Source organism: Microbacterium trichothecenolyticum (genome assembly GCF_030818955.1).
Lineage (GTDB): Bacteria > Actinomycetota > Actinomycetes > Actinomycetales > Microbacteriaceae > Microbacterium > Microbacterium trichothecenolyticum_B.
Map to the genome: position 1 here is coordinate 1538006 of NZ_JAUTBF010000001.1, position 458284 is coordinate 1996289.

General features: G+C 69.7%; 430 protein-coding genes, 1 tRNA gene, 17 pseudogenes and 2 riboswitches (2 of these 450 cut by a window edge). Of the genes and pseudogenes, 201 read left to right on the forward strand and 247 right to left on the reverse strand.

Features of this window, described 5'->3' with window-relative positions; all coding sequences use genetic code 11:
- Positions 1 to 231, forward strand: partial view of an NADH:flavin oxidoreductase/NADH oxidase gene (locus QE412_RS07390; RefSeq protein WP_307481707.1) — the final stretch only. The gene continues 828 nt to the left of window position 1, outside the view; the window shows 231 of its 1059 coding nt (coding positions 829-1059); its start codon lies off the left edge, out of view; it ends in the stop codon at positions 229 to 231.
- An 85-nt stretch (positions 232 to 316) separates the two neighbouring features.
- On the opposite strand, the gene QE412_RS07395 is transcribed toward QE412_RS07390, so the two are convergent.
- A complete protein-coding gene (locus QE412_RS07395) occupies positions 317 to 1372 on the reverse strand; it encodes a hemolysin family protein (RefSeq protein ID WP_307481710.1) in 1056 nt (351 codons plus the stop codon).
- The gene (locus QE412_RS07400) at positions 1369 to 2712 is read right to left on the reverse strand and encodes a hemolysin family protein (protein WP_307481712.1); all 1344 of its coding nucleotides are present in this window, start codon (positions 2710 to 2712) and stop codon (positions 1369 to 1371) included. The genes QE412_RS07395 and QE412_RS07400 overlap by 4 nt, the downstream gene beginning before the upstream one ends.
- Before the next feature lie 161 nt (positions 2713 to 2873).
- Here QE412_RS07400 and QE412_RS07405 point away from each other — a divergent pair, with 161 nt between their 5' ends.
- On the forward strand, positions 2874 to 3905 hold the full coding sequence (locus tag QE412_RS07405; RefSeq protein ID WP_307481715.1) for a glycoside hydrolase family 76 protein: 1032 nt from the start codon (positions 2874 to 2876) through the stop codon (positions 3903 to 3905).
- Here the strand turns inward: QE412_RS07405 and QE412_RS07410 are convergent.
- On the reverse strand, positions 3895 to 5349 hold the full coding sequence (locus QE412_RS07410; protein ID WP_307481717.1) for a GuaB1 family IMP dehydrogenase-related protein: 1455 nt from the start codon (positions 5347 to 5349) through the stop codon (positions 3895 to 3897). The genes QE412_RS07405 and QE412_RS07410 overlap by 11 nt on opposite strands.
- Positions 5350 to 5537: 188 nt before the next feature.
- On the opposite strand from QE412_RS07410, the gene QE412_RS07415 reads away from it, so the two are divergent.
- Complete coding sequence (locus QE412_RS07415; RefSeq protein WP_307481719.1) at positions 5538 to 9206, forward strand: multifunctional oxoglutarate decarboxylase/oxoglutarate dehydrogenase thiamine pyrophosphate-binding subunit/dihydrolipoyllysine-residue succinyltransferase subunit; 3669 nt, start codon at positions 5538 to 5540, stop codon at positions 9204 to 9206.
- A 174-nt stretch (positions 9207 to 9380) separates the two neighbouring features.
- Here QE412_RS07415 and QE412_RS07420 read toward each other — a convergent pair whose 3' ends face one another.
- The 5 genes from QE412_RS07420 to QE412_RS07440 are packed head-to-tail and all read right to left on the reverse strand — an operon-like array spanning position 9381 to position 15461.
- Positions 9381 to 10694 (reverse strand): alpha/beta hydrolase, encoded by a 1314-nt coding sequence (locus QE412_RS07420; RefSeq protein WP_307481722.1) that lies wholly within the window; start codon positions 10692 to 10694, stop codon positions 9381 to 9383.
- The gene (locus QE412_RS07425) at positions 10691 to 13207 is read right to left on the reverse strand and encodes a bifunctional lysylphosphatidylglycerol flippase/synthetase MprF (RefSeq protein ID WP_307481724.1); all 2517 of its coding nucleotides are present in this window, start codon (positions 13205 to 13207) and stop codon (positions 10691 to 10693) included. Before QE412_RS07425 ends, QE412_RS07420 begins: the two co-directional genes overlap by 4 nt.
- Positions 13208 to 13244: 37 nt before the next feature.
- Positions 13245 to 14552 (reverse strand): GNAT family N-acetyltransferase, encoded by a 1308-nt coding sequence (locus QE412_RS07430; RefSeq protein ID WP_307481728.1) that lies wholly within the window; start codon positions 14550 to 14552, stop codon positions 13245 to 13247.
- Between the two features lie 52 nt (positions 14553 to 14604).
- A complete protein-coding gene (locus QE412_RS07435) occupies positions 14605 to 14859 on the reverse strand; it encodes a zf-HC2 domain-containing protein (RefSeq protein WP_307481731.1) in 255 nt (84 codons plus the stop codon).
- Positions 14856 to 15461: a sigma-70 family RNA polymerase sigma factor gene (locus QE412_RS07440; protein ID WP_307487074.1), complete on the reverse strand. Its 606-nt coding sequence runs from the start codon at positions 15459 to 15461 to the stop codon at positions 14856 to 14858. The genes QE412_RS07435 and QE412_RS07440 overlap by 4 nt, the downstream gene beginning before the upstream one ends.
- 112 nt (positions 15462 to 15573) lie before the next feature.
- Between QE412_RS07440 and aroA the strand changes: the two genes are divergently transcribed.
- Genes aroA through bcp form a run of 3 tightly spaced genes read left to right on the forward strand, consistent with a single transcriptional unit; the run spans position 15574 to position 18452 of the window.
- Positions 15574 to 16920, forward strand: a complete 1347-nt coding sequence (gene aroA, locus QE412_RS07445; RefSeq protein WP_307481735.1) for a 3-phosphoshikimate 1-carboxyvinyltransferase — start codon at positions 15574 to 15576, stop codon at positions 16918 to 16920.
- Positions 16921 to 16923: 3 nt separating this feature from the next.
- Positions 16924 to 17982: a ribosome small subunit-dependent GTPase A gene (gene rsgA / locus QE412_RS07450; RefSeq protein ID WP_307481738.1), complete on the forward strand. Its 1059-nt coding sequence runs from the start codon at positions 16924 to 16926 to the stop codon at positions 17980 to 17982.
- Complete coding sequence (gene bcp / locus QE412_RS07455) at positions 17979 to 18452, forward strand: thioredoxin-dependent thiol peroxidase (protein ID WP_307481740.1); 474 nt, start codon at positions 17979 to 17981, stop codon at positions 18450 to 18452. The genes rsgA and bcp overlap by 4 nt, the downstream gene beginning before the upstream one ends.
- An 89-nt stretch (positions 18453 to 18541) precedes the next feature.
- Here bcp and QE412_RS07460 read toward each other — a convergent pair whose 3' ends face one another.
- The gene (locus QE412_RS07460; RefSeq protein ID WP_307481744.1) at positions 18542 to 18922 is read right to left on the reverse strand and encodes a histidine kinase; all 381 of its coding nucleotides are present in this window, start codon (positions 18920 to 18922) and stop codon (positions 18542 to 18544) included.
- 212 nt (positions 18923 to 19134) lie between these two features.
- On the opposite strand from QE412_RS07460, the gene QE412_RS07465 reads away from it, so the two are divergent.
- Complete coding sequence (locus QE412_RS07465; RefSeq protein ID WP_013583608.1) at positions 19135 to 19383, forward strand: WhiB family transcriptional regulator; 249 nt, start codon at positions 19135 to 19137, stop codon at positions 19381 to 19383.
- Positions 19384 to 19579: 196 nt separating this feature from the next.
- On the opposite strand, the gene QE412_RS07470 is transcribed toward QE412_RS07465, so the two are convergent.
- Positions 19580 to 21076 carry a sensor histidine kinase gene (locus QE412_RS07470; protein ID WP_307481747.1) on the reverse strand — a complete coding sequence of 499 codons (1497 nt, stop codon included), beginning with the start codon at positions 21074 to 21076 and terminating at the stop codon, positions 19580 to 19582.
- Positions 21077 to 21213: 137 nt separating this feature from the next.
- Here QE412_RS07470 and QE412_RS07475 point away from each other — a divergent pair, with 137 nt between their 5' ends.
- A complete protein-coding gene (locus QE412_RS07475) occupies positions 21214 to 21495 on the forward strand; it encodes a DNA-binding protein (protein WP_307481750.1) in 282 nt (93 codons plus the stop codon).
- 140 nt (positions 21496 to 21635) lie between these two features.
- Entirely contained in the window at positions 21636 to 22067 is a 432-nt protein-coding gene (locus QE412_RS07480; RefSeq protein WP_307481754.1) for an Rv3235 family protein, read from the forward strand.
- 78 nt (positions 22068 to 22145) lie between these two features.
- Here the strand turns inward: QE412_RS07480 and QE412_RS07485 are convergent, their stop codons facing one another.
- Complete coding sequence (locus QE412_RS07485) at positions 22146 to 23372, reverse strand: pyridoxal phosphate-dependent aminotransferase (protein ID WP_307481757.1); 1227 nt, start codon at positions 23370 to 23372, stop codon at positions 22146 to 22148.
- Between the two features lie 109 nt (positions 23373 to 23481).
- Positions 23482 to 26274 carry a preprotein translocase subunit SecA gene (gene secA, locus QE412_RS07490; RefSeq protein ID WP_307481761.1) on the reverse strand — a complete coding sequence of 931 codons (2793 nt, stop codon included), beginning with the start codon at positions 26272 to 26274 and terminating at the stop codon, positions 23482 to 23484.
- Positions 26275 to 26458: 184 nt separating this feature from the next.
- On the opposite strand from secA, the gene QE412_RS07495 reads away from it, so the two are divergent.
- Complete coding sequence (locus tag QE412_RS07495) at positions 26459 to 27772, forward strand: hypothetical protein (protein WP_307481764.1); 1314 nt, start codon at positions 26459 to 26461, stop codon at positions 27770 to 27772.
- 69 nt (positions 27773 to 27841) lie between these two features.
- On the opposite strand, the gene hpf is transcribed toward QE412_RS07495, so the two are convergent.
- The 5 genes from hpf to mtrA form a co-directional block, all read right to left on the reverse strand.
- The gene (hpf, locus tag QE412_RS07500; protein ID WP_307481767.1) at positions 27842 to 28504 is read right to left on the reverse strand and encodes a ribosome hibernation-promoting factor, HPF/YfiA family; all 663 of its coding nucleotides are present in this window, start codon (positions 28502 to 28504) and stop codon (positions 27842 to 27844) included.
- A gap of 93 nt (positions 28505 to 28597) precedes the next feature.
- Positions 28598 to 29275 (reverse strand): ComF family protein, encoded by a 678-nt coding sequence (locus QE412_RS07505; RefSeq protein ID WP_307481771.1) that lies wholly within the window; start codon positions 29273 to 29275, stop codon positions 28598 to 28600.
- Positions 29276 to 29375: 100 nt separating this feature from the next.
- Positions 29376 to 31034, reverse strand: coding sequence for an LpqB family beta-propeller domain-containing protein (locus QE412_RS07510; protein ID WP_307481773.1), 1659 nt, complete (start codon positions 31032 to 31034; stop codon positions 29376 to 29378).
- Positions 31031 to 32719 carry an MtrAB system histidine kinase MtrB gene (gene mtrB / locus QE412_RS07515; RefSeq protein WP_307481778.1) on the reverse strand — a complete coding sequence of 563 codons (1689 nt, stop codon included), beginning with the start codon at positions 32717 to 32719 and terminating at the stop codon, positions 31031 to 31033. The genes QE412_RS07510 and mtrB overlap by 4 nt, the downstream gene beginning before the upstream one ends.
- Before the next feature lie 7 nt (positions 32720 to 32726).
- Positions 32727 to 33407, reverse strand: a complete 681-nt coding sequence (gene mtrA, locus QE412_RS07520) for an MtrAB system response regulator MtrA (protein WP_307481781.1) — start codon at positions 33405 to 33407, stop codon at positions 32727 to 32729.
- A gap of 162 nt (positions 33408 to 33569) precedes the next feature.
- On the opposite strand from mtrA, the gene QE412_RS07525 reads away from it, so the two are divergent.
- From QE412_RS07525 to QE412_RS07560, 8 genes are all read left to right on the forward strand, one after another.
- Positions 33570 to 34778 carry a hypothetical protein gene (locus tag QE412_RS07525; RefSeq protein ID WP_307481784.1) on the forward strand — a complete coding sequence of 403 codons (1209 nt, stop codon included), beginning with the start codon at positions 33570 to 33572 and terminating at the stop codon, positions 34776 to 34778.
- A complete protein-coding gene (locus tag QE412_RS07530) occupies positions 34775 to 35443 on the forward strand; it encodes a DUF4129 domain-containing protein (RefSeq protein ID WP_307481787.1) in 669 nt (222 codons plus the stop codon). The genes QE412_RS07525 and QE412_RS07530 overlap by 4 nt, the downstream gene beginning before the upstream one ends.
- Positions 35440 to 36612: a DUF4350 domain-containing protein gene (locus tag QE412_RS07535; protein ID WP_307481790.1), complete on the forward strand. Its 1173-nt coding sequence runs from the start codon at positions 35440 to 35442 to the stop codon at positions 36610 to 36612. The genes QE412_RS07530 and QE412_RS07535 overlap by 4 nt, the downstream gene beginning before the upstream one ends.
- Complete coding sequence (locus tag QE412_RS07540; RefSeq protein ID WP_373426535.1) at positions 36609 to 37625, forward strand: AAA family ATPase; 1017 nt, start codon at positions 36609 to 36611, stop codon at positions 37623 to 37625. The genes QE412_RS07535 and QE412_RS07540 overlap by 4 nt, the downstream gene beginning before the upstream one ends.
- Positions 37625 to 38926, forward strand: coding sequence for a DUF58 domain-containing protein (locus tag QE412_RS07545; protein ID WP_307481793.1), 1302 nt, complete (start codon positions 37625 to 37627; stop codon positions 38924 to 38926). The genes QE412_RS07540 and QE412_RS07545 overlap by 1 nt, the downstream gene beginning before the upstream one ends.
- Before the next feature lie 124 nt (positions 38927 to 39050).
- Positions 39051 to 40073 (forward strand): 3-oxoacyl-ACP synthase III, encoded by a 1023-nt coding sequence (locus QE412_RS07550; RefSeq protein WP_307487078.1) that lies wholly within the window; start codon positions 39051 to 39053, stop codon positions 40071 to 40073.
- Complete coding sequence (locus tag QE412_RS07555; protein ID WP_307481796.1) at positions 40070 to 42790, forward strand: alpha/beta fold hydrolase; 2721 nt, start codon at positions 40070 to 40072, stop codon at positions 42788 to 42790. Before QE412_RS07550 ends, QE412_RS07555 begins: the two co-directional genes overlap by 4 nt.
- Positions 42787 to 43746: an NAD-dependent epimerase/dehydratase family protein gene (locus QE412_RS07560; RefSeq protein ID WP_307481799.1), complete on the forward strand. Its 960-nt coding sequence runs from the start codon at positions 42787 to 42789 to the stop codon at positions 43744 to 43746. The genes QE412_RS07555 and QE412_RS07560 overlap by 4 nt, the downstream gene beginning before the upstream one ends.
- A gap of 227 nt (positions 43747 to 43973) precedes the next feature.
- Here QE412_RS07560 and katG read toward each other — a convergent pair whose 3' ends face one another.
- The 3 genes from katG to QE412_RS07575 form a co-directional block, all read right to left on the reverse strand.
- Complete coding sequence (gene katG, locus QE412_RS07565) at positions 43974 to 46232, reverse strand: catalase/peroxidase HPI (protein ID WP_307481801.1); 2259 nt, start codon at positions 46230 to 46232, stop codon at positions 43974 to 43976.
- Complete coding sequence (locus QE412_RS07570) at positions 46229 to 46690, reverse strand: Fur family transcriptional regulator (RefSeq protein ID WP_307481804.1); 462 nt, start codon at positions 46688 to 46690, stop codon at positions 46229 to 46231. The genes katG and QE412_RS07570 overlap by 4 nt, the downstream gene beginning before the upstream one ends.
- Positions 46691 to 46754: 64 nt before the next feature.
- The gene (locus QE412_RS07575; protein ID WP_307481806.1) at positions 46755 to 47750 is read right to left on the reverse strand and encodes a stage II sporulation protein M; all 996 of its coding nucleotides are present in this window, start codon (positions 47748 to 47750) and stop codon (positions 46755 to 46757) included.
- Positions 47751 to 47766: 16 nt separating this feature from the next.
- Between QE412_RS07575 and QE412_RS07580 the strand changes: the two genes are divergently transcribed.
- Complete coding sequence (locus tag QE412_RS07580; RefSeq protein ID WP_307481808.1) at positions 47767 to 48597, forward strand: RDD family protein; 831 nt, start codon at positions 47767 to 47769, stop codon at positions 48595 to 48597.
- A 25-nt stretch (positions 48598 to 48622) separates the two neighbouring features.
- Here QE412_RS07580 and QE412_RS07585 read toward each other — a convergent pair whose 3' ends face one another.
- The gene (locus QE412_RS07585; RefSeq protein WP_307481810.1) at positions 48623 to 48829 is read right to left on the reverse strand and encodes a DUF3499 family protein; all 207 of its coding nucleotides are present in this window, start codon (positions 48827 to 48829) and stop codon (positions 48623 to 48625) included.
- 127 nt (positions 48830 to 48956) lie between these two features.
- On the opposite strand from QE412_RS07585, the gene QE412_RS07590 reads away from it, so the two are divergent.
- The gene (locus QE412_RS07590) at positions 48957 to 49391 is read left to right on the forward strand and encodes a hypothetical protein (RefSeq protein ID WP_307481811.1); all 435 of its coding nucleotides are present in this window, start codon (positions 48957 to 48959) and stop codon (positions 49389 to 49391) included.
- Between the two features lie 46 nt (positions 49392 to 49437).
- Here the strand turns inward: QE412_RS07590 and QE412_RS07595 are convergent, their stop codons facing one another.
- From QE412_RS07595 to manA, 4 genes are all read right to left on the reverse strand, one after another.
- Complete coding sequence (locus tag QE412_RS07595) at positions 49438 to 50829, reverse strand: DUF5719 family protein (RefSeq protein ID WP_307481815.1); 1392 nt, start codon at positions 50827 to 50829, stop codon at positions 49438 to 49440.
- A complete protein-coding gene (locus QE412_RS07600) occupies positions 50826 to 53408 on the reverse strand; it encodes a glycosyltransferase (protein WP_307481818.1) in 2583 nt (860 codons plus the stop codon). Before QE412_RS07600 ends, QE412_RS07595 begins: the two co-directional genes overlap by 4 nt.
- Positions 53409 to 53763: 355 nt before the next feature.
- On the reverse strand, positions 53764 to 54087 hold the full coding sequence (locus tag QE412_RS07605) for a WhiB family transcriptional regulator (protein WP_022878766.1): 324 nt from the start codon (positions 54085 to 54087) through the stop codon (positions 53764 to 53766).
- Between the two features lie 145 nt (positions 54088 to 54232).
- Positions 54233 to 55393, reverse strand: coding sequence for a mannose-6-phosphate isomerase, class I (gene manA, locus QE412_RS07610; RefSeq protein ID WP_307481822.1), 1161 nt, complete (start codon positions 55391 to 55393; stop codon positions 54233 to 54235).
- A gap of 35 nt (positions 55394 to 55428) precedes the next feature.
- Between manA and QE412_RS07615 the strand changes: the two genes are divergently transcribed.
- From QE412_RS07615 to QE412_RS07625, 3 genes are all read left to right on the forward strand, one after another.
- Complete coding sequence (locus tag QE412_RS07615) at positions 55429 to 56856, forward strand: O-antigen ligase family protein (protein ID WP_307481826.1); 1428 nt, start codon at positions 55429 to 55431, stop codon at positions 56854 to 56856.
- A 156-nt stretch (positions 56857 to 57012) separates the two neighbouring features.
- Positions 57013 to 58926: a glycosyltransferase gene (locus QE412_RS07620; protein WP_307481828.1), complete on the forward strand. Its 1914-nt coding sequence runs from the start codon at positions 57013 to 57015 to the stop codon at positions 58924 to 58926.
- On the forward strand, positions 58923 to 59888 hold the full coding sequence (locus tag QE412_RS07625) for a glycosyltransferase family 2 protein (RefSeq protein WP_307481831.1): 966 nt from the start codon (positions 58923 to 58925) through the stop codon (positions 59886 to 59888). Before QE412_RS07620 ends, QE412_RS07625 begins: the two co-directional genes overlap by 4 nt.
- Positions 59889 to 59964: 76 nt before the next feature.
- Here QE412_RS07625 and QE412_RS07630 read toward each other — a convergent pair whose 3' ends face one another.
- A complete protein-coding gene (locus QE412_RS07630; protein ID WP_307481834.1) occupies positions 59965 to 61092 on the reverse strand; it encodes a glycosyltransferase in 1128 nt (375 codons plus the stop codon).
- Positions 61093 to 61372: 280 nt separating this feature from the next.
- A complete protein-coding gene (gene glf, locus QE412_RS07635; RefSeq protein WP_307481836.1) occupies positions 61373 to 62509 on the reverse strand; it encodes a UDP-galactopyranose mutase in 1137 nt (378 codons plus the stop codon).
- Between the two features lie 164 nt (positions 62510 to 62673).
- On the opposite strand from glf, the gene QE412_RS07640 reads away from it, so the two are divergent.
- From QE412_RS07640 to QE412_RS07670, 7 genes are all read left to right on the forward strand, one after another.
- Complete coding sequence (locus QE412_RS07640; RefSeq protein ID WP_307481839.1) at positions 62674 to 64590, forward strand: DUF6541 family protein; 1917 nt, start codon at positions 62674 to 62676, stop codon at positions 64588 to 64590.
- Position 64591: 1 nt separating this feature from the next.
- Positions 64592 to 65788 (forward strand): glycosyltransferase family 4 protein, encoded by a 1197-nt coding sequence (locus tag QE412_RS07645; RefSeq protein WP_307481842.1) that lies wholly within the window; start codon positions 64592 to 64594, stop codon positions 65786 to 65788.
- Positions 65785 to 66981, forward strand: a complete 1197-nt coding sequence (locus tag QE412_RS07650; protein ID WP_307481845.1) for a glycosyltransferase family 2 protein — start codon at positions 65785 to 65787, stop codon at positions 66979 to 66981. Before QE412_RS07645 ends, QE412_RS07650 begins: the two co-directional genes overlap by 4 nt.
- A gap of 3 nt (positions 66982 to 66984) precedes the next feature.
- Positions 66985 to 68112 carry a glycosyltransferase family 4 protein gene (locus QE412_RS07655; protein ID WP_307481848.1) on the forward strand — a complete coding sequence of 376 codons (1128 nt, stop codon included), beginning with the start codon at positions 66985 to 66987 and terminating at the stop codon, positions 68110 to 68112.
- A complete protein-coding gene (locus QE412_RS07660; protein WP_307481850.1) occupies positions 68109 to 69350 on the forward strand; it encodes a hypothetical protein in 1242 nt (413 codons plus the stop codon). The genes QE412_RS07655 and QE412_RS07660 overlap by 4 nt, the downstream gene beginning before the upstream one ends.
- On the forward strand, positions 69347 to 70237 hold the full coding sequence (locus QE412_RS07665) for a glycosyltransferase family 2 protein (protein WP_307481852.1): 891 nt from the start codon (positions 69347 to 69349) through the stop codon (positions 70235 to 70237). Before QE412_RS07660 ends, QE412_RS07665 begins: the two co-directional genes overlap by 4 nt.
- A gap of 120 nt (positions 70238 to 70357) precedes the next feature.
- A complete protein-coding gene (locus QE412_RS07670) occupies positions 70358 to 71494 on the forward strand; it encodes an NAD-dependent epimerase/dehydratase family protein (RefSeq protein ID WP_307481854.1) in 1137 nt (378 codons plus the stop codon).
- A gap of 24 nt (positions 71495 to 71518) precedes the next feature.
- On the opposite strand, the gene rfbA is transcribed toward QE412_RS07670, so the two are convergent.
- Positions 71519 to 72391 (reverse strand): glucose-1-phosphate thymidylyltransferase RfbA, encoded by an 873-nt coding sequence (gene rfbA / locus QE412_RS07675; RefSeq protein WP_307481856.1) that lies wholly within the window; start codon positions 72389 to 72391, stop codon positions 71519 to 71521.
- Between the two features lie 83 nt (positions 72392 to 72474).
- Between rfbA and rfbB the strand changes: the two genes are divergently transcribed.
- The 4 genes from rfbB to QE412_RS07695 all read left to right on the forward strand — a co-directional run bounded on the left by rfbB (position 72475) and on the right by QE412_RS07695 (position 77110).
- Positions 72475 to 73473, forward strand: a complete 999-nt coding sequence (gene rfbB / locus QE412_RS07680) for a dTDP-glucose 4,6-dehydratase (RefSeq protein ID WP_307481860.1) — start codon at positions 72475 to 72477, stop codon at positions 73471 to 73473.
- Positions 73474 to 73478: 5 nt separating this feature from the next.
- Positions 73479 to 74888 carry a bifunctional dTDP-4-dehydrorhamnose 3,5-epimerase family protein/NAD(P)-dependent oxidoreductase gene (locus QE412_RS07685; protein ID WP_307481863.1) on the forward strand — a complete coding sequence of 470 codons (1410 nt, stop codon included), beginning with the start codon at positions 73479 to 73481 and terminating at the stop codon, positions 74886 to 74888.
- 75 nt (positions 74889 to 74963) lie between these two features.
- Positions 74964 to 75875: an ABC transporter permease gene (locus tag QE412_RS07690; RefSeq protein ID WP_307481866.1), complete on the forward strand. Its 912-nt coding sequence runs from the start codon at positions 74964 to 74966 to the stop codon at positions 75873 to 75875.
- Between the two features lie 62 nt (positions 75876 to 75937).
- Positions 75938 to 77110, forward strand: a complete 1173-nt coding sequence (locus QE412_RS07695) for an ABC transporter ATP-binding protein (RefSeq protein WP_307481868.1) — start codon at positions 75938 to 75940, stop codon at positions 77108 to 77110.
- Between the two features lie 114 nt (positions 77111 to 77224).
- Here the strand turns inward: QE412_RS07695 and QE412_RS07700 are convergent, their stop codons facing one another.
- The 7 genes from QE412_RS07700 to QE412_RS07730 form a co-directional block, all read right to left on the reverse strand.
- The gene (locus tag QE412_RS07700) at positions 77225 to 78088 is read right to left on the reverse strand and encodes an NAD-dependent epimerase/dehydratase family protein (protein ID WP_307481870.1); all 864 of its coding nucleotides are present in this window, start codon (positions 78086 to 78088) and stop codon (positions 77225 to 77227) included.
- 16 nt (positions 78089 to 78104) lie between these two features.
- Complete coding sequence (locus tag QE412_RS07705; protein ID WP_307481872.1) at positions 78105 to 79340, reverse strand: acyltransferase family protein; 1236 nt, start codon at positions 79338 to 79340, stop codon at positions 78105 to 78107.
- A complete protein-coding gene (locus tag QE412_RS07710; RefSeq protein WP_307481875.1) occupies positions 79337 to 80464 on the reverse strand; it encodes a glycosyltransferase family 2 protein in 1128 nt (375 codons plus the stop codon). The genes QE412_RS07705 and QE412_RS07710 overlap by 4 nt, the downstream gene beginning before the upstream one ends.
- On the reverse strand, positions 80461 to 80733 hold the full coding sequence (locus tag QE412_RS07715; RefSeq protein WP_307481879.1) for a hypothetical protein: 273 nt from the start codon (positions 80731 to 80733) through the stop codon (positions 80461 to 80463). Before QE412_RS07715 ends, QE412_RS07710 begins: the two co-directional genes overlap by 4 nt.
- A 284-nt stretch (positions 80734 to 81017) precedes the next feature.
- A complete protein-coding gene (locus QE412_RS07720) occupies positions 81018 to 83687 on the reverse strand; it encodes an LGFP repeat-containing protein (protein ID WP_307481882.1) in 2670 nt (889 codons plus the stop codon).
- 26 nt (positions 83688 to 83713) lie between these two features.
- Complete coding sequence (locus tag QE412_RS07725; RefSeq protein ID WP_307481885.1) at positions 83714 to 84133, reverse strand: hypothetical protein; 420 nt, start codon at positions 84131 to 84133, stop codon at positions 83714 to 83716.
- Between the two features lie 216 nt (positions 84134 to 84349).
- Positions 84350 to 86125: a hypothetical protein gene (locus tag QE412_RS07730; protein ID WP_307481888.1), complete on the reverse strand. Its 1776-nt coding sequence runs from the start codon at positions 86123 to 86125 to the stop codon at positions 84350 to 84352.
- A gap of 92 nt (positions 86126 to 86217) precedes the next feature.
- Between QE412_RS07730 and QE412_RS07735 the strand changes: the two genes are divergently transcribed.
- Entirely contained in the window at positions 86218 to 86805 is a 588-nt protein-coding gene (locus tag QE412_RS07735) for a D-glycero-alpha-D-manno-heptose-1,7-bisphosphate 7-phosphatase (protein WP_307481890.1), read from the forward strand.
- Positions 86806 to 86818: 13 nt separating this feature from the next.
- Here the strand turns inward: QE412_RS07735 and QE412_RS07740 are convergent, their stop codons facing one another.
- From QE412_RS07740 to QE412_RS07755, 4 genes are all read right to left on the reverse strand, one after another.
- Entirely contained in the window at positions 86819 to 87400 is a 582-nt protein-coding gene (locus QE412_RS07740; RefSeq protein ID WP_307481893.1) for a D-sedoheptulose-7-phosphate isomerase, read from the reverse strand.
- A 29-nt stretch (positions 87401 to 87429) separates the two neighbouring features.
- Complete coding sequence (rfaE2, locus tag QE412_RS07745) at positions 87430 to 88914, reverse strand: D-glycero-beta-D-manno-heptose 1-phosphate adenylyltransferase (RefSeq protein WP_307481896.1); 1485 nt, start codon at positions 88912 to 88914, stop codon at positions 87430 to 87432.
- A 63-nt stretch (positions 88915 to 88977) separates the two neighbouring features.
- Positions 88978 to 90216 carry a glycosyltransferase family 9 protein gene (locus tag QE412_RS07750; protein ID WP_307481898.1) on the reverse strand — a complete coding sequence of 413 codons (1239 nt, stop codon included), beginning with the start codon at positions 90214 to 90216 and terminating at the stop codon, positions 88978 to 88980.
- Between the two features lie 44 nt (positions 90217 to 90260).
- Positions 90261 to 91955: a glycosyltransferase family protein gene (locus QE412_RS07755; RefSeq protein ID WP_307481901.1), complete on the reverse strand. Its 1695-nt coding sequence runs from the start codon at positions 91953 to 91955 to the stop codon at positions 90261 to 90263.
- 46 nt (positions 91956 to 92001) lie between these two features.
- Between QE412_RS07755 and QE412_RS07760 the strand changes: the two genes are divergently transcribed.
- Entirely contained in the window at positions 92002 to 92472 is a 471-nt protein-coding gene (locus QE412_RS07760) for a hypothetical protein (RefSeq protein WP_307481903.1), read from the forward strand.
- A gap of 59 nt (positions 92473 to 92531) precedes the next feature.
- Here the strand turns inward: QE412_RS07760 and QE412_RS07765 are convergent, their stop codons facing one another.
- The 7 genes from QE412_RS07765 to QE412_RS07795 form a co-directional block, all read right to left on the reverse strand.
- A complete protein-coding gene (locus QE412_RS07765) occupies positions 92532 to 93470 on the reverse strand; it encodes a glycosyltransferase family 2 protein (RefSeq protein ID WP_307481906.1) in 939 nt (312 codons plus the stop codon).
- Positions 93471 to 93496: 26 nt separating this feature from the next.
- The gene (locus QE412_RS07770) at positions 93497 to 94600 is read right to left on the reverse strand and encodes a glycosyltransferase (RefSeq protein WP_307481908.1); all 1104 of its coding nucleotides are present in this window, start codon (positions 94598 to 94600) and stop codon (positions 93497 to 93499) included.
- Positions 94597 to 96063 carry an LCP family protein gene (locus tag QE412_RS07775; protein ID WP_307481910.1) on the reverse strand — a complete coding sequence of 489 codons (1467 nt, stop codon included), beginning with the start codon at positions 96061 to 96063 and terminating at the stop codon, positions 94597 to 94599. Before QE412_RS07775 ends, QE412_RS07770 begins: the two co-directional genes overlap by 4 nt.
- Positions 96060 to 96527, reverse strand: a complete 468-nt coding sequence (gene purE / locus QE412_RS07780; protein ID WP_307487081.1) for a 5-(carboxyamino)imidazole ribonucleotide mutase — start codon at positions 96525 to 96527, stop codon at positions 96060 to 96062. The genes QE412_RS07775 and purE overlap by 4 nt, the downstream gene beginning before the upstream one ends.
- Before the next feature lie 101 nt (positions 96528 to 96628).
- A complete protein-coding gene (locus QE412_RS07785) occupies positions 96629 to 97762 on the reverse strand; it encodes a 5-(carboxyamino)imidazole ribonucleotide synthase (RefSeq protein ID WP_307481913.1) in 1134 nt (377 codons plus the stop codon).
- A gap of 88 nt (positions 97763 to 97850) precedes the next feature.
- Entirely contained in the window at positions 97851 to 98405 is a 555-nt protein-coding gene (locus QE412_RS07790; RefSeq protein ID WP_307481916.1) for a PH domain-containing protein, read from the reverse strand.
- Between the two features lie 54 nt (positions 98406 to 98459).
- Positions 98460 to 99242: a biotin--[acetyl-CoA-carboxylase] ligase gene (locus QE412_RS07795; protein WP_307481918.1), complete on the reverse strand. Its 783-nt coding sequence runs from the start codon at positions 99240 to 99242 to the stop codon at positions 98460 to 98462.
- Positions 99243 to 99399: 157 nt separating this feature from the next.
- Here QE412_RS07795 and QE412_RS07800 point away from each other — a divergent pair, with 157 nt between their 5' ends.
- Together QE412_RS07800 and QE412_RS07805 are read left to right on the forward strand one after the other, a co-directional pair.
- Positions 99400 to 100989: an acyl-CoA carboxylase subunit beta gene (locus tag QE412_RS07800; protein ID WP_373426536.1), complete on the forward strand. Its 1590-nt coding sequence runs from the start codon at positions 99400 to 99402 to the stop codon at positions 100987 to 100989.
- Positions 100986 to 101231, forward strand: a complete 246-nt coding sequence (locus QE412_RS07805) for an acyl-CoA carboxylase epsilon subunit (protein ID WP_307481925.1) — start codon at positions 100986 to 100988, stop codon at positions 101229 to 101231. The genes QE412_RS07800 and QE412_RS07805 overlap by 4 nt, the downstream gene beginning before the upstream one ends.
- A gap of 242 nt (positions 101232 to 101473) precedes the next feature.
- Here QE412_RS07805 and QE412_RS07810 read toward each other — a convergent pair whose 3' ends face one another.
- The 4 genes from QE412_RS07810 to QE412_RS07825 are packed head-to-tail and all read right to left on the reverse strand — an operon-like array spanning position 101474 to position 105735.
- Entirely contained in the window at positions 101474 to 102520 is a 1047-nt protein-coding gene (locus tag QE412_RS07810; RefSeq protein WP_307487083.1) for a hypothetical protein, read from the reverse strand.
- Positions 102517 to 103773, reverse strand: coding sequence for a sensor histidine kinase (locus tag QE412_RS07815; protein ID WP_307481928.1), 1257 nt, complete (start codon positions 103771 to 103773; stop codon positions 102517 to 102519). Before QE412_RS07815 ends, QE412_RS07810 begins: the two co-directional genes overlap by 4 nt.
- On the reverse strand, positions 103766 to 104434 hold the full coding sequence (locus QE412_RS07820) for a response regulator transcription factor (RefSeq protein ID WP_307481930.1): 669 nt from the start codon (positions 104432 to 104434) through the stop codon (positions 103766 to 103768). The genes QE412_RS07815 and QE412_RS07820 overlap by 8 nt, the downstream gene beginning before the upstream one ends.
- 47 nt (positions 104435 to 104481) lie before the next feature.
- Complete coding sequence (locus QE412_RS07825) at positions 104482 to 105735, reverse strand: class I SAM-dependent RNA methyltransferase (protein ID WP_307481933.1); 1254 nt, start codon at positions 105733 to 105735, stop codon at positions 104482 to 104484.
- Between the two features lie 57 nt (positions 105736 to 105792).
- On the opposite strand from QE412_RS07825, the gene QE412_RS07830 reads away from it, so the two are divergent.
- The 3 genes from QE412_RS07830 to QE412_RS07840 all read left to right on the forward strand — a co-directional run bounded on the left by QE412_RS07830 (position 105793) and on the right by QE412_RS07840 (position 109080).
- The gene (locus tag QE412_RS07830) at positions 105793 to 106440 is read left to right on the forward strand and encodes a Maf family protein (RefSeq protein WP_307481937.1); all 648 of its coding nucleotides are present in this window, start codon (positions 105793 to 105795) and stop codon (positions 106438 to 106440) included.
- A gap of 77 nt (positions 106441 to 106517) precedes the next feature.
- Complete coding sequence (locus QE412_RS07835) at positions 106518 to 108284, forward strand: ATP-binding protein (RefSeq protein WP_307481939.1); 1767 nt, start codon at positions 106518 to 106520, stop codon at positions 108282 to 108284.
- Between the two features lie 4 nt (positions 108285 to 108288).
- Complete coding sequence (locus tag QE412_RS07840) at positions 108289 to 109080, forward strand: NlpC/P60 family protein (protein ID WP_307481942.1); 792 nt, start codon at positions 108289 to 108291, stop codon at positions 109078 to 109080.
- A 131-nt stretch (positions 109081 to 109211) separates the two neighbouring features.
- Here QE412_RS07840 and QE412_RS07845 read toward each other — a convergent pair whose 3' ends face one another.
- Positions 109212 to 110672 (reverse strand): NAD(P)H-quinone dehydrogenase, encoded by a 1461-nt coding sequence (locus QE412_RS07845; RefSeq protein ID WP_307481944.1) that lies wholly within the window; start codon positions 110670 to 110672, stop codon positions 109212 to 109214.
- Between the two features lie 87 nt (positions 110673 to 110759).
- Here QE412_RS07845 and QE412_RS07850 point away from each other — a divergent pair, with 87 nt between their 5' ends.
- The 3 genes from QE412_RS07850 (at position 110760) to QE412_RS07860 (ending at position 114424) form a co-directional block, all read left to right on the forward strand.
- Positions 110760 to 111593, forward strand: coding sequence for a purine-nucleoside phosphorylase (locus tag QE412_RS07850; RefSeq protein WP_307481946.1), 834 nt, complete (start codon positions 110760 to 110762; stop codon positions 111591 to 111593).
- A complete protein-coding gene (locus tag QE412_RS07855) occupies positions 111590 to 113257 on the forward strand; it encodes a phospho-sugar mutase (protein WP_307481948.1) in 1668 nt (555 codons plus the stop codon). Before QE412_RS07850 ends, QE412_RS07855 begins: the two co-directional genes overlap by 4 nt.
- A 213-nt stretch (positions 113258 to 113470) precedes the next feature.
- Positions 113471 to 114424 (forward strand): type IV toxin-antitoxin system AbiEi family antitoxin domain-containing protein, encoded by a 954-nt coding sequence (locus QE412_RS07860; RefSeq protein ID WP_307481951.1) that lies wholly within the window; start codon positions 113471 to 113473, stop codon positions 114422 to 114424.
- Between the two features lie 147 nt (positions 114425 to 114571).
- Here QE412_RS07860 and QE412_RS07865 read toward each other — a convergent pair whose 3' ends face one another.
- Positions 114572 to 116500 carry a BglG family transcription antiterminator gene (locus tag QE412_RS07865; RefSeq protein ID WP_307481956.1) on the reverse strand — a complete coding sequence of 643 codons (1929 nt, stop codon included), beginning with the start codon at positions 116498 to 116500 and terminating at the stop codon, positions 114572 to 114574.
- A gap of 166 nt (positions 116501 to 116666) precedes the next feature.
- On the opposite strand from QE412_RS07865, the gene QE412_RS07870 reads away from it, so the two are divergent.
- From QE412_RS07870 to QE412_RS07905, 8 genes are all read left to right on the forward strand, one after another.
- The gene (locus tag QE412_RS07870) at positions 116667 to 116993 is read left to right on the forward strand and encodes a PTS sugar transporter subunit IIB (protein ID WP_307481958.1); all 327 of its coding nucleotides are present in this window, start codon (positions 116667 to 116669) and stop codon (positions 116991 to 116993) included.
- Positions 116994 to 117014: 21 nt separating this feature from the next.
- Complete coding sequence (locus QE412_RS07875) at positions 117015 to 117290, forward strand: HPr family phosphocarrier protein (RefSeq protein WP_307481961.1); 276 nt, start codon at positions 117015 to 117017, stop codon at positions 117288 to 117290.
- A gap of 54 nt (positions 117291 to 117344) precedes the next feature.
- The gene (gene ptsP, locus QE412_RS07880) at positions 117345 to 119045 is read left to right on the forward strand and encodes a phosphoenolpyruvate--protein phosphotransferase (RefSeq protein WP_307481964.1); all 1701 of its coding nucleotides are present in this window, start codon (positions 117345 to 117347) and stop codon (positions 119043 to 119045) included.
- 137 nt (positions 119046 to 119182) lie between these two features.
- A complete protein-coding gene (locus tag QE412_RS07885) occupies positions 119183 to 120853 on the forward strand; it encodes a PTS mannitol transporter subunit IICB (protein ID WP_307481966.1) in 1671 nt (556 codons plus the stop codon).
- Between the two features lie 101 nt (positions 120854 to 120954).
- Positions 120955 to 121392, forward strand: coding sequence for a PTS sugar transporter subunit IIA (locus QE412_RS07890; protein ID WP_307481969.1), 438 nt, complete (start codon positions 120955 to 120957; stop codon positions 121390 to 121392).
- Positions 121389 to 122540, forward strand: a complete 1152-nt coding sequence (locus QE412_RS07895) for a mannitol-1-phosphate 5-dehydrogenase (protein ID WP_307481972.1) — start codon at positions 121389 to 121391, stop codon at positions 122538 to 122540. The genes QE412_RS07890 and QE412_RS07895 overlap by 4 nt, the downstream gene beginning before the upstream one ends.
- A gap of 56 nt (positions 122541 to 122596) precedes the next feature.
- The gene (locus QE412_RS07900) at positions 122597 to 123358 is read left to right on the forward strand and encodes an alpha/beta hydrolase (protein WP_373426537.1); all 762 of its coding nucleotides are present in this window, start codon (positions 122597 to 122599) and stop codon (positions 123356 to 123358) included.
- 594 nt (positions 123359 to 123952) lie between these two features.
- Positions 123953 to 124483, forward strand: a complete 531-nt coding sequence (locus tag QE412_RS07905) for an endonuclease domain-containing protein (protein WP_307481975.1) — start codon at positions 123953 to 123955, stop codon at positions 124481 to 124483.
- Between the two features lie 200 nt (positions 124484 to 124683).
- Here QE412_RS07905 and QE412_RS07910 read toward each other — a convergent pair whose 3' ends face one another.
- The 8 genes from QE412_RS07910 to QE412_RS07945 form a co-directional block, all read right to left on the reverse strand.
- Positions 124684 to 125790 (reverse strand): adenosine deaminase, encoded by a 1107-nt coding sequence (locus tag QE412_RS07910; protein WP_307481977.1) that lies wholly within the window; start codon positions 125788 to 125790, stop codon positions 124684 to 124686.
- Between the two features lie 23 nt (positions 125791 to 125813).
- A complete protein-coding gene (locus QE412_RS07915) occupies positions 125814 to 127100 on the reverse strand; it encodes a thymidine phosphorylase (protein WP_307481980.1) in 1287 nt (428 codons plus the stop codon).
- On the reverse strand, positions 127097 to 127498 hold the full coding sequence (locus tag QE412_RS07920) for a cytidine deaminase (protein ID WP_307481982.1): 402 nt from the start codon (positions 127496 to 127498) through the stop codon (positions 127097 to 127099). The genes QE412_RS07915 and QE412_RS07920 overlap by 4 nt, the downstream gene beginning before the upstream one ends.
- Before the next feature lie 42 nt (positions 127499 to 127540).
- Entirely contained in the window at positions 127541 to 128830 is a 1290-nt protein-coding gene (locus QE412_RS07925) for an ABC transporter permease (protein WP_307481984.1), read from the reverse strand.
- Entirely contained in the window at positions 128827 to 130179 is a 1353-nt protein-coding gene (locus QE412_RS07930) for an ABC transporter permease (RefSeq protein WP_307481987.1), read from the reverse strand. The genes QE412_RS07925 and QE412_RS07930 overlap by 4 nt, the downstream gene beginning before the upstream one ends.
- Complete coding sequence (locus QE412_RS07935; RefSeq protein ID WP_307481989.1) at positions 130176 to 131696, reverse strand: ABC transporter ATP-binding protein; 1521 nt, start codon at positions 131694 to 131696, stop codon at positions 130176 to 130178. The genes QE412_RS07930 and QE412_RS07935 overlap by 4 nt, the downstream gene beginning before the upstream one ends.
- 192 nt (positions 131697 to 131888) lie before the next feature.
- Complete coding sequence (locus QE412_RS07940) at positions 131889 to 132989, reverse strand: BMP family lipoprotein (protein WP_307481992.1); 1101 nt, start codon at positions 132987 to 132989, stop codon at positions 131889 to 131891.
- A 230-nt stretch (positions 132990 to 133219) separates the two neighbouring features.
- A complete protein-coding gene (locus QE412_RS07945; RefSeq protein WP_307481994.1) occupies positions 133220 to 134335 on the reverse strand; it encodes a mannose-1-phosphate guanylyltransferase in 1116 nt (371 codons plus the stop codon).
- 237 nt (positions 134336 to 134572) lie between these two features.
- Between QE412_RS07945 and sdhC the strand changes: the two genes are divergently transcribed.
- The 7 genes from sdhC (at position 134573) to trpS (ending at position 141409) form a co-directional block, all read left to right on the forward strand.
- The gene (sdhC, locus tag QE412_RS07950) at positions 134573 to 135007 is read left to right on the forward strand and encodes a succinate dehydrogenase, cytochrome b556 subunit (protein WP_307481997.1); all 435 of its coding nucleotides are present in this window, start codon (positions 134573 to 134575) and stop codon (positions 135005 to 135007) included.
- Positions 135007 to 135465, forward strand: coding sequence for a succinate dehydrogenase hydrophobic membrane anchor subunit (locus QE412_RS07955; protein ID WP_307482001.1), 459 nt, complete (start codon positions 135007 to 135009; stop codon positions 135463 to 135465). The genes sdhC and QE412_RS07955 overlap by 1 nt, the downstream gene beginning before the upstream one ends.
- A gap of 46 nt (positions 135466 to 135511) precedes the next feature.
- Complete coding sequence (sdhA, locus tag QE412_RS07960) at positions 135512 to 137341, forward strand: succinate dehydrogenase flavoprotein subunit (RefSeq protein ID WP_058612984.1); 1830 nt, start codon at positions 135512 to 135514, stop codon at positions 137339 to 137341.
- Position 137342: 1 nt separating this feature from the next.
- Positions 137343 to 138128, forward strand: coding sequence for a succinate dehydrogenase iron-sulfur subunit (locus QE412_RS07965; RefSeq protein ID WP_307482004.1), 786 nt, complete (start codon positions 137343 to 137345; stop codon positions 138126 to 138128).
- Positions 138129 to 138231: 103 nt separating this feature from the next.
- Complete coding sequence (locus tag QE412_RS07970) at positions 138232 to 139431, forward strand: YihY/virulence factor BrkB family protein (protein WP_307482006.1); 1200 nt, start codon at positions 138232 to 138234, stop codon at positions 139429 to 139431.
- 72 nt (positions 139432 to 139503) lie between these two features.
- Positions 139504 to 140355, forward strand: a complete 852-nt coding sequence (locus QE412_RS07975) for an exodeoxyribonuclease III (protein ID WP_307482009.1) — start codon at positions 139504 to 139506, stop codon at positions 140353 to 140355.
- Positions 140356 to 140404: 49 nt separating this feature from the next.
- Positions 140405 to 141409: a tryptophan--tRNA ligase gene (gene trpS / locus QE412_RS07980; protein WP_307482012.1), complete on the forward strand. Its 1005-nt coding sequence runs from the start codon at positions 140405 to 140407 to the stop codon at positions 141407 to 141409.
- 390 nt (positions 141410 to 141799) lie between these two features.
- On the opposite strand, the gene QE412_RS07985 is transcribed toward trpS, so the two are convergent.
- Entirely contained in the window at positions 141800 to 142609 is an 810-nt protein-coding gene (locus QE412_RS07985) for a DUF559 domain-containing protein (protein WP_307482015.1), read from the reverse strand.
- Positions 142610 to 142803: 194 nt separating this feature from the next.
- Between QE412_RS07985 and QE412_RS07990 the strand changes: the two genes are divergently transcribed.
- The 8 genes and pseudogenes from QE412_RS07990 to QE412_RS08025 all read left to right on the forward strand — a co-directional run bounded on the left by QE412_RS07990 (position 142804) and on the right by QE412_RS08025 (position 150074).
- Positions 142804 to 143364, forward strand: coding sequence for a GNAT family N-acetyltransferase (locus QE412_RS07990; protein ID WP_307482017.1), 561 nt, complete (start codon positions 142804 to 142806; stop codon positions 143362 to 143364).
- A gap of 48 nt (positions 143365 to 143412) precedes the next feature.
- On the forward strand, positions 143413 to 144276 hold the full coding sequence (locus QE412_RS07995; protein ID WP_307482020.1) for an Fpg/Nei family DNA glycosylase: 864 nt from the start codon (positions 143413 to 143415) through the stop codon (positions 144274 to 144276).
- 122 nt (positions 144277 to 144398) lie between these two features.
- Positions 144399 to 144548: riboswitch (FMN riboswitch) on the forward strand.
- Between the two features lie 57 nt (positions 144549 to 144605).
- Positions 144606 to 145638: pseudogene (gene ribD / locus QE412_RS08000) on the forward strand (bifunctional diaminohydroxyphosphoribosylaminopyrimidine deaminase/5-amino-6-(5-phosphoribosylamino)uracil reductase RibD).
- Positions 145638 to 146294: a riboflavin synthase gene (locus QE412_RS08005; protein ID WP_307482023.1), complete on the forward strand. Its 657-nt coding sequence runs from the start codon at positions 145638 to 145640 to the stop codon at positions 146292 to 146294. The pseudogene ribD and the gene QE412_RS08005 overlap by 1 nt, the downstream one beginning before the upstream one ends.
- Positions 146291 to 147559, forward strand: a complete 1269-nt coding sequence (ribA, locus tag QE412_RS08010; protein WP_307482026.1) for a GTP cyclohydrolase II — start codon at positions 146291 to 146293, stop codon at positions 147557 to 147559. Before QE412_RS08005 ends, ribA begins: the two co-directional genes overlap by 4 nt.
- Positions 147559 to 148032 carry a 6,7-dimethyl-8-ribityllumazine synthase gene (ribH, locus tag QE412_RS08015; RefSeq protein ID WP_307487088.1) on the forward strand — a complete coding sequence of 158 codons (474 nt, stop codon included), beginning with the start codon at positions 147559 to 147561 and terminating at the stop codon, positions 148030 to 148032. The genes ribA and ribH overlap by 1 nt, the downstream gene beginning before the upstream one ends.
- 62 nt (positions 148033 to 148094) lie before the next feature.
- Positions 148095 to 148445, forward strand: coding sequence for a Fe-S protein (locus QE412_RS08020; RefSeq protein WP_307482029.1), 351 nt, complete (start codon positions 148095 to 148097; stop codon positions 148443 to 148445).
- A gap of 180 nt (positions 148446 to 148625) precedes the next feature.
- Complete coding sequence (locus tag QE412_RS08025) at positions 148626 to 150074, forward strand: MFS transporter (RefSeq protein WP_307482032.1); 1449 nt, start codon at positions 148626 to 148628, stop codon at positions 150072 to 150074.
- A 395-nt stretch (positions 150075 to 150469) separates the two neighbouring features.
- Here QE412_RS08025 and QE412_RS08030 read toward each other — a convergent pair whose 3' ends face one another.
- Genes QE412_RS08030 through QE412_RS08040 form a run of 3 tightly spaced genes read right to left on the reverse strand, consistent with a single transcriptional unit; the run spans position 150470 to position 153086 of the window.
- Positions 150470 to 151285: an ABC transporter permease gene (locus QE412_RS08030; protein ID WP_307482035.1), complete on the reverse strand. Its 816-nt coding sequence runs from the start codon at positions 151283 to 151285 to the stop codon at positions 150470 to 150472.
- The gene (locus tag QE412_RS08035) at positions 151282 to 152148 is read right to left on the reverse strand and encodes an ABC transporter permease (RefSeq protein WP_307482038.1); all 867 of its coding nucleotides are present in this window, start codon (positions 152146 to 152148) and stop codon (positions 151282 to 151284) included. Before QE412_RS08035 ends, QE412_RS08030 begins: the two co-directional genes overlap by 4 nt.
- A complete protein-coding gene (locus QE412_RS08040; RefSeq protein WP_307482041.1) occupies positions 152145 to 153086 on the reverse strand; it encodes an ABC transporter ATP-binding protein in 942 nt (313 codons plus the stop codon). Before QE412_RS08040 ends, QE412_RS08035 begins: the two co-directional genes overlap by 4 nt.
- Before the next feature lie 248 nt (positions 153087 to 153334).
- On the opposite strand from QE412_RS08040, the gene QE412_RS08045 reads away from it, so the two are divergent.
- On the forward strand, positions 153335 to 155200 hold the full coding sequence (locus tag QE412_RS08045) for an ABC transporter ATP-binding protein (RefSeq protein ID WP_307482043.1): 1866 nt from the start codon (positions 153335 to 153337) through the stop codon (positions 155198 to 155200).
- Between the two features lie 183 nt (positions 155201 to 155383).
- On the opposite strand, the gene QE412_RS08050 is transcribed toward QE412_RS08045, so the two are convergent.
- A complete protein-coding gene (locus tag QE412_RS08050; RefSeq protein WP_307482046.1) occupies positions 155384 to 157267 on the reverse strand; it encodes a phosphoenolpyruvate carboxykinase (GTP) in 1884 nt (627 codons plus the stop codon).
- Positions 157268 to 157384: 117 nt separating this feature from the next.
- On the opposite strand from QE412_RS08050, the pseudogene QE412_RS08055 reads away from it, so the two are divergent.
- Both QE412_RS08055 and QE412_RS17695 read left to right on the forward strand, forming a co-directional pair.
- Positions 157385 to 158825 (forward strand): annotated as a pseudogene (locus QE412_RS08055) (helix-turn-helix domain-containing protein).
- Positions 158826 to 159151: 326 nt separating this feature from the next.
- A pseudogene (locus QE412_RS17695) lies at positions 159152 to 159334 on the forward strand (substrate-binding domain-containing protein); the annotation flags it as partial.
- Between the two features lie 218 nt (positions 159335 to 159552).
- Here the strand turns inward: QE412_RS17695 and QE412_RS08065 are convergent.
- Entirely contained in the window at positions 159553 to 161025 is a 1473-nt protein-coding gene (locus QE412_RS08065; RefSeq protein WP_307482048.1) for an NAD-dependent succinate-semialdehyde dehydrogenase, read from the reverse strand.
- A 268-nt stretch (positions 161026 to 161293) separates the two neighbouring features.
- Positions 161294 to 163138 (reverse strand): FAD-dependent monooxygenase, encoded by a 1845-nt coding sequence (locus QE412_RS08070; protein WP_307482052.1) that lies wholly within the window; start codon positions 163136 to 163138, stop codon positions 161294 to 161296.
- Between the two features lie 97 nt (positions 163139 to 163235).
- Between QE412_RS08070 and QE412_RS08075 the strand changes: the two genes are divergently transcribed.
- From QE412_RS08075 to QE412_RS08085, 3 genes are all read left to right on the forward strand, one after another.
- Positions 163236 to 163940, forward strand: a complete 705-nt coding sequence (locus tag QE412_RS08075) for an IclR family transcriptional regulator (protein ID WP_307482054.1) — start codon at positions 163236 to 163238, stop codon at positions 163938 to 163940.
- Between the two features lie 228 nt (positions 163941 to 164168).
- Positions 164169 to 165827, forward strand: a complete 1659-nt coding sequence (locus tag QE412_RS08080) for a thiamine pyrophosphate-binding protein (protein ID WP_307482057.1) — start codon at positions 164169 to 164171, stop codon at positions 165825 to 165827.
- Positions 165828 to 165837: 10 nt separating this feature from the next.
- Positions 165838 to 166278 (forward strand): GNAT family N-acetyltransferase, encoded by a 441-nt coding sequence (locus tag QE412_RS08085; RefSeq protein WP_307482060.1) that lies wholly within the window; start codon positions 165838 to 165840, stop codon positions 166276 to 166278.
- Between the two features lie 102 nt (positions 166279 to 166380).
- On the opposite strand, the gene QE412_RS08090 is transcribed toward QE412_RS08085, so the two are convergent.
- Positions 166381 to 167763 carry an MFS transporter gene (locus QE412_RS08090; protein WP_307482063.1) on the reverse strand — a complete coding sequence of 461 codons (1383 nt, stop codon included), beginning with the start codon at positions 167761 to 167763 and terminating at the stop codon, positions 166381 to 166383.
- A 114-nt stretch (positions 167764 to 167877) separates the two neighbouring features.
- Here QE412_RS08090 and QE412_RS08095 point away from each other — a divergent pair, with 114 nt between their 5' ends.
- The 6 genes from QE412_RS08095 (at position 167878) to QE412_RS08120 (ending at position 174957) form a co-directional block, all read left to right on the forward strand.
- Positions 167878 to 169533: a fumarylacetoacetate hydrolase family protein gene (locus tag QE412_RS08095; protein ID WP_307482066.1), complete on the forward strand. Its 1656-nt coding sequence runs from the start codon at positions 167878 to 167880 to the stop codon at positions 169531 to 169533.
- On the forward strand, positions 169533 to 170231 hold the full coding sequence (locus QE412_RS08100; RefSeq protein WP_307482069.1) for a GntR family transcriptional regulator: 699 nt from the start codon (positions 169533 to 169535) through the stop codon (positions 170229 to 170231). Before QE412_RS08095 ends, QE412_RS08100 begins: the two co-directional genes overlap by 1 nt.
- An 89-nt stretch (positions 170232 to 170320) precedes the next feature.
- A complete protein-coding gene (gene hpaE / locus QE412_RS08105) occupies positions 170321 to 171823 on the forward strand; it encodes a 5-carboxymethyl-2-hydroxymuconate semialdehyde dehydrogenase (RefSeq protein WP_307482072.1) in 1503 nt (500 codons plus the stop codon).
- Between the two features lie 187 nt (positions 171824 to 172010).
- A complete protein-coding gene (gene hpaD, locus QE412_RS08110) occupies positions 172011 to 173156 on the forward strand; it encodes a 3,4-dihydroxyphenylacetate 2,3-dioxygenase (RefSeq protein WP_307482075.1) in 1146 nt (381 codons plus the stop codon).
- 230 nt (positions 173157 to 173386) lie between these two features.
- Positions 173387 to 174172, forward strand: a complete 786-nt coding sequence (locus QE412_RS08115; RefSeq protein ID WP_307487094.1) for a fumarylacetoacetate hydrolase family protein — start codon at positions 173387 to 173389, stop codon at positions 174170 to 174172.
- Positions 174157 to 174957, forward strand: coding sequence for an HpcH/HpaI aldolase family protein (locus tag QE412_RS08120; RefSeq protein WP_307482078.1), 801 nt, complete (start codon positions 174157 to 174159; stop codon positions 174955 to 174957). The genes QE412_RS08115 and QE412_RS08120 overlap by 16 nt, the downstream gene beginning before the upstream one ends.
- 248 nt (positions 174958 to 175205) lie before the next feature.
- On the opposite strand, the gene QE412_RS08125 is transcribed toward QE412_RS08120, so the two are convergent.
- Complete coding sequence (locus QE412_RS08125; protein ID WP_307482081.1) at positions 175206 to 176045, reverse strand: helix-turn-helix transcriptional regulator; 840 nt, start codon at positions 176043 to 176045, stop codon at positions 175206 to 175208.
- Positions 176046 to 176146: 101 nt separating this feature from the next.
- Here QE412_RS08125 and hxlB point away from each other — a divergent pair, with 101 nt between their 5' ends.
- Entirely contained in the window at positions 176147 to 176725 is a 579-nt protein-coding gene (gene hxlB / locus QE412_RS08130; protein WP_307482084.1) for a 6-phospho-3-hexuloisomerase, read from the forward strand.
- A gap of 32 nt (positions 176726 to 176757) precedes the next feature.
- Positions 176758 to 177381 (forward strand): 3-hexulose-6-phosphate synthase, encoded by a 624-nt coding sequence (hxlA, locus tag QE412_RS08135; protein WP_307482087.1) that lies wholly within the window; start codon positions 176758 to 176760, stop codon positions 177379 to 177381.
- 206 nt (positions 177382 to 177587) lie between these two features.
- Here the strand turns inward: hxlA and QE412_RS08140 are convergent, their stop codons facing one another.
- The 3 genes from QE412_RS08140 to glyA all read right to left on the reverse strand — a co-directional run bounded on the left by QE412_RS08140 (position 177588) and on the right by glyA (position 180861).
- Entirely contained in the window at positions 177588 to 178067 is a 480-nt protein-coding gene (locus QE412_RS08140) for a cytochrome C5 (RefSeq protein ID WP_307482089.1), read from the reverse strand.
- A gap of 323 nt (positions 178068 to 178390) precedes the next feature.
- Positions 178391 to 179272 (reverse strand): bifunctional methylenetetrahydrofolate dehydrogenase/methenyltetrahydrofolate cyclohydrolase, encoded by an 882-nt coding sequence (locus tag QE412_RS08145; protein ID WP_307482092.1) that lies wholly within the window; start codon positions 179270 to 179272, stop codon positions 178391 to 178393.
- Positions 179273 to 179586: 314 nt separating this feature from the next.
- Complete coding sequence (glyA, locus tag QE412_RS08150) at positions 179587 to 180861, reverse strand: serine hydroxymethyltransferase (protein ID WP_307482095.1); 1275 nt, start codon at positions 180859 to 180861, stop codon at positions 179587 to 179589.
- A gap of 57 nt (positions 180862 to 180918) precedes the next feature.
- Positions 180919 to 181004: riboswitch (ZMP/ZTP riboswitch) on the reverse strand.
- A 157-nt stretch (positions 181005 to 181161) separates the two neighbouring features.
- Here glyA and QE412_RS08155 point away from each other — a divergent pair.
- The 3 genes from QE412_RS08155 (at position 181162) to QE412_RS08165 (ending at position 184425) form a co-directional block, all read left to right on the forward strand.
- Positions 181162 to 181548: a YrdB family protein gene (locus QE412_RS08155; RefSeq protein WP_307482099.1), complete on the forward strand. Its 387-nt coding sequence runs from the start codon at positions 181162 to 181164 to the stop codon at positions 181546 to 181548.
- Complete coding sequence (locus QE412_RS08160) at positions 181545 to 182909, forward strand: FAD-binding oxidoreductase (RefSeq protein ID WP_307482102.1); 1365 nt, start codon at positions 181545 to 181547, stop codon at positions 182907 to 182909. Before QE412_RS08155 ends, QE412_RS08160 begins: the two co-directional genes overlap by 4 nt.
- A 115-nt stretch (positions 182910 to 183024) precedes the next feature.
- Entirely contained in the window at positions 183025 to 184425 is a 1401-nt protein-coding gene (locus QE412_RS08165) for a L,D-transpeptidase family protein (RefSeq protein WP_307482104.1), read from the forward strand.
- Positions 184426 to 184864: 439 nt separating this feature from the next.
- On the opposite strand, the gene QE412_RS08170 is transcribed toward QE412_RS08165, so the two are convergent.
- From QE412_RS08170 to QE412_RS08190, 5 genes are all read right to left on the reverse strand, one after another.
- Positions 184865 to 187084: an NADP-dependent isocitrate dehydrogenase gene (locus QE412_RS08170; RefSeq protein ID WP_307482107.1), complete on the reverse strand. Its 2220-nt coding sequence runs from the start codon at positions 187082 to 187084 to the stop codon at positions 184865 to 184867.
- A gap of 119 nt (positions 187085 to 187203) precedes the next feature.
- On the reverse strand, positions 187204 to 187710 hold the full coding sequence (locus QE412_RS08175; RefSeq protein ID WP_307482109.1) for a hypothetical protein: 507 nt from the start codon (positions 187708 to 187710) through the stop codon (positions 187204 to 187206).
- Positions 187707 to 187988: a WXG100 family type VII secretion target gene (locus QE412_RS08180; RefSeq protein WP_307487098.1), complete on the reverse strand. Its 282-nt coding sequence runs from the start codon at positions 187986 to 187988 to the stop codon at positions 187707 to 187709. Before QE412_RS08180 ends, QE412_RS08175 begins: the two co-directional genes overlap by 4 nt.
- Positions 187989 to 187993: 5 nt before the next feature.
- On the reverse strand, positions 187994 to 188413 hold the full coding sequence (locus QE412_RS08185; protein WP_307482111.1) for a hypothetical protein: 420 nt from the start codon (positions 188411 to 188413) through the stop codon (positions 187994 to 187996).
- Positions 188410 to 189621 carry a hypothetical protein gene (locus QE412_RS08190; protein WP_307482114.1) on the reverse strand — a complete coding sequence of 404 codons (1212 nt, stop codon included), beginning with the start codon at positions 189619 to 189621 and terminating at the stop codon, positions 188410 to 188412. Before QE412_RS08190 ends, QE412_RS08185 begins: the two co-directional genes overlap by 4 nt.
- 184 nt (positions 189622 to 189805) lie before the next feature.
- Here QE412_RS08190 and QE412_RS08195 point away from each other — a divergent pair, with 184 nt between their 5' ends.
- Together QE412_RS08195 and QE412_RS08200 are read left to right on the forward strand one after the other, a co-directional pair.
- A complete protein-coding gene (locus tag QE412_RS08195; RefSeq protein ID WP_307482117.1) occupies positions 189806 to 190258 on the forward strand; it encodes a GNAT family N-acetyltransferase in 453 nt (150 codons plus the stop codon).
- Between the two features lie 78 nt (positions 190259 to 190336).
- Positions 190337 to 190522, forward strand: coding sequence for a hypothetical protein (locus tag QE412_RS08200; RefSeq protein ID WP_307482121.1), 186 nt, complete (start codon positions 190337 to 190339; stop codon positions 190520 to 190522).
- 62 nt (positions 190523 to 190584) lie between these two features.
- Here the strand turns inward: QE412_RS08200 and QE412_RS08205 are convergent, their stop codons facing one another.
- The 4 genes from QE412_RS08205 to QE412_RS08220 all read right to left on the reverse strand — a co-directional run bounded on the left by QE412_RS08205 (position 190585) and on the right by QE412_RS08220 (position 196682).
- A complete protein-coding gene (locus QE412_RS08205; protein WP_307482124.1) occupies positions 190585 to 192402 on the reverse strand; it encodes an ABC transporter ATP-binding protein in 1818 nt (605 codons plus the stop codon).
- Entirely contained in the window at positions 192399 to 194261 is a 1863-nt protein-coding gene (locus QE412_RS08210) for an ABC transporter ATP-binding protein (RefSeq protein ID WP_307482127.1), read from the reverse strand. Before QE412_RS08210 ends, QE412_RS08205 begins: the two co-directional genes overlap by 4 nt.
- Positions 194262 to 194571: 310 nt before the next feature.
- A complete protein-coding gene (locus tag QE412_RS08215) occupies positions 194572 to 195066 on the reverse strand; it encodes a methylated-DNA--[protein]-cysteine S-methyltransferase (protein ID WP_307482130.1) in 495 nt (164 codons plus the stop codon).
- Entirely contained in the window at positions 195063 to 196682 is a 1620-nt protein-coding gene (locus QE412_RS08220; RefSeq protein WP_307482133.1) for an Ada metal-binding domain-containing protein, read from the reverse strand. Before QE412_RS08220 ends, QE412_RS08215 begins: the two co-directional genes overlap by 4 nt.
- A 348-nt stretch (positions 196683 to 197030) precedes the next feature.
- Between QE412_RS08220 and QE412_RS08225 the strand changes: the two genes are divergently transcribed.
- Together QE412_RS08225 and QE412_RS08230 are read left to right on the forward strand one after the other, a co-directional pair.
- On the forward strand, positions 197031 to 198458 hold the full coding sequence (locus tag QE412_RS08225; RefSeq protein WP_307482135.1) for a dihydrolipoyl dehydrogenase family protein: 1428 nt from the start codon (positions 197031 to 197033) through the stop codon (positions 198456 to 198458).
- A complete protein-coding gene (locus tag QE412_RS08230; protein WP_307482138.1) occupies positions 198416 to 198691 on the forward strand; it encodes a hypothetical protein in 276 nt (91 codons plus the stop codon). The genes QE412_RS08225 and QE412_RS08230 overlap by 43 nt, the downstream gene beginning before the upstream one ends.
- 239 nt (positions 198692 to 198930) lie before the next feature.
- Here QE412_RS08230 and purH read toward each other — a convergent pair whose 3' ends face one another.
- The 12 genes from purH to QE412_RS08290 all read right to left on the reverse strand — a co-directional run bounded on the left by purH (position 198931) and on the right by QE412_RS08290 (position 211865).
- The gene (purH, locus tag QE412_RS08235; protein ID WP_307482140.1) at positions 198931 to 200541 is read right to left on the reverse strand and encodes a bifunctional phosphoribosylaminoimidazolecarboxamide formyltransferase/IMP cyclohydrolase; all 1611 of its coding nucleotides are present in this window, start codon (positions 200539 to 200541) and stop codon (positions 198931 to 198933) included.
- A gap of 61 nt (positions 200542 to 200602) precedes the next feature.
- Positions 200603 to 201202 (reverse strand): phosphoribosylglycinamide formyltransferase, encoded by a 600-nt coding sequence (gene purN / locus QE412_RS08240; RefSeq protein WP_307482143.1) that lies wholly within the window; start codon positions 201200 to 201202, stop codon positions 200603 to 200605.
- Between the two features lie 46 nt (positions 201203 to 201248).
- Complete coding sequence (locus QE412_RS08245) at positions 201249 to 201419, reverse strand: hypothetical protein (protein WP_307482146.1); 171 nt, start codon at positions 201417 to 201419, stop codon at positions 201249 to 201251.
- 25 nt (positions 201420 to 201444) lie between these two features.
- Positions 201445 to 202737: a cell division protein PerM gene (locus QE412_RS08250; protein ID WP_307482149.1), complete on the reverse strand. Its 1293-nt coding sequence runs from the start codon at positions 202735 to 202737 to the stop codon at positions 201445 to 201447.
- Between the two features lie 73 nt (positions 202738 to 202810).
- Entirely contained in the window at positions 202811 to 204370 is a 1560-nt protein-coding gene (locus tag QE412_RS08255; protein WP_307482151.1) for a polysaccharide deacetylase family protein, read from the reverse strand.
- The gene (locus QE412_RS08260; RefSeq protein WP_307482155.1) at positions 204367 to 204909 is read right to left on the reverse strand and encodes a hypothetical protein; all 543 of its coding nucleotides are present in this window, start codon (positions 204907 to 204909) and stop codon (positions 204367 to 204369) included. Before QE412_RS08260 ends, QE412_RS08255 begins: the two co-directional genes overlap by 4 nt.
- A gap of 75 nt (positions 204910 to 204984) precedes the next feature.
- Positions 204985 to 205698, reverse strand: coding sequence for a sirohydrochlorin chelatase (locus QE412_RS08265; protein WP_307482158.1), 714 nt, complete (start codon positions 205696 to 205698; stop codon positions 204985 to 204987).
- A complete protein-coding gene (locus tag QE412_RS08270) occupies positions 205695 to 206834 on the reverse strand; it encodes a uroporphyrinogen-III synthase (protein WP_307482160.1) in 1140 nt (379 codons plus the stop codon). Before QE412_RS08270 ends, QE412_RS08265 begins: the two co-directional genes overlap by 4 nt.
- On the reverse strand, positions 206831 to 208063 hold the full coding sequence (gene cobA, locus QE412_RS08275; protein ID WP_307482162.1) for a uroporphyrinogen-III C-methyltransferase: 1233 nt from the start codon (positions 208061 to 208063) through the stop codon (positions 206831 to 206833). Before cobA ends, QE412_RS08270 begins: the two co-directional genes overlap by 4 nt.
- Positions 208060 to 208599 carry a nitrite reductase small subunit NirD gene (gene nirD / locus QE412_RS08280; protein WP_307482165.1) on the reverse strand — a complete coding sequence of 180 codons (540 nt, stop codon included), beginning with the start codon at positions 208597 to 208599 and terminating at the stop codon, positions 208060 to 208062. The genes cobA and nirD overlap by 4 nt, the downstream gene beginning before the upstream one ends.
- Complete coding sequence (gene nirB, locus QE412_RS08285) at positions 208596 to 211253, reverse strand: nitrite reductase large subunit NirB (protein ID WP_307482167.1); 2658 nt, start codon at positions 211251 to 211253, stop codon at positions 208596 to 208598. The genes nirD and nirB overlap by 4 nt, the downstream gene beginning before the upstream one ends.
- Positions 211254 to 211427: 174 nt before the next feature.
- On the reverse strand, positions 211428 to 211865 hold the full coding sequence (locus QE412_RS08290) for a nitroreductase family deazaflavin-dependent oxidoreductase (RefSeq protein ID WP_307482172.1): 438 nt from the start codon (positions 211863 to 211865) through the stop codon (positions 211428 to 211430).
- Between the two features lie 55 nt (positions 211866 to 211920).
- On the opposite strand from QE412_RS08290, the gene QE412_RS08295 reads away from it, so the two are divergent.
- A complete protein-coding gene (locus tag QE412_RS08295) occupies positions 211921 to 213372 on the forward strand; it encodes an NCS2 family permease (protein WP_307482176.1) in 1452 nt (483 codons plus the stop codon).
- 375 nt (positions 213373 to 213747) lie between these two features.
- On the opposite strand, the gene sucD is transcribed toward QE412_RS08295, so the two are convergent.
- From sucD to QE412_RS08345, 11 genes are all read right to left on the reverse strand, one after another.
- Complete coding sequence (gene sucD, locus QE412_RS08300; RefSeq protein WP_307482179.1) at positions 213748 to 214650, reverse strand: succinate--CoA ligase subunit alpha; 903 nt, start codon at positions 214648 to 214650, stop codon at positions 213748 to 213750.
- A gap of 19 nt (positions 214651 to 214669) precedes the next feature.
- Positions 214670 to 215833: an ADP-forming succinate--CoA ligase subunit beta gene (gene sucC / locus QE412_RS08305; RefSeq protein ID WP_307482183.1), complete on the reverse strand. Its 1164-nt coding sequence runs from the start codon at positions 215831 to 215833 to the stop codon at positions 214670 to 214672.
- A gap of 694 nt (positions 215834 to 216527) precedes the next feature.
- A complete protein-coding gene (locus tag QE412_RS08310; RefSeq protein ID WP_307482185.1) occupies positions 216528 to 217964 on the reverse strand; it encodes a YcaO-like family protein in 1437 nt (478 codons plus the stop codon).
- Position 217965: 1 nt separating this feature from the next.
- Positions 217966 to 218211 carry a zinc ribbon domain-containing protein gene (locus tag QE412_RS17700; RefSeq protein ID WP_373426572.1) on the reverse strand — a complete coding sequence of 82 codons (246 nt, stop codon included), beginning with the start codon at positions 218209 to 218211 and terminating at the stop codon, positions 217966 to 217968.
- Positions 218198 to 218428, reverse strand: a complete 231-nt coding sequence (locus QE412_RS08315; RefSeq protein ID WP_307482189.1) for a 2TM domain-containing protein — start codon at positions 218426 to 218428, stop codon at positions 218198 to 218200. Before QE412_RS08315 ends, QE412_RS17700 begins: the two co-directional genes overlap by 14 nt.
- A complete protein-coding gene (locus QE412_RS08320) occupies positions 218418 to 218822 on the reverse strand; it encodes a M50 family metallopeptidase (RefSeq protein WP_307482192.1) in 405 nt (134 codons plus the stop codon). Before QE412_RS08320 ends, QE412_RS08315 begins: the two co-directional genes overlap by 11 nt.
- Positions 218823 to 219566, reverse strand: coding sequence for an ABC transporter permease (locus tag QE412_RS08325; protein WP_307482195.1), 744 nt, complete (start codon positions 219564 to 219566; stop codon positions 218823 to 218825).
- Positions 219567 to 219568: 2 nt separating this feature from the next.
- On the reverse strand, positions 219569 to 220450 hold the full coding sequence (locus tag QE412_RS08330; protein WP_307482198.1) for an ATP-binding cassette domain-containing protein: 882 nt from the start codon (positions 220448 to 220450) through the stop codon (positions 219569 to 219571).
- Complete coding sequence (locus QE412_RS08335; RefSeq protein ID WP_307482201.1) at positions 220440 to 220952, reverse strand: SagB/ThcOx family dehydrogenase; 513 nt, start codon at positions 220950 to 220952, stop codon at positions 220440 to 220442. The genes QE412_RS08330 and QE412_RS08335 overlap by 11 nt, the downstream gene beginning before the upstream one ends.
- A 315-nt stretch (positions 220953 to 221267) precedes the next feature.
- Positions 221268 to 222083, reverse strand: a complete 816-nt coding sequence (locus tag QE412_RS08340) for a hypothetical protein (RefSeq protein ID WP_307482203.1) — start codon at positions 222081 to 222083, stop codon at positions 221268 to 221270.
- A complete protein-coding gene (locus QE412_RS08345) occupies positions 222084 to 222986 on the reverse strand; it encodes a hypothetical protein (RefSeq protein WP_307482205.1) in 903 nt (300 codons plus the stop codon).
- Between the two features lie 837 nt (positions 222987 to 223823).
- On the opposite strand from QE412_RS08345, the gene QE412_RS08350 reads away from it, so the two are divergent.
- Positions 223824 to 224246: a helix-turn-helix domain-containing protein gene (locus QE412_RS08350; RefSeq protein WP_307482208.1), complete on the forward strand. Its 423-nt coding sequence runs from the start codon at positions 223824 to 223826 to the stop codon at positions 224244 to 224246.
- 17 nt (positions 224247 to 224263) lie between these two features.
- The gene (locus tag QE412_RS08355; RefSeq protein WP_307482212.1) at positions 224264 to 224701 is read left to right on the forward strand and encodes an ImmA/IrrE family metallo-endopeptidase; all 438 of its coding nucleotides are present in this window, start codon (positions 224264 to 224266) and stop codon (positions 224699 to 224701) included.
- A 102-nt stretch (positions 224702 to 224803) separates the two neighbouring features.
- Here the strand turns inward: QE412_RS08355 and QE412_RS08360 are convergent, their stop codons facing one another.
- Both QE412_RS08360 and QE412_RS08365 read right to left on the reverse strand, forming a co-directional pair.
- The gene (locus QE412_RS08360) at positions 224804 to 225406 is read right to left on the reverse strand and encodes a response regulator transcription factor (protein ID WP_307482213.1); all 603 of its coding nucleotides are present in this window, start codon (positions 225404 to 225406) and stop codon (positions 224804 to 224806) included.
- Positions 225403 to 226563 (reverse strand): sensor histidine kinase, encoded by a 1161-nt coding sequence (locus QE412_RS08365; RefSeq protein WP_307482215.1) that lies wholly within the window; start codon positions 226561 to 226563, stop codon positions 225403 to 225405. The genes QE412_RS08360 and QE412_RS08365 overlap by 4 nt, the downstream gene beginning before the upstream one ends.
- Before the next feature lie 152 nt (positions 226564 to 226715).
- Here QE412_RS08365 and QE412_RS08370 point away from each other — a divergent pair, with 152 nt between their 5' ends.
- Complete coding sequence (locus QE412_RS08370; protein ID WP_307482218.1) at positions 226716 to 227216, forward strand: small multidrug efflux protein; 501 nt, start codon at positions 226716 to 226718, stop codon at positions 227214 to 227216.
- 46 nt (positions 227217 to 227262) lie between these two features.
- Here QE412_RS08370 and QE412_RS08375 read toward each other — a convergent pair whose 3' ends face one another.
- The 3 genes from QE412_RS08375 to QE412_RS08385 all read right to left on the reverse strand — a co-directional run bounded on the left by QE412_RS08375 (position 227263) and on the right by QE412_RS08385 (position 229463).
- A complete protein-coding gene (locus QE412_RS08375; RefSeq protein ID WP_307482220.1) occupies positions 227263 to 227862 on the reverse strand; it encodes a DUF305 domain-containing protein in 600 nt (199 codons plus the stop codon).
- 82 nt (positions 227863 to 227944) lie between these two features.
- Positions 227945 to 228430, reverse strand: coding sequence for a hypothetical protein (locus QE412_RS08380; RefSeq protein ID WP_307482222.1), 486 nt, complete (start codon positions 228428 to 228430; stop codon positions 227945 to 227947).
- 115 nt (positions 228431 to 228545) lie between these two features.
- Positions 228546 to 229463 carry a LysR family transcriptional regulator gene (locus tag QE412_RS08385; RefSeq protein WP_307482225.1) on the reverse strand — a complete coding sequence of 306 codons (918 nt, stop codon included), beginning with the start codon at positions 229461 to 229463 and terminating at the stop codon, positions 228546 to 228548.
- Between the two features lie 72 nt (positions 229464 to 229535).
- Between QE412_RS08385 and QE412_RS08390 the strand changes: the two genes are divergently transcribed.
- Positions 229536 to 230441 (forward strand): DMT family transporter, encoded by a 906-nt coding sequence (locus QE412_RS08390; protein WP_307482227.1) that lies wholly within the window; start codon positions 229536 to 229538, stop codon positions 230439 to 230441.
- A 14-nt stretch (positions 230442 to 230455) separates the two neighbouring features.
- Here the strand turns inward: QE412_RS08390 and QE412_RS08395 are convergent, their stop codons facing one another.
- Positions 230456 to 231244 (reverse strand): alpha/beta fold hydrolase, encoded by a 789-nt coding sequence (locus tag QE412_RS08395; RefSeq protein WP_307482230.1) that lies wholly within the window; start codon positions 231242 to 231244, stop codon positions 230456 to 230458.
- Between the two features lie 141 nt (positions 231245 to 231385).
- Between QE412_RS08395 and QE412_RS08400 the strand changes: the two genes are divergently transcribed.
- Positions 231386 to 231949 (forward strand): hypothetical protein, encoded by a 564-nt coding sequence (locus QE412_RS08400; protein ID WP_307482233.1) that lies wholly within the window; start codon positions 231386 to 231388, stop codon positions 231947 to 231949.
- Between the two features lie 131 nt (positions 231950 to 232080).
- Here the strand turns inward: QE412_RS08400 and QE412_RS08405 are convergent, their stop codons facing one another.
- Positions 232081 to 232401, reverse strand: coding sequence for an ATP-binding protein (locus tag QE412_RS08405; RefSeq protein ID WP_307482235.1), 321 nt, complete (start codon positions 232399 to 232401; stop codon positions 232081 to 232083).
- A 374-nt stretch (positions 232402 to 232775) separates the two neighbouring features.
- Between QE412_RS08405 and QE412_RS08410 the strand changes: the two genes are divergently transcribed.
- Together QE412_RS08410 and QE412_RS08415 are read left to right on the forward strand one after the other, a co-directional pair.
- Entirely contained in the window at positions 232776 to 232985 is a 210-nt protein-coding gene (locus QE412_RS08410; protein ID WP_307482237.1) for a DUF1653 domain-containing protein, read from the forward strand.
- A gap of 437 nt (positions 232986 to 233422) precedes the next feature.
- Positions 233423 to 233758: a hypothetical protein gene (locus QE412_RS08415; protein ID WP_307482239.1), complete on the forward strand. Its 336-nt coding sequence runs from the start codon at positions 233423 to 233425 to the stop codon at positions 233756 to 233758.
- Here the strand turns inward: QE412_RS08415 and QE412_RS08420 are convergent.
- From QE412_RS08420 to QE412_RS08435, 4 genes are all read right to left on the reverse strand, one after another.
- Positions 233721 to 234155, reverse strand: a complete 435-nt coding sequence (locus QE412_RS08420) for a hypothetical protein (RefSeq protein WP_307482242.1) — start codon at positions 234153 to 234155, stop codon at positions 233721 to 233723. The genes QE412_RS08415 and QE412_RS08420 overlap by 38 nt on opposite strands.
- 8 nt (positions 234156 to 234163) lie before the next feature.
- Positions 234164 to 234649, reverse strand: a complete 486-nt coding sequence (locus QE412_RS08425) for a DNA/RNA non-specific endonuclease (RefSeq protein WP_307482245.1) — start codon at positions 234647 to 234649, stop codon at positions 234164 to 234166.
- 414 nt (positions 234650 to 235063) lie between these two features.
- On the reverse strand, positions 235064 to 235516 hold the full coding sequence (locus tag QE412_RS08430; RefSeq protein WP_307482248.1) for a hypothetical protein: 453 nt from the start codon (positions 235514 to 235516) through the stop codon (positions 235064 to 235066).
- Positions 235517 to 235699: 183 nt separating this feature from the next.
- Positions 235700 to 236164: a MarR family winged helix-turn-helix transcriptional regulator gene (locus tag QE412_RS08435; RefSeq protein WP_307482251.1), complete on the reverse strand. Its 465-nt coding sequence runs from the start codon at positions 236162 to 236164 to the stop codon at positions 235700 to 235702.
- 46 nt (positions 236165 to 236210) lie between these two features.
- On the opposite strand from QE412_RS08435, the gene QE412_RS08440 reads away from it, so the two are divergent.
- Complete coding sequence (locus tag QE412_RS08440) at positions 236211 to 237467, forward strand: multidrug effflux MFS transporter (RefSeq protein WP_307482252.1); 1257 nt, start codon at positions 236211 to 236213, stop codon at positions 237465 to 237467.
- Between the two features lie 92 nt (positions 237468 to 237559).
- Here QE412_RS08440 and QE412_RS08445 read toward each other — a convergent pair whose 3' ends face one another.
- Positions 237560 to 237718: a hypothetical protein gene (locus QE412_RS08445; protein WP_307482255.1), complete on the reverse strand. Its 159-nt coding sequence runs from the start codon at positions 237716 to 237718 to the stop codon at positions 237560 to 237562.
- A 91-nt stretch (positions 237719 to 237809) separates the two neighbouring features.
- Between QE412_RS08445 and QE412_RS08450 the strand changes: the two genes are divergently transcribed.
- Together QE412_RS08450 and QE412_RS08455 are read left to right on the forward strand one after the other, a co-directional pair.
- On the forward strand, positions 237810 to 238073 hold the full coding sequence (locus QE412_RS08450) for a CBU_0592 family membrane protein (RefSeq protein WP_307482258.1): 264 nt from the start codon (positions 237810 to 237812) through the stop codon (positions 238071 to 238073).
- Between the two features lie 140 nt (positions 238074 to 238213).
- A pseudogene (locus QE412_RS08455) lies at positions 238214 to 238480 on the forward strand (carboxymuconolactone decarboxylase family protein); the annotation flags it as partial.
- A 133-nt stretch (positions 238481 to 238613) separates the two neighbouring features.
- Here QE412_RS08455 and QE412_RS08460 read toward each other — a convergent pair.
- A complete protein-coding gene (locus tag QE412_RS08460) occupies positions 238614 to 239018 on the reverse strand; it encodes a winged helix-turn-helix transcriptional regulator (protein WP_307482260.1) in 405 nt (134 codons plus the stop codon).
- Between the two features lie 124 nt (positions 239019 to 239142).
- Here QE412_RS08460 and QE412_RS08465 point away from each other — a divergent pair, with 124 nt between their 5' ends.
- Positions 239143 to 240069 carry an alcohol dehydrogenase catalytic domain-containing protein gene (locus QE412_RS08465; RefSeq protein ID WP_307482262.1) on the forward strand — a complete coding sequence of 309 codons (927 nt, stop codon included), beginning with the start codon at positions 239143 to 239145 and terminating at the stop codon, positions 240067 to 240069.
- Positions 240070 to 240232: 163 nt separating this feature from the next.
- Here the strand turns inward: QE412_RS08465 and QE412_RS08470 are convergent, their stop codons facing one another.
- Entirely contained in the window at positions 240233 to 240523 is a 291-nt protein-coding gene (locus QE412_RS08470) for a hypothetical protein (protein ID WP_307482264.1), read from the reverse strand.
- A gap of 300 nt (positions 240524 to 240823) precedes the next feature.
- On the opposite strand from QE412_RS08470, the gene QE412_RS08475 reads away from it, so the two are divergent.
- Positions 240824 to 241234: a RidA family protein gene (locus tag QE412_RS08475; protein WP_307482267.1), complete on the forward strand. Its 411-nt coding sequence runs from the start codon at positions 240824 to 240826 to the stop codon at positions 241232 to 241234.
- Positions 241235 to 241345: 111 nt separating this feature from the next.
- Here QE412_RS08475 and QE412_RS08480 read toward each other — a convergent pair whose 3' ends face one another.
- Complete coding sequence (locus QE412_RS08480; protein WP_307482270.1) at positions 241346 to 241759, reverse strand: DUF3995 domain-containing protein; 414 nt, start codon at positions 241757 to 241759, stop codon at positions 241346 to 241348.
- Between the two features lie 193 nt (positions 241760 to 241952).
- Positions 241953 to 242963, reverse strand: a pseudogene (locus tag QE412_RS08485) (epoxide hydrolase); the annotation flags it as partial.
- Between the two features lie 27 nt (positions 242964 to 242990).
- Between QE412_RS08485 and QE412_RS08490 the strand changes: the two are divergent.
- A pseudogene (locus tag QE412_RS08490) lies at positions 242991 to 243107 on the forward strand (transcriptional regulator); the annotation flags it as partial.
- Between the two features lie 210 nt (positions 243108 to 243317).
- On the opposite strand, the gene QE412_RS08495 reads toward QE412_RS08490, so the two are convergent.
- From QE412_RS08495 to QE412_RS08505, 3 genes are all read right to left on the reverse strand, one after another.
- Positions 243318 to 244208, reverse strand: a complete 891-nt coding sequence (locus QE412_RS08495) for an alpha/beta fold hydrolase (protein WP_307482272.1) — start codon at positions 244206 to 244208, stop codon at positions 243318 to 243320.
- A gap of 21 nt (positions 244209 to 244229) precedes the next feature.
- Positions 244230 to 244550 carry a hypothetical protein gene (locus tag QE412_RS08500; RefSeq protein WP_307482275.1) on the reverse strand — a complete coding sequence of 107 codons (321 nt, stop codon included), beginning with the start codon at positions 244548 to 244550 and terminating at the stop codon, positions 244230 to 244232.
- An 82-nt stretch (positions 244551 to 244632) separates the two neighbouring features.
- Positions 244633 to 245526 (reverse strand): epoxide hydrolase family protein, encoded by an 894-nt coding sequence (locus tag QE412_RS08505; protein WP_307482278.1) that lies wholly within the window; start codon positions 245524 to 245526, stop codon positions 244633 to 244635.
- Positions 245527 to 245802: 276 nt separating this feature from the next.
- On the opposite strand from QE412_RS08505, the gene QE412_RS08510 reads away from it, so the two are divergent.
- Positions 245803 to 246771, forward strand: coding sequence for a hypothetical protein (locus QE412_RS08510; RefSeq protein ID WP_307482280.1), 969 nt, complete (start codon positions 245803 to 245805; stop codon positions 246769 to 246771).
- The gene (locus QE412_RS08515; protein ID WP_307482283.1) at positions 246755 to 247294 is read left to right on the forward strand and encodes a hypothetical protein; all 540 of its coding nucleotides are present in this window, start codon (positions 246755 to 246757) and stop codon (positions 247292 to 247294) included. The genes QE412_RS08510 and QE412_RS08515 overlap by 17 nt, the downstream gene beginning before the upstream one ends.
- Positions 247295 to 247297: 3 nt before the next feature.
- Here the strand turns inward: QE412_RS08515 and QE412_RS08520 are convergent, their stop codons facing one another.
- Entirely contained in the window at positions 247298 to 248041 is a 744-nt protein-coding gene (locus QE412_RS08520; protein WP_307482285.1) for a hypothetical protein, read from the reverse strand.
- 373 nt (positions 248042 to 248414) lie between these two features.
- Here QE412_RS08520 and QE412_RS08525 point away from each other — a divergent pair, with 373 nt between their 5' ends.
- From QE412_RS08525 to QE412_RS08540, 4 genes and pseudogenes are all read left to right on the forward strand, one after another.
- Positions 248415 to 249803: an MFS transporter gene (locus QE412_RS08525; RefSeq protein ID WP_373426538.1), complete on the forward strand. Its 1389-nt coding sequence runs from the start codon at positions 248415 to 248417 to the stop codon at positions 249801 to 249803.
- 5 nt (positions 249804 to 249808) lie between these two features.
- Positions 249809 to 251888, forward strand: a pseudogene (locus tag QE412_RS08530) (molybdopterin oxidoreductase family protein); the annotation flags it as partial.
- Between the two features lie 86 nt (positions 251889 to 251974).
- Positions 251975 to 253546 carry an FAD-dependent oxidoreductase gene (locus tag QE412_RS08535; protein WP_307482288.1) on the forward strand — a complete coding sequence of 524 codons (1572 nt, stop codon included), beginning with the start codon at positions 251975 to 251977 and terminating at the stop codon, positions 253544 to 253546.
- Between the two features lie 274 nt (positions 253547 to 253820).
- The gene (locus QE412_RS08540) at positions 253821 to 254453 is read left to right on the forward strand and encodes a LysE family translocator (protein ID WP_307482291.1); all 633 of its coding nucleotides are present in this window, start codon (positions 253821 to 253823) and stop codon (positions 254451 to 254453) included.
- A gap of 120 nt (positions 254454 to 254573) precedes the next feature.
- On the opposite strand, the gene QE412_RS08545 is transcribed toward QE412_RS08540, so the two are convergent.
- A complete protein-coding gene (locus QE412_RS08545; RefSeq protein WP_307482294.1) occupies positions 254574 to 256061 on the reverse strand; it encodes an FAD-dependent oxidoreductase in 1488 nt (495 codons plus the stop codon).
- A 107-nt stretch (positions 256062 to 256168) separates the two neighbouring features.
- Between QE412_RS08545 and QE412_RS08550 the strand changes: the two genes are divergently transcribed.
- Positions 256169 to 258016 carry a S8 family serine peptidase gene (locus QE412_RS08550; protein WP_307482297.1) on the forward strand — a complete coding sequence of 616 codons (1848 nt, stop codon included), beginning with the start codon at positions 256169 to 256171 and terminating at the stop codon, positions 258014 to 258016.
- Positions 258017 to 258038: 22 nt separating this feature from the next.
- Positions 258039 to 258707 (forward strand): TetR/AcrR family transcriptional regulator, encoded by a 669-nt coding sequence (locus tag QE412_RS08555; protein WP_307482300.1) that lies wholly within the window; start codon positions 258039 to 258041, stop codon positions 258705 to 258707.
- 45 nt (positions 258708 to 258752) lie between these two features.
- Here QE412_RS08555 and QE412_RS08560 read toward each other — a convergent pair whose 3' ends face one another.
- Complete coding sequence (locus QE412_RS08560) at positions 258753 to 259295, reverse strand: YbaK/EbsC family protein (protein ID WP_307482302.1); 543 nt, start codon at positions 259293 to 259295, stop codon at positions 258753 to 258755.
- Between the two features lie 259 nt (positions 259296 to 259554).
- Here QE412_RS08560 and QE412_RS17705 point away from each other — a divergent pair.
- From QE412_RS17705 to QE412_RS08575, 4 genes and pseudogenes are all read left to right on the forward strand, one after another.
- Positions 259555 to 259998, forward strand: a pseudogene (locus QE412_RS17705) (acyl-CoA dehydrogenase family protein); the annotation flags it as partial.
- Positions 259999 to 260017: 19 nt separating this feature from the next.
- Complete coding sequence (locus QE412_RS17710; protein WP_373426539.1) at positions 260018 to 260629, forward strand: acyl-CoA dehydrogenase family protein; 612 nt, start codon at positions 260018 to 260020, stop codon at positions 260627 to 260629.
- Between the two features lie 251 nt (positions 260630 to 260880).
- The gene (locus QE412_RS08570) at positions 260881 to 262059 is read left to right on the forward strand and encodes an AI-2E family transporter (RefSeq protein WP_307482305.1); all 1179 of its coding nucleotides are present in this window, start codon (positions 260881 to 260883) and stop codon (positions 262057 to 262059) included.
- Between the two features lie 5 nt (positions 262060 to 262064).
- Complete coding sequence (locus QE412_RS08575; RefSeq protein ID WP_307482307.1) at positions 262065 to 263108, forward strand: ATP-dependent DNA ligase; 1044 nt, start codon at positions 262065 to 262067, stop codon at positions 263106 to 263108.
- Positions 263109 to 263604: 496 nt separating this feature from the next.
- Here QE412_RS08575 and QE412_RS08580 read toward each other — a convergent pair whose 3' ends face one another.
- The 5 genes from QE412_RS08580 to ligD (QE412_RS08600) all read right to left on the reverse strand — a co-directional run bounded on the left by QE412_RS08580 (position 263605) and on the right by ligD (QE412_RS08600) (position 270327).
- Positions 263605 to 265467, reverse strand: a complete 1863-nt coding sequence (locus tag QE412_RS08580; RefSeq protein WP_307482309.1) for a S8 family serine peptidase — start codon at positions 265465 to 265467, stop codon at positions 263605 to 263607.
- Between the two features lie 152 nt (positions 265468 to 265619).
- Complete coding sequence (locus tag QE412_RS08585) at positions 265620 to 266057, reverse strand: hypothetical protein (protein ID WP_307482311.1); 438 nt, start codon at positions 266055 to 266057, stop codon at positions 265620 to 265622.
- Positions 266054 to 267205 (reverse strand): hypothetical protein, encoded by a 1152-nt coding sequence (locus QE412_RS08590; protein WP_307482314.1) that lies wholly within the window; start codon positions 267203 to 267205, stop codon positions 266054 to 266056. Before QE412_RS08590 ends, QE412_RS08585 begins: the two co-directional genes overlap by 4 nt.
- 11 nt (positions 267206 to 267216) lie before the next feature.
- Entirely contained in the window at positions 267217 to 269082 is a 1866-nt protein-coding gene (locus QE412_RS08595) for an alkaline phosphatase (protein ID WP_307482316.1), read from the reverse strand.
- 219 nt (positions 269083 to 269301) lie between these two features.
- A complete protein-coding gene (ligD, locus tag QE412_RS08600) occupies positions 269302 to 270327 on the reverse strand; it encodes a non-homologous end-joining DNA ligase (protein WP_307482319.1) in 1026 nt (341 codons plus the stop codon).
- 354 nt (positions 270328 to 270681) lie between these two features.
- On the opposite strand from ligD (QE412_RS08600), the gene QE412_RS08605 reads away from it, so the two are divergent.
- Positions 270682 to 271308: a DUF1684 domain-containing protein gene (locus QE412_RS08605; protein WP_307482322.1), complete on the forward strand. Its 627-nt coding sequence runs from the start codon at positions 270682 to 270684 to the stop codon at positions 271306 to 271308.
- A gap of 18 nt (positions 271309 to 271326) precedes the next feature.
- Here the strand turns inward: QE412_RS08605 and QE412_RS08610 are convergent, their stop codons facing one another.
- The 3 genes from QE412_RS08610 to QE412_RS08620 form a co-directional block, all read right to left on the reverse strand.
- Positions 271327 to 272493 (reverse strand): SseB family protein, encoded by a 1167-nt coding sequence (locus tag QE412_RS08610; RefSeq protein WP_307482325.1) that lies wholly within the window; start codon positions 272491 to 272493, stop codon positions 271327 to 271329.
- A gap of 9 nt (positions 272494 to 272502) precedes the next feature.
- Positions 272503 to 275355: an ATP-dependent helicase gene (locus tag QE412_RS08615; RefSeq protein ID WP_373426540.1), complete on the reverse strand. Its 2853-nt coding sequence runs from the start codon at positions 275353 to 275355 to the stop codon at positions 272503 to 272505.
- A gap of 67 nt (positions 275356 to 275422) precedes the next feature.
- Positions 275423 to 275899, reverse strand: coding sequence for a general stress protein (locus QE412_RS08620; RefSeq protein WP_307482328.1), 477 nt, complete (start codon positions 275897 to 275899; stop codon positions 275423 to 275425).
- A gap of 136 nt (positions 275900 to 276035) precedes the next feature.
- Here QE412_RS08620 and QE412_RS08625 point away from each other — a divergent pair, with 136 nt between their 5' ends.
- On the forward strand, positions 276036 to 276443 hold the full coding sequence (locus tag QE412_RS08625) for a YccF domain-containing protein (RefSeq protein WP_307482331.1): 408 nt from the start codon (positions 276036 to 276038) through the stop codon (positions 276441 to 276443).
- A 3-nt stretch (positions 276444 to 276446) separates the two neighbouring features.
- On the opposite strand, the gene QE412_RS08630 is transcribed toward QE412_RS08625, so the two are convergent.
- Entirely contained in the window at positions 276447 to 277376 is a 930-nt protein-coding gene (locus QE412_RS08630) for a hypothetical protein (RefSeq protein WP_307482334.1), read from the reverse strand.
- A 254-nt stretch (positions 277377 to 277630) separates the two neighbouring features.
- Between QE412_RS08630 and QE412_RS08635 the strand changes: the two genes are divergently transcribed.
- From QE412_RS08635 to QE412_RS08655, 5 genes are all read left to right on the forward strand, one after another.
- On the forward strand, positions 277631 to 278536 hold the full coding sequence (locus QE412_RS08635) for a DMT family transporter (RefSeq protein WP_307482337.1): 906 nt from the start codon (positions 277631 to 277633) through the stop codon (positions 278534 to 278536).
- On the forward strand, positions 278517 to 279281 hold the full coding sequence (locus tag QE412_RS08640; protein WP_307482340.1) for a GntR family transcriptional regulator: 765 nt from the start codon (positions 278517 to 278519) through the stop codon (positions 279279 to 279281). Before QE412_RS08635 ends, QE412_RS08640 begins: the two co-directional genes overlap by 20 nt.
- A gap of 412 nt (positions 279282 to 279693) precedes the next feature.
- Positions 279694 to 279984: a hypothetical protein gene (locus QE412_RS08645; RefSeq protein ID WP_307482343.1), complete on the forward strand. Its 291-nt coding sequence runs from the start codon at positions 279694 to 279696 to the stop codon at positions 279982 to 279984.
- Between the two features lies 1 nt (position 279985).
- The gene (locus tag QE412_RS08650) at positions 279986 to 280651 is read left to right on the forward strand and encodes an RES family NAD+ phosphorylase (RefSeq protein WP_307482346.1); all 666 of its coding nucleotides are present in this window, start codon (positions 279986 to 279988) and stop codon (positions 280649 to 280651) included.
- A gap of 86 nt (positions 280652 to 280737) precedes the next feature.
- A tRNA-Met gene (locus QE412_RS08655) sits at positions 280738 to 280813 on the forward strand.
- A gap of 476 nt (positions 280814 to 281289) precedes the next feature.
- On the opposite strand, the gene QE412_RS08660 is transcribed toward QE412_RS08655, so the two are convergent.
- Positions 281290 to 281892 (reverse strand): hypothetical protein, encoded by a 603-nt coding sequence (locus tag QE412_RS08660; RefSeq protein WP_307482349.1) that lies wholly within the window; start codon positions 281890 to 281892, stop codon positions 281290 to 281292.
- A 13-nt stretch (positions 281893 to 281905) separates the two neighbouring features.
- Entirely contained in the window at positions 281906 to 282247 is a 342-nt protein-coding gene (locus QE412_RS08665) for a metalloregulator ArsR/SmtB family transcription factor (protein WP_307482353.1), read from the reverse strand.
- A gap of 65 nt (positions 282248 to 282312) precedes the next feature.
- Here QE412_RS08665 and QE412_RS08670 point away from each other — a divergent pair, with 65 nt between their 5' ends.
- The 3 genes from QE412_RS08670 to QE412_RS08680 all read left to right on the forward strand — a co-directional run bounded on the left by QE412_RS08670 (position 282313) and on the right by QE412_RS08680 (position 283469).
- Positions 282313 to 282495, forward strand: a complete 183-nt coding sequence (locus QE412_RS08670) for an NAD-dependent epimerase/dehydratase family protein (RefSeq protein WP_307482356.1) — start codon at positions 282313 to 282315, stop codon at positions 282493 to 282495.
- A 25-nt stretch (positions 282496 to 282520) separates the two neighbouring features.
- Complete coding sequence (locus QE412_RS08675) at positions 282521 to 283003, forward strand: SDR family oxidoreductase (RefSeq protein WP_307482358.1); 483 nt, start codon at positions 282521 to 282523, stop codon at positions 283001 to 283003.
- A gap of 241 nt (positions 283004 to 283244) precedes the next feature.
- Complete coding sequence (locus tag QE412_RS08680) at positions 283245 to 283469, forward strand: RNA-binding S4 domain-containing protein (protein WP_307482360.1); 225 nt, start codon at positions 283245 to 283247, stop codon at positions 283467 to 283469.
- 81 nt (positions 283470 to 283550) lie between these two features.
- Here QE412_RS08680 and QE412_RS08685 read toward each other — a convergent pair whose 3' ends face one another.
- Genes QE412_RS08685 through ykgO form a run of 4 tightly spaced genes read right to left on the reverse strand, consistent with a single transcriptional unit; the run spans position 283551 to position 284530 of the window.
- Complete coding sequence (locus QE412_RS08685) at positions 283551 to 283847, reverse strand: hypothetical protein (protein ID WP_307482363.1); 297 nt, start codon at positions 283845 to 283847, stop codon at positions 283551 to 283553.
- Positions 283844 to 284152, reverse strand: a complete 309-nt coding sequence (locus QE412_RS08690; RefSeq protein ID WP_307482366.1) for an ArsR/SmtB family transcription factor — start codon at positions 284150 to 284152, stop codon at positions 283844 to 283846. Before QE412_RS08690 ends, QE412_RS08685 begins: the two co-directional genes overlap by 4 nt.
- 48 nt (positions 284153 to 284200) lie before the next feature.
- A complete protein-coding gene (locus QE412_RS08695) occupies positions 284201 to 284386 on the reverse strand; it encodes a YtxH domain-containing protein (RefSeq protein WP_307482369.1) in 186 nt (61 codons plus the stop codon).
- Between the two features lie 21 nt (positions 284387 to 284407).
- Complete coding sequence (ykgO, locus tag QE412_RS08700) at positions 284408 to 284530, reverse strand: type B 50S ribosomal protein L36 (protein WP_307487103.1); 123 nt, start codon at positions 284528 to 284530, stop codon at positions 284408 to 284410.
- Positions 284531 to 284609: 79 nt separating this feature from the next.
- On the opposite strand from ykgO, the gene QE412_RS08705 reads away from it, so the two are divergent.
- The 3 genes from QE412_RS08705 to QE412_RS08715 all read left to right on the forward strand — a co-directional run bounded on the left by QE412_RS08705 (position 284610) and on the right by QE412_RS08715 (position 286922).
- Positions 284610 to 285620 carry a GTP-binding protein gene (locus QE412_RS08705; RefSeq protein WP_307482372.1) on the forward strand — a complete coding sequence of 337 codons (1011 nt, stop codon included), beginning with the start codon at positions 284610 to 284612 and terminating at the stop codon, positions 285618 to 285620.
- Positions 285621 to 285900: 280 nt separating this feature from the next.
- The gene (locus tag QE412_RS08710) at positions 285901 to 286089 is read left to right on the forward strand and encodes a hypothetical protein (protein WP_307482374.1); all 189 of its coding nucleotides are present in this window, start codon (positions 285901 to 285903) and stop codon (positions 286087 to 286089) included.
- Positions 286086 to 286922: a DUF72 domain-containing protein gene (locus tag QE412_RS08715; protein ID WP_307487105.1), complete on the forward strand. Its 837-nt coding sequence runs from the start codon at positions 286086 to 286088 to the stop codon at positions 286920 to 286922. The genes QE412_RS08710 and QE412_RS08715 overlap by 4 nt, the downstream gene beginning before the upstream one ends.
- Before the next feature lie 240 nt (positions 286923 to 287162).
- Here QE412_RS08715 and QE412_RS08720 read toward each other — a convergent pair whose 3' ends face one another.
- The 4 genes from QE412_RS08720 to QE412_RS08735 all read right to left on the reverse strand — a co-directional run bounded on the left by QE412_RS08720 (position 287163) and on the right by QE412_RS08735 (position 291289).
- Complete coding sequence (locus tag QE412_RS08720; RefSeq protein WP_307482376.1) at positions 287163 to 288248, reverse strand: ABC transporter permease; 1086 nt, start codon at positions 288246 to 288248, stop codon at positions 287163 to 287165.
- Positions 288245 to 289231, reverse strand: coding sequence for an ABC transporter ATP-binding protein (locus QE412_RS08725; protein WP_307482378.1), 987 nt, complete (start codon positions 289229 to 289231; stop codon positions 288245 to 288247). The genes QE412_RS08720 and QE412_RS08725 overlap by 4 nt, the downstream gene beginning before the upstream one ends.
- 98 nt (positions 289232 to 289329) lie before the next feature.
- The gene (locus QE412_RS08730) at positions 289330 to 290259 is read right to left on the reverse strand and encodes an NAD(P)/FAD-dependent oxidoreductase (RefSeq protein ID WP_307482380.1); all 930 of its coding nucleotides are present in this window, start codon (positions 290257 to 290259) and stop codon (positions 289330 to 289332) included.
- A gap of 49 nt (positions 290260 to 290308) precedes the next feature.
- A complete protein-coding gene (locus tag QE412_RS08735; protein ID WP_307482384.1) occupies positions 290309 to 291289 on the reverse strand; it encodes a glycerophosphodiester phosphodiesterase family protein in 981 nt (326 codons plus the stop codon).
- A gap of 142 nt (positions 291290 to 291431) precedes the next feature.
- On the opposite strand from QE412_RS08735, the gene QE412_RS08740 reads away from it, so the two are divergent.
- Positions 291432 to 292301, forward strand: coding sequence for a Bax inhibitor-1/YccA family protein (locus QE412_RS08740; RefSeq protein WP_307482387.1), 870 nt, complete (start codon positions 291432 to 291434; stop codon positions 292299 to 292301).
- Positions 292302 to 292639: 338 nt separating this feature from the next.
- The gene (gene ligD / locus QE412_RS08745) at positions 292640 to 293896 is read left to right on the forward strand and encodes a non-homologous end-joining DNA ligase (RefSeq protein WP_307482390.1); all 1257 of its coding nucleotides are present in this window, start codon (positions 292640 to 292642) and stop codon (positions 293894 to 293896) included.
- On the opposite strand, the gene QE412_RS08750 is transcribed toward ligD (QE412_RS08745), so the two are convergent.
- Positions 293836 to 294393 (reverse strand): TetR/AcrR family transcriptional regulator, encoded by a 558-nt coding sequence (locus tag QE412_RS08750; RefSeq protein ID WP_307482393.1) that lies wholly within the window; start codon positions 294391 to 294393, stop codon positions 293836 to 293838. The two genes, ligD (QE412_RS08745) and QE412_RS08750, sit on opposite strands and share 61 nt — an antisense overlap.
- A 73-nt stretch (positions 294394 to 294466) precedes the next feature.
- Here QE412_RS08750 and QE412_RS08755 point away from each other — a divergent pair, with 73 nt between their 5' ends.
- Positions 294467 to 295180, forward strand: coding sequence for an MBL fold metallo-hydrolase (locus tag QE412_RS08755; protein WP_307482396.1), 714 nt, complete (start codon positions 294467 to 294469; stop codon positions 295178 to 295180).
- A gap of 2 nt (positions 295181 to 295182) precedes the next feature.
- Here QE412_RS08755 and QE412_RS08760 read toward each other — a convergent pair whose 3' ends face one another.
- The 11 genes and pseudogenes from QE412_RS08760 to guaB form a co-directional block, all read right to left on the reverse strand.
- Entirely contained in the window at positions 295183 to 296544 is a 1362-nt protein-coding gene (locus QE412_RS08760) for a glycosyltransferase (RefSeq protein ID WP_307482399.1), read from the reverse strand.
- Positions 296545 to 296569: 25 nt separating this feature from the next.
- Entirely contained in the window at positions 296570 to 297793 is a 1224-nt protein-coding gene (locus tag QE412_RS08765; RefSeq protein WP_307482402.1) for an MFS transporter, read from the reverse strand.
- Between the two features lie 317 nt (positions 297794 to 298110).
- Positions 298111 to 299692, reverse strand: a pseudogene (gene guaA / locus QE412_RS08770) (glutamine-hydrolyzing GMP synthase).
- Positions 299689 to 300210, reverse strand: coding sequence for a DUF3817 domain-containing protein (locus QE412_RS08775; protein ID WP_307482404.1), 522 nt, complete (start codon positions 300208 to 300210; stop codon positions 299689 to 299691). The pseudogene guaA and the gene QE412_RS08775 overlap by 4 nt, the downstream one beginning before the upstream one ends.
- A gap of 64 nt (positions 300211 to 300274) precedes the next feature.
- A complete protein-coding gene (locus tag QE412_RS08780) occupies positions 300275 to 303019 on the reverse strand; it encodes a metallophosphoesterase (protein WP_307482408.1) in 2745 nt (914 codons plus the stop codon).
- 109 nt (positions 303020 to 303128) lie between these two features.
- A pseudogene (locus tag QE412_RS17715) lies at positions 303129 to 303548 on the reverse strand (fibronectin type III domain-containing protein); the annotation flags it as partial.
- Between the two features lies 1 nt (position 303549).
- The gene (locus tag QE412_RS08785) at positions 303550 to 305550 is read right to left on the reverse strand and encodes a fibronectin type III domain-containing protein (protein WP_307482411.1); all 2001 of its coding nucleotides are present in this window, start codon (positions 305548 to 305550) and stop codon (positions 303550 to 303552) included.
- Positions 305551 to 305761: 211 nt separating this feature from the next.
- Positions 305762 to 306652: an SURF1 family cytochrome oxidase biogenesis protein gene (locus tag QE412_RS08790; protein ID WP_307482414.1), complete on the reverse strand. Its 891-nt coding sequence runs from the start codon at positions 306650 to 306652 to the stop codon at positions 305762 to 305764.
- A 13-nt stretch (positions 306653 to 306665) separates the two neighbouring features.
- Positions 306666 to 307783, reverse strand: a pseudogene (locus QE412_RS08795) (GuaB3 family IMP dehydrogenase-related protein).
- Between the two features lie 15 nt (positions 307784 to 307798).
- The gene (locus QE412_RS08800; RefSeq protein ID WP_307482417.1) at positions 307799 to 308467 is read right to left on the reverse strand and encodes a TMEM175 family protein; all 669 of its coding nucleotides are present in this window, start codon (positions 308465 to 308467) and stop codon (positions 307799 to 307801) included.
- A 71-nt stretch (positions 308468 to 308538) separates the two neighbouring features.
- Positions 308539 to 310045 (reverse strand): annotated as a pseudogene (gene guaB / locus QE412_RS08805) (IMP dehydrogenase).
- 290 nt (positions 310046 to 310335) lie between these two features.
- Here guaB and QE412_RS08810 point away from each other — a divergent pair.
- From QE412_RS08810 to QE412_RS08825, 4 genes are read left to right on the forward strand one after another with little or no spacing between them, the layout of a single operon-like run.
- Positions 310336 to 311685 carry a branched-chain amino acid ABC transporter permease gene (locus QE412_RS08810; protein WP_307482420.1) on the forward strand — a complete coding sequence of 450 codons (1350 nt, stop codon included), beginning with the start codon at positions 310336 to 310338 and terminating at the stop codon, positions 311683 to 311685.
- A 3-nt stretch (positions 311686 to 311688) separates the two neighbouring features.
- Positions 311689 to 312672 carry a branched-chain amino acid ABC transporter permease gene (locus QE412_RS08815; protein WP_307482424.1) on the forward strand — a complete coding sequence of 328 codons (984 nt, stop codon included), beginning with the start codon at positions 311689 to 311691 and terminating at the stop codon, positions 312670 to 312672.
- The gene (locus QE412_RS08820; RefSeq protein ID WP_307482427.1) at positions 312665 to 313648 is read left to right on the forward strand and encodes an ABC transporter ATP-binding protein; all 984 of its coding nucleotides are present in this window, start codon (positions 312665 to 312667) and stop codon (positions 313646 to 313648) included. The genes QE412_RS08815 and QE412_RS08820 overlap by 8 nt, the downstream gene beginning before the upstream one ends.
- Positions 313645 to 314400 (forward strand): ABC transporter ATP-binding protein, encoded by a 756-nt coding sequence (locus tag QE412_RS08825; protein ID WP_307482430.1) that lies wholly within the window; start codon positions 313645 to 313647, stop codon positions 314398 to 314400. Before QE412_RS08820 ends, QE412_RS08825 begins: the two co-directional genes overlap by 4 nt.
- Before the next feature lie 441 nt (positions 314401 to 314841).
- Here QE412_RS08825 and QE412_RS08830 read toward each other — a convergent pair whose 3' ends face one another.
- Together QE412_RS08830 and rarD are read right to left on the reverse strand one after the other, a co-directional pair.
- Complete coding sequence (locus QE412_RS08830) at positions 314842 to 316152, reverse strand: ABC transporter substrate-binding protein (RefSeq protein ID WP_307482433.1); 1311 nt, start codon at positions 316150 to 316152, stop codon at positions 314842 to 314844.
- A gap of 153 nt (positions 316153 to 316305) precedes the next feature.
- A complete protein-coding gene (rarD, locus tag QE412_RS08835) occupies positions 316306 to 317247 on the reverse strand; it encodes an EamA family transporter RarD (RefSeq protein ID WP_307482436.1) in 942 nt (313 codons plus the stop codon).
- A 250-nt stretch (positions 317248 to 317497) separates the two neighbouring features.
- Here rarD and QE412_RS08840 point away from each other — a divergent pair, with 250 nt between their 5' ends.
- From QE412_RS08840 to QE412_RS08855, 4 genes are read left to right on the forward strand one after another with little or no spacing between them, the layout of a single operon-like run.
- Positions 317498 to 318343 (forward strand): MetQ/NlpA family ABC transporter substrate-binding protein, encoded by an 846-nt coding sequence (locus QE412_RS08840; protein ID WP_307482438.1) that lies wholly within the window; start codon positions 317498 to 317500, stop codon positions 318341 to 318343.
- Entirely contained in the window at positions 318340 to 319371 is a 1032-nt protein-coding gene (locus QE412_RS08845) for a methionine ABC transporter ATP-binding protein (protein WP_307482441.1), read from the forward strand. Before QE412_RS08840 ends, QE412_RS08845 begins: the two co-directional genes overlap by 4 nt.
- Entirely contained in the window at positions 319368 to 320036 is a 669-nt protein-coding gene (locus tag QE412_RS08850; RefSeq protein ID WP_307482444.1) for a methionine ABC transporter permease, read from the forward strand. The genes QE412_RS08845 and QE412_RS08850 overlap by 4 nt, the downstream gene beginning before the upstream one ends.
- A gap of 2 nt (positions 320037 to 320038) precedes the next feature.
- Entirely contained in the window at positions 320039 to 321208 is a 1170-nt protein-coding gene (locus tag QE412_RS08855; protein WP_307482448.1) for an aminotransferase class I/II-fold pyridoxal phosphate-dependent enzyme, read from the forward strand.
- Positions 321209 to 321313: 105 nt separating this feature from the next.
- Here QE412_RS08855 and groES read toward each other — a convergent pair whose 3' ends face one another.
- Positions 321314 to 321610 (reverse strand): co-chaperone GroES, encoded by a 297-nt coding sequence (gene groES, locus QE412_RS08860; RefSeq protein ID WP_013583903.1) that lies wholly within the window; start codon positions 321608 to 321610, stop codon positions 321314 to 321316.
- Between the two features lie 118 nt (positions 321611 to 321728).
- Positions 321729 to 322695: pseudogene (locus tag QE412_RS08865) on the reverse strand (IS481 family transposase).
- A 112-nt stretch (positions 322696 to 322807) separates the two neighbouring features.
- Here QE412_RS08865 and QE412_RS08870 point away from each other — a divergent pair.
- Positions 322808 to 323995 carry a class I SAM-dependent methyltransferase gene (locus QE412_RS08870; RefSeq protein WP_307482452.1) on the forward strand — a complete coding sequence of 396 codons (1188 nt, stop codon included), beginning with the start codon at positions 322808 to 322810 and terminating at the stop codon, positions 323993 to 323995.
- Positions 323996 to 324018: 23 nt separating this feature from the next.
- Here the strand turns inward: QE412_RS08870 and QE412_RS08875 are convergent, their stop codons facing one another.
- The 4 genes and pseudogenes from QE412_RS08875 to QE412_RS08890 all read right to left on the reverse strand — a co-directional run bounded on the left by QE412_RS08875 (position 324019) and on the right by QE412_RS08890 (position 326437).
- Positions 324019 to 324450, reverse strand: coding sequence for a hypothetical protein (locus QE412_RS08875; protein WP_307482455.1), 432 nt, complete (start codon positions 324448 to 324450; stop codon positions 324019 to 324021).
- A pseudogene (tsaD, locus tag QE412_RS08880) lies at positions 324447 to 325548 on the reverse strand (tRNA (adenosine(37)-N6)-threonylcarbamoyltransferase complex transferase subunit TsaD). The gene QE412_RS08875 and the pseudogene tsaD overlap by 4 nt, the downstream one beginning before the upstream one ends.
- Positions 325548 to 326066, reverse strand: coding sequence for a ribosomal protein S18-alanine N-acetyltransferase (rimI, locus tag QE412_RS08885; RefSeq protein ID WP_307482458.1), 519 nt, complete (start codon positions 326064 to 326066; stop codon positions 325548 to 325550). The pseudogene tsaD and the gene rimI overlap by 1 nt, the downstream one beginning before the upstream one ends.
- Positions 326066 to 326437 carry a hypothetical protein gene (locus QE412_RS08890; protein ID WP_307482461.1) on the reverse strand — a complete coding sequence of 124 codons (372 nt, stop codon included), beginning with the start codon at positions 326435 to 326437 and terminating at the stop codon, positions 326066 to 326068. Before QE412_RS08890 ends, rimI begins: the two co-directional genes overlap by 1 nt.
- Positions 326438 to 326776: 339 nt before the next feature.
- Here QE412_RS08890 and QE412_RS08895 point away from each other — a divergent pair, with 339 nt between their 5' ends.
- The gene (locus QE412_RS08895) at positions 326777 to 327697 is read left to right on the forward strand and encodes an alpha/beta fold hydrolase (RefSeq protein ID WP_307482464.1); all 921 of its coding nucleotides are present in this window, start codon (positions 326777 to 326779) and stop codon (positions 327695 to 327697) included.
- 14 nt (positions 327698 to 327711) lie between these two features.
- Here the strand turns inward: QE412_RS08895 and tsaE are convergent, their stop codons facing one another.
- From tsaE to coaA, 5 genes and pseudogenes are all read right to left on the reverse strand, one after another.
- Complete coding sequence (gene tsaE, locus QE412_RS08900) at positions 327712 to 328215, reverse strand: tRNA (adenosine(37)-N6)-threonylcarbamoyltransferase complex ATPase subunit type 1 TsaE (protein WP_307482468.1); 504 nt, start codon at positions 328213 to 328215, stop codon at positions 327712 to 327714.
- Positions 328212 to 329333: an alanine racemase gene (alr, locus tag QE412_RS08905; RefSeq protein ID WP_307482471.1), complete on the reverse strand. Its 1122-nt coding sequence runs from the start codon at positions 329331 to 329333 to the stop codon at positions 328212 to 328214. The genes tsaE and alr overlap by 4 nt, the downstream gene beginning before the upstream one ends.
- Positions 329330 to 329758, reverse strand: a complete 429-nt coding sequence (locus QE412_RS08910) for a holo-ACP synthase (protein WP_307482474.1) — start codon at positions 329756 to 329758, stop codon at positions 329330 to 329332. The genes alr and QE412_RS08910 overlap by 4 nt, the downstream gene beginning before the upstream one ends.
- Positions 329759 to 329987: 229 nt before the next feature.
- On the reverse strand, positions 329988 to 331838 hold the full coding sequence (glmS, locus tag QE412_RS08915; protein ID WP_307482477.1) for a glutamine--fructose-6-phosphate transaminase (isomerizing): 1851 nt from the start codon (positions 331836 to 331838) through the stop codon (positions 329988 to 329990).
- 54 nt (positions 331839 to 331892) lie between these two features.
- A pseudogene (coaA, locus tag QE412_RS08920) lies at positions 331893 to 332847 on the reverse strand (type I pantothenate kinase).
- Positions 332848 to 332956: 109 nt separating this feature from the next.
- On the opposite strand from coaA, the pseudogene QE412_RS08925 reads away from it, so the two are divergent.
- Positions 332957 to 333887 (forward strand): annotated as a pseudogene (locus tag QE412_RS08925) (Ppx/GppA phosphatase family protein).
- A 118-nt stretch (positions 333888 to 334005) separates the two neighbouring features.
- On the opposite strand, the gene glmM reads toward QE412_RS08925, so the two are convergent.
- From glmM to QE412_RS08950, 5 genes are all read right to left on the reverse strand, one after another.
- Positions 334006 to 335361, reverse strand: a complete 1356-nt coding sequence (glmM, locus tag QE412_RS08930) for a phosphoglucosamine mutase (protein ID WP_307482480.1) — start codon at positions 335359 to 335361, stop codon at positions 334006 to 334008.
- 14 nt (positions 335362 to 335375) lie between these two features.
- Positions 335376 to 335846 (reverse strand): 30S ribosomal protein S9, encoded by a 471-nt coding sequence (rpsI, locus tag QE412_RS08935; protein WP_373426541.1) that lies wholly within the window; start codon positions 335844 to 335846, stop codon positions 335376 to 335378.
- Positions 335847 to 335870: 24 nt separating this feature from the next.
- Positions 335871 to 336317 (reverse strand): 50S ribosomal protein L13, encoded by a 447-nt coding sequence (gene rplM / locus QE412_RS08940; RefSeq protein ID WP_058597861.1) that lies wholly within the window; start codon positions 336315 to 336317, stop codon positions 335871 to 335873.
- 187 nt (positions 336318 to 336504) lie between these two features.
- The gene (locus QE412_RS08945; protein ID WP_307482483.1) at positions 336505 to 337263 is read right to left on the reverse strand and encodes a CPBP family intramembrane glutamic endopeptidase; all 759 of its coding nucleotides are present in this window, start codon (positions 337261 to 337263) and stop codon (positions 336505 to 336507) included.
- Positions 337264 to 337455: 192 nt separating this feature from the next.
- Positions 337456 to 338292 carry an alpha/beta fold hydrolase gene (locus QE412_RS08950; protein WP_307482486.1) on the reverse strand — a complete coding sequence of 279 codons (837 nt, stop codon included), beginning with the start codon at positions 338290 to 338292 and terminating at the stop codon, positions 337456 to 337458.
- A 143-nt stretch (positions 338293 to 338435) separates the two neighbouring features.
- Here QE412_RS08950 and QE412_RS08955 point away from each other — a divergent pair, with 143 nt between their 5' ends.
- Positions 338436 to 338933 carry a PepSY domain-containing protein gene (locus QE412_RS08955; RefSeq protein ID WP_307482489.1) on the forward strand — a complete coding sequence of 166 codons (498 nt, stop codon included), beginning with the start codon at positions 338436 to 338438 and terminating at the stop codon, positions 338931 to 338933.
- A gap of 164 nt (positions 338934 to 339097) precedes the next feature.
- Complete coding sequence (locus QE412_RS08960) at positions 339098 to 340393, forward strand: hemolysin family protein (RefSeq protein WP_307482492.1); 1296 nt, start codon at positions 339098 to 339100, stop codon at positions 340391 to 340393.
- A gap of 32 nt (positions 340394 to 340425) precedes the next feature.
- Here QE412_RS08960 and QE412_RS08965 read toward each other — a convergent pair whose 3' ends face one another.
- Positions 340426 to 340563 (reverse strand): hypothetical protein, encoded by a 138-nt coding sequence (locus QE412_RS08965; protein WP_307482494.1) that lies wholly within the window; start codon positions 340561 to 340563, stop codon positions 340426 to 340428.
- Positions 340564 to 340684: 121 nt separating this feature from the next.
- On the opposite strand from QE412_RS08965, the gene QE412_RS08970 reads away from it, so the two are divergent.
- The 4 genes from QE412_RS08970 to QE412_RS08985 all read left to right on the forward strand — a co-directional run bounded on the left by QE412_RS08970 (position 340685) and on the right by QE412_RS08985 (position 343491).
- Positions 340685 to 341164 carry a MarR family winged helix-turn-helix transcriptional regulator gene (locus QE412_RS08970; RefSeq protein ID WP_307482497.1) on the forward strand — a complete coding sequence of 160 codons (480 nt, stop codon included), beginning with the start codon at positions 340685 to 340687 and terminating at the stop codon, positions 341162 to 341164.
- Positions 341165 to 341203: 39 nt separating this feature from the next.
- A complete protein-coding gene (locus QE412_RS08975; RefSeq protein WP_307482501.1) occupies positions 341204 to 341623 on the forward strand; it encodes an organic hydroperoxide resistance protein in 420 nt (139 codons plus the stop codon).
- A 94-nt stretch (positions 341624 to 341717) separates the two neighbouring features.
- A complete protein-coding gene (locus QE412_RS08980; protein ID WP_307482504.1) occupies positions 341718 to 342365 on the forward strand; it encodes a response regulator in 648 nt (215 codons plus the stop codon).
- A gap of 4 nt (positions 342366 to 342369) precedes the next feature.
- Entirely contained in the window at positions 342370 to 343491 is a 1122-nt protein-coding gene (locus QE412_RS08985) for a sensor histidine kinase (RefSeq protein WP_307482507.1), read from the forward strand.
- A 7-nt stretch (positions 343492 to 343498) separates the two neighbouring features.
- Here QE412_RS08985 and QE412_RS08990 read toward each other — a convergent pair whose 3' ends face one another.
- Positions 343499 to 344566, reverse strand: coding sequence for a PIG-L family deacetylase (locus QE412_RS08990; RefSeq protein WP_307482508.1), 1068 nt, complete (start codon positions 344564 to 344566; stop codon positions 343499 to 343501).
- A 246-nt stretch (positions 344567 to 344812) separates the two neighbouring features.
- Here QE412_RS08990 and QE412_RS08995 point away from each other — a divergent pair, with 246 nt between their 5' ends.
- Complete coding sequence (locus QE412_RS08995) at positions 344813 to 345094, forward strand: hypothetical protein (protein ID WP_307482511.1); 282 nt, start codon at positions 344813 to 344815, stop codon at positions 345092 to 345094.
- An 80-nt stretch (positions 345095 to 345174) separates the two neighbouring features.
- Positions 345175 to 345699, forward strand: coding sequence for a YbhB/YbcL family Raf kinase inhibitor-like protein (locus QE412_RS09000; protein WP_307482514.1), 525 nt, complete (start codon positions 345175 to 345177; stop codon positions 345697 to 345699).
- Between the two features lie 45 nt (positions 345700 to 345744).
- On the opposite strand, the gene QE412_RS09005 is transcribed toward QE412_RS09000, so the two are convergent.
- Positions 345745 to 346812 (reverse strand): PIG-L family deacetylase, encoded by a 1068-nt coding sequence (locus QE412_RS09005; RefSeq protein ID WP_307482516.1) that lies wholly within the window; start codon positions 346810 to 346812, stop codon positions 345745 to 345747.
- A 322-nt stretch (positions 346813 to 347134) separates the two neighbouring features.
- Here QE412_RS09005 and QE412_RS09010 point away from each other — a divergent pair, with 322 nt between their 5' ends.
- The 9 genes and pseudogenes from QE412_RS09010 (at position 347135) to QE412_RS09050 (ending at position 356507) form a co-directional block, all read left to right on the forward strand.
- Positions 347135 to 348046: a glycosyltransferase gene (locus QE412_RS09010; RefSeq protein ID WP_307482519.1), complete on the forward strand. Its 912-nt coding sequence runs from the start codon at positions 347135 to 347137 to the stop codon at positions 348044 to 348046.
- Between the two features lie 105 nt (positions 348047 to 348151).
- Complete coding sequence (locus QE412_RS09015) at positions 348152 to 349207, forward strand: glycosyltransferase family 4 protein (RefSeq protein ID WP_307482521.1); 1056 nt, start codon at positions 348152 to 348154, stop codon at positions 349205 to 349207.
- Positions 349208 to 349388: 181 nt separating this feature from the next.
- Positions 349389 to 350873 carry a sugar transferase gene (locus QE412_RS09020; RefSeq protein WP_307487109.1) on the forward strand — a complete coding sequence of 495 codons (1485 nt, stop codon included), beginning with the start codon at positions 349389 to 349391 and terminating at the stop codon, positions 350871 to 350873.
- Positions 350874 to 350949: 76 nt separating this feature from the next.
- Positions 350950 to 352275, forward strand: a complete 1326-nt coding sequence (locus tag QE412_RS09025) for a UDP-glucose dehydrogenase family protein (RefSeq protein WP_307482524.1) — start codon at positions 350950 to 350952, stop codon at positions 352273 to 352275.
- 132 nt (positions 352276 to 352407) lie between these two features.
- Positions 352408 to 353421 (forward strand): YihY/virulence factor BrkB family protein, encoded by a 1014-nt coding sequence (locus QE412_RS09030; protein ID WP_307482527.1) that lies wholly within the window; start codon positions 352408 to 352410, stop codon positions 353419 to 353421.
- Positions 353422 to 353694: 273 nt separating this feature from the next.
- Positions 353695 to 354921: pseudogene (locus QE412_RS17720) on the forward strand (ABC1 kinase family protein); the annotation flags it as partial.
- Positions 354922 to 354976: 55 nt separating this feature from the next.
- Positions 354977 to 355756, forward strand: coding sequence for a hypothetical protein (locus QE412_RS09040; protein WP_307482533.1), 780 nt, complete (start codon positions 354977 to 354979; stop codon positions 355754 to 355756).
- A 96-nt stretch (positions 355757 to 355852) separates the two neighbouring features.
- Positions 355853 to 356017: a hypothetical protein gene (locus tag QE412_RS09045; RefSeq protein WP_307482535.1), complete on the forward strand. Its 165-nt coding sequence runs from the start codon at positions 355853 to 355855 to the stop codon at positions 356015 to 356017.
- A 55-nt stretch (positions 356018 to 356072) separates the two neighbouring features.
- Positions 356073 to 356507, forward strand: coding sequence for a VanZ family protein (locus tag QE412_RS09050; RefSeq protein WP_307482538.1), 435 nt, complete (start codon positions 356073 to 356075; stop codon positions 356505 to 356507).
- A 286-nt stretch (positions 356508 to 356793) separates the two neighbouring features.
- On the opposite strand, the gene QE412_RS09055 is transcribed toward QE412_RS09050, so the two are convergent.
- Positions 356794 to 357459 carry an arsenate reductase/protein-tyrosine-phosphatase family protein gene (locus QE412_RS09055; protein ID WP_307482541.1) on the reverse strand — a complete coding sequence of 222 codons (666 nt, stop codon included), beginning with the start codon at positions 357457 to 357459 and terminating at the stop codon, positions 356794 to 356796.
- Between the two features lie 227 nt (positions 357460 to 357686).
- Between QE412_RS09055 and QE412_RS09060 the strand changes: the two genes are divergently transcribed.
- Together QE412_RS09060 and tatC are read left to right on the forward strand one after the other, a co-directional pair.
- Positions 357687 to 357923: a twin-arginine translocase TatA/TatE family subunit gene (locus QE412_RS09060; RefSeq protein WP_307482544.1), complete on the forward strand. Its 237-nt coding sequence runs from the start codon at positions 357687 to 357689 to the stop codon at positions 357921 to 357923.
- 38 nt (positions 357924 to 357961) lie between these two features.
- On the forward strand, positions 357962 to 358693 hold the full coding sequence (tatC, locus tag QE412_RS09065; protein WP_307482547.1) for a twin-arginine translocase subunit TatC: 732 nt from the start codon (positions 357962 to 357964) through the stop codon (positions 358691 to 358693).
- A 433-nt stretch (positions 358694 to 359126) separates the two neighbouring features.
- Here tatC and QE412_RS09070 read toward each other — a convergent pair whose 3' ends face one another.
- The gene (locus QE412_RS09070) at positions 359127 to 359402 is read right to left on the reverse strand and encodes a helix-turn-helix domain-containing protein (protein ID WP_307482550.1); all 276 of its coding nucleotides are present in this window, start codon (positions 359400 to 359402) and stop codon (positions 359127 to 359129) included.
- 352 nt (positions 359403 to 359754) lie between these two features.
- On the opposite strand from QE412_RS09070, the gene QE412_RS09075 reads away from it, so the two are divergent.
- Positions 359755 to 361230 carry a sugar transferase gene (locus QE412_RS09075; protein WP_307482553.1) on the forward strand — a complete coding sequence of 492 codons (1476 nt, stop codon included), beginning with the start codon at positions 359755 to 359757 and terminating at the stop codon, positions 361228 to 361230.
- 67 nt (positions 361231 to 361297) lie between these two features.
- On the opposite strand, the gene QE412_RS09080 is transcribed toward QE412_RS09075, so the two are convergent.
- A complete protein-coding gene (locus QE412_RS09080; RefSeq protein ID WP_307487111.1) occupies positions 361298 to 362932 on the reverse strand; it encodes a polysaccharide biosynthesis tyrosine autokinase in 1635 nt (544 codons plus the stop codon).
- 326 nt (positions 362933 to 363258) lie between these two features.
- Here QE412_RS09080 and QE412_RS09085 point away from each other — a divergent pair, with 326 nt between their 5' ends.
- Entirely contained in the window at positions 363259 to 365736 is a 2478-nt protein-coding gene (locus QE412_RS09085) for a LuxR C-terminal-related transcriptional regulator (protein WP_307482555.1), read from the forward strand.
- Here the strand turns inward: QE412_RS09085 and QE412_RS09090 are convergent, their stop codons facing one another.
- Positions 365737 to 365919 carry a hypothetical protein gene (locus QE412_RS09090; protein WP_307482559.1) on the reverse strand — a complete coding sequence of 61 codons (183 nt, stop codon included), beginning with the start codon at positions 365917 to 365919 and terminating at the stop codon, positions 365737 to 365739.
- A gap of 9 nt (positions 365920 to 365928) precedes the next feature.
- On the reverse strand, positions 365929 to 366657 hold the full coding sequence (locus QE412_RS09095; RefSeq protein ID WP_307482562.1) for a DUF998 domain-containing protein: 729 nt from the start codon (positions 366655 to 366657) through the stop codon (positions 365929 to 365931).
- Positions 366658 to 367234: 577 nt separating this feature from the next.
- Here QE412_RS09095 and QE412_RS09100 point away from each other — a divergent pair.
- Together QE412_RS09100 and QE412_RS09105 are read left to right on the forward strand one after the other, a co-directional pair.
- Positions 367235 to 368632, forward strand: coding sequence for a cell division initiation protein (locus QE412_RS09100; protein ID WP_307482564.1), 1398 nt, complete (start codon positions 367235 to 367237; stop codon positions 368630 to 368632).
- A gap of 41 nt (positions 368633 to 368673) precedes the next feature.
- Entirely contained in the window at positions 368674 to 369606 is a 933-nt protein-coding gene (locus tag QE412_RS09105; protein WP_307482567.1) for an aldo/keto reductase, read from the forward strand.
- 7 nt (positions 369607 to 369613) lie between these two features.
- Here the strand turns inward: QE412_RS09105 and QE412_RS09110 are convergent, their stop codons facing one another.
- Entirely contained in the window at positions 369614 to 370000 is a 387-nt protein-coding gene (locus QE412_RS09110; RefSeq protein ID WP_307482570.1) for a hypothetical protein, read from the reverse strand.
- A 127-nt stretch (positions 370001 to 370127) separates the two neighbouring features.
- On the opposite strand from QE412_RS09110, the gene QE412_RS09115 reads away from it, so the two are divergent.
- On the forward strand, positions 370128 to 370355 hold the full coding sequence (locus QE412_RS09115; RefSeq protein WP_307482573.1) for a hypothetical protein: 228 nt from the start codon (positions 370128 to 370130) through the stop codon (positions 370353 to 370355).
- Between the two features lie 168 nt (positions 370356 to 370523).
- Here the strand turns inward: QE412_RS09115 and QE412_RS09120 are convergent, their stop codons facing one another.
- Entirely contained in the window at positions 370524 to 370898 is a 375-nt protein-coding gene (locus QE412_RS09120; protein WP_307482576.1) for a DUF7882 family protein, read from the reverse strand.
- A gap of 80 nt (positions 370899 to 370978) precedes the next feature.
- Between QE412_RS09120 and QE412_RS09125 the strand changes: the two genes are divergently transcribed.
- Both QE412_RS09125 and QE412_RS09130 read left to right on the forward strand, forming a co-directional pair.
- Positions 370979 to 371152, forward strand: coding sequence for a hypothetical protein (locus QE412_RS09125; protein ID WP_307482579.1), 174 nt, complete (start codon positions 370979 to 370981; stop codon positions 371150 to 371152).
- The gene (locus QE412_RS09130; RefSeq protein WP_307482581.1) at positions 371149 to 371937 is read left to right on the forward strand and encodes a transglutaminase-like domain-containing protein; all 789 of its coding nucleotides are present in this window, start codon (positions 371149 to 371151) and stop codon (positions 371935 to 371937) included. Before QE412_RS09125 ends, QE412_RS09130 begins: the two co-directional genes overlap by 4 nt.
- A 9-nt stretch (positions 371938 to 371946) precedes the next feature.
- Here the strand turns inward: QE412_RS09130 and QE412_RS09135 are convergent, their stop codons facing one another.
- Positions 371947 to 372630, reverse strand: coding sequence for an esterase/lipase family protein (locus QE412_RS09135; protein WP_307482583.1), 684 nt, complete (start codon positions 372628 to 372630; stop codon positions 371947 to 371949).
- 119 nt (positions 372631 to 372749) lie between these two features.
- Between QE412_RS09135 and QE412_RS09140 the strand changes: the two genes are divergently transcribed.
- Complete coding sequence (locus QE412_RS09140) at positions 372750 to 372998, forward strand: hypothetical protein (protein ID WP_307482585.1); 249 nt, start codon at positions 372750 to 372752, stop codon at positions 372996 to 372998.
- Positions 372999 to 373250: 252 nt separating this feature from the next.
- On the opposite strand, the gene QE412_RS09145 is transcribed toward QE412_RS09140, so the two are convergent.
- Together QE412_RS09145 and QE412_RS09150 are read right to left on the reverse strand one after the other, a co-directional pair.
- Positions 373251 to 373439, reverse strand: coding sequence for a hypothetical protein (locus QE412_RS09145; protein ID WP_307482587.1), 189 nt, complete (start codon positions 373437 to 373439; stop codon positions 373251 to 373253).
- A gap of 88 nt (positions 373440 to 373527) precedes the next feature.
- A complete protein-coding gene (locus tag QE412_RS09150) occupies positions 373528 to 376098 on the reverse strand; it encodes an MMPL family transporter (RefSeq protein ID WP_307482589.1) in 2571 nt (856 codons plus the stop codon).
- A 120-nt stretch (positions 376099 to 376218) separates the two neighbouring features.
- Between QE412_RS09150 and QE412_RS09155 the strand changes: the two genes are divergently transcribed.
- Together QE412_RS09155 and QE412_RS09160 are read left to right on the forward strand one after the other, a co-directional pair.
- Complete coding sequence (locus tag QE412_RS09155) at positions 376219 to 376824, forward strand: TetR/AcrR family transcriptional regulator (RefSeq protein ID WP_307482592.1); 606 nt, start codon at positions 376219 to 376221, stop codon at positions 376822 to 376824.
- A gap of 44 nt (positions 376825 to 376868) precedes the next feature.
- Positions 376869 to 377843 carry a LacI family DNA-binding transcriptional regulator gene (locus QE412_RS09160; RefSeq protein WP_307482594.1) on the forward strand — a complete coding sequence of 325 codons (975 nt, stop codon included), beginning with the start codon at positions 376869 to 376871 and terminating at the stop codon, positions 377841 to 377843.
- Positions 377844 to 377888: 45 nt separating this feature from the next.
- Here QE412_RS09160 and QE412_RS09165 read toward each other — a convergent pair whose 3' ends face one another.
- The 3 genes from QE412_RS09165 to QE412_RS09175 are packed head-to-tail and all read right to left on the reverse strand — an operon-like array spanning position 377889 to position 381504.
- Complete coding sequence (locus QE412_RS09165) at positions 377889 to 379550, reverse strand: glycoside hydrolase family 32 protein (protein ID WP_307482597.1); 1662 nt, start codon at positions 379548 to 379550, stop codon at positions 377889 to 377891.
- Positions 379547 to 380401, reverse strand: a complete 855-nt coding sequence (locus tag QE412_RS09170) for a hypothetical protein (protein WP_307482600.1) — start codon at positions 380399 to 380401, stop codon at positions 379547 to 379549. The genes QE412_RS09165 and QE412_RS09170 overlap by 4 nt, the downstream gene beginning before the upstream one ends.
- Positions 380398 to 381504 (reverse strand): choice-of-anchor L domain-containing protein, encoded by a 1107-nt coding sequence (locus QE412_RS09175; RefSeq protein WP_307482603.1) that lies wholly within the window; start codon positions 381502 to 381504, stop codon positions 380398 to 380400. The genes QE412_RS09170 and QE412_RS09175 overlap by 4 nt, the downstream gene beginning before the upstream one ends.
- A 253-nt stretch (positions 381505 to 381757) precedes the next feature.
- Between QE412_RS09175 and QE412_RS09180 the strand changes: the two genes are divergently transcribed.
- The 12 genes from QE412_RS09180 to QE412_RS09235 all read left to right on the forward strand — a co-directional run bounded on the left by QE412_RS09180 (position 381758) and on the right by QE412_RS09235 (position 397351).
- Entirely contained in the window at positions 381758 to 383386 is a 1629-nt protein-coding gene (locus tag QE412_RS09180; protein ID WP_373426542.1) for a glycoside hydrolase family 68 protein, read from the forward strand.
- Positions 383387 to 383519: 133 nt separating this feature from the next.
- Positions 383520 to 385502, forward strand: coding sequence for a glucose PTS transporter subunit IIA (locus tag QE412_RS09185; RefSeq protein WP_307482608.1), 1983 nt, complete (start codon positions 383520 to 383522; stop codon positions 385500 to 385502).
- Positions 385503 to 385557: 55 nt separating this feature from the next.
- Complete coding sequence (locus QE412_RS09190; protein WP_307482610.1) at positions 385558 to 387027, forward strand: family 43 glycosylhydrolase; 1470 nt, start codon at positions 385558 to 385560, stop codon at positions 387025 to 387027.
- A gap of 54 nt (positions 387028 to 387081) precedes the next feature.
- Positions 387082 to 388419: an ABC transporter substrate-binding protein gene (locus tag QE412_RS09195; protein WP_307482612.1), complete on the forward strand. Its 1338-nt coding sequence runs from the start codon at positions 387082 to 387084 to the stop codon at positions 388417 to 388419.
- Between the two features lie 76 nt (positions 388420 to 388495).
- Positions 388496 to 389374 (forward strand): carbohydrate ABC transporter permease, encoded by an 879-nt coding sequence (locus tag QE412_RS09200; RefSeq protein ID WP_307487114.1) that lies wholly within the window; start codon positions 388496 to 388498, stop codon positions 389372 to 389374.
- Positions 389374 to 390285: a carbohydrate ABC transporter permease gene (locus QE412_RS09205; RefSeq protein WP_307482615.1), complete on the forward strand. Its 912-nt coding sequence runs from the start codon at positions 389374 to 389376 to the stop codon at positions 390283 to 390285. The genes QE412_RS09200 and QE412_RS09205 overlap by 1 nt, the downstream gene beginning before the upstream one ends.
- 16 nt (positions 390286 to 390301) lie before the next feature.
- Entirely contained in the window at positions 390302 to 391291 is a 990-nt protein-coding gene (locus tag QE412_RS09210) for a LacI family DNA-binding transcriptional regulator (RefSeq protein WP_307482617.1), read from the forward strand.
- A complete protein-coding gene (locus QE412_RS09215; protein WP_307482620.1) occupies positions 391288 to 392667 on the forward strand; it encodes a glycoside hydrolase family 32 protein in 1380 nt (459 codons plus the stop codon). The genes QE412_RS09210 and QE412_RS09215 overlap by 4 nt, the downstream gene beginning before the upstream one ends.
- A gap of 81 nt (positions 392668 to 392748) precedes the next feature.
- Positions 392749 to 394308 carry a glycoside hydrolase family 32 protein gene (locus tag QE412_RS09220; RefSeq protein WP_307482621.1) on the forward strand — a complete coding sequence of 520 codons (1560 nt, stop codon included), beginning with the start codon at positions 392749 to 392751 and terminating at the stop codon, positions 394306 to 394308.
- A gap of 106 nt (positions 394309 to 394414) precedes the next feature.
- The gene (locus QE412_RS09225) at positions 394415 to 395053 is read left to right on the forward strand and encodes a VOC family protein (protein ID WP_307482624.1); all 639 of its coding nucleotides are present in this window, start codon (positions 394415 to 394417) and stop codon (positions 395051 to 395053) included.
- A gap of 195 nt (positions 395054 to 395248) precedes the next feature.
- Positions 395249 to 396271, forward strand: a complete 1023-nt coding sequence (locus QE412_RS09230; RefSeq protein WP_307482627.1) for a TerC family protein — start codon at positions 395249 to 395251, stop codon at positions 396269 to 396271.
- Between the two features lie 114 nt (positions 396272 to 396385).
- A complete protein-coding gene (locus QE412_RS09235; protein WP_307482629.1) occupies positions 396386 to 397351 on the forward strand; it encodes an LLM class F420-dependent oxidoreductase in 966 nt (321 codons plus the stop codon).
- Between the two features lie 61 nt (positions 397352 to 397412).
- On the opposite strand, the gene QE412_RS09240 is transcribed toward QE412_RS09235, so the two are convergent.
- The 5 genes from QE412_RS09240 to QE412_RS09260 form a co-directional block, all read right to left on the reverse strand.
- Positions 397413 to 397991 carry a hypothetical protein gene (locus QE412_RS09240; RefSeq protein WP_307482632.1) on the reverse strand — a complete coding sequence of 193 codons (579 nt, stop codon included), beginning with the start codon at positions 397989 to 397991 and terminating at the stop codon, positions 397413 to 397415.
- A gap of 144 nt (positions 397992 to 398135) precedes the next feature.
- Positions 398136 to 398627, reverse strand: a complete 492-nt coding sequence (locus QE412_RS09245) for an FBP domain-containing protein (protein ID WP_307482635.1) — start codon at positions 398625 to 398627, stop codon at positions 398136 to 398138.
- 264 nt (positions 398628 to 398891) lie between these two features.
- Positions 398892 to 399305 (reverse strand): TIGR03618 family F420-dependent PPOX class oxidoreductase, encoded by a 414-nt coding sequence (locus QE412_RS09250; protein WP_307482638.1) that lies wholly within the window; start codon positions 399303 to 399305, stop codon positions 398892 to 398894.
- Positions 399302 to 399817, reverse strand: coding sequence for a 2'-5' RNA ligase family protein (locus QE412_RS09255; RefSeq protein ID WP_307482640.1), 516 nt, complete (start codon positions 399815 to 399817; stop codon positions 399302 to 399304). Before QE412_RS09255 ends, QE412_RS09250 begins: the two co-directional genes overlap by 4 nt.
- Positions 399818 to 399824: 7 nt before the next feature.
- Positions 399825 to 400202 (reverse strand): DoxX family protein, encoded by a 378-nt coding sequence (locus QE412_RS09260; protein WP_307482642.1) that lies wholly within the window; start codon positions 400200 to 400202, stop codon positions 399825 to 399827.
- 155 nt (positions 400203 to 400357) lie between these two features.
- Between QE412_RS09260 and QE412_RS09265 the strand changes: the two genes are divergently transcribed.
- Positions 400358 to 400651: a hypothetical protein gene (locus tag QE412_RS09265; RefSeq protein ID WP_307482644.1), complete on the forward strand. Its 294-nt coding sequence runs from the start codon at positions 400358 to 400360 to the stop codon at positions 400649 to 400651.
- Positions 400652 to 400658: 7 nt separating this feature from the next.
- Here the strand turns inward: QE412_RS09265 and QE412_RS09270 are convergent, their stop codons facing one another.
- Entirely contained in the window at positions 400659 to 400988 is a 330-nt protein-coding gene (locus QE412_RS09270) for a DUF7882 family protein (RefSeq protein ID WP_307482646.1), read from the reverse strand.
- Between the two features lie 60 nt (positions 400989 to 401048).
- Positions 401049 to 401943 (reverse strand): IS5 family transposase gene (locus QE412_RS09275; RefSeq protein WP_307480048.1). Its coding sequence is split into 2 segments (ribosomal slippage): positions 401049 to 401591 and positions 401593 to 401943, totalling 894 coding nucleotides; the frame shifts between segments, so codons are not numbered across the junction.
- Positions 401944 to 402107: 164 nt separating this feature from the next.
- On the opposite strand from QE412_RS09275, the gene QE412_RS09280 reads away from it, so the two are divergent.
- On the forward strand, positions 402108 to 402560 hold the full coding sequence (locus tag QE412_RS09280) for a MarR family winged helix-turn-helix transcriptional regulator (RefSeq protein WP_307482647.1): 453 nt from the start codon (positions 402108 to 402110) through the stop codon (positions 402558 to 402560).
- Between the two features lie 7 nt (positions 402561 to 402567).
- On the opposite strand, the gene QE412_RS09285 is transcribed toward QE412_RS09280, so the two are convergent.
- Complete coding sequence (locus QE412_RS09285; RefSeq protein ID WP_307482651.1) at positions 402568 to 402885, reverse strand: DUF7882 family protein; 318 nt, start codon at positions 402883 to 402885, stop codon at positions 402568 to 402570.
- 71 nt (positions 402886 to 402956) lie between these two features.
- Between QE412_RS09285 and QE412_RS09290 the strand changes: the two genes are divergently transcribed.
- Together QE412_RS09290 and QE412_RS09295 are read left to right on the forward strand one after the other, a co-directional pair.
- A complete protein-coding gene (locus QE412_RS09290) occupies positions 402957 to 403982 on the forward strand; it encodes a glycoside hydrolase family 6 protein (RefSeq protein ID WP_307482654.1) in 1026 nt (341 codons plus the stop codon).
- A 132-nt stretch (positions 403983 to 404114) separates the two neighbouring features.
- Positions 404115 to 405041 (forward strand): response regulator transcription factor, encoded by a 927-nt coding sequence (locus tag QE412_RS09295; protein WP_307482656.1) that lies wholly within the window; start codon positions 404115 to 404117, stop codon positions 405039 to 405041.
- Between the two features lie 85 nt (positions 405042 to 405126).
- Here the strand turns inward: QE412_RS09295 and QE412_RS09300 are convergent, their stop codons facing one another.
- Positions 405127 to 406602, reverse strand: coding sequence for a glycosyltransferase family 2 protein (locus QE412_RS09300; protein WP_307482659.1), 1476 nt, complete (start codon positions 406600 to 406602; stop codon positions 405127 to 405129).
- Between the two features lie 145 nt (positions 406603 to 406747).
- Between QE412_RS09300 and QE412_RS09305 the strand changes: the two genes are divergently transcribed.
- On the forward strand, positions 406748 to 407806 hold the full coding sequence (locus QE412_RS09305) for a hypothetical protein (protein ID WP_307482661.1): 1059 nt from the start codon (positions 406748 to 406750) through the stop codon (positions 407804 to 407806).
- A 57-nt stretch (positions 407807 to 407863) separates the two neighbouring features.
- On the opposite strand, the gene QE412_RS09310 is transcribed toward QE412_RS09305, so the two are convergent.
- Entirely contained in the window at positions 407864 to 408670 is an 807-nt protein-coding gene (locus QE412_RS09310) for a fructose 1,6-bisphosphatase (protein WP_307482664.1), read from the reverse strand.
- 178 nt (positions 408671 to 408848) lie between these two features.
- Here QE412_RS09310 and QE412_RS09315 point away from each other — a divergent pair, with 178 nt between their 5' ends.
- Complete coding sequence (locus tag QE412_RS09315; protein WP_307482666.1) at positions 408849 to 410513, forward strand: PAS domain-containing sensor histidine kinase; 1665 nt, start codon at positions 408849 to 408851, stop codon at positions 410511 to 410513.
- Complete coding sequence (locus QE412_RS09320; RefSeq protein WP_307482669.1) at positions 410513 to 411628, forward strand: hypothetical protein; 1116 nt, start codon at positions 410513 to 410515, stop codon at positions 411626 to 411628. The genes QE412_RS09315 and QE412_RS09320 overlap by 1 nt, the downstream gene beginning before the upstream one ends.
- On the opposite strand, the gene QE412_RS09325 is transcribed toward QE412_RS09320, so the two are convergent.
- Positions 411629 to 412219 (reverse strand): hypothetical protein, encoded by a 591-nt coding sequence (locus QE412_RS09325; protein WP_307482671.1) that lies wholly within the window; start codon positions 412217 to 412219, stop codon positions 411629 to 411631.
- 132 nt (positions 412220 to 412351) lie between these two features.
- Here QE412_RS09325 and QE412_RS09330 point away from each other — a divergent pair, with 132 nt between their 5' ends.
- Positions 412352 to 414127 carry a DUF4012 domain-containing protein gene (locus QE412_RS09330; protein WP_307482675.1) on the forward strand — a complete coding sequence of 592 codons (1776 nt, stop codon included), beginning with the start codon at positions 412352 to 412354 and terminating at the stop codon, positions 414125 to 414127.
- 174 nt (positions 414128 to 414301) lie between these two features.
- Positions 414302 to 414856 (forward strand): hypothetical protein, encoded by a 555-nt coding sequence (locus tag QE412_RS09335; protein ID WP_307482678.1) that lies wholly within the window; start codon positions 414302 to 414304, stop codon positions 414854 to 414856.
- A gap of 63 nt (positions 414857 to 414919) precedes the next feature.
- Here QE412_RS09335 and QE412_RS09340 read toward each other — a convergent pair whose 3' ends face one another.
- The 35 genes from QE412_RS09340 to QE412_RS09510 all read right to left on the reverse strand — a co-directional run bounded on the left by QE412_RS09340 (position 414920) and on the right by QE412_RS09510 (position 436911).
- Positions 414920 to 415615 (reverse strand): endonuclease/exonuclease/phosphatase family protein, encoded by a 696-nt coding sequence (locus tag QE412_RS09340; RefSeq protein ID WP_307482681.1) that lies wholly within the window; start codon positions 415613 to 415615, stop codon positions 414920 to 414922.
- A gap of 79 nt (positions 415616 to 415694) precedes the next feature.
- Positions 415695 to 416540, reverse strand: a complete 846-nt coding sequence (gene truA, locus QE412_RS09345) for a tRNA pseudouridine(38-40) synthase TruA (RefSeq protein WP_307482683.1) — start codon at positions 416538 to 416540, stop codon at positions 415695 to 415697.
- Positions 416541 to 416664: 124 nt separating this feature from the next.
- A complete protein-coding gene (gene rplQ / locus QE412_RS09350; RefSeq protein ID WP_307482686.1) occupies positions 416665 to 417222 on the reverse strand; it encodes a 50S ribosomal protein L17 in 558 nt (185 codons plus the stop codon).
- A gap of 41 nt (positions 417223 to 417263) precedes the next feature.
- Positions 417264 to 418253 (reverse strand): DNA-directed RNA polymerase subunit alpha, encoded by a 990-nt coding sequence (locus QE412_RS09355; RefSeq protein ID WP_058230893.1) that lies wholly within the window; start codon positions 418251 to 418253, stop codon positions 417264 to 417266.
- A gap of 176 nt (positions 418254 to 418429) precedes the next feature.
- The gene (gene rpsK / locus QE412_RS09360) at positions 418430 to 418828 is read right to left on the reverse strand and encodes a 30S ribosomal protein S11 (RefSeq protein WP_013583990.1); all 399 of its coding nucleotides are present in this window, start codon (positions 418826 to 418828) and stop codon (positions 418430 to 418432) included.
- 36 nt (positions 418829 to 418864) lie between these two features.
- On the reverse strand, positions 418865 to 419239 hold the full coding sequence (gene rpsM, locus QE412_RS09365; RefSeq protein ID WP_013583991.1) for a 30S ribosomal protein S13: 375 nt from the start codon (positions 419237 to 419239) through the stop codon (positions 418865 to 418867).
- Between the two features lie 142 nt (positions 419240 to 419381).
- The gene (gene rpmJ / locus QE412_RS09370; RefSeq protein ID WP_005050492.1) at positions 419382 to 419498 is read right to left on the reverse strand and encodes a 50S ribosomal protein L36; all 117 of its coding nucleotides are present in this window, start codon (positions 419496 to 419498) and stop codon (positions 419382 to 419384) included.
- Positions 419499 to 419556: 58 nt separating this feature from the next.
- A complete protein-coding gene (infA, locus tag QE412_RS09375) occupies positions 419557 to 419778 on the reverse strand; it encodes a translation initiation factor IF-1 (RefSeq protein WP_013583992.1) in 222 nt (73 codons plus the stop codon).
- 141 nt (positions 419779 to 419919) lie between these two features.
- Positions 419920 to 420624 (reverse strand): DsbA family protein, encoded by a 705-nt coding sequence (locus tag QE412_RS09380; RefSeq protein WP_307482691.1) that lies wholly within the window; start codon positions 420622 to 420624, stop codon positions 419920 to 419922.
- Positions 420624 to 421463 (reverse strand): type I methionyl aminopeptidase, encoded by an 840-nt coding sequence (gene map / locus QE412_RS09385; RefSeq protein WP_307482694.1) that lies wholly within the window; start codon positions 421461 to 421463, stop codon positions 420624 to 420626. Before map ends, QE412_RS09380 begins: the two co-directional genes overlap by 1 nt.
- A 1-nt stretch (position 421464) precedes the next feature.
- Positions 421465 to 422061, reverse strand: coding sequence for an adenylate kinase (locus QE412_RS09390; protein WP_307482696.1), 597 nt, complete (start codon positions 422059 to 422061; stop codon positions 421465 to 421467).
- Entirely contained in the window at positions 422058 to 423380 is a 1323-nt protein-coding gene (gene secY / locus QE412_RS09395) for a preprotein translocase subunit SecY (RefSeq protein WP_307482698.1), read from the reverse strand. Before secY ends, QE412_RS09390 begins: the two co-directional genes overlap by 4 nt.
- 109 nt (positions 423381 to 423489) lie before the next feature.
- On the reverse strand, positions 423490 to 424023 hold the full coding sequence (gene rplO / locus QE412_RS09400; RefSeq protein ID WP_307482700.1) for a 50S ribosomal protein L15: 534 nt from the start codon (positions 424021 to 424023) through the stop codon (positions 423490 to 423492).
- Positions 424023 to 424208, reverse strand: a complete 186-nt coding sequence (gene rpmD, locus QE412_RS09405) for a 50S ribosomal protein L30 (protein ID WP_013583998.1) — start codon at positions 424206 to 424208, stop codon at positions 424023 to 424025. The genes rplO and rpmD overlap by 1 nt, the downstream gene beginning before the upstream one ends.
- Complete coding sequence (gene rpsE, locus QE412_RS09410; protein ID WP_373426543.1) at positions 424208 to 424888, reverse strand: 30S ribosomal protein S5; 681 nt, start codon at positions 424886 to 424888, stop codon at positions 424208 to 424210. The genes rpmD and rpsE overlap by 1 nt, the downstream gene beginning before the upstream one ends.
- Positions 424885 to 425244 (reverse strand): 50S ribosomal protein L18, encoded by a 360-nt coding sequence (rplR, locus tag QE412_RS09415; protein ID WP_043361012.1) that lies wholly within the window; start codon positions 425242 to 425244, stop codon positions 424885 to 424887. Before rplR ends, rpsE begins: the two co-directional genes overlap by 4 nt.
- A 2-nt stretch (positions 425245 to 425246) precedes the next feature.
- Positions 425247 to 425783 carry a 50S ribosomal protein L6 gene (gene rplF / locus QE412_RS09420; protein WP_058623966.1) on the reverse strand — a complete coding sequence of 179 codons (537 nt, stop codon included), beginning with the start codon at positions 425781 to 425783 and terminating at the stop codon, positions 425247 to 425249.
- Between the two features lie 7 nt (positions 425784 to 425790).
- Positions 425791 to 426189 (reverse strand): 30S ribosomal protein S8, encoded by a 399-nt coding sequence (gene rpsH, locus QE412_RS09425; protein ID WP_094736305.1) that lies wholly within the window; start codon positions 426187 to 426189, stop codon positions 425791 to 425793.
- Between the two features lie 92 nt (positions 426190 to 426281).
- The gene (gene rplE, locus QE412_RS09430; protein WP_307482704.1) at positions 426282 to 426872 is read right to left on the reverse strand and encodes a 50S ribosomal protein L5; all 591 of its coding nucleotides are present in this window, start codon (positions 426870 to 426872) and stop codon (positions 426282 to 426284) included.
- A gap of 2 nt (positions 426873 to 426874) precedes the next feature.
- Positions 426875 to 427234, reverse strand: coding sequence for a 50S ribosomal protein L24 (gene rplX, locus QE412_RS09435; RefSeq protein WP_307482707.1), 360 nt, complete (start codon positions 427232 to 427234; stop codon positions 426875 to 426877).
- A 2-nt stretch (positions 427235 to 427236) separates the two neighbouring features.
- Positions 427237 to 427605, reverse strand: coding sequence for a 50S ribosomal protein L14 (gene rplN, locus QE412_RS09440; protein ID WP_013584005.1), 369 nt, complete (start codon positions 427603 to 427605; stop codon positions 427237 to 427239).
- A 35-nt stretch (positions 427606 to 427640) separates the two neighbouring features.
- The gene (rpsQ, locus tag QE412_RS09445) at positions 427641 to 427967 is read right to left on the reverse strand and encodes a 30S ribosomal protein S17 (protein WP_058596244.1); all 327 of its coding nucleotides are present in this window, start codon (positions 427965 to 427967) and stop codon (positions 427641 to 427643) included.
- Positions 427967 to 428281 (reverse strand): 50S ribosomal protein L29, encoded by a 315-nt coding sequence (rpmC, locus tag QE412_RS09450; RefSeq protein WP_058623969.1) that lies wholly within the window; start codon positions 428279 to 428281, stop codon positions 427967 to 427969. The genes rpsQ and rpmC overlap by 1 nt, the downstream gene beginning before the upstream one ends.
- Positions 428281 to 428700 carry a 50S ribosomal protein L16 gene (gene rplP / locus QE412_RS09455; protein ID WP_307482710.1) on the reverse strand — a complete coding sequence of 140 codons (420 nt, stop codon included), beginning with the start codon at positions 428698 to 428700 and terminating at the stop codon, positions 428281 to 428283. The genes rpmC and rplP overlap by 1 nt, the downstream gene beginning before the upstream one ends.
- Positions 428700 to 429458: a 30S ribosomal protein S3 gene (rpsC, locus tag QE412_RS09460; RefSeq protein WP_013584009.1), complete on the reverse strand. Its 759-nt coding sequence runs from the start codon at positions 429456 to 429458 to the stop codon at positions 428700 to 428702. Before rpsC ends, rplP begins: the two co-directional genes overlap by 1 nt.
- Positions 429458 to 429856: a 50S ribosomal protein L22 gene (gene rplV, locus QE412_RS09465; protein ID WP_094736300.1), complete on the reverse strand. Its 399-nt coding sequence runs from the start codon at positions 429854 to 429856 to the stop codon at positions 429458 to 429460. Before rplV ends, rpsC begins: the two co-directional genes overlap by 1 nt.
- A gap of 22 nt (positions 429857 to 429878) precedes the next feature.
- Positions 429879 to 430160, reverse strand: a complete 282-nt coding sequence (gene rpsS / locus QE412_RS09470; RefSeq protein WP_013584011.1) for a 30S ribosomal protein S19 — start codon at positions 430158 to 430160, stop codon at positions 429879 to 429881.
- Between the two features lie 12 nt (positions 430161 to 430172).
- Positions 430173 to 431012, reverse strand: coding sequence for a 50S ribosomal protein L2 (gene rplB / locus QE412_RS09475; protein WP_013584012.1), 840 nt, complete (start codon positions 431010 to 431012; stop codon positions 430173 to 430175).
- A gap of 24 nt (positions 431013 to 431036) precedes the next feature.
- Positions 431037 to 431336, reverse strand: coding sequence for a 50S ribosomal protein L23 (gene rplW / locus QE412_RS09480; protein WP_055833695.1), 300 nt, complete (start codon positions 431334 to 431336; stop codon positions 431037 to 431039).
- On the reverse strand, positions 431333 to 431995 hold the full coding sequence (rplD, locus tag QE412_RS09485; RefSeq protein WP_307482717.1) for a 50S ribosomal protein L4: 663 nt from the start codon (positions 431993 to 431995) through the stop codon (positions 431333 to 431335). Before rplD ends, rplW begins: the two co-directional genes overlap by 4 nt.
- Positions 431996 to 431997: 2 nt before the next feature.
- Entirely contained in the window at positions 431998 to 432657 is a 660-nt protein-coding gene (gene rplC / locus QE412_RS09490) for a 50S ribosomal protein L3 (protein WP_307482720.1), read from the reverse strand.
- 8 nt (positions 432658 to 432665) lie between these two features.
- Complete coding sequence (rpsJ, locus tag QE412_RS09495) at positions 432666 to 432974, reverse strand: 30S ribosomal protein S10 (protein ID WP_013584016.1); 309 nt, start codon at positions 432972 to 432974, stop codon at positions 432666 to 432668.
- A 435-nt stretch (positions 432975 to 433409) separates the two neighbouring features.
- Positions 433410 to 433625 (reverse strand): hypothetical protein, encoded by a 216-nt coding sequence (locus QE412_RS09500; RefSeq protein WP_307482722.1) that lies wholly within the window; start codon positions 433623 to 433625, stop codon positions 433410 to 433412.
- Between the two features lie 110 nt (positions 433626 to 433735).
- On the reverse strand, positions 433736 to 435613 hold the full coding sequence (locus QE412_RS09505; RefSeq protein ID WP_307482725.1) for a DUF4012 domain-containing protein: 1878 nt from the start codon (positions 435611 to 435613) through the stop codon (positions 433736 to 433738).
- Positions 435610 to 436911 carry a hypothetical protein gene (locus QE412_RS09510; protein WP_307482727.1) on the reverse strand — a complete coding sequence of 434 codons (1302 nt, stop codon included), beginning with the start codon at positions 436909 to 436911 and terminating at the stop codon, positions 435610 to 435612. Before QE412_RS09510 ends, QE412_RS09505 begins: the two co-directional genes overlap by 4 nt.
- Before the next feature lie 289 nt (positions 436912 to 437200).
- On the opposite strand from QE412_RS09510, the gene QE412_RS09515 reads away from it, so the two are divergent.
- The 3 genes from QE412_RS09515 to QE412_RS09525 all read left to right on the forward strand — a co-directional run bounded on the left by QE412_RS09515 (position 437201) and on the right by QE412_RS09525 (position 440821).
- A complete protein-coding gene (locus QE412_RS09515) occupies positions 437201 to 438625 on the forward strand; it encodes a polysaccharide biosynthesis tyrosine autokinase (RefSeq protein ID WP_307482729.1) in 1425 nt (474 codons plus the stop codon).
- Positions 438622 to 439230: an arsenate reductase/protein-tyrosine-phosphatase family protein gene (locus QE412_RS09520; RefSeq protein WP_307482731.1), complete on the forward strand. Its 609-nt coding sequence runs from the start codon at positions 438622 to 438624 to the stop codon at positions 439228 to 439230. Before QE412_RS09515 ends, QE412_RS09520 begins: the two co-directional genes overlap by 4 nt.
- Positions 439231 to 439375: 145 nt before the next feature.
- Positions 439376 to 440821: a glycosyl hydrolase gene (locus tag QE412_RS09525; RefSeq protein WP_307482733.1), complete on the forward strand. Its 1446-nt coding sequence runs from the start codon at positions 439376 to 439378 to the stop codon at positions 440819 to 440821.
- 4 nt (positions 440822 to 440825) lie between these two features.
- On the opposite strand, the gene QE412_RS09530 is transcribed toward QE412_RS09525, so the two are convergent.
- From QE412_RS09530 to QE412_RS09540, 3 genes are read right to left on the reverse strand one after another with little or no spacing between them, the layout of a single operon-like run.
- Positions 440826 to 442379 (reverse strand): hypothetical protein, encoded by a 1554-nt coding sequence (locus QE412_RS09530; RefSeq protein WP_307482735.1) that lies wholly within the window; start codon positions 442377 to 442379, stop codon positions 440826 to 440828.
- The gene (locus QE412_RS09535; RefSeq protein WP_307482737.1) at positions 442376 to 442852 is read right to left on the reverse strand and encodes a VanZ family protein; all 477 of its coding nucleotides are present in this window, start codon (positions 442850 to 442852) and stop codon (positions 442376 to 442378) included. The genes QE412_RS09530 and QE412_RS09535 overlap by 4 nt, the downstream gene beginning before the upstream one ends.
- Before the next feature lie 2 nt (positions 442853 to 442854).
- The gene (locus QE412_RS09540) at positions 442855 to 443646 is read right to left on the reverse strand and encodes a glycosyltransferase family 2 protein (RefSeq protein ID WP_307482739.1); all 792 of its coding nucleotides are present in this window, start codon (positions 443644 to 443646) and stop codon (positions 442855 to 442857) included.
- Positions 443647 to 443708: 62 nt separating this feature from the next.
- On the opposite strand from QE412_RS09540, the gene QE412_RS09545 reads away from it, so the two are divergent.
- Together QE412_RS09545 and QE412_RS09550 are read left to right on the forward strand one after the other, a co-directional pair.
- Entirely contained in the window at positions 443709 to 444191 is a 483-nt protein-coding gene (locus tag QE412_RS09545) for a GtrA family protein (RefSeq protein WP_307482741.1), read from the forward strand.
- Positions 444188 to 444472, forward strand: coding sequence for a hypothetical protein (locus QE412_RS09550; protein WP_307482744.1), 285 nt, complete (start codon positions 444188 to 444190; stop codon positions 444470 to 444472). The genes QE412_RS09545 and QE412_RS09550 overlap by 4 nt, the downstream gene beginning before the upstream one ends.
- Before the next feature lie 54 nt (positions 444473 to 444526).
- Here QE412_RS09550 and QE412_RS09555 read toward each other — a convergent pair whose 3' ends face one another.
- Positions 444527 to 446266 carry a DUF4012 domain-containing protein gene (locus QE412_RS09555; RefSeq protein WP_307482747.1) on the reverse strand — a complete coding sequence of 580 codons (1740 nt, stop codon included), beginning with the start codon at positions 446264 to 446266 and terminating at the stop codon, positions 444527 to 444529.
- Between the two features lie 187 nt (positions 446267 to 446453).
- Between QE412_RS09555 and QE412_RS09560 the strand changes: the two genes are divergently transcribed.
- The 5 genes from QE412_RS09560 to QE412_RS09580 are packed head-to-tail and all read left to right on the forward strand — an operon-like array spanning position 446454 to position 451992.
- Complete coding sequence (locus QE412_RS09560; protein ID WP_307482750.1) at positions 446454 to 447614, forward strand: glycosyltransferase; 1161 nt, start codon at positions 446454 to 446456, stop codon at positions 447612 to 447614.
- Between the two features lie 4 nt (positions 447615 to 447618).
- Positions 447619 to 448320, forward strand: coding sequence for an acyltransferase (locus QE412_RS09565; protein ID WP_307482754.1), 702 nt, complete (start codon positions 447619 to 447621; stop codon positions 448318 to 448320).
- Entirely contained in the window at positions 448317 to 449414 is a 1098-nt protein-coding gene (locus QE412_RS09570) for a glycosyltransferase family 4 protein (RefSeq protein WP_307482756.1), read from the forward strand. Before QE412_RS09565 ends, QE412_RS09570 begins: the two co-directional genes overlap by 4 nt.
- On the forward strand, positions 449411 to 450766 hold the full coding sequence (locus tag QE412_RS09575) for a hypothetical protein (RefSeq protein WP_307482758.1): 1356 nt from the start codon (positions 449411 to 449413) through the stop codon (positions 450764 to 450766). Before QE412_RS09570 ends, QE412_RS09575 begins: the two co-directional genes overlap by 4 nt.
- Positions 450763 to 451992 (forward strand): hypothetical protein, encoded by a 1230-nt coding sequence (locus tag QE412_RS09580; RefSeq protein WP_307482761.1) that lies wholly within the window; start codon positions 450763 to 450765, stop codon positions 451990 to 451992. The genes QE412_RS09575 and QE412_RS09580 overlap by 4 nt, the downstream gene beginning before the upstream one ends.
- Positions 451993 to 452046: 54 nt before the next feature.
- Here the strand turns inward: QE412_RS09580 and QE412_RS09585 are convergent, their stop codons facing one another.
- The 6 genes from QE412_RS09585 to QE412_RS09610 all read right to left on the reverse strand — a co-directional run.
- A complete protein-coding gene (locus QE412_RS09585; RefSeq protein WP_307482765.1) occupies positions 452047 to 452886 on the reverse strand; it encodes a hypothetical protein in 840 nt (279 codons plus the stop codon).
- Between the two features lie 201 nt (positions 452887 to 453087).
- Positions 453088 to 454281, reverse strand: a complete 1194-nt coding sequence (gene tuf / locus QE412_RS09590; RefSeq protein ID WP_058595425.1) for an elongation factor Tu — start codon at positions 454279 to 454281, stop codon at positions 453088 to 453090.
- A 161-nt stretch (positions 454282 to 454442) separates the two neighbouring features.
- Entirely contained in the window at positions 454443 to 456557 is a 2115-nt protein-coding gene (gene fusA, locus QE412_RS09595) for an elongation factor G (RefSeq protein ID WP_307482769.1), read from the reverse strand.
- 87 nt (positions 456558 to 456644) lie between these two features.
- Positions 456645 to 457115, reverse strand: coding sequence for a 30S ribosomal protein S7 (gene rpsG / locus QE412_RS09600; RefSeq protein WP_013584050.1), 471 nt, complete (start codon positions 457113 to 457115; stop codon positions 456645 to 456647).
- A 5-nt stretch (positions 457116 to 457120) separates the two neighbouring features.
- Entirely contained in the window at positions 457121 to 457489 is a 369-nt protein-coding gene (gene rpsL, locus QE412_RS09605; protein WP_013584051.1) for a 30S ribosomal protein S12, read from the reverse strand.
- A 353-nt stretch (positions 457490 to 457842) separates the two neighbouring features.
- Positions 457843 to 458284 carry the 3' portion of a hypothetical protein gene (locus QE412_RS09610; protein WP_307482772.1) on the reverse strand. It continues 344 nt past the right edge of the window, so 442 of the gene's 786 nt are visible here — the last part of the coding sequence; the start codon falls outside the window, past its right edge; the stop codon is at positions 457843 to 457845.

Here is a 458284-nt window from a genome sequence, read left to right on the forward strand (position 1 = left end):
GGCTACCAGGTGGATTACGCCGCGACGGTGCGCCGCGAGACGGGCCTGCTCGTGGCCGCCGTGGGCATGATCGACGATCCGACCTTCGGTGAGCAGATCCTCGCCGACGGCCGCGCCGACGCGATCCTGTCGGCGCGCGAATGGCTGCGCGACCCGCACTACGCGCTGCGCGCGGCCGCCGCGCTCGGCGACGAGGTACCCGCCCCCGCGCAGTACGCCCGGGCCTACTGAGGCGTGTCCCGCGCGCTCCTCACCCCTGCGCGAGAGCCTCGGATGCCACGAGGCCGAGGGCCCGTAGCATCCGAGGCTCTGCGGATCAGGCGAACCGACGACGCGCGGTGGCGTCCTGCACCTCGCCGACGAGTTCCTCGATGACGTCTTCGAGGAACAGCACCGCTTTGACGTCGCCGGCCTCGTCGCGCACCTGCGCGAGGTGGCGGCCCGAGCGGCGCATGACGGCGAGAGCGTCTTCGAGATCGGTCGTCTCGAGCACCGACACCATGTGGTGGATGCGCTTGCCGGGAATGGGGCGCGCCATGACGGCGTCGGACCCTTCGGCGGCACGCAGCACGTCTTTCAGATGCACATAGCCCGTGGGCGTTCCGTTCTCGTCGACGATCACGTACCGCGAGTACCCGTGCTGCGCCACGGCACGCTCGATCTCTGTCGGCGTGGTGGTCTCGGGAAGCGTGACCAGCTCGCCCAGGGGCACGGCGATGTCGGCGGCCTTCTTCTCGGTGAACTCGACCACCGCGGTCACCGTGCCCGCGGCGTCGTCGAGCACTCCCTCGCGGCGCGACTGGGTGACGATCGTCGCGACCTCGTCGAGCGTGTAGGTCGAGGCGGCCTCGTCTTTCGGCTCGACGCGGAACAGGCGCAGCACGTGGTTGGCGGTCCAGTTCAGCGCGACGATGATCGGGTAGAACGCCTTGGACACCGCTACCAGAGGCGGCGCGAGCAGGAGCACCGCGCGGTCGGGAAGCGAGAAGGCCAGGTTCTTCGGCACCATCTCGCCGAAGACGACGTGCAGGTACGACACGACCAGGAGCGCGACCACGAAGGCCGCGACGTCGACGGCGGCCTCGGGCAGCCCGGTCAGGCCGAGAGGACCCGCGAGCAGGTGGTGGATCGCCGGCTCCGAGACGTTCAGGATCAGCAACGAGCAGATCGTGATGCCGAGCTGACAGGTCGCGAGCATGAGCGTGGCGTGCTCCATGGCGTACAGCGCCGTCTTCGCGGCGCGCGAGCCCCGGTCGGCGTGCGGTTCGATCTGCGAGCGTCGGGCGGAGATGACGGCGAACTCGGCGCCGACGAAGAAGGCGTTCGCGATCAGCAGCACGACCAGCCACGCGATTCCGGCCCAGTCGTTCATCGCTGGTCACCGCCCTTCGCCGCGCGGACGAGGTCGTCGACGTCGGTCTCGACCGGCGTGGGCGTGAACTGCACGCGGTCGACGCGGCGGCCGTCCATCCGGTGCACGGTGAGCACGCCGTCGTCGAGGGCGACCGTGTCGCCGACGACCGGGATGCGCTCGAGCGAGGCCATGATGAAACCTCCGACCGTGTCGTAGACCTCACCCTCGGGCACCCGCACACCGGCGCGGTCGAGCACCTCGTCGGGCCGCAGGTCGCCCGGGAACGTCACCGATGCCGCCGAGCGCACGACGCCCGCCCGGGAACGGTCGTGCTCGTCGAGCACCTCGCCGACGATCTCTTCGACGAGGTCTTCGAGGGTGACCACGCCCGCGGTCCCGCCGTACTCGTCGACCACGATCGCCATCTGGTAGCCGCGCGAGCGCAGCTCCGACACCAGCGCGTCGAGGTGCACGGTCTCGGGAACGCGCAGCGGCTCGGTCGCCAGGGCTGCGACCGGCACCTCGCCCCGCTTCTCGCGCGGCACGCCGATGGCGGCCTTGAGGTGCACGACGCCGATGATGTCGTCCATCGACTCCCCGTATACGGGGAACCGGCTGTGCCCCGTGCGTCGCGCCAGCTGCACGACGTCGTCGGTGGGGTCACCCGCGGCGAGCGCGTGCACGCTCGGTCGCGGGGTCATGACGTCGGCGGCGCTGAGGCGGGCGAAGGTGAGGCTGCGATCCAGCAGCGACGCGGTGTCTTTCTCGAGCATTCCGGCGCTCGCGGAGCGCTTGACCAGGCTCGACAGCTCTTCGGCCGACCGTGCGCCCGACAGCTCTTCCTTGGGTTCGACGCCCATGGCGCGCAGCACCCCGTTGGCGCTGCCGTTGAGAACGGTGATCGCGGGCTTGAACACCGCGGTGAAGGCCACCTGGAACGGGATGACGAGCTTGGCCGTCTGCCGGGGGATGGCGAGGGCGAAGTTCTTCGGCACGAGCTCACCGAGGATCATCGACAGCACGGTGGCGACGCCCACGCCGATGATGGCGGCCAACGTCACCACGAGCGCCTCGGGCAGTCCCCACGCCTGGAAGGCCGGACGCAGCAGGTTCGAGATCGCCGGTTCCATCGTGTATCCGGTGAGCAGCGTCGTCAGGGTGATGCCCAGCTGCGCGCTGGACAGGTGCGTCGAGGTGATGCGCAACGCGTCGATCGTGAGCGACAGACGCGTCTCACCGGCCTCGCGGCGAGCCTCGAGGTCGGCGCGGTCGAGATTGACGAGGGCGAACTCGCTCGCGACGAAGAGTCCGGTTCCCACGGTGAGGATGAGCCCCACGCCGAGCATGACGTATTCCATCAGGCATCACCTCCGATCGACCGGTGCGCGGTGTCGGAAGGGCGGCGTCGGGGCTCGGGTCTACAACTGGGAGGGTCGTCCATCGTGCGGTCGATTCTAAGGCAGCGGCGGGCGCCGCGTGCCCGGTTCGCCCGGATCGATCCCGTGGGCAGGATGGGGGGATGGATGCCACAGCCCCGGCGCAGGCGCGCGCCTTCGCCGCCGAGTCGGCCGTCGTCACCCGGTACGTCCACCGCTACGGCCCGGTGGCCTGGGCGCACGCTGCGACCCCCGGGGTCGCCGGTGCCCGCACCTGGCACTACTGGTGGCACGCGCACCTGCTCCACGTGCTGCGCGACGCGCAGGAGCATCGACCCGACCCGCGCCGCGGGCGGCTGCTGCGCGCGCTTCATCGCGGCATCACCCTGCGAACGCTGGGACGGTGGACCACCCCGTTCTACGACGACGTGGCGTGGATGACACTGGCCCTGCAGCGGTACGACCTCACCGACCGCCGCATCGACCGGCTGACGCGACGGCTGGCCGACGCGGTGGATCCCGCGGTCGGGGCCCTGCCCTGGGCCGTCGGCAGCGTCCTCTACAACGCTCCCGCGAACGCACCGGCGGCGATCGCCCTGGCCTGGTCTGCGCGACGGGGGGCGGCGGTGGCCCTGGACGCGTGGGTCGCGGCGACCCTCGACGATCCCGCGACGGGTCTCGTGCGCGACGGCGTCGAGAACGGCGTCGTCCGGTCCGAGCTGTGGACGTACAACCAGGGCGTGGCCATCGGGTCGGCCCTCGCACTGGCCGAGGGGGCCGCCGACGCCGACGGTCGCGAGGCCCACGAGGAACGGGCGGCGTCGCTGGTGGAGGCGGTCGAGCGGTGGTGCGCCGCCGACGACGGGCTCCTGCCCGCGGCCGGGGGTGGCGACGGCGGCCTGTTCGCCGGCATCCTGGCCCGCTACCTCGCGGAAGCGGCCGTGTGGTTCGCCGACGACGACACCGACGAGCACCGTCGTGCCGTCTCGCACGCCGCCCGCACCCTCGTGCACCGCAACGCCGAGGCACTGTGGGAGCAGCGTCGGGGCAGCCTGTTCCCCGCCGACCCGCGCAGGCCCGCCCGCGCCGAGGGCGACGATCGCGACCTGTCCGTGCAGTTGGGCGCGTGGATCACGCTCGAGGCCGACGCGGCCGTCTCCGCCATCACCAGCTGACGGGCAGCGCCTTGCCCTCTTCGTAGCCGGCCGCCGACTGCAGTCCCACCCGGGCGCGGTCGTGGAACTCGGCGACGGTGGCCGCGCCGGCGTACGTGAACGAGGAGCGCACGCCCGAGGTGATCATGTCGAGCAGATCCTCCAGTCCCGGTCGCTGCGGGTCGAGGTAGATGCGCGACGACGAGATCCCCTCGGCGAACAGCTCCTTGCGGGCGCGCTCGAAGGGATCGAGCGCGCCGAAGCGCCCCTGCACGGCCTTGGTCGAGGCCATTCCCCACGACTCCTTGTAGATGCGGCCGTCGTCGTCGGTGCGAAGGCGCCCCGGTGACTCGATGGTGCCGGCGAACCACGAGCCGATCATGACGGATGCCGCTCCGGCGGCGAGCGCGAGGGCGACGTCGCGAGGGTAGCGCACCCCGCCGTCCGCCCACACGTGAGCGCCGACGCTGCGCGCCGCCTCCGCCGTCTCGAGCACGGCGGAGAACTGCGGACGACCGACCGCGGTCATCATGCGGGTCGTGCACATGGCGCCCGGGCCCACGCCGACCTTCAGGATGGAGGCACCGGCATCGGTCAGATCCCTCACGCCGTCGGCGGTCACGACGTTGCCGGCGGCGATCGGGATGCCGAGATCGAGCGCCGCGACCTCGCGCAGCGCCCGCAGCATCTGGGCCTGGTGGCCGTGCGCGGTGTCGACGACCAAGACGTCGACGCCGGCGTCGGCGAGCGCCCGCGCCTTGCCCGCCACGTCGCCGTTGACGCCCACGGCGGCGGCGACGATCAACCGCCCCTCGGAATCGACCGCGGGGCGGTAGACCGAGTCGCGCAGAGCGCTGCGCGCCGAGAGCGTACCGACGACGCGGTCGCCGTCGACGACGGCGACGATGTCGGCATCGCCGACGAGGGCGAACACCGCGCGCGGGTCGCCCACCTCCTCGATCGGCACGAGCGGGGCATCGTTGCGTGCGATGTCACCCAGCGTGGCGTCCGGCAGGGCCGTGGCCAGGCGCGGCGCCGGAACGATCCCGCGGAACGCCGAGAGCTCGACGATGCCGTCCTCCCGCTCGTCGGCGACGACGATGCCGCGCCCCGCGACCGGCGGCAGGATCAGGCGCGCGTCGGCGACCGTCGCGGTCGGCGGCAGCACCAGCGGGGCGTCCCACGCCACGGGCTGCGCTTTGACCCATCCGACGGCGTCGAGCAGGTCGGGCAGGGCCAGATCCTGCGGCAGCACGCCCAGGCCGCCGCGGCGCGCCAGCGTGGCCGCGATCCGCGTCCCCGTGACGGAGTTCATGTTCGCCGAGACCAACGGCAGGGTCGCGCCGCTGCCGTCGCCCGGGGCCAGGTCCACGTCGAGACGGCTGCGCACCTCGGAATGGCGCGGGACGAGGAAGACGTCCGAGTAGGTCAGATCGACATCGGGCTGCGCGCCGGAGAACTCCATGGCATCCACCTCACCACATCGACCATGTGAATCCCCGACAGCGGCTCGACACCGTCGGTCGACGCCGTCGGCGGAATGCGAAGACCTCGGAGAGCGCGCAGGAACCTCGGCTAGGCTGGAAGGTGCGCGTGCACGGTGATGTCCGCGCATCCACAGGAATCTTCATCGAGGAAAGCAGGCGATCGACTGTGTCGAGCCAGGTGACGGGCGTCGGTACTTCGAGCGAGGGCGAGTTCGGCGCGAACGAATGGCTCGTAGACGAACTCTACGAACAGTTCAAAGTCGACAAGCACTCCGTAGACAAGGCCTGGTGGCCGATCCTGGAGGCGTACCACCCGGTCGTCGACGGGGCCGGAGCCGCCGCTCCCCCGCCGTCCGAGCCCAAGCCGGTCACCGCGCCCATCCCCATCGTCGGGCAGGCCCCCGTCGCCCGCACGACGACGAAGCCCGCCAAGCCGCAGCCGATTCCGGCGCAGGCGCCCACGCACGCCCCGTCGGCTGCCGCAGAGAGCACCGAAGAAGACCGCGTGACGGTGCTGAAGGGGATGCCTAAGGCCCTGGCATCCAATATGGACGACTCGCTCACCGTCCCCACCGCCACGAGCGTGCGCACGGTGCCGGCGAAGCTGATGATCGACAACCGCATCGTCATCAACAACCACATGGCGCGCACCCGCGGCGGCAAGGTGAGCTTCACCCACCTGATCGGATGGGCGCTCATCCAGGCGCTCAAAGAATTCCCGAGCCAGAACGTCTACTACGCCGAGATCGACGGCAAGCCCTCGGTCGTGGCCCCCGCGCACGTCAACCTGGGCATCGCGATCGACATGCCCAAGCCCGACGGCTCGCGCGCCCTGCTCGTGCCCAGCATCAAGCGGGCCGACACCCTGACCTTCGGGGAGTTCCTCGCCTCGTACGAAGACCTCGTCCGCCGTGCGCGCGGGAACAAGCTGACGCCGGCCGACTTCCAGGGCACCACCGTCTCCCTCACCAACCCGGGTGGCATCGGCACCGTGCACTCGGTCCCCCGCCTCATGCGCGGCCAGGGCGCGATCATCGGCGCCGGGGCCCTCGACTACCCCGCCGAGTTCCAGGGTGCCAGCGAGAAGACGCTGAACGAGTTCGCGATCGGCAAGACCATCACGCTCACCAGCACGTACGACCACCGCGTCATCCAGGGTGCCGGCTCCGGCGAGTTCTTGAAGAAGGTGCACGAGCTGCTGATCGGCCAGCGCGACTTCTACGAGGACATCTTCGCGGCGCTGCGCATCCCGTACGCGCCCATCCACTGGGCCGCCGACATCAGCGTCGACCTCTCCGAGCGCATCGACAAGAGCGCCCGCGTGCAGGAGCTCATCAACTCGTACCGCGTGCGCGGCCACCTCATGGCCGACATCGACCCCCTCGAGTACGTCCAGCGCACGCACCCCGACCTCGAGATCGAGTCGCACGGCCTCACGTTCTGGGACCTCGACCGCGAGTTCGTCACGGGTGGCCTCGGCGGCAAGCGCGTCGCCAAGCTCCGCGACATCCTCGGTGTGCTGCGCGACTCGTACTGCCGCACGATGGGCGTGGAGTACATGCACATCCAGGACCCCGCGCAGCGCCGGTGGTTCCAGTCCAACATCGAGGTCAAGTACATCAAGCCGGGCCACGACGAGCAGCTGCGCATCCTGTCGAAGCTCAACCAGGCCGAGGCCTTCGAGACGTTCCTGCAGACCAAGTACGTCGGCCAGAAGCGCTTCAGCCTCGAGGGCGGCGAGTCGCTCATCCCCCTGCTCGACCAGATCCTGCAGGGTGCCGCATCGAAGGGCCTCGACGGCGCCGCCATCGGTATGGCGCACCGCGGCCGTCTCAACGTGCTCACCAACATCGCCGGCAAGACCTACGGTCAGGTGTTCCGCGAGTTCGAGGGCGCGGTCGCCATCGGCAGCAAGCGCGGCTCGGGCGACGTGAAGTACCACCTCGGCACCGAGGGCACCTTCGTGGGCGACGAGGGCGATGAACTGCCCGTCTACCTCGCGGCCAACCCCTCGCACCTCGAGACCGTCGACGGCGTGCTCGAGGGCATCGTCCGCGCCAAGCAGGACCGCAAGCCCATCGGCACGTTCTCGTGGCTGCCCATCCTCGTACACGGCGACGCCGCGTTCGCCGGCCAGGGAGTGGTCGTCGAGACGCTGCAGATGTCGCAGTTGCGCGGCTACCGAACGGGCGGCACGATCCACGTGGTCGTCAACAACCAGGTCGGCTTCACCACCACCCCGACCGATGCCCGCACCTCGGTGTACGCCACCGACGTGGCCAAGACGATCCAGGCGCCGATCCTGCACGTCAACGGCGACGACCCCGAGGCGGTCGTCCGCGCCGCGGAGCTGGCGTTCCTCTACCGCGAGGAGTTCCACCGCGACATCGTCATCGACCTCGTCTGCTACCGCCGTCGCGGACACAACGAGGGCGACGACCCCTCGATGACGCAGCCGCTCATGACGAACCTCATCGAGGCGAAGCGCTCGGTGCGCCGGCTCTACACCGAGTCGCTCGTCGGTCGCGGCGACATCACCGAAGACGAGTACGAACAGGCCAAGCAGGACTTCCAGAACCGTCTCGAAGTCGCGTTCGCCGACACGCACGAGGCGGAGACGGGCACCAACCCCGTCGTCGCGACCGACGCCGCCGACGAACCGGTCAGCGGCGCTCCCGAGACCACCGGTGTCTCCCGCGAGGTCGTCCAGCACATCGGCGACGCGTTCGTGAACAAGCCCGACGGCTTCACGGTCCACAACAAGCTGCAGCAGCTTCTCGAGAAGCGACTCGACATGAGCCGCAACGGCAACATCGACTGGGCCTTCGGCGAGCTGCTCGCCTTCGGCTCCGTGCTGATGGAGGGCACGCCCGTCCGCCTCGCCGGACAGGACTCGCGCCGCGGCACCTTCGTACAGCGCCACTCGGTGCTGCACGACCGTGACAACGGCCAGGAATGGCTGCCGCTGGCCAACCTCAGCGAGAACCAGGGACGCTTCTGGGTCTACGACTCGCTGCTCAGCGAGTACGCGGCGATGGCCTTCGAATACGGCTACTCGGTGGAACGCGCCGACGCCCTCGTGCTGTGGGAAGCCCAGTTCGGCGACTTCGCCAACGGCGCACAGTCGGTCATCGACGAGTTCATCTCGTCGGCCGACCAGAAGTGGGCGCAGCAGTCGAGCGTCGTGCTGCTGCTCCCCCACGGCTACGAGGGTCAGGGCCCCGACCACTCGTCGGCCCGGATCGAGCGCTACCTGCAGATGTGCGCGCAGGACAACATGATCGTGGCGCGCCCGTCGACGCCCGCGTCGTACTTCCACCTGCTGCGCCGTCAGGCCTACCAGCGACCCCGTCGTCCGCTCATCGTCTTCACCCCGAAGGCCATGTTGCGGCTGCGCGGTGCCACCAGCCCGGTCGAAGACTTCCTCGAGGGGCGCTTCGAGCCCGTGCTCGACGACAACCGCGGGGTCGACAAGGCTGCCGTGAAGCGCGTCCTGCTGCACGCCGGAAAGATCCACTGGGATCTTCGGGCCGAGCTCGACAAGAACCCGAACCCCGAGATCGCTCTCGTGCGCCTGGAGCAGTACTACCCCGCGCCCATCGAGGAACTCACCCGCGTGCTGGGGCAGTACCCGGACGCCGAGCTGGTGTGGGTGCAGGACGAGCCCGAGAACCAGGGGGCCTGGCCCTTCATCGCCCTCGAGGTCGCCGACCAGCTCCGTGGACGCCCGATTCGGCTCATCTCGCGCGCCGCGGCCGCGTCGACGGCCACCGGTTCGCCCAAGGTGCACGCGAACGAGCACGCCGCGATCATGAAAGCTGCACTCGCGCGCTGATCCCGTCACGACAAGGGCCCGGTCGAGTTCGCTCGACCGGGCCCTGTCGTCATTCCACGCACGACGGCATGCCGACGAAGCGCCGCGGCGGGCGGCGGGCGGACACGCGCCGACACCCGCGAGGCAGCCGGGGCTCGCGACGCCCCGAACGCGCCGCGCGGGTGCGGCACCGGGTCAGGATGCGGGGGCGGTCAGTCCGAGCACGGGGGCCAGGGCGGGGATCGCGAACGCCAGGCTTCCGTCGAGCGCCTCACCGGTGTGACCGGCGCCCTCGACGACGTGCGTCAGCGCCGTGAAGCCCGCGGTCTGAGCGACCTTGGAGTTCGCCAACTGTCCGGGGCCGAAGGTGGTGTCTTCGCTTCCCCACGTGAAGATCGCCAGGTGCCCGGCGTACGCCCCGGGTGCGGCCGCCGCCATGATCACGGCGGGCTTGCTCGCCTCGAACGCGGCGGCGTCGCCCGCGAAAGCGTCGTCCACCGTTTGCGCGGGGTGCTCCGACCCCGGGAACTCATTGCCCATGATGTCGAGCATCTGCCCCCAGGTGTCGGGGTACTTCGCCCCGTACTGCGCCGCACAGGCGCCCCCGTTCGAGAACCCGCCGATGACCCAGTAGCGGTGGTCCTTGACGATGTTGAGGTTGGCTTCGGCCCACTGGGGCACGAGTTGGTTGATGTAGGTGGAGACGGCGCCGAACTTCGCCGAGTCGACGCAGGCCGGGTCGCGTTCGGGGGCCGTGAGCTGATCGACGACGACGGCGATGGGCGCGAGCCCCTTGTTCTTCGCGGCGAACGCGTCGAGGGACTTCGCCAGCGCGGTCGGGTCGGGCGACCCCGGCTGGCCCATCATGAAGACCAGGAACGGTAGGGCCGGCGGATTCGCCACCTGAGCCGCGGGGGGAAGGTACAACGACGCGTCGCGCGCCGCATACTGCCCCGTCGGGATCTGGGTGGAGCCCGTCAGGGCGGTCACCGAGCCCTTGGCCGGCATGTCGGCCGGCGGGTCCCACCGCTCGTACAGCGTCGCGGGATCGGCCGTCGAGGCATCGGTCGACACATCCTGCTGCGGGAGGACCGCGGGGTCGAGAGCCTGCACGCCCAGGATCGCCGCGAGGTTGTGCGTCACCCCGTACGCCGCGTTCACACCGAGCGCTCCCGCGAGAAGGCTCGCGATGACCGTGAGGATGCCGAACACGCGTCGCAGCCACGGACGACGGCAGATGCCGACCACGCCGACGGCGGCGGCCGCCGCCGCCCCCGCTCCCCACCAGATCGCTCCGGAGGGCAGCGGACCCTGGAACATGTCCATGCCCTCGAGGATCCTCGTGGCGATGAACATCACCACGCCGGCGGCCGCACCGACCGCGAGCGTAAGGATGAGACGACGCGGCGCCCAGACGATGACGGCGAGCGCACCGAGCGCGCCGACGACCGCGCAGACGACCAAGACCGGACTGTCGATCAGCTCGAAAGACAGGACAAAACGATTCATCGGCGGCCCTCCCACGCACTCTTCGCCAAAGCGACCATCTCATGCCGCGAAGCGCCGGGCAGGTAGGCGCGTCCGACGGCGGCTCCGATTGCCGGGAGCTGGAGCGGATCGCGGTACGCCAGCGCCAGCGGCCGATAGCGGGGACGGAACTTGCCCTTGAAGCGAAAGAGCGAGGCGAACCCGTACGCGGGTTCGAGCACCTCAGCCAACCAGCGCAACACCGCCCGGAGGGGGGCGGGGTCACCGTCGGCGGGGCCGTCGGGGTCGTCGGCGAGCGGGGCGCCCGACAGGCTGAGCACCGTGGCGCCCTCATCCTGCAGCTGCAGCGCGGCCTTGGCGATGAGGAACTCCATCATGCCGTTCGGGCCGTTCGTGCGCCGACGCATGAAGTCGAGGGTCCATCCCGTGACCGTGCCGTCGGTCCAACTCGGCATCCAACTGGTCACGGCCTCGATGCGACCGTTCGCATCGACGGCGAGCAGAAGGCGCACGTCGCGGTCGCGCAGTTCGTCGAGCGAGCCCAGGGTGAATCCCATCTCGGGCAGTGCCCGATCGGCGACCCATTCCTCGTCGATGGCGATCACCTGCGCGGCCTGCGCGACGGTGAGCTCGTGCCAGTGGGTCCACACCGCGGTGTACCCCTCTCGCTCGGCCCGCGCGAGGGGCTGGCGTACCTTCTGCCAGCTCTTGCCCGCGAAAGTGAGGCCGGGCAGGTCCATGACGGTCTCGACGCCGACCGGAACGTGGTGCCATCCCCACTCGACGAGGTCGTCGAGGGTGTCACTGTGCACGCTGTAGAAGGCGGGGATCCACCCGTACTCGACGCAGAAGTCGGCGAAACCGCGGAGCGCCTCCCTCCGGCGCCCCGCGGGCGCGAGCGGATCGGCGACGGCCAGGGCGACGTCTCCGGTGAGCCGATAGGCCACGGCGCACTCCCGGTCGTCGGAGTACCAGTGGCGATTGCCCTCCCACGTTCCCAAGAAACCCAGGGTGTCGCTCCCGCGTCGGAGGAGCTCCCGGTAGTGGTTCTGATCGGAGGCGTCGGGCCGGCGGACCCGGCGGTACAGCCAGAGGATCGTCGCGATGACGATGATCCAGAACACGACCCCGAACCACTGGTAGGCGAACAGGGCCGGACCGTGGTGCGGGAAGGCGGTCGAACCACCCGTATGGGTGAATGACGGCGGGAGAAACCGCCGCAGCGTCAGCCCGGCCAGTTCCAGCACCGACAGCTCACGGTTGAACGAGCGACGTCCGATCTCCTCGACCGCGAACAGCCCCGCGGCGCATACGAGCAACGCCGCGCCGATCACGAGGGCCGCGATTCGCGCCGCGGTGCGCCGCGCACGCAGAGAGAATCGCGCGCGCGCGACGAACAGCGCCCCCGCCAGCGCCAGGGGAACGACCACGGTGGCCAGAGCCCACAGCACGTACTCCGCGCCGCTGCCGTCGACCCAGGGGTCGATCTGCAGGCGACCATCGAGGAGCGAGACCACCGGCAGCACCGCGGATGCCACGAGCACGAGCTCCGCGAGGATCCAGGCCGAGCGACGGCCCTGACGCAGGCCCCACGCAGCTACCAGGAGCAGCACCAGCGGCACGACGGCCAGCAGCGCCGGGCCGGCGCCGCGCGTCATCAGCAGGGCGATCTGCTCGTCGCACACCGTCTCGGCGACCTTGCTGCAGCGCCCGAGCAGCTCGTCGTCATACTGCGTGTAGGCATCGACGACGAGCGAGAGCGGGCCGCGCCCGCCCCCGCTGACGAGCGCGACGAGAGGACCGCTGCCGACCACCGCGACCAACAGGGCGAGCAGCGTCCGGGTCTCGCGGGTGGAGCTGCGATGCCACGAGCGATGCTCACGGCCGCGCGCGAGCACGCCACCGACGACGAGGCCGATCACCGCGGTGCTCAGGCGGTACCACGAGTCGGCGTCGCCGGCGTACAGGGCGAACAGCGCCAGGAGCGCGAAACCGACCAGGCGCAGCCGTCGTCGCCACAGCACCGGCGCGAAGGCGGACGCGGCCATGACCACGCCCGCGATGGGCGTCGTGGGGTCGAGCACCGGCACCTCGGCGGCGACCACGGGCCGCAGATCGCTCAGCGTCCACGCCGCGGCGTGGAAGCCGATCCCCACGACGAGGCCACTCACGCCCAGGACCCCCAGGAGCACGCCGGTCCGACGGGAACCGAGCAGCCGCTCCGCATAGGCCAGCACCGTCAGCGCGAGCAGCACCGACGACGCGGCATCGACCGTCGAATCGGGTACCACCAGGGCCGTGATCAGTGTCCACCACCGTCCGCTGGAGAAGGTCGCGAGCGGGCCGGCGCCCCACGCGCGAGCGTCTTCGCCCCAGAGCGATCCGGTCGCGGCCGCGGCCGCCAGCACGGCGACCACGACACACAGCGAGACCGGGTTCGCCCGCACGTAGCGCCGGGCGACGGCGGTGAGGGCGCGGGCGCGCAGGCGCATGCGTGAGGGCGCGCTCGAAGGCGGAGGGAACGCTTCAGACATCGGCGGGAGTCTAGAAGAGAAGGCTATGGGCGCGAGGTCAGTACCAGATGTCGAGCAACGGAGTCGCGGCGGCGGCGAACGCTGTGTCGAGGGCTGCCAGGTCGTCGTGGGCGCCGCTGACGGCCCCAGAGGCTGCCAGCTCCGTGGCGCGAACTCCCCCCAGCAGCAGGGATCCCAGCGCCGCCACGGTCACCTCGACGTCGACGCGGCCCTCATCGGCCGCCTCGACCGTCGCCTCGCCGGAATCGTCGACACGAACCGCCCACGTTCCCGCGGCGAAGCCGAGCGGGTCGTCGACACGCAGCACGACGTCGAGAGGGGCCGCGTACCGGCGCGAGGTCAACGCGCCCGCCACATCGAGCACGCGCAGCCAGTGGTGGTCGGTGAGCGTCGCCGTGACGGCACGGCGGTCGGACACCATCCACTGCACGGGCGGCACCGTCGGCTGCAGCGTGGCCTTCACCCGCGCGACAAGGTCATGCTCGATGGCGAATCGCCACAGCGCCGCCGAAGCCTCGTCGCCGTCGGCGAACAGGGCGCGGATGTCGAGTCGATGCGACGTGTAGTCGTCGCCCGAGCCCTCGTCGAGCGTGTAGACCAGGATTCCGCGTTCGACACCGTCGAGGTCGCGGTAGGCCACCGCGCGGACTTTCCGGCCGTCCTTCTCATCGGGAGTGAGCCCCGCCACGCCGCGCCAGCGCCCCTCCCACCCGGGAACCGAGCCCGGGCGCTGTGTGCGGATGCGCTCGTGCACCGCGCTCACACGCTCGGGCAGGCTCTCGCGCGGGACGAAGTCGAGCCGACCCGGGGCGACCGGGCCGATCCAGTGCGCCCGCCGGGTATCGACGACGACGTCACTGGCCCAGGCGGCGGGCGAGAAGCCCCAGCGCCCGTAAATGGTCGCCTCGGTCACGGTCAGACCCGCGATGGCGTATCCGGCCGCGGCAGCGGTGCGCAGCTCGCCGGTCAGCATGGCGCGTGCGATGCCGCGCCGACGATGGGTGGGGGCGACGGTCACCGCGCTGATCGCGTACAGCGGCGCGACGCGGCCCGGCGAGACGGTGAGTTCGCTGGGCCAGGAGTCGACCGTGGCGACCGGGGCGTCGGGTTCGACACCGGCGCGGTCGAACACGCCGATGAGGCGGCGCGAGCGAAGGGCGCGCCGCGCGCTCTCGACCTCGTCCGCCGACGGCTCCTCGCCGAGGAATCCCCGGGACACGGAGCGCAGGAACGCCACGAAGCCCTCACCGTCGGCGTCGACGCGTTCGTAGTCGAGACCGGATGCGGACAGGATCGCCGCGGACTCGGCATCCGCGGGAAGGGAGAGCGTGTCGATGATCGCCATGCCCCCAGCCTATGGACGACCACCGACACCCGCGCGCCGGGGTGCCCTCGGGTTACGCCGGGAGTCCGTGCGTGGCCTGGACCGCCCGCAGGCGCGAGAGTACCTGGTCGCGGAGTTCGTCCGGAGCTGTTTCTTTGCACGCGCGCGCGACGACCTCGGTGAGGGTCCGGGCCACGAGGGCCTCGTCCTGGCATCCGGGGCAGTTCTCGAGGTGCTCTCGGATGTCGCTCGCCTCGGTCTTGCAGACCTCGTTGCGGAGGTACTCCTCCAGGTCTCGTCGGGCCTTGTCGCAGCCGCAGTCGCTCATTTCTTCTCTCCCGTGGCGGCCTGGATGCCGCGCTCTCTGGCGTAGTCCGACAGCAGGTCGCGCAGCAGCCGCCGGCCGCGGTGCAGGCGGCTCATGACCGTGCCGATCGGGGTCTTCATGATGTCGGCGATCTCCTGATAGGCGAAGCCCTCGACGTCGGCGAGGTACACCGCCATCCGGAAATCCTCGGGGATCGACTGCAACGCGTCTTTGACCACGGATGCCGGCATGTGGTCGATCGCCTCGGCCTCGGCGGAGCGGGCACTGCTCGCGGTGGTCGACTCGGCACCGCCGAGCTGCCAGTCCTCCAGATCGTCGATGGCGCTCTGGTAGGGCTCGCGCTGCTTCTTTCGGTACGTGTTGATGTACGTGTTGGTGAGGATGCGGTACAGCCACGCTTTGAGGTTGGTCCCCTGTGTGAACGACGCCCACGACCCGAAGGCCTTCACGAAGGTCTCCTGAACGAGGTCGGCCGCGTCGGCGGGGTTGCGGGTCATCCGCATCGCCGCGGCATAGAGCTGGTCCATGAAGGGCAGCGCCTGCTCTTCGAACTGTGCGCGGGGCTCCACCTCGAGCGGGCCCGCCTTCGCCGTGTCGTCCATTGCGCGCCAGTCTACGTCGGGCATCGCGAGGGTCACCGGGGTGGCCTCGGCGATCCCATCGCGCTCGAGAAGTGCGGTCACGTGTCGTCCCCTTTCAGTACGCTTAGAACCCATGACTCCCCTCGGGTATTCCCCTTCAGCCGCCACTCCCCGCGGTGCGTGGGACGCGCCCGTCGCCACCGGCCCCGTGGATGCCACGGTCACGGTGCCCGGATCGAAGTCCCTGACCAATCGCGAACTCGTCCTGGCGGCCATCGCCGACGGGCCGGGCACGCTCCACGCGCCGCTGCACTCCGACGACTCCGCGCGCATGATCGACTCCCTGCGCGCCCTCGGCGTGGGCATCGACGAGATCGACACCGACTCGCCCTTCGGACCCGACCTGCTCGTCACCCCACCCGCGTCGTTCGCGGGCGCATCCACCGTCGACTGCGGCCAGGCGGGCACCGTCATGCGCTTCGTCGCGCCTCTCGCGGGGCTCGCGCGCGGCGATGTCGACGTCACGGCCCACGAGAGCGCGTTGCACCGACCCATGGGCGCGATGATCAAGGCGCTGCGCGACGTCGGCGTCGACATCGACGACGGCGGGCACTGGGCCCTGCCCTTCACGGTGCGCGGTCACGGACACGTGCGCGGCGGCGAGGTCGAGATCGACGCCAGCCAGTCCAGTCAGTTCGTCTCGGGTCTGCTGATGGCCGCCCCGCGTTTCGACGTGGGTCTGCGCCTGCGACACATCGGCTCCCGTCTGCCGAGCATCCCGCACATCGACATGACCGTCGAGGCGCTCGCCCATCGCGGCATCCACGTCGAACGCCCCAGCCCCGGCGAATGGATCGTGCCGGCCGGCCCCGTCCGCGCGAAAGACGTCGCGATCGAGCCCGACCTCTCCAACGCGGCGCCCTTCCTGGCGGCGGCCATGGTCACGGGCGGCTCGGTCACCGTCACGGGCTGGCCGCTGCACAGCACGCAGCCGGGCGCGCTGCTGGGCGACATCCTGACCGAGATGGGCGCGCGCGTCAGCCGACGTGCGGGGGCGCTCACCGTCTCGGCGGGTGAGGGCATCAGCGGCGTCGAGCTCGACCTGACGGCGGCGGGCGAGCTCGCGCCGACCCTGTTCGGCCTCGCCGCCTTCGCGGACGGCCCCACCACGCTGCACGGCATCGGGCACATCCGCGGACACGAGACCGACCGCATCGCCGCCCTGGTCGGCAACCTCCGCTCGCTCGGCGGCGAGGCGCACGAGCTCGAAGACGGGATCCGCATCGTGCCCCAGCCCCTGCGCGGCGGCGAGTGGAAGGCGCACCACGACCACCGCCTCGCCACCACGGGCGCGCTCATCGGCCTGCGGGTGCCCGACGTCGAGATCGACGACATCGGCACGACCGCCAAGACGCTCCCCCAGTTCGCCGCGCTGTGGCGCGCGATGCTCGGTCTGGATGCGACGGATGCCGTGGGCTGACGCGTGAGCTGGCTCGACGACGACGGCGACGACGACCTCGACTACGACGAGTCGTCGATCCGGGTACGACCCAACCCCAAGGCCAACCGTCCGCGCACCAAGCGCCGCCCCGCCCATGCCGACGCGCGCATCGCCCGCGTGCTCGGCGTCGACCGCGGCCGCTACACGGTGCTCGTCGACGAAGACGGCCCCGACGAACGTCGCGTTCTCGCCACGCGGGCCCGCGAGTTGCGCAAGCAGCCGATCGTCAACGGCGACCGGGCGCGCGTGGTCGGCGACCTCTCGGGCGACGAAGGGACGCTGAGCCGCATCGTCGGTATCGAGGAGCGCACCTCGCTCCTGCGCCGCAGCGCCGACGACACCGACCAGGTGGAGCGCGTCATCGTCGCCAACGCCGACCAGATGCTCATCGTCGTCGCGGCGGCCGACCCGGAGCCCCGCGAACGCCTCGTCGACCGCTATCTCGTCGCGGCGCTGGATGCCGGCATCCGTCCCCTGCTGGTGGTGACGAAGACCGATCTGGCCGACCCGAGCGAGTTCCTGTCGCACTTCGCCGGGATCGATCTGCGCGTGTTCACCAGTGCGCGTGACGAGATGCCCCTGGATGCCATCGGCGAGGCCATCGCGGGACACTCCACGGTCTTCGTCGGGCACTCCGGCGTCGGCAAGTCGACGCTCGTCAACGCGCTGACCGGGTCGGAGCGTGCCACCGGGCACGTCAACACCGTGACCGGTCGCGGCCGTCACACCTCGTCGTCGGCGGTGTCGCTGCGCTATCGGGGTCCGGCCGGCACGGGGTGGGTCATCGATACGCCGGGTGTCCGCTCGTTCGGCCTCGGCCACGTCGACCCGGCGCACGTGCTCGGCGCCTTCACCGACCTCGCCGAGGTCGCCGAGAACTGTCCCCGCGGGTGCACCCACCTGCCCGATGCGCCGGACTGCGCGATCGCCGAAGCCGTGGCATCCGGGCGCCTCGGGCCGGGCGCCGCGGCGCGCCTGGACTCCCTGCATCGACTGTTGACCACGTTCGAGACCATCCAGCGTTCTAGGCTGGAGGGGTGACGAATCTCGAAAAGGGCGATACTGCGCCCGAATTCACCCTGTTGGACCAGGACGAGCACCCCGTCTCGCTGAGCGATTTCCGCGGACGCCGCGTGATCCTGTACTTCTACCCGGCAGCCCAGACACCGGGATGCACCACCCAGGCGTGCGACTTCCGCGACAGCCTCGCCTCGCTGCAGGGTGCCGGGTACACCGTGCTGGGCATCTCGCGCGATCTGCCCGAGAAGCTGCGTGCCTTCCGCGACAGCGACGGGCTCACCTTCCCGCTGCTGAGCGACCCCGATCACGCCGTGCACGAGGCGTACGGCGCGTGGGGCGAGAAGCAGAACTACGGCAAGACGATCACCGGCGTGCTGCGTTCGACTTTCGTGGTCGACGAAGAGGGCGACATCGTCGAGGCGCTCTACAACGTCAAGGCGACCGGGCACGTCGCCCGTCTGCGCAAGACCCTCGGTCTCGCCACCGCCTGACATCGGATGCCACGACCCCGCCCCGCGATCCGCGGCGGCGGGGTCTTCGCGTCGGCGGGGGTATCGGCGCTGTCGTGGGCGCTCGGGCGTCAGTCGTCGTCGCGAGGGCGCGGCGCTGCCGCGCGCACCGCCAGCACGAGCAGCACGAGCACGACGACCGCGGGGGTGGCGATCAGCGCCGCGAGGCCGGGCGCGGCCCACTCCCCCGTCACCGCGCCGATCGCCACCGACAGGATGAGCAGCTGCGTGACGATGCCCCCCGATCGACCCGCCGACACGTCGCGCGCGGTGGCCACGGCGAACGCGCCGACGATCGCGGCGCCGATCACGGTGAGCACGATCAGCGCGATGGAGCTGACCGCGGAGTCGGTGTCGCCACCGAGCAGGGCGACGATCTGCCATCCGGCGAGGGCCAGGATGCCGAGGCCCTCGAGCGCCAGGAAGGTCGCGGCCGCCAGACGAACGGGCATCGAAAAGGCCTTTCGCGCAGCACAGGATCGCCGTTACGTTCTGGAAACCTGCCGGTTACCTCTTGATCAGGCGGAATCGCTATGGGAGCATGGAACAAGCCGTGTGCTCCCACAGCGAAGTGGGGCGAGCGATCGCTCGCGTTCCCACCAGGGTACCGGACCCGATAGCCGGTGCCGAATCGACCACATTTTCTGTTACAAGGAGCACCCCTATGGATTGGCGCGACAAAGCAGCCTGCCTGACCGTCGACCCCGAACTGTTCTTCCCGGTCGGTAACACCGGCCCCGCGGTCGACCAGATCGAGAAGGCCAAGTCGGTCTGCGCGCGCTGCACCGTCACCGAGGTCTGCCTGCAGTACGCCCTCGAGTCCGGCCAGGACTCGGGCGTGTGGGGTGGCCTGAGCGAAGACGAGCGCCGTGCCCTCAAGCGTCGCGCGGCTCGCGCCCGCCGCGCGTCCTGACACACGGCACCCGCCGCACGACGAAGCCCGTCCCTCCGGGGGCGGGCTTCGTCGTGTCCCGATGGAGCCGCACGTATCCTCGGCGATACGCACAACTTCCGTGCGGAGGCTCGTCCCGGCCGCGGAAGATACGCGCATCACGGAGGTCCTGCACGTCGACCGCCACACGGCCGTCGAGCTCGGACGATGCCACGGCTCAGGCGGTCGTGCCCCCGATGTAGCGCAGCGGGATCTCGATGGTCACCTCGGTACCGCTTCCCATCAGGGTGTGCCAGTCGATCGTGCCCCCGAGCTCGCCCTGGATGAGCGTGCGCACGATCTGGGTGCCGAGACCCCGGCCCACCTGCCCCTCGGGGAGTCCGACACCGGTGTCGCGCACGCTCACCTCCAGCATCTCCCCCGTGCGCTCGGCCGCGATCTCGACATCGCCCTCTTGTCCGGCGAGCCCGTGTTCGACGGCGTTGGTCACGAGCTCCGTGAGGGCGAGGGCGAGCGGCGTGGCGAACTGACTGGGCAGCGTCCCGAACCTGCCGGTGCTGCGGGTGCGGGCGCGGGTGTTGGGCGCCGCGGCGACCTCGGCGACGAGCTTGAGCACCCGGGCGAAGACGTCGTCGAAGTCGACGTTCTGCGCCAGGCCCTCCGAGAGCGTGTCGTGCACCACGGCGATGGCCGAGACGCGGCGCATCGCCTGCGTCAGCGCGTCGCGGGCCTCGTCGGAGTGCGTGCGCCGCGCCTGGATGCGTAGGAGGGAGGCCACCGTCTGCAGGTTGTTCTTCACGCGATGGTGAATCTCGCGAATGGTCGCGTCCTTGGTGATGAGTTCCTGCTCCTGGTGGCGGATCTCGGTCACGTCGCGGCTGAGCACGATCGCCCCGACGCGAGTACCGCGGTCACGCAGTGGAATGGTGCGCAGCGATACCTGCACGCCCCGCGCCTCCATGTCGGCGCGCCACGGTGCCCTCCCGCTCACCACGACCGGGAGCGACTCGTCGACGTCTTGACGCTTGGCCGGAAGGATGCGGGCGGTGACCTCGGCGAGTGACTCCCCCTCGAGCTCGTCGTCGAATCCCATGCGGTTGAATGCCGACAGCGCGTTGGGGCTGGCGAAGGTGGTGATGCCGTCGACGTCGAGGCGGATGAGTCCGTCAGAGGCGCGCGGCGCGCCGCGGCGCGGCGCGGTGGGCGCGGCCAGATCGGGGAACTCGGCCGAGGCGATCATGCCGAACAGGTCGTCGGCGCAGTCGTTGAAGGTGATCTGCTGACGCGAGGGGGTGCGCGTCTCCCCGAGGTTGGTGTGCCGGGTCAGCACGCCGACCGTGGTCACCGCCTCGCCCTCGCGCGACAGCTCACGCACGATCGGCACCGCGCGCACGCGCGTCGGCGTCTCTTCGAACCAGTCGGGGGATGCCGAGTCGACGATGCGTCCGCTCTGGTACGCCTCACGCACCTGGGTACGCCACTGGGGCCGCACGCGGTCGCCGACGATGTCGCGGTAGAACAACGTCGCCGCTCCCCCGGGCCGGGTGTGCGCGACGGCGATGAACGAATCGTCGGGGGTCGGCACCCAGATGACGATGTCGGCGAACGCGAGGTCGGCGAGCAGTTGCCCGTCGCCGGCGAGCCGGTGCAGCCACTCGACATCGGCCTCGCTGGAGCGGCCCTGGGCGTAGACGAGTTCACTGAGTGTCGACACTCTCCCACCCTAGACGGCGCGTCGGGCACCCTCGCGGCGTGCCCACTCCGGCGCACCCCGTCGCACGAGGCGCGGGTCGGATGGTGCGATTCGGGGTGAAACGCACGGGCCCTCCGAAACGGGGACATAATGACCGGATGGCCGAGACGACCTCACCCCGCGACCGGTTTGCTCCCGTCGAGGGCGTCGCCGGCGACCTGGGTCTCGGCGTCGACGAGATCATGGCCCTCGTTCACGAAGGCCTGATCCGGGGTATCGAGATCGGATCCCCGCCCAGATGGCACATCGACCTCGACAGCGTCGACGTCTACCTCGACGATCAGAGCGAGGCGGCTCGCCGGGCGGCACTCTGGCGCCAGTCGCAGGCCGCGAGCTTCCCCGAGCTCTGGGGGCGCGGCGAGATCCGTAACGGCGACTGATCGCAACCGCCCTCCACACGTCACCCACGCACGCTTTCGTCCACAGACTCGGCGAATCCCTGTCGGCGCGAGCTCGCGCTGCCCTACTGTCGGCCACAACCCCCCGCTCGTTGGCCTCAGCTGTCACGACGGAGGCACGCATGACCCTGGCGACCACACGAGTGATGGCGACCGACCGTTCGGCCGCTCGCCTCGAGGAGTTCTTCGGTCCGCAGAGGACTCCGACCCATGAGCTGCCTCCGTCCGAGACGTTCGCGCGGAACGTCGTGCGCGGGGTTCTCGAAGTCCTCTCCGGCGTCCGCGAGGTCGAGCAGCTCGCCCGCTGGCTCTCGGAAGACGTCTATCGCACGCTGTCGGTGCGCGCGAGCCTCGCCGCACGCGCGCGCAGCGCCCGGCGGATCACCGCCTTGCGCGAGGTGCACGAGATCCGAAACGTGCACGTGTTCGAGCCGGCCGACGGCATCGTCGAGGCCACGGTCACCGCCGCCGCGCGCGTGCGCACGCGCGCGATCGCCCTCCGCCTCGAGGGTCTGGACGGCCGATGGCGCGTCACGGCGCTGGCCCTGCTATGACGGCACACGGCAACGGCGCAGCGGCTCTCCGTCGCCGAGGGCGTCGAACGGTTCCCGCGGCAGCGCCCGGCGTGCCGGCTACGGCCGCCAGGTCGAGAGGAAGTTCCCGAGTCGCTCGACGGCGTCCGCGATGACACGCGCCTCGGGCAGCGTGACGATGCGCACGTGGTCGGTGGCCGGCCAGTTGAAGCCCGAGCCCTGAACGAGCAGCACGTGCTCGGCGAGAAGGAAGTCGCGCACGAACTTGCCGTCGTCGGGGATCTCGTACACCTCGGGGTCGAAACGGGGGAAGGCGTACAGCGCACCGCGCGGCAGCACGCACGACACACCGGGGATCGCCTCGAGACCCTGCCAGGCGGCATCCCGCTGCTCGTGCAGCCGCCCCGAGGGAGCGATGAGCGCGTCGATGGACTGCACGCCCGAGAGGGCGGCCTGCACGGCGAACTGCGCGGGCACGTTGGGGCACAGACGCGTGGATGCCAGCAGGTTGATGCCGTGCAGGAATCCCTGGGCGTGCTCCTTGGGGCCGGTGATCGCGAGCCACCCCGAGCGGTACCCGGCGACGCGGTACGTCTTCGACAGGCCGTTGAACGTCAGACACAGCAGGTCGGGGGCGACGGTGGCCATCGGGATGTGCACCGCGTCGTCGAAGAGGATGCGGTCGTAGATCTCGTCGGCCAGCAGCAGCAGGGAATGCTCGCGCGCGATGTCGGCGATCCCCTCGAGCACCTCGCGCGAGTAGACCGCGCCCGTCGGATTGTTCGGGTTGATGACGACGATGGCCTTGGTGCGCGGCGTGATCTTCGCGCGGATGTCCTCGAGGTCGGGCTGCCAGTCGCGCTGCTCGTCGCAGAGGTAATGCACGGGCGTCCCGCCGCCGAGGCTGGTCATCGCCGTCCACAGCGGATAGTCGGGCGCGGGGATCAGCACCTCGTCGCCCTCGTCGAGCAACGCCTGCATGGTCATCGTGATGAGCTCGGACACTCCGTTGCCGAGATACACGTGATCGGGGTCGAGGTCAGGGAAGCCGGGCTCCTGCTCGTAACGCGAGACGATGGCGCGGCGGGCCGACATGATGCCCCGGCTGTCGCTGTAGCCGTGGGCGTTCGGGATCGACGCGATCATGTCGCGCACGATCTGATGCGGCGCCTCGAAACCGAAGGTCGCGGGGTTGCCGGTGTTGAGCTTGAGGATCGAGTGCCCCTCGGCCTCGAGCCGATCGGCCTCGACCAGGGCCTCGCCGCGGATCTCGTAGAGGACGTCTTTCAGCTTCGATGACTGGTCGAGGGGGCGCAGCGGGCTCATCGGTTCAGGATATCCCCGCCCCCACCGAGCCAATTCACAGCGTGTGGATCACCCTCCGGATAAACGATGGATGCCGCACCCCGACGTCGGGGGCGGCATCCATCGTTCATCACTTCTTCTTGGCAGCGCGACGGTCGGCGCGGTTGACCGGTGCGGGAGCCTCCGCCGTGGTCCGCTGCCCGAAGGCACCACGCGGGCCCTGCGGTGCAGCCTCGGGCGCCGGAGCCGCCTGCGGCGCCTGCCGCAAGCGGTTGGTGGCGGCCTGCTGCACCTGCCCGCGATCGTTTCGCACCTCGACCTCGCCGGCGTCGTTCGCGGCGGAGTACTCCAGCCGCTGGGTTTCGACGGGGGCCGCCGTCAGTCCCTTCGCCTCGACCTCGGCGCTCTCGCCCTCGACCTTCTTCACCTCGACTTCGAGGTTGTAGAGGAAGCCGACCGACTCCTCCTTGATCTGGCCCATCATCGACTGGAACATCTGGTATCCCTCGCGCTGGTACTCGATGAGCGGGTCGCGCTGGGCCATGGCGCGCAGGCCGATGCCGTCTTTCAGGTAGTCCATCTCGTAGAGGTGCTCGCGCCAGCGGCGGTCGAGCACCTGCAGCACGACACGACGCTCGAGCTCCCGCAGCGCCTGCTCGCCGAGCGCCTTCTCGCGGTTCTCGTACGCGATGCGGGCATCGGAGATGATCTCGCGCTTGAGGCCCTCCGGCGTGATGCGGCCCTTGTTGCCACCGGCCTCGGCCACGACCTCGTCGATCGTGACGCTGACGGGGTACAGGGTCTTCAGCTCGGTCCACAGGGCGTCGAAGTCCCACGACTCGGTGTGACCCGAACGGGTGTGGTCGTCGATCACGGCGGTGATGGCGTCTTCGATGAAGTGCTGCACGCGGTCGGCGATGTCATCGCCCTGGAGCATGTGACGGCGGTCGGCGTAGATCGCCTCGCGCTGGCGGTTGAGCACGTCGTCGTACTTGAGGACGTTCTTGCGCATCTCGGCGTTGCGGGCCTCGACCTGCGACTGCGCGCTCTTGATCGCGCGCGACACCAGGCCGGACTCGATCGCGACGTCGTCGGGGAAGTTGGTGCGGGCGAGGATCGCCTCGGCCGCACCGGACTGGAACAGGCGCATGAGGTCGTCGGTGAGCGACAGGTAGAACCGGCTCTCGCCGGGGTCGCCCTGGCGGCCCGAGCGACCGCGCAGCTGGTTGTCGATGCGGCGCGACTCGTGGCGCTCGGTGCCGAGCACGTACAGACCGCCCGCCTCGACGACCTTCGCCGCTTCCTCGGCGACGGTGTCGCGCACGGCCTGGTAGACCGAGTCCCACTCGGCCTCGTAGGCCTCGGGCGTCTCGACGGGGTCGAGGTTCTTCGCCTTCATCTCCTGCACGGCGAGGAACTCCGCGTTCCCGCCCAGCATGATGTCGGTTCCGCGGCCGGCCATGTTGGTGGCGACGGTCACGGCAGCGAGGCGCCCGGCGCGGGCCACGATCTCTGCCTCGCGTGCGTGGTTCTTGGCGTTGAGCACCTCGTGGCGTACGCCCTTCTTCGCCAGCAGGCGGGAGAGGTACTCGCTCTTCTCGACGCTCGTGGTGCCGACGAGCACGGGCTGGCCCTTCTCGTGGCGCTCGACGATGTCTTCGACCACCTGGGCGAACTTCGCCGTCTCGTTCTTGTAGACGAGGTCGGGCTGGTCCTTGCGGATCATGGGCTTGTTCGTGGGGATGGGCACGACGCCGAGCTTGTACGTCGACATGAACTCGGCCGCCTCGGTCTCGGCGGTACCGGTCATGCCCGCGAGCTTGTCGTACAGGCGGAAGTAGTTCTGCAGCGTGACGGTCGCGAGCGTCTGGTTCTCGGCCTTGACCGGCACCCCCTCCTTGGCCTCGATGGCCTGGTGGATGCCCTCGTTGTAGCGACGGCCGACCAGGATACGACCGGTGTGCTCGTCGACGATCATCACCTCGTCGTTCATCACGACGTAGTCGGTGTCGCGCTTGAACAGCGCCATCGCCTTGATCGAGTTGTTCAAGAACGAGATCAGCGGGGTGTTCGCCGACTCGTAGAGGTTGTCGATGCCGAGATAGTCCTCGACCTTTTCGATACCGGGTTCGAGCACACCGATGGTGCGCTTCTTCTCGTCGACCTCGTAGTCGACACCCGCCTCGAGGGTGCGCGCGAGCTTGGCGAACTCGGCGAACCAACGGTTGGCCTCGCCGGATGCCGGACCCGAGATGATCAGCGGGGTGCGCGCCTCGTCGATGAGGATCGAGTCGACCTCGTCGACGATGGCGAAGAAGTGCCCGCGCTGCACGAGGTCTTCTTTGCGCCATGCCATGTTGTCGCGCAGGTAGTCGAAGCCGAACTCGTTGTTCGTGCCATAGCTGATGTCGGCCTCGTACTGCTCGCGGCGGACCTCGGGGGTCTGTCCTGCCACGACGGTGCCCGTGGTCATGCCCAGCGCCCGGTACACGCGACCCATGAGCTCGGACTGGTAGCTGGCGAGGAAGTCGTTGACGGTGATGACGTGGACGCCCTCGCCGGCGATGGCGTTGAGGTAAGCGGGAAGGGCGGCGGTCAGGGTCTTGCCCTCACCGGTCTTCATCTCGGCGATGTTGCCGAGGTGAAGGGCCGCGCCGCCCATGATCTGCACGTCATAGGGACGCTGGCCGAGGGTGCGCTTGGCGGCCTCGCGCACGGCGGCGAAGGCCTCGGGCATGAGCTGGTCGAGCGTCTCGCCGGCCTGGAAACGGGCACGCAACTCGACGGTCTCGTTGCGCAGCTCGTCGTCGGTGAGCTGCTCGTAGTCCTCCTCGAGCGCACCGGTGGCCTTGACCACGCTCTGCAGGCGGCGGAGGATGCGCCCCTCACCGGCGCGCAGCAGTTTCTCGAGCGGATTGGCCACGAAGCATCTCCATCTGTCGGGTGCGATGCCCACGCGGACACCGGCCTGCGAACAGGCATACGCGCCCTATGTTATCCGTGTTACCCGTTCGTGACCTGCGAGGCCGCCGCAATCCGCAGGCGGGTGCTCGCGCCCAAAGCGAACACTCGGCGCCTCCGCGGGGCGCGCGGCCTAGGATCGACCCATGGCCGGTTTCTGGGGCAAGAGAAAGCGCGAAGAGCAGGACGCAGCGGATGCCGACCTGGCCCGGCGCGCCGAGCTCGCGATCGTCGCCGCCGACGAGCGCGTGCGCCTCACCTCCGACGAACTGGACTTCGCCCGCGCGGAGCTCGGAGACAAGGCCACCGAAGACCTCGCCGCCGCCCTCGACTCGGTGCGCACGCACCTCGCCGAGGCGTTCCGCCTGCACCAGCTCAACCACGACGAGATCCCCGACACGAAAGAAGAGCTGCGCACACGCAACGCGCGCATCATTCAGCTGTCGGAGTGGGCGGAAGACCTGCTCGAGGAGCGCACGCAGGTGCTGCAGCCCAAGATCGACGCCGTGCGACGGGCTCCCGAGACCCTGGCGCGCGTGCGCGCCGACCGCGACCGCCTGGCCGAGCGGGTACCGAACGCCCGCGAGGTCGTCGAGCGGCTCTCGCGTCGGTACAGCGACTCCGCCCTGCAGCAGATCGGCGGCAACCCCGAAGAGATCGACCAGCTGCTCGACTTCGCCGTGCACACCGCGGGCGTCTCCGAACGCCGGCGCGAGGCCGGCCAGCGCGAGCAGGCGTCCGTCGCCCTCGAGGCGGCGACCGAGGCGGTGCGCCGTGCAGAGTCGCTGCTCGATGCCGTCGACATGTTCGAGATCGAGGCGCTGCGCGCCGAGTCGACCCTGGCGGCCGTGGTCGACGATTCGCGCAACGATCTCGTCGAGGCGCGCCGGGGAGCCCAGACCCCGGCGGTCGCTCAGGCCATGGCCGATCTGGAGCGCGCGCTGGCCACGCTGCCGGCATCCGGATCCCGCAGCGACCCCTTCGCGGCACTGTCCTCTCTGCGTCAGGCCAATGCCGCACTCGACGTCGCCCGCGAGCGGGCCGCTCGTCCCGTCCCCTCCCAGGAGCAGGTCGAGCACGCCATCGACGACGCGGACCGTCAGATCGCCGTCGCCCGCGGGCTGATCACCGGCCACCGCGGCTGGATCGGCGCCGACGCGCGCACCCGCTTCGTCGAGGCCGAGCGCCTGCGCGCGGGGCTCCCCCTCGGCTTCGTTCCCGAAGACGACCGCGACACCGTGCTGGCCACCGCCCGCCGCGCCGGGTCGCTCGCGTCGGAATCTCTGCAGATCGCCCAGCGCGACATCGAGCAGTCCCGTCCCGACGACTGGGGCGGCAACGGCTACGGCCGCGGCGGGGGATACGGCCGCGGCGGCGGTATGGGCGGCGGAAACATGGTCGGCGGCATGCTCGGCGGGCTCGTCATCGGCTCGCTGCTGGGAGATATCTTCGACGGCTGAGCCGGCGAACCCCCGGTCTCACGACGATGCCCCCGCCCAGATGGGCGGAGGCATCGTGTCATCCATCGATCAGGATGCCACCGGGACGGCGGGCGCGGCCTGCGTCCCGAGGGCGATCACGCCGTAATCCCAGCCCTTGCGGCGGTAGACGACGCTCGGGTGGTCGGTGCGGGCGTCGATGAAGAGGAAGAAGTCGTGCCCGACGAGCTCCATGCGGTCGACGGCGTCTTCGACCGTCATCCATTCCGCCTCGAACTCCTTCTGCCGGATGACGACCGGGCAGTAGTCCTCTTCTTCTGCCGAGTCGTTCTGAACCGGGACGGAGCCCGTCGCGACGGCACGCAGCACGTCGACCGAGGCGGGCTCGACGTCGATACCGGCGAGCTCGCCGGTGTTCTTCTCGAACTTGGCACCGCGGGGGTGGTTGCGAGCATCGACGCGCTTCTGCTTCGCCCGGCGTACCTGCTCGGAGATCTTGTCGACCGCGAGGTCGAGAGCGGCGAACTTGTCGGCGTCCGTCGCCTCGGCCCGGACGACCGGACCCTTGCCATCGAGGGTGAGTTCGACCGTGTCGTCTTCGATCCGACCATTGCGATAGGAGCGGTGAGTGACCTTGACCTCGAGCGTGTTGGCACGCGGCGCCAGATGCTCGATGCGACTGACCTTCTCTTCGACCACGCTGCGGAAACGATCGGTGATACCGACTCCCACGCCGACGATGCTGGTGTCCATCCGTGACCTCCTTGTTCCGGGTTCCGCCCGGTCTAAGGGCGGAACATCCGTCGCCTTCAGTCATCCCCACGCTAGTAGGGCGCCACCGTCGTGTCACGTGAAAATCCCGTGAGATTCACCTCTGGATGCGATGCGAAGCGGGGTGTGCGCCAGCGCGACGGCCCATACCGGCCCCGCCCCCGCCGCCCGCAGTGCGCGCACCGCCTCGGCCAGGGTCGCGCCCGTGGTGACGACGTCGTCGACGACCACGACCGCTCGACCGTTCACGCCCCGCGCCACGAAGGCCCCGCCGACGTTCCGACGCCGAGCCGCCCGACCCAGCCCGCGCTGATCGCCCGGGGCCCGGCGCAGACGGAGGGCGCGCTCGGGACTCCACCCGGCCCGTCGCACGAGCAGGTCGACCGGACGGTAGCCACGACGGCGGAAGGCCGTGGCCGACGACGGCACGGTCACCACGAGGCCGCCGGGCGGCGTCACCGATCGCAGCACCGCGGCGAGCGCGGGTGCCAGGTCCCGCGCGAGCCCGGTGCGACCGTCTTCCTTCAACGCCCGGATCACCCGCGCCGTCACCCCCGAGAACTCGAGGGCACACGACACGGTCAGCCCCGGCTCGATCGCCCGATCGACCCGAGCCCCGGCGAGGGCCCCGCGGCATCCCGGGCAGAGCGCGTCGTCGAGGGCGCCGCATCCCGCGCACGACAGCGGCAACCAGAATGTCAGGGCATCGGTGAGCGACGAGACGACGACGGAGAGGAGCGACGACCGGGGCATGCGGCCCAGACTCCCCGAGAGGCGGGCAGACCCGCTCGCCCGGGAGCGGCGATCGGGGACGGATGCCGTCGCGGGTCCCCTGGGGAGGAGGCGAACGCGCCTACGAGGCGGTGCCCTGCTGGGCTGCGAGCACGCGAATGCCGGAGCCCACGAGCGTCCACGAGCTTCCGCGCCGGCTGAACAGGCGCCCCTGGTCGTCGAGCACGCGCACGCTGGTGCCACCGGCTGCGAGCGTGCGCGTTCCCTCGGGTGCCGGCGACTCCGTGCCGCGACCCCCGACGTTGAGTTCGCGCAGGCGACTGCTGCCGTCGACGGTGGCGAGCACGCCGATCGTGGTGTCGTCGAACCATCCGAGGTCGAACGCCCCCTGTTGCGAGAACGACAGCACGTGGGGCGGGCCCAGGTCGACATCGCCGCCGGAGCGTTGGATGCTGGCGACCCACACCTCCCGCGTCCCCGAGACCGTCACGATGGCCGCCACCCGCGTACCGTCGCGCGAGATCTGCATCGCGGTGATCTCGGCCGCGTCGGGCCAGGCGTTGCCCACGTCTCGCACGACCCCCTCGGGGGTGATGGCGCGCAGTTGCGACGGGGCCGAGCCCGGCACGCTCCAGATCACCCCTTCCCCGTCGATCGAGGGTCCGATGAGCCCGGATCGGTCGTCGAGCAGGAACGTACGTCCGTCGGCGAGAGCGCTCGCGACGGAGCCCTGCTGCGTGCGCACGGCCGCCAGACTTCGGTCGGCCTCGATCTCCACGGCCGTCGGCGAGAGCGATTCCACGGCGTCGGAGAGTCCGGGAATCGCCTCGACCTGGTCGCCCGAGAGCGTCCCGAAGGTGCCGAGCGTCGTCAGAACGGTCGGCGAGGGGTCGGTGCGCGTGACACGGACGGCGATCTCGGAGGCCGTCACGGGTGTGCCCTCCACCGTCATCTGCACCTCGTTGATCCCCGCGGACGCCAGACTGCGCGCCAACTGGGTCTGCATGCGGTCCAGGGTGGTGCGATCCAGGCTCAGGGCCGCACGCGGCAACTGCACCTGGGCCACCCCGCCCGACGACAGCGTCACCGATCGACCGACGAGCGACAGTTCCTCGGGAAAGGCGCTGCGCACCGCTCCCGCGAGCCAGGCGCTGGGTTGACCGTCGACCAGCGCGGTGGCCACCCGACTCGCCACGGACGGGCGCGGGAACCACCGGACGTCGGGCACGATGAAGCTCCACGTCGGGTCGAAGTACGCGATGGATGCCGACTGGTAGACGGTCGGGAACACCTCTTCGTAGAGCACGACGCCATTAGGCGCGGAGGTGATGCGCCACTGCTCGTCGACACGCGCCAGGGTGAAGGACAGCGTCTCGGCGCTGCCCGTCGCCGCCGGGGAGTAGGCGCCGTCCGCGTCGACCACCGCGACGGTCGACAGCGACACGGTCACCGCGCTGCCGTCGGTCGACGCCGCGGCGCGCCGGTCTGCCAGCGTGTCGATGGTCACCCGTGCACGGGGATCCCACGTGGCGCCGGGCGCCAGGAAGAGCTTCGCGGTGGCCCAATCGTCGGCCGGGCCCGAGCCCGCGCGGAGGAAACCCTCGACGATCTCGGCGGGAGAGGCGTCGTCCTGCGGGCCGTCGGGCACGAACGCGAACGCCTGCGCGTCGTCGTTCTGCGGACCGCGGCCCGGGTTGACGTACCCCGTCGTGGGCAGGCCCGTGCACCCCGCGAGGGCGAGGACGAGGGCGGCGGCGATGAGGGCGAGGGCGCGTCTCATGGTGTTCTCCCGAAACCCGACCGGTTGAGCGAGATCGGCTGGGTGAGCCCCAGCGCCTCCAGCGCCCCGCCCTGCTCGTCGTCGGGGACGAGGGGCAGCGGCGACGCGCCGACGGGCCTGCCGTCGCGGGGCAGCGTGAGCACGAAGTTCGATCCCTTGCCCGGCTCCGACCACACCGCGAGAGCGCCCCCGTGCAGTCGCGCGTCGCCGAGCGCGATCGAGAGGCCGAGCCCGGTTCCTCCGATCGTGCGCACGCGAGAGGGGTCTGCCCGCCAGAACCGGTCGAACACGCGCTCGACGTCATCGGCCTTCATGCCCAGGCCGAAGTCGCGCACGCCGAGCGCCACGGCATCCCGGTTGCTGTCGACCGAGACGACGATCGGTCGGCCCTCGCCGTGCTCGATGGCGTTGCCGAGCAGATTGCGCACCACCCGGCGCACCCGGCGGGCGTCCATGTCGACGGGGGTGTACCCGCCCGGCGCGACCAGCCGCACGTCGGAGCCGTGCCCCTCGGCGAGCTGCTCCATCGACGCGATGACGTCTTCGGCGAGGTGGGCGAGACTGGTGGGCTCGAGCTCGAGTTGCACCGACCCCGCGTCGTACCGGCTGATCTCGAGCAGGTCGGTCAGCAGCACCTCGAAGCGCTGCACCTGCGCGTGCAAGAGCTCGGCGGCGCGCCCGGTGACGGGGTCGAACTCCTCACGCTGGTCGTTGATCATGTCGGCGGCGAGCTTGATGGTCGTCAACGGCGTGCGCAGCTCGTGCGAGACGTCGGACACGAAGCGCTGCTGCACGAGGGACAGGTCGGCGAGTTCCTTGATCTGCGACTCGATGCTGTCGGCCATGGCGTTGAAGGAGCGGTTCAGCGTGGCCAGCTCGTCTTCGCCGCGCACGGGCAACCGCACGCCCAGATCGCCCGCCGCGAGCTTCGCGCTGGTCTCCGCGGCATCCGCGATCGGTGTCGTGACCGATCGCAGCACGAACCACGCGATCGAGCCGATGAGCACGACGAGGATGAGCCCGACCACCCACAGCAGCACCTGCACGAAGGCGAGCGTCTGCGAGGCGCTGGTGAGGTCGTAGCCCATGTACAGCTCGTACGAGTCGACGCCGTCTCGAGCGGGGAAGCGCAGCTGGTGGCCGACCAGGATGCCGGGCACCTCGCGGCCGTCGTCGGAGGGCAGCGCCACCGACTGCCACCACTGCAGATCGGGACTGGACTGCACCTGCGTGCGCAGCGCCTCGGTCACCAGGCTCGATTCGAAGGCGGGCGAGATGAACGGCTGCGGGGCGAGCGGCGAGGGCGGGCCGATACGGTACAGCGCGATGAGGTCGCTCGAGGACTGCTGCGACAACCGCGTCGCGATGCCGTTCATGAGCGTCTGCGCCGCGGCGGGATCGGTCGAATCCACCGCGGCGTCGAGGGTGGCCTGGGCAGACGCGGTGGCGCGCTGGGCTTCGAGGAGCACCTGGTCCTTGCGGGCCGTGAACAGCTCGTTCTGGATGACGAGGGCCATCGCGACGCACGTCACCAGAATGGTCGCGGCGGTCAGCGCGACCGTGATCAGGATCGTGCGAAAGCGCAGGGAGCGCCGCCACAGCGTCGCCAGGCGGTCGCGCACGGACCGCCAGTCGCGCAGGTCGGCGAGCCGCCGCGGCGGGAGCGTGCGCACCGCGCCCGTCATGGGGCGCTCAGGCCACCGCGCCGGCGCGGTAGCCCACGCCGCGCACGGTGGTCACGATCCGCGGGTTGTCGGGGTCGGCCTCGATCTTGGCGCGCAGCCGCTGCACGTGCACGTTCACCAGACGGGTGTCGGCCTTGTAGTGGTAGCCCCACACCTGTTCGAGCAGCATCTCGCGCGAGAAGACCTGCTGCGGCTTCTCGGCGAGGGCGACCAGCAACTCGAACTCCAGCGGCGTCAGTGCGATCGGGGTGTCGCCGCGGCGCACCTCGTGCGCGGCCACGTCGACGACGAGGTCGCCGATGCGCAGCGTCTCGTCGACGGCGACCTGGGCCGGGCGCAGGCGCGTGCGGATTCGGGCGACCAGCTCTTTCGGGTTGAAGGGCTTGACGATGTAGTCGTCGGCGCCCGACTCCAGGCCCCTCACGACGTCGGCGGTGTCGGTGCGCGCGGTGAGCATGATGATCGGGATGCCGGACTCCGCGCGCACGCGGGTGCAGATCTCGATGCCGTCGACGCCCGGGAGCATCAGATCGAGCAGGATGAGGTCGGGGCGCTCGGTGCGCCACGCTTCGACGGCCTGGGCTCCGTCGGCGCAGAAGGCCGTGTCGAATCCTTCGGTGCGCAGCACGATGCCGATCATCTCGGCGAGCGCGGTGTCGTCGTCGACCACCAGGATCCGTGAAGTCATTCGGGTGTACGTCTTCCGTCTCGAACCCGTTCGGAACGGGCAGCGTGCCCGGGGTGAGGGCGCGTTGCTGTCGAGAGTAGTCGACCAGCCTGCGATGGGGCCGAGCGTGTCGGGGGTGTATGACACGATGAGGGCACTGCCGCGCACCGAGGAGGCATCACCGTGACCGCGTATCCGACTTGGACTCCGGCCTCGCGCCCCGGCATCGTTCCCCTGCATCCGTACGGGTTCGCCACGATCCTCGGTCGATCCTTCACCGCGCTGCGGCACAACCCGAAGGTGCTGCTGGGCTTCGCGCTGGTGGTGCAGGCGGTGGCCTACGTGGTGCTGACCGCGGCCGTGGCTGCCGTTGCCGCGGCGAGCTACTCCCGGCTCGACACCGTGCCGTTCGACAGCGACGAGTACGGCGCGATCCTCGCCGGCTCGACCGTGCTGACGGGGGCCGCGGCTCTCGGGCTCAGCGTGCTGGTCGGCGCTCTCAGCGTGATCGTGCAGGGCGTCGTCGTATCGGAGGTCGCCCACGCCGTCGTGGCCGAGAAGCCGACGCTGAAAGCGGTGTGGGCACGGGTGCGCCCGGTCGTCTGGCGTCTGATCGGCTACAGCGCGCTGGTCGTGCTGGCCGGCGTCGTCGTGATCGGCGTCCTCGCGGGCATCGTGACGCTCCTGGTCATCTCCGTCGTGTGGGTCGGCATCGTCGTCGGCGTGCTGCTCCTGCTCGCGCTGATCCCGCTGTACCTCTGGCTCAACACCAAGCTCTTCCTCGCCCCCTCCGTGATCATCCTCGAACGGGCCGGCATCGTCGCGGGCATCGCTCGCTCCTGGCGACTCACCCGCGGGCGATTCTGGCCGACCCTGGGGGTGATCGTCATCATCTCTCTCGGCTTCGGCGCCATCGCCCAGATCATCTCGATCCCGTTCAGTCTGGTCGGGGGACTGCTGCCCGTGATCGTCGCTCCCACGGGGACCGACGAGGCCGGCGCGCTCGTGGGGAGCCTCGCGGTGCAGGTCGTCGGTCAGCTCGGGGTCGTGCTCGTGCAGTGCATCGCACTGGTGGTGCAGTCGACCTCCGCCGCACTCGTCTACGTCGACGCACGTATGCGCACAGAGGGTCTCGATCACGACCTGCACGCCTACGTCGAGGCCCGCGACGCGGGGGCCGCAGAGCTGGGCGATCCGTACCTCGTCGGGGTGGGCCGCATCGTCGCGCATCCGGCACCGGCGCCCGTCGACACGACACCGCCCTCCACCGGGTACGCCGCCCCCGCCGGGGCGTACGAGCCCACCGCCACTCCCCCGCAGGGGGGCACGCCCGTCGCACCCGAGCCTGCGCCCACGTCATGGGCCCCGCCCGGGTCGCGAACAGAGGGATGACGCCCGCCCTCGCCGCGGTCACCGCGGTGTTCCCCCTGCTTCCCGACCCCGACCAGGCCCGGGAATGGGCCGAGCGCGAGCTGAACGACCCCGCCTACCGCGCCGCCGAGCCGACCATCATCGACCGCGCGTCTCAGGCCGTCGCGTCGTTCATCCGCGACCTGCTGACCCCGTCGGACGGCGCCGACTGGGGACCCCCGGCACTCATCGTGCTCGCGATCCTGCTGGCCGGCGGTGTCATCGTCGCGCTGCTGATCTGGGGACGTCCCCGACGCGTGGTGCGGGCAGGGCCCGCCGCTCGCGCCCTCTTCGACGGCGACGACGTGCGCTCGGCCGACGAACTGCGTCGTGAGGCCACCGAGGCGGCTGCCCGGGGGTCGTGGGACACGGCCATCGTGCTGCGCTTCCGCGCGCTGGCCCGTGGACTCTTCGAGCGGGGCTTGGTCGACCCGCCGCCGGGAGCGACCGCGCGCGCGTTCGCCCGCGCGGCGGGTGCGGCCCTGCCGGCGTTCGCCGTCTCGATGGATACCGCCGCGGCGAGCTTCGACGACGTGCGCTACCTCCGCCGCCCCGGGACCGCCGAGGGGTATCGCGCGATCGCCGAGCTCGACGACGCCACGATCCGTGCCCGGGCTCTCACCGACGGTGCGGTCGCCGCGCCATGAGTGCCACGACAGCACCCTCGCGGGCGCGCACGGGCCGACGCGGCGCGCTCGGCTGGATCGCGCTGGTGATGGCCCTCGCCCTGGTCGCCCTCGTCGGTGGTTCGCTCGTCTACGGCGGTTACCAGCGGCGTGCCGTGCTCGACCCCGATTCAGCCGGGCCCGACGGCACGCGTGCGCTCGTGCGCGTACTCGAGCAGCAGGGCGTGCGGGTCACCATCGCCCGCGATCGTGCGGCAGCCGCGCGCGCGCTGGCCGCCCCCGACGCGACGCTGGTGATGCGCGATGCCCCCATGCTCTCCGACGCGGCACTGCGCGATCTCGCCGCGAGAGCCCGCCACACCGTCCTCGTCGAGCCGCGCTCGCGAGCCCTCGACGTGCTGATGAACGGCTCATCGCTGGGTGGCATCGCCCGGGACGAAGCGGTCGCTCCGGCCTGCGAGGTGCCCGCCGCGCGCCGAGCGGGCGACGCGCGAGCGACGGAACTGCTCGTCCCCGGCATCGGAGTGACGGGGTGCTACCCCGTGGACGGCGAGTTCGCGCTGCTGACGCGGGAACGCGACGGGCGCACCGTCACCGCGCTCGACGGGCTCGCGGTGCTCACCAACGCCGCTCTGCCCCTCGACGGCGACGCGGCGCTGGCGATCGGCGTGCTGGGGCAGAGCGAGACCCTCGTCTGGTACGTGCCCTCGCCGAGCGACGCCGACGAGGGCACCGCCGCACCCACACTGGCCGAGCTGACGCCCTCGTGGGTGACGCCCTCGATCCTTCTCCTGCTCACCGCCGCCCTTGCCGCCGCCATCTGGCGCGGGCGCCGGTTCGGTCCGCTCGTCACGGAGCGTCTGCCCGTGACGGTGCGGGCCAACGAGACCACCGAGGGGCGCGCGCGCCTGTATGCGGCGTCGGGCGACGCCGCGCACGCGCTCGGCGAGCTGCGTCGCGCCGCGCGGGTCCGGCTCGGCCGTCTGCTGGGCCTCGCGGCGCACGCACCCGCCGTCGACGTCGCGGATGCGGTGGCCGACCGCCTCCGTGCCGACCGTTTCGTCGTCCGCGGCATCCTCGTCGATGACATCCCCCGCACAGATCGCGAGCTCGTCGCGGCCGCCGATCGACTCCGAGACCTCGAGGCGAGCGTGCGCGCCGCCGTCCGAACCGAAGGGACCACCCGATGACCGACTCCCCCGAGACGCCGACGACGACCCCGACGCCGGACGCGACCACCGACGCCCCTGGCCACGACGTGCTGCGCGAGTCCATGCACCGGGTGCGTCTCGAGGTCGGCAAGGCCGTCGTCGGGCAGGACGGCACGGTCACCGGGCTGCTGATCGCTCTGCTGGCGCGCGGCCACGTTCTGCTCGAGGGCGTGCCGGGTGTCGCCAAGACGCTGCTGGTGCGCTCGTTCAGCCGCGCCCTGGGCCTCGATACCCACCGCGTGCAGTTCACCCCCGACCTCATGCCCGGCGATGTCACCGGCTCGCTCGTATACGACGCGCGTGCCGGCGAGTTCGAGTTCCGCGCGGGTCCGGTCTTCACCCACGTGCTGCTCGCCGACGAGATCAACCGCACGCCGCCGAAGACCCAGGCGGCCCTGCTCGAGGCGATGGAGGAGCGACAGGTGTCTTCCGACGGGGTGAGTCGTCCGCTTCCCGACCCCTTCCTCGTCGCCGCCACGCAGAACCCCATCGAGCACGAGGGCACCTACACCCTGCCCGAGGCCCAGCTCGACCGCTTCCTGCTGAAGCTGGTCGTCGACCTGCCGGGCCGCGACGCGGAGGTCGACGTGCTCCGTCGCCACGCGAGCGGCTTCGATCCTCGGCGCCTCGACGAGGCCGGTGTCGCCCCGGCCATCACCGGGCCCGAGATCCTCGCGGCCCAGCGCGCCGCGGCATCCGTCGCCGTCGACGACGACGTGCTCGGCTACGTCGTGGATCTCGCGCGCGCCACCCGGCAGAGCCCCTCGGTGCTGCTGGGCGTGAGCCCGCGCGCGACGACCGGGCTGCTCGCCGCGGCGAAGGCGTGGGCCTGGCTCAGCGGATACCCGGCCATCACCCCCGACCACGTACAGACCATGCTCGTCCCCGTCTGGCGGCACCGCATCCGCCTGCGACCCGAGGCGGAGATCGAGGGCGTATCCGTGGATGCCATCCTCACCTCCGTGCTGCAACAGACGCGCGTGCCCCTCTGATGGTCGTCACCGGCCGCCTCGCCCTGCTCGTCGCTCTCGGCGTCGTCCCCCTCGTGCTGCTGAGCACGGCGGGCACCCCGGCGTGGGCGGTCGCCGGAGGGTGGGTCGTGCTGTGCGGGGCGCTCGCGGCGACCGACGCGTTCCTCGCCGCCGACCCGCGTCGCGTCGAGGTCACCCGCTCGCTTCCCGAGCGGGCGCTGCGCGACGAGCCCGTCGTCGGCGAACTGCGCGTGCGCAACCTCGGCACCCGCACGCTGCGGGCGCTCGTGCGCGACGCGTGGCAGCCGACGGCCGGGGCTCCCGAGGAGCGCATGACGTTCACGGTGCCGCCGGGCGAGCGCCGCACGGCGACATTGCCGCTTCTCCCCCGCCGGCGCGGCGAGCTGCGCAGCGCGTTCGTCGTCGTGCGCTCGGCCGGCCCTCTCGGCATCGCGGGGCGGCAGGCCGTGGTCGACGCCCCGGGCCGCATCCGCGTTCTGCCGCCGTTCACCTCCCGCCGTCACCTCCCCTCGCGGCTGGCGCGCCTGCGCGAACTCGACGGGAACACCACGCTGCAGGTACGCGGGCAGGGCACGGAGTTCGACAGCCTGCGCGAGTACGTCCGCGGCGACGACGTCCGCTCGATCGACTGGCGCGCGACGGCGCGCGCGGGAACGACCATGCTGCGCACGTGGCGCCCCGAACGAGACCGGCACGTCGTCATCGTGATCGACACGGGCCGTACCGCCGCCGCCCGCGTGGGCGACGGGGTGCGCCTGGATGCCGCGATGGAGGCCGCTCTGCTGCTGTCGGTGCTCGCGACACGCGCCGGCGACCACGTGCACCTGCTGATGTTCGACCGGGTGACACGGGCGCGCGTCACCCGTGTCGACGGCGCGCAGCTGCTGCCGAGGGTGGTCGATGCGATGGCCGGTGTGGATCCGCAACTGATCGACACCGACTGGGATGCCGCGTTCGCGCAGGTCCGGGCACTTGCGATGCGTCCGGCGCTCGTCGTGCTGCTCACCGCAGCCGACGACCCCGAGGCCGCGCGCGCCTTCCTCGCGTCGCTGCCGGCCGTCGCCGCCCGCTCGCGCCTGCTCGTGGCCACGGCGACCGATGGCCCGGGCGAGGTACCCGAGCATCACGATGCCGCCGATGTGTACGCCGCCGCCGCGATCGAACGCGCCCGTCACGACGCCGACCGGGTGCGTGGCGGAGTGGTCCGCGCCGGCGGAGACGCCGTCTCGGCGTCGGCCGACGACCTGCCGCCGCTGGTCGCCGACCGCTATCTCGCGCTCAAGGCGGCCGGTTGGCTGTAGCACACCGGTCCCCATGCAGCCCGCGACATACGTCGCGGCTTATCCTGGGGGGTACCCTTCGAGCCGTCCGCGCGTCCCCTCCGTGCCCGGCTGCGCCGTCTACGCACAGGATGCGGGAGAACTCTTGCCAGGAAACGCCACGACCCGCTTCGACGATGTGGCCCTCGTATCGGTGGCGAGCGTCCTGCCCGGCCGGGTGACGACGTCGGATGACATCGAGGACCGCCTCGCTCCCGCTCTGCACCGGCTGAAGCTGAAGCCGGGTCTGCTGCGACGGGTCGCGGGCGTGAATGAGCGCCGCAACTGGGCCGCGGGGGAATCCTCCGACGAGGCGACGATCGCCGCGGGCAAGCAGGCGCTCGCCGAGGCGGGCGTCGATCCCCGCGAGGTCGGCCTCATCATCAACACCTCCGTCACGCGCAAGCATCTCGAGCCCTCGGTGGCCGTTCGACTGCACCACGGACTGGGTCTGCCGAGCTCGGCGATCAACTTCGACGTCGCCAATGCCTGCCTCGGGTTCATCAACGGCATGAGCCTGGCCGCCGGCATGATCCAGTCCGGCCAGGTCAAGTACGCCCTGATCGTCAACGGTGAAGATGCCGACGAGATCCAGGTCAACACGATCAACCGGCTCGTCCGCGAGGATCTCGACCGCGACGCGTTCATGCAGGAGTTCGCCTCGCTCACCCTCGGCTCGGGCGCTGCCGCGGCCGTGCTCGGCCGCGCGAGCGACCACCCCGAGGGTCACCGCCTCGTCGGCGGCGTCACCCGCGCGGCGACGCAGTTCTATGACCTCTGCGTCGGCAGCGTCGACGGCATGTTCACCGACGCGAAGGCCCTGCTCAAGGGCGGGCTCGACCTCGTGGTCTCGGCCTGGAAAGAGGCCAAGGGCGAGTTCTCGTGGACCGGCATGGACCGCTACATCACGCACCAGGTGTCCTCCGTGCACACCTCCGCGATCGTGCGCGCCGCCAAGCTCGACCGCAGCCGGGTTCCCGTGACCTACCCGCACCTGGGCAATGTGGGTCCGGCATCCATCCCCATCACCCTCGTCGACGAGCAGAAGACGCTGCGCCGCGGCGACCGCGTCCTGCTGATGGGAGTGGGCTCCGGGCTGAACACCGGCATGCTGGAGCTGGCCTGGTGAGGGTCACCGCCCTCGACGCGACCCTGCCCCCCGCCGGGCTCCCCGGCCTCGACCCGACGCTGTCGCGCCTCGTCGAGGTACCCGGTGCCGCCGCCGACGCGGGACACGCCCGCACGTGGCACGTGCTCGACTCCGGCTCCGCTCTCTCCGCCGGAGGGATCGAGCCGGTGGGCACCATCGTCGCGGTGCACGGCAACCCGACGTGGTCGTACCTCTGGCGCGCGTTGGTCGCCGCGTCGCTCGCCCGCGCCGAGGCGGGGCGCACGCCCTGGCGGGTCGTGGCCGTCGACCAGCTCGAGATGGGCTTCTCCGACCGCACGTCGCTGCGGCGCACGCTGGCCCAGCGCATCGCCGATCTCGACGCCGTGGTCGGCGCGCTCGACATCACGGGTCCGGTCGTCACGATCGGGCACGACTGGGGCGGGCCGGTGTCGCTCGGCTGGGCCGTCGAGAACCGCGACCGCCTCGCGGCCGTCATCGCGCTGAACACGGCGGTGCACCACCCCGACGGGGCGCCCCTGCCGTTCGCGCTGCGCGTGGCCACCGCCCGCGGGATGCTCGCCGCCGGCACCACCGGCACGACGGCGTTCCTCGACACCACGCTGGCCCTGGCCGATCTCGATCCCGCGGTGCGCGCGGCGTTCCGGGCGCCCTATGCCACGGTCGCCCGTCGCCGCGGCATCGGCGGGTTCGTCGCCGACATCCCCGCCACCGCGGCCGACGAGAGCACACCGGCGCTGCGCCGCCTGTCGGCGGGGCTTCGCGAGGTGACGGTGCCCGCACTGCTTCTGCGCGGTCCGAAAGACCCCGTGTTCGGCGAGGGCCACCTCGACGACCTCACCGAGCGCCTCCCGCACGCCGACGTGCACCGCTTCGAAGGCGCCGGCCACCTCATCGCCGAGGAACGTCCCTACGCCGAGGTCGTGCTCGACTGGCTCGACGAGAAGGGCGTGGCCACGGATGCCGCGGCCTCGGGCGCGGAGCCGGCCGCGGGCGTCGAGCCGGGCACGGCTGCAGAGCCCGCCCCCGGCGCTGACCCGGCCCCGGACGCACAGCCGGCCGCGAGCACGGCCGCCGCACCCGACACGGCGCCGACTGGTCGCCTGTGGGACGCCCTCGACGCCCGCCGCGACGACGACGACACCGCCGTGATCGACATGAGCACCTCCCGCGACGGCGCACCGCTGCGCGTGAGCTGGCGACAGCTCGCCACGCGCGTCGATGAGCTCGCCGCCGGGCTCGCCGCGTTCGGCGTCCGCGCGGGCGATCGCGTCTCGCTCCTCGTGCCGCCCGGTCCCACGCTCACCGCCGCGCTGTACGCGTGTCTGCGCATCGGCGCGGTCGTCGTCGTGGCCGACCGGGGCCTCGGCATCCGGGGTCTGTCCCGCGCCGTGCGCGGTGCCGTGCCCGACGTCGTCATCGGCGAGGTCGCGGGGCTTGCCGCCGCCCGCGCGCTCGGCTGGCCCGGCCGCCGGATCTCGGCGGCGTCCCTTCCTGCCGTCAGCGGGCGCGCCCTCGGCGTCGAAGCGAGCCTCTCCGATCTCGCCCGCGCCGGCCGTGGCCGGTCCCTTCCCGACGCCCCCGCCCCGGACGCCGACGCGGCCGTGCTGTTCACCTCGGGTTCCACGGGACCGGCGAAGGGCGTTGTGTATACGCACGCCCAACTCACGGCGCTGCGCGACACCCTCGCCGCGCACTTCGGGGTGACGGCTGACACGGGACTGGTGACCGGCTTCGCCCCGTTCGCTCTGCTCGGACCCGCCCTGGGCACGCGGTCGGCGACGCCCGACATGGACGTCTCCGCGCCCCGCACCCTGACCGCTGCCGCGGTCGCCGCCGCCGTCCGGGCCTCGGACGCGCGGATCGTCTTCCTCTCCCCCGCCGCGGTCGCCAACGTCGTCGCGACCGCCTCCGCACTGGACAGCGCCGACCGTGCAGCGCTGGAGCGCGTCGAGACGTTCCTGTCCACGGGCGCCCCCGTGAGCATCGAGCTGCTGTGCCAGGCTCAGGCGCTCATGCCGAACGCGACGGCGCATACCCCGTACGGCATGACCGAGTGCCTCCTCGTCGCGGACGTCACCCTGCCCGAGATCGAGCAGGCGGCGGGCGACCGCGGCGTCTGCGTCGGACGACCCCTCGGCACGGGCCAGGTGCGCATCTCGGCGATCGACGACGAGGGCCGCGCGACGGGCGACCCGACGACCGCGACGGGCGTGACCGGCGAGATCGTCATCTCGGCGCCGCACCTCAAGCGCGGGTACTTCCGCCTCTACCTCACCGACCGCGAGGCGCGGCGCGGCCTCGCGGACAGGTGGCACCGCACCGGTGACGTCGGCCACCTCGACGCCGACGGCCGCCTCTGGGTCGAGGGTCGCCTGCCCCACGTCATCACCACCGCCGACGGTCCCGTCACCCCGGTCGGCATCGAACAGGATGCCGAGACCGTGCCCGATGTCGTCCGCGCCGCCGCGGTCGGCGTCGGTCCCGTCGGCCGGCAGGTCGTGGTCGTGGTCGTCGAGGCCGGTGCCCGGAGGCCGGGCCTCGCCTCGCCCGAGCTCACCGCGGCCGTCCGCACCTCGACGGAGCAGACCGTCGCGGCCGTGCTCGTCGCGCCGACGCTGCCGACCGACATCCGCCACAACTCCAAGATCGACCGCTCGCGCCTCGCCGCGTGGGCCGAACATCTGCTCGCGGGCGAGAAGCCGACGGCGCCGTGAGGGTCCTCGCCACCGGCGCGTCCGGCTTCCTCGGCCGGGCCGTCGTCCGCGCCCTCCAGCAGGAGGGGCATGAGGTACGCACTCTGCAGCGCCGCCCCTCGGGCGTCGAGGGCGCCCACGACCGCCTCGGTTCGGTAACGGATCCGGATGCCGTGGCATCCGCGCTCGATGGCATCGACGGCGTCGTGCACCTCGCGGCGAAGGTGTCTCTCGCGGGAGACCCGGCGCAGTTCCGCGCCGTGAACGTCGAGGGCACCCGGACGCTTCTCGACGCGGCGCGCACCGCCGGAGTGACGCGCGTCGTCCACGTCTCCTCCCCCTCCGTCGCGCACGCCGGTCATGCCCTGGCCGGGGTGGGCGCCGAACCCGCCGATCCGGCGGCGGCGCGCGGCGAGTACGCCCGGACGAAGGCCGAGGCGGAACTGCTCGCCCTGTCGTATGCCTCGGAGAGCATGTCGCTCGTCGCGATCCGTCCGCACCTCGTCTGGGGCCCGGGCGACACTCAGCTGATCGCACGGATCGTCGACCGCGCGCGCCGCGGGCGCCTGCCGCTGCTGAACGGCGGCGCGGCGCTCATCGACTCCACGTACGTCGACAACGCGGCATCCGGGATCGTCGCCGCCCTCGACCGCGTCGACGAGGTCAGCGGCCGTGCGTACGTGCTCACGAACGGCGAGCCGCGCCCGGTGGGCGACCTGCTCGCCGGGATCTGCCGGGCCTCGGGCGTCGAGCCGCCGCGTTTCAGCGTGCCCGCGGGGCTGGCGAAGGCCGCCGGGGCGCTCGTCGAGCGCGTCTGGGCCGTACGCCCGGGTGAAGACGAGCCGCCCATGACGCGCTTCCTCGCCGAACAGCTGTCGACCGCGCACTGGTTCGACCAGACCGCGATCCGCCGCGATCTGCGATGGAGCCCCGCCGTGTCTCTCGACGAGGGCCTCCGTCGCCTTTCCCGCGCCTGACCTTCTCCCCGCGCTGTCCCCCGCGCCCTCCCTTCCCCGCGCCCTCCCCTCGTCGCCCTCCCCCGTTGACTTCGGCCAAACGCACGCGCCCCCACACCCCCGCCGTACACAAGCCCGAAGTCAACGAGAGCGAGACCCTCGCGGCCCGGGCCCGCACACGGCGGAAGGCCCGCCCCCGCGAGGGGACGGGCCTTCCGGGCGCCGAGCCGCGAGGCGGCCGGGGTCGCTCAGACCAGGTCGAACCGGTCGAGCTCGGTGACCTTGCGCCAGGCGGCGACGAAGTCGCGGACGAACTTCTCCTTGGCGTCGTCGGAGGCGTACACCTCGGCCAGCGCGCGCAGCTCGGAGTTCGACGAGAACACGAGGTCGACGCGCGTGCCGATCCCGACCTTCTCGCCCGAGCCGTCCTTCGTGCCCTCGAACGCGTGCTTGCCGCTGTCGAGCGGCTTCCACGTGGTGCCGAGGTCGAGCAGGTTCGCGAACACGTCGTTCGTGAGAGCACCGGGGGTGTCGGTGAAGACGCCCCAGTCGCTGCCGTCCCAGTTCGCCCCGATCGCGCGGAGGCCACCCACGAGCACGGTCATCTCGGGAGCCGTGAGCGTCAGCAGGTTGGCCTTGTCGAGCAGCAGGAACTCCGCGGGAAGCCGCGCCTCACGCGAGGCGTAGTTGCGGAAGCCATCGGCGATCGGCTCGAGCCAGCGGAACGACTCGATCTCGGTCTGCTCCTGCGAGGCGTCGGTGCGGCCCGGGGTGAAGGGCACCTCCACCTCGACGCCGCCGGCGAGGGCTGCCTGCTCGACACCGGCGTTGCCGGCGAGCACGAGCAGGTCGGCGATCGAGACCTTCTTGCCGTCCGTCGCCTGCGCGTCAAACTCGGCCTTGATCTTCTCGAGCACGTCGAGCACGGATGCCAGCTGCTCGGGGTTGTTGACCGTCCAGCTCTTCTGCGGCTCGAGGCGGATGCGCGCGCCGTTCACGCCGCCGCGCTTGTCGCTGCCGCGGAAGGTGGATGCCGCAGCCCACGTCGTGGTGACGAGCTGCTGCACGCTCAGGCCGCTGTCGAGGATCTGCTGCTTCAGCGCCGCGGCGTCGGCGGCGTCGATGAGCGGGTGGTCGACCGCGGGCACGGGGTCCTGCCAGACGAGCACCTCGGCGGGGACCTCGGAGCCGAGGTAACGCTCACGCGGGCCCATGTCGCGGTGGGTCAGCTTGAACCAGGCGCGGGCGAAGGCGTCCTGGAACGCGGCCGGGTCCTCGAGGAAGCGGCGCGAGATCTTCTCGTACGCCGGGTCGACGCGAAGCGCCAGGTCGCTCGTGAGCATGCGGGGCTCGCGGCGGCCATCCGAGTGCGCGAGAGGCACCATGTCGGCGCCCGCACCATTCTTCGGACGCCACTGGTGCGCGCCCGCGGGGCTCTGGAACAGCTCCCACTCGTAGGCGAAGAGGATGTGGAAGAACTCGTTGTCCCAACGGGTCGGGTGATACGTCCAGGTGACCTCGAGACCACTGGTGATGGTATCGTCGCCCTTGCCGGTGCCGTGGTCGTTCTTCCAGCCCAAGCCCTGGTCGTTGATGTCGGCGGCCTCGGGGTTGGGGCCGACGTGCGAGTCGCTCGCCGCGCCGTGCGTCTTGCCGAAGGTGTGTCCACCGGCGATGAGGGCGACGGTCTCCTCGTCGTTCATGGCCATGCGGCCGAACGTCTCGCGGATGTCGTGGGCCGACAGCTGCGGGTCGGGGTTGCCGTTGGGGCCTTCCGGGTTGACGTAGATGAGGCCCATCTGGACGGCCGCGAGCGGCTTCTCGAGCTCGCGGTTGCCCGTGTAGCGCTCGTCGCCGAGCCACGTGGTCTCGGGGCCCCAGTACACGTCGTCGTCGGGCTCCCACACGTCGGTGCGGCCGCCGGCGAAGCCGAAGGTCGGGAAGCCCATGTCTTCCAGCGCGACGTTTCCGGCGAGGATCATGAGGTCGGCCCACGAGATCGACTGGCCGTACTTCTTCTTGATGGGCCAGAGCAGGCGGCGGGCCTTGTCGAGGTTGACGTTGTCGGGCCAGCTGTTCAGCGGCGCGAAACGCTGCATGCCCGCGCCCGAGCCGCCGCGACCGTCGGTCACGCGGTAGGTGCCGGCGCTGTGCCAGGCCATGCGGATCATGAGGGGGCCGTAGTGACCGAAGTCGGCGGGCCACCAATCCTGCGAGGTCGTCATGACCTGCTGGATGTCGGCCTTCACCGCGGCGAGGTCGAGCGCCTCGAAGGCGGCCTTGTAGTCGAAGCCCTCGTCGAGCGGGTCACGCTGTGCGTTGTTCTTGGCGAGGATCTTCACGTTGAGGGACTCGGGCCACCACACGCGGTTGGCGGATCCCTGGGTCGGGTGCGGCAGGGCGCCGGCGGGCTCGCTGTCGGCGGGGGCTTCGCCCACCGGCAGTCGGTTGTCATCGGGCGCGGCTCCGTCGTGGAAGACGGGGCACCCGTTCAGAGCGTCGCTCATCGGGATCCTTTCGATTTTTCGGCTTCGGAGGTCGCACGACAATCGGAGCAGATGCCCCAGAACGTCACCTCGGCGGTCTCTACGAGAAAGCCGCTTCCCTCCGGGATGTGCAGGCAGGGGGCTTCGCCCACGACGCAGTCCACGTCGTCGATCCGCCCGCATCCCGTGCACACCACGTGGTGGTGGTTGTCGCCCACGCGCAGCTCGAACGTGCCGGCATGACCGGCGGGTTCGATGCGGCGGGCGAGACCCGCGTCGGCGAAGTCGCCGAGCGCGTTGTACACGGACTGCTTGCTGGTGCCGGGAAGGGTCCCACGGATGCCGTCGTAGACGGCCTCCGCGGTGGCGTGCGGACGGGCGCGCAGGGCTTCGAGCACGGCGACACGCGTCGCCGTCACCCGCAGCCCGGCACCGCGGATGAGGGCATCCGCGGTGGCATCCGTCCGATCGTCGAGCATGCGATCACTCTAACTTGTTTTGAGTGAATCAAAAATGACACGCCGGCAAACGTGAGGATGCCACTCACCCCGCGGTCAGCGTCGGAGTCCCCGCTTCGTACTCGGTGAGATCGCCGGTCTCGCCACGGCGCGCAGCTCGCCGGCCCACCCCGAGCATGTACGACAAGAACACCCCGAGAGCCACCGCGCCGATCGCGATCTTCACCTGCCAGGGCCAGTCCCGGGGCGTGACGAAACCCTCGACCAGTCCCGACAGGGCCAGCGCGAAAACCAGTCCGACCGCGACCGTCGCCAGGGATCGACCGGCCGCGGCGAGCGCCGCCGCCCGAGTTCGTCGGCCCGGCGCCACCCACGCCCAGAAGATCTGCAGGCCCGCCGCGCCCGCCACGAAGATCGCCGTGAGCTCGAGCAGGCCGTGCGGGAGGATGAACTGGAAGAACACGTCCGCACGGTCGAAGGCGACCATGACCGCGGCGGCCTGCCCCACGCCCACGGCGTTCTGCATGATCACCATGACCGGCCAGAAGCCGGTCACTCCGAACAGCACGCACTGCGCGGCGATCCAGGCGTTGTTCGTCCACACCGTGCCCGCGAAGATGCCGTTGGGATTCTCGCGGTAGTAGTCGACGAAGCGCTCGTCGGCGTAGTTCTGCAGGTCGCTGCGGGCGCCCAGCGCGGCGACCGCGGCCGGATCGGCCGAGATCCACAACGCCACGAGCGCGGCGACCGCGACGAAAAAGAGCGCCACCGCGAGTGTCATCCACCGCACCCGGTACAGCGCGGCCGGCAGCTGCCAGAGGAAGAACCGCGGCATCTGCCGTAGGACGTTCTCGCGCACGCCGGTGAGACGCAGGCGCGTGCGGGCGAGCAGGATGGAGACATAGTCGCCCTGCGGCGTGCGTCCGGCCGAGGTCTTGATGTCGGCCAGGTCGGCCGACGCCGCCCGGTAGCGGGTGACGAGCTCGTCGACCTCGGGACCGCTGAGGTGCCGCCGCCGCCCCAGCTCGTCGAGCCGGGCCCATTCGTCACGACGGGCGGCCGTGAGGGCGTCGAGGTCCATGTGATCAACTGTACGCATGGCCTCCTCGTCGACTCCCGCGCCCGCGGTCAGCCTCGTGCACACTCGCACCGACGAGACCCTCACCGGCGAGGCGGTCGCCCTCGATGTACAGCCCGTCGGCCTTTTCCTGCGGGCGGTGGGCTGCCTCATCGACATGCTGATCGGCGTCGGGCTGCTCGTGGGCGGCGGCCTCCTCGTGATCGCCATGAGCGTGCGCGGCAGCCTGCCCGACAGCGCCATCGGTATCGCGGTGGTGACGCTGCTGGTGAGCGTCATGGTGGTGGTTCCCACGGCCGTCGAGACCCTCTCACGCGGGCGCAGCCTCGGCCGCCTCGTCGTGGGGGCGAGGATCGTGCGCACCGACGGCGGGGCGGCCGGCTTTCGCCACGCCTTCATCCGCGCCCTCGTCGGCGTGCTCGAACTGTGGCTCACCGTCGGCGCGATCGCCGCCGTCGTGGGAATGTTCACCCCGCGCGCACAGCGCTTGGGCGACCTGGTCGCGGGCACGGCGAGCGAGCGCACGCGCACGCGCCCCCTGCCTCCGCCGGCTCTCGGCATCCCTCCCGGTCTCGAGGCCTGGGCAGCCCTCGCCGACGTGTCGCGCCTGCCCGACCGGCTCGCCTCCCGCATGGCGACCTTCGTGCGCGGTGCCGACGCCCTGGATGCGGCCGCGCGCGCCCGCGTGGCCGCAGACCTCGCCGAGGCCGTACGCCCGTTCGTCTCACCCCTGCCCCCGGCGGACGCGGAGATGCTGGTGCGCGCAGTGTCGGCGGTGCGTCGAGACCGCGAGTACCGCGCCCTGGTCCTCGAGAACGAGCGAGCGGCCGCCCTCACCGAGAAAGCGTGAGCTCAGCCGGGTGTCGAGCGCGCCCTCAGGCCCGCATCGTCTCGTGCCGGACGACGACCCATCCGCGCGGAACCGACAGCCGATCGGCGTGCACGGCGCAGAGGTCGTGCGCGTGCGGATCGCCCGCCCGACCCAGGGGCCCCAAGGCCGCCATCTGGTCGCCGTAGTCGTAGGTGAGGGTGCTCATCGCCTCGCGGGCACATCCCACCTTCGAGCAGAGTCTGTCGCGCATCGCGGGTCAGCCTAGTGAGACACCCGCGTACCGTGACACCGCCGCGCCGCGCGGGAGAGAGTTCGGATGCCGCGGCTCGGTGTCGGCACGGGGGAAACGGCGACGCCGGCGAACGTAGGATGAAGCCATGGTGCGTCGACGTTCCCGCGAAGTCCGGCCGGTCGTCCGTCCGTCGCGGCACGGCCGACATGGGCGCGAGGATCGCAGCCCCGTCGTGCGACCGCCGCTGCCCCCCATCGATACCCGCGTCGAACGGTTCGACATCGCTGTGAGCGCGGCCGCGGAGTTCTTGCGGTCGGCCTGGTCCGAGCTGCGCGAGGTGTCGTTCGAGATCGGCATCATGCCGCCCGCCGCGGCCGACGGCATCCCCCGGTGGACCGTGCTGCGCGACGAGAAGCGCATCATCCTGTATCGCGTGCCGATCGAGCGCCTGGGACACCCGCACCACGACGACGACCTGCACCGGCGCATGATGATCGAAGGCGCCGTCTTCCGTGCCGCCGCCGAGTACCTCGACCGCGACCCGTGGGACCTCGGCCCCGAGCGCTTCCGCTTCTTCTGATCGCGTCAGGATCGTCCTCGGCGACCGCTGGAGGCCGCCGCACGAGTCAGGGCAGGACGCTCAGCGCCGCCGCCGCGGCGTCGGCGGGCCACAGCGGGTACGACGCCAGGGCTCCGGCACCCGAGTAGGTGACCGCTGCGCGCACGGCGGCACTCGTCTCGAGACGGTACACCCCGGCTGCCGCCGCCACGGCGGTGCTCGTTCCGGCGGGAACGCTCGCCTGGATCGGCGCGGCACCGTCGGTGGGCGTGAGGGTGACCGTGGCGTCCTGCGCTTCCGCGGTCACGACGACCGCGGCTCCGACGCCGGGCGCCACCGCGACGAAGCCCGCCGTGGTGATGCGCGGAGTGGGGACGTACCAGGCGAAGTCCGCGCCCTCCCCGAATCCCGTGGTCGACCACGTCGCGCCCACGACGGGGGCGGTGGCGTCGACCTCGACGGTGTACGCCCCCGCCGTCAGACCCGACAGATCGAGCGAGGTCGGCTTGCCGGCTGTGAGCGGAACCTGCGTCGCGGCGGGCGCCGTCGCCGACGGGTCCAACGGCGACAGGGTGACCGTCGCGGTGGCATCCGCTCCCGGTGCCAGCAGGCGCAGCACGGTGCCGGCCTGCCCCTGCCCCGAGGTGAGCACCTGCACACCGGGGATGACCAGGCGCGTGTCGGCTTGGGCGATGGGGGCGACCTGATCGCTTCCGCCGGGCAGGAGCACACGGGTGAGGCTGGCTTGGAGCGATGCGTGCACGGGAGCGCCCGATGAGACGACCCGCACGACGGGGCTCTCCTCGCCCAGCAGCAGGCCCGCCAGCGGAACCACGCGGCGACCTCCGGCAGGCACCACGAGGTTGGTGCCGCCGGGGGGCTGCGAGACGCCCTGTGCGCCGTAGACGCTCAGCTGCACCGTGGCCGGGACGTCACCGGGGTTGGCGAGCTCCACGAGGTCGTTCGCGCCCGTCGTCGTGGCACCGCCCACGAGCCACGACTCCGCGAGAGGAGCACGGCACGCGGATGCCGCGAACCCGGTGAGGTCGTCGGAGACGGCGGTGGCCGAGCCCGCGGCGGCCAGCGGCGTCGGAGCGCCGTCACGGGGGGCGGCGCGCAGCGCCTCCGCGTCGCCGGAGGCGTCGGCGGTCGCGCCGGTCAATCCGCTCGTGACGGGATCGCTGTCGGCAGGGCCGCTGACGACCTGCTGGGCCGCGGCCGCGCTCAGGCTGCCGGCCGCATCGGCACTGCGCCCGAGGGCGAGCAGCGGGCCGTCGCAGGCGAGCACGGTGTCGGAGGGGGCCGGCGTGGCCTCCACACGCAGAGGGGTCGCCGCGTACTCGGGCCACGGGGCGGCGATGCCGACCACGGTGCCCACCACCGCCGCCGTGGCCACGGCGGCGCCGGCGACGACGCGGGCGCTCGTGGCGGCGAAGCGGACGAGACGACGATCGCTCATCGGGATCCTCCCGGCGTCGGGCCGACGATGCGCGGCGTGCGACGCGCGACGCGGCGCGAGGCGGCGGTGGGAACGGCCAGCAGCAGCGCGACGACGATGACGCCGATCGAGCCCGCGGCGACCAGCCGCTGCAGGTTGCTCTGGTGCTCGTCGAGCGACGCCCGCGGTTGCAGGGCGGTGTTCACCCGCCAGAGGTCGCCCCGCGAGGTCGCCCCCACGGGGTCGAGCAGATCGCGCTGGTCGAGAGACGTCGCGGCCCCGAGACGCGCACCGCGGATGACGTCGTCTTCGCCCGCGGGAGCGGACTCCAGCAGCACGAACCCGATGCCGCGGGCGGCGAGCCGCGAGACCACGTCGTCCGCCGACGGGGTGACGAGATCAGCCGCCAACGCCGCGAGCTCGGTGTCGGCCGCGGTCGGCGTCGTGCGCGTGGAGCGCACGGTGCTCTGGCCCGACAGCGTCGCGCTTCCCCCCCAGACGACATCGACGCGCAGGCCGTCGGCGCGCGGGTCGAGCACGATCGTGCCGACGCCGGTCGAGCCGCGCCCCTCGGCGGCGACGAACGCCGGCAGGGTCGAGACCGGACCGTTGGTGAGTACGGAGCGCCCCGCGCCCGCTCCCTGGATCTGAGCGGTCAGGGCGGGAGCGACGGCGACGAGCAGGGTGCCGAGCACGAGCAGCGCACCGATCGGCCGCAGCGCGGACGCGCGCCCGACGATGCCCGCGTCGAGGGCGATGACCGCAGCGCCGACGACGCCGACCCACGCCAGGCTCAGACCGGCCCCCGGCCACAGGGGCACGGGGACGGCGTGGTCGAACGACACCGCGATGCCGACGGCGGCGAAGGCCGTGGCGAGGCCCGAGACGGCGATGACGACGAGAGCGGATGCCGCGACCCATCGCGGGGTGAGCACCGACAGCACAGCGAGCACCGCGAGCGGAGCCACGAGCAGGCCGACCCACCAGACGGGGCCTCCGGTCAACGTGGCCCAGCCTCCCGGGTCGGAGGTGGGGAAGCCGGCGGCGAGCAGAGCGCGGCCGAGAGGATCGGCGGACACCTCGGCGCCCGCGTACGGCACGCCCGGGTCGGCGAGCAGTCCCCAGGGGTTACCGGTGCGCACCTGGGTCCACACGAGCGGGGCGAACACGACGATCGAGGGCACGAGCAGCCACACCACGCGAGCGACACCGCGACCGGCGACGAGGGCGACGACCACGAGCGCGGCCGACCACAGCACCACGACGGCGGGGGCGAGCGACGGCGCGCAGGCGAGCACCGCCACCAACAGCACGGAGGCCGCCCCCGCGGGCGCCCACGACCGGTGCGCCACGCTGGCGGCGAAGAACAGCCAGGGCAACAGCAGGTGCAGGAGCACGCCGGCCGGGCGCCCCTCGACGAGCGAGGCGAGGAAGGTGGGGGCCAGCGCCCAGGCGAGGGCCGCCGTGATGCGCAGCAGCGCCGAGTCCGTCACGCGCGTCGCCGCGAACCACCCGCCGAGCACGGCCAGCGGTAGGGCGAGCACCCACAGCACGACGAAGGCACGCGAGGGGTCGCCCGGCGAGAGCGTGCCGATCAGCGCCACGAGCGCCGAGAACGGGTCGGCGGGGCCGACGGCATCCAATCCCAGGGGTCGCGCGCCCCACGCCGCGTCCTGCCAGAGCTGGGCGACGTTCGCACGCAGCGGCACCAGCGCCCCGCCGCCGAGCACGGGCCACGCGAGCAGGGGGGCGAACAACGCCGCCGACACCGCGAGCGCGCCGAGCACGGTCCACGCCCCTCCCCCGGTGAAGAACCGCAGCTCCGGGCGTACGGGGGCCTCGGGGTCGGCTCCGTCGCCCTCCCAGCGCAGCCGCATCTCGGCGCGCGAGACGCGCAGCGGCGCCAGGCGCGACCACCCGACGGTGCGCACCGTGCGGATGCGCCGGCGCGCGCGCGCGACCGCAGCCATCCGTGCCATCACGAGCAGCGTCGCTCCCCACTCGGGCAGCACCCGGTAGGGCATCTTCGTCACGAGGTGCAGGAGGGTGCGCCACAGCGCGAGAGGCAGGAACGACAGCCAGTGCAACGGCACCGCGAGTGCCGGCGCGTATGCCAGGCGCCGATGCAGCTGCGCGGTGCGTGTCGCGAAGGCGCGGCGCCGGGCCCGGCGGCGTCCGCGGGCCATCGCGGCGACGCCGTCGCCGGCGACCGCGACGCGCGCCGCGGGAACCACCGAGACGAGCGCTCCGGCCAGGCGGGCCCGCACGCCGAGGTCGAGCCCCTCGTCGGCGCCGCCGAGAGCGGGATCCAGTCCGCCGAGCGACGTCCACGCGTCGCGTCGCACGAGCACGCCGCGCACGTCGGTGCCGAGCACGTCGGAATCGCCGTCGTGCTGACCCTGGTCGAGCTCGCCCGCGGCCAGCTCGACGGTGCCGCCGTAGCGATTCATGCTCACCCCGAGCGAGAGGATCATGTCGCGCTCGTCCCAGGCCACCAGCTTGGGGGCGGCGACGACGAGCGAGGGAGACAGCTCGAGGGCGCCCGCGAGACGCACGAGGGCGTCGGGGTCGGGCGCAGTGTCTTGCGCGAGGAGCCACACGGCGTCGCCGGTGAGGCGGGGGGTCGCGAGCGCTGTCGCGGCGGCGAACGACGTACCCGCGGGAGGCGGTGATCACGCCCTCGGCGCCCGAGGTGGCGGCGATGTGGGTCAGCGCGGAGTCCGCACCGCACAGGACGATGGTGAGAGCGTCGACGGGTCGAGTCTGGGCGTGCACAGCAGCGAGCGTGCGCTGCAGACGGGACGCTGCGGGCGTGCGCCCTTCGGGGCGGACGACGAGGATGGCGTGGACACGAGCGGGCATGACGCGCATCAGCCTAAGCGCGAGCTCGGGTGATCGCGGACGCCGCGCCGTCGGCCTCGGGATCGCTCAGGGGCCGAAGAGCGGCCGTGGCGATCAGGCGCGACGCTTGAGTTTGCGACGCTCGCGCTCGCTGAGACCGCCCCAGATGCCGAATCGCTCGTCGTTCTGGAGGGCGTACTCGAGGCATTCCGAACGCACATCGCACGAGGTGCAGATGCGCTTGGCATCGCGGGTGGAGCCGCCCTTCTCGGGGAAGAACGCCTCGGGGTCGGTCTGGGAGCACAGCGCGTCCGTCTGCCAGGCGAGAGTGTTCTCTTCGGGAGCGTCGATGTCGCGACGCACTCCCGGAACACCGAGATCGACCGGGTCTACGAACCAGTTGTCCGGGACACCGGACCGGTACTGCGACGTCGCCATATCGTCCTCCGCCTCGACCAAACCCCCATGACGCGGAACCGCGCTGAAGTAATTACACCTGTGTCATTCGATTTGGTCAAGTCGCGGATCGTAAACCCTCAAGGCCGACGTGAACCTTCACGACGCGCCCCGGCGTGTCGCGCCCTCAGGCCCCGGGCATCGCGACGAAGACCTCACCGCCGCCGTCGCTGGTGACGGGCGACTCGTCGGGCGTGATCAGCGCCGCTTGCCCCGCGACCAGGGTCACCCTGCCGCCCGCCGCCCCCGTGAGCACCGTCTCGCCGTCCACGGCGAGCGCGATCGACACGCCCCGCAGTTCGAGATCCGACGCCGTCCCGGATGCCAGGTGCCCCAGCGCGAAGTCCGCGATGCCGGGCGCGAAGACCTCGACGCCATCGACGACCGAGGGACGCAGGAAGGGCGGTGCGGCCGGCCGGAAGTCCACCAGCCCCAGCAATTCGGCCACATCGATGTGCTTGGGGGTCAGCCCCCCGCGCAGCACGTTGTCGCTCGCCGCCATGATCTCCACGCCGAGCCCCGCGACGTAGGCGTGCAGCACCCCCGCCGGCACGAAGATCGCCTCGCCCCGGCGCAGCTGCACGAGGTTCATCAACATCGCCACGACGATGCCGGGGTCGGCGGGGTACGCCGTGTGCAGCGAAGCGGCCAGGGCCAGTTCGGCGGCGAACTCCGTCGACGTCGTGGATGCCGCGGCATCCACGATCTGCGCGATCTCGGCCTCGCTGGCCTCGCCGAGGAGCCAGCCGATCGTCGTACGCAGCGCGGCGCTCGCGTCGGCATCGGCCAGCCGCTCGCGCAGCGCAGCGACCGCGGGGGCATCGCCCAGCGCGTCGACGAGCGCACGGGTGCGATCGATGTCGCGAAGACCGGCCAGGGCGGTGAAGGTGTCGCTGAGGGCGACGATGACCTCCGGCTTGTGGTTGTCGTCTTTGTAGTTGCGCGAGCCCGCGTCACGCGGCACGCCCGCCGCCTCTTCACGGGCGAAGCCCTCGACGGCCTGGTGCTTCGACGGGTGCACCTGGATCGATAGCGGCGCACCGGCGGCCAGCAGCTTCAGCAGATAGGGCAGCTTCGGGGCGACGCCGTGTGCCGCCGCTTCGGCGGAGAGCCACGCGTCGAGGGTGCGCTCCGACCCGTCGTGCACCACGGCGGGAGAGCCCGGGTGATCGCCGAACCACACCTCGGCCTCGGGGGCGCCGCTCGGCGTCCGGCCCTCGAGATCGGCGATGAGCGTCGGGCTGCCCCAGGCGTAATCGCGGGGCGTGTTCGAGATCGCAACAAGCACGGCGTCAGCATAGTGGTCACCCCGGTCGGCTCCGGATGCCGACCGGTAGCCTGAAGCCACCATGGCGATGTACACGAACCAACCCCGTCTCGGCGCTGCCGACGGCGCCCGCGCGCGAGACGACGGGGCACCTGCTGCTGCGCGCGTGGTGTGTATTCATCCTCGTGCTCGCCCTGGGCGGCGTCGGGCTCGTCAACGCCGTCGGCCCCACCGCGGCCGGCGTCGTCACCGTCGCATCGGCCGTGGTGTCGGCGGTCCTGTGGATCGTCGTGCGTCCGCCGGTGGCCGTGCGACGACTGCCGTGGCTGGCGTTCGCCTACATCGCGTGGGCGGGGGCGTCCATCGGATGGAGCGCGTGGCCCGCGGCATCCGTTCTCACCTGGCTCCTGCTGGCGGTGACGAGCTTCCAGGGACTGTTCATCGGCGCCGTCCTGAGCTGGCGCGATGTCGTGCGTGCGATCGCGTCCGCCGCGAAGTGGGTCGTGGGACTGTCGCTGCTGTTCGAGATCGCGGTGTCCCTGCTGGTGCGCGGCCCCCTGCTGCCCGGTTTCGTGGTGCCCGTCGAACGCGTCGACCCCGTCGCGTACTGGTCGGGCGACAACCTGCTCGACGGCGGACGCATCCAAGGAGTGTTCGGAAACGCCCATCTGCTGGCCGCCGTCATGCTCGTCGCGATCATCGTGTTCGCCGTGCGCCTGGCCGCCGGGGCCCCCCGCCGCGCGCTGCTGGTGGGGTGGATCGCGGTCGCGGCCTTCCTCTTCGTGCGCGCGGGATCGGCCACGGCCTTCATCGCCGCCGGCTTCGTCGCCCTCGTGCTCGCCACGGTGCTCGTCATGCGCACGGCCCGTCGGCCCGGCGAGCGCACACGCTGGTACGTGCTGTACGCCGCGATCGGACTCGGCGGCGCCGCCGCTGTCTGGTTCGGCCGCGATGCCCTCTTCGGAATGCTGGGTCGCGAGGCCGACCTGACCGGCCTCGAGGGCATCTGGGCCGACGTGATCGCCCGCGCCGACCAACACCCGCTGATCGGGTGGGGGTTCTCGACACCGTGGATCGCGTCCGAGCCTCTCATCGACGGCTGGATCATCCACCACGGCCAGACCGTCGTGCAGGCGCACAGCATGTGGCTCGACGTCTTCCTCCAGCTCGGGGGCGTCGGCGTCGCCCTGCTCACGCTGGTCTACCTGGCCTACCTGTGGCGGTCGTGGTTCTTCGCCGTCGACCGCCCCCGATGGGATCTGCGCGCCGACCGGCCGTACTCGCCCCTCGCCCTCCTGCCCACCCTCATCGGGGCGCTGCTCGTCGTTATCGGCATCACCGAGTCGGGTCCCCTGCTGCTGTGGGGGTGGATGTTCGTCGTGCTCTTCGGCGGCAAGATCAAGCAGAGCCCGCTCGTCGGGGTCGGGCCCAGCGAGCAGAGCCTGTCGATCGAACGCGGCGAGCTGCTGAGAACCTCGTCGTGACGCCGGCGCCATGCGCGCCGTCGGGCGGGTCGGCGCCTCACCCTCGCGCCGACGACGCCGGCACCCGCGACGCTCAGGGCGGGCCACGACGCGCCGGGTAGACTTCCCGCTGGCTGGCGGCCTGCCGCCGGGGCCCCTCGACCGAAAGACCTGTTCGTGACGTACACCCTGCAGAACGCCGTGCTGCCGCTCGACCGCGATCCCGACCTCCTCCCCCTGTACGTCGACCCCGAGACCTGGTCGACCATCGACGAGGAACCGGTGCGCGTGACGAACGTGGCCCAGTTGAGCAACATCCTCGACCGCCACCGGGCCCGCATCGTCGCCGGGCGCCGCGTCTCGTTCGGCACGTACTTCAACGCCTTCCCGGCCTCGTACTGGCAGCACTGGACGGGGGTGCGGCGCGTGCGCCTGACCGTGCACACCTCGGGCACCGCCACGATCCTCGTGTACCGCTCGAACGGCGCGGGCACCCGGCAGCGCCTCGAGACGCGAGAGGTGCGCGGCGACGACACCGCGACCTCGTTCGACCTGGTCCTCGACCAGTACAGCGACGGCGGCTGGATCTGGTTCGACGTGGCCGCCGACAGCTCCGACGCGATGTTCGAGGGCGCCGAGTGGACGACCGAGCAGGAGCCGGTGCGCGGTGGCAAGGCGAGCATCGGTGTCACCACGTACAACAAGCCCGACTACTGCGTGGGCACGCTCGAGGCTCTCGCCGACGCCCCCGACGTGCTCGACGTCGTCGACCGGGTGTTCATCATCGACCAGGGCACCGATCTCGTCGAGAGCCAGGACGCCTTCCCCGCCGTCGCCGAGCGCCTGGGCGAGACGCTGCAGGTGCTGCGCCAGCCCAACCTGGGCGGCTCCGGGGGTTTCGCCCGCGCCATGGTCGAGACCCTCGCCCGCGAGGGCAGCGACTTCGTACAGTTGCTCGACGACGACGTGCGCATCGAACCGGAATCGATCCGCCGCTCCGTCGTGTTCGGCCGCTACGCCTCGGTGCCGACCATCGTCGGCGCGCACATGTTCGACCTGCTCGACCGCCCCAAGCTGCACGCGTGGGCCGAGGTCGTCGACGATGCCCCCTTCATGTGGCGGGCGCTCTTCCAGGAGCGGCTGCCGCACGACTTCAGCGTCGCGAACCTCCGCCAGAGCCCCCTGCTGCACATGCGCCTCGACGCCGACTACAACGGCTGGTGGATGTGTCTGATCCCCACCAGCATCCTGCGCGAGATCGGTCTGTCGCTTCCGGCGTTCATCAAGTGGGACGACGCCGAGTTCTGCGTGCGCGCGCGCGATGCCGGGTACCCGACCGTATCGATGCCGGGCGTGGCCCTGTGGCACGTGTCGTGGATCGGCAAAGACGACTCGATCGACTGGCAGGCGTACTTCCACGCCCGCAACCGCATCGTCGCCGCCCTGCTGCACTCGCGGTCACCGTTCGGCGGAACCCTCATCCGGCACAGCCGCCGAGTCGACCTGAAGCACCTGATGATGATGCAGTACTACCCGGTCGAGCTGCGGCACCGCGCACTGCGCGACATCCTGTCCGGGCCCGACCACATGCGGCGGGGCCTGGCCACCGCGATGCCCGAGGCCCGCGCCATCGCCAAGAAGCACCCCGAGACCATCGTCCACAAGGACTCCGGGGTCCCCCTGCGCTCCCGCTTCGGCCGTCAGGTGTTCAAGCGCCTGAAAAAGCACGAGTTCGACAGCCCGACCGGCCTGGCGCTGCGCACCTTCACCGCCCGCACCCTCGTCTCGCACTGGTTCCACACCCCGCGTCCCGAGAACGTCGCACAGCCCGAGGTCGAGTTCGGCAAGGGCGACGCCCACTGGTGGCGCATCCCCCGGTACGACAGCGCGCTGGTCAGCGCCGCCGACGGCTCCGGGAAGAACATCTATACGCGCGACCGCCGGCAGTTCCGCCGCATGCTGCTGGACAGCGTGCGCCTGCACCGGCGCCTCCAGCGCGAGTGGCCCCGCCTGTCGCAGCAGTACCGCCGCGCCCTCCCCGACCTGGTGTCGGTGGACCAGTGGCGCGCGACCTTCGAGGAGCGCTCGTGAGCACCGTGTTCGACCCGGCCTCGGCGACCATCGTCGTCGTCACCTACAACCGCACGCACCTGCTGACGCGTCTGCTCGAGAGCGTCGAGCGCATGGACCCGGCCCCGGGACACCTCGTCATCATCGACAACGCCTCGACCGACGACACCACGGCGGTCGTGGAGTCGTTCCGCGACCGCGTTCCCACCGAGCTGGTCTACCGCCGCCTCGAGACGAACACCGGCGGCTCCGGCGGGTTCAGCGAGGGCATGCGCGTCGCCTACGAGCTGGGTTCGGAGTGGATCTGGCTCATGGACGACGACGTCGAGGTCGTCTCCGACGGCCTCGCGCGCATGGGCCACTGGACACCGCGTTTCCGCAGCATCCAGGGCCGCCGCTACGACTACGACGGCAGCGAGTTCTACTGGCAGTACCGCGTGGCGGAGTCGATGGCGATCCCGATCCCCTTCGCCCCCGCCGGCTTCGACGAGTCCGGCTTCAAACCGATGAACTCCGGCTGCTTCGAGGGCATGTTCATCCACCGCGACATCGTCGCGAAGATCGGCCTGCCCGACCCGCGGTTCTTCATCTACTGGGATGACCAGCTGTACGGCTGGCTGGCCTCTCGGCACACGCCCTCGGTCATCGTCAACGAGTTCGTGCTGCGCCGCACCCGCGAGATCAAGCAGTGGGACATGGGCATCCGCCACATGAATGCGTCGAGCGACGCCTACCGGTACTACATCATGCGCAATCGCGCGTACCTGCAGAAGTACTACCGCGCGCTCGGGGTCTACCGCGCGCTGCCTTTCACCGCGGGCACGGCGCTGACCTTCGTGAAAGAACTGATCCGCCTCGCGGTCGTCGAGCGCAAGCTCCGCGGCACGAGCCACCTGTTCCGGGGCCTCCGCGACGGTCGCCGCATCCTGGCCGACGCCTCGTGGGAGCCGATGCCGCCGCTCGAGCGCGCACACTCGGTGTGACCCGTCGCGCTCGAACCGGTCGCGAGCCGCATCCCGGTCCGGATCACCAGCGTACGCCGCTCGTGCCCGCCCGGTGTCAGGCGGTGAGTTCGTCTTCGAGGGGTTCGATGGCGCGGACGGCTTTGCCGACGCGGCTCTTGGTGGGGGCGTAGACGACGAGGGCGTGGAAGACGAAGCGTACGACGAACGCGGCGATCAGGGTGAGGGCGGCTGCGACGACGCTCTGGATGTGCGCTTGGTTCACGAGCAGCCAGATGACGGGGATTCGCACGATCGCTTCGACGCCGTTGAACGTGAACGACTTGATGAAGCGGTGGCGCATGAGCCCCGACTCCTGCCGCATGTCGGCGAAGACGAGGTATTCGAGTGCGAGGAAGTTGGCGACGATCGTGATGACGCTGGCGACGATCGCGGCGACGATGTACTGCACGCCCACCGCGGTCAGTGCCCACATGATGACGAGGTTGGCGACGGCGCCCAGACCGCCCACGATCGCGAATGCCGACATGCGGCCGAAGCGCAGCATGGTCAGCTGGGTGAGGAAGCGCATGCCCTGGCTGAACGAGGCCTTGGATTCCCCGGCGAAGCGCGGCGCGAACGAGAACGGCACCTCGGCGACGCGCATCTGTTTGCGGGCGAGGATCTCGAGCAGGATCTTGAACCCGCGCGGGCGCAGTTCGTCGACCTCGAGCGCGCGGCGGTCGATGAGGAAGAACCCGGTCATGGGGTCGGAGCAGTTGTGCAGCTTCTTCGGGAACATCGCCTTGGTCAGCAGCGTCGACGCCCGTGACACGGTGGTGCGCACCGCGTTGGCGAGCCCGTCGGAGGTGCCGCCGGCGATGTATCGCGAGGCCACGACCACGTCGGCGTCGCCTTCTTCGACGCGGGCGAGCAGGTCGGCGATGACCTCGGGCGGGTGCTGCAGGTCGCCGTCCATGACGACGCAGTACTCGGATGCCGCCGCGCGGATCCCCTCGACGACGGCGCCGCCGAGCCCGCCCACGGGGTCGTCGCGGTGGATCAGGCGCACCGGGATCGTCGCCGTCGCCGCGACCGCGCGGATGATGTCGGGGGTGTCGTCGGTGGAGTCGTCGACGAAGATCACCTCGACCTCGCGACCGACCAACGCCTGTGCCGTCCGCCGCACGAGCTCGGCGACGTTGGGACCCTCATTGAAGGTCGGAACGATGACGGAAAGTTGCACGGGAGCTCACGTTCTGGAAGAGGACGGAGTTCTCATCGTAGAGGCCCCGTCTGTAACGACGCAGGGAACGCCCAGCCGGCGCAGCGCGTTCACCCGGTCGTGTGGTCGGCGTCGTAGCGGTCGAGCACGTCCGCGATGGGGGCGTCGAGCGCGCCCGGTCGCCGACTGCGAGCGCCTCGCCCACCAGCAGGACGGGCTCGTGTAACTGCGCATCCCCGTGGGAGGGAACCGGCCCTCGGCACAGGGCGAATCGCCGGGTGAACCCGCGCGCACGACGGGATCAGGCGAGCTGGTTGTTCCACATCGACAGCGCCGAGCCGATGGCCATGTGCATGTCGAGGTACTGATAGGTGCCCAGGCGGCCGCCGAAGTGCACGTCGCGCTCGCCCTTCGCCAGCTCCCGGTACGCCAGCAGACCCGACCGATCGTCGGCGGTGTTGACGGGGTAGTACGGCTCGTCGGCCCGCGTGGCGAAACGGGAGTACTCGCGCACCACGACCGTCTTGTCGCTCGGGTACCGATCGGCGCGCTCGGGGTGGAAGTGCTTGAACTCGTGGATGCGCGTGTACGGCACGTCCGCATCGGCGTAGTTCATCACGCTCGTGCCCTGGAAGTCGCCGATCGGCAGCACCTCCTGCTCGAAGTCGAGCGTGCGCCACGAGAGCTCGCCCTCGGCGTAGTCGAAGTAGCGGTCGACGGGTCCCGTGTAGACCACCGGCACCTGACCCACGGTCGCCTTCTTGTTGAGCGGCTGCGACTCGTCGAAGTAGTCCGTCGACAGCTTCACCTCGATGTTCGGGTGATCGGCCATCCGCTCCAACCACGCGGTGTACCCGTCGACCGGCAGACCCTCCCACGTGTCGTTGAAGTAGCGGTTGTCGTACGTGTACCGCACGGGCAGGCGCGAGATGACCTCAGCCGGCAGGTCCTTCGGATCGGTCTGCCACTGCTTCGCGGTGTAGTCGCGGATGAACGCCTCATACAAAGGCCGCCCGATCAGCGCGATGCCCTTCTCCTCGAGGTTCGCGGCATCCCTCGCATCGAACTCCCCCGCCAGCTCGTGCACCAGAGCGCGCGCCTGATCGGGCGTGTACGCCGCCTGGAAGAACTGGTTGATCGTGCCGAGATTGATCGGCAGCGGGAACACCACACCCCTGTGCGTCGTGTAGACGCGGTGCACATAACTCGTGAAGTCGGTGAACCGGTTGACGTACTCCCACACGGTCGGATTCGACGTGTGGAACAGATGGGCACCGTACCGGTGCACCTCGATCCCCGTCTCAGGCTCGTCCTCGGAATACGCGTTCCCACCGATGTGATGACGACGATCGATCACGGTCACCTTGCGACCCGCGGCAGCAGCACGCTCCGCGATGGTGAGACCGAAGAAGCCGGAGCCGACGATGAGGAGATCCATGGAGAAGAGGGCTTTCGTGTCGGAGGTGGGGTGCGGCCCCGCGGGAGACGTCGCTCGATACTACCCGGGGCACCTGCCCCTCTCCGCGGGCGCACTCAGCGGCAGCGGAGCGACCGTCCGTTACGATGGCGTGTCGAAAAAGATGCAGACGGAGACGGGATTGCATGGGTGATTGGATCGGTGCGGTTCCGTCGTACCTCGTCGTCGCCGCGGTCCTGATCGTCCCCGGCCTCGCGGTGATCGTCGCCGGTTGGGGGTGGCGGAGCCCCCAGCGGCTGCTCCTCGCGCCGGCCGTCTCGACCACGATCACCGCCGCCGCGGCATCCGTCGCTCCGCTGATCGGGCTCCGCTGGAACCTCCTGCCACTCGCGCTGCTGACGCTGGTCGTGGTGGGCGTCGCGCTCGTGCTGCGCCGCGTCGCCGGGACCGACGCGGCACCCGCCGGCCGACGGATCGGTCTCGCGGTCCTGCTCCCGCTCGCCGCTGCCGCGGGTGTCAACGCGGTGATGTTCGCGCGCGCCTTCGGCTCGCCCGAGAACATCGCCCAGCGTTTCGACAACATCGTGCACCTGAACGCCATCGCGCTGGGACTGCGAGAAGGAAGTGCGTCGCCGTTCCAGATCGGCTCCACCTCCGACATCGGCTTCTACCCCAACGGGTGGCACGCCCTCACCACGATCGGCGCCGAACTGACGGGCTCGGGCGTGCCGGTCGCCGTCAACGGGGCGAACCTCGCGATCGTGTCGATCCTGTGGCCCGCCTCGACGATGGCGCTCGCCGGCGCCTTCTTCGCGCAGCGTCGCACCGCGTTCGTCGTCGCCGCCGCCCTCTCAACCGGCTTCGGCGCCTTCCCGGCCCTGTTCTTCAACTGGGGCGTGCTGTACCCGAACCTCGTCGGCTACGCGATGCTGCCGGCCACCCTCGCGGTCGTCGTCACCGCGCTCGCCGAACGCTCAGCTCCGGCGCTCGTGCGCTCGGCACTGCTCATCGTGCTGCTCGCCGGCGGAACGTTCCTGGGGCACCCGAACGCGTTCATCAGCCTGCTGTTCTTCGCCGCGGCGGTCGTCGTCACGGCTTTCGCGGTCCGCGCGGCGACCGAGCGCACTCCGCGCGCGGTTCTGCATCTCGGCGTGGTCTCGGGCGCGTTCGTCGTCGCGATCGCGGGGACGGTGGCCGTCTTCCGCACCGGCGCCGAGCATTCCGGCTGGAGTCCCTGGCAGGAGTTCTCGCAGGCGCTGGGCGAGGGGATCTTCGTCGCGCCGCGGGGCTTCGGACCGACCTTCGTGGTCTCCGCACTCCTCCTCATGGGCTTCGTCGCCGTCGCCCGTCGCCCCCGGCTGCTCCCCGTCCTGACACCGTTCGCGGTCGCCATCGCGCTGTTCGCCATCTCGTCGGGGCTGCGCATCGACCACCCGCTGCGACAGATCGTCACCAACCCCTGGTACAACGACTCCAACCGTCTGGCGGCCCTCCTGCCCCTCGTCGCCATCCCCGTGGCCACGCTCGGCGCGCTCGTCGTCGTCGACCTCGTCCGCACGTGGGGGCGCCGACGTCGGCTCCCGGCGTGGACGGGCGTCGCTGCGGCGGGAGTGGCCGTCGTCGCGGTCTTCTCCGTCGCGCTCGGCCCCAACGTGCGCATCGCCCTCGGTCAGGTGCACGAGGCGTACGCATACACCGACAACTCGCTCATCCTCTCCTCCGACGAGGAGGCACTGCTCGAGCGCCTCGACGACGAGACCCCATCGGACGCCCTCATCGCGGGCAGCCCGCGCACGGGAACCTCCCTGGCCCTGGCCTTCGCGGACCGTCGGGTCACCCAGCGGCACGTGTTCGGCTCCCCCTCCGAGCAACAGCTCTTCCTCAACCAGCACCTCCGCGACATCGACACCGATCCCGCCGTCTGCCGGGCCGTCGACGACATCGGCATCGACTACGTGCTCGACTTCGGCACGCAGGACGTGATCGACCCGGCCGGGGCCGCCGCGTACAGCGGCATCCAGGACCTCGCGCCGAACGCCCACCTCGTGCTGGTCGACTCGCAAGGACCGAACGCCCGCCTGTTCCGGATCGAGGGATGCTGACATGGCCCGCGCCACGACCGTCGCGGTCGCCTACGACTGCCTCTTCCCCTACTCGACCGGCGGTGGCGAGCGACAGTACCGCGCGGTCGCCGACGAGCTCGGACGCAACGGATTCGAGGTGGACTACCTCACCGCCGTGCAGTGGGACGGGCCCACGCCCGTCGAGGAGCGCTTCCGGATCCGCCCCCTCACCCCTCGCTTGAGCTTGTACTCCCCCGACGGCGTCCGGCGCATCCCCGCGGCGCTTCGCTACGCCGCCGCCCTCTTCCGCGCCCTGGTGCGCCGCCGCCGCCGCTACGCCGCGGTCATCGTGAGCGGCCTGCCGATCTTCAACGTGTTCGCCGCGCGCCTCGCCCTGCTCGGCTCGGGCACACGCCTGGCCGTGGACTACCTCGAGGTATGGCATCGCCGGCAGTGGGTGGAGTACTCGGGACCGGTCACGGGGAATATCGCGTGGGCCCTGCAACGCGCGGCGATCGCGATCACCCCGCTCGCGACGTGCCATTCGCAGCTCAGCGCCACTCGCCTGCGCAACGAAGGGATCCGGCGCCCCCCGCTGGTCAGCCCCGGACTCATCGACAGCGCCGTCGAGGTGGCCGATCCCGGCCCCGCGACCACGCCGCCGTACGTGCTCTACGTGGGGCGGCACATCCCCGACAAGCAGGTCGAGGTGCTCCCGGCGGCCGTCGCCGCCGCCCGCCGGAGCATTCCCGACCTGCGCCTGGTGATCCTCGGCACCGGTCCGAGCTCCGACGCGGTGCACGCCGAGGTCCGCCGCGTCGACGGCGAGGAGTGGACCGACTTTCCCGGCTTCGTCTCCGACGCCGAGCTCGACCGGCTGCTCCACGGCGCGCTGGCCCTCGTGCACCCCTCTCGACGGGAGGGCTTCGGACTGGTCGTGGTCGAAGCCAACGCACACGGAACGCCCGTCGTGCTCGTCGCCGGCGAGGGCAATGCCGCCACCGAGCTGATCGACGAGGGCGTCAACGGCGTCATCGCTCCCACCACCCGCCCCGCAGATCTCGCCCGGGCCATCCGGGCCGTGGCCGACGGCGGTGACGACCTGCGCCGCACCGCGCGCGCCTGGTACGACACCGCGGTAGGCACCCGCACCATCCGCCGCACCGTCGAGGGGATGATGTCGGCACTGTCGCTGCCGACCTCCTCCCCGGTGCAGACGAAAGAAGACAGCCCGTGACCACTCCCGCTCCCTCCGACCTCGAGCTGACTATCCTCATGCCGTGCCTGAACGAGGCCGAGACGCTCGAGGTCTGCATCCGCAAGGCGCAGGGCTTCCTGCAGCGCAGCGGCATCCGCGGCGAGGTGCTCATCTCCGACAACGGAAGCACCGACGGCTCGCAGGCGATCGCCCAACGTCTCGGCGCCCGCGTCTCGCACGCGCCGCGCCGCGGATACGGCGCCGCCCTCATCAACGGCATCGAGACCGCGCGCGGAACGTACGTCATCATGGCGGACGCCGACGACAGCTACGACTTCGAGAACCTCGAGCCTTTCGTCGAACGCCTGCGGGCCGGGGCCGACCTCGTCATGGGCAACCGCTTCCGCGGCGGAATCGCCCCCGGCGCCATGCCGCCCCTGCACAAGTACCTGGGCAACCCCGTGCTCTCCTTCATCGGCGAGCTGTTCTTCCGCCCCGGCATCCGTGACTTCCACTGCGGTCTGCGCGGCTTCAACCGCGCGCGCATCCGCGACCTCGACCTGCAGACGACGGGGATGGAGTTCGCGTCCGAGATGGTCGTGCGCGCCTCCCTCGCGCGCTACCGCATCGAAGAGGTGCCGACGACGCTGAAGAAAGACGGTCGCTCCCGTCCGCCGCACCTGCGCAGCTGGCACGACGGCTGGCGCCACCTGCGCTTCCTGCTGCTCTTCGCCCCGCGCTGGCTCTTCGTCTACCCCGGCCTCGTGGCGTTCTTCTTCGGAGCGATCGCCGTCGGCATCCTCTCGTTCGGCGGTGTCAACATCGGAGGGGTCGGCTTCGACGTCACGACCATGGTCTACGCGAGCGCCCTGTGCGTGATCGGCTTCCAGTCGCTGCTGTTCTTCTGGCTGACCAAGCTGTACGCCACCCAAGAAGGATTCCTCCCGACGAGCGAGAGGTATCGGCGGATCGTGGCGAAATGGTCGGCCGAGCGCGGTCTGCTGATCGGGGTGGGGCTGTTCCTGCTCGGAATCGTCATCGGCATCGTGCAGGTGGCCCTGTGGGGCAGCCTCGACTTCGGTGCGCAGAACGCCGCGCAGGCGGTGCGCATCGCCGTGCCGAGCGCGCTGTTGATCATCCTCGGGTTCCAGACGGCGATGATGAGCTTCTTCTCGGGGGTGCTCACCACGCCGCGGCGCGAGCAGCGCCCCGAAGCCGTCATCGAGAGCTGAGCCGTGCGGATCCTCGTCGACCTCCTGGGCTACACGGGAGGACGCGGCGGGACGGAGACCTACGTCCGTCACCTGCTCCCCGGACTCGTCGACGCCCTTCCCGACGCGTCCTTCGTCGCACTGACCGGGGCGGCGGGAGCCGACGGTGTGCGGGCCTTCTTTCCCGGTGATGTCGAGGTCGTGCCGTGGGTCGGCGAGGGGCGCGCGGCATGGGCGCTCGGCGAGATCCTTGCGGTGGGGCGGGCTGCGCGCCGCGCGGGCGCCGACGTGGTGTGGTCGCCCGCGAACTTCGGGCCCCTGACCCGCGGGCGCGCGCCGCGTGTCGTGTCGGTGCACGACGTCATCTACCACCAGGTGCCTGGGCGCGGCCTCGAGCGAATCGTCCGTGCGATCACCGCCCGCCTCATGGAGGCCACGGCCCGTTCCGCGCGGGCCGTGGTGACCGTGTCGTCGACCGCCGCGGGCGCGATCGCGCGTCACCTGGGCGTCGAGCGCGACCGGATCGAGGTCATTCCCAACGGCGGCTCCCTGGGCGCCGAGGTCGATGATCCGTGGATGCGCCTGGCCCCCCTGGGCATCGGTCCCGGCCGGCCCCTCGTCTTCAGCACCGGCAACAGGATGCCGCACAAGAACTTCCACGGACTGCTCGCCGCCGTGGCCGCCCTGCCGCCGGAACAGCGCCCCCTGACGGTCGTGGGCGGCGGCGGCACCGCCGACCCTTTGGCCACCGTGGTGCAGGAGCACGGGCTCGCCGCCGACGTGGTCCTGCCCGGATGGGTCGACGACGACCAGCTCCGCGCGCTGTACCAGGTGGCGAGCGTGTACGCCTGTCCCTCGCTGACGGAGGGTTTCGGTCTGCCGATCGTGGATGCCATGGCGGCCGGCGTCGTCGTCGTCGCCAACGACGTCGCCGTCTTGCGCGAAGTGGGCGGGGCACACGCACTGTACGCCGACGCCCGCGACCCTCGGGCCTTCGGGGCAGCGATCACGACGGCGCTGGAACTGGACGATGCGGAACGGGCCGAGCGTGTGCGCGCGGGCCGCGACTGGGCGGCGGGTTTCACGTGGGACGCGGCGGCGACACGCCTGGCGGCCGTGCTGCGCCGCACCGCCGAGGAGCGCCGCTCGTGACCGACACCCCCTCGCTGCGGTCACGCCTGGTCGGGTTCACCCTGATCCCCGCGGTCGCCGCCGTCTCGCCGCTGCTGGTGCTTCCCGCCGTCTCCCGCTCCGCGGGCCCCGACGGCTGGGCCAGCGCCATCGCGGGCGAGTCGGTGGGCACGTTCGCGGCGATCGCCGTCGCCTACGGGTGGACCACGGTCGGCCCGGCGCTCGTCTCGATCGCCCCCGACGACATCCGTCGGGGCCGCCTGTACCGCGACGCTGTCGTGGTGCGTCTGGCGACCTCGCTCATCGCGCTCCCCCTCCTGGTTCTGGTCTGTGCGCTGGTCGCCTCACCGGGCCACCAGCTGCTGGCGGCCCTGATGGGCCTGCAGGGAGCGCTCATCGGTCTGTCTTTCACGTGGTTCTCGGTGGGTGTAGGCGACCCGCGGTCGATCCTCTTCTACGACGCCGTCCCCCGCCTCGCGGTCGCGCTGGCGTCGATGCTCGCCATCGTGAGCGGGGCTCCGGTCGAGGTCTATCCCCTCGCCGGCATCCTCGTCACCGTCGTGGGCACCACCCTGTTCTCGCTGCGCCTGCTGCACCGGTATCCGTCGCCGTGGCCGCCCGCGCGCGAAATCCCGGGCCTGTTCCGCGTCGGCGCGCCCGTCGCTCTGAACGATGCGGCGCTGGGGGCCTACTCCTCGGTGCCGACCCCGCTCGTGAACGTGCTGTCCACCGGCGGTGCTGCGGCGGGCTTCGCTTCGGGCGACAAGATGGCCAAACTGGGCCAGTTCCTCCCCCTCACTCTCGCCAACGCGCTGCAATCGTGGTCGGCCGAGGTCTCCGGGGCGGCGCGCCTGCGGCGACTGCGCCTCGCGCTCGCCCTGCACGGCGGTTTCGGGGTGCTCGGCATGCTCGTGCTCGGGCTGCTGGGTCCCCCGGTGAGCGCCCTCATGTTCGGCACTGACGCCAGCGCACCGTGGGGCGTGTGTTTCGCGCTGGGGCTCGCGTTCGCGATGTATTCGCTGCGCACCTCGATGACCCGCCACGTGCTGTTCCCCGCCGGCGAGCAGACCGCCGTCATGCGCGCGACGATCACCGCGACGGTCGTGGGCGTACCCCTGATGGTCGGGGGAGGGCTGCTCCTGGGACCGCTGGGCGTCGCGGTCGGCTACGCCCTGACCGAGAGCGTCTCGACCGCTCTGCTCGCGTTGCGGACGCTCTCCCGGATGCACCTGCTCGCCGACGAGGAGACCGCCGCATGAGCGCCCCCCTGCTGCTGGCCGTGACAACGCTCGGGCGCCTCGAGGCGTTGCGCCGCCTGCTCGACTCGGTCGCCCACCAGCTCGGGCCCGATGACCGCGTCGTCCTCGTCGCCCAGGACAACGAGCCCGAGGTGCGCCGCCTCGTGGATGCCACCGGTCGCGGCGACCGCATCACGGTGACCTCGTCACCGCGCGGCGCCTCGCTCGGCCGCAACGTGGGGATCGCGGCGTTCGCGGATGCCTCCGACGACGCGCTGGTGATGTTCCCCAACGACACGACGTGGTTCCCCGACGGCACGATCGACGCCGTGCGTCGCGCGATCGGCGATGCGCCGGGCGGAGCCGTGACGGTCTCGACCGACATCGGTCCCCGTTTCGTACTCCCGGCCGCCGGCGCCGCGCTCGACGTGACGACGGTCTGGCAGGTGATCGAGATGAGTCTCGTCATCCGCCTCGGCATCCTCCGTCGGATCGGCGGGTTCGACGAGTGCATCGGCACGGGCGCCCCCACGCCCTGGCAGGCGGGAGAGGTGACCGACCTGCTCATGCGTGCCCTCGCCGCCGAGCCCGCGCTGTCGAGGCGGTTCGTCTGGACCTCCAGCGACGACGTCCACGTGGGCGGCATCCCCGAGACCGCCGGGCTCGACCCGCGGGAGCGACGGTGGAAGCTGCGGGCCTACGGCCGGGGCGTCGGTCGCGTGCTCGCCCGGCATCCGTTCCCCCTGTGGCACCGCTGGGGGTTCGTCGTCGCCGGGCTTCTGGTGGGGATCCGTCGCGGAAGCGAATACGCGCCGCTCGACGGGGGCGTCGCCTTCCTCGGGCGCCTCGAGGGAGTACGGGGCCGCACCATCGGGCGAACGGCGGGGGCGGCGGCCGTCGGGCGGTGACGTCGCGTTCACCTCTGCCACGTCGCTTCGCGACTCTCCACGGAGCTCGAACACGCATCGCTAGAATCGATGAGTCGTCGAGCCGTACCGGCGACATCCATCGACCGCCAGGAGTCCTGCGTGCCCGAACACATCCTGATCACCGGCGGAGCAGGATTCATCGGATCACGACTCGCTCGACGTTTCGTCGAGGCCGGGCATCGAGTGTCCGTGCTCGACTCTCTCATCGCTCAGGTCCATGGCCCCGACCCCGTGCACACGTCACCGCTTCTCGCGTCCCTCGATGGCATCGCCAACGTCCACCACGGGTCGGTCACCGACGACGATGACCTCCGTACCGCCCTCGCGGGCGCGACGATCGTCGTGCATCTCGCTGCCGAGACGGGTACGGGGCAATCGATGTATGAGATCGAGAGGTACGTCGAAACGAACGTGGGCGGCACGGCCAAGCTCCTCGACCTGCTCGCCAACGAATCGCATGAGGTCAGCCGCGTCGTGATCGCATCGTCGCGATCGATCTACGGTGAAGGCGCCTACCGAACGGAGGACGGACGAACGGTCTATCCCCCTCACCGCACGGATGCCGACATGTCCCGCGGGGACTTCGAAGTCCACCTGGAGGGCGAGGGGGAGCTGGCTCTCGTCCCCACCGACGAGGACGCGAAGCTCCATCCGTCCTCGGTGTACGGCATCACGAAACAGATGCAGGAATCGCTGGTCCGCACCGTGGCTCCCACGCTGGGTGTCGAAGCCGTCGCTTTGCGGTATCAGAACGTCTTCGGACCGGGCCAGTCCCTGAAGAACCCGTACACCGGCATCCTGTCGATCTTCTCGACCCTGATCCGCCAGGGGAAGGAGATCAACATCTTCGAGGACGGGAAGGAGAGCCGCGACTTCGTCTACATCGACGATGTGGTCGAGGCCACCTTCTTGGCAGCGACCTCCGCCGCTGCCGCCGGACACGTCTTCAATGTCGGATCGGGGCGCGCCACCACGGTGCTCGAGGTCGTCGATTCCCTGAGGACGGCCTTCGGCATCCAGGTTCCGGCTCGGGTAACGGGCAACTACCGCCTCGGCGACATCCGCCACAACGTCGCCGACACCACTCGCCTTACCGAGATCCTCGGATTCACACCGAATGTGCCCTTCGGTGAGGGTGTGCGACGATTCGTGGACTGGGTGCTCACGGAACCGGTCGAGGGTGATTCGTACCAGCGCTCGCTCGACGAGATGGCGCACCGCAAGCTGTTGAAGTGATCGCCCCGGGGCCCCGTGACGTCGTCAGTCGCGGCCCTGCGATAGCGCTTTGAGCAAGTAGGCGCCGTAACCGCTCTTCACGAGAGGCTCTGCGCGGTCGCGGAGCTCTTCGTCGGAGAGGAATCCCATGCGCCACGCGACCTCCTCGGGGCAGCCGATCGACAGCCCCTGTCGCTTCTCGACGGTGCGGATGAATTCCGTCGCCTCGCTGAGTGAATCGAAGGTGCCTGTATCGAGCCACGCGGTCCCTCTCGGCAGCAGCTCGACCTGCAGGCGTCCTTGATCCAGGTAGGTACGGTTGACGTCGGTGATCTCGAGCTCGCCGCGGGGCGAGGGGGTCAGGTTCCGCGCGATGTCGATGACGTCGTTGTCGTAGAAGTAGAGGCCTGGCACGGCGTAATCGCTCTTCGGCTTCGCAGGTTTCTCCTCCAGCGAGACGACGCGCCCGTCGGCGTCGAATTCGACGACGCCGTACGCCGTGGGGTCGGCGACGCGGTACCCGAAGACGACCCCGCCGTCGAGGTCCGTGTACTGGCGAAGCCGCGTTCCCATGCCCTGACCGTAGAAGATGTTGTCTCCGAGCACGAGCGCAACAGAATCCGAACCGATGTGCTCTTCGCCCAGGAGGAATGCCTGCGCCAAGCCGTCCGGCGAGGGCTGCACGCGGTAGGTCAGCGAGATGCCGAAGCGCGACCCGTCCCCCAGCAGACGCTGGAACTGCTCGGAGTCCTGCGGCGTCGTGATGATGAGGATGTCACGGATGCCGGCGAGGATGAGCGTCGACAGCGGGTAGTAGACCATCGGTTTGTCGTAGACCGGCACGAGCTGCTTCGAGATACCCAGAGTGATGGGGTGCAGTCGCGAGCCCGTGCCGCCCGCAAGAATGATTCCGCGCATGGGCACCAGTTTCCCCCACCGCAGGTCGAGCGCCAATCCGACCCGCTCCGAGGCCGACGGAGCACGCCGGTATGTTGAACGATATGAGTCGTCTTCTCGTCACCGGTGGCGCCGGTTTCATTGGTTCCAACTTCGTGCACCACGTCGTGGCGCACACCGATCACTCGGTGACCGTCTTGGACAAGCTCACCTATGCCGGCAACCGCGCCTCCTTGACCGGCTTGCCCGAGGATCGGGTTCGTCTCGTCGTGGGCGACATCGCCGACGCCGCCGTGGTCGATCCCCTCGTCGCCGAGTCCGACGCCATCGTGCACTACGCGGCTGAATCGCACAACGACAACTCGCTGCACGACCCGCGGCCCTTCCTCGACACCAACATCATCGGCACTTACACGCTGCTCGAGGCCGCCCGGCGCCACGACGTGCGGTTCCACCACATCTCGACGGACGAGGTCTACGGCGACCTCGAGCTCGACGACCCCGCCCGCTTCACCGAGAGCACGCCGTACAACCCCTCCTCGCCGTATTCCTCCACGAAAGCGGGATCCGATCTTCTCGTGCGGGCGTGGGTGCGTTCGTTCGGCGTGCGCGCCACGATCAGCAACTGCTCGAACAACTACGGCCCCTACCAGCACGTCGAAAAGTTCATCCCCCGCCAGATCACCAACGTGCTGCGCGGAATTCGCCCGAAGCTCTACGGCACCGGCGAGAACGTGCGCGACTGGATCCACGCCGATGACCACTCATCGGCGGTGCTCACCATCCTCGACAAGGGCGAGATCGGCCAGACCTACCTGATCGGTGCGGACGGCGAGAAAGACAACAAGACCGTCGTCGAGCTGATCCTGCAGCTCACCGGCCAGCCCGCAGACGCCTACGACCTGGTCACCGACCGCCCCGGACACGACCTCCGCTACGCGATCGACTCCACCAAGCTCCGCACCGAGTTGGGGTGGACACCCACCTATGGCGACTTCGAGTCGGGACTGGCCGCCACCATCGGCTGGTACCGCGACAACGAGGCCTGGTGGGCACCCACGAAGGACGGCGTCGAGGCCTTCTACGCCAGCAAGGGGCAGTGAACGCGATGACCATCGAGTTCGGAAAGGTGCTGTCGGTGCGCGAGACCCCCATCCCGGGATTGATCGTGCTCGAGTTGCCCGTGCACGGCGACGCACGCGGATGGTTCAAAGAGAACTGGCAACGCGAGAAGATGACCGCCGCCGGCATCGACCTGCCCGACTTCGCTCCGGTGCAGAACAACATCTCGTTCAACGATGCCGTCGGCACCACCCGCGGCATCCACGCCGAGCCCTGGGACAAGTACGTCTCCGTCGCGACGGGACGAATCTTCGGGGCGTGGGTGGACCTTCGCGAAGGCGACTCGTTCGGAGCCGTGTTCACCACCGAACTCGATCCCTCGACAGCAATCTTCGTGCCGCGCGGCGTCGGCAACTCCTACCAGACGCTCGAGCCCGACACCGCGTACACCTACCTCGTCAACGACCACTGGTCGCCCGAGGCCACGTACACGTTCCTCAACCTCGCCGACGAGACCGCCGCCATCGCCTGGCCGATCCCCCTCGACGAGGTCGAGATCAGCGCGAAGGACAAGAACCATCCGCGCCTCGCGGACGTCGTCCCGATGCCGCCGAAGAAGATCCTCGTGACGGGCGCGAGCGGACAGCTCGGTCGGGCACTGCGCGAGGAGTTCGGCACGCACCCGTGGATCGAGTACGCCTCGCGAGCCGAGCTCGATCTGACCTCCCCCGATCTCGCGACCGCGCGCCGCTGGCGCGACTACGGGGCCATCATCAACGCCGCCGCCTACACGAACGTCGACGTCGCCGAGACGCCCGAGGGGCGCGACGCCGCCTGGGCTGCGAACGTCACAGCGGTGGCTGCGCTCGCCCGTATCGCCTCGGCAGAAGGCATCACCCTGGTCCATGTGTCGAGCGACTACGTCTTCGACGGCAGGAAGGATCTTCCGTACGCCGAAAGCGACCCGCTGACACCCCTCGGTGTGTACGGACAGTCCAAGGCTGCGGGGGAGGCCATCGTGTCTGTCGTTGCGCGTCACTACATCGTTCGCACGAGCTGGCTGGTCGGCGACGGCGACAACTTCGTCCGGACGATGGCCAGGATGGCCACGCGCGGAGCGGACCCCCGCGTCGTCGACGACCAGTTCGGCCGTCTCACCTTCGCGTCCGAGGTCGCCGCCGGCATCCGGCGCCTCTTGGAGACGCGTGCCCCCTACGGCATCCACAACCTCACCGGGGGCGGCGAACCGGCTTCTTGGTACGACGTCGCCAGAGAGGTCTTCCGGTTGACCGGACACGATCCCGATCGCGTCACCGCCATCAGCACCGACGAGTATGCCGCCGGCGCGCCCGGACCGGTCGCGCCCCGCCCCCGCAACAGCGTGCTTCGAATGGCTGAGCTCGGCGCACCTTGGCAGCAGCACCTCGTCGAGTATCTCCGCGCTCTCACCGTGTAGGGCATCTCGGCGTCCGACCGCCCGCGCGGCTCCCCTCAGGCGACCCGTCGAGAGTCGCACGGTAGGATCGAAGCGATGTCACGCGCACATGAAGAGGCTACGCTTCGCCTTCAGCGGCTTGCCGAGACCCCGCTCAAGCCCGTCGGAGCCGTCAACGGTCGCGGAGCGTGGTGGGGAGCGATCCGCGCCATCTTCTCGCACCGCGAGATGCTGGGCCTCCTCGTCCGTCGCGACCTGAAGGCGCGGTACAAGGACTCCACGTTGGGCTTCTTCTGGTCGCTCATCCGTCCGCTGATCCAGCTGGCCGTCTACTTCGTCGTCATGGGGCAGTTCCTGCAGGCGGCGAAGAGCATCCCCGACTTCGCGGTCTACGTCTTCGCGGGCCTGTCGGCCATCGGTCTCTTCACCGAGATCGTGGTCGGCGGAACGGCCTCGGTGCTCGCCAACGCCGGTCTGGTCAAGAAGGTTTACCTCCCGCGGGAGGTGTTCCCGCTTTCGAGTGTGGGATCGGCGCTGTTCAACTTCGGCATCCAGTTGATCGTCCTGATCGGCGCGACCCTCCTCGTGGGTAAGCCCCCGCTGCACCCGCAGTTGGCGTACGCGATCCCCTCGATCACGCTCATCGTGATCTACGGGACGGCTTTCGCCCTGCTCTTCAGCGCGGTCAACGTCTATCTCCGCGATGTGCAGTACCTCGTGGAGGTCATCACGATGCTGCTGTTCTGGGCGAGCCCGATCGTGTACTCCTGGCAGATGGCGAAGACTCTCATCCCCTCGTCGGTCGTTCTCGACATCTACACGAACAATCCGCTCACCCTCGCCGTCCTCGGCTTCCAGCGTGCCTTCTGGGTCGCCGGCGACACGGCGGAATGGCCGGGCGATCTGCTCCTGCGCATGGGGATCGCCGGGGTCATCGGGCTCGCGCTGATGTTCGCCTGCCACCGCGTCTTCATCCGCCTGCAGGGCAACTTCGCCCAGGAACTCTGAACCTCATGATGACTCCCCCCGTTCCTTTCTCCGAGGCTGCCCCTCGCCCCGAGGTTGCTCGCATGCGCGGCGTGTCGAAGAAGTTCACGATTCGCAAGGACTCCTCCATCAAGGAGCGCGTCGTCACGCTCGGTCGTGCCGGCCGGCGCCACAAGAAGGAGTTCTGGGCGCTGCGCGACGTCGACCTCGACATCTATGCCGGCGAAACGATCGGGTTGATCGGCCACAACGGTTCCGGCAAGAGCACCCTGCTCAAAGTCATCGGCGGCATCGTCGACCCGACCTCCGGTTCCGTGGAGGAACGGGGACGACTTGCCGCCCTGCTGGAGCTGGGCGCGGGTTTCCACCCCGACCTCACGGGCCGCGAGAACGTGTTCCTGAACGCCTCCGTGCTCGGGCTCAGCCGGGAAGAGACCGAAGCGCAGTTCGATGACATCGTCGCGTTCGCGTCGATCGGCGACTTCATCGACACACAGGTGAAGTTCTACTCCTCGGGGATGTACGTGCGCCTCGCTTTCGCCGTCGCCGTGCACACCGATCCCGACGTCCTGCTCGTGGACGAGGTTCTCGCCGTGGGCGACGAGGCGTTCCAGCGCAAGTGCATGGACCGCATCCGCGATTTCCAGAAGGAGGGACGCACGATCATCCTGGTCACGCACTCCCTCGATCAAGTCGTGGAGCTGTGCGGCCGCGCCGTTCTGCTTCATCAGGGCGAGGTGCTCTTCGACGGCAAGCCCTCCACCGCCGTTGCCCGATTCCGCGATCTGCTCGAGGAGCGACGGGTCGCAGAGCGTGATGCAGCCGACCCTCATACCCCGCGCGTGCAAGGATCTGTCGAGAGCGTCAGCGCGGTCGTGGTCGGACGGGCTCCTGGCGAACCGCTGCAGCCCGGCGACGATCTCGAGATCCGCCTCACCCTCGCGTCGGCGCGTCTGGACGAGTGGGGATGCCGTGTGCAGATCGACGACCACATGGGGCACAAGATGTTCGTCACCGGCACGGACTGGCTCAAGACTCCCGTCGACCCGATGAAGGGCCGGGCGGAAGTATCGTTCGTCTTGAAGGATCCGCCCCTCGCGGGCGGCAAGTACTTCATCAACGCCACCCTCATCGACGGCCACGGCAATGACCTGCACAACATCATGCAGGCAACCTCCTTCAACGTGGAGTTCGATCCCCGAGCCACCGGATACATGCGTATCGACGTCGTGGGCTCCGCGACCGGCGGTCACTGAACGACACGGGGCTCCAGGAGAGCGCCAGTACGTCAGGCGCGCGGGCCCCGTGCCCCCGCCGCACCGCTCTCGCTGCAGCGCACGCCCGGCACCGGGTCGGGCCGGCCTCTCTCCTCAGGAGCGCGCGGCGAACGGCGACCGCGCCATGAGGTCCGCGATAGCCGTCGCGTCCGCCCAGATGCCGGGGGAATCGTACGGTCGATCGGGGAACGCCCCGTAGCGCAGGGCAATGTCGAGACCGTTCTCGGCGATGAAGCGCTCGACGCGGCTCGCGAGCGACTCCGGCTCCCCCGATGCCACGTTCACGATCCCGGTGAAGCCGTCCGCGGTCGCCGCCACCGCGATCTGACGACCGAGCTCGCCGACGTCGATGAAGTCGTACAGGGTGCGTCCCGTGGTGAAGGGAAACGCCGTCTCCCCCCGATCGGTGGCCTCGAGGATCTTGGCGAAGATCGACCGGTTGCGGCGGTCATCTCCGAGGATGTAGTAGGCGCGCAACCAGACGAACTGCGCGCGCTCGCCGATGCTCAACATCGCCGAGCGCCGCAGGGCATCTTTCGCGATGCCGTACAGGGTGATCGGGTTCGTCGGCGTGTCCGCCGTCACCGCCCCCTCCCAGTAACCGATCTCATGCATCGACCCGAGCGCCGCAACACGCGTCACTCCGGCCGCAACCAGCCCGGTGAGGAACCGGTAGTGATCCGACAGACGCTCGAGGTGAGAGGGAGCGTTGTGCACGAACCCGTCCTGCCACGCCAGGTGGATGACAGCCGCAATGCGGTCGGTGGGGGCGATGCTCGAGATCTCGAACGCCGGGTCGAGCACATCTGCCTCGACGACCCGGACCGCATCGTCGAAGTCGCCCCCGCGGCGCTGCCGGACCACCGCCACGGGCGCGTATCCGAGCTCGGAGACCGCGCGGATGACATGTCGGCCGACATAACCGCCGGCACCGGTGACGACCACGATCTCGTTCACGACGACCTCCTGCGTTCTACCGTACGACGCCGACGACGACGAGAACCGCCGTGACGATGAGCAGGAGTACGAGCGGGATGAAGCGCGTGCGCGCCAGGATGCCCGTTCCCCCACCGCTCGGGACCACGGGATCGACGCGGAGAATCCGCGCCAGCCAGCGTGGCATCCAGTTCTTCAGATCGAGCGCGGGCTTCTCGATGAGCATGTAGCTGAGGTAGGCGTAGATGTGCACGAGCACGATGACCACCAGCAGATACACGAAGCCGCCGGCGCGCTCGGGCAGGCCGTACTCGGCGAGGAGGAACATCACCGGCCAACCGGCGATGTAGATGCCGTACGAGAGGTCTGCGTGACGATCCCAGCGCCACAGCGCCGTGACCCGCGTGCCGAACCAGATGAGCCCGTACGCGAACGCATACTGCCCGAACAGGAACCATCCCCCGCGCCACCAGCACAGTGCCGCGATGAGGAGCATCGCGATCCCGAGCCTGTCGTCGAACGGAACCTTGTCGATATAGAGCTGCACGAGGGTGCCGAATGCGAACGGCGCCACCAACTGCAGCACCTGCGGGTTCGAGAACGTCTGGACGACGGAGCCGAGGTCGCCGATGTGCAGGGCCTGGAACGTGCTGAGCAGAAGCAGGCCTCCCGCCACGACCGCACCCACGATCCGCGCGCGCAGCGCCCCGATGACCCCGAGGGCCAGGATGCCGAGGTAGCAGGCGAACTCGTACATCAGGGTCCATGCCGACCCGTTCCACGTGTCGTACCCCAGCTGCACAGCGTGCGTGCTCGCGCCCGTACCGGCGATCCCCCACTGCTTCAGCACCAGCGTGAAGTTGTTCGCGACGTACGTCAATGGCGAGTTGTCAGGGAAGGAGAGGTAGCCCTGGAAGGTTCCCTGGGAGTGATGCCACGCGAGCGGGGCGAGCAGGAACGCGGTCACCACGAGGATGAGGAACCAGGCTGGGTAGATGCGCGCCACGCGATGCCATAGATAGCGGAACGGTGAGCGCGAGCGCACCATGCTCCGCGTGATCAGCATCCCGGAGAGGAAGAAGAACCCCGTGACGGCCACACCTCCTAGAGAGGTCTCGGCGCCCCACTGCGCACCGATGTCGACGCCACCGAAGATGCCCGCGATGGGGCCGGCGTGCGAGAAGATGACCATGAAGGCCATCGCCCATCGGAGGAACCCGATCGAGTTGTGACGAGGGTCGAACACCTCACCCAGGCTGCGCACCGCGATCACACGCCGAGGGGATAGCCGAACTCTTCGGCGCCCTCCCACGTCGCGGCGGGGATGTTCGTGGAGAGCGGCTCGGCACCACCGAAGTAGTCGCGAATGGCGCCCAGCACATCGATGGTGTCGGTGTCGATCTCGACGGTGAAACCGCACCACGTCGCCGTGCACATCTCGTTTGCCTGTGATCGGATGGCGACGGACACCACCTTCTCGTCAGCATCTTCCCAGTCCCGCGCACCGTCGATCACGACGTAGCCCCACCGGGCCGCCGCGGCGACGAGGAGCAGGCGCGCAGCGGCGATCTGCGCCTCCTCGAGCACGTGCGAGCGCAAGAACCCGTCGACGGCCCACCGGAACATCGGCGAGCGATGGTTGACGATGTGCTGGTTGCTCCAGTCGGCGATGTCGGCCTGCGAGACCACCCCGGCGGCGAGCGTCGAGCCCCGACCCGCGTGGTAGACGAATGACCCTAGCGCCAGCAGGTGCTCGTAGCCCGCGTTGGTGGCCCGGGCCGACCAGTCGGACTCCTCGCCGTAACCGCGGCCGAAGACGGGGTCCATCAGTCCGACGGTCGGGAGCACCGCGACGGGAACGATCATCGCGAACGAGATACCCGCCGGGATGCGAAGCGCCTCGGCCCCGAAGCCATCGCTGAGAGCCTCGCCGATCGCGTCGGCGACCTCCTGGGTCTCGATGTACATCTCGGTACCGTTGGGCAGCGAGTAGGGGTCGACATTGGTCGACCACGCCGTCGCGGAGGCGGCCGACGGAGACGACGAGATCACGTTGAAGAGGACCTTCACCGCGTTCTGGGAGTAGATGACGTCGGAGTTGGAGATGATGACGTAGTCGTAGCCGAGCTTCTGCGCCGTCGCCAGACCGAGGTTGACGTTGCGCGGAATGCCCAGGTTGCGCGGCGAGCGGTAGTACAGCGCGCCGAACTCGCGCGAGACCTCATCGAGGTAGTCGCTGAAACCCGGCTCAGGGCTGCAGTCGTCGAGGACGAGCACGTCGAGTTCAAAGCCCGTACGATCCAGGCGCGCGATGGACTCGAGTGTCCGACGAGCGAAGTCACGACCGTTGTAGAACGTAACGGCGAGCAGGATTCGCGGGGTGGTCGCCGGGGTCACCGGCCCATCATCCTTCGTGCTCGGCGTGCCATGACGTAGAGAGCGTGGTTCTTGCGGAACACGTGCTCCACCTTGCGGCGGGGATCCATCAGCTGCTTCAGCGACACGATCTCGATCTGCAGCTTCTCGATCTGCGCTTCACGCTCGAGCAGTCCCCGGGTGAGCTCGATCACGCGCTTGTTGGCGACCTCGGCGTCCTGGAGCGCCCGTTCGAGGGACACCCCGTCCACGACCTTCGTCGTCAAACCTTCACCACGCGCCATCGACACGTACCTTTCTCGTTTGTGCTTCACGCGCGGACGGCACCCGACACCCACTTCGAGAACGGAACCCGCCCACCGGATGTACGGTCTTGTCGAACCACGCGACGTCTCCCGCAGTACGGCGACGGACGGGAAGAGGCGGTGAAGGCGTGCCCCCTGAGGGGCCGCGCGACGTTCCCGCCCCGTGCGCCCCAGATTACCATCCCGTGTCGCGGCATCTTTCGGCGCCGCCGCCGCGGCGCCCTCGCGGACCGCCCGGGCCGACGGCCGGCGGGCGCCGAACACGTCCGTCACCCTGCTGCGGTGATGTTTCCACGCTCGAACGCTTGCGTGATCGTCTTCCCGCTGCGGGTGGCACCGCTCAGCGGAAGGCCGTACCGCCCACTGACACCGCCGGCCGCCTGCCAGGCGTCGAACACCGGAGGTGCGACCGTGATGGCTCCGCGCGCGGACGTCCAGACGACGATTCCCCGCTGGAAGCTGATCGAGCAACTGTTCCCGTCGCACGAATCCGCGCCCGTCGGCAGACCCAGCGACCCCTTCTCGCCACCCGACGCCTTCCACGCATCCAGATACGCGCCGAACACCGCCACCACGCCCGCAGACGGAGTGCCCACCAGCACACCGCCCTGGAAACGCTGCGAACACGTCAGCGACGAGCACGACGCATTCGCCGTGGGAGCGCCCAACAGACCCGACGTCGCCCCCTTCGCCTGCCACGGCGACAAGAACCAGCTCGACACCGTCAGCACACCACGCGCCGGCGTCCACACCAGCACTCCGCGCTGGAACGCCTGCGAACAACTCTTCCCGTCGCACGAATCCGCGCCCGTCGGCAGACCCAACGAGCCCTTCTCGCCACCCGACGCCTTCCACGCATCCAGATACGCACCGAACACCGCCACCACACCCGCAGACGGAGTGCCCACCAGCACACCGCCCTGGAAACGCTGCGAACACGTCAGCGACGAGCACGACGCATTCGCCGTGGGAGCGCCCAACAGACCCGACGTCGCCCCCTTCGCCTGCCACGGCGACAAGAACCAGCTCGACACCGTCAGCACACCACGCGCCGGCGTCCACACCAGCACTCCGCGCTGGAACGCCTGCGAACAACTCTTCCGGTCGCACGAATCCGCGCCCGTCGGCAGACCCAACGAGCCCTTCTCGCCACCCGACGCCTTCCACGCATCCAGATACGCACCGAACACCGCCACCACGCCCGCAGACGGAGTGCCCACCAGCACACCGCCCTCGAACGGCTGCGAACACGTCAATGACGAGCACGACGCGTCCGACATCGGACGTCGCAGCAGGCCCTTCTCGAAACCGGACGCCGCCCAGGTGTCGAGGAAGCCCTTCGTCGTGGCGACCGCGGCACGGTCAGGGAAGGTGTCGATCCGCGCGTCGTCGAACAGCTGCGAGCACGAAGTCGACGAGGAGCACGTCGCCGCACTCACCGGGGCTCCGGTGGTCGCCAGCCCTCCGATGGCGGTGAACTTCGCGGCGATCGGCAACGGCACCGGCTGGGCTCGGTCACCCGACGAGACGATCAGCCCACCGCTGAAAGTCTGCGTGCACCCTGCCGAGGTGCACACCGCGTTCGCGGTGGGAAAGCCCGAGGGGCCGTTCGACATCCCCGCGGCGCTCCACGCGGTGAAGATCGCTCCCGTCACGGAGAGCACCCGTTTGGCGGAGGAGTAGAAGGCCGCGCGGGCGAACAGCTGGGCGCAGTCGGTCCCGTTCGAGCACAACTCTGGGCCACGCGCGCCGCCCAGAGCCACCCCGCCGGCGGCGAGCCACGCATCCTCGACATGCCGGCCCACCAGCGAGCCTCCGCTCGAGTCGGCGGCGATGACGCCGCCGTCGAAGGACTGCGCACACGTGCCATCGGCGGCGCAGACGACCACGCCCGTGGGGAAACCGGGCGCGCCGTCGATGAAGCCGAGGTTGCGCCACATCGTCTCGACGACCGTCGGGACGCCGAAGACGCCCCGACCGGGGAACCAGAAGATAGTCCCGCCGCGGAACGACTGTTGGCAGTAACGGCTGGCGACGCAGACCACGTCGCTGGTCGGCGAGCCGAGGACGCCGCTGGAGCCGCCGAGCGCCTGCCACACCGCGGCGTACTCCCCCGTGACCCGGTCGCCCACGGGGTTGCCGAACCAGTCGGTGTAGAGCCGCCAGAAGTTCCTGTTCCCGTACGCGGAGCAGAAGTCGCCCGTGCCGTACAGGTTGTCGAGCGCGGCCTGGTTGGGCGTGTACGGCGTGTAGACGTACAGCGCGCGCGTCGCGTCGTTCTGGATGAAGACCCTCTTCGTCCCACACCGCCCTGAGGTGTCGGGCGGCGAGGCCTGGTAGAGGATGTTGTTCCAGCCGAGCTGGTAGCTGAAGGACTTCGGGAACTTGAGGTAGATCTGGAACTGCCGCGCCGCGCCGTAGATCTGGTAGAAGAAGCCGGCGAATGCGGGATCGCAACCGACGCCCCCATCGGGACAGCCCTGCCCGAGCGCCGCGCTGTACTGCCCACGCGACGGCGAGGTGTCGGTGATCAGCCCCTGCTCCTTCTGCAGCATGACGAGGATGACCTTGGGACTGATGCCGCACACCTGCGAGACGGTGACGATGAGACGCGCGGCGCTCATCGTTCCGCCGGGGAAGGCGGAGCAGTACGAGTTGGCAGCAAGGGACGGTGTCGACTGCGCGACGTAGTCCTTCAGACACGGCATGCCGTCGTTGGCCCGGCACGTCGGCACCTGCGCATTGAGGAACGACTGCACCTCGTCGACGGTCAGCGAACCCGAGTCGAGGAAGTTACGATCTGAGATCAAGTACCCGTCCTGGAAATCTGCGGCGTTCGCCGCCGAGGCCGGCGACGGCACCGCGGGAGCGACGGCCACGAGCAGACCCGAGAGCAGGGCGACGAGCGCCACGACCACGACGCCGATGCGCCGGTCCACCGCGGGCGGTCTGCGCGACGCGACGCTCACTGCTGTCGCACCGTGGCGGGCTCGGAGTCGAAGCGCGTCGAACCCGTCTCGTACGTGAGCATGAGCGTCCAGGCGCCGGCCGGTGCGGCGATCTCGATCAGGCCGCAGTTGATCGCGGCGGGTGTGGATTGTGCCTCCGTCTGAGCGCGCAGCACGGTGTCCGCCGCAGTGGCGGTCAACGTGCACGTCCCGCCCGGAGCCACACCGCCCGTGACCAGTCCAGAGGCGTAGATGCTCTGGCCGTCGGCTCCCGAGCTCACGATCGTCACCTTCGCCTCCCCCTCCGAGGTCGGCGACGGATCGGGCAGAGCGGGGTCGGTGGGCAGCGGCGAAGGCTCCGCATCCGTCGGAACCGGAGAGGGCGAGACGCTCGAGGGGGAAGTAGCGGTGACTTCATCGCTGGGTGACGGGCTCATCGTCGCCCCACCGGGGCGCGTCGCGCATCCGGCGAGCACGAGCACAAGGGCAGACGTCGCAAGGACTGCGGACGCCGGAGAGAGTCGATGCCCACGGCGCGATCGACCGATCATCCTTGCACTGTTACCCATGGTTTCAGTATCGAGGTAAACAGGGCGACCGCATACAGCGACACGATGCTGATTGCAGAGGCCTCTCACAGCCCGATGGCCGCCTCACTCTCCCGAGGGCTGGACATCCGCGACCGTCAGGGCGTCGACGCACAGCGTGCCTCCCTGCGGGTTGACGGCGAGGTCGCCATCGATGACGTTCGGCAGGTACACGACGACGCGACCGCTGCCCGCGGGCTTGTCGATGGTCGTCCATCCCCCCGTGTAGTGGAAGGTCACGATGTCGGCCGTCGACTGCGAGTAATCCAGAACGAGGAAGGTGCGGCCCCCCGTTCGCACCTCGGGCAGGGACACGAAGGTGCTCCCGTCCGTGCACCTCTCCCCGGCGAACTGGACATCGGGCGAGGCCAGCGTCGCGGGCCCGGCTCGTCCGTCCTGCCCGACGACCCACGCCCCTTCGAGAACGTTCGTCGTCCGCACGTCGGTCCAGCCGAGGCTCGGCAGCAGCGGCGCGACCATGTCGTACGGGTGCAGTTCCGGTATGGCGAACTGTGTGGGAAGAGGCGAGTCGATCAGCGGCGCGGGCGAGGATCGCGGGAGCGTCTCGGAAAGTTCACCCACCCATTCACGCGCGGCGTGCCCTCCGCTCGAGGTGATCGCACGGGTGACTCCCGCGGCCCACGACCAGGCGGAGAGCCCGACCACGACGACCGCGCCCGCACCGATCACGGCGCGCAGACGGCGGCGGCGCGCATCGGGCCGCCGTGCCCGACGCGTGGCGGGTGCGCCTCGCGACGCCGTCACCACCACGACCGTCACCACGCCGATCGCGAGCCACACCAGCGCGGAGCTTTCCAACAGGTACCTCAGCTGACGGCCCGCGGCGACGCCGACGAGGTCCGCCCGCCGCGACAGCACCGCCGCGTTGACAGTGGCCGCGACGAGGGCGAAGACCCACACGCCCGCCGTCGAGCGAACCCGCACGATCGTCCAGACCACGACGACGGCCACGAGGAGACACGTCGCCACCACGCGCGGATCGAGCAGGGAGGTCGTCTGATCGACCATGTCGACGCCGAAGAGCGACGGGATGAGCGCACCGACGACGTTGTGCAGCACGAATTCTGCCGATGTCGCCACACTCGGCGACGACCCGGACTCCTCGACGTAGGGCCCTGCGAGGAAGGCGACGACATCGATCAGGGAGAGGACGCCGAGGCCCACCCATAGCGGCCAGGTGCGCAGCATGTCGACCAGGCGAGTACCAAGGGGACGACCGCGCCACACGACCAAAATGCACCATGCCGCGATGTGCACCGAGAACAAGAGGTTCTTCTCGCTCATCGTCAGAGCGAGGGCGTAGAGGAGCAGCGCCGCAGCGAGGTGTCGCGTCCGGCGCCGGACGACCCAGCGGGTCGCGCATCCCAGGACGGCCAGCCCCAGCGCGAGAGCGAGCATGTTGTTGAGCGTCGCCGCCCACCACAGCCGCACCATGATGGGGCCGAGCGACAACGAGAAGGCGATCCCGGCGAGGAGATTGAGGCGGACCGCGCCGACGACCTCGTCGAGGCAGCGCACCAGGGCCACGAAGGCACCGGTGTGGATGAGCGCCGTCAACGTGAGAGCGACGGGCCAGGAGAGACCGAAGAGTTTCAGCAGGACGATCACGCTCGCGATGTAGCCCGGCATGAGATGCCCGAACCACGACCGCACCAGTATCTCCGGCGTGGGAGGGTTGATCTGGAAGTACTCCGCGAAGAACAGGTCGTCGCGATCGAAGAACGACCCCGATGCGATCACGACCGTGATCAGTGCCACGACGACCGCAGCCCCGATGAGCTCGCGACGCGCACGTATGGCCGTGCTGAATCGCACGATCATGCCCTGCCCCTTCCCTCGAAGAACGCTCCAGCTTAAACGGCTGCCGACGCCGCCCCCGCCGCCATCCGAGCGCCCACGGGTAGGCTCGACCCATGCTGCCCACGACAGCTCCCGCCGCCGCCGATGCTCACGCCGGCACGAACTGGTGTCTCTTCCTCGACCGCGACGGCGTGATCAACACGCGCATCATGGGCGGGTACGTTCGCTCGTGGAGCGAGTTCACCTTCGTCCCGGGCGCCCTCGATGCCCTCGCTGCGCTGGCGACGTGGGCACCCCGGATCGTCGTGGTGACCAATCAGCAAGGCATCGGCAAGGCACTGATGAGCCTCGACGATCTCGTCGCGCTCCACGCACAAATGACCGAGGCCGTCGCCGCGGCCGGGGGACGCATCGACGCGATCGAGTTCTGCCCTCACCTCGACGCGGCGGGGTGCGTGTGCCGCAAACCGCGACCGGGCATGGCGACCCGCTACCTCGACGCCCACCCCGAGGTGGTCGGTGCCGCCTCTGTCATGGTGGGCGACACCGACTCCGACATCGAGATGGGACACCGACTCGCCGCCATCACGGGCGGATGCCACACCGTCCGGATCGGCGAAAAAGTGGACCAGCGCGCCGACGAGACCCACCCAGACCTCGCGGCCTTCGCGGCGTCGCTCGAGGCCGCCCGCCGGAGGTGACGGGGAGCGGTCGTCACGGCGCGGAGTAGCCGAACCCGTCCTCGATCGCCTGCATGAGCGAGTGGATGACGACGAGCTCGGATTCCTGCACGCGATCGGCCCACCGGCTCGAGCCGAGCGCGATCGTCACGTCGGCGACCTGGCCGAGCGGCGAGTCGGCGGTCGCCGAGGAGGCCACGACGACCCCGCCGGCCGCCTTCATCGCCTCGGCCGCGCGGAGCACGTTCGGCGACTTCCCACTCGTCGACAGGGCCAGGAGCACGTCGCCGGGACGGGCGAATGCCTCGACGAACTTCGAGAAGACGTACTCGTAGCCGTAGTCGTTGGCCACGCACGTCAGGTGCGACGGGTCGGAGATCGCCATGGCCCGCAGCGGCGGACGGTTGCCGCGGAAGCGTCCGGTGAGCTCCTCCGCGAAATGCTGCGCGTTGGTCATCGAGCCGCCGTTGCCGCACGCGAGCAGCGTGCCCCCCTGGCGCAGGGAGGTGATCATCGCCTCCGCGGCGTGATCGAACGCAGCGCCGAACGCGGCGTCTTCGGCCAGCGCCGACATGCGCTGCACGTTCTCGAGCAGGTTCTCCTGCAGAACACCCATGATGGTTCCTTCCTCCGGGCGCGCGGGCCTCAGCCCCGGCGCACCTGCTGGCCCTGCGACAGACGTGTCGTCGACACTCCGTCGAGCAGGTTCACGATGTGGACGCGACCGCCCCAGGCTTTGGCATCCTCTCCGCCGACGACCTGGTCGGGACGGTAGTCGGAGCCCTTGACGATGACGTCGGGGCGGATCGTGCGGATGAGCTCGCGCGGCGTGTCCTCGCCGAACACCGTCACGAAGTCGACGTAGCGGACGGCCTCGAGCACGCTCATGCGATCCGCCTGGGGCTGCAGGGGACGCGTCGGGCCCTTCAGACGCGCGGTGGACTCATCCGAGTTCACGCCCACGACCAGGACGTCGCCGAGCGAACGCGCTTCGCGCAGCAGCGCGACGTGTCCCGCGTGCAGCAGGTCGAAGACGCCGTTGGCGAAGACGACCGTCTTGCCGGCCTCCTTCTCGACGGCCACGAGCTGCGCCAGCTCGTCCCAGTCCTCGATGGTGCCGGGGCGCTCGTCCGGCGACGACGCGACGAGCAGCTCGTTCAGGAGGTCGGCGCTGGACACGACGGCCGTGCCGGGCCGTCCGCAGGCGATACCGGCGGCCATGTTGCCCACCTGGACGGCCTGCAGCGTGGTGAGACCGGAGGCCAGTCCCGCGGCGATGCCCGCGATCATCGAGTCACCGGCCCCGGAGACATCGGAGACGAGCCTCGCCCGCGTGGGGATACGGGTGCGCGCGGAGGCCTCGATCACCTCGACGCCGACGGCGGAGAGCGAGACCGCGAGGGAGGCGATGCCGTCGACCAGCAGCCGCTCCGCGATCGTGTCGAGGGTCGCTTCGTCCGGCTGGTCGGCGCGCAGGCCCGACATCTGCAGGGCCTCGGCGAAGTTCGGCTTGACGATGGTGGCACCGCGGTACTTGCGGATGTCGGCGGACTTCGGGTCGACGACGACCGGGATGCCGTGGGCCCGCGCCAGATCGATCAGCCGGGCCACGAGCTCGTCGGAGAGGAGGCCCTTGGCGTAGTCCGACACCACGAGGGCCGCGCGCGAGACGTCGTCGCCCAGGGCCGCGCGGACGGCTTCGAACGCGGCGTCGGCACCGGCGGCATCCAGGGGGGCGAGGTCCTCGCGGTCCACCCGGACGATCTGCTGTGTCCCTGCCACGACCCGCAGCTTCTCGATCGTGGGCGCCGTCCCACGCCGCACGGGCGACGCGGAGACCCCCGCGCCGGCGAGGAGCCGTTCGAGCTCACGCCCGGCCTCGTCTTCTGCCCACGCGGCCACGAGGGTGGTCTCGACCCCCAGGGCGGCGATGTTCATCGCGGCGTTGGCTGCGCCGCCGGCCACGCTGTGATCGCGGCGGACGCGGAGGACGGGGATGGGCGCCTCGGGCGAGATGCGATCGACGGCGCCCGCGACGTAGCGGTCCAGCATCGCGTCGCCGATGACGACCACCCGCGCGCCCTCGAAGCCGAGGATGTGCTGCGGGGTGATCGACGGCAGTGCTGACATGGTGGCTTCCAGACGTGGGGCGAGCGAGCCGACGGGCGGCCGGACCGAACGAGCGTAACGGACTCAGGCGACCGGTTCCCGGAGGAGCCCCTCGACGGCCTCGGTCACCTCGTCGGGGCGCACGGCGCGGATGCAGTGGGCCTCGCGCGCGATGCACTCCTCGGTGCACCCGTCGGCGGGACGCGCGGGCTGGAGCAGGGCGCTGCGCTTCGACCACGGACCGAAGCGCTCGGGCGCGTTGTCGCTCCATGCAGAGCCGGTGGCGGGGTGGCACGTCACCACGACCGTCGGCACCTCGAGGCTGCTCGAGATGTGCTGCAGGCCCGAGTCGTTGCCGATGAACAGGTCGCAGCGCGAGATGGCGGCTGCGCTCTCGCTCAGGCTGAGCTTTCCGGCGAGGTCGACGGCGGGGATGCCACGATCGCGGAGGAGGGCGACGAGCTGCTGCGCGCGCTCGGTGTCGACACCGCCACCGAGGATCTGGACGGCGACCTGGCGCTCGGCGGCCAGGCGCTGCATGACCTCGGCGAGGTCTTCGACGGGCCACTGCCGCTTCGCGTCGCGCGCGCCGATGCCGAGACCGACCACGATCCCGGGGGTGTCGCCCAGGTCCGCCTTCTCGGTCGCCGCACGCAGGTCGGCGTCATCGAACAGGCCGGTGCCGATGGCGGGCAGACGGTGCTCGCGCCAGGGCAGTCCGAGGTACTCGGCCACACGCCGCAGCTGGCCCACGGTGAGGTGCGGGGTGGTCCCGCGCCAGATCACGTCGGTCAGCAGCTGGTCCTGCGGGCCGAACCACACGGGCTCGCGCTCCGGCACGGGGGCGAAACCGACGACGGACCGGGCACGCGAGGCGACCGCCAGGTAGCGGACCGGGGTGTCGTCGAAGTCCCATCGCGGCAGGATGGCGAGGTCGTATCCGCGCAGGCCGAAGCGCCGCAGGGCCTGACGCGCGGTGAGGATCTGGCGCTTGAGCGCGGAGCCCTCGGTCACGGGCGTCCACTCGATGACGCGGTCGACCGTGGGCGTCGCGTGGAACATCGTGGCGGGGCCGGGCTTGAGCACGAAGTGCACCGTCGCCTCGGGCCAGTGCTCGCGGATCGCGGCGAAGAGGGCGAGGCTCGTCGTGGTGTCGCCGATCTCATCGCTGCGCAGCACCACGATCCGACGCGGACGGACCGTCGGATCCCAGGAACGTCGGCGGCGCGCCCCGAAGAGGCGGACGAAGACAGCCGGGGACAGCGGGTCACGGTGGCGGATCGCGTTGATCTGCCAGACGACCCGTCGGAGGAGAGAACGCACGGGATCGAGCTTAGAGGGCCGTGCGGGGCACTCCCTGTGCGCGCTCACCCCGACGTCGCCGATCGCCCCGCGACCTCACGGGCCGCGGCGTCGAGGACGGCGGCGCGCGCATCGAACGAGTGCTCGGCGCGGATGCGCTCCGCGATTCCCGCCAGAGCCGCGGTGTCGGGGAACAGCGTGTCGGGGTCGGCGCGGAGGAGCTCGACGAGATGCTCGGCGTCGCGGTAGGTGATGACCGCGCCGCCGAAGATCTCCTCGATGCCCTCGACCTGCTCCGAGATCACCCGGCCGCCCACCGCGACGACGTCGAAGGGCCGCATCGCGATGAAGCCGTGACGGCGCATCGCCGGCCACTGATCGTTGAGGACGACGGAGGCGGACTCGTAGCGACGGGGCAGGTCGGCGTGGGGCAGGGTACGCGCGGCGATCGCGGCCTGCGGGATGAACGGGCGCCAGTCCGGACCGTAGACCCGGACCGGGATGCCGGCCCGCAGCGGCGCCACCACGCTGGGGCGGGCGATGCCGCGCGCCGTCCCGACGAACACGATGTCGTCGGTCCGCGCGACGCCGGTGGGGTGGAACAGGTCTACGTCGGTGCCCTCCAGGAGCGGTCGGACGTCGATGCCCCACTTCTCGCGCACATTCCGCGACCAGCTCTCGGACGCGGCGAACACCCGGTCGAAGGACGCGAGCTCGGCCCGCGTGATCTGGTCGGGATGGCTGATGATCCACTGCAGGGTGATGCCCGTCTCGACCGGGTCGATGCGGTAGGGGCCGCGAACGACGACGCTCACGTCGTCCAGGACGGATGTCGGACGCGCCCGCGCGTCGAAGGCATCGATCACGACCGTGTGTCCGCGACGGCGCAGAGCCGACGCGAGACCGCGGGCGAAGTGCATGTCGCCCCACACCGCACCCTGGCGTCCCGCCGGTGCGCAGATCTTGATGGCCCACCGCTGCGCGTCCGGGTGGGGACGCCGCCAGCGCCGCACCGGCTCGACCGTTCCCGCCGCGTCGGGGCGCCACGAGACGACGTCGAAGCCGGCGGCGGTGACGATGTCCGCGGCTGTGGAGCGGTCGCGGGAAGATCCCGTCCCGGTGGCGCGGGGCTCGGCGAACACCAGGCGCGGCTCATCGAGCACGGGGCGCACGCTCGTGAGCACTCTCGCGTCCAGGCGCGCCCGCAGCGCCCGCGCGAACGCCGACGCCGATCGGGGGGCGTCGCCCTCCAGGACGTCGCGCAGCGCGGTGCGGCCGAGCGCGACGGTGAGTCCGTGCACGAGCGGGACGGACAGGACGTCGTCGAGCGGGTCCAGGTCCTCCGCCGGGTGGTCCGCCAGGATCGGCCAGGGGGCAGGGCCCCCCGTCTCGGCCGCTCCGAGACCGGCGACCGTACCGTCCTGCGCGCGCTGGGCCGGGATCGCGGCGACGTCTCCCCGTGCGGACGCCACGAGGGCGTCGATCTCGGGGTCGGCGATCTCGGCGCGCGGGTCGACGGCCGCGACGATGTCAACCGGGAGATGCGTCGTCGCGTCGGCGAGCATGGCCGGCCACGACATCCGGGAACCGTACCCGCGCAGGCCGAGGGCGGGGACGAGATCGGCGAGCAGGTGCGCGGAGACCCACTGCGCGGCGTCCACGCCGACGAGGGCGACGACCACGCGGTCGGTACGCGTGCGCGCCGCGGCCTGCTCGAGCTTGCGCGCGTACCGTCGGTCGCGGGCCTGCAGCGGGCGCACGAGGCCGACCTCTGCGGCGGGAGGTGTCCCCCGCCCGGGATCCGCGGTGCCGACGCCAGCCGCGCGCGGCGACGATCGCGCGGCGGCGTACCTCCGCGACCGTCAGGTCGAGGGTGTGCCCCGCAGCCGACAGCTGCAGCTCGGCATCCGGGCGCGCCCAGGCGTGCTCGAGCCCGGCCTCACCGTGTGCACGTCCGTACGCGATGGCATCCCACCAGGGGTGGATGCGCACCGTCTCGCGCTCACTGAGCAGGTAGGCGTACAGGGCGGGCACCCGGAAGACCTCGGGGAGCTCCCCGCCCGCGACGATGTCGTCGAACAGGGGGTTCAGGCTCATCCCGCGGCGGAAGCCCCGCGCGACGTAGTGGGCGATCGCGAGGGGACGCGGCAGGCGCGGGATGCCGAGCTGGGCGGCGTAGTACGCGGCATCCACCAGCGGGGAGCGGTGGATGGTCCGCGCCCACCAGAGACGGTCCGCGCCTCGGACCAGCGGCCCGACCACGGGGAGATCTCGTGAACGACGGACACTCTCCCGGAGACGACCAAGCCGCATCCCTCGATTCTACGGGCGGCGGATCAGCGGCTCAGGCGCCGCCGGAACCGTCGCAGCCGCGACAGCAGCGGCTGGTGCGCGTCGATCTCGCGGCGCAGGTCCTGGCGCAGGTCTTCGCGCAGCTCGTGGCGAAGCCGCCCGACGGCCTCATCGACGTGGGCGATCACCTCGGCCTGCAGCCGCGACAGGTACAGCGGCAGCCCCGGCCCCTCGCGGTGCACCCACTCGGCGAGGGCGCGGTCGCGGACGACGGCGTCGTCGCGCGCGTGTTCGACTGCGAGGCCGAACATGCTGTTGGCGTCGACCCCCACCGAATCGGGGCGCTGCGTCCAGAAGGCCAGCGGCTCGCCGACGAGGAAACCGATCTCGTGGGAGCGCAGGATGCGCAGATACAGGTCCCAGTCCTCGACGGCGTCGAGGGTCTCGTCGTACCAGCCGACCTCGTCGTGCACCGCTCGCCGGTAGACCACCGAGATCGGCACGGCCCGGTTCACGCTGAGCATCTCGCTCAGCGAGATGCGTGTCATCCCCGCCCAGAAGGGGGCTCGACCGACCTCGACCCAGACGCCGCTGCGGTTCTCTTCGTAGACGATCTCGGTCGCCGCCGACACGGCCGCGTGCGCGGGATGCGCGTCGAGCCAGTCGATCGTGCGGGCGAGGAACTCGGGATGCCACCGGTCGTCGTCATCGTGCAGAACGACGTACTCGGTGTCGAGGGCGCGCACGCCCGTGTTCGCGGCGATGCAGCGTCCCCCCTCGCCGGGGGCGATGTGCACGACGCTCGCGCGATCGTCGAGTCCCGCCGCGGCGACGATCGCGTCGACCTCGGCCGCGTCTCCCCCGTCGTCGACGACGACGACACGCCAACCGGGCGCGGTCTGCGCCGCGATGTCGGCCAGGGCACGGCGGAGGAAAGCGGGACGTTGACGGGTGCGGACGATGATCCCGACGCGTGCGGACATGCGTCCGAGCTTAGGGGCGGTTGCGCTCACAGCTCGGCGTGCAAGGCCCAGACCCGGTCGGCGCAGGCCTCCCAGGCGAACCCTTTCGCGCGGTCGCCGGCGAGAACTCGCAGGCGGTCGGCGTCATCACCGAGGGCTCGCGCCACGGCGTCGCCGAGTTCGTCGGCCACGGCGAAGGCGGCGGCGTCGGCCAGCACCTCGCGGTGCACGGGGGTGTCGAGGGCGGCGATCGGCACGCCGAGGGCCAGTGCGTCGACCGCGCGCCAGGGCCAGTCGGTGCGCCCGCAGGCCGCGACGAACGCGCGCGCGTGCGACAGCACCGCAGCGCGGTCCCAGCGGTCGAGGAAGCCGCGCGCGTGCACGCGGGACTGCGCGAGTCCCGCCGCCGCGGCGACATCGGCGACGGCCGGCTCCTCGCCCTCCGGCACGTCGAGCACGACCACGTCGCCGTCCCAGCCCGCGGCGACGATCGCCGCAAAAGCATCGCCGAGAGCGTCCGAGGCGGCGGCACCGCCGGCGGCGGCGACGAACGACGGAGGAAGATCGAGCGCACGCAGTCGGCCCACGGCATCCGTGGGGACGCGAAGACCCGCGGCCGGGGCGCCGCCGATCACCCGGACTTTCTGCACGAGCTTGTTCTTGGCCACCTGACCGAGGCGCTCCGCCATCGCGTGCGTGGGAACGATGACGGCGTCCGCGTGCTTGGCGATGCGCGACAGCAGGGCGCGGCTGCCCAGCGTCTCGGCGGTGGGGAGCTCGTCGGGGGTTTCCCACGCCCGCAGGTCCCACAGGGTCACGACGATCTGGTGCGTCTCGTTCACCCGGTCGTGTCGCACGAGCGGCGCGAGGGCCGTGGGGGAATGGATGAGACCCTTGCCGATGCCGGGCGCGACCCCGAGCTGCCAGGATGCCGCGAGCTCGCGGCGGCGCACGGACAGGCGCGTCTCCGACGTCAGGCCCGTGACGCCGACGTCGTCGGAGAGGCCGGGCGCCGGCACGATCGCCGCGACATCGCAACCGCGGGGCGCGGTGTCGACGAGGGCTTGGGCGAGGGATGCCGAGGCCTCGGCGAGATCGTTGGAGGTGGGCGCGACGAGTTGGTCGAGCACGACGCGCAGGGTGACGGTCATGAGGAGGGTTCCTCCGTGGGGGTGGGCGGGTGGAGCTTGTCGCGCACCATCTGCTGCACCTGGGCGTAGTCGGGATCGTATTCGTCGACGCCGCCCTCGGGGGTGAGCTCGATCGTCGTGAGGGGCTGGTCCTTGGCCTTCAGCGCCAGATCGACCAGCGTGGGGGCGATGAGTCCCTGCGGCAGGTCTGTCTGCACGATGCTCGTGGTGGATTGCGCCACTTGCTGGAAGCGCGTCAGGACGACCTGCGGGGTGAATTGCGCGAGGATCGCCTCCTGGAGTTCGCGCTGTCGGCGCATGCGGTCGAAGTCGCTCGTGGTGTACCGCGACCTCGCGTACCACTGCGCCGTATCGCCGTCCATGTGCTGCTGGCCCGGCTCGATCCAGCCGAAGGCCCAGTCGTCGACCGGCTGACCGTCGTAGGCCGGACCGCCCTTCGGCAGACGCTCCTGCACGTCGATGTCGACACCGCCGAGCGCGTCGACCACGTCGGCGAAGCCCTTCATGTCGATCAGCACGTAGTACGGGATCTGGATGCCGAGGATCCCCTCGGCCGCATCTTTGGTGGCCTCGATACCCGGCTCGGTGCCCCGCTCCTTCGTGCCGGGGTAGAGCAGGTTCCCGTCCTGGCAGACCTCGACCTCGGTGCGCAGCTGGTTGATGCCGCTCCCCCACCCGCAGGTGGCGTCGGCGTGGCCGGTGTGCCCGTCGGGATACTCGTCCTGCATGGGACCGGGCGCGAACGGGAAGTGCGGCATGTCGCGCGGGATGCCGGTGATCGTGGTCGCGCCCGTGTCGGCGTTGATGGAGACCACCGAGATGCTGTCGAAGCGCATGGAGTCGCGACCCTCGCCGGAATCCGCGCCGAGCAGGAGGATGTTGTAGTAGCCGTCCGACGGCGGGACGACGGGCGCGGACTGGGCGAAGATGTCGGCGAACGCGTCGCGCGTGGTGCCCGCGGCCTGCGCCGCCCACACCGCACCCGATCCCGACAGCACGAGCAAGCCGATCGAGACGATGGTCATGGCCAGGCGCGCCAGCGGCCCGACCCTCACCAGGCGGACCAGGCGCAGGGTGTCGATGCTCAGCACGACCCAGAGCGCCACGTACCCGACGAGCACGATCTGCACGACGGTGAGCGGCAGTGGGCGCAACAACGACAGGAAATCGGGAATGAACGAGCCCGTCGCCAGGGTGAACAGCCCGCTCGGCCAGAGCAGGGCGCCGAGCGCCGCGAGCACCAGCACGGTCCACATGGCGAGGGTCGCCCCCAGACCGAAGCGCCCGAGGCGACGGTTGCCCGCGAGCACCTGCGCCGAGCCCGGCAGCAGGAAGTTCAACACGATGAGCCACCACCCGCGACGGGTCATGACCTCGACCGACGTCGCGTCGGGGGTGCGCAGGGGTCGCTGTTCGACGAGCGACGCGTGTGCGCGGGAGCGCGGCGGAGCCGCCACGCTCACAGGGAGTCCTTCAGGCGGCGGTTCTTCTCGTCGACCTGCGCCTCGAGGTCGCGGGCGTACGCCTCGACACGCTCGGCGAGGGCGGTGTCGGCGCTGCCGAGAATGCGGGCGGCGAGCAGCCCGGCATTCTTTGCACCGTTGATCGACACCGTCGCGACGGGGATCCCGGCCGGCATCTGGACGATGCTCAGCAGGGAGTCGAGCCCGTCGAGGGTGGCGAGTTGCACCGGGACGCCGATGACAGGAAGCGCGGTGACCGATGCCAGCATGCCGGGCAGGTGCGCGGCACCACCGGCACCGGCGATGATCGCCCGCAGGCCCCTCCCCCGAGCCTCTCGGCCGTACCGGATGAGCTTGTCAGGGGTGCGGTGGGCCGAGACGACCTCGACCTCGTGCGGGATGCCGAACTCCGTCAGCACCTCGCTGGCCGCGTTCATCACGCGCCAGTCGGAGTCGGAGCCCATGACGACGCCGACCACGGGCGTCTCGGAAGAATGCAGCGGCCGGGTCACCGCTCCAGGCTAGGCGCGCTCGCTGGAAGATCGCGGAACGGCACGCGACATGCTCAGTCGAAGAACGACGCGGCGCCCCGGGCCTCGTAGACGATCTCGTCGAGATCGTCACCGATCACGTTCACGTGACCGACCTTGCGGCCGGGGCGGGGGGCCTTGCCATAGGTGTGGATCTTCGCCGACGGGTGAGCGGCCAGGGCGGGCGCGAAGCGCTCCTCGAGGCCGCCCTCGGCCGGGCCGCCCAACACGTTGATCATGACCGACCAGGGGGCGATGGCATCCGTCGATCCCAGGGGCAGATCGAGCACCGCCCGCACGTGCTGCTCGAACTGGCTGGTGACGGCGCCGTCCTGCGTCCAGTGACCGCTGTTGTGCGGCCGCATGGCGAGTTCGTTGATGAGGATGCGTTCGTCGGTCGTCTCGAACAGCTCGACCGCCAGCATGCCGGTCACCCCCAGTCCCTCCGCCACGGCGACGCCGATCTCTGCCGCGACGCGACGCACGCGGTCGTCGGCGCGCGGGGCGGGCGCGATGACCTCGGCGCAGACCCCGCCGCGCTGCACGGTCTCGACCAGGGGGTAGGCCCGCACCTCGCCCGACGGGCGTCGCGCGACCTGCTGGGCGAGCTCCCGCGTGAAGTCGACGAGCTCCTCCACGAGCAGCGCTCCGCCGCCTGCGTCTTCGGCGAGGGCGGCGAACCAGTCGTCGGCCTCGGTCGCCGCCGACACCACGCGCACACCCTTGCCGTCGTAGCCGCCCCGCGGGGTCTTCACGACCGCGCGCCCGCCGTGGACGTCGAGGAAGTCCTGCAGGGCGGAGGCGTCGGAGACGGCGGCCCAGTCGGGCTGCGGCAGACCGAGTTCGGCCATGCGGGCCCGCATGACGAGCTTGTCTTGGGCGACGCCGAGGGGGGCGGGCCCCGGGTGCACGGCGACATCGGCCTCGACGAGAGCGGCGAGCACGTCCTGCGGCACGTGTTCGTGATCGAAGGTGATGACGTCGACGTCGCGGGCGAAGGCGAGCACGGTCTCGGCGTCTCGGTAGTCGCCCACGGCGGTCGCGGCGAGCGCCGCCGACATCCCCTCCGCCTCGGCGAGGACGCGGATCTCGACCCCGAGCTCCACGGCGGGCGCGATCATCATCCGCGCCAGCTGTCCGCCACCGACCACTCCGACTCGCAGCGCCATGCCGCTCCTTCCGTCGGCATCCATTCTGTCGGGCCGTCTTCACCGACGCGAGTCGGGAAGGTGCCCCGCCGACAGGGCCGCGGAGCGCTCAGACCTCGACCGCGCCCGAGCCGAACACCTGGGAGTCGCGGTGGGCCAGGATCTGGTTGACCTCGACCTGGTCGACGAGTGTCTCGTGCACCAGCACCGCGTGGGGAATGTTCTTCATGCGCAGCGGCGGCTCCACACCGTTGGAGAGCGACAGCGTCCCCGCCCCCCACAACCGCTGCAGGATGCCGCGGCGCATCTGGATCGCGTACCCGCGCACGTGCGAGATCTCGCGGCGGTTCGCGCCGAAAGGACCGGAGCGCTCGATGACGCGGCGCGTCGTGATCGTCCACGTGTGCGACAGCCAGACGAGGTACGGCACGACCACCAGCAGCAGCACGACGGAGCTCGCGGCCGTCACGAGCATCCAGTTCTCGAAGGGGGCCGGGAGATTGTCGTACAAGTACGGGGTCGCCCCGGCGACGGCGACGAGGATGAGCGCCGACCACGTCAAGCGCCGCGCGTGCGAGCGGAGCCGGGCGATGCGCAGTTCGGGCGCGGCGGTGCCGGGCGCCGGGGTCCGCGGGCGCCCGATCGAACTCGTCGACGGGGTCACGTTCTCATTGTGCGACGCGCGCTGCCCCGTCGCGGTCGAACACGCGGGACGACCTCACCGCACGTGCACGACATCGCCGGCCGACACGGTGGTGCGGATCGTGCCCGACTCGACGACGAGGCGCCCGTCGTCGGCGAGTCCGGATGCGCGTCCCTGCACGCTCGTGCCGTCGGGGAGCGACACGGTCACCTCGCGTCCGACCGTCGCGCACAGCTCCTCGATGTCGCGGTGCACGCGCTCCACGTCGCCGGACGACAGACGCGACAACGTCGCATCGAGATGCTCGAGGTAGTCGGCCAGCAGCTCGTCGTCGTCGCAGTCGGCACCCATCGCCGCGAACGACGTGGCCGTGGTCACCGGCAGTTCGGCACGGGTCATGCGCGTGTTGATCCCGGCCCCCACGACGACGGTGTCGAAGGTGCCCGGCACCGCCTCGGCCAGGATGCCGCAGATCTTGCCGCCCTCGACGAGCACGTCGTTCGGCCACTTCAGCTCCGCGGTACCTCCGTGACCGTGAAGCTGCCGACGCACGGCGCGCGTCATGGCCGCCCCCGCAGCGAGGGGGATCCAGCCGCGCAGCGCGAGCGGCACCGTGGATGCATCGACCACCACCGAGACCGCGAGCGCCGTGCCGGGTGCCGCCGTCCACGAACGGTCGAGCCGACCTCGCCCGGCACGCTGGTCGTCGGTCACCAGCGCCGAGAGGTGCGGCCAGCCGGCGGGATCGGCCGCGACGGCGGCGACGACGTCGGCGTTGGTGGAGTCGGTGGTCTCGACCACCTGGACACGGGGGCTGCGGGCCGCGGTGCGCGGGTATCCGTTCGCGGGAATCGCCATGATCCACACCCTAGGCACGCGAAGCATCCGGGGGTACCGCTTGCATCCCCGTTCGTCGCCATCCCCCCGGATGGTGTCCGGATACCACAGCGCTCCAGGGATTCGCTTGTGCGCACCCTCCAACGCCGGTGCCGGTGCGGTCGCTAGGGTGGAAAGCGTGACCGACCAGCCCGATCTCTTCACCACCGCCGGCAAGATCGCGGACCTGCGCAACAGGTTCCAAGAGGCGGTCGTCGACGCCGAAGCCGCCGCCCGCACCAAGCAGCACGCGAAGGGCAAACTCACGGCCCGCGAGCGCCTGGAGATGCTGGTCGACCCGGGCTCGTTCGTCGAGCTCGACGAGTACGTCCGTCACCGCACCACGGCCTTCGGTATGGACAAGTCGCGTCCCTACGGCGACTCCGTGGTCACGGGCACCGGCACGATCCACGGCCGCACGGTCGCGGTGTACGCGCAGGACTTCTCCACCTTCGGCGGCTCGCTCGGCGAGGTCGCCGGCGACAAGATCATCAAGGTCATGGAGCTGGCCCTCCGCAGCGGCATCCCGATCATCGGCATCCTGGACTCCGGTGGTGCCCGCATCCAGGAAGGCGTCGTGGCCCTCGGCAAGTACGGCGAGATCTTCCGCCTGAACACCGCCGCCTCGGGTGTCATCCCGCAGATCTCGATCATCATGGGCCCCGCGGCCGGTGGCGCGGTGTACTCCCCCGCCCTCACCGACTTCGTCATCATGGTCGACAAGACCAGCCAGATGTTCGTCACCGGCCCCGATGTCATCAAGACCGTCACCGGCGAAGACGTGGGCATGGAAGAGCTCGGCGGCGCGCTCACGCACAACACCCGCTCGGGCGTCGCGCACTACCTCGCCGACGACGAAGACGACGCGATCGACTACGCGCGCGGCCTCATCGGCTACCTGCCCGACAACAACCTCGCCGAGATCCCGGTCTACGACACCCCGTTCGAGTTCGAGACGACCGATGCCGACCGCTCGCTGAACACGGTCATCCCCGACTCCCCGAACCAGCCGTACGACATCCACACCGTGATCGAGGGGATCGTCGACGCCGGCGACTTCCTCGAGGTGCAGCCCCTCTTCGCCCCGAACATCGTGATCGGCTTCGGCCGCATCGAGGGACGCACGGTGGGCATCATCGCCAACCAGCCGTCGCAGATGGCCGGCACGCTCAACATCGACGCCGGCGAGAAGGCCAGCCGCTTCGTGCGTTTCTGCGACGCCTTCTCCATCCCGATCGTGACCCTCGTCGACGTCCCCGGCTACCTGCCCGGGACCGACCAGGAGTGGACCGGTGTCATCCGCCGCGGCGCGAAGCTGCTGTACGCGTACGCCGAGGCGACCGTGCCGCTGGTCACCGTGATCCTGCGCAAGGCCTACGGCGGCGCCTACATCGTCATGGGCTCCAAGCAGCTCGGCGCCGACATCAACCTCGCCTGGCCCACCGCCGAGATCGCCGTCATGGGCGGCCAGGGAGCGGTCAACATCCTCTACCGCGGCGAGATCAAGCGCGCCGAGGAAGCGGGCGAAGACGTCGCCGCCGTGCGCACGCGTCTCGCGAACGAGTACACCTACAACGTGGCATCCCCCTTCCTCGCCGCCGAGCGCGGCGAGCTCGACGGGATCATCGAGCCCGCACAGACGCGCGTGTCGATCGCCAAGGCCCTGCGGGCGCTGCGCAACAAGCGCGCGAGCCTGCCGGCCAAGAAGCACGGGAACATCCCGCTGTGAGCCACGATCACGCCGCCGAGACCGAGGCCGGGCAGCCGCCCGTCGTGGCCGAGGTCGTGCGGGGCACGCCCACGGAAGAGGAGCTGGCCGCGGCCGTCGTCGTGGTGAGCGAGGCGTACGCGCGCGAAGTCGAGGAGGCCACCGTTCCCGACACTCGCGCGCGCTCTCGATGGGAGATCTCGGCGCGCGGACTGCGGTCGCCGCTGGAGCGCGCCGCGGGGTGGAGCGGTTTCACCGGCTGACCCGGGGATGTCCCCCGAAATACCTACAGACGCCGCGGCGCCGATGCCGAATACTGGAGGAGCTGGAACGCGTCACGCGTTCGGTCGGGCCGCTTCTTCGAGCCGGTTCCGGCCTTGCGAACGGTTTTCGGGTAACCGTTCGCCTGGGTGAGGGGTCGGCGATCACGCCGCCCCTCACCCCTCACTCCTCTCCGAGGCTCGCCCCGCGGCCCGCGCATCGGTGTGCTCCCGGTGGCGAATGCTCAGCGGGGTCGCCTGATCTCGCGCCACAGGTCGACCTGATCGTCGTCGCCGCTCGCGCCCTCGCCGCTGGAGCGGCCCACGATGGTGACCGCGACCTCGTGATGCGGCGAGGTGCGGACGATGAGGCGCTCCGACACGGCGTCACGCAGGACGGATGCCAGCTCACCGCGGATGTCGACGAGGGCGGGCGTCGCGAGGCCCTCGAGACCGCCCTCGTCGAAGAGACTGACCGAAATCCCTCGACGGCGAGCCGCTTCGATCTCGGCACGCACCGCGTCGTCGAGCAGGCGAGGACCACGCAGCTCGTCGCGCAGACTCGCCTCGGCGTGGCGCGCGGCCGCCTTCTCGCTCGCGCGCAGATTGCCCCCGGTCTCGATGGTGCGCGCGAGGATCGGACCCGCGGCCTGCAGCGCACGCTGCACGTGCAGTCGCCGTTCGCGCTGCCGCCCGCTCTGCGAGGCCTGCCACGCCGAGGCAGCCTGCTGCAGCTCCACGAGGTGATCGGCATCGCGCGCCGTACGATCGAGGGCGACCATGAGCAGCTGCCCGGCCGCGACCCAGACGATCGAGCCCACGAGCCCCAGGCTGAGGGCGTCGAGCGGGCCGAGCCAGAACGCCGACGAGAGCGCGAGGATCGCCATGCCGGTCCACGCCACGAGGGGACTTCGACGCACGACGACGATCGTCATGAGGGCACCGATCGCACCGATCACCCATGTCACGAAGGGCTGCCCCCGACCGGCCTCGGTCACCGCCGAGAACGTCGCGGTGGGAACGACCACCGCCGCGAGCAGCGCCAGGGCCACGCCCCAGGTCGGCATCTGTCGCATCGGTGCCACGGGCCCGGGGGCCGCCGCGCGCTCCGGCGCGGCACGCCCTCCGATCGCGAAGATCCACAGCCAGGTCACCGGCAGATAGAACACGAGTGCCGCGACGATCAGCCAGCCCCGCTCGACGGTCTCGGGCGATGTCCACAGCAACCCCCGCGCCGCCAGGTAGGCGGTGAACGCGAGCGCGATGCTCGACAGGACGAAGCGGACGGTCACCAACGGTCACCGCTCTCCCACTCGAGCGTCACCGTCGTGCCGGCCGCACCCGAGTCGATGTCGCTGCGGCCGCCCACGGCGCTCACGCGGGCGATGATCGACCCACGGATGCCGAGACGGTCGGCGGGGATCGCATCCACGTCGAACCCGGCCCCGGCGTCGCGTACGCGCACCGCGATGCTGCCGGGGGCCGCGTACCCGGCCAACTGCACCGACAGCCCCTGCGCGTCGGCATGCTGGACCGCGTTGGCCACGGCCTGCATCGACGCCAACACGAGCGCCCGCGCGACCCGGCCCGGCACCCGCGGCGTGCCGTCCTCGACACGGCGTGCCACCTCGAGGTCGACGCCGAGGTCGCGGGCCGCGATTTCGATGTCGTCAGCCAGACGGGTGGCGGGCACCGGCTCGTCGCTGCCCTCGAGAGCGTCTTTCTCGGCGTTGGCGAGGCGAGTGAGCGCCTCGCGCGCCATGCTCACCGCGAGGGTCCGCTCACGCGGCGTCGTCGCGCGCTCCGCGGCCAGGAGGGCTCCCAGCACGCTGTCGTGCATGAGCGCGGCCACCGCGACCCGCTCGTGTTCGCTCGCGGCAGCGGCGGCCGCCGCCGCGTAGCTCGACACCGCGAGGGTGCGCGTCTGGTCGACGTTGACGGCGACCGAGCGGTACATCCACGCCAGCGTCAGCAACACGCTGCCCAGGATGAGCGCGAACGACACGTCGAGCAGGACGGGCAGCACGAAATCGGGATCGCCTCCGGCCTGCAGCAGCCGAACGCCCCCGAAGAGGAGGGGTGCCGCCACCGTCCACGCGATCTGTGCCGGGAGGGGGAAGGCCACCACCGCCGCCAACGTGGCGATGTTGATGAGGTAGAAGATCCACGGGTTCTCGGTGGGGACCGGGGGCGGTCCGCCGGCGGTCGCCAGCGGCCACAGTGCCAGGGCGACGAGGAAGACAACCGCGAAGAGGCCGGCGAACATGCGCGCCAACCGCCCGACGGCGCAGGCGATGATCATCGCGACGAGCGGAAGGAACACGCCCAGCGTCATCGGCAGATGCCAGCCGGGAGCCTCGTCGCCGGTCCCGAAGGCGGCGGCGAAGGCCTGCGCACCCAGGACGAGCGCACCCGGTCCGACGAGGAGCGTGAGGACGCGCTCGATCCGCGTCTGCGTGAACGACCCCGAATCGCCCTGCGTCTCGCGGGAGTGAGGGATGCGGCCCCAGGCGTCGTCCAGGACCGATCGGGGGGTGTCAGCCATGGCCCACGGCGGCATCGGGCGCGTCGTGGAGGATGCCGTCCTCCATCGCGCGCCGCAGCAGATCGACCTTCGTGGGGGCCGGGCGGCCGACCTCGACGTACTTGACCCGCACGCGGGTGATGTTCTCTTTGGCGGTCGAGTACGCCACACCGAGGCGCTCGGCCACGGCTTTGAGCGGCAGACCCGCCGCATACAGCCGGAGCACCTCGCGCTCGCGCGCCGACAGCTGCGCATCGGCGAACTCGCGGTCGCCCTCGACCGCGCTCGCCCATTCGACGTTGTCGAGCAGCTCACCGCGCGCCACGACGTCGATCGCGCCCAGCACCTCGTGCGTGGGCGAGGACTTGCTGACGATCCCCGCTGCCCCCGCCGCCAGAGCCTCGCGCACCGCCGCCGCGCGATCGGCCACGCTGTGGATGATGACGCTGGAGCCGTCGCGGACGACACGGTCGACGTTCTCGGACACCGTGGTGCCATCGCCGAGCGTGAGATCGAGCACCACGACGTCGGCCGGCGATGTGGCGCCTGCCCGTCGCCAGTCAAGGTAGGCGGCGACGTTGGCGCCGGAGAAGACCACCTCGGTGGCGCCGGTCCCCGTCAACGCCGCCTCGAGACCGAGCCGAACGGACTCGTGATCATCGATGAGGGCGACACGCGTCATTGGTTCATCGTATCGATCCGCCCCTGCCCGGGCAGAGGTTGTGCCCCTCACCGACGCAAAACGGCCACTGCCTCGACATGGTGCGAATTCGGGAACAGGTCCACGCCGCGGATACCGCGGTCGGCGCGATAGCCCAGATCCGAGAACGTCGCCAGGTCACGCGCGAGCGCCACCGGGTCGCAGGCCACGTAGACGACGGTCGAGGAGGTCAGCGCGGCGATCCCCTCGACGACCTCACGTCCCGCGCCGGCGCGCGGCGGATCGAGCAGCACGACACCGCGGGCGAGACGCTCGCGCTCTCGCGCGGAGGCGTCGGCGACCAGCTTCGCCACGAAGCGGTCGGCTCGGGCCGTCTCGGCACGAGCCCCGACCCATTCCGCCAGATTCTCCCCCGCGTGCTCGGTGGCCCGGGGATCGGATTCGACGCTGACGACACGGGTGGACGCACCGCCGAGATCGGCGATCGTCGCGGCGAACAGTCCCACTCCCCCGTAGAGATCGAGGTGCAGCGCCTCGGGGTCGAGGGCTCCGATGGCCTCGATCTCGTCGGCGACGAGCGCGGTGAGCGTCTGCGCGGCGAGCCGGTGCACCTGCCAGAAGCCACCGGCATCCACGCGGAACGTGCGGTCGCCGACACGTTCCTCGACGACCTCGGGGGCGGGGTGGGTACGCACACCGTCGGGCCGCGGGAGCACGCGCACGCGGCCGTCGGCGGGCTGCACGAGATCGATGCGGCCGGGCTCGCTCCCGCGGATCTCCGCGGCGGCATCGGCGACACCCGCGGTGGCCAACGGCAGATCGGGCGTCTCGATGACCCGGTGCGAGCGCGCGGCGTACGCCCCCACGCGCCCCCGGTCGTCGACGTGCAGGCTCACCCGGGTGCGCCACCGCGTGCCGTCGTCGGTCTCGGGCGCACTCGCGTCTCCGGCGGGGCTCACGTCGACCGGCAGATCGAGGCGACCCACCCGCTGCAGGGACTCGCGCACCACCCGCTCCTTGAGGGCGCGCTGGTGCCCCAGCACGATGTGACCGAACTCCGCACCGCCCGGACGCTGGGCGGGATCGATGTCGATGTCGGCCGCACGCCAGACGTGCGGGCGACGCTCGGGAGCGGCTTCGAGCACCTCGACCGCGTCGGCTCGCCAGAACGCCTTCTTGCGCGTGTCGGTGAGGCGAGCGCGCACCCGCTCCCCGGGCAGGGTGTCGGCAACGAACACCACGCGCCCCTCGTGCCGACCGACGAAGACGCCGCCGTGGGCGATGCCCGTGATATCGAGTTCGATCAGATCGCCGTCGCGCATCCTCCGAGCCTGTCACATGCCGCCGACACCGGTCCGTCGGGTCGGTAGCGTTATCGCATGCGCGTGTGCTTGGCATCCACTTCTCCCGCCCGACTGATGCTGCTGCGCCAAGCGGGCATCGAGCCCGAGGCGCGCGCACCCCGGGTCGACGAAGAGGCCGTGATCGCCGAGGTCGAAGCCGCCGAGAGGCGCCGCCTGCCCGCCGACGAGCACGTGCTGCTGCTCGCGCGCCGCAAGGCGGCCGACGTCGCACACCGCCTGCACGCGGAGGAACCGGCCTTCGACGGGTTCGTGATCGGCGGCGACTCGATGTTCGCCCTGGGCGATGAGATCCTCGGAAAGCCCTATACGGCCGAGGCGGCCACCGCCCGCTGGCTCGACATGCGGGGCCGCACCGGTGTGCTGCACTCGGGCCACAGCGTGTTCCGCGTCTCGCCCGACGCGGAACCGCGCGAAGCGTACGCGGTCGCCGAGGCGTCGGTGACGTTCGCCGCCGACGTCGACGCCGACGAGATCGCCGCGTACGTCGCGAGCGGGGAGCCGCTCCTGGTGGCCGGCGCCTTCACGGTCGACAGCCTGGGCGGGGCGTTCATCGAGCGCGTCGATGGCGACCCCTCCACCGTGGTCGGCATGTCGCTGTCGACCGTGCGACGCCTCGTGCGCGAGCTCGGCGGCGCGTGGACGCAGCTCTGGAACCGTTCGTAGACTCCCGCACACGTTTTCCGGCGTTTCTTGTCGAGGAGGCTCAAAAGGCGGGGGTACCCCCTCGCTAGGCTGGGAGGATGCCGAAGATCGCCAAGGTCCTTGTCGCCAACCGCGGCGAGATCGCCGTCCGAGTCATCCGCGCCGCCCGAGATGCGGGGAAGGCCTCCGTCGCCGTCTACGCCGACCAGGACCGCGACGCCCTGCACACCCGCCTCGCCGACGAGGCGTACGCGCTCGACGGTGCCACCAGCGCCGACACCTACCTCTCGATCGAGAAGATCCTCTCGGTAGCCCGCCGCTCCGGCGCCGACGCCGTGCACCCCGGCTACGGCTTCCTCGCCGAGAACGCCGACTTCGCGCGTGCCGTCATCGGTGCCGGTCTCGTGTGGATCGGCCCCCCACCCGAGGCCATCGAGGCTCTGGGCGACAAGGTCACCGCGCGTCACGTCGCCGAGAAGGTCGGCGCGCCTCTGGCCCCCGGCACCCCCGGTCCGGTCTCGGGCGCCGACGAGGTCATCGCCTTCGCCGAGGAGGTGGGTCTGCCGATCGCCATCAAGGCCGCATACGGCGGCGGCGGACGCGGCCTCAAGGTCGCGCGCGAGCTCGACGAGGTCGCCGAGATGTTCGAGTCGGCCACCCGCGAGGCGGTCGCGGCGTTCGGCCGCGGCGAGTGCTTCGTCGAGAAGTACCTCGACAAGCCGCGCCACGTCGAGACGCAGTGCCTGGCGGATGCGAGCGGCAACGTCGTCGTCGTCTCCACCCGCGACTGCTCGCTGCAGCGTCGTCACCAGAAGCTGGTCGAAGAGGCACCGGCCCCCTTCCTCAGCGACGAGCAGAACGCGGTGCTGTACGCGGCATCCAAGGCCATCCTGAAAGAGGTCGGCTACGTCGGTGCGGGCACGTGCGAGTTCCTCATCGGCGCCGACGGCACCATCTCGTTCCTCGAGGTCAACACGCGCCTGCAGGTCGAGCACCCCGTGTCCGAGGAGGTCACCGGCCTCGACCTCGTCCGCGAGCAGTTCCGTCTCGCGGAGGGCGAAGAGCTCGGCTACGACGACCCCGCGCCGACCGGTCACTCGATCGAGTTCCGCATCAACGGCGAGGACCCGGGCCGAGGCTTCCTGCCCCAGCCGGGTCCCATCCACGTCTTCAAGACGTTCGGCGGTCCCGGGATCCGGCTCGACTCCGGCGTCACCGCGGGCGACAGCGTCTCGGGCGCCTTCGACTCGCTGCTGGCCAAGATCATCGTCACCGGCCGTGACCGCGCCGAGGCGCTGGAGCGCTCGCGCCGAGCCCTCGACGAGTTCGAGGTCGCCGGCATGCCGACGGTGCTGCCCTTCCACCGCAAGGTCGTGCGCGACCCCGCGTTCACGGCGGAGAACGGCGAGTTCGGCGTCTTCACCCGCTGGATCGAGACCGAGTTCGTCAACGACATCCCCGCGTGGGACGGCGAGCTCGAGGCCCCCGCCGCGGCGCCCGGCCGCCACACGGTCGTCGTCGAGGTCGGCGGTAAGCGCCTCGAGGTGAGCCTGCCCGACCGCATCACCGCTGCCGCCCCCCAGATCGGCCGCCCCGCCGCCGCTCCCCCGTCCCGTCGCTCGCACGCGGCCTCGCCCGCCGCCGGTGCCACCGGCGACGCGGTGAAGTCGCCGATGCAGGCCACGATCGTCAAGGTCGCGGTCGAGGAGGGCCAGCAGGTCGTCAAGGGCGACCTCGTGGTCGTGCTCGAGGCGATGAAGATGGAACAGCCCCTGCAGGCGCACAAGGACGGCACGGTGACGGGGATCGACGCCACCCCCGGCGCCACGGTCTCGGCCGGCCACCAGCTGCTCGTCATCAGCTGAGCGCGTGGCGCTGGAGTCGCTGCGTCCGCGCGACGTGGCACCCGACTACCGGTCGCCGTACGGCATCCGTTTCGAGGTCCCCGAGGTCGACCGCCTCGCGGGCCTCGACGCGTTCCCCTGGAACGACGCCTCCGCGCAGGCCGTGCTCGCGGCGTCGGACTGGTACGCCCCCGAGACCGAGCAACGCTATGGGTCGTGGGGGCCTCGAGCGCGGCGTTATCCCGCCCCGACGGTGACAATGGATGCCGCGACGGCGCGCGAACGCGTCGTCGCGGTCGCCGCCGCGTTGATCGGGCTGGACTATCAGCACCACCACGTGCCGGCCTGGGAGCCACCGCCCTGGTGGCGGCACAAGACCGTGCGTTCCGGGCGGCAGGGCGCGGGCGTGGACTGCAGCAACTTCCTGGCCTTCGTCTTCTCGTACGCGCTCGGCGTCGACCTCCCCACCGCTATCCGGGAGCAGGCCGCGCTGCACCGCGCCCCGGTCGAGGGGCGCCTCTGGTCGTCGCGCGTCGAGCTGATCGAGGGCGATTACGACACCCTCCTCGCCCGGCTTCAGCCCGCCGACCTCGTGTACGTGCGCTCCGATGCCGGGCCCATCTCGCACGTCGTGCTGTGGCTGGGCTCGTGCGGCACCGGGCCGAGCCCGACGCCCCTCGTGATCGACGCGCACGGCGAGGGCGTGCTCGACGCCGACCGGGTCGAGATCCCCGCGGGCATCCGCATCCGTCCCTATCGCCGAGCCGGCTGGTACGGACGCCGCACCGCCTTCGCGCACCGCATCGTCACGGACTGAGCGGGCGGGCGACGCCGGCGCTGCTCCCCGCACCCCCACGCATAAACGCGATCCGCGCGCATAAACGCGCTCTCCCCGCGTTTATGCGAGCAAACAGCGTTTATGCGTGAGATGTGGGGCGACGGGGGCGCTCAGTCCTCGCCCGGGTCGTCGCGATCGACGATGTGCATGGCGCGGGCGGCGTCGGTGATGCTCGAGGTCAGCGACGGGTACACCGCGAACACCCGCGCGACCTGGTCGACGGTCAGGCGACGCTCCACCGCGATCGCGATGGGGTAGATGAGCTCCGACGCCTTGGGACCGACGATGACACCGCCCATGACCGTGCCGCTGCCCTTGCGGGCGATGAGCTTGACGAACCCGTCGGTGATGCCCTGCATCTTCGCCCGGGGGTTGGCCGAGAGGGGGAGCTTCTTCACGACACCGGCGATCTTGCCGTCGATGACGTCCTGCTCGCTGAAACCGACCGTGGCGATCTCGGGAGCGGTGAAGATGTTGGCCGTGATGCGGCGGGTCTCGAGCGGGATGACGATGTCGCCGAGCGCGTGGAAGACGGCCTGGCGTCCCTGCATGGATGCCACGGATGCCAGGGGGAAGAAGTTCGTGCAATCGCCCGCGGCGTAGATGTTGGGGACCGACGTACGCGCCACGCGATTCACGCGGATGTGGCCCGAGGGAGTCATCTGCACCCCGGCCTGCTCGAGGCCGATGCCCGCGGTGTTGGGGATGGAGCCGACCGCCATGAGGCAGTGGCTGCCCTCGATGGTGCGACCGTCGGCGAGGGTCACGACGACCTGCTCGCCGGTGTTCACGACCGACTCGGCGCGCGCCTTCGCCAGCAGCGTCATGCCGCCCCGCTGGAACACGCGCTCCAGAACCGCTGCGGCATCCTGGTCCTCACCCGGGAGCACCTGGTCGCGGCTGGAGACCAGCGTCACCTTCGCGCCGAGGTTCATGTACGCCGAGGCGAACTCGGCCCCGGTGACACCCGAGCCCACCACGATCAGGTGCGTCGGCACCGACTTCATGTTGTACAGCTGCGTCCACGTGAGGATGCGCTCACCGTCAGGCTGCGCCGAGGGCAGCTCGCGCGGCGACGCCCCGACCGAGACGACCAGCGTCTCGGCCTCGATACGGTCGAAGTCGGTGCCCCCGGCCTCGGTCGAGACGACGACGGCGCCCGAACCGTCGAGGCGGCCGTGCCCCGCGATGATGCGGACGCCCGCCTCGAGCAGCGACGCACGCATGTCGTCGGACTGCTGCCGCGCGAGCGACAGCAGCCGCTGATTGACCGCGGCGAGGTTGATCGCGACTTCGGGGGCGAGGGGCTTGCCGCGGTCGTCCTTGGCGAACAGCTGGACGCCCAGATCTCCGGCGTTGCGGATCGCCACGGCCGCGTCGGCGGTGGCGATGAGGGTCTTCGAGGGCACGACGTCGGTGATGACGGCAGAGCCCCCCACGCCCGCGCGTTCCACGAGGGTCACGTCGGCGCCGAGCTGCGCGGCCGAGAGCGCCGCCTCGTAGCCGCCGGGGCCTCCACCGACGATCGCGACGGACTGCTTGCGCTCGAAGCTCTGCACCATGGCATCCATTCTGTCAGCGACGGAGAGGCGGCCGACACGCGGGCTCCCGGCGGCGGGTGCCTGGCCCGCGAGGTCGACGCTTCCTAGAGTGGGGGCATGTCCAACAGCACTTCTCACCCGCTCGACGACCCCGCGGTCGACCCGTTCGAGATCGCCGCGACCGCAGCGGACGACATCGCCCGCCTGACCGGCGTCGAGCACCACGACATCGCCGTCACCCTCGGTTCGGGCTGGGGGCGCGCCGCCGAGCTCATCGGGGACGAGACGGCGTCGTTCTCCGCGACCGAGGTGACCGGCTTCAGCAAGCCCGCCCTCGAGGGCCACGTCGGAACCCTGCGTAGCGTGCGCACCCCCGGCGGCAAGAACGTGCTGGTCATCGGCGCCCGCACGCACTACTACGAGGGCCACGGCGTGCGCCGGGTCGTGCACAGCGTCCGCACGGCCGCCGCGACCGGGGCGAAGACCATGATCCTGACCAACGGCGCGGGCGGCATCCGCGAGACGTGGAAGCCCGGCCAGCCGGTGCTCATCAGCGACCACATCAACCTCACCGCAGACTCTCCCCTGGAGGGCGCGACCTTCATCGACCTCACCGACCTGTACTCGTCGCGCCTGCGCGAGATCGCGCGTGGCATCGACCCGTCGCTCGACGAGGGCGTGTACTGCCAGTTCCGCGGTCCGCACTACGAGACCCCGGCAGAGGTACAGATGGCAAAGGCCATCGGCGGGCACATCGTCGGCATGTCGACCGCTCTCGAAGCCATCGCCGCGCGCCAGGCGGGCATGGAGATCCTCGGCTTCTCGCTCATCACGAACCTGGCAGCAGGCATCCAGCAGACACCGCTCAGCCACGAAGAGGTGCTCGAGGCCGGTCGCGACGCCGAACCCGTCATCTCGGCACTGCTCGCGCGCGTGATCGGCGCACTGTGAGCGCGTACGTCGCCGCCGCGCGGGCCTGGCTCGCGCAGGACCCGGATGCCGTGACCCGCGACGAGCTGTCGGCGCTCATCGCCCGTGTGGAGGAGGGGGATGCCGAAGCTGCGGCCGACCTCGAGGATCGCTTCTCGACACGGCTGGCGTTCGGCACCGCGGGTCTGCGCGGAACGCTCGGCGCGGGCTCCAACCGCATGAACCGCGTGCTCGTCGCCCAAGCCGCCGCCGGGTTCGCGGCGTACCTGCGCGAGCGATCCTCCGGCACGCCGACCGTCGTGGTCGGCTACGACGGACGCCGCAACTCCGATGTGTTCGCGCGCGACTCCGCCGAGATCTTCGTCGGCGCGGGACTCGACGTCATCCTGCTCCCCCGGATGCTGCCCACGCCCGTGCTCGCGTTCGCCGTGCGCCACCTCGGTGCCGACGCCGGCGTCATGGTCACCGCGAGCCACAACCCGCCCGACGACAACGGCTACAAGGTCTACCTCGGCGGTGCCGACGCGGGTGCGCAGATCGTCTCGCCCGCCGACGCGGAGATCGCCGCGCACATCCAGCGCGTGGCCGATGCGGGCGACATCACCGTGCTGCCCCGCTCGGTCGGATACTGCAATGCGCCCGAATCGGTCGTCGACGCGTACGTCGCCGCGACCGCCGCCGTCGCGCCCGCCCCGGCCGGAGCCGAGGGCCTGCGCTGGGTCTACACCGCCCTGCACGGCGTGGGATGGGAGACGTTCTCGCGCGTGCTGACGGAGGCCGGCTACCCCGCGCCCGCTCTCGTCGAGGCGCAGATCCAGCCCGACGGCCGCTTCCCCACCGTCGCGTTCCCCAACCCCGAAGAACCCGGCGCGATGGACCTGGCGTTCGAGACCGGGCGCACGGTCGACGCCGAGCTCGTGGTCGCCAACGATCCGGATGCCGATCGCCTCGCGGTCGCCGTGCCCGATGCCGAAGCGCCCGGCGGATGGCGCCGCCTGACCGGCAACGAGATCGGGCTGCTGCTGGGGTGGCGCGCCGCCCGAGCCGCCGCGGCGGCGGGGACGGACGGCTCGCTCGCGTGCTCGCTGGTGTCGTCGCCGGGGTTGCAGGCGGTGGCCGAGCATTACGGCCTCGCCTTCCACTCCACCCTCACCGGGTTCAAGTGGATCTCGCGGGCCCCCGGCATCGTCTTCGGCTTCGAGGAGGCGCTCGGCTACCTCGTGAACCCCGACACGGTCCGCGACAAAGACGGCATCTCCGCGGCCGTCGCGCTGCTGGGCATGGCGACGGAGGCTCGCGCACACGGGCGTACCGTCGCCGACCTGCTGCGGGAGTTCCGCGAGTTGTTCGGCGCGTTCGCGAGCGACCAGATCTCGATCCGCGTCACCGACGTGAGCGAGATCGCCGGGATCATGGCATCCCTGCGCGCACAGCCGCCGGCTGCGCTCGGTGAGGTCGGGGTGGCGCGCATCGACGACCTGCTCGAGGGCGCCGACGGCCTGCCCCCGGGAGACGTGCTGCGCGTCTGGCTCGACGACGGTTCGCGCCTCATCGTGCGCCCCAGCGGCACCGAGCCCAAGCTCAAGCTGTACCTCGACGTGCGCGCCTCCTCGGCCAAGAAGGCCGCGCGGCGCCTGGCCGCGCTGCGCGCCAGCGCCGAGGCGCTGCTGGCGTCCATCCGCTGACCCCTCCCCCCTCCCCCCTCCCCCCTCCCCCCTCCCCCTCCCCTTGTTTGGGGCGCGATCCTCCGTGTGGGGCGCGGAATTGGCCGCCCCAAACGGAAAGGTGTGCCCCAAACGCGGAGCGACAGCCCTCCACATCGTGAGCTGTGGCGTGGGTTGTCCACAATGCGGGGCGGAGGGGCGGGGCGGACGGTTCGCGTGGGTCAGGGTGAGGAGATGTCACCCCTCGACATCCCGCTCCTGCACCGTGCAGACCTCCTCGCGCAGGGAACCGACCATCACGGTCTCGACCGGCGCCTGCGCGCCGGGACGCTCGCGCGTGTGCGGCCCGGCGTCTACATCGACCCGCGGCGAGCGGCGTCGTTCCGCCCCGAGGAGTGGATCATCGTGCGCGCCCGTGCGCTCGCCCGGGCGTGTTCTCGGCCGACCGTCTTCTCGCACCAGACGGCCGCGGCCCTCCACGGTCTACCGGTGCTTCATCCCGGCGAGCGCGTACACATCACCCTCGACGAGCGTCGCCGGGGATCCGTGGCGGGCGCGGTGAGGCACCGGGGAGAGCTCTCCACGGATGACGTCGTGTCACGGTGCGGGCTGCACACGACGAGCCTCGCGCGAACGGTGGCGGACATCGCACGGACGGCTCCCTTCGATGAGGCGGTGTGCGCGCTCGACGGTGCCCTTCGCCAGGTGGCGGTCAGGGCGATCGGGTCGTACGACGAGACCGCGGCGGGCGCTTTCACGGCGGAATCCCTCGCCCTCGTGGAGCGTTCGTCCCACGGCAGGGCGAGGGCACGCAGAGCGATCGCCTTCGCGGATGGTCGGGCCCAGCTTCCCGGCGAGAGCATCAGCCGTATCCGCCTGCACGAGCTCGGATTCCGCGCCGTGCGCCTGCAGGTCGCGGTGACCGGTCCGTCGGCGAGCACGTACTTCGTGGACTTCGGCATCGACGAAGCGAAGGTCTGGGGCGAGTTCGACGGACGCACCAAGTACCTCGACGACGAGATGCGCGCGGGGCGCTCGACGGCCGACGTGCTGCTGACGGAGAAACGGCGCGAGGACTGGATCCGTGGCGTGACCGGACGCCCCGTCGTCCGCTGGGGCTGGGCGGACCTCCGTGACGCCGCCACGCTCGGAGCGCGTCTGTCGTCGTTCCACGTCGCGCTGCCGTGACGCCGCCGCTTGGGGCGCGCGATTCCGTTCGGGGCGCGGCATTCCCCGCCCCGAACGGACGATCACGCCCCAACCCCGGGCGGGTGGGACGGGCGGGACGGGCGGGCGGGTGGGCGGGTGGGTGGGAGGGACGGGGAGGGAGGGGCGTCAGCCGTCGATCACGGCCACCAGCTCGTCGAGGAACGCGGCGAAGTCGGTGCCGCGGCGCACGATCCGCTGCACGCTGTCGCGCTCGCTGAACACTTCCACGAACTGCTCGAACACCGTCTGGAACGCCTCGCGGTCGGTCTCGCTGAACGCCACGAGCGCCACGACCTGCACGCGACCCTCGCCCCAGGTGATCGAGGGGTCGGCGATGCCGATGGCGATGCGCGTCTGCGTCGCGGTCATGCCCATCGCGTGCGGCACGGCGAGCGCGTCCGTGAACGCCGTCGACGAGATCGCCTCGCGCTCCACGGCGCGAGCGACGTAATCCTCATCGATGACGCCCTGCCGCCGCAGCAGCGCCCCCAGATCGCGGATGACGCCGGCCTCGCCGTCGGTGGCATCCACGCCTCGCACGAAGGCGTCGGGCGAGAAGTACCGCTCGAGCTCGGCGCGGAGGCGCGCGAGGCGCCTGCCGCGCCGCACTCGTCCGGCCGCGGCCCGCACCCGTTCGACGTCGGCCTCGGTGAGGAACGGCTGGATCCGCACGAATCGGTCCCCCGCGCGCGGCGGGTCGATGGTCGTGAGCACGAGGTCGGTGTCGATCCCCTCCCACGCCGGGTCTATGCGCGTCTCGACGCCGACGACCTCGATCGCCTGCCCGAGCGAACGGTCGACGCTCGAGCGCAGCAGCTCGTGGAGCTCGTAGTACCCCGGGCACACGATCGTGGCCGTGAGCAGCTGATCGGCGCGGCGACTGCGTTCGAGGCGCCCGCCGACGTGCATCGCGACGTAGGCGATCTCGTCGTCGAGGATGGGGATACCGAGCGACTCCTGCAGCCCGGTGCAGATGTACACCGCCACCTCGAAGATCATCGGGTACGTCGACTTCAGCGACCGGGTCAGCGGATTGCGCGACCACGCCTGTTCCCGCGCGCGGTGCAGCAGGTTCTGCACGTGCAGCGCGAGTCGGAGGATGAAGTCGTCGTGCGCGATGTCGACGAGGAACTGGGATGCCGCGGCCTCGACGATCGCGCGGACGGCGGCCTCCACATCGGGTGAGAGGCGCGCGCGCACGTCGTCGGCCGCGGGGGCGCCCGGGGCGACGATGCGCGTCAACACCAGCGTGGCGAGGTGGCGGAGGTCGCCCTGCCCGAGCTGGACGCCGATGTGCTTCAGGGTCAGGCGGTCCAGCAGCTCCGCGACGGCGGCGGTCGCGTCGGAGACGTCGGACCCGGTCGAGCCGAGAGCGCGGTCGCGCGTGGTGCGGTCGGCCGCGATCGCGATGTGCATCACGACGTCGCCGATGCCGATCTCGTTGACGAAGTAGCCGAGGGCACCGAGCTCGGCGACCAGCTCGGCCTTGAACGGTCCGAAGGCCCGGGCTCCCACCGACCTCTCGCCGAGCGTGCGCCGCAGCGCGTCGAGGTCGAAGTGTCCGGCATCCATCTCGTCGTGCGCGAGCTTGGACAGCAGGCGTCGCTGCGCGACCTCGGTCCCGCGGAGACGGGCGAGGGATGCCGAGCGCTCGAGGGTCAGCTCGGTGCCGCCGAGCAGTCCCCGCACGCGTGACAGGTCGGCTTCGACCGTCGCGGCGCTCACGTGCAGCGCGTCGGCCGTGTCGTATACGTCGATGCCGTCGGCGGAATCGAGCAGGCGCCGTACGAGAGTGTGCAGGCGATCGCGCGGGGTGCCGGCATCCGAGGCTCCGGCGGCGCGCAGGGCGGCTGCGGCATCGCTTCCCGCGCGGTAGCCGAGGGGGCCCGACTCGATCGCCGTCCCGCCCGTGACGCGCGCATTGATCGCGGTGACGTAGGAGCGGACGCTGCGCGGCGTCACGCCCAGAGCATCGGCGAGGGATGCGGCCGTCGACCACTCCCCATCGCGCAGCAGCAGGGCCAGCAGGCGATCTTGGCGAGCTTTCGTCGTCACGATCCGTCCTCCGCGTCGCTCCCGGGATGGCGGCGCTGCTTCCATCCAACCACGCCATCGCCGTGGCAGCGCGGGCCCCGGCATCCGCGTTCCGGGGGGTGGGAAACGAACCTGGTTGTCCGCTGAGAACGCGGTGCGGACAATCGAGAGGAAGAAAGGCCGGTCGATGAGGATCCTCGTGGTGTGTGGAGCGGGTGCGTCGAGCACGTTCGTCGCGCAACGCGTCCGTCGTGCTGCGCACGAACAGGGCCTGGACTACGCCGCATCGGCGGGGACCGTGCGATCGCTTCCGATCGACCTCGACGAAGCCGACGTCGTTCTCGTCGGACCCCACCTGGCCAATGAACTCCCGCGTATCGAGCACGAAGCTGTGGCCCGCGACGTCGCGGTCGTCCTGCTGCCCGCCGACGTCTTCACCGACCGCGATGGCATCCGCACGCTCGCCCTCGTCCACGAGGCGCTCCGCGCCCGCCAGCCCGCCGACAGCGTCTGACCCGCGAGAAAGACCACGCCCATGCCCCAGATCACACGAACGGTCCGCATCGGATCGTCGCACGGCCTGCACGCCCGCCCCGCGAAGCTCTTCGCGCAGGCCGCCAAAGAGTCCGGCATCCCCGTGACCGTCGCCAAAGACGCAGGTGGACCGGTGAACGCGGCCAGCATCCTGGGCATCATCGCGCTGGGTCTCGAGTACGGCGACTACGTCACCCTCACCGCCGACGGCGACAACGCCGAGGCCACCATCGATCGCCTCAGCGAACTGCTGACCACCGACCACGACGCCGAGTGAAGAAGCCGCGTGAAAACGTCGGCCGATGAGCCCCCGCACAGAAAGAACATCATCATGACGGAACTCCGTGGAGTCGGAATCGGACTGGGCGTCGCCCAGGGACCCATCGCGCGCATGGCCGAGCCACTGCCCGCCCCGAAGGATGCCAAGAGCGAGCTGTCGATCGACGACGAGACCGCCCGCGTGCGCGAGGCCATCGGCGCCGTCGCCCGCGAACTCGAGGCACGGGGAGCGCAGGCCGGCGGCGCCGCGCGCGACGTGCTCGAGGCACAGGCCATGATCGCCGAGGACCCGACCCTCGAGGCCGAGGTCGACAGCCGCCTCGCGGCCGGCAAGACGGGCGAGTTCGCGGTGCACGACGCCTTCGCGTCCTTCCGCGAGCAGCTGGTCGCCCTCGGCGGCTACCTCGGCGAGCGCGCCGCCGACCTCGACGACGTCGCCCAGCGCGTCATCGCGCGCCTCCGCGGCGTCGCGGCCCCCGGCATCCCCGACCCCGGGTATCCGTTCGTGCTGGTCGCGAAGGACCTGGCGCCCGCCGACACCGCACTGCTCGACCTCGACAAGGTGCTGGCCCTGGTCACCACCGAGGGCGGCCCCACCTCGCACACCGCGATCCTCGCCCGCGAGAAGTCCATCGTCGCCGTCGTCGGCGCGAGCGGCGCGAAAGACCTGGTCGACGGTCAGACGGTGATCGTGGATGCCGCCGCCGGCGTCGTCACGGTCGACCCGAGCGACGACGACCTCGCGCGCGCCCAGCACCGTGCCGACGCGCGGGCCGCCGCGGCATCCGCTCCCCTCACCGACGGCGCCCTCGCCGACGGCACGAAGGTGCCGCTGCTGGCCAACCTCGGCAAGCCCGGCGGCGCCGCCGAGGCCGTCGAGCTGGGCGCGGAGGGCGTGGGCCTGTTCCGCACCGAGTTCCTCTTCCTCAGCTCCAGCTCCGCCCCCACCGTCGAGGAGCAGCGCGACGCCTACCTCGAACTGCTGAGCGCCTTCCCCGGCAAGAAGGTCGTCGTGCGCATGCTCGACGCCGGCGCCGACAAGCCCCTGCCCTTCCTCAACGACGCGCACGAGGAGAACCCGGCCCTCGGCCTGCGTGGCCTGCGTGCGCTGCGGGCCAGCGAAGACATCCTGCGCGAGCAGCTGACGGCTCTCGCCGAAGCGGATGCCGCGACGCGCAAGACCGAGGCGGGCCCCGCCGACCTGTGGGTCATGGCACCGATGGTGTCCACGGTCGAGGAGACCCGCTACTTCACGGAGCTCGCCCGCGACTACGGCTTGAAGACCACGGGCGTCATGGTCGAGGTCCCCTCCTCCGCGCTGCTGGCCGACCGGATCCTCACGATCGCGGACTTCGTCTCGATCGGAACGAACGACCTGACCCAGTACACCCTGGCGGCCGACCGCCTGCTGGGTTCGGTCGCCTCGTTCCAGGACCCGTGGCACCCCGCCGTCCTCCGCCTCATCCGCGAGGTGGGGGCCGCCGGTCGCGTCAACGGCAAGCCCGTCGGCATCTGCGGCGAGGCGGCGGCCGATCCGCTGCTCGCCGTCGTGCTCGTGGGCCTGGGCGCCACCACGCTGTCGATGGCCCCCACGGCCCTCGCCGACGTGCGCGCGACCCTGCTGCAGCACACCTTCGACGACGCCGTGCGCCTCGCCGAAGCCGCTCTCGCGGCCGACGACGCGGCATCCGCCCGGGAGGCCGCTCAGGCCGCCTCCTCGACCGCACGGGAGGCTGCACTCGCCACTTCGTGAACGCGCGGGGAGGCGGCGAGACACCGCCTCCCCTCACGGTTCGGGGGTGGTGTCTCGTCGCCCCCCGAATCACGCGGCGTAAGCCGTTTCCCCCCACCCGCACGGTCCCGCCGTGCACCACTCAAGGAGACACAGCAATGACGACGACGTCACCCACCACGAAGCCGGGAGGCGCTCGGGTCGCGGTACAGCGACTCGGCACGTTCCTCTCGGGCATGATCATGCCGAACATCGCGGCCTTCATCGCCTGGGGCTTCATCACCATGCTCTTCATCCCGAAGGGCTTCTTCGGGGCGGAGAGCCCGTTCGGCGCCGCCTGGCACTGGGCCCCGGTCGCCGAGATCCTCGGCGGCGGCGGCGACGCCGCCACGATCGGCTGGCCCGGCGCCATGACCGCCCTCGGCGCGACCGAGGACGGCACGACCTACCAGGGATACGTCGGCCTGGTCAGCGTCATGATCACCTACCTGCTGCCCCTGCTCATCGCCAACACCGGCGGACGCATCGTCTACGGTGCCCGCGGCGGCGTCGTCGCGACGATCGCGGTCATGGGCGTCATCGCCGGTACCGACATCCCGATGTTCCTCGGCGCGATGATCATGGGGCCGCTCGCGGCCTGGATCACCAAGCAGATGGACAAGCTGTGGGACGGCAAGATCCGCCCCGGCTTCGAGATGCTCGTGAACAACTTCTCGGCCGGCATCCTCGGCATGATCCTCGCGATCGTCGGCTTCTTCGCCTTCGGCCCCGTGTTCCTGGGCATCAGCACCGTCCTCGGCGGTGTCGTCGCCTTCCTCGTGCAGTTCAACCTGCTCCCGATCCTGTCGATCATCGTCGAGCCCGCCAAGGTGCTGTTCCTCAACAACGCCATCAACCACGGCGTGTTCACCCCGCTCGGCATCGAGCAGGTCGCCGATTCGGGCAAGTCGATCCTGTTCCTCATCGAGGCCAACCCCGGCCCCGGCCTGGGTCTGCTGCTCGCCTTCACGTTCTTCGGTGTCGGCGCCGCCAAGGCCTCGGCCCCGGGCGCGATCGTCATCCAGTTCCTCGGTGGCATCCACGAGATCTACTTCCCGTACGCCCTCGCCAAGCCCATGACGATCCTCGCCCTCATCGCCGGTGGCGCCTCGGGGGTCGCCGTGAACATGATCTTCGGCGGCGGTCTGGTCTTCCCGGCCGCTCCCGGCAGCATCATCGCGATCACGGCGGCAGCCGCCGGTGGCGGTGTGGGCAACGTGCTGGTGGTCTACCTCTCGGTGGTCGTCGCGGCGGTCGTGACGTTCCTCATCGCGGGCATCATCCTGCGTGCCTCGCGCAAGCGCGACGCCGAGGCCCAGGGCGACAGCTTCGCCGCAGCCATCGACCAGACCGCGGCGAACAAGGGCAAGGAGTCGTCGACCCTCGGCGCGCTCCGCACCCGCGCCGCCGGTACCGCCGGCTCGGGCACCACCGAGACGGCGGACCGCGACGTCGAGGGCACCCTGGGCGGCCTCGAGGGCGGCGTGGCGACCAAGCAGGTGAACACCATCGTGTTCGCCTGCGACGCCGGCATGGGCTCGTCCGCGATGGGAGCGAGCGTGCTGCGCAACAAGATCAAGAAGGCCGGCATCGAGGGCGTGACCGTCACCAACCAGGCGATCGCGAACCTCGACGGCTCGGCCGACCTGATCATCACGCAGAACCAGCTGACCGACCGCGCGAAGGCGCAGTCGCCCGACGCGGTGCACGTGTCGGTGGACAACTTCATGAACTCGCCGAAGTACGACGAGGTCGTGGAGATGGTCCGCACCCAGCACGGCGCGAAGTAAACCCCACCACGGAGGGGCCGGGACGAAACCCCGGCCCCTTCGTCTTCCCGTCCGGCCCGCGGTTTGCGAGGCTGGACAGCACGACGAGAAAGGCGAGAACCATGTCGAACGTCCTCCGCATCGAATCCGTCCGCATCCACCCCGGAAGCGCCACCCGCGAGGAGGCGATGAAGGAAGCGGCCGATCTGCTCCAGGCCGCGGGTTCGGTCACCCCCGACTACTTCGCCGCCATGCAGCAGCGCGAGGAGACCGTGTCCACGTACATGGGCAACGAGCTCGCGATCCCCCACGGCACCAACGAGACCAAGCAGGCGATCCTCGAATCCGGCCTGTCGGTCGTGCGCTACGACGGCGGCGTCGACTGGGGCGGGGAGCCCGTGACCTTCGTGATCGGCATCGCCGGCAAGGGTGACGAGCACCTCGAGATCCTGTCCCAGATCGCCATCCTCTTCTCCGAGGAGGACGACGTCGCACGTCTGAAGGCCGTCTCCTCCCCCGAGGAGCTCTTCGAGGCGCTGTCCGGATCCGTCAACGCATGAAGGCCGTCCACTTCGGCGCCGGTAACATCGGCCGCGGCTTCGTCGGTCTGCTCCTGCACGAGGGCGGCTACGACCTCGTCTTCTCCGACGTGTCGGCGGCACTCGTCGACGCCATCAACTCCGCGTCGTCGTACACCGTCCACGAAGTGGGCGAGGGCGGCGTCGACAAAGAGGTGACGGGCTTCCGCGCGATCGACAGTTCCGTGGATGCCGAGGCGCTCGTCGACGAGATCGCGACCGCCGACGTGGTCACCACCGCCGTCGGACCGACCATCCTGACCTTCGTCGCCCCGCACATCGTGGCGGGTCTCGCCCTGCGCGACCCCTCGCTCGCGCCCCTGCAGATCATGGCGTGCGAGAACGCCATCGGCGCGACCGACCAGCTGCGCGAGCACGTGGTCGAGCTCGCCGGGGAGTCCTGGGACGCCCTGGCATCCCGTGCCGTGTTCGCCAACACCGCGGTCGACCGCATCGTCCCCGCCCAGGCCGGGGGCGGCGTCGACGTCACGGTCGAACCGTTCTACGAGTGGGCGATCGAGCGAGCACCGTTCGGTGACACCCCGCCGCACATCCCCGGTGCGCACTTCGTCGACGACCTCGAGCCGTACATCGAGCGCAAGCTCTTCACGGTCAACACCGGTCACGCGACGACGGCGTACTTCGGTGCCCGCGCGGGCATCGAGCGCATCTCCGACGCGCTCGCCGATCCGACGATCGCCGCCGAGGTCGAGGCGGTGCTCGAGGAGACCAGCGCCCTGCTGGTCGAGAAGCACGAGCTCGACGCCGACGTGCAGGGCGAGTACCGGGCGACGATCCTGCGCCGATTCCGCAACCCCGCCCTCCCCGACACGGTGTGGCGCGTCGGCCGCCAGCCGCTGCGCAAGCTCTCGCGCCACGAGCGCTTCGTGGGCCCGGCCGCCGAGGCGATCGAGCGCGGGCTGCCCGTCGGCGCGCTGGTGTCGGCCATGGCCGCCGCCCTGGAGTTCTCGGATGCCGAGGACACCCAGGCCATCGAGCTGCAGCGCATGCTGCGTGAGCTCGACGCCAACGCCTTCACGGCGGAGGTGACCGGGCTGACTCCCGAGCACCCGCTGTACCCGCGGATCGTCGAGATCGTCGCGGCACGTCAGGCCGCGCTGTCCGCCTGAGCGCTCCGCCGCCCGTCCGCCGAACCACGGGGGACGGGCGGCGTTACGCTCGGAACGTGAACGAGACCGCATCCGAGCCGCGTCCGCGACGCCGCCGCTGGCTGCGCTGGACCCTCGCGGGCCTCGGCACGGTCATCGTCCTTCTCGTCGTCGGCATCCTGATCTACAGCCAGGTGGGTGTCATGGGGCCCGAACCCGACCCCCTGGCCGAGGCCGAGGCGAACCCGGGCCTGTCGATCGTCGATGACGGCGCGGGCATCGTGCTCTCCCCCACCGCGGGCGCGACGGGCCAGGGGCTCGTGTTCATCCCGGGTGCGAAGGTGCAGGCGGAGGGCTACATCGCGACCTTCGCCGACACGGTGGTCGACGACGGCGTGACCGTCGTCATCACGCGCCCCTGGCTGAACCTCGCGTTCTTCGACCCGCGCCCGCTGTCGACGTTCACCGACCTGGCGCCCGCGGTCTCCACGTGGGCCGTGGGCGGGCACTCTCTCGGCGGTGTCCGGGCCTGCCAGCTGGCGAGCGACGCCGATGCGCTCGTGCTCTTCGCGTCGTACTGCGCGAACGACCTGTCGGCATCCGGCATCCCGGTCCTCAGCCTCTCAGGCTCCGAGGACGGCCTCAGCACCCCGCAGAAGATCGCGGATGCCAAGGGCGAACTGCCCGCGGACGCCACCTTCGTCGAGATTCCCGGCGCCTCCCACGCGTCGTTCGGCGCGTACGGTCCTCAGGCGGGCGACGGCACACCCACGGCGGATCCCGCCGAGGTCGACCGCGTGATCGCCGAGCAGTTGGCGGGGTTCCTTCCGCGGCGGTGAGGCGGCGGCTGGGGCGCGGGCGCGGGCGCGGGCGCGGGCGCGGGCGTGTCCCGCGTTCCGGACGAGCGTGACAACATGCGGTCGGCGGGACCCGATCCTGCGGGGATCGGCAGGAGGTATCCGGAGCGCGGCACACGGCGACGCGAACGCTCACTCCTTCTGCACAGGCTCGGAACTGTCCACTGCTTCTCGACGCAGAGTCGGCAAGACCTCATGTCCGACGACCCTGGACGGATGCAAACCCGTTCCCCCCTCCCGGAAGCTCTTTCGACAAGCGCCCTGAGAGAGGCGGGCCTCACCAGGCGAGACATCTCGAACGCCGTGAGGCAGGGCCGCCTCATCCGCCTTCGTCTGGGGCGATACGCCCCCGAACACACCCCGGAAATCTTCGTCGACGCCGCACGGTGGGGCGGTCGCGTCGACTGCATCTCGTTGCTGGCACACCTCGGAGTCTTCGTTCACACGCATGACGGTCCGCACGTCCAGATCGATCGGCACGCGACGCGTTTGCCGCCGCGGCCCGCCCGCGTTCGTTGCCACTGGCGAACGTCGTCTGCGCCCGCCACGTCGCTGGCTGTCGAGGTGGAGGAGGCGTTGGCACAGGCGGTCCTGTGCCAACCGGCGCGGCATGCCATCGCCACGCTCGACAGCGCCTGGCATCTCGGCGTGGTGGATGTCGACGGCATCAACGAGGTGTTCCGGCGTCTGCCGCGCACGTTCCAGGTGCTGCGGACGCTGCTGGACCCTCGCAGTGAAGCAGGAGTCGAGACGCTCGTCAGACTGATCCTGCGCACGCTCGGTCATCGAGCCGAGTTGCAGGTCGTCATCGAGGGAGTGGGCAGGGTCGACCTCCTGGTGGACGGTTGGCTCATCGTGGAGTGCGACAGCCGACAGTTCCACTCCGGCTGGGAGTCTCACGTTCGCGACCGGCGCCGCGACGCCGCGGCCCTGGCGCAGGGCTACTGCACGGTCCGCCTCCTCGCGGTAGACGTCCTCTCGCGCCCTGACGCCGTCCGCCTCCAGCTCCAGGACATCCTCGACCGCGGCCCGGCCGTCCCGCGCTCCGGAGGATCGGGGCGTCGTCCGCGAATCGACGCACGACCACGCCGCCCTACTTGGCTTTGATCCGGAGCGCGGACCGCCCGCAGCGCGCAACGACACGCGACGCACCGCCAGACCTGCTCGGGGGCCAGCTCACGCGGGCGGTCCCGCGCTCCGGAAGAACGCGGGCTCGCAGACCCCTCACGCAAGACCCAAGCCGTTCAAGCGGTCGAGATCCGGAGCGCGGGACCAAGAGACGCGGGAACCACCGCGCGCCCGGCCGGTCAGCGCTGGAAGCCCTCCGAGATGATCTCGATGAGCTCCTCGCGCTCCTCCACCGGCAGGAACGCACCCGCGGCGGCGTTGAGCTGGAACGCCTCGAGGTCGTCGAGGCCGTAGTCGAACGCCTGGGCCAGCAGGCCCAGCTCCCGCGTGAGGGTGGTGGCGCTCATGAGCCGGTTGTCGACGTTCACCGTCACCGAGAAGTCGAGCTGGTACAGCAGGTCGAAGGGGTGGGCGTCCATCGTGTCGCCCCACGCCGTGACCGCACCGCTCTGCAGGTTCGACGTCGGCGACAGCTCGAGCGTGATCTCCCGGTCGCGCACCCAGCGCGCCAGGTCACCGAACGTGACCTGCACCTCCTCGCCCTCGCGCGAGACGACATCGAGGTCGTTGGCGATGCGCACGCCGTGGCCGAGGCGGAGCGCCCGTCCATCGAGAAGCGCCGAGCGGATGGATGCCAGACCCGCCCCCTCGCCGGCGTGCACGGTCGTGGGGAAGAACTGCTCGGCGAGATAGTCGAACGCCGCGCGGTGGCGAGACGGCAGGAAGCCGTCCTCGGCCCCGGCGAGGTCGAAGCCGACCACGCCGCGGCCGCGCCACGAGACGGCCAGCTCGGCGATCTCGCGCGATTTGTCGGTGTGGCGCATGGCGGTCAGCAACTGCCCCACCCGGATGTCATGCCCGCGGGCGTCGGCGGCGTCCTCGCCCTCTTCGATGCCCTCCTGCACGGCATCCACGACCTCGTCGAGGCTCAGTCCTCGCGTGAGGTGCTGCTCGGGCGCCCAGCGCACCTCGCCGTACACGACGCCGTCGGCGGCGAGGTCTTCGACGAACTCCTTGGCGACGCGCACGAGGCCCTCGCGGGTCTGCATGACCCCCACCGTGACGTCGAACTTCGCGAGGTAGTCCTCGAGCGACCCGCCGTCGATGTGGTCGGAGAACCAGGCCTCGAGCCCCTTCGCGTCGTCGGCGGGCAGGTCGAGGTCGATCTCGTCGGCCAGCTCGAGCACCGTCTGCGGACGCAGGCCGCCGTCGAGGTGGTCGTGCAGCGACACCTTGGGCAGGTTCTTCACCTTCACGCCCTCGATGCGGAAATCGTCGGTGGCCATGGTGCTCCTTTTTCCGGATGCCATCACGCGGTGATGCGTTCGCGTACGAGGCGGGATGCCTCGGGGGCGGTGTCGCCGATCTCCCATGCCCCGTCGACGGCGTCGAGCGCGCGCGCGAAGCGCGTCTCATCATCGGCCGACAGGGTGAACAGCGGCTGACCGGCCGTCACCGCTTGGCCGACCGTGACGTGCAGGTCGATGCCCGCGGCGTGCACGACGGCGTCCTCGGCCCGCGCGCGGCCGGCGCCCAGGCGCCACGCCCCGATGCCGAAGGGCAGCGCCTCGACGCGCGTCACGACGCCGGAGCGGTCGGCGACGACCGTGTGCGTCTCGCGCGGCGTGGGCAGAGCGGCATCCGGGTCGCCGTCCTGCGCGCGGATCATGCGCTTCCACACATCCATCGCGCGGCCGTCGGCGAGCGCCGCCTCGACGTCGGCGTCGGGCTGACCGGCGAGGGTCAGCATCTCGCGCGCGAGGGCGACGGTGAGCTCGACGACATCGGCGGGGCCGCCGCCGGCGAGCACCTCGACCGACTCGCGCACCTCGTTGGCATTGCCGATCGCGAGGCCGAGCGGGGTGTTCATGTCGGTCAGCAGAGCCGTGGTGTTCACGCCCGAGTCGGTGCCGAGCGCCACCATCGTCTCGGCGAGCTCACGCGCGCGGTCGATGTCCTGCATGAACGCGCCGGAGCCGAACTTCACGTCGAGCACGAGCGAGTCGGTTCCCTCGGCGATCTTCTTCGACATGATGCTCGACGCGATCAGCGGGATGGCCTCGACCGTGCCCGTGACATCGCGCAACGCGTACAGCTTCTTGTCGGCGGGGGCCAGGCCCGTGCCGGCGGCGCAGATCACCGCACCCACGTCGCGCAACTGCGCCATGATCTCATCGTTCGACAGGGCGGCGCGCCATCCCGGGATCGACTCGAGCTTGTCCAGCGTGCCACCGGTGTGGCCGAGGCCACGACCCGACAGCTGCGGCACGGCGACCCCGAACGACGCCACGAGCGGCGCGAGGGGCAGCGTGATCTTGTCGCCCACGCCTCCGGTGGAGTGCTTGTCGACGGTGACCTTGCCGAGGGAGGAGAAGTCCATGCGCTCGCCCGAGGCGATCATCGCGTCGGTGAGCACGCGGATCTGGTCCCGCCCGAGTCCGTTCAGCAGCACCGCCATGGTGAACGCCGACATCTGCGCGTCCATGACGTAGCCGCGCGTGTACGCGTCCACCAGCCAGCGGATCTCGCCCTCGGTGATCGGGCGTCCGTCGCGCTGCGCGCGGATGATGTCGACCGCGTCGAACTGTTCCGTCATCGCGCGGCCTCCTCGAGGTCACGGGGTCCGAACGCGTCGGGCAGCACCTCGTCGATGGTGCGGATGCCGCTGACGGTCTCGAGCAGCATCCCCGGGATCGCGTGCTCGAACAGCAGCTGACGGCAGCGTCCGCAGGGCATGAGCGTGCGCCCCTCGCCGTCGACGCAGACGAACGCGACCAGCTGGCCCCCGCCCGACATGTGCAGCTCGGACACCAGCCCGCACTCGGCGCACAGCCCCACCCCGTACGAGGCGTTCTCGACGTTGCATCCCGAGACGATGCGCCCGTCGGCGACGAGAGCGGCGGCACCCACCTTGAAACGTGAGTAGGGCGCGTACGCGCGGTGCATGGCGTCGGTGGCGGCGACGCGGAGTTCGTCCCAATCGATGTCGGTCATCGTGGAGCAGGGGGTCCTCTCGTGAAGGGGAAGCGGGCCGGATCAGCCCTTGATATAAGGTTTGCCGGCGGCCGCGGGTCCGCGGACCTTTCCGACCAGACCGGCGACGGCGAAGATCGTCACCACGTACGGCAGCATGAGCATGAACTCGCTCGGCACGGGCGACCCGATGACGCCGAGGGTGTTCTGCAGGTTCGAGGCGAAGCCGAACAGCAGCGCCGCGAGGGTCGCGCGGATGGGATCCCACTGACCGAAGATCACGGCCGCGAGGGCGATGTACCCGGCGCCGGCCGTCATCTCTTTGTTGAAGGCGCCGACGGAGCCCAGGGTGAAGAACGCACCCCCGAGTCCGGCGATCGCGCCGCCGAGCGAGACGTTCCAGAAGCGCGTCTTGGCGATGTTGATGCCGACGGTGTCGGCCGCCTGCGGATGCTCGCCCACGGCACGCAGCCGCAGACCCCAACGCGTGTGGAACAGCCCCACGTAGACAGCCGCGACCGTGACGTACATCAGATAGACGATGACGGTCTGGTTGAACAGCATCGGCCCGATCACCGGGATGTCCGCGAGCACGGGGATCGGCAAGCGAGGAAAGCGCGGCGGCGAGTTGAGCGTCTCGGCGTGCGGGGCGAGCAGTTGCGAGAACAGGAAGCTCGTCAGACCGACCACCAGCACGTTCAGCACGACGCCGACGATGACCTGGTCGACGAAGTACTTGATCGCGAACGCGGCGAGCACGAACGACACCAGCACCCCTGAGACGCCCGCCGCGAGCAGGCCGATGAACGAGTTGCCGGTCGCGGTGGCGACGATCGCCGAGGTGAAGGCGCCCGCGAGCAGCTGGCCCTCGATCGCGATGTTCACGACGCCGACGCGCTCACTGAGCACCCCGGCCATGGCGCCGAAGATGAGCGGGACCGACAGACTCAGGCCGCCCGCGAGCAGGCCCGTCAGCGGGATGACGGCGGTGGTGGCGCCTGCCGCAGCCCAGGTGAGGAAGCCGACCATGAACACGACGGCGAACACCACGGCCAGCCAGAGCGACGGACGACGGTGCGCGCGCACCAGCAGCACGCTCGCCACCGTGATGAGAGCGAGCAGCACCGTGCACACGGCACCGGTCACGACACCACCGAGCACGACCTCGGGCAGCTGGATGAACTCGCCCGGGCTGGAGATGCGGAACACCGCGTCACCGTCCTGACGGGCGACGACGAACAGCACGGCGGCCAGCACCGTGATGACGCCGTAGACGATGGGTGCCTTCCAGCTGACGACGACGGCCGTGTCGAGGGCCTCCGGCGCCTCGTGCTGCGCGGCAGTGGTGCTCACCGGGCCGCCTCCTTCTTCTTGGCGGTGCGGGGCGCGCCCGGGGCGGGTAGACGGAAGATCGCGCGAACGAGCGGCGGGGCGGCGATGAACAGCACGATGAGCGACTGCACGACGAGCACGATGTCGATGGGCACACCGTTGGCGGCCTGCATCGCGAACCCGCCCGCTTTGAACGCTCCGAACAGGATGCCGGCGACGAGCACGCCGACCGGGGTGGAGCGCCCGAGCAGCGCGACGGTGATGGCGTCGAAGCCGATGCCCGCGTCGATCCCACTGGAGAATCCGGTGGTCACCGTGCCGAGCACCTGGTCGACGCCGGCGAGACCGACGAGGCCGCCCGAGATGAGCATGGCGTAGACGTACATCGACTTCACGTTGATGCCGGCCGCGCGTGCCGCGTGGGGGTTGAGTCCCACGGCGCGGAAGCGGAAGCCGAGCGCGGAGCGTTCGAGGATCCACCAGACGACGACGACCGACACGATCGACAGGATGAAACCGAAGTGCAGGTTGTATCCCGAGCCCAGCAGGTCGGGGAACACCGCGGTGTCCTTCATCGGCGGGGTCGTGGGGTTGTTCGACCCCGGCGCCTGCAGCAGACCGGGCGTACGCAGCAGGTAGTACACGATGTAGAACGCGACGTAGTTCAGCATGATCGTCACGATGACCTCGTGCGCGCCGGTCCGGGCCTTCAGCACGCCCGCGATGCCGGCCCACACCGCTCCGGCGGCGACGCCGGCGACGAGGGCGACCAGCATGTGGATGCCCCAGGGCAGGTCGAACGCGAAGGCGACCCAGCCGCCCGCCGCGGCGGCGACGAGCATCTGGCCGCGACCGCCGATGTTGAACATGCCGACGCGGAACGCGAGCGCCACGCCGAGACCGGCCGCGATGAGCGGCGTGGCGAACGTGAGCGTCTCGGTCAGGGGACGGATGCCGGTGGCGAATTCCGGGCGGCGGAAGTTGTAGATCGCGCCCTGGAAGAACGACGAGTACGCGCCGGACACGGACTGCCAGATGGCGGCGAGGAGGTCGCCGGGACGGGCGAAGAAGTACCCGGCCGCCGTCTGGACGCTCTCGTCGGTCGCCGCGATCATGATCGCGCCGACGAGGAGGGCCAGGATGACCGCCAGCACCGAGATGATGGCGTTGCCCGTGGCGATCTCGCGGAACGCGCGGCGCCACCGGTTCTCGTCGTCGGCGGGTGCCGGTGCGACGACGCGCGCGCCGGCGGCCGGGTCGACGGCCGAGGCGCCCTCCAGGGCGATGTCGGCCTGGCCCGCCCCGGTGACCTCGGCGGCCCGATCGGCGCGGGAGACGTTCGGGTCGTGCGGGCTGTGCGGATCGCTCACGCGGCGACTCCTTCGTTCTGGGGCGCTTCGCCGGCCATCATGAGGCCGAGGACGTCGCGCGAGGTGTCGCCGGGCACGATGCCCACGACGCGACCGCGGTACATGACCATGATGCGGTCGGCCAGGGCGGTGACCTCGTCGAGCTCGGTGGAGACGACGATCACGGGCACGCCGCTGTCGCGCGTCTCGATGACCCGCTTGTGGATGAATTCGATGGAACCCACATCGACGCCGCGCGTGGGCTGGGCGGCGACGAAGAGACGGAGGTCGCGGCTGAGCTCGCGGGCGAGCACGACCTTCTGCTGGTTTCCGCCGGACAGGCGACCGACCGGGGTCTCGATCGACGGCGTGCGCACGTCGAACTCGCTCACCTTCTCGCGCGCGAACGCCGCGAGGGTGGACAACTGGATGGCACCGCCTCTGACGAACGGCGCACCGTCGGCACGGTCGAGCATGAGGTTCTCGGCGATCGAGAACTCCCCCACCAGGCCGTCTTCCTTGCGGTCCTCGGGAACGAACCCGACACCGGCGTCGAGAACGGCGCGGACGCTCCGGCCGTTCAGTTCGGCACCGTCGAGAACGATGGAGCCTTCGACGCGGTCCTGGAGCCCGAGCAGCGCCTCGGTGAGCTCGGTCTGCCCGTTGCCCTGCACACCGGCGATGGCAAGCACCTCACCGCGGCGCACGTCGAAGCTGACGTCGTTGACGACGAGCTGACCGATCGCGTCGACGACGGTGAGGTTCGACACGGCGAGACCCACCTCACCGAGCATCGGCTGCTCCTTCTGCACGGTGAGCTCGACGGCGCGGCCGACCATGAGCGAGGCGAGCTCGGCATTGGAGGCGCGCGGATCGGCCTCGCCGACGACCTTGCCGAGGCGGATGACGGTGATGCGGTCGGCGACCTCGCGCACCTCGCGGAGCTTGTGCGTGATGAAGACGATCGAGGTCCCCGATGCCTTGAGCTGGCGCATGATCGCCATGAGCTCGTCGGTCTCCTGCGGGGTGAGCACGGCCGTGGGCTCGTCGAACACGAGCACCTTGGCATCCCGCGAGAGGGCCTTGATGATCTCGACGCGCTGCTGCACGCCGACCGGCAGGTCGTCGACGAGAGCGTCGGGATCGACGTCGAAGCCGAAGCGGTTGGAGATCTCCGTGACCTTCGCGCGGGCGGCGGCGAGATCGAGGCGGCCGCCGAAACGCGTGGGCTCGTGACCGAGCATCACGTTCTCGGCGACGGTGAAGACGGGGATGAGCATGAAGTGCTGGTGCACCATGCCGATACCGGCGCGCATCGCGTCGCCGGGGCCGGAGAAATGCTGGACGACGTCGTCGAGCAGGATCTCCCCGCCGTCGGCCTGATACAGGCCGTACAGGACGTTCATCAGGGTGGACTTGCCGGCACCGTTCTCGCCGAGCAGGCAGTGGATCTCTCCGGCCTCGACGGTGAGGTCGATGTGATCGTTCGCCACCAGGGATCCGAAGGTTTTCGTGATCCCGCGGAGTTCGAGCTTCATGTTCCCGATCCTAGGTTCTGCGGCGCCGGAGGCGGCAGGCATCCGGCGGGACGACCCGCTTCGTGGGCGGGGCGGTACGAGCGGAGGCGGCGCAACGAGCCACCGTGGTGCGAGGACGGACGCGGATACCCGCCCCGCCATAAGGGAGGGGAGGCCGGCGCGATGCCGGCCTCCCCGGGGGAGTGCGAAGACTCAGCCGGCGAGGTAGGACTCGACGATGATCTTGCCGCTGATGATGTCGGCCTTGAGGGCGTCGATCTTGCTCGTCAGCTCAGCGGGAACACGGTCGGACCAGTCGTGGTACGGCGCGATGCCGACGCCGTCGTTCTCGAGCGTGCCGACGAAGGGCGCGACGTCGAAGTTGCCCTGGCCGGCGGCGACGATGGCGTCCTTGGTGCCCACGTCGATGCCCTTGAGGATCGAGGTCAGCAGCAGGGAGCCGATCGAGGGGTCGGTCTCGAACACGTCGGCGTCGACGCCGACGAGAGCGATCTCGCGACCGGCGTCCTGGATGGCGACGGCGGCCGACTGGTAGATCGGGCCGCCGACCGGCAGCAGCACGTCGACGTTCTGGTCGATGATCGCCTGAGCGGTCTGGCGCGCGGTGTCGTTCGCCTCGAAGCCACCGGTGAACGAACCGTCCTTGGCGGCGCGGTCCCAACCGACCACGCGCACCGAGGTGCCGTTGTCGGCGTTGTACTTCTCGACGCCCTGCGCGAAGCCGTCCATGAAGATCGTGACGGTGGGGATGTTCATGCCACCGAAGGTGCCGACGACGCCGGTCTTCGAGGTGCCCGCGGCGAGGTAGCCGGCGAGGTAGGCCGCCTGAGCGGTGTCGAAGATGATGGGCTTGATGTTGGGCGCATCGGTCTTGCCGTCGAAGTCCTGGTCGACCGTGTCGTCGATCGAGACGTACTCGACCTCGGGGTTGGCCTTGGCGGACTCCAGGGCCGCGGGGGCGAGGAGGAACCCGACGGTGATGATGGTGTTGCAGCCCTGGTCGACGAGGTTCTGCAGGTTGGAAGCGAAGTCGGTCTCGGCCTGCGACTGCACCTCGATGGGCTTCTTCGAGCCGAGCTCGGCGGCGGCCGCGTCGAGGCCCTCCTTGCCGAGCTGGTTGAACGACTTGTCGTCGAACCCGCCCGAGTCCGACACCATGCAGGGCAGGTAGTCGCTGGCGCCGGCGCCGGCCGATGCACCGGTGCTCTCGGGTGCGGCGCCGCAGCCGGCGAGCAGCACGGCCGTGCCGATCATCGCGAGGCCGCTGATGACGGCCTTCTTCGTGGTCTTCACGAATGGTCCTCCAAGACGGATGCCCCCAACGGTTTCGGGGGACGATCCCGTCACGTTACCTAGTGTGACGAACGCCTCACGACCGCCGGGGCACCCCACGCAGCAATGGTTACAAAGCCGCAATCTCGTTCACGTGCCGGCAACAGCGCGCCACACCGTCGCCACACACACGGGGGCGCGGAAGAGACCGGATGCCACGACCTCCGGCATCCAATCTCACAGAACGCCGATCAGAGGACGTCGCCGCGACCCGTCAGCTTGAGCGCATCGACGACGCCCTTCACCCGCTGGGCGTTCTCGGCCGTCGTGACGAGCAGGGCATCGGGGGTGTCGACCACGACGATGTCACGCACCCCGATGAGGCTGATCACGCGCTTGGTCTGTGTGACGACGATGCCACTGGAGGCGTCGGCGAGCACCCGCGCATCCTCACCGAGGATGGCGAGCTCGTTACGACCGTGGGAGTTGAGCTTGGACAGGCTGGCGAAGTCACCCACGTCGTCCCAGTCGAAGTGGCCGGGGATGACGGCCAGGCGCCCCTTCTCGGCGGCCGGCTCGGCAACCGAGTAGTCGATGGCGATCTTCTTCAGGCTCGGCCAGAGGCGGTCGACGGCGGGGCCGCGGCGGTCACGGTCGTCCCACGCCTCGGCGAGCTCGAGCAGCCCCGCGTGCAGTTCCGGCTCGTTGACGGCGAGCTCGGCGAGCAGCACGTCGGCGCGCGTGATGAACATGCCCGCGTTCCAGAGGTAGGCGCGATCCTCGAAGTACTGCTTGGCGGTGTCGAGGTCGGGCTTTTCGACGAAGCGCTCCACCATGTACGCCTCGGGGGCGCCGTCGACGATGAGCTCACCGGCCTGCTTGATGTAGCCGAAGCCGACCGAGGCCTCGCTCGGCTGGATGCCGATCGTGCAGATGTACCCCTCGCGCGCGACGGCGACCGCTTGACGCACCGCGAACTCGAACTGCCGCGTCTGGCGGATGACGTGGTCCGCGGCGAACGACCCGATGATGACGTCGGGCTCGCGGCGCACGAGGATGGCCGCGGCCAGGCCGATCGCGGCCGACGAATCGCGCGGCTCCGATTCGAGGAAGACGTTGTGGTCGGGAACGCCCGGCAACTCGCGCTCGACGGCGGCGCGGTGCGCACGCCCTGTCACGACGGCGATGCGTTCCTCGCCCGACAGCGGGGCGAGGCGGTCCCAGGTGTCGCGCAGCAGGGTCTGCCCCGACCCCGTCAGGTCGTGCAGGAACTTCGGCGCGTCGGCGCGCGAGAGCGGCCAGAGGCGGCTGCCGATCCCTCCGGCAGGAATCACGGCGTAGAAATCGTCGATAGCGGAGTCGGCCATGGCTCCGACCATAGTGGGCGCGGGCCGCATCGCCCGTACGGAAGAGGGATGCCACCGAGCGGGTGAACGGGAGGCGGCCCACGGCATCGGATCCCGGCATCCGATTTATCTCGACGTCGAGAGAGTGTTAGGCGCCCCTAATCCCCGCCGTTCATAGGCCGGACGTAGTATTCAGTGGCGCCCGTGTGACGCTCGGGGCCTGGCGCCCCACACCGTGTTCGATCAGGGAGGACGACCGTGTCAGCACCAGCACGTGCCACGCCGTCGGTGAAAGAGACCACCTCGAAGAGACCTCGCGGCACGCTGTACCGTGGTCGCGAGGGAATGTGGTCATGGGTGCTTCACCGCATCACCGGGGTGGCCATCTTCTTCTTCCTTCTCGTGCACGTCCTCGACACGGCGCTCATCCGCGTCTCGCCCGAGGCGTACGACGCCGTCATCGGCACGTACAAGAACCCCGTGATGGGACTCGGCGAGGTCGCTCTGGTCGGAGCGATCGCTTATCACGCCTTCAACGGCCTGCGCATCATCCTCGTGGACTTCTGGCCCTGGGCCACCCGTCACCAGCGTCAGCTGTGGTGGGGCGTGCTGGGACTCTGGGTCGTCACGATGGCCGGGTTCACCCCGCGCCACCTCATCAACGTCTTCAGCGCCGTCACCGGGAGCCACTGATGTCCGTCGCACAGGATGCCGCCACGATTCCCGCCCCGCGCACGCCGAGCGTGCGGAAGAAGGGCTCCAACCTCGAAAAGTGGGGCTGGATCTACATGCGCGCCTCCGGCGTGCTGCTGATCGTCCTGATCTTCGGCCACCTGTTCGTCAACCTGATGACGGGCGACGGCATCCACCAGATCGACTTCGCCTTCGTCGCGGGCAAGCTCGCTTCACCCTTCTGGCAGTGGTGGGACGTGCTGATGCTGTGGCTGGCCCTCATCCACGGCGCCAACGGCATGCGCACGATCGTGAACGACTACGTCACGAACGCCACGATCCGCAAAGTCCTCGTGTGGTCGCTGTGGCTGTCGGCCGGGTTCCTCATCCTGCTCGGCACCCTCGTGGTCTTCACGTTCGACCCCTGCCTCGGCGTGACCGAGAGCAGCAGCCTGTGGGACGTGTGCCAGGCGGCGTAAGCCCGCGGCATCCCTTCTCTCCCCTGACACCAGAGGTATCGCACACGTGAGCACTCAGACTTCCTCGGACTCGATCGTCAAGGACGGCGTCCACTACCACCAGTTCGACGTCGTGATCGTCGGCGCCGGCGGCGCGGGCATGCGCGCGGCGATCGAGGCCGGCCCCGGCGCGAAGACCGCCGTGATCTCGAAGCTCTACCCCACCCGCTCGCACACCGGTGCGGCGCAGGGCGGCATGGCGGCGGCCCTCGCCAACGTGGAAGAGGACTCGTGGGAGTGGCACACCTTCGACACCATCAAGGGCGGCGACTACCTCGTCGACCAGGATGCCGCGGAGATCCTCGCCAAAGAGGCCATCGACGCCGTGATCGACCTCGAGAACATGGGCCTGCCGTTCAACCGCACGCCCGAGGGCAAGATCGACCAGCGCCGTTTCGGCGGCCACACGGCCGATCACGGCAAGACCCCCGTGCGCCGCGCGTGCTACGCCGCCGACCGCACGGGCCACATGATCCTGCAGACGCTGTTCCAGAACTGCGTCAAGCTCGGCATCAACTTCTTCAACGAGTTCTACGTGCTCGACCTCATCACGGTGAAGGATGCCGCGGGCAAGACGCAGGTCGCCGGCGTCGTCGCCTACGACCTCGCCACCGGCGAGCTGCACGTGTTCCAGTCCAAGGCCGTGATCTTCGCCACCGGCGGCTTCGGCAAGATCTTCAAGACCACCTCCAACGCCCACACCCTCACCGGTGACGGCGTCGGCATCGTGTGGCGCAAGGGCCTCCCCCTGGAGGACATGGAGTTCTTCCAGTTCCACCCCACCGGCCTCGCCGGTCTCGGCATCCTGCTCACCGAGGGCGCCCGCGGTGAGGGCGCGATCCTGCGCAACGCCAGCGGTGAGCGCTTCATGGAGCGCTACGCCCCCACCATCAAAGACCTCGCGCCTCGCGACATCGTCGCCCGCTGCATGGTGCAGGAGGTGGCCGAGGGCCGCGGCGCCGGTCCCCACCGCGATTACGTGCTGCTGGACTGCACGCACCTGGGCGCCGAGGTGCTCGAGACCAAGCTCCCCGACATCACCGAGTTCGCGCGCACCTACCTGGGTGTCGACCCGGTCGTCGAGCCCGTGCCGGTCATGCCGACCGCGCACTACGCGATGGGCGGCATCCCCACCAACATCAAGGCCGAGGTGCTCGCCGACAACGACACCGTCGTTCCGGGCCTGTACGCCGCCGGTGAGTGCGCGTGCGTCTCGGTGCACGGCTCGAACCGCCTGGGCACCAACTCGCTGCTCGACATCAACGTCTTCGGCAAGCGCGCCGGCCGCAACGCCGTCGAGTACGTCAAGACCGCCGACTTCGTGCCGCTGCCCGAAGACCCCGCCGCCGAGGTGCGCGGCCTCATCGAGGGCCTGCGCAACAACAGCGGCACCGAGCGCATCGCGGTGCTGCGCAAGACCCTGCAGGACGAGATGGACAAGGGCGCGCAGGTGTTCCGCACGCACGAGTCCCTCGCCCACGTCATGGACGTGATCGCGGACCTGCGCGAGCGCTACAAGAACATCCACGTCGACGACAAGGGCAAGCGGTTCAACACCGACCTGCTCGAGGCCGTCGAACTCGGCTTCCTGCTCGACCTCGCCGAGGTCGTCGTCTACTCGGCGCAGAACCGCGAAGAGAGCCGTGGTGGTCACATGCGCGACGACTTCCCGACGCGCGACGACGAGAAGTACATGCAGCACACCATGGCGTACCTGTCGGGCGACCCCCACTCGTCGCACCCGGCCGATCACATCGAGCTCGGCTGGAAGCCCGTGGTGTTCACCAAGAACGAGGCCGGGGAGCTGCGCTACCCGCCGCTGGAGAGGAAGTACTGAGATGGCATCCACCGTTCTCGACACCACCGACGTCTCCGACGAGGTCGAGCAGACCCCGGAGGACACCGGCATCCAGTCGTTCCTCGTCACCTTCAACATCCGCCGTTTCGACCCCGAGGTCGACGACGAGCCGCGCTGGGTCGACTACGACGTGGAGCTGTACTCCACAGACCGCGTGCTCGACGCGCTGCACAAGATCAAGTGGGAGACCGACGGCTCGCTGTCGTTCCGCCGCTCGTGCGCGCACGGCATCTGCGGATCGGATGCCATGCGCATCAACGGCCGCAACCGCCTGGCCTGCAAGACGCTGATCAAGGATCTCGACATCTCGCAGCCGATCTACGTCGAGGCGATCAAGGGCCTGCCGCTCGAGAAGGACCTCATCGTCGACATGGAGCCGTTCTTCGCCTCCTACCGCGAGGTGCAGCCCTTCCTCATCTCGAACTCGAAGCCCGAGCCGGGCAAGGAGCGCATCCAGTCGATCGTCGACCGCGAGGTGTTCGACGACACCACCAAGTGCATCCTGTGCGCCGCATGCACCTCGTCGTGCCCGGTGTTCTGGACCGACGGGCAGTACTTCGGCCCCGCCGCGATCGTCAACGCGCACCGCTTCATCTTCGACTCGCGTGACGACGCCGGAGATGTGCGCCTCGACATCCTCAACGACAAAGAGGGCGTGTGGCGCTGCCGCACGACCTTCAACTGCACCGAGGCGTGCCCCCGCGGCATCGAGGTCACCAAGGCCATCGCCGAGGTCAAGCAGGCCGTCCTCCGCGGCGGTCGCTGACCCCTCCCTCTCGAACGGCGGGTGCGCTTCGGCGCCTCGCCGTTCGGCGTTTCGCGTCTGCGCGGAGCCGAGGAGCGCCGCATCCATTCATTAGGCTCGACGCGTGACCGAGAGCCGCCACGATCCCCGCCCGCTCCCCGGGGCCGACGAGGACGAGCGTACGCTCCGCGATCGTTTCGAGGCCGCACACTCGGCGGTGCGCGAACGCCTCGACGAGCCGCTCGCCCGGGCCGCCAAAGTCGTGCAGTGGTTCCCGATCCGGGTGTGGCGGCATTTCCTGCAGCACAACGGCTTCCTGCTCGCCGCCGGCATGAGCTACCAGGGCATTTTCGCGGTGTTCTCGGCCCTCTACCTGTCGTTCGCCGCCGTCGGGATCTGGCTCGGCGGGAGCAGACAAGCGATCGACGGCCTGATCAGCATCGTCAACAGCTACATCCCGGGCCTCATCAGCAAGCACGGCCTCGTCCAGCCCGACAAGGTCGAATCGGTCGCGCAGGAAAGCGGCAAGCTGCTGGGGATCACGGGAAGCGTGGCGGCGATCGTCGTCATCTGGACGGCGATCGGCTTCGTCACCTTCACGCGCCGCGCCGTGCGCGATACCTTCGGCCTTCCGTTCGACATGCGCAACTACGTGCTGCTGAAGGCGCGTGATTTCGTCGCATCCGCGCTGTTCGGCTTCGCGTTGCTGGTCGGCGCCCTGCTCGGCTCGGTCACCACCGGCGCGGTGGACCTGCTCTTCGAGTTCCTCGGCTGGGACAAGGAGACACCCGGGTGGACGATCGGGGCGCGCACGGTGTCGGCTGTCATCGCCTTCGGCGTCAACACGGTCGCCCTGGCGGCGTTGTTCCGCTTCCTGACCGGTACCACGCTCACGTGGCGCCGAACATGGCCGGGCGCCCTCGTCGGGGCCGGCGGGATGGTGGTGCTGCAGATCGGGGCCGGTTTCCTGCTCGTCTACACTCCGACGAACCCGCTCCTGGGCACGTTCACGGCGTTGATCGGTTTTCTGCTGTGGTTCCGCCTGATCGGCATCGTGATCCTGGTCTCGGCCGCCTGGATCGCGGTGGCCGCGGGCGATCGTGACGTGCCGCTGCGCTCCCCCGAGGATCGTCGGGCGATGGAGCAGGCGGCACTCGTGATCGCGGCGGAGGTGGGCGTGCGCGAAGCGCGCGAGGCTGCGGCGCTCGCCCGCTGGCCGTGGCGCTGGCGAGCTCGCCGCCGATTGGTGGCCGCCGAGAAGGCGCTCGCGAGCGCGCGAGCGGCCCTGCCCGCGCCACGCCGCTCGACGCTGCTGCCCGACTGATCGAACCCCTCACCGCGCAACGGCTCCGTCGTCGAGAGGGCCGATGTCGGAGGCCGCAGTTAGGCTCGTCGCGTGGCTCGTTCCGTACGCATCGTCTCCGTCAACGTCAATGGCATCCGTGCCGCCGTCCGCAAGGGCATGACCGAATGGCTCGACACCTCGGGCGCCGACATCGTCGCCCTGCAAGAGGTGCGCGCGAGCGCCGATCAGCTGGCTGAGGCCGTGCCCGGGTGGCAGATCGTCAACGACGAGGCACTGCAGAAGGGGCGAGCCGGCGTAGCGATCATCAGCCGTCTGCCCGGCGTCGAGACCCGCACGCATCTCGGGCCCGAGCCGCTCGACGCGTCGGGACGGTGGATCGAGACCGACTTCGACATCGACGGCGAGACCATCACCGTCGTCAGCGCCTACGTGCACAGCGGCGAAGTCGACACCCCCAAGCAAGACGCGAAGTGGCTCTTCCTCGATGCCATGGAGCGCCGGCTCGCCGAGCTCGGCGCCTCCACCGAGCTGGCCGTCGTCATGGGCGACCTGAACGTCGGCCACCGTGAGCTCGACATCAAGAACTGGCGCGGCAACCGCAAGAACGCGGGTTTCCTCCCCCGCGAACGGGCGTACTTCGACAGGTTCTTCGGCCCCGCCGGCGCACAGGTCGAGGGCGTCGACGGGTCCACGGGCACAGGCCTCGGATGGGTGGACGTCGGACGCCGCCACGCGGGCGAGGTCGAGGGGCCGTATACGTGGTGGTCGATGCGCGGAAAAGCGTTCGACAACGACTCGGGCTGGCGGATCGACTATCACGTCGTCACTCCCGGCCTGGCCGAGCGCGTCACCGACTACCGCGTCGACCGCGCGCCGTCATACGACACCCGGTGGAGCGATCACTCCCCCGTCATCGTCGACTACACCCTCGGCCGCGCCTGAACGCTCGCGCATCACGGTGCATGCTGTGAGCGACGCCTAGGATCGAGGGGTGACTCAGCAGCGCCTCTACTCCGGAATGCAGCCCTCCGCCGACAGCCTCCAGATCGGCAACTACATCGGGGCTCTCCTGCAGTGGCGTCAGCTGCAAGACGAGTACGACGCGTTCTTCTCGGTCGTCGATCTTCACGCATTGACCCAGCCGGGCGACCCCGCCGAGCGGCGCGAGAAAACCCGCCGCACCGCGGCGCAGTACATCGCCGCGGGCATCGAGCCCTCGCGCTCGACGCTCTACGTGCAGTCGCACGTGCCGGCCCACGCCGAGCTGCAGTGGGTGCTCTCGACGCTGACCGGCTTCGGCGAGGCCGGGCGCATGACCCAGTTCAAAGACAAGTCGGCCCGCTACGGCGCGGATGCCACCAACGTCGGCCTCTTCACCTACCCGGTGCTGATGGCCGCCGACATCCTGCTCTACCAGACCGACGTGGTGCCCGTCGGCGACGACCAGAAGCAGCACATCGAGCTGACGCGCGACCTGGCCGAGCGCTTCAACCAGCGCTTCGGCGAGACCTTCACGATGCCGAAGCCGATGATCCAGCGCGAGACCGCGCGCATCTACGACCTGCAGAACCCGACGTCGAAGATGTCGAAGTCGGCCGAGTCCGACGCGGGTGTGCTGTGGATGCTCGACGAGCCGAAGGCGAGCGCCAAGAAGATCATGCGCGCCGTCACCGACTCCGAGGGCTCCGTGCGCTTCGACCGAGATGCCAAGCCCGGTGTCTCCAACCTGCTCGTCATCTACTCGGCGCTGACCGGCCGCGAGATCACGGCGATCGAGGACGAGTACGCGGGCCGCGGGTACGGCGACTTCAAGAAGGGTCTCGCCGAGGTGGTCGTCAACGAGTTCGAGCCGGTGCGCGAGCGCGCGCTCGAGCTGCTCGCCGACCCCGCCGAGCTGGACCGCGTGCTGGCCGTGAATGCCGGCAAGGCGGCGGCGGTCGCCGAGAAGACCCTCGCCGACGTGTACGACCGCATCGGTCTGCTGCGCCGCGGCTGACCTGCCCTTCCGACGCCCGCGGCCTCCCGGTCGCGGGCGTCGCTGTTGGCCGGCCGCCCGCGCACAACTCCTGCAGAACCGCACATCGTGGCGCCGCCGCGCCTTTCGGGTCCGGTGCAGCAGGAGTTGTGCTCGACGTCCGACCCTCTCGCCGCCCAGAACCCCGCCGACGCCCGCCCGGGCGTGTGGTCGGGCGCTGCGGCTGGTGGGGGCGGCCCGGCGGGGTGGGGGCGGCCCGGCGCTGCGGCCCAGCCCGGCGGGGCGGGGCGGGGGCCCACCTCGGGCACGGCTCCTGCAAATCCGCCCCCTGGGCAACAGAAACCGAGTCGCCCCGCAACTCCTGCAGGAGGTGTGCGTCAAGCACCCCCTCGGGGTGCCGCGCGCGGGCGGTCAGCGCCGCCGGAGTCGGGGCGAGAGCCCGGCGATCGACGCCCGAACGGCATCGGGCGCGTACATGATCTCTTCCGCCATCAGCCGAAGGGTGAGAAAGCCGGCAGCTGCGGCAGCGCGGTCGCGACGCCTGTCGGCACGCTGCGCGTCCCACGAGGAGTGGTGAGCCTTGCTATCGCACTCGATGATGAGCCATCCCTCGACCACGAAGTCGACACGCCCCACACCCTCGATGAACACCTGTGAGCTCCACCGCAGGCCGAGGCTCCGAAGGATCAGGCGAAGCAGCGTCTCCGGGCCCGACTCGGCGGACGGATCGAGGAGCGGACGCAGGCGCCGATATCGCCGCGGCAACCGCTGGAAGACCTCACCCACCCCCGCTTCGTCGAGGAGGCGCTGATGCCAGGCACTGTCCAACGATGCGATGAGGCTCCGTGGCGGCTGGCACGCCGCCGATTGCGCGAGAGCCTCGACGAGGGGTGTGGCCGTCTCTCTCGCGGGGGCTGAGCTCGGTCGCCAGTGCGCGCAGGTCTCCGGCCCTCGGGGCGGAAGGCGGCTGGCGCCACGATCGAACTGCACGTGCAGGCGCGACGTGTCGTGGGCGAAGACGCCTGACACTGCCAGAAGCGAGAGGCAGTCGAGGCGTCCGCCGAGCTGTACCGCGCGCAGAAGGTCGTTCGGCACGTCGCCCGGCAGGTAGGTGTCACGACGGGCACGACGCATCAGACCCGACCGGATGGACGACTCGATGTCTGTACGGGTCATGCCCGCCGCGCGAAGGTCGCGGTACGAGGCGGAGACGTGCGGCATGCGTCGAGCGTGCTCGCTCGACGCACGCCGTGAGGCCGGTTCCGCTCTTCTGGGGATAACTGCCGTCCCCGGCGCGCGTACCCTCTCGGCACAGCTCCTGCAGATCCCCTCGTCTCGTCGGCCTCGCACACCGCCGGCCGCAGAGATGCAGGAGTTGTGCTCGACGAAGCAGGAACCATCGGTAGCGTGACCGCATGGAACCCGAGATGCTGCGCACGGCCCGTCTCGAACTCTCGGCGCCCCGCGGGGAAGACGTCGACGCGATCCATGCGGCGTGTCAGGATGCCGCGATCCAGCGGTTCACGACCGTGCCGTCGCCCTACCTGCCCACCGACGCCGAGTCGTTCGTCGAACTCGCCGCAACCTGGTGGGCCGAAGGGTCGCAGGCGACTTGGGCCATTCGGCTCGACCGCCGGCTCGTCGGAATGATCGGACTCGCCCATCTGCCCGGCGGCGGCCCCGAGCTGGGGTACTGGATCGCAGCCGACGTGCGCGGCCGCGGTGTGGCGACCGAGGCCGCTCGGGCGGTGATCGACTGGGGTTTTTCGCCCGAGCGCCCGGCCGTTCAGCGCATCGAGTGGCGGGCGGTGGTCGGCAACGTCGGCTCCGCCCGCGTCGCCCGCTCGCTCGGATTCCGCTACGAGGGCCTGCTGCGGCAGGCCCATTGCAACTCCCTGGGGCGTGCCGACCTGTGGATCGGCGGTCTGCTGCGCGACGACGACCCTCAGCCGGTCTCCTGGCCGATCGACGTGTGACGCGCAACACCTCGTGCCGATGTCGGAGGTGCGTGCGAGCATGGGCACATGCCGGAGATGCCAGAGGTCGAGGGGCTCGTGGAGTTCCTGCGCGGTCGCGCGGTCGGGCTGCAGGTCACCAAGGCGACCGTGTCGGCGATCAATGCGCTGAAGACGTACGACCCTCCCCTGACCTCCCTCGTGGGCAGCACCGTGACCGCCGTCGACCGGCATGGCAAGTTCGTCGACGTGACGACGGATGCCGGCATCCACCTCGTGTTCCATCTCGCCAAGGCGGGCTGGCTGCGGTGGTACGACGCGCTCCCCGCGACCATCGTCAAGCCCGGTAAGACCCCGATCGCCCTGCGCGTCGGCTTCGACGACGGCTCGGGGTTCGACCTCACCGAGGCCGGCACCAAGAAGTCGCTCGCGGTGTACGCGGTGCGTGCGGTCGACGACGTTCCGGGGATCGCCCGTCTCGGGCCCGATCCCCTGAGCGCGGACTTCGACCGCGAGACGTTCGGCGCTCTGCTCGCGGGGCGCCGCACCCAGATCAAAGGCGTGCTGCGCGACCAGTCGATCATCGCGGGCGTCGGCAATGCGTACTCCGACGAGATCCTGCACGCGGCGAAGATGTCCCCCTACGCGCTGGCGGCGACACTCGCCGACGACGATGTCGACCGCCTGTTCACCGCGATGACCGAGACCCTGGCCGAAGCCATCGACGAGGCCCGCGGCAAGCCGCCGGCGGAATTGAAGGATGCCAAGCGGCGCGGCATGCGCGTGCACGGACGCCGTGGCGAGCAGTGCCCGGTGTGCGGCGACGAGGTACGCAGCGTCTTCTTCGCCGACAACTCGCTCGAGTACTGCCCCACCTGCCAGACGGGCGGGAAGCTGCTGGCGGACCGTCGACTGTCGCGCCTGCTGAAGTGACGCCGACCGGGGCGCGAACGCCCGCGATCCCGCCGGTCCCTGCCACAGCCACCGCGAACGTGTCCATCCATGTCGGGGAATGAAACCCGCCACGCCGCGTTGAGTAGACTCCGAAGTGCAACAACGTGCTCCGGGGTCGGTGAGAATCCGAACCGGCGGTGACAGTCCGCGAACCTCTCCGTGTCATGCGGTGGGGCCGATCCGGTGGAATTCCGGGACCGACGGTGATGCGAGGGGGAACCCGCGCTAGTCCGGATAGGAGGCAGCACGGTCGGCGCGTCGCGCCTTCCCGCTGTTCCTGCCCCGACACCGCGGGAAGGACAGGGAAAATGGCATCCGCCGTCGAGATCGACGCCATGCGGCGAGCGCTGCAGCTCGCCCGGCGCGGCCCGCGCGGGCTCAACCCGCAGGTCGGCGCGGTGATCCTCTCGCCCGCCGGCGATGTCCTCGCCGAGGGGTTCCACCGTGGTGCGGGCACCCCGCACGCCGAGGTCGACGCCCTCTCGCGGCTCTCCCCCGGTGCTGCCCGCGGCGCCACCGCCGTCGTCACCCTCGAGCCGTGCAACCACACCGGCCGCACCGGCCCCTGCGCCCTCGCCCTCATCGAGGCGGGCGTCGCGCGCGTCGTCTACGCCCTCGACGACCCCACCGATGCCGCGGCCGGCGGCGCCGAGCGCCTGCGGGCCGCGGGAGTCGACGTGGAGTCGGGCGTCGAGGCGGAGGCCGCTCGTGCGCTGATCGCCGACTGGATCGCCGTGCAGCGCACCGGCCGCCCGCACGTCACCGTCAAGTGGGCGCAGAGCCTCGACGGTCGCGCCGCCGCCGACGACGGCACGAGCCAGTGGATCACCGGCCCCGCGGCCCGCCGCGACGTGCACGCGCGCCGCGCGTCCGCCGACGCCATCGTCGCCGGTACCGGGACCGTGCGCACCGACGACCCGGCCTTGACCGCCCGCGACGCCGACGGCGCGCTGCTCGAGGCACAACCCGTCCCCGTCGTGATCGGCGAGAGCGAGACGGACCCGGATGCCGCCGTGCGCCGCCACCCGCGGACGCCGTTGTTCTACGCCACCCACGACCTTCCCGCCGTCCTCGCCGATCTCGCCGCGCAGGGCGTCCAGCGCGTCTTCGTCGAGGGCGGGCCGACCCTCGCCAGCGCCTTCGTGCGCGAGGGCCTCGCCGACGAGGTGCTCGTTGTACGTCGCGCCGGTCCTTCTCGGCGGATCGCGTCTCGCCCTCGGCGACATCGGGGTGCCGACCATCGCCGACGCACGGCGGCTCGCCGTGGCATCCGTCCACAACCTCGGCGACGACCTGCTGGTCGTCGCCCACCCCACCACCCGAACCCGAGGAGAGCACTGATGTTCACCGGAATCGTCGAAGAGATCGGCGCCGTCACCGCGGTCGAGCCCTCGGGCGACGGCGTGCGGCTCACGCTGCGCGCGCCACTGTCGGTGTCGGACGCCGGACACGGCGACTCGATCTCGGTCAGCGGTGTGTGCCTCACCGTCGTCGACCAGGGCGAGGACTGGTTCACCGCCGATGTGATGAAGCAGACCCTCGACATGTCGACGCTCGCCGACGTCGCGCCCGGCCGCCCCGTGAACCTCGAGCGCGCGACGGCCGCGCACGGGCGCCTCGGCGGTCACATCGTCCAGGGCCACATCGACGGCACGGGCGTCGTGCGCGAGGTGCGGCCCGGTGCCCAGTGGAGCGTCGTGCGCATCGGCATCCCGAGCCACCTCGCCCCACTCGTCGTCGACAAGGGCTCGATCGCCATCGACGGTGTCTCGCTGACCGTCAGCGCGGTCAGCGAAGCCGCCGACCCCGAACCGTGGCTCGAGGTCTCGCTCATCCCCGAGACGCTCGAGGCCACCACGCTGGGCCGCGCCGAAGCCGGCACCCCCGTGAACCTCGAGACCGACATCCTCGCGCGCCACGTGCAGCGCATGCTCGCCTTCCGCCCCGCAGACACCACCGCGGCATCGACCGCACCGACCGAGAGGGGCTCCGCATGAGCCTGTCCCCCATCCCCGAGGCCCTGGAGGCCCTCCGCCAGGGCCGACCGATCCTGGTCGCCGACGACGAGAACCGCGAGAACGAGGGTGACGTCATCATCTCCGCGCAGCTCGCCACTCCCGAGTGGCTCGCGTGGACCGTCCGGTGGTCGAGCGGTTACGTCTGCGCCCCCATGCCGGCGGAGAGGGCCGATCGCCTCGACCTGCCGCCCATGGTGGCCGTGAACGAAGACGCCCGCGGCACCGCCTACACCGTGAGCGTCGATGCGGCCTCGGGAGTGACCACGGGAATCAGCGCCTCCGACCGTGCCCGCACGCTGAACGTGCTGGCCGATCCGGAGTCGGTGCCCTCGAGCGTCATCCGCCCGGGCCACATCCTTCCGCTCCGCGCCGTCGACGGGGGCGTCCGCGAGCGGGCGGGGCACACCGAGGCCGCGGTCGATCTCATGCGGCTCGCGGGGCTGCAGCCGGTCGGCGCGATCGCCGAGGTCGTGGCCGAAGACGGCAGCATGATGCGCCTGCCCGGGCTCTTCGAGCTGGGTGAGCGCGACGGCATCCCGGTGATCACCATCGAGCAACTCATCGCCTACCTCGACGAGACCGACCCACTGCCCGCGGCAGCGCCCGCCCGTCGCCGCGTGAGCCTGCGTGCCGAGTCGAACGTGCCCACCTCGCACGGCACGTTCCGCTTCCTCGCCTACAAGGACCGGGTGACCGGCACCGACCACCTCGCCGTCGTCTCGGGCGACCTGACCGAGAAGGCACCGCTGGTGCGTGTGCACTCCGAGTGCCTGACCGGCGAAGCTTTCGGATCGCTGAAGTGCGAGTGCGGCCCCCAGCTGGATGCCGCGCTCGACACGATCGATCAGGACGGCGGGATCGTCATCTACATGCGCGGGCACGAGGGACGCGGTATCGGCCTCATCAACAAGCTGCGCGCGTACAGCCTGCAGGAGCGGGGTCTCGACACGGTCGACGCCAACCTCGCGCTGGGCCTTCCCGCCGACGCGCGCGACTACGCCGCCGCCGCCGGCATCCTGGCCGACCTGGGCGTCGAGCAGGTGCGCCTGCTGACGAACAACACCGACAAGGTCGCGCAGCTGCGCGGCTTCGGCCTCGACGTCGTCGAGCAGGTGCCCCTGCTCGTGGGCGTCGGCCCCAACAACCACCAATACCTCGAGACGAAGCGCGACCGCATGGGTCACGTCATCGCCGAGGACGACCTGCGCGATGCCCTCGCGCACCTGAAGGAAGAGAGCGTGTGATGGCCGGCAGTGGAGCACCCGAAACCGGCGGCGTCGACGCGTCGCACCTGAACGTCGTCGTCGTCGCCGGTACCTGGCACGACGTCATCACCGACGGACTGATCGCCGGGGCGAAGCGGATCCTGGATGCCACGGGCGCGAGCTATCGCGTCGTGCGGGTTCCGGGATCGTTCGAGCTCCCGGTCGCCGCCAAGGCCGCGTTCGAGGGCGGCGCGGATGCCGTGGTCGCCCTCGGCGTGATCATCCGCGGGGGCACGCCGCACTTCGAGTTCGTCTCGTCGGCGGCCACCGACGGCCTCACGCGAGTGGCGCTCGACGCCGGCAAGCCGGTCGGATTCGGCGTGCTGACGCTGGACGACGAGCAACAGGGTCTCGACCGTGCCGGTCTCGAGGGGTCGAAGGAGGACAAGGGCGAGGAGGCGGCCGACGCGGCCATCCGCACGGCGCTGGTGCTGCGGGAGCTGCGGGGCTGAGACCGACCGGGTGAGGGGCGCCTTCCTGGCGGCCGGGGCACGGCATCCCTACCCTGACGGGTATGGAGATCCTGCGCCACGCCGTCGTCCTCGTCCACCTCGTCGGCTTCGCCGTGCTGTTCGGCGCGTGGGTCGTCGAGGCCGTCGGGCGTCGGCGCGTGACGCCGTTGATGAACTACGCGCTGCTTCTCTCGCTCGTGTCGGGTCTTGCCCTGTCCGCCCCCTGGGGCCTCGACCACGACCCCAACTACGTCAAGATCGGCGTGAAGCTCGTGGTACTGGTCGTCATCGGCGCGCTGCTCGGCATCGGATCGGCCCGGCAGAAGCGCACCGGAACGCTGCCCGCGGGGATCTTCTGGCCCATCGGTGTGCTGACCCTGCTGAACGCCGCGCTGGCGGTGCTCTGGCGCTGACCCCACCCACGCACGGCCGGTGCTCAGCAACCGCATAGACTGGAGGGTCTAACGCCCCCCACTCGGGGACGTTCCCGGTGCCCCCGCCGCGCGCCAGGTCACGCACACCCTCGCGACCGTTCCGCGCCACCGCTGCGCCCCACCACGGACGCGAACGATCGACCTTTCCGTCAGGCTGTCATGACCACCTCTTCCCCCTCCACTCGTTCCGCCGCCCCAGCGAACCCGCGCTCGCGCGTGATCACCGCGAGCCTGATCGGTACGACGATCGAGTTCTACGACTTCTACGCGTACGCCACCGCCGCGGTTCTCGTCTTCCCGATCCTCTTCTTCCCCACCGGCAACGAGACCACCTCGCTCCTGCTGTCGTTCAGCGTCTTCGGCGCCGCCATGGTCGCGCGCCCCCTCGGGGCGATCGTGTTCGGCCACTTCGGCGACCGGTTCGGCCGCAAGGCCACGCTCGTGGCATCCCTGCTCACGATGGGTGTCGCGACCTTCCTCATCGGCTGCCTGCCGACGTTCAACGAGATCGGCGTCTGGGCGGCGGTCCTGCTGTTGATCATGCGCCTCGCGCAGGGCTTCGCGCTCGGCGGCGAGTGGTCGGGTGCCGCGCTCGTCGCGACCGAGAACGCCCCGAAGGGAAAGCGCGCCTGGTACGGCACCTTCCCGCAGCTGGGTGCGCCGATCGGCTTCATCATCGCCAACGGTGTCTTCCTCTTCATCAACTTCGCGCTGCCGCACCCCGACGGCACCGCGCAGCGGTCGGCGGAGTTCCTCTCGTGGGGCTGGCGTGTGCCGTTCCTGTTCTCGGCCGTCATGGTCATCGTCGGCCTGTGGGTGCGTCTGAAGCTCGTCGAGAGCGAGTCGTTCGCGAAGGCCGAGAAGGTCGGCGCGATCAGGAAGTTCCCGCTGGGCGAGGCGATCCGCCGCAACGGGAAGCAGCTCATCCTCGGCACGTTCATCATGCTGGCGACATACGTGCTCTTCTACCTGATGACGAGCTTCACCCTCTCGTACGGCACCAAGCCGACCGCGGAGGTCGCGGCCGCCGCGGCCGAGAAGGCCGGCACCCCGTTCGACCCCGCCGCCTACGTGCCCGGCCTCGGCTACGGCTACACCGACTTCGTCATCATGCAGATCATCGGCGTGGTGTTCTTCGGCGTCTTCACGCTGCTCTCGGGCCCCATCGCGGACCGCATCGGGCGCAAGCGCCTGCTGATCGGTGTCACCGCGGCGATCATCGTGTTCGGCCTGACGTTCTCGTTCTTCCTCATGCCGCACACCGACCCCGGCCTCACGCGCGTGCTCGTGCAGTCGTTCCTCATCATCGGTTTCCTGCTGATGGGAACCACCTTCGGCCCGATGGGCGCCGTGCTGCCCGAACTCTTCCCCACGAACGTGCGCTACACCGGATCGGCGATCTCATACAACGTGTCGTCGATCCTCGGCGCCGCCCTCGCCCCCATCGTCGCGGTGGGGCTCTGGGCCGTCGGTGGCGGTAACCCGTGGCTCGTCGGCGTGTACCTGTCGGCGATGGGCGTGCTGACCCTCATCGCGGTCGTGCTCTCGCCCGAGACCAAAGACGTCGACTACGACGACAACCTGGCCGCCGGAGCGATCGCGCCGTAACGCGGTTTCGCGCAACATCGGATGCCACGGGGCCTGGGCCTCGTGGCATCCGTCGTTTCGCTTACGGGCGGGGGCGGGCGCGGCGTGCGGGGGGGGGCGGCGCGGGTGGGTGGGTGGGAGCGGGGAAGGGCCGGGTGGGGCGTGCCGGCCTCCGGAGCCTCGGCCGGCGCGGCAGTGTTACAGCCTCCCAGGCGCCGAAACGGCCGGTTGTTCCGGAGCCCGGCACGCCCGCGGAGCGAGCACGGGCGGCGGGGCCGCGGGCGGCGGGGCAGTGCCAGGCGATGCGAGGCGTGCCGGACTCCGGAAATTTCGGCCGCGCTGCGGCCCCGCGGCCCCGACAGACACCAGAACGGCCGATCCTTCCGGAGTCCGGCACGCCCCGTCCGGCGGTGCCGTCAGTCGAGGAACAGCGCGCGCAGGCGCTTCGTGGTGAAGATGAGGCCGACGGCGATCATGACGACGTAGTACAGGACGTGCCAGAGCAGCACGGGCGAAACCGCCCCCGTCGTGAGCCCGCGGATCAGCTCGACCCCGTGCCAGAGCGGGAACGCCTGCACGAGGAACTGGATCGGCGCGGGGTACTGCGTGATCGGGAAGAAGGTCGCCGAGAACAGGAACATCGGCAGCATCAGCAGCGTGATCCAGTCCATGTGCTGGAACGTCCTCATGTAGCTCGTGATCGCCATACCGAGGCTGGCGAAACCGAACGCGATGAGGACCACCGCGGGAAGGGCGAGGATCGCGGTCGGCGCGAGGTTCAACCCGAACAGCTGCATGATGACCATGAATCCGCACGCGTAGACCAGCCCGCGTATCAGCGCGTACAGGATCTCGCCGAGGGCGACATCGAGCGGGCCGAGCGAGGTCGACAGCATGCCCTCGTAGAGCTTGCCGTAGTTGAGCTTGAAGAAGACGTTCCAGGTCGAGTCGTACACGGCGCCGTTCATCGCCGAGACAGCCAGCAGTGCGGGGGCGATGTAAGCGGCATAGGGAACGACCATGCCGGTCGAAGTCGTGACCTCACCGACGAGCGCGCCGAGGCCGATCCCCATCGACGCCAGGTATAGCACCGGCTCGAAGAACCCCGACACCACCACGACCCAGTTCGACGAGCGGGCCGCGAGGAAGCTGCGCTGGAGGACCGCCTGCGGGTTGCCCGCCCACAGTGCGCCCACGCCGCCACGGCGCCGCGCGGTCGTGACGGCGCTCATGCCGCGAGCCTCCGTTCGAAGATGCGTCGCGCCGCGAGGTAGCCTCCGGCGGCGAGCACGAGCAGGTACGCGAGGTGTCCGAGCGCCGCAAGCGGATCGAACGGACCGTAGGTGAGCATGCGGCCGACCTCGGTGGCATGCCACAGCGGCGAGACCCACCCGATCGGCTGCAAGAACCACGGCAGCGTCGACAGCGGATAGAACGTGCCCGAGAAGAGGAACATCGGCACGAACACGAACCGCTGCACGAGCGCGAACTGTCCCTTGTCTTCCTCGAGCGATGCCGCGAAGGCCATGAGCGGCGCGCCGAAGCTCACACCGGCGATCAGCCCCACGAGCACCGACAACCAGCCGGTGGCGGGCTCGGGGACTGCACCGAAGAGCCAGATGAAGAGGTAGTACGCCGCGACGCCCACGAACATGCGGGCCGAGGCCCCCAACACGACACCATCGACGATCTGGGCCGAAGACAGGGGTGAGGCGTTGAAGCCGTAGAAGTAGCGCCGCCATTTGAAGCCCGACATCACCGGGTACGTGAACTCCTCGGATGCCACTCCCACCGCCGCCGTGGCCAGCAACGCGGGCGCGACGAAGACGAGGTAGGGCACAGTCTGGCCGCCGACGTCGATCTGGCCCTGGATGAGGGCGGCGAGGCCCAGGCCCAGACCGAGCAGGTAAAGGATCGGCTGGCCGAGGGCACCCACGACGATCGTCCACCCGTAGGCGCGCATCGTGCGGACCATGTGCTCCGTGACGTACCAGGAGCCGTACCGACGCGGCTTGCGCGCCCACGCGAGGGCTTCGGCGCGCAGCTCGTCGGCGGTGGGGTGGCGCACGGCATCCGGGGGCTGGGGAGTGCTCATTCGATCAGCGACCGTCCGGTGAGGCGCAGGAAGACGTCTTCGAGGCTCGACCGCCGTACGAGCGACGTCAGCGGCGTGTGCCCCGCCGCGACGACGCGTTCGAGGGCGGCCTCGCCGTCGTGGGCATACACGAGGACCCGGTCGGGAAGCACCTCGACGCGGTCACCGACGCCCTCGAGCGAGCGGGCGGCCTCTTCGTTGCGGTCGGAACCGAACCGCACCTCGAGCACCTCGCGGCTCGAGTGCGCGCGGATGAGGGCAGCGGGCGACCCTTCGGCCATGATGCGGCCCTTGTCGACGACGATGAGGCGGTCGCACAGCTGCTCGGCCTCGTCCATGTAATGCGTCGTCAGCACGAGCGTCGTGCCGCGCTCCTTGAGACGGAAGAGGCGGTCCCACAGCACGTGCCGCGCCTGCGGGTCGAGGCCCGTGGTCGGCTCGTCGAGCAGCAGGATGCGTGGATCGTTGATGAGCCCCCGGGCGATCGTCAGGCGGCGTTTCATGCCACCGGAGAGCTGTTCGACCTTGCTCGTCGCCTTGTCTTCGAGCTGCGCGAACGCGAGCAACTCGTCGGCCTTCTGCGCGCAGACCTTGCCGGGAAGGCCGAAGTAGCGGCCATAGACGTAGAGGTTCTCACGCGCGTTCAGCTCGGCGTCGAGGTTGTCCTGCTGCGGAATCACGCCCAAGCGCGAACGGATCTCGGGACCGTAATGGTCGGGATCGAGACCGAGGATGCGGAGCTCGCCCGCGCTTCGCGTCGACACGGCGCCGATCATCTTCATCGTCGTCGATTTGCCCGCGCCGTTGGGCCCGAGAAGGCCGAAGGACTCCCCCGGAGCCACCTCGAAGGACAGCCCGTCGACCGCGACGAAGTCGGGCTTCCCCTTCGCGCGATAGCGCTTGACGAGGTCTCGGGCGGCGATCACGGGCTCGGGCACCGCTCCACCATATCCAGCGGCTCCGACATCGCCCGGCGGTCCCGGGAGACGGGGGCGGGCTCGGGCCGCCCGCGGGACGCTGCGTGCCGGGCTCCGGAAATTCCGGTCACCGGTGGCCCGACGCCCCCGCGGGGCCTTGAGGGATATGCGGTGCATCCGGAGTTCGCTCCACCGACGAAGCAGCGGAGCCGGCCGCACGGCTGCGGGAGGTACGGTCGAAGCACCCCATCTCCTTCCCCGAGGTCCGCATGTCTTCACCCGCTCCCGCGCGCGGACGGCGCGGCCGCCGCGTACCCGACGGCCCGCGCGCGTCGTTCCGTCAGTTGCTGCCGTTCCTGCTCGAGCACAAGCGCACGCTCGTCGTCGTCGCCGTGCTCAGCGTGCTCGGCGCGGCGACGACCCTGGTGCAGCCGCTGCTGGTCGGGCAGGTCATCTCGCGCGTGCAGGCCGCTGTGCCGCTCGGGGCGCTCGTCTGGCTGCTCGTCGGCTTCGTGGTGCTGTCCTCGCTCATCTCCGGCTACCAGCACTACCTGCTGCAGCGCACCGGCACCGCGGTGGTCTACTCCAGCCGCCGGCGGCTGATCTCGCGCATCCTGCGCCTGCCGATCAGCGAGTTCGACGCCCGTCGCACGGGCGACCTCGTCTCGCGCGTCGGCACCGACACGACGCTGTTGTACGCCGTTCTCACGCAGGGACTCGCGGATGCCGTGGGCAACGCGCTCATCCTCGTCGGCGCGGTCGTCGCGATGGCGTTCATCGACCCGCTCCTGCTCGGGCTCATCGTCGTGGTGATCGGCGCGTCACTGGCGAGCGTGGTCGTGCTCGGCCTGCGCGTGCGCGCCGCCTCGGCGGCCCAGCAGGAGAAGGTCGGCGAGCTCTCGTCGGGGGTCGAGCGTGCGATCGGGTCGATCCGCACCGTGCGCGCCGCCGGGGCCACCGAGCGCGAGACCGCCGCCGTCACCGAGGTGGCGGCCGAGGCCTACGCCGCCGGCGTGCGCATCGCCAAGGTATCGGCACTCATCGTGCCCGTGGCCGGCATCGCTTTGCAGGTGTCGCTGCTGGTCGTGCTCGGCGTGGGCGGGTTCCGCGTGGCATCCGGGGCCATCGACGTCGCCGCGCTCGTGACCTTCGTGATCTTCCTCTTCCTGCTCGTGCAGCCGCTGGCGTCGGCGATCGGCGCGATCACCTCCGTCAACCAGGCGCTCGGCGCGCTCGGCCGCATCCAGGACGTGCTCGACCTGCCCCTCGAGAGCGACGGCGACCGGCCGGCCTCGGCGACGGCGCGGGCGGATGCCCCGGCGATCGCCTTCCGCGACGTGCGGTTCCGCTACCCCGACCACGTCGTGAAGGCGCGCGAGGCGGCGGCGAAGGAGGCGCGGTCGGTGCTCGCCGAGGCCCACCTGGATGCCGCCGACGCCCCGGCCGAAACCGACCGCGAGGTGCTGCGAGGGGTGTCGTTCACCGTGCCGCGCGGCGCGCGCGTGGCGCTGGTCGGTCCGTCGGGAGCGGGCAAGAGCACGATCCTCTCGCTGATCGAGCGCTTCTACGACCCGACCGAGGGCGCGATCCTCGTCGACGGCGTCGATGCCCGCGATCTCGCCCGCGACGATCTGCGCGCCCGATTCGGCTACGTCGAACAGGACGCCCCGACCCTGGCCGGCACGATCGCCGACAATCTGCGATTGGCTTCGCCCCTGGCATCCGATGCCGACTGCGAGCGCGTGCTGCGCGAAGTGAACCTCGGCGATGTGCTCGAGCGCAGCCCGCTGGGAGTCGACGCCCCCGTGGGCGAGGACGGCGTGATGCTCTCGGGCGGCGAGCGTCAGCGCCTCGCGATCGCCCGGGCGCTGCTGGCCGCTCCCCCGGTGCTGTTGCTCGACGAGTCGACGTCGTCGCTCGACGGCGTCAACGAACAGCGCATGCGCGAGGCCATCGACGCCGTTGCCACCGACCGCACGCTGCTGGTCATCGCGCACCGCCTGTCGACGGTGGTCGACAGCGACCTCATCGTGGTGCTCGACGACGGTCGCGTGGTCGGGCAGGGCACGCACAGCGAGCTCGTGGCATCCACGCCCCTGTACCGGGACCTGGCGAAGCATCAGCTGCTGGTGTGACATCGGGTCGTGCGGCGCGAGCGCGGGAGCGGTGCGGCCGACGCCCCGGACACGGGCGGCAGCGAGTGCGCCGGGCCAGCGATCAGTCCCCGAACCGTCGCCGTAAACGCGATCCGCGCGCATAAACACGTGGTGCTCGTGTTTATGCGCGCGGATCGCGTTTATGCGTGCAAGTCACCGCGCTCAGGCGCGCTGCAGGCGGTACCGCAGCGCCGCGAGCTCGGCGCGCAGGGCTGCCGGCAGGTGCGAGCCGAAGGTGTCGTAGAACTTCTCGGTGAGGTCGGCCTCGGCCAGCCACGACGCGCGGTCCACGGAGAACAACTCGTCGAGGTCGGACGAGGACAGCTCCAGCCCCGACAACTCGAGATCTTCGACGCGCGGCAGTCGTCCGATCGAACTGTCGACAGCGTCGACCTGACCGTCGACGCGGCGGATGATCCAGTCGATCACACGGGCGTTGTCGCCGAACCCGGGCCACAGGAACCGACCGTCGTCGCCCTTGCGGAACCAGTTGACCTGGAAGATGCGCGGGGCGCGGTCGAAGCGCAGCTTCTGGCCCACGTTCAGCCAGTGGCCGAAGTAGTCGCCCATGTTGTAGCCGCAGAACGGCAGCATCGCGAAGGGGTCGCGGCGCAACTCACCCACGGTGCCCTCTTGCGCCGCGGTCTTCTCCGACGAGATCGTCGAGCCGAGGAACACGCCGTGCGACCAGTCGGTCGCTTCGACCACCAGCGGCACATTCGTCGCACGGCGACCGCCGAACAGGATGACGTCGAGCGGCACACCCTCAGGGGCCTCCCAGTCCTCGGCGATCTGCGGGCACTGAGCGGCGCCGACCGTGAAGCGCGAGTTGGGGTGCGCGGCCGGGCGGCCGGATGCGGGCGTCCACGGCTTGCCCTCCCAGTCGATGAGGTGCGGGGGCGCTTCGTCGGTCAGCCCCTCCCACCACACGTCGCCGTCGGGGCGCAGGGCGACGTTCGTGAAGATCGTGTTGCCCCACAGCGTCTCGATCGCGGTGACGTTCGTCGACTCACCCGTGCCGGGCGCGACGCCGAAGAAGCCGGCCTCGGGGTTGATGGCCCACAGGCGCCCGTCGTCGCCGGGGCGGATCCAGGTGATGTCGTCGCCGAGGGTCTCGACGCGCCAGCCGGGAATGGTCGGGCGCAGCATCGCCAGGTTCGTCTTGCCGCACGCCGAGGGGAACGCGGCGGCCACGTGGTACGCCCTGCCCTTCGGGTCGATGACGCGGATGAGCAGCATGTGCTCGGCGAGCCACCCCTCGTCGCGGCCGATGACCGAGGCGATGCGCAGCGCGAAGCACTTCTTCGCCAGGATCGCGTTGCCGCCGTAGCCCGAACCGAACGACCACACCTCGAGGGTGTCGGGGAAGTGCACGATGTACTTCTCGTCGTTGCACGGCCAGGCGACGTCTTCCTGGCCCGGGGCGAGCGGGGCACCGACCGAGTGCACGGTCTTGACCCAGGGCGCGCCCTGGGCGATCTGCTCGATCACGGCCGTGCCGACACGGGTCATCACACCGATGGATGCCACGGCGTAGGCGCTGTCGGTGATCTGCACGCCGATGTGGCTGAGCGGGCCACCCACCGCACCCATCGAGAAGGGCACGACGTAAAGGGTGCGTCCGCGCATCGAGCCCTCGAAGACGCCGTTCAGGGTCTCGCGGATCTCGGCCGGGGCGATCCAGTTGTTGGTGGGCCCGGCATCCTCTTCGCTCTCGGAGGCGATCCAGGTGCGCGACTCGAGACGGGCGACGTCGCCCGGGTGCGACCGAGCGAGGTACGAACCGGGACGCCATTCGGGGTTGAGCTTGATGAGCTTGCCCTCGTCGACCATCTCGCGAAGGAGCGCGTCGTTCTCGGCGGCCGAGCCGTCGACCCAGTGGATGCGGTCGGGCTGCGTGAGGGCGGCGACCTGGTCGACCCACGCGGTGAGCTCGGCGAGGCCGGGGCCGTCGACGGCGGGGCGCACACCGTAGCCGGGGCGGGGAGCACGGGCGGCGGGCGCGGCGGTGCGCGAGGTGGAGCTGAAGATGTCGGCGAGTGCCATGTCGTTCTCCTCCGTTGGAGCGAATTCGGTGTCGTTCCTCCATGGTGAAGGGACGCGAAGGCGTCTTTCCAGAGAATTCGACGCTAAGAAATGCAATTCTTTCGATATGGTCAAGGAATGGCGTCGACGTTCGAACTCACCACCCTGGGCCACCGCATCCGCCATCACCGGCTCTCGCGCGGCCTCACGCTCGACGAGCTCGGCGCCCTCGTCGGGGTCGCGGGCAGTCAGCTGAGCCTCATCGAGAACGGCAAGCGCGAGCCCAAACTGTCGTTGCTGCAAGAGATCGCGCGAGCCACCGAGACCGAGGTCACCGAGCTGCTCTCCGCCGAACCGCCGAACCGGCGAGCCGCCCTGGAGATCGAGCTGGAACGGGCCCAGACCAGCCCGTTCTTCCGGCAGCTCGGCATCCCTGCCGTCAAAGTGACCAAGGGCACGAGCGACGAGACCATCGAAGCCGTGCTGGGGCTGCACCGCGAGCTGCAGCGCCGGGAGCGCGAGACCATCGCCAGCCCCGAAGAAGCTCGCCGCGCCAACACCGAGCTCCGACTGCGAATGCGCGAGAGCGCCAACCACCTCCCCGAGATCGAGCGCCTCGCCGAGAAGCAGCTCAAGGCAGCCGGCCACGGCACCGGCGCGCTGACCCACCGGACGGTGAGCATCATGGCCGAGCAGCTCGGGTTCGAGCTCATCTACGTGAGCGACCTGCCGCACTCCGCGCGCTCGGTGACCGACCTCGAGAACGGTCGCATCTATCTGCCCCCCGCCTCGATCCCGGGCGGTCACGGCCTGCGATCGATGGCGCTGCAAGCCATGGCTCATCGCCTGCTCGGGCACCGCCCGCCCACCGACTACGCCGATTTCCTCCAGCAGCGCCTCGAGATCAACTACTACGCCGCGTGCTGCCTCATGCCCGAGACCACCGCGGTCGCCTTCCTCACGCAGGCGAAGAAAGACCGCAACCTCGCCGTGGAGGACTTCCGCGACGCCTTCGGCGTCACCCACGAGGCGGCCGCGATGCGCATGACGAACCTCATGACCGTGCACCTCGGTATCCGGCTGCATTTCCTGCGCGTCGACGACGACGGCGCGATCTCGCGCGTCTACGAGAACGACGGCCTGCCCTTGCCGACCGACGTCACCGGTTCGGTGGAGGGGCAGATCGTGTGCAGGAAATTCTCGGCACGCTCGGCATTCGACGAACAACAACCGCACCACCGAGCACTACCAGTACACCGACACCCCCGCCGGAACCTTCTGGTGCTCGACGCAGACCGGCAGCACGAGCGACGGCGACTTCTCGATCACCGTGGGGGTGCCGTTCGACGACGCGCGCTGGTTCCGCGGACGCGAGACGGCGACCCGCGGCGTCTCGCACTGCCCCGAGGAGTCGTGCTGCCGCCGCCCCGACACCGAGGCCGCCCAGCGTTGGCAGGGCAAGGCGTGGCCGAGCGCCCGGGTGCACCGGCACATGTTCTCACCGCTCCCCCGCGGCATGTTCCCGGGCGTCGACGACGCCGAGGTGTTCGCCTTCCTCGACCGGCACGCGGCCGACTGAGGCGAGGCGGGGCCGCGGCCCGCACAACTCCTGCAGAAGGCGACGAACTCGACCCTCGCGAGCAGGAAACGGCCGTGCTGCAGGAGTTGTGCCTGCCCCGGCCGGTGAAACGAAACGGCGGGTGGGTGCGCTCCGACGACTTCGGCGGCGGCCGCGGCGCCGCCCATCACCTGGTGGATGCCGGTGGCACGCGTTTCGCCATGCTCGGCGGCGAAGGCCATCTGCCCTCCACCAAGGAGCGGCGCGAGGGCTTTCTCGCGGGGTTGTCGGACCGCGGCTTCGCCGCCGACGACGTGCTCATCATCGGCGAGAACGACCTGCTGCTGTGCGGCTTCGACGGCGTCGGCTGGACGCGGCAGATCTCGCCGACCATCACGACGGTCCGCCAGGACTGGGGCGAGATCGCCGCCCGCGCGATGGAAATCCTCGACACGCTGATGTCGGGCGGCGACGGTGACCGCGCCGTCATCCCCGTCGAGTTGGTGCCGGGCGAGTCGACCCGCCGCTGAGGCGGGGCCGAGGGCCGATGCCCGAACCGCGCTGCGCCGCGCTCCGGAAGATCGGCGGCGGATCGGCAGGATCGAACCGCCGCGGCTGCAGTCGTCCCCGAAAATTCCGGAGCGCGGCACCGCACCGCCGCGGTCCCGGTGCCCGACGGAGGGCCGGGACCGCGGATGCCACGGCCCCGGCGCTCCGTGGAGCGCGGGGCCGTGGCATCCGTCGTTGGTCAGGCGTAGGGGTTCGCGGTCAGCGTGTACTTCGTCTGCAGGTACTCGTGGATGCCCTCGTCGCCGCCCTCGCGGCCGAGGCCGGACTGCTTCCACCCGCCGAAGGGAGCGGCCGCGTTGGAGACGACGCCGACGTTGAGGCCCATCATCCCGGTCTCGAGCTTGTCGATCATGCGCTGTCCGCGCGCGAGCGACTCGGTGAAGACGTACGAGACGAGGCCGTACTCGGTGTCGTTCGCGAGGCGCACCGCGTCGTCCTCGTCGTCGAACGGGACGATCGCGAGCACCGGTCCGAAGATCTCCTCGCGCAGGATGTCGCTGCCGGGCTGCACATCCGACACCACGGTCGGCTCGAAGAACGTGCCGGGGCCCTCGACCGGCGACCCGCCGACCGTGACGGTGGCGCCGCGCTCGACGGCATCCCCCACGAGGGTCTTGGCCTTGTCGACCGCGCGGTCGTCGATGAGGGGGCCGATCTGCACGCCCTCCTCGGTGCCGCGGCCGATCTTCATCGCCTGCACGCGCTCGGTGACCCGGCGGGTGAACTCCTCGACGACGGAACGCTGCACGATGAAGCGGTTGGCGGCCGTGCACGCCTGACCGATGTTGCGGAACTTCGCGAGCATCGCGCCCTCCACCGCCTTGTCGAGGTCGGCGTCGTCGAACACGACGAACGGGGCGTTGCCGCCGAGTTCCATGGAGGTGCGCAGCACACCGGGCGCGGCCTGCTGCAGCAGCTTCACGCCGACCGGCGTCGACCCGGTGAACGAGAGCTTGCGCAGACGCGGGTCGGAGATGATGCGCTCGGAGACGGGGCCGGTGTCGGTCGTGGTGACGACGTTGACGACACCGGCGGGGAGCCCCGCGTCCTGCAGAATCTGCGCGAAGAACAGCGTGGTCAGCGGGGTGAGGGTGGCCGGCTTGATGACGACCGTGCAGCCGGCGGCGAGCGCGGGGGCGATCTTGCGGGTGGCCATCGCGAGGGGGAAGTTCCACGGCGTGATGAGGTAGCAGGGACCCACCGGGTGCTGCGTGACGATCATGCGGCCGGTTCCCTCGGGGTTCGCACCGTAGCGGCCCTGGGTGTGGGCGGTGACCTCGCTGAACCAGCGGAGGAACTCCCCGCCGTACACGACCTCTCCGCGCGCCTCGGCGAGGGGCTTGCCCATCTCGAGCGTCATCAGCAGGGCGATGTCTTCCTTGCGCTCCTGCAGCAGGTCGAAGGCGCGGCGGAGGATCTCGGCGCGCTCCCGCGCGGGGGTCGCCGCCCACGACGGGAACGCCGCGGCTGCGGCATCCATCGCCGCCACCCCGTCGTCGACGCTGGCGTCGGCGATCTCGAGGAGCACGTCGCCCGTGGCGGGGTCGTTCACCGCGACCGTCTTGCCGCCGCTCGCCGCACGCCACTCCCCGTCGATCAGCAGACCGGTGGGGACGGATGCCAGCAGCTCGCTCTCGCGCGAATCAGTCATGAGGTCTCCTGGATCGGGGCGGGGATACTCGCCCATTCTTCTCAGCGCGCGGATGCGTGCCGATATACGTTGCGTACAAAAGGGGTGTTGTGCTCGCCGCTGCGGCGAGGGGTCGGCGGGGCGGGGTGGGCCGGACGCTGGTGCGAGCCCGGGATGCGCGGGCTCGCCACGCATAAACGCTTCCCACGCGCATAAACGCGCTGTTCTCGCGTTTATGCGCGCCGATCGCGTTTATGCGGCAGAACGAACGGATGCCGCTGGCGACGCGTCAGCGCGCGGCCGCGGCCGCGGGTTCCGCCATCACCCCGGCGAGGAACTGCTCGAGCCCAGCCGGGTCGTCGAGCGGCAGCACGTGCGCGACGTACTGGTCGGGGCGCACCACGACCACGGCCCCCTCGGCGCCGATGCCGCGTTCGGCGAAGATGTCGGCGCTCGTCCACGCGGAGGGAGCCGCGGCGAAGACCTTCTCGAGGTCGGTCAGTCCGAGCGGCCCCGACCGCGGGCGGAAGAGCGCCGGCACCTCGGCGACGTCCTCCCAACGCCCCGGGTAGACGACCTTCGCGTCGAAGACGGCGTCGAGGTCGGCCCCCGCCGGGGTGAATCGCTCCACGATCCCGCGCGCCTCCGCTGCCCACGTCGCCAGCGCTGATCCGTCGGCATCCGCGAGAACATAGATCCGCCAGCGGCCGTCGGCCTTCGCGTGATGCCCGAGATGCACGGGGTTGCCGTCGCACACCCGCACGACCTCGACACTCTTAAACCGCTTGCCGACAGGGAAACCGGATGCCAGCTCCGCCGCCGCGTCGCCCGCGACGATCACGGACGGGGCGTACCGCGTGCCGAAACCGGAGGGGAACTCCGCCGTGGCGAGGTAGTACGTCGCGAGCTCGTCGGGATCGGTGATCTCGCCGGGTTTGCGCGCCATGAGCGCCGACCACTCGCGGTCGAAGTCGATCAGCTGCTGGGCGACCGGGCGCCGCTCGGCGTCGTAGGTGCGCAGCAGGTCGGCGGGGGCGAGGCCGGTGAGCACGTGCCCGAGCTTCCAGCCGAGGTTGAAGCCGTCCTGCAGCGAGACGTTCATCCCCTGCCCGGCCTTGGCGCTGTGCGTGTGGCACGCGTCGCCGGTGAGGAAGACGCGGGGGTCGTCGAGGTCGTCGACGAACTGGTCGGTCACCCGGTGGCCCACCTCGTACACGCTGTGCCAGGCGACCTGCATCACGTCGATCGTGTACGGGTGCAGGATCGCGTTCGCCCGGTCGATCACCTCGTCGATCGGCGTCTGGCGCACGCGGTGGTCGTCGTCGGCCGCGACCTCGCCGAGGTCGATGTACATGCGGCTGAGGTAGCCGCCCTCGCGCGGGATGTGCAGGATGTTGCCCGCCGCCGCGTTGATCGCGCACTTGATGCGCCAGTCGGGGAAATCCGTCTCGACGAGCACGTCCATCACGCCCCACGCGTGCCGGGCGGCGACCCCGACGTGCGTGCGGCCGATCGCCTGGCGCACGCCGCTGCGCGCGCCGTCAGAGCCGACGACATACTGCGCGCGGATGCTCCGCTCCCCCGTCGCCGTGCGCACGCGCACCTCGATGTCGTCGGTGCCCACGGAGAGGCCGAGGAACTCCACGCCGTAGTCCGGGACGATCCGCCCGGGACCGTGCGCGGCGGCCTCGGCGAAGTAGTCGAGCACGCGCGCCTGGTTGACGATCAGGTGCGGGTACTCGCTGATCTTGTAGGCGTAGTCCTCGGTGCGGGAGTGGCGCACGATGCGATCGGGGTCGTCGGGGTCGGGCGCCCAGAAGTTCATCCAGCCGATGTTGTACGCCTCGGCGGTGATGCGGTCCGCGAACCCGAAGGCCTCGAAGGTCTCGACACTGCGGGGCTGGATGCCATCGGCCTGGCCGAGGGCGAGGCGCCCATCGCGCTTCTCGATGATCCGCGTCGTGAGCTGCGGGAACTGCGACAGCTGTGCCGCGAGCAGCATGCCCGCCGGTCCCGAGCCGACGATGAGCACGTCGACCTCGTCGGGGAGCTCCGTCGGCCTGTCGATACCGGTGCCGGCCGCGTTCTGCACGCGGGGGTCACCCGAGACGTAGCCGTGGTGATGGAACTGCATCGTTTCTCCTGACGTCGGTGTCGGGGTTGCCTCGTCGCGAGCTATGTTCTATATTCGAATGCGACGTTCAGCTATCGAACGAGAGGTTAGCCGCCGCATGCCCCCACGGCAAGACGCGCCGCCCGCCTCTCAGACGCTGAGCCGTGGCATCCGTCTGCTCGAAGAGCTCGCCGACGCCCGCACGCCGCTGACGATCGACGACCTCGCCGCCCGCGTCGACCTGCACCGCTCCGTCGCCTACCGCCTGCTGCGCACGCTCGAGGACCACGGGCTCGTCTCGCGGGATGCCGCGGGCGCGGTGCGTCTGGGAACGGGCCTGGCCGCACTGGCTGCGGGCGTGGCCGCCGACCTGCAGGCCGAGGCCCTCCCCGAACTCACCGCCGCCGCGAACGACCTGGGCATGACCTGCTTCCTCGTGGTGCTCGACCACGACGAGTGCGTGACACTGACAAGCGTCGAGCCGCGGCACGCGGTGACCACGGTGGCGCAGCGGCCGGGGGCGCGGCATCCGGTGCCCCGAGGCGCCCCCGGGCGGGCGATCCTCGCGCAGCTCCCCCCGCGCCGTTGGCCCGATGATGTCGACGCCCGCCTCGCGGCGGAGGTGACCGACGTCACCGAACGGGGCTGGGCGACGAGTCACGACGAGGTCGTCCCGTCGCTGCGGGCCGTGGCGGTGCCGCTGGCCGTGCAGGGCCGCGAGCCCGCCGCCGTCGCGGCCGTGCATGTGGCGACGCCGCTCGACGACGCCACGATCGCCGCCCGCCTGACGGTCGCCGCGGCGGCGATCCGTCAGGCGCTCTGACGCGCGGGGGCGGTTCGGCGCGCACCGAAGCGACAGGAAATGGCCCCTCACGCGAGGCACGCGCGGGCTCGGGCGAGGAGCGGGCGCTCCGGGAGGGGGCTGCCCCTATACTCGATCCCGTCAGGCGCACGGGGTCGTGCGTCGCTGCTCGAAAAAAGGGCACGTAGTGCAGACAGCGCGAGACACATACGGCATCCCTCCGTTTCGTCTCGAAAGGCTTCCTTCGTCATGCCCACCGTCTCCGCGCACGTCGCGCACACCCTCGCCCGCCACATCGACACCGTCTTCGGCGTCATGGGCAACGGCAACGCCTACTTCCTCGACGCGCTCGGCCGCGACACCGCCTCGGGATTCGTCGCGGTCCGGCACGAGGCCGCGGGAGTCGTCGCCGCCGACGCGCACTACCGCGCCTCGGGGCGGATCGCCGCCGCCACCGCGACCTACGGCGCCGGCTTCACGAACACGCTGACCGCTCTCGCCGAAGCCGTGCAGGCGCGGACACCCCTCGTGCTCATCGTCGGAGACGAGCCGACCTCGGGCCCGCGGCCGTGGGGCGTCGACCAGATCGCGCTCGCCTCGGCGGTCGGCGCCCGCACCTACACGGTGGGTCATCGCGACGCCGCCGCCACGATCGTCATCGCGATCGAGCACGCCCTCACCTATCGCCTGCCCGTGGTCCTCGGCATCCCGTACGACGTGGCGACTCGCGAGGCAGGGGAGATCCCGGATGCCACCGCCCCCGGCGCCGAGCCCGAGGTGACGCCCGAGCACCCGCCGCTCGACGCGTACGCCGACGGCGTGATCGACCAGATCGTCGACGCGCTGGCGACCGCCGAACGTCCCGTCCTGCTCGGCGGACGCGGGGCCTGGCTCGCCGATGCGGGCGCGGCGCTGGACGACATCGCCGCCCTGACGGGCGCCCTCACCATGACGAGCGCGCTCGGGCGCGGACTGTTCTCCGACCCGGCGCGCGACCTCGGGGTCGCGGGCGGCTTCGGCGCGCCCGGGGCGATGCAGCTCGCGCACGAGGCCGACGTCGCCGTCGTGTTCGGCGCGGGCCTCAACCAGTTCACGATGCGCTTCGGCGAGCTCTTCGCCCCCGGCACGCGGGTGTTCCAGGTCGACCTCGCGGCCACCGCGACGCACCCCCACGTCGGTGGCTTCGTGCGCGCGGATGCCGGAGACGTCGCGCTCGAGATCGCCCGGCGCCTGCGCACGCGGGGTGCGACGCCGTCGACCTGGGGCAACGGCCTGGACCTCGCCGCCGCGCGGCGCCAGCCCGAGGGCCAGGGGCTCGGTCCCGACGGCCGGCTCGACCCGCGCGCCGCTGCCGCCCGCCTCGCCGAGCTGTTGCCCGAGGACCGCGTCGTCGTCCACGACGGCGGCCACTTCATGGGCTGGTCGAACATGTACTGGCCGGTCGCCTCCCCCGACCGCATGATCATGGTCGGCACGGCGTATCAGTCGATCGGCCTGGGGTTCCCGAGCGTCCCGGGGGCTGCGATCGCCCGCCCGGAGTCGACGATCGTGCTGAGCACCGGCGACGGCGGTGGGCTCATGGCGCTCGCCGACCTCGAGACGGCGATCCGCGTGGCCGGCGGCCGGGGCATCGCCCTGGTCTGGAACGACGCGCAGTACGGCGCAGAGGTCCTCAACTACGGCGTCAAGGGCCTGCACCCCGACCCGATGCTCATCCCCCAGGTCGACTTCGCCGCCGTCGCGCGGGGGTTCGGCGCGGAGGGCGCGGTGGTGGAGTCGGTCGACGACCTCGAGGCGCTGGCATCCTGGACCTCGCGCTCTGCCGAGGACCGCGGTTTCCTCCTGCTCGACCTGCGGGTGAGCGCCGCCGTCATCGCACCGTTCTGGGAGGAGATCGCGGCGCGCTAACGTTCAGGACGTGCTTTTCTCGTTCACGCCCCCGACCGCCGCCGAATTCGCGACCCTCTACGCCGAGACCGGCTGGGGCGAGTGGCCCGCCGAGACGTTCGAGCGCGCCCTCACCGGCAGCTGGGTCGTCTGCGTCGCCCGAGACGACGACGAACGTCTCATCGGCATCGGCCGGCTCATCAGCGACGGCGCCCTGCACGCCTTCGTGACCGAGATGATCGTGTCGGAGCGCGCCCGGGGCCGCGGAACCGGCGCCGAGATCGTGCGGCGTCTCGTCGAGGAGGCGCACCGCCGGGGCGTCCGCGACGTGCAGCTGTTCGCCGCCCGCGGCCGCACGGCGTTCTACGAGCGCAACGGCTTCGTGCGGCGACCGGAGGACGCGCCGGGGATGCAATTCGTCGGCGCTCCGGAGTCCAACGGCATCACCGGGCCGGACTCCGGAAAAATCTAGCGGAGCGGCGTCTCCGCCCCGCCCTGAGGCCCACGTCGGCCCGGAACTCCGGAGGCCGGCACGCCCCTGACCCCGCCGCGGGCGCAGCGGGGTCAGGGCGGTTCAGGCCCGCGACAGCCCGCGGATCGGGCTCACGGCCTGCTCCGCCTCGTGGTCCGGGCCCAGCGGGATGCCACTGCGGTCGCGCAGCAGCAGCGTCGCGACGAGGCCGAGCACCGTCATCCCGGCGAGGTACCAGGTCACCGACATCGTCGTGCCGGTCGCCTCCACCAGCGCCTGCGCGATGGTCGGGGCGAAGGCCCCGCCGAGGATCGCCCCGATCGCATACGAGATCGAGACACCGGAGAAGCGAATGGATGCCGGGAACAGCTCCGCGTACAGCGCTGCTTGCGGCCCGTACGTCAGGCCGAGGCCGACGGTGAGCACCACGAGCCCCAGGGCGAGCAGGCCGACGCTGCCGGTGTTCACCAGGGGGAACAGCAGGAACACGCCCACCAGCTGCGCCACCCAGCCGATCAGATAGGTGTTGCGGCGGCCGATGCGGTCACCGACCCACCCGCCGACCCAGGTGAAGACGAGCCACGACACGGCCGAGAGCGTGACGGCCCCCAGCACGTCGGCCGTCGCGAGACCGATCGGTCCGTCGGGGTCGGTGGCGTAGCGCTGGATGTACCCGCCCGTGGTCATGTAGCCGACAGCGTTGTTGCCCGCGAAGACGAGCGCCGCGACCAGCACGAGCAGGGCGTGCTTGCGGAAGAGGTGCACGATCGGCATCCGGGTCTTCTCCTTGCGCTCGCTGAGCTCGACGAAGACGGGGCTCTCTTCGACCTTCTTGCGCACGTAGTACCCGACGAGGATGAGCACGAACGACAGCAGGAAGGGCACGCGCCATCCCCAGGCGAGGAACGCGTCGCCGGGGGCGATCAGCGCCATGAGCGCCAGCATTCCGCTGGCCAGGAGCAGTCCCAGCGGCACGCCGAGCTGCGGGGAGGCGCCGAAGAGGCTGCGCTTGGTCTTGGGGGCGTGCTCGACCGCCATGAGCACCGCACCGCCCCACTCCCCGCCGGCGGAGATGCCCTGCAGCACGCGCAGCAGCATCAACAGGACGGGCGCGGCGACGCCGATGACCTCGTAGGTCGGCAGCACGCCGATGAGGGTCGTCGAGGCACCCATGAGGATGAGCGTGAGCATGAGGACCACGCGCCGCCCGTACTTGTCGCCCAGGTGCCCGGCGAGGAACGCACCGAACGGCCGGAACAGGAAGCTCAGGCCGACGGAGAGGAACGCGAGGATCTGCGCGAACCCGGGACCGGCGGGGGCGAAGAAGAGCTGACCGAACACCAGTCCCGCGGCCGAGGCGTAGAGGAAGAAGTCGTACCACTCGACCGTGGTGCCGACGACCGTGGCGAAGACGACGCGGCGCCTGTCGGAGGTCGCGGAGATGGTACCGGTCGGGGTGAACCCTCCGGCGGGGGCGTGTGTCATGGGGGACTCCTTCGGACGTCATCGTCGGCCCGGTTGCCGTCGTCGATGACGGGCGAGGCTTGCCGGGATGTTCAGGATCATATACGATTTCGAATACGACGCAAGGGAGCTTCCATGACCGACACCGACCCCCGGTTCTCCGTCCTCGGTGCCCGTCCGGGCAAGATCGTGGCCGTACACCTCGCCTACGCCTCCCGCGCCGACCAGCGTGGGCGCCGGCCCGCCGCCCCCTCCTATTTCTTCAAGCCGTCGAGTTCGCTCGCGCCCTCCGGCGCCGAGATCGTGCGCCCCGCGGGCACCGAGCTCCTCGCCTTCGAGGGCGAGATCGCGCTCGTCATCGGCGAGCCCGCGCGGTGGGTGACCCCGGATGCCGCGTGGTCGCACGTGGCATCCCTCACCGCCGCGAACGACTTCGGTCTGTACGACCTGCGTCCGAACGACAAGGGCTCGAACGTCCGGTCCAAGGGCGGTGACGGGTTCACCCCGCTCGGGCCCGCCCTCATCGACGCCCGCAACGTCGATCCCGCAGCACTGCGCCTGCGCACCTGGGTCGACGGCGAGCTCGTGCAGGACGACTCCACCGCCGACCTTCTCTTCCCCCTCGCCCAGATCGTCGCCGACCTCTCGCAGCACTTCACGCTCGAGACCGGCGACGTCATCCTCACCGGCACGCCCGCGGGCTCGTCGGTGGTGACACCGGGCCAGGTCGTCGAGGTGCAGGTGGATGCCGGCACCCTCTCGACCGGAAGGCTCCGCACCACGGTGGTCCAGGGCGACCGCGCCTTCGACGCCGCCATCGGCTCGCTGCCTGCGGTGGATGACACTCAGCGCGCCGAGGCGTGGGGGTCGGTGGAGGCCGCCGCGGCCGGCGCGGCCGGCGCGAGAACAGGCGATCGCGCCGAAACAGGCCGGTCGACCACCGAACGGCCTGTTCTCACGGCATCCCCTGTTCCGGCGACCGACAGCCCCGCTCCCCACCTCGCGCCGAGAACAGGGGATCATGCCGGAACAGGTCGACCCGCCGCCACCCCGCCTGTCGCGACCGGATCGCCTGTTCCGGCGCGGGACGCCCCGGCATCCCTCTCCCCCGATCTGCGCGCCAAGCTCGCCCGCATCCCCGTCGCTGCCCTCAGCGGCCAGCTGCGCAAGCGCGGATTGAACGACGTCACGATCGACGGCGTGCACGCCCTCACCCCCGGCAGCCGGTTCGTCGGGACGGCCCGCACCCTGCGCTTCGTCCCCCACCGCGAGGACCTCTTCGCCGCGCACGGCGGCGGCCAGAACGCCCAGAAGCGCGCGTTCGACGCCGTCGAAGAGGGCGAGGTCATCGTGATCGAGGCCCGCGGCGAGAGGGGGTCGGGCACGCTCGGCGACATCCTCGCGCTCCGCGCCCACGCGCGGGGCGCCTCCGCGATCGTCACCGACGGCGGGGTCCGGGATGCCGAGGCCGTCGCCGCCGTCGGCATCCCCGTCTTCACCGCGGGGCCCCACCCCGCCGTCCTCGGCCGTCGGCACGTCCCATGGGAGACCGACGTCGCCGTCGGCTGCGGCGGCACCACCGTCGAGCCCGGCGACATCCTCGTCGGCGACGGCGACGGCGTGATCGTCATCCCGCCCGCCCTCGCCGAAGAGGTGGCCGACGCCGCCCTCGCGCAGGAGGAGGAAGACGCGTGGATCGCCCGGCAGGTGGCATCCGGTCACCCCGTCGAAGGCCTGTTCCCGATGAACGCGGAGTGGCGTGCACGCTTCGAGAGCGAGAGGAACGCCTGATGGATGCCGAGACGACGACCGCAGCGGCCAGCCAGAGCAAGTCGCAGCAGGCGTACCACTGGATCAAGAACCGCATCGCGTCGCAGGAGTTCACCCCGGGCTACCGCCTCGTGCTCGGCTCGATCGCCGGCGAGCTCGACATGAGCGTCGTGCCCGTGCGCGAGGCGATCCGGCAGCTCGAAGCCGAGGGACTGGTGACGTTCGAGCGCAACGTCGGTGCGCGGGTGTCGATGGTCGACGACACCGCCTACCGCTTCAGCATGCAGGCGCTGAGCGTGCTCGAGGGGGCTGCGACCGCGCTGTCGGCGCGGGCGCTCACCGCCGACGACGTGCGTCGCGCCCGCCGGGTGAACGAGCTCATGATCGAGACGCTCGCGCACTTCGACCCGCGGGCGTTCACCGCGCTCAACCAGGAGTTCCACGCGATCCTCTTCGGAAGATGCGCGAATCCGCGACTGCTCGAGCTGGTGCAGGCCGAATGGGCCCGCCTCGGGCACCTGCGCGACTCCACGTTCAGCTTCGTACCCGGCCGCGCCGCCGAGTCGGTGCGCGAGCACGAGAACATCCTCGTCCTCATCGAGAACGGTGCCCCGCTCGCCGAGATCGAAAAGGCCTCGCGGCGTCACCGCTCGGCCACCCTCGACGCCTATCTGATCCACGAGCATCCCGACGAGGCGCTCGGTCTCCCCGTTTTCTGATTCCGGATGCCGAGGCCCCGGCCCTCCGCCGCGTCGCTGCCGCAGCGCGCCGGGGTACCGGCATCCATTCCTCCCACGAAGGAGCTCTCATGACCCGCCGCATCCCCGCCGACCTGCCCGAGCGCATCCAGCACTACATCGGCGGCCGCTTCGTCGACTCGGTCGACGGCGACACCTTCGACGTGCTCGACCCGGTGACGAACCAGACCTACCTGCGAGCCGCGGCCGGTAAGAAGGCCGACATCGACCTCGCCGTCGCCGCCGCGCGGAAGGCGTTCACCGAGGGTCCGTGGCCGCGCATGCTCCCCCGCGAGCGTTCGCGTGTGCTGCACCGCATCGCCGACCTCGTCGAGTCGCGCGACGAGCGCCTTGCGGAACTGGAGTCGTTCGACTCGGGCCTGCCGATCACGCAGGCCCTCGGCCAGGCGCGCCGCGCGGCCGAGAACTTCCGCTTCTTCGCCGACCTGATCGTCGCCCAGACCGACGACGCCTTCAAGGTGCCGGGCCGCCAGCTCAACTACGTCAACCGCAAGCCGATCGGCGTCGCGGGCCTCATCACGCCGTGGAACACCCCGTTCATGCTCGAGTCGTGGAAGCTCGGCCCCGCGCTCGCGACCGGCAACACCGTGGTGCTCAAGCCCGCGGAGTTCACGCCGCTCTCGGCATCCCTGTGGGCGGGGATCTTCGAGGAAGCGGGCCTTCCCGAGGGTGTGTTCAACCTCGTCAACGGCCTCGGAGAGGATGCCGGCGACGCGCTCGTGAAGCACCCCGACGTGCCGCTCATCTCCTTCACCGGCGAGAGCAGCACGGGCCAGCTCATCTTCGCGAACGCGGCACCCTTCCTAAAGGGTCTGTCGATGGAGCTCGGCGGCAAGAGCCCGGCGATCGTCTTCGCCGACGCGGATCTGGATGCCGCGATCGACGCCACGATCTTCGGCGTCTTCTCGCTCAACGGCGAGCGCTGCACCGCCGGCAGCCGCATCCTCGTGCAACGCGACGTGTACGACGCCTTCGTCGAGCGCTACGCCGCGCAGGCCGAGCGCGTGAAGGTCGGCTTCCCCGACGACCCCGAGACCGAGGTCGGCGCGCTCGTGCACCCCGAGCACTACGCGAAGGTCATGTCGTACGTCGAACTCGGCAAGACCGAGGGGCGCCTGGTCGCCGGCGGCGGCCGCCCCGAGGAGTTCCCCGAGGGCAACTTCGTGCAGCCCACCGTCTTCGCCGACGTCTCCCCCGACGCGCGCATCTTCCAGGAGGAGATCTTCGGCCCGGTCGTGGCGATCACCCCCTTCGACACTGACGAGGAGGCGCTCGCCCTCGCGAACAACACGAAGTACGGTCTCGCCGCCTACGTCTGGACGAGCGACCTGAAGCGCGCCCACAACTTCGCGCAGAACGTCGAGGCCGGCATGGTGTGGCTGAACTCGAACAACGTCCGCGACCTGCGCACCCCCTTCGGCGGCGTGAAGGCCTCGGGCCTCGGCCACGAAGGCGGGTACCGCTCGATCGACTTCTACACCGACCAGCAGGCCGTGCACATCACTCTCGGCCCCGCGCACAATCCCACGTTCGGCAAGGCGGCCGGGCACTGAGCCCGCGCCGGGCGCGGCTGCCCGGGCCCGGTGGCTGAGCCCGCCGCCGGTGGCTGAGCCCGTCGCAGCCACCCCCGACCCACGGGCCCCCGGTCTTCGACAAGCTCAGGGACCTCCCCCGCCACACGGTGGCTGAGCCCGCCGAAGCCACCCCCGACCCGCAGACCACTCCACGCAAGGACGCGAAATGGCAAAGCACACCGAAGAAGAGAAGACCTCCTCCGGGTTCTGGGTGACCCAGGAGGCCCCCATCGCCTCGGACAACCCCATCCCCACCCCGAAGGCCCCCGCGCCCGACATCCTGCGCTGCGCGTACATGGAGCTCGTGGTGACCGACCTCGCGGCATCCCGCGTGTTCTACGTCGACATCCTCGGCCTGCACGTCACCGAGGAAGACGACGAGGCGATCTACCTGCGCTCGACCGAGGAGTTCATTCACCACAACCTCGTGCTGCGGAAGGGGCCCGTGGCCGCGGTGGCCGTCTTCTCGTACCGCGTGCGCAGCGCCGACGACCTGGACAGAGCGGTGGCGTTCTACGAAGAACTCGGCTGCGACGTGCGCCGAGAGCCGAACGGCTTCACGAAGGGCATCGGCGACTCGGTGCGCGTGGTCGACCCGCTCGGCTTCCCGTACGAGTTCTTCTTCGACACCGAGCACCAGGAGCGCCTGTCGTGGCGCTACGACCTGCACTCCCCCGGCGAGCTCGTGCGGCTCGACCACTTCAACCAGATCACGCCCGACGTCCCCCGCGCGGTCAACTTCATGCAGGCGCTCGGCTTCCGCGTCACCGAAGACATCCAGGATGCCGACGGCACCGTCTACGCCGCCTGGATGCGCCGCAAGCCCACCGTGCACGACACCGCGATGACCGGCGGCGACGGCCCGCGCATGCACCACATGTGCTTCGCCACGCACGAGAAGCACAACATCCTCGCCATCTGCGACAAGCTCGGCGCCCTCCGCCGATCGGATGCCATCGAGCGCGGCCCCGGCCGCCACGGCGTCTCGAACGCGTTCTACCTGTACCTGCGCGACCCCGACGGCCACCGCGTCGAGGTCTACACGCAGGACTACTACACCGGCGACCCCGACAATCCCGTCATCACGTGGGACGTGCACGACAATCAGCGCCGCGACTGGTGGGGCAACCCCGTCGTGCCGTCGTGGTACACCGACGGCTCCCTCGTGCTCGACCTCGACGGCATCCCGCAGCCGGTCCGCGCCCGCACCGACTCGAGCGAGATGGCGGTCACGATCGGCGCCGACGGCTTCAGCTACACGCGCGCCCCCGACAGCCGCGGCGACGAGTTCAAGCTCGGCAATCAGCTCTAGCCCGCCGTGCACAACTCCTGCACATCTCACTCGTTTCGGCCGTCCGGGCCGGCTTGGGCGAGCTCCTGCAGGAGTTGTGCACACGCCGACGTCGCCCCCCCGGTTCCGGTCGCGACCGGCGTCACACCACCGCCGACCGCACAACTCCTGCTCCAGCCACTCTCCTGCCGCCCCGATCTCGGTTTTCGCGGGATTCTGCAGGAGTCATGCTCACCCCACGAGAGGACCCCATGCTCACCGACGAACAGATCGACGCCATCGCGACCGAGCTCGCCGAGGCCGACCGCACGCACGGGGTCATCCCGCGCATCACGGCACGGTTCCCGGATGCCACGGTCGACGACTCGTATCGCATCCAGGGCCGCTGGCGCGACACGCAGCTCGCCGCGGGTCGCACACTCGTGGGGCGCAAGATCGGCCTGACGTCCAAGGCGATGCAGCAGGCGACGGGCATCACCGAGCCGGACTACGGCGTGATGTTCGACGACACCGTCTACCGTTCGGGCGCCGAGATCCCGGTGGAGCACTTCTCGAACGTCCGCATCGAGGTCGAGCTCGCCTTCGTGCTCAAGGCGCCGCTGGAGGGCCCCGACTGCACGCTCGACGACGCTCTCGCCGCGATCGACTACGCCGTCCCGGCGCTCGAGGTGCTGAATTCGCACATCGAGCTCGAGGGACGCACGATCGTCGACACGATCAGCGACAACGCCGCCTACGGCGCGATGGTGCTCGGCGACGTGCAGAAGCGTCCCGACGAGATCGACCTGCGATGGGTCCCCGGAGTGCTGAGCCGCAACGGTGAGATCGAGGAGACCGGGGTCGCCGCCGGCGTCCTGGGCCACCCGGCGACGGGTGTCGCGTGGCTCGCCAACAAGCTTCACCAGCACGGCGCGCGCCTGGAGGCGGGCGAGATCATCCTGGCAGGATCGTTCACGCGCCCGATGTGGGTGTCGCGGGGCGACGATGTCTTCTGCGACTACGGACCGATGGGAACGATCTCGTGCCGCTTCGTCTGAACCCGACCTTCCGCGCCGCTCTCGCGGCATCCGATCGCCCTCTCGCCGGCATGTGGGTGTGCTCGGGCAGCCCGGTGATCGCCGAGATCGCCGCGGGCTCGGGCCTCGACTGGCTGCTGATCGACATGGAGCACTCGGCGACCTCGATCGAGCAGGTGCTCGTGCAATTGCAGGTCGCGGCGGCCTACCCCGTCTCCCCGGTCGTGCGCGTGCCGTCGAACGACGCCGTGACCATCAAGCGCGTGCTCGACGTCGGCGCGCAGAACCTCATCGTGCCGATGGTGTCGTCGGCCGACGAGGCCCGCGCCGCCGTCGCCGCGACGCGCTACCCGCCCGCGGGGGTCCGCGGGGTCGGCAGCGCCCTCGCCCGCAGCGCGCGTTGGAACCGCGTCGACGGCTACCTCGCCGACGCGTCCGCGCACGTCTCGCTGACCGTCCAGATCGAGACGACCGCCGGTGTCGCCGCCGCGGCCGAGATCGCCGCCGTCGAGGGGATGGATGCCATCTTCGTCGGCCCCGCCGACCTCTCGGCATCCATGGGCCTGTTGGGCCAGCAGTCGCACCCCGACGTCGTCGCGGCGGTGCGCCGGGTCTTCTCCGCCGCGAAGGATGCCGGGACCCCGGTCGGCGTGAACGCCTTCGACCCCGCGGTGGCCGAGGCCTACCTCGACGCGGGCGCCGACTTCGTCGCCGTGGGCGCCGATGTGGCGCTGCTGGCCCGCGCGTCCGAGGCGCTCGCGGCGCGATTCGTCACAGCCGGCGGCGAGGAACGCACGAGCTACTGAGGCGGCGCTTGCTCCGCGACAAACGCCGCGCCGTGCACGAAACGGTGTCTCACAGCGCGGTTCGCACGAGACGGCGTGTATCGGCAGAAAACACCGCGCGAGCGCAAGACCGGCAAATCAGACTCGCCTGAGGCGGCGCTTTCTCCGCGAGAAACGCCGCGCTGTGTAAGAAACGACCTCTCACAGCGCGTTTCGCACGAGAGGGCGTTTCTCGGCGGGATCGCGGCGTTCGCTGGGCCGCGCCGCGGTCAGGGCATCCGTGCCGCCCCCAGCGCCACGAGCTCGGCCCGCGTGGTCACCCCGGCCTTACGCAGCAGATTCGACACGTGGAATTTCGCGGTGTTCTCGCTGATGCCGAGCTGCGTCGCGATCGCGCGGTTGCGGGAGCCGGCGACGACGAGGCTGAGCACCTCGCGCTCGCGCGGGCTGAGGTCGACCGCGTCGTCGAGAAAGTCGGGTCGCGCCGGAGGGTCGAGGGGGAGCCGCACCGACAGCTCCGACCCCCACCCGGGGGTGGAGGCGACATCGAACGCCCCGTTGAGCGCACTCACCCGCTCGACGATCGGCCGCAGGGAGTCGTCGTGCGCGGTGAGACGCCCCTCGCCGTCGTCGCGGATGCCGATCAGCAGGTTCAGACCGTCGCAGTCCCACTGGATGCGCACGCGGTGCGGCGCTCCCCGGTCGAGCAGCGCCAGCACGGCGCTGCGCACGATCGCACGCGCCTCGTGCGCCACTTCGCCCGGGAGCGCCCGGCCGGTGGCCGGGGGCTCGACGAACTGCACGTCGAGATCGCCGTGACGAACGAGGGGCCGCAGGTCGCCGCGCAGGCGCGCGAAGGCGCCCGTGACCGGTTCCAGCAGCGCACTGCGCTGGCTGTCGGTCGAGGTGCGAAGCACCACGAGAGCGGCCGCGGCGGCCTCGGTGGCGAGGGTGCGAGCCGCGCGGTCGTCGAGGCGCGGCGATCGCAGGATCGCCAGCACGGACTCGAGGGTGACGGCGTGCCTGTCGGCCTGCTCCGCGACGACGCGCTCGTGCTCGATGACGAGCGCGCGCGACGCGGGCGAGGGCAGGGTGGGGGTGTCGGTCACGTGCCTCAACCTAGCCCATCGTCCGCACCTACCCGTTCGGGTAGGTGACCCTCTGCCATCGACCGGCGCGCCCTCGCCCACGCTGAGCGCAGCATGGGGCCATGCCCTCCCGCGATGCCGCCACCGTCGAGACCTCTCTCGCCAGGATCGCCCGCGAGGTGGCATCCGTGATCGACCGCCTCGTCGCCGACCCGGGCGACCTCGACCGCGTGCTCGACGTGCTCACGGGCGCCGACCGCGTCTTCGTGCTCGGCGCGGGACGCTCGGGGCTGGCGCTTCGCATGACCGCGATGCGCCTCATGCACCTGGGTCTCGACGTGCACGTCGTGGGCGACACGACGACGCCCGCCATCCGCGCCGGAGACGCACTCCTCACCGCCAGCGGCTCCGGCACGACGTCCGGGATCGTGCGGGCAGCCGAGACAGCCACGCACGTCGGGGCGAAGATCGCGGCGATCACCACGGCCCCCGACTCCCCCCTCGGTCGCGCCGCGGATGCCCTCGTGGTGGTTCCCGCCGCGGCCAAGCTCGACCGCTCCGGAGCCGCGTCGACGCAGTACGCCGGCGGCCTGTTCGAACAGGCCGTCGTGCTCGTCGGTGACGCCATCTTCGACGCCCTGTGGCACCGCTCGGGGCTGTCGGCCGACGACCTGTGGCCCCGCCACGCCAACCTCGAATGACCCACCCCCAGAAAGTACGTAAGGACACCCGCATGAAGCTGCAGTTCGCCATCGACACCCTGTCCACCGAAGCCGCCCTCGACCTCGCCGCCGCCGCGGCGCCGCACGTCGACATCCTCGAGCTCGGCACGCCCCTGATCAAGAGCGAGGGCCTCTCGGCCATCACCGCGATCAAGCAGGCGCACCCCGACAAGGTCGTCTTCGCCGACCTGAAGACGATGGATGCCGGTGAGCTCGAGGCCGACATCGCCTTCACCGCCGGCGCCGACCTCGTCACCGTCCTCGGCTCCGCCGGCGACAGCACCATCGCCGGTGCGGTCAAGGCCGCCAAGAAGCACGGCAAGGGTGTCGTCGTCGACCTCATCGGCGTCGCCGACAAGCCGGCCCGCGCCAAGGAGGTCGTCGCGCTCGGTGCCGAGTTCGTGGAGATGCACGCCGGCCTCGACGAGCAGGCCGAGGAGGGCTTCACCTTCGGCACGCTGCTGCGCGACGGCGAGGCCTCGGGTGTGCCGTTCTCGGTCGCCGGTGGCGTGAACGCCTCGAGCATCGCCGACGTGCAGAAGTCGGGCGCCCAGATCGCCGTCGCCGGAAGCGCCATCTACAGCGCCCCCGACGTGGGTGCCGCCGCTGCCGCACTGCGCGCCGCGATCTCCTGAGATCTCTCGGCGCCTCTATTCCGAGAGGCGCCCCGGCGCCGAGCCCCGCGCGCCTGCACGAGGAACGCCGTCCCCAACGAGAAGCGCCACAGCGTGGCGGGTCTTACGCGGGGCGGCGTTTCTCCGTGGTGCCGGCCTCAGGCTCGACTCCTGCGCGAACGAGGGGCCGCGGACGTCACCCGACGTCCGCGGCCCCCTCGTCACGATCAGTCCTCGTCGTCGTCTTCGTCCTCATCGCCGATGATCTCGATGTCCTCGACCTCGAGCTCGGGAGTGAGCTGCACGTGCACGAGCGCGTCGGGGAACGACGTCTCGCCGGCGAACACGACAATGATGGCGTCCGCGAAGACGCCCACACCGATGGCCTCGAGGTCGGTGCGCAGATCCACGTCGGCGTCGAGCTCGTCGTCGTCGAGCGCGTCCTCGATGTCGCTCGCGACCTCTTCGACGATCGCTCGCCAGCGCTCTTCGCTGACCGACAGCACGTCCTTCAGGTTGGCGAGGATGGCGTCGAGGTCGGGCTCATCCTCGTCGTCGATCTCAGGGTCGAGGTCGACCTCGACCTCGACGCCGGCGGCATCCAGGTGGCCCACGCCGACGACGCTGTCCTCGTCGATGGTGGGGTCGTCGAGAAGGCCGCTGTCGGTCACGCGGCGCAGGAGATCGTTCAGCACGGACTCAGTCATGAACAAACTCTGACACGTTCGACGGCCGCACACCTCCCCCATTGCGTGCGACGCTCCGTGTGTTCAGCCGGCAGCACACCGTCGTTCACCACGAACCGGACGCAGCGCGCGGCGCGGCACCGCGTCGCGCCGCCGTCACGGGCCGCGGGCCCGATCCGCCGCGGGCCCGATCCGGCGCGGGCCCGATCCGGCGCGAGCCCGAGCGGGCCAGGCTCCGGAGATTCCGCGCACCCGGGCACGCCGCGCGCGGCGACCCCGGTCCCCGCGACAGAAACTCAGGAGTTCGGCAGACGCCGTCGGCGCCCCGTGCCCCGCGGGAGCCGTCAGGCGGATGCGCGCTCGGCCGCCTCGACGACGTTCGTCATGAGCAGCGCGACGGTCATCGGCCCCACTCCGCCCGGGTTGGGCGAGACGAACCCCGCGACCTCCGCCACATCGGGGTGCACATCGCCGAAGACGCGGGCCTTGCCGGTCTCGGGGTCGGTCTCGCGCGTCACACCCACGTCGAGCACGGCGGCACCGGGCTTGACGTCTTCGGCGCGCACGATGTGCTTCACCCCGGCCGCGGCGACGATCACGTCGGCCTGACGCAGGTGCTTCGCGAGGTCGGTGGTGCCTGTATGCGTGAGAGTGACGGTGGCGTTGATCTCGCGGCGGGTCAGCAGCAGACCGATCGAGCGGCCGATCGTCACGCCTCGGCCTACGACGACGACCTCTTTGCCCTTCAGGTCGTAGTCGTTGCGCAACAGCAGTTCGATCACGCCGCGCGGAGTACAAGGCAGCGGGGTCGTGATCGGGGCGTTGACGTTGAGCACCAGGCGCCCGAGGTTCGTGGGGTGCAGGCCGTCGGCATCCTTCGCCGGGTCGATGCGCTCGAGGATCGCGTCGGTGTCGAGATGCTTCGGCAGAGGCAGCTGCACGATGTAGCCGTGGCATGCGGGGTCGGCGTTGAGCCGGTCGATGACGGCCTCGACCTCGTCCTGCGTGGACTCGGCGGGCAGCTCGACCTGGATGGAGTTCATGCCGATCGCCTCGGACTGCTTGTGCTTCATCCCCACGTACAGCTGCGAGGCGGGGTCGGCGCCGACGAGCACGGTCGCGATGCCGGGCACGATGCCTCGTTCGCGCAGCGCCGCGACGCGTTCCGCGAGCTCCGCCTTGATGGCCGCCGACGCGGCCTTTCCGTCGAGAATCGTCGCCGTCATGGCATCCCTCTTCCTGAGTGTCGATCTGGGGCGCGTGCGAGGTCGCCCCTCCAACGCATAAACGCTATCCAGTCGCATAAACGCGCTCTCCCCGCGTTTATGCGCGTGGATCGCGTTTATGCGTGAGAGCGGTGGGCCCGGGCGCCGGCTGTGACGCCACGCGACCCCCGGGCACCGGCCCCGACGCCGCACGGCCGAGCGCGCCGACCCGACGCCGCGACGTCACCGGCGGTGGATACCGGAACCCGACGCCGCGGCAGCGCGACCCGGGTGCCGGGGCGACACGCCGCACAGACGCCCCGCCCCGGCATAGCTCACTGCTGCAGGTCGGGGTACAGCGGGAAGGCCTCGGTCAGCGTCGCCACGCGCGCGCGCAGGGCCTCGACGTCGGCACCGGGAATCAGCGCGAGCGCGATGATGTCGGCCACCTCGGTGAACTCCGCGTCGCCGAAGCCGCGGGTCGCGAGCGCCGGGGTGCCGATGCGCAGGCCCGAGGTCACCATCGGCGGACGCGGGTCGTTCGGCACGGCGTTGCGGTTGACCGTGATGTGGATGTCGTGCAGCAGGTCTTCGGCCTGCTTGCCGTCGATCTCGGCCTCGCGGAGATCCACGAGCACGAGGTGCACGTCGGTGCCGCCCGAGCGCACGGCGATGCCGGCGTTCTTGACGTCGTCCTGGGTGAGGCGGTCGGCGAGGATCGCCGCTCCGCGGAGCGTCCGTTCCTGACGTTCCTTGAACTCGGGCGTCATCGCGAGCTTGAAGGCCGTCGCCTTCGCCGCGATGACGTGCATGAGCGGACCGCCCTGCTGCCCCGGGAAGACCGCGGTGTTGATCTTCTTGGCGATGTCGGCGTCGTTGGTGAGGATGAGGCCCGAGCGGGGGCCGCCGATCGTCTTGTGCACGGTCGTCGAGACGACGTGCGCGTGCGGGATGGGGCTCGGGTGGACTCCGGCGGCCACGAGACCGGCGAAGTGCGCCATGTCGACCCACAGGAATGCGCCCACCTCGTCGGCGATCGCGCGGAACGCCGCGAAGTCGAGCTGACGCGGGTACGCCGACCAGCCGGCGATGATGACCTTCGGCTTGTGCTCGACGGCGAGGCGGCGCACCTCGTCCATGTCGATGACGCTGGTCTCGGGGTCGACGCCGTACGCGACGATGTCGTACAGACGGCCCGAGAAGTTGATCTTCATGCCGTGGGTCAGGTGACCGCCCTGGTCGAGCGACAGGCCGAGCAGCGTGTCGCCGGGGCGGGCGATGGCGTGCAGCACGGCGGCGTTGGCGGTGGCGCCCGAGTGCGGCTGGACGTTCGCGAACTCGGCACCGAACAGCGCCTTGGCCCGCTCGATCGCGAGCGACTCGGCGACGTCGACCTCTTCGCACCCGCCGTAGTAGCGACGGCCCGGGTAGCCCTCGGCGTACTTGTTCGTCAGCACCGAGCCCTGCGACTGCAGCACCGACACGGGCACGAAGTTCTCGGAGGCGATCATCTCGAGGAAGCCGCGCTGGCGGTCGAGCTCGCGCTCGAGCACCTGGGCGATCTCGGGATCCACCTCGGACAGGGGGGCGTTGAAGTACGGATCGGTCATGCGATCTCCTTGACGATGGTTCCGGATGCCGCGGGCTCGGCGAGCCCGCAGTGTTACCGCATCGACCCAGGCGTGCGGTCGAATACCGTCAAGCGGTCGCTCCCCGGTGGTTCCCCACCTCAACGCCAGTCGCGACGATGCCACTGTAGCGGGTATCGCGCGCGCTTCCCCGCGTGTCGCGTCATCCACTGTTCCTCCACAGGATCGAGGCTCCCGCGGGGCCATCCCCCCGGCGAGGCCGACGACTCGACGACGAGAGACCACGGGGGCGGGCGCCCGGCTCCCGCGTAAAATGACGGGGTGAGCGATTCCTCGAACGTCCGCGCCCAGGCGCCCCTCGCCCCCGGCATGCGCCCGCGTCCGTCGGCGCTCGAGATCGGAAGCGTGCTGTGCGGCCTGTTCGCGTTCGTCACGCTCGCGATCTGGGGATTCCTCGCGTGGCCCTTCCCCGGGAACATCGTCGCCGGTATCGGCGCCCCCGCCCTCGCCGTGCTGGTGTGGGCGCTCTTCGTCTCGCCTCGGGCGGTACTGGCAGTGCACCCGTTCATCCGCGCCCTGGTCGAGCTGTTCGTGTACGCCGCGGCGACCGTCGCCTGGTGGAGCATGGGCCAGGCCCTGATCGGCCTCGTCTTCGCCGTCGTCGCGGTGATTCTCGGTGCACTGAACGGCCGCCGGCGCCTGGCATGAGCTCCGACGTCGTCGCACTGCTCCGCACCGAGCTCGGCGATCGCGTCGACACCTCCCCCGCGTGCCTCGCGGCGGTCCGCGCCGACAAGTCCGGGCACGGCGCCGACGGCGTCCCGCTCGCCGTCGTGCACGCAGCGTCCGTCGCCGACGTGCAGGCTGTGATGCGCGTCGCCACGGCAACGCGCACCCCCGTCGTCCCCCGCGGCGCGGGGACCGGCCTCGCGGGCGGCGCCAACACCGGTGGCGGTGAGATCGCGCTCTCACTGCGGGGTATGGACCGACTGGTCGAGGTCCGCCCCGACGATCTGCTCGCGGTGGTCGAGCCCGGCATCGTCAATGCCGATCTCAACGCACTGCTCGAGCCGCACGGCGTCTGGTGGGCACCCGATCCGGCCAGTCGCGCCATTTCGACGGTGGGCGGCAACATCGCCACCGGAGCCGGCGGACTGCTCTGTGCCAAGTACGGCGTCGTGCGCGACGCGGTACTCGGTGTGGACCTCGTCCTCGCCGACGGGCGCCTCCTGCGCCTCGGTCACCGCAGTGTGAAGGGCGTCACCGGCCTCGATCTGACCTCCCTCGTCATCGGTTCCGAGGGGACGCTGGGGGTGGTCGTCGGTGCCACCCTGAAACTGCGCCGCCTCATCGCCGGCGAACGCGTCACCCTGACGGCACTGTTCGACGGCGTCCGCGCCGCCGCCGTCGCCTCGGCCGCCGTCACGGCATCCGGGATCCAGCCCGCGATCATGGAGCTGATGGATGCCACGAGCCTGGCCGCCGTGCACCGGTTGCTGTCGCTGCCCGCGCCGCCGCCCGGCTCCGCGCAGCTGACCATTCAGACCGACGGCCCCGTCGCCGCCGACGAGGCGCGCGCCATCGCGCAGGTGCTGACGGAGGCCGGCGGGCGGGTTTCCGTCGCCGCCGATGACGCCGAAGGCGAGAAGCTGCTCGCCGTCCGCCGGGCGATGCACCCGGCGATGGAGACGCTGGGCACCGCACTCATCGAAGACGTCTCCGTCCCTCGCAGCGCGTTGCCCGACATGTTCGACGAGATCGCCCGCATCGAGCGCGACTTCGCGCTCGTCATCCCGACCGTCGCTCACGCGGGCGACGGCAATCTGCACCCGAACTTCGTCTTCGCCGGCCCCGACGTTCCGCCCGTCGTCTGGGACGCCGCCGAACAGCTGTTCCACGCCGCGCTCCGCCTCGGTGGAACGCTCACGGGCGAGCACGGCATCGGCGTGCTCAAGCGTCGCTGGCTGGCCGACGAGCTGGGCGACGATCAGTGGAAACTGCAGCGCGACATCGCGCGGGTGTTCGACCCGCTCGGCATCCTGAATCCGGGCAAGGTCTTCGCTCCCTGACCCGCGTGTCGACGGACTCGGACGGCCGGTGTAATCAGACTGTGATATTGCTCCCGGCAATTGCGCAGCACCCGCATTTAGCATGGGAAGACTGACGACCCGGGGGGTTTGACCTATGACCGACGGCGCACACGGCACCGACGGCGCAACGTACGCGTGGGCTCCGCCCGAGCCCGCGAAGCGCAAGAACCGTTCCGGACTCTGGATCGGCATCCCCGCCGGCGCGACGGCCGTGGCCCTCATCGCCGCTTCGCTGGTGCTGATCGCCCCCGGCGCATCCGTGGCGGGCGTGCAGATCGGCGGCCTGACCGCCGGTGCCGCCGCCCAGGCCATCTCGTCGCGCCTCGCGCAGACGACCGTCCAGGTCGAGAGCCCCGCGGGCGAGGTCACCGTCACCGGCGCCGATCTCGGCGCGACCGTCGACGCGGCGGCCCTGGCCGACAAGGCGTTCGCCGACAACCCGATGTGGAAGCCGTCGTCGTGGTTCCCCCAGGGAACAGGCGTCGCCATTCAGGTCAACGCGGCTGCAGCGGCGACCGCTCTGCGCGAGCGTGCGCCGGGCACGTACCGCGCCCCCGTCGACGCCACGGTCGCCTACGACGCAGCGTCCCAGACGTACGTCACGACCGCGGCCGAGGCCGGCGAGGGCATCGACGTCGCCGCCGTGACCGCCGCACTGCAGTCTGCTTTCGATGCCGGCAAGACCTCCACCACCGTCGACGCGGAGCTCGTGCCTGTCGAAGCACCCGTCTCGACAGAAGAGGCCGACGCCGCCGTCGCCACCCTGAACGGCATCCTCGACTCGGCGGGCTTCTACGTCGGCGACGAGCGCACCGTCGCGGTCGACCGCGCCACCGCGGCGTCGTGGCTCACGGTGACCCCCGACGGGAAGGGCGATTTCGCCATCTCGGCCGACGCCGCCGCGATCCAGAAGGCCGTCGACGGTCTGGCCGGAAGTGTCAACCGCGCAGCCGTCAACGCCGACGTCATCGTCGACACCGGCGGCGAGGTCATCAAGACGCTCACCGAGGGCAAGACCGGCCGGGCACTGGGCGACACCGCTGGCGTCGCCGACGCGTTCGCGCGGCAGCTCGCCGAGGGCAACGGCAAGTTCGCCCTCGCCGTGACCGAGACGCCGTTCGAGACCACCAAGACCGAGCGTCGCATCGAGGTCAACCTCAGCACGCAGACCACCACGCTGTGGCAGAACGGCCAGGTGTACCGCACCTACACGATCTCGTCGGGTGCGGGCGACCACGCGACCCACACGGGTGAGTTCCGCATCGGCTGGAAGACCGCGATGCAGGACATGGGCTGTGTTCCCGGGTACGACTACTGCACCAAAGATGTCCCCTGGGTCGCCTACTTCAACGGCGACGAAGGCTTCCACGGCACGTACTGGCACAACAACTTCGGAACGCCCATGAGCCACGGCTGCATCAACATGACGATCTCCGCGGCCAAGGAACTGTACGACTGGGCCTACCGGGGCACGCAGGTCTCGGTCCACTACTGAGCACGACTGCCTCGAAGGGGCGGATGCCACATGGCATCCGCCCCTTCGTCGTTTCTCGGGCCTGCGGCTCGCGGGGTCATCCGCGAGCGTCGCTCACAACTCCTGCGGGTCTGGCCCACACGGGCCGCGGGCACGCGCGCGGCCCGGAGATGCAGGAGTCGTGCGGGCCGCGGTCAGACGACACGGCTCCGGGCCCGCCGTTCCGCCGCGACTCCGACTACGCCGCCTCCCCGGCCAGCGCCGCATCTCCCGCGCGAACCGCGACGCGCGACAGCCGCCGCCGCGACGCGCACAACTCCTGCAGAACACCTGCGTCGAGTGTCTCTCGTCGCCGGACTCGCGTACACGCAGGAGTTGTGCCCCGGCGGCCGCGCGGCAGCACCGGCGCGAAACAGAGGGGCGGATGCCGTGCGGCATCCGCCCCTCTCGGGTCAGGCGGTCAGCGCAGGGCGTCGACCACCGCGTTCAGCGTGGCCGAGGGGCGCATGACCTTCTCGACGAGCGCGGTGTCGGGGCGGTAGTACCCGCCGATGTCGGCCTTGTGGCCCTGGACCGCGTTGAGCTCGGAGACGATGGTCTCCTCCGAGGCTTCCAGCTTCTCGGCGACCGGGGCGAAGACGGCGGCCAGCTCGGCATCCGTCGTCTGCTGCGCCAGCTCCTGCGCCCAGTACAGCGCGAGGTAGAAGTGGCTACCGCGGTTGTCGATCGTGCCGAGGGCGCGACCGGGCGACTTGTCGTTCTCGAGGAACGTGCCGGTCGCGGCGTCCAGGGTCTGCGCGAGCACGCGCGCGCGCTCGTTGCCCGTGGTGTCGGCGAGGTGCTCGAGCGACGCCGCGAGGGCGAAGAACTCCCCCAGCGAGTCCCAACGGAGGTAGTCCTCCTCGACGAGCTGCTGCACGTGCTTCGGGGCCGATCCGCCGGCGCCGGTCTCGAAGAGGCCACCGCCCGCGAGCAGCGGGACGATCGAGAGCATCTTGGCGCTCGTGCCCACCTCGAGGATCGGGAACAGGTCGGTGAGGTAGTCACGCAGCACGTTGCCGGTGACGGAGATCGTGTCTTCCCCGCGGCGGATGCGCTCGAGCGAGTACGTGGTGGCCTCGGCCGGCGCGAGGATTTCGATCGTGAGGCCCTCGGTGTCGTGGTCGGCGAGGTACTCGTGCACCTTGGCGATGAGGTTGCGGTCGTGCGCACGGTTCTCGTCCAACCAGAACACGGCGGGCACGCCGGTCGCGCGGGCGCGGGTGACGGCGAGCTTCACCCAGTCGCGCACCGCGACGTCCTTGGCCTGGGTCGCGCGCCAGATGTCACCGGCGTTGACCTCGTGCTCGAGGAGCACGTCGCCGTTCGAGGCGACGACCTGCACGCGGCCGGGAGCCGCGATCTCGAAGGTCTTGTCGTGGCTGCCGTACTCCTCGGCCGCCTGCGCCATGAGACCGACGTTCGGCACGGAGCCGATCGTCGCGGGGTCGAGCGGGCCGTTCGCGATGACGTCTTCGATGGTCGCCTGGTAGACACCGGCGTACGAGGAGTCGGGGATGACGGCGAGGGTGTCGTCTTCTCCCCCGTCGGCGCCCCACAGCTTGCCGCCGTTGCGGATGAGGGCGGGCATCGAGGCATCCACGATGACGTCGGAGGGGACGTGCAGGTTCGTGATGCCCTTGTCGCTGTTGACGTACGACAGGCGGGGGCCGTTCTCGAGCGCCGCGCGGATCTCGGCCGCGATCGCGTCGCCGCCCTCGACGTTCGACAGGCCCGCGAGGATCGAGCCGAGGCCGTCGTTCGGGGTGAGGCCGGCGGCGGCGAGCGCGTCGCCGTGGCGGTCGAACACGTCGGCGAAGAACGCCTTCACGACGTGGCCGAAGATGATCGGGTCGCTGACCTTCATCATCGTGGCCTTGAGGTGCACCGAGTAGAGCACGTCGTCGGCCTTGGCCTGCTCGAGCGTGTCGGCGAGGAACGCGTCGAGCGCTGCGGCCGAGAGGAAGGTGGCATCCACGATCTCGCCCTGCAGGACCTTGAGGCCCTCCTTCAGCGTCGTGGTGGTGCCGTCGGCGGCGACGTGCTGGATCGTGAGCACGTCGTCGTCGGCGATGACCACGGACTTCTCGTTCGAGAAGAAGTCGTCGTGACCCATCGTGGCGACACGCGTCTTCGACCCGTCGGCGAACGCCTTGTTGCGGTGCGGGTGCTTCTTGGCGTAGTTCTTCACCGCGAGGGGCGCGCGGCGGTCGCTGTTGCCCTCGCGCAGCACGGGGTTCACGGCCGAGCCCTTGATGCGGTCGTAGCGGGCGCGTACGTCTTTGTCTTCGACGCTGGACGCCTCGTCCGGGTAGTCGGGGATGTCGTAGCCCTGCGCCTGGAGCTCGGCGATCGCGGCCTTGAGCTGCGGGATGGATGCCGAGATGTTCGGCAGCTTGATGATGTTCGCCTCGGGGAGCGTGGCGAGACCGCCGAGCTCGGCGAGCGCGTCGCCGACCTGCTGCTCGGGGGTGAGGCGCTGCGGGAAGGCCGCGAGGATGCGGCCGGCGAGCGAGATGTCGCGGGTCTCGACGTCGACACCCGCCTGCTTCGTGACGGCCTGCACGATGGGCAGGAACGACGCGGTGGCAAGTGCCGGCGCCTCGTCGGTGTACGTGTAGATGATGGTGGAATCGGGCACGTCAGATCTCTCCGTAGAGGCGGCCAGGGTTGCGTTTCAGCCTATCGCACGTCAGCAAAGTCTCTTGATGTCGAGATAGTTCTCGGCATCCCGCACCGATCCGGGCCGGTCCCCGGGCGTCATCCGATGTAGCCGCGTTCCTTCGCCGTGGAGGGATGACCGAGGCTCTCGCGGGGCAGGTCGACCGGACGCATCCACCCGGGCCCCTGCACGATCGCACCCCGCGCGGCGAGGTCGTCGACGACCGGATCGACGGCGTCGGCGACGATCGGCGAAAGCTCGTGTCCGACGATCATCGACACCACGATCTCGCTCTGCTCACCGACCGGGACAGCGTCGACGAGGACGACGGCGTGCTTCGACAGGGGGCCGAGCCGCGACGTCACGAGGGCCAGACCCGTGCCGTTCAGCACGGCATCGCCGAAGAAACTGCCCCGGCGCATAACGATGACCTCTCCCGACACCTCACTGCGGACGAAGCCCGAGCGACGAAGCCCCTCGGTGACCGCCGCGATGGTCGGCGCCGTCTCCGCCGCCGGAACACGGAACAGGCAGGCCGCAGCGATCTTGTGGCGCCCGACGGGCGCGTCACCGCGGCGCGGGAACGCGCGGGGCGCGGCGCTCACGACGGCCATCCCCGCGCGAGATCGCCGTCGAGCGTCTCGGTTTCGCCGACCCACTCGTCCAGAATGCTCCGGGCGTTGTCGAGGAGAGCATTCATGCGAGTCATGCCGTCCGACCAGTCGCGCTGGGCCGACGCGTAGGCGGCCCGCGCGTCTCCGGACCATCCCCTGGAAAGGGCGGATGCCGCGGATTCGAGCGCCGAGAGGTGCCCGGCGATCGATGTCTGCGCGGCGGCGAGTCGTCCTGCCGCCTCGTGGGCGGCACCGTAGTCCAGTCGCATCCCGCTCACTGCGGCATCCCTCCCATTCGGGCGATCCGCTCGCGCAGCGCCGCCCCTCGGGCCAGCAGTCGTTCGCGCTCGAGCGCGAGTTCCTCGGCCGGGTCGGGTTCGCCTGCGGCTTCCGCCTCGGCCCGTAGTTCTTCCGCGAGACGCGCGACGCCGGAACGCGCAGCCTCCCGCACTCCCTGCGCCGCGGCGCTGTCGTCGGAACCGTCGAAAACCGCCTCACGGCTCGTCTCGCCGAGATCGATGCGCCCCTGCAGAACCTGCCAGTCGCGTCCGAGCTCTCCGCTTCGGGCACCACGCGCGAACGCCTCTTCGGCGTCCTCGTCGCGGGCGAAGAGCGCCTCGCCCCGTGCACGGAGGGACTCGATGTAGGTCACCCGTCGGCGGGTTGCCTCGAAGAGATCGTCGTCGCCGCTCATGCCGCCGCCCTCCGTCCGGTGTCCACGAGCAGACGCAACAGATCATCGAGCAGGAGGGCCGTCTCCACGAGCTGCGCCTTCGCCTCCACGGCACCCTCGATCGCGTCGAAGATGGCGTCGATCACGTTGTAGATGATTCGGATGGCGCCGAAGATCTGCGAGGCGAGCACCGCACCCCGCGCGGCGCTGACGATCCAGCCCGCGATCGGAACGGTCGCCGTGGTCGCCATCTCCAACAGACCGATGACGATCTGGTTGAGCAGGAAGGTGATCGTCGAAGCGGCTGCCTTCGAGACGAGCACCAGTGTTCCCGCCTTCGCCGAGACGATGTCGCACGCCGCTCCGAGCGCGAACATCGTGCCCCCGATCGCCGCCACGCCCCCGCGGAACGCGAGTCCGGCGGCCCCCTCCCAGAACTCCCCCTGCCGCGTCAGGCCCGCGGCATTGTCGGCGACCGCACGGCTCGCGTCGCCGAGATACCCCCAGGCGATGGACACCTCCTCGATCCCCGTCCAGTCCCCCGCGAAGGGCTTGAGGATGACGTCTTCGAGGAGACTGAAGCCGGCGATCTGTTCGAACACCCAGTCGACGCCCCCGAGCAGCGGTCCTGCCCCCCAGCGCATCGACTCGATCTCGCTCATTGTCGCGTTGGGCGCGACCAGGTAGCTCGACGCGTCCTGCCGTTCCACCACGCCCGTGGCACCGCCGCTCCAATCGTCGACGGCTCCTCTCACATCGTCCGCGATGCCCCGCGCCCCCGATACGAAAGACGGGCCCGCCTGGCCGATCTGGTCGAACAGCCAGGGTTCCGGATCGCCGTGTCCCTCCGGCGCCCCGCCCTGGGCGGACGGCAATGTCGGGGGGTTCGCCCGCGGATCGGCGAACGTCGTCCCCGAGCCGCCGAGCGGCGCGAGGGCGGCGACCATACGGTCGTGCAACGCGCGCTCGTGCTCGGCATACGCCTCGGATGCACCGTCGACTTTGTCGGCGGCCGTGTTCATCACCCGTGCCATGCCGTCGGCGACCTGCACTCCGATGACGGCGATGGCGAGAGAAAGTGCCGTGAAGGGCAGGAGGATGACGCCGGTGTCCGAAGGGGTCAGGATGCCGCGCTCCTGCACGTACCGCGACATCGCGGGCAGGTGCTGCTCGCCCTGCCGCCGAAGCGTCTGCGAACACAACGCCATCTGTCCGTAGTCCACACGCATCCGACCACCCTACGCAGAGGGCATGCCCGGGTGGCACCCCCCGACGCGCCCGATTCGGGGCGCGTGGGTGGGCGGTGCGGTCTTCGCGGCGGGTGCGCGGCGGGGCCCCCGCACGCGTGTCCGGCATCCCATGCGAGGGCATGAGCCCTTTGGGTCGGGACGATGGTGCCGCTAGCCTGGGCGCATGGCTGACCTGCGTCTCGTCGAACTGTCCGCCGCCACGATCGTGGCGGTGAACACCCTGTCGCTCAAGCCCGGGCAAGAGCAGTTCCTCGCTCCCGTCAGCTACGGCATCGCCGCGACCGTCAGCAACCCGCAGACGTCATGGCAGCGGGTCGTGGTCGACGGCGACGAGGTCGTCGGCTTCGTCAGCGCCAACTTCGATCCGGATGCCCCCGAGGAACACTTCCGCTCGGTCTTGTGGCGCATCAACGTCGACGCCGACGACCAGGGTCGCGGTGTGGGCAGCTTCGCGCTGGGCGAGCTCCTCAGCGAGGCACGCCGTCGCGGCATGGACCACGTCGACGTCATCTACGAACCCGGCGTCGGCGGCCCCGAAGCGTTCTTCCAGCACGTGGGCTTCGTACCCGTCGGCGAGACCGAGTACGGCGAGGTCATCGCGCGGGTCGGCGTCTGAGGCGAACCGCCGCTGCTTCCCGGGTGAGGTTCGAGCCTCCAGGCGCTTGCGGGACGCATTTCTTCTTACTGTGTCCTCGTGATCGGACCGTGGTTCTCCATCCCCTTCGGGGTCGCGCTCGCGGCCTACAGCCTCCTCCAGCTGGGCTCGACCCCGCAATGGTGGAACATCGCCATCACGACCATCCTGCTTCTTGCCGCCGTGGCGTCCGTCCTGCGGGGCGTCCTCGACCTCAGGGCCCGCCGCCGAGCCACACGCGATTGAGACGGATGCCACGCCCCCGCGCGACGCGGGGGCGTGGCATCCTGTGTTCTCTGCGCCCGGGATCAGACGAGCGACTCCTGCCACGCGGCGTGCAGCTGCGCGAACTTGCCCGTGCCGGCGATGAGCGCGGCCGGGGTGTCGTCCTCGATGATGCGGCCGTGCTCCATCACCAGCACGCGATCGGCGATCGCCACCGTGGACAGCCGGTGGGCGATGATGATCGCCGTGCGGTCGGCGAGCAGGGTCTGCAGCGCGTCCTGGATCTGCCGTTCGCTGGGGATGTCGAGAGACGCCGTGGCCTCGTCGAGGATGAGCACCGCCGGGTTCGCCAGGAACGCGCGCGCGAACGAGACGAGCTGCCGCTGGCCGGCGGACACGCGTCCGCCGCGCTTGTTCACGTCGGTGTCGTAGCCGTCGGGCAGCTTCTCGATGAAGCCGTCCGCGCCCACCGCGCGCGCCGCAGCACGGATCTCGCTCATCGTCGCGTCGGGCTTGCCGAGCGCGATGTTGTCGGCGACGGTCCCGCTGAACAGGTACGCCTCCTGCGTGACCATGACGATCGCGCGCCGAAGGTCCTTCGGGTGCAGGCGGCGCAGGTCGACGTCGTCGAGGGTCACCGCTCCGCTCGTCGGATCGTAGAAGCGCGAGACGAGCTTCGCCAACGTCGACTTGCCGGCCCCCGTCGTGCCGACGAGCGCGATCGTCTGACCGGCGGGGATGTCGAGCGAGAAGTTCGGCAGGATGACGCGGTCGTCGCTGTATCCGAAGGTGACCTCGTCGAACCGGACGTGCCCCTGCGCCGACCACAGGTCTACGGGGTTCGTCGGATCGGGAACCGTCGGTTCCTCTTCGAGCACGCCCGAGACCTTCTCGAGCGCCGCCGTCGCCGACTGGTACGAGTTCAGGAAGAACGCGACCTCCTGCAGCGGCGAGAAGAAGTTGCGCACGTACAGCACTGCTGCCGTCAGCACACCGATCTCGAGCGGCCCGGCGATCACGCGCCCGCCACCCCACAGCAGCACGAGCGCGACCGACACCGCGGCGACGGCCATGATGCCGGGCTCGAACGTGCCGAACAGCCGGATCGATCGCATGTTCACGTCGCGGTAGTCGCCGGCGAGCTTGCCGAACTCCTCGTCGTTGCGCGGTTCCTTGCGGAACGCCTTCACGGCGCGGATACCGGTCATGGTCTCGACGAATTTCACGATGACCTGGGCGCTGATCACGCGGGACTCGCGGTAGATGACCTGCGAGCGCCGATAGAACCACCGCATGAGCAGGTACATCGGAATACCCATGACCGTGAGGATCAGCCCCGACTGCCAGTCGATGAGGAACAGTGCTCCGAGGGTGAACAGACCGTAGAGGACCCCCGAGACGAGTTCGTTGAGCCCTCCATCGAGGAGCTCGCGGATCGTGTCGAGGTCGCTCGTCTGCCGAGAGATGATGCGGCCCGACGTGTACGACTCGTGGAACTCCAGGCTCAGTCGCTGCGTGTGCAGGAAGATGCGTTTGCGCAGGTCGAGCATCACGGCCTGCGTCAGACGGGCGGCGACCACGACGTACCACCCGATCAGGACGGCACCGCCGACCCCCGCGAGCAGGTAGATGCCCACGACGCCGATGGTCGGCATCCAGTCGCTGCGCTCGATCACGGCGGGCAGGGCGTTGTCGATGCCGTACGCGATCAGCGCGGGGCCGGCGACGCGCAGCGCCGTCGACACCACGAGCACCGCCGCGGCGAGCACGAGCTGCCACCGCAACGGCGAGACCAGCGAGCCCAGCAGGCGCAGCGAGCGCTGACGGATCGCCCGGCTCTCTTCGCGGGTGTAGTCCGAGCGGTCTTCGCCGCTGGTTCCGGAGACGGTCGCGGTGCTCATCGGGTCGCCTCCTTCTCGGTCAGCGTGTCGTCTTGGGCGCGGATCACGTCGATCGCACCGGTACGCGCTTCGCGCTCGGCCTCTTCCAGGCTCGAGATCACGTAGCGATAGTGCTCGCTCTCGCGCAGCAGTTCGGAGTGCGTGCCGACGGCGGTGACCCGTCCATCCTCGAGCAGGGCCACCCGGTCGGCGAGTGTGACGGTCGAGGGCCGGTGCGCGATGACGAGGGCGGTCGTCTCGCTGAGTACCTCGCGCAGCGCGTCTTCGACGAGCGCCTCGGTGTCGACGTCGAGCGCCGACAGCGGGTCGTCGAGCACGAGGACGGCGGGACGCGCGGCCACGGCCCGCGCGAGCGCGAGGCGCTGACGCTGCCCACCCGACAGGCTCAAACCCTCCTCGCCGATGACGGTGTCGAGGCCCGCGGGCAGGTCGAACACGAAGTGCGCCTGCGCGACCTCGAGCGCTTCGCGCAGCACGCGCTCGGCCTCGTCCGACCCCGGCGCGAGGTCTTCGCGACCGAGCAGGACGTTCTCGCGCACGGTCTGGGAGAACAGCGTCGCGTCTTCGAACGCCATCCCGACGTGGCGGCGCAGCTCGGCGAGGCTCAGCTCGCGCACGTCGACGCCGTCGAGCAGCACGCGGCCGCCGGTGACGTCGTACAGGCGACCGGGCAGAGTGGTCAGCGTCGTCTTGCCCGAGCCGGTGAGCCCCACGAGCGCCATCGTCTCGCCGGGGCGCAGCACGAGGTCGACCCCGTCGATGAGGTCGGGCTCGGTGTCGGCGGCATCCTGATACCGGAAGTGCACGCCCTCGAAGGCGAGCTCGCCGCGCGGAGTGGCGATGGTCCGAGGATTCTCGGGGTCGACGATCGTGTTCTGCTCGTCGAACACCTCGAAGATGCGATCGGTGGCCGTGCGGGCGTCGAGCAGGAACGAGAAGAGGAAGCCGATGGACTCCATCGGCCAGCGCAGCACCGTCGCCATCGCGAAGAACGCGACGAGTTCGGCCACCTGCAGCTGCCCGAGCTGGGCCAGGACGATGCCGGCCCCCAGGCACACCGCGAAGGCGATGTCGGGAAGCAGCACGAGGAAGAACCAGATCCAGCCGACGGCCCGCGCCTTGTCGATCTCGGTCTCGCGGAGCGACTCGGCCTGCTGGGTGAACTTCTGCAGCGCGTGCCGACCACGGCCGAAGGCCTTCAGGACACGGATGCCGTGGACGCTCTCTTCGACCGAGGTCGCGAGGTCGCCCGCCTGGTCCTGACTCCGGCGGGTGAGCGCGCCGTAGCGCTTCTCGAAGCGGAAGCCGACGTAAATGACGGGAGCGGAGGTCACCAGGAACAGCGCGCCGAGAAGCCAGTGCCAGCGGAAGAGCAGCATGGCGCCGATGACGATCGTCAGCAGGTTGACCACGAGCAGGATGACGCCGAAGGCGAGCCAGCGGCGGAGCATGCTGATGTCCTGCATCATGCGCGAGAGCAGCTGCCCCGACTGCCAGCGATCGTGGAAGGCGACCGGGAGTCGCTGCAGACGCGCGTAGAACGACTGGCGCAGGTCATACTCGACCTTCGTCGCGGGGGCCAGCACGAACCAGCGGCGCAACCACACCATCGCGGCCTCGGCGAGCCCGAGACCGAGCACGGCGAGCGAGCCCCACACGAGCGCCCCGGGGTCGAGCGAAGCGATCGGACCGGCGACGATCTGCTCCAGCACGAGCGGGATGGCCAGCGCCAGCAGGCTCGCGATGAGCGCGGTGACGGCGCCCGCGACGAGTCGCGGCAGCACGGGACGCGCGACGGGCAGAAGTCGGGCGAGCGCGCGCGGAGTGGACAGGTGCGGGCGAGGAGAAGCGGAAGTCATGATCCTCTGGAGGTCGAGAGCGAGCGCCGGGATCGGGCGCGGGAGGGGATGCCGAGGGCACCGGTCGTGAGCCGGTCGGAAGCGAAGCAGCGCCGGGGCGCCGAACCCTAGTGGCGTCGGGGGGAACGCGAGGGGGCGGAGAACGCGACGGCGTGCGCGACGGGGGCGTCGACGTGATCCATGGCATCCTCCTCGAGATGATCGACAGCTGCCCGGGATCGCGACAGCCCTTCAGACTATCTCCGACGGAAGTCGGATGACAAGAGCGGATCGGCGTCCTGCCGCCCGCCGCCCCGTCTCGTCGGCGTGCTCAGACCGCCTCGCGCGCGAGCAGGCGACGCTTCACCTCCGTGCCCCACGCGAATCCGCCCATCGTGCCGTCGCCGCGCAGCACGCGGTGACAGGGGACGAACAGCGCGGGCGCATTGCGAGCGCAGACGGATGCCGCCGCCCGCACGGCCGTCGGCGAACCGAGGGCCGTCGCGAACCCGGTGTAGGTCAACGGGTGCCCGGGGGTGATCCGGCGGAGGGCGTCCCACCCCGCGCGCTGCAGAGGGGTGCCGAATTGCCGCACCTCGACCGTGTCGATCGCGCCGAGGTCACCCTCGTAGTAGGCGCGCACGGCGTCGGCCGCGGCGGTGTCGCCGTCGACGATCTCGTTGGGGTGCCGCTCGGGACGCAAGCGGGCCAGCACCGCGGCAGGATCGTCGGTCCAGCCCGATACGAGGATCTTTCCGTCGGAGTCGGCGAGGATCGCGAACGGACCGTCGGGGGTCTCGACGATCTGCAGGGTGGCGGTGCTCATGGGCGGGTCTCGCTTTCGGGGATCACGGCGGAAGGGGTCGGGGAATCGGTGGCGGTGCGAGTCGTGCGCGACCTCGCGGCTCGGGGCCCGGAGCCGTGGACGACCGCGGCCGCCACGCTCTCGGCGCCGGAGACCCGCCACGCTTGGGTCACGGGAGCCGCGTACCAGTAGTGCGCCATGGCGTAACTGCGCCAGGGTGCGAGGCGCTCGGACCACGCGGTGAACGCGGCCGGGTCGGACGGGAGCCCCAGCGCCGCCGCACCGGCCCGCGCCGCGACATCGCCCGGAAGCAGCACATCGGGGTCGCCGAGGACGCGCATGCGGACGTAGTCGGCCGTCCACGGGCCCACGCCGCGGAGGGCGAGCAGGCGCGCGCGCTGCTGCGCGCTGTCGTCGCCAGGGCCGAGAGCGAGCGTCCCGTCGGCGAGCGCTTCAGCGGCCCCGACGATGGCGCGCATCCGCGCGCCGGGGCCGCGCAGCACCTCGAGTCCGCGTTCGGCGATGGCCGTGGCATCCGGGAACAGGGTCATGGGCTCGGGGCCGACGGTCACCTCTTCGCCGAGCGCGGCGGTCAGCCGCCCCTGCATCGTGCGGGCGGAGGCGACGCTGATCTGCTGGCCGATCATGGCGCGCAAGAGCATCTCCCCCGCGTCGATCGCCCCCGGCACGCGCACGCCCGGTATCGCCGCGACGGCGGCGGCGAGTTCGGGATGCCGTGACAGTTCGGCGTCGATCGCGATCGGGTCGGCGTCGAGGTCGAACAGGCGGCGCACCCGCGCGATGAGGGTGCCGAGATCGGCCAGGGCCGTGAGCCGAGCGCGCAGGCGCAAGCGGCCGTCATCGGAGAGACGCACCTCGAACCACGCCGGGCCGCCGGGCAGCCGCGCGACGCGCGCGAAGGAACGATCACCACCGACCTCGACGCCGGGGATCGCGTGCGCCCGCATCCAGCCGAAGAGCCCGGTCGTGTCGATGGGACCGCGCACGGGCAGGGCGAGGTCGATCTCGCCGGCGGTCGCCGCGACCCCCGACGCCCGGGACCGGCGCGCTCGGAGATCGCGCGGTGGCATCCCGAACACCTCGCCGATGGTCTCGGTGAACTGCCGGATGCTGGTGAACCCCGCGGAGAAGGCCACGTCGGCAGACGAGAGGTCGGTGCCGACGAGCAGGGCGCGGGCAGTGTGCGCACGGTTTGCGCGGGCCAGCGCGAGTGGTCCGGCACCGAGCTCGGCGGTGAGCACCCGCGTGAGGTGCCGCGCCGAATACCCGAGTCGGCGCGCGAGACCGGGGACGCCCTCGCGATCGACGACCCCGTCGGCGATCAGCCGCATCGCTCGGGCGACGACGTCGCCGCGCACGTCCCACATCGGCGAGCCCGGGGCTGCCTCGGGCAGGCAGCGTTTGCACGCGCGGTACCCCGCTTCGTGGGCGGCGGCCGAGGTGGGGTAGAACGTGACGTTCTCTTCTTTCGGGGTGCGAGCCGGGCAGCTCGGTCGGCAGTAGATGCCCGTCGAGCGCACCGCCGTGACGAACTGCCCGTCGAAGCGCCGATCGCGCGACTGGATGACGCGGTAGCGCTCGGTGAAGCCGGGAGCGGTCGGGGCGGAAGAGGTCATGGCATCCACCCTGCCACCGACCTCCGACATCGGCTGGCGGAAATCGGACATGGCCGTGGAGGGCGCCGAGCGCTCCTGCCGGCCACACGCCCCGCTGCCCCGAGCGACGGGCGTGAGCGTCCAGAACACCCGGAGCGGGAAGAGAGTCGTCCGGGTGTTGTGGACACTGGACGGCGCGGGGCGAGCGCGTGAGCGACGCGAACGCGACGACGCTGCGGGAGAGCGCGCAGGCGGCGCGAGGGCGCCGCGCGCGCTCCGGGTCGAAGGCGCGAGAGCGACGTCACCATCAGCCCGCCGCGCGACGCGCAACCCCCGGTCGATGTCGGAGGGTCTGAGTAGCGTGAGGGGATGAGCGAACGCGAATACGACCTCATCGTCATCGGCGCCGGTCCCGTGGGCGAGAACGTCGCCGACCGCGCGGTGCGGGCCGGGCTCACCGCGGCGATCGTCGAGTCCGAGCTCGTCGGCGGCGAGTGCTCGTACTGGGCGTGCATGCCGTCGAAGGCGCTGCTGCGCAGCGGCGCGGCCCTGCGCGCGGCGCGCGATGTCGACGGCGCGAAGCAGGCGGTGACCGGCGACCTCGACATCGCGGCCGTGCTGCGCCGCCGCGACACCATGACGAGCGACTGGAACGACTCCGGTCAGGTCGAGTGGCTGCAGGGCGCGGGCATCGACCTCGTCCGCGGCCACGGGCGACTGACGGGCGAGAAGACGGTGCAGGTCACCGCCGACGACGGCACCGCCACCGACCTTCGCGCCCGCCACGCGGTCGCCGTGTGCACCGGATCCGCGGCGCTGCTGCCCGACGTCCCCGGTCTCGCCGACGTCTCCCCCTGGACCAGTCGCGAGGCCACCGCCGTCCAGCAGATCCCCGCCTCCCTCGCGATCATCGGCGGCGGTGTCGTGGGGGCCGAGATGGCGACGGCGTACGCCAGCCTCGGCGCCGACGTGACCATCATCGCCCGCTCCGGCCTGCTCGGCGGCAACGAGCCGTTCGCGGGTGAGCTGGTCGCGACCTCGCTCCGCGATCGCGGGGTCACCGTCAAGACGGGGGCGGATGCCACGGCCGCGCGCCGCGACGATGACGGGCGCGTGGTGCTCGAGCTCTCCGACGGCACCGCCGTCACGGCCGCCGAGGTGCTCGTCGCGACGGGCCGCGTGCCCCGTACCGACGACCTGGGTCTGGACACGGTCGGCCTCGAGGCGGGCTCATGGCTCGATGTCGACGACACCCTGCGCGTGCGCGGGTCCGACTGGCTCTACGCGGTGGGCGACGTCAACCACCGTGCCCTGCTCACCCACCAGGGCAAGTACCAGGCCCGCGCGGCCGGTGACGTGATCGCTGCGCGCGCGCAGGGCGGCGAGGTCGACGATGCCCCGTGGGGGGCGCACGTCGCGACCGCCGATCACGACGCCGTGCCCCAGGTCACCTTCACCGACCCCGAGGTGGCATCCGTCGGGCTCACCGCGGCGAAGGCCGAGGAGCGCGGCCTGAAGGTGAAGGTGCTCGACTACGACCTCGCGAACGTCGCCGGATCCAGCGAGCAGTCCGACGCCTACGTCGGTCAGGCCCGCGCGATCGTCGACCTCGACCGCGGCGTGCTGGTCGGCGCGACGTTCGTCGGTCCCGACATCGCCGAGCTCCTGCACTCCGCGACCATCGCGATCGTCGGCGAGGTGCCCGTGAAACGGCTCTGGCACGCGGTGCCGTCCTACCCGACGGTCAGCGAGGTGTGGCTGCGCCTGCTCGAGACGCTCGGTCGCGACAGCGCCTGACCCCGGGCGGCTCGGCCGCAGAAGAAGACACGCCTCCCGCGGAGCCGACGCTCGCCCTGCCCGTTGGCATCCCGGAGCACGCCGTGCTCGGCGGTCGCGAAGTGTTCGTGCACTATCCCGTGGGCATCGGCGGCTCGAAGCTGCAGGCCGGATGGTTCGAGAAGCGCCTGGGCGTCGTCGGGACCGCACGCAACGCGAACACGGTCGCAAAGCTCGTCGCGATGACGGCGTGAGTGGCGGCGTGAGTGGCGGCGTGAGTGGCGGCGTGAGTGGCGCATAAACGCGATCCGCGCGCATAAACGCGCTCTCCCCGCGTTTATGCGCGCAGAAAGCGTTTATGCGTGGAGCGACGGGACGACACGACGACACGACGACACGACGACACGAGCGCACCGGGCCCCTCACCGACACCGAGCCCCGCCAGCGCACCGGGCCCACCCCGGCGCCCAAGCACGACCCACGGCCCCACGCCTCAGTGGAAGAAGTGGCGCTCCCCGGTGAAGAACATCGTCACACCCGCGGCGCGCGCGGCGTCGATGACCTCGGCGTCCCGCACCGACCCGCCGGGCTGGATGATCGCCGTGATCCCGGCGTCGATGAGCACCTGCGGTCCGTCGGCGAAGGGGAAGAAGGCGTCGGAGGCCGCGATCGAACCGGCCGCGCGATCCCCCGCCCGCTCCACGGCGAGGCGGCACGAGTCGACGCGGTTGACCTGCCCCATGCCGATGCCGACCGTCGCGGAGCCCTTGGCGAGCACGATGGCGTTCGACTTGACGGCGCGGCAGGCCTTCCACGCGAAGATGAGGTTCGTCATGTCCTCGTCGGCGGGGCGCTCGCCCGAGACGAGCTCCCAGTCCTTCGCGACCGACTCGATGTCGGCGGGGAACCGGTCGGCATCCTGCAGCAGCAGGCCGCCCGACACGAGACGGACGTCCATCGACTCCTGGCGCCAGTCGTCCGGCAGCTGCAGGACGCGGAGGTTCTTCTTGAGCTTGAACACCTCGAGCGCCTCGGGCTCGAAGTCGGGCGCGATGATGACCTCGGTGAAGATGTCGCGGAGGTTCTCGGCCATCTTCAGCGTCACGGTGCGGTTCGCCGCGATCACGCCGCCGAAGGCGGACACGGGGTCGCACTCGTGCGCGCGCAGATGCGCCGAGGCGATCGGGTCGAGCGCGTTGGGTGCGGCCACGGCGATGCCGCACGGGTTGGCGTGCTTGATGATCGCCACCGCGGGCTTGACCATGTCGAACGCCGCGCGAAGGGCCGCATCGGCGTCGACGTAGTTGTTGTACGACATCTCCTTGCCCTGCAGCTGCGTGGCCTGGGCGATGCCGTGTCCGCCGACGCGCGTGTAGATCGCGGCGCGCTGGTGCGCGTTCTCGCCGTAGCGCAGCGTCGACAGGCGCTCGGCCTGGATGGTCAGGTGCGCCGGCAGGTCGATGTCGTCGCCGAGCGTGCCCTCGGCGAACCACGTCGACACCGCGGTGTCGTAGGCGGCGGTGTGCGAGAACGCGCGGGCGGCGAGCTCGCGCCGCTGCACCAGCGAGGTGCCGCCGTCGGTGCGGAGGGCCTCGATGATCGCCGGGTACGACTCGGGCGAGACGACGATGGCGACGTTGGCATGGTTCTTCGCCGACGCGCGCACCATGGCGGGGCCGCCGATGTCGATCTGCTCCACGACGTCGTCGCCCTCGGCACCGGATGCCACGGTCTCCACGAACGGGTACAGGTTCACCACGACGAGCTCGAAGGGCCGGATGCCGAGCTCTTCGAGCTGCGCTTCGTGCGAAGCGAGCCGCAGGTCGGCGAGGAGCCCGGCGTGCACGTTCGGGTGCAGCGTCTTGACGCGTCCGTCGAGCGACTCGGGGAAGCCGGTGACGGCCGAGACGTCGGTGACGTCGTAGCCGGCGTCGCGCAGCAGCGTGGCCGAGCCTCCGGTCGAGACGATCTCGACGCCGGCGGCGGCGAGCGCCTCACCGAGTTCGAGCAGACCGGTCTTGTCGCTCACCGACACCAGCGCGCGGCGGATCGGGACGACGTCGCGGGGACGGTAGTCGGCGGGGTCGTGGCGGGGTCCGGCCATGGCGTTCGGCTCCTGTGTCTCGAGTCGGGGTCGTGGGCGGCGGGCGGGCACCCGCCGTGGGTCAAACGGTTCGGGATGCCGCCGCGGCGAGGTCGAGCTCGCCCTCGGCGATGCGGCGCACGACGTCGATCAGCAGGCGTCGTTCGACGGGCTTGATGCGCTCGTGCAGCGAGTCCTCATCGTCGCCGGGGAGCACGGGGATGCGCTCCTGCGCGAGGATCGGCCCCGTGTCGACGCCGGAGTCGACGACGATGACGCTCGCTCCGGTCTGTTCGACGCCGGCCGCAAGCGCGTCGCGCACGCCGTGCGCGCCCGGGAACTCGGGCAGGTATGCGGGGTGGGTGTTGATGATGCGCGGCTCCCACTCGGCGACGAGGTCGGCCGGCAGCAGGCGCATCATGCCGCTCAGCACGACGAGGTCGGGGTTCCAGACGGCGAGTTGCGCACCGAGTTCTGCGCCCCACTCCTCTCGCGACGCGAAAGCCGCGAACGGGACGAGGAAGGTCGGGATGCCGAAGTGCTCGGCGTGGGCGAAGCCGTCGGCCTCGCGGTCGGCGCCGACCGCCACCACGCGCGCCGGAAAGTCGGGGGCGGCAGCCGCCTCGAGCAGGGCGCGGAGGTTGGAGCCGGTGCCGGAGATGAGAACGGCGACCGTGAGCACGCGCTCAGTCTACGCAGGTGCGTCGGTGCCCGCCCGCGCCGACCGCTCAGCGACGACTCGCGGATCCATCGTCGTCGGGCGTCGCCCAGGCGGCGCGGATGCGGGCGCGCACCTCGTCGTCGTCGAGGTCGCCGGCGGCCGGGGGCGTCGCGGCACCCGGGGGCGCGTAGGCGCTCGGCCACACGTCGGAGGAGATGCCGGTCCCCGGTGACGGCATCGTGGGCGCGGGGCCGGTGTCGTGCTCATCGCGGTCGAAGGGCGCCCCGCGCGCGCGATGAGAGCGAGAAGGCCTCGGGCTCTTCGCGGTCGTCGACAGCGGCGGTCGCCGTCGCGTCCCCGCCGAAGCGCGGACTCAGCAGCAGGATCGCCAGCCCCAGCAGCACCTCGAGGCCCAGGGCGAGGGCCAGGGGCCCGGGCTGCGGACCGGTCTCGGCGAGACGCCCCGGCCCGATCGACCCCGACGACACGACGGCGGCGAGCGCTCCCACGCCGCCGGTGAGCGCGGCCACGACGACCGCGAGGGTCAGACGCGGCGCCACGGGCTCGGGGTCGGAGGTCACCGGCATCCGGGATCGCAGGATCCAGCCCGTGAGTGCACCGATCGCGATGGGCAGCAGCACGAGCAGCAGGAGCCACGACGACGTCGTATCGGGAACGGCCCCGAGCGCCGGGATGCCGGGGAGCGCACCGACCTGGGTCGCGGCGGGGGTGACCGCGGTATCGGTACCGAGGGCGAAGCCGGGGCCCGCGATGAACGCGACGGCCCACAGTACGAGCGTGGGCAGGTAGACGAGCTGGCCGAGCGCGATGACGGTCGCACCGATGGGATCGGCATTGGTGGCCTGGTAGATCCCGATGACCTGGGTCGAGCGCACGACGAGCCCCGCGGCGAGCACGACGCCGCCCGCACCCACGAGCCCGAGCGTCGTGAGGGCGATCCCGCGCACCGCGAGAAGGGGAATCCCGGCCCACGCGTCGGGCAGGCGCTCGATGCGCGCGCGCAGGGCATCGACCGGACCGTCGTCGCCGACGCGCCACGCCCCGATGAGCGCGCCGAGGAACGCGGGGACGAAGAACAGCAGAGAGGGCAGCAGGATCGCCAGCCACGTCTCGGATGCCACCAGGGCGGCGTTGCCGGTGAGGGCGACGAACGTCGCGATGCCGGCGAAGACCACCGAGCCCGCGAGCCATCCGGTGAGGCCCGCGCCCGCTTCGCCCGCGCGCACGCCCGAGCGGGCCGCGAACAGCGCGGTGGAGGCTGCGAAGGCCAGCGGCGCCAGCGAGAGGGTGAAGGTCGCGAAAGCGGGGTCGATGCCCGTGGCGGCGAGGTACGTGTCGGGCAGGGTCACCGCGATCGGCACGAGGTGACCGAGGTGCCAGACCGCCGCCGTGGTGGGCCACAGCGCTCCCCAGTCGGGGCTTGCGACCCCGACGACCCACAGCAGCGTCAGGGGCGCGAGAATGACGGCGATGCCGCCCGCGGCGGCCAGGACGGCGTCGAGGGCGGCCAGGAGGGCGACGAGAAGGCGATGCATGGGCGAGTCAGACCCTACCCGCGTCGACCTGGTTGACCCTTCAGGCACGGCGGCGGCGTCGCAGTCCGCCGACTCAGCGCGCGCTGCGCCACGCCCCCTTGGACGGCATCGTCCCCCCGAACAGCTCGGTCACGGTCACGAGCGTGAAGCCGCGGTCTCGCAGGCCCGAGATGATCGCCGGGGTGGCCCGCGCGGTGTTCTCGTGGATGTCGTGCAGCAGCACGATCGACCCGGGCCGCGGCTGCTCGACGGCCCGCCCGATGAGCACGGCTTGGTCGGGCTGCCGCCAGTCGTTCGTGTCGACGTCCCACAGGACGGCCGGAAGACCGGCGGCGGTCAGCACCGCCGCGTCGTACTCGCCGTACGGCGGGCGGAAGCTGGTCGGGGTGACCCCCGTGGCCTCGCGAAGGGCGTTCTGCGTGTCGCGGATCTGGCGGCCGACGGCGGCGGCGTCGAGGGTGGGCAGCTGGGGATGGCTCCAGGTGTGGTTGCCGACCTCGTGCCCGTCGGCCACCGCGCGTCGCACGGTGTCGGCCCCGCCGGCCACGTTGCGGCCGATCGCGTAGAACGTGGCGGCCGAGCGCTGCGCCTCGAGGGCGTCCATGATGCCCGGCGTGAACGGCCCGGGGCCGTCGTCGAAGGTGAGCGCCACGCACGGCACCAGGCGGCAGTCGGTCGAGCCCGTGCGCGAGGGCGATGACGGCGGCGGGGCGAACGGCGTCCCCGCCGCGAGAGCCGCCGACACAGCGACGCCCAACGGCGACGCGAGAACACCCACCCGGGCCGGGGGCACGGCGAGGAAACGATCGGTCGCGGTGGGCGGCGCGCCCAGATCGGTGAGCGCCGGAGCCGTGAATCCCGCCGGCAGGGTGACGACGAACGAGCCGTCGGGCGCCGGCAGCGTCGAGTCGAGCACGGTCGCGAACGCCTCGGCCGTGCTGTCGTCGGGCGGCGCCACGGGGGCGAGGCTCAACGCTCCCGCCTCGCGCCGCAGCAGGTCGACGCTCTCGGCCCACAGGGCGCTCGCGGCATCCGCGTTCCACAGCCCTCGCGCGCCGGCGACCTCGCCGGTGGTGACGTCGGCGAACAGCACCTCGGAGTGGTCGGCGGTGGGGACTCCACCCGGCGCCTCGATCGTGCGGACGCGTTGCCCGATGACCGAGCCGGCCGCTACGACGATGTCGCACAGCACGGCGGTCCCGGAGCCGCCGATGGGCCCGAGTGCGGGGTCGGCGATCGCCTCCGCGGCCGGACGCAGGGTCGAGCCCTGCACGCAGCCGCGGTCGTTCAATCCGGCCTCGCGCCCGAACACCTCCGGCGCGTAAGCGCGATTCACGGCGGCGCTGCGGGCCGCGATGGCCGCGCGCACGGGCTGGAGCACGGCCGCGCCGATCGCCTCGGCGCCGGGCACGACCATCACCCGCGCCTGCAGGCCGAGCAGGTCGCTGCGCACGCGCTCCCCCGCCAGTCCCGGCGTCTGCCCGGCGGCGATCGGCACCGGCGGCGCCTCGACGGTGCGGAGGTCGCCCGCGCCCCAGCCGCGCGGCATCCAGTCGGGGTCGCTCTCGGGCATGCACCCGGCCAGGGCGATCGTCACGGCCAGCGCGGCGGCGATCGCGAGTGTGCGCCTCACGAGACCACCCGCACGGTGTCGAGCAGATGGGCGATCTCGACGCGGTACGTCGTGAGCGTGTCGGCGGGAGCCGCGGCGATCACACGCGCCGAGGCGGACGAATCCGTTCCGCCGACCGCCGCGACCAACGTGTCGGCGGTCTCGGCGTGCACGAGGGGTGCACCGCTGGAGACGGACTCGCGCGCGAGGGGCCCGAGGCCCACGACGCCCGACGCGTCGACGGCGACCGCCGGTGCCGACGCCACGATCTCGACGGTGATCGCGACACGCGTGTCGGGGGTGCGCACGACGATACGCGGAACGTCGTCGCCCTCTCGCTGCACGCTCCAGCCGGCGGGGACGTCAATGGATGCCGTGTGCCCGTCGCGGCGCACCTCTTCGGTGCGCGTGGTCTCGACCACGCTCGTCTGCAACTGCGGGAGGATGATCGGTGCGAGCGCCCACGCGGCCGCCGCCAGCCCCGCCAGCAGCGCGATGACGATCACGACCGTGATCACGATGGCCGTGCGGCGACGCGCTGACACCCGCGTGACACCCATGCCGCCCCCCGGCGTTCGACGGGAGACGATCCCGATTGCAGTGAGCCTACCGGGACGGAATGCGCAACCGCTGTCTCACAACCGTAACGCCGCGTTACCGGCCACCGCGCACGCGTTCGCGCGAGCCGATCGCCACCGCTCCCACACGACCTCGGCCACGCGCGGGTCGGCGCCGATGGGTGCCGAGGTCAGGTCGGCGTCAGCCTTCTCGATCACGCGCGAGAAGTGCCCGGGGGCGAGCACGTAGCTTGCCGCGACCGTCCGCCGGCCGGCGGAGCGCGCCGCGTGCACGGCATCCGGGATCCGCGGTTCGGAAGCCGCCGCGTAGGCCGTCACGACGGGACCGGCGATTCCCGCCTCGGTCATCAGCGCCGCCATGCGCTCGACGTCGACCACCGCGCCGGCACGGGTGGAGCCGGCGGCGGCGAGCACGACGGTGTCGTCGGCGCCGGCCCCCGTGGCCCGCACGCGGTCGACGAGGATCTCGGCCAGCACGGGGTGCGGCCCCAGGGCGGGGGCGATGGGCAGGCCGCCCGCGGCCTCGACGAGGTCGACCTCGGTGTGGTAGCCGGTCGACAGCAGCAGCGGCACGATGACGATGTCATCCGTGCGCTCGCGGGCAGCGGCGACGACGTCGGTGACGTACGGTCCGTGCACGTCGACGTAGGCCTCGTGCACCTCGACGCCCTCGGGCGCCGTCGCGCGCAGCACGTCGAGCAGCGCGCGTACGACCACGCGCCCCTCTTCGAACCGTGTGCCGTGGGCGCAGGCGATCAGTACGGCGGTCATGAGTCCTCCTCGTCGATCACGTCGAGCCGGTATCCACGCTTGTAGACCGTGCGGATGAGGTCGATGCCGCCCAGCGCCTCGCGGGTGCGGGCGACGGCGACCTCGACGGCGTGCCCGCTGGCCTCGGCCGTGGACAGCGCGGCGACGAGGGCGGCGCGCGAGACGACGTGTCCGGGTTCGCGCGCGAGAGCCCGCAGGATCTCGACGCCCGTGCGCGGCAGCGGGGTGAACTCCCCGTCGAGCACGATGCCCGACGACCGGATGCCGAGGCGCCCGGCCGTGGTGGGGATGAACGGCGCGTCCGCTCCCCCGTAGTGCGTGACGACGGCGCGAACGAGCGCGCCGAGGCGTCCGCGATCGGGCACGAGCGGATCGATCCCGGCGTCGCGCAGGGGGCCCGCGGTGATGGGACCGACGGCGGCGACGAGCACCCGGCCGTCACGGGCTCGGGATGCCACGCCCTCGATCGCGTCGGCCCGTTCGGCCGCGAGCAGCCACTCGCGCGCCGCGGGTGCCGAGGTGAACAGCACGGCGTCGACCTCGCCGCGGGCGACCTGCTGCGTCGAGGCTGCCACCAGCGCGGCATCCGGTGGCGGGCCCCAGCGGTAGACGGTGAGGCTCGTGACGCGGGCGCCCGCCGCCTCGAAGGCCTCGTCGAGGCCGTCGGCACCCGAGCCGTGGTGCTGCACGGCGACGTGCAGCCCCTCGATGCCCTCGGCGACGAGGAAGTCGCGCAGCTCGGCCGAGGTCTCGCTCTCTGCGACCCAGTCGGCGTCGTAGCCCGCCTGCTGGATCGCGCCGCGGGCTTTGGGTCCGCGCGCGACGATGCGGGCTCGATGCATCACCGCGCTGAGGTCGTCGTGCAGCCCGGCCTCGTCGGCGGTCTCCATCCACCCCCGGAAGCCGACACCGGTCGTGGCGACGACGACGTCGGGCGGATCGACGACGAGCTGGCGCGTCTGGGCGATGAGTTCGTCGTCGTCGACGTGCGGGATGATCGTCAGCGCCGGGGCGACACGGACTTTTGCGCCATGTCGCTCCAGAGCGGCGGTCAGTTCCCCGGAGCGGCGATCGACCGGCAGCAGCACGGTGCATCCGAGGAGCACGGTGCTGATCGTTCGCGGGGGTGAGGTCACCCGACGCCCTCCCCGCGCGCCACCGCGACCGGCAGCAGCAGGTCGGCCCGGGCGACCTCGCCGAACACGAGCACCGCGGGGTTGGCGAGGCGGTGGGTCTCGGCATCCTGGATCGCGGTTCCCAGCGTCGTGCGGATGGTGCGCTGCGCGGGCGTGTGGCCGTTCTCGACGAAGGCGACGGGCCGGGTCTCGGGGGCACCTGCCGCGCGGGCCGCCGCGACGAAGCGGGGCAGGGCGCTCACGCCCATGAGGGCGACGACGGTGGCACTGTCGTCGCGGAGGGCCGCGAGTGTGGCCTCGCTGGGCGCGTCTTGACCGTTCACGACATGCAGGGTACCGGCCACGCCCCGATGCGTCACCGGGATTCCCGCGGCCGACGGCACCGCGATAGAGCTCGAGATGCCCGGCACGACCTCGACCGGGATGCCGGCGGCCCGGCACGCGATGACCTCCTCGCCGCCGCGACCGTAGACGAAGGGGTCGCCGCCCTTGAGCCGGACGACCCGGAGGCCGCGCGCGGCGCGGTCCACGAGGAGGGCGTTGATCTCGTCCTGCGGGACCGGGTGGTGCTGGGGGCGCTTGCCGACGTCGATCAGCTCGACGTCGTCGCCGAGCTCGGCGAGCACGCCGGTGGGACCGAGGCGGTCGTGCACGACGACATCGGCCTCGGCCAGCAGCGCGCGGGCGCGCACCGTCATCAGGTCGATCGGACCAGGGCCGCCGCCGACGAGCGCCACACTCCCCACGAGCGGGCGACGTCGGCGGCGGAGCGGAAGGGCGCCTTCGGCGAGGCGCTGGGCGATGGCGTCGCGCACGGCGACGGTGCGGCGCGGGTCGGCGCCGGCGGTCGAGACGACCCCGACCATGACGTCACCGCTCGTGGTCTCGGCGGCCAGGCGGGCGCTGCCCTTGCCGCCGTGACCGGCGTTGACGCACCAGACGCGGCGCGCCTCGGCGGCGGCCACGACGGCCGCGTCGACGGATGCCGAGCCCGTGGCCGTGTGGCAGAACCACGCGTCGTCGAGGTCGTCGGCGGCGAAGGGACGTTCGTTCCACTCGATGTCGCCGGCGGCGGCCAGCGCGGCCAGACCCGGCGTCGCCACCGGGGCGACGAGACGCACCCGGGCACCCGCGGCGCGGAGCCGCGCGATGCGTCGTTCGGCGACGGTGCCTGCGCCGACGCACACGACGAGACGGTCGGTGAGGTCGAGTCCTGCCAGAGCGATCATCGGGGGTCTCCTTCGATCTTGACGAACACGTCGCCGTCGGTCACCGCGACCGGGTGCACGCGCACCGCGAGCGGCTCTTTGCCCTGCGTGTCGAGGCACACGCCCGTGCGCAGGTCGAACACCTGCTTGTACATGGGCGACGCGACCGTCGGCACGCCGCCGCGGTCGCCGACGATCCCCCGCGAGAGGATCGCCGCACCGCTGAACGGGTCGATCTGGTCGGTGGCGTAGAGCCGTCCGTCGTAGGTGCGGAACAGCGCGATCTGGCGGTCGCCGACGAGGGCGGCGGCACCCCGCTCGACGAGCAGGTCGTCGACGCGGCAGATGCGGGTCCAGCCGGAGGCCGGGGTCTCGGCGGAGGCGTCGGGGGTCACGGCCGCGGGGGTCGCGGTTCCGGGGGTCGCGGCCGCGGGGGTCGCCGCGGCGGCGGTCGCGGCAGGCGCCAGGCTCGCGGCCGGCACCGCACCGGCCGCCGGCGCGGGGGTCGTGGCATCCGGGGTCATGGCATCCGTCCTCGTCGCGTTCAGGATCGTCACGAGCGCACCGCCAGCGTGGTGCCGCCGATGAAGACGGCGCCCGACGAGCGCTCCTCCGCCGTCGCGGGGCGGGGCTGCCCGCGCTCGGCGACGTAGGCGAGCGTGGGGTCGGCGGTGTCGGGGGCGTTGACGAAGCTCTGGAAGCGCTTGAGCTTCTCGGGGTCGGCGAGGGTCGCGGCCCACTCGTCCTCGTAGTTGTCGATGTGGGCAGCCATGGCGCGGTCGAGGTCTTCGCCGATGCCGAGGGTGTCGTCGAACACGACGCCCTTGAGCGCCTCGATGCCGCCCTCGTACTCCTGCATCCACGGCGCGGTGCGCTGCAGCCGGTCGGCCGTGCGGATGTAGAGCATCAGGAAGCGGTCGATCGCCCGCAGGAGCCCCTCGTCATCCAGGCCTTCCGCGAACAGCTCGGCGTGGCGCGGGGTGAAGCCGCCGTTGCCGCCGACGTACATGTTCCAGCCGGCCTCGGTCGCGATGACGCCGACGTCCTTGCCGCGGGCCTCGGCGCACTCGCGCGCGCAACCCGAGACGCCGAACTTGATCTTGTGCGGCGAGCGCAGACCGCGGTAGCGCAGCTCGAGCTGCACGGCCATGCCGACCGAGTCCTGCACGCCGTAGCGGCACCACGTCTGCCCGACGCACGACTTCACGGTGCGCAGCGACTTGCCGTAGGCCTGGCCCGACTCGAAGCCGGCGTCGACGAGGCGCTTCCAGATCGCGGGCAGCTGCTCCAGCCGGGCGCCGAACATGTCGATGCGCTGTCCGCCGGTGATCTTCGTGTAGAGCCCGAAGTCGCGCGCGACCTCGCCGATGACAACGAGCCCCTCGGGCGTGATCTCGCCGCCCGCGATGCGCGGGACGACGCTGTACGTGCCGTCGCGCTGGATGTTCGCCATGACGTGGTCGTTGGTGTCCTGCATCGTCGCGAGCTCGCCGTCGAGCACGTGCTCGGAGTACAGGCTCGCCAGGATGCTCGCCAGCGCCGGCTTGCAGATGTCGCATCCGCGGCCGGTGCCGAAGCGCTCGACGATCGCGGTGAAGGTGCGCAGCTCCGAGATGCGCACGGCGTCGAAGAGCTGCGCGCGGGTGAACGCGAAGTGCTCGCAGAGTCCGTTCGAGACCTCTTTTCCGGATGCCGCGAGCTCGGCCTGGACGAGCTTCTTCACGAGCGTGAAGCACGAGCCGCAGGCCGCACCCGCCTTGGTGCAGGCCTTGACCTCGGCGGCATCCGCGCAGTCGTGCTCGGTGACGGCCCCGCGGACGGTGCCGGCGGTGACGCCGTTGCAGGAGCAGACGATCGCGTCGTCGGGGAGGTCGCCCTGAGGCGCCGGGGCGAGGTCGGACGGCATGAGGTACGCGGCGGGGTCGCCGCCGAGCGCCCGACCGACGAGGGGGCGCAGGGACGTGTACGCCGAGGCGTCGCCGACGAGGATGCCACCGAGCAGCGTCCGCGCGTCGTCGCTCAGCACGAGCTTCTTGTAGACGCCCGAGATGGGGTCGGCGTAGGTGACGTCGAGGGCGTTGGGCGTCTCGGCGAATGCGTCGCCGAAGCTGGCGACCTCGACGCCCGAGAGCTTGAGCTTGGCGGAGGTGTCGAAGCCGTCGAACGCGGCCTCACCGCCGAGCAGGCGGGTCGCGGCGACCTCGGCCATCGCGTAGCCGGGGGCGACGAGGCCGATGCACTGGCCGTCGAAGCTGGCGACCTCGCCGATCGCGAGGATCGAGGGGTCGGAGGTGTCGCAGTTCGCGTCGATCACGACGCCGCCGCGCGGGTCGACGGCGAGTTCCGCGGCCCGGGCGAGCTCGTCGCGGGGACGGACGCCGACCGTGAACACGACGATGTCGACGGCCTCCCACGTGCCGTCGCGCAGCTCCAGGCCGCACACGGCGCCGGACTTGTCGGCATCCACCCGGGTCGTCACCGATTGCGTCCGCACCTCGATGCCGCGCGCCTCGATGAGCCGCTGCAGCGCCTTCGCGCCGCCCAGGTCGAGCTGCGCCGACATGAGTCGTTCGTTGGACTGCAGCACGAACGGCGAGACGCCCTCGGCCTGCAGCGCACCCGCGGCTTCGAGGCCGAGGAGGCCACCGCCGACGACGGCGCCGCGCAGGGGACGACCGAGCTGGGCCGACCGCGTGGCGACCCAGGCGCGCATACCGGCGACGTCGTCGAGCGTGCGGTAGACGAAGCAGCCCTTGTGGTCGAAGCCGTCGAGTGCGAGGCGCGCCGCGAAGGATCCGGTGGCCAGGACGAGGCGGTCGTAGGCGTGGGTCGTTCCGGCCGCGGTCGTCACGGTGCGGTTCGCGCGGTCGATAGCCGTGACGCGGGCGCCGATCTCGACGTGCACCCGCTCGTGATCGAGCACGGTCGGGTCGAGGGCGAGGTCGTCGGGCGTCTTGCCGCTGAAGTAGCCGGTCAGGCCGACGCGGTCGTAGGGGCCCCGGGGCTCGTCGCCGAGCACCGTGATCGACCAGCGGCCGTCGGTGTCGCGGCTGGTGAGGCTCTCGACGAAGCGGTGCGCCACCATGCCGGCGCCGACGACCACGACGGAGCCGGATGACGCGGGATGGAGCACATCGTCACCGTACGCGGCGGACTTTGCGCGGCGGTCAGCGACACGTTTCGTGCCGGTTGCGGTGTCTGAGCGGGCCATGCCCCGACGCTAAGCAGCCGAGGTTTCCCCCGCCGTCGCCCCGGCGTTACTCCCCGCGAACGTTTCTCTCACGCGGCGACGGCGTTCGTGTGAGGTTTCGCGGACCCCGGCCCCTTCGACAAGCTCAGGGCCCTCCACCGAGGTGGCTGAGCCCGTCGAAGCCCCCGCAACCCGTCAGCCGACCGGCTCGAGCACGAAGACCTCGATGCGGCGCTCGGTCTTCTTCTGGTACTCGTCGTAGTCGGGCCAGACCGCGACCGCGCGGGCCCACCACTCGTCGCGCTCGGCACCCTCGGCCTGGTGCGCGTCGTACTCCTTCTTCACGTCGCCGTCCTGCAGGGCGACGCGGGGGTTCTTCACGAGGTTGTAGAACCACGCCGGGTGCTCGGGAGCACCTCCCTTGGAAGCCACGACCGCGTACGTCCCGTCGTGCTCGACGCGCATGAGGGCCGTCTTGCGCAGTCCTCCGGTTTTGGCGCCCACGGTGGTGAGGACGATGATGGGTACGCCCCGCAGCTCACCGGCTTCCTGGCCTCCCGAGGCCTCGAAGGCTTCGGCCTGCTGGCGGGCCCACTCGCTGGTACTGGGCAGATACTCTCCTGAGAGCGACATGTCTCCCACGATACGTCGGCGTCATCCCCCACCGCCTCGCTTTTCTGGAGCCCCCATGAGCACCTCCGCTCCCGAGACCACTGCTGCCCCCGTACCGAAGAACGCCTTCGACAGGTTCTTCGAGATCACCGCCCGCGGCTCGACCATCGGCGCCGAAGTGCGCGGCGGTGTCGTGACGTTCGTGACGATGGCGTACATCGTCATCCTGAACCCGATCATCCTGTCCGGTACCCCCGACGTCGCCGGCAACGCCCTCGGCTTCCCGCAGGTCGCGGCCACCACGGCCCTCACCGCCGGCGTCATGACGATGCTGTTCGGTCTCGTCACGCGCCTGCCGTTCGCGTTCGCCGCGGGCCTGGGCATCAACTCGTTCCTCGCCGTCGGCATCGTCGGCGGAGTCACGTGGCCCGAAGCGATGGGACTCGTCGTCATCAACGGCCTCATCATCGTGCTGCTGGCCGTGACGGGCCTTCGCCGCATGATCTTCGAGGCCGTGCCCCTGGCGCTCAAGACCGCCATCACCGTCGGCATCGGTCTGTTTATCGCCTTCATCGGTTTCGTCGACAGCGGGCTCGTCACCTCGACCGGCCTCAGCTCGCCGCCGGTCGGCCTCGGCGTGAACGGCTCGATCGCGACGATCCCCACCGCCCTGTTCGTCCTGACGCTCGTCATCACCGCCGTGCTCTTGGTGCGCAAGGTCAAGGCGGCGCTGCTCATCGGCTTGCTCTCCGGCACCGTCATCGCCGTGATCGTCGAGGCCATCGCGCACCTCGGCGCCCGCGCCGATGGCAACCCCGGCGGCTGGAGCCTCAGCGTTCCGACCCTCCCCGCGCAGCTGGTGAGCCTGCCCGACCTCTCGCTCGTCGGACAGGTCGACCCGTTCGGCTCGTTCGGCCGCATCGGCGTGCTCGCTGCCCTGATGCTGGTCTTCACGCTCGTCTTCACGAACTTCTTCGACGCGATGGGCACGATGACCGGCCTCTCCCGCGAGGCCGGGCTCGCCGCCCCCGACGGCACCTTCCCGCGCCTGCGCTCGGCGCTGATTATCGAGGGCGTCGGCGCGGTCGCCGGTGGCGCGACCTCCTCGTCGTCGAACACGGTGTTCATCGAGTCGGGCTCGGGCATCGGAGAGGGCGCGCGCACGGGCCTGGCGAACGTCGTCACCGGTGCCCTGTTCCTGCTCGCGATGTTCTTCACGCCGCTGACGAGCATCGTTCCCACCGAAATCGCGGCCGCAGCGCTGGTCATCGTGGGCGCACTGATGATGGGCCAGATCCGCCACGTGGACCTCAGCGACATGTCGGTGCTCATCCCGGTGTTCCTCACCGTGACCGTGATGCCCCTGACCTACTCGATCGCGAACGGCATCGGTGCGGGCTTCGTCAGCTGGGTGCTGATCCAGGCTCTGTCCGGCCGCGCGCGCCGCGTCAGCCCGCTGCTGTGGATCGTCGCCGCCGGCTTCGTCGTCTTCTTCGCCCGCGGCCCGGTCGAGGCGCTGCTCGGCTGAGCCTGTGCTGCGGAGCGGGCGGCCCCCGGCCGAGAGCACACGATCCGCGCGAGATCACACGGTGCAACCGCACACCATCGCGTGATCTCGGCCCGATCGTGTGACCTCGCGACGGCCCATCCGCAGCCGGCCGACACGGCTGGCGCCGGTGACCCCCCGGCCGAGAGCACACGATCCGCGCGAGATGACACGGCGCGATCGCACAATATCGCGTGAGCTCGACCCGATCGTGTGACCTCGCGCGCTGGCGACAGCCGATCCCGTCCTCGCCGCCCGCCCGCACCCCGCGGCACCCCGCGGCACCCCGCGTCCGGCGCCCCGCGACACGCCAAAGGGCCCGGATGCCATGGCATCCGGGCCCTCAGAAACGAAACGTCAGAGCGCTTCGATGATCTCGCGCATCAGGGCGGCGGTCTCGCTCGGCGTCTTGCCGACCTTCACGCCGGCGGCCTCGAGGGCCTCCTTCTTCGCCTGGGCGGTACCGGCGGAGCCGGAGACGATGGCGCCGGCGTGGCCCATGGTCTTGCCCTCGGGAGCGGTGAAGCCCGCGACGTAGCCGACGACCGGCTTCGTCACGTTCTCGGCGATGAACGCGGCGGCGCGCTCCTCGGCGTCGCCACCGATCTCGCCGATCATGACGATGGCCTTGGTCTCGGGGTCGGCCTCGAACGCGGCGAGCGCGTCGATGTGCGTGGTGCCGATGATCGGGTCACCGCCGATGCCGATGGCGGTCGAGAAGCCGAGGTCGCGCAGCTCGAACATCATCTGGTAGGTCAGGGTGCCCGACTTCGACACGAGGCCGATCGGGCCCTTGCCGGTGATGTTCGCGGGGGTGATGCCCACGAGCGCCTCTCCGGGCGTGATGATGCCGGGGCAGTTCGGGCCGATGATGCGGGTCTTCTCGCCCTTCGACTTCGCGTAGGCCCACGCCTCGGCGGTGTCGCCAATGGGCACGCCCTCGGTGATCACGACGAGGAGGGGGATCTCGGCGTCGATGGCCTCGACCATCGCGTCCTTCGTGAAGGCCGGGGGCACGAACGCGATCGACACGTCGGCGCCGGTCTCGCGGATGGCCTCTTCGACCGAGGCGAAGACGGGCAGCTCGACGTCGTTGCCGGCGGCGTCCTTGTGCGAGACGGTCGTGCCGGCCTTGCGCGCGTTCACGCCGCCGACGACCTGGGTGCCCGCCTTCAGCATGAGGGCGGTGTGCTTGGTGCCTTCGCCGCCGGTGATGCCCTGGACGATGACCTTCGAGTCCTTATTGAGGTAGATCGACATGTTCTTGTTTCCCTATCCCTTACGCGTTGGCCAGCTCGGCGGCCTTGTCGGCGCCCTCGTCCATACCGGCGGCGAGGGTGACGAGCGGGTGGTTGGCGGCGGCGAGGATCTCGCGGCCCTCCCCGACCTGGTTGCCGTCGAGGCGGACGACGAGCGGCTTGGTCGCGGTGTCGCCCAGGATCTCGAGGGCCTTCACGATGCCCTCGGCCACGGCGACGCACGACGTGATGCCACCGAAGACGTTGACGAACACGCTCTTGACCTGCTCGTCACCGAGGATGACGTCCAAGCCCGCGGCCATGACGGTCGCCGAGGCGCCGCCGCCGATGTCGAGGAAGTTGGCGGGCTTCACGCCGCCGTGCTTCTCACCGGCGTACGCGACGACGTCGAGGGTCGACATGACCAGACCCGCGCCGTTGCCGATGATGCCGACCTGGCCGTCGAGCTTGACGTAGTTGAGGTCGTGCTGCTTCGCCTTCGCCTCGAGGGGGTCGGCGGCATCCTTGTCTTCCAGCTCCTCGTGGTCGGGGTGGCGGAAGCCGGCGTTCTCGTCGAGCGAGACCTTGCCGTCGAGGGCGATGATGTCGCCGTCCTCGCTCTGGATGAGGGGGTTCACCTCGACGAGGGTGGCGTCCTCGCCCTTGTAGACGTTGAACAGCTTGACGAAGACGTCGGCGACCTTGGGCGCGAGCTCGTCGTCGAACTTCGCGGCCTTGGCGATCTCGAGGGCCTTCTCGGGGGTGATGCCCTCGATCGGGTCGACCTCGATACGCGCGAGCGCCTCGGGACGTTCGACGGCGAGCTCCTCGATCTCCATGCCGCCCTCGACGCTGGAGAGCGAGAGGTAGGAGCGGTTGGCGCGGTCGAGCAGCACCGAGAAGTAGAACTCCTTGGCGATGCGGGCGCCGGCGGCGACCATGACGCGCTTGACGACGTGGCCCTTGATGTCGAGGCCGAGGATGGCCTGGGCCGCCTCGAACGCCTCGTCGGGGGTCTTGGCGACCTTGACGCCGCCGGCCTTGCCGCGGCCTCCGGTCTTGACCTGAGCCTTGACGACGACGACTCCGCCGAGCTTCTCCGCGGCCGCCTTCGCCTCCTCAGGGGTGTCGGCGATGATGCCGGCGAGCACCGGCACCTCGTACTTTTCGAACAGGTCACGTGCCTGGTACTCGTAGAGATCCACGGATGATCCTTCGCTGGGCGATCGGTGGCGGGAGGAGGCGAACTCTCTCGATATCAAGAGATCTGCGCCAATCGTCCACCCTACCCGACGGGGGTGAGAACGCCGGACGGTTGCCCCTTCAATGGGAGGGACGTGGGATGCCGAACCCTCACGGTTTCGTCTCCTCCTGAGTCGCCCGGGGTCGTGGCATCCGGAACCCGACGGCGACCTACCCTCGCGCCGTGGCTCCACCCCACGACCTTCCCCGGGTCGGCGCGATCGCGGCGACCGTGCCCGCTTTCGAGACCTTTCCGACCGTGGACGAGCTCGACGCCTGGATCGACACGGTCGCCGAAAAACACCGCGACACGGTCTCGGTTCGCTCGCCGTCAGGCCGCGACCCAGCTCGCGGTGTTGCTGGCCGCGGCCTCGATGATCGTGGGCGCACGTCTGGACGGCGCGACGGCGCCGGTGATTCCCGACCCCGCGCACTGAGAGATTCTCGACCCCACGCGCTGAGAGAGGCATGTGACTCGACCGTGCCGACATCGCCGACAGGTCAGACGACGCGGCACAAGAGACGGCCATGCGGCCCCGCGAACGCTTCGATCGAACGCTTGGAGCGTCATACCGGACTGGAGCACTGACGCCTCGATGCATGCTCCGTCATCGAGGCGGGCCCCAACCGAGCAATTGCTCGTTAGGGGCACCAGTGCTACGGGAATGGCAGAGGCTCGGGATTCAAGTCCTCATATCGCAGAGGTGCATCAATAAGCCCTCGTTCGTAGGCAAGTCGATAGAATCTTGAATGCCCGAAGCAAGGACGATTGGGCAAAAACGCAAAGGTCAACTGGGGAACGAAGCTCTTCATCAACGAAATCGACGTGAAGCCCGGCGGAGTCAGATCGATGACCAGCGGGTCGATCTTTTCCTTCTCGAGAACCGCCAGAAGATGGGCGAACTCGTCGACAACCACAGCGCCCGCCTCACTCGATTTCCCCTTCGCCGCACCTGCAAAATACCACTCAAGCTTAGATCTATTCCGCTTGAGTCCATAATATGGGACGATCTCATAGAACAGTGTCATCTCTTCCAAGGAAAACTCATCGAACCCGAACAGGTCGATCATCGAACGAGACGAATACCAATTGGGATTGTAGAAAAGCGACCGAAGGTTGAGTTCACTCTGACCGTACTCCCTGAACGAGCTCTCGACCGCCTCGGTCAACGTGGCGCCAACGCCACCACCCGCACAGAATGAGAACTTGCGCATATGATCATCAAACGAGACCGTTGTGACGACCGGGTAGGACTCCAGGTCGATGTTGTGCTGATATGCCTCGATCCGCTTGCCCGTCTTCTCGGCATGAGCGATCACTGAGCGGCCATAGTCGCTCAGGCCCGGCAGCTCCGTAAGGTCAATCGGGGCAGCGGGAATCCGGTTGTACCAACGGAGATTGATCGCATCACGCTCGATGCATTCAGTAATGCCGTGCAGTAATGCTCGCTCGCGGTCATCGTGCAACGACAGGCCACCACTGGTTGCGTATCCGATCCGCGACTCCCCCTCGGTCTCGAGGGGATAGTATATAAAAACGAGCTGAGCCGGCACCAGGACTTCTTCGCCAGTCAGCAACCGGCGCATCGGAATCCAGTTGATACGCGCATCTTCAGTGAATTCAGAAAACAGGAAATCCGGATCCGCAAGTTGTTCTGGTGCGAAAATCGAAATCTCATTCGGCCCGCAGACTGCGTAGCGATCTGACAGCTCCCGCGCCGAACCGAAGACAAAACGATCCCTATGAGCGTAGTAACTCATCGCGCCGACAATTCGCTCGAACATCTCCCCCAGCGTCGAGATGTAAAGCTTGGCGAAAGTATTGCCTTTGCCGCCTCCGAAGAGACTCTTGGAGAGATTGGCATTCTGACCGAATTTGTCGATCATCGACTGCAGAATGTAGTCGATATCGTTATAGACTCCCTTGCCGATGTAACTCGGCAGCTCAGCCGAGGTGCGGAAGTAGGTCGACACCTTATCAAATAACTCATACGGGCCGTAGTAACGCTCTAGCTCACGGTACGCCCGGTAGGTGGCGTGCGGTTTGCGATACCCATAGCGCACCCCCGTTCGGTTGATAACCGTCACATTCACCTCAGACAGCCCTCCATCGTTCCAGATTCCCCACGTTGGCGACGATTCGCTTGCGAACAAGAGAGGGAATTCCTTTGCCTTGCAAAACCTGCGCCACATGGCTACGCATTTCATCGAGCGTCATATCGTTTACGAAAAGCCCACGCTGATAACACGATTCGCAATACAGTTCTGATACACCACCGTCGGCACTAGTGCCGCGATTTACATCTGAGAGCGGCTTGGTGCAACTCTCACACATCTGCATCAGGCTCACCGCTTCGGTATCGCCGCAATTCCAAAATGCGCCAGAGCGTCGGGATTCCCCAACCCAGAACCGGCCAAATCGCCCAGAAATTCTGCGGAAACGAATATCCGGGAATCGCCACGATAACAATGATGTTGACAGCCACGAAGATGGCCACGCCGATCAAATAGTTGCGAAGATTCCGAAATGCGCGCGCACGTCGCTGTTCATAGTTCATGTTCATCCCTCTTTCTCATGTTGGCGAAATCTGACCCCGCGGTCGGCAACAAAGACATAGCAAGTTGAAGCACCACCAGGATCGAAGCGGCGATACTCCAGTAGCTGAGCGAGGACCCAAGCATCAAAACCACCGCAAACACAGCGGAAGCCACCGGCCCGCTGCCGTAGAGCAACAGCCTGTTCGGCACCGATTCACCACGCGACTCGAAGGTGACGCCCCCACCCCACGGAATCAAACCAAATCGCAGCTTCCCGAGACCGAACCCGACGCCGCTACCGATGCGCACACCGCGTATCCACCGGCCAGATGCCCAACACGCAACAACATGCCCTGTCTCATGCACAGCTGCTCCAAGGAGCCCGACGAAGTAAAGCGTGAGAAGGTCGACCAATTAGGCCCGAATCATTGATCGCAGCCGAACCAGTAGCGTGAAGACGACGACGATTGCCGCCAGTTCGCCGAGTTGCAACGCATAGGCACCCCACTCGACAGTGTCATTCCAGATCGACTCCAAACCTTTGTATGTCAGGTACATCGGCGAAATGTTCGTGAACCACGAAACCGAGTCGGGCAGCGAGTCCTTCGGAATCACGACCCCCGAAGTGAACAGAAGAATGAAGAAAACTGTCGAACCGATGAGCTGAAGCGTCCGCGCACTGAACCTCAAAGAGGCGATGAGCTTAGCGATAGACACGAAGGCAAAATACGCAACCGTCAGTGTCATGACGAACAAGACGACGTTGCCACGGAACTCGACGTCGCGGTACACGATGAAGACGTAGGCCGTCACCAGCGCCACCGATGCGAAGACGATCAACAGATATGCGGACGACTCGATCAGGAATCGCTGCCAGAGTTTTATCGGCAGCAGCGACAAAGCCTCCGTGATACCAGCTTCCTTCTGATTGGCAAGGTCATTAGTAACTCCCATCAGGGTGAAGTTGCCAACCAGAAAGGCTGCATCGATCGCGACCAACGAGTTGTAATAGCTGATCCCCGTACCGCCGTCTTCATGCGACCCGAACGAACCACCAAAAATGAAGATGAGGACAATCGGAAAGATCAACGTGAAGAAAAGCGCGATAGGTTCGCGCCAAAAGCGAAGGATCTCTATGCGGATGTGTGCCGCGATCATCTTTAACGAGTCCACTTCGCCTCCCCATGAGTCGCGCGCGTTGCGAGCTGATAAAAGTCTTTGGGAGTAGTCGGCAGAATCGAATTCCCGGGGAACGCCTCCCCGAGCAACTCGGTCGTGCGCGCGAAGTAACTTACGCCATCCTCGTGCTCCACCGACGGGAGACCGACCCCAGCGGCTGCCGTCGGCACGACAGTCTTGTACGGATAGCCAAATCTTTCTCGAAACGCGGTCTTGGTCCCGTTGAATCGAATTCCACCATCGACTACCAATACATTATCCGCGATCTCGAAAAATTCGCTGAGGTCGTGTGAGGAGACCAGCAGGTCAACATTCTGACCCTGCAACAGGCGGATGACCCGCATGATTTTGTCCTTCACGTCGACGTCGATACCCGCAGTCGGCTCGTCGAGAACGAGAAGCTCCTTACGACCGATAATCGTCAAAAACAACGAGACACGCTTCTTCTGACCACCGGACAATGCATAAGCATAAGAACGCATCAGTGGGCCAATGTCGAGAACATCTGCTATTTCGTGCAGATCGATCGTCGGCGACGCACCACCGGAAAGGTACAGCCTTTTATACAACTCGATGTATTCGCCCACTCGGACGCTTTTAAGGAAGGCGTCGTTCTGCAGCTGAAGCCCAAATCTCCGCTTGGTCTCCTGCTTGATCAGATGAGTGGGGTCGGAAAAGATAAGAACCTGACCGGCAGTGGGCCGCTCGATACCTGTCGCCAGTCGCACGAGGGTTGATTTTCCGGCCCCATTACGGCCCACGAGAAACGACAACCCAGGGCGCAATTCGAAGCTATCACCCTCGAAAACCGTCGTGTCGCCGAACCGCTTGGTCACCTGGCGAAAGATGAGACTACTGCTCACGTTTCGGTCCCATCGAAAGGCAAAGCAGCGGGAGCTCTTCGCGTTCCAGACCGAGACTCGTTACGACGTCTTTGGAAGAGAATGCCGCCACCGGACACGAACCGATTCCGACGGATTCGGCCACCAGTCCGATGTATCCGGCCGCCACGCCACAATCGACATTGAGCAACCGATAGCCACGATACCCGTACTTCCAAGCGAACCTCCTGATGTCGCCGGTCATCACAATTGACACTTGAGCTCGTGGCGAAAAGTCGGTGACGAAGATCTTCGCGAGATCCACGTCGGGCCGACCTTGCCAGATGGTCACCAGTTCGTCGTCCCGGGGCGCGTAGTAATAGACACCGTCTGCAAGACCTTCCACGTCGGACACGTAGACGTAGACATTGAGCGGCTGCAAGCCACCTGCCGACGGCGCGTTGGAGATTGGATAGCTGTGGACGTTGTAGGCGTTGGAGCGATAGCCCTTGGTGCCGATAGAAGCTCGCAAGATGAAGGCCAATTCGCCCAAAGTCAATCGAGCGCCTGGCATAGTCGCGGTGCGAGGTGCGGCCAGCGATCGTGTCGGCGACGCTCAAGGCACCAGTCAGCGCGGCCGGCTCGACGACATTCACGAGCGAGATGCGCAGGTACGACGCGTCGAACTCTCGCTGCGTCGGCGGTGCCTTCATGAGCTTGGCACGTTGCAGCCCCGCCACAACGTCGATGGCCTCGTAGCCGTCGTGGCTAGCGATGACCTGGTCGACGATGCTCAACGTCTCCGTGTCGGTGGACTCATCGGCCCCGTCATGCGTCTCAGCATGCTCGGTCAGTGCGTTCACACTCGCTCCCCTCCCTCTGGGGTCGTCTGGTCATGCAGTTCGAAGACCGAGGCGACCACGGTGTCGTAACCCTCGACACCTATGGCAGCGAGGGCCTGCCGGTCGAAGACATCGGCGTAGCGCCGCCCCTTGGTCGTAGACATCGGCGATCCGAGAATCGAAGCGATTATCTGCACCAGTTCCCCGGCCGCGACGAGCGATCGGACAAGCGCCCGCTCACCGTGCACCATCGCACTGCGCTTTGGCCTGGCGACCAGCACAATGTGCTCGACAGCCGTCTCGAACGAGTCCCGACGATTGGGTATAGCCCCCGCAAGGTCCGCCACGGAGGCCGCCATCTTCGACAGCAGCAGATTTCGCGCCCCGATGTAGCGATAGACCCAGCCGCCGCGCAGGACATAAATGTCCACATACAACAGGTGCTCTTGCACCATCGCAAGATTGGCGTGGAGTTGTGCGAAAATCCGCCCTGAAGGGCCGGCCGCGGCATCGATAACGAGCGCAGTTTCTGGCTCTAGCAACTCGTCGTTTATGTTGTAAACCGTCGAGTGATACCACTCAACCAGGCTCGTTAAGCGGCTATCAAGGGTCGAAAAGTCCTCGTTGTCGAACCGACTGATTCGACTCTCGATAATAAACCGCTCAAACCCCAAGCCGTTTCGTAGTCGCAGAATGTATTCCGTATCGTTGCGACGTTGAAGATCGAACGAATCGGGATAGGGGATGAGAGTTTCTTCGAGTTCCGTGAAGGTGGCACCTTCAGCCGACTGTACGATATCGGCGCCTGCTGTCCCGTCGGTCACAGCGACCACTCACAGATAGTCATGCGACATGGCGTGATCGAGCCGACATGCCGGGCAAACCGGCAGCGGCAGCACATCGACCAGATCGAATCGCAGGCTTTCTGTATCGAAAATCAGCGCGCGATTCTTGGTCTTCAGCGAACCGGTCAGTACGAAGTCCAGCCAAAGATGCAGCGAGAAGAAGGTGAGTTGATTGAGCAGAAAAGGCGGGTACGCCATCGAAGCCCGCTCGACTGCCTTGTATGCTCGATACTCCGGTCGATGAGTCAGCGTTGCCTCGAGCTGAATCTCTAGCTCGTTGTAGCAAACCGTTTCTCCGTGGAGCACGACCGGCGCGATAATCGTGGTGCTGCCGTCGAGATAGCCCAGCACCAAAGGCGTGTTGTGCTCGATTGCGAACTGGTTGAACCGGTGAAAGTCGGCCGAGTCGAAGCGGTCATAGACCACGACCAGCGACTCGGGTGTTCCCTCGGACGCGAAGAACTCGTTCGGCGTCACCATCGTGTAAGGCAGATCGACGCCACGGAGACCGTCTGACAGCGCGTGCTCAACCTCCGGCGACGACGCGACGATGATCGATGGCTTGATCGGCTCCCCACTGAGTCGGCGTTCGTTGATGAGCGCGTAGTACTGGGTGAAGTCCTGAGAGTGTGGCGCAACAAGGACATGCTCATCCAGGAGGAGCTCAAGCACCTCGTTCGCTTGGCCACCGTCAGACTGAAGCCCCAGAAGCTCGTCGGCGTCGATCCGACCATCGGTGATCAACTTGTCCAGCAACGCCACCCGAGCGAGTTGATCTGCCTCGAAATCCAACACAAAGGACGTACGGCTCAACTGTCCGTGCTTGATGAGAAACCGGCGCTGGCCAACTTTAATGAGTGTCACGAACTTATTGAGGACGTAGCCGTCCATCTTTGATCCTCCGTTGAACGAAACTATGAGCGTCAGTACTGATTTTCCTGAAACCATGCGGGGCCGGGTTCCATAAAGTGCATGAGCACCCCACCCCGCACGGAATGAATCAGTGCCGATCTAGCACCAACACCAGCAGCACCAGCCGTCGCCCAGTGCGGCAATCGCATCCTTCTTGTAAACGCTCTCGGCCTTCTCGGTCTTCGTCATAATTCACCTCCTTCTTGTCTGTCACGGCAGAACGAGAATGCACATCCGGCGCCCCCGCTCCGCAGTCAGCCCGTCATGCGCCACCCCGCACCAATTTGAAGAGCGGAGCAGTAGCGAAGCATCACCGCAGCCCCAGTCACTCGACGATGGCCACGACGATCTCTCGCTCGATGGCCTGTTCGGTCATGACATGTCCTTTGTCTCTTGCGGTGTGGAAAACATCGAAGACGCCTCGCGGGTCATCGTTCGGCCCTGTCCTCTCCTCTGCAAGGAACCGGGCGCGGATGACCCCCGTGTTGGGGTACCAGCTCGAACACGGTCACGAGCGTGTCTCGTCGCGCGGAGCACCCGCCCGCGAACAGGCGAAGAGCCTCAGACGCTTCACGTCGGGAACATCTGTTCCGTCGTTGCACCGCGCCGCGCGCCCTCCGTGAGGAACTCGCGCACAGATGCATCTCGTTCTGAACACACGGCGTGGTCGCCGTCCGGAAGGGCGTCTGGCGCCCTCTCCACCGGGCGCTCTCCGCACTTCCGAGTGTTCATATATGAATGCTAAGAGGTCCTGTTTGACTCTCTCAAGCAATTTCACCCGGCCGGCGAACGCGAGGCCTCTCCTACGCTGAAGGCATGGTCCGTAGGAAGAAGACGCCCCATCCGTTCGACGAGCATCTGGGTTCGGCGATACGGGCAGCGCGACGGCGCCGGAGCGTCACGCGCGAAGCCCTCGCGAGACAAACCGGCATACCCCTCTCGAACCTGAAGCGACGCGAAGACGGGGCGAACGAGACCTCGGTCTCCGAGCTCGAGCGCATCTCATCCGTCCTCCAGATACCGACACGTGAGATCGTCGACATGGCTCTCATCGATTACAGCGCCGCCGGCTCCGTATCGAGGGGCTCCGCGCAGGACGGCCTCGACAAGCTCCTCGCCTCGGTGTCCGAAGCCCCTCGTACCATCGACGCCGCGGACAACGTGACCTATCTCGGCCACGTTTCGCCCGGTCTCCTCGACGCCGCCAACACCGACGAGCGCACGAGGGAGACCGACTGATCGCCGACAGGGAGGCCATGAGAGATCTACTCACCCTCGCAGCACGCCTTGGCGTCACGGTTCACGTCGCTCACCTCCCGGAGCCGTATCGGGGCTTCTACGATCACGAGCGGTGCATGGTCGTGTACGACTTCGCTCTCACCCCCATCGAGCGCGCCTGCGTCCTCGCCCACGAGCTCGGGCACGCGTTCCATGGACACCGGGGTCGAAACGATCCCGAGGCCGAGGCCGCTGCCGACGCGTACGCCGCGGGAGTTCTCGTCGATCCGGAGCGATGGGCCCAGCTCGAGGCAATGGGATTGGCCGACATCGACATCGCCGAAGAGCTCGGCGTGACGCTCAAGATCCTCCGCGTCTTCGTGAAGAACCATCTGACGCGCGTCTGCGGCACCACCTACACACGCGCCCGTCTGGGGCGAGGCCAGTTCCAGCACGCCGCACGCTGGGCATCCTGAGGCCACCCCCGTAAGCGTTGTCACCCACGCACGCCGCCCTGGCATACGCCCACCGCGACGAAGACGCTGTTCTCGCCCCGCCCCGCTCCTCGTGTCGGATGCCTAGATCCACCCGCGCTCCCGCGCATGGATCGTCGCCTGCTGCCGACTCGCCAGCCCCAGCTTCCCCAGCACTGACGACACGTGGTTGCGCACGGTCCCGGCCGACAGGTGCAGCGCCGAAGCGATCTCGGCCACCGTCTCCCCTCGCGCGCCCGCCCGCAGCACGTCGAGCTCGCGGTCGGTGAGGGGACTGCGTTCGTCGCTGAGGGCGTCGGCGGCGATCTCGGGGTCGACGTAGCGCCGCCCGGCGGCGACTTCGCGGATCACCGCGGCGACGTCGTCCGCCGGACGCGACTTCGGCAGGAACCCATCGACCCCGGCGCTCAGCGCGCGCCGCAGGACCCCCGGCCGCGCATGGCGCGTGACGATCACGCAGCGCGCGGGCACGCAGCGCAGGATCCTCGCGGCGGTGTCGACCCCGTCGAGGCCGGGCATCTCGAGGTCGAGCAGGCAGACGTCGGGCCTGAGCCGCTCCGCCTCGGCGAAGGCACTCTCACCGTCGCGGCACTCCGCCACGACCTCCAGGTCGGGTTCGAGGCGCAGCAGGGCGGCGAGCGCCGTGCGGATCATGTCCTCGTCATCGGCGATGAGAACGCGGATCATGCCCGCACCCCCGCGGGCACGCGGACGGTGACGGTGAAGCGGTCGCCGGAGTGCACGGCATCCACGCTCCCCTCGACGCGTCCGACACGCTCGGCGATCCCGTCCAGTCCGCTGCCGCCGAGTCGGGGTGCCGCCGGTGCGTCGTTCGCGATCGCAAGCTCCCACGTCTCGTCGTCCCGCAGAAGAGAGAGGGATGCCGAGACCCCGCCGCCGTGCTTGAGCACATTCGTCGTGCACTCCCGGATCACCGGCCCGAGCACCTCCGCCGGAGCCTCGGCGGCGTCGGGAGCGATGTCGACGTCGACCCGCAGGCCCGCCGCGCGCAGCAGATCGGCCGCGTTGGCGAGTTCGTCGGGCAGCGGGACTCCCCGGAAGCGCGTCGCCAACTCGCGGGTCCCGCGCCGCGCTTCGTCGACGCTCGCGCGGGCGAGGCGCACCTGTTCGATCGCCGCGGCGGGGTCGCGCGCGAGCATCTTCTCGGCGAGCTCGAGCTGCAGCGCGATGACCTGCAGGTGATGCCCCTGGAGGTCGTGGAGGTCGTTCGCCAGGTGCAGGCGCTCTTGCGCGGCGGCGAGACGGCCCTCGACGCGGCGTGCACGGTCGAGCTCGCGCACGATGTCCCACCACCACAGGGAGGTCGCCGACAGCGGCGGCAGCATCGCGGTGAAGAGGCCGACCCCGAAGACGTCCGCGATGTACCCCGTGGGATTCAGGCGTGCGACCTCGATGATCCAGGCCGCGACGATGACCGCGATCAGGAGCACGACGAGACGCAAGCGGATGCCGACCCGCCACCGCAGCAGGCAGAGCGCCTGCGCCGCGAGCGCGACGGCGAGCAGGAGCGACCCCGCGGCCGCACCGGCCAGCGCACCGGAGGCGACCCCTGCCAGGACCACCGGCCAGACGGGGCGGACACCGATCGCGTCGCCCTCGTCGAGCGGCTCGCGCCGGTAGTGGATGAGGAGCAGAATCGCGGATGCCGTCGACCCGGCCGCGCCGACGAGGTACAGCACCGTGACGAGCGAGGGCTCGCCCAGCGCGACCAGGAGCGCCCACACGGCCAGGCCGAAGACCTGCAGCAGCATGATGGAGGCGACGGTGTACCACCACGTGACGCGGACGTCGCGGGCGTAGGTCGCGGAGGGGGACGAGGTCACCTCCGCCACTGTACGTCCGTGACATTCGTCATGGTCGATCCCGCGCATCCTCCCGTGGGCTCATGACGCCGTGACACTGCCGTCGACGGGACGCGGTCGCTGGGATGGAATCACCGCGGAACACGCCGCGCCCCCATCCCCCGGGAGCAGTCATGTCCAACCCCGTCTCCGATCTCGTCCTCGGCTTCCAGAACCTCGTCGCCCAGGTCCCCGACCTCGTGCAGCCCCTCGTCGTGGCCCTCGCCGGCGCCGTCCCCTTCATCGAAGGAGAGGGAGCGGCCGCGATCGGCATCATCGGTGGCATCCCTCCGGTCGTCGCCGCTGTGGCGGGAGCCGTCGGGAACCTCCTCTGCGTCGCGATCGTCGTGCTCGCGACCGCCCGCGTGCGCACCGCCGTCACCACGCGCCGCGGCGCCCCCGAGAAACCGAGCTCCGCGCGCCGCGAGAAGTTCGAGCGCGCCTATCACCGCTACGGAACGCCGGGCGTGAGCCTGCTCGGCCCCCTCCTCCTGCCCACGCAGTTCACCGCGGCGGCGCTGACGTCGACCGGCGTGCCCCCGCTGCGGGTGCTGGCCTGGCAGGCTGCGGCGATCGCCCTGTGGACGACGGTGGTGACGTTGATCATCACGGGCGTGATCCGCGCGGTGGCGTGAGTCGGGCGGGGCGCGGAGGCCACGGCATCCGCGCCCCGCCCGATCGTCAGAGCTTCCCTCGCAGTTGCTCCATCTCGGCGATCTCGGCCATCTGCGCCTCGACGATGCTGCGGGCGAGCGAGACGGCGGCGGTGTCCGAGCCGTCTTCGATCTCGGCCTGCGCCATGTCGACCGCACCGCGGTGGTGCGTGATCATCTGCGACAGAAACAGCTTCTCGGCCTCGGAGCCCGTGGCGTTCTCGAGCATCGCCATATCGTCGGCGCTCATCATGCCGTCGCCGTGGTGCATGGCATGCCCGTCCGACGCCTCGGCTCCCCAGGCGTCGAGCCACCCCTGCATCTTGTCGATTTCGGGCTGTTGGGCGGCTTTGATCTCTTGGGCGAGGGCGGCGACGCGCTCGTCGATGCCGTCCTTGGCCAGCAGGGTGTCCGACATCTCGATCGCCTGCGCGTGGTGCGGGATCATCATGCTCGCGAACATGACGTCGGCGTCAGTCGCGCCGCTCGCCGCCGGCGGTGCGGAGCTCTCGCTGCCGTGGTCCATGCCGGACATGCCCTCGTGCGAGGTCGTTCCGCCGGTGCACCCGGCGAGCAGGAGGAGGGCGGTGAGGGTGATCGCGGCGGTCGCCGCGGTGCGGTTGTCCATCGTGTGTTCTCCAAAGTCGGTGGTGGCGCTCGGCGGGCGCCGAGCAGGGTGCGCTGCCCGCGCGGGGCGGGCCGGCGCGCCCTCACGTCCGACGGATGCAGAGGAGCGCGAGCGAGGGTGGCGGCAGCGTGTGCGCGAGGACGGACCATCGCGTCCGCATCGAAGAAAGCTGCTGCGCGCGAGCGCCCGGGAGCCGGCGCCCGACCGCGACGACGAACAGGATGACCGCGCCGAGAAGCGCGAGCACGCACGCCATCCACGCCATGGCGTGATCGGTGGACGGGACCACCACGTCCGCCATGGCCGCGCTCATCACGCGGTGGTCCTCGTGGGCGGAGACGGATGCCGCGGCCCCGGCGGCATGACCCGCGTGGGCACCGTGTGTCGACGCAGCGTGGGGGCTGACCGCGGTGCCGTGGAGGATCGCACCGCCGTGTCCCGCCGCGGTGCCGTGCGTGTTCAGCGCGTGCATCGCAAGGAGACCGGCGATGATCAGGGCCGTGAGCAGCAGCACGCGCACGAGCATCGTCGGGCGGCGGGCGTGCGCCGCGACAGCGATGATCGACATCCTCACCTCCCCGGACCGCCCAGGGTAGCGATGCTGCGGGCGCCGGGTTCCGCAGCACCGGCGCCACCGCGGCCGAGAGCAGACCGAAGAGCCCGCAGCGTCGCTCCCGCCCCGCTCACCTCACCGAGTCCGCCCGCACCGTCTGGGACAGAGCATCGAGGGGCATCGCGTCGAGCACCGCGCGCACGTTCACGCTCTCCCGACGCGTCGCGCGGACGACTGCGGCGATCTCGCGGAAGGCACCGGGTTCCGCGAGCGGCACCGCGACCGTGCCGGGTGGGAGCTCCCCACGGCCGAGGCGCGGCACCGCGGCGATCGCCAGCCCTTCCTGCACGAACGCGAGGAGGGATGCGAACTCCGCGGCCTCGTAGACGATGCCGCTGCCGCGGTCGAGTCCGGTCGTCGTCTCGAGCCACCGCCGGTAGGGGTCGTCGTCGGGCGTGACGGCCCACGTCTCGTGCGTCAGATCGGCCCACCGCAGTTGGGGACGACCGGTGAGCCGGTGGTCGCGCGGAACGACGATGTCGACGGCATCCTGGCCGAGGACGACACGGTGAAGGTCCGGGTCGGTACGGCTCGACGTGGCTCCCCACACCTTCACAATGGCGAGGTCGACGAGACCGAGGCGCACCTGCCGGACCCCGTCGGCGGGCTCGAGCTCGACCGGCTCGACCCGGAGGCTCGGGTCGGCATCGAGCAGGGTCCGGATCAGGGGAACGACCAGCCCACGCAGCGCGGTGGGAAACGCCGCGACCCGCACCCGGCCGGACGGACCATCGGATGCCACGACCTCAGCGAGGTCGTCCAGGCTCCGCACGGCCGCCCTCCCCTCATCGACGAGACGGTGAGCGAGCTCGGTGAGGACGACCCCGCGACCCACGCGCTCCAGCAGCGGAGCGCCGACGGCGTGCTCCAGACGCTGGACGCGTTGCGTGATGTTCGACGGGGTGTAGTGCAGCAAGGCGGCCGCCGCGGTCACCGAACCGGTGTCGGCCACGGCGATGAGCGCCCGGAGCCCCTGCACGTCAATCATTCACTGATCCTAAATCCGTCACCCGCCTGATCGTCGATAGTGCTTCACGGTGTACGCCGGGAACATGGATGCGTGACCCAGACGGCCCCTCTTGCCACCGGCATCCCCTCGTCCCGCAATCCGCGCGCCCGCGCGAGCGTGCTGCTCGCGCTCGCCATGGCGGGGTGGGGCACCATCGGGCTGTTCAGCATCCAGGCGGGTACCGACGCGATCACGACGACCGCCTGGCGCTGCGTCTTCGGTGCGGTGACGCTGCTGATCCTGTCGTTCGCGACGCGGTCGTTTCAGACGTCGATCTGGACGCGCCGCGCGGTCGCCCTGACCATCGTCGGCGGTCTCGCCCTCGTGGCGAACTGGGCGTTCCTCTTCTTCTCGTTCAGCCAGACGACGATCACCGTCACGACCGTCGCGTACCACCTGGAGCCGTTCTTCCTCGTCGCACTCGGCGCCCTCGCCGCCCGCCGAGCACCGCGGCGCAGCGATATGGCCTGGTTGCTCGTAGCCTTCGGCGGGCTGCTGCTGGCGACGCAGTTCCTCGGCCCCGGCGGCATCCAGCCCCTCGAGCCCTCCCAGCTGCTGGGCGTCGGCGCGGCCCTCGCGGCCGGTGCGCTGTACGCGGTGGCGACGTTCGCGGCGCAGCACACCCGTGGCATCCGTCCCTATCCGATGACCCTCATCCAGTGCGTCGTCGGCGCCGCCGTGCTCCTCCCCTTCGCGCAGGGCCTGCGGTGGGGCGACGGCTCGTGGATCTGGATCGCCGTGATGGGCATCGTGCACACGGGCTTGCTGTACTCGATCCTCTACAGCACGGCCCGCGTGCTCTCGACGATCACGATCGCCGCGCTATCGTTCGTCAACCCCGCCGTGGCCGTGCTCGTCGACGTCGCCGTCTACGGGCACCTGCCCGACGCGTTCCAGCTGCTCGGCATCGCGATCATCACGGGCGCAACGCTCGCAATGACGCTGCGCAACCGCTGAGGCGGGCTGGCGCGTCACTTCAGGAACGACGTCAGCGCGGCCACCCACGCGTCGAAGGCGTCGAGATGCGCGTCGTGCGATGCCCCCGCGAGGTCGATCCTGGTCGCGTTGCCGTTACCTGCGACGAAGGCGGCCTTCTGCTCCTCGATGAACATGCCGTTGTCGGCATAGACGACGAGGGTCGGCGCAGCGACCTGGCTCCAGTCATCCCAGCGGGGAGTCACGACGTGCCCCATCGTCGCCACCATCACGTCCGGGTCGAATCGCGGATGCAGGCCGTCGGCGCGCTCCTCCAGGTCGGCCACCCACGCCCGGGCGAGCGGCTCATCGCCGAGGGCGTCAACCGCCGCGGCGCGGTCGGCGAACGGGATCGGCCACGACCGGAAGTACTCCCCCATGGCGGCGATCGACTCCGGGGTCCCTCCGCCGGCGTCGCTCTCCAGAAGCACCAGTCGCCGGACGAGACGCGGATGCCACGCGGCCACCAGCATCGCCGTGTGCGCGCCCAGCGACTGCCCGACGAGATCCACGGGCGTCGTCGACTCGGCCGAGATCACCGCGGCGACATCGGACGCGAACGCCTCGCGCGACGTGTCGTGCGGGCGGCGGGTGCTGTGCCCGTGTCCCCGCTGGTCGATCAGGATGACGCGGCGCCCGCGCAGTGCGCCCGCCGTCGGGGCGAACTCCCGGCCGCTCCCGGCCAGGCCGTGCAGGATGACGACGCTCGGGCCGGCCCCGTCCGAGACCGCGTACGACACCGTCGTTCCGTCTGCGACGACAAGCTCCCGGCGTACGAACTCCACCGCCTCACGGTAGCTCGCGCGGCGCACGACCCGCTCCGGGGGTTGGCGCGGTAGCCCCGGGACTCAGCCAGTGAGGTGAGTTGTCCACACGCATGACATAGTCGGGCTGTTTCCCACGCGACGCGGTGCAGGCTGGGAGGTATGAGCCTGCTCCTCACCAGATGCGCCGAGCCCACCTGCGAGTTCACGTGGGAAGGCGGTTCGACACGTATCGACGCCGCGGAGCTCGAGCATCGCGAAGCCCTGGCTCGGGCCGGCACCTCGGCGACCGGGACGCCGCCCGAGAACACCGCGGACGAGGACGCGCCCCTGGTCGATCCGATCGATCACGCCCCGCACCGAGGACACGAGCTGGTCGTGGTGCGCGAACGATGGCGCTGGCTCAGACCGGTCGTCGTCTTCAACATCGTCTGGATCGCCATATCGGCATATGCGGCGACGACCAGCAGCACATCGATGATGTGGCTGGCGTTCGTGTTTCCCGAGATCCCCGCGTTCCGCGTGGCGCCGGCAGTGCCGATCGCCGTGATCGTGATCGCCTCGTTCATCTCAATCTCCTACGCAGCGATGGGCGCCCGGGGAACGAGGTTCGGCCAGCGGTTCTTCGCCGCGATGACGATGTGCGGCGCGGTCTCGGCAGTGGCCTCGGCTGCTGCCTCCGGGACAATCCTGCTTCTCCTCGGACTGGCGTGGCGCTCCTCCTGAGGCGCCCGCCTACCCGGCTGAGGCCGGGTGATGTGGAAGGGACGAGTCGGTCCCAGAACCTCGCGTGCGGCCGCGCCGCATCCCCCTCGACGGACTTTACGGTGAGCATTCCGACCTCCGTCCGTACAGGCCTAATCGTGTCGCGTCGGACGCGGGCCCACCAGACGCGCGATCACCTCGGCGAGCTCGCGGATCGGCATCCGCGCGTCCAGCTCGATCGACGCCCCTCGTCGCAGCAGGGGCTCGACGTCGGCGACGTGCGCGCGGATCCGGTCCTGCTGCTCGACGGTGTGCCCGTACGGATTGTTCGTGCGCGCGCGAACCCTCTCGATGAGGACCTCGACCGGCGCGCTGAGCAGCACCACCTGCTCGAAACGGTCGTAGAAGTCGCCCTGGTTCTCGCTCGTCCCCGAGACCACGACGGTCGCTTCGGTCGCGAGGAGGTCCGCCATCCGGGCGGCATCCCACGGGCCCCGTCGCCGTCGGTCCAGCCGTCGAGGTCGGTGTCGACGGTGAGATAACCGCGCGCGGCCAGCGCCGCGAGCACCGTGGATTTCCCGGTGCCCGACATTCCCGTGACCAGGATTCGCGCCATGGGGCGACCCTAACGCGAGCGCACCGTCGTGACCACGGGCGGATGAGGAGCGTCAGGATGCCATGGCTCACGCTCATCGCGCAGATCGCCAGCGGCGGGCGGGCGGCGGCGGTCTCGGCATCCGCTCCTCTCCTCGACGACAGCTCGAACTCGTGACGGCTCCTTCACCGCTGGCATACTCGGCATCTGGTTCCACCGAGGCAGCGACGGCAACACGAGAGGACGGTCGGAATGGCGATCGAACCCGGCATCTACGAGCACTTCAAGGGCCAGCGCTACGAGGTGTTCGGAACCGCGCGGCATTCCGAGACCGAGGAGGTCTTCGTCTCGTACCGCAAGCTCTACGACGACTACTCGTACTGGGTCCGACCGGTGGAGATGTTCACGGGGACGGTCGAGCGGGACGGGTACTCGGGGCCGAGATTCCGACGCATCGTCTAGGCGCACGTCAGCACCTCTGCGCGCCGCAGGAGATGACGCGGCGGAGAAGACCTTCGGGTCGCGAGGATGGAGTGGAAGAGCTGCAACCCGGCCAGGAGGAAGCCGCCGATGACGGTGGCGACGATCTGCGGGGTCGGACTGCGTGCCCTGCTGCATCCGCGTCATCAGGGTGATGTCGCTCCACGCCCTCCGTGACCGTCGCGTCGAACGATTCGGCGAGCTCGTCTTCGACGACCTCGTCCGAGTCGCCGATTTCGCGTCGGCGGTCGTCGCTCACGGAAGCACCCGTCGTGTATTCGTGCCTCACCGTCGCCCCCGCGCGAATTCCGCACAACCCACCTGCGTGGGCGGCCCGGTGTTGATACGGAAGGATCTCTGCGACAAGGTTCTCGGCTCTGTCGGCATGCGCCAGCATTGGTTCGAGTGGCTGAAATCTCGTGATCGAGTTTCATGAGCAGCAGTACACCGAGGTGGTCGAGCACTTCGGCAAACCGGACGTCCTCACCGTCTCGGGAGTTCACCGCGGCATCCAGCGACGCATCTACGACGACCGACGCAAGGAACTCATCCCCGCTCACGGGCTGTCGCTTGTGGGCATCCCCATGAGCGACTTCACGGTGCGAGGCGGCTCCATCGTGAAGCGGCGCGAAGCCGACCCGAACACCGTCAGCCGCGCTCTTCGCGAGCACCTCTCAGAGCGACCGCGCACGCCGGCGAGCCGGGCACGTTCACGCCTCAGAGCTTCGGTGCCCGATCGCCGAGCCACATCGTGAAACCGTCGACGGATGGGGTCTTGTCGCTGTCGCCGTAGATCACTTCCCGTGAGAGCTGCACGTCGAGCTTCCGAGAACTCGGCTCGTAGTACACGCGGTACTCCGTCGGCGGCGGCACACCGATGGAGGTGAACTTGTCAGCCGCGTCGTACAGGTCGCTCCGGAACAGCGACTGAATCTGGCCAGCCCTATCCGTTGAGCTGTCCGTTCCCACGAGGTCCGTGGGATAGACGATCTGTCCCGCTTGATCGAACAGCACGTTGACGTAGGTGACACCGGGAACCTCGGACGCGCCGTAGATGTACAACGCGCGGACATCGGGCGCATCGCCGGCGTACTCCACAGACAGCGAGACCCACTTCGAAATCAGATCCCGGAGAATTTCTTGTTCGCTCACTGATATTCCTACTGGTTGAGGTCAAGATCCACGCGGCGACCGTTGATAACCGAGCGTATCTCGAATCTCTGAGGCCGCCCTGTCGGATCATTGATGATGCGCGCCTCGACGCTGACCCGGCCCGGGGGATCCGACAGGAGCGCGCGCTCCCAAGCGATCTCGAGCTTCCGGAAGGAGCTGAGGTTGTGGGTCGACAACATGCTGACGAGATTGTCTCGGAAGGGCGAGCCGCCCAGTCCATCCGCGATGAGATGGCCCGCGTGATCCCCGGGGAGCTTGCCCGGAGTGTTCCCGTCGTGCGGGAGGCGTCCGTCGTGCGTCTTCAGCTGCACGTCATCCGCGATGAACCGGTCGATGTGCCCGTTCGCGTCGGTGTGGTAGATGTACTCGTGCTCGCCCGTCTGGTACCAGGTGTTCGGGGTGAGGTCGCCGTTTGCGTCGAAGTGCGAGCCGTCTCGGACGATGGGCAGCTGGTCGAGCTGCTCGCGGGGCATCGGCGTCCAGGGCTCGCCAGCGCCCAGTCGGCCCGTTCCTGCGCCCGGGGTGTCAGATAGATCCAGCCTGGATCCACTGAGGGTGAGATCCTGACCACTCGGGACTCCCCCACCAGGCGCCGCCCGGCCGAAAGCAGCAGCACACCGAGGTGGTCGAGCACTTCGGCAAACCGGACGTCCTCACCGTCTCGGGAGTTCACCGCGGCATCCAGCGACGCATCTACGACGACCGACGCAGGGAACTCATCCCCGCTCACGGGCTGTCGCTTGTGGGCATCCCCATGAGCGACTTCACGGTGCGAGGCGGGTCCATCGTGAAGCGGCGCGAAGCTGACCCGAACACCGTCAGCCGCGCTCTTCGCGAGCGCCTCTCAGAGCGACCGCGCACGCCAGCGAGCCGGGCACGTTCACGCCTCAGAGCTTCGGTGCCCGATCGCCGAGCCACATCGTGAAACCGTCGACCGAGGGAGCCTTGTTCGAACCCCGGTAGATGGTCTCGCGCGACAGGCGCACCTCGAGCCTCCTCGTCGCGATCTCGTAGAACACTCTGTACTCGGTTGGCGAGGGAACACCGATGTTTTCGAACTTGCGCCGGGCTTCCCCGAGATCTTCGAGAAGCAGTTCAATCATCTGGCCCGACAAGTTCGTTGCTTGCGCGCCGCCCCCACGCGCCCGCGCAGGGTAATCAATCTCGCCATCCTTCTCGAACGCGATACCCACATATGTAGCGCCTGGCACTTCGTTGGCTGCATAGATGTAGATTGCCTCGACTCCCTCAGTGCCGCTGATGTACTCGACACCGAGCGAGATCCACTTCGAGATGAGGTCATGAAGGATGGCCTGTTCGGCTGACGCTGTTGTCGTCATGAGGTACTTCTTACTGTGTCAGGACTATCCCGAACCCGGCGTATGCGGGACTGGGGCTCCCCAGCCTGACGCGCAAATCATCCACCGAGGCCTGCACCTTCGCACTTAGGGAAGTCAGGTCGTCCCCCATCGAGCGCGCCATGGAGTTTGCCAGATCTCTCAGCCCCCCTCCCCCGGAGGGCCTCAGCGAGCAGACGAAGCCGGGTCGTCGCCGCGGCGCAGTGCCTCATCGACACGCGCGAGCAGGGCGGCCGCTGCCTGAACCCCGGCATCGTCGCCGTCGAGCGCGACACGCAGGCGGTCGGCCCAGTAGGCGTGGAGCTTGCGCACGCTCTCCTCCGCCAGAGCGGTGGGCTGCAAGCGCACCGCGCGGGCGTCATCCGGAGCGGTCTGACGCTCGACGAGACCCTTCGCGACCAGCGAGCGCAGCGCGACGCTGCAGTTGCTGCGCTGCAGTGCGGTGGCTTTGGCGACGGCGCTCGGCGAGGCGCCGGGATTGTGGTGCACCCACCTCATGACGAGTGCTTCCGTTCCCGTCAGCGAAATGATGTCGGGCGCCTGGGGGCCGTTCGGATCGATTTCCCGCGCGACGCGCATCAGGACGTCGGCGAACTCGGCGAGAGCGTCGTCGGAGATCGCGGGGGGCACGCGGCGACTGTACCAGCCGCACATAATAAGTTATGCTTTCATAACTATGACGACCGACACCGACTCCGCGCGCACGCAACCGGCATCCCGTTCCCACGACATCACGACGCCGCTCCTGCTGGTGCTCGGCCTTCTGAGCGCGGTCGCGCCCTTCGCCACCGACCTGTACCTGCCGGCGTTCCCGCGGATGACGGTCGACCTCGCGACCTCGGCCACGACGGTGCAACTCACGCTGACGGCGTTCCTCATCGGCGTGACCGCCGGACAGCTCGTGTTCGGTCCCCTCTCCGACCGGTTCGGGCGCGTCCCGCCCCTCATCGCCGGAGCCGCGCTCTGCGTGCTCGCGAGCGCCGTTGCGGTCTTCGCGCCGAACGTCGCCGTGCTCGTCGTCGCGCGTCTTCTGCAGGGCCTCGGCGGAGCTGCCGGAATGGTGATCGGCCGCGCGGTCATCTCCGATCTGGCGACCGGCAAGGCTGCCGCGCGTGCCTTCTCGCTCATGATGATCGTCGGCGGCGTCGCCCCGGTCGTCGCCCCGCTCCTCGGCGGCCTGCTGACCGGACCCATCGGCTGGCGTGGGTTGCTCGCGATCGTTCTGGGGCTGTCGGTGGCCATGCTCGTCGCCGTGCTCGTCGTGGTGCGCGAGACGCACCTGCGCGCCCGCCGCGACGCGCTGCGCGCCGAGCGGGTGGCATCCGGGTCTCCCCTGCGGGCGCTGTGGTCTCGGACCTTCATCGGCTACACGACAGTGTTCGCGTTCGGCTTCGCCGTGATGATGGCGTACATCTCGGCGTCGCCGTTCCTCTACCAGAACATGCTCGGGCTCGACACGGTCGGCTACGGAATGATGTTCGGCCTGAACGCGCTCGCGCTGGTGTTCGTGAGCGGGCTGGCACCGAAGCTCACCGCCACCCGTTCGGTCGAGAGCGTCCTGACCCTCGGTATCGCGATCGTGACCGCGTCGACCATCGCCTTCGCGCTTCTCGTCTTCTCGGGAGCGCCGGCGTTCTGGCTCGCGGTGCCGCTCTTCACGGCCGTCGGGTCGCTGGGCCTGGTGTTCGGAAACGCGACCGCGCTGGCTCTCGGCGCCGTCCCCCGCATCGCCGGGAGCGCCTCGGCCGTGCTGGGAGCCGCGCAGTTCGGGCTGGCCGCAGTGGTCTCGCCGCTGGTCAGCCTGGGCGGCGAGGGCACCGCCGCTCCCCTGGCGATCGTCATGCTCGCGTCTGCGGCGATCGCCGCCGTCGCCCTCGCGGTCACGCGCCGCACGGAGGGGGCGGCGAAGGCGCGCAGCGCGGCGGGTCACTGACACCGCGGCCGCGGCGGTCGCGGCGTGGCATCCCTTCCCGGCGCAACGCGTGTCACCGACGAGCGTGGATGCCATAGGCCGACGCCCGCGGCCTATCGCGGTTCCGGTTGCCGCAGCTGATCGAGCATCGCCGCGACCGCGATCGATGCCGTGTCGTCGCGGACGGACCGGAGCTCGTCGGCCGCCGCCAGGATGCCACCTTCATCACGCACGGCGCGGAGCACCATCAACCGCGGCACGTCGGCATCCATAAGCGCCCCTTCATGCCTGCTTCACGCGGAACGAATACCGCGTAAGCCTCAGTGAATGCCATCCTTCCGTGAAGGAGCGAGGGAGGACACCGTGGATATCGTGATGGGAATCGTCGGCTGGGCGGGAGCGGTGCTGCTCATCGCCGCCTATGCGCTGTTGACCGCCGGACGGTTGAGCGCCGGAGGGTGGGCCTACCAGGCGATGAATCTCGTCGGTGGCCTCGCGCTCGTGGCCAACTGCATCTCGTTGTCGGCGTGGCCGTCCGCTGCTCTGAACGTCGTCTGGTTCGGCATCGGCCTGGTGGGCCTCCTCCGCAGTCGTCGCCGCCGGGTGGCATCCGCATCGGTCGAGTGATCCGCGCGCCGATCGCGCCGACCGGTTGCACGAGGAAAGCCTTCTGCGATGCGCGGCTTGACTGTGAGCGCGCTCGAACTTCTCCGCCGACCGGGTGAGCAGCGATGACGCCGGCCTGACCCGCCCACCAGGTCGTCGCGTGGGCCTTCGGCGAGATCTACGCGCGCCCCGCGCTGCCGCCGCGCGATCGACAGCTCGTCACTCTCGGCATCCTGACCGCCCTCGGCGGGTGCGAGCCGCAACTCGACGTGCACGTGAACGCGGCGCTCAACGTCGGACTCACGCCGACGGAAATCACTGAGGCGATGCTCCACGCGGCCGTGTACTGCGGTTTCCCGCGCGCCCTCAACGCGACGTTCGTGGCGAAGAAGGTGTTCGCGGAGCGCGGCCTGCTGCCCGTGGCCTGATGCGGGGCGTCGTGGGGCGTGACACCGCGCGCATGAACGAACGGCTCGCCTGTTCGCGGCCGCGCGCGCGGATGCCGGCGGTCGCAGCCGCCCGCCTCCGCGCGAGCTGCGGCCGGACGCTCGGCGGCATCCGTCACGAGCCGGCCGCGGCGTCGTACGCGCTCCTCGCCTCGAGGACGGTCTGCATGTTCTGCTCCGCCCAGCTCTTCAGCGCACTGACGACGGCGAAGAGAGAGTGACCGGTCGGAGTCAGGGAATACCGGACGGTGACGGGAACCGTGGGCTCCACGTCTCGGTCGATCAGGCCGTCGCGTTCGAGGGTGCGCAGGGTCTGCGTGAGCATCTTCTGACTCACTCCGGCGATGTGCCGCCGCAGCTCCGAGTAACGCGCCGGGCCCTCGGCGAGAGCCGAGAGCACGAGCGCCACCCACTTGTCCCCGAGCGTCGACAGCAACTGCCGACTCGGGCACGTGGCGAGATACGCGTCGTACTCGATGCGGGCCTGCGTGCGCTTCTGGGCCGCGGTCAGTGTCGCCATGAGTCCTCCCTGGGTACCTACACACTCTCGGGTGCCTTCTTTCCGAAAGAGAGCGTACGCGCCCACAATGACGGTCGGTCCGATCGCGTCGATCGGATGTCAGACCGCTCGAAAGGAAACAGCAATGCGCACAGCGATCGTCACCAACCCGGGATCCGCCGAGGCCATCGAGATCGTCGACCGACCCGACCCGGTCCCCGAGCCGAGCGAGGTCGTGATCGCGGTCGAGGCGGCCACGGTGAACCCCGTCGACCTTCAGACCCGCGCAGGCGTCTACCACTCGCTCGGGTGGGTCTCCTCTGCGGAGGTCGGACTGGGGTGCGATGCCGTGGGCACCGTCATCGAGAAGGGAGGCGAGGTCGACGGCATCCGCGTCGGCGACCGTGTGGCCGTTTTCATCGGGGGCGTCGATCGCGGCTTCGGTGCGTACGCGGAGCGCGTGTCGGTCCCGGCGCGGGACGTCGCCCGAGTGCCCGCCGACCTGAGCTCGGCGCACGCCGCGACCGTTCCCTTGAATGCGACCACGGCATCCGCGGGTCTCGACCTTCTGGGTGAGGCGCAGGGTCGCTCACTGCTGGTGACGGGCGCCGCGGGTGCCGTCGGCGGCTTCGCGCTCGAGCTCGCCCGCGAACGCGGGTTCTCGGTCACCGGACTCGCCCGGGCCGAGGACGCCGAGTTCGTGACAGCGACCGGTGCCGCCTTCGTCGCCGACCTTGCCGACGCGGCCGCCTTCGACGCGGCCTTCGATGCCGCGGCGATCGGCGATGCGGTCGTGGCGAGCGTGCGAGACGGGGGCGCCTACGTCGGGGTGATCCCGGTCGCGGTGCCCGCGTCCGATCGCGGCATCTCCGTTCAGGCCGTCATGGCCGGACCAGACGGAGCCCTTCTCGGGCGGCTGCTCTCGGCTGCGGCAAAGGGCACGATCACTGCACGCGTGCACGCCATGCTCCCCCCTCGAACGAGCCGCGGACGCGCATCAACAGTTCGGAAGCGGCGGGGTCCGCGGACGGATCGTGCTGCTTCCCTGAGCGCGGGCGGGACGGGGGCGTGAGGCGCGTCACCCGTCCCGCCCGCGCCTCACGTGATCCGCGTCAGACGTCTCCGCGCTCACCCCCATCGACGACGCGGAACCCGTGCACACCGTCGAGCGCTCGACTCTGGACGGGCGCGGTCATTCCGGTCTCCAACCGCGCTCGCTCAGCGGCCGGCGCCCATCACTCCGCGGGCCGACGGAAGTCGGCGGGAAGGTCTGGCGGTCTCCGGTCGGCATCCTCGCCCGTCTGCGCAGACCCGTATGCGGCCGGCACGTCCAGCGACGACGTGGGCGTCCAGCCATAGATCGACGATTGCACCGCCGCCGCGTCCACCACCGGCGCGAATGCCGAGCGCAGAGCCTCGCGCCCGCGTTCGGTCCGCCGCCGCCGCAGGACCACGATTAGCCGCACGACGATGCCGCCGGCGATGGCGGCCCAGAACACGACCTCGATATACCCGAACGAACCCATGCGACGCTTCCCCCCTTGGGGGAGCCAAGCTACTCCTGAGGCGGGAGGTGCAAAAGACCCGGCGGCGGCATTCCCCCGCCAGCCCGTTCGATGGATGGATGCCGCGGAGCACCGTCTGTAGCGAACCACCGCACCGACGAGTTCACGTGACTGACCAACGGTCAGTCGCCGGTAGCCTCCCCAACGTGGTCGCCGCGGCGCGTGAGCCGTTCCTGGCGGACGGCGTCGAAGCGACGAGCGTGGACGGAGAGAGTCCAGCAACTCGTCACCGCCACCCTTCACGCATGAGAGGTCAGAAAGATGCCCACCGCCGTCTCCCTCATTCGTTCCACCGCGCTGTCTGACCGCGCAGAGTATGCGTATGCCGCCACCGCCCCCGCCGAGGCGCGACTGATCTTCCTCGCCGGTTCCTGCCCGCTGAACCTCGACGGCACGACCGCAGGCATCGGCGATTACGCAGCCCAGGCGGCCAAGTGCGTCGAGAACATGAGGATCGCTCTTCGCGAGGCCGGCGCCGGGATCACGGACGTCATCAGCACGCGCGTCCTCGTCGCCTCGACGCGCCAAGCCGACCTGGTGACGGCGTGGGAGGTCGTTCGGGAGGCGTTCGGCGAGCACGATGTGCCCAGCACGCTCCTCGGCGTGACCGTGCTCGGGTACGACGACCAGCTCGTCGAGATCGAGGCTGTTGCGGCGGTTGTCGACCGCTAGTGGCTTCGCTCCTGCGCGCTCGGCCTCGCCACGGGCGCGCGGGCCGCACAAATCGATCAGGGGCCAGGCTGGCGCCCTCATCCGCACGACGATCGCCTGAATTCGGGACTATCAGCCGTGCTCCGGCGTCTCAGCGTGTGCAGCGAGCCACAGCGAGACGCCCAGGAGCGCGGCGAAAGGCCGATAAAGACGATTGTCGAGGTCCCGAAATGTCCTCCCCGGGGCAGGCAGTCCCATGGCGGCAAGGGCAAGACCACCGCCGATCACTGCGCGCATCGCCATGACGGCCCCCATGCCTCGAAGCGCGAGCCGTCGCGCGGGGCCCTCGCCCAGCGCGCCTGACGCGAGAAGCGCCGCCGCAGCCGTCCCGCCGGCGACGACCAGTGTCGGCGTTACGCCCGGCATGGGCCCGTCGGAGCCGATGACAGCCTCGCCCAGCTGCTTCTTACTCTTCGCCGGCCAAGGCGAGCCGGACGCCCACATCACATGAAGCACGGACACGCCTGCCAGAGCGGTCGTGCTCACTACTCGAGTTACGGTGCCCACTACCTGTACCTTGCGCACGACTGGACCCTATACGAACGCCCGCAGAGCGCACGACGGCTGTCATCAACAATCGAAGTGCCCCCGTCACGAGATCGCGGATGACCCACCGGTGACATGAGTCCGTGGCCACGACGGTCAGACCTCGAAGAGCGAACCGGCTCGCACCACGCCCTCATCGCGACGCCGCCAGCACCGCCGCCAACCCCTCCCGCAGATCGCGCACGAACTCCCCCGGCATCTCCAGCGCGGGAAAGTGGCCGCCCGCCTCGGGTGCCCGCCACCGCACGATGTGGCGGAACCGTTCCTCCGCCCAGGGCCGCGGATGCTTCTCGATGTCGTGCGGGTAGGTGGTCAGGGCCGCGGGCACAGTCACCCGCAGGTCGGGGCCGAGGGTCTGATGGCTCTCGAAATAGATCCGCGCGGCTGACGCCCCGGTCGCGGTGATCCAGTACAGGGTCACGTTGTTGAGGAAGCGGTCGCGCGAGATGGTCTCGAACGGCGAGTCGACCGTGTCGCTCCACTCGGAGAACTTCTCGAGGATCCACGCGAGCAGCCCGACGGGCGAGTCGACCAGGGAGTACCCGATCGTCTGAGGCGCGGTCGCCATGACCCTCGCATAGGCGAGACGGTTCCTCTCGAAAGCGCGAGTGTGCTCGACCCACTGCCGTTCGGTGTCGTCGAGCCCCTCGAGACGGAGCCCGCGCGGCGCACTCGGCATGGTCGTGTGGATGCCGATGACGTGCGCCGCAAACCGGCCACCGAGCGCGATGGTGACCGGCCCACCCCAGTCGCCCCCGTGGGCGAGGAACCGGTCGTACCCGAGCCTGCCCATGAGCTGAACCCACGCGGCCGCGATGCACTCCGTACCCCACCCCTCTTCGGCGGGCTTGTCTGAGTAGCCGTACCCCGGCAGCGACGGCACGACGACGTGGAACGCCGGGGTCTCGGCATCCTGAGGCTCGGCGAGCTCGTCGATGACGTCGACGAACTCGGCGACGCTCCCCGGCCAGCCGTGGGTCAGGACGAGCGGGGTGGCATCCGGCCGCGGCGAACGGCGGTGCAGGAAATGGATGCCGAGCCCGTCGACGACCGAGCGGAACTGGCCGATCTCCTTCAGCCGACGCTCGAACGGACGCCAGTCATAGGTGGTGCGCCAGTACTCGATCAGCTCGACGATGTCGCCGAGCCGCGCGGCTCTCCGAGACCGAGGCGATGGTTCGCCGTGTCGCGCATCGAGCGCGCAAGAATCACCAAGACGGCGTGCAGCGGTCACACCGTTGAGGAGGTCGGAGAGCCTCCGGCGAACGCCCGACCCGTCCATGGCCGGGACGACTGGCCTCGCTTCGGCCAGAGGAGATGGCGTCACAACCGTCGCAGCGTGGATGCCATGGAGGAATGCATGCAGGCCCTGAATGCGTGCGCGATGGCGGCGGCGATGTGCGCGGGCAGCGACATGACGCACGGGCCTGAGGTGGCGACGTGCTGCGCCATGTGTTCGAATGCGCACCCACGACGTGCCCGAGCGCGTCGAAACCTCTCAGGCGACGAAACCTCGGCCGCGCGTAGCCTCGCCGATCTCTCGCACCGCCGCAGCGACGTCTTCCGCGAACCCCAACGCGATGTCGGAGTGCGTCGCCGTTGACAGTTCCCGGCTTTGCGATCCCGCCGGGAGCGCCGCCTCGTACATGTGTCGCAGGGCAGCTGCCCTCTCGCGGAGGTCGTCGGCGGTGCTGAACTGCGCCTGCAGGGGGTCGACCGTGCCCGCCCGCAGAACGATTGTCGGGGCGGCGAAGGGGCCGGGGCCGAGCTCATCGAGGATCTCGACGAAGTTCGCCCCCTCGCGCGGTCCGGTCTCCAAGTCGTCAGCCGCATGCCGGTCGCGCACGAGCTGACAGATCTGCGGCGGAAGGTCGGTAGTGACCGACTCCCTCCACCGGCGCGCGGCGGCGCGATGCTCGTCGGTCACGACGACGGACGTCGAGGCGTTGGGCTTGATGCGGAGCCGCTCGGGCATCGCCGCGTTCCACGCACCGTGCACGGGGTCGAGCAGCACCATCCCGGCGACACGGTCGGGGAACAGCTGGGCGAAGCGCTGAGCGTAGGCACCGCCGAGCGAGTGCCCGACCAGGACGACGGCATCCTGCACACCCAGCGCGCGCAGGAGAGCCTCGAGCTCTCCTGCGACGGCGGCCGCGGCCCGCGGGAGAGCGACGGGGGAGCTCCACCCGGTACCGCCGCGGTCGTAGATGACGCCGGCGCGCGACTGCGTGACGCGGTCGAAACTCTGCCACAGGTCGAGTCCCATCTCGCCTGAGCCGGGGAGGAAGACCGCGCACGGTCCGGGCCCCTCGCGGGTATCTACCCATAGGCGACGGCCGTCGACCTCGACGAATCGACCGATCGGGGGCGTCGCATCCGGGAGATCCACGTTCCCACGGTAGCGATCGGCTTACGGCAGGTCGGACGGCGACGGATCCGGATGCCGCGGCGTCGGAACCTCGATCACGATGCGGTTATCGCCGATGACGCCCGGCCCGGCGTCAGGAGTCGGTGAAGGAATCGGCGTCACTCGCTCGGCCTCCCACACGATCTGCGCCTCGGCCGCCGACGGACGCCATACGTCGTCGAAGCCAAGCGTTCCCCCTGCCGGGCGCAGCACCGTATCGCCTCGACGGCGCCGTCGCGCGACGCCCCAGAGGTATGCGGCACTCCACGCCGCCAGCAACGCGAACATCGCGGGAACGCCCCACATCACCAAGGCGCCGATCATGCCGCCATGGTAGGCCGCTGGCATACTCGGCCTCCGACGGACTCCACGATGGTGCCCTCACGCGACGACCGAATCCGGCATCTCAGAGCACGTTGTCGAGGAAACGGTCGCGCGAGATGGTCTCGAACGGCGAGTCGACCGTGTCGCTCCACTCGGAGAACTTCTCGAGGATCCACGCGAGCAGCCCGACGGGCGAGTCGACCAGGGAGTACCCGATCGTCTGCGGCGCGGTCGCCATGACCCTCGCATAGGCGAGACGGTTCCTCTCGAAAGCGCGAGTGTGCTCGACCCACTGCCGTTCGGTGTCGTCGAGCCCCTCGAGACGGAGCCCGCGCGGCGCACTCGGCATGGTCGTGTGGATGCCGATGACGTGCGCCGCAAACCGGCCACCGAGCGCGATGTTGACCGGCCCACCCCAGTCGCCCCCGTGGGCGAGGAACCGGTCGTACCCGAGCCTGCCCATGAGCTGAACCCACGCGGCCGCGATGCACTCCGTACCCCACCCCTCTTCGGCGGGCTTGTCTGAGTAGCCGTACCCCGGCAGCGACGGCACGACGACGTGGAACGCCGGGGTCTCGGCATCCTGAGGCTCGGCGAGCTCGTCGATGACGTCGACGAACTCGGCGACGCTCCCCGGCCAGCCGTGGGTCAGGACGAGCGGGGTGGCATCCGGCCGCGGCGAACGGCGGTGCAGGAAATGGATGCCGAGCCCGTCGATGACCGTGCGGAACTGGCCGATCTCAATCCGTCGGCGCTCGAACGGCCGCCAGTCGTAGGTGGTGCGCCAGTACTCGATCAGCTCGACGACGTCGGCGAGGGGTGGGCCTTGCTCCCACCGATCACGGCCTCGCGCGTCGTGGGGTGTTGTTGCGCGTTCGGGGAGGCGCGTGGATGTCAGGCGTTCGCGCAGCGCGGCGAGATCTTCGTCGATGGGGGACGCTCCGCTACTACCTGCGCCTCGCGACCGAGCAGGCAAAGCTCCCGTGCATCCGATTCCGTGACCTTTGCCACACCCTACGTGAGTCTGACGTTCGCCTCACGGTTCGAAGCCTTACGAGGTCAGCCGGTGAATGGGACACGCATCGGTGTCCACGACCGACGCCATCTACGCCCATTCGTACCCCAATGACTACAACGACCAGATCACGCGGTTCGAAGAGTTGGTCGCTGAGGCGTGACACGATGCTGACGCCACGGTGCGCGTCCGCGTCGTTCCGATAGTGTTCGAGCAACGTGGGGGAAGGGGCACCCAATGGCCGATGGCGACAGCAAGGGTGAGATTGAGAAATCCGCGAGCGGACACCTGTGGTTCGTGAAGCAGGGGCAGGAAGTGCTCTTCTACAGGATTAATCGACGCCCGATCGGCGGTGACCCTTCGTTGTTCCAACCTGACCCAGACCTGCTCAGCCATTTGGAGCGCGTCCTCGAACCCTCAGAGCCCGCGACGAGCGGCAGTCAGTATCAACGCACTTGGCGGCTGGGCGATCTCAGGATCGACAAGGAACGGGGAACATTCACCGGCCGCCTAGGGTGGGCGCGATCAGGTGAAGCCGTTGGTCAAGCTTGGGATGACGAACAGCACAGCTGGACGGATCGGGTGGTGGCGAGAGACGAAAGCGCTGTTTCCCCCGTCGCATTCTCGTCTAACGGACGCATCCTTGGGATCTTGAAGAACCCTTCGTTTTCTACAGAGTCAGTGTTGGGTGATGTGCTGAGCCAGATCCTGAACCGCGGGGAGCGTCAGACCGACTTCCCGACCACCGAGTGGAGCGTCGAGCCTCTAGGAGATTCGCAGGAGTTCTACGAGTGGCTCGACGACCTCGACCAGCTCCTCGTGCTTCGCATGGTGTTTGAGCGGCCAAACCCAGACGGCGAGGAGCAGTTTCAGGAGCTGTTCGAGCGACTGGATGCGTACGAAGCGGATCAGATCAAGGAGGAAATTCGGGCGCGCGACGAGACAACAGGGCTCAAGAAGGACGCAGTCAAGGACGATCCGACAACCCAAGGGTTCATGGTTGCGGCGCTCAAGTATGCATTCGGCCGAGTATGGGCCAAGGGCAAGAAGCGTGGGCGAACCGTCCACTACGACCAGCGCAAGCAGGTGGCTCGGACCTCGATCGAGAATGTCGGAGATGACTGGGAAACTGCTACCAGCAGCGTGCTCGGGGCCGTCGAGCGCCAGACAGAGAGGCGGCAGCTGACCAATGGGCGAGGTTCGTAGCGAGGTCGGATTCTGGCGCGCGATCGGGCGCCTGCGGCTACGCGACATCCTCTCCGTTGAGAACGTCGCGAGCGTCATCCTTGGCGCTGGCCTAAGTGCTGGCCTGTTTGCGCTTGGCACACTCGGTGATCGTGTTCAGGTGGCGAGTCTGTATGTAGGAGTAGCCGCAGCGTTGGTTGCGATCGTGTTCGCCGGCGTGGCGCTTGTGACGTCCCTGTTGTCGGACTCCTACTTGAGACTCCTCCAGGCATCAGACGCGGGTGTCCTAGGGTTCCTGCGGCCGTTCATGATCGCGGTCGGTGTACAGATCGCCACGGTTCTCGGTGCAGTCGGTTACGCGGCCGTGGCCAAGTTCATCCCGATATGCGTCGAACCTTGGTTGTTTGGTGCACTCTCGGTGTGCTTCGTGGCGTCTTGCCTTGAGGTCGTCGTGCTCATGAGGTCGGTGTTCATGCACGCTCTCTTGAGGACGAAGTTCGCACAGGTGCTAGAGAACGAGCGTGAGCGCCGGGCCGGCAGCTAGCTATCAATCGGCGCAGTCTGGGATGTCCGGTCGTGCCCCGTTGTTGATGGGGGTAGTAAGCCAGCGGTACTCGTCTGGAAGTCGGCTAATCGTGCACACGGCACGCTCCTGAAGATCGGACGACTTCACCCAGACCGGGGCCTTGTTGCGGTCGAGAAACAAGAGTTGCCCGGACTGTTCGCCGACCACATATCCGACAACAGGATCCACAGAAGAACCGATGATGAGTTGCTCCGAGGCCATCCACGGTTGCGACAGCAGCAACACTCCTACCGTGCCGCAGATCAGACCCGCGAACCAGGCCATTCGGTTGGCCGCCTTTGCGGAGCGTGGCTTCTTGCGCCGCGCAGCTCGAAGCCTGAACAGGATGATGAGAAGTAAGCCGACGATGGTCGCTGCGATGAGCAGTGGCGACATGAAGGACGCGTAAACGAGAGGCAACAGCGTAGTCACCACGATAGTTGTCCAGAAGACGATCGCCCTCGGCGCCCCGGCATCATGAGCCCGATTGATGATGCCGCCAGGATCAAACACCCATGCCAGCGAGACTCCCGCGATGAGCACGAGGGCCAGGGTTGAAATCAGCAGCGTCGCCTGGTTGGTGAGGGCGAGCACCGAGAATGCGATATTGATATCGAAGCCTGCGAAATAGAACGCACGAAGAACTACGACCACCGCCAGGAACAGCGATACCGCCAACCCCATGTGTTCTGTACACAGCTTGCGTGCGCGTTCCCATAACGACATAACGGTCATTGTCCACGTCCACACCCTGGGCCGCGAAACTCGTCTTAGGGGGCGGACGCTAGGTTTCCGCGGGGTTTGTGGTTCGGGCCTCTCGGGGCGATAGCACGAGATGCCATACAGAGATCGGGAGGCGACGACGGGAGTCGAACCCGCACCATCAGTTTGGAACACTGACGCGCAGCCGCTCAGACCTTCTCCCGCATGTAACGCCCACGTAAACTCCCCCTCTCCCCCACCCCCACCCAGGGTGAGACAACCGTTACCTCCCCGCCCCTCCCGACGCCCTCCCGGGTAACGCCCCCTCCCTACGCTGGCGGCACGCCCAGCCCATGCGAGGCGCTGCACCTCCCCACATCGCCCACCGGAGGACCCCGTGACCGTCACCAACCCGCGCCCCGAAACCGCAACGCCGCCCGCGGCCGCAACCGAGACAGCGGAACTGCAACACCGCCCCGGCCGCTGGATCGACAACTGGAACCCCGAGAACGCCACGCAGTGGGCCAAAGAAGGCAAGGCCATCGCCTCACGCAACCTGCGGTGGTCGATCTTCGCCGAGTTCCTGGGCTTCGTCGTCTGGCAGCTGTGGTCTGTCGTCGTCGTCTCGCTGCCCGCCGCCGGCTTCCAGCTCTCGACCGGTGAGATCTTCTGGCTCATCTCCATGCCGAGCCTCGTCGGCGCGACGCTGCGCATCCCCTACACGTTCATGGTTCCCCGCTTCGGCGGCCGCAACTGGACGATCGTCTCGGCGGCCCTGCTGCTCATCCCGAGCATCGGCCTCGCCATCGCGGTGTCGAACCCCGCGACGCCCTTCGGCCTGCTGCTGCTCATCGCCGCGTTCGCCGGCTTCGGCGGCGGCAACTTCGCCAGCTCCATGGCCAACATCACCTTCTTCTACCCGGCCGCGCAGAAGGGCTACGCCCTCGGACTCAACGCCGCCGGCGGCAACCTCGGCGCCTCGGTCGCGCAGTTCGTCGTCCCGATCGTCATCACCGTCGGCGCTGCGGCCACCCTCAACCTGCCGCTCGCGGGTCTCATCTGGGTGCCGCTCATCATCGTCGCGATGATCGGCGCGTACTTCCGCATGGACAACCTCTCCAACGCGAAGTCCGACATCACGGCATCCCTCGCCGCCCTCAAAGAGCCGCACCTGTGGATCATGGCCGTGCTCTACATCGGCACGTTCGGCTCGTTCATCGGTTTCGCCGGCGTCTTCCCGAAGCTGCTCGCTGACACGTTCCCCGACTTCAAGGGAATCGCGATCGGCACCGCCACCGTCACCCTCGCCTTCATGGGTGCGCTCGTCGGCTCGCTCGCCCGCCCCTACGGCGGCAAGCTCGCCGACCGCTTCGGCGGTACCGTCATCACGATGGGCGCCTTCACGGTGATGGGTCTCGGCATCCTGAGCGTCATCCTGACCCTGCCGCTGCAGAACTTCGCCGTGTTCCTCGCGTGCTTCCTGGTGCTGTTCGCCGCGGCGGGCATCGGCAACGGCTCGACGTACCGCATGATCCCGACGATCTTCACCCTCAAGGCCAACGGCGGCATCGGCGCGCAGCGCAAGGCGGCCGCGGCCCTCGGCCTCATCTCGGCGATCGGCGCGTACGGAGGCTTCTTCATCCCGCAGCTGCTCGGCTTCTCGAAGACGACGTTCGGCTCGTACACCCCCGCCCTCGGCTGGTTCGCGCTGGCCTACGTCGCCTTCCTCGCCATCACCGCCAGCGTCTACCTGACGCTGTCGAAGAAGAGCGGCACCCGCATCTGATGTCCATGAGCTCCGCCGACACCCACTGCCCTTACTGCGCGCTGCAGTGCGCCATGACCGTCCTCCACGACACGGAGACGGCGGTCACCGGCCGCGACTTCCCCACCAACCGGGGAGGACTCTGCGCCAAGGGCTGGACGTCGGCGGAGCTCCTGGCATCCCCCCACAGACTCCGGATGCCGCTCATGCGGCGCCCCGACGGCACCCTCGCCGAGACCACCTGGGATGAGGCACTGGATGCCGTGGCCGCGGCCTTCCGCGACACGAAAGCCACACACGGACCCGACGCCAACGCCATCTTCGGCGGCGGCGGACTCACCAACGAGAAGGCGTACCAGCTGGGCAAGTTCGCCCGCGTCGCGCTCGGCACCTCGCGCATCGACTACAACGGCCGATTCTGCATGTCGTCGGCCGCCGCGGCATCCAACCGGGCCTTCGGCATGGACCGGGGACTCCCCTTCCCCGTCACCGACCTTGACGACGCGCGGACCATCCTGCTGCTCGGCTCCAACGTCGCCGCGACCATGCCGCCCTTCCTCGCGCACCTCGCCGGAGCCCGCGCCGCGGGCGGCCTCATCGTCGTCGACCCGCGCCGCTCCGCCACCGCGCGCCTCACCGAAGACGGCGCCGGCACCCACCTGCAGCCCGCGCCCGGCACCGACCTGCCGCTGCTGCTCGGGCTCACCCACATCGTCATCGCCGAAGGCCTCGCCGACCGCGCGTATATAGAAGAGCGGACGGCGGGCTTCGATGGCCTGCGCCGCTCGGTCGCGCAGTGGTGGCCCGAGCGCACCTCCTCGACCACCGGCATCCCCGTCGCCCTGCTGCGCGAGACGGCCCGGCGCCTCGCCGCGGGCGGCGCGTACATCCTCACCGGACGCGGCGTCGAACAACACGTCGACGGCACCGCCACCGCGACCGCCGCGATCAACCTCGCGCTCGTGCTCGGCCTCGTCGGCCGCGAGGGCTCGGGCTACGGCACCCTCACCGGCCAGGGCAACGGCCAGGGCGGACGCGAACACGGCCAGAAGGCCGACCAGCTGCCCGGCTACCGCTCCATCCGCGACCCCGAAGCGCGCCGGCACGTCGCCGGGGTGTGGGGCGTGGATGCCGACGAGCTCCCGGATGCCGGCATCCCGGCCACCGCGCTGCTCGGCGAACTGGGGTGGGCCGGTGAAGACGCTGCTGGTCGCCGGCTCCAACGTCGTCGTCTCGGCACCCGACGTCGATGCCCTGCGCGAGCGGCTGCGAGCCCTCGACACCCTCGTCGTGTGCGACTTCTTCCTCAGCGAGACCGCGGAGCTCGCCGACATCGTGCTGCCCGTGCTGCAGTGGGCCGAGGAGGAGGGCACCATGACCTCCCTCGAGGGTCGCGTGATCCGCCGCCGCCGCGCGCTGGCCGCACCCGACGGTGCCCGCAGCGAGCTGTGGATCATGTCGGAGCTCGCGCGGCGCCTGGGCGCGGCATCCACCTGGTCGATCGATCCGGCCGAGGTGTTCGACGAGCTCGCCCGCGCGTCGGAGGGTGGCATCGCCGACTACTCCGGCCTCTCGCACGAGCTGCTCGACACCGGCGTCGAGGCGTATTGGCCGTACCGCTCCGAGAGCACCCCGCGTCCGTTCACCGAGCGCTTCGCCCACGCCGACGGCCGTGCTCGCCTGGTGGCGGTGGAGGCCACTCCCCCCGCTCCCACCGACCGCGGCGGCGACCTGACACTCGTCACCGGCCGCTACCTGCAGCAGTATCAGTCGGGCACGCAGACCCGCCGCGTCGCCGAGCTGAACGGCGCGCGCCCCGAGGCGCGGCTCGAGATCCATCCCGCGACGGCGTCGCGCCTCGGCATCCGGGAGGGGGCGCTGGTCGCCGTGTCGAACGAGCGCGGCACCGTGAAGGCGCGGGCGAGCGTGACCACCGACATCCGTCACGACACCGTCTTCCTCCCGTTTCACTACGCGGGCGAGGAGTGCGCGAACCGCCTGACCGCGGCGAGCGTCGACCCGACGTCGGCGATGCCCGAGTTCAAGCGCACGCGGGTGACGGTGGCTCCGGATGCCGGCACCTCCGCGCCCACGACCGCTGCGGCTCCTATCGAGCGACCGGACGCCGCCGCGCCGCACGTCGTCGAGCGTCCGCCGGTGCTCGTCGCCGCGAACTCTGAGGAGGCAAACCCATGTCTGAGCGTGTGGTGCTGGTGGGCTACGGCCCCGTCGGGGCGCGACTGATCGAGGGCCTGCTGCCCGCCGTGCGCGACGGGCGCATCGACCTCACGGTCATCGGGGCCGAGACGCACGACGTCTACAACCGCGTGCTGCTCGCCGAATACGCCGTCGGTCGCACCGACCGCGACGGCCTCGACATGGGCGACCGCCTCGTCGCCGAAGAGGCGGGCGTGCGGTTCGTGCTCGGGATGACGGTGGTCGGCGTCGACCGCGACCGTCGCGTCGTGCGCCTGCACGATGGCATCCGTCTGCCGTACGACCGACTCGTGCTGGCGACCGGCGCTCGTGCCAACGTGCCGACCCTCGCCGGACTCGAGCGCGCGCAGCGGCACCGCGCGACGCGGCCCGGCGTTCCCGCCGAACTGGACCGGGGCTCTTCGCCGTTGCCTCGTGGGGTCGTGGCACTCCGCGACCTCGCCGACGCCGAGCACGTGCGCGCGGCCGTCTCGGCCGGGCAGCGGATCGTCGTGCTCGGCGCGGGGGTGCTCGGCATGGAGCTGGCCCTGGCCGCCGCCGAAGCCGGCGCCGAAGTGGTCGTCGCGTACCACTCCGCCGCCCCGATGAATCGCACGCTCGACGAGAACGGCGGACGCGTACTGGCCGCCGCGGCCACCGCCGTGGGCGTCGAGATGATGCACCACGCCCGCGCCGAGAGCATCGTGCAGCGCTACGACGACCACGGTCAGGCCTGGTTCGACGGCCTGGTCTGCGCCGACGGCAAGGTGCTCGCGGGCGACCTGCTCGTGCTGTCGTGCGGCGTCGCGGCGCGGACCGAGGTGGCGTCCCTCGCGGGGCTCGCCACCTCGACGGGCGTGCTCGTCGACGGGTCGTCGCGCTCGTGGACCGACCCGAACGTCTTCGCCATCGGCGACTGCGCGCACGTCGCCGACCCCGCGGATGCCGACGCCGAAGGCCGCGTGCCGGGCGGCCCGAGCGGACTCGTCGGCCCGGGCTGGCGACAGGCCGACCGGCTCGCGGCATTGCTGTCGACGGGGACCGAGACGCCGGCCGTCGCCGAGCGGCCCGGCGTCGTCATGCTGAAGGCCGAGGGCATCGACGTCGTCGCCGGTGGCGCGATCGACGCCGACCCGTTCGCGCCCGCCCACGCGGCCGGATGCCACGCACCCCAGGTCACGCTCTGGGCCGACCCCGCCCGCGGGGCGTACGTCAAGCTCGTCACCGTCGACGGCGTGCTGACCGGCTTCGTCGCGGTCGGGATGCCGCGCACCGGCGCCGAACTCACCCTGCTGTTCGAGCGCGGATCGGAGCTTCCCGCCGACCGCTCGACGCTGCTGCGCCTCGATGCGCCCGACGCCGGGATGCTCGCCACCGGCGACCCCTTCGCCGCCGACGCGACGATCTGCTGGTGCAACGGCGTGAACGCCGGGGCGATTCGCGAGGCCGTCGACGCCGGCGAGCCCACGGTCGCGTGCGTCAAAGCCGCCACCCGCGCGGGCACCGGCTGCGGCGGGTGCGTGGGCCGGATCACGGAATTGCTCGCGCGCGAGGCGATCCCGGCATAAGCGTCGGGGGGCGTGTCGGCGTGCACGCCCGGGGGCTGGCCGAACTCCTGAGACACGGCACGGCCGAGCCCCACACAGCGGCCCCACAGGTCCCGCACCCCGTTCTCCAGCAGTTCGAGCGGGCGCGGCGGGTCCGCGCGTGCCGGCCTCCGGAAAACACCCGGGCGTCCGCCGGTCCTGCCGCGCGATGGACCCCGAAGCATCCCGACATCCGGAGCCCAGCACGCTCCCTCGCCGACACGACGCCGAAACGCAGTGGCCGTACCCTTCCCACATGCCTCCGATCGAGAACCTCGTCGCGTTCATCGCCGCGTCGGTCGTCATCATCGTCGTCCCGGGCCCGAGCGTGCTGTTCGTCATCGGGCGCTCCATCGCGCTGGGCCGCCGCGCGGGCGTGCTGAGCGTCGTCGGCAACGCCCTGGGCACCGTCCCCGCGGTGCTCGCCGTCGCCTTCGGGGTCGGTGCGATCGTGGCCTCCTCGATCGTCGCCTTCACCGTGTTGAAGATCGTCGGCGCGATGTACCTCGTGTGGCTCGGCATCCAGGCGATCCGCCATCGTCACGACCACGTCTCCGGGGTGGCCGTCTCGCCCGCCTCGTCGTGGACGCTCCTTCGCCAGAGCTTCGTCGTGGGACTCACGAACCCCAAGACGATCGCGTTCTTCGTCGCCGTGCTCCCCCAGTTCGTCGCGCCGCACGCGGGCGCGGCGTGGGTGCAGCTGATCGTGCTGGGCGTCATCTTCCAGGTGCTGGCCCTGACGTGCGACAGCGTGTGGGCCCTGGCCGCCGGTACGGCACGAGCGTGGTTCGCCCGTTCGCCGAAGCGCATCTCCGCCCTCTCCGGCACGGGCGGCGTCATGATGATCGGCCTGGGTGGCGCGCTCGCCTTCACCGGTGCAAAGAGCTGAGACTCCCGCGCGCACCGCGACGCGCGGGGAGCTGATTCCCCGCACTCCGCGCGTCCGCGCACCCGCTTCGGGATCCTGCGACCCACCGGCACACAGCCGTCCGACAGATCTCCGACGCTGTCAGGCCACCCCGGTACGAACCCCGAGGTCGGTGGATGCCGCCCCCTCGAGCCGGACGCCGTCGGGGGCGTAACGCGAGCCGTCCACGGGGCTGTCCCAGGAGCGTTCGGCATCGTTCCACGTCAACGGCGTGCGCGCGACGATCGCGCGCGTGCGCCCGTCGACCGTCGAGACGGCCGTCGTCCGCAGTCCTCGACGCGCGATGACGCCCGCGCCCTCCGCGGGGCGCTTCACCGGCGCGGGCGACGCGCCGGCCGCGCACGCCGCCGCCACGCCCACGCGTCGCGCGGCATCGCCGATCCCCCGGCCGATGTCGGCGGGTACGGTCAGGCGGGTGCCGATGGTCTGCATCCACTGCGGCCGGTCCCCGCGCGAGACGCCGCGGATCTCGTCGGTCAACCGCATCGCGGCGGCGGGTCCGTTGGTCAGTCCCCAACCCGCGTATCCGGTCGCGAATCGCACGCGGCCGAGACCCCGCGGCATCCCCCCGACGAACGGCACGAGATTGTGCGATTGGTAGTCCTGGCCCGACCACCGGGCGATCTCGGCGCCGACCGGCAACGTCCGGCGGGCCCAGGCGGCGAGCTCCTCGGCGAGCGCGAGCTCCGACCGGGCCGAGCCGACCGGATGCCGTGCCCCGGTGACGATGAGCGCGTCGCGCCCGAACGAGACGGGGGTCGCGACGACGCTGCGGCCATGCGCTCCGACCTCGCTCCACATCCCGCCGGGGCCGGTGGCGTCCCCCTCCCGTTCGAAGGCGATCGCCCATGACCGCAGGGCCCGCGTCTTGAGGTCGTAGAGACCGCGTCGGGTGATCGGCGTGCCGGTGGCGAGCACCACGGTGTCGGCGAAGACGGTGCCGTGATCGGTGTCGACGCGTCCGTTCGGCAGTGTGTGCACGTCGGTCACGCGTACGCCCGTGTGCAGCGCGGCGCCCGCGGCCGTCGCCATGCCGGAGAGGGCCCAGGCCACCAGGGCGGGGTCGACGACGATCTGGTCGTCGAGGGCCACGGCCCGAGCGGGCGTGTGCCCGCCCAGGTCGGCGGGGGTGTCCACGCGCACCGGGAGTCCCGCCTCGCGGGCGACGTCGCGCACGGCGTCGAGCGCGGTGTCGGCGTCGGTGCCCCGGCCGAAGGTGAAGGCGGTGCGACGCTCGGCGGCGGTACCCGCCCGTTCGGCGAGCCAGTCGAGACCAGCCCGGTTGGCGTCGACATACGCGCGCACGAGTCGTGCCGGGTGGTGCGCGCGCAGAGCGGCGAGCGTCGTGCCCTGCAGAACGGATGCCATGCCCGCCGCAGCGGCCGTGGTTCCCTGCCCGATGGCGTCGGCGTCGATGACGGCGACGTCGACGCCCGCTTCGGCGAGCATGACGGCCGTGGACAGGCCGGTGATGCCCGCGCCGATGATGACGACGTCGTGTCGCGCGTCGGGCGCGAGCGGAGTGCCCTGGACGGGCGTCTGGTCATGGAGCCACAGGGGGATGGTCATGCTTCCATCCCATCGCGACGCCGGGGTCGGCGCATCCCGTTGCGAGATTGGGACGTTCGTCATACGGAGTTCGCGAACCTGGACGTTCGCTGTGAGCCACCCCTAGGATGAGCCCTGTCGGCTCCGCCGAGCCACCGCCGAGCCACCGGGCCGACGGCGTCCTCGACCTGGAGCTCTCCCCCGTGCGAACCTCCGTCGGCTTCACCCTTGCATTCATCCTTGTAGCGGCAGGAGTCACCCCTGCAGCTCTCGCCGCCGCCCCCGGCGACACGGCGTCGTGCCGCAGCATCCCGGTCGACGCCGACGCCCCGCTGCGCGCCGACATCGCCCGCGCGCGATTCGGTGTCGACGGCTCGGGCGTCACCGTGGGGGTGATCTCCGACTCCTTCGCGGCCACGTCCCCCGCGGGAGCGAGCGTCGCCGATGACATCGCCAACGGCCTTCTCCCCGGTGCAGGAAACCCGTGCGGGCGCGAGACCCCCGTCGGTGTCGTGCGCGACGCCCCGGCCATGCACGACGAAGGCCGTGCGATGCTGCAGTTGGTGCACGGCATCGCCCCGGGAGCGTCCCTCGCCTTCGCCGCGGCGGATCCTGACAGCGCCGCCTCGGTTCGCGAAGCGATCGACGTGCTCGCAGCGTACGGTGCCGACATCATCGTCGATGACATCAGCGTCGAAGAGGATGCGATCTTTCAGCGCTCCCTCACGGCCGAGACGGTCGTGCGTCAGACGGATCGCGGAGTGATCTACTTCTCCTCCGCGGGGAACCAGAACATCATCCCGGACGCACCCTTGCCCGGTCAGAAATCGACGCCGGTGAATGGCTGGCAGAGATCGGCGTACGCCCCGACCACGTGTCCTGACGGGGTCGCCGCGGCCGTGCAGGCGCGCGGCTTCGCGGCGCCCCTGGATTGCCTCGACGTGGATCCGCGGGAGCCGGCCGATCCAACCCTCGGCTACTCCGTCCTCGCGCACAGCGAGCTGATCTTCCAATGGGGCGAGCCGGCCGGGGCGGTCACCGGATCGTTCGTTCCCGTGGTGCTCGAAGGCGGCGTTCCGGTCGACGTGGACCTCAAACCGCTCGCGGACGGTACCCCCGGCTACACCCTCGTTCTGCCGGCGTCCGCGCACAACCTCGACATAGAGATCGTGGTCGCGCGCATCGCGGCCCCCGACTCCTCGACAGCGCTCGCGAATCCGCCGATCTTCCTCATGTTCCTGCAGTCCGCCTTGGATTGGGCCGAGTACACCGCTTCCGACGGGGACGTGCGCATCGGGCGAACGTCCTTGGGGCACAACAGCGACCCGGCGATCATCTCCGTCGCGGCGGCGCCGTGGAAGACCCCTTTCGAGGTGGAGTCGTTCAGCGGTCACGGCCCGTCGACGCACTACTTCGCCCCCCGAACGGCACCCGATGCGTCCGCCGTACTCGATACCCCGCAGATCGTCGCGAAGCCCGACGTCATGACGGTCGATCAGGTGCGGCAGTCCGTGCTGGGCGGCGATCCCGACGCCACCGGCGGACGCGCCTTCCCCGGCACCTCCGCAGCCGCTCCCCTCGCCGCGGCGGTCGCCGCCCTGGCGAAGTCGTTCGATCCCCGTCTGACCCAAGAAGATGTCCGCGCGCTGTTGCGAACGACGGCGCGCCCCGCTGCCTCGCCGTGGGACACGGTGCCTGCCGAGAACGTGACGGGCGCCGGACTCGTCGACGCCGAGGCGGCCCTGGCCGCGCTGCCGCCGCGCCCGACGCCCCAGCCGACCCCGACAGCAGCACCGACCCCGACGAGCAGTTCCACCCCCGCGCTGACGGCCGCGCCCGCCGTCGGTCCGACGCGCCTGGCGAACAGCGGCACGGACGCCTCAGCCACCGTGCCCCTGCTCATCGGCGCGATCGCGCTGCTCGTCGTCGGCGGTGTCGTGCTGCTGATCGTGCGCGCGCGGGCCCGGCGGCGGTGACGGCCGCCGTTAGGCTTCGGGTGTGAGCGACCCCGGAGCACCCTCGAGCCGGACGGCCGTCGTTGCCGCCGCGATCGACCTGTTCGCCCAGCACGGGTACGACCAGACGTCGGTGGACCAGATCGCCCAGGCCGCCGGAGTCTCTCGCTCGACGTTCTTTCGACAGTTCGGCGGCAAAGAAGACGTGGTCTTCGCCGATCACGAGGTGCTGCTCGACCAGACGCGCCGGTATCTGTCGCGGGTGCACGCCGATCCGTGGGTGGCCGTGTGCGACGCCTCGATGCGGGTCTTCCGTCACTTCTGCGCCGATCCCGAGCTCGCGCGGCGACGCTATGCAGTCGTGCGCGAGATCCCGGTGCTGCGCGATCGCGAGATCATCACGGTCGTCCGGTACGAGCGTCTCTTCGACGACTACCTGCGCGAGGCCCTTCCTGGCCTCGACCCCCTGGATGCCGTCGGCTTCGCCGCGCTCGTGACGGCGGTACACAATCACGTGCTGCGCCGGTTGATGCGCGGCGCCCGGGTTCCGGCATCCGTTCTGCGTCATGCCCTCGACGATGTGCTGCGCCGCTACGGGGTGCACCCCGACGGCGACGACCCGGCCGACGACGACGTGGTCATCGCGGCGTTCCCGCGGCGGATGCCCGCCGCCGAGATGTCGCGACGACTCCGGGCCTCTCTGGGCGACTGACCGCTCTGGTCTCTGACCTCGACCGACCGCCGCCGCCGCGACGCCTCAGACGACCGGCTTGGCGAGATCCTCGATCACCTGTGCGCCCGGGAGGGATGCCAGCACCCCGCCCGGCAGGAACAGCTTCGCGCCGCGGATCCCGGCGCCCACGACCACGCGCGGCAGCGCCGCCACGCGCGCATCGATCAGCAGGTGCCAGTCCGACGGGATGCCGAGGGGCGTGATGCCGCCGTACTCCATACCGGTCTGCGACACCGCGTCGTCCATCGGCGCGAACGTGGCCTTGCGCGCCTCGAGCAGGCGCCGGACGGTGCCGTTCACGTCGAGGCGGGTGGTCGCGAGGGCCAGACACGCGGCCGTGCGCGTGACGTCGCCACGCGTGCCCTGCACGACGATGCAGTTCGCCGAGATGTCGAGCCCCTGTCCGTAGGCCTCGCAGAATGCCGCCGTGTCGGCGAGGGCCGGATCGACGGCGGCCACCTCGATGCGCGTGGCGAGTACCGGGTCGAGTGTCGCGATCGCCGCGGCGACGGGCGCGGCCACCAGGTGCGGGTTTTCGGCGGCGGGGAGGAAGGTCAGCGTGCTCACGCCGAGACCCTATCGGGCGCGGCCCCTTCCCCGCCGCCCACGCGAAACACGCCAGTGACACTCAGTCCCAATATCTACGATACTGGGAACCATGACCATCGATGCCGATGCCCACACCCTCCCCGGAGAACGCGTCACCCACTACGACCTGCTCGGTCGCCGCGACACCGACTACTACGCGGTGTTCGCCGACGTCCCCGACGCGGATCGAGCCGCCTGGGATCGGGCCAAGGCCTTCGCCGACGAGGTCGGCACGCGCATGCAGGGCGAATGGGATGCCGCGACGTACCCCGTCGAACTGCTGCGACGCATGGGAGAACTCGAACTCTTCACCGATGGCATCGACCACCCCGACCTGCCCGTCTCGTCGCCGCTGGCGGCCGGCCTGGTCAACATGGAGGTGTCGCGCCACGACGGCTCGCTCGCCACCGTCCTCGCCGTGCAGGGCGGGCTCGCCCTGCGCACGCTCGCGCTCTTCGGCTCCCCCGAGCAACAGCAGCGGTGGCTGGGTCCCCTCGCCGCGGGCACGGTGCTCGGTGCCTTCGCCCTGACCGAGCCCGACCACGGCTCGGACTCGGTCTCGCTCGAGACCACGGCGACCCGCACCACCGACGGCTGGTCGCTGAGCGGCACGAAGAAGTGGATCGGCAACGGCGCCTCCGGCGGCATCACCTTTCGTCTGGGCGCGGGTCGAGAACGAGGGCGGCGACGACCACGGCAACGTGCGCTGCTTCCTCGTCGAGCAGGACACCCCGGGCTACACGGGCACCGTCATCACGGGCAAGATCTCGCTGCGTGGCATCCATCAGGCCCACGTCGCGATCAACGACGTGCGTCTCGCCGCGGATTCCGTGCTCCCCGGCGCGCACACCTTCAAAGACGCGTCGCGTGTGCTGTTCGCCACTCGCTCCGGCGTGGCATGGTCGGCGTTGGGCCACGCGACCGCCTGCTACGAGATCGCGCGGACATATGCCACTCAGCGCATGCAGTTCGGAAAGCCCCTCGCGACGTTCCAGATGGTGCAGGAACGCCTCGCGCAGATGCTCGACGAGCTCACCGCGATGCAGCTGTACTGCCGCCGCCTGGCCGACCTCGAGACCTCCGGAGGCCTGCGGCCGACCCAGGCCTCGCTCGCGAAGTACCACAACACCCGCGCCGCCCGTCGAGTGGCGTCGATCGCGCGCGACCTGCTCGGAGGCAACGGCATCCTGCTCGAAAACGGCGTCATGCAGCACCTGGCCGACATCGAGGCGATACACACGTACGAGGGCACCGAGAGCGTGCAAGCGCTCCTGATCGGCCGCGACATCACGGGCATCAGCGCGTTCGTCTGATCCGGGATGCCCGACCCCGGACCCCCTCGGATGCCGGTACCTCGGCGTTCCGACCGGGCCGCCGTTCGTCGAGGACGCACGCGATCGTCAGGACGCAGGACGTACGCGGATGACGACGATGGCGTACGTCCTCGTCGATCACGTGCGGTTTCGCCAGGTGGCCGGCGCGGCCGCGAACACTCCGCCTAATCGGCGACCCCGACCCGCGCAACCCGCGCCGCCATGTCGGAGACCCCCGCTACCGTGTCAGCATGGGCCTGTTCTCTCGTCACCCCGCGCCGCGTGAGGCCGTCACATCCGTCGCTCAGGCGGTGCAGACGCCACCCAAGAGCCTGTGGTCCGACGGGTTCGGGCGGCTCGCCATCCGGGCCGTGCAGATCATCATCGTCGTGGTGCTCGTCGCGGGCCTCATCTGGGGCATCCGGCAGCTCACGCTCGTGATCATCCCGCTGATCCTCGCGCTCATCTTCGCCTCGGCGTTCGGGCCGGTCACCATGTGGATGCGCCGCAAGGGCGTGCCCGCGGTGCTCGCGACGATCCTCACGCTGCTCGCGGTCGTCGTGGTGCTCGGGGCTCTCGGCTGGCTCGTCGCGAACGCCGTCATCGACCAGTGGGACTACCTCAGCTCGCAGGCCGTCCAGGGCTTCGAGCAGGCGCAGGATTGGTACCACACCCTTCCGTTCGCCATCTCGCCCGACCAGGTGAACCAGGCGATCCAGGGCATCCAGAGCTTCGTGACGAGCTCCGAGTTCGGCACGGGAGCCCTGGCCGGGGTCAGCGCGATCGCCTCCTTCGTCACGGGCTTCGTGCTGATGGTCGTGATCCTCTTCTTCTTCCTCAAAGACGGCCCGCGCATGTGGGAGTTCGTCCTGCGGCCGTTCCACGGCAAGGACTACGACCGGGCCCGCCGCATCGGCGACAAGACCGTGACCGTGCTCGGCTCCTACGTGCGCGGCACCGCGTCCGTCGCCGCGGTCGACGCGATCGGCATCGGCATCGGCCTGGCGATCCTGCAGGTGCCCCTCGCCCTGCCGCTCGCCGTGCTCGTTTTCCTGCTCGCGTTCATCCCGATCGTCGGGGCCGTGACCGCCGGCATCCTCGCCGCGCTCGTCGCCCTCGTCACGAACGGCCCGATCGTCGCGCTCATCGTCGTCGGCATCGTGGTGCTGGTGAACCAGCTCGAGGGCAACTTCCTGCAGCCGGTCCTGATGGGCCGCTCCATGAAGCTGCACTCGTTCGTCGTGCTCGTGGTGCTGGCCGGCGGTACCGCCATCGGCGGCATCCTCGGCACGCTCCTCGCCGTCCCGCTCACCGCCGTCGCCTGGGGCATCATCACGGTGTGGAACGGGCCCGACAAGCCCGCGGAATGGGCGCGCCCCAAGAAGCGCCGCAATCCGGTGCCGCTCGCGGGCACCGAGAGCGCGGACTGAGACCCATGCCGTACGACATCCCGGCGCCGATGCTGGCGAAGTCGGTGCCCGAGGTGCCCGAGCACGGCAAAGTCGCGGGCGGCTTCCGCTACGAGCCCAAGTGGGACGGGTTCCGCGCCCTGGTCTCGTGGGACGGCACCGACGTCGAGATCGGCAGCCGCGGCGCCAAGCCGTTGACCCGGTACTTTCCCGAACTCGTCGCCGCGTTCGCCGGGATCCTGCCAGAGCCGTGCCTCATCGACGGTGAGGTGGTCGTCGCCCGCGGCGAGCCCGGGGCGCAGCGACTCGACTGGGAGGCCCTGTCGCAGCGCATCCACCCCGCGGCATCCCGCGTGAACCTGCTCGCCGAAGAGACCCCGGCGATGTTCATCGCCTTCGACCTGCTCGCGCGCGGCGACCGCGACCTGCAGGGCGAGCCGTTCTCCGAGCGCCGCGCGCAGCTCGAGGACCTCCTCGGGCATGTCCCCCACCCGGTGCATGTGACCCGCACGACCGACGACCCCGACCTCGCCCGCCGATGGCTCGCGGAGTTCGAGGGTGCCGGGCTCGACGGTGTCGTGGCCAAGCCGCTGGCTCAGCCGTACGCCCCGAACAAGCGCACGATGTTCAAGATCAAGCACGCACGTACCGCCGACGTGGTCGCGCTCGGCTATCGCATCCACAAGTCCGGCCAGGGCCTCGGTTCCCTCCTCGTCGGTCTCTACGACGACGAGGGCCGCCTGCACAATGTCGGCGGCGTCTCGGCATGGACCGACAAGAAGCGGCTCGAATTGATCGACGAGCTCGCACCCCTGGTGGAGCGGGATGCCTCGGGCGGGGCGGTCGTCGGAGAGACCGACCGCTCGCGCTTCTCGGCATCCAAAGACGTGTCTTTCGTGCGTCTTCGCCCCGAGCGGGTTCTCGAGGTGCGCTACGACCAGCTCGAGGGCACGCGGTTCCGTCACACGGTGCAGTTCGACCGGTGGCGCCCCGACCGCGACGCGCGCTCGTGCACGTTCGCGCAGCTCGAGACGGTGTCGTCGTACGACTTGGGCGACGTGCTGGACTGAGTCGTGCACGACCGCGCCGATCTGCGCGGCGTCCTTCGAAGTGCGCGGGTCGTCTTGCCGCGGCGCGTGCTCGTCTTGCCCCGGGATTGGGCGCTTCCACGGAGACAGGGGATGCTTCGAGAACAGGCCGATCGCGGCGGAATCGGCATGTTTTCGAAGCATCCCCTGTCCTCGCCGCCTCCTCGGTCCTCGCGGCCCGGCATCCGCGACCTCCCCGCCCACGCGACGCCCCCGCCCACGCGACACCCCCGCCCACGCGACACCCCCGCCCACGCGGCACCCCCGCCCACGCGGCACCCCCGCCCACGCGACACCCCCGCCCACGCGGCGCGAGCGTCGCCCCGAACACTTCGCGTCACTGGGCAGACACGACTCGTACCGCCCCGCCGGAACCAGCGCGGGAGCGAGTCGGGTCGAGCCGCTCGACTGAGCGTTCTCGGCGCGCCCCGACGCCCGGGAGCGCGCCACCCCGTCGGAGTGGCGCGCTTCCGGGCGCTCAGGCCCGTCGACGTCGGCTGACCACTGCCATCGCACCGGCGGCGAGCAGCCCAAGTCCGAGAACGCCCGCCCCCAGAACGGTCGGCGTCGCGTCCACTCCGGTGGCGGCGAGCAGTCGCACGGCGGGCTCGCCCGCCGGGATGGGCGGGAGCTCCTGAGCGACGCGCGTGAGCAGGGCCTCCGCGTCGACGAGGCCGGCGCCGACCGAGTCCGTCTCCGGGATCGTCAGGTACGGAGACGCGAAGGGCGCGGCCGTCTGCGTGAGCAAGCTCTCGACGTCGTCGGGCGTCAGGTCGGGGTCGAGCTGCAGGGCGAGCGCCACGACGGCGCCGGCGATGGGCGTCGCGGACGACGTTCCGTAGAACCGCCAGACGCCCGGGGCCGTCTCGGGTGCTTTGCCGCCGAACGAGGTTGCCGTCTGTCGCGACCCGTCGACCGAGAGAACGGTCGGTTTGGCGATCACCTCGGGCTCCGCGAGCCGCTCGGCCGTTCCCGTCGCATCGTCCTCCGGCCCGAGGAAGTAACGAACGGGACCCAGCGAGCTGTATGTGTCGATGCGGACGTCGTCGGTCACACCGGTCGCGGCGACCGTGATCGCGGCCGGAGCGCCGTTATGCCCCAGGATGGAGCGTCCGACGTCGTCGGGTCCCTGCGAGCGCCAATACTCCGCGGACACCGCCCACTGCGGACCATCCGCCAATGCTATCCAGCCCACCGCGGGGGTGATGTCGGCCCCCGGGGTACCGTCGAGATACCGCACAATCGTGACGTTCATGTCGAGTTCGTCGGCCGTCAGGTCGGTCGGATTCATGAGACCGGTGACATCGATGGTCAGATCGGAATAACGTACGGGGTAGCCCTCGACCAGTGTCGCGACCACCTGTGTGCCCTGACCTGCGAAGGTGACGAACATCTCGAATCGCGCCGCCGCCGTCCCCGTTTCTCCCGGCCCACCGAATGCTTCCGCCCACTGGAAGGTGACGGGCAGGTGTGCCTGTGTCTCGCTCGTGGCAACTTCTCCGGGCAACGTTGTGATGGTCGACACGACATCGGCCGCGTCGCCGGGATCGAAATCGAGGCAGTCGAAGGCCACGGCATCCTTCATCTGCGCGGCGTCCGTGATGGCGTCCTTCACTGACTTCTGATCGGGATCCGTCACGTCCAGGTCACAGGGCACCGGACGATAAGCGGCAGTACTCCAGGCGCCGATTGGGGTGGCGTCCTGCCCCGGACGCGGACGCTGCGCGAGGGCCGTGCTGTTTCCCGCGGCGGTGAGATACGTGATTCCCGCTGCGCGGGCGGCCGCGATCTGCTGGCTCACGGTCGAGTCCTGGAAGAGGGGCTCGACCGGATCGATGACATCATCGACGATGACATCCACCCCCGCCTGCTGGAGCTTGTTGATCGCGTTGCCGACCTCCATCATGGCCGGCCCGGCGCTCGCCCAGAACAACTCCGCTCCCGGGGCCACGCCGTGCACCATCTGCGCCATCGCCCGCCCTTCATCGTCGTCGCTCGGGCTCGGCGGCGGGTCGTCGACCACGATCGTGACGGGTGTGGTGTACCCGCACGGGTTGCCGGGGCCCGGCAGCAGGCCGTCGTCGATGTTCTGCTGGACGGTGTCGTTCGCGGGCGAGGACAGTGCCGAGAACGTGTTCGAGATGATCCCGACCTTCACCCCCGACCCGTCCACACCGAACTCGGCGCGGGCGACGTCGGAGTGCAGGATCGGATCGGCGTCGACCGGAACGGTACGGCAACTCGTCGGCGCCGCCGACGCCGCCGACGGCACTCCGGCCCAGACCATCACCCCCACCACGGCCATCGTCGCCAGCATGGTCACGGGCACCCTCGTGCGCACGGCTTCCTCCCCCGGAGTCGCGTCTGATGACCTCCGCCTGCCGATAGCGGCTCCTATCGGGGCAGAGGAGTTCCGCTCAGCATGTCAGAACATGACACGCGCGTGGGACATGCGCAGGCGGTCAGCACGACAGGCGCGGATAGCCGCGAGCCTCACCCGGTGTTCCCCCGCGCCGCCCGACGCAGCAGGGCGACGGCCACCGCGAGAGCAGCGACACCGATTGCCGCCAGGAGCACCACCGGCGATGACCCCGTCGTGGCGAGCGCTCGCCCATCGATCCCGCCGTGCCCGGCGTCACCGTCGCCGTCGCCCGTCTCGGGCACGTCGGTACCGGCCGATGGCGTGGGGGTCGGATCGGGCGTCCCGGCGGGAACGGTGACGCACAGCTGGATCCTGCCCGAGGCACGTCCCGTCGCGACGGGCGGTTCCATCGTCAGACCGTCACACGACGACCCCGTATCGGAGGTCGTCTCGTCGATCGTGACGCTCTGCCGCTCCGGTTCCGCGGTCGACTGCGCCAGGGCGGGCGTCACCGCGACGATCGTCAGAGCGACCGAGGCCGCAATTGTCGGCAGCACCAGCGCCCTCATCGAGCACTCACCTCGACGCGCGGCCCGCTCTCCGCGGTGACCGCCTGTTCGTCGGAATCCGTGTCGGGAGCTCCCTGGGGATCCGACTCGACACGCGGGCGCCCACGTCGTCGCAACACGACGCCCGCGACGATCGCCCCTGCTGCGAGCACCAGCAGGGCGAGCCCCGACCACGACACCGCGGTGGCGGCGAACCTCGCCTCCGCCGCCGTCGGAGCGATGATCGCATCGTCGCCGAGCACGGCCGGACGCACCTCGACCGTGCCCGAGAGCGCGAGAATCGGCCACGCCGAAGACTCCACCACCACGGTGGTCGTGTCGCCGGGAAGCAGTTCGACCGGTTCGACGCCCGACGAGGCCGCATCGATGCCGGCACCGGCGACGGCGGAGGTCGCGCCCAGGCGGACATTGCCGGTGTTGCTCACCCGCGTCTCGACACGGACGACGCCCGGGGCGAACGGGATCCACGACGGCCGGAACGAGGCGTTCGTCTCGTCCACCTCGAGGGCGGCGACGAGGTCTCCCGCGACCTGTAGGTGCAGGCGCACCCCGATGCGGTTCGTCACCGTGACGCCGCCGTCGCCCCGGCTCACGCCCACGACGATGCCGGCGGGATGGTCTCCGGGAACCGCGTCGGCGGGCACGTCGATGCGCACGGGCAGCACGCGCGTCTCACCCGGTCCGAGGGTCAGAACTCCGGCATCCAGGCCGCTGATCGAGACCCACGCCCCGGCATCGCGGGGCTCGCCGGACGCGATGTCGAAGGCGCCGTCGTCGCCGAGTACCCCGTCACCGGGCGCGACGAGATACGAGGTCGACTCGGCGCCGAGGTTGGTGACCGCGATCGCGTCGGCGATGTTGCCGCCGGGATCGACGGTGTGGCGCAGGGAGATACGACCGTCGGGTCCGTCGGCGTTCGCGGGGGCGACCGACCATTGCGGGCTGCTCGGTGATGTCGATGCGGCCCCGACGACCAAGGGCGGGACGGTCGCGGAAGGTGCGGCGACCGCGGGCGCGGCGGCTCCGGCGCAGAGAATCACGGTGAGAGCCGCGGCAGCGAGCGCGGAAAGAGTGCGGGGGTACACGGCGAAGTCCTTCGAAGCGGGAGGGATGCCGGTGCGCCCCGCCACGCGAGCGGCGGGGCGCACCGGGGTGACGGTCAGTCCTTGGCGAACAGCGTGAGGGTGATCTCGCTGCCGTAACGGCCGCTCTCGGCGTCGGCCGGCACCGTGAGGGCGAGGTCGGCGCTCACCTTCGTCTGGCCCACGCGCTCCACGCGGTCGGCGTCTGCGAGAGTCGACGGACGCTCGAGCGTCGCCGTTGCCCCCGCGACGGCTCCCGACTGCGAGCTCACCACGCGCGGCGTCCACGCGAGGTTCTCGGCGCCGAAAGAGCGGTTGCCCGCGACGAACGCCGAAGCCGAGCCCGCGAGAGTCCACCCGCGCCCCTGTGCCTGCGCCTCGTTACGGGTGTCTTCGACCGTGATCTCGGGCAGGACCGCCGATCCTCCGTCGAAGACGACGGGGCCCTCGAGGGCGGGCAGTGCCAGGCTCAGGCGTCCGGCCGAAGCGGGAAGCGGCACGGAGGCCTCCACGCCCACGGCGCCGTCGGCGGCGCGGCCGTGGCCGATGAGGTCGAAGAGCGTCTTGCCGATGTCGGTGTTGTCGAGGTACGCGCCACGGACGAAGTCCCACTTCGTCGCACGCGCCTGCAGCACCTCGGAGCCCGCGCCCTTGGCGTACAGCGGAACGAGGGCGTTGGTGTGCCCACCCGAGTGCCACGACACGTTCGGCAGCTGGCCGGCGGTTCCGGTGAGGGCCGTCCACCCCGCGCTCGCGCCCGCACCGGGGCCGGCGAGGTAGCCGGTCTCGTGGTCGGCGGTGACGACGACGAGCGTCTCGTCCCAGTTGGAGTGCGTCTCGACCCACTCGGTCACGGCTTCGACGGAGTCGTTGAACGCGAGCTGCTCCTCCACGATGCGCGTGGTCTGGTTGGCGTGACCGGCCCAGTCGACCGCACCGCCCTCGACCATGAGGAAGAAGCCGTCGTCGTCCTTCTCGAGCACGTTCAGCGCGGCCCGTGCCGAGGTCGCGAGCGAGGGCACGTCGGCGTTGGCCGGGTCTGTGCCGGGCGCGACCGTCTTGTTGGCCACGCCGGGACGGCTGTACTGGAAGGTCTCGGCGACGCGCGCGAGCCCGAAGAGCTTGTCGGGCACGTTCTCCCCCGCGGCCACGCGCTCGAAGTCGGCCTTGCTCTCGACGTACGAGAAGGGCGTCTTCCCCTGCGTCACGCGCTCGAAGTCGGCCTGCGAGATCCACGAGCCGGCACCGAAGTGCGAGGCGCGGGTGGTGTTGGCATCCGTGTAGTTCGGGTGTCCACCGCCGATGAGCACGTCGACGCCGGAGTCGATCATCTCGGCCGCGAGGCCGTGGTAGTCGTTGCGGCTGGCATTGTGCGCGATGAAGCCCGCGGGAGTCGCGTGGTTGAACGGCACCGAGGTGACGAGGCCGACCTTCTTGCCGGCATCCAAAGCCTGCTCCCCGACCGTGAGGAGCTTCCCGCCCTGGGGGTCGAAGCCGAGTGTGCCGTTGGTGGTCTTCACACCGGTACCCAGCGCGGTTCCGGCGGCGGCCGAGTCGGTGGCGCCCGAGGCGACCCACGTGAACGCGCCCCATGCCTCTTCCGGAGAGTACGACGCGCGACCGCTGGCCGAGTAGTGCGACTGGCCCACCTGCACGGGGAACGAGTCGTACACCTGGCTCGCCGTGCCGGGAACCTTCGTGGCGACACCGGAGTTCGGCGCGACCGCGACCTGCTGGTAGCTCGCGCCGGTCTCGTACAGGCGGGCGGCGTCGAACTGGTTGTAGCCACCGCCGTCCGAGATCAAGACGATGACGTTGCGGGGCGCGGGGGTCTCCTGCTCCTCCGCCGACGCGGCGACGGCAGGGGTGACGCCGAGGGCGAGGCCCGCGACGGTGCTCGTGACGATCAGACGACGGGAACGCCCGGTCGTGCGCTTATCCATGTGTGTGCTCTTCCGTTTCGTATGGATCCACGTGCCGCCGAGGCGGCGGACGCGATCCACGGTGACGGAACACCCTCACGTGAGAACGACTCTCCGGTCGCCCGCGGATGAACATTCGCTCGTCGCGTTCACGGTTGCGTGAACAGTGGGCGCAATCCTGGCATCCGGATGCCGGAGATGGCACCATTCACCCCCGCCGCTCGGCGGGGTTCATATCCGCTAGTGCGCGGGGTTCTTCGCGCGCGAGGGTTGCACGCGCGGAGGCTCCCCGGGCATCTTGGGAAACTCGGGAGGGAACGGCAGTTCGCCGAGACCGCTGTCGAGGTCACGCTGCCACCACTCCAGCAGCGTGTCGATACGTCCGGGCTGCGCGGCGAAGTCTGCCCACGGGTCGCCTCGGGATGCCAAGCGCTCAGGGATCGAACGCACCGTGAACGCGAGCGGATCGAGGCCGTCGAGCTCGTCCCACCACACCGGCGTCGACACCGTCGCGGTCGGGAGAGCCCGCGGCGAGTACGCACCGGCCATCGTGCGGTCGCGGTTGGCCTGGTTGAAGTCGACGAAGATGCGCTCGCCCCGCTCCTCTTTCCACCAGTTGGTGGTCACGGCATCCGGCATCCGTCTCTCCAGCTCGCGGGCGGCGGCGATCACCGCGTGACGCACGTCGAGGAACTCGTGCGCCGGCTCGATCGGGCAGAACACATGAAGGCCCCGGTTACCGCTCGTTTTGATCCAGGGTTCGAGCCCCGCCTCGCGCAGCACCGCGCGCAGCTCGTGCGCTGCCGCGACAGCTTCGACGATCCCCGTGCCCGGTTGTGGATCGAGGTCGATGCGCAGCTCGACCGGGTGATCGGGGTCGGTCGCGAGCGAGGCCCAGGGGTGGAACACGACGGTGTTCATCTGCGCCGCCCACACCGCCGAGGCGATCTCGCCGAGGAACAGCTGCGGATGCCGACGCCCACTGTTGTAGGTCACGGTCACGGCCTCGACGAACGCGGGGGCGCCCTTCGGCGGGTTCTTCGAGAAGAACGCCTCGCCGCCGACCCCCTCGGGGAACCGCTCGAGCGACACCGGCCGATGCCCATTCGCCGCGATGAACGGATCGGCGACCGCGATCAGATACTCGGCCAGCTCGCGCTTGGTGATGCCCACCTCGGGCCACAGCACGCGGTCGGGGTTCGAGATGCCCACCTCGCGATCGCCGTCGGGGCCCGGCACGGTCAGCGTGATGCGGGGGGATGCCATGCCCCGACGCTACTGCGCGCACGGGCCGCGCGTCTGCCCGTTGCGCGGGCCCGCGGGACGGTGTCGCGGCGGGCGGGGCGGGCGGGGGCTCGAGCCGGGGCTCGGGCGAGGGCTCGGGCGAGGGCTCGGGCGTTTCGGGGCGCACGACGTCGCCCCGGAGCGCTCTCGTGGCGCACGACGTGGCCCCGCAGCGGTGTCGGGGCGGCGAACGTGGCCGCGGGGCGCGCCACGTGACCCCGGGGCCATCCCGCGGCGCAGGCGAATCGCGCGCGAGCGCGGGCCCGCACGAGTATCCGCTCGCGCGCGCGTGTCCACCCTGCGCCACAGCATCCGGCACCCGCCTACGCTCGGGACATGACCTCCGTCGCAGCCCGCACCGCTCTCGACATCGTCGACTGGCGTCGCCGCGTCTTCGCCCTGTACGACGCCGTGCGCGAAGCCGACGATCCCGAAGAGGCGCACGAGCTGTGGCGCATCGAGCGCGACGCCCTGTTCGCCGCCCACCCCGCCACTCCCCTGCTCCCCGAACAGCGCGAGGCGTTCGTCGGGCTGCCGATCGCCCCCTACGACGCCGCGTGGCGTTTCGAAGTGCCGCTGCTGGACGCCGACGAGGCGTCGTTCGTGGCGACGACCGGCACCGACGGCGAGGTCGGCTTCGACCGTGTCGGCCGGGTCGAGCTGCCCGACACCGGTTCACTCGACGTCTGGCGGCTGACCTCCTATGGTGGTGGCCTGTTCGTTCCCGTGCGCGATGCCGCCGCCGGGAGCCCCGGGGGAACGTACGGCGGTGGCCGCTATCTGCTCGACACTGTCAAGGGGGCGGATCTCGGGCGCGGCGCCACCCCCGACACGCTCGTGATCGACTTCAACTTCGCCTACAACCCCTCGTGCGCGTACGACCCCATGTGGGCGTGCCCGCTGGCTCCGAACGGAAACGTGCTGCCCGTCACGGTCCCGGTCGGCGAACTGTACGGGGCCTGACGCCCGCGCGCTCCGGGGTCAGGACGTCGGCGCGGCCTCGTCGTTCGCGAGGGCGATGACCGGAGCCAGCTCTTCGCGCGTCAGTCGAATCCACGGCCCGGCCGGGTCGACGAGCAGGCCGGTGAGCCCGGCATCGCCGGCGAGGGCCTTCGCCAGCTGCAGCGGCTTGATCGGCAGGGGCTGATCGCCGCGGCCGAGCGCCAACAGCTCGAGCGGGTGCGTGAACACCTCGAGATAGCGTTCCCCGGCGGCCGACCGCGACTCGGCGACTCCGACGGGCCCGCCCTCGGCGGTCTGGTTGACCGCGATCCACAGCGGCACCTCGGCCACGATTGCGTCGACGATGGTGGATGCCGTGGAGTCGTCGCGCGTCTCGCACAGCGCCGTCTTGACGCGCAGTTCAGGGTCTGCTTCGGCGACCATCCGTTCGAGCAGGGCCTTCGGCAGCACCGCGCGGTTGTCGCCCGAAGCGGGGTCGAGCACGATCCCGGCGTAAGGACCGGCGAGCACGTGACGCAGCAACGCCATGACGGGCTGCCCCATCGCCGAGGTGTCGTGGTCGCCGTCGGCTTCGACGCTGGCGCGCAGCGCCATGCCACCGCTGTAGGCGAGCACGAGCTGCTCGTCACCACGATTGGCCACGGCGAGCGGCAGGTCTTTGCCCTCCGCGAGCAAGGCCCGGGCGTCGCCCTTCACGCGCAAGAAGACGTGTCCCTGCAGCAATTGACGCGCGACGTTCAGCAGCTGCGCGGGTTCTGCTTGGCCGGTGATCTCCGCGAGAGCCTTGCCGAGCAGCGCGTTGTCGCGCAGCCCCGGCACCGTTTCGGGTGCGGTCGGGGCTTCCATCGGTCCGGGCTGGCGAGCAGACGGTCGCGCCGCGACCGGGGGCGCCGAGGGGGCTTCGGGCGCGGCACCGACACCGCGGAACGACGACATCGAGATACCAACCGTGGGGGTCGCCTCGGTGGCACCCGCAGTGGCGGCACCGCCCGCGGTCGCGCCGCCCGCGGTGTCCCCGTCTGCGGTGTCCCCGTCTGCGGTGGCGCCGGAAGGGACGTCGCTCGGGTCGGCGTCGCTGGGGCCGGCGGGGTCGACGGGCTGCTCACCCGGTTCGATCGTGGAGTCGGGCCGGTCAGCCGATGCGTCGTCGGAATCGGACTTCTTGCGGCGTGAGAAGAGAGCCATTGCTCAAGCCTATCCGCGCCGGTGCCCGGCGAGGTGGGAGCGGGGTCGGGCTTGCCCCAGGCGTTCGCGACACGCTCCGGCGTTCGCGACACGCTCCGGCGTTTGGGGCACGCTCCGGCGTTTGGGGCGCGCTCCGGCGCTTGGGGCACGCTCCGGCGTTCGCGACACGCTCCGGCGCTTGGGGCACGCTCCGGCGTTCGCGACACGCTCCGGCGTTTGGGGCACGCTCCGGCGTTTGGGGCGCGGTATGCCGCGCCCCAAACGCGCAAACCCGCCCCGAAACGGAGCGGCAGCGGGGCAGCACGCCCCGAAACGGCGCGACCGCGAAACAATACGCCCCGAAACGGCGCGACCGCGAGACCACACACCCCGAAACGGCGCGGCCGCGCAGGACAACACGCCCCACGGCGCAGAGGCAGGAGCCGGCGCTACAGCTTGGCGATCGGCGCGATCTTGACCAGCAGCTTCTTCGGGCCCCACCGTGTCGAACCGCACGTGCGCGACACGTTTCGCACCCTCGCCCGTGACGGCGTCCACGCGGCCTTCGCCGAAGTCGTCGTGCCGGATGCGATCGCCCGCGGCCAGGACCATGTCGCCGTTGTCGCGCACCTTCGCCGGGATGCGGTTGGGGAACTTGCTCGGGTCGGCCGGCGCGCGCTTGGGCAGCGGCACGAGGTCGTCGCCGTAGCGGTTGCCGCCACCGGTCTGCCCGGGGCGCCGGCCACGCGCGTTGAGCGCGCGGGACTGCGAGCCGCCCCGACCGTTGACGTCACCCGGCGATTGGCGCCAGTCGATGAGATCGGCGGGAATCTCCTGCAGGAAGCGACTGGGCATGGCCACGGTCACCTCGCCGAATTGCGCGCGGGTCATCGCGAGCGAGACGTGCAGGCGCTTGCGCGCGCGTGTGATGCCGACGTAGAAGAGTCGCCGTTCCTCTTGCGGACCGCCCGGCTCGTTCGCCGAGATACGATGCGGCAGCAGATCTTCCTCGACCCCGGTGAGGAACACGGCGTCGTATTCGAGGCCCTTCGCGGTGTGCAGGGTCATGAGCGACACCGAGCCCGACGCATCGTCGAGGTCGTCGGCATCCGCCACGAGTGTCACCTCGGTGAGGAAGTCGATGACCGTGCCCTCGGGGTTGTTACGGGCGAACTCGCGGGTGACCGCGATGAGCTCGTCGAGGTTCTCGAGGCGCGCCTCGTCTTGCGGGTCTTTGCTGGCGCGCAGGGCGTCGAAGTAGCCGCTCTTGTTGAGCAGCAGCGTGAGCCCCTCGGTGACCGAGCTCGAGGGGGCGAGCTCTCCGGATGCCGGGAGCATGACCGCTGTAGCTTCGGTCAGCACCGCGTCGAGCTGATCGATGGCCTTCTGCAGCTTCGGTCCGACGCCGATCTGCGCGGAGTTGGCCAGGGCGTCACGGAAGGTGATGCCGTGCTCGGCGGCGTAACGGGCGATCGCCGTCTCGGTGACGTCGCCGATGCCACGGCGCGGACGATTGAGGATGCGGCGCACCGCCATGCCGTCGGCGGGGTTGGCGACGGCGACGAGGTACGCGAGGGCGTCCTTGATCTCGGCGCGCTCGTAGAACTTCGTGCCGCCCATGATCTTGTAGGGCACGGCCGAGCGGATGAAGATCTCTTCCAGCGCACGCGACTGCGAATTGGTGCGGTAGAACACCGCGATGCCGGAGTAGTCGACGCCCTTCTTGTGCAGCGCCTCGATTTCGTCGGCGACGAACTGGGCCTCGTCGTGCTGCGAGTAGCCGGTGAAGCCGATGATCGGGTCCCCCGCTCCGACGTCGGTCCACAGCTTCTTGTCCTTGCGGTCGAAGTTGTTCGCGATGACCGCGTTCGCCGCCGAGAGGATGTTCTGCGTGGAGCGGTAGTTCTGCTCGAGCAGCACGACCTTCGCACCCGGGTAGTCGCGCTCGAACTCGCTGATGTTGCGGATGTCGGCACCGCGAAACGCGTAGATCGACTGGTCCGAGTCGCCGACGACGGTGAGGGATGCCGCTTGCTCGCCGCTGGGCTCGGCTTCGAAGATCATCATGCCGCCGGAGGAGAACGGCTCGGCGTCGGAGCCGACGGGCCGCGTCAGCTCGTGGATGAGCGCGTACTGGGCGTGGTTGGTGTCCTGGTACTCGTCGACGAGGATGTGTCGGAAGCGCTTGCGGTAGACGTCGGCCACCTGCGGGAACGCGCGGAACAGGTAAACGGTCTGCGCGATGAGGTCGTCGAAGTCGAAGGCGTTCGCGCGCTGCAGTTCACGCTGGTACGATGAGAAGATCTCGACGAAGACGCGCTCGGCGGGGTCGCTCATGTTGGCCGACCGGGCGTAGGACTCGGCATCGGCGAGCTCGTTCTTGAGCTTCGAGATGCGGCTCTGCGTGCCCGCGGGGGTGAGGCCGAAGGAGTCGCCCTCGTGCTCCTTGACCAGACGCTTGATCAGCGCCCGCGAGTCGCCGGAGTCGTAAATGGTGAACGCCTTGGTGAATCCGAACTGCTCGGCCTCTCGGCGCAGGATGCGCACGCACGCGGAGTGGAACGTGGAGATCCACATGCCGTCGGCCTTCTGCCCGATGAGCTGGTGGACGCGCTCGCGCATCTCGCCCGCGGCCTTGTTGGTGAAGGTGATGGCCAGGATCTGGCTCGGGTACGCCTCTCGCGTGCGCAGCAGCGAGGCGATGCGTCGCGTCAGCACGCTGGTCTTTCCCGACCCCGCGCCCGCCACGATGAGCAGCGCCGGGCCGCGATAGGTCACGGCCTCGCGCTGGGGACCGTTCAATCCGGCGAGGAGGTCGGCGTCGGGGCGGGCATCCGACGGCGCGGGACCGCCGACGATGATGGGCGTGGAGGCGTCGGTCATGGCGGGTCAAGTCTAGGCGGGGCCTCCGACATCGGCCCCGCCCACCCCTGCCCGGAGACGTGGAACCCTAGGCCCGCGCTTCGCCCGCCGCCCCCGACGACAGCAGCGACTGGGCACGCGAGAGGTGCTCGGCATCCACGGTCACGTCCCACCGCTCGGCCTCGAAGCCCTGCACCGACGAGAAGTCACGGCGTCCGCCGGTCATCGCGTGGCCGGCGAACCCGAACACCGCGCCCCAGACCGCGCCGAGCACGAGGCCCCACAGCAGCAGCCCGAGGAAACCGCCCGGGGCCAGCAGCCCCACGAGCACCCCGATCATGAGACCGAACCAGGCGCCGGAGGCGGCGCCGAGACCGGCGGCGCGGCCGCGGGTCATCCGTCCGGTGACCTGCTCCACGATGCGTACGTCGTGGCCCACGATGGCCGTGTGCTCCACGGGGAAGCCCGCGTCGGACAGGCGGTCGACCGCCGCCTGCGCTCCGGTGTAGTCGCTGAAGCTCGACAGCGTGCGGCGTTCGGGGGTGGCGCGGGTGATGTCGGTCATGGTCGTTCCTTCCCTGGACGGCCTCACGCTAGCCCCCGGTCCGTCGTCCGCGTGGGTGGTTGCGCGGGCGCGGTGGCGGGGGTAGCGGCCTGTCAAACACGGGGTGTTCCGCACCGTCACCGGGGATGATGGACGCATGCGCCTGATCCTGAACGTCCTGTGGCTCGTCCTGTCGGGCTTCTGGCTCTTCCTGGGCTACCTCGCCGCGGGAATCGTCCTGTGCATCCTCATCGTGACGATCCCCTGGGGCATCGCGTCGTTCCGCATCGGCCTGTACGCCCTGTGGCCCTTCGGCCGGGAGATCGTGGCGAAGCCGACCGCGGGCGTCGGATCGTTCCTCGGCAACGTCGTCTGGGTCATCCTCGCGGGGTGGTGGCTGGCCCTGGAGCACATCGTCACCGGCATCCTGCTGTGCGTGACGATCATCGGCATCCCTCTCGGCATCGCCAACTTCAAGCTCGTGCCGGTCTCGCTCATGCCGTTGGGCAAGGAGGTCGTCGACATCCGTCGCGGCGGACCGTTCGACCGCGGTCTGCGGGCCTGACGCTCAGCGCACCAGCGTTCTCCGCGGCAGCGCGAGGGCGATGCCGACGATCATGACGATCGCTCCGGCGACGACGCCGGCCATCACGATCTCGCCGGGGATGACGCCCTCTCGAGCGCCGGTGAGACGGGCGAGATCCCATGGCAGCACGCCGACCTGCTCGTTCCACGACCGGAGGGCGTCGGCGGCTCCCATCACGGCGATCGTCGCCGACGGCAGGGCGTAGGCGACCCCCATGCCGGCCAACGCGATCCCCGTCGCACGCCGCCGCCCGAGCTGCGGACGCAGCGACCACCCGGCGACGACGAACACCCAGGCGACCAGCGCGAATGCGACGGCGAGGTAGAGCACGCGCACGAACGGCGCCGCCCACAGGTCGGGCCAGATCCCCTCGGGTCCCGAGGCGGCGATCACGGCGAGCGCGACGACGCACCGCAGCACGAGCGCTCCCCCGACGGCGGCGATGATCGGCCACGGCGAGCGCCGACCGAGCAACAGCCGCACGATCAGGGCGAAGAACAGCCACCCGACGATGGCCAGCGCGGCGCCCCAGAGGCCGTCGCGCGGCGTCTGCAGGACGCGGGTGGCCACGAGGATGCCGCCCGGCACGACGATCATGAGCCAGCGGTCCAGCGGCAGCAGACCGAGGCTGGACTCGCTGGCCCGCCAGGGCCGCGTCGAGGCGATCCACGTCGCTCGCGCGGCGGCGGCACCGGGACGGCGCACGAGGCTGGTACGTGCGGCGATCGCGCCTATGAGGATCCACACGACGCCGAGCACCAGCAGCAGACGGGCGAGCAGCTCCGTCGTGGCATCGACCTCGCGCGGCGTCCGGGCGAACGGATCCACCAGCACGCCGAGGACGGCTCCGAACACCAGGAGTCCGCCGGCGACGACCAGGGCCAGGATGCCTCGCCCCGCCGTCGTCGCCATGCATCCACGTTACACAGCGATGGCTGAGCGTTCGCCGCGCCGAGAGGCCCCCGGCCGCCCGCTCACCGCCCCTCCCTTCCTGCCGTACGTGCCCGGGCGAACCGCCGCCATGGTCGACCTGTGCCGTCGCGCGGAGTTTCGGCCGACTCGCCGGCTTCGCGGCATCCCCGCACGGCGTGTCGGCGACGAACTCCGCGCGACGGTTCGCGCCCTGCTCCGCGGCGGTACCGCATGGATTGTGTAACAATCTGTCCATGCTCCCCGCCCTCGCGATCCTCGCCGCGGCTCTGTGCTTCTCGACGACCGGGACCGCGCAGGCGCTCGCCGGCGTCGACGCCTCGCCCCTCGCGGTCGGAGCGGCGCGCATCGTCATCGGCGGCGGCATCCTGGGTCTGCTCGCGCTGGTGCGGCGTCGCCCGACGCCCGCGCCCACGGGCTCGCGACTGTCGACCGCCGCGCTGATCGCGATCGGCGCCGTCGGCGTCCTCGCCTACCAACCGCTGTTCTTCCTCGGCACGCGCGAGAACGGCGTCGCGATCGGCACCGTCGTCGCCCTCGGCTCCGCCCCGATCGCGACGGGGATCGTGGATGCCGTGCGCTCGCGCCGCCTCCCCTCCCCCCGCTGGATGCTCGCCACCGCGATCGCCCTCGCCGGCGTCGTCCTCGTCTCGGGGGTGACCGGCGGTGCGGTCGCTCTCGCGCCGGCCGGCCTGCTCGCCTCCGCCGGAGCCGGGATGTCGTACGCCCTCTATACCGTGTGCGGGAAGGCGCTGATCGAGAGGGGGTGGGACTCCACGCGCGTCATGGGCACGGTGTTCGGCGTGGCGGCCGTCGTGAGCCTGCCCGTGCTGCTCGTCGCCGGCGCCTCCTGGCTCGGAACCCCGAACGGTCTGGCGCTGGCGCTGTGGCTCGGACTCGTGACGACCACGGTGGCCTACCTGCTCTTCGGGTGGGGTCTTGCGCGCCTGTCCGCGGTGACGGTGTCGACCCTGACCCTCGCCGAGCCCCTCGCCGCGACCCTGCTCGGGCTCCTCGTGCTGCGCGAGCAGCTCACGCCGGTGAGTGCGCTCGGACTCGCGCTCATCGCGGTGGGCCTCGCCGTCGTGTCCGCCCCCTCGCGTCGACGTCAGGAGGTTCCGGATGCCACGGCCCCCGCGTGACAGCATCCCCGGGGTCGCGAAGGGCGACGCCGCATCCGACGTCGCCCCCACGCGAACGAACGCGGCGGGTGGCGCCTCCCCCGCCGCCCCCGGCGCGGACGGGCGGCACTCCGCCCTCGCCGCACCGGGCCCGCGCGCGGCCGACCTCGTCGCGGACGCGGTGCGCGCCGGTATCCTCTCCGGCGAGCTCGCACCGGGTACACCGCTGCGCGAGGAGGAGCTGAGTGCGACGCACGGCGTCTCGCGCCACACAGCTCGCACCGCGCTGACGCGCCTGGCCGCGGAACGCCTCGTCACCGCCGAGCCCTACCGCGGCGTGCGCGTGTCCCTGCTCGACGACGACGCGCTCATCGCCCTGCAGCAGCTGCGATGCGCGCTCGAGACCGAAGCGGTCCGGATCGCGCGGGATCGCGGCATCCATCCCGCCGACGTCGACGATGCCCTCGAAGCCCTCGCCGCCGCCGAGGCATCCGAAGAGTGGCCCGCCACCCTCGCGGCGCACGCGCGAGTGCACCTCGCGCTCGTCGATGCCGCGGGAAGCCCCCGCATCGCGCAGGAGTACCGGCGCCTCGACTCGGAGATGCACCTGCTGCTGACGCACGTGCGCCCGGCCTACGCGCCCGGAGCGCTGACGGCGGAGCACCGCGCTTACGTCGCCGAGGCGTGGGCGGATCCGGAGCGCGCGGTGCGCGCACATCTCGAGCACTCCACGCGGGCGATCATCGACGGGCGATACCGCGACTGACCAGCCCTACGCGCGGCGACCATGCATCTTCGACCACCTTCTCGCCCTGATCCCCGCTGAACCTTCAACCTGGGCGCACGGGTGACCTTCTTCCGAGGAGCGAGTGAAACGTCGACATGTACGCGCACGGCGACCGGCGCGACGGTAGGATTGACAAAACGACGACACAAACGTGAATATATGCGGGACATAATCACGCCGGAACGGCGACACATTGTCTAGGCGACCACACCACATCACTAGTCACCACACCACATCACTAGTCACCACACCACATCACTAGTCAACAGAGAGACTCACCATGCCAAAGATCCGAGCAGCGGCGGTTGCTGGCCCCACCGCAACGCCCACGCGGACGAACTCTCACAACAACTCCATCGGCAGCGGGGCCGACGCCATCCTCCGCACTCTCGTGAACAGTCTCGGCAAGAAGGCCGTCGCGGCCATCTTCGGCAAGGACGTACGCACCATCGATCGATGGCTGAAGTCTCCCACTCGGCTCGACATGGACAATGAGCGGCTTCTGCGCGATAGCTTCCAGATCTACTCCCTCATCGAGGAAGCGGATGATGCCCACGTTGCCAGGGCATGGTTTCTCGGCATGAACCCGAACCTCGGCGATCACTCCCCCATCGAAGTGCTCGCAGAAGGGCGAGCCCGCGAGGTCGTCGCCGCCGCGAGAGTGTTCGTCAACGGAGCCTGACATGCCCAGCCCACGGCTCGCCAATTTCCCGGCCTCCGCGTACCGGGTGGGCAGAGCAGCGGGTGCGATCCACTTCAGCGAGATCGATGCGCTTGACGCCGAGCTAGCGGACGTCGGCAACAGGTTCGATGTCGTCGGCGGCGGCGTCATGTACTGCTCGAGCACGCGAGTCGGTGCCTTCAAGGAGGTGTTGGCGCACTTTCGACCGGCTGCGTCCAGCAGCGCATTCGCCGCGTCCACCTCGGAGCATCTCATGGCTGTAGGCAGCGTTCCCGCGAGCTGGCGACATGCCCGCGCTGTGGTGGAGTTTTCGCTGCAGAGCCCGCTGCCGTTTCTCGATGTCGAACGAGACGAGACACTGACCTTATTGACCTCTGCCCTCGGCGAGGATCTCGAGCGCCTGGGTATCGCAACGCTGGATTCGTCCAACGTGCGCGGGCCCAACAGGCTCCTCACTCGAGCGATCGCACGCTGGGCGTATACACAGGTCGACGACAACGACGAAGCCCTCTACTCCGGGATTCGCTACTCGTCTCGCTTCCAGAGTCACGAATGCTGGGCCGTCTTTGCCGGAGTCGAGATCGGGTCGATGTCAACGACCCCCATCGCGCACTCCGACCGCGATCTCGAGACCGTATCGAGGGCCTTCGGCATAACTGTCCACTGATGGCAGAGGTCACGTCGCGTCATGTCCCGTCACACGTCGCAACGGCTGTTCGCTCTGCTCGCAAGCCAAGATAGCGTGGGGCACATCGCGGCGATCCGGGCGGTCCCGGGCCTCGGCTCATAACCGAAGGCGTGGCGGGTTCGACTCCCGCCGTCGCGTCCATTTCCCTTACACGCGCGACACACGTGTCCATGTGCGGCTCTGCGCGTGCGCCGTCGCGAGCGAGGCTCGTTCAATTTCCCCGCTCAGGCGTCCCACCCGTTCGACATCGGGCGCGGCCGGGGCGTTCCGGGGCCTGCGCCCCTCGGTGTCACCGGCACCCACCCGGTTGCTGCGCTCTGTCAGCGCGACGAGACCGAGGTACTGATCGGCGCTCCAGCAGATGATGCGGCCGCGCTGATCTTTCGTGCGGGCCAGGATGGCGGCATCCTGAAGCTCGGAAAGCGCCCGGTGCGCTGCCGTGGGTCGAGACGCCGTGCCGCGCGGCGACACCCTGCAGGGTGACCACGGACTCGACGGCGAGACGGTCGAGCACTTTGCGCACCACGGCGTCGCTCCGCGAGATGACCGGACGCGCGTTCCGCTCACGGCGGTGACGGACGAGGGCCTCGAACGTCGCATCGTCGAGGAGTGCCACGTCATCTGCCAAACGCACCGCATTCTCGGCCGCCCGCCCCTCCGACCCAGTTCTGCTCGGTGCGCAGACCCCGCGGTAACGAGGGCTCGATGACGTGCTGAAGATCCTCGATGTCGTCCACCGTGATGGGGCGGGAGCGATCGGCGAGTGCGGCGACGGCGTCCTCGGTGGCGTGCACATTGGCGATGACGTCCAGGGCTGCGCGCGAGCCGTGGCGCAGGGACTCCGCGATCGCGAGTCGCTTGGGCGTCACCCGATTGCCCTCGATCCACGACGACGAGATGCTCTCGGATCGCACGAGCAGATGCGAGAGGTACGCGGCCTTCGCGCCCAGACGCTCGTCGGCGCGAGCGAGAACGACGAGGGCGTCGGCAGCCGCACCCTGGGCGCGTTCACCGACGGCGGGGAGATCCGGGCCCAGTTCGTCGGGGACATATGCGCGATAGCGTCCGGGGGCACGGTCGCGCCTACTTAGCTGCCCACCCTCGGACGGCGCCCAGGTGCGCTCGGAGGCATTCGCGCGCCATCCGAGCGTCTCGGACGCTCGATGCCGGAACCCGCGCGCAGCGCTGACACCGCACACCACGGCCGGTCGGGCCCACACGCGACCGAATGCCTCAGGCCTCCGCGACCGCCTCGACCCCGCGCACCGACCCCCGCCGCTTGCGCACCTCGCGCAGCACGATCTGTTCCGGGCAGACCGTCGACAGGAAGTCGCCGACCGAGAGCGCGAGGCGCTCCCCCACCAGCGAGTACAGGATGCGATTGGCATCCCGTCGCTCCGCGATCAGCCCTGCCTGACGCAGGACCCCGAGGTGTCGCGAGATCGTCGGTCCACTGGCGTCGAAGCGCGCCGCGATCTCGCCCGCGGCCATCTCGCCGTCTTTCAGATCCTGGAGGATCTGCCGCCGGGTCGGATGCGCCAGGGCCGCGAAGATGTCGGACGCTGCGTCGCTCATGGTCCCAATGTAGCACTGTAGCTAAATTGCGTGTAGCTTCTTCGCTAAATAGCAAAGGAGTGATCATGCGAGTGGCAATCACCGGCGGTACAGGGTTCGTGGGGCGTCACCTGGCAACCCGTCTCGACCCGGCCGAAACCGTCGTCGTCTCGCGTCGCACGGGCGTCGACATCGACGACGTCGACGCACTCACCGGGGCCTTCCGCGACTGCGAGGCAAGTGGCCCATTGCGCCGGGATCAACCGTGAGATCGGCGACCAGACGTTCCGTCGAGTGCACGTCGACGGAACGCGGGCGGTCCTCGAGGCCGCTCGGCGCGCGGGCGTACGCCGGGTCGTGCTGCTGAGCTTCCTGCGCGCACGCCCCGACACCCGCTCCGGCTACCACCAGACCAAGTGGGAGGCGGAGGAGCTCGTCCGAGCCGCGGGCCTGGAGTACACCGTGCTGAAGTCGGGGATGATCTACGGCCCGGGCGATCACATGGTCGACCATGTCGCCCGAGCGGTGCGCACCTTCCCCGTCTTCGCGACGGTCGGCTTCCGCGAGCGGCGCGCACGCCCCCTGCCCATCGCGGACGCGATCGACGTGCTGGTCGCCGCCCTCGAGGGACGGATGCCGAACCAGACCGTCGCTCTGATGGGTGCCGAAGAGCTCGAGCTCGGCGCCGCCGTCCGACGTATCGCCGAGGTCGCCGGCGGGCACCCGCTGTATGTCCCGGCCCGCCGGTCTGGAGCATCCGCGTCCTCGCGCAGGTGACGGAGTGGCTGATGGTGACGCCGCTCGTTGCGAAAGCCCAGGCCATGATGCTCGCCGAGGGTGTCACAGAGGCCGCCCCACCCGCGCCCGAGCCTCCGCGTGAGCTCCGACCGCAGCGACCGTTCAGCGAGGACAGCATTCGCGAAGCGCTTCCCGAGGGCGGGTTCGGGCTTCGCGATCTTAGCGTCTTTCAACGACGTCGCTCGGGGGGAGGCCGCGAGACACCTGTCATGCTGAAGCCATGAGCGGCCCCGAACCCCAGGACATCCACGTCGGCAGCGACGGCATCCGACTGAATCCGTTCTTGAAGTTCGCCGGCATCCTCGACTCCGGCGGTGACGCCAAGGAGGCGATCATCGACGGCTACGTCGCGGTCAACGGCGAGGTGGAGCGTCGCCGCGGTCGGCAGCTCCGGGTCGGCGACGTGGTGACCTTCGAGGGGCGATCCTTCCGGGTGCAGGCCTGACGCACGAAGGGCCCGCCTCCCGAGGGAGACAGGCCCTTCTCATCGGCATCCCGCGCTCGTGACACGGGATGCCGTCACCTCTCAGTGCTCGTCGTAGTGGTCGGCGTGCAGCGAGTGACGGTGTCCGTCGTGCACGTAGTCGACGTGGTCTTCGTGCGCGACCTTCTCGTGTCCGCAGTCGTCGCCGTGCGCGTGCTCGTCGACGGTGTGCTCGGCCTTCGACTCGTGCTCGTCGTAGTGGTCGCCGTGCAGGGCGTGGTGGTGGGTGCCGTGCACGTAGTCGACGTGGTCGCCGTGCTCGATCTTCTGGTGGCCGCAGTTGTCGCCGTGCGCGTGCTCGTCGACGGTGTGCTCGGCGTGCGTCTCGATGGTGCTCATTGTTCGTTCCCCTGGTCGGTCGGTTCCTGGACGTGGGCGATCGCATCGAGCACGACGTGCGCGACGTGCTGGTCGGCGAGGGCGTAGCGGATCTCCTTGCCCTCGCGTTCCGAGCTCACCAAACCCGCCTGTCGCAGTGTCCGCAGGTGTTGCGACACCAACGGCTGCGACAGGGCGGCTTGCTCCGCGAGAGCGGTGACCGTGAGCGGTTCGCGGCTCAGCAGCCACACGAGCGCGAGACGCGACTCGTTGCCGAGAACCTTGAACAGCTCAGCGGCTTCTTCGAGCCCCGCGATCCTGTCCACGTATTCACCACACCACACGCATAAACGAATTGCAATGTGTTCACGCAATCAAGAACGGTTCTCGTTTGCGCCCCCTCCACCATGCGGCCCGTTCACACGCATCCAGCCGAACCGCGCGGCGTCGCGAATCTCATCCGCCTGGCGGCGCCACACCTCCTCACGCCCACTTTGGGCCATGAGTGTCGCGAGCGCGACACCGATGACCACCCCGAAGACGAGGTCCCAACCTTCCACGCGGCGAGTCTACGAACGACCTCAGGCCTGGCGCCCTTTGAAGCGGGGGTTCAGCTTGTTGATGACGAAGATCTTGCCGCGCCGACGCACCACCTGTGCGCCGGGCTGCTTCTTCAGGGACTTGATCGACGCGCGCACCTTCATGGCTTCTCCTTGTTGATAAGCATTCTCAGTAACAAGGTAGGGTGTCGAGAGCTCCCTGACAAAACGAGAGGTGGATGCCATGCGCCGAACGATCGCCATCATGGGCGTCTGCGCCCCCGAACGCCGTACCTACGCCGAACGCACCGCCGCGGCCCTCGCCCGCCCGCTGCAGCTGTTGCGTCACGCCGACCTGCGCTCCGCCGACCTTCGCTCCGCCCATGCCCTGCCGAACCCGCGGACCCGCACCGACGGCGACGACGTCGTGATCGACCTCGGCACCGACGTCGACCTGATCCACGCGATCACCGCGCGCGGCGCCGCCGAGGTCGAGGCGGTCTGCGTCGTCGACGCTCGGCACATGGTCGGAGATCTGCTCGACGACGCCGCGCTCGTGGCATCCGCCCCACCCGGCGACACCCGCGGCGACGTCGGCGCGCGTGCGCGACAAGCAGCTCTCGCACTGGAGCTGGCCACCCGCATCGTCTGGATCAACTGGGACAAGGTGCCGACGGCGGCCCTCGCCGTGCAGATGGCTCTGGCGTCGCACCTCAATCCCCTGGCCGTGGTCCGGCTCACGCGCGATCCGCTCAGCGATCTGCACCCCGAGGCATCGCACGAGGGCGAGATCCTCGAGCGAGCCGGGTGGGTGCGCACCCTCAACGGGGAGCACGACCCGTACATGCGCGACAACCGGGTGATGACCCTGCGGTACGAGCAACTGCGCCCCTTCCACTCCGCGCGTCTCTCGGCCGCGCTCGACCGCCTCGACGAGGGCGCCGCCGGACGCCTGGTGCGCTCGGCCGGATTCTGCCGGCTGGCTTCGCGCCCCGGCATCCTGGCCCGCTGGGAGCACGTGGGATCGGCCATGTGGATCGAGCCCCTCGGCGCCGATGACGGGCGCATGGGCATGGGTCAGGAGATCGCCTTCACCGGTCTCGACCTGTCGGCACCGAAACTCGCGCACATCCTCGACCAGGCCGCGCTCACCGACGACGAGTTCGCCGCCGGTGTGTCGACCTGGACGGCGTTCGAAGATCCGCTGCCGGCCTGGCCCGCGGTGCAGTCTTCCCTCCCGGACCCCACCGACTGACGCACGCCCCGCCCCGCACGCGCCCCGCCCGGTCGCGCGCCACGCCTCGCACGGTCGCGCGCCACGCCTCGCACAGTCGCGCGCCACGCCCCCCCGACCCACGAACCCGCCCCACCGCCGCGTGCGCACACACCGCGTGCGCACACACCGCCGCGCACACACCGCCGCGCGCTGACCCCGGCACATCCCGTACACCCGCCGCCACGCGCGGCCCCTGGCATCCCGCACGCGTCGGCGCAAGCCGGTTCACGCCGGGCGACCGGTGGGGCAGCGTGGGCGCATGAGCACTCCTGACATCCCCGCCCGCCACGCCGACGACGCCCGCGCCGACTCCGCCGCCCCCACCGATGCCGTGACCGACGAGGTCCGCGAAGACGCCGCCGAGTCCGAGGAGCACGTCGACCTCGACGACAACACCGGCGACGCCGAGGGCGGTACGGGATTCCCCGCCGCCGAGGGGCACGCCTGACCGCGAGCGCGTACGTCGGCGTCTCGGGCTGGCGCTACCCGCGCTGGCGGGGTGACTTCTACCCACCGGGTCTGGCACAGCGGCGTGAGCTGACGTACGTGGGTGAACGTCTACGGAGCGTGGAGCTGAACGGGTCGTTCTACTCGCTGCAGCGGCCCACCAGCTACCGGCGCTGGCGCGAGGACGTGCCGGCCGACTTCGTCTTCGCGGTGAAGGGATCGCGGTACGTCACGCACATGCTGCGACTGACGGGTGCGCACACGGCCCTGGCGAACTTCTTCGCGTCGGGCGTGCTCGCTCTCGGCCACACCCTCGGACCGTTCCTCTGGCAGCTGCCCGAGCGCGTGGCGTTCGACGCCGACGTGCTCGACGCCTTTCTCACGCAGCTTCCCCGCACGACCGGTGACGCCCTCGCTCTCGCGCGCCAGCACGACGAGCGCCTCGACGGACGCGACTGGCTCGAGATCGAAGACGACGCACCGCTGCGACACGCGCTCGAGCCGCGGTCGGCGAGCTTCGCCGATCCGCGCGCCACCGAGCTGCTGCGCGCCCACGACGTGTCGCTCGTCCTCGCCGACACCGCGGGCCGATGGCCGGCGTTCGACGCCGTCACCTCCGACCACGTCTACGTGCGTCTGCACGGGTCGAGCGAGCTGTACGCCAGCGGTTACACCGATGACGAGCTCGACGCCTGGTCCGCCCGTATCCGCGGATGGCTCGACGGGTCGACCACCCCGGATGCCGACCCCCGCGACGTGTACGTCTACTTCGACAACGACGCCCGAGGCCGGGCCCCGCACGATGCGGTCGCTCTCGCGGGCCGTCTGCCCTGAGCAGCTGCCGCCCGCCTCACCCCCGACCGACGCCGCACAGCCGACACCCCAGAGCCGATACCCCGGAGCCGACACCGCAGAGCCGATACCCCAGAAGGAGCGCCCCACGTGGTGTCCGACGACCCCCGAGAGGCAACGATCGCGGGCCGCGCTCGCGCCGAGGCCGCAGCAGCCGACGCCAGCGCCGCACCAGCCGAGCATTTGGCTGGCGGGCCCGCAGCGGCCCGGCGACGCGGCCCGCTACGCGATACGAGTGCCCGGCGGCAGACGTTTGGCAGGCGTGCGCGTGCGCGCGACACCCCACCACAGCAGACCACCCGCGATGACCGCCTGCAGCAGCAGCCCCACGAACCAGCTCGGCGCGGTCCCGGCGATCTGTTCCTCGGTCGTCGAGTACGGCTGCATGTATCCGCTCGCGGACGCGCACGAGTCGTAGGTGACGGTCGGTTCCGGGGCGATCTGGGCGGAGCGCACCCCCGACGCGATGCTCGAGAACATGTCGCTCGGATACCCGTCGCGGTACGTCGGCGGGGTGGCGTCGGCGAGGATGACGAACGGGTTCGCCGCGAGGAACCACCACACGCGGTCGTAACGAGGTATCTCGTTGACCGAGCTGCGTTCGACGCACGCCAGCTGGTCGTAGCTCGGGCAATCGGCGTACCTCGTCGTGCCACCGGGCTCACACCCTGGGGGGACAGCGTCCCAGTCCACGTCGCGGTTGATGGTCACCTGCTCGGACCGCAGGGCCACACCACCCAGTCCGAAGGCGATCAGGGTTCCCACAGCGAGAGCCGCGACGACGAGGTACGTGGCCGCCACCGAGAAGATCGGTCGTGCAACGACGGCGCTGAAGCCGACCCCGATCGCCGCAACGATGCCGACCTCGACGATCAGGATGCCGAGCGAGCTCAGGATGACGGCCGGGTTCAACGAGCCGGCGAAAGTCGACACGATCAGGAACGGCACCGCGACCACGAGGAACGCCAACCCCGAGATCCACGCCGCGAGGAACTTGCCGAGGACGATCTCGGTCGTCGTCGCGAGCGTGACCTGCACGGGTGCGAGAGTGGCGGCATCGCGGTCGCCGTTGACGGCGCTGCCGCTGAGGGTGGGCGACACCAGTAGTACGAGCAGCAGCACAAGCATGATGACGAGCGAGAAGAACCACTCATTGCCGCCGGTCCAGAGCGAGAAGGCCGCGAACGAGAGCACCATGACGCCCAACAGGATCACGGCGAAGATGCCCAGCAGCACGTACCACCCCGCCGAGCGCACCCGCTGGCGCAGTTCGATCCCGATGATCGTGCGAAGGCGGAGAGGCCTCATCGATGGCTCCCATCGTCGTCGGCGGCTCGGGAAGCGCTGTGGTGCCCGGGGGCGTCCGCCCCCAGATCGAGGAACGCATGCTCGAGATCGCCCACCGCGGGGGCGAACTCGACGACGGGCGTGCCCGCCGCGACCAGGGCGCGGAGGCCGGCCACCGCACCGGCATCGTCTGTGAACGGCACGAGCAGGTCGCGCCGGTCGACGCCGATGTCGTCAGCCGTGCGGCCGAGGGCTGCGGCTACGTCGAGGCGCCCCGCCTCGACGGCACGCGACGCGTCTGTCGCGAGCCGCACACGCCAGACGCGCATCCGCGCCGATGCTGCGGCGACACGATCGTCACCGACTGTGCGGCCCTCGACCATGTACACCGCGTCGTCGACGACCTCTTCGAGCTCGGACAGCACGTGGCTGGAGAGGAGGATCGTGCGGCCCTCTGCCGCCAAGCGACGCAGCAGGATGCGCAGCGAGATCCGCGCCTGGGGGTCGAGTCCCGATGCCGGTTCGTCGAGCAGCAGCACACCCGGGTCGTGCACGAGCGCGCGGGCCAGGGCGAGTCGCTGCTTCTGTCCGCGCGAGAGCACCCGAGCGGGGGAATCGGCGAGCGCCGACAGATCGACCAGCGCGAGCAGTTCGTCGGCCCGGGCGCGGGCGGCTTCGCGCGACAGATCGTAGAGCTGGGCCGTCGCCACCAGCACTTCTCGCGACGTCAGACTCGGCCACGCGCCCAGGGAGTCTGGCATCCATCCCAGGATGCTCCGCACGCCGGCCGGGTCGGCGACGGGGTCGACGCCGCCGATGCGCATCTCGCCCTCGTCGGGGCGGAGCAGCGATGCCAGCATGAGCATGAGCGTGGTCTTGCCGGAGCCGTTGGGACCGACCAGACCGGTCACCCGCCCCGGCGCGGCCGTGAATGTCACCTGTTTGACGGCGGCGACCGCGCCGAACGAGCGTCTGACCCCCGCGACCGCGATACCGGCATCCATGGCCCCCACCCTAGAGGGGCCCGCCGACATGCGCGGTCGAGTCTCCACAGGGCGCTTCGACCGCGCCTGACCGACACCCCACGTCGGATGCCGTCGGCTCAGGATGCCGAGAGAAGGCGCCCCAACGCGTCGCCCGAGGCCCACGCGGTGCGCACCGCCGCACTGTCGCCCCAGGCGTCGCCGCACACCGACAGCCCCGCGGACCGGAAGAAGGGCTCCCCCGTCGCCCGCGCGGGGCGGGCGAACGTCCACCGGTGGGCGTGCGCGGAGACCGGCTCGACATCGATGCGCAGCAGTCGGCGCGTGGCGGCGAGCACCGGTGCGATCGCACCCTCCGGGTCGTCGAGATGGCGCCGCGCGCGCTCGGCGGTGGTGTGCGCGACCAGCACGGGCGCACCGTCGCCCCGCCGGTCGCCGTCGTCTGCCAAGAACGATACGTCGGCGTCGCCCTCTGCGAAGGCGCCATGCAGGTCGGCATCCCACTGCCTTTCATCCCATCGGACGACGACCGCGATGACGGGCTCCCACTCCTGTTGCCCACCGGGCACCTCCCCGACCAGGCGAGCGGCCTGGGGCGACGGCATCGCGAGCACCACCTCTCCGGCGTCTTCTCCGTCGACGCGGAACGGCTCGACCCGTTCGACGACACGCCCCGAGACGACGTCGAGGCCGTCGGCGAGATCCAGGGCGAGGGATCGCAGCCCGAGAGGCGCAGCCCAGCGCATCGGCCCGGGCTTCGGACTGCGCGCACCATCGGAGCCGATCACCGCGAAGGTGTCGGTCCACGCGCGTGCGAGCCCGCGCTCCTCCCAGTCCGCGACGACGTGGCCGAACCGTTCCGCCTCGCCGACGACGACGTACGAGGCGCCGAGGTCGACCACCCGCCCGTCGATCGTGTGGCTCGACAGGCGCCCGCCCACGCGCCGCCCACGATCGAGCACGCGCACCGACCTCCCGGCATCCCGGATCGCCCGGGCGCACGCGAGTCCCGAGATCCCACCGCCGACCACCGTCACGTCCACCGTCATGCCGTCATCCTCGCCCGGAACATCTCCTCGAGCGGCGGGGTTGCGCACCTCACTCGCGGAAGAACTCCACTCCCAGGTCGGGGTGGTCGACGAACACGCCGTCGAGGTGCGCGTCGCGCAGCACGGCCCACTCGCGGCGGTAGCCGCCGCGCACGCCCTCGCCGCCCGGATGGCGATATGCGGGCAGGAGAAACGCATTCTCCGGGCGGCATGTCCACGCGAAGACACGGAGGTCACGGTCTCGCGCCTCGTCGACGAATCGAGCGGGTCCCCGCGCACGGCCGAGTCGATCCGGGGCGAGCACGAGACGCTTGTCGACGCTGATCCCGTCGACCTCCCGCGCGAGCGCCTCGAGGCCGGCCGGCGTCACCATCGCGGCATAGCTCACGGCGTCGTCGCCATCGCGCTCCCGCGAATCCCAGGGGGCTCCCTCCGCCTCGATCAACTGCACGAGGGGGACCCGGATGCCGTGCTCCCGCAGCCGCGACAGCACGACGGGCTCGAAGGACTCGATGACGAGCGCGTCGACGGCATCCGCCCATCCGGCCTCGCGCAACTCGGCCGAAACCAGCGCGGCCATGTCGAACCCGAGCCGCTCGAACGACGCCGCGTGCTTGATCTCGAGCACGACGCCGATGCCGGCGTCTCGGGCCAGGTCGAGGACATCGCGCAGCCGCAGCACCGGCTCACTGTCATCGTGCGCAGCGCTCGCGGGACGGATCGCCGGAATGCGCTCGCGACAGCGCAACGTCTGCAGTTCCGCCCAGGTGAAGTCCTCGGTGAACCAGCCTGCGAGCCGCCGCCCGTCGACGGACTTCGAGGTCCGCCGGTCGGCGAACTCCGGCCGCGCCGCCACATCCGTCGTCGCGCTGATCTCGTTCTCGTGGCGCACGACCAGCACGCCGTCGCTCGACGGCACCACGTCGGGTTCGATGGCATCCACACCGGCCGCCACCGCCCGCGCGTAGGAGGAACGTGAGTGCTCGGGAAGGTATCCGGGGGCGCCGCGGTGGCCGATGACGAGGGTCACGCGCTCACGCTAACGACAGCGGGTGAACGCCCGCATCGCTCATAGCAGAATCCCAGTCATCACAAGGAATCCGACGGCTTACTCGGCTAGTGTTGTCTGACAGCACGGTGCTGTGATCACCATCTTTGGAGTGTGAGTTCCCGTGGCCCTCAACAACCCGGCTTTCAATACCCCGGCGTTCCAGGACCCTCGAGCCGGTGGCGCTCAGACGCGCTACAGCCCGCCCCCGGCCGTCGATCCCGCCGCCGCCGCAACGATCGAAGGCGCATACGCGGCCCCGTCGGCGAGCGCCGTCGACACCGGTCGCATGACCATCGAAGACACGGTGATGAAGACGCTCGCCCTCTTCGGCATCCTCGTTGTCACCGCCGTCGTCGGCTGGATCTGGTCGATGGCGGGCGTCAGCGTCGCCAACCCGAACCCGAGCGCCGCGCCCATGATCGTGGGTGGCCTCGTCGGCTTCGTGCTGGCGATGGTCGCGACCTTCAAGAAGAAGCCGTCGGTCCCCGTCTTCATCGCGTACGCCGCGTTCGAGGGACTCTTCGTCGGTGGCATCTCGGCCTTCTTCGAGTTCATCTTCCCCGGCATCGTGCTGCAGGCCACTCTCGCCACCCTGTCGGTGGTGGGTGTGACCCTCGCGCTGTTCGCCAGCGGCAAGATCCGCGCGTCGGCCCGCGCCACGAAGATCTTCATGATCGCGATGGTCGGCTACCTGGTCTTCAGCCTCCTGAACCTCGGCCTGATGTTCTTCAACGCCCCGATCGCCGGTGGCGCGTTCGGCCTGTACAGCATGAAGGTCGCCGGCATCCCGCTCGGCCTGATCATCGGTGTGCTGGTCGTCATCATGGCCGCCTACTCGCTGGTGCTCGACTTCGACCAGATCCAGCGCGGCGTGCGTAACGGCGCTGCCCGCGTGTACGGCTGGGTCGGCGCCTTCGGCATCATGGTCACCGTCGTGTGGCTGTACGTCGAGATCCTGCGCATGATCGCGATCCTGCGCGGCAACAACTGACGCACCGATCCGCGCGAAGGGCCGTCCCGTTCGGGGCGGCCCTTCGTCGTTGGGTCGGAAGCTCACGCATAAACGCGATCGGCGCGCATAAACGCGGGCACAGCGCGTTTATGCGCGCGAATCGCGTTTATGCGTGGGTCTGACCGGCGTCGTCGACCGGCGCACGTCACCGCCGCTCGTCCCCACCCGCCGCCAGCCTCCCGCCCGCAACAGGTCGAGTGTCCACAACACGCCGTATCCGCCCCCACCCACACGGCGTGTCTTGGACACTCAACGCCCACCGCCCACCCCACCGCAAGGGGTGCCGTGAGCGCACGCCCCGGCGCTAACGTCGCGGCATGAGTCAGGCGAAGACCGTGCCCGTGACCCTCGACGTCGACGGGCACGAGGTGCGTGTCACGAGCCCCGACCGCGTCGTGTTCCCCGAGCCGGGACTCACCAAGCTCGACCTCGTGCGGTACTACCTCGCCGTCGCCGACGGCGCCCTGCGCGGAGCCGCCGGCCGACCCATGGTGCTCAAACGTTTCTCGAAGGGCCTCGACCAGGAGCCGTTCTTCCAGAAGCGCGTGCCCGAGAACCGCCCGGCCTTCATCGACACCGCGACCCTCCGCTACGCTTCGGGCACCTCCGCCGAAGAGACGGTGATCCGGGATGCCGCGGGCTTGGCGTGGGTGGTGAACCTCGGCTGCCTCGACCTCAACCCGCACCCCGTGCGCGCCCAGGACCTCGATCACCCCGACGAGCTCCGGGTCGACCTCGACCCCATGCCGGGCGTGGACTGGTCGCAGATCGTCGACGTCGCCTTCATCGCCCGCGACGTACTCGAGGATCACGGCCTGATCGGCTGGCCGAAGACCTCGGGATCGCGCGGCCTGCACATCCTCGTGCGTATCCGCCCCGAGTGGGGCTACACCGAGGTGCGCCTGGCTGCCGAGACACTCGCCCGCGAGGTCGAGAACCGCGCGCCCGGGCTCGCAACAGCTCGATGGTGGAAGGAGGAACGCGGCGAGAGCGTCTTCGTCGACTTCAACCAGAACGCCAAGGACCGCACCGTCTCCTCGGCCTACTCGATCCGCGCCCTCCCCGACGCCCGCGTCTCGACCCCGCTCGCCTGGGACGAAGTGCGCAGCCGCCGCCCCGAAGAGTTCACGGTCCTCACCGTGCCCGAGCGCTTCCGCGCGATCGGCGATCCGCACGCCGGCATCGACGACACGGCCGGATCGCTCGACGCCCTCCTCGTCCTCGCGAGGGAGCTCAACCCGGCAGAGAAGCCCCCGCGCCGGTCCGACGGCTCGGGCCGCCGTGCCTCGACCATGCCCCTCATCGAGGTCGCCCGCACCAAGACCAAGCCCGAGGCGCTCGACGCCCTCGAGACCTGGAGATCACGGCATCCCGACGCGGCGGCCGCACTCCACCCCGCCGACGTGCTCGTCGACGGCATGCGCGGTTCGAGTTCGCTCTGGTACCGCGTGCGCGTGAACCTGCAGCACGTTCCGGATGCCGAGCGCCCGGGGCAGGAAGACCTGATCGCCGACTACGACCCGTGGGCCGGCCGCTCGGCTTCCGGAGGGGGGACGAGCGAGCCGACGAGGTGACGGATGCCGTAGGCGAAGGCCTCGTCGAGGTCGCCGCCGAGACGGAACGCGCCCGCGAGCTCCATCGTGACGAACCCGGTCGCCCACGCCGTCACCAGGCGCGCAGCGGCCAGCGCCTGCTCGTCACCGACGAGGGACGCCGCCGCGCGCAGGACCGGCTCGCTCGTGGCCGCGAGACGGTCGGGGTCGACGGCCGTCGTGAACAGGAGCCGGAAGGCTTCCGGTCGTGCGTGGGCGAAGCGACGGAAGGCGGCCAACATCGCTCCGAGATCTTGGCCGGCGTCGGAGAGGAGGCGGGCCAGGTCGTCGGCTGCCGCGGCACCCACCATCGCCAGGAGCGCGTCGCGGTCGCGTACGCGCTTGTAGAGCGAGGGGGCTTTGACCCCGACGGCGCTGGCCACGGCCTGCATGGTGACGGCGGCCGGTCCGCCCGCGTCCAGGAGGCGCGTCGCCTCGTCGACGATCTCACCGATCGAGGTGCGTTCCGGTGTGGGCATCTCCCCTCCCCTCATAGCTATACGCATAAGCTATCATGGCTACTGCCCGTAGCCATCCTTCGAAAGGCCCGTCGTGCAGCTCGCCCCCTCCCTTCACCGCCTCGGCAACGACATCGTCGCCTCCTACCTGATCGCCACCCCCGACGGCATCACACTGATCGACGCCGGGCTCCCGGGCATGTTCTCCGACCTGAAGCGAGAGCTGGATGCCATCGGCCGCCCCATCGATGACATCCGCGCCGTGATCCTCACCCACGGTGACAGCGACCACGTCGGCTTCGCCGAGCGCCTCCGCCGGGACCACGGCATCCCGGTCTTCGTCCACTCCGCGGATGCCGACCGCGCCCGGGGTGGCGACAAACCGAAGACCCCGGTCGGTCCGGTACGGATCGGTCCGCTCGTGCGCTTCGCCGCGTTCGGTGTCCGCAAAGGCATGCGTCCGCAGTGGTTGACGGAGGTGGTCCCCCTCGACGACGACGCGACGCTCGATCTCCCCGGCGTGCCCCGGGTGATCACGATCCCCGGGCACTCGCCGGGCAGCATCGCCGTCTTCTCCCCCGAGGTCCGCGCCGTCTTCGTCGGAGATGCCCTCACGACCCGACACGTGCTGACCGGCCGGACGGGACCTGGGCCTGCGCCCTTCACCGACGACCCGGCCGAGGCCCTCGCGTCGCTGGCACGGATCGCCGATCTCGACGCCGACTGGGTCCTCCCCGGGCACGGTCCGGCGTTCCGCGGCTCACCGTCCGCGGCCGTGAGCGCCGTCCGCGAGGCCGCGCGCGCCTGAGGTCAGCGCCGCCGCTCCCGCGACAGGGCCTCGGCGCACGCCGCGGCCAGCGTCTGCATCGCCCGTGCCGGCGTCAGCGTCGCTGCGGCATCCTGCGCCTCCATCGACAAACGCTCCCTCACGTCGGTGTTGGTGAGCACGCGCACGAGCGCATCGACGAGCGCGTCCTCGTCGCCGTCCGGAACCAGGATGCCGCCGCCTCCGGCGAGCATGTCGCGCGGGCCGTAGCGGATGTCCCAGGCGACGACCGGTGTCCCGTGCGCCAGTGCCTCGGCCAGAGCGAGCCCCTGCCCCTCGAACGCCGAGGTCGTGAGGTAGACGGCGGCACGGTCGAGGACCGCACCGGGATCGGTCGTGAGCCCCGGCAACGACACCGCGTCGCCGAGTCCGAGCTCCTCGACCAGGGCCCCGAGTTCAGCGCGTTGTGCGCCCTCGCCCCACAGTTCCAGTCGCGCCGCCGGCACCTCGGCGACGACCCGGGCGAAGGCCCGGATGGCGGGCGCGAGGCGCTTGCCGGGAGCCAGGCGCCCGAGCACCACGACGAGGCCCTCCTCCCGCGCGTCGGCAGGCACCACGACGCCGGGTCTCGTCACCGCGTGCGGCACGACCACATCGTTCGCCGCGGACCCGAAGCGCCCGCGCACGTCGTCCCGCTGATGCGCCGTCGGCCACAGCACCGCGTCGAAGCGGGGCGAGATCTCGAACCACCGCGTCCACAACCCGTTGAGGTCGGAATCCACTCGATAGGGCGGCTCCAGGTGGATGGTGTGCACCGTGTGCACGATCCGCACGTCTTCGTCGCCCCAACCGACGATCAGCTCGCCGAGCTGACGCGACTCGCAGACGATGACGACGGGGCGGTCGTCCTCCGCGCGCAGGTCCGCGGCGACATGCGTCAGCCACGCCCGATACAGCGCGCCGAACCCCGCGACGATGCCGACGGGCTCGCCCGCGGCATCCCGGATCACGATCGGCGCGGTCGTGAGGTGCCAGTCGGGGTCGACGACGTTGGGCAGCGCGACCGCGCCTCCCGCCACCTCTCGATACTCGAGCGAGGGGTCCGCTTCGCCCGGGGCGGCGGCTGCTCGGAGCCACTCCGCCGCCCCTCCGTCGGGCGCAACTGCCTCGTCGAACAGGTTTCGGAACATCTCGGATGCCGCGGCGGCACCGCGCTCGACGAAGACGGCGCGATGCTGCGCGTGGGCCTCCGCCGTGCCCGGGTCGACGGTCAGCAGGAGCGGTGACGCGCCCGCCGCGGCCATCTGCCGCGCCCGCGCGAGGGTCGAGATCGTGTAGCCCCCGTCGAGGTCGGGGACGAGCCGGCTCGACAGGATGAGGTACCAGGCATCGGGGAAGAACGTCACGCTCCCATCCTCGCGCACCGCCCGCTCACGCCGAGCGGCGTCGGCGGGCGGGGACGCCCCACGACCGCATCGCCAGAAGAGCCTCGCCGAGCCCGCCGAGTACGACGATCGCGACGCAGCTGACGGCCATGACCGTGAAACCCACCACGGGACCGGCGGCATCCAGTCCGATCCCGGCCAGGGTAGAGCCGAGCGGGATGCCGGCACCGACGCCCAGGGACGGGTAGGCCAACAGCTCGGTGACGCGATCGCGGTCGGCACGGGCTTCCACGAGAGCGAACCCGGCCACGAGCACGGGCCCGATGACCGCCCCCACCGCGGCCGCAGCGAGCAGGGCGAGCAGCCCGTCCGCGGCCAGCGGCAGGGCGAGGCAGACGACCGCGAGCAGGGCGCTGCCGACGAGCCAGCGCGTCCGCAGGGAGGCTTTCAGCCGTAGCGCGCCGTAGACGAGCGCTCCGGCGGTGTTGCCGACCGCGAGGGCCGCCATCATGACCCCGGCGAGCCAGGGCGAGCCCGTCCGGTCGCCCCACGCGATGCTCGTGACGTCGAACGATCCGAACATCGCACCGACACCGATCCACGCGACGGTGACGGGAAGGATGCCGGCCGGGGGCAGCAGCCGCTGTCGCCGCTCGCTCCGCGCGGTGTGAGGTGGTTCAGAGCGGCGCAGCAGCCCCAGCCACACCAGGCCGACACAACCGACGACCACGACGAGGACGAGGCCCGCCTGAGGCGCCCACAGGGCGGCGGCCAGGGTGAGCAGCGGCGGCGCGATCACGAAGACGCTCTCGTCGGCGATCGACTCGAGGGCGTACGCGCTGTGACGCCTGTCCGGTGCGACCAGGGCGCTCCACCGTGCGCGGACGGCGGGTCCCACGTCCACCGACACAGCACCGGCCACGAATGACAGGACGAACCAGAGCACGACCGGGGTCTCGGCGAGCACGGCCGAGACGAGGACGGCGGTGGAGACGGCAAGCGTCGCCGCGGCGGCGAGCAGGACCGACCGTTGCCCGCGGCGATCCATGAGCCGCGACCAGAGCGGTCCCGCCACCGCCATGCCGACGACATACGCCGCGGCGACGGCTCCGGCGAGCGCGAAGCTCCCGGTCGCCACCTGCACGAGGAGGGTGATGCCGAGGTTCAGCGTTCCGCGAGGGAAACGTCCCACCCATCCGGCGAGAGTGAACCACGGGGCTCCGGGTGTGCGCAGCACCTCGCGATAGCCGGAGAAGTCGAGACGGGCCATGTGAGACCTGTACCGTTCTGGCCGGACGAGCCCGGTTCATTCCCGGGGGCGGTCGCCGACGTCGCCAGCCTATCCGACCCGCTCCCCCTCCTCCGGCTGCACCACGTCCTCCAGCTGCGCCACCTCCTCCGGCTGCGCCCAGCTGCCCCCGATGCCGCGGCAAGCCCCGGTTTGGGGCGCATCCCGCGCTCTGGGGCGCACTTCTCGCGCCCCGAGCGGCGAACCCCGCCCCAAACCTCAGCGCCAGAACGCCGACGCCGTCGTCCGGCGGAGGGGCCAAACGACGGCGTCGTAGCGGAGGCGGGGTCAGCCGCAGCTCACTCCCACTCGATGGTCCCCGGCGGCTTCGACGTCACGTCGAGCACGACCCGGTTCACGTCCTTCACCTCGTTGGTGATGCGGTTGCTGATCTTGGAGAGCACGTCGTACGGCAGACGCGTCCAGTCGGCCGTCATCGCGTCCTCCGACGAGACCGGACGCAGCACGATCGGGTGACCGTAGGTGCGGCCGTCGCCCTGCACCCCGACCGAGCGCACGTCGGCGAGCAGCACGACGGGGCACTGCCAGATCTCGTCGTCGAGGCCGGCCTTGGTCAGTTCGGCGCGGGCGATGGCGTCGGCCGCACGCAGGATCTCGAGACGGTCAGCGGTGACCTCGCCCACGATGCGGATGCCAAGACCGGGCCCCGGAAAGGGCTGGCGGCCGACGATGGCTTCCGGCAGACCCAGCTCGCGGCCGATCGCGCGGACCTCGTCCTTGAAGAGGGTGCGCAGCGGCTCGACGAGCTCGAACTGCAGGTCTTCGGGAAGTCCGCCCACGTTGTGGTGGCTCTTGATGTTGGCCGTGCCGGCGCCGCCGCCCGACTCCACGACGTCGGGGTAGAGCGTGCCCTGCACGAGGAAGCGCACCTGCTCGCCCTCGGCCTTCGCCTCGGCGACGAGGTCGGCCTGCACCTTCTCGAACGCGCGGATGAACTCGCGGCCGATGATCTTGCGCTTCTGCTCGGGGTCGCTGACGCCGGCGAGGGCCTCGAGGAACGTCTCGCGCGCGTCGACGGTGATGAGCTTCACGCCGGTCGAGGCGACGTAGTCGTTCTCGACCTGTTCGCGCTCGCCCTGGCGGAGCAGGCCGTGGTCGACGAACACGGCGATGAGCTGGTCACCGACGGCTTCGTGCACGAGGGCGGTCGAGACGGCCGAGTCGACGCCGCCCGAGAGCGCGGAGATGACGCGGCCGGTGCCGACCTGCTGGCGGATGCGCTCGACCTGCTCGGCGATGACGTTGCCGCTGTTCCAGTCGGCGGGCAGGCCCGCGGCCTTGTGCAGGAAGTTCTCCAGCACGTGCTGGCCGTGGTCGGAGTGCTTGACTTCGGGATGCCACTGCACGCCGTACATGCGACGGGTGTCGTTCGCGAACGCGGCGACGGGCGTGTGCGCGGTGCGGGCGAGCACTTCGAAGCCCTCGGGGGCGCGGGACACCTGGTCGCCGTGGCTCATCCAGACGTTCTGCTCGACCGGCTGCCCCTCGAGCAGCGTGCCCTCGGTCACGATCGTGGCATCGGTCGCGCCGTACTCGCGCAGGCCCGTGTTCGCGACCTCGCCGCCCAGGGCCTTCGCCATGACCTGGAAGCCGTAGCAGATGCCGAGCGTCGGCACGTCGAGGTCGAACACCCCGGGCGTCGAGGCTGGGCGCGCCGTCTTCGTACACCGACGACGGGCCGCCCGAGAGGATGATCCCGACGGGGTTCTTCGCGGCGATCTCCTCCGCCGTGGCGGTGTGCGGCACGATCTCGCTGTACACGCCGGCCTCGCGCACGCGGCGCGCGATCAACTGCGCGTACTGGGCGCCGAAGTCGACGACGAGGACGGGGCGCTGGGACGTTTCGGTCTGTTCGGTCACCGGTTGCCTTCCGGGGCGGGAACGGGAGCGGATGCCGTGGCGGCTTCGCGCTCGGCGAGGTAGGCGCGCACGCGGCGGGCGGTGCGCACCTCGAGGAAGAAGGAGAGGAACGGCACGACGCCACCGAGGGCGAGGAACACGAACCGACGGAACGGCCACCGCATGAGGCTCCACACGCGGAAGCACGAGAAGAGGTAGACGACGTAGAACCAGCCGTGCGCGACGAGGATGGCGAGCGAGACGTTCACGCCGTCACCGGTCGAGAGGATCTCGCAGCCGCTTCCACCGGGCACGAACAGCGAGAACCACTGGCAGTCCGGTCCGGGCACGGCATCCGCGAACCACAGGAAGCCACCCGATCCGCCGAGGAACAGCTCCACGTGGAGGGGCGTGTACTTGAGGATCATCTCGGCGACGAGCAGCAAGAGGCCGACGCCGGTGATGATCGAGCAGACCTGGTAGAACTTCAGGGCTCCGCGGATCGCCGGGAACGAGGCGAGCTTCGGGGCGCGGGGCATGAAGGCCAGTCTAGTCGTGGGATGCCACGGGGCCCGCCGCTCGTCGGCGACGGGCCCCGTGCACTCACGGGGTGGGCAGCGCGACCCGCACGAGACCGGCGGGATACCGCTCGCGCGCCGACACGTACAACTGGTGACGCACCGGGTCGATCGAGACGCCGTACACCTTGTTGCCGTACGCGTGCGCGGACAGGCGGGTGAGCAGGGTCAGATCGCTCGTGCGATAGACCGTGACCCCCGACTGTTCGTAGACGTCGGTCTGGTTGCCCGCGATGAGGAGCCCCGCCGCGCCGTCGACCGCGAGGGAGCGGTAGTCGGCCGCGTCGACCGGCACCCGGGCCTGCAGGACGAGATCGTTGTCGTAGACGCGGATGCCCTCGGTGGAGCCCGATGCATCGCTGGTGCTGACGTAGAGCCGCTCAGCGGTCGCGTCCCACGCGACGCCGTGCGTTCGCCACGCTCCCCCGTCGCCCGGTCCGTCGACCGTACGCACGAGCTCGCCGGTCGCGAGGGAGCGCACCTCGAAACCGCTGCCGCGCAACCCCGCGAACACGCGGCCACCCGCCCAGTCGACATCGATTCCGCGCACACCGCCGCTGAGATCGAAGGGCCCGGCCATGCGCTCCCCCGTCGTGGCATCCATGACGAGCCAGTTGCTGCCGTAACCGACGACCAGACGACCGGTCGCGGGATCGAAGGCGAGATCACGCATGCCGTCGCCGCTCGGGTCGGCGGTGGGGACGGTCATCGTGCGGACGATGGTGTCGGCGGCGGGATCGACCACGTGCACCCGCGCCGGGCGCATCTCGTCGGCGACATAGAGCAAGCCCGTCGCCGGGTCGACCGCCGAGCCCACCGGACGCGTCTCGCTCGCGCCGTCGGCGGTCGCGGTCGGGATGACCGACAGCGCCGTCGCCGTCCACGGCTCCGCGGTCGGCGTGGGCGTCGGGCTCGGCGTGGACGTGGGCGTGGGCGTCGGTGTGGGAGTGGGCGTCGGGCTCGGCGTCGTCCCGGCATCGGTGCGAGCGCTGACGGTCACCGCGAACGGCACCAGTTCCTCGCCGGGAGGGTTGAGGCGGAAGTCGCGGTTCGACACGTACACCCGCTGGGCGTCCTCGTCGATCGCGATGCCGTAGCCGTCCTTGCCATAGGCCGCGCCCACCATGTCGGCGTGCGTCGCCCCGGTGGCCAGGGAGTGCACCGAGAATCCGCCCGAGGTGGACGTCGTGCCGGTGTACCCCAGGTACACCAGTCCGTGTGCGCTGTCGATGTCGACCTGGCGCGCGTTCGGGCGCACGGCGGCTTCCCACTTCTTGGCGAACCCGTCGGTCGCATCGAACGCCTGGATGCCGGGGTCGCCCTCCACATCGGTGAACGTCGTCGTCACGACCCAGCCGGTCGCCGGGTCGGCTGCGATGTAGTACGCATCGGCGGTGCCGTTGATCACGCCCAACGACGTCCCCGTCTCGGCGGAGAACACCTCCACGCCTCGCGCGGGCACGGCGACGTACACGTAGCCGTGGACCGGGTCGACGTCGATCGACCGGTTCGACTCGATCGTGGGGAACGGTCCGCGCACGAGCTGCCCGAACGTCGCATCGGCGATCGAGACGACGACCCAGTTGCGGTTCTGCTGGCCCACGTAGAGCAGCTCGCGCTCCTCGTCGACGCCGAGGTCGCGGATGTTCTCCGGGAGCGTCACGGTCCTCGTCACGGCATCCGTGACCGGATCGATCTCGAACACCGTCCGGCCGTTCTGGTCACCCAGGTACAGGCGGTCACGGCCCTGGTGGAAGGCGATGCCCGCCGGAAGCGCGGCCTGATACGCGGCGCCCGTAGAGCTGCGCGGCAGGACCGCGTCGAGCATGCCGGCGGGGGCATATGCGAACTGCTCGACGGGATCGGTGGGGTCGGTGGGGTCGGTGGGCGCGGGGTCGGGGTTCGGGTTGCATCCCAGGCACGGCGCCGGGGTGCCTGGGTCGATCACCTGCGGCGCCACGCCGTCGACGACGAGCTTGCGTCCCTCCGACTTCGAGATCGTGAACCCGTCGAAGAACGCACCGTCCGCGGTGCGCGACTCGAAGCGCAGGGTGCCCCCGCTCACATCGACCACCTGATACGTCTGGATGCCGGATGCGAGCCGCCGCAAGTGACCCTCGTTCTCGTTCCAGTGCCGCGGACCCGCCGAGTAGAACTTCGAGCCGACGCTCGAGGTGACGTAGACCGGACCGGTGGAGCTGCGCTCCGGGTCGGCGCCCTCGGGCAGATCCTTCTCGTTCGCGAGCAGGTTGCCCCGGCCGTACGCGTGATCGTGGCCGGTGAGCACCAGGTCGACGTTGTGCTTTTCGAGGATCGGCCCCCATGACTGACGGATGCCGAGGTTGTTGCGGCCCTCGTCGAGCGAGTACACGGGGTGGTGGAAGAAGACCACGGTCCACTGTTGCGGATTGCTGCTGAGCACCGACTCGAGCCAGTCGGCCTGCACCGCGAGACCCTCGGTGTCGGAGACATTGCTGTTGAGCGAGACGAAGCGCACGCCCTGGTGGTCGGTGTAGTACACCGTTCCACGAAGCTCGTCGTAGACGCCGCCCTGGCCGCGCGGACCGTTGTCGGCGAACGTGAACTGGTTCTTCCACTGCGGCGAGAGGCCACCACCGTCGTACTCGTGGTTGCCCGGTGTCGTGAGCAGCTGCTGTGTGCCGAGACCGTACGAGAACGCCTCGTACAGGTCGCCCCACTGCTCGTCGGACTCCGCGTCGGTTGACGAGGTCGCCGATCTGGAGCACGAGGTCGGCGTTCGGGCGGTCACGGAATGCGTTGCGCACGACGCGAGAAGCATCGGACAGGATGCCGTTCTGGACGTCGCCCAGGTACACGAACGAGAAGCGATCGGCTTCGGCCGCCGCCGTCTCGAAGTCCTGCCACTCGCTGAAGTTCGTCCCATCGCCGACGCGGTACTGATACGCGGCCCCCGCCTGCAGTCCCGAAAGCGTCGCGGTGTGGGTCACGTTGACGTAGCCGAGATCGGTCGTCTGCTCGACGCGTTTCTGCGCCGTCACCACCTGCACGCCGCCGGCGTATGCCGTGGGAGTGGGGGTGCGGTACTCGACCAGGCCCTGCGTGACCGCCGACGAGGAGCGCCACGAGATCACCTGCTCGGTGGTGGGGTCGGCACCGGGGGTCAGCGTGAGGCGATCGGGCACGCGAGACGGCGTGTGACGCTCAGCGGCGGGAACCGTGGCCGCCGTCGCGGGCGGGGCGGTGAGCGCACCTCCCGCGACGACGATCCCGAGGGCGAGACCGGCGGCGACGAGCCGCGGGGAACGGAGGCGGGACATCTCAGGAGGCCTTTCGATTGCGGAGGACGAAACGGAGCACGATCGCGCCACCCGCGGCGACCAGGGCGGCGCCGAGCACCATGAGGGTCACGGGCAGGGCGCTGCCGGTGGCGGCGAGGCCCGATGCGATCGGCGGAGCCGACGCGGAGCGCGTGATGGTCAGGGGTGCACCGACTGTTCGGGCGGAAGTCGCTCCAACGAGGACGATGCGGTGCTCACCGGGTTCGGCATCGGCGGGGATGCTGACCCGGGCACGGATCCGCCCCTCGTCGTCCGCGGTGGCCGTGCCGAGGAGGACGGGAGTGGAGTGCAGCTCGATGGACACATGTTCACCCGGTGCGAAACCACCCGCCTCGATACGGAGCGCGGAGCCGGGCGTCGCCTCGCGGGTGCTGAGCAGCACCTCGGATTCGCTCCCCGTTCCGGGTGCCCCGGTGGGCGCGGTCGTCGGCGCGACCGTCGGCGCGACCGTCGGAGTCGCGGTGGGCACGTCCGTGGGGCGCACCGTCGGGGAGCCGGTCGGGCTCGGCGTCGCGATGGGCGTCGGCGTCGCGGTCGGACTCGGCGTCACCGTGGGCGTCGGGGTCGGCGCGGGCGGGGCGTTCACGCCCTCGCGCGTCGAACCGGCGCCACCCACCCACTGGGCGTCGTCGGTGACGAGCTTGCTCCCGTCGGCATCCTTGGTGATGGTGAACGCATCGAACAGCACGCCATCGACGGAGTGCGCCTCCACGTGCATGCGGCCGTCGCCGGTGACGTCGACCGTCTGATACATCTGGCGGTCCTCGCCCGCCGCGCGACGGTTCGCGCCGTTCTGCGTCCAGTTGTTGTCACCGGCCGGGGCCAGGTCGTACTTCTTCGGCCCCGCGACCGTCACCATGTACACGGGTCCGGTGTGGCTGTGCGCGGGGTCGGCACCGGCGGGGAGACCCTGCTCGCGCGAGACGAGGTTGCCGCGCCCGTAGGTGTGATCGTGCCCCTGCACGACGAGGTCGACGTCGTGCTTCTCCAGCACGGGCAGCCACGCCTGCCGGATCGCGGCGTTGTCACGCCCGCTGCTGTTGGAGAAGACCGGGTGATGGAAGGTGACCACCGTCCACTCCTGCGGATTGTCGGTGAGCACGGCATCCAGCCACGTCGTCTGAGCCTGGAGGCTCGCGGCATCCTGGGCATTGCTGTTGAGCGCGACGAAGCGCACGCCCTGGTAGTCGACCGAGTAGACCGTCTCATCGAGCGCATCGATCGCTGGACCGTTCTGCGGGAACGAGAACTGAGCCGGCCAGTACGCGGTCAGGTCGGGGCCCGGGTAGTACTCGTGGTTGCCGGGCGTGGCGATGACGTTGGCGTACTGGTTCACCAGCGCACCGGCGCCGTGCCATTCTCCCCACTCGGCGTCGCTCGTCTCGGTGTCGACCAGGTCGCCCACGTGCACGGCGAGCTTGGCGTAAGGGCGTGCCTCGAACGCGGCGCGGAAGGCCCGCGACGTGTAGGCCTTGTTGTCGTTCTGCGCGTCGCCTTGAACGATGAAGCTGAAGTCACCGGGCTCGGCGGACGCGGTGCGGAACTCGAGCCATTCGCTCCAGGAGTCACCGTCGCCCACCCGATAGACGTAGGTCGCCCCGGCTTCCAGACCTGTCATCACGGCGGAGTGGTACATCACCGGGTAGCCGAGAGTCGTGTCGACGCGCGTGCTCGATACGGCCTCGGCGCTGCTCGCCCCGGACACCAGGCCCGGCCCGCTCGCGGCCCACTCGATCCGCGGCGCGGTAACCTCCGTCGAGGTGCGCCACGACACGGCTTGGGACACCTGCGGGGTCGTGGTGGGAGTCAGCACGATCCGGTCGGGTGCGGCCGTGGGCCGGTGCACCGACGCGGGGTCGACGGCGGGTGGCGCGAGCCCTCCGCCTGCGGCGACGGCGACGCCGCCTCCGAAGCTGGACAAGCCGATGGCGAGGGCGATAGCCCCCGCTGTCACGGCCGTGGGACGCGCAGATACGAGCACGCGGAAGCCCTTTCGACACGGCCGGTCTCGGGTGACCGGCACTGCAAGCGAGATGATCCGCTCTCAGCGGACCCACAAGGAGTGTGTCGAAAACACACAGGCCGAATCGGCGTCAGAGTGCCATGACGAGGGGCGTTCCCGGAACGTTCATCCGAGGAGGCGACATGTCATCCGTTGATCGGGGTGCGCTCACCGTGCTCTCGGATGCGGTTCACCGACACGACAGGTACCGGTCACCCGGCTCGGCGATCACGCGGTCGAGCCGGCCTCTGCCCGCTCGTCTTCCAGATCTTCGACTTCTTTCTCCCACGCGTCGCGAGCGAGGCGGTACCAGAGGTAGAGCGCGAAACCGGCGAAGACGGCCCACTCGGCCGCGTAGAAGATGTTGAGCCAGTTCACGCGCGAACGTTCGTCGGGGGTCGGGTGAGGCGATGGGCTCGAGCGGGCCGATCGCCGTCTGCGAAGCGATGTACGGGCGATAGACGCGGAGGTCGTCGATGTCGTGCCATCGACCGAGCAGCATCGCGGGCGACATGCGGGTCAGCGTCTGCGGGTCGGACCCCGCCGGAGGGACGGCGGGGCCCTCGTCGGAGATGAGACGCCCCGTGACCTCGATGACCGCGCTCGGGTCGGCCTCGGCGGCCGCCTGGAGTGCCACGGCAGCCGCGGTCGCGGCCTCGAGCGTGGGAGACCACCCGGTGGCGACGGCGACGGAGGTGGGTTCGGCGGTGCCGCTGATGCGCAGTTGCCCGGTCACCCAGTAGCCCTGCACGTCGTGGTTGAACCGTGACGAGATGACGATGAAGTCCGACGGGACCCACGTGCCGCTCACCCGCACCCGCTGTCCGACGAGCGGCTCGGGCAGGTAGGCGCCGGGTTGCACCACGTCACCCAGGGGCTGGACGTTCTCGGTCATTCCCGGCTCGGGCGGCGAGGTGTCGACCGCGCGGCCGAGCTGCCACTGCCCGAGCCACGCCAGGGCGCCCGCGACGACCAGCGAGAACGCGAGCAGAGCGATCCACCGAGGCCGGAGCATGACCTCCCGCAGGGTGGGCGGGAAGACCTGCGGCGGCTCCGGATCGGTCACGGGGGTGACGCTCACGCGGTCTCCGGCATCAGTGCCCGTACGGGGCGACGACGACCTCGACGCGCTGGAACTCCTTGAGGTCGGAGTACCCGGTGGTGGCCATCGACTTCTTCAGCGCGCCGATGAGGTTGGCGGTGCCGTCGGCGACGGGCGCGGGCCCGAACAGCACCTGCTCGAGCGGCCCGACGCGGTCGACGGCGACACGGCGTCCACGCGGGAGCTTGGAGTGGTGCGCTTCGGGGCCCCAGTGGAACCCGCGGCCCGGGGCATCGGTCGCGCGAGCCAGCGCGACGCCGAGCATGACGGCATCCGCTCCCATGGCCAAGGCCTTCACAATGTCACCCGAGGTGCCGACACCGCCATCGGCGATCACGTGCACGTAGCGTCCGCCCGACTCGTCGAGGTAGTCGCGGCGGGCACCGGCGACGTCGGCGACCGCGGTCGCCATGGGCGCGTGCAGGCCGAGCGTGGCACGGGTGGTCGAGGCCGCTCCCCCGCCGAAGCCGACGAGCACGCCCGCAGCTCCCGTGCGCATGAGGTGCAGCGCCGCGGTGTAGGTGGCGGCGCCGCCGACGATGACCGGCACGTCGAGGTCGTAGATGAACTTCTTGAGGTTCAACGGCTCGGCGACGCTCGAGACGTGCTCGGCCGAGACGGTCGTCCCCCGGATGACGAAGAGGTCGACGCCGGCGGCGACGACGGTCTCGTAGAGGTCCTGGGTGCGCTGTGGCGTCAGGGCACCGGCGACGGTGACGCCGGCGGCACGGATCTCGGCGAGGCGGTCGCGCACGAGCTCGGGCTTGATCGGCTCGGAGTACAGCTGCTGCATGCGACGCGCGTGGCGTCGGCGTCGGGAAGCGTCGCGATCTCGGCCAGGAGCGGCTCGGGGTCGTCGTACCGGGTCCACAGACCCTCGAGGTCGAGCACGCCGAGGCCGCCGAGACGACCGAGCTCGATCGCGGTGCGTGGACTGACCACGGAGTCCATGGGGGCGCCGAGCACGGGGATCTCGAACGGGAACGCGTCGATGGTCCACGCGGTCGAGACGTCTTCGGGGTTGCGCGTGCGCCGCGACGGTACGACGGCGATGTCGTCGAAGGTGTAGGCGCGGCGGGCGCGCTTGGCGCGGCCGAGATCGATCTCCATGGTCACCCGCCCAGCCTACCCGCGACCGTCGACACTGCCGTCGGTTCGTCCGACGGGCGCGGCCGTCGGTGAGGGCGTCCCGCCCAGGATTCTCGTGAGCAGGCGGTCGACGAGATAGAGCAGGAAGGCCCAGGGACCTACCCACACGCTCAGCGCCACGACCAGCGCGCCCACGATGGTCGCGCTCAAGCCCCCACGCCCGATGCGGCGGGCATCGTCGGGCGCGAGATCGGGGATCGCCCCCGAGCGTGAGGCCCACACCCACTGCACCCACCCGAGCATCACCACGACGAAGAAGTTGGCGGGCAGCAGCATGCGCCCCAGGATCAACTCACCATGGTCGGTGCTCAGCGACGCGGTGAAGGGCACGAAGACCACCGCGAGCAGGCGGAACGTGTTGATCCAGATGCCGAGGTTGTCGACGCGCGCGATGTGCTCGAACTGTTCCACGTGCGTGCGCCACATCAGACACAGCAGCAGGAACGATATGACGAACGTCAGGACGGGCTGCCCCAACTGCTGCAGGGCTGCGGCGAGAGCGGAGTCAGTCGACACGTCGTCGAAGCGCTGGTCCGTCAGACCGAGCACGAGCAGCGTCGCGGCGATGGCGAAGACGCCGTCGGTCAATGCCTCGACGCGGCGCACCGAGACGGTCGCACCGGGATGCGAGCGGCGGGCGAACATGCGCTCAGCGTAACCGTGTCCCGCCGGACGAAGGGGCCGGGCGCTCGCGCGGCCGGCCCCTTCGTCCGCGCTCACTTCTTGTAGTTCGGCGCCTCGACCACGATCTGCACGTCGTGCGGGTGCGACTCCTTCAGACCCGCCGAGGTGATGCGCACGAACTTGCCCTTGGCCTTCAGCTCCTCGACCGTGCGAGCGCCGACGTAGAACATCGACTGACGCAGGCCGCCGATGAGCTGGTAGGCGACAGCGGAGACCGGGCCGCGGTAGGGCACCTGGCCCTCGATGCCCTCGGGGATGAGTTTGTCGTCGCTGGGCACGTCGGCCTGGAAGTAGCGGTCCTTCGAGTACGACGTCTTCTTGCCGCGCGTCTGCAGCGCGCCGAGCGAGCCCATGCCGCGGTACTGCTTGAACTGCTTGCCCGCCTGGAAGACGATCTCGCCCGGCGATTCGTCGGTGCCGGCCAGCAGGGACCCGAGCATGACGGTGTCGGCGCCGGCCACGAGAGCGGCCCTTGGCGATGTCGCCCGAGTACTGCAGGCCGCCGTCGGCGATCACGGGCACGCCCGCAGGGATGGCGGCCTGAGCCGCCTCGTAGATGGCCGTGATCTGGGGCACGCCCACACCGGCGACGACGCGGGTCGTGCAGATCGAACCCGGGCCGACGCCCACCTTGACGGCATCCACGCCCGCGTCGATGAGCGCCTGGGCGCCCTCGCGGGTCGCGACGTTGCCGCCGATGACGTCGATGTGGGCGAATGACGCGTCGGCCTTGAGGCGCGAGACGATGTCGATGACGCCGGCCGACTGGCCGTTGGCCGTGTCGACGACGAGCACGTCGACGCCCGCGTCGCGCAGGGCCTCGGCACGCTGCCACGCGTCGCCGAAGAAGCCGATCGCGGCGCCCACGCGCAGGCGCCCGTGGTCGTCTTTGGTGGCGAGCGGATACTTCTCGCTCTTGTCGAAGTCCTTGATGGTGATGAGACCGGCGAGCTTGCCGTTGTCGTCGACGAGCGGCAGCTTCTCGACACGGTGCTTCGCGAAGGTCGCGATGACGTCGTTGGCATGGATGCCGACGTGTCCGGTGATGAGACCGTCTTTGGTCATCACGTCCTTGACGAGGGTCGTCTGCCGCTCGAAGCCCGAGACGAACCGCATGTCGCGGTTGGTGATGATGCCGACCAGCACGCCCTCGGGATCGACCACGGGCAGCCCGGAGATGCGGTACTGGGCGCACATCGCGTCGACCTCGGCCACCGTGGCATCCGGGTTCGTCGTGATGGGGTTCGAGACCATACCCGACTCGCTGCGCTTGACCTGGTCGACGATCGCGGCCTGGTCCTCGATCGACAGGTTGCGGTGCACGATGCCGATGCCGCCCTGGCGGGCGATCGCGATCGCCATGCGGGCTTCGGTCACGGTGTCCATGGCCGACGACAGCAGGGGCGTCGCGACGGTGATACGCCGGGTCAGACGCGACGACGTGTCGGCCTCGCTCGGGATGACGTCGGTGTGGCCCGGCAGGAGCAACACGTCGTCATAGGTCAGTCCGATGAAACCGAAGGGGTCGTGCTGCTCCATGGATCCTCCTGCGCGCGCGGCGCCTGCTCGAAAATAGGACGACGTCGGCCGGTGCGCGCGACGCGCCCGTCCTTGAATTCTAAGCGTCGAGCAGGGGCGAAATGTTCCCGCGCGGGTGACCTTTCGGCAGGGGCCGGACGACACGGTTCGCTAACGACGCGCTCCGCGAAACACCGTCGACACATTACGCTCGTAGCGTCGTCCGTCGAAGCTGACGGAACACCATCGTCAGCGTTGCCGAAGGAGACTCCGTGGGTCATTCCTCCCCCACCGCGATACGATCGCGAACCTTGTCCCGTCCTCTGCTCGCCTGGGCGCTCCTCATCGCGGTCATCACCGTGATGCTCGGCTCGGCGCTGTTCGCGTCGCCACCTGCCGCGCGCGCAGCGACGACAGCCCCGGTGACCACGCAGAACGAGCCATGCACACCCGGTCCCGAGATCGGCTGCCTCAACGGCACGCTCGCCGCCGCCGGCGGCGGCGTCACCGTGACGGCCACCGGCCCCGGGGGCACAGCGTCCGCGACCACCGGTGACGACGGCAAGTGGTCGATCGGTTTCTCCCAGCCCGGAGACTATTCCGTCTCGATCGACCCCGAGACCCTGCCCGACGGCGTCACTCTCAAGAGCGAAGACCCGTCGGTGCGCCCCCTCGCGCTCGGGTCGCAGACCGCGGTCCTGATCGGCCTCAACGGCAGCGCGGACGGGTCCAGCTCATCGACGACGCCGGGCGACGAGGCCGCCTCCGCCGGAGGCTTCGACTGGGATCGACTCGCGCAGCAGGCTGCATCCGGCCTGCGCCTGGGCCTCCTGCTCGCCCTCGCCGCCGTCGGCCTCTCGCTGATCTACGGCACCACGGGCATCTCCAACTTCGCGCACGGCGAGATGGTGACCCTCGGCGGCCTGCTGGCGTACCTGTTCGCCAACGTGCTGGGACTGAACATCTTCGTCGCGGGCATCATCGTCGTGGGGCTGTGCGCCGCGTTCGGGTACTTCCAAGACGTCGGCATCTGGAAACCGCTGCGCAAACGCCGGCTGACGCTGACACAGCTCATGATCGTCACGATCGGCATGTCGCTCGCCCTGCAGTACGCCTTCCAGTTCTTCATCGGCGCATCGACGGTGCGCATCGTCACGGCCAACCCCGTGCCGGTCCGCATGGGACCGGTGAGCCTCAGCGTGGACTCGCTGGTGTCGATGGGCATCGCCGTGGTCGTCCTGATCGGCGTGGGCCTGTTCCTGCTCAAGACCCGCGTCGGCCGCGCCACCCGCGCCGTGAGCGACAACCCGGCCCTCGCCGCGGCGTCCGGCATCAACGTCGACGGGGTGGTGCGTCTGATCTGGACCACCGCCTCGGCGCTCGCGGGCCTGTCGGGCATCCTGCTCGGTCTGGTGCTCAACGGCGTCAACTGGATGACGGGCATGCAGCTGCTCCTGCTGCTGTTCTCGGCCGTGACCCTCGGCGGACTCGGAACGGCATTCGGCGCTCTCTTCGGCGCCCTCATCATCGGAATGACCGTCGAGCTCACCAACATCTGGCTGCCCGGCGACTTCAAGTACGCGACGGCCCTGGTGCTGCTCATCCTGCTTCTGCTGGTGAGGCCACAGGGACTGTTCGGACGCAAGGAACGGGTGGGCTGACCGATGATCTTCATCGACCTTCTGCGCGAGATGTCGTCGACGGCCATCGCGCCGACGACCGCCGCTCTCGCCATCGCCGCGATCGGCCTGAACATCCACTTCGGTTACACCGGTCTGCTCAACATGGGCCAGGCGGGCTTCATGCTGCTCGGCGCATACGGTTTCGCCGTCTCGGTGCAAGCCGGACTGGGCTTCGTCCCCGCCCTGATCATCGCCCTCATCGTGGTGTTGATCTACAGTTTCATCCTCGGTGTGCCGACGCTGAAGCTGAGAGGCGACTATCTCGCCATCGTCACGATCTCCGCCGCCGAGATCATCCGCATGGTCGGCCGTTCGAGCGTGCTCGGCCCCATCACCAACGGCAGCAACGGTATTCCGGGCGACCGGTACCGCGATCCCTTCAACTCCCTGTCGTTCTTCGGCGACGGTCAGACCACCATCCTGTGGTGGACGTTCGACAACACCGGCGTCAGCGGATGGTGGGTGCGGGCGGTGGCCTGGGCCGTCGTGGCCGTGCTGCTGGTGTTCGTCTGGCTGCTCATCCGCAGCCCGTGGGGGCGCGTGCTCAAGGGCATCCGTGAAGACGAGGACGCTGTTCGCAGCCTCGGCAAGAGCGCGTTCTCGTTCAAGATGCAGGCGCTGATCCTCGGTGGTCTCATCGGCGGGATCGCCGGCGTCGTCTACGTGATGCCGAGCTCCGTTCAGCCCGACGCCCTCGGACGGTCCATGACGTTCTTCATCTGGACGGCGCTTCTGCTCGGTGGCGCGGCGACCATCTTCGGTCCCGTTCTCGGAGCGATCCTGTTCTTCGTGGTCCGCATCTTCATCCAGGGCGTCACCCGCCTGATCGTGCCCGAGGGGGTGTGGTCGGGTCAGCAGACCGAGCAGTTCTCGTGGATCCTCATCGGCATCGCGCTCATGCTCCTCGTGATCTTCCGACCGCAGGGAATCCTCGGCAACAAGAAGGAGCTGAGCTTCAATGTCTGAGCCGACCGCAGCGACCATCCAGGCGCGCGAAGCGCTCTCCGGAGTTCCGCACGAACCCGGGGCGAGCAAGCCCGACCCCATCCTCGTCGTCGACAACATCGTGCGCCGCTTCGGTGGCATGACGGCCGTCGACGTCGACCACCTCGAAGTGCAGCGCGGCGCGATCACCGCGCTCATCGGACCGAACGGTGCCGGCAAGACCACGTTCTTCAACCTGATCACCGGCTTCGACAAGCCCACCTCGGCCAAGCGCCTGATCGGCGGCCCCGCCGCCGACAAGGTGGCCCGGTGGTCGTTCGACGGGCGCACGCTCGGCGACACGGCGGCATCCAAGGTCGCGCGCATGGGCATGGTCCGCACGTTCCAGCTCACCAAGGCGCTCTCGCGCATGACGGTGATGGAGAACATGCTGCTGGGCGCCAACCACCAGCCCGGCGAGAACATGGCCGTCGCCCTGATCCGCCCCCTGTGGAAGGCGCGGGAGCAGGAGATCACCGCCAAGGCGGAGGAACTGCTGCAGCGCTTCAAACTGTACGAGAAGCGCGAGGACCTCGCGGGTTCGCTCTCGGGCGGTCAGAAGAAGCTGCTCGAGATGGCGCGCGCCCTCATGAGCGACCCGAAGATGATCATGCTCGACGAGCCCATGGCAGGCGTCAACCCCGCTCTGACCCAGTCGTTGCTCGGTCACATCCAGGCGTTGCGCGACGACGGCACGACCGTGCTGTTCGTGGAGCACGACATGCACATGGTCCGTCACATCTCCGACTGGGTCGTCGTCATGGCGCAGGGCACGATCGTCGCCGAAGGCACCGCCGGTGAGGTCATGTCGCAGCAGGCCGTGGTCGACGCGTACCTCGGAGCCCACCACGACACAGACCTCGGTGACGACGCGCTGCTCTCGGACACCACGGCGATCGCCCTGGCCGAAGAGGCCGCCGCCGAGGCCCACGCGAACGAAAAGGAGGCGCGCTCGTGAGCACGTCCACCGACTCTCAGCCCGTCCTCGTCGCGAAGGATCTGCACGCGGGGTACCTGCCCGGCATCAACATCCTCAACGGCGTGAACATCGTCGCCCACCCGGGCGAGTTGATCGGCATCATCGGCCCCAACGGCGCCGGCAAGTCGACCTTCCTCAAGGCGGTCTTCGGCCAGGTGAACATCCGCCAGGGCTCGGTGACGCTCAAGGGAACCGACATCACCGGGTGGAAGCCGAACCGTCTCGTGCGGCAGGGGGTGGGATTCGTCCCTCAGACGAACAACGTCTTCCCCTCGCTCACCATCGAGGAGAACCTGCAGATGGGCATCTACCAGAAGCCGCGGGAGTTCGCGTCGCAGCTGGAGCGCATCTTCGAGATCTTCCCGGTTCTCGCCGATCGTCGCGGTCAGCGGGCCGGCTCGCTCTCCGGTGGTGAGCGACAGTCTGTCGCGATGGCCCGCGCGCTGATGATGGACCCGTCCGTCCTGCTCCTGGACGAGCCATCCGCCGGTCTCTCCCCGGTGCGCCAGGACGAGACCTTCATCCGCACGCGCCGCATCAACAAGGCCGGCGTGTCGGTCATCATGGTCGAGCAGAACGCCCGGCGCTGCCTGCAGATCTGCGACCGCGCGTACGTGCTCGACCAGGGCAAGGACGCGTACACGGGCACGGGCCGCGACCTGGCCAAGGACCCGAAGGTCATCCAGCTCTACCTCGGTACCCTCGCGACCGACGTCGACGGGGCTGCCTGACACGACGACCTGACGGGCCTCGCGCCGCGGCGTTCGCGCCGCCGCGCGAGGCCCGTCTCGTATGATCCGAACCCTCCCCGCCGTCCTCTCGGCGCGGGAGGGTTTCGTCATGGCGGGCACACGACGACGCGACCCGGAACCGGCGGCCTGCCGCTCACCGCACGACGCTTCAGCGCTCCACGTGAGCGGCCACGCTCATCGTCACGGCAGCAGCCCAAAGGCCGCGTGTGCGGGCACGAGACGTCGACACGGGGCGGAGCACACGCGGGCCACGTCACCGCCTCAACCCCGGACCCTGTCCACGACGAGCGTCGTGGCAGGGTCCGGCCGCCGTCCGAGACACGCGGTGCGGCCGGCGCGCGGCAGAGTCACGGCATCCACACGCACGCGAAAGAGGCGGCCCCGGCGAACCGGGACCGCCTCTCAGCGTGATGCGGGGACTTAGGACTTGCCCTCGACCGCGCTCTGCCAGATCGGCTTGTTGTCGGCGTCGAACTGGTAGATACCGATGAAGGCGCTGGACGGGTCGTTCATCGAGTTGAACGGACCGACACCGGAGACACCCTTGTAGTGGATGCTTCCGCCGCCGGCGAGCGCGTCCACGCACTCCTTGTAGGTGGCGCAGGGCGTGCCGCCCTGAGCACCCGAGACGGCCGCCATGTTCTTCTGGATGGTCGTCGGGTCGGTCGCGCCGCCCTTCTTCGCCGCGAGAGCGGCGAGGATGGTGGCGTCGTACGACTCGGCACCGTACGAGTAGTCGGACAGGGCCGATCCCTCGACGCTCTGGTGCCAGTCCGACATGCGCTTCTTGAAGTCGTCAGCGGCGTTGGCGCCGGGGATGGTTCCCTTGGCTCCCTCGAGGGTGCCCGCGTCGAACACCTTCGAGTAGTCCGACGTGTTGCCGTCGGTGTAGTACGTGGTCTTCATGTCCCAGCTCTGCGAGACGAGCTCGGGCACGATCGCCTTGGTCTCATCGAACGCGATGATGACGATGGCGTCGGGCTTGGACGCGATGGCCGCCGTGACCTCGGACGAGAAGGTGGTCTGTCCGGGAGGGAACTCCTGGCCCTTGCCCTTGCCGCCGTAGGTGATGGTGCCACCGGCGTCTTCGACCGTCTTCTGGATGACGTCGCGCAGGCCCGTGCCGTAGGCGTCGTTGAAGACGAGGAAGGCGACGTTCTGGTGGCCGTCACCGACGATGAGCTGACCGAGAGCCGAGCCCTGCACGGTGTCCGGCGGAGCGGTGCGGAAGTAGAACGGCGACTTGCCCGAGAGCTCGGCCGACGTGTTGGCGGGCGAGATTTCGACGATGGGCGCGGCGGCCAGCTTGTCGACGACGTTCAGCGACACCGACGAGGATGCGGCGCCGATGGCGACCGAGACCTTCGCGTCGATGAGCTTGTCGGCGGAGGCCGACGAGACCGCCATGTCGGTGGAGTCGCCCGAGTCGGTCCAGAAGGTGCAGGCCGAGTCGCCGGCTTCGACGATGTCGTTGACGGCGAGGCCGACACCGGCGATCTCGGGCGGCCCGAGGAAGGCCAGGGTACCGGTCTGCGGCAGGATCGTGCCGACCTTGAGTGTGGTGGCGCTCGTGGCGTCGCTCGCGCAGTCCTGGCTGGCGTAGCTGCCTGCGGCCGCGGCAGAACCGGTGGAACCGGCGCCGGAACCGCCGCCGCTACAACCGGCGAGCGTGAGGGTGGTCGCTGCAGCAAGCGCTGCGACGGCGAACCACGCCTTCTTGGATTGAACCATCTGGCTCGTCCTTTCGATCATCATGCGCGGCCTCGCCACGCGGTGGGATGAACCTAACCGCCGCGTGTTACGAATGTGTTTTCGCTTCGGGACTGCACTGCAATCGTTATGAAGCGTTGCGTCGAGGGCGCACCGATCTGCGTGATTCGCCCGTCAGACGGGGTCCATCACGTCAGAGACCACGCGGCGATGGCGGCGCGCAGCGGCCACCGAGTCGACGCTCAGGATGACGAGAGCGACCCATACGAGCGCGAAGCCGATCCAGCGCTCAGGGGTCATCGCCTCGCCCAGGATCCACACACCGATCACGAACTGCAGGATCGGCGCGACGAACTGCAGCAATCCGATGACCGTGAGCGGAACGCGGCGTGCACCCGAGGCGAACAGCAGCAGGGGAACCGCCGTCACGGCGCCGGCCGCGAGGAGCAGCGCCGCGTGCAGCGTCCCCGCGGTGCCGAGGGTCAGCCCGCTGACCACGCCGACGACCGCGAGCTGAACGCCGGCGACGGGCAGCAGCCACATCGACTCCAGCGTCAGACCGCTCACCGCATCGACCGATGGGCCGATCTGCTTCTTCACGAGCCCGTAGAACCCGAACGAGAACGCCAGGACCAGCGCGACCCAGGGGAAGCTGCCGTACCCGGCGACGATCACCACGACCGCGACGACCGCGAGCCCGACCGCGATCCACGGCAGCGGTCGCAGCCGTTCGCGCAGGACGACGACCCCGAGCAGCACCGTGACGATGGGGTTGATGAAGTACCCGAGGCTGGTCTCGACCACACGATCCGACAGGGTGCCGTACAGGTAGGTCTGCCAGTTGACGTAGATGAGCGCACCCGCGAGCGCCGTCAGGCCCAGCAGACGCGGCTGCCGCAGGATCGCCAGGAACGCCCTCCACGCGCGCAGCACGGTGAGCAGCAGCAGACAGAAGACGAACGCCAAGATGATGCGCCAGGCCACGACCTCGAACGCGCCCGTCGGCCGCAGCTGCAGGAAGTACAGCGGCAGCAGTCCCCACAGCAGATATGCCCCGAACGCATACAGAGCACCCCTCGTGGTGCCGCCGGCCGGGGTGGTGGGGCGGGGAGTCACCTCACCAGCCTACGTCGGTCGCCGAACCGCGATCGGTCGAGCGTCATCGCTTTCCTGCCATCCGGGACCTTCCGGGCACGGCCGCGCGCCCCGGGCCCGGCCCGGCGAGAAGTGTTGCCGCCTGTGACGCTCGCTTTGGCACGCCGACGGCATGCCTCGTACCTTCACCGGGGACATGGCGCACCGCGCCCCGTCCATCGCACAGCACGCGATCCACTCGCCCCGCACCATCCGATTCTCCGGAGTATCCATGAGCATTGTCCGTATCGCGGCGGCCGGAGCGGCCGCCGCCCTGGTCGCCCTCGCCCTCACCGCCTGCGGCGCCACGGCCGCACCCGCGTCCTCCGATGCGGCCGCCGACAAGACCGCCATCAAGATCGGGTTCAACCCCGGCCCCTACAAGGAGATGTTCCAGGGCGGCATCCTGCCGATCCTCGAGTCCGAGGGCTACACGGTGGATGCCGTCGACTTCACCGACGGCATCGTCGTCAACGTCGCCGTGAACACCGGCGAGATCGACGCGAACATCATGCAGCACCCCGTCTACCTCGACTTCGTCAACGCGAAGGAAGGGATCGACAACGCGGCACTCGTGCAGATCCCGACGCCGCGGATGGGTCTGTTCGGCGGCAAGAAGAAGTCCCTGACCGACGTCGCCGACGGCTCCACCGTGACCGTTCCCAATTCGCCGTCCAACCTGTACCGGGGCCTGTTGATCCTGCGCGACGTGGGCTGGATCGACTTCGACGACGTCGCCGACCCCAACACCGCCGATCTTTCGATCATCACGTCGAATCCGAAGAACCTGAACATCACTCCGATCGACAACGCCCAGCAGGTTCCCGCCCTGCAAGACGTGGACTACGCCACCATCCAGGGCAACTTCATCGTCTCGGGCGGGCTGAACTACGACGACGCGCTCGCCGTCGAGGACCAGCCGGTGCAGTTCTCCAACGTCGTCGCCGTGCGTGCAGCCGACATCGACACCCCGTGGGCCCAGGCGATCAAGTCCGCGTACGAGTCGCAGGAGTTCATCGACTACATCAAGGCCAACCCGCAGTACTCGGGCTATCAGCTCCCGGCCTGGTTCCAGTGAGCGGCGCCGCGGGCGGAGGCATCGTCTTCGACGCGGTGACCAAGAGCTACACCCGGAGGGCCGTCACCACGACGGCCCTCCGGGACGTCTCGCTCGAGGTGGCCCCCGGGACGATCTTCGGCGTGATCGGGTATAGCGGCGCCGGCAAGTCGACGCTGATCCGCACGGTGAACGGGCTCGAGAAGCCGACGTCGGGGCGGGTGGTGGTCGACGGCGTCGACATCTCGGGCCTGCGCGGGCGGGACTTGCGGACGGCGCAGAAGAACACCGGCATGATCTTCCAGCAGTTCAACCTGCTCGAGACCCTCACCGCACGAGACAACGTCGCCCTCCCCCTCCGACTGGACGGTGTCACGTCATCCGAAGCCCGTCGTCGCGCCGACGAGGTGCTCGACTTCGTGGGGCTCGCGGACAAGGCCGGGAATCATCCGGGCGATCTGTCGGGCGGGCAGAAGCAGCGCGTCGGGATCGCCCGCGCGCTGGCACGCAACCCTCGGATCCTGCTGTCGGACGAGTCGACGAGCGCACTCGATCCGTCCACGACCGCGCAGATCCTCGAGCTCCTGCGCCGGATCAACCGCGAGTACGGCACGACGATCCTCGTCGTCACCCACGAGATGGACGTCATCAAAGACCTCGCCCACGAGGTGGCCGTGATGGCCGACGGCGAGGTCGTCGAACACGGGAGCGTGCTCGACACGTTCATCCGGCCGCGCGCGGCCGCGACGCGGGACTTCGTCGATTCCATCGTGCCGCGGGGCCTCCCCGCGCGCGTGGTCGAGCACCTCGGCGGCGAGGGGCTCTGGCGCATGCTGCTCCTGGATGCCGAGGTCGAGCAGCCCCTCATCACCGGCCTGATCCTCGATGTCGGGGTGGAGGTCAACATGCTGCACGCCGATATGACCCAGATCCAGGATCACACCGTCGGCCAGCTGATCGTGAAGGTGACCGGGTCGCCGGAGAAGATCCGCGAGGCCCACCGTTATCTCGCGGCACGGGTCGTCGAGCTCGAGGAGGTGGCCGCGTGAACGGCGACAAGTGGACCCTCGTCACCCCCGACATGTACCTGCGCGCCCTCGGCGAGACCCTGCAGATGCTGGGTGTCGCACTCGCTTTCGGTTCGATCCTGGGGGTCGTCCTCGGGGCGGTGCTCGCGCTCACCCGACGCGGCGGGGTGTTGCAGAACGCGCCCGTGAATGCGGTGCTCGCGACCGTCGTCAACCTCATCCGCTCGCTGCCGTTCATCATCTTGCTCGTCGCGATCCTGCCGTTCACGCGGCTCCTCGTGGGCACGAGCATCGGCGTCTGGGCCGCGATCGTCCCCCTCACGGTGATGGTCGCGCCCTACATCGGGCGTCTGGTCGAGAACTCTCTGCTCGAGGTGCCGGCGGGCGTCGTGGAAGCGGCGCGATCGATGGGCGCCACGCCGCTGCAGATCTTCTGGCGGTTCCTGCTGCCCGAGGCCCGCGGGTCGCTGATCCTCGCCATCACGATCGCCACCGTCGGTCTCATCGACGCCACGGCGATGGCGGGCGTGGTCGGCGCGGGCGGTATCGGTGACCTGGCTCTGTCGTACGGCTACGAGCGGTACGACGGGTTCGCGATGGTCATCACGTGCGTCACGCTGATCGTTCTCGTGCAGGCGATCCAACTGTCGGGTTCGGCACTCGCGCGTCGCTACCGGCGGCGCTGAGCATGGTCGATTTCGCCCCCGCACAGCGCGTGGCGTCGCTGCCTCCGAACTTCTGGGGCGCGATGGATGCCGAGATCGCTCGGCTCTCGGTGCTGCCGGGGCCGCGGTTCATCGACGTCTCGAAGGGCAACCCCGATCTGCCGACCCCGGAGCGCATCGTCGAGGCCATGCAGCGCCACGTCGGCGACCCCGCCAACCACCGCTATCCCTCGTACGCGGGGCGCCGGTCGCTGCGGGAGGCGGTCGTGCACCGGTATGCCGCCGACCACGGCGTCGCGCTGGACCCCGACACGCACGTGGCGATCTTCCACGGGTCTCACGAGGCGCTCATGGCCGCCGTGCTGGGGCTCGCCGACCCCGGATCGACGGTCGTACTGCCCGACCCCGGGTACCCGATGTACGCGTCGGCGGTCGAGCTCGCGGGGGCGCGCGCGGCGACGCTTCCCCTCGTCGGACCCGACCACCAGCCGGACTTCGGCGCCCTGGACCACCTCGATCGCGCCCGTCTGCTGCTGCTGAACTATCCGAACAATCCCACGGGAGCGCTTGCGACGCCGCGCACCTTCGCCGCCGCGGTGGGCTTCGCCGAGCGGGTCGACGCGGCCCTCGTGCACGACTTCGCCTACGCGTCGCTGGGTTTCGGCGAACGTCCGCTGTCGGCTCTCGCGATCGACGCTCCGGATGGCCGCACCGTCGAGGTGCAGACGCTCTCGAAGACCTACAGCATGGCGGGATGGCGCGTGGGTTTCGCGGCGGGCAACGCCTCGATCATCTCGGCGATGCGCCGCTACCAGGCGCACGCCTTCAGCACGATGTTCGGCGCCACGCAGGAGGCGGCCGCCGAGGCGCTGCGGGGCGATCAGGGCGCCGCGGCGGCGTTGGTGGAGATCTACCGCCGACGCCGCGACCTGGTGGTCGCGGGCCTGCGGGGCACCGGGTGGGATGTCATCGAGCCGCGGGGGACGTTCTTCGTCTGGGTGCGTCTTCCCTCGGGGACGGATGCGGTCGCGTTAGCTCGCCGGCTGCGCGAGGGGGCGCGGGTCGCCGTGGCTCCGGGAGACGGTTTCGGCGAGCGCGGGCGCGGGCATCTTCGTCTCGGGCTCGTGGTCGACGACGCGACGCTTGTCGAGCTCGTCGAGCGGCTCGCCGCGTTCTCCCCGCGCGGAGTGTGACGCGCACGGGCTGACGGGCACCGGGGTGGCGCGTGCCGGTGCCGCGCCGAGAAAGACGGAACCCCGGATGCCGTGGCATCCGGGGTTCCGAGAGTCGCGCGAAGATCAGCGGACGACGACCGCCAGCACGTCGCGGGCGGAGAGCACGAGGTACTCCTCGGCGCCGAACTTGACCTCGGTGCCGCCGTACTTGCTGTAGAGCACGCGGTCGCCGACGGCGACGTCGAGGGGGACGCGGTTGCCGTTGTCGTCGATGCGGCCGGGGCCGACGGCGACGACTTCGCCCTCCTGCGGCTTCTCCTTGGCGGTGTCGGGGATGACGAGACCACTCGCGGTGGTCTGCTCAGCCTCGACCTGCTTGATGACGATGCGGTCCTCGAGCGGCTTGATGGAAACCGACACGGTCTACCTCTTCTTTCTCGTTACAGAAGACTTGTCAGCACTCACGCGGGGAGAGTGCTAATCCGAGTGTAGAGAAGGGTTGGCACTCATGCAACGCGAGTGCCAACACAATCCGCGCCTAGGTGTTGTGGCTGGGGAGGTTGGGGACGCGTGAGGCGGGGGTGCCGTTGATGGCGGTGTGGGTTCGGTGGTGATTGTAGTGATGGAGCCAGGGGGCGAATGCGGCGGTGCGTTCGGTTTCTGATCTGTATGCGCGGGCGTAGGCCCATTCTTGGAGGAGGGTGCGGTTGAGGCGTTCGACTTTCCCGTTCGTCTGGGGCCGGTATGGGCGGGTGCGGATGTGGCGGATGGGGCCGAGGGCGTCGCGGAACAGGTGGGAGCGGTAGCCGTTTCCGTTGTCGGTCATCACGGCTTTCACCTCGATGCCGGCGCCCTGGAACCAGGCGTGGGCGCGGGTCCAGAACGCGGTGACGGTGTCTTTGCGTTCGTCGCTCAGGATCTCGGAGTACGCCATCCGGGTGTGGTCGTCCACGACGGAGTGGATGAACGCGTACCCGTGGCCTTTGCCGGCCCGGTTGCGTTTGCCCTGGGCGGGTCCGTGGATGCGGTGCCCGCCGCCGTCGGGGATACGACCGAGCTTCTTCACATCCATGTGGACCAGATCGCCCGGGGTGGCGGCTTCGTAACGGTTCGTGGCGGCGCGGCTGGTCTTGATCCGCACCCCGGTGCCAGGGTCGGTCCACCGTAACGGCGGACACCCGTAGCGACGCAGGATGGCCTGCACGGTGGAGCGATTCAACCGCAGCTGCGCGGCGATACGCGCCGGCCCCCACCGTCTCGACACCCGCAGGCTCACCACCCGCCGCTCCACCCGGGCCCGAGTGCGGTTCGGGTTCACGCGCGGGCGGGAGGAACGATCGGCCATCCCCGCCGCGCCGGCCTCACGGTAACGGCACGCCCACCGGGCGGCGGTGGTCACCCCGACGCCGAAACGCTCGGCGGCGCAACGGCCACCCTTCATCAACGATCAGACGAGCAAGGCGCAACCTTCCAGCGGGCGCGAGAACAGCATTAGCGTGGGACATCGAGGACCTTCTGGTTTCGGAGCGGTTAGTTGTGGTGACTCCACTCCACCAGAAGGTCCTCACCTACATCTACGTCCCTAACCACCCAGGTCAGAACACCTAGGCTGAATCGGTGGATACCAGCGAGCTGACCGCCCTGCTCACGCCCGAGGGCCTCCGCCTGCTCGACGAGGTGGGACCGATCGCGTCCACCGACGACGCAGCCCGCGTGGTGTCGCGTCTGCGCAGCGCGGGGCACTCCCCCGACCTCGTGTCCGCCGTGGTCGGTCAGGCCCGGCTGCGGGTTCGCGCAGCCGCGAAGTTCGGCGCGTTCGCCGAGCGGATGCTGTTCACGCGCGCCGGTCTCGAGCAGGCGACGCGCCTGTCGATCGCCGCCCGCCACGCGGGCCGCTTCCGTACTGCCGGCCTGAGCCGCGTCGCCGATCTCGGCTGCGGCATCGGCGGCGACGCTCTGGGACTGGCCGGTCTCGGCATCCGGGTGCACGCCGTCGACGCCGACGAGGTGACCGCCGCGATCGCCGCGTACAACCTGGCACCGTTCGGCGAGACGACGACGGTCTCGCACGCACGCGCCGAGGACGTCGACCTCGACGGCGTGGATGCCGTGTGGCTCGACCCCGCGCGACGCACGGCCGGTCACTCCGAGACGCGGCAGGTGTCCTCCCAGGAGTGGTCCCCCGCACTGGACTGGGTGTTCGCGGTACTCGCGGACAGGTCGGGCGGCGTGAAGCTCGGCCCGGGCTTCGACCGGGAGCGCATCCCCGACGACGTCGAGGCGCAATGGATCAGCGCCGACGGCTCGACGATCGAGCTCGTGCTGTGGTCGGGAGCGCTGGCCCGCGAGGGCGTGCACCGCGCCGCGCTCGTCGTCCGCGGCGACGACACGTGGGAGCTGACCGCGCCCGGCGACAGCCCCGACGTCGAGCCGAGCGAGCTCGGCGCGTTCGTGCACGAGCCCGACGGCGCCGTCATCCGCGCGCGGCTGATCGGCGAGATCGCGCGATCGCTCCAGGCCGGCATGCTCTCACCGGGTATCGCGTACCTGACCTCGGACGCGGCCCTCACGAGCCCGTTCGTGTCGTCGTTCCGGGTGCGCGAGCAGCTGCCTGCCGATCCGAAGAAGCTGGCCCAGGCGCTGCGGGCGCGCGGGATCGGCACCCTCGAGATCAAGAAGCGCGGTGTCGACGTCGACCCCGCGGTGCTGCGCAAGAAGCTGTCGCTGCGCGGAGATGCAGCGGCGACGCTGATCATGACGAGGGTGGGGTCCAAGCGCCTGGCGCTGCTCGCCGACCGCGTATGAGCGACGACGCATGAACGCCCGCGTCAGGCGAGCGCGAGCTGCGAGAAGCCCCAGACCAGCCACCCCACGCTGAACGCCACCGACAGCAGCGACAGCGCGAGAGCCCAGATCGCCACGCGGCGGCTCCCGCGGCGACGGCGCAGCGCGATCGCGGCGATGACCAGGGCGACGATCCCGAGCGGCAGGAGCCAGCCGGTGAACAGCGCCGCCGCGAGGGCGATGATCGCCGCGGCCAGCGCCCACGGCGCGAGCGGGGGCGGAGGGGGCGGAACCGGCGGAGCGTACGGGAGGACATGGTCGCCGAACGCGGCCATCTCCAGCTGCGCGGTGGGCAGGCGGTTCGGATCGTCCGCGTCGGGATCGGCTGATACCGGCTGCGCGATGGCTGCGGCGAGCGCGACCGGCTCCCCCTCGGTCGCCTTGCGCGCGCGCCTCGTCGACGGCACCTCGTTCACGCCGTGGCTCCGGACAGCGGCGCGGGAGCATCGGCATCCGGGTCCTCGGCGACCTGGATCTCGGTGACCGGCAGCGTCGAGTCGGCCCCGAAAGCCAGGGTGGAGGGGCGGCGACCCGACGAGATGAGCTCGGCGGCGAGTGCCGCGATCATGGCGCCGTTATCGGTGCACAGTCGCAGGGGCGGGATACGCACGGCCACGCCGGCCGCAGCGGCCCGCTCGAGAGCGACATCGCGCAAGCGCTTGTTGGCGATCACTCCCCCGCCCAGCAGCAGCCGGGGCACGCCGAAGCGTTCGCACGCGTCGAGAGCCTTGGTGACCAGCACGTCGACCACCGCCTCGCGGAACGACGCGGCGACGTCGGCCACGGGCACGGGTTCGCCCGCCGCCTCATGCTGCTCGACCCACCGCGCGACAGCGGTCTTCAGTCCCGAGAACGAGAAGTCGTAGCGGTGGGATGCCATGTCGGACGCGCGCGACAGGCCCCGCGGGAAGCGGATCGCCGTCGGGTCGCCCGCGGCCGCGGGCGCGATCGATCTCGGGGCCGCCGGGATAGGGCAGCTTCAGCAGGCGCGCGACCTTGTCGAATGCCTCACCGGCGGCATCGTCCATCGTCTCGCCGAGGAGTTCGACGTCGCTCGTCAGATCGCGCACGAGCAGCAGCGAGGTGTGTCCGCCGCTCACCAGCAGTGCGACGGTCGGGTACTCCAGCTCCCCCGCGTCGGCGTCGAGGATGTCGGCGGCGATGTGACCGACCAGGTGGTTGACGGCGTAGAGCGGCTTGTCGAGCGCGACGGCGAGACCTTTCGCCGCGCCCACGCCCACCATCAGGGCTCCGGCGAGACCGGGCCCGCTGGTGACCGCGACGGCATCGATGTCAGCGAGGCGCACACCCGCCTCGGTGAGCGCGGCGTCGATGGACGGCTGCAGCGCCTCGAGGTGGGCGCGAGCGGCGACCTCGGGGACGACGCCGCCGTAGCGGGCGTGCTCGTCCATGCTGGAGGCGATCGTGTTGCTGAGCAGCTGCCGGCCGCGGACGATGCCGATGCCGGTCTCGTCGCAGCTGGTCTCGATGCCGAGCACGAGGGGCGCGTCCATCAGCACCATCCCTTTCCGGTGGTCGGGGCCGCCACGGAATCGGACGCGTCTTCCGCTCGCCGTGCGGCCCAGCCGCGCAGGTCGAGCTGCATCACGATCGCGTCGACGTCGTCGGGCTGGTAGTACCGGGGGCGGCGGCCGACGTCCACGAACCCCTCGGAGACGTAGAGCGCCCGGGCGACGGGATTGTCGGCGCGCACCTCGAGGAACACCTCGTGCACGGCGCGGCGGACCGCTTCGTCGAGCAGGGCCGTCAGCAGCGCACGTCCGCGGCCGCGACCGCGCGCGGTCTCGGCGATCGTGATCGTCTGGATGTCGGCATCCTTCGCCCCGCGCACGGCACGAAGCCCCGCGTACCCGAGGAGACGACCCCCCTCTTCGACGACGACGTACCACCCGTGCGGTGACACGAGTTCCTCGCGCATCATCGCCGGGCTCCACGCGTCGGCGGGGAACGAGGCATGCTCGAGCGCCATGATTGCGTCGAGGTCGGCGGCGGTCGCCGTGCGCATGGGCATCAGCTCACCCGCTTCGGCGCGTGCGCGGCCACCACGTCGGGGCTGCGCAGGTACAGCGGTTCGGTGCCCGCGAGGGAGCGCCCGGCGTCGAGTGCGCGGGCGGCGGCGAGCGCGATCATCGCCGCCGACACGGTGCTCGCATCGAGCCGGCGGGCGCCGAGCGCATCGAGTCTGTCGTCCAGCTCGTCGCGCGGGCTGAGCGCGGCATCCGAGAGGCGGACCGGGAGCCCGTCGTCGTCGAGACCCTCGTACACGGTGAAGGCGAACTCCCTGCGGCGGGCGTCGGTGACCACCGCGAACCGGCCGGTGTCGGTCGCGGTGAGCGCGTCGGACAGCAGCACCCCCAGGGCGACGCCGTCGTGACTGGGCACGGGAACCGCCGGAATGCCACGGCCCAGCGCGTACACGCGCGCGCGCTGGCGATTCCCACGCGCAAGCCCGTGAAAGGACCGGGGCCCATCCCCACCGCGACGTGGGTGGGGGCGGGCGCGGCGGCGCTGACCCGCCGCAGCAGATCGCCGATGACCTCGGCGTGGCCGAGCGGGTTCGTGCTCTGCTCGTCGGCGAGCACCTCCCCGTCGCGCGCGATGGCGGCGACAGCGGTGCCGAGCGAGGTGTCGATGCCGAGGATCACCGTTCCAGGGTATCCGCCGCCCCCGCGGCACCGCCGTCCGCGGCATCCGATCGCCCCGTCATTTCGAATAACGGGTATGGATGCCACCCCGCTCGCCCTCCGCCGGGTCGTCGTCCCCACGGGCGTGGGGCCGATCGTCGCGCACGCGGGGCGCGCGTCGGGCAGTCCGGTGGCGACGGTTCTGCTGCACGGGGCCGCGGGATCGTGGCGCACGTGGGAGCCGATGATCGCGGCCTCCGACGAGATCCACCTGCCGCTGTCGGACATCGTGGCCCTCGACCTGCCCGGCTGGGGCGAGTCCCCCGGACCCGTTCCCGACCCGGCCGATCTCGCGGTGGCGGTCGCCGCGGTCGTCCGGGCCCTCGGATACCCGCGCTGGCGCGCGGTGGGCCACTCCCTCGGCGGGGTGGTCGCGCTCGACGTCGCCGCGCGTTTCCCGCGGGAGACCGTGGGCGTCGGCGTCGTCTCACCGAGCGGCGCCGGAGCCCGGGTGGTCACCCGCTCCCCGCTCCGCGGGGCCGTCCGCTTGCCCTGGCTCACCGGGATGGTCGTCGCGATGCGCGTGCTGCGCGCCCTCGGACCGTTGTCGCGGCCGCTCCTGGGGCTGCTGCGGCGCACGGGGGCCCTGCGCACGCTCGCGCGGCCGCTCTTTCGGCATCCGGAACGCGTCGACCGTTCGGTGACCGACGCGCTGGCGACCGAGATCCGGCCCGCGGCGTTCCTCGCCGCCGTGCGCCTGTCGCGCACGCACGACGACGGGGTGTGGCGGCGCATCGCGTGCCCCGTGCGCGTGGTGCGCGGAGTCCACGACGTGTTCGTCTCGTCACGCGACACCCGGGTGTGGGCGCGGCTGCTGCGCGATGTCGACGATCGCGCACTCGACGACAGCGGTCACTTCGCCCACGTCGAGCAGCCGGTCGAGACGGTGCGCGCGCTGCGCGACGTCTGGGCGGCCGCCCGCGCCCCGCTCGCGCGACGATCCGGCATGCGCGCCTGATCCCCGCCGCCGGGTCAGGGCCGGCGTGAGATGCTCACCGTCCGCGGGGCGTCGGCGTCGAGTTCGACGGTGTGCACGGCGATCTCACCGCACGCGTTGTCGACCCCGCGCCCGCCGAGGTGACGGGTGATCTCGATCTCCCACCACGTGTCGGCGAGGTACTCGGCCACGCCGCGGCCCCACTCGATGATGACCGCCGAGCCCGCGACATCGATGTCGAGATCGTCGAGCTCGACCGCGGCGCCGAGCCGGTAGGCGTCCACGTGAACCAGGGGCGCGCCCCCCACGAGCGACGGGTGCGTGCGGGCGATGACGAACGTCGGGCTCTGGACGGGACCACGGATGCCGAGCCCCTCGCCGATCCCGCGGGTGAGGGTCGTCTTGCCGGCGCCCAGCGGACCGGTGAGCACCACGACGTCGCCGGGGGCCAGGGCACGACCGATCTCTCGGCCCAGCGCCTCCATGTCGCCGGGGGCGGCGATCTCGTGCGTGCCCAGCAGCTCTTCGGGAACGCTCACGAACCCACCTCCCGGCGGGGGACGCGGGGGCCGACGCGCGTGACGATCTCGTAGTCGATGGTGTCGGCGGCATCCCCCCACTCGCGTGCCGACGGCACGCCCAGCGTCGGGTCGCCGAAGAGCACGACCTCGTCGCCGACCGAGACCGGGTGATCGCCGACATCGACGACGAACTGGTCCATCGCGATGCGGCCCGCGACACGTAAGCGGCGGCCACCGATCGTCACCGGCCCCCGGTCGGATGCCTGGCGGGGGACACCGTCGGCGTACCCGAGGGGGATCAGGGCCAGGCTCGTGTCACGCTCGGTGCGGTAGGCGTACCCGTACGACACTCCCGTGCCCGCCGGGACGCGCCGCACGGCGGCGACGGCTCCGCGCAGGGTCATCGCCGGGCGCAGCCCCAGGTCGGCCGAGCTGCGGTCGTGGAACGGCGAGACGCCGTAGATGCCGATGCCGATGCGCACGCATCCCAGACGCGCCGCGGGCAGGGCGAAGGCGGCATGGGTCGCAGCGATGTGACGCAGGGGCGGGTTCAGCCCGGCACCGGCGGCGAGGACCACGCCCTCTTCGAACCGCGCCAGGGCCGCGAGGTCGTCGGCCTCGCTCGAATTCGACAGGTGAGAGAAGAGCCCGACGACCCGCAGCCGGCCGATGCGCTCCAGGCGCGCAGCCTCGGAGAAGACCACCCGCCAGTCGGCCGGTGCGATGCCGTTGCGCGACAGCCCCGTCTCGATCTTCAGGTGAACGGCGGCGGGACGCTCGCCCGTTGCGGCCGCACCGGCACGCAGGAGCTGGTCGATGTCGGAGATACCGAGCTCGATGTCGTGGCTCACGGCCTCGGCGAACGACGCGCCCGGGGCGTGCAGCCACGCGAACAGGGGGGCGCGGATCCCGGCCCGGCGAAGGGCCAGCGCCTCGCCGATGTCGGAGACCCCGATGCGCGCCGCTCCCCCGCGAAGGGCGGCGACGGCGGCGCGATGAGCGCCGTGCCCGTACCCGTCGGCCTTGACGACGGCGATGACCTCGGCGTCGGTGAGCTTGCGGATGTGCCGCACGTTCTCGGCGATCGCGTCGACGTCGATGAGCGCTTCGCGGAGCACTCCCGGGGCCATTCTCATGCGGTGTCCTCTCGGGCGGGAACGGGGAGGGCGGCGGGGGCTGCGTCCGGCGCGTGCCGGGTCGGTACCGACGCGCCCGCCTCGGCGATCACGTACGCGGTGGCGAGCCCGGCGTCGTGCGACATCGACAGGTGCAACCCGGTGATGCCCCGCCGGGCGACGGTGTCGGCCGTCTCGCCGTGAAGGGCGAACACCGGGCGTCCCGAGGGTTCGGAGGCGACCTCGATATCGGTCCAGTGAACGCCGTCCGAACCGCCCAGTGCCTTGATGAGTGCCTCTTTCGCCGCGTACCGCGCAGCCAACGAGCGCGGCTTGAGAACCCGCTCGGCGGGGGCGAACAGGCGCGTCACCAACCGTGGCGTGCGAGCGAGGTGCTGCTCGAAGCGGGGCACGTCGACCAGATCGACGCCGATTCCGACGATCATGCGGCCTCCTCCCGGCATCCCTCCCATTCTGCCGGTGCCCGCCCGTACCGACCGCATCCGGGGCACGGCCGCCGGCACGCCTCCTGCATTCGTGCAGAGCCGATGCTCTCGTCGCCCCGAAACGGCCGGATTGCAGGAGTCGTGCGCGGCGGCGCGGGACGACGGCTCCGCCCGCCGAACGACGACGGGGTCGGACACCACGGCATCCGACCCCTCTCGACGACGGCGATCACTCCACGGTGACCGACTTCGCCAGGTTGCGCGGCTGGTCGACGTCGAGGCCCTTCGCCTCGGCGAGACCCATCGCGAAGATGTGCAGCGGCACGACGGCCAGCAGCGGCTCGAACAGCGGCGACGCGAGGGGGATGCGCAGCACCTCATCGGCCGCGGGCAGCACCGCGACGTCGCCCTCTTCGGCGATCGCGATGACGCGCGCGCCGCGGGCGCGGATCTCCTCGATGTTCGACACGACCTTCTTGTGCATCTCGCCGGAACCCCGCGGCGACGGGACGACGACGAACACCGGCTGACCGGGCTCGATCAGCGCGATGGGGCCGTGCTTCAGCTCACCGGCGGCGAAGCCCTCGGCGTGGATGTAGGCCAGCTCCTTGAGCTTGAGCGCCCCCTCGAGCGCGATGGGGTACCCGACGTTTCGGCCGAGGAACAGCACCGAGCGAGTGTCGGCCATCCAGTGCGCGAGCTGCTCGATGCGCGACTGCTCGCTCTCGAGCACGCGGGCGATCTTGCTCGGCACAGCCTCGAGCTCGGTGACGGCATCGACGGCGACGACGGGGTCGATCGCGCCGCGGACGCGGCCGACGTGCAGGGCCAGCAGGTACAGCGCGGTGATCTGCGCGACGAACGCCTTCGTCGAGGCCACGGCGACCTCGGGACCCGCGTGCGTGTAGACGATGGCGTCCGACTCGCGCGGGATCGTGGCGCCCTGGGTGTTGCAGATCGACAGGGTCTTCGCTCCCCGCGAGCGGGCGTACTTCACGGCCATGAGCGTGTCCATCGTCTCGCCGGACTGGCTGATCGACACGACGAGCGTGCGCTCGCTGAGCACGGGGTCGCGGTAACGGAACTCGTGCGCGAGCTCGACGTCGACGGGCACGCGCGTCCAGGTCTCGAGCGCGTACTTGCCGACCATGCCGGCGTAGGCGGCGGTGCCGCAGGCGATGACGAGGATGCGGTCGATGTCGGCGAGGAAGGCGTCGAGCCCCTCGAGCTCGGGAATCTCGACGCGGCCCTCGTGGATGCGCCCGCGCAGGGTGTTGGCGACGGCCTCGGGCTCCTCCGAGACCTCCTTGGCCATGAACGACGACCAGCCGCCCTTCTCGGCGGCCGACGCGTCCCACGTGACCTCGAACGCCTCGACCTCGACGGGGGCGCCCGAGAAGTCGGTGACCTCGACGCCGTCGGGGGTGATCGCGACGATCTCGTCCTGCCCGATCGCGAGGGCGTTGCGGGTGTGCTCGACGAAGGCGGCGACGTCGGAGCCGAGGAAGTTCTCACCCTCGCCGAGGCCGATCACCAGCGGCGAGTTGCGGCGTGCGCCGACGACGAGACCGGGGTGGTCCTGGTGCATCGCGAGCAGCGTGTAGGCGCCCTCCAGCCGCGAGACGACGGCGCGGAAGGCCTGCACGAGGTCGCCCGTACGGGCGTACTCGCGGCCGATCATCGCGGCGGCGACCTCGGTGTCGGTCTCGCTGCGGAAGCCGACGCCCTCGCCGACCAGCTCGCTCTTGAGCTCGGCGAAGTTCTCGATGATGCCGTTGTGGATGACGGCGAGCTTGTCGTCGTCGGCCAGGTGCGGGTGGGCGTTGGCGTCGGTCGGGCCGCCGTGCGTCGCCCACCGGGTGTGGCCGATGCCGGTCGTGCCGTTCGGCATCGGCGACGCCTCGAGGTCTTCGCGCAGCACCGCGAGCTTGCCCGCACGCTTGCGCATGCCGAGTCCGCCGTCTGCGTCGATCACGGCGATGCCCGCGGAGTCGTAGCCCCGGTATTCCAGCCGCGACAGACCCGCCAGAAGAATGTCCTGGCTCAGCCGGGGACCCACGTAACCGATGATTCCGCACATAGCTTCCGAGTCTACGTGGCGGGTCCTGACCGAGAGCCCATCGGCCGCGGAGCGTCAGAGCTTGCGCAACAGCACCGACTCGACGGTGTGGTCGGCGCCCTTCTGCAGCACGAGCTTCGCGCGATGGCGCGTGGGGAGGGACGTTCTCTCGCAGGTTGGGAAGGTTGATGTCACGCCAGTACCCGAGCGCCCGCTCGACGGCCTCGTCGTCGCTGATGTCGGCGAAGACACGGAAGAACGACGTCGGGTTGGTGAAGGCGTTGTCGCGCAGCGCCAGGAAGCGGTCGACGTACCACTTCTCGATGTGCGCGGCATCGGCGTCGACGTAGATCGAGAAGTCGAACAGGTCGCTGACCGCGACCTCGTTGGGCGAGGGCGGCGGCTGCAGAACGTTCAGCCCCTCGACGATGACGACGTCGGGTCGGCGCACCGTGACGTGGGCGTCGGGCATGATGTCGTACCGCACGTGCGAGTAGAAGGGTGCCCGGACTTCCTCGGCGCCCGACTTCACTTCGCTGAGGAACTCCACCAGGGCACGACGGTCGTACGACTCGGGGAAGCCCTTGCGCTCCATCAGGCCGCGACGCTCCAGTTCGGCGTTCGGATACAGGAAGCCGTCCGTGGTCACCAACTCGACCCGAGGGGTGTCGGGCCAACGGCTCATGAGTTCGCGCAGGAGGCGCGCGATGGTGGATTTGCCCACCGCGACGGAGCCGGCGACCCCGATGACGAAGGGCGTCGTGGCATCCTGTTCGCCCAGGAAGTTGCTCGTGTCGGCCCCCAGGCGACGCGTCGCGCGCGCGTAGAGGCTCAGCAACCGACTCAGCGGGAGGTACACCTCGGCCACCTCACGCAGGTCGAGACGGTCGCCGATGCCGCGCAGCTGCACGACCTCGGTCTCGGTGAGGGGCTGTTCGAGGCCTCCCGCCATGCGAGCCCAGTCGGCACGATCGATCTGACGGTAGGGGCTCAGCGACGGCGCGGGAGCAGCGGTCTCGGCAGCGGACACCCGCCCATGCTACCGGCGCCGGCTTGCCATTCCGGCGGGCGGGCCACGGGTCGTCGCCGCCCCGGCATCCGCCGTGCCCGCGCACGAGCGCTCCCACTACGCTCGGATCGTGCGCCTGGGAGTCCTCGACATCGGCTCGAACACCGTCCATCTGCTCGTCGCCAACGCGCGCGCCGGAGGTCGCCCGACTGCGACCACCTCGCATCGTTCGGTGCTGCGCCTCATGCGCTATCTGCAACCCGACGGATCGATCTCGCCCGAGGGCGTGGCGGGGCTGGTGGATGCCGTGACCGCGGCGCGCGAGAAAGCGCGCGCCGAGGGGGTCGATGAGCTCCTGGCGACCGCGACCTCCGCCGTGCGCGAGGCCACGAACGGCGAGGAGGTCATCGCGCTGATCGAGGAGGCGCTCGGCCAGCCGCTGCAGGTGCTCGGCGGCGAGACGGAGGCGCGTTTGACGTATCTCGCCGTGCGTCGGTGGTTCGGCTGGTCGGCCGGGCAGATCCTGCTGTTCGACATCGGCGGGGGCTCGCTCGAGATCGCCGGGGGTGCCGACGAACTGCCCGATCTCGCTGAGTCGGTGCCGCTCGGGGCCGGCCGCTCGACGGTGCAGTTCCTGCCGCACGATCCCCTCGAGCGCCGATGAGATCGACGCTCTCCGCCAGCACGCCGCGGCGGTGCTCGCGCCGGTCGCCGAGCGCTTCGCCGCCCTCCCCCGCCCCGATCACGTCGTGGGCTCGTCGAAGGCGATCCGCTCGCTCGCGAAACTCGCCGGGTATCCCGTCCCGGGCTGGTCGGGAATCGAGCGCATGGTGCTGCCGCGCAAGGAGCTGAAGGACTGGATCCCCCGGCTCGCCCGTATCCCCGCCGACGCGCGCGAGGCCCTGCCGGGCATCACCGCCGATCGCACGTTCCAGATCGTCGCGGCGGCGATCGTGGTGGAGCGCGCGATGAAGGCGATGGACGTCGAGGAGCTCGAGGTCTCCCCCTGGGCGCTGCGCGAGGGCGTGCTCCTGCGCTACATCGAGTCGCTCGAGTACTAACCGCTGACTGCGGGCTTGTGTACACCTTTCGCGCGCGCGTGCGAGCGTTCGACCGAAGTCAGCGATCTGCGACGCGATGCGGTACCGCGCGGACATCGCGCGCGCAGGCGCGGGGAGGTCACAGCGCCAGGCGCTCGCGCACGACCTCGGCGAGACGGTCGGCGTGGGCGCGGGCGACCTCTTCGCTCGCGGCCTCCACCATGACGCGCACGAGCGGCTCGGTGCCCGACGCGCGCAAGAGCACGCGGCCCGACTCGCCCAGCTCGGCGGTCGAGGCCGCGACGGCCTCCTGCACGCCGTGATCGTCGACGCCGTCGCGGTCCACGCCACGCACGTTCACGAGCACCTGCGGATACACCGTCATGAGGGACGCCAGTTCGGCGAGGGTCTTCTTCTGCCGCGCCATCTCGGCCACCAGGTGCAGACCGGTCAGCAGCCCGTCACCGGTGGTGGCGAACTCGCTCATGATCACGTGACCCGACTGCTCGCCGCCCAGGGAATAGCCGCCCTCGTTCATGGCCTCGAGCACGTATCGATCGCCGACTCCCGTCTGCAGAACACGGATGCCGTGCGCCTGCATCGCGCGATGGAGTCCGAGGTTGCTCATGACCGTCGCCACGAGCGTGTCGTCGACGAGCGCGCCGCGCTCCTTCATCGCCACCGCCAGGATCGCCATGATCTGATCCCCATCGACCACGTTGCCCGCGGCATCGACGGCCAGGCAGCGATCCGCGTCGCCGTCGTGGGCGATGCCCACGTCGGCACCGAGGCGCACCACGGTCTCGGCGAGCACGTCGAGATGGGTCGAGCCCACCCCGTCGTTGATGTTCAGTCCGTCGGGGTCGGCACCGATCACGGTCACCTGAGCGCCGGCGTCTTTGAACGTCTCCGGCGACACACCGGCGGCGGCACCGTGGGCACAGTCGAGGACGACATGGATGCCGTCGAGCCGGTGCGGCAGCGAGCCCAGCAGGTGCAGGACGTAGCGGTCTTCGGCATCGGCGAAACGACGGATGCGGCCCACGTCCGCACCGGTGGGCTGGAGGCGCTCTGCATCGAGCGCCCGTTCGATGCGCTGTTCGACGACGTCGGGAAGCTTTGTGCCTCCGCGCGCGAAGATCTTGATCCCGTTGTCGGGAGCGGGGTTGTGGGAGGCCGAGACCATCACGCCGAAGTCGGCGTCATGGTCGGCGATGAGGAACGCGGTGGCGGGCGTCGGGATCACACCGGCGTCGAGGACGTCGACGCCCGACGACGCCAGGCCCGCGGCGACTGCGGCGGCGAGGAACTCCCCCGAGACGCGCGGGTCGCGCGCGACGACGGCGGTGAGGCGGCGGCCCTGAGCCTTCCGCGCCTCCGCAGAACGGCCCTGGCCCAGGACGACGGCAGTCGCCTGGGCCAGGTGCAGCGCGAGTTCGGCGGTGAGGAGGCCGTTGGCCAGCCCCCGCACCCCGTCCGTGCCGAAAAGAGGCATCCGGAGCGTCGAACTCAGCGCTTGGAGTACTGAGGCGCCTTGCGGGCCTTCTTGAGACCGGCCTTCTTGCGCTCCTTGACGCGAGCGTCGCGCGAGAGGAAGCCGGCCTTCTTCAGGGTCGGGCGGTTGTTCTCGGCGTCGATCTCGTTGAGCGCACGGGCGATGCCCAGGCGCAGCGCACCGGCCTGACCCGAGGGGCCGCCGCCGGAGATGCGCGCGATCACGTCGTAGGCGCCGGCGAGCTCGAGCACCGTGAACGGGTCGTTGATCAGCTGCTGGTGCAGCTTGTTGGGGAAGTAGTCCTCGATCGTGCGGCCGTTGACCGTGATCGTGCCCGAGCCGGGAACCAGACGCACGCGGGCGATGGCCTGCTTGCGACGGCCGACGGCTGCGCCGGGAACCGAGAGCACGGGGCGCTCGACGGCGACGACGGACTGCTCGGCCGGCGTCTCGGTGCTGTAGTTGCTGGAGTCGATGTTCGACACTGTTTCGTCCTTATCCGGCGGCGCTTACTGGGCGACCTGGTCGAAGGTGTATGCCGTGGGCTGCTGGGCACCGTGGGGGTGCTCGGCGCCGCGGTAGACCTTGAGCTTCTTGAGCTGCGCCGCGCCGAGGCTGTTCTTGGGCAGCATGCCGCGGATGGCCTTCTCGACCGCGCGGACGGGGTTCTTCTCGAGGAGTTCGTCGTACGTGACCGACTTGAGGCCGCCCGGGTAGCCCGAGTGGCGGTACGCCTTCTTGTTCTGGAGCTTCTGACCCGTGAGCGCCACCTTCTCGGCGTTGATCACGATGACGAAGTCGCCGGAGTCGATGTGGTTGGCGAAGGTCGGCTTGTGCTTACCGCGGAGGAGGACCGCCGCGTGCGAGGCCAGGCGGCCGAGAACGACGTCGGTGGCGTCGATAACGACCCACTCGCGCGTGACCTCAGCGGCCTTGGGGGTGAAAGTGCGCGTCACAGTAGTGCTGCTTTCTTGATCGAACGGAGGAGTTCGTGAATCCCGCTCCGGTGGTCCGTTCTCGCACCGATGGCGCAGGAACAGGGCCGGTGGAGGGCTCACGTTCGGGCAACCCGCTCGCAGTGAGGCAGGCACCAAAGATCAAGAATACGCCATTGCCCCGCCGAGAACCAAACGCACGCGGCGTTCACGCCAGCAGCGTGCCGATCGCGACGAGGGCGAACCCCGTCGCGTTGAAGATCACGTGAACGAAGACGGCTGCCCAGATGCGCCCGGTGCCGAGGACGAATGCGCCGGTCACGCCCCCCAGAAGCGTCAGGGTGAGCACATCCACGGTCCCCGGGGCCCCGACGAGCAGGTGAGCCACGACGAACAGCCCCGACGACAGAGCCGCCGCAGCCACGCCCGCGGCGATCTGCCCGCAGAGGCGACGCAGCGTCGTGTATGCACAGACCACCACGACGGCGCGGAAGAAGAACTCCTCGACGAGCGGAGACACCGCTGTGCCCGCGAGCGCGTCGAGCAGGAAAGCATCCGGCAGCACGCCGCCGACCGAGAAGGTCGATGGCCAGGCGGCCGGGTGTCCCCCGAGGCCGTCGAGCATCCCCTGAGCCACGCGCACGACGACACCGAAGACCACGCCGTACAGGGCATCGACGGCGCGCCAGGTCAGAAGCCCGCGGGGCCGCGAGCGGCGGAAGGCGAGGAGCACGGGCGCAGCCAGCGCGAGCCAGACGACGGCCTGAGCCCCGCCCGAGCGCGTCTCGAGAGGCAGGGTGAGCGCCGCCGTGCGGGCCGCGAGGGCGCCGAGCCCGAGGCAGACGAGACTCCCACCGAGCATCACCGCATCCCACCCCGCGGTGCTGGATCCCCCCTCCCGCCAGGCCCGGTGCCGCCGTCGACGGCGACGGCGGGCATCACTCGCGGGGCCGCGGAGATCGGTCATGCGGGTCAGGCTAGGACGGGCCGCGCAGGACGCCGCGGGGATACGCCTCGCGCTCGCCAGGAGTCACCCGACCCGCGGCGCTTCATCACCCGCGCGCGCGAACGCCCCGTCACCTACCGATGTGACGGGGCGTTCTGGCTCGAGCCGCGCCCTCCGCGGTTGCGGGCGAGAAAGGGGGCGCGGGCCGTGCCGTCAGCGCTGCAGGAAGGTGATCAGCACACGGTTGAACTCCTCGGCGTGACTGACGTTCACGCCGTGCGGAGCGCCCGAAACGACATGCAGCTCGCTGCCCGCGATGGCCTCGTGCGTACGCTTACCCGAGCCTTCGAACGGCACGGTCGCGTCGCTGTCGCCGTGGATGACGAGGGTCGGCACGGTGACGTTCGGCAGATCGTCGCGGAAGTCCGTGGTCGCGAAGGCCTCCATCGACTTCAGGGCGGCGTGGTGATCGGCCTGATTCGCCAGGCGCTCGGCTTCGGCGCGGTCGGCCTCGGAGACGACGAGAGCGCCGTCGACCGAGAAGAAGTCCGTCGTGAACTGGTGGAAGAACGCCTTCTCGTCGTCTTCCAGCCCGTGCTTCATGCCGTCGGCGGTCTCGTCGTCGAGGGGACCGTCGGGGTTGTCGGCGGTCTTGGCGAGGTACGGGGGCACGGCGGCAGCGAAGACGACGCTGTGCACGCGGTCCGAGCCGTGGCGGGTCAGGTAGCGAGCGACCTCGCCCCCTCCCATCGAGAAGCCGACGAGCGTGACCTCGCGCAGGTCGAGCGTCTCGAGCACGGCATCCAGATCGTCGCTGAAGGTGTCGTAGTCGTAGCCGGTGCGCGGCTTGTCGCTGCGCCCGAAGCCGCGCCGGTCGTAGGTGACGACGCGGTAGCCGGCCGCTTCGAGTGCGGGCACCTGAGGGGCCCACGACTCACCCGAGAGGGGCCAGCCGTGGATGAGGACGACGGGGCGGCCGGAACCGCCGGTGTCGTCGACGTGGAGGTCGATGTCGGTCAGAAGGCCGTGGTGTGCGGTGATCTCGCTCATGACCGCCATGTTTCGGGCGGCACCTGAACGACCCCCCACGGTTGACGCAGGACCCTTCGCTTGGTAGTTGGGATGCCACGCACAGGCCGCGCGTGGACGCAACGCCCGGGGGGTGTCGAACGGGAGGTGGCTACTCTGCCGCCATGGCTTCGACCCGCCCCCTCGGCATCTTCCTGCTCGCCGTCGTCAGCACCCTGACAGTCAGCGCATGCACACCCTTCCCCGCAACATCCGACACCGCGACCGACGAGACCGCCGTGACGGCGGTGAACACCGCGGAGGCGAGCGCGGGCGGACGCGGCTTCCACCTCGATCGCGAAGACGACGTCTCCTGGGAGGTGCAGGTCGCCGTCGGCGACCGCGAGGTAGAGGTGACGGTCGCCGCGGACGGCACCACGGTGCGTTCCTCGCGCGACGGCGACGGCATCGACGACGACGAGCGAGCAGCCCTCGACGCTGCGGCGACGACCCTGGCCGATGCCGTGCGCATCGCCGCGGCGCAGAACCCCGGCGGCGAACGCATCGACGAGGCCCACCTCGACGAGCAGAGCGGCGCCTGGGCGTGGGAGGTCGAGATGCAGAGCGGGGCGAGCGTGCGCCTGTCCGCCACCGACGGCGCCGTGCTCGGCGGTCGCCGCTGAAGCAGAGCCTCCCCTCGCGCGCAACCCCCGGCGTTCTCCCGGGGAGCAGCGGCGACGGCTCACTACACTCCTGACATGAGCCACGCCTGCGACTCCGACGGTCATAGTCCGAGCGCCCGGGTGACCCCGGGCGATTGCTCCCGCGGATGGGAGGTGGTGAACCGATGAACGACCTCGTGTTGAACATCGTGCTGGTGGTGGCCTTCGTCCTCATCGGCGGCGTCTTCGCCGCCACCGAGATGGCGCTGGTCACCCTGCGCGAGAGCCAGGTCAACGCGCTGGCCGCGCGGGGCAAGCGCGGTCAGAAGGTCGCCGACCTCGCCCGCAATCCCAATACCTTTCTCTCGGCGGTGCAGATCGGCGTGACCGTCGCGGGGTTCGCCTCGGCGGCTTACGGTGCATCGTCGATCGCCCCGTCGGTGACCCCCCTGTTCGAGCGGCTCGGCCTCGAGCCGGGAATCGCCGCGACGGTGGCGACCATCGCTCTGACGCTGGTGATCGCCTATCTCTCGCTCGTCCTGGGCGAGCTCGTGCCCAAGCGCCTCGCCATCCAGCGCAACGCCGCCTTCGCCTACGGTGTCGCCCCGGTCCTGAACGGGTTCGCGACGCTCATGCGCCCGGTCATCTGGCTCCTGTCCATCTCGACCAACGTTCTCGTGCGTTTGCTCGGGGGCGATCCGAACAAGACCGGCGAGGAGCTGACCGAGGAGGAACTGCGCGACATCGTGTCCAGTCACGAGGGCCTGCCGGCCGACGAACGGCGCATTCTCGACGACGTGCTGTCGCTTCGCGACCGTCACGTGAGCGAGGTCATGCGTCCGCGCCCGGAAGTCGTGACCCTCGATGCCGGCGGCACCATCGCCGAAGCCCGGGAGCAGGTGCGCGAGCTGCCGTTCTCGAGGTACCCGGTGGCCGAGCAGACCATCGACGACGTGATCGGCTTCGTCCACGTGCGCGACCTCTACGAAGACCCCGAGCGACCGCTCACGGCGATCGTGCGCGAGATCCGCTATTTCCCCTCGACGGCGCGGGTGCTGCCCACCCTCACAGCCATGCGCGCGGAGGGCAGCCACATCGCCGTCGTGGTCGACGAGTACGGCGGGACCGACGGCATCGTGACCCTGGAGGATCTGGTCGAGGAGGTCGTGGGCGAGATCTTCGACGAGTACGACACGGATGCCGAGCAGCCGCTGGCCGAGGGCGAGCACGGCACCGTCGAGGGCCGCCTGAACCTCCAGGACTTCGAGGAGGCGACAGGGGTGGCTCTGCCGCGCGGGGCCTCCGACACCGTGGCGGGCTTCGTGGTCGAGCGGCTGGGGCGCCTGGCGCGTGTCGGTGACACGGTCGAGGTCGAGGGCGCGACCCTGCAGGTCAAAGCGGTGGATCGGCGGCGCGTGGCAGAGCTGCTGGTGACGCGGCATCCGGTCGACGGCGACGACGAGACGACACCGCGCGACTGATCCACGCGGTGCGGTCGACGCCGTGGCGCGCGTCAGGCCTGCTCGCCTGCGAGCGGGGAGATGGGGGCACCGAGATCGAACTGGTGCCCGTTGATGGCGAGCAGATCACGATCGCCGTCGGGCCCCGAGCCCGGCGGAGTCGTCAAGCTCGCATCGCTGCGGCTGTTCATGCGACTCATGGTCGGCCCGAGGTCCCCGCCGATGTCAGGGCTTGACAGGGGCGGGGACCTCACGGGTCGTGATCGTCATCAAAAGATTGTGCACAATCGAGTTGTGTGCAATTCTTTTCCTATGCCCGCCGTCGACGCCCTCGTCTGCTTCGCCCTCTACGCCGCGAATCGCACGACCACGCAGGCCTACCGCGTGCTGCTCGAGCCGTGGAAGCTCACCTACCCGCAGTACATCGCGCTCGTCACCCTCTGGGCCGACGGCGACCAGAGCGTGACGAGCCTGGGCGAAGCGCTGCAACTCGATTCCGGGACACTGTCGCCCATGCTCGCGCGCATGGAGAGCGCCGGGTATCTCACCCGCACGCGCCGCTCCGACGACGAGCGGGTCGTCACGGTCGCACTCACTGCGCGCGGCCGCGAGATGCGCGAAGAACTCGCCCATATCCCCCGGTGCATCGCCGCCGGTGCCGGCTTGAGCGATGCCGACAGCGCCCGCGAACTCATCGACGCCCTGCACCAGCTCACCGAAGCCATGAAAGACCTGCGCGACCACCCCCAGACGGTGCTCGCCTCGACGGGGACGCCTCACGCTTCGGCGTGAGCGTCGCGCCCCCACTCCCCCTCGAAAGGAACACCCCCCATGGACGTCCTCTACACCGCCGAAGCCGTCTCCACCGGGCACGGTCGCACCGGCCACGTGACGGCCGGCAGCTACATCGACCTCGAGGTCGCGCCCCCGAAGGAGATGGGTGGCTCGGGACAGGGCACCAACCCCGAGCAGCTGTTCGCCGCCGGTTACGCCGCGTGCTTCCACGGCGCCCTGCACGCGGTGGCCCGCGGCCGCAAGATCACCCTCGAGGACTCCTCGGTCGCCGGTCGCGTGCAGATCGGCCCGAACGGTCAGGGCGGCTATCAGCTGGCGGTGCTGCTCGAAGTGGTCCTCCCGGGTATCGAGCCCGAGCAGGCGCAGCAGCTCGCCGACGAAGCCCACCAGGTCTGCCCGTACTCCAACGCCACGCGCGGCAACATCGAGGTCACCCTCTCCGTCTCCGAGGACTGACCCTCAGCACCCCGGGGCGGGGTGCTGAGCCCCACGTGTCGCACCCCGCCCCGGACTCTACGCGCTCGTATGGTGCGCGCGTACAGTGACTGTCGTGATCCGCGTGGTAGTCGTCGACGATGAGGCGCTGGTGCGCTCCGGTTTCGAGCTCATTCTCGGAGCAGCGCCCGACATCGACGTCGTCGCGGCCGTCGATGCGGACCTCGCCGTCGACACCATCCGCGCCCACCAGCCCGACGTCGTGCTCCTCGACATCCGGATGCCAGCACGCAGCGGTCTCGAGATCCTCGCCGATCTGCGCGACGACGCGCAGCGCCCGGTGATCGGCATCCTGACGACCTTCGACACCGATGAGTACATCGCCCGCGCCCTGCAGGACGGCGCGTCGGGCTTCCTCGTGAAGGACACGGCGCCCGAGCACCTCGCGGCGATGGTGCGCTCACTCGCGGCGGGCGGTGTCGTGCTCTCGCCCCAGGTTTCGCGGACCCTCGTCGAGGGCTACGCCGGCGCCACCGACCGCGATGCCTCCCGACGTATCGCGTTGCTGACCGACCGCGAGCGCGACGTCCTGGCCCGCCTGCCGACCGGGGAGTCGAACGCCGAGATCGGGCGCCGACTCCACCTCAGCAGCGCCACCGTGAAGGACCATGTCAGCGCGATCCTCGCGAAGCTGGCGGTGTCGTCGCGGCTGGAGGCGGCGCTGATCTCCGAACGGGCCGGACGGTGCGGCGGCCGCGGGTGACGCTGTGAGCAGCCCGCGTTGGGCGGCGCTCACACGCAGCCGTCTCTTCGACGCGGTCATCGATCTGGCGCTGGCTGCCGCGGCGTTCATCGACGTCGCCGTGTCGCTGCCCGGATGGTCGGCCCTCGAGTCGGCGTGGGTGGTCGCGGCGGTCGCGGGGCTGCTCGTTCGACGCCGCTTCCCGTGGGTCGCGTTCGTTCTCGTGCTGCCGGGCCTGGTGGTAGACGCCATGACGGTGGCCGCCCCGATCGCTCTGTATTCCGTTGCCGTACGGGAACGACGGTGGCCGCTGCTCGCGGGCGCCGGGGCGGTCGTCTTCGCGTGCTTCCTGCTTCCCGACTGGCAGCTCCCCCCGCTGGACTACCTCGCGCCGTCGCTGCTCTACGCGCTGATGTACGCCGCGACACCCATCGCGCTCGGGGCACTGGTGCGCACGCGCCGCGAACTGTCCGAGCGTCTGGCCGAGCTGTCCGCCGCGCGCGAGAGCGAGCGTCGCCGCGCCGAGCAGGACGTACTGCGACACGAACGCGCCCGCATCGCCCGCGAGATGCACGATGTGGTCTCGCACCAGGTGAGCCTGACCGCGGTACAGGCGGGGGCACTGCAGGTGTCCACGGACGATCCCGACACGAGACGTGTCGCGGGCGTCATCCGATCCCTGGCCGTGCGCACCCTCGAGGAGTTGCGGCAGATGGTGAGCGTGCTGCGCGCCGATGGCGCGGTCACCGACTCGCCCGCACCGCAGCCGACCCTCGCGGATCTACCCCGCCTGGTCGCCGACAGCGGGCTCGACGCCCGGCTCGACACCGACCTGCCGGCGGATCTGCTGCCCGCGGTGCAGCGGGCGATCTATCGCACGGTGCAGGAGGGTCTCACCAACGTCCGCAAGCACGCACCGGGAGCGCGAGTGCACGTGAGCGCGTGGGCGACGACGTCTCGCATCGACGTCGTGGTGCACAACGACCGCGGAAGCGCAGAGGTCCTGCGGCTGCCCTCGAGCGGGGCGGGACTGCGCGGTCTGCGCGAGCGCGCCGAACTGCTCGGTGGTCACCTCGAGGCCGACCGCAGCGATCAGGGCGGATTCCGCCTGTCCGTCTCCATCCCGCGACGGCAGTCCGAGACCTGACCGACGCTCACTCCATCCGCAGCTCGTCGTCCTTCTTCGGATACGACCGCCGCAACCACTGCCCGAACCCCGGCTGCGCGAGGCACGCCGACGCATCGGCGCACGTGACGACCGGGTCGTGGGCGGCGTAGGTCTCGTAGATCCCCACCTTCGCGTCGAGAGTGGCCCCCTCGATGTTGACCGGCTCGTGCTGCGAGGGGTAGCCGACGAAGTACGACACCGCGTCGACCGGGATGCCGACCTTCGGTACGACCGCGCGAACGAGCGATCCGACGCACGAATGGTCGGGGTGATCCCCGCGCGCGTAGGCGCTGGCGTGCGGGATGTTCGTGGCGACCTTCTGCGCCCCCGACGCATCGGCGAGCTCGGCGATCGTCTCGAGGAGCATCGACAGGTCGTAGGCGGGCGCCCCATCGATCGGTGACAGGCGGGGCGTCGCACCGTTGATCAGCTGGGTGAGTCCGGCGTTGCCCGTGGCCGCGAAGCCGGTGGCATCCAGATTCCCGTCCGGAAGGCGCAACATCGTGATCGACAGGCGCGCGTCATCGGACGGGACGAATCGCGTCACCCGCGCGCCGCTCAGCAGATCGATGGTGTGCGTCTCCCACGGCCCCGCACTGTCGCGCATGCGGTCGTACGCGGCGCGAAGACCGGCTTCGCGCTGCTCGGCGTACTCGAGACCCCGCCCGCCATCGCCGGCCGTGACGTAGACCGCCCGGATGGTCGAGCCCTGCCGCAACGCTCCGGCGAGCGCAGGGTTGGCGAAGATGATGTCGTCGTCGGCGTGGGCCCAGACGGCGAGAGTGGTCTCCCGGCCGGGCGGCTCGGCGGCCGGCGAGAGTGGGCGCGGCGACGCAAGAGCACCGGGGACGATGGGGGCGAGCGGCACGTACGCCCCCTCCGGCCCGGCCGATCGCCTCAGCTGGCGGTACAGCAGAGCGCCACCGCCGAGTCCGAGCACCGTCAGACCTCCCGCGATCGCGGCGCGGCGCGTGATGGTGCGCCGGCGGGCGCGGGCCCGCGCGGCGTCCGCGTCGGGTGCGCCCTCGTGCGCGGAAGCCTCGTCGTCGCTCACCCTGGCTCCGTTCTCTCGTGCCGCGCCGAGCCGGCTGCGGCCCGCCGCGGCGGCGGCACTAGCGCGTTCGACGTTAGCGCGGGGCGCGCATTCCCGCGTAAAGCGGCCGCCCACTTCCGCCGATCGGCGGGGTTCTCGGCGTCGGTCGGCGGGGCTCCACACCGGCCCGGGCACCGCCCAGGGAGAGCCATCGGATGCATCGGTTACGCCCAGCCGACACCTAGACGAGGTGACGACACTCGCCTCATGCAGACGTCCTCACCGCCGCGGTCACTGTCTCGCGAAGCCCTCCGCGTCCGTGCCGTCCTCAACGCGTGGGACCCGATCGGGGTCCATCACATCGGCCGGGGCTGGCCCGACGACGAGTACGACGACCTGATCCTGCCGATCCTCGAGGCCCTCGACGCCGGTCCCACGCTGGACGAGTTGGCCCACGACCTGCGCGGTGTCGTCGAGATCGACTACGGCCTGCCCGCCCCCGACGGATGCCGTGAGGCGGCCGACGCCCTGCTCGAGCTGCGACGCTGAGCGTGCGGCATCCGGTACCGGCCGTCGAGCGACCGGACACGCCCTCCCCCGCTTCGAGCCGCGGAGTCTAGAGTCCCGACATGGCAGATCTCACCCGGGCGCAGTCCCCTGATCCGTATCCGCTGCTTCCCGCCGTCGCCTCCTTCGACGTCGTGAGCGACGACATCGTCGACGGGCAGCCCCTCGCAGACGATCAGATCGCCGACAAGGGAAACACCTCCCCTCATCTGCGGTGGGCGAACGTCCCGGACGGGACGAAGTCGTTCACCATCACGTGCTTCGATCCCGACGCTCCGACGCCGAGCGGGTTCTGGCATTGGGTGCTCGTGGATCTCCCCGCCGACCTGCGCGAGATCCCGACCGGTTTCGCCGGGGGCGATCTGCCCGCCGGGGCCTTCCACGTGCGCAACGACGGCGGCGAAGCGGGCTTCATGGGCGCCGCGCCCCCGCCGAACGATCAGCCGCACCGGTACTTCTTCGTGGTGCACGCGGTATCGCAAGACAGCCTTGGCGTGCACGCGGACGCGACCCCCGCCGCGGTCTCGTTCGCCCTGGCGTTCGCCACCCTGGGGCGGGCCATCGTGCACGGCACGTATCAGCACTGAGGGCGGTCGACCGGGTCGACCGGTGGGGCGCGCCGCTCGCTCGGCTCACCCCATCTGCAGGTCGGTCTCTGCCTTCGGGTACGAGCGCTGCAGCCACTGCCCGAACCGACGTGTGTTGAGGCACGCGGATCGGTCGGCGCAGCGGATCACGTCGTCCTGCTGTGTGTAGACGCGGTACGTCTCCACCTTCGCATCGAGGCGCGCACCGTCCACGTTTCGCGGCAGTTCCTCGGACGGATACCCCACGAGATAACGGATGCCGGGGCCCACGTCGGGGAGCGGGGTGAGGGCGTCTCGCACGAGGGCGCCGACCACCGAATGATCGGGGTGGTCCCCCGGGGCGAACGCGCTGCCGCGCGGGATGTGGGTCAGCACCATCGTGGGACGCCACGCAGCGGCGAGCTCGACGAGACTCTCGGACAGGTGCGAACGGCTCACGACGGGCCCTCCGTCGAGGGGAGCCAGCGTGGGGATCGACCCGTCGAGGAGCTTGCTCAGGGTGGCGTAGCCCGTCGCGGCGAAGCCCCCGTCGGTGATGTTGCCATCGGGCAGACGCAGGAACAGCACCGACAGGCGCGGGTCGTCCTGCGGAGCGAACCGCGTCACGCGCGCACCGGCGTCCAGCAGGATCTCGCGATCGTCCCAGAGTCCGCTCGATCCACGCATCGCGTCGTAGGCCTGGAGAATGCCGAGTTCGCGCGAAGTCGTGTATCCCATCCCCTTGCCCGCGTCTCCGGCGGTGAGAAAGACAGTGCGCACGCAGTCGCCCGCGGCGATGGCGTCCGAGATGGTGGGGTTGCCGAAGATGATGTCGTCGTCGGGGTGCGCCCAGACGCTCATCAGCGTGGGGTGACCGGTGCAGCCTTGCGCGGCCGGCGAGACGGGGGTGGGAGTCGGGCTGGAGTTCGTGGGACGCGCCGATGCGGCGGCGACGACCGGCGTCGAGGCGGGTGCGCTCGACGGGCTCGTCGATGCGGTGACGCCCCGGGAGGGTACGAGCGCGAGCACGAGGTCGAGCGCGATCACGACCGCCACGACGACGGCGACGACGATGAGGCAGACGAGCGGCGCGACAGGTCGGCGACGTCGCGACGACGAGGAGGCGCGGGACATCGGATTCCTTCCGGCGGCGCGTCAGAGCACGAGCGAGTGCGTTCTCGGTCCGACCAGACGGTCGAACCGCTGCCCGAGTGTAGAGGACGCACGCACGGCCGGACGGAACGGCGGCGAAGAGCCGGCGTACCCTCCCGGAGTTGCGAGCCTATACAGAAAACGAATAAGAGAATGCAACGTATCTCGGACTGTTATGTTCAAGGGGTAGGGAGAATGCCACCTCCCGGCGACGGCCACCTGGATTCGGATCGGGCACCGACGCCACACCGGAAACACCTGTGAAAGCAGTGAGACGGCTCTCGCCTCTCCCGTGAGGAACCTCTTGATCGACGACATCTTCGGCGGACGGAAAGCTCTTCTTCTCGCCTCCACCGGCGGTCACCTCGCCCAGTTGCACCGATTGACGCAGATGTCTCCGGTCAGCGAGGACTCCGTCTGGGTCACCTTCGATTCGCCCCAATCCCGGTCGCTGCTCGAAGGCGCGCGCACTCTCTTCATCGATTACATCCCACCGCGCGGATGGCGCCAGATCCTCAGTGCCACAGGTGCCATCAGACATACCTTGAAGAGTGAGCCGTTCGAGACCATCGTGAGCACGGGCGCGGGTATCGCGCTCGCCACGCACGTCACGTCGGCCCTTCGCGGCCGGGCCCCCGTCTACATCGAATCCGTCTCCCGTGTCACCGGTCCGTCCACGACCGGCCTCATCCTCGAGCGCGTGCCGGGAGTACGACGCTTCTCCCAGCACCGATGGGGACACCAGCGGCGGGGATGGACCACGGCCTTCTCGGTTCTGGACACCTTCACCCCCTCCGCCACCTCTCGCGTCGACGCACCCCGCTCGTTCTTCGTCACCCTCGGCACCATCAAGCCCTACGAGTTCGCCGAGCTGGTCAAGGTCGTCGAGAAGAGTCTTCCCGACGACGCCGAGATCGTCTGGCAGCTCGGGGCCACCACGTACCAGCCGACTCGCGGAACAGTGTTCACGCAGATGTCCGGCTCGGAGTTCGATGCGGCCGTCCGCAAGGCGGACGTCGTCATCACCCATGCCGGCGTCGGAACACTCATTGCTCTCGTGGAGTCCGGCGCCGACGTCATCGCCGTTCCGCGGCGCAAATTCCGTCACGAGCACGTCGACGATCACCAATTGCAGATCGCGGAAGAATTCGCCTCGCGCGGACTCATCCGCGTCCGCGAGGCGGACGAGCTGTCGACACTGCTGCGCAGTTTTTGACGCCGTCGCGGCGACCGACGTCGGCGGAATTCGCCCCGCCGCCATGACACGGACGACCTTTCCTGAATCCATCGGAATGTCGAACCGAGAAGACGGAGAAGCACAGTGAGCCAATGGCGAGTCCTCCAGGTCGGCCCCGACCTCACCGACATCGGTGGAATGGAGACGGTGCTGAGAACGTACGCACAGGCGTCGTGGAGCGAAATCCTCGTCGACGTGGTCGCGTCGACGACCACCAAGGGGCCGAAGGCTCGTGCGAAGGCGTTCATCAGCGCACTCGGGAAGCTTCGGCGCGGCCATTACGACGTGGTGCACGTGCACCTGAGCCAGCGCGGGTCTTTCCTTCGTGAAGGCGCGCTCGCGTTGCTCACGCCGCGCGGGTCCGTCCGGGTGGCCACGCTCCACGGCTCCAGCTTCACCACCTCGGCCACGGCGCCGTTGTGGCGTCATCTCTACGCCTTCGTTCTGCGACGCGTAGATGGGATCGGGGTTCTCAACGATGTCGCCCTGGCCGCCGCACAAGAGCTCTCGCCGCGCACTCCGGTGCTGCTGCTGCCGAACCCCGGGCCTTTCGTCGCACGATCCGACCGCCGGCGGCGCAGCACGCCGCCCGTGTTCTTCTTCGCGGGCAAGGTCGGTCTGCGCAAGGGCATAGACACTCTTCTCGCAGCCTGGGCGCGCGTGGAACGGGTCCGCCCCGGAGCCGCGCACCTGCACATCGCGGGTCCGCTCGATCTGCCCCCGCACGTCTCCACGACGCAGCTGCAGCGACACTACCTCGGTGCCCTCGACCCGGCCGACGTCGCGAAGCACCTGACGACGGCCACCGCCGCGGTTCTGCCCTCGACCGGAGAGGGCCAACCCATGTTCCTCATCGAGGCTCTCTCCACCGGTACACCGATGATCGTCACCGACGTCGGGGGCATGCCCGGCCTCGCCGAGGGATGCGGTGAGGTCGTTCCCGTCGGAGATCCGGACGCCCTCGCGGACGCCATCGTCCGAACCATCGACTCCCCCGCCCACGTCGAGCAATGGAGCGCAGAAGCCGTCGGGAAGTACGCGCGCCTGTTCTCGCACGCGACGCACGAGGAGCGGTTGCTCGCGCTCTATGATCGCGCTCTCTCCGCACACAGTTCCCCGCGAGAGGCGGCGCGGCCGTGAACCCTCATCGACACGTGAACGCTTTATCGACACCTCAACGGGTGAATTCGTGGGTGAACATCAAATGATAATCTTCGACAAATGAGAAGTCGATGCTCGACCAGGGGGCGGTGCAGCAGAGATCGTGACGGCCGATGTGAGGAACGACACTCCGGCCCCCGTGGACGGGGGCCAGTCCGCCCTGGTTTCTCCCGCTGAGGAGCGACCGGAGGGTGCGATCGTCCACCGCGACCAGTGGCGAAGAAGCTATCGGCGGCGCCTGGCCCTGACGGATCTGCTGTCGCTGATCTGGGTCGTCTACGGCACCCAGCTGCTGTGGTTCGGCCTCGGCAACGCCCAGGTCGCCGCGGGCCGCGACAGTCGTATCAGCGACCTGTCGTACTGGGTCTTCTCCGCCGTCCTCATCCTCACCTGGATGTGGGCCCTCTCCTTCGTCGACTCCCGGAGTGACCGCGTCATCGGCACCGGATCCCAGGAGTACGTCCGCATCGCCGACGCCAGCTTCCGCTTGTTCGGGACCGTGGCGATCATCGCGTTCCTCACACAGATCGATCTCGCGCGGGGCTACCTGCTGATCAGCCTTCCGCTGGGCATCCTGGTGCTGATCTTCACCCGGTGGATGTGGCGGCAGTGGCTCATCATCCAGCGCTCCCGTGGCAAGTATTCAGCCAACGTGCTGCTCGTGGGTTCGCTTCCGTCGGTCGCGCAGCTGGCTCGCGAGTTCGCCCGCACTCCCAGTGCGGGCTACCGCGTGGTCGGCGCCTGTGTCCCCAACGGCAGGATCGCCGACGTCATCCCCGGTACCACCATCCCGGTGATGGGACACGTCGGAGACGTCACCAGCGCTCTGCAGGCCACGGGCGCCGACACCGTCGCCATCACCAGTGCCGACGACCTACCGGCCGACAAGGTCAAGCAGATCTCCTGGAGCTTGGAAGCCGGCCGACAGCATCTCGTCCTCGCTCCCAGCATCATCGACATCGCCGGCCCACGTCTGCACACGCGCCCGGTGGCGGGCCTGCCCCTCATCCACGTCGAGACGCCGAAGTTCTCGCGGGGCCAGAGCTTCCTGAAGCGCAGCGTCGACCTCGCCGCGGCATTGGTGGGCGTGATCCTGCTCAGTCCGCTGCTGATCTTCCTGATGATGGCCGTGCGCCTTTCGAGCGAAGGCCCCATCTTCTTCCGTCAGACCCGCATCGGTTTCCGCGGACGCGAGTTCACGATGATCAAGTTCCGTTCGATGGTCGTCAACGCGGAGGAGCTTCTCGAAGAGCTCGCGAGTCAGCAGCGCGACGCGGGCAACGAAGTGCTCTTCAAGATGAAGAACGATCCTCGCGTCACACGCATCGGTCGCGTCATGCGCAAGTTCAGCCTCGACGAGCTCCCGCAGCTGTTCAACGTCATCGGAGGATCGATGTCGCTGGTGGGCCCCCGCCCGCCACTGCCGTCCGAGGTCGCGGTCTACGCCGACCACGTGCACCGACGGTTCCTCGCAAAACCCGGCATCACGGGGTTGTGGCAGGTCAGCGGACGATCCTCGCTGTCGTGGGAGGAATCCGTTCGCCTCGACCTGTCCTACGTGGAGAACTGGACGCTGCTCGGCGACTTCGTCATCCTCAGTAAGACCGCCCGCGCCGCACTGCTGCCGGGCGAGACCGCCGCGTGACCTTCGCGCGCGTGCCCTCGTGCCCGCGACCCGGCGCCGCCGGATCGCGTCATCAGCGAAGTGGAAGGCTCTGATCGTGCGTTTGTCTGTAGTGGGTTGCGGGTACCTCGGAGCCGTTCACGCGGCGGCCATGGCGTCGATCGGACACGACGTCGTGGGCATCGACGTCGACGAGCGCAAGATCGCCGCTCTGTCCCAGGGCGAGGCTCCGTTCTTCGAGCCCGGCCTGCAGGAGATCCTCACCGCGGGCATCTCGTCCGGGCGCCTGTCCTTCACCACCGACATGTCGGCCGCACAGGGCGCCAAGGTGCACTTCGTCGGTGTGGGCACACCGCAGCAGGCCGGCGGGTACGCCGCTGACCTGACCTACGTGGATGCCGCCGTCGACGCTCTGCTGCCCTACCTCAGCGAGAGCGACATCGTCGCCGGCAAGTCGACGGTCCCCGTCGGCACCGCCGCTCGACTCGCGCCCCGCGTCGCCGAGCGCGGTGCGACGCTGGTGTGGAACCCGGAGTTCCTGCGCGAAGGCTGGGCCGTACAGGACACCGTCGACCCCGACCGTCTCGTGGCCGGCGTCCCCACCGAGAACGGCGCCCCCTCGGCTGAGGGCGAGCGCACCGCGCAGGTGCTGCGCGAGGTCTACCATCCCTCCATCGCCAAGGGCACGCCCTTCATCGTCACCGACTACGCCACCGCCGAGCTGGTGAAGGTCTCGGCCAACGCGTTCCTCGCCACCAAGATCAGCTTCATCAACGCCATCGCCGAGATCGCCGAGGTCACCGGCGCCGACGTCACCACGCTCGCGGATGCCATCGGCCACGACGCCCGCATCGGTCGACGCTTCCTGGGCGCCGGCATCGGCTTCGGCGGCGGCTGCCTGCCCAAGGACATCCGCGCCTTCTCGGCCCGTGCCGAGGAGCTCGGCCGCGGCGAGTCGGTGGCGTTCCTGCGCGAGATCGACGCGATCAACCTGCGCCGCCGCGACCGGGCCGTCGAGCTCACGACCGATGCCCTCGGCGGCAGCGTCTTCGAAAAGAACATCGCGGTGCTGGGCGCCGCGTTCAAGCCGCACAGCGACGACATCCGCGACTCCCCTGCCCTCGACGTCGCGGTGCGCCTGCACGGTCTGGGTGCGCGCGTGACGCTCACCGACCCCGCTGCCATCGAGAACGCCCGTCGCATTCACCCGCAGCTGACCTACGACACCGATCTCGACGCGACGCTGCGCGACGCGGACGCCGTCATCGTCGTCACCGAGTGGGATGAGTACCGCCGCGAGCTCTCGCCCGAACACGCCGCGTCGTTGACCCGCGGACGCGTCATCGTCGACGGACGCAATTGCCTCGACTCGGCGGCGTGGCGCGCCGCAGGCTGGACCTACTTCGGCATGGGACGTCCCTGATCCGATGACGCCAGAGGCGCCCCGTCCGCTCGGCCGGGGCGCCTCTGGCATGTCTGCGGGGCGCTCGTCAACGGTCGCGACAGGCGCAGGGCCACCGGGATAGACCGGAGAACCCCCCGCGAAAGGCCCGCCATGTCGACGACAACAGACAAGCCCGACTCCCCGACCGAGCTGCATAAGCGGTCGTGGAAGTACGTGGTGACGAAAACGGTCCGCGAGTTCGGTTCCGATCAGTGCACCGACATCGCCGCGAGCCTCGTCTACTACGGCGTGCTCGCCCTCTTCCCCGGGCTGATCGCCGTCTTCTCCCTCCTCGGGGTCGTCGGGCAGAGCGACGCCGCCGCCGACACCGTTCTGGGAATCGTCGGAGAGGTCGCGCCGGGCGGAACGACCGACCTGCTCGAAGACCCGGTCCGACAGCTCGCCTCCTCCCCCGCGGCGGGGTTCGCTCTGGTGACCGGGCTCGTGCTGGCCATCTGGTCGGCGTCGGGATACATCCGCGCCTTCGGCCGCGGCATGAACCGCATCTACGAGATCCAGGAGGGACGACCGTTCTACAAGCTGCTGCCGGCGCAGCTGCTGCTCACCGTCGTCACCGTGGTGCTCGTCGCGCTCTCGGCGCTCCTGCTGGTGGTGTCGGGGCCCGTCGCCGAGGCGGTGGGCGAGTCCCTCGGGCTCGGCGACGCCGTGGTCACCACCTGGAACATCGTGAAGTGGCCCGTGCTGCTGGCTGTCGTCGTGGTCATCCTCGCGATCCTGTACTACGGCTCGCCCAATGCGAAGCAGCCGAAGTTCCGATGGATCAGCGTGGGTGCGATCGTGGCCATCGTGATCCTCGCCCTCGCGACGGTGGGGTTCGCCCTCTACGTCGCCAACTTCTCGAACTACGACCGCACCTACGGCTCACTTGCCGGAGTCATCGTGTTCCTGCTGTGGCTATGGATCGCCAACATCGCGATCCTGTTCGGGGCGGAGTTGGATGCCGAGCTCGAGCGCGGTCGGCAGCTGCAGGCCGGCATTCCGGCCGAACGCGATCTGCAGCTCCCCCCGCGGGACACGACGAAGATCGAGAAGGCCCGCGAGAAAGAGGAGAAGGACGTCGCCGAGGGACGCCGCATCCGCGAGACGCGCGGAACCGCGGACTGATCGACACGAGCGGCGTGCAGTGGCCTCGACCTCGCTGCGGTCCGCTCGCGCGCCCTCCCCTGTGGATGACCCCGACACCCTTCCGCATGCGCATGCAAAAATGCCTCATGACCCCGCGAACGACACGATGAGACCGCTTTTGCCTTCGGCGGGAACGACACGATCCCCCAGCACGCTCAATGACCCGGGCGTCCTGGCGGGGTTCGCTCCCACGTGCCGCGCCTGCCTGGTCGCGACCGAGCCCGTCGCGGGTAGAGATGCCGTGTGGTGGCGATGCCCGGTCTGCGCTCTCCCGCGCATCGGCTGACCGACGGCTACGCTGACCCCGTGGCCGCCAGCATCCTGATCTCGATCTCCGCCATCGTCTCGGCGATCCTCGTCGGGTTCGTGGCCCGCCGCGTCCTGGGAACGGCAGTGGGCTGGCCCCGCAGCATCGTGGTCGGGCTGCTGGTCTTCTTCCTCGGGGTCCCCTCCGCGGGATGGACGCTGCGCCAGACGGGTTTCGCCGACAGCGGGGGTCCCGTTCCCGCCCAGGACGCCTGGCTGTGGATCGGCCTCATCGCGCTTTCGCTCGCGTGGGTCTTCGCCCTGGGCGTCGCAACCCTCGTCGCAATCGAGGCGATTTTCCCCACACGTCCGCTGCCCAATCCCATCGACCTCGTCCGTGCGGCACTGCGTCAGCGCAAGCGCACGCGCCGCTACCTGGAGATCCTCACCATTGCCTCGCGCCACGGCGTGGGGTGGCTCTTCCACGGCGGTCACTCTCGCGTCGAGGCCGACCTGAGCACCTCCGAGGAGCGCGCGAACGCGATCGTCGCGACGATCAACGACGCCGGTGTCAGCTTCGTGAAGCTGGGGCAGGTCCTCTCCACTCGCCGCGATCTCATTCCCGAGCCCTACCTCAGCGCGCTCGCCTCTCTGCAGACCAACGCCACCACGTTGCCGTGGGACACCGTCCGCGCGGTCATCGAGGCCGACCTGGGCGCATCGATCGGCGAGGTCTACGCCGACGTCGATCCCGTCCCGCTGGCCGCCGCGTCGGTGGCCCAGGTGCACCGCGCTCATCTGCTCGACGGGACGCCCGTCGTGGTGAAAGTCCAACGCCCCGCCGCCCGCGCGCAGGTCGAGGCGGATGCCGACATCATCGGCCGGCTCGCACACCGCGCCGAGGCACGCACCCGTGTCGGTCGCGACCTTCGCATCGAGTCGGTCGCGCGGGGGTTCACGGCGACGCTCCTGGAGGAGCTGGACTATCGCATCGAGGCCCGCAACACCCGGATGATCCGCTCGACTCTCGACCTCATCGATCGAGCCGAGCCCGACCGGCGGGGTGTCGTCAGCGTGCCCGAGGTGTTCTCTGTGGCATCGGGTCAGCGCGTACTGACGATGGAGCTCGTCGACGGAGCCGCTCTGAGCGACTCGGCGGACCGTCTGGCCGCTCTCAGCGGCGACGAGCGCGACCGCCTCGCCCAGGTCCTCATGTCGACGGTGATCGAGCAGATCCTCGTCTATGGCGTGTTCCATGCCGATCTGCACCCCGGCAATGTCCTGTTGAATGCAGGACGGCACCCTCGGGCTGATCGATTTCGGAGCGGTCGGAATCATCGAGCGCAGCCGCCGGCAGCAGATGACGGCCCTTCTTCTCGCGGCGTTGAGCGAGAACGACGTGGCAGCCACCGACGCGCTTCTGTTGATCGTCGATGCGCCGGACGATGTCGACCTCGAAGCCTTCCGTCACGATGTCGGCATCGTGCTGACCACCGAGCACCTGCGCTCCGGTGGGCAGGGATCGATCTTCACGCGCATGGTCGACGTCATCCGGCAACACCGCATCGCTCTGCCGGGCGAACTCGCCAGCGCCTTCCGCAGCTTCGCGACGCTCGAAGGATGCCTTCGCGTCATCGTCGACGACTTCGACATGGTCGGCCGGGCTCTCCCCCTCATGCCGACCCTCCTGCGGCGCACCGTCTCTCTCAGCCGCATGGCAACCGACCTACAGGCTCAGGGCGTCATCGCCCTGGCCAGACTCGAGCGTATCCCCCGCCGCCTCGATGCCTTGCTGACCGGGATCGAGAAAGGCTCGATCGGCGTCACGCTGCGCAGCGACAACGGCGACGACGTGAGCGGCATCCTGGGCCGGGTCACGGCGGAGGCGGCATCGACCCTGGTCTCGATCGCCGCTGTGGTCATCGCCGTCGTGCTCATCATCGCCGGCGGGGGCCCCGTGCTCGGCGGATCCGTCACGCTTTTCGGAGTGCTCGGGGCGGTCGTCGGGCTTTTCGGCTTCCTCGGGTTGCTGCGCATCGTGCGAAGGACGTTCGGCCGACGCGGCTGACGACACGCCTGCAGCGGGTGAGCGGCCACGCCCGCGAGACGCTAATCTGGGGCGCGCCACCACCTGGTGGACCCCGGGCTCCGAAGGAGTAGTCCCATGGTCATGCTCGTCCTCGTCGTCACCGTTCTCGCCGTGTGGGCGACCGCCTCGCTCGCCGCGGGTATCGGCCTCGGTCGTGTCATGGCGCGCACCGACGCCGAACGGGTGAACGTCGATCGTTCGTCTGCATCGAGCCGCCATCTCACCCCCGCGGGACCCTGACCTCACCCGCCCACCTCGCAGCAGGCGACACACCCCGCGCTTCGTAAGGTGAGGCGTGCGTGCCTTCCCTGTCCCGTCACGATCTCGTGTTCTCGCCGGCGCCGCGGCCGGCGTCTACCTCGTCGTTCTCGGCGCGGTCGTGCTCTGGCCGGTGCACCTCGAGCAGTACCTGGGCTTCGTCTACGAGACCCTCTATGGCGTGGTGCCCACTGCCGCATCGGTCGACATCGATTTCCTCCTCAACATCGTCTTCTTCGTCCCCTTCGGCGTGCTCCTCGCGCGAGTCCTGCCCCGGCGTCCCTGGCTTCTCCTCGCGATCGCGTGGGTCGTCCCGCTTTTGGTCGAGATCGCCCAGGGTGTATTCCTGCCCGGGAGGACGAGCAGTGCGATCGACGTCTTCGCGAACACCCTGGGCGGCATCGGTGGAGCCGTGGCCGTCGGCGCCCGAAGGCGATTCCTCACCCGGCGAAGCACCCGCCGCCACCCCTGACCTCATACGGTCTGAATCGGGTTCGACGTTCTGCTGAACCGCGGCATCGTTCAGGTCGCGAAGGATCCGTCGCGGATGAAGCAGACGCGGGTCGTACTCCCTCCAATCGGGTGCCAGCTCGTTCAGATCTTCGACGACCTGCGCCTTGCCCTGCAGGTACAGCGCGTGCACGCGTCCGATCGTGCGCGGTATCGACCGGCGCCATTCCCTCAGGCGCTCAGGCCCGAGGATCAACCCGACCAGAACACCCACGATGAGCAGCTTGTCGATTCCGATGTCGAACACGTCACTCCCTCCCTTGCACGAGTTGATCCGCCGGAACGGCGCGCTGCGATCTCCGATACTCCCGCCGCGTCGCGGGCAGCAATCCGTGAGCGGGAACGTTCGCGTCGATCCGCGGCAGCGCGTTGACGACGGCCAGGATGGTGGACACGGCGCGAGTAGCCTGACGCTCGAACGTCAACCACACGTCGTCCGGCATGCCGATGGGGTCGACGATGTCGTCGTCATCCGGTCCACCGCGCTCGACGGCGCGGGCACGTGCGGCAGCCTGGACGAGGTCCGGCCACGTCTCGACCCCGCCCCGAAGCGACACGGCCTCGACGCATCGAGCGAATTCTCGCACCGTGAACACCGATGAGATCAGGTCGGGCCGTATGTCCAAGACGACGCGGCGATGTGCGCGCTCCGCGCACAAAACGGTGTCACCGGTCTGCAAGGCCCCTTCGCCCAGGTAGCGCGCGCGATGCTTCTGCAGATCGAGGCCGTAGGTGCGCCCGCGTTCGACGACGCCGTCGACGGCCGGCTCACCCGACCGGGCGGCCGTTCCCGCACTGAGGATCTCTAGTGCGGCACCGCGGCCCGCTGCAAGCCGAGACCGGAGAAGCTCCGCGATGAAAGGGGAACGGATCATGTTGGCCGTGCAGACCACGAGGACGCGGTTGGTGATCATCTCTCGCATCGACTCATCGCGCTTCTCCCTCCGCACGGCGCACCGCCGCACCCGCTCAGTCAATCCCAGAGAACACGGCGGCCGTCCACGCCCTCCGAGCGGGCGGGGACAGGGAGAAGGTGGCGAAATGCGGCTGACGCACGGGTGATGTTCGACTTCGGAAGGACAGCGACCCCGATGGGCACATCGAACATGAAGAGATCGCCCGATCAGTGAAAGGTCCCACAATGGGTATTTTTGGAAACGCTTTCTCGGGGTGGCATCTCATCCTCATCCTGGCCGTCATCATCCTCCTCTTCGGGGCGACGAAGCTGCCCGGCTTGGCGAAGAGCGTCGGCGAATCGGTGCGGATCCTCCGCACCGAGACCGCGGGCGAGAAGAAGCTCAAGGCCGGCGAGCAGCCCGCCGCCGCTGACGCCGACGCCGCCCACCGTCGCGACCCGGGTCCTTCGACGTCGGCGTGAGGAGACCGGCAAGACGAGCTCGAGGAGAGAAGGGGTCGATGCCCCTTCTCTCCCACCTCGCAGAACTTCGTCGGCGAGTAGCGGTCTCTGCCGGTGCCATCGTGCTCGCGGGTATTGCGGGCTTCGCCCTGTCCGACGCCGTCATCGCAGCGGCCGCCGCTCCTCTCGCCCACGTACAGGGGCCTTCGCTCACCGGATTGAACTTCACACGGCTGGGCGAGGCCTTCGATCTCCGCTTCAAGATCGCGATGACCCTCGGGATCGTCTTCTCGGCTCCGGTCTGGATCTACCAGGTCTGGGCCTTCTTGGTTCCCGGCCTGACCTCACGTGAACGCAGGATCGGGATCATCTTCGTCAGCACCGCGGTTCCGCTCTTCTTGGGCGGAGCCTGTTTCGGGTGGATCGTCGTCCCGCAGATCGTGGCCCTGCTTGCTGGATTCGCCCCCGCCGGCTCGACGACGATGCTGACCGCGAGTCAGTACTTCGACTTCCTCATGAAACTCATGATCGGTGTCGGGGTCGCGTTCGTCTCCCCCCTCGGCATCGTCGCTCTCAACGCCGTCGGAGTACTCAGTGCCGCCTCGATCATTCGAGGATGGCGTATCGCTCTGGTCGTCATCATCATCTTCTCGGCGACGGTGACCCCACCCTCCGACATGATGAGCATGGCCCTCATCGCGCTCCCCCTCTGCCTGTTGTACATCGCTTCCGCCGCATGGGCATGGGCCCACGACCGTCGCGCCGCGCGCCGCGCAAGGTCAGTCGACTGAGTCGAGCGACTCACACGCGCTTCGCACATCAGGGTCGTCGAGTAGTCGATGACCGAGCGTGCGCGCCGCGCGAGGCGACAACGCGAGCGAGATGCCGGCGCCTGTTTCGATGACGATCCATACGGCGCTGTCATCGAAGCGGCGCAAGACACCGACCTCGATGTCGGTCTCGAAACCGGGACCCGAGGAACGGCCATCTCGGACGCGACCGACCCACCCGAATCCTTCGCTGCGGTGATCTTCGTCAGCGGGGTCGACGGTCGCTCCGTGGGCTGTCGTACACCACTCGAAGGTGCACCGAGTGCCCCCTCCGACGGTGTCCGTATCTGTCCACCGTTCCATGCCTCACACCTCTCTCATGGGGCCGGACGCACCGGCGACCCGAACATCGGTGGGCACGACAGAAGTGAACCACGAACCGCCGACACCGCCCTCAGCGGCCGGGAGCGAGACCCTCCGGAGGAGCGGGGACGAGGTCCTGCAGCGGGACCCCGAGGACTTCTGCCAGGGCGACCAGGGTCCGCAAGCGTGGGTTTGCAGCCGTTCCCGGGTTGGACTCGCCCTTCTCGAGCTTGCGGTACGTGAAGGTCGCCAAGCCTGCGGCGTGCGCCACTTGCTCCTGCGAGAGCCGCTTCTCCGCGCGGGCGCGGAGGAGCCGCACCCCCAACTCTCTGACGAAATCGTTCCAGGGGTCGGGCGCGTCGGTCATAAGCCCAGCTTGCGGGGGACACCACTCGCACATACACATGTAAACATGCTTCAGTGGTAACGCGATCGAGCTCGGGTCTCCGCCGAGGTAGAGGTGACATGATTCGCCCCTGGGGTGATTACACGGGCGATCGTTTCGGCCGATACGTTCCGCGCGCCGGGAGAACGAACCGGCCGGCTCCCGCTCGGGGTTCCCCTCCCCGTCGATAGCGATCTCCCTCACCCGCGCCGAGGTGACCGCCCCGTGCTCCTCCGCCGGTCGCTGCAGTGGAAGAGTCCGCGAGCCCACGGCCGCTTGCATCCCGGCGCGGCCGTTCGGTGAACATTCCCCGAGCCCGGACTGCGGAGCACATATGAACACTGCCACCTCACTCATGGAGTCACCCCACCCGTCTACGAGGATCACCCCGCGCGAGACGGCGCGACGCCCACCGTGGCAGAGACGATATGCCCGGCTCGTCGCGTGCGTCGACGTCCTCGTCGTCATCGCGGCCGTCGCCGGCACGCAATTGTTCTGGTTGGGACCGCATCCGGTCGACGTCGCGTCCGCCCCCCTCGATTACTCGACGGTATCGGTCGGCGTGTGTACCGCCTGGCTCCTCGCGCTCGCCCTCTGGGGCACCCGGCAGCCCCGCGTCGTCGGTTACGGCGTCAGCGAGTACCGGCTGGTCCTCACCGCATCGACGCAGGTCTTCGGCATCGTGGCCATCGTCGCCTACCTGACCAGCACCGAGCTGTCCCGCGGATACTTCCTGCTGAGCTTGCCCGTCGGGTCCGTGGCCCTCATCATCGGACGCCTCCTCTGCCGTCGATGGCTGGCCGCGAAAAGACGGTCCGGCTCGATGGGAACACGTGTCGTACTGGTGGGCGGGCCAGAGGAGAACGCCCGCGTCGCGACCGAGTTGGCCCGTCAGCCCGGTGCGGGACTCCGGGTCGTCGGCGTCCATACGCTCTCCCGCACGGCATCCGAATCGATGTGGAACGAAAACCAGGCGAACCTGCTCACGGCGCGGCTCCGAGAACTGGATGCGGATAGCGTCCTCGTCTCCGGAGGGACGCTCCTCGATGCGCGAGACATCCGACGCATCGGCTGGAGCCTGGACCCCGGCCGGCAGCACCTGATCGTCGCGGTCAACCTCACCGATGTCGCCGGCCCCCGGCTGCACACCCGCCCGGTGGCCGGGCTGCCGCTGGTACACATCGAGACGCCCCAGTATTCCGCCCGGCAGCGCGTCATGAAGCGGGCGTTCGACATCGTCGGCGCAGGCTCTCTCGTCCTCCTCCTGTCGCCTGTCTTCCTCGTCCTGGCCGCGCTCGTACGGGCGTCGGGACCGGGGCCGATCCTGTACCGCCAGGAGCGGGTCGGTCAGGGAGGCGTCCCCTTCGGGATGCTGAAGTTCCGCTCGATGGTCGACGGCGCAGATGCCCGCCTGCAGGACCTCCTGGCCGCTCAGGGGCGCAACGACACTCCGCTCTTCAAGGTCGAGAACGACCCGCGCATCACCCCCGTGGGCCGAGTGCTGCGGAAGTACTCCCTGGACGAGCTCCCGCAGCTCCTCAACGTCCTCGCCGGCCAGATGAGTCTCGTCGGTCCCCGCCCGCAGCGTGACGCCGAGGTGGAGTTCTACGACGACGACGCGCACCGACGCCTGATCGTGCGGCCCGGTATGAGCGGTCTCTGGCAGGTCAGCGGTCGCTCAGCGCTGGCGTGGGAAGACGCGATCCGCCTCGACCTCTTCTACGTCGAGAACTGGTCCCTCATCGGCGACCTGGTCATCCTCGCCCGCACCTTCAAAGCGGTCGTCGCCCCCGGTTCCACGGCACACTGACGTCGCAACGACGAAGGCGCCGGTCCGCGAGGATCGGCGCCTTCGTCGTTTGGCGTTCAGGAAGGAATCACGTGGAGCTGCGGCGACGTCGCGTCGCGACCTGTCCCCTCGCACCCTCGCCAGTCTGCGACGCTCGGACTTCATTCGTAGCCTCACCCACGGGGGTCGCCGTCGTCCTCCGCTGCGGAAGGGGGCGCAGAGCGCTGACGTTCTCAGCCGGCAGGTCGGCCGACCGGCGTCGCGGAGAGGATTCCGTCCCCGGTGCGTCCGTCGTCGAAACGCCCGATGCGCGCCGCCGCAGGCGCCACCGCGGTTTCCGGCTCGCCTCACGCGAGACGCCGTAGCCGTAATAGCCGCCGTACTGCATCCCGTAGTAATTCGAGTCCGCCCCGCGCAAAGGCACGCGGTTGAGCACGATGCCGAGAATATGGCCACGAGTCTTGGTGATGTTCTGGGTCGCCCGGACCAACATGTCGTCGGTGGTGCGGCCCGCGGTCACGACGACGACCGCTCCATCCGCCCAACTGGCGATCACCGCGGCGTCGGCGACCGCGAGCGTCGGAGGCGAGTCCACGATGACGATCAGGTCCTCTGCGAGTTTGTGAGCCAGCGCCTGCATGCGCTTGGACCCCACCATCTCGCTGGGGTTCGGGGGTGTCCGGCCCGCCGCGACGACGAAGAGTCGACCATGCTCGTCGACCTGGTGCGCGACCTGTTCGATCTGCGCGCGCCCGGCCAACACGTCGGAGAGCCCCACGTCGTCGGAGAATCCGAAGATCCCCCCGAGGACCGGGCGCCGCAGATCCGCGTCGACGAGGATGACCGACTGCCCCGTCGCCGCGATGCTCACGGCGAGGTTCGCAGCGGTGGTGGACTTGCCGTCACCCGGGAGCGGACTGGTGACGACCATGATCCGCGCCGGTCGATCGACGTCGACGTACTGCAGGTTGGTGCGCAGTTCCCGCATCGCCTCCTTGTGCGCGAACGACCCGCGGCCATCGCGGATGTCGTCGAAGGAGAAGACGGCACGTCCGGCGGCCAGATCCTTGTCCACGGGCAGGACGCCGACGACCGACGCATCCACGGCCTGGGTGATATCGCTCGCCGAACGCAGCCGGCGATCGAACGCGCGACGCACCAGCGCGAAGATGACGCCGGCGATCAGACCGGCGACCGCACCGAGCACCACGTTGAGTCGCACGTTCGGCGACGACGGCGCCGTCGGGAGGCGAGCGGAGTCCCCGGCGACCAAGCGCACCGCCCCCTGCGCACCGCTGCCGTGGGACTCCAGCTGATCGACCTGGGTCGTCATCGCCCGGATCCACGCCTCAGCGAGGTCGCGGGCGGATTCGGGGGTCGGTCCCGTGGCATCCACCCGCACGTTGACGGTGTCGATGGGGTTGGAGACCTTGACGCGCTGAACCAGGGCCTCCGGGCTGTCGGAGATTCCCAGGTCCTGTCGAGCGGTGTCGGCGACGCTGCGCCAGTAGCCCATGTCGATGAACGACTTGACCTTCGACAGCGCCAGCTGGTCGCCCGCCAGCGCCGCACCGGTCGACCCGTCAGACGTCACCGCGGCGACGTACCCGCTGGAGTCGGCCGTGTAGACCCGCGGCTGCGTGGCACTCCAGCCGAGACCCGCCAGTCCTCCCAAGATCGTCAGCGCCACGATGGGCTTCCAATAGGCGCGCAAGATGCGCATCACTCGCTGAATGTCCACTCCGGGTCCGCCTTTCGCATGACACGACGGTGGGACCGTCGAGCCGCCCGAAGCATAGGCATACGCGGGCCAGACGGCCGCTCACCGACAACGGCGCCCGAGGCAGGCGAGAACGAGGACACGCCTCACACCGGCGCGAGCGGAGGGGTGATGCGCATGGGGTGAGAAGGGGATGATGACAGGGATGAAACTTGGCATTCCCGCCGAGATCGTCCGTTCATCACCCCCAAGATCATCTCTAAGCGGCCGAGACCTGGCCGCACCGACGAGCCTCCTCCCCTCCGAGGGGAAGCGCGCAGGAGTGGGAGATGACGATGTTGATTGATGTGGACACGCTGCCGGCCGGGGCCCGCGGGGCGCGACGCACCAGCCGTTTCTGGGCACCGAGGCCGGGGGCGATCGCCCACTTGCGGGACGCTCTGGCGAGCGACGTCGTCCTCGTTCGCGGACCCGCAGGGGTGGGCAAGACGTCTCTCCTGCGGCAGTTCGCGACCGCCTTGCACGATGACCTCGACCTGGGCGTCCAGCTCATCGACGGGAGCGTGACCGCGCCCGCGGATCTCGACCGCGTCGCGCGGGCCTTCACCGAAGGTCCCTCGCGCCACGTGCTTCTCGTCGACAACCACATCGAGGGCGTCGGTGTGACGTCGGATGACCTGCTCGACATGCTGCGCGCCGACGCGGAGCTGCGGATCGTCGTCGCCACGCGCTACGCGACCGGCATGGAGAGCCCCCTCGTCGCACTCGAGTTCGACGTGCACGTCGTGGCTCCCAACCATCTCCGCATGACGAGAGACGAACTGGCCCTCGTCCTCGAACTCAACGGGGTCGAAACCACCGAGGCCGCCACCGACGAGCTCGCCGAACACACCCACGGGTGGCCGGCTCTCGGCCAGCTCGCGAGTGCGCGATTGCGACTCGAGGGCATGCCGCTGCGCACCCGCGACGAGGCGATCGCCGTGGCCGACTACGCGAGTGAAGCGCTGACCACCGACATGGAGGAACGCCTCGGCATCCCTGTCACCGACGAGGTCCGCCTGCTCGCTGTCGCCCCGTTCATCAACGCGGCCCTCGCCGACGCCATGGGGATCGACTCTCGCACCGGCTCGACAGCCGAGCTGCTCACGCAGCTTCAGCGAGCCGGATTCGTGTGGCCGAGTTCGACACGGCTCGTGCTCGCCGAACCCATCCGGGAGCACTGGCTGCGCGATATCTCGGCCCGCGAGCCCGAGTTGGTGGCATCGGCCCGGGTCCGCCTGCTCGATCACCTCGTGTCCGCCGGCGAGTCCTTGCTCGCCGCCCAACTCGCGGCGGACGCCGACCAGTGGCAGACCCTGGCGTCGGTGCTGCGCACCTCCGCCCCGGAGATCTGGGCACGAGACGAGCACTCCTTCTCGCACTTGCTCGCACGTCTGCGAACGAGTGCGCAGACCGCCCCTCTCCCTGTCGAAGTGCTGCTCACCCTCGACCCCGAGACGGCGCAGTCGCCGGAGACCCCGGGACTCGTGGTCGGCGCGTTGAGCCGCCTTCCCGACGCCAAGACGGCCGCCGTGGGCAATCTCGAGGCGCTCACGCTACGCGTGAGCCTGTTGCGCGCGGCCGGGCGATTCGCGCTGGCCACCGAGTCCGCGTCGCTCCTGGTCGACAATCTGCGACGCAACCGGGATCACGAGCCGATCGCGGCTGCCGAAGGGTGGTATCAAGCGGGGATGACGGCGTTCGCGATGGGCCGCCTCCGCGACGCGGCGCAGTTGTTGCGCCAAGCCGAAAGCCTCGCGCCACCGGCACGTCGGATCCGCGCGCGGGGAGCGATCGCCGTCATCGCGCTCCTCGAGGGCGATGTCCGAGGAGCTGCGAGCATTGTCGAGGAGGACCTCGACGACAGTTGGCTGTCGTCCCCCTGGGGAGAGGGGCTTCGCATCGCGCAGGCGTGGCTCCGACTGGAAGGCGGAGACGCGGCATCCGCACGCACCCTTCTCGACGCGATCCCCTCCACCCACGGGGCCCGCGAGCTCTGGCCGTATGCAGCGTCGATCCATGCCCTCGCCTTCCTGCTCTCGGGGGCGGCGTCCGACGCCTTGGGGCTGCTGCGCACGTGGGCGGTCCGGGCGCGCAGTACCCCACCGTCGCACTACCAGTCGACGCAGCTGCTGACCGCGCGTGCCAAGGTTCTCATCGCCTTGCGACAGGCGAGGAAAGCGCTCGCGCTCTTCGAAGGCCCCTTCGCGCTGTCGCCCGCGACGGCTCCGGCGATCGCGTTGTCACAGCTGTACGCCGGGCGCACGCACGATGCCTTCGTCATGAGCGTCAAATGGGGACTGCATCACGAGCCGGCTCCTCGCGCCGCCCTCGAGAGCCTCGTCGTCAGTGTGGTTGCAGACGTCCGGCTCAATGGCGTGACGGCGCACCGAACGGCTGCCCAACGCGCGGAGTCGCTCAGCCTGCGACACGACCTGTGGAGCCCGTGGAGCGCGGTGGCGCCGGAGGATCGGGCCCTGGTGCTGCAGATGCTGTCGCCGGCGGCCCGCGAACGCGTGACCGAGCTCTGCTCCTTCTTCGCGTCTTCGGTCAGTGTCCCGCACCTGACCAAGCGCGAACAGGTCGTCCTCGCTCACCTGACTCCGACATCGACCATCGCCGACATCGCCCGTGTTCTCGTGGTGTCACCGAACACCGTCAAGACGCAGTTGCAGAGTCTCTACCGCAAGCTCGAGGTGTCGGACAGGTCGAGTGCGATCCGGGCCGCTCACGCGTGGGGGCTGATCGAGACGGAGCCGGAGGCCTGATCACCGCTTGCGACGTCGCCCGCGCCCGATGAGGACGCGGGCGACGAACAGCACCACGAACACCAGCACGACTCCCGGCACGGACAACGGCACGCCCGCGCCTTTCAGGACCGACAGCACGATGACCACGGCGAGCAGCGGGGCCACCCATGTCGCGATCTGGCGGATTCGTCGGCGGTTCACGCGACTACGCTAACCGCTCGCGAGGTCTCCGCTGTCGGCCGCCGCAACGGACCCGCTGGAGCGGGCCGAGGTGAAGAGCGAGCGCTGATCGGATGCCACCTGCAAGCCGAAGATGCCGAACCACGCGATCGCGAGGGTCGCCGCTGTGAACTCGAGATTGCCACCGAGCACCGTGTCGCCGCGGAAGAGCGACAGCATGGCACCGGTGAACGAGGTGGCGCCGACGGCGGTGAGAGTGATGATGCTCCCGACCCTCATCCAGGGCCGGCGCCGCAAGACGGCCACCTGCGCCATCGCCACGATGGCCAAGACGAACCCGAGAACCGCGAACGAGATGTGCACGAGATCCTGAGGCCGCGCACCCGACGTGAAGGGAACGGGGCACCCGGGAGAGCAGGTGACGACGGAGGCCACACCGAAACACAAGCCGCAGATGAGCAAGGTCGTGGCGACCGGCCACCCGGTGACGTAGCCCGCGCCGTGTGTCACCAGGGCACGGTCGACGAGCATCGCGGCGATCGCGAGCAGCAGGAGAGCCAGGTTGAACAGCGGCGCCGTGGCCATGCCGGTCGCGCCCAGCTGACTGACGTACTGCACGCTGGGGTCGAGGAGACGGCAGACCCAGATGAGCGCCGCGCTGACGAAGGCAGCAGATCCGCCTGCGACCGCCAACGTGGCGGACCGAGGCCGCCTCGTCGATAAACTGCCCGGCGTCGACCGATCGACGGTCTCTGTCATCGACTCCTCCAGGCGCATCGGGGCCCGGCCACACTATCGCCTCCGCGGCTTCGCTCTCGCTGTCGAGGTGATCTGTCGTGTAGGTCGGGTGATTTCGGCCACTGCCGGTCGGTCCCCGGCGAACGGATGCCTGATGCTGGTGACCGCGGGCAGAGCGAGATCGTCGCCTGCGAGCCGGGGGGCCGCATTGCTGGATGTCCTCGCTCTGCCCGCACCTTCCTCGCCCGGCGATCAGGGTGGACGAAGCCGGTTGCACATCCCGGCGAGACGCGCTCCGCTTCGCCCACGGTCGCCCACGAAACCGGGCCATCGCTCGGGTGAAAAATCGTCGAATCGCGACCGCCACGCAGAACCCCGTGCCATTGTCGGGATCGAGCGGTCGCCGAGTTGTTCTCCCCCAAGATCCAAACTCTTCCAGAGCGATCGCTCTCAGATGCGCGGTCTCACCGCCCACGGCACCCGGTCGGCGAGACCGCGCATCCCCTTTGAACCTCCCTCACGACATCGGCAGACGGCACGCCGATGCGGTTGAATCGGAGGGTGCCCAGACCCGGCACGACACCCCGAGGAGGACCGCGTGACCGACGACAGCGCCGACCACGAGCACCACACCGTCGATCGCTCCGAGCAGCAGATGGCGGGATCCGATTCCCCCCTCGACGCGCTCCTGCAATCAGCGGAAGACGGCAGCGACGGAGCGCCGATCTTCCCGGTCGGCTTCCGCGGGTACGATCGCGACGCGGTCGACGAAGCCGTGCGCGAGTTCGGCGACCGTTTGCGGCGCGCCACACAAGACGCCCACGACGCCAAGCTCCGCGCGGAGGCGATGTTCGCGCAGCAACGGGCGGAGCACGACGACGAGCTCGCCGAGATCGCCCGTCGCCACGCCGACGAGAGCGGCGAGTTGCAGAACCGACTGCGAGAGGCGTCGGCTCGTGCCGCCGAGGCGGAGACCCAGGTGTCCGCGCTGTCGAGCGAGTTCGCCGCACGCGGCGGAGAAGAGGCCGACTCGGTGCAGAGTCGCCAGCAGTTCGATGCGATCCTCCGCGTCGCCGAAGAGCAGGCCACCGTCCTCGTGCAGAACGCCGTGGGGCAAGCGGAGCGTCTCCTGGCCAGTGCCCACGATGAGGCGGCCTCCATCCGAGAAGAGGCGGTGGCCGAGCAGACACGTCTGCGTGCCGAGGCGCAGCACGACGCCGACCAGGTACGACTCCGCATCGAGACCGAGTCGACCGCGCACGCCGCTCGCCTCGAACGCGAAGGCGCGCATGCCGCCGAACGCGTGGCGCAGGCCGAACGCGAGGCCGTCGCCATCCGCACGGAGGCGGAGAAGGGCGCGGCGGCTCTGCGATCCATGGTGTCGCGCGAAACGGGAGAACTGCGGGCGAAGGCCGAGCGCGATGTACGCGAGATGACCGCACGGGTGCTCGAGTTCGAAGAGTCCCTCACACGACGCCAAGACGAAGCGCAGCAGGAGTTCCTCGTGCTGCACGATCAAGCCGTCGCTCACGCCGAGCGGATCACCTCCGATGCCAGCGAACAGGTCGCCTCGGCACTCGAGCACGCCCGTCGCATCAGCGCACGCGCAGACGACTACGAACGTCTCGCACGGGCACAGGCGCAACAGGTCGAGGCCGACGCGCACCTGCGAGCAAGAGAGATCCTCGACGGTTCGCGAGAAAAGGCGCAACGCATCGCCGACACCATCACGACGCACGCGGCGACCGTTCTGCGTGACGCGGAGGATCGCACGCGGGATCTGCGTTGGCAGCAGCAGCAGATGGGCAGCTTCATGGCCGAGATGCACGAGTTGCTGCGCGCTGTTCCGCGGGGCGGCGCGACAGGTCTCGACCTCGGCGACGACAAGACCTCGACCGCCGAGACACCGACCGAGGCGCGGGAGACGATTGAGGAGCACGTCGCGCACGACGAGGAGGCCAGCGTCTCCGCCCCAGACAGCGACGACCGCGGCTGATTCCGGCCCCGCCGGGGGGCATCGGGACTAGCGTGGACGACATGCGTTCCGTCCACCTCGGGCCCTCCAGCATCCCCGTTCCCGCCGTCGTCGCCGGCATGATGCGAATCGACGGTCGGAGCGACGACGACGTTCGGAGCCTCTACCGAACCGCACGGGATGCGGGCATCGACTACTTCGACCACGCGGACATCTACGCGCGCGCGATGCACTCGGCGGAGCGTCGGTTCGCGGACGCACTACAGCTGAGTAACGCGGAACGGTCGGAGATCATCCTGCAGACCAAGGTGGGGATCGTCCGCGAGGGACCGTATTTCGACTTCTCTTACGACCATCTCGTCACTTCGGTGGAAGAGTCGTTGCGTGCGCTGCGGACGGATTACATCGATGTACTCCTCCTGCACCGCCCGGATGCGCTCGTCGAGCCCGACGAGGTCGCGCGGGCCTTCGACGACCTCGAGACCGCCGGCAAGGTACGCGCCTTCGGTGTCTCGAACCACACTCCGCGCCAGATCGAGCTGCTGCGCACCGCCGTGCGCCAACCCCTCGTGACGAATCAGGTACAGCTGTCCCTCGCGCACGCGCCCTTGATCGCGCAGGGTCTCGCTGCCAACATGCAGGACACGCCCCAGTCGGCCGTCCTCGACGGTGGAGGACTGATCGAGTACTGCCGGATCGAAGGCATCACCTTGCAGGCCTGGTCTCCGCTCCAGGGTGCGGGCGGCCGAGTGTTCCTCGACGACCCCGCCTACGCCGAGCTGAACACGGTGATCGCCGAGATCGCCGACCGTTACGACGTGACTCCCCTGGGGATTGCGGTGGCGTGGATCACTCGCCACCCCGCAGGCATGCAAGTGGTCCTGGGAACGACGACCCCCTCGCGGATCCTCGATGCGGCAGCCGGCTCGGACGTCGACCTCACCCGCGCCGAGTGGTACGCGCTCGTACGCGCGGCCGGTTACATCGTTCCCTGACCCGCCGTCAGTCGCCCTTCCGCCTTCGGCGACCCCGGGCGATGACCACGACCGCACCGATGCCGATGACCACCGCCGCCGCCAAGGGGATCAGCACGAACGCATAGCGGCCGGCCGTGGCCGCGGCGTCGGGCTCCGTCCGTGAGGAGTCGTCGGCGAGCGCGGAGAGATCAGTCCCGGTCGTGACCCGACCGGCGGAGGAGGAGGCGATGGCTCCCCCAACCGCCGCAGTGTCATTCGGGCGCATCGCGGGGGCGACATCGCCGGCGGACGCGGCCGGCACCGTCGCGACGACGGCGATATGCGGCGACGAAGCGGCGTGAGCCGCGACCGGTGCGGAGGCCAGCACGGCGCCCCAGGCGAACGTGGCCAGAGCGAGTGTGGTGATGCGCACGAGGATCCCTTCGACGGTGCGGGACACGATAGCCCGGACCGCGGGGAGACGAACGGCGGTGGACGTCGCCCCGGAAGACCGCTACGCGATTTCGTTAGGCTGTGGGCACGACGCCGAGAGGAGCGCCATGCGATCGATCCGGAGTTTGCGGGGCCCCGCGCTGTGCGCGGCGGCCGCATTCGTGTTCGCGGCGCCGACGCTGTTCCTTCCGGCGGATTCGCCGACAGGAGCGAAGGCCGGGTTCCTCATCGCGGGAACCGTCGTGCTCGTCCTCGGGGCGATCGACATCCGCCGCGACGGGACCACTCGAGCGAACGCACGCCGGTCGGATGCGCCGTCGGCCACCGAAGAATGACGGCCGCGGGCTCCTCGGCGGGCGAAGACGACCGCGGTGGAGTCTTCCCGCATCGCGATCGAGTGCAGGTTCTCCCCCAGGAAGTACGCGACTGAGGGGCACATCGTCGTCCGCACGGGTCCAGACGAGCGGCATGGAGGCCCGGGCGGTGCGCGACGTTGCACGCAGTCAGGCCGCTCGAGCGAGCGACCGTCCCGCGCCCACCGCCCGCGTAGCGGAACGGGTCGGCGCTTCGCTGTCGGATGCGCCGAGATCGATGTCGAGGCTGAGTCCACGTGCGGAGTTGGCGTCGTTGGCCATGCGCTTCAGCAGGTTCTGATCCAGCGTCTCGGGCTGTTCGGACTCGAAGACGAAGCGCAGCGGAATCGAGGGCTGCAGCCAGATGGTGGACCTCCCCGCGGGCTCGTCCGCTCCGTGCACCCAGGACAACGTGAAGCTTTCACCGCGACGCAGCTTGGTCGCGACGACCACTTTGACGTGCGCCAGCAGGCCGTCATCGACGGTGATCGGCTCGGTGGTCGTACCGTAGAAAAGCTTGGCCATGATATTCCCCTCTGATCATTGCTCGATTCAGAACTTACTAGTTAGACTAGCGAATAGACAAGCGAGATATTAGGGACGACATGACCACCACGAACACCGCACCACCCGGGTACTGGCACGGCGACTGCGTCGACGAGGGCCGAGGGGTTCGCGTCGTGGAGGCGATGCGGGGGCACTCCCGCGACGAGACGCCGATACACCGACGCATGCCGTCCCCGATGACGATGGTGCACCTCGAGGAGGTCACCGCGTGAACGCTCGCGTCACCGCCGAGATTGAGCTGCAGGTCGACACGGAGGCCGATGTCGTCCTGTCGATCGCGGCGGCATCCGGCTGGCCCACACGGGAGCGGCTCGTCGTGACGGGAAGCGCCGGGGACGTCGCCGCCACCGAGCACGAAGACCACCACGGCGGGCGCCTTCATCGCGCGCACCTGCCGGTCGGATCCGTGCGGATCTTCTACGAAGCCGAGACCGCTGCACCGACTGCCCCCGCGCCGACGGACGACCTCGACTCCGTGCGCTACCTGCGGCCCAGCCGCTATGTCCCGTTCGACGCCCTGACCACCATCCCCGACATCGACGCGACATCGGACCGGGAGGTGGTGGCGCGCGTGCCGAAGTGGGTCTTCGAGAACCTGTCGTATGTCAGCGGGTCGAGCGGACCCGCCGACACCGCGGCCGACACGCTCACACGCGGCGAGGGCGTCTGCCGTGATTACGCCCACGTGACCATCGCCCTGCTGAGGGCCGCGGGCGTGCCCGCTCGGCTCGTATCGGTCTATGCGCCCGGACTGGAGCCGATGGATTTCCACGCCGTCGTCGAGGCCTTCGTCGACGGGCGCTGGGAGGTCGTGGATGCCACCCGCCTGGCGCCTCGCACGCACTACGTGCGTATCGCGACAGGTCGCGACGCCGCCGACACAGCTTTCCTGACGACGCTGTCCGGCGCGGTGTCACTGAGCTCGGTGGAAGTGTCCGCCGTCGCGACCGAGCCGTTCGTGACCGACGACCACACCGGGACGGTCCTTCTCAAATGAGACCGGAGGTCACTCCGCGACGCGGATGACTTCGGCGATGACGCGCGGATCGGCGAGAACGCGGAAGTGGCCTCCGGTGTCGAGGCGGACGTTGAGCGCGCCCGCCAGTTCACTGCCTTCGGGGATGTGCGGGTCGAACGTGCCGTAGACGGACACGATGCGCGCGTTCGCCGCTGCCGCGGCGTTCAGCGCTCGCATGGTCGCGTCGCCCGAGGCGAAAGCGCGAAGCGACGGTGTGAGCATGAGACGGCTGTACCTCGACCCGCCGAAAGGCGTCGCCACGGCCACCATCGCCCGCACACGATCTCCGGCCGCCCCGAAGGCCATCACGTGCTTGCCGATCAGCCCGCCCTTGCTGTGCGCCACCAGCACGACGTCGTCGAGCCCTCGGTCTGCGAGCAGCTCGGCCACGCGCCGCGCGGACTCCGCGACGGGCCGCCGATTACCGCCGAGCTCTGTGACGACGTGCACAGGATGCCCCCGTTCGTGGAGCACGCTGGCGAGGGGCTCCATGAACCGCCACGTCTCGTAGATGCCGGGCAGGAGCACGATCGGCGTACCGTCACCCTCGGCGAGTGCCGCGGGAGCGCTTGCCCCTGTCAGCGCGCGCACCTGCCCGCGCAGGGCGTACACGTAATCGCAGACCCACCATCCCAGGTCGCGGACGCCGATGCGGATCGCCGAGAACACCATGGCCCCATCCTGTCGAGCCCGATACGAACAGTCAGCCCGGTTGCGCCGATGCCGCCGCACATCGACTCGACTCGCGCAACCCTGGATCACAGCCCGCGCTCCCGCCGTATCTTGTCGCCATGGACATCTCCGACATCCGCTGGAACGAGCCCGCTCGTCAGAAGATCCTCGATGACGCCGACGCGGTCCTCCGTGAAGCCGTCGTGGCGATCGCCCGCGAAAGCGAAGGGATCTCCTCCGACGACGCCTTCGCGCAGATCAATGCCCGCATCAAGGACCGCTTCATCGATTACGAGCCGGGTCCGGACATTCGCAGCTACGCCGACGCGATCGCCGCGGGAGAGATTCCGACCGACGACGCCGGCTGATCTCCGCTCGCCCCTCCCCAAGGCGGACGTGAACCTGCGCGTGCAGTCATCTCCGCCGGGCGAGCCAGTGAGATCCCGCGGCATCGCCTTCGGATCGGCTGAGATCCAAGGCGCGCGACGACGCACCGGGCGTAGCGTTCTTCTCACGCGACCCCGGCATCGCCGGCGCGGAAGGCGCCCCTCTCGGCGTCGCCGACGACTCCCGTCCGTCGAGCCCGTCCCCCTCGGGTTCCGGACGGGGGTCGCCCCGGCTTAGCGGTCTTCGCCGTAGGCGCGGATGCTGCGCAGATCGTCTTCGAGGTCTTCTTCGGCAGCATCGTCGTCATGCACGACCGCGTCGGCTTCGCGCTGATCCTGCGCCCCCTGCTTCTTCTCCTCGGCGCCGGCGTCGGTGGCACCGTCCATGACAGGGGCGTCCTGGGTCTCTTCGCGATCGGTCATGTCGTCCTCCTCGAACGGGTCGTGCTGGCATCCTGACCGCGCGGTCCTCCCGGTCGGCCGGGGCTTGCGCCGACCGACCCGGAGGTGCTCACACGCCGTGATGCGCGGGATGACGGCGCTCGAGCGCAGCCCCTTCGACGTCGACGTCGGGCACGATGCGATCGAGCCAGCGCGGTAGCCACCACGCCGCACGGCCGAGCACGTGCATGATCGCCGGCATGAGCAGCATCCGCACGACGAAAGCGTCGAAAAGCACGCCGAGCGCGAGCCCCAGACCCATCGATTTGATGATCACCGAGTCGGAGGCGATGAAGCCCGAGAACACCGCGATCATGATGATCGCCGCGGCCGTGACGACGGTGCGGCCCGCGCGCAATCCCTGGGCGACGGCCAGACGCGGTGGCGCCCCGTGCGCCCACGCTTCGCGCATGCCGGTGGCGAGGAAGAGCTGGTAGTCCATCGCGAGTCCGAACAGGATGCCGACGAGGATCACCGGCAAGAAGCTCAGGATAGGCCCCGGATTATGCACTCCGAGGAGTCCGCCGAGCCAGCCCCATTGGAAGACCGCGGTGACGGCGCCGTAGGTGGCGAACAACGACAGGACGAATCCGGCGGTGGCGATCAGCGGCACCAGCAGGGAGCGGAACACCATGACCATGATGAGGAATGACAGTCCCACCACGACGACGAGGTAGATCGGCAGAACCTCTGCCAGGCCCTCCGAGATGTCGATGTTGATCGCCGCCGCGCCGGCGACGCCGAGGTCGAGGTCGCCGCCGACCGGCGGGAGCGCCCGGAGTTCTCGCACGAGCTGCTCCGTCGACACCGCGTTCGGCCCCTCACGCGGGATCACCTGGAAGGCGGCGAGCGTGCGGTCCTCCGACACGGCGACCGGGGCCACCGCGGCGACATCGTCCTGCGAGAAGAGCTCGCGCGCGACGGCGAGCTGGATTCCCTGCACATCCGCTTCCGCGGTGTCGGCAGGCAACGAAGCGGTGACGAGCAGCGGGGCGTTGGCACCGGCGCCGAACGCGTCCTGCGTCCAGGTGAAGGCCCGATAGGCCGTGGAGTCCTCGGCCTCGGAGCCGCCGTCCGGAAGACCCAAGCGCAGAGACAGGGCGGGGATGGCGACCACCAGCAGCGCCACCGTGGCCACCACCATCGTGAGCACCGCGCGGAGCGTGGACATCGGGCGCGCGGCGCCGACGGTGGGGACGGATCCGGTCCGAGCGGTGCGACGGGGGTGAGCATCCGCCGACGCCTCGGGGGAGGAAGCGGCGGCAGCGGCCGCGCGGGCGCGTGCTCGCGCGCTGAGAATCCGCGGGCCGGCGAGTCCGAGCAGCGCCGGCGTCAGCGAGATGGCGATGAGCACCGCGACCAGCACGCTGACCGCCCCCGCCGTCCCCATCAGCCCGAGGAACGGGATGCCGGTGATGTTCAACGCGAGCAGAGCCACGATGACGGTCGCGCCGGCGAAGACGACGGCATTGCCCGCGGTGCCGTTGGCCAGGCCGATCGACTCCCCCACGTCGGCGCCGTGAAGCAGCTGCCGCCGGTGGCGGTAGAGGATGAACAGCGCGTAGTCGATGCCCACCGCGAGCCCCAGCATCACGCCGAGGATCGGGGTAACGGATGCCATCTGAACCAGCCCCGAGAACGACAGGGTGGCCATGGCGCCGATGGCTACGCCGACCAACGCGGTGACGATGGGAAACGACGCGGCCAGCACGGACCCCAGCACCACGACGAGCACGATGGCCGCGACGGCGACGCCGATGGCTTCGCCCACACCGAGGATCTCGGGGACGCCCTGGGAGATCTCCGTGTTGAAGGCGACCTGTACGCCGGCCACCGGCTCGGAGAAGTGCTCCACGACGGACTCCTTCGAGTCCTCCGACAGCTCCAGTCGCGGTTCGCCGAAGGAGACGTTGACGATCGCGGTGGAACCGTCGTCGGAGACCAGGCGGATGGCATCCGCGAACGACAGCAGCTGCGCGCCCTGGTCGAGTTGCGCCTGCTGCGCGGCGATCTGAGCCAGACCGTCGCTCACCTGCGTCTGCTGCTGTTCCAGCGCGGAGCGCTGCTGGTCGAGCTGCGCCTGCTGCGTGTCGAGGACGTCGAGCTGCGCCTGCTTCTGCGCGGCAGGCAGCGGAGCCTCCTCGGCCTGAGCGCGGCCCGCGTCGAGCTGCTGCTGCGCAGCGGCGATCTGGGCGAGACCGGCGTCGAGCTGCTGCTGGCCGGACTCGGCTTCGCTGCGAGCCGCGCCGAGTTGCCGACGCCCATCGGTGACCTGCTGCCGTCGGTCGTCGAGCTGCTGCTGGGCGGCGAAGGGATCGGTCACGCGCGCGACGTCGGGCAGATCACCCGCGGAGTTCACCAGTGCCGTGATCGCGTTCTTCTGCTCGGCGGTGAGCGGCGCGCCGTCGTCGGTGCGGAACAACACCGCGCCGGAAGCTCCGCTGAAGTCGGGGAGCGCGTCCTGCAGTTTCGCGATCACCTCGCCGGATGCCGTCCCGGGGATGTCGAAGCTCGAGCTCAGCCCTTTGAATCCGAGGAGGAACCCGCCCACCACCACGCCGAGGATGACCACCCATGCGACGATCACCGTCCACGCGCGGCGCGCCGCAAGAAGTCCCAGACGATGCAGCAGTTCAGCCATGCGGGGGGGGTCCTCTCATGCGGTGCGCGCGAGGGAGCACCGTCGGCTCCGACCAGTGCGGCAAAGATAACACGCACCGTCTCGTCTCGTTTTCTCGTCGCATCCCGCAGAATGTGTGTCATGGCTCTTCCGCGCAGTGGCCCCGTCCGCAGCGAAGCCGCGCGCCTGGCAATCCTTCGTGCGGCCGCGTCTCTGCTCACCGAGCGCGGGTACGACCACCTGACGATGGAGGGGATCGCCCGGCAGGCGGGAGTGGGCAAGCAGACGATCTACCGGTGGTGGCCCAGCAAGGGCGACGTGATCGCCGAGGCAATCCTCGAAGGGCATCTGCTCGCCGCACGACGCGAACCACCCGACACCGGTGACGCACGCGCGGATCTCGCCACCTGGCTGGTCGAGCTGTTCTCCCTTCGATCGAGCCCAGAGGGCGAAGGGCTGCTGCGCTCCTTCATCGCCGCCGCCGCGGGCAACGCCGAGACCGGCCGCCGTCTACGCGCCGAGATCCTCGCCGCTCCCCTGATGCTCCGATTGTCGCGGGCGATGGGCGTCGCGACCGGTCCCCGGCTCGATGCCGCCGCCGACGCCCTGCTCGGTGCCGTGATCCTGCGCGCACTGAGTCGCGAGGAGTTCGGCGCCGACGACATGCTCGCCCTCGTCGACGTCATCGTGGGCACACATCCGCGCGCGGAAGAAGACACCGCGTCGCCCGCTGCGTCGGTGGGATAGCGTCGAGAGGACATGCATCTTCCGACCCGATCCGTGAGCCCCCGATGAACCGACCGAAATTGCAGGACGTCGCCGCGCGCGCCGGGGTCTCGGTCGCGACCGCCTCGCGCGTGCTGAACAACAGGGGCTACCTCAGCGACGACATCCGGCGGCGCGTCGACGAAGCGGTCGCTGAACTGGGATATCGCCCCAACGAGATCGCACGCTCACTGATCGGCCAGCGATCGGCACTCGTGGGGCTCATCGTGCCCACGGTCGCCGACGCCTTCTTCGGCGAGTTGGCGACGCACGTCGAGGGCGCCCTCGCGCAACGCGGATACAAGATGCTGCTGTGCGACTGCCACAACACGCCCGAGCGCGAGGAGAAGTACCTCGACCTTCTGCAGGGCAACCGGGTCGACGGCATCATCACGTCCACGCACAACCGGAACGTGGCGGGGTACGGACGCGCCGATCTGCCGATCGTCGCGATCGACCGACGACTGGGCGAGCAGATTCCGACAGTGCGAAGCGACAATCGCACGGGTGGTTTCCTCGCCACGGAACACCTCATCGCGCGCGGATCGCGCTCGGCGGTGCACATCACCGCCACCGATCATCCCGGCAACGAGCGCGCCGCCGCGTACCGGGAACGCATGGCGGCCCACGGCCTGGAGGCACGCGTCATGGCCTACGGATTCGGCGCCTCCGTCGACGAGCGTCGAGCCGCGATCGAGACGTGGTTGACCGTGAATCCGTGCGACGGCGTCTTCGCCAGCGACGACGTGACAGCGCTGATGGCGTTGGATTGGGCCCGAAAGACCGGACGGCGCGTACCGGAGGACCTGCGGATCGTCGGATACGACGGCTCCGCCGCCCTGCACACCGCGGTGCCGGGACTCACCACGGTGCGTCAGCCGATCGAACGAATGGCTGTCCGCGCGGTCGAGGTCCTCGTGGCGAGGATGACCGATGCCACGGCATCCGTCGAGCAGGAACCCCCCCTGCCGGTAGAGCTGCGGCACGGCTGGACGTCGTGAGCCCGCGACCGCATCACAGGTGCGGCCGCGGGCTCACGTGCCGATTCACGGGACGTTCGGGTCGTTCACCGCGATCGGACTGAGGGAGATGTCGCGGATCCTGATCGTCGATCCGACTGCTTCGGCCGTGACACCGGATCTCCCGTCCACGAACGCGGCCGCAGTGAGCGAGGCACGGCCGTCACCGGTGAACACCTCGACGGAAGAGGCATCCACGAGCACGTCGAGGGTGATCGTCCCGTCGACCGAGACGGGAGCGGTGTGCACGGCGTGATAAGCCTCCGGCATGGCGCGAGCCGCCTCATCGGTGCGCCGATCGAGGAAGATCACTCCCGCGTCGGCGTTGTACCCGACCGTGGCATACGCGGAGTCCGTCGACCCGAAGCGGAATCTCACCTCTCCCCCGTCGTGCGCGGAAACCGTTGCTCGGAAGCGGTAGGCAGAGGTCGACGGCTGCGCGGAGAGCGGGACGATCGCGCCGGGCTCGAGCGTCATCGGGTCCGCCGTCGACAGTGCCCCCTCTCGAGCGGCGAGGGCGGCGACCGGCCGGGACAGGAGAGTCAGACGCCCGTCGACCTCCCCGAGCGTGATCTCGCGCGTCGTGGAGAGCGACCCACCCTGCCACTCGCCGCCGGGGAGGTCTCGCGCATAGGCCCAGTTGTTCACCCACCCGAGGGCGAATCGACGTTCCAACCGTCCTCTGTCACCGTCCCGGGGATCATCCCAGGTCACGGCAGCGTAGAAGTCGGCGCCGCCGTCGAGCCATTGCGGTCGTTCATCATCGGCGACGAACCGCTCGCCATCCCACGACCCGGTCCAGTAGGCGAACCCGGTCGGTCCTCCCGAGCTCGAGGCGTCGGCGCTGGCGGCCAGAACCCAGGTGCGGCGACCGGTGGCGGGCTCGAGCATCTCGAAGAGATCGGGACACTCCAGGAGCCCGTCACCGGTATGCGCGAAATCGGACACGTACGTCCATTCGCGCAGGTCGCGCGACGTGTAGAACCCGAGACGTTCTCCCTCGGCGAGGACCATGACCCACTGCTGGTGCGCGTCGTCCCACACCACCTTGGGGTCGCGCCAATCACGGACACCCGGGTTTTCCATGATGGGGTTGCCCTCGTAGTTGTGAAACGTCACGCCCCCGTCGGTCGACGTGAACAACGACTGCCGCTGCACGCCGTCGCTCTGTTGCGTGGCGATGGCGACGATGGCGCCCGCTCCGAACCCGGCCGTGTTCTTCTCGTCGATGACCACGCTTCCGGTGAGGATGTCGCCGAGGCCGTTGCGATACTTCTCGATCGCCACACCCTCGTTCTTCCAGGTGAGCATGTCGGTGGATGTCGCCAGATGCCATGCCGTGCCGTTTCCATCGGGGTAATCGGCGTTGTACAGGTAGTACAGGTGCCATACGCCGTCGACGAGTACCGGCCGTTGTGGATCGTTCATCCAGTGCTGTTCGGGCGTCAGGTGAAAAGCGGGACGGAACCGCTCCCACCCCTGGGGCCGGGAGAACGCGCGATCGTCCGTCGCCGACGCCGAGGGAGTCGGCGGTGAGGCGGACGCCGTCGACGGCGGAGCCCCGTCACGGGGCAAGGCCAGCACGACGACGCCCACCGCCACCACGCCGAGGGTGGCGAGCACGAGCCAGAAAGTGCCTCGGCGGGAACCGGGGGGGCGGTTCCCGCCGAGGCTGTCGAGACCGGTCACACACGCCTCCGCGCGCAGCCACAGCGCATCAGAAGGCAACCGACGCCTGCCGCCACGAGGAGCCCCGCGGCCAGCGCAAGCGGAGAGGTGGGGGCCTCGATTCCGGTCTCTGCGAGGCGCGCCGGGATGGCGGCATTCGGGGTGGGCGTCGGGGGGACCACAGTCTCGACGTTGGGAGGTGTCGTCACGGTAGGCGACGGCACCGGTGTGGGGACCGGACTCGTTGACGGAGCCGGCGTGGGGGTCGGAGTGGGATAGGGGGTCGGGGTCGGGGTCGGAGTGGGATAGGGGGTCGGGGTCCGGGTGCCGACGAACGACGCCGTGCTCGTGAGCGCGATCGAGGGGCTGTCGGCGACCGAGACGAAGCTCAGCTCGATGAACTCCTCAGCCACACCCGACACCCGCACCGAGACTCGGTCGTCGTCGCACTGAACGCTGACCTGCTCGGCGCGGACATCCTTCAGATCCAGCAGGTAACCCGTGTCCGACGCGCGAGTGGAGGTGGCGCGGACGCGCACGCCCGCTGCACAGTCGACCCGCTGGTGCGGCCCGAGCGCCTCGACGATGTCGAGGGCGTCCCAGGGACCGCGGGGACCCTCGGCGATCCACGAGGCCCGCGTCTCCGAACCGTCGACCCATTGCCCGTACAGATTGCCTCGCGTCCGGTCGGCCTCTCCGTAGAACGTACCGGGCCGATCACCGGGGCGCAGAGTCGCCTTGGCCGCCGACGTCGAGGTGACGTCGCCATCCTGCGCAGCCCATACCGGTGACGCGAGAAGGAGCGTTCCCGCCGTCATACCGATGAGTCCCGCCGCGAGCCACCCGGCTGCCCGGGACAGTTCCCGAGTCAAAGCTTCTTCCCTTGCGTGGCCCTGCGTGCGCGACGCGAGACGAAGAAGGCGCAGACGCCGGCAGCGAGCACAAGCACACCGAGCGCCACCGCGCCGATCAACGAGTCGGAGTTCAATCCCGTGCTCGCCAGGGACGACGTCGGCGACGCAGCGCTGTTCGCGGACGCGGGGACGGGTGCCTGCGTGGTCGATGACGGTGAGCCGGGAGTGCTCGTGGACGTCGGCGCGGGCGTTGCGGGCACCCCGGCCGAGTGAATACCGCCAGCGGGGATCAGCAGTGTCGAGTCGAGTTGCCCGTCCTTGGTATCGGCGACCGCCGCGACGACGCTGACCGCCCGACCCGGCGTGACCGACGCCGTGCACGTGAGCGGCACCGAGAAGCCGTTCATCTCAGTGTCCAGTGCACCCGGGTGTCCGTCGGAGGTCACGTTCGACACGAAGAGCTCGGGGTGAGACGTCGAGTTGATGGTACCGAGGCCGACCGGCTGCCCCCCGATCGTCGAACACAGCGTGCCGTTGACGAAGATACCGAACGCATCCTTGTAATCACGCTGCGCCCACTTGCCGTACTCTTCACTGCCAATCTGATAATCGATTGTCAGAGTGTCACCCGCGGGAATGACGGTCAACGCCAGCTCAGCACCGTCGTAGGTGGTGACACCGAATGCCGCGTCAAGCGTCGCCGATCCCGCACCTCCGAGGTCACCGGTCGTCGTCAATTTCTTGTTGGGTCCGACGAGGGACGAATCGGTGAAATCAACGTCGGCTGCATTGTTGGGGTCGGCGTCACGCAGCGAGCCCGTGGTGAGTGCTACACCGGAGGAAAACCTGTCGGCGAAACCCAGATTCAAGCCGGAGTACGTTCCGGCCTGAATTGCACGGCCGGAGGTCAGTTTGGCGTCCGAAATCGCGATATTGCCACCTACCAGGACTTTTACGACGTCTTTGACGTCCTTCCCCTCCAGGGTGGTGCTGGCGGCCGCGGCGTACGCGGGGGCACTGGCGAGAAGGGCGATCGCCGCCGATGAGGCAACACACGCGGCAACCGCGAAGGGCGCTCGGCGCGCAGGAGACCTGCGGACGAAGGAAGAGAGCTGGTTCATGACACTCCTGTGAAATGCGGTGGGCACGACGGAGAACGGCCCATCGAAAGGGCACGCGCCGTCGAGGAAAGGGTGGCGAGAGCGATTTCTTGACAAACCGCGAGAGGAGAGGGTGCCACGGAGTGCGCCACACGGCGCCTCATAGCCGACAGTGCCAGAAAACGCAGACGAACGCAAACTATGTCAATCGATTGACATATGTCTTTCCGATCCATACGCTGAGCCGCGAGGAGCAGGGGCCACGTCACGCCAAATGAGAAAGCAGAACGACGTGACCACCAAGAAGAACCGAGTGGGGCGCCTCGCCGTCCGGCTCGCCGCGGTTGCCGCCGTGCTGGCCGCGACCGCGGCTATCGCGGCAACGCCCGCATACGCGCAGTCGACGGCGAACGTCACCGCGGTCCCGGGCTACCCGGCCCCCACCACGCACACGCAGCAGGCCTACGACCCCGAGGCGAACTTCACGGCCAAGTGGACCCGCGCCGACGCTCGTCAGATCAAAGCGATGAGCAACCCGGCTGCGCCTTCGCGGCAGAACTCCCTGCCGGAGGAGTACACCATGCCGACGGTGCCACAGGACTTCCCCGACATGAGCAACGACCAGGTCTGGGTGTGGGACAGCTGGACTCTGACGGACGGCTCATCGGCGCAGCCGAGCTTCAAGGGGTGGGAGGTCGTCTTCTCGCTGGTCGCCGATCGCAAGCTCGGCTTCGACGATCGCCACACGTACGCGCGCCTCGGGTACTTCTTCCGCAAAGCCAACGTGGCGGATCGCCCCAAGAACGGCGGGTGGACGTACGGCGGACTGGTGTTCCCCGACGGCGCGTCCGGCGCGATCTTTGAAGACCAGTCGTTCAGCCACCAGACCGAGTGGTCAGGCTCGACCCGCATCTTCGACGGCAACAAGCTGCGCATCTTCTACACGGCCGTGGCCTTCTATCGCAATCCCGATGGCACGAACCGCAAGCCCTACGACCCGCGCATCGTGCAGAGCGAGGGCCGCATCTTCGCCGACGACAACGGCGTGTGGATGACCGGCTTCCGCGACCAGCACGACATGCTGAAGGCCGACGGTACCTATTACCAGAACGCCGCACAGAACGAGTACTTCAACTTCCGCGACCCCTTCACCTTCGAGGACCCCGCCCACCCCGGCAAGACCTACATGGTCTTCGAGGGCAACTCCGCCTTCCAGCGCGGCGCCCGCTCGTGCACCAAGGAGGACATGGGCTACGCTCCGGGCGACCCCTACACCGAGACAGCCGACCAGGTCATGGACCAGGGAGCGCACTACCAGCTCGCCAACGTCGGGCTCGCCGTCGCTGAGAACAAGGCGTTGACGAAATGGAAGTTCCTTCCGCCGATCCTTTCGGCCAACTGCGTGAACGACCAGACCGAACGCCCGCAGATCTACCTCAAGGACGGCAAGTACTACCTCTTCACGATCTCGCACCGCCACACCTACGCGGCCGGCATCGACGGCCCGGAGGGCGTCTACGGATTCGTGGGCAACGGCATCCGTAGCGACTTCCAACCGGTGAACCGCGGCTCGGGCCTGGCGCTCGGCAGCCCCTCCAACCTGAACTTCGCGGTGGGCAAGCCCTCCGCACCGGACTACAACCAAGACCCCGGCCAGTTCCAGGCCTACTCGCACTACGTCATGCCGGGCGGGCTCGTGCAATCGTTCATCGACACGATCGGAACGAGCGACAAGTTCGTCCGCGGCGGCACGCTGGCCCCGACCGTCCGCATCAACATCAACGGTGCCGACGTGACGAGCGACCGTACCTACGGCCACAACGGCCTCGGCTCGTGGGCCGACATTCCCTCGGGATACGCCCACGACATCGCTCAGACACCGGACCGGCGCCCGGTCAACTGACGAACCGTCGCACACGAGGTGGGGCCCCAGAGATGGGGCCCCACCTTTCCCTCCCCTCGGGAAATGCCCAAGATCACCGGCGAAGATCGACTGTCCCCTCACACCTCCACGGGGGGCGGAGATTCGAGTACCTATGAATGCCACGCGGCTCGCCGACCTCATCGAGGACGCGATGGGCGGGCAGGACAACCTGGAGTCGTTGACGCACTGCGCGACCCGGGTACGTCTGATTCCCCGCAACCTCGATCTGGTGCGCTTCGATGCGCTCCGCAGCATTCCCCTGGTGATCGACACGCGACTGGTGGCCGGTCAGGTGCAGGTCGTGCTCGGTCCCGATCGCGCGCAAGCGGTCGCGGCGGCGATGCGGCGCCACCGCGGCACCGCCGACACGGTCGTCCCTCGCGGGCGCCGTCACCACCCGACCCGAGCCCTCGTGCTCCTGGTCGATGTCTTCACTCCGCTGCTCCCCGTCTTCGTCGCGGGGGGCCTGCTGATGGCGTTGCACAACCTGCTGGCGAGCCCCGACATCGTGGGCGAGATGCCCATCGTCCATGCAGCCCCCTGGCTCGACGGCTTCACCTCCCTCGTCGGCCTCCTGGGGTACGCCGTGTTCGCGCTCCTTCCCGTCCTGCTCGGATTCGCGGCCACCGAACGCTTCGGCGGCTCGCCGCACCTGGGAGCGGCGATGGGAGCGGCGCTCGTGGCCGCCCCGCTCTTCTCTGACGCGGGGTCGCCCGCGGCCCACTTCGCCCCTTCACCGGCATGGATGATCGGCGATCTCAACGTGTTCGGCGTGGACTATCGGAACACCGTCATACCGATGATCGCGATCGCCTTCGTCCTGGCTCGGGTCGAACGGGTGCTGAAGCGGAGGCTCCACGGCTCGGTCCAGCTCCTGCTGGTTCCGACGGTGACACTGCTCGCGACCGGACTCATCGCGTTTCTCGTGCTCGGCCCCGCCCTCCGCGTGCTCGGCGCCGTGGCTGCTCACGTGATGCAGTGGCTGTACGTGAGCGCGGGCCCGGCGGGAGGCGCGATGATCGGCGCCGCGTACTCTCCGCTGGTCGTGACGGGCCTGCATCAGGGACTCCTCGCGATCGAGCTGGGTCTCATCGCCACCGGAGGATCGTTCATCTTCCCCATCGCCGCGACCGCGAACATCGCTCAGGCCGCCGCCACTTTCGCCGTGTGGGCATGCTCGCCCAGGGGCTCCCACCTGCGCTCTCTCGCTGCGACCACAGCGGCACCCGCCGCCCTGGGAATCGCCGAGCCCGCGATGTTCGGAGTGACACTGCGCCTGCGCGCCCCCTTCGCCATCGCCGTCGGAGCCACGGCTGTCGCCGCCGCCCTCCTGGCCACGTTCCAGGTGGAGGCGGTGACCCTCGGCGCCGCCGGCCTTTTCGGTTTTGCCTCCATCGCTGCCGGCAAGGTCGGCCCGTTCATCGTGTGCCAGGCGGTCGCTGCCGGGCTGTCTTTCGGTGGCACCTGGGCCTGGTCCCGCTGGTGGAGTCAGCCGGAGTCCGAGCCGGGCGCGGACGGCTCCGCCCGGGATGCCGGTGCGACGACGATCTCTTCTCCGGTTTCGGGCGTGATGGTCGACGTCGAGACGCTGGCGGACGCCGCCTTCGCCGCGAGCGCACTCGGCCCGACGGTCGCCGTCGCTCCCCAAGAGTCGCGGATCGTCGCCCCCGCTCAAGGGATCGTCACCGTCGTGTCGCGCACCGGTCACGCGTACGGGATCACGATGCCGGATGGGACCGAGGTTCTCGTCCACGTCGGCATCGACACCGTTCGCATGAACGGAGTGGGGTTCCTTCCGCTCACTCGCGTCGGTGCACGGGTGTCGGTGGGCGATCCGCTGGTCGACGTCGATGTCGACGCGGTCGTGTCTGCGGGTCTGGATCCGGTCGTGCTGACGATCGTGACGAACGTCGACTCCGGAGCACTCCTGCCCAGGCGCCGCGGCGGGTCCGTGCGTGCCGGCGACCTGATTCTGTCCCCCCCCCCCCCCCCCCCCCGGCGGAGGGGGGCGGGGCGAGGGCCAAGACGGCGACCGAGATCACCCCGCCTGATTAACCGCTTGACCACTCGCCGTGAGGTTGCTAACTTTGCGTAACCGATTAACCACCCTGGTTCATCGGCGGACAACGTCTCAATGAGGAGTCACCCGTATGGACCGACGAGGGTTCTTCCGACCGCACGACGCATGGGTCGGCGACGTCATCCCCTGGCAGGAGGACGGTCGCTTCCACCTCTTCTACTTGTACGAATCGCGCCGCATCCCCCGGCCCGGAATGCCCTGGCACCGCGTCGTCACCGATGACCTCGTGACCTTCACCGAGACGGGCCCGGCACTGTCGTCCGGGGGGACGGATGCCGCCGACTTCAACGTCTACACCGGCAGCGTCGTCGTGGCCGACGGCATCCATCACGTCTTCTACACCGGTCAGAATCCGAATCGTCGCGGTGCCGACGGGCTCCCGGTGCAGGTGGTGCTCCACGCCACGAGCGGCGACGGCATGCAGACCTGGGACCGCCACCCCGAGCACACCTTCGGCGCCACCCCCGGATACGAGACGGCCGACTGGCGCGACCCGTTCGTCTTCCGCGACGAGGTCGCCGGACTGTGGCGCATGCTCATCACGGCGCGCCACACCGACGGACCCGAACGCCGCCGCGGTGTCATCGCCCAGTGCGTGTCGCACGACCTGCGCACCTGGGAACCGGTCGAGCCGTTCTGGGACCCCCGTCGGTACATCGCGCACGAGTGCCCCGAGGTGTTCGAGTGGAACGGCTGGTGGTACCTCGTCTGGTCCGAGTTCAGCGAGTCCTTCACCACCCGCTACCGCGTCTCGCGCAGCCTGCACGGGCCCTGGAGCGTTCCGGAGAACGACACACTCGACGGTCGGGCCTACTACGCCGCGAAGTCGGCCGCCCGAGACGGACGACGGTTCTTCTTCGGGTGGATCTCCTCGCGCGAGGGCGGAACCGACGAGGGCGCGTGGCAGTGGGCCGGCACGCTGTCGGTCCTCGAGGCGGAACAGAACCCCGACGGCTCCCTGCGCTTTCACCCGCCGAGAGAGCTGGCCGACACCTTCGACACGAACGTCGTCGGTCTGGCATCCGGAACCGTGCTCACCGCGGCCGACGGCTATCGCGACCTCGTGATCCCCGGAGAGATCCCCGCCCGCTTCCGCGTCGACGCCGTCGTCGACATCGCGCCCGGCACCACGGAATGCGGCGTGCTGCTGCGGGCGAGCCCCGACGGCGACGAGGGGTACGTCCTGCGACTCGAACCTCGACGCAACCGCGTGGTGTTCGATCGCTGGCCACGACCGCGCACCGGCGGCGAGCAGTGGCAGATCTCGGGCGACGTCCCGTTCGCGGTCGAGCTCGAACGCCCCCTGCCCCTGCCGCCCGGCCCGCACCGCATCGAGGTCGTCGTCGACGGCGACCTGTGCGTCGCCACCGTCGACGGAGCCGTCACCCTCAGCACGCGGCTGTACGACCGCACCCATGGTGCGGTGGGAGTCTTCGTCGGCGAAGGGTCCGCCACGGTCCTCTCGCTCGAGGTCACGACGGGCTCCCCCGGCGAACGCACGAACACGCTCCGCGACGACGACGTCCTCGTCTCGTCATAACCGATCCCCGCATCCGCACCACACATCACGCACCACACATCAATGGAGATAGACATGGTCCACCACGCCTGCACGGCATCCTGGGTCGCCCTGGTCGCCGTCGCCGCCCTCTCCCTCTCCGGCTGCGCCGGCCCGGGCGCCGGCGGCGATCCCACCGACGTCAACCCCGAGGGGGAGATCAAACCCCGCGAGATCTCGTGGCTGCTCTCGCGTCCCGCCGACGGCGGGGTCATCACCGCGATGCAGAAGATCGCCGACGAGTACGCCGCAGCCCACCCCGGATTCTCGCTCAACCTCATCACCACGCCCGACCGCCCCAGCTACATCCAGAAGTACGAGACGCTGGCCGCCGCGAACAAGCTGCCGGAGCTCTTCGACACGGATGCCACCCCCTTCGCGCAGAAGCTCGCCGAGCAGGGCCGCATGGTCGACGTCGACTTGCTGCTCGACGATCTGGGGATGTCCGACGAGTACCGAGAGGCCGCCCTGAACTACCAGCGCTTCGACGACGGGTCGCTGTACATGGTGCCGTTCGAGTTCCAGCTGGAGTTCTTCTGGTACAACAAGGACCTGCTCGCGCAGGCCGGGGTGTCGGTTCCCGCGACGCTCGACGACTTCGCCCCGATGTGCGAGGCGCTGCGCGCCCAGGGCATCACCCCGATCGCCCTCGACGGAGCCGACGGTTGGCCGCTCGAGCGCTACATGGCGTACTACCCCTTCCGCCAGGCGGGCCCGGAGTACGTGCAGAAGCTCAAGACGGGCGAGGCGAAATTCTCCGACGCCCCGGGCCGCGCCGCCGCCGACTGGCTGTACGGCCTCGGTCAGGCCGGCTGCTTCCAGGAGGGCTTCTCGTCGACCGGCTACGCCGACGCCCAGGCGCAGTTCACCTCGGGCAAGGCCGCGGTCTACAACATCGGCACGTGGGAGCTGGCGAACCTCGCCACCGACAAGCTCGACGCGGGGGTCCGCGACAGCGTCGACTACTTCACCCTCCCCACCCTTCCCGGAGCCGTGACCGCCGACAACGAGTACGTCACGCCCTCGGGGATCGGCATGGCCGTGAACGCCGCGACCTACGACCCGCTCGTGCGCGACTTCCTGGCGTTCGCGCTCGAGCGCTACCCGGCCGAGGTCGCCGCCTCCGGTGCTCTCTCGCCCACCACCGATGTCGAGACCCAGATCCCGGCGAACGCCACACCGTTGTACGACCGAGCGATCGCGCAGGCGAGCGACGTCGGCGAGAAGATCGCCATGCCCTGGGACACGCAGCTCGATCCCGCCACCAACACCCGCCTCCAGCAGGAGCTGACCCTGCTCGTCCAGGGCGACATCACGCCCGACGAGTTCGTGAGCACCATGGATGCCGCCCTGACGGAGAACGTCGGTGGCTGACACGCTCGCACCGAGCCGGCCCCGGGTGACCGGGGCCGGCCGGCCCGCCCCGCGCCGGCGGCCGCTCAGCACCTCGATGCTGCCGCGACGCTCGGGCCTGGCCGTCGCCGTCTTCCTCGTTCCGCCGCTGCTGCTGTACGGCGCGGCCGTGCTGCTGCCGATCGTGCAGTCGCTGATCCTGAGCCTGTTCGAATGGGACGGCATCACCGCCCTGAAGTTCGTCGGGCTCGACAACTACGTGAAGATGTTCACGCGCGACGACGTCTTCTGGACCGCCTTCGGCAACGCCCTCGGCTACCTCGCGATCTGCCTGGTGCTGCAGCTCGGCGGAGCCCTCGCCGTCGCGGGACTGCTCACGGCGCTGCCCCGGGCACGCGAGCTGGTCAAGACGCTCTACCTGCTGCCGGCTGTCATCTCCACCGTGGCGATCGCCTTCCTGTTCATCCGTATCTACTCGCTCGAACCGGTCGGCCTGCTCAACCAGCTGCTCGGCTGGGTGGGGCTCGAGGGACTGCAGACGGCATGGCTGTCGAACGTGCAGACCGTGCTCGCCGCCGTGTCGATCCCCGAGGGGTGGCGCTTCACGGGCCTGTACATGCTCATCATCTACGCGGCCCTCATCGCGGTGCCGAAGGAGCTCGAAGAGGCCGCGCGCCTCGACGGCGCCTCGTGGTGGCAGACGTTCTGGCGCATCCGGTTCCCCTACATCCGGCCCGTCTGGATCACGACCACCGTCATGGCGACGACCTTCGCCCTGCGCGGCTTCGACATCCCGTACCTGCTCACCAACGGCGGGCCCGGACAGTCGTCGGAACTTTTGACCACCTACATGTACAAGACGGCCTTCGTCCACACCGACTACGGCTACGCCAGCGCGATCTCGGTCTTCATCGTCGTGGAGTGCCTGGTCGCCGTGGGCCTGATCTTCCTGCTGCTGCGTCGAAAGGACGCGTGATGAGCACGACACTCGCCCCCACCCCGGTGGCATCCCTTCCCCGCCTGCCCGAGCCGGAGCCGCCCCGCGTGCATCGCACCCCGCGGGTGCGCCTGCAGCGCACCCTGCTGACGATCACGGTCGTGCTGATCGTCGTCGTGCAGGTGTACCCGCTGCTGTGGCTGTTCCTCACGAGCTTCCGCACGGCATCCGACTTCGCCGGCGGCGACCCGTTCGCCCTCCCGCGCGAGTGGACGCTCGAGAACTACTCCCGCGCGTTCGGCACCGGCAACCTGCTGCTGAACATCGGCAACTCCCTCATCGTCACCCTCGGCGCGAGCGCCCTGATCGTGGTGGCGGGCATGATGGCCGCCTACGCGCTGCAGGTGCTGGGCTTCCGGCTCAGCGGGTTCGTGCGAGCGCTGTTCCTGCTCGGCATCATCGTGCCGGTGCAGATCGCGCTCGTGCCGCTGTTCATCGATTACGCGCAGGTGGGACTGCTCGACACCCACCTGTCGATGATCCTGCCGCTGGCCGCGTTCTCGCTCCCGATGGGCGTGTACCTGTTCTCGTCGTTCTACGAGTACATCCCGCGCGAGCTGTATGAGGCTGCTTCTCTCGACGGAGCGGGTCCGTACCGGATCTTCCTGCAGATCACGGCGCCCCTGTCGGTGAACACGATCATCACCGTCGTGCTGGTGAACAGCATCTTCATCTGGAACGACTTCATCTTCGCCAACACGTTCGTGCTCTCCGACGGGCTGAAGACCATCCCGCTGGGCCTGCAGAACTACATCGGCGCCATGGGCAACACCGACTGGACGGCGACGTTCGCCGCGGTGTGCGTCACGGTCACGCCGCTGCTGCTGGTCTTCTTGGTGCTGAACAAGGCGATGATCGCGGGCCTCGAGAGCGGAGCGACCAAGGGATGAACGCAAGGATTGCGTCATGAGCACCACCATGCGCGATGTCGCCAAAGCAGCCGGCGTCTCGGTCGCGACCGTCTCGCACGTGGTCAACGACAAGCCCGGCGCCCGCATCGGCGAAGACGCGCGGCGCCGGGTGCAGGAGGCCATCGTCGCCCTGGGCTACCGCCCGAACGCGCTGGCCAAGACGCTGTCGGAGGGAGGATCCCGCTTCATCGGGCTGGTGGCGGATGCCATCGCCACCACGCCCTTCGCCGGTCAGATCATCCACGGCGCCCAGGACGAGGCCTGGCGTCACGGCTTCGTGCTGCTCGTGGCCAACACCGAGGGCAACGCCGCCGCGGAGAACGACGCGATCGCGATGATGCTGGAGCACCAGGTGCGCGGCATCCTGTACTCCACCTGGTACCACCGCGAGATCGACGTGCCCCCGCCGCTGCAGCACACCGAGACGGTGCTGGTGAACTGCTTCGCGGCCGACGATTCGTTCCCCGCCATCGTGCCCGACGAGGAGCAGGGCGGGCGCACCGCGACCGAGGAGCTGCTGGCGGCGGGGCATCGGCGCATCGCGTTCGTGAACACCACGTCGCCCTCGCCGGCGCGCGTCGGTCGGCTGGCGGGGTACCGGGCGGCCCTCACCGCCGCGGGCGCGGATGTCGACGACGCCCTCGTCTTCGAGGCCTCCCCCGCGCAGGAGGGCGGCTACGACGTCGCCGAGGCCGTGGTCGCCTCGGGGGCCACGGCCGTCTTCTGCCACAACGACCGGGTCGCGATGGGCCTCTACGACGGCCTCCGCGAACGGGGCCTGCGCATCCCCGACGACATCGCCGTCATCGGCTTCGACAATCAAGACGTCATCGCCGCGCACCTGCGGCCGCCGCTGTCGACGGTCGCCCTCCCCCACTACGAACTCGGGGCTGCGGGCGTGCGCACGCTGCTCGGTCTCGAATCCCCCGCCACCGGCGCGCGCCAGTCGGTCGCGTGCCCCGCCGTCTCCCGGGAGTCCGTATGAGCCTTCCCCGCCCGCGCTTTCACCTCGCCCCCGTGCGCAACTGGATGAACGACCCCAACGGGCTCGTCCACACCGGCGACCGCTGGCACGCGTTCTTCCAGTACAACCCCGAGGGAAACGACTGGGGGAACATGAGCTGGGGCCATGCCTCCAGCAGTGATCTGCTGCAGTGGGAAGAACACCCCGTCGCACTGCCGCACCGCCCCGGCGAGCAGATCTTCTCGGGTTCCGTCGTCGCCGGCCCCGACGGAACCCTCACCGCGTTCTACACGAGCGCGTACGACCACGGCATCCAGGCCCAGTCGCGCGCGACCAGCGCCGACGGCGGCTTCACGTGGACCCCGGATGCCGCGAACCCGGTGCTCGACCGCTCGAGCTCCGACTTCCGCGACCCCAAGGTGGTCCGCGTCCCCGGCGGCGGGTGGCTCATGCTCACGGTCGAGGCCGTCGAACGCCGGGTGGTGTTCTACGCCTCCGACGACCTCGTGACCTGGAGGGAGTCGGGCTCGTTCGGCCCCCTCGGGCCGGAGGGCGTCGTGTGGGAGTGCCCGGATCTCGTGCACCTGCCCGTGGAGGACACGGCCGAACGGATCTGGACGCTGCTGCTGAGCACGAACCCCGTCGGCGACGACGCCGATCCCGCGGGCTCCGCGATGCACTACGTCGTGGGCGACCTCGAAGACGGCGTGTTCCGGTCGTCGTCCACCGATCTCCGCCCCCTCGACCACGGCCGCGACTTCTATGCCGGAGTCACCTTCGACAGCGCTCCGGGCGGTGCCGCGGTGATGCTGGGGTGGATGAGCAACTGGCGCTACGCGCACGTCGTGCCCACCTCGCCGTGGCGGGGGGCGATGTCGCTGCCACGCACGCTCGGTCTGAGGCGCATCGACGGGGCGTTGCATCTCGTCCAGCGGCCGCTCCTGCCGCCCACCGCCGCGGGCGATCCGGCACCGCTCACCGTCGAGCCGCACGCGGTGCTCGAGGTGGCGTGGGATCCCGCTGCGACGGGCGCCGTGCGCGTGCGACTGGCCGGAGAAGGGGATGCCACGGTCGACGTCGTCCACGACCCCACGGCCCGCACACTCACCGTCTCGCGCGCGGGTTCCGCCGCCGACGCCCTACATCCCGATTTCTCCGGCGAGCGCACGGCGCCCCTCGCGGGGGCGGCGGGTGCCCTGACGCTCGTCATCGACGGACCGCTGCTGGAGGTGTTCGCCGACGACGGTGCCACGGTGCTCTCGCACCTGGTGACCCTCGGCGGCGGGCCGCTCACCGTCTCTGCCACCGCCGAGACCGCGGTCGTCCCCGCCGTGCGCGTCAGCGCGGTCGGAGACCTCGCCACACAGGCAGGTCCCGCGGCTCCGGCGGCCGCCTGACCGAGATCCCCCCGAACCGCCGTTCACCACCCGGCGGGTGCATCGTCGCGCCCGCCGATCACGAGGAAGTGAGAAGAAATCATGCCGTTCGAGATCTCCCGCCGCACGCTGCTGCAGGGCGCCGGAGCCGGGGCCTTGGGCCTCGCTCTGGCCTCGACCGTTCCCCTGGCCGCCCGGGCACAGACGACATCGCAGCGCGCGGTGTTCCACATGACGCCCCCGACGGCCTGGCTCTGCGACCCGCAGCGGCCGATCGTCTCCGGCGGGCAGTACCAGCTCTACTACCTGCACTCCGACGTCAACAACGGTGCGGGCGGGTGGGACCACGCCACGACCGACGGGGTGAGCTTCACCCACCACGGCACCGTCATGCCGCTGACCGACGGCGTGCCGGTGTGGTCGGGATGCCTCGTCGTCGACACCGCGAACACCGCGGGATTCGGGGCGGGAACGGTCATCGCTCTTGCCACGCGACCGACCGACGGCATCCGCAAGTACCAGGAGCAGTACCTCTACTACTCGCACGACGGCGGTTTCAGCTTCACGATGCTGCCCGACCCCGTGCTGGTCAACACCGACGGGCGCACCGCGCAGACCCCCGCCGAGATCGACAACGCCGAGTGGTGTCGCGACCCGAAGGTGCACTGGGATGCCGCGCGCGGCGAGTGGGTGATGGCGCTCGGTCGCGCGCGATACGCCGGGTTCTACACCTCGCCGAACCTGCGGCAGTGGACGTGGCGGAGCAACTTCGACTATCCCAACCCGCAGCTCGGCGGCATCGAGTGCCCCGACCTTTTCGAGATGACGGCGAACGACGGCAGCCGCCACTGGGTGCTGGGCGCCAGCATGGACGCCTACGGGGTCGGCCTGCCCATGACCTACGCCTATTGGACAGGCACGTGGAACGGCACCCACTTCGTCGCCGACGACCTCACCCCGCAGTGGCTCGACTGGGGATGGGACTGGTACGGCGCGGTCACCTGGCCGAGCATCGAAGCGCCCGACACCAAGCGCCTGGCAATCGGGTGGATGAACAACTGGAAGTACGCCGCGCGCGACGTGCCCACCGACGTCACCGACGGGTACAACGGCCAGAACTCGATCGTTCGCGAGCTGCGACTGCAACGGCAGTCCGGCGGGTGGTACAGCCTGCTGAGCGCCCCCATCGCCGCCCTCGCGGGTCGTGCTACTTCGACCATCATCCTTCCCGACTGCACGGTGAACGGCAGTGCCGTCCTGCCGTGGAATGGGCGTGCGTACGAGCTCGAGCTCGACATTTCGTGGACGGATGCCGCCAACGTCGGTGTCTCAGTCGGACGCTCCTCGGACGGATCGCGCCACACCAACATCGGCAAGTACGGCTCCGACCTATACGTCGACCGCGGCCCGTCCGAACGCAGCGGTTACACGCTCTCGCCGTATACACGTGCCGCCGCTCCGATCGATTCCGCCGCCCGGTCCGTGCACCTGCGGATCTTCGTCGACCGCCAGAGCGTGGAGGTCTTCGTCAACGCCGGTCACACCGTGCTGTCACAGCAGGTGCACTTCCTCGAGGGCGACACGGGGATCTCGCTATACACCGACGGCGGCGCGGCGCAGTTCACCGGGATCACGATCCGCGAGTTCGCTGATCCGGTGTGAGACGGGCATGTCCCACCGCGGCGTCGGTGACGGCGTGTGACGTCGTACACGCGCGACGCCGCGGTGGGAGGGCAGAGTCGAGGCATCCACCGGAACGGAGCCGCACATGACCCTCGACCATCTCGACCACCTGGTGTTCGCCGGCCCGTCCCTCGTCGATGCGGTCGATGAGATCGAACGCCTGACGGGTGTGCGCGCCGCCGCCGGCGGGCGGCACACCACCACCGGCACCGCGAACGCCCTCATCGCCCTGACCGTGGGGGGCGAGACGGGGCGTCGTTACCTCGAGATCATCGGTCCCGATGCCGACGCCGGGCGCACGGCATCCGATATCCCCACGTTCGGTATTCGCGACCTCGACGCTCCCCGCCTCGCCGGGTTCGCCCTTCGTCCCGATGATCTGGATGCCACCGTCGCGCGCCTCCGAGAGCTCGGCGTCGACCCCGGCGACGTGGAACCCCTCGGCCGGCGGCGTCCCGACGGAGTGGAGCTGGCCTGGCGCCTGACCCGTCAGGCGGGCAACGCGTGGAACGGACTGCCCTTCCTCATCGACTGGCTGGACAGCCCGCATCCGGGACTCGGCGACCTGCCCCGCCTCGAACTCGAGTCCTTCCGCGTCACGGCCCCGGCCGAAGATCCTCTCTTCGCCGCCCTGACAGCGCTGGGCCTCGAGCCCGGGGTGGGGGCATCGTCGTTGCGGGTCGAGTTGGGCGGCACCCGTCACACCGTGCTGGCGACCGAATAGCACAGGCGGCGGGACGGCGTCCAGACCCCTGGCGCACGCGCGCATCGCGTAGAATCGTCGGACGCAAGGGGAGTACTCCCTCCGCGACGATCTCGTCAGTACGGTCCACGCCATCGTGGCCCCGGGACGTCGGCCCGCATGACGGGTGGAAGAGACCTTGGTGTTTCGTCGCACCTATTTCCCTTGGAGGCCGCCTTGGGCGTCACACCCCTCGTCTGGATCATCACGATCGCGATCACCATCGCGTTCTTCGTCTTCGAGTTCTTCGCGCACGTGCGCAAACCCCACGAACCGACCATCGGCGAATCAGCGCGCTGGTCGGCGTTCTACATCGGACTGGCGCTGCTGTTCGGTGTCGGCATCGGCGTCTTCTCCGGATGGACCTTCGGCGGTGAGTACTTCGCCGGCTACCTGACCGAGAAGGCCCTGTCGATCGACAACCTCTTCGTCTTCCTGATCATCATGACCGGGTTCGCGGTGCCCAAGAAGTACCAGCAGAAGGTGCTGATGATCGGCATCGTGATCGCGCTCATCATGCGCGGGGCGTTCATCGCCGTCGGCGCCGCCCTGATCTCGAACTTCTCGTGGATCTTCTACATCTTCGGTGCGCTGCTGCTGGTCCTCGCTTATCGCCAGGCGTTCTCGCACGGCGACAGCGACCCCGCGAACGGCAAGTTCATGCGGTTCGTGCGCCGCGTGCTCCCGGTCTCCGACGAGTACAACGACGACAAGCTCACGGTTCGCAAGAACGGCAAACGCTTCGTCACCCCGATGCTGCTGGTCATCATCGCCATCGGCTTCATCGACCTCGTCTTCGCGGTCGATTCCATCCCCGCCATCTACGGCCTCACCAACGAGGCGTACATCGTGTTCACCGCGAACGCCTTCGCCCTCATGGGGCTGCGCCAGCTCTACTTCCTCATCGGCGGTCTGCTGGAGCGTCTCGTATACCTCGCGCAGGGTTTGGCCGTGATCCTCGCGTTCATCGGCGTCAAGCTCGTGTTCCACGCCCTGCACGTGAACGAACTGCCCTTCATCAACGGGGGCGAGCCGCTGCTGTGGGTGCCCGAGATCCCCATCTGGTTCTCGCTGCTGTTCATCGCCGCGACCGTCGCCGTCGCGACCTTCCTCAGCCTGCGAAAGACCCGCAACGACAGCCGCAAGAAGGAGCGCGAGACCTTCGACGGCGAGAAGATCATCCACGCCCCGGAGGACTGATCGTCCGCGAAGGGCTCGTGACCCCGGTCACGGGCCCTTCGCCGTTCCTGCCGCATCCCGCGGTCGAACGCAACCCCGGCGAGCGCGTCATCGCGTCACCCTACCGTGGCGGGCATGACGCGATTCGGCTACACCCTCATGACCGAGCAGAGCGGCCCGCGGGCGCTCGTGGACTACGCCGTCGGCGCCGAGCGCGCCGGCTACGACTTCCTCGTCTCCAGTGACCACTACTCCCCCTGGCTGACCAGCCAGGGCCACGCCCCGTACGCCTGGACGGTGTTGGGCGCCGTCGCCCACGCGACCACCGACGTCGAACTCATGACGTACGTGACCTGCCCGACGGTGCGTTATCACCCGGCGGTCGTAGCCCAGAAGGCTGCCACGCTGCAGCTCCTGTCCGACGGACGCTTCACCCTCGGACTGGGTTCGGGCGAGAACCTCAACGAGCACGTCGTCGGTGAAGGCTGGCCGGCCGTGCACGCGCGTCAGGACATGCTCGTCGAAGCCATCGAGATCATCCGCGCCCTGCACACGGGCGAGCTCGTGACCTACGACGGCGAGTACTTCCGGGTCGACTCGGCGCGCGTGTGGGACGCCCCCGACGGCGGCGTTCCGATCGGCGTCGCGGTGTCGGGCGAGCACTCCATCAAGCGCTTCGCTCCCCTCGGCGACCACCTGATCACGACCGAGCCCGACCGCGACCTCATCCAGGGCTGGGACGAGCACCACGACGGCTCATCGCGCAAGATCGGGCAGATCCCCATCAGCTGGGACCCCGACGAAGACGCCGCGATCGCCCGCGCGCACGACCAGTTCCGCTGGTTCGCCGGCGGGTGGGCCGTCAACGCCGATCTGCCGACCCCGGCGGGTTTCGCCGGCGCATCGCAGTTCGTGCGCCCCGAAGACGTTGCGGAGTCCATCGCCTGCGGCCCCGACCTCGATGAGCTCGCCGAGAGCGTGCGCCCCTTCATCGACGCGGGCTTCACCGACATCGCCATCGTGCAGGTGGGTGACGAACAGCAGCAGCGCTTCGTCGACGAGATCGCCGCGCCCCTGCTGGAGAAGCTGCGCGCTCTCTGAGCCCGAGCCGGGGCCGCGCCACCGGGCACGGTCGGCTCCGCGGCCCCGGCACCACGCGGCCTCAGCGCGCGACCTGCCCGGTTTCGACAATCCACTGCTCCAGCCGCCAGGCGGGCAGACGGAAGACGCGGGCCACCGCGCCGACGGGGAAGCGCCCCTCCACGACCGCGGCGACAGCGAACTCCCGCAGCGAACCGAAAGGCCGACCGTTCAGCACCCCTTCACCCAGGTCGGCGAACGTGCGCGGTTGACGTCGTCCGGATGCCGGGGGCACCGCGCGGGGCGGGAGAGCACGCGGGTCCGGAGCACGGACGTACGTGGACACGACCACGTTCGCCGGAGCAGGTGCGGCGACGGGAGCGGACGGTGGTGTGACCGGCATCCAGGGGGCGGGGGGAAGCTCCCCCGTTCCGATCGCGGGCGGCGCGACGCGGGCACCGGTCGTGGCCCCCTGGGCGAGGTCGACGGCCTCATCGGGCGTGAGCGGAGCAGCCTGCGCCGCGGTCCACGGCGCCGGGGTAAGCTCGCCGCCCCACGCGCCCGGCGTCGCATCGGGCGAGGCGGGCGCGTCGGAGCCGCCGCACGCCGGCAGCACGACAACGGCACCGAGCAGCGGCAGGCAACGACGGATGCGAGACATCGCGTCGAGTATCCCAGCCCCGCCTGCGCGGCGGCGGCTCCGCACGGGGAACCCGGGCAGGGAACCCGGGCAGGGCCCCCGCGGGACGGCCCCTCGCGGGTGGCCGCTGACCGGACGCGCACTGGAGCCCCGGGGAGGACGACCTCAGGCGTCGCCGCGCAGGTCGCGGAAGAAGCTGTCGACGTGCGCGCGCAGCGATTCGATGCGCCGATCCCGTGCCGCGGCCACGTCATAGCCGAGGTACGCGGGAGGATCGAGTCGCCGGACGTTGCGCGAGCATTCGAAGCCCGCACACAGCAGCGTGCCGACGGTGTTCCCGGCGCGCCCCGCCTTTCCGGCGCGACGGGCGGAGAAGAGCACCACGTCGTTGGGCAGCGTCACGTCGGAGCACCAGGAGCATTGCGGACGCGATCGTGTCGCCTGTTCGGCCTGGCGCAGCTGCAGACCCACGGGCGCGCCATCGATCTCGGCGACGACGAAGCCGAGCAGCGGTGACTTGGGGTCACGCCACCCCACGTAGTCGAGACGATCCCAGTCGGACTCGTCGAAAGCGGCGGGCACCACGATGGCGTTGCGCTCCCGGGTCGAGACGTTGACGAAGGCGGAGCGGATGGTGGATGCGGAGAGAGCGAGCATGAAAGGACTCCGAAGAGAGTGCCGGCTCGAGAGCCGGAGCGGGAGGGCGTGCGCGACAGAAGACGCAGGCCGGGGAGGACCGATGTTCCGCGTACGACGAACGTCGCGGACTCGGAGGAGATGTGCTCACGCGGGAGCGAGCGCAGTCCCGCGCCGTCAGCCGACGCGGGAGACGATGTCGACCGCGCCTGTGCCGCCGGCGCTCCGCGCGCCGACGACCCCCTCACGCCCGGAGGGCGTCGAAGGATTCATCGGGGACATGCCTCAAGGGTACGCCTTCACCGTCGGAAAGCGGCCGATCCCAGAGTGCGTTCCACGGTGACCTCCAGAACGACACGGTTCGGATTCTCCCCGGGGCTGTCGATAACGCTCGGCATAGAGCGTCACGGCGCGGGCGACGGCATCCGGGTCATCGGTGACACGCGCCGCGCCCTCGAAGCTGATCCACCGTGCACCGTCGACCGAGCACACGGACGCTCTCCCGGCGCGCGCCGCGTTGACGAACTTCTGCGTCCCCCGGGAGCCGATGACGCGGACGACGCCGTCCTCGTACGTGAAGCCGACGGGTACCGCGTGGATCCGTCCGGTACGGCCGAGGGTGGAGAGGGTGGCGAGGTGGTACTCGCTCACGAAGGCGAGGGCGTCGGCGGTCAGCACGTCTCCAGCGTGCCACGTCACGCGACGAAGGTCACCGTCTTGAGCGCGGCGTCCCAGCGTCGGATCGCCGTCGCGCGCGCCGGCAGGTCTCCCCCACCACCCGAGAGGGCATCGAGCGCCGCACCGATGCGATCCAGCGGCACGCGACGGGCGAGCGTCACATGCGGCGACCACGCACCAGGACGCGTGTGGGCGACGTCGTCGCCGGGGCCGGCCAGGGTGTGCACGCTCGTGTGGAGTTCGAGCAGGGCCGACGACGGCACGACCGACCTCGCGACGACGCGCGTGCGCCCCGACCCGAACAGCACGGGTGCGCCGAGTGTGAGGGCGAGCGGGAGCATCGGCCGCACCGCCGTCGCGTCGATCTCCGGCAACGTCGACCGCACGAGCAGGGTGATGTGAGGGCTGTTCGTCTCACCCGTGTGATGCGCCTGGCTGGGCAGTCCGGCCGCGGCGAGCAGATTCCACTCCGACCGGACGGCGGCGTCAGCGGCGGCGTCGAGGAGCAGCTCCAGGCTGACGACGTGGCTCATGAGACGCTCAGCGCGTCGACCACCACGCAGCGGCGACCAGCCCCGGCTGGAAGAACAAGCGCACGAGACGCTTGCGATCCGTGTCCAGCCCGAACGCCGACCGGCGCTTACGCCATTGGTCGATGTTGCCGGGGAAGATCGCGACGAAGAACGCGGCGAGCGCGGCCCCGACGCGGCGACGCTCCTTCGGCAGCACCAGCAGCGCCAACCCGAACCCCACCTCGACCACGCCGGAGGCGACGACCACGGCGTCACGGTCGAGAGGTCCCCGTTCGACGAGCGCGTCGGGCACTTGCGCCTGGAAGTCGCGGCGCGCGAAGGTCAGATGCGACACACCGGCGAAGATCATGGCGAGGGCCAAGGCCCACCGGATGACAGTTCTCATACGCTCACGCTACGAGTGCGCTACCAGGGGGGCGGTGGGCTTGACGGCCATGCCGGTCGTGCCTGCGCCCGTTACGGCACCTCGCCGCATCGCGCAACCCCCGCCTCTGCGGGAGATGGGCCGTTTGACTGGACGAGCCGAGGAAGGAGGAGCCCGTGATGCTGAGGGAGGCCGCGTCGCCCGCGATGCGGGAAGACGATCTGGACGCGCTCCTCATCCGCGCCGCCGCGGGAGACTGCGACGCCTTCGTGGAGTTCTACGACCGCACCTCGCCGCGCGTCTACGGCATCCTGCTCGCGGTCACCGGATCGCCGGCATCCGCGGACGCCCTGCTCGAGGGCATCTACGTCGAAGCGTGGGAACGCATGCGCGGGCGTTCGAGCCCCCCGTGCCCCGGCCTGGAGTGGATGTCGGTCATCGCACACCGGCACGCCGCGGGTCAACGCTGAGCGCGAATCACCGTCCTGCGGCGGCGGATGCGACGGGCTGATGCACGTCGAGGTCGATCGACAGTCCTCCGGAGGAGTTCGCGGAGTTCGCGTACGTCTGCAGCAGGGCGGGGTCGAGCATCTCGGGCTCGACGGTCGAGAAGACGAACCGCAGCGGAATCGAGGGCTGCAACCAGATCGTTGTACGGCCGGACGCCTCTCCCTCGGGATGCCGCCACGACATGGTGAAGCTCTCGCCGCGACGAAGCTTGGTCGCGATGACCACCTTCACGTGCGCGAGGATGCGATCCGGCATGTGAATCGGCGACGTAGACGCCCCGTAGTACAGAAGGCCCATCAGCGTCTCCTTCTGAAGGTGATCGATGCTGATGATTTTACTAGATAACCTAAATATCACCTAGGGCGTGTCTGACAATGTCTTGGTCCAGGTGATGGTGGCGTGGATGAGGACGGCGGCGCGGAACATGACCGCCAACTTGTCGTAGCGGGTGGCGAGGCCTCGCCATTGCTTGGTGTGGCAGAACCGCCGCTCGATGACGTTGCGGTTGCGGTAGTCGTCGGCGTCGAGCCCGACGGGCCTGCCTCCGCGTGATCCACGGCGTTTGCGGTGTCCTTGCTGGTCGCGCGGTTCCGGGATCACGGCCTTGATTCCCCGGCCGCGCAGGTGCGCTCGGATCGCGCGGGACGAGTAGGCCTTGTCGCCTCGGACGGCATCCGGACGTGTGCGGGGCCGTCCGACCGGTCGAGCCACGCGCAGCTGTTCCAGCATCGGGATCAGCATCGGCGAATCACCAGCCTGCCCAGGCGTGATCACGGTGACGAGCGGGAGCCCGTTGCCGTCGACGAGCTGATGGATCTTCGTCGACAAGCCACCCCGGGAGCGGCCGATGCCGTGATCAGGCGGCTCGACGGCCGGATTCGTGTAATTCGATCCAGCCCCCTATGGGGCGGGTCGTGTTCGTCGCGTGCTGATGCGCCCTGGCAATCGTGGAATCCACCGACACCGACCAGTCCACCAATCCTTCGGCGTCGGCCTGCGCGATCAGTGTGGACACGATCACATCCCACGTCCCGTCAGCGGCGAGGCGGTGATGCCAGGTCCACACCGTCTGCCATGGCCCGAACACCTCCGGCAGATCACGCCACGCGATACCGCACCGATACCGGTAGATGATGCCCTCCAGCATCGACCTCGCATCCGAGAACCTCCGCCCCGGACGCCCCGTCGGCTTCGGCAACATCGACTCAATCAACGACCACTGAGCATCAGAGAGCAACTGGAACCGCGACACGACCCCACCCTCTCAGCCCAACCCACCAATCTTTGTCAGACACGCCCTAGGAGAACGACCAGATTCACGCGCAGCGGGAGGACCTTCCCGGAAACAGTTCGGACACTTGGAATCTCGATTGCCTAACTAGACTGTGCGGGCACGCCGGATTCGACAGGAGGCGCATGACGACCGCGACGGAAGACCCCGCCATCAGCGCAGTTCGTGCCGTCGAGAGGCTCCGTCTCGCGGAAGCTCGTCTCTCCCGGCGTCGCCAATCAGAGTGCGGCCCGAGCGAGAACGCCCGCGCCGCCATGCGTCTCATCCTCGAGCGCTGCGATCAGGGTCAGACTTTGACGCCCACCGAGATCGCCCAGGCGCTCGGAATCTCTACCGCCTCCGTAACGGGCATGCTGGACCGCTTGCATGCCGGCGGACTCGTCTTCTTCATGGCGAACCCGGCGGATCGGCGCAGCAAGTTCGTGCTGCCCTTCGACCGCGGCGAGGACCCCGACGCCATCGATCCCGTGACCGCCCGTATTCGCGAGTTCGCCTCGGATCTCCCCGCCGATGCGGCCGGTCAGATCGCGACGTTCCTCGACCGCGTGCGTGAGGTCGTCGATGCCGAGTGCGACTGAGACCTCATCACGCGACCGGCGCTCCCCCTTCGGGGTCGGGCTCCGGCCCCATGGTCAGGCCGTTCGGTGAACTGGCATCGTTCATCATCTGATCGATCCACCGTCGGTTCAGCTGAGGCTGTCGGCCGCCGTAGAAGTGAAACACCATGGGGATCGAGGGATGGATCCAGATGCTTCGATTTCCACTACCGTCCTGGTGAGAGAAGTGGAACATGAACGGTTCGCCGCGCCGCAGCTTGTTCATGAAGACCAGCCGCAGGTGCGACAGGGCCCGATCTTCGATATCGAAGGAGTGCCCGAGCGTGTTGTAAACCAGTTTCCCCACGATAAGAGCGTACATCGCATGCCGCAGCTAACTACTGTAGTGGGACGACCCCCTCGACGAGAGTCCTATACGTGGTGAGAACCCCCCGCCCCTCGCGGCCGCGACGCCGAGTCCCGCGCCCCCTGCTCGTGATCGGCTCCGTGGTCGCCGTGGTCGCACTGCTCGCCGGTGTTTCCATGGTGGGCAGCCTCGTCACCACGCTCTTCCAGACGCTCTCGGCGAGGCCGCCCGCCGTCGACACCCGCATCGTCGCCCCCGACGAGTCCAAGGCCGCCCAGGCAGCCCGCGCGGGCGACCGAAACGCCGACCAGAACGCTGCGGCGGACTGGCTCGCCACCCAACCGACCACGTATTGGCTCACCCCCGAGATCGACCCCGTCGACGCGGTCTGGGACCGCGTCGCGCATCTCGCCGCGGAGGCGCGGGAGCAGGATGCCGCGCTCTCGATCGCCATCTACGGGCTGCCGGACCGCGACTGCGGCAACCACTCCGCCGGCGGCCTCGACCCCGAGTCCTACGGCACCTGGACCGCGCGGATCGGTGACGCTCTCGGCAATGCCTCGGACATCCAGAAGATCGTCGTTCTCGAGCCCGACAGCATCGCCCTGTCATCGAGCTGCGGGTCGCCGGCGGACAGGGCCTCGTACCTGCGCACCGCCGTCGACAACCTCCGCGGGACGGACACCTGGATCTACATCGACGGGGGCCACTCCGCGTGGCATCCCGTCGACGAGATCGCCGACCTCATCCGCGCCACGGGACTTCTCCCCAGTGTGCGCGGTGTGGCGCTGAACGTGTCGAACTATCAAGACACCGCTGCCGAGTTCGCGTACGCGCACGCGTTGTCGGATCGACTCGGGGGAACGCACGCCCTGATCGACACCTCGCGCAACGGCGCGGGGCCCGCGGGCACGCAGTGGTGCAATCCGAGCGGGCGCCTGGTCGGCAGCGGCGGCGGCGCGTACGGCGATGACGTCGTCGACACGAATCTGTGGATCAAACCTCCGGGCGAGAGCGATGGCGAATGCAACGGCGGACCGCCGGCGGGAACATGGTGGCCGGCTTCGGCAGTGGAGCTCACGCGCGAGCAGCGCTGACGCCTCGATCTTCTGGCCTCGGCGGCCCGCCAGCGGCTCAAAATGTGTCAGGATTGCGCTCGTCGCTTTGCGACACCGCGTCTCGGGGGAGAACGCGGGCGCCCCGCGCGCGAAGCCTGAAGAGTGGATGCCATGACCGACAGCACCGAGTTGCTGAAAACCGCCGTGATCGTCGAAGACGACCCTGACATCCGTCACCTGCTCGTCGAAGTCCTCGAGTCGGCGGGTTTCTCGACTGTGTCAGTCGGCAACGGTATCGACGGCGTTCGCGCGGTCATCGCGTATCAACCCCTCATCACGACGCTCGACGTGAACATGCCCGGCATCGACGGGTTCGAGGCCGCGCGACGGATCCGTCAGCAAAGCGACACCTACATCATCATGCTCACCGGTCTCGAAGAAGAGGCCGATGTCGTGCTGGGCCTGGGCGCCGGTGCCGACGAATACGTGGTCAAGCCGTTCCGGCCGCGCGAGTTGCGGGCACGCATCGAGGCGCTCCTGCGGCGCACACGCGGAGGCGAGCACGCGGAGGCGATTACACCCCGCCAGGACAACGTCGGCCCTTCGTTCCCCGCGCCTCGGCCCGAGCCCTCCGCACCCGCGGCCGTCGTCGTCCCGTCGTCGCAAGGGCCCGAGCCCCGAATCGTCCCCGCGAGCACCGACGTCGTCAGCCGACCGGCCGCGGGCCCCGTGACCACTCACGATGCCGCGCCCGCCGGTGCTCACTGGATGGTGCATCGTGACCTGCAGCTCGACCCCGACAGTCGTCTGGTCCGGGTCGGGGGCGACGACCTGGAGCTCACGCGCACGGAGTTCGACCTGCTGGCGACACTGATGGAGTCCAAGCGGCGGGTGCGCAGCAAAGCCGATCTCACGCTGGTGCTGCGGGGAGAGTCGTACGTGACCAGCTACTTCGTCGGCGAGGCCGATAAGCGCGCTATCGAGGCGCACATGACGAACCTGCGCCGCAAGCTCGGGGACAATCCGGTAAACCCTCGTTACATCGAGACGGTGCGCGGCGTCGGGTACCGCCTCACCTCGGAGCTCATCGCCCCCTGACGAGGGGATGACGGATGCCTCGGCCCTCCCCAGGGCCGAGGCATCCGTGTTTCTGATGCGTTCGGGCGATCAGATCTGTGGTCCGTCAGACCTTGAAACCGTGCTGACGACGGACGAGCTTGGAAAACATCAACAGGGTCTGCAGAACCGTGACGACACCGACGATGGGCCACCCGATCCACAGGATCGAGGACTGCATCATCGGGCCGACCATGACCCAGATGACAGCGAGGGCGATCGCCACGGCGACCAGCACGACCAACGGCGTCCAGTGGCCGAGACCGCCACCGCGTTCCGCTTTCGCCTGCATGGCCCAGTTGTCGACCTTCTTGCGCGACAGGAACCTCGTCCACGACCGCACGAAGTGGCTGATGCGGATCCACATGAAGATCTCGGCCGGGAAGAAGAGAACGGCGAAGAGGATGTCGGATCGGTCGACGTTCTTCATCGTGCGGGCGATACGCAGATTCAACAGCATGGCGACCACCGGCGGGATCAACCACAGCGGAGAGAAGACGAAGGCGTTGATCGACAGGGAGCCGGCCAGCAGCGCCAGGAACGCCACCCGCACGAAGAGGTTGGTAAGCATGCCGAAGTTCTCGAACCAGCGCAAGCGCAGATTGGGGTGGAAAGGCTGCCCCTTGGTGTCGCCGCGCTGACCGGGCCACATGAGCTCGATGGCGCCGTAGGTCCACTTGACCTGCTGGGCGTCGTATCCCGACAGGGTTGTCATACCGCCCACATCGGCACGCGCGAAGGGGCTGATCTTCGTCAGGTAACCCGCGCTCTTGATCTGCAGCGACAGCAGAGAGTCCTCCACCTCCGAGTCCTTCACCCAGGGCGTCGTCTGGTGGTTCTGCTTCATCGCATCGCGCAGCGCGTTGGTCGAGAAGATCGAGAACTGTCCGCCGAGCACCGCCATGTTGCGGCCTCGCAGCATGTTCTGCAGGTTGAACGCCGCGAACTGCGTGCGCTGGCCCGCGGTGAGGAAGCGGGCGACGAGGCCCTTGATGGGCTTGTCGTCGATCGTGTAGATCGCGGAGATGCCGCCGATGCGCGAGTCCGAGACCGCCTCCGTCTCGAGGTACTCCACGGCCTTGCTGTCGGCGATGGTGTCCCCGTCGACGCCCAGCAGGTAGTCGTATCCCTCCACCAGCGAGTACCCGTAGTTGAGGGCGCCGACCTTCTTGTCGGGGTTCTTGCCGATGTCGTGCACGAACACCTCGGTGAACTGCTCACCGAGCTCGGTCGTCACCTCGTGCGGGCCGCTGTACTCCGAGGCGATCTGCACCGTGGCGTCGGACGTGTTGTTCACGACCACGTGGATGACGTCGGGAACGCGGGTCTGCCCCAGCAGGGCCTCGAGGACGTCGGCGATCGACTCTTCCTCGTTGTAGGCCGGAATGACGCATCCGATGGTGGAGCGGTGCACCGAGGTGTTCTCGAGCACGGCGGCGAAGTCGTCGGCGAATCCGTGGCGCTCCCCCAGCGCAGGCGCGAGCTCGCCGCGAGGGGAGGAGAAGTCCCGGGCGTGGGGGGCGAAGCTGCGAGCATCGGTCATGGGAGTTTCTTTCTGTTCGAAAGCGGTGGCTGATCGGCCGAGTCCCACTCTGGTAGGTTCGCCGCAAGACGACCGCGGCGCGAGTCGATCTTCCGCGCAAGATTCCCTCAAGATTGCGGCCGGTACCCGAAGGAGGCGAGAGTTCGTGGTTGTCCTCGCCCTTCTTGCAGCCGTCGCCGCCGCCGCCCTCGCCCTGACGACGTTGGCACTGCTGCGCAGCCAGTCGCGCAACGAAACCGGCGGACCCCGCGCCGACCTGGTGCGCTATTGCGGCATGGCGGCGGTGGCCGCCCTGACGTGCGGAGCGATGAACATCATCGAGCCCGCCGGCGGAGGCACCGCCGCTGCGGCGGCGGGCAACGCGACGAACCTGGTGGCGATCGGTCTGGTCTGGGCAGGAGCCCGTCGTGTGAACACGAGACCGGCGATCGGAGCGATCAGCACCGGCGCCGGTGGCATCCTGATGTTCGGGCTCACTTACCTCGTTCCGCTCGACGACGCGACGCTGGTGAAGACCGCCGGGCTGGCCGTTTTCTCCGCACTCGGTGCGCTGGAGTTCTCGCGGCGCCCGCTCGGCGAATTGCACGGCGCCCGGTTGATGACGTGGACGCTCGGTATCTATGCCGGGTACAGCGTCGCCCGACTCGCCGTCGTGGCCGCCGTCGGCATGGGGCCGCTCTTCGGACGCGGACCGGTGTCCGCCGAGACCACGGCCGCCGTGAGCGCTGTCACGATCGCACTCGTCTCCCTCGCCGCCGTGCGGGTGGGGCGTCAGCTCGACGACGCCCCGGTGCCGGGAACGCGGGCCCACGACCGCGAGTCCCTGCGCGCGGAAGCGGCCGCGCTCCTCGCTGCCGACTCGACCGCGCAGGTGACGATCATCCGGGTGCCCGAGCTCGATCTCATTCGGGCGGCGCACAGCTCGGAGCGCGCCGAGACGATGATGCGCGTGCTCGTCGACGCCGCCGGTGAGGCGATTCCCCGTGCGGCGGCCGGCATACCCGCCCGCGACGCGGTCTTCGTGGTCTCACCGGTCGACGACGACACGCTCGCCCGTGAGAGCGCGGTCCGACGGGCTTTCGCCGCGCGGATGCCCGGCATCGGTTACGACGACGTGCCCGACCTGTCGTTCCAGCACGACACGGTCCGCGACGTCGGCCGCCTCTCGCAGATGCTCGAGAGTCGGCGACTCCGCCCCCGCTGACGACCGCTCTTCGTCACGCCCTCCGCGCGGCGGTCGAGGCGGGGCGGGCGAGGCGCATCAGCCCTGACTGGTGCCCTGCCCCCATCCGGGCGCGCGACCGGTGCCCGATGGCGTGGTGCTGTCCGGCTGCGCGGAGCCCTGCGCCTCGTCGGCGAAGATCGCGATGGGCAGATACTGGTACACCGTCTGCTGCGCGAACGAGGTGTCGGTGTTGGCCGTGCCTTCGACCGCGACGTTGAGCGCGAACTCGAGGGTGATGCCGTACGTGTCGTTCGGCAGCTGACGGATCGAGGTGGTGGGCACGAGTAGGCCCCCCTGGAAGCTGTTCAGCAGGAGCCCCCGCTCGGAGCGCAGCGTGTCCGAGGGAACAAGGGTGCGCGGGTCGGCGCTGAACTGGAAAGGGCTCGACACCTGACCACTCGTCTGCGCGGTCTGCGACGTGATCGACACCGACGAGACGTAGACCCGGCGCTTCTGCGCGAGGACCGCCTTCTCGTCGACGCGGTGATCGACGACGTTGACCGCGAAGCCGAACTGCTTGTCGTTGGTCGAGGTCCACTCCATGGTGCGTTTCGGGTTGACCGCCCATACGTCCAGACGGACCTCGAGCCCGTCCGCGACGTCGGTGGACAGTGAGACCGAGCCGTCGTAGGTGAACTGCGAGTCGAAGGGTTTGTCCGCCGACGTCCCCCGGGGAGCCGGCGTCGCAACGACCACGGACTGGTTGGGGACCGTCTGCCCGGACAACGCGTTGAAGGCCTCCACCATCTGGGTGCATCCGGTCAAGGCGACCGGTGCGACGACGGCGAGAGTCAGTGCGAGAGCGCTCGCGCGCACGGCGCGACGGCGGGAGGTCGAGCTCACAGGTGTCTCCTGAGGTATCGGCGCGAAGGCGCGCAGAGGTCGATGAACGACCATCACGCTGCGGGATGCAGGCCTCAGGGGGAGTCTGACCGGGCATCGTGACCGGAGAGGGCACGTGCGGCGAGCAGAGACAGGATGGCGCGCAGAAGACTACACCACTCTCTATACACTCGATGACATGGCAACCTTGCGGAGCGTGCCGCCGGCGGCTCCTTCCGTGAGCGCGCGCAACGACGACGGCACAGCACCCAGCAGCTACGTCCGCTCCATCTGGCTCCTGCAACTCGTCCTGGGGGCGAGCGTCGTCATCACGGTGCTCATGGTGCAAGCCCTCGAGCCCTCGTTGTTCCTGCGGTGGCCGTTCTCCTCTGGTGTGGGCGTCATCATCGCGCTGACGGCCGTCGCGATCGTCGTTCCCTGGCACCGTCTGCCCCGCGCCGCGGTGGCCGCCATTCCCTTCGCCGACATCGTCGCGATCGGACTGCTGAGTTTCGGAACGGACCTTCGCTTCGGCTTCTTCTGGGTGTTCCCGATCTTCTGGGTCGCCACCCACTTCACCCTCGCTTTCATGATCGCGGCGCTCGGAACGATCGGCCTCATCATCGTCGTGGATGCCGCGGTGAACGCTGTGGGTCCGGTGACCGCCCTGCGCCTGATCGTCGTGCTCCTCTCGCTCACCTTCATCGCCATCACCGCCTTCCTCTCCGCGCGCCAGACGCGAGCGTTCAAACAGCTCCTGCGGCGACAGGCGAGCAGGCTCCAGGGCACCCTGCAGCGCGTCTCGGGGCAGGAGCGACGGGTCTCGCAGATGCTCAACGGACTCGACACCGGAATCGCCCGGCTCTCGGCGGACGGCGAGGTCCTCGCGCTCAACGACACCTATGTCGATCTGTACGGAATCGAGCGCGACGAACCCCAGCGGCCGGGTGCGGCCGTCGAGTACGCCACCCTGCACGGCGAACCGTTGCCCGAAGCCGAGCGACCCTTCACCCGCGCCTCCCGGGGAGAGCAGTTCGACGACGAACGCACGTGGCTCTATGACTCACACGGCGAGTGGCGTGCCCTGTCGGTCTCGACGCGACGACTCGTGTCATCGGACGAGCCCGAGAGCACGCTGCTCATCGTGCATGACATCACCGCGCTCATCGAGTCCGAACGCGCGCGCGAACGGCTCGCGGCGACGGTGTCGCACGAGCTGCGCAACCCCCTGACCGCCATCATCGGGCACGCGGACCTCGCGCTGGACCACCCCGACCTGCCTCCGAAACTGCGCGACCAGCTCGAGGTCATCGCCGGAGCAGGCGAACGTATGCAGAAGCTGATCTCCGAGATCCTCGCCGGTTCGCGAGGCGTCTTCCGCGAGCAGAGCGCACCCTCCACCGCCGATCTCAGTCGCATCATCGCCTCTTCTCTGGAATCGTTCCGCCCCGCTGCCATCGCCCGGCGCGTCGATGTCATCGACGATCTCCCTCCCTCCGCGGAAGTCGTCGGCGACGCCTTCCGCCTCCGTCAGGCCATCGACAACATCCTCAGCAACGCGATCAAGTACACGCCGGCGGGCGGCTCCATCCGCATCTCCGGCGAAGTCACGCCCGACGACGTCATCTTGCGCTTCATCGACACCGGGATCGGCATCGGCCCCGACGACCTCACCCGGGTCTTCGACCCGTACTTCCGTGCCCGGTCCGTGCGCGAGAGTTCCACACCGGGGACGGGTCTGGGCATGGGGATCATCCGGAGCATCGTCGAGGACGAAGGAGGTTCCCTCGTGCTCGAGAGCGAGATCGGCACCGGCACCACCGTCACGGTCGTCCTCCCTGCCCGCCAATCAGCCGAGTCGTGATGCCTCCGGAGATCCTGGCCAACCTGGGGCTCGCTCAGGCCACGGTCGCCACGCTCGCAACGGTGATGATCATCGGGCTCGGTTTCCTGCATCGCCCCTCCCGTTACGCGCTCATCTGGTCGCTCGCGTTCGTGCTGGCGATGACGAGCACCTGGGTCTCGGTGACGGGTGCGCTCCTCGATGAAGAAGCCGTGCGTCGCGCGGGGCTGGGCCTCATGCTCGGCGCCCCCGCGCTCATCTGGTCCGGCTTCCGCGCGCGCCGCGCCGTTGCCGCCTTCCCGTGGATCGGGGCGGCGCAATCCGCCGGCACAGCCGCTGTCCTCGTGCTCGCGAGAGATCCCGACTCGTACGGTCTGGTCTTTCGTCTCGCCTTCCTGGGCGCCGCGGTCTTCGCGGGTCTGACGACCATCGAGTTGCGCCACGCCACGGACCGATGGGAACGACTCGCGTTTCCCCTGACCATCGTGTCGGGAGCTTTCGTCGCGGTCGGGCTCGCCGTAGTGGTGGCGGGGCTGGCGGCGCCCGCGAACATCGCTGATCTGTCGTTGGCCCGGGTGATAAACGGTCTGGCGATGCTCGTCTACCTCGTCTGCGCGACGGTGTCGCTGCTGTACTTCACCTCGGTCTCCCCCGTCGGGGCCGGCTCCACACCGTCGTGGCCGCACTTCGTGGCAACCGCTTCGGATCGCCTGGCGCGGGCGAGACGCGGGCGCGAGGAGTCGTGGGCGGTCCTGACCGTGAGTCTGGACGACCCCGTACAGGTCCGCAGCGCCGCAGGCGAGAGCAACTGGGGGCGGTTGATCGACGAATTCGAGAGTGTCGTCGCCGATACCTTCCCCGCCGAAGCGGATCTGGGCCGCGAGATGCGGGGTCGGATCGTCGTCGTCGTCTGCCGCCCGGGAGCCGTCCTCCGAGAGCATGTACGGGACGTTCTGCGACGAGTGACCGAGATCGATGCATCGGGCTTGGTGGACGTGCACCTGTCCGCGAGCATCGGATGGGTGCCGGCCGAGGCGGCGGATTTCGATCTCACCACCCTCATCGCCGAAGCCGACCGCGCCGCCGGAAATGCGACCGAGCAGGGTGGCGATCGGTGGGAGCGCGTACGGGTGTGATCAGCTCGTCGCGCCAGCCTGACCACCGTCGACGATCGCGACGGTGAGCGTGTCGGTCGCGGTCTGCTTGGCGAACTCGTTGGACGTGGGGGTGGTCTGGACGAGGAACTCGAAGGTGAACTGAAGGGTGACGAACGTCGAGTCCGCGGGCACGTCACCGACGTTGAACGTCTGAGAGTAGCTGTACGGCGAGAGCACGAGATATCCGGGCGCTTCGGTTTGGTCGGTCTGCGCGGCCAGGGGGGCGAAGGACTCCTGGCTGTTCGCCGGCACCGCGATCATCGTCGCCCGTTGGAGGAAGACCTTCTGTCCGTCGTCGGGGGTGACGGTGGTGACCATCGACAGGCTCACCGGCTTCAATGCCGTCGGTGTCCATTTGTCCATCGACAACGTCGACCAGTAGTTGACCGTCGCGCCCACGGAGCCCGCGGTCAGGCTGCGTTGCGTCGAACCGCTGGAGAGGTCGTTCGGGACTGGTTGCGGCGCCGGGCTGCTCGCCGTCGTGGGCGTCGGCGACGCGGAGGTCGCGGTGCTCCCCTGCGCCCAGGGCGGGGTGCCGCACGCGGTGACGGTAAGGAGCACGGCCCCCATCAGTGCGCCGCCGATGACGCCTCTTCCGCGTCGTTTCCGCCTCATATTCACTCCCCCGGACTCTTCGCCCAGTTTAGGGTGCGTGGACTCACCCGGCCCTGCCCTCGCGCCGAGCACCCCTACAGTGTTCGCGTGATCGACTCCCCGGCCGCTCCAGGCCCCGCGCCCCTCGCCCGATGGTTCGCCTGGTCGGTGGCCCTGGCTCTCGTCGTCGGACTCGCAGTCGCCACGTGGGTCGGTGTACGGGGGGTCCTGGCGTTCGAGCATCTGCGGGCGGCGCGCGATGCGGTGTCCATCGCCGCGGTCGGGACCGACGATCCTTCCCTCGCGATCCACGTGTTGGCGTCTGCGGGAACCGACACCGAGGCGGCGCGCGCGTTGACGAGCGACCCCGTCTGGCAGCTGGTCTCGGCTCTGCCCTGGGTCGGACCGCAGCTCGACGCCATCTCGCGCACCGTCGCTGCAGCCGATGACGCCTTCTCACGCGCGCTCTCCCCGCTCGCCGGCGCGGCCGAGAATCTGTCTCCCGCGGCCCTCGCTCCGGTCGGCGGGACGGTCGATGTGCGGCGTCTCGCGACGATCGAACCCGTGGCCACGAGTGCGGCGGCGGCCCTGCGGCGGGCTTCCGACGACGTTGCCGCCATCGACCGTCGACCCTTGCTCGGCGCGGTGGGCGCCGCGGTCGACGACGCTGCTGCACTCATCGGGCGGGCTTCCGACGATGCCGACGCACTGTCACGGGCGACGCGGCTCCTCCCCCGTATGCTCGGCGCCGATGGCCAGCGTTCGTACCTGGTTCTCTTCCAGAACAACGCCGAATGGCGCTCGCTCGGCGGGGTCGTGGGCGCCGTCGCGCAGATCGACACCCGGGACGGTCGCATCGCGCTGACCACGCAGGCCTCGACGGCCGACTTCGTCGACATGGCGGGCGAGGAGGTGGGCCCCCTGCCCGATGAGGTCGCTGCGGTCTTCGGCACGGGGCCCTCACGCTTCATCCAGAACGCCACGCAGGTGCCGGACTTCACGGTGGGCGCCCCCATCGCCCGCGCGATGTGGCAGCGTCTGCACGGCACGAGCGTCGACGGCGTGATCGCGCTCGATCCGGTGACCCTGTCGTATCTGCTGCGCGCGACCGGTCCGATCGTTCTCCCCTCGGGCGACGAGCTGACCGCCGACAACGCCGTTTCCCTCCTTCTCGACGAGGTGTACCGCCGGTACGACGACCCCCGCGACCAGGACGCGTTCTTCCAGAGTGCGACGGCCGCCGTCTTCGAGGCGCTCGCTGACGGTCGCGCGGACGCCGCCGAGGTGATCGCGGCGGTGGGGCGGGCCGGCGCGGAACGACGACTCCTGGTGTGGAACGCGGATGCCGCCGACCAGGCCGTGCTGGACGGCACACCGCTGCAGGGACGGCTGACCGCCGACAGCGCGGCGCGCAGCACCGTCGGGGTCTACCTGAACGACGGCACGGGGTCGAAGATGGACGTCTATCTCCGCCCCTCGGTCGAGACGGCGCTCTGCACGCCAGACGTGGCCAGCGTGCGCGTGGAGCTTCGAAGCGACGCTCCGGACCCGGATTCCCTGCCCGCCTACGTCACCGGGAACGGCGTGTACGGCGTCCCTCCGGGCGAGGCGCTCACCGGCGTCTACGTCTACCTCCCCCCCGGGGCTCGGGTGCTCGATCGCCGCAGTACGGGCGACACCGCGAGCCCGGTGGGCTTCTCGGGCGGGACGCACGACGGTCGCGAGGTCGTCAAATGGTCGGTGCAGCTCGCGCCGGGCCAGCGGGCGCAGCTGGACCTCGAGTTCCGACTCCCTTCGCCGTCCGACGTGGATGCCGTGATGACGCCGACCCGAGATCCCGGCGAGGTCCCGCACACCGGAACCTGCCCGTTCCCGCCCGCTTGAGCAGCACCCTGGTGAACTCCACGCCGGGCGCGCGTGAAACCGACGGGCCGACTCCGAGTCGTGCCCGCCCGCTCCAGAAGACTGTGTAGAGGAATCGACCGCCTTCGTCTCGACGGGTGGCGCGCCGCTTCCCTTCGCAACCGGCTCGACCACGCCAAGCAGATGGGGCACACCATGAAAACCACGATGATCCGGGCCGTCGCCGCGCTTTCGCTCGCCGCGGCCGCGCTGATGGCGCCGACGGCCGCCAACGCCTACACCGACCCCGCGCCGGTGTCCGTCTCGCCGTCGACCGCCACGCCTGGCGGCACGGTGATCTTCACCACGACGCAGGCACCGTTCCAGGGCAGCGAGCAGATCGCCATCTCGATCAACGGTGCGAACGCGAACAGCGTGACGCTGGGGTCGGTCGCCGCGCAGACCAACAACTCCCTGTCGACGGCAGCCGACAACGGCAAGCTCAACGTGAAGATCAAGCTCCCCTCCAACGCCTCGGGAACGTACTACCTCACGTTCACGGGGCAGACGAGCAAGACCGTCCTCCACGCGAGCCTCGTCGTTTCGCCCGCGAACTCCGCCTCGAATCCCGCCAAGGGAGGCCTGGCCGTCACCGGTTTCGACGCCGGGAGAACGACCGGTCTGTGGGTCGCCGGTGGCGCGCTCGTCGCCGCGGGCGGAGCCGTCGCCATCGGAACGATCGTTCGTCGCCGTCGGCGCGTGAACGTCTAATCTGTCGCACGAGAACGCCGGAGGGGTCGCGAGACGACCCCTCCGGCGTTCTCGTTTACTCCCTCATTCGCGAAGTCCGATGGGATGAGTCTTCGTCACCTCAGCGGTGATGAGGATGGGCAGATGGTCGCTGAGCCCCTGCGGCAGCGTCTTGATGTGCGCGATGTCGAAACCGATCGACGTCGCGAAGTCGTAGTGCCCGCGGAAGACGCGATAGCGGGTGTAGGTGCGGGTATCGCTCAGCGTCAACTCATATCCCTGATCGCGGACCTTCTGCCCGAGGTTCTCTTTGAACACGGGGTAGTTGTAATCGCCGACCATGAGGGCGGGGAGACCGGGGCCGAGGTTCTGCAGCGCGGTCAACGCCGTGCGGATCTGATGGCGTCGAAGCGAGTTGAGCGCCGTCAGAGGCGCCGCGTGGAACGAGGCGACGATGATGTCCCGACCCGTGTCGATGTCGCGCAGGCGCACACCCAGCATCCGCTCTTCGGCAGGCTTGAGCACGTAGTCGTGCAGCGACTTCTTCAGGCTGATCGCCCGCACCTCCTCCGCTCGGAAGGTGTTCTCGCGGTAGTAGAGTGCGAGCCCCAAGCGGTTGCGCTGCGTCGCCTCGGCCAGCTTGAGACCTCCGATGTGTTCGGGGATATCCGTGCTGTCGCACTCCTGGAGACACAGCACATCGACCTCGTGGGTCTCTACGAGCGCGACGAGCTCACCGGCTGCCCGGTGCTTGTTCAGGTTGTACGAGATGACCTTCATGGCGAACACAGCATACGGCCGAGCGACGGGCGCGCACGGCGGGGTTGCACCGTGCCCGCGAGCGATTCGGGATTCGAGGTCATTCGTCGTCGCGGCGACGGCGCGTCTGCTCGGCTCGGACCGCCAGCAATTCGTCCGCCGGATAGCCCACCTCGGCGAGTACGAGCCCGCGAGCCGCCAGCACCTTCGTCTCGGGGATGCGCAGTCGTGCCTCGCGAATAGCCACGACGTCGTCGACCCCGATGCGCCCTTCACCCACGGCGACACAGGCCCCGACGAGCGCGCGCACCATGCTGTGGCAGAACGCGTCCGCGCGAACGTTCGCGACGAGGACGCCGTCGTCGCCTCGACGCCAGTCGTACTCGAGCAGCGTGCGGATGGTGGTGGCTTCCTCCCGCGCCTTGCAGTAGGCCGCGAAGTCATGCAGGCCGAGGAGCCGCTGCGCCGCCTCGTGCATGGCATCCCCGTCGAGGGAACTGCGGACGGTCGTCGTCCGCACTCGATCGAGAGGGTTGTACCCCGTCGCCGCATCGGCCAGCCGGTACGAGTAGCGGCGCCATACAGCGGAGAATCGGGCATCGAAGCCCTCCGGAGCGAGCGATGTCGCGCGCACCGTCACATCCGCGTAGACCCCGAGAATACCTCGCACACGGCCGGCGAGAGCCGCCACGGCATCCTGCTCGTCGTTTCGACGGCGGTGCCGCGGCAAACGGGCGATCTGATCATCGTCGAGGTCGAGGTGGGCGACCTGACCCGACGCGTGTACTCCGGCATCCGTGCGTCCCGCGACGACGAGTCGTGGCGCCCCGCCCACGATGCGGGCCAGGGCACCCTCGATCTCTCCCTGTACCGTCCGCAGCCCAGGCTGCCGCGCCCACCCTCGGAAGTGTGTGCCGTCGTAAGCGATGTCGAGACGGATACGCACGATCCCAGCCTACGCGCGCGGCGCTCCCCGGCCCTGCGCCCGACGCCACTGCCACCGATCTCGACACGAAACGACGACGCCCCCGCCGGAGAGGGCGGGGGCGTCGTGACGGAGCGGAGAGGGCTCAGGCCTTGGCGTCGTCCTCGACGGCGTCCTCGGCGGCGGCCTCTGCGGCCGCACCCTCTTCCTGCGACTCGGCGCCGGCAGCGGCGGCCTCGTCGGTGGTGATCTCCTCGGCGGGCGCCTCATCGGCAACCGGCTCCTCGGCGGCCGGGGCGGCAGCGGCAGGGGCCGCGGCGGCCGCGCTCGACGCCTTCTTGGCGACGGGCTCGAGGACGAGCTCGATCACCGCCATGGGGGCGTTGTCGCCCTTGCGGTTGCCGACCTTGGTGATGCGGGTGTAGCCGCCGTCACGTTCGGCCACGAGCGGCGCGATCTCGGTGAAGAGGGTGTGCACGACCTCCTTGTCACCGATCACGCCCAGCACACGACGACGCGCGTGCAGGTCGCCGCGCTTGGCGAAGGTGATGAGGCGCTCGGCGAGCGGACGCAGGCGCTTGGCCTTGGTCTCGGTCGTCTTGATGGACTTGTGCGTGTACAGGGCTGCCGCGAGGTTCGCGAGAAGCAGACGCTCGTGGGCCGGGCCGCCTCCGAGGCGGGGACCCTTCGTGGGCTTGGGCATGTCGTGTTACTCCAGTGAAAGGTTCGTCGGGTCCGACGGGGTCAGACGGTCTCTTCGTCGTAGCCGCTGTAGAACTGGGCGCCGTCGAAGCCGGGCACCGAGTCCTTGAGCGACAGGCCGAGGGAGGTGAGCTTGTCACGCACCTCGTCGACCGACTTCTGACCGAAGTTGCGGATGTTCATCAGCTGCGTCTCGGAAAGGGCGACCAGCTCCGAGACGGTGTTGATGCCCTCGCGCTTGAGGCAGTTGTACGAGCGGACCGAGAGATCGAGGTCCTCGATCGGCATCGACAGCTCGTTCGAGAGGACGGTCTCGACCGGCGCGGGGCCGATCTCGATACCCTCGGCCTCGACGTTCAGCTCACGGGCGAGACCGAACAGCTCGGTGAGGGTGCGACCGGCCGAGGCCACGGCGTCGCGCGGGGCGATGGAGGCCTTGGACTCGACGTCGAGGACGAGCTTGTCGAAGTCGGTGCGCTCACCGGCACGGGTGGCGTCGACGCGGTAGCTGACCTTGAGCACCGGCGAGTAGATCGAGTCGATCGGGATCTGACCGGCCTCGGCGTACTCGTTGCGGTTCTGCGTCGCCGAGACATAGCCGCGGCCGCGCTCGATCGTCAGCTCGAGCTCGAACTTGGCGGTGTCGTTGAGCGTGGCGATGACCAGCTCGGGGTTGTGCACCTCGACGCCGGCGGGAGCGGAGATGTCGGCGGCGGTGACCTCACCGGCGCCGGTCTTGCGCAGGTACGCCGTGATGGGCTCGTCGCGCTCGCTCGAGACGACCAGCTGCTTGATGTTCAGGATGATCTCGGTGACGTCTTCCTTCACGCCCGGGATGGTGCTGAACTCGTGCAGCACGCCGTCGATGCGGATGCTCGTGACGGCCGCGCCGGGGATCGACGACAAGAGGCTGCGACGCAGCGCGTTGCCGATCGTGTAACCGAAGCCGGGCTCCAGCGGCTCGATGACGAAACGGCTGCGGAACTCCCCGATCTTCTCCTCGGTCAGAGTGGGACGCTGTGCGATGAGCACTATGTGTTCCTTTCGATCACGTGCCCGCTATATGACACGTGTAATGGGGTGAGGTGTTGAGTTGTACTCGCGGGATGCCGCGTCACCTGAGCGGTGGGGTACGGCCTCCGGAAGTCTTTTTCGCGCGGGAGCGCGGCGTTCCCGGGGAGCGAAAGTGCTCCCCGGGAACGGACGCGTCAGACGCGGCGACGCTTGGGCGGACGGCAGCCGTTGTGGGCCTGCGGCGTCACGTCCTGGATCGAGCCGACCTCGAGGCCGGCCGCGGTCAGCGAGCGGATCGCGGTCTCACGACCCGAACCCGGACCCTTCACGAAGACGTCGACCTTCTTGACGCCGTGCTCCTGAGCCTGGCGAGCGGCCGACTCCGCGGCCATGCCGGCGGCGTAGGGCGTCGACTTGCGCGAGCCCTTGAACCCGACACCGCCGGACGAGGCCCAGCTGATGACGGCACCCGAGGGGTCGGTGATCGAAACGATGGTGTTGTTGAACGTCGACTTGATGTGGGCCTGGCCCACGGCGATGTTCTTCTTCTCTTTGCGGCGCGGCTTGCGCGCGGCGGACTTGGCCTGTGCCATGTGCGTTCTCCTGAATCCTGACGCTCAGCCCGCGGCTTAGCGCGCCTTCTTCTTGCCGGCGACGGTGCGCTTGGGACCCTTGCGGGTACGCGCATTCGTCTTCGTGCGCTGACCGCGCACCGGGAGGCCGCGGCGGTGGCGCAGGCCCTCGTAGGAACCGATCTCGACCTTGCGGCGGATGTCGGCGGCGACCTCGCGACGGAGGTCACCCTCCACCTTGTAGGTGCCTTCGATGTGGTCGCGAAGCGCGACCAGCTGGTCGTCGGTGAGGTCCTTGACGCGGACGTCCTGGCTGATGCCAGTGGCGTTCAGGATCTCGACGGAGCGGGTGCGGCCCACGCCGTAGATGTAAGTAAGTGCGATCACCACGCGCTTGTCGCGCGGGATGTCGACGCCGGCGAGACGTGCCATGCGGCTCTCCTCAGAGTGTCGTGGAGGTATGGAGCAGGATCGGTGCTCGGGCCTCCGCCCCGAGGTGTCCCCCGTCCGCTCGCGCGAACGGGATCTGATCCTGCCGGTGTGTGTTCAGTTGGAAAAGTGTCGAGCCGAAAGCTCAGCCCTGACGCTGCTTGTGGCGCGGGTTGCTCTTGCAGATCACCATCACGCGGCCGTGACGACGGATCACCTTGCAGTGGTCGCAGATGGGCTTGACGGAGGGATTGACCTTCATGATGTTCCTGTTTCGCTGTCTTCGAACCGCCGGAGCGGTCGTTACTTCTCGGCCGGACTCAGCGGTAGCGGTAGACGATACGACCACGGGTGAGGTCGTAGGGGCTCAGCTCGACGACGACACGGTCCTCGGGGATGATGCGGATGTAGTTCTGCCGCATCTTGCCCGAGATGGTGGCGAGCACCTTGTGACCGTTGGTCAGCTCGACACGGAACATCGCGTTGGGCAGTGCCTCGGACACCGTGCCCTCGATCTCGATGACACCGTCTTTCTTCGCCATAAACTCGCTCACGCTCAGTTGCAGACCGGCCGGTCTGCGGTGGATGGGGGTTCGGTACTTCGACACGCCAATAAAGGCGCAACGCACCAAAGATCGATCATACGTGGTAATAACCCTCCCGGCAACTCGCCGGGCGTGTCCTCACCCGTTCAGGCGCGCGACAATATCTTTCTGCGGGTCGCCCGACAGGTCGGTCTTGTTGGTCAGGACCGTCCCGTCGATCGCGATGGTGGGGGTCTGAATACTCGTGGCACCCGCCTGCAACGGAGTCTTCTCAGTCATCGCCGTCACGAACTTCGTGTACGTGCCGTCAGAGATGCAGGACGATACGGCGTCGGACGCACCCGCGCTCGTGGCGACGGAGGCCAGCGTCGCGTCATCGAGTCCCGCCGTGTTCTCTTTCGGCTGCTGCGCGTAGAGCGCCTTGACGAACGCCGACACCGCGCCGGGGTCGTCGACAGCGACGCAGTAGGCGGCATTCGCCGCACGCGTCGAGTAGTCGGTGCCCTGCGAGAGACGGTCGAGAATCGCGATCGGGTGGATGTTCAACGTGATGCTGTCTGCGTCAACCAACTGCTGCAGCGTGGGGCCGTAGGACTGCTCGAACGAGTTGCACACCGGGCACATGAAATCGACGTACGTGTCGACGGTCTTCGGTCCCGACCCCACCGCGATGGCGCCGGTGTCGGTGTTCACCGCGGACGACTGCGGGAGAGTGCCGGGAGAGGTGGCCTGGCTGTTGGCGAACCACACGACACCGCCCACGACGAGCACGACGACGACCGCGGCAGCCGTCACCCCGATCGCGAACCAGTTCGTCGCTTTGCGCGCGGCAGCCATCATCATCAGTCGATCTCCTTCGGCACCACACCGAACGGCGCCAGCTTCTCGGCACCGCCGTCATGCGCGGTGAGGACCCAGATGCCCCCATCATGCACGGCGACGCTATGTTCCCAGTGGGAGCCGGCCGTCCCGTCGACCGTGGAGACGGTCCAGCCGTCGTCCTCGACGAAGGTCTCCTGATCGCCGATGACGACCATCGGCTCGATAGCGACAGCGAGGCCGGGGCGGATCTCGGCTCCTCGATCCGCCGTGGCGTAATTGAAGATGCTCGGCGACTCGTGCATCTTCCGGCCGATACCGTGACCGACGTAGTCGCGCAGGATGCCGTAGCCCCCGTCGGGCGCGTTCTCGTCGATGTAACGCTCGATGGCGGCTCCGACCTCGCCGAGGTGGGAGGCGCGGCTGAGCGCGGCGATCCCGGCCCACAGCGACCCCTCGGTCACCTCGGACAGGCGTCGACGGGGCGCGACGAGCTCTTCCGACGCCTCACCAGGCACGATCGCGGTGAACGCCGAGTCGCCGTTCCATCCCCGGAACTCCGCACCCGCGTCGACGGAGACGATGTCGCCGGGCTGGAGAGCGCGGCTTCCGGGGATGCCATGCACGACCTGCTCGTTGACCGAGGCGCAGATCGTGTGCCGATAGCCGCGGACCATCTGAAAGTTCGACTTCGCGCCGCGTGAGGTGATGACGGCGGATGCCGCGGCATCGAGGTCGAGGGTCGTGACACCCGGCGCGATCAGGGCGCGTACGGCATCCAAGGCATCAGCCGTGATCAGACCCGGTTCGACCATCGAGCGCAGTTGCGCGGGCTTCTTGTAGATCGACGAACGCAGCACCACGTCAGACAGCCGACGGCGCGACGATGCCGCGCGCCTCCAACGCCGCGAAGATGCGGGCGGTGACCTCGTCGAGCGTTCCGACGCCGTCGATCTCGTCGACGATTCCGCGCGTGCGATAGACGTCGAGGATCGGCGCCGTTTCCCGCTCGTAGATGCCCAAGCGCGTGGCGATGGCCTCTTCGGTGTCGTCGGTGCGCCCCTGCTCGGCGGCACGGGCGGTGAGGCGGGCGACGGATTCGTTGCGCGGGACGATCAGCGCGATGACGGCGTCGAGCTTCTCGTCGCGGCCGCCGAGGAACTGGTCCAGGTGCATCACCTGGGCGAGGTTGCGGGGATATCCGTCGAGGAGGAAGCCGTCCGCGGCGTCGGCCTGCCCGAGGCGATCGCGCACGACCGCGCTGGTCAGCTCGTCGGGCACGAGATCGCCCGCGTCGAGGATCGACGTCACCTGGAGGCCGAGTTCGGTGCCCTCTTTGACGTGGGCGCGGAACACGTCGCCCGTCGACACCACGGCGATGCCGAGGGCATCGCCCACTCGGACGCCCTGTGTACCCTTGCCCGAGCCCTGGGGCCCCACGATCAGAAGACGCGCGGTCATCGCAGCAGCCCTTCGTAGTGACGCTGCTGGAGTTGCGCGTCGATCTGCTTCACCGTCTCGAGGCCGACACCCACGATGATGAGGATCGACGCCCCGCCGAAGGGGAAGTTCTGGTTGGCACCGACCGTCGCGAGAGCCACGAGGGGCAGCAGCGCGATGAGGCCGAGGTAGATCGATCCCGGGAGCGTGATACGCGTCAGCACGTAGTCGAGGTACTCCGCCGTGGGACGGCCGGCACGGATGCCGGGGATGAAGCCGCCGTACTTCTTCATGTTGTCTGCGACGTCGACCGGGTTGAACGTGATCGCGACGTAGAAGTAGGTGAAGCCGACGATGAGGAGGAAGTAGATCAGCATGTACAGCGGGTGGTCGCCGCGCGTGAGGTACTGCGAGATCCACGTGACCCACGCGGCCGGCTCCTGACCCGCCTGGGGCTGATTGAACTGCGCGATCAGCGCGGGGATGTACAGCAGCGACGAGGCGAAGATGACGGGCACGACGCCGGCCATGTTGACCTTGATCGGAATGTACGTGTTCGTCCCGCCGTAGGTGCGACGGCCGACCATGCGTTTGGCGTACTGCACGGGGATACGGCGCTGCGACTGCTCGACGAACACGACGAGCGCGACGATCACGATGCTGACCGCCAGCACGAGGAGGAAGACCTCCACGCCGCGCGTGTTCAGGATCGCCAGCATGGCACCCGGGAAGGTGGCCGCGATCGAGGTGAAGATGAGGATCGACATGCCGTTGCCGACGCCGCGCTCGGTGACGAGCTCCGCGAACCACATGACGAGGCCGGTACCGGCGGTCATGGTGATGATCATGAGCAGCTGCGCCCACCAGATGTCGTTGGTGAGCAGCTGCTGGCACTCGGGGACGCCCGCCGAGCCGAAGAGTTGGCCGGAACGGGCGACGGTGACGAGGGTGGTCGACTGCAGCAGGGCGAGCGCGATCGTCAGGTAACGGGTGTACTGCGTGAGCTTGGCCTGACCCGCCTGCCCCTCTTTGTAGAGCGTCTCGAAGTGAGGGATGACCACGCGCAGGAGCTGGACGATGATGGTCGCCGTGATGTAGGGCATCACGCCGAGCGCGAAGATCGACAACTGCAGCAGCGCGCCACCGGAGAACAGGTTGACCAGCGAGAGCAGTCCCTCGGTACCGCCCGACTGGTTCAGACACTGCTGGACGTTGGGGAAGTCGACGAAAGGCGTCGGAACGTGGGCACCCAGCCGGTAGATGGCGATGATGCCCAGCGTGAAGGCGATCTTCCGCCTCAGGTCGGGCGTGCGGAAAACCCGCGCGATGGCGCTGAACAAGGGAGGATCCTCCAGAACGATCTCGGCACGCGACGGGGCGCGCACCGAATCAGCCTAATGCAGAAGGGGCCGACGGCCGTAAGGCCGCCGGCCCCTTCTGGGTCGAGCGTCAGTTGACGGAACCGCCAGCGGCGACGATCTTCTGCTCGGCGGAGCCGGAGACCTTGTCGACCGAGACGGTCAGCGCGACCGAGATGTCGCCGGTGCCGAGCACCTTGACCTTCTCGTTCTTGCGCACGGCGCCCTTGGCCACGAGGCCGGCGACCGTGACGTCACCGCCCTGCGGGTAGAGCTCGGCGAGCTTGTCCAGGTTCACGACCTGGTACTCGACGCGGAACGGGTTCTTGAAGCCGCGCAGCTTCGGGGTGCGCATGTGCAGCGGCATCTGCCCACCCTCGAAGCCGACCTTGACCTGGTAACGGGCCTTGGTTCCCTTGGTACCGCGACCGGCCGTCTTACCCTTCGAGCCCTCACCACGACCCACACGGGTCTTGGCGGTACGGGCGCCCGGGACGGGACGCAGGTGGTGGACCTTGAGCACGCCGGGGCGCGCCGCGGGAGCTTCCTTCTTCTCGGCCGTCTTACGGGCCGAGGCCTTCTTCGGGGCGTCGACCGTAGCGGTCTCGTCCTTCTTGTCAGCCATTAGTCGATCTCCTCAACCTTGACGAGGTGGGCGACGGTCTTGACGTAACCGCGCGTCTGCGCGTCGTCGGGACGGACGACCGAGTCGCCGATCCGCTTGAGACCGAGCGAACGCAGCGTGTCACGCTGGTTCTGCTTCTCGCTCACCTTGGACTTGATCTGCGTGACCTTCAGACGCTCGGCCATCAGGCACCTACCTTCTGAGCGGCGGCTTCGGCGCGCACGAGGCGGGCCGGAGCGACCTGGTCGAACTCCAGGCCACGGCGGGCAGCCACGGCACGGGGCTCTTCGAGCGACTTCAGCGCCTCGACGGTCGCGTGCACGATGTTGATCGTGTTCGACGAGCCGAGCGACTTCGACAGTACGTCGTGGATGCCGGCGCACTCGAGGACGGCGCGGACGGGACCACCGGCGATAACACCGGTACCGGCGGCGGCGGGGCGCAGGAGCACCACACCGGCGGCAGCCTCACCCTGGACGGGGTGCGGGATGGTCGAGCCCGAGCGGGGAACGCGGAAGAAGTTGCGCTTGGCCTCTTCGACACCCTTCGAGATGGCGAGGGGGACTTCGCGGGCCTTGCCGTAGCCGACACCCACCACGCCGTTGCCGTCGCCGACGACCACGAGCGCGGTGAAGCTGAAGCGACGACCACCCTTGACGACCTTCGACACGCGGTTGATCGTCACGACGCGCTCGAGGAACTGGCTCTCGTTGCGGTCGCGCGAACCACGGTCGCGCTGGTTGGCGTTGCGCTCGCGACCACCGCGACGCGGCTCACGCTCACGCTCGGCGGGCGCCGTGGCCGCAGCCGCACCCTCAGCCGGGGCAGTCTGGTCGGTCACTTCGGTCTCCTTGTTGTCACTCACAGGTTCAGCCCTCCTTCGCGGGCACCGTCGGCGATCGCGGCGACGCGACCGGCGTACCGGTTGCCACCGCGGTCGAACACGACGTCGGACACACCGACGGCCTTCGCACGCTCGGCGACGAGCTCGCCGACCTTGCGGGCCTTGGCGGTCTTGTCACCGTCGAAGCCGCGCAGGTCGGTCTCGAGGGTGGAGGCGGAGGCCACGGTGTGGCCCTTGCTGTCGTCCACGACCTGGACGAACACGTGGCGCGCGGAGCGCGTCACGACGAGGCGGGGACGAAGCTCGGTGCCCACGACCTTCTTGCGAAGACGCGCGTGGCGACGAGCACGAGCGACGGACTTTGTCTTGACAGCCATGGTCACTTACCACTCTTTCCGGCCTTGCGGCGGACGACCTCGCCCGCGTACCGCACACCCTTGCCCTTGTAGGGCTCGGGCTTGCGGATCTTGCGGATGTTGGCTGCGGCCTCGCCGACGGCCTGCTTGTCGATGCCGCTCACGGTGAGCTTGTTGTTGCCTTCGACCGTGAGGGTGATGCCCGCGGGCGGGTCGATCAGGACGGGGTGCGAGAACCCGAGGGCGAACTCGACCGAGCTGCCCTTCTGGGCGACGCGGTAACCCGTGCCGACGACCTCGAGGCCCTTGGTGTAGCCCTGGGTGACACCGATGATGTTGTTGTTGATGAGCGTGCGGGTCAGGCCGTGGAGCGACCGCGACTCGCGCTCGTCGTCGGGGCGGGTGACGAGAACCTGGTTCTCTTCGACCGACACCTCGAGGGGCTGGGCGACGGTGAGCGCGAGCTCGCCCTTCGGGCCCTTGACGGAGACCTCCCGGCCGTTCACCGAAACGGTGACGCCGGCGGGGATGTCGATGGGAAGACGTCCGATACGCGACATGGTCAGATCACCACACGTAGGCGAGGACTTCCCCGCCGACGCCCTTCTGCTCGGCCTGACGGTCGGTGAGGAGACCGGAGGAGGTGGACAGGATGGCGACGCCGAGCCCGCCGAGGACCGTGGGGACCTCGGTCGACTTCGCGTACACGCGGAGGCCGGGCTTGGAGACGCGCTTGATGCCGGCGATCGACCGCTCGCGGTTCGGGCCGTACTTCAGCGTCATGTTGAGGGTCTGGCCGACGCGTGCGTCCTCGACGTTCCAGTCGGCGATGTAACCCTCCTGCTTGAGGATGGCGGCGATGTTGGTCTTGAGCTTCGAGCTCGGCATCGACACGGAGTCGTGGTGCGCCGAGTTCGCGTTGCGCAGACGGGTCAGCATGTCTGCGACCGGGTCTGTCATCGTCATGTGTTGCTTCTTTCTTTCATGAGGTTTCGCCTGCCGTTACACGACAGGCGACCTTCGATGACGGGCCCCCGGGGGTCCGGGGGCCCGGGGTGTTACGCCTGAGCGTCGGCCGCCTGGAACGGGAAGCCGAGCTGACGCAGCAGAGAGCGGCCCTCGTCGTCGGTCTTGGCGGTGGTGACGATGGTGATGTCGAAACCACGCACGCGGTCGATGCGGTCCTGATCGATCTCGTGGAACACGGACTGCTCCTGGAGACCGAAGGTGTAGTTGCCGTTGCCGTCGAACTGCTTGGCCGACAGTCCGCGGAAGTCGCGGATGCGGGGCAGTGCGAGGTTGACCAGGCGGTCCACGAACTCCCACGCGCGGTCACCGCGGAGGGTGACGTGCGCGCCGATGGCCTGGCCCTCGCGCAGCTTGAACTGCGCGATGGACTTGCGAGCCTTCGTGACGACGGGCTTCTGACCGGTGATCTTGGTGAGGTCGTCGACCGCACCATCGATCACCTTGCTGTCACGAGCGGCCTCGCCGACACCGGTGTTCACGACGACCTTGACCAGGCCGGGGATCTGCATGACGTTCTCGTAGCCGAACTCGTCCTGCAGCGCCTTCTTGATCTCGGCGTTGTACTTCTGCTTGAGGCGGGGCTGGATCTTGCCAGTCTCCGCGGCAGTCACGGTGCTCATGTTCAGAGGTCCTTGCCTGACTTCTTCGCGAAGCGCACGCGGACGGTGCGCTTGACGCCGTCCTTCACCTGCTCCTCGACCCGGTGACCGACACGGGTCGGCTTCTTGGTCGAGGGGTCGACGAGCGCGACGTTGGAGATGTGGATCGGGGCCTCGAACGTCTCGATGCCACCGGTCTTGGTGCCGCGCTGGGACTGGCCGACGCGGTTGTGCTTGGTGACGTAGTTCACGCCTTCGACGATGACGCGGTTCTGCTCGGTCAGGACCTCGAGGACCTTGCCCTGCTTGCCGCGGTCGCCACCACGCTCGGGCTTGGCGCCCGTGATGACCTGAACCAGGTCACCCTTCTTGATTTTCGCCATGATCAGATGACCTCCGGGGCGAGCGAGACGATCTTCATGAACTTCTTGTCGCGAAGCTCACGGCCGACCGGTCCGAAGATGCGGGTGCCGCGGGGCTCCCCGTCGTTCTTCAGGATCACGGCGGCGTTCTCGTCGAACTTGATGTACGAGCCGTCGGGACGGCGGGTCTGCTTCACGACGCGGACGACGACGGCCTTGACCACGTCGCCCTTCTTGACGTTTCCACCGGGGATCGCGTCCTTGACCGTGGCGACGATGACGTCGCCCAGGCCCGCGTACCGACGGTTGGAGCCGCCGAGCACACGAATCGTGAGCAGCTCCTTGGCGCCGGTGTTGTCGGCGACCTTCAGCCGGGATTCGTTCTGAATCACTTTTTACTCCTTGGGTTCCAAGCGAGCCGCGAGGCTTACTTGGCCTTCTCGAGGATCTCGACCAGGCGCCAGCGCTTGGTGGCGCTGAGCGGACGGGTCTCGTTGATGACGACGAGGTCGCCGATGCCCGCCGAGTTGGTCTCGTCGTGCGCCTTGACCTTGGAGGTGCGGCGGATGACCTTGCCGTAGAGCGGATGCTTCACGCGGTCCTCGACCTCGACGACGATCGTCTTGTCCATCTTGTCGCTGACGACGTAGCCGCGACGCGCCTTGCGGTAGCCGCGGGCGTTCTCGTCACGCACATCGTGCTCGGCGTGCTCGTGACCGGCGACCTGCGCCTCGGCCTTCTTCGCGGTAGCCATTACTCCGCCTCTTCCTTCGCGGCGTCGTCAGCGGCATCCGCCTTCTTCGCCTTGCTCTTCTTCGCCTTCGCCGGGGCCTCGACCGGGGCCGGGGTGGCGCGGATGCCGAGCTCGCGCTCACGGATCACCGTGTACAGACGCGCGATGTCGCGCTTGACTGCACGGATGCGACCGTGGCTCTCGAGCTGGCCGGTGGCCGACTGGAAGCGCAGGTTGAACAGCTCTTCCTTGGCCTTGCGCAGCTCCTCGACGAGGCGCTGGTCTTCGAACGTGTCGAGCTCGCTCGGGGCGAGCTGCTTGGTGCCGATCGCCATTACGCGTCGCCCTCCTCGCGCTTGATGATGCGTGCCTTCAGCGGCAGCTTGTGGATGGCACGGGTCAGTGCTTCACGAGCGAGTTCCTCGTTGACACCCGCGACCTCGAAGAGGACGCGGCCCGGCTTGACGTTGGCAACCCACCACTCGGGGGAACCCTTACCCGAACCCATGCGGGTTTCAGCGGGCTTCTTCGTGAGCGGACGGTCGGGGTAGATGTTGATCCACACCTTTCCACCACGCTTGATGTGACGGGTCATCGCGATACGAGCGGACTCGATCTGACGGTTGGTCACGTAAGCGGGGGTCAGAGCCTGGATGCCGAACTCACCGAACGACACCGCGGTGCCGCCGGTGGCCTGGCCCGAACGACCGGGGTGGTGCTGCTTGCGGTACTTGACCTTGCGGGGGATGAGCATTACGCCGACGCTCCTTCTGCCACGGGGGCCTCGTTGCGCGGGCCACGGCGACGGTCGCCACCGCGGTCGTCACGACCGCGCGACTTCGGCGCGTTGGCCTGCTCGCGGGCGAGCTCCTTGTTGGTGAGGTCGCCCTTGTAGATCCAGACCTTCACGCCGATGCGGCCGAAGGTCGTCTTGGCCTCGTAGAAGCCGTAGTCGATGTTCGCGCGGAGCGTGTGCAGGGGCACACGGCCTTCGCGGTAGAACTCCGAGCGGCTCATCTCGGCGCCGCCGAGGCGGCCCGACACCTGGATGCGGACACCCTTGGCGCCGGCACGCTGTGCGCCCTGCAGACCCTTGCGCATCGCACGGCGGAACGCCACGCGAGCGGTGAGCTGCTCGGCGACACCCTGCGCGACCAGCTGAGCGTCGGCCTCGGGGTTCTTGACCTCGAGGATGTTCAGCTGGATCTGCTTGCCGGTGAGCTTCTCGAGATCGGCGCGGATGCGCTCGGCCTCGGCGCCGCGGCGACCGATCACGATGCCCGGGCGGGCCGTGTGGATGTCGACGCGGACGCGGTCACGCGTGCGCTCGATCTCGATGTTGCTGACGCCGGCGCGGTCGAGCGACGTGGTCAGCAGGCGACGGATCTTGATGTCCTCGGCGAGGTAGTCGGCGTAACGCTGACCGGCCTTCGTCGAGTCCGAGAACCACCGCGACACGTGGTCGGTGGTGATGCCGAGGCGGAAGCCGTACGGGTTGACCTTCTGTCCCATTACTTGCTCGCCTTCTTGTTGGCGCGAGCCGGGGCAGCCTCAGCGTTCTCCGGCGTCGCGAGCACGACCGTGATGTGGCTCGTGCGCTTCTTGATCTGGAAGGCGCGACCCTGTGCGCGGGGCTGGAAACGCTTCAGCGTCGTGCCCTCGTCGACGTACGCGTTCTTCACGTACAGGTCGGCGTCATCCAGGTATTCGTTCGTCTTGTCGGCCGTGACGCGAGCGTTCGCGATGGCCGAGGCGACGAGCTTGTAGATCGGCTCGCTCGCACCCTGCGGTGCGAACTTCAGGATCGCGAGAGCCTCTTCGGCCTGCTTTCCCTTGATGAGCGCGACGACACGACGAGCCTTCTGAGGGGTCACGCGGATGTGTCGCACGCGTGCGATGGACTCCACCATTTCTCTCTCCTCCTCGGTCGCCTTAGCGGCGACGGCCCTTCTTGTCGTCCTTCACGTGGCCGCGGAAGGTGCGGGTGGGCGAGAACTCGCCCAGCTTGTGGCCGACCATGGTCTCGGTCACGAACACGGGGATGTGCTTGCGACCGTCGTGCACGGCGATGGTGTGTCCCAGCATGGCGGGGATGATCATCGAACGGCGCGACCAGGTCTTGATGACGTTCTTGGAACCGGCTTCGTTCTGCGAGACGACCTTGCGAAGCAGGTGCTCGTCGACGAAGGGGCCCTTCTTAAGGCTGCGAGGCATCTTCCTCTACTCCTACTTGCGCTTCTTGCCGGCGGTGCGACGGCGGACGATCAGCTTGTCGCTTTCCTTGTTCGCGTGGCGGGTGCGGCCCTCGGCCTTACCCCACGGCGACACAGGGTGACGACCACCGGAGGTCTTACCCTCACCACCACCGTGCGGGTGGTCGACCGGGTTCATGGCGACACCACGCACGGTCGGGCGGACGCCCTTCCAGCGCATGCGGCCGGCCTTGCCCCAGTTGATGTTCGACTGCTCGGCGTTGCCGACCTCGCCGATCGTGGCGCGGCAGCGCACGTCGACGTTGCGGATCTCGCCCGAGGGCAGACGCAGCTGCGCGTAGGGACCGTCCTTGGCGACCAGACGCACCGAGGCGCCGGCCGAACGGGCCATCTTCGCACCTCCACCGGGACGCAGCTCGATCGCGTGGATCACGGTACCGGTGGGGATGTTGCGCAGCGGCAGGTTGTTGCCGGGCTTGATGTCGGCGCCGGCACCCGACTCGACGACGTCGCCCTGCGACAGCTTCGCGGGAGCGAGGATGTAGCGCTTCTCGCCGTCGGCGTAGTGCAGCAGCGCGATGCGCGCGGTGCGGTTGGGGTCGTACTCGATGTGCGCGACCTTGGCGTCGATGCCGTCCTTGTCGTTACGACGGAAGTCGATCAGACGGTACTGACGCTTGTGGCCACCACCGATGTGACGCGTGGTGATGCGGCCCTGGTTGTTGCGGCCACCGGTCTTCGACAGCGGGCGCAGCAGCGACTTCTCGGGCGTCGATCGGGTGATCTCGGCGAAGTCGGCCACCGACGAGCCGCGGCGACCGGGGGTCGTGGGCTTGTACTTGCGAATAGCCATTGTTCTTGTCCTCTATCCCGACCGTCAGCCGACAGACGTGAAGATGTCGATGGTGCCCGACTTCAGCGACACGATGGCGCGCTTGGTGTCCTTGCGCTTGCCGGTGCCGAAGCGGGTGCGACGGGCCTTGCCGACGCGGTTGATCGTGTTGACCGAGGCCACCTTGACGCCGAAGATCTTCTCGATGGCGAGCTTGATCTCGGTCTTCGACGAGCGGGGGTCCACCAGGAAGGTGTACTTGCCCTCGTCGATGAGCGAGTAGCTCTTCTCGGAGACGACCGGCTTCAGGATGATGTCGCGCGGGTCCTTGTTGACGGCGGTCATGCCGAGACCTCCTCGGTGGCAGCGGTCTTCGACGCGACGAACGCGTCGTAGGCGGCCTTGGTGAAGACGATGTCGTCCGAGACGAGCACGTCGTAGGCGTTCAGCTGGCCGAAGGTCAGCACGTGGACGTACGCGAGGTTGCGCACGCTCTTGACGGTCAGCTCGTCGTCACGGTCGATGACCACGAGGACGTTCTTGACGGCACCCAGGGCCGTGAGCGCAGCGGCGGCCGCCTTGGTCGAGGGCGCGCCCTCGATGCCGAAGCTGTCGACGATGTGCAGACGCTGGCCGCGAGCACGGTCGCTGAGCGCGCCCAGGAGGGCGGCGGCGATCATCTTCTTGGGGGTGCGCTGGCCGTAGTCACGGGGCTTGGGGCCGTGGACGATGCCACCACCGGTCATGTGCGGCGCGCGGATGGAGCCCTGACGGGCGTTACCCGTGCCCTTCTGCTTGAAGGGCTTGCGGCCGGCACCCGAGACCTCGCCACGACGCTTGGTCGAGTGCGTGCCCTGGCGAGCCGCGGCACGCTGCGCCACGACGACCTGGTGGATGAGGGGGATGTTCGTCTTGACGTCGAAGAGGTCGGCGGGCAGCTCGACGGAGCCGGCCTTCTTGCCGTCGGACTTCACGACGTCGAGCGCGAGAGTCGAGTCAGCCATGATCAGGCACCCTTCACTGCGTTGCGGACGTAGACGATGCGGCCACGAGCACCGGGGACGGCGCCCTTGACGAGCAGCAGACCCTTCTCGGCGTCGACGGCGTGCACCGTGAGGTTGAGGACGGTCACGCGCTCGCCACCCATACGGCCGGCCATGCGCATGCCCTTGAAGACGCGGCTCGGGGTCGAGGAGGCGCCGATCGAACCGGGCTTGCGGTGGTTGCGGTGGGCACCGTGCGAAGCGGACACACCCTTGAAGTTGTGACGCTTCATGACACCCGCGGTGCCCTTGCCCTTGCTGGTGCCGACGACGTCGACCAGCTGACCGGCCTCGAAGAGACCGTCGACGGTGAGCTCCTGGCCCAGCGAGTAGTCGGCGGCGTCCGCCGTGCGCACCTCGGTGAGGTGGCGGCGCGGGGTGACGCCGGCGGCCTCGAAGTGGGCCGTGAGGGGCTTGTTCACCTTGCGGGGGTCGATCTGGCCGTAGCCGATCTGCACGGCGTTGTAGCCGTCCTTCTCGACCGAGCGGAGCTGGGTCACGACGTTCGGGGCGACCTCGATGACGGTGACGGGAACGAGCTTGCCGTTCTCGTCCCACACCTGGGTCATGCCGAGCTTGGCGCCGAGGAGGCCCTTGGAGATCTTGGAGTTGATGTCAGCCATGTCGAACCTCAGAGCTTGATCTCGATGTTGACATCGGCCGGGAGGTCGAGACGCATCAGCGAGTCGACGGCCTTGGGCGTCGGGTCGATGATGTCGATGAGGCGCTTGTGGGTGCGCATCTCGAAGTGCTCGCGGCTGTCCTTGTACTTGTGGGGCGATCGGATGACGCACACGACGTTCTTCTCGGTCGGCAGGGGAACCGGGCCCACCACGGTGGCGCCGGCACGGGTCACGGTGTCGACGATCTTGCGCGCCGACGAATCGAGTCCGGCGTGGTCGTACGACTTCAGGCGAATGCGGATCTTCTGTCCCGCCATTGTCTGCTCTCTCTCTTTCTCGCGTCTTACCCGACCTGGGGCATTGGACGCACGGTGGTGCTGACGCACCCTGGCACTTCCCCTCGCTCTCGCGAGAGATGCTGCACCGCTGTTCAGCTGTCAAACCGGACGCCATGGCATCCGGCCCGCCCCGCGCACGCACGCGTGCGAATCCCGTGAAGGATGAGGGGTTCGGTGTGGTGTTCTGCTGCCCGCGGCCCAGGACCCTGCGCTTGCGCGCCGCCTGTGCACTGCCCTGACAGTGATCCTGGCGCGCGCCGAGCGCACGCCGGAATGTGGAACTGGACTAGTCTACGGACCCGGTGAGCGTGTCGCAAACCCGGGCGTGTCGCGCTCGGCGGATCCTCAGATTCCGTGTCCGCACGACGCGGCGCCGCCCCCGATTCCCGGGAACGGCGCCGATGAGAGGGGGCGTCAGGAGTTGCCGATGTGTTTGTCGACGTTGGCCCGCGTCTCGTCGATCTTGGCGTGATGCTCGACCGGCACCACCTTCTTGATGGCATCGGCCGCGCCGTCGAGCACCTTGTCGCTCACCTGCTCGGCCTTCTCGCTCTTGAGCGCCTCTTCGATCTTGTCGCGATTGTCGTCGAGGAGCTTCCTGCCCTTCGCGATGATGTCGTCCACACCCATCTGCGTCTCCTTCGTGACCGGTGCCGGCGCGTTACCGGCGCGATGATTTTCATTGTGAAGGGGATGCCTCGGCGAGGAAAGGCCTGCCGCCCGGGTGCGCGCGTGGTGTATCAGCCCGCCGATCCCGCGAGGAGCGGATCGCACGAAGAGTCGACGCTCACGGGTGTGTCGCTCGCCGTCGGCGTGTGCCGAAGGTCGAGGGGGCCGAGCGCTCCCCCCGGGAGCTGGACCGTGTACGACACCGTCCTGGTCTCGCCCTGTCCGAGCGTCACCAGACGACTCTCACCGGTGTTGGCGTTCTCGACACCGCTTCGCGACAAAGAGGGGATGTCTCCATCGACGGGATCCATCGCCGTGATGGTCGCGCCCGGCGGGGCGAAGAAGAGAGTGTCGAGCATCATGGTCGTCTGGGGCAGGCCGTATTCCTTGTTGCGGAATCCCAGGGTGTAGGCGTTGGTGATGTCATCGGTGATGTCATTACGCATGGTCATCGCGACCGTCACCGTGCGATCCGCCGCACTGCACGTGGCCGAGACCTCGGTCTTCAGGTGATACTCGAGCTTCCCGATCGAGAAGTCGTTCAGATAGATGCCGAGCTGGGTCGATGCGGTGTTGTCGGCACGCAGTCCTCCGTCGAGGCCGGCCTCCGTCACCAACGCCTGAGCCTGCTCGTCGGCGAACCACAGATTTATGCGCTGCTCCTGCGCGCTGCGCGTGAGCTGGTCGAACATCGCCACGGGGTTCCACTGCCCGCCGGCGAGTCGGGCGAAGACCGTCGACGACACCGTGGCGAAGAACACGTCCGACGAGCGACCGTTGTCCCCGGCGTCCCCGTACCGCTGATAGGCATCGCTCAGCAGAAGCTTCACGGCGTTCTCGGCCGTGATCTGCTCGCCCGTGGGAAGGTCGACGGGGCCGAGGACCTCGAGCAGGTGCGAGAGCACCACCGGGTCGATCGACATCACGCCGTCGAACTGTGAGCCGTCGGTGCGCTTCCACAGCGACTCGAAGAGACGAGCCGTGGTCGGGAAATCGGGTGTGAAGGTGAAATCCTGCGAGTACCGCGTGAACGTGTCGGGGTACAACGCCAGGGTGCTTTCGGGAAGGTCGAGCGCCGATCGGCCGGCTTGTCCCGCGGCATAGAACGCCATGGAATCGGACTGCTCTTTCAGCTGGATACGTCCGTTGTCGACGACCATCACACTCGATGCCGCCGGATTTCCTCCCGTCGCGCGGATCTCGGCGTTGTTCTGGAACACAACGAGATATGTCTTGGGACCGTCTCCGCCGGCCGCTGCCAGCAGCGACGGGAGGTACTTCTGCACCAGGGTGAGCGACGGCGCCGCCTGATCGACGATCTGCGCCACCTCATCGAGCGGCTCGGTGACGATGGGGAGCAGAAGGGCCCGGTCGATACCGTCGGTGATCGTCTTCGCGTCGGTGAACGCGGCGGTGATCTCGGGGAGCGCCCCCTCGGCCTGACGGAACGGCTCCAGATTGATCCCGCCGCCCTCGACGGCGAGCGAAGAGAAGTCGGATGCCGAGAGCAGGGCGACCGTGGGCGGCAGAGCCCGGCTCGTCAGGTCACGCGTCATCGCGGTGAGCTCCTGGACGGCCTGCGTGTTCTCTTTCACCACGGGGATCGAAGAGGCGAGATCCCACAGCGGCCCCGACGACCCGGCATCCGCCCGGTCCGTCATCTCGAGAACCTCGCCGGAGACCTGGTTCAGTCCGGCGATGTCGCGGTTCGCCACGATCTGCGGCACGAACGACAGCTTGGTCTGCGCGCCGAGGAGATCGGTGCGTACGACGCCCGCTTGATGCAGGAACGCCAACGAGATCGCGGCGAACGCGAACGCGACGAACGCGCACGCACCAAGGGTCCAGGCGGCGATCGCCGCGGCAACGCGGCCGCGCCGCGTGCCGGCCGCCGGCGCGTCTGACGGGAGACGACGCCGGCGGAGAGGTTCGGGAGCGGGAGCCGTCACGAGGCTGCACCCGGAATGACATCCGTCGGATCGGGCACCGGCACGACGGGCGGGGGTTCTTCCGTCCCGGACGGCTCGGGTTCGGGCTGAGGCTCGGGCCCGGGTTGGGACGGCGACGGCGACGGCGACGGCTCGGGAGTGTTGGCGTTGTCGGGGGAGCCACCCGTGTTCGTTCCACCTCCGGCGTCGGAGTCGCGGCTCGTGTCGGAGGAGCCGCCGCCCGAGTTACGGGGCGTGGTCGGCATCGTCTCCCGTTCCTCTTGCTCCGCAGCGACGACACGGGCATTCTCCGCACGCAGGGCGTCGACCGCCGCGGCGTACGCGGGCATGTCCGACAGGCCGTCGCCACCCGCCCGCTGGGCCGCCGTCACACGCGCAGCCGAATCGGTCACCGCATCGCGGAAAGCCTGCGCCGCGGAATCGTTCGCCGCAACGATCGTGGCCGCCTCCGCCTGGATGGCGGTACCCAATGTCGTCAACTGCCCCCGATAAGAGGAGATCGTGGCGACGATCGTGGCCCGCGCGTCCCGGGCGGCGGTCAGCAGCCCGGGGAGCGTCTCGCGGGCCAGGTGCACACCGTCGATCGCACGGCCGACCTCGCTGAGCGACTTCTCGTCGATCGATCCCCGCGCATACGTCGGGACCGACACCGTCCGGGCGGACGATGCGGCCTGGGCCAGAGCGGCCCGGCCCGCCTCGGCAGCGCTCAAGGGCGCAGACTCCACCCGGCCCTGCAGACTCGCGAGTACCGGCGCGCTCGACTCCGCCAGACTGCTCGCCTCTGCCACCGATGCCGTGTACAGATCGACCGCGGTCTGGAGAACCTTCGTCTCGTTGGCAAGCTCCGCCTCGCGCTCGCGGAGGCTGACCATGGCGTCATCCGCCGGATTCGCGGTGGCACGCTGGACGACCGCGAACGACGCCGTGCCGATGAGCGCGAGGACTGCCAGCGCGGAGACCGCGATGCTCAGGTAGTTCGCCGCGCCACCCTTCCTCCGACCACCGAAGAGAGGACGACGACCCACCTGAGCCAATTCGGGAGCGGCCCACCCCTCGTCGGATTCTCCACCCGTGCGCTCGCCCACCAGCGCCGACAGTGCTGTCGCCGAGGAGGCGGAACCGGGACGTGAGGGCGCACCCGTCAATGTCGTGAGATCAGCGGTGCCGCGACGAGGGACGTCGGCGGCAGGTCCGCCTATCAGTGCCTGGAGGTCTCCGGGGCGCGACCCCTCGCCCGTGGGAGCCGTCGCACCGACCATCGTCCGAAGTGCCGCCGTGTCGACCGCGCGAGTGCCCACGGAAGAGGCCGTCGGTTTTCCCACCAATGCACGAAGCGCCGATTTCCTGTCGTCACCCCGCGGTGAAGGGCGGGCGGAGGATTCAGCCGTCCCCGCCTCCCCGAACAACGTCCTGAGATCGTTCATGGTGCCTCCGCGGCACCATATCCGGTGCCGTTCTGCAAATGTCGTAGGGTTGTCCCGGGGGGCGCCAGGATTGGCGCGGAATGCTCCGGGAAAGAATAGCCCGAGAATTCTGCGCGCACCTGCCGGGCACCCTTTGACCTTCCGACGGGCGAATGGACAAGGCTTGGAACTGCGCGATTATCTCCGGATCCTGCACCGCAACTGGATCCTCATCCTTGCGCTGACCGTGCTCGGGGGCGCGGGGGCCTACGGCTACTCACTCCTTCAGACTCCCTCGTACGAAGCGGAGACACAGCTCTATGTCTCGGTTCGCTCCGACAGCTCGGGAGTGAGTGAACTCGCCCAGGGGACGACGTTCGCCCGCCAGGCAGTGGTCAGCTTCGTCGACGTGATCGACAGCGCCCTCGTGCTCGATCGGGTCATCGACGACCTCAACCTCGACACCACCGCGCAGCGACTGGCGAGCTCGATCCAGGCATCCTCCGCCACCAACTCGGTCATCATCACCGTCAAGGTGTCGAACCCGAACGCGGAACTCGCGGCATCCATCGCCAACTCCGTCGGCTCGAACTTCTCCGACGTCGTGGTCAACCGGCTCGAGAAGCCGGACGGCGACACCGCCAGCCTGGTCAAGGTGGAAACCATCGCCCCCGCGCTGGTTCCGACGTCTCCGGCCACGCCCCGGGTCCCGCTGAACGTCGCCATCGGCATCATCATCGGCCTCGCCCTCGGACTCGGCATCGCGATCCTGCGCTCCGTCCTCGACACGCGCATCCACTCGCTGCACGACATCGAGGCGGCGACGGAAGCCCCCGTTCTGGGAGGCATCTCCTTCGATCCGGATGCCAAGAAACGTCCGCTCATCGTGCACGCCGACCCCCGCAATCCCCGTGCCGAGTCGTTCCGCAGCCTGCGCACCAACCTGCAGTTCATCGACGTGGACGGTTCATCGCGCTCGTTCGTCGTCTCGAGCGCAGGCCCCGGTGAGGGCAAGTCGACCACGACGGCGAACCTCGCGATCGCCCTCGCCGAGACCGGCGCGCGCGTCGTGCTCGTCGACGGCGACCTGCGCCTTCCGCGCGTGGCGGACTACATGGGCATCGAGGGCGGCGTCGGACTCACCGACGTGCTCATCGGTCGCGCGGAACTCGTGGACGTCCTGCAGCAGTGGGGCACCGGCAAGCTCTTCGTCCTGCCCTCGGGCCGGACGCCTCCCAACCCGTCGGAGCTCCTCGGCAGCCAGGCCATGCAGCGCACGCTCGAAGCCCTCGCCGACGCCTTCGACTACGTGCTCGTCGACGCACCCCCGCTTCTGCTGGTCACCGATGCGGCTGTCGTGTCGCGCTTCACCAGCGGCGTGCTGATGGTCGCCGCATCCGGCACGACCAAGAAGCCCCAGCTGACCGCCGCGGTCGAGAAGCTCGAGGCGATCGGCAGCCGACTGTTCGGCGTCATCGTGACGATGCTCCCCTCGAAGGGTCCTGACAGCTACGGGTACGGGGCGTACTCGTATGCCGCACAGGACGGCGCGGCGGACGTCGCTCGAGACGGCCGACGGACACGGCGGGACAAGACGGAGCAGCGATGACGTTCACCATCCTGTCGGTGTGCACGGGGAACATCTGCCGCTCCCCCGTGGCGGAGCTCATCCTGGCCGACGCGCTCGCCGGTGTCGCCGACGTGCAGGTCGAGAGCGCCGGCACCGGTGCGCTCGTCGCCCATGGCGTCCCGGTCCCTGCGCAACTGCTCGCTGCGCAACGAGGGATCGATACGACCGCCCACCGCGCCCGTCAGGTGGACACGTCGATGATCCGAGGCGCAGATCTCATCCTGACGATGGCGAGAGAGCACCGGCGTGCGGTCGTGGAGCACGTCCCGGCCGCCATGCGCCGCGCGTTCACACTGCGCGAGCTGGCTCGTATCGCCGACGTCGTCGAGGCCGACGTCCCGGCAGCGCTCGCCGCGGCGAACGCGACCACGGCCACCCAAGGGATGGCGGCCGCCGTGTCGCTCGCGGCGGCGATGCGGGGAACCGTGCCTCCCCCCGCATCTCCTGAAGAGTTCGACATCGTCGACCCATATCGCAGGTCGGACGAGGTCTACGCCGCCTCGTTCTCGGAGCTGGCGCCGGCCGCCGACCGCGTCGCAGGCTTCCTGTTGCACGCTGCGCGACTCGCGCAGCCGTCGTCCTGATCGATCTCGCCGTCAGGACTCCCCGAGGGCGCATCCCCCACGCATAGGCGCCTTCCGGCACCGGGGTTTGACTGACCTCGATCGCCTCTGCGGCTCGGCGATACCATCGGCGGCAGCCGACATCCCGATCAGGAGCACACGTGTCATGCGTAAGTCTGCTCGTTCTTCCCTCCCGACGCTCCTCTGCCTTGCGAGCGTGCTCGTCGTCGTCCTGACGGTCGGCAGCGCCGCGCATGCGCAGTCGCGGTCGCCGTCGACCGCGCCCTCTCCGACCGCCTCCGCATTCGCGGTCGACGCACTCTCGGTGGACCGGGCCCCGAGCGCGGGCGGCGAGACGGTGACGCTCAGCGGCCACGGCCTCGTCGACCCCGTCCACGTGAAGTTCGGTGACGCCGACGCACCCGCCGTGTCGACCGTCGAAGCGGGCCCCACCATCTATCTGGGCGCCTCCGACAATCGGGGGGCGAGTCACTTCGCCGCAACGACAGGCCGGGATCCCGCCGTGATGAACAAGTTCCTGCGCTGGGCACAGGGATCGGCCACGGAGTTCAACGACTTTCCCGCGGAGTGGGCGAGAAAGATGCATCAGCGCGGCATCATCCCGATGCTGACATGGAACCCCACCTACCGCTCGAGCACGTGCACCGCCTTCGACGGGCAGTGCCCGATGAGCCTCGCGAGCATCGCCGACGGCGATTACGACCCGGAGATCACGGCGTTCGCCGAGCAGGTGGCGAAGACGGGGGTGCCGATCTTCCTCCGGCTGATGCACGAGGCGAACGGGGGCTGGTACCCGTGGAACGTCCGCAAAGAAGCAGATCGAGCGCAGTTCATCGCCGCATGGCGTCACGTGCACGACATCTTCGATCGGGCGGGAGCCTCGGACGTCTCCTGGGTGTGGTGCCCCAATGTGGAGAAGGCGGACAGCAGGCATGCCGTTGCATTCCGCACGTTCTATCCCGGAGATTCATACGTCGACTGGGTCGGTCTGGATGGGTACAACCGCCACGCGAACAGGAGTTTCGCGACCATCTTCGGTCCGAGCATGGCGCAGCTGCGCACGCTGACCACGCGCCCGGTGATGATTGCAGAGATCGGCAGCGCCGAGTTCGACAAGGGCCAGAGGGCGCAGTTCCTAGCCCAGACGTTGGAGACGTTGCCGAAGGAGTTCCCCGAGGTGCGGGCATTCCTTTACATGATGAACAGCGTCGATGTCTCGCTTCATCCCCGCGACGAGGCGCGTGACGCTTTCACCGGCCCCGCCGCGCAGTCATATGCGGGACCCGGCCTCGCGAATGTGAGCGCCGGGAAGATCCTCCCGGTCCAGGGCACACGATCCGTGAGCGTGACGGTCCCCCCTCACCCGCCGGGAGAGGTCTCCGTGACCGTGACGAACGGGGCCGGGCAGAGCACGAGCCTCGGCGAACCGTTCACCTTCACAGCACCCCACGCGCGCGGACGCAGCGACGGCTCGCCGGGGTTCATCGTCGCGGTGGGAGTCGCGGTCGCCCTCGCGGTCGCAGGGGCTCTGGTCATCGTGACGCGGCGACGGCGCGCCCGCGTTCGGGCGCGCACGCGAACAATCTCGTGAACGCTTACGACGAGGGGGAGACGGCGTCGGGAACACGTCGCCAGAAGCGGAATCCCACGATGTCGCCCTCGAGCTCGTAGGACGATGCCACGAAGGGCGCAAGCCCGGAGAAATGGGCCGCACCGGGCGGGCACTCGGTCGAGATCCCGCACGATGTCGGGGACTCGACGATGAGAGCCGGAGGAAAAGCGGTGACGTCGGCGAGATACTTGCGCGCGAGCCCCCCGTATCCCTGCTCCACCGGAAGGGAATAGGTGATCGGCGTCGCAGACAGCCGGTGGGAGGCTGCGAGGATCCACGTCTCCGCACCGTGGACGAGCACGCGGTCGTCGGGGCTCGTCTCGGCGAGCACTCGGTCGACCAGCTGCGCCTGATACGAACCCGGCACGAACACCCCCGTGCCGGTGACCGTCCGCAGGCCCTGCGCAGCCGTCGACGCCGACGGGGACACCACCAGCACGACCAGCACCGCCGCCGCGACGGACATGCCCGTGCGAGCCACTCTGCCGCTGACGCGAGAGGACCGGGGCCACCCCGACAGCAGCCGGGGGCCGACCGCGACGATCACGACGGCGAAAGCGGCGATGGCGACGACGAGGTAGTGCGGATACGGGCGGCCGGAAACCATCTGAGAGAGGGCATCCGCCGCGCCGACGACGGTGAACAGCACCACGACCACCACGACGCGGGAGGACACGGCGCCCGTCCCTCGGCGAACGACGAGCCACGCTGCCGTCGACGCGAGAGCGGCGGCGACCACCGCGCCGGACACCAGGAGCTGCGCCAGCGTGGCGAAGGCGGCCACACGGTCACCCGTGCTCGCACCTCCCGAGTAGAAGAGGTTGTACGTGACGTACTGGTCGATGCCCGCGCGCAGAGCGTCGCCGGACCAGAGCCACAGGCCCAGACCGAGTCCGACCACGCCGACGACGGTGAAGACGACGGCGCCGAACAGTGCGCGACGCCGCAGATACACCAGGCCCCCCGCCACGACGAGCATCACTCCGACGACGTTGTTCACCCTCGTGAACAGGCCCACCGCCAACGCGGCTCCGAGCGCGAGTGCCAACGACGCGACCGCACGGGTCGAGGCCTCCCGTCCCGAGCGCATCGCGACATGGCCGGCGAGGGAGTACGCGACCAGCTGCACGGGGAACAACCAGGTCTCCGTGAAGTTACCTCCCTCGAAGACGGCGAGATACGTCACCCCGGTCAGGAGCATCACCGGTGCAGCCCCGCGTCCGATCCAACGCGTCCAGATGAGGCCGGCGACCGCGAGGCCGAGAAAGAGCGAGAGTCCTTCCAGCAAAGGTGCCCCGGCGATACCGCCACCCATACGCCATGCGACCGTCTCGATCGCCGCCAGAAGCGGGCCCTTGTGGTCCCACGAGTCCACATACGGCATCCCCCCTCGTGACACCACCATGCCGGTGTAGAGGAAGACCCCGGAATCGCGAGAGATGTGGCCGCTGACGACCTGGGGAATGGTCGCGACGAGCGCGACGAGCAGTGCCGCGCCCGTCGAGAGCGCCGCGGCGCGGGGGCGGAGCAGGTTCATGCCGACGAATCCCGCACGCCGATGACGTTGCGCTCCCTCCAGCGCTGCAGGACCCGACGGTCGCGCAGGTGGACGGCGGCGACGGTGAGACCGGCGAGGGCGATGCCCGTCCAGCCGCCGACCGTGTTCGCGATGACGTCGTTGACGGTGGCGAAGCGGGCCGGGAGGACGAAGAACTGCACGGCCTCCAACGTGCCTGACAGCAGGGGGACGAGGGGGATGGCCATCCACAGGAAACGCGTCGGGAAGACCAGCGAGAGGAAATACCCCACCGGCACGAACATCGCGATGTTCGCCGAGAACTCGATCCACCGGTACCCGAACCACTCGGGTACGCCACTGCGGTGCAGAACGGAGAGGACGCGCTGGATCGCGCTTTCGTACGGCTGATCGATCGGTGTGGGCGAGAGCGTGGCCATCAGAACGACGACCAGACACAGCGCCAGTCCTGTCCCCGCGATGAGCAGACGCACGATCAGCCGCGCATCGCCGCGTCGTGGTGAGCGGGATGCGACGTCCCTCGACCCGCCCCGACGATGTCGACGCGCCAGAACTCCGTCGCCGCGCGCGTCACGAAGGCCACCAACCGCCTCGGGGGAAGCAGGGCACGGGAGCGGCGGGCGCCCCACATCGTCCCCTGCGTCACGCTCCCCCGGCGCGGGATACTGGGCACGGCCACGTACCGCACGCGCAGACGTCGACGGGCCTCGGCGATGGAGAAGTGCACGTGCGGCACGAGAGCCTCCGCGGGCACGGCCTCGAGGAGAGTGCGGAGGACGTCCGGGCGGTACGCCCGCAGCGGGGTGTTGACGTCGGGGACGGAACGACCGCAGACCAGGAGGACGGCGAATCGGACCAGCGTGCTCAGGGTGCGGCGGAACCAGGGGTCCGTGCGCCCGTGCCGGACACCGTGGACGACGTCGGCACCGGTCTCGTCGACCGCCACGGCGACGCGAGCGATGTCGTCGCCGTGGAACTGACCGTCGCCGTCGACATGCACGACGACACTCGCGCCGCTGCGCAGTCCGTTGGCGTAGGCGGCGAGAGCGGTGGGACCGTGCCCGCGATTGCGCGGTATCCGCACGACATCCGCAAGAGGCGTCGCCGCCGAGGCGGTCTCATCGGTGGAGGCGTCGTCCACGACGATCATCGAGACGGTCGCTCCCATCGCGTCCAACGACGCGCGGATCTCGGACAGGAAGGATGGGAGAGCCTCCGCCTCGTTGAAGGCCGGTATCACAACCGCGATATGGTCTGGTGCCTGCACGCTGGTTTCCCCGCATCTCCCCGAGCATTTTTCACCCGGCCTATCCCCCGAACCTGTAGCGTATGACACTCGTGGGGCGCAGCCGGAATCTTCGTCGTGCGGGCGCCCTGTCCGTACGGTTCCTCGTCGTCGGCGCCGTCAGCACGGCGATCGAGATCACGGCCTTCAACCTGCTGCTCCTCACGGGCCTCGGTCCCGTGGCGGCGAAGGTCTTCGCCTCGTTGATCGCCCTCGTCAACGCGTACTTCGGCAACCGCGAGTGGGCCTTCCGCTCACGAGCTCGAACCGGAGCCGGCCGTCAGATGCTGCGCTTCCTCGTCGTCAACGCGCTGTGCACGGTCATCGGCGCGAGCGCCGTCTGGCTCGGTGCCCGCGCGCTCGAGGCGACGTTCGGCGTGGCAGGACCGGTCGGACTGAACATCGTGAACGTCGTCTCCATCGCCGCGGTGACCGTCATCAGATTCCTGCTCTACCACTACGTCGTCTTCCCGCCCACGCGCGCGATCCCCGAGCTCGAGAACCCCTCGGGTAGGCTCGGCCCGTGAAAAACGCCCCTCGAGTCCTCGGCACGCTGTCTCTTCTCGCGGCTCTCGGCTCGATCGGCTTTCAGCTGCTCGTGGTCGCACGCCTGTGGGCTGCCTTCGTCGAGACACTGTCGCTCACCAGCACTCTCGCTCTGAGCGCCGCAGGGGCGCTGCTCGGTCTGGTGCTCGCCGTCGTCGCGGTCATCCTCCGCCGCGGATCGGTCGGACTGCTGGCGCCTCTCGCCGGCCTCGCGAATCTCGGGCTGCTCGCGGCCTACGCCTACGTTTTCACGATCCTCTGACCGCGCGGGTCCGCATCCGACGCCCCGCGCGCCCTCCGACAGGGCACGTGCCGGTCAGCCGCAGGCGACCTCGCTGACACTGGTGCGCACGGGGTTGACCATCGGCGTGTGAACCAGGGACACCTCGGCGCTGTCGTCCGGGGAGCCCTCGAACGTCACCGTCATGGTGTGCGCGTCCTGGGGCCCGTTGACGGCCCACAGGCGACCGACCGGACGCCCGAGATGCTCACCGTTGGTGACCGACACGTCGACGCCGTCGAAGGTCGCACCGACGAATGTGGCGCCGCTGGGTCCGTAGAACTGCAGATCCGTGCCGAGCACGCCCTTCGGATAGTTCAGAGCCGGGTTGATGTAGCTGACCAGACTGTCGGAGGTCGCCTTGTCGATCGCGTTCACGAAGGTGACCGTCATCGTGTACCGCGGCACGGAGGAACACCGATCGACGACCACGTCGGCCGACATCCACGTGTAGTAACTCAGTTTCGCCTCGGTGAGGTCGTTGACGAAGACACTTAGTGTGGTGCGGTCCGCGTCGTCGGACGCCGGGAGGGGCCCGAGCAGTCGCGAACCGGCGAGCGCGCTCTCGACACCCTCGTCGAAGGACGAGAAGTACACGCGGTTCTCGTCCACGGCCTGCACGATGGCCGCGGCGAACGGCACCGGCTCGAAGTCGCCGGACGAGACGGCGTCGAAGACCTCGACGGCAGCCGCCGCGAAGAAGGCGTCCTGGGCGGCGTTCTTCGGATACTTCGCGTACACATCGCTCAGCAGGACTTTCACGGCGTCCGACGAGGTGAGCTCGTCACCGGTGGCGAGTGTGATGGGCCCCGTTGCGCGCAGGATGTACGAGAGCACGACGGGGTCGATCGAGATGACACCGTCGACGGGCGTTGCGAATGTCTCCGTCCAGTAGGCCTTGGCCAGCTCCGCCGAGAGAGTGAAGTCGGGCGTCGACGTCACGTCCTGGGACCAGCGACCGATCTTGTCGTCGTACAGCTTCACGACCTCGGGATCCAGCGGGACGATCGGCGTCGCGCGGTTGTTGGTGAAATCACCGCTTGCGGCCTGCTGGGCGATCTCCATCTTGCCGCCCGCGAAGCGCAGCATGACCACCGATGCGGGGATACCGCCCAGCCCGCGGGCCTCGGCGTTGTTCTGCACGAGGAGCAGGTAGTTCTTCGGAGCGTCCTGCCCCATCATCGACGGGAGGTAAGGCACGAGGGCATCGGCGCGAGAGAGCGCCGGCTGCAGCGCCGTGACGGCTCCGGCCAGCTGCGACAACGGCGCCTGCAGCACACCGGGGGTTCGTTGGACATCGACGTCGGCGAGAGCATCGGCCGCCTTCTCGCCCGCTGCGGCAGCGGTGGAGACGGGTCCTGCCAACGTCGACAACGCATCGAGGTCGAAGACCCCGCCCGCAGGTCGCAGAAGCGCAGGGTCGACATCGGAGAGCGCGGGCAGTACGCCCTGAGCCAACTCGTCCACCGCCACGGTCGACGCGCGGACGGCATGCAGGGTAGGACCGATGAACGGCGCCTGCTCTGCGATCCACCACATCGGGGTGTCGGCGGCTCCGCGCGCGGCCGACGCGTGCTTCTGCAGCTTCTCGACCGACGCGGCGAGCGCCTGCCGGTCATCGGAGCCGAAATCGCCCTGCAATTGCGAGACGACCGGGACCGCGGCTCGCAATTCCTTCTGAGCGATGAATGCACCGATCGCCACTGAGGCAGCGAGGGCGATCACCATCGCGACCACCGCGCCGAGCGCGATCCACGCAATTTTCGTGGGGTTCATCTGGCGGAGGAATATACGCGACATGTCATTCCGATCACGCCGAGAATCAGGCCTCCGGCGTCGTCCGCGACGGGGATCGTCGCGCGAATGGGTATGCTACCGGAATCGGATGCAAAGGCAGCTGGTCGCGTGCTGTGCGACGTCGCCGGGGGTGCATTCGAAAGTGCCACAGAAAGACAGGAGACGCGTGGGACATCGCCGCACGCCTTCCGTCGCGATCATCGGTACGCGGGGATACCCGAGTTACTACGGGGGCTTCGAGACGGCTGTGCGCCGTCTCGCTCCGTATCTGGTCGAGCACGGTTGGGATGTGTCGGTGTACGGGCGTCCCGGTGCCGTCGAGTCTGACGATCCCGAACGCGATTCGCGCGTTCTCTCCCGCCTGACCAGAGGCATCGACTCCCGCGCCCTGAGCACGTTGTCGTACGGCTTCACGTCCACGTTCGACGCGGCGCGACGCCGCCCCGACGTGGCGCTCATCATGAACGTCGCGAACGGTTTCTGGCTCCCGATGCTGCGAGCTCGTGGCATCCCGACCGTCGTGAACGTCGACGGCCTCGAGTGGGAACGCGAGAAGTGGAGCGCGCTGGGCAAGGCGGTGTTCCGCGCGGGCGCCCAGGTCACCGCGAAATGGTCGACCGAGCGGGTCGTCGACGCGCGGACGATCGGCGACGCCTGGCAGAGCCGCTTCGGCGTCGGTGGCGAGTTCATCCCGTACGGCGCCGACGTGCCCCCGCCGCTCCCGGTCGAGCCCGGGTTCGCGCATCGGGGGTACTCGCTCATCGTCGCGCGCTTCGTGCCGGAGAACACCGTCGGAGCCTTCTTCGACGCTGCCGAACGACTGGCCACGACTCACGACGTCATCGCGGTCGGTTCGGCCGGCTACGGCGGCGATCTCGACGAGCGCGCCGCGGCCCTCGACGCGCGCGTGCCCCGCTTCCACTGGCTCGGTCACGTGCACGATGACAACCGCTTGAACAGTCTGTGGCAGCACGCCGGTGCGTACTTTCACGGGCACAGTGTCGGAGGCACGAACCCCGCCCTGGTGCAGGCCATGGCCGCGGGAGCTCCCATCGTCGCGCGCGACACCGTTCACACCCGTGAGGTTCTCGGGGCGGACGCGGGCATCTTTACCGGTCCTGCCCCCGCAGACATCGAGTCGGCACTGCGGGGTCTGCTGGCCGACCCGGGGCGTCAGCAGCAGCTGAGCGAAGCGGCGGTACGGCGTGCACGGGACGCCTACTCGTGGGAGAGCGTCAATGCCGCGTACGAGCGGCTGTTGCGGGCCCAGTTGCCGTCCGTCGACGGCGCGGGTACCGCGGAGGCACCGCGGGAACGGGAACGCTGACCTCATGGGCATCGCCGGGAAGATCATCCACGACCAGCGCGAGCGTCTGCGCGAGGCCGGCAGCGACCGGTGGCGCATCGTGAGCGCGCAACTGGCGGCGAAGGTCGGCCCGATGGCTGTGCGGGGTGCCCTTCTCTCGCCCCGGTTGGGCTCCGTGCACGGCCTCCCCCTCATCGGGCGCGGTGTTCGGGTGCGAAATGCGCACCTCGTGCACGCCGGATCCGATCTGATCGTCGAGGACTTCGCGGAGATTCAAGGCCTCAGCCGCGACGGCATCCGTTTCGGCGACAAGGTGTCGATCGGCGCGGGCACCCTCATTCGCCCGAGCAGCTACTACTCGCGCGCCATCGGGGTGGGCCTGGTCATGGGCGACGGAAGCAGCCTGTCACCCGGGTGCTACATCGGGTGCTCCGGGGGCGTGACGATCGGCGAGAAGACGATGCTCGGCCCGGGCGTGCGGGTCTTCGCCGAAGATCACGTGATGACCGACCCCTCGGTCGACGTGAAGTCCCAGGGCGTCGAGTGGTCTCCGATCACGATCGGCTCCGGCTGCTGGATCGCGAGCGGAGTGACCATCACCTCCGGGGTGACGATCGGTGACGGTGTCGTCGTGGCCGCCGGCGCGGTGGTGACGCGCGACGTGCCCGCCGGTGCCGTCTACGGCGGCATCCCCGCCCGGGAGCTGAAGTCGCGGAGCACGTCGTGAGCCGCCGCCGGCGATGCATCGTCGTGCATCCCTCCGACGAGATGTACGGCGCGGATCGCGTACTGCTCGAGGTCCTGCGCACCTGCCCGTCCGATGTCGAGGTGGAAGTGTGGCTTCCGACCGACGTCGATTACCCCGAGCGCCAGCTCTCGCGGGCGCTTCAGGATGCCGGGATCCCGGTGCGCCGGCTCGCGTTGCCGATCATGCGCCGGGCGTACCTGCGCCCCGCCCGTCTGCCCGGTCTCGCCTGGCGCACGGTGATCACGAGTGCACGCCTGCTCGCGGCTCGACCGAGCCTGGTGTACCTGAACACCGCGGCCGCGGCTCTCGCGGCGCCGGGCGCCCGTCTCTCGGGCGCGCGCGTCGTGCTGCACCTTCATGAGCACATCGACGAACGTTCGCGCGCCGTGCTTCCCTTCCTGCGACTCGCCGACCGCATCATCGCGGTGAGTTCCGCCGTCGCCGACGTGCTCCCCGCGGCCCTGCGGGGCCGCACCCACGTGGTCAACAACGGTTTCGACTCCGCGCCGGCGACGCCCCTGCCCTCGTTCGAGGGCGGCATCCGCGTGGTCATCGCCAGCCGGTGGAACGCCTGGAAGGGCCACCGGGTGCTGCTGACGGCCTGGAACGCCACGGCGCGCACCGACCTGCGGCTCACGATCCTGGGAGACCGGCCGCCGAGCGGGGAGGCGGTGGACGTGCCCGCACTCGTCGCGGAATCTCCCCGAGCGGACACGATCACGGTGGTCGGTCCGACCTCCGACGTGCGGGCACATCTCGACGCGGCGCACGTCGTCGTCGTCCCCAGCATCCAGCCCGACCCCTTGCCCACGATCGCGATCGAGACGCTGGGCGCGGGCCGGGCCCTGCTGGCGAGCGACGGCGGAGGCCTCCGTGAGATCGCCGGCGACAGTCAGCTGCTCGTCGCCCCCGGCGATGTGCGGGCATGGACAGACGCCCTCGACGGGCTCGACGAGCACGCGCTCCGTCGGGCTGCGAGCACCGCGCGCGACAGATTCGACCGGCTCTTCTCGCGCGACACCTTCGACCGCCGCATCGGGGAAGAACTCTGGAATGGGGCATCCCGATCGTGACGTTCTCTCCCGCCAGGGCCTACGCCCGCCCGCCCCTCTCCGCCCGGACGCGTCTGCTGACGCTCGTGCTCATCGCCGCGGTCGTCGCGAGCTCGTTCCTCGGCCGCTACGACGCCGAGATCGCCGGCTTCCGTGTTCGCATCGAGCAGGTGGTCCCGCTGGCTCTCGCGGCCTGGATGCTGGTACACCCGGCGCTGCGGCGGGCATTCCTGCGCGCGCTGCGGCACCCCGTGCCGCTCGTGTACGCCGCCTTCGTCGTGTGGAACATCGTCGCGACGCTCGTCTTCTCGCCGAGCCTGACGTGGAGCGCGTCGATCGTCATCTGGCTGTTCATCGACCTGCTGCTGCTGGTGTCGATGATGGCGATCGCCGAGGGGGCGGATCTGGCTGAGCGGCTGGGACGGCTCTCGGTCATGCCCTGGGCGCTCGTGGGCTTCGCCGCGTACGTCGTGGCGAACCTGACCCGCGGTCAGGTGGCCCTCGGCACCGATTTCGACTACCTCTACGAGGTGTATGTCGCACGGGTGAGCGCCATCGAGGCGAACATCTACGCCTCGATCCTCGTCTTCTGGACGCTGCTGGCCATCACGCGCCGAGGGATCGGGCGCTGGGAGACCGCGGCCATCGCCGTGGCCGTCCCGCTGGGACTGGTCGCCTCGCAGACGCGGACCGCGGTGTTCAGTCTCGTGCTGGGCCTCGGCGTCTTCGGCATCTTCACGCTCTTGTCGCGCCGGTCCTCGTGGCGCGAGCGTCTTACCCGCGTCCTCCCCTCGGCGGTGCTCGTCGGCACCCTCGTGGTGACCTACGTGATCGTCGCCGCTCTCGGCGGCACGGCCCCGGCGGATCGCACGCTTCCCGCGACGGCGAGTCCTTCGGCATCCGTCTCGACGACGGCCGACCCCTCGCCGGCCCCCACCCGCGAGCCCGATCCGACCAATCCCGAGCAGCAGAACAAGATCGGCGATGTCGACTTCCAGGGCGGCACGATCGCGTTCCGTGTCGAGGTTGCGCGGCTTGCGGCCGAAGAGATGCACGGCGCCAATCTGTGGTTCGGCAACGGGCACGAACACGTTCGGACTCCGCCACGACCAACCGGGCACGCCGGGCATCAGCGGGCACATCATCATGCTGCCCGTGCAGGTGCTCTACGACGCGGGGATCGTGGGACTCGCTCTGCTGATCACCCTCTTCGTCGCCGTGTTCGTCGGCGTGCCCCGGCAGCGCAAGCCCGTCGCAGCGGGGCTCCTGGCCTCGTACCTGCTGTCGGCGACGCTGACGAGCATGTTCTGGTTCGCGATCACCTGGATCCTCATCGCGGTCCTGCTGCGCCCCCTCGCGGACGACGAGCGTGACCTCCCCCGCCCCTGAGCCGCCCCGGCCGCACCGGGCTCGCAGTGTCGCCCTCCTCACGGCCGTCTCGGCCCTGTCGGCGGTCTCCCCCCTCATCGCGCTTCCCCTGATCACGCGTGCCGCCGGCCCCGACGGCTTCGCCGAGATCGCCATCGGACAGGCTCTGGGCACCCTCGCCGCCACGGTCATCACCTTCGGCTGGGCCGTACGGGGTCCGGTCGAGGTCGCCCGTTCGGCGGACCCGGCTCGCGTGTTCCGCGCCAGCATCGCGGTTCGGGGCGCCAACAGCCTCGTCGCGCTCCCCCTGGTCGCCCTCGTGGCGGCTCTGGCGAGCCACGCCGATGACCACGCCCTCGCGATCGTATCGGCGCTGGCCTTCTCGTTGCAGGGTCTCTCCCTGAGCTGGTACGCCGTCGGCGTCGGCCGGCCGCTGCTGTCGCTGGTGTTCGATGCGGCGCCTCGCATCGTACTCAACCTCGCCGGAGCCGTCGCTGCCCTTCTGACCGGCATCCCTCTGCTCTACCCCGCTCTGCTGCTGGTCGGCACGCTGGCGGCGTTTCTCGTCGCGACCTGGCTCCTGGGGCTACGCGAGCGCTTCTCACCCCGCGCGGCGCTGCGCGATGCGCGTGCGGCGTACGCCGGCGGCTGGCGCACGGCACTGGCCGCCGCGCTGCTCACCTTCTCGGAGACGGCACCGCTGTCGACATTGGGCGTGGCGACCTCGCCCGCGGCCATCGGCTTCGCCCCGTTCGACCGGGTGTTGAAGTACGGGTACATCGGCGTCTACATGATCACGGGCTCGTTCCAGGGCTGGGTGTCGTCGGCCCCCGGCGACGCCGGCCTGCGGCGGATGCGGCGTGCCCTCGGCATCCACGCCCTGCTCGCGCTCGTGCTGGGCACCGGCTTCGCCCTCGTGGTGCCCTGGGCGACGCCCATCGTCTTGGGGCCCGGATTCGACATCGGCCCGCTCACCGCGCTTCTCGGAGCCGTGGCCCTCGCCGCCATGACGATGGCCACGGCCCTCGGGATGTGCGTCGTGCTGCCCTCCGGCCGCGATGGCGCCTACCTGGTGGCGGTGTGCGTCGGCGCCCTGCTCGTCGTGCCCGCCGTCCTCATCGGCGCCGCGGCGCTGGGCGTCGCGGGAGCGGCGGCCGGCGTGGCGGTGGTGCAGCTGGCGGTGCTCGGCGTCCTCGGGCTCACCGCGGTGCGCATCCTGCGCGGGCGCTGAACCGCCGCCTCGGCGACCGCCCTCGCGGTCGAGCCGACGAGGAGCTCGGCAGCGTCAGGCCAGCACGTACCCGGCCACCGAGAGGGCCACCCACACTGCGGTGAAGACGGTTCCCATCAGGACGGGTCCCCAGAAGCGGCCAGACAGCCCCACGAAGACGGATGCCGCGATCCCCAGCCCCACCAGGAGGGCCACCGGCATGCCCGAGACCGTTCCCGCGAACACGATCGGGATGACGGCGAAGGCCACCGCGGCGACCGCGGCGGCCACGACGCGGGCGTTGTTCGCAGACAGAAGCGTGCGGGCGTACGAGAGGGCGGCCGGGTAGACGAACCCGATCGCGAACACGGTGAGCAGGACCACGACGACGAACGGCGCGGCGACACCGAGCAGGAGCCACCGCGGGGACAGGGCGGCCAAGGCGGGCCAACCGACAGAGCCCGCCGCGACGCCGGCGACGAAGGGCAGCACCGCTCCCAGCACGAGGGCCCACAGCACGTCGAGACCGCGCAGGCGCAAGAAGCCGGCCGGGCGCGCGCGGGCGATGAGGCCGAGCCCCGTGCCGCCCACGACAATGGATGCCAGCACGCTGCCGACACTGCGACCGGCGGCGCCGTCGAACGCAACGCCGGCGAGGAGTCCCACCACGACGGCCACGACGAGTGCGGCCGCGGCAGCGACGAGGGGCTTCCACGTGCCGATGAAGCCGCCGACGCGGGCCTGGGTCGCGCGAGTCGAGGTCCGCTCCTCGCGTGTCGACCGCGCGGAAGGGCTGGGCTCGGCCGGGTCGGAGCCGATGGCCAGGTCGTCGATCCGAACGGTCGAGGGGCGGGCGCTCTCGGTCCGCGCCTCGCGACGGGAGCGTCGGCTCGGCTCGACGGGGTTGTCACTCACCCGTTCAGCTTACGGGTTTCACCCGCGTAGCCCGCGTGCCGCGAGCTCCGGCTTGCCTCACAGCCCGCGCTGATCGCTGCGGCCCACCCGCTCTGCACCGGGCGGCAGGCTCACGGCGCATGCCCGGCGTCGAAGCATCCGCGGGAACGACAAAGGCCGGGCCCGAAGGCCCGGCCCGTGCCGAGTGGAGTCTGGAGAGACTTACTTGAGGATCTTGGTGACGGTACCGGCACCGACGGTGCGGCCACCCTCACGGATCGCGTAGCCGAGGCCCTCTTCCATGGCGATCGGCTGGATGAGCTCGACCGACATCTCGGTGGTGTCACCGGGCATGACCATCTCGGTGCCCTCGGGCAGCGTGATGACGCCGGTCACGTCCGTGGTACGGAAGTAGAACTGCGGGCGGTAGTTGGTGAAGAACGGGTTGTGGCGGCCGCCCTCTTCCTTGGACAGGATGTACGCCGTGCCCTCGAAGTTGGTGTGGGGGGTGACCGAACCGGGCTTCACGACGACCTGACCGCGCTCGACGTCGTCACGCTTGGTGCCGCGCAGGAGCAGACCACAGTTCTCGCCGGCCCAGGCCTCGTCGAGCTGCTTGTGGAACATCTCGATACCCGTGACCGTGGTCTTCTGCGTCGGGCGGATGCCGACGATCTCGACCTCGGAGTTGATCGCGAGGGTACCGCGCTCGGCGCGGCCCGTGACGACCGTGCCACGACCGGTGATCGTGAAGACGTCCTCGATGGGCATGAGGAAGGGCTTGTCCTTGTCACGCACCGGGTCGGGGATCGACTCGTCGACGGCCTCCATGAGCTCGACGATCGAGTTGACCCACTGCTCGTCACCTTCGAGAGCCTTGAGGCCCGAGACGCGCACGACGGGGGCGTTGTCGCCGTCGAAGTCCTGCGACGAAAGGAGCTCGCGAACCTCGAGCTCGACGAGCTCCAGGATCTCCTCGTCGTCGACCATGTCGCTCTTGTTCAGCGCGACGAGCAGGTAGGGCACGCCGACCTGCTTGGCGAGCAGGACGTGCTCACGGGTCTGCGCCATCGGGCCGTCGGTGGCGGCGACCACGAGGATCGCGCCGTCCATCTGAGCGGCACCGGTGATCATGTTCTTGATGTAGTCGGCGTGACCGGGGGCGTCGACGTGAGCGTAGTGACGCTTGGGGGTCTCGTACTCGACGTGCGAGATGTTGATCGTGATACCGCGCTGACGCTCTTCCGGCGCGGAGTCGATCGACGCGAAGTCACGCTGAACGTTGGTGGCCGACGGGAACTTGTCGGCGAGCACCTTCGAGATGGCAGCGGTGAGCGTGGTCTTGCCGTGGTCGACGTGACCGATCGTTCCGATGTTCACGTGCGGCTTGGTCCGCTCGAACTTGGCCTTAGCCACTGGGTCCTCCTCAGGACGTTGGTTGCGAGATCTCGGGCGCTGGATTGCGACCGGTTCTTCGCGGGGATGGTTCTCAGGTTACTAGAGAGTCGGTATTCAGTTTGAGCGGATGCCGGGAACCTGAGCAGAACCCGGGGCTCCCGGCATCCGTGAGGGCGGTGTTACTCGCCCTTGTTCTTCTGGACGATCTCGTCGGCCACGGCCTTCGGGACATCGGCGTAGCTGTCGAACTCCATGGAGTAGACGGCACGGCCCGAGGTCTTCGAACGCAGGTCGCCGATGTAGCCGAACATCTCGGACAGCGGCACGTTGGCGCGGACGACCTTGACGCCGGCGGCGTCTTCCATCGACTGGATCTGGCCACGACGCGAGTTCAGGTCGCCGATGACATCACCCATGTACTCCTCGGGAGTACGCACCTCGACAGCCATGATCGGCTCGAGGATGGTCGGGTTCGCCTTGCGGACGGCCTCCTTGAAGCCCATGGAGCCGGCGATCTTGAACGCCATCTCCGAGGAGTCGACGTCGTGCGAAGCGCCGTCGAGCAGGATCGCCTTGACACCGACCATGGGGTAGCCGGCGAGCACGCCGACGTTCATGGCGTCCTGGAAGCCCTGGTCGGTCGGCGAGATGTACTCGCGCGGGATACGACCACCCGTGACCTTGTTCTCGAACTCGTAGGTCTTGTCGGCCGTGACCTCGAGGGGCTCGATCGCGAACTGGATCTTCGCGAACTGACCCGAACCACCGGTCTGCTTCTTGTGGGTGTAGTCGTGGCGCTCGACCGACTTGCGGATCGTCTCGCGGTAGGCCACCTGGGGCTTTCCGACGTTGGCCTCGACCTTGAACTCGCGCTTCATGCGGTCGACCAGGATGTCGAGGTGGAGCTCGCCCATACCCTTGATGACGGTCTGACCGGTCTCGGCGTTCTGCTCGACGCGGAACGTCGGGTCTTCTTCGGCGAGCTTCTGGATGGCGACACCCAGCTTCTCCTGGTCGGCCTTGGTCTTGGGCTCGATGGCGACCTCGATGACCGGCTCGGGGAAGGTCATCGACTCGAGCACGACCTGGTTGGCCGGGTCGCACAGGGTGTCACCGGTGGTGGTGTCCTTCAGGCCGATGACCGCGTAGATGTGACCGGCGGTGACCGAGTCGACGGGCATCTCCTTGTTGGCGTGCATCTGGAAGATCTTCCCGATGCGCTCCTTCTTGCCCTTGGTCGCGTTGACGACCTGGGCACCGGAGTCGAGGTGACCCGAGTACACGCGGATGTAGGTGAGGCGACCGAAGAACGGGTGCGTCACGATCTTGAACGCGAGGGCCGCGAAGGGCTCCTCACGATCGGCGTGGCGCTCGATGACGATCTCTTCGTCCTTGGGGTCGTGGGCCTCGATGGCGGGCACGTCCAGGGGCGAGGGAAGGTAGTCGACGACCGCGTCGAGCATGGGCTGCACGCCGCGGTTCTTGAACGCCGAACCGCAGAGCACGGGGTAGAGCTCGGAGGCGATCGTCATCTTGCGGATGGCGCCCTTGATCTCGGCGACCGTGAGCTCCTCACCGCCGAAGAACTTCTCGAGGAGAGCGTCGTCGGACTCGGCGACGGTCTCGAGCAGCTGCTGACGGTACTCGGCGGCCTTGTCGGCGAGGTCGGCCGGGATCTCCTGGATCTCGTACTTCGCACCCATGGTCACGTCACCCTTGGCGTCACCGGGCCAGACCAGCGCGCGCATCTCGACGAGGTCGATGACGCCCACGAAGTCGTTCTCGGAGCCGATGGGCAGCTGGATGACCAGCGGCTTGGCCTTCAGGCGGTTGACGATGGTGTCGACCGTGAAGTAGAAGTCGGCGCCCAGCTTGTCCATCTTGTTGACGAAGCAGATGCGGGGGACGTCGTACTTGTCGGCCTGACGCCACACGGTCTCGGACTGGGGCTCGACGCCCTCCTTGCCGTCGAAGACGGCGACGGCACCGTCGAGCACGCGGAGCGAGCGCTCGACCTCGACGGTGAAGTCGACGTGGCCGGGGGTGTCGATGATGTTGATCTGGTTCTTGTCCCAGAAGCAGGTCACAGCAGCGGAGGTGATGGTGATGCCACGCTCCTGCTCCTGCTCCATCCAGTCGGTGGTCGCCGCACCATCGTGCGTCTCACCGATCTTGTGGTTGACGCCCGTGTAGAACAGGATGCGCTCGGTCGTCGTGGTCTTGCCGGCATCGATGTGGGCCATGATGCCGATGTTGCGGACCTTGTGCAGGTCGGTGAGCACGTCTTGTGCCACGGGTGTCTTCCTTACCTGTTGGGAGGTTGATGCCGGGCCCATCGGAGGGTCCGCGACCGGGGTTCGGCCGCGGACCCTCCGCGGGTTTTACCAGCGGTAGTGCGCGAAGGCGCGGTTCGACTCGGCCATCTTGTGGGTGTCTTCGCGGCGCTTGACCGCGGCACCGAGGCCGTTCGAGGCGTCGAGGATCTCGTTCTGCAGACGCTCGGTCATCGTCTTCTCACGACGGCCCTTCGCGTAGCTCACGAGCCAGCGCAGCGCGAGCGTGTTCGCACGGTGCGGCTTGACCTCGACGGGAACCTGGTAGGTCGAGCCACCGACACGGCGGCTCTTGACCTCGAGGGTGGGACGGACGTTGTCGAGCGCCTTCTTGAGCGTTGCGACGGCGTCCTGGCTGTTCTTCGCCTCGACACCCTTGAGGGCGTCGTAGACGATCGACTCGGCGATGGACTTCTTGCCGTCGACGAGGATCTTGTTGACCAGCTGGGTGACGACGGGAGCGCCGTACACCGGGTCGTTGACGACGGGACGCTTCGGGGCGGGACCCTTACGAGGCATGGTTCTCAGCCCTTCTTCGCGCCGTAGCGGCTGCGAGCCTGCTTACGGTTCTTGACAGCCTGGGTGTCGAGCGCACCGCGGACGATCTTGTAACGGACACCGGGGAGGTCCTTCACACGACCACCGCGCACGAGCACGAGCGAGTGCTCCTGCAGGTTGTGGCCCTCACCGGGGATGTAGGCGGTGACCTCGGTGCCGTTGCGCAGCTTCACGCGAGCGACCTTGCGCATGGCCGAGTTCGGCTTCTTGGGGGTCGTGGTGTACACGCGGGTGCACACGCCGGCCTGCTGGGGGTTCGACTTCAGCGCGGGAGCCTTGGTCTTCGAGACCTTCGGCGAGCGGCCCTTGCGAACCAACTGCTGAATGGTTGGCACGTTCTCTCCTTGATTGGCTGGGGGTTCCTGTCGGTTCCGCCCAGGTGCTGCACGGTGACAGCGGTCGTGTCTCCCCCGACACCTCGCTCATCTTGCGATTCGTGACGTGTCGGGCTCACGTGTGATCCACCGCGCGACAGAATGATCGGACACGGTTCGTGGTGGATATGCCGTGGGGGCGACCTGTTCGCAGGCCGATCCCTGAGATGGTGCGAGCGTTGATCCGTACGACACGCCCGAGGGCATGACGTACGGCGCGCGTGAACGCACACCCGCTCAATGATACGCGCTCCCCGGGGGTGGGGCAAACGTGCCCGGACGCACGGACCGAGAGCGTGCCGCGGCCCGGCCGGTCAGCCGAACAGCAGCAGGGCCGCCCCGACCGCGGCGGCCGCCAGCACGACGACCACGCCGACCACGAGCAGCAGCCGGAGAGGTCGACGACGCGAGGTGCGCGGCCGGACGACGGCGGCATCGCCCGCGCGAAGACGAGCGGGCCCCGGCGATCGACGCTCGATGCGTGCGGGCTCGTCGGTGCGCGGCACGTAGGACTGCTGCTCCCCGGCGACGGGGACGCGCGCGGAGCGCACGGCGCCGGGGACCTCGCGCGCGGTCTCGAGTGCAGATGCCGCCGCCCTCGGAGCTCGGCGGCGGCGGGCGCCCCTGGTGGTGCTCTCGTCGGCCGCGGGTACCGCGGTCGACGGCGGCGATGCCGGCCGCGCGCCCCGACCGCGCGAGGCCGGAGCGGTGACGCCGTCGACAGCGCCCCCGGGGACGCTTTCGGCGCGGCGGCGC

What these genes read in the sequence shown, in the direction of transcription:
- QE412_RS08685 (WP_307482363.1), bottom strand. Translation starts at nt 283,847, where the DNA reads ATGAGCACCATCGAGACGCACGCCGAGCACACCGTCGACGAGCACGCG.
- QE412_RS08080 (WP_307482057.1), top strand. Translation starts at nt 164,169, where the DNA reads ATGCCCACCGTCTCCGCGCACGTCGCGCACACCCTCGCCCGCCACATC.
- QE412_RS09155 (WP_307482592.1), top strand. Translation starts at nt 376,219, where the DNA reads ATGGCTCTTCCGCGCAGTGGCCCCGTCCGCAGCGAAGCCGCGCGCCTG.
- QE412_RS08650 (WP_307482346.1), top strand. Translation starts at nt 279,986, where the DNA reads ATGCCCAGCCCACGGCTCGCCAATTTCCCGGCCTCCGCGTACCGGGTG.
- QE412_RS09205 (WP_307482615.1), top strand. Translation starts at nt 389,374, where the DNA reads ATGAGCACGACACTCGCCCCCACCCCGGTGGCATCCCTTCCCCGCCTG.
- tatC (WP_307482547.1), top strand. Translation starts at nt 357,962, where the DNA reads ATGCCCCTTCTCTCCCACCTCGCAGAACTTCGTCGGCGAGTAGCGGTC.
- QE412_RS09075 (WP_307482553.1), top strand. Translation starts at nt 359,755, where the DNA reads ATGAACACTGCCACCTCACTCATGGAGTCACCCCACCCGTCTACGAGG.
- QE412_RS07665 (WP_307481852.1), top strand. Translation starts at nt 69,347, where the DNA reads ATGAGCGCCCCCCTGCTGCTGGCCGTGACAACGCTCGGGCGCCTCGAG.
- QE412_RS08515 (WP_307482283.1), top strand. Translation starts at nt 246,755, where the DNA reads ATGGGCGAGGTTCGTAGCGAGGTCGGATTCTGGCGCGCGATCGGGCGC.
- QE412_RS07495 (WP_307481764.1), top strand. Translation starts at nt 26,459, where the DNA reads ATGGCCGGTTTCTGGGGCAAGAGAAAGCGCGAAGAGCAGGACGCAGCG.
- QE412_RS07430 (WP_307481728.1), bottom strand. Translation starts at nt 14,552, where the DNA reads ATGGCGATCATCGACACGCTCTCCCTTCCCGCGGATGCCGAGTCCGCG.
- QE412_RS07575 (WP_307481806.1), bottom strand. Translation starts at nt 47,750, where the DNA reads ATGGACCTCGACGCCCTCACGGCCGCCCGTCGTGACGAATGGGCCCGG.
- QE412_RS08765 (WP_307482402.1), bottom strand. Translation starts at nt 297,793, where the DNA reads ATGGCCCGTCTCGACTTCTCCGGCTATCGCGAGGTGCTGCGCACACCC.
- QE412_RS09195 (WP_307482612.1), top strand. Translation starts at nt 387,082, where the DNA reads ATGGTCCACCACGCCTGCACGGCATCCTGGGTCGCCCTGGTCGCCGTC.
- QE412_RS08215 (WP_307482130.1), bottom strand. Translation starts at nt 195,066, where the DNA reads ATGAGCACCGCCACCCTGCAGATCGTCGAGACCCCCGACGGTCCGTTC.
- QE412_RS07685 (WP_307481863.1), top strand. Translation starts at nt 73,479, where the DNA reads ATGACCATCGAGTTCGGAAAGGTGCTGTCGGTGCGCGAGACCCCCATC.
- rfbB (WP_307481860.1), top strand. Translation starts at nt 72,475, where the DNA reads ATGAGTCGTCTTCTCGTCACCGGTGGCGCCGGTTTCATTGGTTCCAAC.
- QE412_RS08445 (WP_307482255.1), bottom strand. Translation starts at nt 237,718, where the DNA reads ATGGATGCCGACGTGCCGCGGTTGATGGTGCTCCGCGCCGTGCGTGAT.
- rplX (WP_307482707.1), bottom strand. Translation starts at nt 427,234, where the DNA reads ATGGCGAAAATCAAGAAGGGTGACCTGGTTCAGGTCATCACGGGCGCC.
- QE412_RS07770 (WP_307481908.1), bottom strand. Translation starts at nt 94,600, where the DNA reads ATGACCGTCACCCTGCGCGTCGTGCTCGACCAACTCGTCGCGCCCACC.
- QE412_RS08945 (WP_307482483.1), bottom strand. Translation starts at nt 337,263, where the DNA reads ATGACCGATCTCCGCGGCCCCGCGAGTGATGCCCGCCGTCGCCGTCGA.
- QE412_RS08160 (WP_307482102.1), top strand. Translation starts at nt 181,545, where the DNA reads ATGAGCTCCGACGTCGTCGCACTGCTCCGCACCGAGCTCGGCGATCGC.
- QE412_RS07420 (WP_307481722.1), bottom strand. Translation starts at nt 10,694, where the DNA reads ATGAATCGTTTTGTCCTGTCTTTCGAGCTGATCGACAGTCCGGTCTTG.
- QE412_RS08720 (WP_307482376.1), bottom strand. Translation starts at nt 288,248, where the DNA reads ATGAGGCCTCTCCGCCTTCGCACGATCATCGGGATCGAACTGCGCCAG.
- QE412_RS09190 (WP_307482610.1), top strand. Translation starts at nt 385,558, where the DNA reads ATGGACCGACGAGGGTTCTTCCGACCGCACGACGCATGGGTCGGCGAC.
- QE412_RS07820 (WP_307481930.1), bottom strand. Translation starts at nt 104,434, where the DNA reads ATGACGCGTGTCGCCCTCATCGATGATCACGAGTCCGTTCGGCTCGGT.
- QE412_RS08025 (WP_307482032.1), top strand. Translation starts at nt 148,626, where the DNA reads ATGACCACCTCTTCCCCCTCCACTCGTTCCGCCGCCCCAGCGAACCCG.
- QE412_RS07465 (WP_013583608.1), top strand. Translation starts at nt 19,135, where the DNA reads ATGGATTGGCGCGACAAAGCAGCCTGCCTGACCGTCGACCCCGAACTG.
- QE412_RS07485 (WP_307481757.1), bottom strand. Translation starts at nt 23,372, where the DNA reads ATGAGCCCGCTGCGCCCCCTCGACCAGTCATCGAAGCTGAAAGACGTC.
- QE412_RS07870 (WP_307481958.1), top strand. Translation starts at nt 116,667, where the DNA reads ATGAGGATCCTCGTGGTGTGTGGAGCGGGTGCGTCGAGCACGTTCGTC.
- QE412_RS08385 (WP_307482225.1), bottom strand. Translation starts at nt 229,463, where the DNA reads ATGATTGACGTGCAGGGGCTCCGGGCGCTCATCGCCGTGGCCGACACC.
- QE412_RS08050 (WP_307482046.1), bottom strand. Translation starts at nt 157,267, where the DNA reads ATGGCACTCGCCGACATCTTCAGCTCCACCTCGCGCACCGCCGCGCCC.
- QE412_RS08375 (WP_307482220.1), bottom strand. Translation starts at nt 227,862, where the DNA reads ATGGACAACCGCACCGCGGCGACCGCCGCGATCACCCTCACCGCCCTC.
- QE412_RS08910 (WP_307482474.1), bottom strand. Translation starts at nt 329,758, where the DNA reads ATGATCGTCGGAATCGGCGTCGATCTGGTCGACGTGCCCCGCTTCGAG.
- rplO (WP_307482700.1), bottom strand. Translation starts at nt 424,023, where the DNA reads ATGGCTGACAAGAAGGACGAGACCGCTACGGTCGACGCCCCGAAGAAG.
- QE412_RS09380 (WP_307482691.1), bottom strand. Translation starts at nt 420,624, where the DNA reads ATGATGATGGCTGCCGCGCGCAAAGCGACGAACTGGTTCGCGATCGGG.
- QE412_RS07910 (WP_307481977.1), bottom strand. Translation starts at nt 125,790, where the DNA reads ATGGCCACCGACGATTTCCGCATCGAGGGCGTGAAGGTGAAGAACCTG.
- QE412_RS09085 (WP_307482555.1), top strand. Translation starts at nt 363,259, where the DNA reads ATGACGATGTTGATTGATGTGGACACGCTGCCGGCCGGGGCCCGCGGG.
- QE412_RS09030 (WP_307482527.1), top strand. Translation starts at nt 352,408, where the DNA reads ATGTCGACGACAACAGACAAGCCCGACTCCCCGACCGAGCTGCATAAG.
- glmS (WP_307482477.1), bottom strand. Translation starts at nt 331,838, where the DNA reads ATGTGCGGAATCATCGGTTACGTGGGTCCCCGGCTGAGCCAGGACATT.
- QE412_RS07615 (WP_307481826.1), top strand. Translation starts at nt 55,429, where the DNA reads ATGCCGACCGGTAGCCTGAAGCCACCATGGCGATGTACACGAACCAAC.
- cobA (WP_307482162.1), bottom strand. Translation starts at nt 208,063, where the DNA reads ATGATCGCTCTGGCAGGACTCGACCTCACCGACCGTCTCGTCGTGTGC.
- QE412_RS08355 (WP_307482212.1), top strand. Translation starts at nt 224,264, where the DNA reads ATGAGAGATCTACTCACCCTCGCAGCACGCCTTGGCGTCACGGTTCAC.
- QE412_RS08815 (WP_307482424.1), top strand. Translation starts at nt 311,689, where the DNA reads ATGATCTTCATCGACCTTCTGCGCGAGATGTCGTCGACGGCCATCGCG.
- QE412_RS08475 (WP_307482267.1), top strand. Translation starts at nt 240,824, where the DNA reads ATGCCCACCGCCGTCTCCCTCATTCGTTCCACCGCGCTGTCTGACCGC.
- QE412_RS09340 (WP_307482681.1), bottom strand. Translation starts at nt 415,615, where the DNA reads ATGAAGGTCATCTCGTACAACCTGAACAAGCACCGGGCAGCCGGTGAG.
- QE412_RS08550 (WP_307482297.1), top strand. Translation starts at nt 256,169, where the DNA reads ATGAGCCCTGTCGGCTCCGCCGAGCCACCGCCGAGCCACCGGGCCGAC.
- QE412_RS08325 (WP_307482195.1), bottom strand. Translation starts at nt 219,566, where the DNA reads ATGATCGCGGCACACATCCGCATAGAGATCCTTCGCTTTTGGCGCGAA.
- QE412_RS07815 (WP_307481928.1), bottom strand. Translation starts at nt 103,773, where the DNA reads ATGGCTGACACCCCCCGATCGGTCCTGGACGACGCCTGGGGCCGCATC.
- rplD (WP_307482717.1), bottom strand. Translation starts at nt 431,995, where the DNA reads ATGGCTGACTCGACTCTCGCGCTCGACGTCGTGAAGTCCGACGGCAAG.
- QE412_RS07440 (WP_307487074.1), bottom strand. Translation starts at nt 15,461, where the DNA reads ATGGACGACACGGCGAAGGCGGGCCCGCTCGAGGTGGAGCCCCGCGCA.
- QE412_RS07740 (WP_307481893.1), bottom strand. Translation starts at nt 87,400, where the DNA reads ATGGGTGTTCTGCAGGAGAACCTGCTCGAGAACGTGCAGCGCATGTCG.
- QE412_RS09210 (WP_307482617.1), top strand. Translation starts at nt 390,302, where the DNA reads ATGAGCACCACCATGCGCGATGTCGCCAAAGCAGCCGGCGTCTCGGTC.
- mtrA (WP_307481781.1), bottom strand. Translation starts at nt 33,407, where the DNA reads ATGACTTCACGGATCCTGGTGGTCGACGACGACACCGCGCTCGCCGAG.
- QE412_RS09255 (WP_307482640.1), bottom strand. Translation starts at nt 399,817, where the DNA reads ATGAGCCACGTCGTCAGCCTGGAGCTGCTCCTCGACGCCGCCGCTGAC.
- rfaE2 (WP_307481896.1), bottom strand. Translation starts at nt 88,914, where the DNA reads ATGTCAGCACTGCCGTCGATCACCCCGCAGCACATCCTCGGCTTCGAG.
- rplC (WP_307482720.1), bottom strand. Translation starts at nt 432,657, where the DNA reads ATGGCTGACATCAACTCCAAGATCTCCAAGGGCCTCCTCGGCGCCAAG.
- QE412_RS09185 (WP_307482608.1), top strand. Translation starts at nt 383,520, where the DNA reads ATGAATGCCACGCGGCTCGCCGACCTCATCGAGGACGCGATGGGCGGG.
- QE412_RS09135 (WP_307482583.1), bottom strand. Translation starts at nt 372,630, where the DNA reads ATGGTGTTCTCGGCGATCCGCATCGGCGTCCGCGACCTGGGATGGTGG.
- rpsK (WP_013583990.1), bottom strand. Translation starts at nt 418,828, where the DNA reads ATGGCACAGGCCAAGTCCGCCGCGCGCAAGCCGCGCCGCAAAGAGAAG.
- QE412_RS08710 (WP_307482374.1), top strand. Translation starts at nt 285,901, where the DNA reads ATGAGCACTCCTGACATCCCCGCCCGCCACGCCGACGACGCCCGCGCC.
- QE412_RS08960 (WP_307482492.1), top strand. Translation starts at nt 339,098, where the DNA reads ATGAACGACCTCGTGTTGAACATCGTGCTGGTGGTGGCCTTCGTCCTC.
- purE (WP_307487081.1), bottom strand. Translation starts at nt 96,527, where the DNA reads ATGGGCTCCGACTCCGACTGGCGCGTGATGAACGCGGCCAGCGAGGTG.
- QE412_RS07545 (WP_307481793.1), top strand. Translation starts at nt 37,625, where the DNA reads ATGGTCGTCACCGGCCGCCTCGCCCTGCTCGTCGCTCTCGGCGTCGTC.
- QE412_RS08030 (WP_307482035.1), bottom strand. Translation starts at nt 151,285, where the DNA reads ATGAGCGCCGTCACGACCGCGCGGCGCCGTGGCGGCGTGGGCGCACTG.
- rpsS (WP_013584011.1), bottom strand. Translation starts at nt 430,160, where the DNA reads ATGCCTCGCAGCCTTAAGAAGGGCCCCTTCGTCGACGAGCACCTGCTT.
- QE412_RS08510 (WP_307482280.1), top strand. Translation starts at nt 245,803, where the DNA reads ATGGCCGATGGCGACAGCAAGGGTGAGATTGAGAAATCCGCGAGCGGA.
- glf (WP_307481836.1), bottom strand. Translation starts at nt 62,509, where the DNA reads ATGGATCTCCTCATCGTCGGCTCCGGCTTCTTCGGTCTCACCATCGCG.
- QE412_RS08315 (WP_307482189.1), bottom strand. Translation starts at nt 218,428, where the DNA reads ATGAACTATGAACAGCGACGTGCGCGCGCATTTCGGAATCTTCGCAAC.
- QE412_RS07475 (WP_307481750.1), top strand. Translation starts at nt 21,214, where the DNA reads ATGGCCGAGACGACCTCACCCCGCGACCGGTTTGCTCCCGTCGAGGGC.
- QE412_RS07825 (WP_307481933.1), bottom strand. Translation starts at nt 105,735, where the DNA reads ATGCGCGACGGCGATCTGATCGAACTCGATATCACGGGCATCGCCCAC.
- rplQ (WP_307482686.1), bottom strand. Translation starts at nt 417,222, where the DNA reads ATGCCCAAGCCCACGAAGGGTCCCCGCCTCGGAGGCGGCCCGGCCCAC.
- QE412_RS09315 (WP_307482666.1), top strand. Translation starts at nt 408,849, where the DNA reads ATGGCAACCTTGCGGAGCGTGCCGCCGGCGGCTCCTTCCGTGAGCGCG.
- QE412_RS08725 (WP_307482378.1), bottom strand. Translation starts at nt 289,231, where the DNA reads ATGGATGCCGGTATCGCGGTCGCGGGGGTCAGACGCTCGTTCGGCGCG.
- QE412_RS08065 (WP_307482048.1), bottom strand. Translation starts at nt 161,025, where the DNA reads ATGACTGATTCGCGCGAGAGCGAGCTGCTGGCATCCGTCCCCACCGGT.
- QE412_RS08095 (WP_307482066.1), top strand. Translation starts at nt 167,878, where the DNA reads ATGACCGACACCGACCCCCGGTTCTCCGTCCTCGGTGCCCGTCCGGGC.
- hpaD (WP_307482075.1), top strand. Translation starts at nt 172,011, where the DNA reads ATGGCAAAGCACACCGAAGAAGAGAAGACCTCCTCCGGGTTCTGGGTG.
- QE412_RS08500 (WP_307482275.1), bottom strand. Translation starts at nt 244,550, where the DNA reads ATGATCGGCGCCTTGGTGATGTGGGGCGTTCCCGCGATGTTCGCGTTG.
- QE412_RS09175 (WP_307482603.1), bottom strand. Translation starts at nt 381,504, where the DNA reads ATGAACCAGCTCTCTTCCTTCGTCCGCAGGTCTCCTGCGCGCCGAGCG.
- QE412_RS07885 (WP_307481966.1), top strand. Translation starts at nt 119,183, where the DNA reads ATGACGACGACGTCACCCACCACGAAGCCGGGAGGCGCTCGGGTCGCG.
- QE412_RS08020 (WP_307482029.1), top strand. Translation starts at nt 148,095, where the DNA reads ATGGAGATCCTGCGCCACGCCGTCGTCCTCGTCCACCTCGTCGGCTTC.
- QE412_RS07985 (WP_307482015.1), bottom strand. Translation starts at nt 142,609, where the DNA reads ATGCCGCACGTCTCCGCCTCGTACCGCGACCTTCGCGCGGCGGGCATG.
- rfbA (WP_307481856.1), bottom strand. Translation starts at nt 72,391, where the DNA reads ATGCGCGGAATCATTCTTGCGGGCGGCACGGGCTCGCGACTGCACCCC.
- QE412_RS07605 (WP_022878766.1), bottom strand. Translation starts at nt 54,087, where the DNA reads ATGGCGACGTCGCAGTACCGGTCCGGTGTCCCGGACAACTGGTTCGTA.
- QE412_RS09530 (WP_307482735.1), bottom strand. Translation starts at nt 442,379, where the DNA reads ATGAACCTGCTCCGCCCCCGCGCCGCGGCGCTCTCGACGGGCGCGGCA.
- QE412_RS08800 (WP_307482417.1), bottom strand. Translation starts at nt 308,467, where the DNA reads ATGTTCGCCCGCCGCTCGCATCCCGGTGCGACCGTCTCGGTGCGCCGC.
- rpmD (WP_013583998.1), bottom strand. Translation starts at nt 424,208, where the DNA reads ATGGCCGAGCGTCTGAAGGTCACGCAGATCAAGTCCAAGGTGAGCGAG.
- QE412_RS08405 (WP_307482235.1), bottom strand. Translation starts at nt 232,401, where the DNA reads ATGGCGGACCTCCTCGCGACCGAAGCGACCGTCGTGGTCTCGGGGACG.
- QE412_RS08670 (WP_307482356.1), top strand. Translation starts at nt 282,313, where the DNA reads ATGCGAGTGGCAATCACCGGCGGTACAGGGTTCGTGGGGCGTCACCTG.
- QE412_RS08665 (WP_307482353.1), bottom strand. Translation starts at nt 282,247, where the DNA reads ATGAGCGACGCAGCGTCCGACATCTTCGCGGCCCTGGCGCATCCGACC.
- rplR (WP_043361012.1), bottom strand. Translation starts at nt 425,244, where the DNA reads ATGGCTGTCAAGACAAAGTCCGTCGCTCGTGCTCGTCGCCACGCGCGT.
- hxlA (WP_307482087.1), top strand. Translation starts at nt 176,758, where the DNA reads ATGAAGCTGCAGTTCGCCATCGACACCCTGTCCACCGAAGCCGCCCTC.
- QE412_RS07505 (WP_307481771.1), bottom strand. Translation starts at nt 29,275, where the DNA reads ATGCCCCGGTCGTCGCTCCTCTCCGTCGTCGTCTCGTCGCTCACCGAT.
- QE412_RS09070 (WP_307482550.1), bottom strand. Translation starts at nt 359,402, where the DNA reads ATGACCGACGCGCCCGACCCCTGGAACGATTTCGTCAGAGAGTTGGGG.
- rpsG (WP_013584050.1), bottom strand. Translation starts at nt 457,115, where the DNA reads ATGCCTCGTAAGGGTCCCGCCCCGAAGCGTCCCGTCGTCAACGACCCG.
- QE412_RS08595 (WP_307482316.1), bottom strand. Translation starts at nt 269,082, where the DNA reads ATGGATAAGCGCACGACCGGGCGTTCCCGTCGTCTGATCGTCACGAGC.
- QE412_RS08075 (WP_307482054.1), top strand. Translation starts at nt 163,236, where the DNA reads ATGCCCCCACGGCAAGACGCGCCGCCCGCCTCTCAGACGCTGAGCCGT.
- QE412_RS08750 (WP_307482393.1), bottom strand. Translation starts at nt 294,393, where the DNA reads ATGCCCACACCGGAACGCACCTCGATCGGTGAGATCGTCGACGAGGCG.
- QE412_RS09160 (WP_307482594.1), top strand. Translation starts at nt 376,869, where the DNA reads ATGAACCGACCGAAATTGCAGGACGTCGCCGCGCGCGCCGGGGTCTCG.
- QE412_RS07890 (WP_307481969.1), top strand. Translation starts at nt 120,955, where the DNA reads ATGTCGAACGTCCTCCGCATCGAATCCGTCCGCATCCACCCCGGAAGC.
- QE412_RS08165 (WP_307482104.1), top strand. Translation starts at nt 183,025, where the DNA reads ATGACCGACGGCGCACACGGCACCGACGGCGCAACGTACGCGTGGGCT.
- ligD (WP_307482390.1), top strand. Translation starts at nt 292,640, where the DNA reads ATGAGTCAGGCGAAGACCGTGCCCGTGACCCTCGACGTCGACGGGCAC.
- QE412_RS08545 (WP_307482294.1), bottom strand. Translation starts at nt 256,061, where the DNA reads ATGACCATCCCCCTGTGGCTCCATGACCAGACGCCCGTCCAGGGCACT.
- QE412_RS08180 (WP_307487098.1), bottom strand. Translation starts at nt 187,988, where the DNA reads ATGCGACTGGACTACGGTGCCGCCCACGAGGCGGCAGGACGACTCGCC.
- QE412_RS08855 (WP_307482448.1), top strand. Translation starts at nt 320,039, where the DNA reads ATGGTCGATTTCGCCCCCGCACAGCGCGTGGCGTCGCTGCCTCCGAAC.
- QE412_RS08360 (WP_307482213.1), bottom strand. Translation starts at nt 225,406, where the DNA reads ATGATCCGCGTTCTCATCGCCGATGACGAGGACATGATCCGCACGGCG.
- QE412_RS09145 (WP_307482587.1), bottom strand. Translation starts at nt 373,439, where the DNA reads ATGACCGATCGCGAAGAGACCCAGGACGCCCCTGTCATGGACGGTGCC.
- hpf (WP_307481767.1), bottom strand. Translation starts at nt 28,504, where the DNA reads ATGGACACCAGCATCGTCGGCGTGGGAGTCGGTATCACCGATCGTTTC.
- QE412_RS08070 (WP_307482052.1), bottom strand. Translation starts at nt 163,138, where the DNA reads ATGCAGTTCCATCACCACGGCTACGTCTCGGGTGACCCCCGCGTGCAG.
- QE412_RS08290 (WP_307482172.1), bottom strand. Translation starts at nt 211,865, where the DNA reads ATGTCGCTCTCAGGAGAGTATCTGCCCAGTACCAGCGAGTGGGCCCGC.
- QE412_RS09005 (WP_307482516.1), bottom strand. Translation starts at nt 346,812, where the DNA reads ATGTCCCGCGCCTCCTCGTCGTCGCGACGTCGCCGACCTGTCGCGCCG.
- QE412_RS07400 (WP_307481712.1), bottom strand. Translation starts at nt 2,712, where the DNA reads ATGGAATACGTCATGCTCGGCGTGGGGCTCATCCTCACCGTGGGAACC.
- QE412_RS09500 (WP_307482722.1), bottom strand. Translation starts at nt 433,625, where the DNA reads ATGGGTGTGGACGACATCATCGCGAAGGGCAGGAAGCTCCTCGACGAC.
- QE412_RS08465 (WP_307482262.1), top strand. Translation starts at nt 239,143, where the DNA reads ATGCGCACAGCGATCGTCACCAACCCGGGATCCGCCGAGGCCATCGAG.
- QE412_RS07535 (WP_307481790.1), top strand. Translation starts at nt 35,440, where the DNA reads ATGAGTGCCACGACAGCACCCTCGCGGGCGCGCACGGGCCGACGCGGC.
- QE412_RS08630 (WP_307482334.1), bottom strand. Translation starts at nt 277,376, where the DNA reads ATGGCGACGACGGCGGGGCGAGGCATCCTGGCCCTGGTCGTCGCCGGC.
- QE412_RS07460 (WP_307481744.1), bottom strand. Translation starts at nt 18,922, where the DNA reads ATGCCCGTTCGTCTGGCGGCCGCGACCTTCCTGGCGCTCGAGGGCCTC.
- QE412_RS07640 (WP_307481839.1), top strand. Translation starts at nt 62,674, where the DNA reads ATGGGTGATTGGATCGGTGCGGTTCCGTCGTACCTCGTCGTCGCCGCG.
- QE412_RS08035 (WP_307482038.1), bottom strand. Translation starts at nt 152,148, where the DNA reads ATGAGCACTCCCCAGCCCCCGGATGCCGTGCGCCACCCCACCGCCGAC.
- QE412_RS07530 (WP_307481787.1), top strand. Translation starts at nt 34,775, where the DNA reads ATGACGCCCGCCCTCGCCGCGGTCACCGCGGTGTTCCCCCTGCTTCCC.
- QE412_RS08615 (WP_373426540.1), bottom strand. Translation starts at nt 275,355, where the DNA reads ATGACCGACGCCTCCACGCCCATCATCGTCGGCGGTCCCGCGCCGTCG.
- QE412_RS09555 (WP_307482747.1), bottom strand. Translation starts at nt 446,266, where the DNA reads ATGAACCCCACGAAAATTGCGTGGATCGCGCTCGGCGCGGTGGTCGCG.
- QE412_RS07835 (WP_307481939.1), top strand. Translation starts at nt 106,518, where the DNA reads ATGCCGAAGATCGCCAAGGTCCTTGTCGCCAACCGCGGCGAGATCGCC.
- QE412_RS09300 (WP_307482659.1), bottom strand. Translation starts at nt 406,602, where the DNA reads ATGACCGATGCTCGCAGCTTCGCCCCCCACGCCCGGGACTTCTCCTCC.
- QE412_RS08705 (WP_307482372.1), top strand. Translation starts at nt 284,610, where the DNA reads ATGCGCCGAACGATCGCCATCATGGGCGTCTGCGCCCCCGAACGCCGT.
- QE412_RS08250 (WP_307482149.1), bottom strand. Translation starts at nt 202,737, where the DNA reads ATGCATCGCCTTCTCGTCGCCCTCCTGGCCGCCCTCGACGCCGTCCTG.
- QE412_RS07405 (WP_307481715.1), top strand. Translation starts at nt 2,874, where the DNA reads ATGGATGCCACAGCCCCGGCGCAGGCGCGCGCCTTCGCCGCCGAGTCG.
- QE412_RS07795 (WP_307481918.1), bottom strand. Translation starts at nt 99,242, where the DNA reads ATGGCGATTCCCGCGAACGGATACCCGCGCACCGCGGCCCGCAGCCCC.
- nirB (WP_307482167.1), bottom strand. Translation starts at nt 211,253, where the DNA reads ATGGCCCGCTCAGACACCGCAACCGGCACGAAACGTGTCGCTGACCGC.
- QE412_RS08225 (WP_307482135.1), top strand. Translation starts at nt 197,031, where the DNA reads ATGAGCGAACGCGAATACGACCTCATCGTCATCGGCGCCGGTCCCGTG.
- QE412_RS07860 (WP_307481951.1), top strand. Translation starts at nt 113,471, where the DNA reads ATGTCACCCCTCGACATCCCGCTCCTGCACCGTGCAGACCTCCTCGCG.
- QE412_RS09045 (WP_307482535.1), top strand. Translation starts at nt 355,853, where the DNA reads ATGGTCATGCTCGTCCTCGTCGTCACCGTTCTCGCCGTGTGGGCGACC.
- QE412_RS09220 (WP_307482621.1), top strand. Translation starts at nt 392,749, where the DNA reads ATGCCGTTCGAGATCTCCCGCCGCACGCTGCTGCAGGGCGCCGGAGCC.
- rplW (WP_055833695.1), bottom strand. Translation starts at nt 431,336, where the DNA reads ATGACCGCCGTCAACAAGGACCCGCGCGACATCATCCTGAAGCCGGTC.
- QE412_RS08345 (WP_307482205.1), bottom strand. Translation starts at nt 222,986, where the DNA reads ATGGACGGCTACGTCCTCAATAAGTTCGTGACACTCATTAAAGTTGGC.
- QE412_RS07895 (WP_307481972.1), top strand. Translation starts at nt 121,389, where the DNA reads ATGAAGGCCGTCCACTTCGGCGCCGGTAACATCGGCCGCGGCTTCGTC.
- alr (WP_307482471.1), bottom strand. Translation starts at nt 329,333, where the DNA reads ATGAGAATGGCCCCGGGAGTGCTCCGCGAAGCGCTCATCGACGTCGAC.
- QE412_RS08895 (WP_307482464.1), top strand. Translation starts at nt 326,777, where the DNA reads ATGGATGCCACCCCGCTCGCCCTCCGCCGGGTCGTCGTCCCCACGGGC.
- QE412_RS08520 (WP_307482285.1), bottom strand. Translation starts at nt 248,041, where the DNA reads ATGTCGTTATGGGAACGCGCACGCAAGCTGTGTACAGAACACATGGGG.
- purH (WP_307482140.1), bottom strand. Translation starts at nt 200,541, where the DNA reads ATGGCCGGACCCCGCCACGACCCCGCCGACTACCGTCCCCGCGACGTC.
- rplE (WP_307482704.1), bottom strand. Translation starts at nt 426,872, where the DNA reads ATGAGCACCGTGACTGCCGCGGAGACTGGCAAGATCCAGCCCCGCCTC.
- hxlB (WP_307482084.1), top strand. Translation starts at nt 176,147, where the DNA reads ATGCCCTCCCGCGATGCCGCCACCGTCGAGACCTCTCTCGCCAGGATC.
- QE412_RS08635 (WP_307482337.1), top strand. Translation starts at nt 277,631, where the DNA reads ATGCTCCCCGCCCTCGCGATCCTCGCCGCGGCTCTGTGCTTCTCGACG.
- QE412_RS08955 (WP_307482489.1), top strand. Translation starts at nt 338,436, where the DNA reads ATGGCTTCGACCCGCCCCCTCGGCATCTTCCTGCTCGCCGTCGTCAGC.
- QE412_RS08775 (WP_307482404.1), bottom strand. Translation starts at nt 300,210, where the DNA reads ATGCCCCGCGCCCCGAAGCTCGCCTCGTTCCCGGCGATCCGCGGAGCC.
- QE412_RS09095 (WP_307482562.1), bottom strand. Translation starts at nt 366,657, where the DNA reads ATGACAGAGACCGTCGATCGGTCGACGCCGGGCAGTTTATCGACGAGG.
- QE412_RS08400 (WP_307482233.1), top strand. Translation starts at nt 231,386, where the DNA reads ATGAGCCTGCTCCTCACCAGATGCGCCGAGCCCACCTGCGAGTTCACG.
- rplV (WP_094736300.1), bottom strand. Translation starts at nt 429,856, where the DNA reads ATGGTGGAGTCCATCGCACGCGTGCGACACATCCGCGTGACCCCTCAG.
- glyA (WP_307482095.1), bottom strand. Translation starts at nt 180,861, where the DNA reads ATGACCGATCCGTACTTCAACGCCCCCCTGTCCGAGGTGGATCCCGAG.
- QE412_RS08610 (WP_307482325.1), bottom strand. Translation starts at nt 272,493, where the DNA reads ATGGCTCTCTTCTCACGCCGCAAGAAGTCCGATTCCGACGACGCATCG.
- QE412_RS09525 (WP_307482733.1), top strand. Translation starts at nt 439,376, where the DNA reads ATGCGTAAGTCTGCTCGTTCTTCCCTCCCGACGCTCCTCTGCCTTGCG.
- QE412_RS09060 (WP_307482544.1), top strand. Translation starts at nt 357,687, where the DNA reads ATGGGTATTTTTGGAAACGCTTTCTCGGGGTGGCATCTCATCCTCATC.
- QE412_RS08575 (WP_307482307.1), top strand. Translation starts at nt 262,065, where the DNA reads ATGCCGTACGACATCCCGGCGCCGATGCTGGCGAAGTCGGTGCCCGAG.
- QE412_RS08425 (WP_307482245.1), bottom strand. Translation starts at nt 234,649, where the DNA reads ATGCCCCGCGAGCAGCTCGACCAGCTGCCCATCGTCCGAGACGGCTCG.
- QE412_RS07435 (WP_307481731.1), bottom strand. Translation starts at nt 14,859, where the DNA reads ATGAGCGACTGCGGCTGCGACAAGGCCCGACGAGACCTGGAGGAGTAC.
- rimI (WP_307482458.1), bottom strand. Translation starts at nt 326,066, where the DNA reads ATGCCCATGCGCACGGCGACCGCCGCCGACCTCGACGCAATCATGGCG.
- QE412_RS09545 (WP_307482741.1), top strand. Translation starts at nt 443,709, where the DNA reads ATGACACTCGTGGGGCGCAGCCGGAATCTTCGTCGTGCGGGCGCCCTG.
- rpsQ (WP_058596244.1), bottom strand. Translation starts at nt 427,967, where the DNA reads ATGGCTACCGCGAAGAAGGCCGAGGCGCAGGTCGCCGGTCACGAGCAC.
- QE412_RS08410 (WP_307482237.1), top strand. Translation starts at nt 232,776, where the DNA reads ATGGCGATCGAACCCGGCATCTACGAGCACTTCAAGGGCCAGCGCTAC.
- QE412_RS08205 (WP_307482124.1), bottom strand. Translation starts at nt 192,402, where the DNA reads ATGAGCACCGCGACCGTCTCCGGAACCAGCGGCGAAGACCGCTCGGAC.
- QE412_RS08950 (WP_307482486.1), bottom strand. Translation starts at nt 338,292, where the DNA reads ATGAGCGAGATCACCGCACACCACGGCCTTCTGACCGACATCGACCTC.
- QE412_RS07850 (WP_307481946.1), top strand. Translation starts at nt 110,760, where the DNA reads ATGTCCAACAGCACTTCTCACCCGCTCGACGACCCCGCGGTCGACCCG.
- QE412_RS08195 (WP_307482117.1), top strand. Translation starts at nt 189,806, where the DNA reads ATGGCTGACCTGCGTCTCGTCGAACTGTCCGCCGCCACGATCGTGGCG.
- QE412_RS08620 (WP_307482328.1), bottom strand. Translation starts at nt 275,899, where the DNA reads ATGACCGACATCACCCGCGCCACCCCCGAACGCCGCACGCTGTCGAGC.
- QE412_RS07920 (WP_307481982.1), bottom strand. Translation starts at nt 127,498, where the DNA reads ATGACCGACATCGATTGGGACGAACTCCGCGTCGCCGCCACCGACGCC.
- QE412_RS07590 (WP_307481811.1), top strand. Translation starts at nt 48,957, where the DNA reads ATGGTGCGTCGACGTTCCCGCGAAGTCCGGCCGGTCGTCCGTCCGTCG.
- QE412_RS07510 (WP_307481773.1), bottom strand. Translation starts at nt 31,034, where the DNA reads ATGAGACGCGCCCTCGCCCTCATCGCCGCCGCCCTCGTCCTCGCCCTC.
- QE412_RS08540 (WP_307482291.1), top strand. Translation starts at nt 253,821, where the DNA reads ATGCCTCCGATCGAGAACCTCGTCGCGTTCATCGCCGCGTCGGTCGTC.
- rplF (WP_058623966.1), bottom strand. Translation starts at nt 425,783, where the DNA reads ATGTCGCGTATCGGACGTCTTCCCATCGACATCCCCGCCGGCGTCACC.
- QE412_RS07735 (WP_307481890.1), top strand. Translation starts at nt 86,218, where the DNA reads ATGCTGCCCACGACAGCTCCCGCCGCCGCCGATGCTCACGCCGGCACG.
- rpmC (WP_058623969.1), bottom strand. Translation starts at nt 428,281, where the DNA reads ATGGCGATCGGCACCAAGCAGCTCGCCCCGAGCGAGCTCGACACGTTC.
- QE412_RS07540 (WP_373426535.1), top strand. Translation starts at nt 36,609, where the DNA reads ATGACCGACTCCCCCGAGACGCCGACGACGACCCCGACGCCGGACGCG.
- QE412_RS07425 (WP_307481724.1), bottom strand. Translation starts at nt 13,207, where the DNA reads ATGTCTGAAGCGTTCCCTCCGCCTTCGAGCGCGCCCTCACGCATGCGC.
- rpsM (WP_013583991.1), bottom strand. Translation starts at nt 419,239, where the DNA reads ATGGCACGTCTCGCCGGCGTCGACATCCCGCGCGACAAGCGCGTGGTG.
- QE412_RS09335 (WP_307482678.1), top strand. Translation starts at nt 414,302, where the DNA reads ATGAAAACCACGATGATCCGGGCCGTCGCCGCGCTTTCGCTCGCCGCG.
- QE412_RS09200 (WP_307487114.1), top strand. Translation starts at nt 388,496, where the DNA reads ATGCTGCCGCGACGCTCGGGCCTGGCCGTCGCCGTCTTCCTCGTTCCG.
- QE412_RS08830 (WP_307482433.1), bottom strand. Translation starts at nt 316,152, where the DNA reads ATGGTTCAATCCAAGAAGGCGTGGTTCGCCGTCGCAGCGCTTGCTGCA.
- QE412_RS08605 (WP_307482322.1), top strand. Translation starts at nt 270,682, where the DNA reads ATGACCTCCGTCGCAGCCCGCACCGCTCTCGACATCGTCGACTGGCGT.
- QE412_RS07845 (WP_307481944.1), bottom strand. Translation starts at nt 110,672, where the DNA reads ATGGATGCCATGGTGCAGAGCTTCGAGCGCAAGCAGTCCGTCGCGATC.
- QE412_RS07875 (WP_307481961.1), top strand. Translation starts at nt 117,015, where the DNA reads ATGCCCCAGATCACACGAACGGTCCGCATCGGATCGTCGCACGGCCTG.
- QE412_RS08100 (WP_307482069.1), top strand. Translation starts at nt 169,533, where the DNA reads ATGGATGCCGAGACGACGACCGCAGCGGCCAGCCAGAGCAAGTCGCAG.
- QE412_RS09120 (WP_307482576.1), bottom strand. Translation starts at nt 370,898, where the DNA reads ATGGCCAAGCTTTTCTACGGTACGACCACCGAGCCGATCACCGTCGAT.
- QE412_RS08220 (WP_307482133.1), bottom strand. Translation starts at nt 196,682, where the DNA reads ATGACCTCTTCCGCCCCGACCGCTCCCGGCTTCACCGAGCGCTACCGC.
- ptsP (WP_307481964.1), top strand. Translation starts at nt 117,345, where the DNA reads ATGACGGAACTCCGTGGAGTCGGAATCGGACTGGGCGTCGCCCAGGGA.
- QE412_RS07595 (WP_307481815.1), bottom strand. Translation starts at nt 50,829, where the DNA reads ATGAGCGATCGTCGTCTCGTCCGCTTCGCCGCCACGAGCGCCCGCGTC.
- QE412_RS08640 (WP_307482340.1), top strand. Translation starts at nt 278,517, where the DNA reads ATGCCACGGCCCCCGCGTGACAGCATCCCCGGGGTCGCGAAGGGCGAC.
- QE412_RS08680 (WP_307482360.1), top strand. Translation starts at nt 283,245, where the DNA reads ATGAGCGGCCCCGAACCCCAGGACATCCACGTCGGCAGCGACGGCATC.
- QE412_RS08965 (WP_307482494.1), bottom strand. Translation starts at nt 340,563, where the DNA reads ATGAACAGCCGCAGCGATGCGAGCTTGACGACTCCGCCGGGCTCGGGG.
- QE412_RS09105 (WP_307482567.1), top strand. Translation starts at nt 368,674, where the DNA reads ATGCGTTCCGTCCACCTCGGGCCCTCCAGCATCCCCGTTCCCGCCGTC.
- QE412_RS07990 (WP_307482017.1), top strand. Translation starts at nt 142,804, where the DNA reads ATGGAACCCGAGATGCTGCGCACGGCCCGTCTCGAACTCTCGGCGCCC.
- ribH (WP_307487088.1), top strand. Translation starts at nt 147,559, where the DNA reads ATGGCCGGCAGTGGAGCACCCGAAACCGGCGGCGTCGACGCGTCGCAC.
- QE412_RS08295 (WP_307482176.1), top strand. Translation starts at nt 211,921, where the DNA reads ATGAGCACCTCCGCTCCCGAGACCACTGCTGCCCCCGTACCGAAGAAC.
- QE412_RS07725 (WP_307481885.1), bottom strand. Translation starts at nt 84,133, where the DNA reads ATGAGCCCGTCACCCAGCGATGAAGTCACCGCTACTTCCCCCTCGAGC.
- QE412_RS09270 (WP_307482646.1), bottom strand. Translation starts at nt 400,988, where the DNA reads ATGGGCCTTCTGTACTACGGGGCGTCTACGTCGCCGATTCACATGCCG.
- QE412_RS09000 (WP_307482514.1), top strand. Translation starts at nt 345,175, where the DNA reads ATGGCAGATCTCACCCGGGCGCAGTCCCCTGATCCGTATCCGCTGCTT.
- QE412_RS08145 (WP_307482092.1), bottom strand. Translation starts at nt 179,272, where the DNA reads ATGACGGCGACGATTCTCGACGGAAAGGCCGCGTCGGCGGCCATCAAG.
- QE412_RS07410 (WP_307481717.1), bottom strand. Translation starts at nt 5,349, where the DNA reads ATGGAGTTCTCCGGCGCGCAGCCCGATGTCGATCTGACCTACTCGGAC.
- QE412_RS08185 (WP_307482111.1), bottom strand. Translation starts at nt 188,413, where the DNA reads ATGAGCGGCGACGACGATCTCTTCGAGGCAACCCGCCGACGGGTGACC.
- QE412_RS09115 (WP_307482573.1), top strand. Translation starts at nt 370,128, where the DNA reads ATGCGATCGATCCGGAGTTTGCGGGGCCCCGCGCTGTGCGCGGCGGCC.
- QE412_RS08140 (WP_307482089.1), bottom strand. Translation starts at nt 178,067, where the DNA reads ATGACTGAGTCCGTGCTGAACGATCTCCTGCGCCGCGTGACCGACAGC.
- rpsH (WP_094736305.1), bottom strand. Translation starts at nt 426,189, where the DNA reads ATGACGATGACAGACCCGGTCGCAGACATGCTGACCCGTCTGCGCAAC.
- ykgO (WP_307487103.1), bottom strand. Translation starts at nt 284,530, where the DNA reads ATGAAGGTGCGCGCGTCGATCAAGTCCCTGAAGAAGCAGCCCGGCGCA.
- QE412_RS09215 (WP_307482620.1), top strand. Translation starts at nt 391,288, where the DNA reads ATGAGCCTTCCCCGCCCGCGCTTTCACCTCGCCCCCGTGCGCAACTGG.
- QE412_RS08625 (WP_307482331.1), top strand. Translation starts at nt 276,036, where the DNA reads ATGCGCCTGATCCTGAACGTCCTGTGGCTCGTCCTGTCGGGCTTCTGG.
- QE412_RS07995 (WP_307482020.1), top strand. Translation starts at nt 143,413, where the DNA reads ATGCCGGAGATGCCAGAGGTCGAGGGGCTCGTGGAGTTCCTGCGCGGT.
- QE412_RS09520 (WP_307482731.1), top strand. Translation starts at nt 438,622, where the DNA reads ATGACGTTCACCATCCTGTCGGTGTGCACGGGGAACATCTGCCGCTCC.
- QE412_RS08265 (WP_307482158.1), bottom strand. Translation starts at nt 205,698, where the DNA reads ATGACCGCCGTACTGATCGCCTGCGCCCACGGCACACGGTTCGAAGAG.
- QE412_RS09140 (WP_307482585.1), top strand. Translation starts at nt 372,750, where the DNA reads ATGGACATCTCCGACATCCGCTGGAACGAGCCCGCTCGTCAGAAGATC.
- QE412_RS07690 (WP_307481866.1), top strand. Translation starts at nt 74,964, where the DNA reads ATGTCACGCGCACATGAAGAGGCTACGCTTCGCCTTCAGCGGCTTGCC.
- QE412_RS09245 (WP_307482635.1), bottom strand. Translation starts at nt 398,627, where the DNA reads ATGCTCGCTCTCTCCGCATCCACCATCCGCTCCGCCTTCGTCAACGTC.
- rpsJ (WP_013584016.1), bottom strand. Translation starts at nt 432,974, where the DNA reads ATGGCGGGACAGAAGATCCGCATTCGCCTGAAGTCGTACGACCACGCC.
- QE412_RS07965 (WP_307482004.1), top strand. Translation starts at nt 137,343, where the DNA reads ATGGCATCCACCGTTCTCGACACCACCGACGTCTCCGACGAGGTCGAG.
- QE412_RS08535 (WP_307482288.1), top strand. Translation starts at nt 251,975, where the DNA reads ATGTCTGAGCGTGTGGTGCTGGTGGGCTACGGCCCCGTCGGGGCGCGA.
- QE412_RS08840 (WP_307482438.1), top strand. Translation starts at nt 317,498, where the DNA reads ATGAGCATTGTCCGTATCGCGGCGGCCGGAGCGGCCGCCGCCCTGGTC.
- QE412_RS08380 (WP_307482222.1), bottom strand. Translation starts at nt 228,430, where the DNA reads ATGTCGATCATCGCTGTCGCGGCGCACGCCCGCCGCCCGACGATGCTC.
- QE412_RS08570 (WP_307482305.1), top strand. Translation starts at nt 260,881, where the DNA reads ATGGGCCTGTTCTCTCGTCACCCCGCGCCGCGTGAGGCCGTCACATCC.
- QE412_RS07830 (WP_307481937.1), top strand. Translation starts at nt 105,793, where the DNA reads ATGCGCGTGTGCTTGGCATCCACTTCTCCCGCCCGACTGATGCTGCTG.
- QE412_RS09240 (WP_307482632.1), bottom strand. Translation starts at nt 397,991, where the DNA reads ATGTCTCGCATCCGTCGTTGCCTGCCGCTGCTCGGTGCCGTTGTCGTG.
- QE412_RS07935 (WP_307481989.1), bottom strand. Translation starts at nt 131,696, where the DNA reads ATGAAGCTCGAACTCCGCGGGATCACGAAAACCTTCGGATCCCTGGTG.
- QE412_RS07480 (WP_307481754.1), top strand. Translation starts at nt 21,636, where the DNA reads ATGACCCTGGCGACCACACGAGTGATGGCGACCGACCGTTCGGCCGCT.
- QE412_RS09260 (WP_307482642.1), bottom strand. Translation starts at nt 400,202, where the DNA reads ATGAGAACTGTCATCCGGTGGGCCTTGGCCCTCGCCATGATCTTCGCC.
- QE412_RS07785 (WP_307481913.1), bottom strand. Translation starts at nt 97,762, where the DNA reads ATGGCGCTGCGAGTCGGAGTGGTCGGTGGCGGACAGCTGGCGCGGATG.
- QE412_RS08005 (WP_307482023.1), top strand. Translation starts at nt 145,638, where the DNA reads ATGTTCACCGGAATCGTCGAAGAGATCGGCGCCGTCACCGCGGTCGAG.
- QE412_RS08430 (WP_307482248.1), bottom strand. Translation starts at nt 235,516, where the DNA reads ATGACGACAACAGCGTCAGCCGAACAGGCCATCCTTCATGACCTCATC.
- rplB (WP_013584012.1), bottom strand. Translation starts at nt 431,012, where the DNA reads ATGGCTATTCGCAAGTACAAGCCCACGACCCCCGGTCGCCGCGGCTCG.
- QE412_RS08115 (WP_307487094.1), top strand. Translation starts at nt 173,387, where the DNA reads ATGCTCACCGACGAACAGATCGACGCCATCGCGACCGAGCTCGCCGAG.
- ligD (WP_307482319.1), bottom strand. Translation starts at nt 270,327, where the DNA reads ATGGCATCCCCCCGCATCACGCTGACCGTGCCGGGCCCCGACGGCGAT.
- QE412_RS07955 (WP_307482001.1), top strand. Translation starts at nt 135,007, where the DNA reads ATGTCCGTCGCACAGGATGCCGCCACGATTCCCGCCCCGCGCACGCCG.
- aroA (WP_307481735.1), top strand. Translation starts at nt 15,574, where the DNA reads ATGACTCCCCTCGGGTATTCCCCTTCAGCCGCCACTCCCCGCGGTGCG.
- QE412_RS09150 (WP_307482589.1), bottom strand. Translation starts at nt 376,098, where the DNA reads ATGGCTGAACTGCTGCATCGTCTGGGACTTCTTGCGGCGCGCCGCGCG.
- QE412_RS09225 (WP_307482624.1), top strand. Translation starts at nt 394,415, where the DNA reads ATGACCCTCGACCATCTCGACCACCTGGTGTTCGCCGGCCCGTCCCTC.
- QE412_RS08245 (WP_307482146.1), bottom strand. Translation starts at nt 201,419, where the DNA reads ATGCCGTCACCGGGGACCGGCATCTCCTCCGACGTGTGGCCGAGCGCC.
- QE412_RS07945 (WP_307481994.1), bottom strand. Translation starts at nt 134,335, where the DNA reads ATGGCCGACTCCGCTATCGACGATTTCTACGCCGTGATTCCTGCCGGA.
- katG (WP_307481801.1), bottom strand. Translation starts at nt 46,232, where the DNA reads ATGAGCGACGCTCTGAACGGGTGCCCCGTCTTCCACGACGGAGCCGCG.
- ribA (WP_307482026.1), top strand. Translation starts at nt 146,291, where the DNA reads ATGAGCCTGTCCCCCATCCCCGAGGCCCTGGAGGCCCTCCGCCAGGGC.
- QE412_RS07580 (WP_307481808.1), top strand. Translation starts at nt 47,767, where the DNA reads ATGGCCTCCTCGTCGACTCCCGCGCCCGCGGTCAGCCTCGTGCACACT.
- QE412_RS07730 (WP_307481888.1), bottom strand. Translation starts at nt 86,125, where the DNA reads ATGATCGTGCGATTCAGCACGGCCATACGTGCGCGTCGCGAGCTCATC.
- QE412_RS09055 (WP_307482541.1), bottom strand. Translation starts at nt 357,459, where the DNA reads ATGATCACCAACCGCGTCCTCGTGGTCTGCACGGCCAACATGATCCGT.
- glmM (WP_307482480.1), bottom strand. Translation starts at nt 335,361, where the DNA reads ATGCCTCTTTTCGGCACGGACGGGGTGCGGGGGCTGGCCAACGGCCTC.
- QE412_RS08370 (WP_307482218.1), top strand. Translation starts at nt 226,716, where the DNA reads ATGTCCAACCCCGTCTCCGATCTCGTCCTCGGCTTCCAGAACCTCGTC.
- QE412_RS07915 (WP_307481980.1), bottom strand. Translation starts at nt 127,100, where the DNA reads ATGACGGAACAGTTCGACGCGGTCGACATCATCCGCGCGCAGCGCGAC.
- rpmJ (WP_005050492.1), bottom strand. Translation starts at nt 419,498, where the DNA reads ATGAAGGTCAATCCCTCCGTCAAGCCCATCTGCGACCACTGCAAGGTG.
- QE412_RS09295 (WP_307482656.1), top strand. Translation starts at nt 404,115, where the DNA reads ATGACCGACAGCACCGAGTTGCTGAAAACCGCCGTGATCGTCGAAGAC.
- hpaE (WP_307482072.1), top strand. Translation starts at nt 170,321, where the DNA reads ATGACCCGCCGCATCCCCGCCGACCTGCCCGAGCGCATCCAGCACTAC.
- rpsC (WP_013584009.1), bottom strand. Translation starts at nt 429,458, where the DNA reads ATGGGACAGAAGGTCAACCCGTACGGCTTCCGCCTCGGCATCACCACC.
- mtrB (WP_307481778.1), bottom strand. Translation starts at nt 32,719, where the DNA reads ATGACGGGCGCGGTGCGCACGCTCCCGCCGCGGCGGCTCGCCGACCTG.
- QE412_RS08350 (WP_307482208.1), top strand. Translation starts at nt 223,824, where the DNA reads ATGGTCCGTAGGAAGAAGACGCCCCATCCGTTCGACGAGCATCTGGGT.
- QE412_RS08260 (WP_307482155.1), bottom strand. Translation starts at nt 204,909, where the DNA reads ATGGGTGTCACGCGGGTGTCAGCGCGTCGCCGCACGGCCATCGTGATC.
- QE412_RS08975 (WP_307482501.1), top strand. Translation starts at nt 341,204, where the DNA reads ATGGACGTCCTCTACACCGCCGAAGCCGTCTCCACCGGGCACGGTCGC.
- QE412_RS17700 (WP_373426572.1), bottom strand. Translation starts at nt 218,211, where the DNA reads ATGCAGATGTGTGAGAGTTGCACCAAGCCGCTCTCAGATGTAAATCGC.
- QE412_RS07585 (WP_307481810.1), bottom strand. Translation starts at nt 48,829, where the DNA reads ATGCGCGACAGACTCTGCTCGAAGGTGGGATGTGCCCGCGAGGCGATG.
- QE412_RS08090 (WP_307482063.1), bottom strand. Translation starts at nt 167,763, where the DNA reads ATGACACACGCCCCCGCCGGAGGGTTCACCCCGACCGGTACCATCTCC.
- QE412_RS07395 (WP_307481710.1), bottom strand. Translation starts at nt 1,372, where the DNA reads ATGAACGACTGGGCCGGAATCGCGTGGCTGGTCGTGCTGCTGATCGCG.
- rplP (WP_307482710.1), bottom strand. Translation starts at nt 428,700, where the DNA reads ATGCTCATCCCCCGCAAGGTCAAGTACCGCAAGCAGCACCACCCCGGT.
- QE412_RS09040 (WP_307482533.1), top strand. Translation starts at nt 354,977, where the DNA reads ATGCAGGACGGCACCCTCGGGCTGATCGATTTCGGAGCGGTCGGAATC.
- QE412_RS08970 (WP_307482497.1), top strand. Translation starts at nt 340,685, where the DNA reads ATGCCCGCCGTCGACGCCCTCGTCTGCTTCGCCCTCTACGCCGCGAAT.
- QE412_RS08210 (WP_307482127.1), bottom strand. Translation starts at nt 194,261, where the DNA reads ATGACTTCCGCTTCTCCTCGCCCGCACCTGTCCACTCCGCGCGCGCTC.
- QE412_RS07645 (WP_307481842.1), top strand. Translation starts at nt 64,592, where the DNA reads ATGGCCCGCGCCACGACCGTCGCGGTCGCCTACGACTGCCTCTTCCCC.
- QE412_RS07570 (WP_307481804.1), bottom strand. Translation starts at nt 46,690, where the DNA reads ATGCTCGACGATCGGACGGATGCCACCGCGGATGCCCTCATCCGCGGT.
- QE412_RS09320 (WP_307482669.1), top strand. Translation starts at nt 410,513, where the DNA reads ATGCCTCCGGAGATCCTGGCCAACCTGGGGCTCGCTCAGGCCACGGTC.
- infA (WP_013583992.1), bottom strand. Translation starts at nt 419,778, where the DNA reads ATGGCGAAGAAAGACGGTGTCATCGAGATCGAGGGCACGGTGTCCGAG.
- QE412_RS08460 (WP_307482260.1), bottom strand. Translation starts at nt 239,018, where the DNA reads ATGGCGACACTGACCGCGGCCCAGAAGCGCACGCAGGCCCGCATCGAG.
- QE412_RS07765 (WP_307481906.1), bottom strand. Translation starts at nt 93,470, where the DNA reads ATGTCCGCACGCGTCGGGATCATCGTCCGCACCCGTCAACGTCCCGCT.
- QE412_RS08995 (WP_307482511.1), top strand. Translation starts at nt 344,813, where the DNA reads ATGCAGACGTCCTCACCGCCGCGGTCACTGTCTCGCGAAGCCCTCCGC.
- QE412_RS07695 (WP_307481868.1), top strand. Translation starts at nt 75,938, where the DNA reads ATGCGCGGCGTGTCGAAGAAGTTCACGATTCGCAAGGACTCCTCCATC.
- QE412_RS08470 (WP_307482264.1), bottom strand. Translation starts at nt 240,523, where the DNA reads ATGGGTTCGTTCGGGTATATCGAGGTCGTGTTCTGGGCCGCCATCGCC.
- QE412_RS08730 (WP_307482380.1), bottom strand. Translation starts at nt 290,259, where the DNA reads ATGACGGTGGACGTGACGGTGGTCGGCGGTGGGATCTCGGGACTCGCG.
- QE412_RS08820 (WP_307482427.1), top strand. Translation starts at nt 312,665, where the DNA reads ATGTCTGAGCCGACCGCAGCGACCATCCAGGCGCGCGAAGCGCTCTCC.
- QE412_RS09390 (WP_307482696.1), bottom strand. Translation starts at nt 422,061, where the DNA reads ATGACCGCGCGTCTTCTGATCGTGGGGCCCCAGGGCTCGGGCAAGGGT.
- QE412_RS09180 (WP_373426542.1), top strand. Translation starts at nt 381,758, where the DNA reads ATGAGAAAGCAGAACGACGTGACCACCAAGAAGAACCGAGTGGGGCGC.
- QE412_RS09080 (WP_307487111.1), bottom strand. Translation starts at nt 362,932, where the DNA reads ATGCGCATCTTGCGCGCCTATTGGAAGCCCATCGTGGCGCTGACGATC.
- QE412_RS08190 (WP_307482114.1), bottom strand. Translation starts at nt 189,621, where the DNA reads ATGCGTGTGGACTACGGACAGATGGCGTTGTGTTCGCAGACGCTTCGG.
- QE412_RS09565 (WP_307482754.1), top strand. Translation starts at nt 447,619, where the DNA reads ATGGGCATCGCCGGGAAGATCATCCACGACCAGCGCGAGCGTCTGCGC.
- QE412_RS08440 (WP_307482252.1), top strand. Translation starts at nt 236,211, where the DNA reads ATGACGACCGACACCGACTCCGCGCGCACGCAACCGGCATCCCGTTCC.
- QE412_RS08585 (WP_307482311.1), bottom strand. Translation starts at nt 266,057, where the DNA reads ATGAGGGCGCTGGTGCTGCCGACAATTGCGGCCTCGGTCGCTCTGACG.
- QE412_RS09280 (WP_307482647.1), top strand. Translation starts at nt 402,108, where the DNA reads ATGACGACCGCGACGGAAGACCCCGCCATCAGCGCAGTTCGTGCCGTC.
- QE412_RS09125 (WP_307482579.1), top strand. Translation starts at nt 370,979, where the DNA reads ATGACCACCACGAACACCGCACCACCCGGGTACTGGCACGGCGACTGC.
- QE412_RS09235 (WP_307482629.1), top strand. Translation starts at nt 396,386, where the DNA reads ATGACGCGATTCGGCTACACCCTCATGACCGAGCAGAGCGGCCCGCGG.
- QE412_RS09325 (WP_307482671.1), bottom strand. Translation starts at nt 412,219, where the DNA reads ATGGGGGCCGTGCTCCTTACCGTCACCGCGTGCGGCACCCCGCCCTGG.
- QE412_RS08045 (WP_307482043.1), top strand. Translation starts at nt 153,335, where the DNA reads ATGTCTTCACCCGCTCCCGCGCGCGGACGGCGCGGCCGCCGCGTACCC.
- sucD (WP_307482179.1), bottom strand. Translation starts at nt 214,650, where the DNA reads ATGTCGATCTACCTCAATAAGGACTCGAAGGTCATCGTCCAGGGCATC.